A 458,682-nucleotide genomic window follows, 5' to 3' on the forward strand; every position below is an offset into this window, starting at 1 on the left:
ATCAATCCGGCGGGCTTCACGATCCACAGCGCCGTGCACGCGGCGCGCGAGGACGTCGCGTGCGTGATGCATACGCATTCGCTGAACGGCGTCGCGGTGTCGGCGCAGGCCGACGGACTCCTGCCGATCTCGCAGCAGGCGCTGCTCGTGATGCGCTCGCTCGCGTATCACGACTACGAAGGGATCGCCGTCGAGCCGGACGAGAAGCCGCGGCTCGTGCGCGATCTCGGCGAGCGCAACGTGATGCTGCTGCGCAACCACGGGCTGCTGACGGTCGGCGCGAGCGCGGCCGCCGCGTTCGTCGGCATGTATTTCGCGGAAGCCGCGTGTGCGATCCAGGTGCGCGCGCAGGCGGGCGGCGGCGCGCTGCGCACGATCCCGCAGCCGATCCTCGACGGGATCGCGCGACAGTCCCGCATCACCACGCGCGACATGGGCCCCGAGCAGCTCGTCTGGCCGGGCCTGCTGCGCCGGCTCGATCGGCGCAATCCCGGCTATGCGAGCTGAGCGGCTGCACCGCGAGCGCGCGATCCCCACATAACGACGAAGCTAAGGAGACACACATGCGGACAACCTCGCTGGCGCTCTGCGGCGCCACGCTCGCGCTCGCGTCGGGCGCCGCGTTGGCGGCCGACTCGTCGGTGACGCTGTACGGCATTGCCGATACGTTCATCCAGTATCTGGGCAACGGCGGCGCGCATTCGTTTTCGGAGCGCAGCGGCGGCTCGTCGACGTCGGTGTTCGGGCTGACCGGCACCGAGGATCTCGGCGGCGGGCTGCGCGTGCGCTTCGTGCTCGAGAACGGCTTCAACCTGAACAACGGCTCGCTGTACCTCGACAGCACCGCGATGTTCGTCCGTCAGTCGTGGGTCGGCCTGCAGCACGACCGCTACGGCACGCTGTCGTTCGGCCGCCAGTACGGGCCCGGCTTCTATCTCGTGTATCCGACCGACCCGTTCGGGCTGAACGATGCGACGTCGCTGTATTCGGGCAACATGGCGACGATCGACCGGCGCACGCTCGCGACGCAGTACGACACGGGCCGCGCGGACAACTCGATCCTGTATCAGTCGCCGGTGCTCGGCGGCTGGCGGCTGCGCGCGATGTACGCGTTCGCGTCGAGCGTCACGCAGCCGCTGCGTCGCACGAACGGCAACGAGTTCGGCGCGACGCTGAGCTATTCGGCACACGGACTGTACGCCGGCATCGGCTACGGCAACCAGCGCTCGGGCACGCTGTCGTTCCCCGGCTTGCCGGCCGCGCTCGACGTGCCGAGCGCGCAGTACTTCGGCGCGGCGCTCGGTTACCGGTGGGGCATCGTCAACTTCCAGTTTCATTACACCTACAGCCGGCCGGACGATCCCTCGCCGGGCTCGCTGACGGCCCGGCTCGACAGCGCCCACCCGTACAGCGTCGTGCAGCTCGGCGCCACCATCGCCGCGACGGTATCCGACACGATCGAAGTCGCGGTGGCGCACCGCAACGTGCGCGGCGCGCACGACAATGCGATCGGCGCGGAGCTCGGCATCGACCATTCGCTGTCGAAGCGCACCAGCGTGTATGCGCGTGCCGGCTGGATCCGCAACAACGGCAGCTCGACGGCGAGCTGGAGCGGCGTGTCGGTGTCCGCGCCGGGCGCGACGCAGGTGCTCGCCGGCGTCGGCATCACGCACCGGTTCTGAGCCTCGCCGCGTGCGACACCTGCCGGCGGCGGCCGGCGACGCCAAATGCACGGTTCGGTTAAAGTCTGCGTGCAGGTAAGCGTCCCCAACCAGGAGGTGAACAATGATCACGCTGACCCTCAACGGTAGCGAGCAGCACTTCGACGGCAATCCCGACATGCCGTTGCTCTGGTATCTGCGCGACGTGCTCGGTCACACGGGCACGAAGTTCGGCTGCGGCATGGCGCTCTGCGGCGCCTGTACGGTGCATCTCGACGGCGTCGCGATCCGCTCGTGCATCACGCCGGTCGCGGCGGCCGCCGGCAAGCACGTGACGACGATCGAAGGACTGTCGGCCGACGCGACGCATCCGCTGCAGCAGGCCTGGCAGGAACTGAACGTCGCGCAATGCGGCTACTGCCAGGCCGGGCAGATCATGCAGGCCGCGTCGCTGCTGAAGACGAACCCGCACCCGACCGATGCCGACATCGACGACGCGATGTCCGGCAACATCTGCCGCTGCGGCACCTACACGCGCATTCGCGCGGCGATCCGGCTCGCGGCGAGCCGCGGAGGTGCCGCATGAACGCGCAGCCACTCTCCGTCTGCAACGAAAGCCGCCGCGCGCTGCTGCTCGGTTTCGCATCGGGCGGGCTGCTGCTCGCGTTCGGCGTACCGTCGCTCGCGCAGGCGGCCGCCGGACAGCCGCCCGTCAGCGCGAATCCGCAATACGGCGGCGCCGGCATGCCGCACGGGCTGCGCGACGATCCCAATCTGTTCGTCGCGATCGCACCGGACGGCACCGTGACCGTCACCTGCATCCGCTCGGAGATGGGGCAGGGCGTGCGCACCAGCGTCGCGCTCGTCGTCGCCGACGAGCTCGGTGCCGACTGGGCGCGCGTCAAGGTCGCGCAGGCAGTCGGCGACGAAGCGCGCTACGGCAACCAGAACACCGACGGCTCGCGCAGCCTGCGCCAGAGTTTCGCCGCGCTGCGTCGCGCGGGCGCGGCCGCGCGCACGATGCTCGAGCAGGCGGCGGCCGCGACGTGGGGCATCGACGTACGGCAGGTGAAGGCGACCGTGCATCAGGTCGTCGACACGAAGAGCGGACGCCGGCTCGGCTACGGCGAGCTGGCCGCGAAGGCGGCGGCGCTGCCCGTGCCCGATTCGGCGGCGCTCGTGCTGAAGGCGCCGACCGAGTTCCGCTATATCGGCAAGGGCGAGACTGCGCTGATCGACGGTCGCGACATCGTCGCGGGCCGCGCGCAGTACGGGATCGACACGCGGCTCGACGGGATGCTGTACGCGGTCGTCGCGCGGCCGCCCGCTTACGGCGACACGGTCGCGTCGTTCGATGCGGCCGCCGCGGAGAGGCTGCCGGGCGTCGTGAAGATCGTGCCGCTCGCATCGACGCCGCTGCCCGCCGGCTTCCAGCCGCTCGGCGGCGTGGCCGTCGTCGCACGCGACACGTGGACGGCGATCCAGGCGCGCAAGCAGTTGAAGATCGACTGGAAGCGCGGGCCGAACGCCGGCTACGATTCGGCCGCGTACCGGAAGACGCTCGAAGCGGCCGCCGCGCAACCGGGCGACGTGATCCGCAACGACGGCGACACGGCCGCGGCGCTCGCGGGTGCCGCGAAGCGCGTGCGCGCGACCTACTACGTGCCGCATCTCGCGCACGCGACGATGGAGCCGCCGGCCGCGCTCGCGCGTGTGGCCGACGGCCGCTGCGAGGTGTGGACCTGCACGCAGGCGCCGCAGACCACGCGCGACGAAGTCGCGAAGGCGCTCGGGCTGCCGGCGGAGCGCGTGACGGTCAACGTGACGCTGCTCGGCGGCGGCTTCGGCCGCAAGTCGAAGCCCGACTACGTCGTCGAGGCCGCGCTGCTGTCGAAGGCGGTCGGCGCGCCCGTGAAGCTCACGTTCACGCGCGAGGACGACATCGCACACGACTATTTCCACGCGGTGTCGCTCGAAGCGTTCGACGGCGCGCTCGACGCGGCGGGCAAGGTCGTCGCGTGGCAGCACCGGACGGTCGCACCGTCGATCCAGTCGACGTTCAAGGCCGGCGTCGTGCACGAGCAGCCGAGCGAGCTTGCACAGGGCATCGCCGATCTGCCGTTCGCGATTCCGAACGTGCGCATCGAGAATCCGGCCGCGCCCGCGCATACGCGGATCGGCTGGTTCCGATCGGTCTACAACATTCCGCATGCGTTCGGGATCCAGAGCTTCGTCGCGGAACTCGCGCATGCCGCAGGCCGCGATCCGAAGGACTTTCTGCTCGACCTGATCGGCCCCGCGCGACGCTTCGAGCCGCATATCGCGGTGAAGAACGTCAACTACGGCGAAGATCCGGCGCTGTATCCGGTCGATACCGGGCGGCTGCGACGCGTCGTCGAGACCGTCGCGCGCGAGGCCCGCTGGGGGCGCACGCTGCCGAAAGGGCATGGCCTCGGCATCGCCGCGCATCGCAGCTTCGTGTCGTACACGGCAGTCGTGTGCGAAGTGCAGGTCGGCGACGACGGTGCGATCGCGGTGCCGCGCGTCGACATCGCGATCGACTGCGGTCCGCAGGTGAATCCGGAGCGCGTGCGCTCGCAGCTCGAAGGCGCGGTCGTGATGGGGCTCGGACTCGCGCTGCACGGCGAGATCACGTTCAAGGACGGTCAGCCGGAGCAGAGCAACTTCAACGGCTTCCAGGTGCTGCGGATGAACGAGGCGCCGCGCGAGATCCGCGTGCATCTCGTCGCGCCGGACGACTATGCGACCCCGCTCGGCGGCGTCGGCGAGCCCGGCCTGCCGCCCGTCGCGCCCGCACTGACCAACGCGATCTTTGCGGCGACCGGCAAGCGGATCCGCAGCTTGCCGATCGCGGATCAACTGCGCGACAGCAAGGTCGCGTGATGCGCTGTCGCGCGCCGGGCCGCCCGCGCGGTCCGGCGCGCGCCGTTCGATTCGATGCGCGATCTCGTCGCGCAAGGAGAAATCACACCATGAAAGCCGTGTTGTGTACCGCGTTCGGACCGATCGACACGTTGCGTATCGACGACGTCGCGATTCCGGAACCGGGCGCCGGGCAGGTGCGCGTGCGCGTGAAGGCCGCGTCGCTGAACTTTCCCGACGCATTGATCGTGCAGGGCTTGTATCAGGTGAAGCCGGCGCTGCCGTTCTCGCCCGGCGCGGAGTTTGCCGGCGTGATCGATGCTGTTGGCGACGGCGTGACCGACTGGCGACCCGGCGAGGCGGTCGTCGCGTTTACCGGCCACGGTGGTTTCGCCGAGCAGTGCCTCGCCGACGCGCGTCAGATCGCCGCGTTGCCGCCGGGGATGACGTTCGAACAGGGCGCGGCGCTCGTGCTCGCGTACGGCACGTCGCTGCACGCACTGCAGCAGCGTGCGCGGCTGCAAGCGGGCGAAACCCTGCTGGTGCTCGGGGCGGCCGGCGGCGTCGGGCTCGCGGCGATCGAGATCGCGAAGGCGCTCGGCGCGCGCGTGATCGCGGCCGCGTCGAGCGCCGACAAGCTCGCGCTGTGCCGCGCAGCGGGCGCCGACGATACGATCGACTATGCGACCGAAGATCTGCGCCGACGCGTCGACGAACTGACCGGCGGGCGCGGCGCGGACGTCGTCTACGATCCGGTGGGCGGCGCCTATACGGAAGCGGCGTTGCGTGCGACCGCGTGGCGCGGCCGCTTTCTCGTCGTCGGCTTCGCGGCCGGCGAGATCCCGAAGATCGCACTGAATCTCGCGCTGCTGAAGGAGCGCGACATCCTCGGCGTGTTCTGGGGCGACGCCGTGCGGCGCGATCCGGCGCAGCATGCGGCGAACATGCGTCAGCTCGCGCAGTGGTTCGCGACCGGCAAGATTCGGCCTGCGATTACCGAGCGCGTGCCGCTCGCGCACGCGATCGACGCGATCGCACGGATCGCAAACCGGCAGGTGAAGGGCAAGGTCGTGATTCTGCCCGAGGCGTGATCGAGGCGGGCGAGGCGAATGCCGTTGAGGGTCGGCGCGGCGTTCGCGTGAATCGCCCGTAGGCATGCATGTGGCAAATGGTTGCGTAAGCGACCATACAGCGAGTGTGCTTTCCATGCCGACGAATCCCCCCATCACGTGGATGCGTCGTTTCCCGATTTTGTCTCGATCGAAGTTGAATCGGGATGAACGGAGCGTTTCATCGTCCGTTCATGATCGTGGTGCCGGATCGTAAAGACTCGCGCAGGTCGTTTCGACATCGAGGGCGTAGCAGGGCGGCGCGCACGTAGCGTCCCCGGCTCTGAAACGCATGACAAATGCGCGTTATCCCACTCAACGCGCTTTCCTGCCCGACGCGAAACAGTCCCGCGGATCGCGTTCGATCATTTCCTCTCGTCACGGCATTGACCGCCGAATGTGACCCGTTGCGTGTGCAGCCGACCGCGTGACGCGAATTTCGAAACGGATAGGACGACGCTCGCCGGCGTGTCCGCGCGTTGCCCGACGAACAACTGTCAAATTACTTCAGGTGATGAAAGCGGGGCATTCCGGGCGTCGGACCCGCGTGATAACGTTTTGCAAACGTCGCGACAAAAAGCGGAAAGAACCGCAAGGCGATGAAAGAATCCATGCTCGGTGGCCGAGGGTAGCAACACATTCGTACGAGGTGCACCGTGACACATCAGACAAACAACGTCATCGAGCTGCCGTACGCGCTCGATGTTAACCACTTCTTGTCTGCGCTGGACGGGGCAAACCGTTCGGCATTGGTACCTCATTTGCAGCTCTGTCACGTCGACACGGGCGAGATTCTGTGCGACGCCGGTTCGACACTGCCAGCCGTCTATTTTCCGGTGACGACCGCCGTGTCGGTGCAATACACGATGGCCGGCAAACCGACGCTCGCCGTCGCGGAGATCGGTTGCGAGGGCGTGGTCTGTGACGATGTCGTGGGCGGTGACAGCGCGATGCCGCGCCGCGTGGTCGTGTACCGCGGCGGTTTCGCGTACCGGATCGACGCGCGGCGCTTCAACAACGCATGCGATGCATCGCCGCTGATTCGGCGGCAGATCTTCATGCGCGTGCAAGTCGTGCTCGCGCAGATCTCGCAGACGCTCTTCTGCAGCCGTCACCATCCGATGCAGCACCAGCTCGGTCGCTGGCTGCTGATCGCGCACGACCGCTCGCGCAGCGTCGAGATACCGATCACGCATGGGATGCTCGCGCAGATGCTCGGCGTACGACGCGAAACGATCACCGATATCGCGCAGACGTTGCAGAAGCTCGGGCTGATTCGGCAGCATCGCGGCTCGATCGTGCTGACCGATCCGGCGGCGCTCGCCAACGCGACATGCGGCTGCCATCGCGCGATCCGCGACGAGGCGCAGCGCATCCTCGCGTTCGGTCGCGAGACGCGCGCGCAGACGGAATGCCGCGTGCATACGCTGTAATGCAGGTAGCCGAATGCGGGCGGCGCAGCGGTGCTGTCGCGCGGCGAGATCCTCGCGCTGCTCGGTCCGCGCGCGGCGGCGAAGTCGGAGCGCGGGCTCGACGTGCTGGTGTTCCGGCTGCGCGGGCTGATCGAGAACGCGGTTGGCGGCTATCGCTATATCCGCACCGTGCGCGGCAAGGGCTACATGTTCGTGCCGCTCGGCACGCTGGCGGACGACGACGTGCGTTGACCGCATTGCCGGTGCGGTAACATGCGGACGGCTTGGCGTGCGGCAAGCGGCGCGCGGCAAGCAAGCCCAATCGGACCAGGAGAAATCGATGAAGCGAACGATGACGACGATCGCATTCTCCGTTGCGTGCGCAACGATCACGGGATGCGCAGCGAACGGAGCCGATACGATGCAGACGCAGACGCCGGCCGCACACGCCTGCAAGGCCGACGCGGCGCCCGACGATGCGCTGATCGGCAAGACCGAAGCCGACGCGGCCGCGCTGCTCGAGGGCTGCCTGTGGCGCGTGATCGAACGCGACGGCAAGTCCTTGCCGGGGACGATGGATTATCGGCCCGAGCGGCGCGACCTCGCGGTTCGCGGCGGGAAGGTCGTGGCGGTGCGGCGCGGCTGACGCGTGCCTCGCCGCGTCGCGATGCGGCCGGCGACGCGCATCATTGCGAGATGTACCAGAGCGCGTCGGCGCTCGCGCGCGAGCGCGGGCTCGGCGCAGCCGGCTGCTGCGGTGCCGCGGCCGCCGGCGTTGCGTTCGAGGTCACGGCGCTCGGCGTCGTCGCTGCCGCCGCCGTATTGGCGGCTGGCCCCGACGGGGAGCCGGTATTCAGATACCACAGCGCGTCGGTCGACGCGGCTCGCTTCGCGGGCGTCGCGTTGGCTGCCGGCTTCGAAGCCGGGGCAGGCGCCTGGCCGGCGGCGACCGTCGCGGCGGCCGGCCGCGGCGTGCCGCCGGTGCCCGCCTGCGCGGCGGCGGCAGTCGCGCCCGTCGCGCCGCGCTGCGCGCGCGCCTCGAACGGCCCCAGCTGAAAGATCAACGTTTGCGCGGGACGCGTGAGAACGGCATACGGAAACTGCAGCTCCCACGACATCAGCACGCGACCCGACGACGTTTCGGTGAAGATCGCGGGCACGTGCTTCATGTCGCTGAACTGCACGTAGATCCGCGCGCCGTCGTCGAACACCTGCGTCGGTTTCGCCTGGTCGGCGCCCGTGACGGTCCAGCCGAAGTTGTACGTGCCGGCCGGTCCGGCGGGGCCGCCCGCCGACGGCGGCGGCGCGGCGGGCGCGGCGGCGGCGGCGCGCGGCCGGGCGGCGGCCGGGGCGGTCAGGCTCGCGAACGGGTTGTACGGCTGTTGCGGCGGCGTGAACGAAGGCGGAAGGATGGGCATCGGAGTATCCGGAGAATCCGGCATCGTGCGGATCGCATCAAAGACCTTGCGCGCATACGCGAGGCGCTTGTCGGGCGACGCGGCGTTGTACGCGCCGATCGCGTTCCAGTTGGGGCCGAGCTGGCGGATGTTCTGCGACAGGATCCATGCGCCGACATAGGCGTTCGTGCACGGATCGAACAGGCTCTGCTGCGTGATGCCTTCGCGCGCGAGCGTCGGCAGCCACGAGCTGTTGATCTGCATCAGCCCGATGTCGATCGTGCCGTTCGCGTTGGTGTTGACCGCGTTCGGATTCATCCCCGATTCGACCTGCGCGATGCCGCGCAGCAGGCTGACGCTCACGTGCTGGAACGCGGCCGCGTCGTCGAGGCAGTCCGCATGCGCGAGCCCGTGCAGCGCGAGCGACATCGCGGCGGTCGCGGCGAATTTCAGCGTGGCGCGGCTGATCGAACGGACGGTCTGACACGGCATGGCAGGTTGGGGCGGCAAGCGACCGCCCGATGCAAGGAAATCACGCAGACGCGAAGTGTGCCATAGCGCACTCACCCATGGCTCGCGTCGAACCTTCCTTTGCATTTCGCGCGTGGTCGTTTCCGGCCGGCGCGCCGCGCCGTCCCGCGCCGGCCCCGCCCGCGGTTGGCGCGCCGCAAACGACGACGGCGGCCGAAGCCGCCGTGTCGATCGATCGCCGGACCGGTGCCGCGGCCCGCCGCGCAGACGCAGCGGGCGCGGCGCGGCGCCGCTCAGAAGCGGTGACGCAGACCGAGGTTGACGATCGTCTGCGAGCTGGTGCCCGCATAGCCGTACGAGCCGATCGAGGCCTGCGCCGCCATCGTGCCGCCGCTGCCGTCGCCGGTCCGGCCGCTCGCGTGCTGGTATGCGGCGGTCAGATACACGTCGGTGCGCTTCGACAGCGTGTAGTCGGCGCCGGCCGACACCTGGTGATAGGTCGCCGACGTGTCGCCGCCCGAGCGCGTGTAGCTGTAGCCGACGCCGACCAGCAGCGCGTTCGTCGCCTGGTAGTTCACGAAGCCCTGCCCGGTGTTGTAGTGCTCGTTCGAGCCGAACACCGAGCTGCCATCGCGGCGGTATTGCGCGTTGCTGTAGCCGAGGCCGAACGTGAACGGCCCCGCGACGTACTGACCGGCGACGCGCGCGATGCCGATCGAATGCGCGCTCGCGTAGCCGCTGTTGATCGGGCCGTCGAACGTGCCGTCCGACGAGCTCGTCCAGCCGTCGCGCAGCCCGTTCGACGCGGGGCTGTTGTTCGCGTGGAAGTAGCCGCCGGCGACGCTGAACGGCCCGTTGCTGTACGACACGGCCGCCGAGTACGACTGCGCGGAACCCGTGCTGCCGGCGATGCCGCCGAACGAGTACATCGCAGAGAACTGCAGGCCGCCGAGCACGGGCGACGTGTACTTGACCGCGTTGTCGACGCGGAAGCTGTTGTCGTAGTTGTCGACGTCGCCCGGCGTCGCGAAGACGCTGCCGAAATAGTTGTCGGCGGTGATGCCCTGGACGAGATCGATCAGCGGGTCGTACTGACGGCCGAGCGTGATCGTGCCGTAGCGATCGCTGGACAGCCCGACGAACGCCTGGCGGCCGAACATGCGGTTGCCCTGGCCGAGGCGGCCGCTGCTCGGATCGAAGCCGTTTTCCAACTGGAACAGCGCCTTCAGCCCGCCGCCGAGATCCTCGGCGCCCTTGATCCCCCAGCGGCTGCCCGCGAGGTTGCCGGCGCTGCTGTTGCCGAGCAGCCAGGCGCTGTCCTTGCCTTGCGCGTGGTTGACGTACGTAATCGACGTATCGATTACGCCGTACAGCGTGACGCTCGTCTGCGCGTGCGCAAGCGGCGCGGCCGCGAGCGACGCAAGCGAAATCAGCGAGAGGGCCGTGCGTTTCATTTCATCTCCTACAAGTGGATTGGTATGGGCGAATCGGAATGGCAGGAGACTACCGATGCATGCGTAAACGACAAAAATGAAATTCTCTTTTGTGGCCTGAAGCAGACAGATGCGTGCTGCGCAAGGGTCTATTGAGAGATCTGAATTATTGACGATCGCGTATCAATCGCCACTGAATCCGTTATATCAATATTCGAAATTTGCGCGCCGCGTGACAATTTTCGGCGATTTTCATTACGCGCCCAGCGTGTGGGCGATTGTCGTGGATTCGTCAATTGATTCTTTAATGAATCGAATGGTTTTAACGGGCGCGATTATGTTATTTGCGCGCGCAACCATTGTGGTGTGCGGTGGTGTGCGGCTGCCGCGACGATGCGATCGTGCATCGCGCGCGCGTCGATTGCAGATGCGTGTCGTCATCGCGCATGTCGCTCTCCGAAAGCGATGCGTAATCGAGGTTGCGGATCGTCACGTCGCACGTGCGACCACGATTCCGGTTGCTATCTCGATAAGCGTCTCCCCGTGCAGCACCGGCGGCGCACGCATGGCGCCGCCCGCGGCGGTCGGGTAGTCGGTTTTGTATATAATAATCATTCTCATTTACAGAAACGCTCCCGACCGCCTCCGGAATCCGGCCATGTCTGCTGACAAGCTGTCCCTCCATCGCGAAATCGACGCGCTGTATGCCGGCCATCATGCATGGCTGCGCGGCTGGCTGAGCCGCAAGCTCGGCTGCGCGCACCGCGCGGCCGATCTCGCGCACGACACGTTCATGCGTCTGCTCGCGCGCGACGAGCCGATCGGCGCCGAGGCGCCGCGCGCGTTCCTGACGACGGTCGCGCAGCGCGTGCTGTACAACCACTGGCGACGCGAGCAGCTCGAACGCGCGTATCTCGACGCGCTCGCGCAGCGCGCGGACGTGTATGCGCCGTCGCCGGAAGAGCGGGCGGTCGTGCTCGACACGCTGCTCGAGATCGATCGTCTCCTCGACGGTCTGCCGGCCGCCGCGAAGCGCGCGTTCCTGCTCGCCCAGCTCGACGGGCTCACGCAGGCGGAGATCGCGCGCGAACTCGGCGTGTCGCTCGCGACGGTGAAGCGCTATCTGGTCAAGGCCGGCGCGCAGTGCTTCTTCGCGATGGCGGCATGACGATGGCCGCGTCCGGCCGGCCGGCGATCGCGCCGGACGTCGCGCGTCGTGCCGTCGAGTGGTGGGTCGACCTGCATGCGGGCGGCGACACGCGTGCGAGCGCGGCCGCGCTCGCACGCTGGCGCGCCGAAGATCCGGCACACGACGCCGCGTGGCGTCATCTCGAAGCGATGCAGCAGCGTCTGGGCCGGCTCGCGGCCGGCGTCGACGCGCAGGCGGCGCGCGCCGCGCTGTCGCCGCCGCGGTCGCGTCGTCGCCGTGCGGCCGTCAAGGCGCTCGCAGCACTGCTGTTCGCGGGCGGACTCGCCGCGTTCGGCGATCCCGCGCGACGCTGGGCGATCGTCACCGCCGACCTGCGCACGGCGGTCGGCGAACGCCGCACGGTGACGCTCGCCGATCGCACGGTCGTCGTGCTCGACACCGACACCGCGCTCGACGTGCGCTTCGATGCGAGCGCGCGCCGGCTGCAGCTGCTGCGCGGCGCGATCATGGTGACGAGCGGCCACGACGATCGCGTGCCCGCGCGTGCGCTCGTCGTCGCGACGGCCGATGGCGATGTACGGCCGCTCGGCACACGCTTCTCGGTGCGCGCTCGCGACGGCGCGACGCGCGTCGACGTGTTCGCGGGCGCGGTGCGCGTGCAGCCGACGCACGCGGCGGCCGACGCGCGCACGATTGCGGCCGGCAGCGGCACGCGCTTCACGCGCGACGCGGTCGACGCGCCGGCGCCGCTCGCGCCGTATGCCGCCGCGTGGACCGACGGGATGCTGGTCGCCTCGCGGATGCGGCTCGCCGATCTCGTCGCGGAGCTCGACCGCTACCGGCGCGGCACGCTGCGCTGTGATGCGGCCGTCGCGGACCTGCGCGTGTCGGGCAGCTATCCGCTCGACGATCCGGCGCGCGTGCTCGACACGCTGAAGGCGACGCTGCCGATCGACGTCCGCTACGTGACGCGCTACTGGGCGACCGTCGTGCCGGCCCGTTCGTGACCGCGCGAAAAATTTCGGGCCGACGTGAGCCATTTCGCGGTCGTCGCGTGACATGGGAAATGAAAGCCGCACCGGCCCATCGTTTACCGACTTCTCGATCATGGTTTCCATCCGTCTCATGCCGCGGCGCCGTCCGGCGTCCGCCCGCCACACGCGGCGCACGATCGTGCCCGCCGTGCCTAACCGCGTCGCGCACCGGCTTGCCGGCGCCGTCCTGCTGTCCGCGCTGCTGCCGTTGCCCGCGCTCGCCGATGCCGACACCGACGCGGCCGCCGCCGCGCCGCGCACGTCGCGCCGTGCATTCGACGTGCCGGCCGGGCCGCTCGAAGCGACGCTGAACCGGTTCGGCCGCGACGCCGGCCTGCTGATCGCGTTCCCGCCCGAGCTGACCGCCGGCCTGACGAGCGGCGGCGTGCACGGCCGCTTCGACGTCGACGATGCGCTCGCGCGCGTCCTCGCGGGCACCGGCCTCGTCGCGCTGCGTCAGCCGGGCGGCGGCTATACGTTGATGCGCGCGAACGGCGCGAACGGCATGAGCGGTGCCGCCGTGCCGGCGCCGTCGGCCGATACGGCGGCCGAACTGCCGACGATCGCGGTGCGCAGCAGCGCGCTGCGCGCGCAAAGCTACCGGCCGCCGAAGGAGGCGGGCGTGCTGCGCTCCGACATCCCGGTGCTCGATACCGCGCAGGCCGTCAACGTCGTGCCTGCGCAGGTGCTGCGCGACCAGCGTCCGCGCAACCTCGACGACGCGCTCGGCAACGTCAGCGGCATCACGCAGGGCAACACGCTCGCGGGCACGCAGGACACGATCATGAAGCGCGGCTTCGGCGACAACCGCGACGGCTCGGTCATGCACAACGGCATGCCGATCGTGCAGGGGCGCTCGTTCAACGCCGCCGTCGACAGCGTCGAGGTGCTGAAAGGGCCGACCTCGCTGCTGTACGGGCTGATGGACCCGGGCGGCGTCGTCAACGTCGTCGGCAAGCAGCCGCAGCTCACGCGCTACAACGCGATTTCGCTGGGCGCGTCGACCTTCGGGCACGGCAAGAACGGCGGCAGCGCGACGTTCGATTCGACCGGGCCGATCGGCGATTCGCGGCTCGCGTACCGGTTGATCGTCGACCAGTCGAACGAGCAGTACTGGCGCAATTTCGGCGAATACCGGCAGACCTTCGTCGCGCCGTCGCTCGCGTGGTACGGCCGCGACACGCAGGTCGTGGTGTCGTACGAGTACCGCAAGTTCCACTCGCCGTTCGATCGCGGCACGGCGCTCGATCCGCGCACCAACGCGCCGCTCGACATTCCCGCGCGGCGGCGCATCGACGAACCGTTCAACAACATGGACGGCGAATCGCACCTCGCCCAGCTGAGCGTCGATCACCAGTTCAACGGGGACTGGAGCGCGCATCTCGGCTACAGCTACAACCGCGAGACCTATGACGCGAACCAGCTGCGCACGACTGGCGTCGATCCGGTGACAGGCACGCTGTCGCGCAGCAACGACGCGACGCACGGCTCGCTGAGCACCGACAGCTACGGGATCGGCTACGTGAACGGCAAGCTGACGCTCGCGGGGATGCGGCACGACGTGCAGGTCGGCTTCGACACCGAGTACCGCCGCATCTATCGCAAGGACATGCTGCGGCAGGCGGTGAAGACGCCGTTCAGCTACGTCGATCCCGTGTACGGGCTGTTGCCGCCGTCGAGCACGGTGTCCGCGAGCGACAGCGACCAGACCGACACGCTGCATGCCGCATCGGCGTTCATGCAGGACGCGATCCATCTGACCGACAAGTGGATCGTCTCGGGCGGCGTGCGCTATATCACGTACAACCAGATCGCCGGCCGCGGCCGGCCGTTTCATGCGAACACCGATCTGAGCGGGTCGCGCTGGTTGCCGCGCGCCGGCATCGTCTACAAGTGGACCGACACGTTCTCGCTCTATGCGAGCTATTCGCAGTCGCTGAAACCGTCGTCGTCGATCGCGCCGCTCGCGTCCGGCTACGTGATCGACGGCGCGACGCCGCCCGAGCGCGCGACCGCGTGGGAAGTCGGCGGCAAGCTCGATCTGCCGGGCGGGCTGAGCGGCACGCTCGCGCTGTTCGACATCGACAAGAAGAACGTGCTCGTCTCGCAGTTCAACGACGCGACGAAGCTGACGGACTGGCGCACGTCGGGCAAGGCGCGCTCGCGCGGCGTCGAGCTCGACGTGTCGGGCCGCATCGGCGAACGCGTGAACGTGATCGCGAGCTACGCGTACATCGACGCGAAGACGATCGAGGATCCGCTGTACGCGGGCAACCGGCTGTGGAACGTCGCCCGTCACACCGCGTCGCTCGCGGCCGTGTACGACGTGGGCACGCTCGCGGGCGGCGACGACCTGCGCATCGGCGCGGCCGCACGCTATGTCGGCGCACGGCCCGGCGATTCGGCGAACAGTTTCACGCTGCCGTCGTACGTGCTCGCCGACGCGTTCGCGACCTACGACACGCGGCTCGGCAAGCAGAAGCTGTCGTTCCAGCTGAACGTGAAGAACCTGTTCAACCGCACGTACTACCCGTCGAGCGCGAACCGCTACTTCGTCGCGATCGGCGACGCGCGGCAGGTGTCGCTGCTGACCACGCTGCAATTCTGATCATGCAACCGGCGCGCGCACCGTCGCGCGCCACGCCGGAGTCGATCCCGATGAAACCGAATACGAACCTGCGCGCACCGCGCCGTCTTGTCGAGCATGCGCGGCGTCGCGCGCTGCGCGTGCTCGCGGCCGCGCTGCTTGCGCTGCAGGCGGGCGCGATGAACGTCGCGCATGCGGCCGACGCGCCGCCGGCCGTCGCGCGCGTCGCGCTGCTCGTGCAGTTGCGCGGCCCGAACCTGAAGACCGACGAGCGCATCGCGCGTCATCTGGAAACGCGCGGCTACGCGGTACGCATGCTCGACGAGTCGGCCACGCCCGATGCCGCGCGCGATGCCGACCTCGTCGTGATCTCGTCGACCGTGTCGTCGAAGCACGTGCAGCCGGGCTGGCGCACGTTCGACAAGCCGCTCGTCACCTGGGAGAACGACGTGCTCGACGATCTCGCGATGACGGGCAAGCGGCACGATACGGACTTCGGCGAGACCGGCAACGAGCGCTATCTATGGATCGTCAACGCGCCGCATCCGATCGCGGCGGGGCTGCCGGCGGGCGTGACGGACGTCTACGGCCGGCAGGCGCCGATGAGCTGGGGCAAGCCGGGGCTCGGCGCGATCACGATCGCGACCGTCTACGGGCAGCCCGACAAGGCCGCGATTTTCGCGTACGAGAAGGGCGCGACGATGGACTACGAAGCGCTCGCGCCTGCGCGCCGCGTCATGCTGTTCCTCGACAACGACACGTTTGCGAACCTGTCGCCGGCCGGCGTCGCGCTGTTCGATGCCGCGCTCGACTGGGCGGCCGGGCGGCGCTGACGCGCGTGTACGGCGGCGGGCCGCCGCCGCTCGCGACGCGGGGCCGCGGTCGCGCCTGCCTCGCGCCGCCCGCATCCGGATGCGAGAATGCGCACCTTTGCCGCCTCGTTTTCGAAGGAACCCGTATGGACAGTCACATCGCCCCGGTTGCGCCGAATCACGCCTACCGGCTGCTCAACCACGGCCCGACCGTGCTCGTCTCCGCGCGGCACGACGGCGTCGACAACGTGATGGCCGCCGCATGGGCGTGCGCGCTCGATTTCCAGCCGCCGAAGCTGACGGTCGTGCTCGACAAGGCGACGAAGACGCGCGCGCTCGTCGAGGCGAGCGGACGCTTCGCGATCCAGATTCCGACCGCCGCGCAGTTGCAGCTCACGCACGCGGTCGGCAGCCGCAGTCTCGCCGAGCATCCCGACAAGCTGCGCGAGGCGGGCGTCACGCTGTTCGACGTCGACGGCCACGATCTGCCGTTCGTCGCCGGCTGCTCGGGCTGGCTCGCATGCCGGCTGATTCCGGAGCCGCACAACCAGCAGGCGTACGACCTGTTCGTCGGCGAGGTGGTCGGCGCATGGTCGGACACACGTGTGTTCCGCGACGGCCGCTGGTATTTCGAAATGGCCGACCCCGCGCTGCGCAGCCTGCACTACATCGCGGGCGGGAAGTTCTATGCGATCGGCGAAGCGCTGAACGCCGATACGGGCGAGGCCGACGCAGCGTAATCGCCCGCGGCACGCGCGAGGTCGGCTCGCACGCCGGCCGCGCGCATCGCCCGCCACGCGCGGCTCAGGTGCGCCGCCAGTGCGCGAGCATCGTGTCGACGAACGCCTGCGCGACGCGCGGTAGCGTGCGCCCGCGCTTGCACACGAGCGCGACGGGCCGCACGAACGCCGGATCGTCGATCGGCTTCGCGACGAGATCCGGCTCCGCGCGCACCTCGCGCGCGGTCGCGGGCAGGATCGTCACGCCGAGCCCGCCGCGCACCATCGCGACGGCCGTCATCATGTAGGTCGGCTCGCACGCGAGCTGGGGCATGCAGCCGGCCGCGTCGAGCGCCGCATCGACGACGCTGCGCACGCTCGTGCCGCGCGCGGTCAGCACGAGCGGCACGCGCGCGAGATCGGCGATCGTCACGCGCCGCTTGCGCGCGAGCGGATGATCGCGCGGACAGATCGCGACGAGGCGATCGGCACCCGTGTAGAGCACGTCGAGCGACGCATCGAACGCGTCGCCGCCGGTGAACCCGAGATCAGCTTCCTCGTTGCGCACGAGCGCGGTCACGAGGCTCGCGACGCCGTCGCGAATCTCGAACGCCGCGCGCGGCACGTCGCGCCGAAACGTCTGGATCAATTCGGGGAGCACGCTCGACGCGAACGTCGGCAGGCATGCGAGCCGCACCGTGCCGCTCGCGCCTTCGCCGAGCGCGCGCGCATCGCGCAGCACGCGCTCCATGTCGTCGAGCGAGCGCTGCAGCAGCGGCAGCAGCTCGCGGCCCGTCTGCGTCAGCGCCACGCTGCGGCTGTTGCGGTCGAACAGCCGCGCGCCGACGATTTCCTCGAGCCGCCGGATCTGCACGGTCAGCGCAGGCTGCGACAGATGCAGCCGCGCGGCCGCGCGCGTAAAGTTGCCGGCCTGCGCGACGGTGACGAACGCGCGAATGTCGCGAAGATTCAGATCCATAACGGGTCGTGATTGCTGCGATCAAATCATTTCAATTGTGCTATCGCTGCGCGGACCTTACGCTCGTCTCCAACAAAAGACAAGACAGGAGACAACCGATGCTGCCGTTACTCGGGCTCGGCACGATCGTCGTGCTGCTCGCCGCGATTCTGTCCCGCCGCATGTCGCCGCTCGTGGCGCTGATCGTCGTGCCGATCGTCGCGTCGCTGCTCGGCGGATTCGGGCTGCAGACCAGCAAGTTCGTACTCGACGGGCTGAAGGGCCTCGCGCCCGTGGTCGGCATGTTCGTGTTCGCGATCCTCTATTTCGGGACGATCACCGATGCGGGCACGCTCGATCCGATCATCGACCGCATCCTGCGGGCGGTCGGCACGCGGCCGACGCGGATCGTGACGGGCACGACGCTGCTCGCGCTGCTGATCCATCTCGACGGCTCGGGCGCCGTGTGCTTTCTCGTGACGATCCCGGCCGTGCTGCCGCTGTACGACCGGCTCGGCATCGACCGCCGCGTGCTGGCGGCGGCCGTGTCGATGGCGGCCGGCATCAATTTCCTGCCGTGGACGGGGCCGATGATCCGCGCATCGGCGTCGCTGCATCTGCCCGTGTCGACGCTGTTCAATCCGCTGATTCCGGTACAGGCGGTGGGCCTCGTGTTCGTGTTCGGCGTCGCCTACTGGCTCGGACGGCGCGAGGAGAAGCGGCTCGGCCTATCGCGGCACGATCCGGCGATCGCGCTGCCGACGCGCGAGCTGACGGCCGACGAACGTGCGCTGCGCCGGCCGCACCTGTTCTGGTTCAACATCGTGCTGACGCTCGTCGTGCTCGGCACGATGGTCGCGATGGGCGAGAAGGTGCCGCCCGCGATCGTGTTCATGGTCGGGCTCTGCATCGCGCTGACCGTCAACTATCCCGATGTCGCGATGCAGCGCAAGCGGATCGACGCGCATGCGCGCGCGGCGCTGATGATGGCCGCGATCCTGCTCGCGGCGGGCGTGTTCACCGGGATCATGCAGGGCAGCGGGATGCTGAAGGCGATGGCGCAGGCCGCGGTCGGCTTCGTGCCGGCCTCGATGGCCGCGCACATTCCGGTCGTGCTCGGCATCGTGTCGATGCCGCTCAGCATGCTGTTCGATCCCGACTCGTTCTATTTCGGCGTGCTGCCGGTGATCGCCGAGGTCGCCGGCCAGCTCGGCGTGCCGGCCGTGAAGGTCGGGCAGGCCGCGCTGCTCGGCCAGATGACGACCGGTTTTCCGGTCAGTCCGCTCACGCCCGCGACGTTTCTCGTCGTCGGCCTGTGCGGCATCGAACTGGCCGAGCATCAGAAGTTCACGTTTCCGCTGCTGTTCGGCGCATCGATCGTGATGACGATCGCATGCGTCGTGCTCGGCGTGTTTTGATTCGATCCTCCGGATCGCCAACCTGCCGCACGACGGTGCAGAGATGACAGCAATCCCACACGAACGGCGCGTGCGCATCGGCGCGGGCGCCGGCTATTCCGGCGATCGCATCGAGCCCGCGGTCGAACTGGCCGAGCACGGGCAGCTCGACTATCTCGTCTTCGAATGCCTGGCCGAGCGCACGATCGCAATCGCGCAGCAGGCGAAGCGCCGCGATCCGGCGCACGGCTACGACCCGCTGCTCGACGCGCGGATGCGCGCGGTGCTGCCGGCCGCCGTGCCGAGAGGCGTGCGGATCGTGTCGAACATGGGTGCCGCGAACCCGCACGCGGCCGCGCGCCGCACCGCGCAGATCGCACGCGCGCTCGGCTTCGCGCAGCTGAAGGTCGCGGCGGTCGAAGGCGACGACGTGCTCGACGTCGTGCTGCGCGGCGCGTTCCGCTTCGAGGAATCGGGCGACGAGGTCGCCGCGTATCGCGAGCGGATCGTCGCCGCCAACGCGTATCTCGGCGCGGCGCCGATCGTCGCGGCGCTCGACGCGGGTGCCGACGTCGTGCTGACCGGGCGCGTCGCCGATCCGTCGCTGTTCGCGGCGCCGCTGATCCATGCGTTCGGCTGGCGCATGGACGACTGGGACACGCTCGGCCAGGCCACGGTCGTCGGCCATCTGCTCGAATGCGCGGGGCAGATCACGGGCGGCTACTTCGCCGATCCCGGCTACAAGGACGTACCGAATCTCGCGCGGCTCGGGTTTCCGATCGGCGAGGTCGAGGCCGACGGCGCGGTCACGATCACGAAGGTCGCGCATGCGGGCGGTCGCGTGAGCGCGGCGACCTGCAAGGAGCAGCTGCTGTACGAGATCCACGATCCGGGGCGCTATCTGCAGCCGGACGTCGTCGCGGACTTCACGCAGGTGAGCGTCGTCGAGGCGGCGCGCGATCGTGTGCGCGTGACGGGCGGGCGCGGCGCCGCGCGGCCCGACACGCTGAAGGCGTCGGTCGCGTACGTCGACGGCTTCATCGGCGAAGGGCAGATCTCGTACGGCGGCCCGGGCGCGCTCGAGCGCGCGCGGCTGGCGCTCGAAATCGTCCGCGAACGGCTCGCGCTGACCGGCGTCGCGGCGAGCGAGCTGCGCTTCGATCTGATCGGCGTCGATTCGCTGTACGGCGACGTACGAACGGGTGCAAGCGGCGAGCCGGCCGAAGTGCGCGTGCGCGTCGCGGGCCGCGCCGACACGGCGGAAGAGGCGGCGCGGATCGGCAACGAGGTCGAAACGCTGTACACGAACGGGCCGGCCGGCGGCGGCGGCGCGTTCAAGTCGACGCGCGAGGTGGTCGCCGTGCAATCGGTGCTGTTGCCGCGCGACGCGGTGACGCCGTTGTTTTCGTTCGTGGAGGCATCATGAAACTGCGGGAACTCGCGCATGCGCGCACGGGCGACAAGGGCAATACGTTGAACGTGTCGGTGATCTGCCACGATCCGCGGCACTACGCCCATCTGCGCACGCATCTGAGCGCGGACGTCGTGAAGGCGTGGCTTGCCGGCATCGTGCGCGGCGACGTCGTGCGCTACGAGCTGCCGGCGCTCGCGGCGTTCAACTTCGTGCTGCGCGATGCGCTGGGCGGGGGCGTCACGCGCTCGCTCGCGCTCGATGCGCATGGCAAGTCGGTCAGCTCGGCGCTGCTCGCGCTCGAGGTGCCCGATCCGGTGTGAGGCGCTGATGCGCGGCGCGCGGCCCGCCGTCGACAAAGCCTTCGGCGCTCTCCGCCGGCGACACGATGAGGCCCCGAATTACGGCCACGCACCTTGCCCCGTGTCGCCGATTTGATCCAGATCAGTTTTTTCGCACTCAAACCGCGCGCAACGACGCGGGCTTGAGGTAGCATACGCGCCGCCCACGCGGCAGCGCGCACCGGACGACGGTCCGCAACGGACCGCAGCCGGCATGCCGACCCGGCGGGCATCGCCCGACCGCGCCGGCAGCATCATGTTCGTCCCGATCGGCAACCGCGGTGCAATCGTTGCCATTCTTTCTTCGCATACGGTATTTCTGACCGAATCGAGCGTTTTCTCGCTTCGTTGTCCGGAACCCGGCAGCGTTTTGTCCTACTTTTGAGATAACGTGACGAACAGGTGCGCGACGCCGCGACGCGCGCGCCGTACGACGAGCCGGCGGCTAAAGAATCGCCGCGCCGTTTCGATAAATGAATCAAGGCCATTGATGAGGGGAAGCAGACGGGATGTGCACGCACAGGCATAGCCGCTTTGCGCGCGCCGGATTCGGCGCGATCGAGGATTGGACGTCCCGGACCGAACGGAGCGGCGCATGACGCCGGCCGTGTCGCGGTTCGTCCTGCTGGCCGCGGCGGCCGGCGCATTCCATGCGGCTGCGCTGGCCGCCGCGACGGCGCCCGGCGGTCAGGCCGTTTCGTCGGCGGCGCCCGGCGCGGCGTCTTCGACCAGCACGGCAGCGCTGCCGTCATCGGTTGCCGGCGCGCCGGCCGGCGCGCCGTCGGCCGCGCTGCCCGCGACGACCGTGCGTTTGCCGTTCGCGTCGCTCGGCGCATTCGATCCGCTGCGGCTGCGCGGCGCCGACGACGTACGCACGATCAACGCCGGCGTGCGGCTCGACCGTGTCGTGACGGGCGCGCGGCTGCGCCTGACCTATGCGTATTCGCCGTCGCTCGTGTTCCCGATGTCGCACCTGAAGGTGTCGGTCAACGGCGAGGTGATCGCGACCGTCCCGTTCGATGCCGCGCAGGCCGGCCGCACGGTCACGCAGGACATTCCGATCGATCCGCGCTACTTCTCCGATTTCAACCAGATCGGCGTGCGGCTGATCGCGCATTACACGCTCGATCACTGCGAGGATCCGGCCAACTCCGCGCTGTGGGCCGACGTGAGTCCGACGAGCGAACTGATTCTCGACGAGGCGCCGGTGCGTCTGCCGAACGATCTCGCGCTGCTGCCCGCGCCGTTCTTCGACCGCCGCGACAACGCGCTCGTGCGGCTGCCGTTCGTGCTGCCCGCGTCGGCCGATTCGGCGACGCTGCGCAGCGCGGGCGTGCTCGCGTCGTGGTTCGGCGCGCTGGCCGACTATCGGCATGCGCGCTTTCCGGTGTCGGCGACGCTGCCTTCCGACGATCAGGCGGTCGTAATCGGCACGGCCGCGACGCTGCCGGCCAGCCTCGCGCTGCCGTCGGTGAACGGCCCGCTGCTCGCGGTCGCCGACAACCCGGCCGCGCCGGGCCGCAAGCTGCTCGTCGTCACGGGCCGCACGGCCGCCGAAGTCGACGACGCGGTCGCGACGCTCGTGCTCGGCCGCGCGGCGCTGTCGGGGCCGGCGGCGACGGTCGCGCACGTCGATCCGGGTGCGCCGCGCAAGCCGTACGATGCGCCGCGCTGGCTGCCGGTCAACCGGCCGATCGCGTTCCGCGAGCTCGTGTCGGATCCGCGCGCACTCGAGGTGCGCGGCACCGCGCCGGACGCGATCCGGCTGAACCTGCGCGTGCCCGCCGATCTGCATTCGTGGAACGGTAGCGGCGTACCGATCACGCTGCGCTATCGCTATACGGCGCCGACCGTGCAGGACAATTCGACGCTCGCGGTCGAGATCAACGACCAGCTCGTGAAGTCGTACCGGCTCGCGCCCGCGCGCGCCGAAGATGCGCGCGGCCGCCTGCAGCTGCCGCTGCTGTCGGTGCCGGACGGGCGCGTGACGAGCGACGTCGACATCCCGGCGTTCCGCGTCGGTAGCGGCAACCAGCTGCAGTTGCGCTTCACGCTCGATTCGCAGAAGACGGGCCTATGCTCGAGCACCGCCAGCGAGCCGCAGCGCGCGGCGATCGATCCCGATTCGACGATCGACTTCTCGCATTTCGTTCACTACGCGCAGTTGCCGAACCTCGCGTACTTCGCGAACAGCGGCTTTCCGTTCACGCGTTTCGCCGACCTGTCGCAGACGGCCGTCGTGCTGCCGGATCGCCCGACCGCGCAGGATCTCGAAGCGTATTTGACGATGCTCGGCCACATGGGCGAATGGACCGGCTTTCCGGCGCTGCGCGTGCAGGTGGCGCGCGCGGCCGACGTCGCCGCGCTCGGCGGCAGCAAGGATCTGCTCGTGATCGACGGCGCATCGTCGTCGCCGTTGCTCGCGCATTGGCGCGCCGCGTTGCCGGTCGCGATCGGCGGCCCGCGCGGCGCGGGCGCGACGCGCGTCGCGTTTTCCGTCGACGAGCGCTGGCGCAACGGCGTCGGCCGGCCGGACGGCGGCGCGCACATCGAGCAGAGCGGGCCGCTCGCGACGCTCGCCGGTTTCGAGCTGCCGGGCAGTCACGGCCGCAGCGTGGTTGCGCTGACCGCGACCGAGCCGGGCCGCCTCGGCGAGCTGCTCGACGTGTTCGAGAAGCCGGGCCTCGTCGCGCAGGTGCAGGGCGACGTCGCGCTGGTGCGGGCGGGCGCCGTCGACAGCCTGCGCGTCGGCGAGCCGTACGTCGTCGGCTTCGTGCCGTGGTACGCGCGTGTGTGGACGCATGCGGCGCGGCACCCGGTCGTGCTCGGCGCGGTCGGCGTGGTCGCCGGGCTGCTGCTCGCGCTCGGTGCGTTCAGCGTGCTGCAGCGGATCGCCGCGCGTCGACGGGGGATGTAACGGATGGTGCGGGCAATCGGAATGCGGCGCGCGGCATCGGCGCGCCGGCTCGGCGCGACGTTCGTGCTGGCCGTCGCGGCGGCGTGTGCGGCAGGCGGCACGGTCGCGCGCGCGGCGGCTGCGCCGCGTACGGCGAGCGGTGCGGCAGGCGGCGCAGGCGCGGCAAGCGCGACGGACGCCGCCGACGCGCGCTGCGGCGCGGACTGGCCGCGCTGGGACGCGTTCAAGCGCGGGTTCGTGTCGGCCGACGGGCGCGTGATCGACGTCGGTTCGGCCGATTCGCGCACGGTATCGGAGGGGCAGGCGTATGGACTGTTCTTCGCGCTCGTCGCGAACGACCGGCGCACGTTCGACACGATCCTCGCATGGACCGAGAACAACCTCGCGCAGGGCGACCTGAGCGCGCGGCTGCCGGCGTGGCTGTGGGGCCGCGCGCCGGACGGCACGTGGCGCGTGCTCGACGCGAACGCGGCCTCCGATGCCGATCTGTGGATCGCGTACGCGCTCGTCGAAGCGGGGCGGCTCTGGCACGAGCGCAGCTATACCGCGCGCGGCATGCTGCTCGCGAAACGCGTGCTCGACGACGAGACGGCGAACGTGCCGGGCCTCGGGCTCACGCTGCTGCCCGGGCCGACTGGCTTCGCGCTTGCGCGCGACCGATGGCGCGTGAATCCGAGCTATTCGCCGCCGCAGGTGATTCGCGCGCTCGCCGCACGGTTGCCCGACGATCGCCGCTGGGCTGCGCTTGCGGCCAGCACCGGCCGCGTGTTGCTCGATACCGCACCGAAGGGCTTTGCGCCGGACTGGGCGCTGTACCGCGCGGGCGCGGGCTTCGGTCCCGATCCGCAGACGCAGGCGGAAAGCGCGTACAACGCGATTCGCGTCTATCTGTGGGCCGGCATGCTCGATCGCGCCGATCCGCTCGCCGCGCCGCTGCTCGCGCGCTTCGCACCATTCGCCGACTACATCGCCGCGCATGGCGCGCCGCCCGAGAAAGTCGACACGACGACCGGCGTTGCCGGGCCGAACGACGGCAACGGCGGCTTCTCCGCGGCCGCGGTGCCGTTTCTCGACGCACGCGGCCAGCACGCGCTGGCCGATGCGCAGGCGGCGCGCGTCGATGCGCTCGCGCGCGAGTCGGCGCCCGGCTATTACACGAGCGTGCTGACGCTGTTCGGCCTCGGCTGGCGCGAGGGGCGCTACCGGTTCGGCGCGGACGGCTCACTCGACGTGCGCTGGGGAGAGCGTTCGTGCGTCGCCCGCTGATTCGCGTCGTCGCGGGCGTCACGGCGCTCGCGGCGTCGATCGGAGCATCGGCGCTTGCCCCGTCGGCGCCTGCCGCATCGGCGCCCGCTGCAACGCCACCCGCGGCCGCGGCGCGACCCGCGAGCCCGAAAGCCGCGCGCGCGGCGCCCGCATCGGCCGACGCGGTCGATGCGCGCCGGCTGCTCGCGACTGCGCGGATGTGGGGCGTCAAGCATCGCGACGATCTCGCGCGCGACGCGCTGAACAAGGGGCTGCTGATCGCGCCCGACGATCCCGAGTTGCTCGCCGAACAGATGCGCGTGCTGCTGCGGCTCGGCGACGCGCAACGCGCGCAGGCCGCGCTCGCCCGGCTGCAGGCGCGCGCACCCGATGCGCCCGATACGCGGCGCGCGGCCGACGAATTGCGCGTCGCGACGAGCGGCCGCGGCGAGATGGCGCAGATCCGGCTGCTCGCGCGTAGCGGCCGGACCGACGAAGCGGCCCGACGGATCGTCGCGCTGTTTCCGAACGGTGCACCGTCCGGTGCGCTCGGCGCGGAGTACTACCAGATCGTCGCGAACGCGCCGGGCGGCCGTGCGCCGGCGATCGCCGCGCTGCGCCGCGCGCTCGCGGCCGATCCGCATGACACCGATGCGGCGCTCGCGCTCGCGCGGCTGCTGAACCAGCGCGACGACACGCGCGCCGAAGCCAACCGCATCGCGTGGTCGCTCGCGACGCGCACCGACGCCGACCATACCGATGCGATGACGCTGTGGCGGCACGTGCTGCAATCGGCCGGCGCCGATCCCGCCTATCTCGACGCGCTGCATGCCTATCTCGCGCTCGTGCCGGACGATACCGAGTTCCGCGATCGCGCGGCCGCGCTCGACCGGCAACGCGACGCGCGGCGGCGGCTCGAACGCGATCCCGACTACATCGCGCAGCAGCGCGGCTTGCAGGCGCTCGCGCGCGGCGATCTCGCGGCGGCCGAGCCGCTGCTGACGCGCGCGGTGCGTGCGCGTGCCGACGATGCGGACGCGGTCGGCGGCCTCGGGCTGCTGCGGCTGCGCGAAGGGCGGCACGACGAAGCGCGCGCGCTGTTCACACGCGCCGCATCGCTCGCGACCGATCAGCGCGGCAAGTGGCAGAGCCTCGCGCGCACCGCGCAATTCTGGGGGCTGCTCGCGCAAGGCCGCGCGGCGGCGTCGGCCGGTCGCGCGGCGCAAGCCGAGCGTGCGGCGCGCGCCGCGCTCGCGATGCAGCCGGACAGCGCGGATGCGAAGCTGCAACTTGCCGATGCGCTGCTGGCCCAGCGCGACTGGGCGCGCGCGGAGCCGCTGCTGCGCGAACTGCTGGCCGCGCCTGCGCCGCGCATCGCGGCCGTGCGCGACACCGCGACGCTCTACGAAAACACCGGCCGCGCGGAGCGCGTCGGGCCGCTGCTCGATGCGCTGCAAGGCCGCGTGACGGGCGGCGACGATCGGCGCGCGCTCGACGGCCTGCGGGCGGACCTGCTGGCCAGCCAGGCGAGCGCGCTCGCGGCGCGCGGCGAACGCGGGCCGGCCGCGCAACGCTACGAAGCGGCCGTGCGCGCGGCGCCCGACGCGGCCTGGACGCGCTTCGCGCTCGCGCGCCTGTATCGCGACATGGGACTGCCGCAGCTTGGCCGCACGGTGATGGACGAAGGGCTCGCGTATCGCGATACGGCCGAGATGCGCTACGCGAGCGCGCTGTACCGCCATTCGCTCGACGATGTCGACGGCGCGCAGGCCGTGCTCGCCGGCATCGACGAGGCGCAGCGCTCGGACGGCATGCGCGCGCTCGCGCGCAAGCTCGACGCGGAACGCGCGCTGGCCGATGCACGCGACGCGCTCGCGCGCGGCGACCGCACGGCGTTCGCCGCGTCGCTCGAGCGTGCGCAACGGCAGGCACCGGACGATCCCGACCTGCTTGCCGCGATCGGCGCGCAGTGGATCGATGCGGGCGAGACCGAGCGCGGCCTCGCGCCGCTGCACGACTGGATCGCCGCGCATCCGGCCGACGCCGATGCCGACGTGCGGCTGCGCTACGGCGATCTGCTCGGCAGCGCGCGGCGCGACGATGCGCTCGTCGCGTGGCTCGATGCGCTGCGCCGCGACCCGGCGCTGACGCCCGCCCAGACCGCGCGGCTCGAGGATCAGGCGCTGCGCGTCGTGCTGCGGCAGACCGACGATGCGATCGCGCAGCACGACGATGCGCGCGCCCGCGCGCTGCTCGCGCGCGTGAGTGCGGCCGGCCGCGCCGACAAGCGCTACGCGCTCGAACTCGCCGACGTCGAACGCGCGCAGGGCCGCTACGATGCCGCGCGCGACGCGCTTGCGCCGCTCGTCGCGCGCCTGCCGGACGATCCCGACACGCAGCTCGCGCTCGCGCGGATCGACGAGGAGAGCGGCCGTCGCGCGGCCGCGCTGGCACGCGTCGAAGCGGTGCTCGCGCGCACGCCGGACGACGACGTCGACACGCGGCTCGCCGTCGTGCGGCGGCTGAACGCGCTCGGCCGCTCGGATGCCGCGGTGCAGGTGACCGACCGGCTGCAGGCCGCGTATCCGGCGCGCGCGGACGTGACGGTCGCGGCCGGCCGCGTCGCCGAGGGACAGCGCCGCTACGACGACGCGGCGTCGCTGTACCGGCTGTCGATGTCGCAGGAGCGCGCGAGCGGCGTACGCGCAGGCCGCGACGGGCTGACGCCCGCGCAGGCCGCGTTCGCCGATCTCGAGCAGCGGCGCGATCCGGAGATCGAGATCGGCTGGCTGCCGGCCTACAAATCCGGCGACGAAGGCATTTCCGCGTATCGCGCGCAGCAGGTGCCGATCTATATGCAGGTGCCCGTGCGCTACGACGGCCACGCGTTCCTGCAGCTCGACACCGTGCATCTCGATGCGGGCACGCTCGACACAAGCAACGCGGACGCCTACACGCTGAAAACGTTCGGCACGTATGCGGCGCTCAACGCGCTGAACGGCCTGCCGCCGCCGTTTGCGCCGGCGGCGTCGGCCGGCGCGCTGATCGCACATCCACCGGGCGCGCTGCACCAGTCGACGACGGGCGTCGCGCTCGGCGCGGGCTACCGGTCCGACGCGTGGCGCGTCGATCTCGGCACGTCGCCGCTCGGCTTTCCCGTGCACTACCTGGTCGGCGGCGTGCGCTACCGTTTCGACGCGGGGCCCGCGAGCGTCAGCGTGAACGCGTCGCGGCGGCCGGAAACGAGCAGCGTGCTGTCGTATGCCGGCATGCGCGACCCGTGGACGGGCGCGGTGTGGGGCGGCGTGCGCCGCGACGGCGTGAATCTGCGCGCGTCGGTCGACGTCGGCCGCGCGAACCTGTTCGCCGAACTCGGCGCCGGCGTGCTGTCGGGCCGCAACGTCGAGCGCAATGCTGAGGTCACGCTGCGCACGGGCTTCATGGCGCCCGTCTACGAACGCGCGACGATGAAGGTCGCCACCGGGCTCGTCGGCAACGCGTGGCACTACGCGCAGAACCTGCGGTACTACACGTACGGGCAGGGCGGCTACTACAGTCCGCAGCGCTATCTGTCGCTCGGCGTACCGATCGAATGGGCCGGGCGGCGCGATGCGCTGTCGTGGGATCTGACCGTCACGGCCGGGATGTCGAACAGCTACGAGAAGGATTCGCTGTTCTATCCGACCTTCGCGGACCGGCGCGCCGAGCAGCAGGCGGCCGGCCTTGTCTACACGGGCAGCTCGACGCGCGGCGTGTCGTTCTCGTACGGCGTGAACGGCATCGCGGAATACCGCGTGAACGCGCATCTGAGCGTGGGCGCGCAACTGCATGTCGACCGGTCGCACGACTACGCGCCGAGTTCGGCGCTTGTCTATCTGCGCTATGCGTTCGACGCGCGCGCCGAGCGCAGCTGGCTCGTCACGCCGACGCCCGTGCGGCTCTACTCGGACTATTAGGGGAACGCGTGAATACCGATTTCAACGCTACACGCCCCGCGCTCGGCACAGCGATCGTCGAGCGGCTGCGTACGCTCTGGCGCAGCGCAGCGGCCGGCGCTCGCGCCGGCGCGCCGGGCCGGCTCGCGATCGACGGCCTGCCCGATACGTGGACGCAGCTCGAAGCGGGCGGCCTCTATGCGCTCTACGCGGCCGCGCAGACGCCCGCCTGCGACGCGCTCGTATGGGAAAGCGCGCGCCATGCGCGCACGCGCGACGTGACCGTCGTGCTCGCGCGCGATCCGGCGCACGTCGCGGCGCAGATGGAGACGCGCGGCTTCGCGGGCGGCGCGCAGCCGGCCGGCTGGCCGCGCAATCTCAACGTGCTGGCGATGCCGCCGCAGGCGCGCGACGCCGTGCAGAACGCGCAGGCCCCAGACGCCGACGCCGACGCGCATCGCGACGCACCGCGCGCTGTCGCGCCGCGGCCGTTCGCGCGGCTCGCGGGCGCGCTGCGCGCGCTGAAGCGCTACGGCTTCCGCGCGCGGTCGCTGTATGTCGTCGAAGGCGCGCAGCGCTGGTTCAGCTGGGACGATCCGGCCGCGCTCGCGGACGAAGCGCGCGCACTCGCAGACTGGTGCCGCGCGCACCGGATCGCGCTCGTGCTGCTGCTCGATCCGGATGCCGCCGACGACGCGCGTACCGACGATCGCCCGTTCGTGCGCGACACCGATCGCACGTCGCGCAGCGGCTTGCACAGCGTATGCGCGGGCGTCGCGCAGTTGCAGCGCACGCACGGCGAACTGCTGTGGCTCGTCGAATTCTGGCGCGCGGGCGGCACGCTCGCGGCCGGCGAGGTGCGTCCGCTGCGCTTCGCGGCGAACGGCCGGCTGTCGGCGATCGTCGATGCGGGTGCGGCCGAACCGGCGCGCCGCACGCGGCTCGCGATCGACGAGGATCGCGTCGTCGTCAGCCGCGCGGTGATCGACGGCGTCGCGCACGTGCCGGCCGGCTGGGAGATCGTCGACGACAATGCGGCCGTCGTCGCCGCGTGCGCGCAGGCGCAGGCCGCGACGGCCGTGCTCGCGTTTCGCACCAACGCGCAGCTCGAGTCGCTGTGCGCTCAGGTGCATACGCTGCGCCGACGCAGCGGCGGCGCGCTGAAGATCGCGGTCGTCGAGCGCGGCGAGGTGCTGCGTCAGCAGTTCGAAACGCTCGTGCTGAGCGTCGGCGCTAACCGCGTGGTCGGCCGCGACGTGCCGCTCTCGCGCGTGCAGGCCGCCGTGCAGGCGCTGCGCGGGCAACTGTTCGCGCGTCCGGTGCCGGCCGACTATCGTGCGGCGCTCGCGGCCGCGCTCGGCGAGCCGGTGCTCGGCTATCTGCCGGTCGGCACGTTCTGCGCGCGGATTGCCGCCGTGCTCGAGCGCGGCGCGGTGCTCGCGCTGCCACATACGCTCGCGAAGCTGACGCTGCTGCCCGCGGTATCGCACGTCGACGCGCTGCGGCATTGTCGGCCGCGCCGCACCGGCGACGTCGTGACGGCCGACGCCGCGCACCTGTACGTGTTTCTGTTCGCGTGCGAACCGACCGATGCCGACGACGCGCTCGCGCGCATCTTCGACGTGCCCGTCGATACGCTGTCCGACCGCGTCCTCTGTCTCGGGCAAGGCAGCATCGAGACCGAACTGCATGCGCTGAAGGCCGAGCAGCGGCGCGCGCCGGTGGCCGACTACAGCGACCTGTTCGCGTCGCCGGAACCGAACGGCGGAGGGGAGGCGGCCCGTGCGATCGATGCGGTCGCTGCAGACTATGCAAACGATGCAGACGATGCCGGCGCCGCAGTCGAGGCGGCCGGCCCACGGCACGAGGACGCATCGCCCGCCCGCACGATGTCGCCCGCATCGTCCGCCGATGCGGCCGCCGCGCAGACCGTCGCCGCCGACACCGCACATCCCGTATTTCCCGCCGCGCACGCGCGCGGCGCTACGCGCAGCGCGATGCCGCTGCGCAAGCCGGAGGGCGCATGATCGCCGAACTCGTGATCGGATTTCTCGTCGGCATCGCGATCGCGGTGCCCGTCTGGATCGTCGCGCAGCATCTGGGCGTCGGCCGCGGTTTTCAGGCGCCGCGCGGGCTCGGCCGGCGCGATGCGGTGCCGTGCACGCTGGTGCCGGTCGCGCTGCGCGGGCGGCTGCTGCCCGAAGCGGCGCGCGCCGACGAGGGCACGCGATGAAGACGATCGCCATCACGTCGACGGCAGGCGGCGCCGGCCGCACGACACTCGCGGCCGCGCTCGCCGTGCTGCTCGCGCGTCGCAGGCGGCCCGTCGTCGCGGTCGAGTTCGATCCGCAGAACCTGATGGGCGCGCTGCTCGGCCTCGACACGCTCGCCGACGCGGGCCTCGCGCAAAGCCTGCTCGGCGGCGCCGAGCCCTGGCATGCGCACACCTGGCGCAATGCGGACGGCGTGCTGTTCGTGCCGTACGGGCCGGTCGACGCGGCGGGCGCCGCCGCCTGCGACGCGCGGCTCGCGGCCGATCGCGCCTGGCTTGCACGCGCACTCGACGAGATCGCGCTGCCGCCCGACGGCGTCGTGCTGATCGACACCGCGCGCCAGCCGTCGCAGCAGGCCGAGCAGGCGCTGCGCTGCGCGGACCTGACGCTCGTCGTCGTGCCGCCGGAGCCCGCCGCATGCGCGACGCTCGCCGCGCGGCTCGACGCGCTGCGCGCGGGCGGCCGCGCATGGCAGATCGTCGTGAACCGCCTGAACCCCGCGCGCGACATGCAGCGCGACGCGCTCGCGATGCTGCGCGCGGCGGCGGGCCCGACCGCGCTGATCGAACAGCGCATCCATGCGGATGCCGCGGTGCCCGAAGCGTTCGCGCGCGGCGGCTGGATCTTCGACGACGCGCCGTATTCGCAGGCGTCGCACGACCTGCACGGCGTCGCCAACTGGGTCGACGCGTGGCTGACGGCGGCCGTCGCCGGGCGTGCGGGAGCGCCGCAATGAAGGCCGCGCTGGTCGCACGACTGCGCGCCGCGCGCCGCGGCACGACGGCGTGGATCGCACGCGGCCTCGGGCTGCCCGCGCAACGCACGCTGCTCGACTGGCTCGTGCGGCTGTTCTTCCATGCGCCGCCGCCCGGCCGCCCGGACGTCGTGCGCCGCGGCGTGCGCGCCGTGTTCCTGCGGCTCGCGCGCGAGTGGGGCGTGCTGCAGCCGCTCAGTCCGCGCGAATGGCTGTGGCGTGCCTGCGTGCGCGCGCCGCGTGCCGTCGATGTCGAGCGCCCGGCGCGCGACCCGCTCGCGTGGTTCGACAGCTACGTGGTGCCCGTCTACGTCGCCGCGCGCGCGCTGATGCGGCGCATCGACGCGGCGCTCGCGCGGCTGCCGTGGACGCGCTGGGGCGGCTGGCTCGATGCGCGCGCGAACGGCGTCGGCCGGCGTCGCTGGCTTGCGCCGCTGCTGCTGCTCGCCGGCGCGCTGCTGTGGGCGGCCGCCGGGATGTCGCCGCTGATGCCGAGCGCGCAGTTCGCGTTCTTCGCGATCGTCGCGCTGCTCGCGCTTGCGCTGCGCCGCGTCCCGGGCCATCTGCCGACGCTCGCGCTCGCGTCGCTCGCGCTGCTCGCGGCGGTGCGCTACGTCTGGTGGCGCACGACGCAGACGCTCGATTTCCGCGGCCCTGCCGAGGCGATCGCCGGCTATCTGCTGTACGGCGCCGAAGCGTATACGTGGATGATCCTGTTGCTCGGCTTCGTGCAGACGGCCTGGCCGCTCGACCGGCCGATCGTGCCGCTGCCGGCCGATCCCGACACGTGGCCGAGCGTCGACATCTATATCCCGACCTACAACGAGCCGCTGTCGGTCGTGAAGCCGACCGTGTTCGCCGCGCAAAGCATCGACTGGCCGACGGACAAGCTGCGCGTCTATCTGCTCGACGACGGCCGCCGCCCCGAGTTCGCGGCGTTCGCGCGCGACGCCGGCATCGGCTATCTGACGCGCGACGACAATCGCCACGCGAAGGCCGGCAACATCAACCGCGCGCTGCCGAAGACGCACGGCGAGTACATCGCGATCTTCGACTGCGATCACGTGCCGACGCGCTCGTTCCTGCAGACGACGATGGGCGAGTTCCTGCGCGATCCGAAGTGCGCGCTCGTACAGACGCCGCATCATTTCTTCTCGCCCGATCCGTTCGAGCGCAACCTCGGCACGTTCCGCGAAGTACCCAACGAGGGCAACCTGTTCTACGGGCTCGTGCAGTCGGGCAACGATCTCTGGAACGCGGCGTTCTTCTGCGGCTCGTGCGCGGTGCTCAAGCGCAGCGCGCTCGAGGAAGTGGGCGGCGTCGCGGTCGAAACCGTGACCGAGGATGCGCATACCGCGCTGAAGCTGCATCGCCGCGGCTACACGTCCGCGTATCTGCCGACCGTGCAGGCGGCCGGCCTCGCGACCGAGAGCCTGGCCGGCCACGTGAAGCAGCGTACGCGCTGGGCGCGCGGGATGGCGCAGATCTTCCGGATCGACAATCCGTTCCTCGGGCGCGGGCTCGGTTTCGTGCAACGGATCTGCTACGGCAACGCGATGCTGCATTTCTTCTACGGCATTCCGCGGCTCGTGTTCCTGACGATTCCGTTCGCCTACCTGTTCTTTCATCTGTACTTCATCAACGCGTCCGCGCTCGCGCTCGCGAGCTACGTGATCCCGTATCTGGTGCTCGCGAACGTCGCGAACTCGCGGATGCAGGGACGCTTTCGCCATTCGTTCTGGGCGGAAGTCTACGAATCGGTGCTTGCGTGGTATATCGCGCTGCCGACGACCGTCGCGTTCCTGAGCCCCAAGCACGGCAAGTTCAACGTGACCGACAAGGGCGGGCGAATCGACGAAGGCTACGTCGACTGGTCGACGTCGAAGCCCTATCTCGTGCTGCTCGCGCTCAACGCGCTCGCGATCGTGGCCGGGCTGTGGCGGCTCGTCGCCGAGCAGGGCGACGAGGCGACGACGATCCTGATCACGCTCGGCTGGACCGTGTACAACCTCGCGATGCTCGGCGCCGCGCTCGCCGTCGCGCGCGAGACGAAGCAGGTGCGCGTCACGCATCGGATCGCGATGCGCGTGCCGGCCACGCTGCTGCTCGCGGACGGCACGACCGCCGCATGCTTCACGAGCGACTACTCGACGGGCGGCCTCGGGCTCGACGCGGTGCCTGGCCTGCCGCTCGCCGTCGGCGACCGGCTGCAGGTGTGCGTGTCGCGCGGCGACCGGTCGTTTCCGTTTCCGGTGCGCGTGAGCCGCGTGACGCCGACGCATGTCGGCGTCAGCTTCGATGCGCTGACGCTCGAGCAGGAGCGGCTGCTGATCCAGTGCACGTTCGGCCGCGCCGATGCGTGGCTCGACTGGCACGACGGCGCGCCGGCCGATACGCCGCTGCGCGGACTGAAGGAAGTGCTGCGCGTCGGCCTCGACGGCTACGTGCGGCTGTGGAAGGGGGCCGCGCAGCGGCTGCAGGCGCTGCTCGCGCCGAAGCTCGAGCGCGCGCGCGACTGATGCCGCGCATCACGGAGTGGTATCGATGACGTTCTGGAATCTGTATTTCATCCTGAAGTTCGCGCTGTTTGCGACCGGGCATCTGCAGCCGATGTGGGCCGCGAATCTCGTGTTCGCGCTGGCGCTCGCGGCGAGCGCGCCGCTGCGTTCACGCGTCGCGCGCATCGTGCGGCAGGTCGCGGCCGTCGCGATCGCCGTGCCGCTGCTCGCGCGCGAACTGCATGCGCCGCCGCTCGCACGGCTCGCGGAGGCCGCGCGCGAGGTCGCGACGTTCCGCGCCGACTACTGGCTCGAGATCCTGCCGCGATTGCTGCCGCCGATGCTGCTGCTGACGGTGGCCGGCGCGCTGATCGTCTATTTCGTCGTGAACCGCTGGCTGCGCGTCGCGACGTTCGTGATCGCGGCCCTGATCGCGATGCCGCTGTGGCAGGCGGGCAGCGGCTGGGCGACGCGCGTCGCGCAGGCGACGACGGCGCAGGGCGGCGGCGCGGCGGCGTCGCGCGCGGGCCAGCCCGAGGACTACAACGCGGCACTCGCGACGTTCCGCACGCAGGAGTCGCAGCGGCAGGTCGCGTTCGGCCATCTCGGCAGCGATCCGGCGGCGCAGTTCGACGTGATCGTCGTGCATGTCTGCTCGCTGTCGTGGGACGACCTCGATGCGGCCAAGCTGCGCAATCATCCGATGCTGAGCCGCTTCGACTACCTGTTCACGAATTTCAGCACGGCCGCGAGCTACAGCGGGCCGGCCGCGATCCGCGTGCTGCGCGCAAGCTGCGGACAGGAGGCGCATGCCGATCTGTACAAGCCCGCGCCGCAGCAATGCCATCTGTTCGCGCAGCTCGCGAGCGCCGGCTACACGGTGCAGTCGCTCCTGAACCACGACGGCCACTTCGACAACTTCCTGCAGGTGATTCGCGACAACATCGGCGTGCCGGGCGCGCCGCTCGTGTCGAACGACGCGGCGCCCGTCGCGATGCATGCGTTCGACGGCTCGGCGATCAAGGACGACTACGCGACGCTCGCGAACTGGTATGCGCAGCGCGGCGCGGTTGCGGGCCCCGTCGCGCTGTACTACAACACGATCAGCCTGCATGACGGCAACCGCGTGGTCGGCAGCGCGCTGACGAGCATCGACTCGTATCCGCAACGCGCGGCGAAGCTGATGAGCGACGTCGACCGGCTCGCCGATCTGATCGCGCAATCGGGCCGGCGCGCGGTGATCGTGTTCGTGCCCGAGCATGGCGCCGCGCTGCGCGGCGACCGGAACCAGGTGGCGGGCCTGCGCGAGATTCCGACGCCGCGCATCGTGCACGGGCCGGTCGGCGTGCGGCTCGTCGGCTTTGCCGGCGATCACGGCACGACGACCGTGATCGACCAGCCGACGAGTTTCCTCGCGCTCGCGCAGCTGCTGTCGAACCTGGTATCGAACAGCCCGTTCAAGCCCGGCGTGACGCTCGCGCAATACGCGGCGGATCTGCCGCGCACGCGGATGGTCGGCGAGAACGAGGGCACGGTGACGATGCAGACGGCCGCGGGCTACGCGGTCAAGACTCCGGACGGCGTATGGATCGACGAACAGTAAACCGCGGCGACATCGACGACGATCGCCTGTCGCAACCGAACGACGTGCTCGGCTTCGCGCGTCACGTGGCCGCCTTCGATCCCGAACGCTATGTAGACGAACAGGCGCGGCGCGCATACGTCGATGCGCTCGCGCGCTGGCCCGTGCTCGCGAAGTTGATGGGGCTCGCGCGCTGAGCGGCGCCATGCCGATCTTCTCGCGCGAACTCGACACGAAGTTCCATTCGGCGAAACGCTCGCCCGGCGGATGTGCGCCGCCGAGCAGCATGAGGCGCGCCGATCTCGCCGCGACGCCGGGCCGGCCGCGCGGCCGCCCGGTGCGCGACGATGCCGCGCTTACAGGTTCGGCGACAACTCGAGCGCGTTCGTCAGATCGCCCATCGCCGGCGCGCCGTTCGCCTTCAGCGCATCGTCGCGCTGCTGCAGGCCCGGCAGGCGCGGCAGCGAGAAGCGGCGCGTGATGAAGCGCAGGATCGACGCGGTGTCGTACTGCGTGTGATCGACGAAACCCTTCTTCGCGTACGGCGACACGATGATGGCCGGAATCCGGGTGCCGGGGCCCCAGCGGTCGCCCTTCGGCGGCGCGACGTGATCCCAGAAGCCGCCGTTCTCGTCGTAGGTGACGACGACGACCATGTTCTTCCACTGCGGGCTCGCCTGCAGATGCGCGATCACGTTCGCGATGTGCTGGTCGCCGCTCGCGACGTCGGTGTAGCCCGCGTGCTCGTTCAGGTTGCCCTGCGGCTTGTAGAACGCGACCTGCGGCAGCGTGCCGGCGTCGATGGCCTGGATGAACGCGCTGCCGTCGGTGCCGCCGTCGAGCAGGTGCTGCGCGCGATTCGCGGTGCCCGGCGCCTGGTTCGCGTAGTAGTTGAACGGCTGGTGGTGCGGCTGGAAGTTCGGCGCCGTCATGTTCGGGCCGTAGATCACGTTCGCGGTGCCGCTCTGCGCGGCCTGCAGCGCCTGCCCCCAGGCACCGCCGTACCAGGCCCACGACACGCCCGCGTTGGTCAGCAGATCGCCGATGTTCTGCTGCGTCTGCGGCGGCAGCGTCGTCGCGGCCGACGGATCGGCGAGGTTCGGATCGCCGCCTGCGGCCGCCTTGTTGCCGCTCGGCTGATACGGCGGCTGCATCGTGTTGACCGCGTAGAAGTCGGGCGTCAGGTTGCCCGAGTTCACGAACTTCGGTGCGCCGGCAAGCGCGGACGCCGGCGAGTTGCTCGCGAGCTGCAGCGACTTGCCGTCCGCGTTGACGGCGGAGATCGAGCCGGCTGCCGGGCTCTTGTCCGCGTTCGCGTAGTACGGCGCGCACGCGCAGATCAGATACTGGTGGTTCAGGAACGAGCCGCCGAATGCGCCCATGAAGAAGTTGTCCGCGAGCGTGTACTGCTGCGCGATCTTCCACAGCGGCAGCTTCGATGCGTCGGCCGTGTAGTGGCCCATCACGAGGCCGCCCGAATCGGCCCACGCGGCGAACATGTCGTTCTTGCCGCCGTTGATCTGCATCTGGTTCTCGTAGAAGCGGTGATACAGGTCACGCGTCGTCACGCTCATCGACGTGTTGAAGCCGTTCGGATCGTCGATCGCGAACGGCGCGTTCGGCAGATTCTCGGTCATCGCTTCGGTCACGGCCGGCGTGACGCCCTTGGCGGTCAGCCCGCCCCAGATCTTCGGCAGCGTCGCGAGCGGCTGGCCGTTGCGGTCCTTCTGCTGCGCGCTGGCGGCCGTCACGTTCTGCAGCCCGTTGGCGCCGGGGAAGTTGCCGTACAGGTTGTCGAAGCTGCGGTTCTCCGCGTAAATGACGACGACGTTCTTCACGGCCGACAGGCCCTGCTGCTGCACGTCGTCGCCGCCGCAGGCGGTGAGGGCGAGCGCCGCGGCAACGGCGATCGGCGTAAAGCGAATCCAGGCGTGGTGGTTCATCCGTTGTACTCTCATCTCTCTTGTCGCGTGGGGACCGGCGTCGATTGCCGGGCGACCCGGCAGGCGGGCGCGGCATGTCCGGCTGCCCGCATTCTGAGGGCGCGATTTGACAGGCTGGTGTAGGCGTCCTTTCGAATGGCTGTCGAAGCTTCGTCATGGAACGGTCATGCGGCTGACATAAACTCCGGCCGCTCCTGAACCGACATTGCGATCCATCGATGAAGCTTCGCCTACCGAGAACCGGCGCGCTCGTGCGCCCGTGGCGGCGCGCGGGCCGCGCGCTTGCGCTGGCCGCCGCGCTCGCCGCCGTTGCGGGCTGCGACGCGCAGCCCGGCGCGGGTGCCGCGCTTGCCCAGCCCGCCGGCGCATCGGGCGCCGCGCAGCGTGCGGCCGCACCGGCGTCGGCCGCCGCCGGCGACGGCGCGCCGCTCGTCGCGACGAACCGCCCGCAGACGCGCGCGCAAGTTTACGAAGGCGTGCGCCGGATGACCGCGCTCGGCAAGCAACTTTTCTTCGACCCTACGCTGTCAGGTTCCGGCAAGCTCGCGTGCGCGTCGTGCCACAGCCCCGAGCATGCGTTCGGGCCGCCGAACGCGCTGTCGGTGCAGCTCGGCGGCGACGACATGCGGCGTGCCGGGTTTCGCGCGGTGCCGTCGCTGAAGTATCTGCAGGGCGTGCCGCCGTTCGCCGAGCACTTCCACGATTCGGACGACGAAGGCGACGAGAGCGTCGATGCCGGCCCGACCGGCGGCCTCACGTGGGACGGCCGCGTCGACACGGGCGCCGCGCAGGCGCGCATTCCGCTCACGTCGCCGTTCGAGATGAACAGTTCGCCCGCGAAGGTCGCGCGCGCGGTGCGCGCGGCGCCATACGCGGACGCGTTTCGCGCCGTGTTCGGCGCGAACGTGCTCGACGACGATCGCGCGACGTTCGACGCCGTGCTGCGCGCACTCGGCACGTTCGAGCAGACGCCATCGCTGTTCGCGCCGTACACGAGCAAGTACGACGCGTACCTCGCGGGCCGCGCGCAGCTCACGCCCGCCGAACTGCACGGACTGCAGCTCTTCAACGACGAGAAGAAGGGCAACTGCGCGAGCTGCCACGTGAGTCAGCGCGCGCTGGACGGCACGCCGCCGCAGTTCAGCGATTTCGGCCTGATCGCGATCGCGGTGCCGCGCAATCGCGCGCTGCCGGTCAATCGCGATCCGCGCTTTTACGACCTCGGCGCATGCGGGCCCGAGCGGACCGACCTGAAGGGCCGCGACGAATTCTGCGGGCTGTTCCGCACGCCGTCGCTGCGCAACGTCGCGCTGCGCAAGACCTTCTTCCACAACGGCGTGTATCACTCGCTCGAGGACGTGATGCATTTCTACGCCGAGCGCGACATCCATCCGGAGAAGTTCTATCCGGTCGTGCACGGCCGCGTGCAGCGCTACGACGATCTGCCGACGCGCTACTGGACGAACATCAACCGCGAGCCGCCGTTCGACCGCAAGCCGGGCGACCGGCCCGCGCTCGACGAGGCCGAGATCAAGGACGTGATCGCGTTTCTGAACACGCTGACCGACGGATATCAACCTGCGGCGACTCAGGCCCGCCGCTAGACGGGCACGCACACGCACGCATGCTATCCTCGGTCGCTGACGCGCGCGGCGCATGCCGGGTCACCGGCCGCGCCGCGCGCGTCGCTCGAACATCCAAGGAGAACAATATGTCGATGCGTGCATCCCTTTTCATCGCGCGTGCGCTGGCCGGCGCAGCGTGTGCGACCGCCATGCTGTCCGCCCATGCGCAAAGCAACCTGGGCTTTCTGAACGACACGCCGATCACATATTTCAGCAAGGCCGACGCCGCCTCGCTGACGAAAGCCGTCGTGCACGCGCGCGACGCCGGCAAGGACGGCGAGACGACGACGTGGCAGAGCAGCGGCGGCCGCACGCAGATCGAAGCGAAGCTGACGCCGGCGACGCTCGACAAGGACGGCAAGCACTGCCGCGAAGTGACGACCGAGATCGCGGCGAAGGGACAGACGATGACGCTCAAGCCCGTCTACTGCCAGACGGCCGCGGGCAAGTGGCAGCTGCAGAAGCGCTGAGCACGCGGGCAATGAGGCGTAGCGGTGCGCCGCGCACGGTGTCGTGCGGCGTCGTGATCCTCGATGCGGCCGGCCGCGTGTTCCTCGCGCATGCGACGGACACGACGCACTGGGACATCCCGAAGGGGCAGGGCGAGCCGGGCGAGTCGCCGCGCGACGCGGCGCTGCGCGAGCTGCGCGAGGAAACCGGGATCGAGATCGCGCCTGAGCGGCTCGTCGATCTCGGCCGCTTCGCCTATCGGCACGACAAGGATCTGCACCTGTTCGCGGTGCGCGTCGCGCCCGACGAGATCGACCTCGCGCGCTGCACCTGCACGTCGCTGTTTCCGAGCCGCCGCGACGGCTCGCCGATTCCCGAGATGGACGCGTATCGGTGGACCGATCCCGCCGACGTCGACGCCTATGCGAGCCGCAGCCTCGCACGGCTGTTCCATACGACGCTGCCGCTCGCGGAACTCCATCGGCGGCTGTCGGACGCATGAGCGGACGCGCGGCCTCCCGTCGCAAAACCGAAGGGCAATAAAAAACCGGCGCGAGCCGGTTTTTTATGTGATGCGCGGGGAGCCCGTCAGGCCGGCTTGCCCCAGCTGTCGCGCAGCCCGACGATGCGGTTGAACACCGGCTTGCCCGGCTTCGAATCGACGCGATCGGCGACAAAGTAGCCGTGCCGTTCGAACTGCAGACGCGTTTCCGGCGCGACGTCGCCGGCGCCCGGCTCGACGAACGCATGCACGATCTTCTTCGAATCGGGATTCAGCGCATCGAGGAAGTTCGCGCCGCCGGCATCCGGATGCGGCTCCTTGAACAGGCGGTCGTAGATCCGCACTTCGGCCGGCTGCGCATGCTTGGCGCTGACCCAGTGGATGTTGCCCTTGACCTTGTAGTTGTTCGCGCCGTCGGTGCCCGACTTGCTGTCCGGGAAGTAGTTGCAGTGCACGGCCGTCACGTTGCCGTCGGCATCCTTGTCGAAGCCCGTGCACTCGACGACGTAGCCGTAGCGCAGCCGCACCTTGTTGCCGGGGAACAGGCGGAAATAGCCCTTCGGCGGCTGCTCGGCGAAGTCCTCGCGCTCGATCCACAGCTCGCGCGAGATCGGGAACGTGCGCACGCCGCGATCCGGATGATGCGGATGCACGGGCGCCGTGCAGGCTTCTTCCTGGCCTTCCGGATAGTTGTCGATGATCAGCTTCAGCGGGTCGAGCACCGCGACCGTGCGCGGCGCCTTGTCGTCGAGATCGTCGCGCAGCGCGCCCTCGAACACGCTCATGTCGATCCACGAGTCGACCTTCGTCACGCCGATCCGCTCGCAGAACAGGTGAATGCTCTCGGGCGTGAAGCCGCGGCGGCGGATGCCGACGATCGTCGGCATGCGCGGATCGTCCCAGCCGTCGACATGGCCTTCGGTGACGAGCTGCAGCAGCTTGCGCTTGCTCGTGATCGCATACGTGAGGTTCAGTCGCGAGAATTCGATCTGCTGCGGCAGCGGGCGCGTGAAGATGCCGGCATCCGCGAGCTCGTTCAGCACCCAGTCGTACAGCGGGCGGTGATCCTCGAACTCGAGCGTGCAGAGCGAATGCGTGATGCCTTCGAGCGCATCGGAGATGCAGTGCGTGTAGTCGTACATCGGATACACGCACCATGCGTCGCCGGTGCGGTAGTGGTGCGCGTAGCGGATCCGGTAGATCACCGGGTCGCGCATGTTCATGTTCGGCGACGCCATGTCGATCTTCGCGCGCAGCACGTGCTCGCCTTCCTTGAACTCGCCGGCCTTCATGCGGCGGAACAGGTCGAGGTTCTCGTCGGGCGTGCGGTCGCGGAACGGCGACGGCTTGCCGGGCTCGGTCAGCGAGCCGCGGTTCGCGCGCATCTCGTCGGCGCTCTGGCTGTCGACGTAGGCCTTGCCGCGCTTGATCAGCAGCTCGGCGAACTCGTACAGCTTGTCGTAGTAGTCGCTCGCGAAATACTGATGATCGACCGCGTCCTTGCGCCAGTCGAAGCCGAGCCAGCGCACCGCATCGACGATCGAGTCGACGTACTCGATGCTTTCCTTTTCCGGGTTCGTGTCGTCGAAACGCAGGTGGCAGACGCCGCCGTAGTCGCGCGCGATGCTGAAATTCAGGCAGATGCTCTTCGCATGACCGATATGGAGATAGCCGTTCGGCTCGGGCGGGAAGCGCGTCTCGACGCGGCCGCCCCATTTGCCGGTGCGGTTGTCGTCGTCGATGATGTTGCGAATGAAGTTGGAAGCCGCGGGGGCGTCGTTGCGTTCGGTGCTCATGCGGTTGGCGTCAGGTTGGGGCGGCGCGTCGCGCCGGTTTAATCCTGCAATTCTACCTGACCGGGGTCGGTCCCGCGCGGCCTGCGGCCCCGTCGCGCCGTGCCGATGTCGCGTGCAGGCAATGTCTCGACTTTGTGTCGGCTGTAACACGACGTAAATCGGATTGCCCGGCCCGTTCGGCTTTTCCTATGATGGCAGCACCGATTCAAATGCCGCCGTGCGCAGCGCGCGCGACGGGAGGACACCAAGAACCATGATGAAGAAGACCACTTTTGTCGTTCGTGCCGCGGTGATCGTCGCGGTCCTGTCGCAACTCGGCGCCTGCGCGATGACGCACACGCAGCGCAACGCCGGCATCGGCGCGGCCGCAGGCGGCGCGCTCGGCTACCTGATCACGGGCGGCCCGCTCGGCACGGTCGCGGGCGCGGCGGCCGGCGGCATCGTCGGCGCGAACGTCCGCTAAGCGGCGCGGCGTCCGCCCCGCGCGGGGCCGGGCGCCGTCCCGTCTCTTTTCGCACACATCGTTCCGGCATTCGCTCGACAGGCAGCATCAGGGAGGAACGGATGTGCGACACTTCGTCGGCTCCTATAACTCATTCATTTGCCGACGATCCTTCGATGAACGATCCCCTCGTTTTCGTCCTGCCGGGCTACGGCGACTCGGGCCCGCTCCATTGGCAAAGCCGTTGGGCGCGCGCGGATGCGCGCTACGTGCGCGTCGCGATGCCCGACTGGGAACGCGCCTTCCGCAACGGCTGGTGTCTCGCGCTCGATCGCGCGGTACGCACGGCGCCGGGCCCCGTGCTGCTCGCCGCGCACAGCCTCGGCACGCTGACCGCCGCCTGGTGGGCGACGCGCTATGCGCGGCCCGACACGCTCGCGAAGGTGCGCGGCGCGCTGCTGGTCGCGCTGCCCGATCCGTCCGGGCCGGCGTTTCCGGCCGACGCGCACGGCTTCGGGCCCGTGCCGCTCGAACGGCTGCCGTTCCCGACGCGCGTGGTCGCGAGCAGCGACGATCCGTACGGCTCGCTCGCGTTCGCGCGCAACTGCGCGCAGGCATGGGGCAGCGTATTCCACGAACTCGGCCCGCGCGGCCACATCAACGCGGACAGCGGGCTCGGCGACTGGCCCGACGCACGCGGCTGGCTCGACGCGCTCGCGCAGCGCGGCTGACGGGCGCCGGCGCGAGCGCCGGGCCCGATGCCGCTTCGGCGGCGCGCCGACGCAGTGGCCGCGCATGCGCTCGGCCCGCCCGAGTGCCGAGCGCCGCGCCGCTCAGATCGCCTGCTTCGCCTTCAGCGCCGCGATCCGCGCATCGTCGTAGCCGAGCATATCGCGCAGCACGTCGTCGGTGTGCGCGCCGAGCAGCGGCGGGGCGGTGCGCGCATCCGGCGGCGTCGCGCTCATCCGCACCGGATTGCGCACGAGCTTCACATCCGCGCCGCACGGATGGGGCAGCGCGACTTCCATGCCGCGCGCGACGACCTGCTCGTTCGCGAACACCTCGGCCAGATCGTTGATCGGCCCGCACGGCACGCCGGCCGCCTCGAGCGCGTCGATCCACGCCGTCTTGCTGCGCGTCTTCACCATCTCCGCGAGGATCGGCACCAGCGTGTCGCGATGGCGCACGCGCGCGGGATTGGTCGCGAAGCGTTCGTCGTCGGCGAGCTCCGGCCGCCCGCCGGCTTCGACGAACTTGCGGAACTGCCCGTCGTTGCCGACCGCGACGATGATCCAGCCGTCGCTCGTCTGGAACGTCTGGTACGGCACGATGTTCGGATGCGCGTTGCCCCAGCGCACGGGCGGCGTGCCGCTCGCGAGGAAGTTCGTGTTCATGTTCGCGAGCAGCGCGACCTGCACGTCGAGCAGCGCCATGTCGATGTACTGGCCAACGCCCGTGCGGTCGCGATGCGCGAGCGCGGCGAGCACCGCGATCGTCGAATAGAGGCCGGTCGCGAGATCGGCGATCGCGACGCCGGCCTTCTGCGGGCCGCCGCCCGGCACGCCGTCGCGCTCGCCCGTGATGCTCATGAAGCCGCCGATTCCCTGCACGATGAAGTCGTAGCCCGCGCGATGCGCGTACGGGCCGGTCTGGCCGAAGCCCGTCACCGAGCAGTAGACGAGATCGGGCTTCACGGCGCGCAGCGATGCATAGTCGAGCCCGTATTTCTTCAACTGGCCGACCTTGTAGTTCTCGAGCACGACGTCGCTCTGCGCCGCCAGCTCGCGCACGATCTGCTGGCCTTCGGGCGTCGCGATGTCGACCGTCACCGAGCGCTTGTTGCGGTTCGCCGCGAGATAGTAGGCGGCCTCGGCGGTGTCGGCGCCGTGCGCGTCCTTCAGGTAGGGCGGCCCCCAGTGGCGCGTGTCGTCGCCGGCGCCCGGGCGCTCGATCTTGATCACGTCGGCGCCGAAGTCGGCGAGCGTCTGCGCGCACCACGGGCCCGCGAGGACGCGGGTCAGGTCCAGCACGCGGATATGGCTCAGGGCACCCATCGTCGATTCGTCTCCTTTCATGGCGTGGCCTTGCGCGGCAAGGCGAATTGGCATGCCGAGCATCTTAAGGCGAATCGGCGCCGCCGGTGGCCCCGTGGGGCCGGCCGGAGCGCCGAGCCGCTTTGCCGGGAATCGCATTCAATCCCGTATAATCGATCGTTTCCGAACCATGCCGCCGCGCGTCCGCAACGGCCGCCGGCGTTTGAAGCCGTCTTAGCAGACTGTCCCCGCACGCCATGAAAGCTGCCGAAATCCGCGAGAAATTTCTCAAATTCTTCGAATCGAAGGGCCACACGATCGTCCGCTCGTCGAGCCTCGTGCCCGGTAACGATCCCACGCTGATGTTCACGAACTCGGGGATGGTCCAGTTCAAGGACGTCTTCCTCGGCACCGACCGGCGTCCGTACACGCGCGCGACGACGGCGCAGCGCAGCGTGCGCGCGGGCGGCAAGCACAACGACCTCGAGAACGTCGGCTACACCGCGCGGCACCATACGTTCTTCGAGATGCTCGGCAACTTCTCGTTCGGCGACTACTTCAAGCACGACGCGATCCGCTTCGCGTGGGAGCTGCTGACCACGGTCTACATGCTGCCGAAGGACAAGCTGTGGGTCACCGTGTACCAGGAAGACGACGAGGCGTACGACATCTGGGCGAAGGAAGTCGGCGTGCCGACCGAGCGCATCATCCGGATCGGCGACAACAAGGGCGCGCGCTACGCGTCCGACAATTTCTGGACGATGGGCGACACGGGCCCGTGCGGCCCGTGCACCGAGATCTTCTACGATCACGGCCCGGAGGTGTGGGGCGGGCCGCCGGGGTCGCCGGAAGAAGACGGCGATCGCTACATCGAAATCTGGAACCTCGTGTTCATGCAGTTCAACCGCGACGCGCAGGGCAACATGACGCGCCTGCCGAAGCCGTGCGTCGATACCGGCATGGGCCTCGAGCGTCTCGCCGCGGTGCTGCAGCACGTGCACAGCAACTATGAAATCGACCTGTTCCAGAACCTGATCAAGGCCGCCGCGCGCGTGACCGAAGTCGGCGATCTGAACAACAACTCGCTGAAGGTGATCGCCGATCACATCCGCGCCTGCGCGTTCCTGATCGTCGACGGCGTGATTCCCGGCAACGAAGGCCGCGGCTACGTGCTGCGCCGCATCGTGCGCCGCGCGATCCGCCACGGCTACAAGCTCGGGCGCAAGGGCGCGTTCTTCCACAAGCTGGTGGCCGATCTCGTCGCCGAAATGGGCGCCGCGTATCCGGAGCTGAAGGAAGCCGAGCAGCGCGTGACCGACGTGCTGCGCCAGGAAGAGGAGCGCTTCTTCGAAACGATCGAGCACGGCATGTCGATCCTCGAATCGGCGCTCGCCGATCTCGAGGCGAAGGGCGGCAAGGTGCTCGACGGCGAACTTGCGTTCAAGCTGCACGACACCTACGGCTTCCCGCTCGATCTGACGGCCGACGTCTGCCGCGAGCGCGGCGTGACGGTCGACGAGCCCGCGTTCGACGACGCGATGGCGCGCCAGCGCGAGCAGGCGCGCGCGGCCGGCAAGTTCAAGGCCGCGCAGGGCCTCGAATACACGGGCGCGAAGACGACGTTCCACGGCTACGAGGAGATTGCGTTCGACGACGCGAAGGTCGTCGCGCTGTACGTCGACGGCTCGGCCGTCACCGAAGTGAAGGCCGGTCAGGATGCGGTCGTCGTGCTCGATCACACGCCGTTCTACGCGGAATCGGGCGGCCAGGTCGGCGACCAGGGCGTGCTCGCGAACGCGTCGACGCGCTTTGCGGTCGCCGACACGCTGAAGGTGCAGGCCGACGTGATCGGCCACCACGGCACGCTCGAGCAGGGCACGCTGAAGGTCGGCGACGTGCTGCGCGCGGAGATCGACGCGCAGCGCCGCGCGCGCACGCAGCGCAACCACTCGGCGACGCACCTGATGCACAAGGCGCTGCGCGAAGTGCTCGGCTCGCACGTGCAGCAGAAGGGCTCGCTCGTCGACGCGGACAAAACGCGTTTCGACTTCGCGCATAACGCGCCGCTGACCGACGACGAAATCCGTCGCGTCGAGCAGATCGTCAACGACGAAATCCTGGCCAACGCGCCGGGCATCGTGCGCGTGATGCCGTACGACGAAGCGGTGAAGGGCGGCGCAATGGCGCTGTTCGGCGAGAAGTACGGCGACGAAGTGCGCGTGCTCGACCTCGGCTTCTCGCGCGAGCTCTGCGGCGGCACGCACGTGAGCCGCACCGGCGACATCGGCCTCTTCAAGATCGTGATGGAAGGCGGCGTCGCGGCCGGCATCCGCCGCGTCGAGGCGATCACCGGCGACAACGCCGTGCGCTACGTGCAGGAACTCGACGCGCGCGTGAACGAAGCGGCAGCCGCGCTGAAGGCGCAGCCCGCGGAGCTCACGCAGCGCATCGCGCAGGTGCAGGATCAGGTCAAGTCGCTGGAGAAGGAGCTCGCGGCGCTGAAGTCGAAGCTCGCGTCGAGCCAGGGCGACGAGCTCGCGCAGCAGGCGGTCGAAGTCGGCGGCGTGCACGTGCTGGCCGCGACGCTCGACGGCGCCGATGCGAAGACGCTGCGCGAGACGGTCGACAAGCTGAAGGACAAGCTGAAGAGCGCGGCGATCGTGCTCGCGGCGGTCGAGGGCGGCAAGGTCAGCCTGATCGCCGGCGTGACGGCCGAGGCGAGCAAGAAGGTCAAGGCCGGCGAGCTCGTGAACTTCGTCGCGCAGCAGGTCGGCGGCAAGGGCGGCGGCCGCCCCGACATGGCACAGGCCGGCGGCACCGAACCGGCGAACCTGCCGGCCGCGCTCGCCGGCGTGAAGGGCTGGGTCGAAGCACGGCTCTGATCGCCCGAGCGCGCGGCCGCGCGGCGCCCGCCGCGGGGCCGCGCTTCGCCGGCGTCACGCAAGCAAACGAAACGCCCCGATCGGCGCAGGCCGGTCGGGGCGTTCTGCATTCCGAGCCCGTCGAGCGGCCCGGCGAGCAGCGCGGCGCACCAACGGTGAACCGCCCGGCGAGTGTCGCTCGCGTTACGCCGCTATCGTGGCCGCACGTTTGTCGCCGTCGGCTGCGGTCGGCGCGGCATCGGTCAACGCGTCGCGCAACGCGGCGAGGGCAGCCGATTCATAGCCGTGCCGCCACGCGAGCAGCGTATCGATCGCGCCGAATCCGGCAATCGCGTGTTGCGCGACGTTGTCCGTCTCCGGCTGCAGGTCGAGCACCGAGCGCGGGGCGACCGCGATGCCGGCACCGGCCGCGACGCACGCGACGATCGCGTGATACGAGCCGAGCTCCAGCACGCGCGCGGGCTTCAGCCCGTATTCGGCATACCACTGCTCGACGTACTTCCGGTACGTACAGCCGCGTTCGAACGCGATCAGCGTCGGCAGGATCACGTCGCGCGGCGTGCGCACCGGCGGATGGCCGCGCGGCGTGAGCAGCACGAGTTCCTCGCGGAACACCGGCACGGTCTCGAACGTGTCGGGCAGCGTGTCGGGCGCGGGCGGCCGCGCGAACAGCGCGGCGTCGACGTCGAACTCGCGCACGCGGTCGATCAGCCAGCCCGTCGTGCCCGTGACGAGTTCGAGCGACACGTCCGGCCAGGCATGGTGATAGCGCGCGAGCACGGCCGGCAGCCGGCTCGCGGCCGTGCTTTCCATCGTGCCGAGCCGCAGCCGGCCGCGCGGCGTGTCCTCGCGCACCGCATCGCGCGCTTCGTCGGCCAGCGCGAGCAGCCGCTCCGCATACGGGAGCAACGTGCGGCCGGCCGGCGTCAGCACGAGCCGGCGGCCGTCGCGCACGAACAGCGCCGCGCCGAGTTCCTCCTCGAGCTGCTTGATGCGCGTGGTCACGTTCGACTGCACGCGATTGAGCTTGGCCGCCGCGCGCGTCACGCCGTTCTCGCGCACGACCGCGCGGAAAATCGCCAGCGCCGCCAGATCCATGATTCTCTCCCTGCGATGGGTGGATTCTGAATTATTCATTTTTCGAGAATGATCGGTCAAGCTACGATGGCGTCATCCGATTTCCGTGTCGGCCGGCGTGTCGCGCCGGTCCATTGCGCCATGTCCCGTTCCGATGCGTCGTCCGCCGCCGTCCACCCGCATGCGTCGCGTGACGCCGATCGCCGTGCGCGCGCGGCGGCGCTCGCCTGCATGGTCGGACTCGCGGTCGCGCTCGGCGTCGGCCGGTTCGCGTTCACGCCGCTGCTGCCGCTGATGCTCGCCGACGGCTCGCTCGGGCTCGAAGCCGGCAGCTGGCTCGCGTCGGCGAACTATGCGGGGTATTTCGTCGGCGCGGTCAGCTGCGCGGCGCTGCGCGTGCCGCCCGCGCGGATGGTGCGCGTCGGGCTCGCCGCCACGGTGCTGCTGACGGCCGCGATGGGCGTCGGTCATCTGCTGCCGGTCTGGCTCGCGGTGCGCTTCGTCGCCGGCGTCGTCAGCGCGTGGACGTTCGTGTTCGTGTCGCAGTGGGGGCTGCGGCGGCTCGCCGAGCTCCATGCGCCCGCGTGGAGCGGCGTCATCTATGCGGGGCCGGGCGCCGGCATCGTGCTGACCGGGCTGATCGGCAGCGCGCTCGCGGGCCATCGCGCGACGCTCGGCTGGCTCGGCTTCGCGGCGCTGTCGGCAGGGCTGTCCGCTGCGATCTGGCGCACTTTCGGCACCGCCTCGGCGGCCGCGCCGGCACCGGCCGCCGGCACGGCGGCGCACGCGGCGGCGGCGACGCCGGCCGCGGTCCACGACGCGCGCCGCGCGCGGGTCGACGCCGGCTGGCTGATCGTGCTGTACGGGATGCCGGGCTTCGGCTACATCATCACGGCGACGTTTCTGCCCGTGATCGCGCGCGCTGCGCTGCCGGCCGGCTCGCCGTGGCCCGACCTGTTCTGGCCGATGTTCGGCGCGGCGCTGATCGTCGGCGCAATTGCGGCCGCGCGGCTGCCCGCGCACTGGGACAACCGGCTGCTGCTGGCCGGCGGCTGTGCGATGCAGGCGCTCGGGATCGCGGCCGGCATCGTATGGCCGAACACGGCCGGCTTCGCGATCGGCAGCGCGCTGCTCGGGTTGCCGTTCACCGCGATCACGCTGTTCGCGATGCGCGAGGCGCGGCGTCTGCACGGCGAGCGCGCGGCGGGGCTGATGGGCTATGCGACCGCCTCGTACGGAATCGGGCAGATTCTCGGCCCGCTCGTCGCGGCGCCGCTGACCGCGCGCTTCGGATCGTTCTCGCCCGCGCTGTGGGTCGCGGCGGCCGCGCTGCTCGCCGGCGCGGCCGGTTTCGCCGCGACCGCCGCCGCCGCGCGCGTGCGCCGCTGACGACGATGGGGCCGGATCGGCAGCGCGGCCGGCAAACTCGCTAGAATGAGGCCTTTCCCGTGCCGAGCGGCGCCGTGCGGCGCCGTCATGTCCTGCCGATGACCACTGCCGACTACCGTTTCTGCCCGCGCTGCGCGAGCCCGCTGATCGAACGCGCCGATCCCGACCACGAGGGCGGCCGCCTGCGCCAGGCGTGTCCCGACGATGCATGCGGCTACGTGCACTGGAACAATCCGCTGCCGGTGGTTGCCGCGATCGTCGAGCTCGACGGCAAGATCCTGCTCGCGCGCAACGCGGCCTGGCCGGAAGGGATGTTCGCGCTGATCACCGGCTTCCTCGAGCACGGCGAAACGCCCGAGGACGGCATCGCGCGCGAAGTGCGCGAGGAAACCGGGCTGAACGCCGAGCAGATCGCGCTGGTCGGCGTCTACGAATTCATCCGCAAGAACGAGCTGATCATCGCGTATCACGTGCGCGCGTCGGGCACCGTCACGCTGTCGCCGGAGCTGCTCGAATACCGGCTCGTCGATCCGCCGCTGCTGCGCCCGTGGCGCGCGGGCACCGGCTACGCGCTCGCCGACTGGATGCGTGCGCGCGGCCTCGATTTCCAGTTCGTCGACCGTCCCGGTCAATGACCGCCGCGTACGCGGCCCCGTTCCCCGTCACCGTTCCGATCGCCATCGCCATGTCCGACAAGCCGCAGCCGCGTCCGCGCGACGCGTATCGCCATTTCCTGCCGATCACGACCCGCTGGATGGACAACGACGTCTACGGGCACGTGAACAACGTCGTCTACTACAGCTACTTCGACACGGTCGTCAACGCGTACCTGATCGGCGCGGGCGTGCTCGACGTCGAGCGCAGCCAGACGATCGGCCTCGTCGTCGAGACGCAGTGCAACTATTTCGCGCCGCTCGTGTTTCCGCAGGCCGTCGATGCGGGGCTGCGCGTCGCGAAGCTCGGCACGTCGAGCGTGCGCTACGAGATCGGGCTGTTCGCGGCCGGCGAGGCCGCGCCCGCCGCGCAGGGGCACTTCGTGCACGTCTACGTCGATCGCGGCACGCGCCGCCCGGTGCCGCTACCCGACGCGCTGCGCGCCGCGCTCGAGCCGCTCGCGGCCTGACGGGTCGCGCGGTGCACGCATTCGCGCTCCAGGCGTTCAACGGCCTCAGCTACGGCTTGCTGCTGTTCATGCTGTCGGCCGGCCTCACGCTGATCTTCAGCGTGCAGGGCGTGCTCAACTTCGCCCATGCGAGCTTCTACATGCTCGGCGCATACGTCGGCTACAGCATCGCGCTGCGTGCGGGCTTCTGGCCGGCGCTCGTGCTCGCGCCGCTCGCGGTCGGCGCGCTCGGCGCGGCATGCGAGCGCACGCTGCTGCGCCGCGTGCAGGCGCGCGGCCATACCGGCGAACTGCTGCTGACTTTCGGGCTGGCCTATCTGATCGGCGAGGTCGCCAAGCTCGCGTGGGGGCTCGCGCCGCTGCCCGCGCCGGTGCCCGCGTCGTTCGAGGGCGCACCCGTGACCGTGTTCGGGCTCGCGCTGCCGCGCTATCGGCTGTTCATGATGACGATGTCGGCGGCGATGCTGATCGCGCTCGGCGCGCTGCTGCGTACGTCGCGGCTCGGGCTCGTCGTGCGCGCGGCGCTCACGCATCGCGCGGCCGTCGAGGCGCTCGGCTACGACGTGCCGCGGCTGATGACGCTGCTGTTCGGCGCCGGCACCGCGCTTGCCGCGCTGGCCGGCGTGATCGGCGCGCCGCTTGCCGTGATCGAGCCCGCGCTCGCGGAGACGGTCGGCTCGGTCGTGTTCGCCGTCGTCGTGATCGGCGGGCTCGGCTCGCTCGGCGGCGCGTTCGTCGCGTCGCTCGCGGTCGGCTTCGCCCAGACGTTCGCCGCGTCGAGCGACGTCACGCTGCGCACGCTCGCGCAAGCGGCCGGCATTGCGCTGCCGGACGGCGTCGCGGCCGTATCGATCGCGCAGCTGGCGCCGCTGGTGCCGTACCTGCTGCTCGTCGCGGTGCTGGTCGCGCGGCCGCGCGGATTGTTCGGCGAGCGTGCCGATGCGTAGCGGCGGCACGTTCGCGGCGTTCGTGCGCTGGGTGCTGTTCGCAGGCTGCCTCGTGCTGCCCGCGTGGCTGTGGCCGCAGGGCGCCGTGCTCGGCTACCTCGCGCAGACGGCATCGCTCGTCGTGCTCGCACTGTCGTACAACCTGCAGCTCGGCACGACCGGGCTGCTGTCGTTCGGCCATGCCGCGTTTGCGGGGCTCGGCGCGTTCGCGGCCGCGCACTGGTTCAACCGCTTCGGCGGCCCGCTGCCGCTGCTGCCGCTCGTCGGCGGCGCGGCCGGCGCAGGCTTCGGCTTCGTCGCCGGGCTGCTCGCGACGCGTCGCGCGGGCACCGCGTTCGCGATGATCACGCTCGGCCTCGGCGAGTGCGTGGCAGCGGCCGCGTGGAGCGTGCCGGCATGGTTCGGCGGGATCGGCGGCGTGCCGATCGATCGCGCGAGCGGCACACCGTGGGGCGGCTGGCAATTCGGCGCACCGGCGCAGGCGTATGCGGTGATTGCCGCATGGTGCATCGCCTCCGCGCTTGCGATGCGCGCGCTGACACGCACGCCGCTTGCGCGGCTCGCGAACGCGGTGCGCGACAACCCGGCGCGCGTCGCGGCGCTCGGCACCGATCCGCGCCGCGTGCGGCTCGCGATGGTCACGTGCGCCTCGTTCTTCGCCGGCATTGCCGGCACGCTGACGCTGATCGACGTCGAGATCGCGACGCCCGACAGCGTATCGATGGCGCGTTCCGCCAGCGTGCTGATTGCTGCCGTGATCGGCGGCAGCGGCGCGTTCTTCGGGCCCGCGGCCGGCGCGGCGGTGCTGACCGCGCTGAGCGTCGTCGTTGCGGGCATGTCGCGCGCGTGGGCGCTCTACCTCGGCGTGCTGTTCGTCGCGGTCGTCGTTGCCGCGCCGCGCGGGCTCGCGGGGCTCGTCGACGCGCTCGCGCACGCGCTGCGTCGCGGCGCATCGGCGAGCGAGCGCTGGCGGCTGCTGTGCGCGTTCGGCGCGTGCGTGTTCTGGGGCATCGCGCTCGTCGCCGCGGCCGAACTCGGCTATGCGTGGCGCTTCGCGCAGGACGACGGCCCGGGCGCCGCGTTCGGCGCATGGCGGATCGACGCCGATACGCCGGTCGGCTGGGCCGTTGCCGCTTCGGCGGCCGCCATCGGCATGCTGCTGTGGGGCTGGCGCGCGCGCTTCGCGCGTGCCGACGCGGAGCGGCGGCGATGAGCGGCACCGCAGTCGCGCTGCGCGGGATCGTGCTGCGCTTCGGCGCGCGGACGGTGCTCGACGGCATCGACCTCGACGTCGCGGCCGGCGAGCGTCATGCATTGATCGGCCCGAACGGCGCCGGCAAGTCGACGCTGTTCAACGTCATCGGCGGCGCGCTGCGGCCGACGCGCGGGCGCGTGATGCTGCACGGCGTCGAGTTGCGCGGCCGCGGGCCCGTGATCGCGAGCCGGCTCGGCGTCGGCCGCAGTTTTCAGCAGACGAGCGCGTTCGCGCGCCTGAGCGTGTTCGACAATCTGCGCTGCGCGGCGCTGCATGCGCCCGCCGAGCGGCGGCGCTGGTGGAACCGGCTGCGCGAATCGGCGTCGGTCGATCGCGCGGCGGCGCGCGTGATGGAGGACGTCGGCCTCGAGGCACGGCGCGACACGCCGGCCGCCGACCTCGCCTACGCCGAGCAGCGCGCACTCGATCTCGGCATCGCGCTGGCGAGCGGCGCGCGCACGCTGCTGCTCGACGAGCCGACGGCCGGCATGAATCGCGACCAGGCCGCGCGCATGATCGCGCTGATCCGCGCGACCACGCTGGGGCGCACGGTGTTGATGATCGAGCACGACATGGACGCGGTGTTCGGCTTCGCGGAACGCGTCACGGTGCTCGTGCGCGGTGCGATCGTCGCGACCGGCGCACCGGATGCGATCCGCGCGGATGCGGCCGTGCGCGCCGCGTATCTCGGCGAGGGCACCCGATGAGCGCGCTGCTCGACGTTCGCGCGCTGCGCGCATGGTACGGACATCAGCCGGTGCTCGACGGCATCGACCTCGCGCTCGCGCCGGGCGAGACGCTTGCGCTGCTCGGACGCAACGGCGCCGGCCGCTCGACGCTCGCGAAGGCCGTGATGGGACTCGTGCGCACGAGCGGCTCGGTGCGCGTCGCGGGCGTCGAATGCGTGGGCGCGCGCACCTTCGACATCGCGCGTCGCGGCGTCGCCTATGTTGCCGAAAGCCGCGACGTATTTCCGCTGCTCAGCGTGCGCGACAACCTGCTGCTCGGGCTGCGCGGCGTTGGCCGGGCGGCCGCGCGCGCGGAACTCGACCGGCTGTTCGCGCGCTTTCCGCTGCTGGCTGCACGCGCCGACGTGAAGGCAGCGCGGTTGTCGGGCGGCGAACAACAGGTGCTCGCCCTCGTGCGTGCGCTCGCCGGCCGCCCGCGCGTGCTGATCGTCGACGAACCGGCCGAGGGGCTCGCGCCGCTTGCCGTCGACGAAGTGCGTGCGTGCCTCGCCGCGCTGCAGGCGGACGGCGTCGCGATCCTGCTGATCGAGCAGCGGCTGCAGCTTGCGCCGCGGCTTGCGCATCGCGTCGCGGTGATGGGGCGCGGCACGATCGTCTACGACGGCGCGCTCGACGGCCTCGGCGACGACACCGTGCGCGCCTGGCTCGGCACCGGCTGAGCGCCGGCCGATTGTTCGGCTGGCCGCGCCACACAATTCGCAGCGAGCCGCTTTATCGCCGCGGACCGAACCGCCAACATGCATGACAACGCCGGTTCGCCGCGCAGTCGGCAGCCGGTGCCCCTTCATCGTCAAATTTTCGAAAAGGTATCCGATCATGAGCAAGCTGGCAGACAAGGTCGCGATCGTCACGGGCGCTTCGAAAGGCATCGGCGCGGCGATTGCAAAGGCGCTGGCCGCCGAAGGCGCGGCGGTCGTCGTCAACTACGCGAGCAGCAAGGCGGGCGCGGATGCGGTCGTGAGCGCGATCGTCGAAGCGGGCGGGCGCGCGATCGCGGTGGGCGGCGACGTGTCGAAGGCGGCCGACGCGCAGCGCATCGTCGACACGGCGATCGAGACGTACGGCCGTCTCGACGTACTCGTGAACAATTCCGGCATCTACGAGTTCGCGCCGATCGAGGCGATTACCGAAGAGCACTACCGCAAGCAGTTCGATACGAACGTGTTCGGCCTGCTGCTGACGACGCAGGCGGCCGCCAGGCATCTCGGCGAAGGCGCGAGCATCATCAACATCAGCTCGGCGATCACGAGCATGGTGCCGCCGGCGAGCGCCGTCTACAGCGGCACGAAGGGCGCGGTCGACGCGATCACCGGTGTGCTCGCGAACGAACTCGCACCGCGCAAGATTCGCGTGAACGCGATCAACCCGGGATTGGTCGTGACCGAAGGCACGCATACGACGGGCATCATCGGTTCGGACCTCGAAAAGCAGGTGCTCGCCGAAACGCCGCTGGGCCGTCACGGCGCGCCGGACGACATCGCATCGGTCGCGGTGTTCCTTGCGTCGAACGACGCGCGCTGGCTGACTGGCGAGCATCTGGTCGCGAGCGGCGGGCTGCGCTGAGCGGCCGCGCGGCGCGCGCGCGAATGCAATCGTGCGCCGCTATGTGTCGCGACGCATCGTTACGCGCCGCTCGCGCGTGCGTGCGCACCGACGTGCCAGCGCAGGCTCTCGACGGCGAGCGCGTGATTGCGTTCGGCGTCGAGACCCGCGATCGCGAGCGCGCCGACGAGCCGCGCACCGGCGATCCGCAACGGCACGCCGCCGCCGTCGAGCGCATAGTCGTCGTCCGACAGCCCGAGCGACTGCAGCGACTGGCCGGTGCGCCGGAACGTCGCGCCGACGGCGCGCGAACTGAGCGCGAAGCGCAGCACCGTGTTTTGCCGGCGGCGGATCGCCTCGCAGTCCGCCGCGCCGCTGCCGTCGAGCGCGCAGTAGAACAGCGGCGCATGCGTGCCGACGATGCCGACCGCGATCGGCTGCCCGCGGCGCCGGGCGAGGTTGGTCGCGATTTCGCCGAGCCGGCGTGCGACGTCCGCGTTGAAGCACGGCAGCGTCACGTCGGCCGCGTCGTCGTCGAACGGCGCGGGTTCGCGGTGCGTAAACGGCATTCCCATCGCGGCCTCCGTAGCGGTGCGGTTGCGTGGCCGGCGCAGGCGCGGCGTCGCGCTCAGCGGGCCGGTGTCGCGTCGAGCATCCATTCGTGTGCGGGATCGTTCTTGAACGCCCACGCACGGCTCGGTCCGGCCATCACGTTCAGGTAGTACAGGTTGTAGCCGTGCGGCGCGACGACCGGGTGATAGCCGCGCGGCACCATCACGACGTCGTGGTTCTCGACCGCGCAGGCTTCGTCGAGGCTGCGGTCGTCCGTGTACACGCGCTGGAAAGCGAAGCCCTGCGGCGGATCGATGCGGTGGTAGTACGTTTCCTCGAGCGACGTCTCGTCCGGCGCCGCGTCGCGGTCGTGCTTGTGCGGCGGATAGCTGCTCGAATGGCTCGCTGGCGTGACGACCTCGACGACGAGCAGTCGATCCGCGGCCGGGTTGTCGCCCATCAGGATGTCGCAGACGTAGCGCGTATTGGTGCCCTGGCCGCGCACCGTGCGCCGCATCCGTTCGCCGTCGAGGCGCAGCACGCGCTTGTCGCCGCTCGCATACGGCGCCGTGCAGAGCGCGACTTCGGCATCGCGCGTCGCGACCAGCGTGACGGTCTTGCCGCCCGGCACGTAGAGCGCGTCGGGCGACACGGGTTCGAATACGCTGTCGCGCTTGCCGAGCGCGTCGTACGTGTCGTCGTCGACTTCGGCGCGCACGGTGCCGGTCAGCACGACGACGCAGAGTTCGCGCGTGCCGGTGTCGAGCGTTTCCGCGTCGCCGGCCTTCAGGCGTAGCGCGCGAAAGCCGACATGCTGCCAGCCCGCGGATTCGGGCGTGACGTTGCAGATTTCGCGGCCGGCGGCGGCCTTGATCAAGAGGGGTGAAATCGTCATCGGATCGGGCTCCGCAATGAGGTGGCGGGTTACGCGCTCAGCTTGTCGACGATCGCGCGCAGCGACTCGTAACCCTTCTTCGCATACTGATAGCTCGGCGCGACGGCCGGATCCTGCTCGGCCTCGACGACGAGCCAGCCTTCGTAGCCGGCGTCCTTCAGCGTGCGCAGCGTCGCGTCGTAGTCGAGCGCGCCGTCGCCCGGCACCGTGAAGGTGCCGTTGATCACGCCGTTCAGGAAGCTCCAGCCGGCGTTGCGCGCCTGCGTGACGACCTGCGGGCGCACGTCCTTGCAGTGCACGTGCACGACGCGCGAGACGTGCTTCCTCAGCAGCGCGACCGGATCGGCCGCGCCGCCGAAATACGCATGACCGGTGTCGAACAGCAGGAACACCTTCGCCGGATCGGTCAGCGCCATCAGGCGGTCGACGTCGTCCGGCGATTCGACGTACGCGCCCATGTGGTGGTGATACGCGAGCTTGATCCCGTACGTGTCGAGCAGATGCGCGCCGAACGCGTCGAGGCGCGCCGCATAGCGTCGCCATGCTGCGTCATCGACGAAGCGCGGGCGCTTCGCGACCGGCGTATCGATGCGGCCCTGGATCGTGCCTGCGCATTCGCCGTAGACGACGACCTTCACGTCGTTGTACTGCAGCTTCGTCATGTGCGCGCGGCAGCGCTCGATTTCGGCCGCGACGGCGTCGGCGTCGGTCATTCCGGGCGCGACTTCGGCGAGAAAGCCGGAATACCAGCCCGACACGCACACGAGCCCGAACTCGGCGAGCTTCGCCTTCAGCTCGGGGCCCGTCTTCGGAAACTTGTTGCCGAGCTCGAAGCCCGCGTAGCCGATTTCGGCGCCTTCCTTGAGCGCCGTCTCGAGCGGCGTTTCGCCGCCGAGCGACGGCAGGTCGTCGTTCATCCACGACAGGGGATTGATACCGATGCGAACGTTCCAGCTCATGACGGGCTTCCTTGGTTCCGTTGTTGTCGTCGTCGTCGTCGTGTGGGCAGGGCGCGTGCCTAGCGCCGCTGCCGCGTCTTGTCGTCGAGATAGCGGCGGTGCGCGCGTTCGACGTCGGGCCGCGCGGACACCTGCGGCACCGCGACTTCCCACCACGCGCCGCCGTCGTCGGTCGTGCGGCGGTGCGTCGTGTCGATCACGAGCACCTGGCTCTTCGCGGCCGCGCGCGCACGCGCCATCTCGCGGCGCAGCTCGCCGACGTCGCGCACGTGCACGGCCTCGGCGCCCATCGAACGCGCATGCATCGCGAAGTCGATCGTCGAGCGTTCGCCGCCTTCGGGCACGCAGTCGTCGAGCATGTTGTTGAAGCTCGCGCCGCCGCAGTTCAGCTGCAGCCGCTCGATGCAGCCGTAGCCGCGGTTGTCGAGGATCACGACGATGATCTTGCGGCCGAGCATCACCGAGGTCGCGAGCTCCGCGTTGAGCATCATGTACGACCCGTCGCCGACGATCACGATCACTTCGCGCTCGGGCCGCGCGAGCTTCGCGCCGAGGCCGCCGGCCACCTCGTAGCCCATGCACGAATACGCGTAGTCCATGTGATAGTTGCCGGGCAGGCCGCTGCGCCAGAGCTTGTGCAGTTCGGCCGGCAGCGTGCCGGCCGCGCACACGACCAGATCGTCGCGCGCGCTGTCGCGTCCGGCGTCCGCCGCGGAGTCGCGCACGGCGCCGATCACTTCCGCGTCGTACGGCAGCGTGTCGGTGGGCACGCGCGTGGTCAGCTCGGCGACGCGCGCGTTCCACGCGGCCGCCTGATCGCGGTTCGCCGCCGTCCATGCCGGATCGGCCTGCCATCCGGCAAGCGCGGCCGACAGCTGGCCGAGCCCCGTGCGCGCATCGGCGACGAGCTGCCGGCCGCGCTTCTTGCCCGCATCGAACGGCTGCACGTTCAGGCTCAGCAGCGTGGCCTGGCCGAACAGTGCATGCGAGCCGGTCGTGAAATCCTGCAGCCGCGTGCCGACCGCGAACACGACGTCGGCCTGCGCGGCCGCGCGGTTTGCAGCAGGCGAGCCCGTCACGCCGATCGACCCGAGATTCAGCGGATGATCCCACGCGAGACTGCCCTTGCCGGCCTGCGATTCGGCGACCGGCACGCCGTGCGTGTCGGCGAACGTGCGCAGCGCGTCCCACGCCTGGCTGTACAGCACGCCGCCGCCGGCGACGATCAGCGGCTTTTTCGCGGCCTTCAGCACGTCGAGCGCATCGGCGAGCTCGAGCGCGTCGGCCGGCGGCCGCCGCATGCGGATCAGCGGCGGGGCGAAGAAATCCTCGGGCCAGTCGTACGCGAAGGTCTGCACGTCCTGCGGCAGCGCGAGGCAGACGGGGCCGCATTGCGCGGGATCGGTCATCACCTGGATCGCGCGCGGCAGCGCGACGAGCAGCTGCTCGGGCGACGTGATGCGGTCGAAGTAGCGCGTGACGGGGCGGAAACAGTCGTTCGCGCTGACGTCGCCCTGTTCGAAATCCTCGATCTGCTGCAGCACGGGATCGGGCAGCCGCGACACGAACACGTCGCCGGGCAGCAGCAGCAGCGGCAGCCGGCCGACGTGCGCGAGCGCCGCCGACGTCAGCATGTTGGTCGCGCCGGGGCCGATGCTCGACGTCACGGCCATCATCCGCTGCCGGAAGTTCGCTTTCGCGAACGCGATGGCCGCATTGGCCATCCCTTGCTCGTTGTGCGCACGCAAGGTCGGCAGCCGGTCCTGTTCGGCATGCAGCGCTTCGCCGAGCCCGGCCACGTTGCCGTGCCCGAAGATCGCGAACACGCCGCCGCAGTACGGCAGGATGTCGGTACGGCCGTCCGGCTGGACGACTTCGGCGCGCAGCGCGGCCAGGTAGCGCACGAGCGCCTGGCTGACGGTCAGTCTCACGGTAGGGGTCATCGTCTGTCGGTCAAGGAGTGTCGGTTCGGACATCGCGGCGGCGGGCCTCATGCGGCCGCGGCGCGCGCGGCCGCGCGGCGGCCGAGCCAGGCGTCGACGAGCTGCGCGAAATTGCCGGCGACCTCGTCGATCAGCGCCTGATCGTCGATGCGGCCGGCGAGCCATTGCAGCGACGCGTCGGCCCACAGCGTGCGGCCGACCATGAAGCCCTTCACGATCGGGTTGGTCGCCGCGCGGAAACTGTCGACGAGGTACTGCAGCGGCTGGTTCAGCCCGAGGATCACGGCGCCGCGGCAATGGCGGTCGCGTTCGGCGACGAGCGCCTCGAGCCGCGCCCAGCCGTCGGCGCTCATCGGCGCGAGCTTCCACCATTCGGGCATCACGCCGAGGTTGTAGAAGCGCGCGACGGTGCGCAGCACCGCATCGTCCTCGGTGCCGGCCGGCGTCACCGCGCGCGGCGGAATGATCTCGAGCAGCAGTTCGTTGCCGGTCGCGCGCGTCGCTTCCCAGAGTTCGAGCACGCGCTGCTCCTGCGCGACGCGCAGCTCGGCGTCGTCGTCCGGGTGATAGTGGACGAGGCATTTGACGACCTGCTCGGTCGGCCAGTGCACGAGCGCGGTGCCGACCGAGCGCGTGTCGTCGAAGCAGAGCGGCCGCGAGCCGGGCAGCTCGACCGGCCGGCCGACCCACCAGCCGCGTCCGGTCGCCGACGCGAGCGCGTCGCGCCCGTACGCGCCGCCGTCGATCAGCACGCCGACGTGGCCTTCGATATGGCGCTCGCGCTCGACCTGCTCGGCGGCGCGCACGAGCAGCCGCTTCAGCGTCTTGATCCGCGCTTCGTCGGCGCCGGCCTGTACCGCGAGCTCGTAGAACTGGCTGCGATGGTCGAACGCCATCACGCAGAGATCGTCCCATTCGCGGCGCGGCACCGTCACGCGATGCAGATGCGCGAGCATACGGTCCGCATCGACCTGCGGATTGCGGCTGCCGCCGAACCAGTGCGCGAGTTCGGCCGGCGTCGGCATGGCCGCCGAACAGGCGTGGCGCGACACGACGATCGCGCCGCAGGCGTTCGCGATGCGCGTCGATTCGGCCCAGTCGCGGCCGCGCAGCAGGCCGGACAGCAGGCCTGACAGGAACGCGTCGCCGGCGCCGAGCACGTTCAGCACCTCGACGCGTTCGCCGGCGAAGGTCGGCGCATCATCGATGCGCGCCGGAATGTCGCGCTCGATCACGCAGCAGCCGAGCGCGCCGCGCTTGACGACGAGCACCGCATCGCTCACGCGGCGCACGGCTTCGAGCGACGCGATCAGGTCGTGCGGCACGCCGCCCGCGATCAGGAACTCCTCTTCGGTGCCGACCAGCAGGTCGAACTCGCCGAGCACCTGCTGCAGCTGCTGCGTGACCTGCGCATCGGGCACGTAGCGGTTCTCGCCCGCACCGCGCGGCGTGAGCCCCCAGAGCACGGGCCGATAGTCGATGTCGAGAATCCGCACGACGCCGTGGCGGCGCGCGTAGCCGAGCGCGGTCAGCGACGCTTCGCGCGTGCCGGGCGTCGACAGATGCGTGCCGGTGATCGCAAGCGCGCGGCAGCGCGCGATGAAGTCCTCGCGGATCTCGTCCGCGCGCACGGCCATGTCGGCGCAGTTCTCGCGCACGAACAGCAGCGGAAACGTGTCGCGATCCTTGAGCCCGAGCAGCACCAGCGCCGTCAGCCGTTCCGGGTCGGTCTGCAGCTGGCTCGTGTCGCACCCTTCGCGCTCGAGCGTTTCGCGTACGAAGCGGCCCATCTGCTCGTCGCCGACGCGCGAGATCATCGCGGTCTTGAGCCCGAGCCGCGCGACGCCGAACGCGACGTTGCCCGACGAGCCGCCGAGATACATCTGGAACGTGCGCGCGTCCTCGAGACGGCTGCCGTACTGCTGCGCGTAAAGATCCACGGCGACGCGGCCGAGGCAGGCGAGATCGATGGGGCGGTCACTCGGAAAGTTCAACGGGCTCATAGACGGTTCACGCTCGCGGCCGGCGTTCGGCGATGCCGGCGGTTAAGAGGGACCGAGGCTGCGACCGGCGCGCCGCGCGCGTACCGCACGACGCGACGCCGCCCGCCGCAAGCCATCGGGCTACGGACGCAGTCTAGGCTTTTTGGAAATCCAGTTCCCTAGGTGAAATCACGTAGAAATAAATTTCCAAAATTTCGACGAAGTGATCTACAGTTTCATCCGGATGCTTCAGTCCGTATCGGACTCGGCCCGGCGGCGCGCAACGCGCCGTTTTCCGCCCCCCGGAGATGAGGAGACAGAGTGATCATGAAGACCAAGCTGATGGCCGTCGCGGCCGCCGCGATGCTGGCGATGCCGCTCGCGCATGCCGAGAAGATCGGCGTCACGATGGCGTCGTTCGACGACACGTTTCTGACGATCCTGCGCAACAGCATCGCCGACGCGGCCAAGAAGGACGGCGCGACCGTGCAGATCGAGGATGCCGGCAACGACGTCGGCAAGCAGTTGAGCCAGGTCCAGAACATGATCGCGCAGAAGGTCGACGCGATCATCGTGAACGCGGTCGACACCGACGCGACGCCGAAGATCACGAAGATGGTGACGGCCGCGAAGATTCCGCTCGTCTACGTGAACCGCAAGCCGGTCGATTTCGACAAGCTGCCGGCCGGCGTCGCGGTCGTCGCGTCCGACGAGAAGCAGTCGGGCACGCTGCAGGCGCGCCAGGTCTGCAAGCTGCTGGGCGGCAAGGGCGATCTCCTGGTGCTGATGGGCGAGCTGTCGAACGAGTCGGCGCGCGCGCGCACCAAGGACATCGAGGACGTGATCGCGACGAAGGACTGCGCCGGGATGCGCATCGTCGACAAGCGCGAAGGCAAGTGGAGCCGCACGCAGGGCCAGGACATCACGATGAACTGGCTCAGCTCCGGGATGAAGTTCGACGCGATCGTGTCGAACAACGACGAAATGGCGATCGGCGCGATCAACGCCTTGAAGGCCGCGCGCAAGTGGACGCCGAAGACGATCGTCGCGGGCATCGACGCGACGCCGGACGGGCTCGCGTCGATGAAGAGCGGCGAGCTGAAGGTGTCGGTGTACCAGAACGCGTCCGGGCAGGGCACGCAAGCCGTCGCGGCCGCGCTGAAGCTCGCGAAGAAGCAGAACGTCGACCGCTACGTGAACGTGCCGTTCGAGCTCGTCACGCCCGACAACATGAACCAGTACGCGAAGCACTGACCGGGTTTTCCGCTGAATTGCGCGGGCCCGGCGCGTCCGGGACCGCGTGCGACTTTCGAGGAACGTCCATGTTTACAGCCAGGATGGCGCGCCCGATGGCCAGCGACGGCGCGCCGGCCGCTTCGTTCGCCGCACCCGGTTCGTCCGGCGCGCCGGCGTCCGATTGCCTGCTCGAGGTGCGCGGCGTCGGCAAGTCGTTTCCGGGCGTCGTCGCGCTCGACGGCGTGCAGTTTCGCGTGCGCCGCGGCACGGTCCACGCCCTGATGGGCGAGAACGGCGCCGGCAAGTCGACGCTGATGAAGATCATCGCCGGCGTCTATACGCCCGATTGCGGCGAGATCCTGCTCAAGGGCGAGCCCGTCGTACTGAACGGCCCGCTCGACGCGCTCGATCGCGGCATCGCGATGATCCATCAGGAACTGAACCTGATGCCGTACATGACGGTCGCGGAGAACATCTGGATTCGCCGCGAGCCGAAGAACCGCTTCGGGCTGATCGACCATGCGCAGTTGCGGCGGCGCACGGCCGCGCTGTTCGAGCGGCTGTCGATCGACATCGATCCGGACGCCGACGTGCGCACGCTGACCGTCGCGAGCCGGCAGATGGTCGAAATCGCGAAGGCCGTGTCGTTCGACTCCGACGTGCTGATCATGGACGAGCCGACGTCCGCACTCACCGACAAGGAAGTCACGCACCTGTTCCGGATCATCCGGCAGCTGCGCGAGCAGGGCAAGGGCATCGTCTACATCACGCACAAGATGAACGAGCTGTTCGAGATCGCCGACGAGTTCTCGGTGTTTCGCGACGGCAAGTACATCGGCACGCACGCGTCGTCGGACGTCACGCGCGACGACATCATCCGCATGATGGTCGGCCGCGAGATCACGCAGATGTTTCCGAAGGAGGACGTACCGATCGGCGACGTCGTGCTGTCGGTGCGCAATCTCGGCGTGGAGGGCGTGTTCCGCGACGTGAGCTTCGATCTGCGCGCGGGCGAGATTCTCGGCGTCGCGGGCCTCGTCGGCTCGGGCCGCTCGAACGTGGCCGAGGCGCTGTTCGGCGTCGTGCCCGCGACCTCGGGCGAGATCCTGATCGACGGCAAGCCGGTGCGGATCTCGACGCCCGCGCAGGCGATGAAGCACGGGATGGCATTCCTGACCGAGGACCGCAAGGACACCGGCTGCTTCCTGAATCTCGATCTGCTCGCGAACATGGAAGCGGCCGTGCTCAGCCGCCGCTACGTGAAGTTCAATTTCGTGCGGCATGCGCAGCTGAAGCGCGACTGCGAGGCAATGAGCCGGACGCTGCGCGTGAAGGCGCCCGGGCTGCACGAGGAAATCCAGAACCTGTCCGGCGGCAATCAGCAGAAGGTGCTGATCGGCCGCTGGCTGCTCACGCAGCCGCGCATCCTGATCCTCGACGAGCCGACGCGCGGCATCGACGTCGGCGCGAAGGCCGAGATCCACCGGCTCGTCAGCGCACTGGCGGGCAAGGGCGTCGCGGTGCTGATGATCTCGTCGGAGATGCCGGAAGTGCTCGGCATGAGCGATCGCGTGATGGTGATGCACGAAGGGCGCATGACCGGCATCGTCGATCGCAAGGACGCCGACCAGGTCCGCATCATGGATCTCGCGTCGCGCTGAGCCGCAACAAGCATGGAGACAACTGAAATGGGCAACCTCAATCCGGTCGCGGACGCGCAGTCCATGACGATCAAGACGCGGCACGCGAAGTGGCCGCCCGAGCTGAGCATCTTTCTCGTGCTGGTCGGCATCAGCCTGTTCTTCGAGGCGATCGGCTGGCTCGTCGTCGGCCAGAGCTTCCTGTTCAACGCCGAGCGGCTCGAGATCATCGTGCTGCAGATGGCCGTGATCGGCATCATCGCGGTCGGCGTGAACCTCGTGATCATCACGAGCGGGATCGACCTGTCGTCCGGATCGGTCGTCGCGGCGGCCGCGGTCGTCTCGGCGAGCCTCGCGCAGGTGTCCGACTTTCCGCGCGCGGTGTTTCCGCATCTGACCGACCTGCCCGTGATCTGGCCGGTGCTGGCGGGCGTCTGCGTCGGGCTGCTGGTCGGGCTGCTGAACGGCTCGCTGATCGCGCTCACCGGCATCCCGCCGTTCATCGCGACGCTCGGCACGATGGTCGCCGCGCGCGGCTTCGCGAAGTGGTTCACGAACGGCATGCCGGTGTCGATGCTGACCGACCAGTTCGCGGCGATCGGCGCGGGCGCGAACCCCGTGATCATCTTCCTCGTGATCGCGGCGATCTTCCACGTCGTGCTGCGCTACACGCGCTTCGGCAAGTACACGTATGCGATCGGCGCGAACCGCCATGCGGCGATCGTGTCGGGCATCAACGTGACGCGCCATCTCGTGCTCGTCTATGCAATTGCCGGGCTGCTGAGCGGGATCGCCGGCACCGTGACGGCCGCGCGCGCGATCTCGGGCCAGTCGGGGATGGGCGTGATGTACGAGCTCGACGCGATCGCGGCCGTCGTGATCGGCGGCACGTCGCTGTCGGGCGGCCTCGGCCGCGTGACGGGCACCGTGATCGGCGTGCTGATCCTCGGCGTGATGACGTCGGGCTTCACGTTCATCCGGATCGACGCGTACTACCAGGAGATGGTCAAGGGCGCGATCATCGTCGCGGCCGTGATCGCCGACCAGTACCGCAACAAGAAGAAGCGCCGCTGAGCGCGACGATTCCACTGCACATCGCACGAACATCGCCATGAAGATCGCACTCGACCCGTACATGATTCGCCACCTGCCGCTCGATCGGCTGCCGCACGCAGTCGCCGAGCTCGGTTACGACCAGATCGAGCTGTCGCCGCGCAGCGACTTCCTCGACTGGTGGGTGATGCCGCGCGCGACGCGCGAGCGGATGGCCGCGTTCCGCCGCGCGCTGCGCGCGAGCGGTGTCGGACTCGCGTCGCTGCAGCCGATGTACCGCTGGGCGAGCCCGTTCGAAGACGAGCGGCAGTGGGCCGTGCGCTGCTGGAAGAAGGCGATCGAGGTCGCGCTCGAAATGGAGTGCACGCTGATGGTGTCGGAGTTCGGGCGCGGCGCGTCGCCCGAACGCTCGGTCGGCGAGCGGCCGGGCGCGAACCCGAAGGAGCTCTGCGAAGCCGCGTGGTTCCGCTCGATGGACGCGCTGCTGCCCGTGCTCGAGCGCGAGCGCATCGTGCTGTCGGTCGAGCCGCATCCGGAGGACTGGATCGAGCAGCTGCAGCCGGCGATCGACATCGTCACGAACATCGGTTCGCCGTCGCTGAAGCTGTCGTACATCGCGCCGCATACGTTCTACTACGGCGACGACATGGCCGCGATGATCGCGCAGGCCGCGCCGATCCTCGCGCACGTGCGCGTGGCCGACACGTTCGACCACCGCAAGAGCAGCCAGCTGCGCTACATCGTGAACCCGCCGGGCTCGAACCAGATCCGCGTGCACCAGCATCTGGACATCGGGCAGGGCGAGATCGACTGGGACGTGTTCTTCCGCGCACTCGCCGATGCGGGCTTCGACGGCGTGATGTCGTCGTGCGTGTTCGCGTGGGAGGACCGTGCGGAAGCCTCCTCGCGCTACATGCGCGAGACGATCCAGCGCTACGTCGACCGCCATTTCGATCGCGCGGCGCGCTGAAACGATTCGATGGACCGACGGCGCGGCACGCGCCCGCCGATAACGAACGACTGGAGATACCCTGATGACCTTGCAAATCGGCGTGATCGGCTGCGGCGCGATCGGCCAGGACCATATTCGCAGGCTGATGCGCACGCTGTCCGGCGCGCGCGTCGTCGCCGTCAACGACATCGATCCGCAGCAGGCGCGCGATGCGGTGACGCACTACGCGCCCGACGCGGAGATCTACGCGGACGGCCGCGACCTGATCGCGGCCGCCGACGTGCAGGCCGTGCTCGTCACGTCGTGGGGGCCGACGCACGAGGCCTTCGTGCTCGACGCGATCGCGCACGGCAAGCCCGTGTTCTGCGAGAAGCCGCTCGCGGTGACGGCCGAGGGCTGCATGCGGATCGTCGAAGCGGAACTCGCGCATGGCTCGCGGCTCGTGCAGGTCGGCTTCATGCGGCCGTACGACGAAGGTTATCGCGCGCTCAAGCGCGTGATCGACAGCGGCCAGATCGGCGCACCGTTGATGCTGCATTGCGCGCACCGCAACCAGTCGGTCGGCGAGCGCTACACGACGGACATGGCGATCACCGACACGCTGATCCACGAACTCGACGTGCTGCGCTGGTTGCTCGGCGAGGACTACGTGAGCGCGCAGGTCGTCTATCCGAAGAAGACGCGCCACGCGAGCACGCATCTCGCCGATCCGCAGATCGTGCTGCTCGAAACGGTGAGCGGCGTGCGCATCGACGTCGAGATCTTCGTGAACTGCCAGTACGGGTACGACATCCAGTGCGAGGTGGTCGGCGAGAACGGGATCGCGAAGCTGCCCGATCCGCCGGCCGTCGGGCTCAAGCATCTGGCGCGGCAGTCGGTCGAGATCATGACCGACTGGAAGGAGCGCTTCATCGCATCGTACGACGTCGAGCTGCAGGCGTTCATCGACGGCGTGCGCCGGCAGGCACTCACGGGCCCGTCCGCATGGGACGGCTATGCGGCCGCGGTCGCGGCCGACGCCTGCGTGCGCGCGCAGAAGAGCGGGGCGGTCGAGCCGATCGCGATCGCCGAACGTCCCGCGTTCTATCGCGCTTGAGGCCAACCGCTTCCGGGAATCGACCGACATGACGATGAAGATCGGCTGCGCGCCGTGCTGCTGGGGCGTCGACGACGTGAGCAACCCGCACTTGCCGCCGTGGCGGCACGTGCTCGCCGAGGCGTCGGCGGCCGGGTATTCGGGCATCGAGCTTGGCCCGTACGGCTACATCCCGCTCGCGCTCGACGTCGTGCGCGCGGAGCTCGAACAGCAGCGGCTGAGCATCACGGCCGGCACGATCTTCGACGATCTCGTGTCGCCCGCGAATCTGCCGAACCTGCTGCGCCAGACGCGCGACATCTGCATGCTGATCACGCAGTTGCCGAAGCTGCCGACGCAGCGCGGGCAGCGTTATGCGGCGCCGTATCTCGTCGTGATGGATTGGGGTCACGACGAACGGGACTATGCGGCCGGTCACGGCGATCGCGCACCGCGGTTGCAGAAGGAGGACTGGGCCGCGATGGTCGACCACATCCGGCAGATCGCGACGCTCGCGCGCGACGGGTTCGGCGTGCGCGCGGTGATTCATCCGCACGCGGGCGGCTATATCGAATTCGCGGACGAGATCGACCGGATCGTCGCCGACATACCGGCCGACACGGCGGGCCTCTGCCTCGATACGGGCCACCTCTACTACTCGGGCATGGACCCGTGCGAATGGCTGCGCCGCCATGCGGCGCGGCTCGATTACGTGCATTTCAAGGATATCGACGCGGCCGTATACGACGCGGTGATGAGCGAGCGGATCCGCTTCTTCGATGCATGCGCGCGCGGCGTGATGTGTCCGATCGGCCGTGGCGTGCTCGATTACCGCGCGATCAAGGGCACGCTCGACGACATCGGCTACGCCGGCTACATCACGATCGAACAGGAGCGCGATCCACGCAATGCGGACACGAGCCTGCGCGACGTCGCGGCGAGCCGCGCGTTTCTCGCATCGGCCGGGTTCGCCTGAACGATGCATCCGCGCGACTGCGCGAAGAACGAAATCGAACCGCTGAATACGGAACACCCGGATACGCACTGAGGACCACGAACATCATGATCGACGGACAGATTCTGCTTGGACATTCGATTCCCTGGGCGATGGTCGGCGGCGGCCTGGGCAGCCAGATCGGCTACAGCCACCGCTCGGCCGCGCTGCGCGACGGCAGCTTCCGGCTCGTCGCCGGCGCGTTCGACCTCGATCCCGAGCGCGGGCGGCAGTTCGGCGTGAAGCTCGGCGTCGACGCCGAGCGCTGCTATCCGGACTATCAGACGATGTTCGACGCCGAAGCGAAGCGCGAGGACGGCATCCGCGCGGTCTCGATCGCGACGCCGAACAACACGCACTTCGAGATCTGCCGCGCGGCGCTGAACGCGGGGCTGCACGTGGTTTGCGAGAAGCCGCTCTGCTTCACGACGCAGGAGGCCGAGGCGCTGCAGCGGCTGGCCGTCGAGAAGAACCGGATCGTCGGCGTCGCGTACGGTTATTCGGGCCACCAGATGATCGAGCAGGCGCGCGAGATGATCGCGCGCGGCGATCTCGGCGAGATCCGCATCGTGCAGATGCAGTTCGCGCACGGCTTTCACAGCGACGGCGTCGAAGCCGAGAGCGCGGCCGCGCGCTGGCGCGTCGACCCGAAGTTCGCGGGGCCGAGCTACGTGCTCGGCGACATCGGCACGCATCCGCTCTACATCGCCGAAGTCATGGTGCCGTGGCTGAAGATCCGCCGGCTGATGTGCTCGCGGCAGAGCTTCGTGAAGAGCCGCGCGCCGCTGGAGGACAACGCGTTCACGATCATGGAATACGACACGGGCGCGATCGGCTACGTGTGGTCGAGTGCGGTGAACGCCGGCTCGATGCATGGGCAGAAGGTGCGCGTGATCGGCTCGAAGGCGAGCGTCGAATGGTGGGACGAGCATCCGAACCAGCTGCGCTACGAGGTGCAGGGGCAGCCTGCGCAGATGCTCGATCGCGGCATGCCGTACCTGCATCCGGACGCATTGCGCGAGGACCGGATCGGCGCCGGCCATCCGGAAGGGTTGTTCGACGCATGGTCGAATCTGTACGCGCGCTTCGCGCTCGCGATGGACGCGGCCGATCGCGGCGACGCCGACGCGCTCAAGGGCATCCGCTTTCCCGATGTCCACGCCGGCGTCGAGGGCGTGCGCTGGGTCGAGAACTGCGTGCGCTCGGCCGACGCGGGCGGCGTGTGGGTCGACTACCGCTGAGTTGCGCGCCGCGACGCACGGCGGCGCGCGTGGTGCGCGCGCCGCGGCGCCGGCCGCCGCCGTCGGTGCACGCCCTAAGCTTTACGCCGCCGCGACGCCGGTGGAGAATCGTTCCGGTATCGCCGCGGTGTGCTGGCCCGTGATGATCGAGCGCGTGGGAGCGAGCAGGCGGCGCGAGACGCGTCGCAAACGTGTTTAAATTCGCCCTTCATGCATGTGTTCATGCGGTGTCCCGAGCCGCGTTCGCGTATCGGGGCCGTCCATTTCGCGCCATTCGATGACTTCGTCCGAGAAACCTCCCGCCACCGTCGAGCAGTTCCTGCAGCGTCTGACGCAGGAGTACGACGGCCTCAGCAACCGCCTGAAGGTCATTGCGCGGCACGTCGAAACGCACCGGGACCAGCTCGGCCTCGAAGGGATCCAGTCGCTCGCCGAGGCGTGCGGCGTGCAGCCGTCGGCGGTCGTGCGCTTCGCGAAGCACTTCGGGTTCTCGGGCTTCTCCGAGATGCAGCGGCTGTTTCGCGAAGGGCTCGCGCAGCAGATCGCGCCGGGCCGTGCCTACAGCCTGCGGCTGCGCGACGTGATCGAATCGGGTTCGTCGAGCCTGCAGCCCGAGCAGATCGCCGACGAGTTCATCAAGGGCAGCATTGCGGGCATGCAGCAGCTGCGGCAGACGCTCGACCCGGCGGCGCTCGCGCAGGCGGTCGATCTGCTGGCCGACACGCAGGCGATCTGGATCGCCGGCTCGCGCCGCGCGTTTCCGATCGCCGTGTATCTCGACTATGCGCTGCAGCATACCGACAAGCGCATCGGGCTGTTCAGCGCGCTCGGCAGCATGCATCTCGGCCAGATCCGCTCGGTGCGCGACGGCGACGTGATGATCGTGATCTCGTTCATGCCGTATGCGGAAGAGACGGTTCAGGTCGCGCAGCAGGCCGTGCAGCGCGGCGCGCGGCTGATCGCGATCACCGACAGCCGGATGAGCCCGATCGCGCGGGAAGCCGAGGTGACGCTGATGGTGCAGGAAAGCGCGACGTTCGGATTCCGCGCGCTGACGGCGTCGATGGGTCTCGCACAGAGCCTGTTCGTCGCGCTCGCGTATCGGCTCGAGCTGTCGTACCTGCCGAGCGCCGACGGCGCGCACGGCTCGAAGGCCGGCTGACGCCGCGCCGGCCTCGGCGCACCGCCCGCCGAGGGGCGGCGCGCCGCCGTGGTCACTTCGCGGTCGGCATCGCGAACTCGGCACCCTTGCCGATGCTAGACGACCAGCGCTGCATCACCGACTTCTGCCGCGTATAGAAGCGCACGCCTTCCTCGCCGTACGCGTGCATGTCGCCGAACAGGCTCTTCTTCCAGCCGCCGAAGCCGTGCCACGCCATCGGCACCGGAATCGGCACGTTGATGCCGACCATCCCGACCTGGATGCGCCGCGCGAACTCGCGCGCGATGCCGCCGTCGCTCGTGAAGCACGACACGCCGTTGCCGAACTCGTGCCCGTTGATCAGGTCGACCGCTTCGCCGAAGTCCTTCACGCGCACGCAGCCTAGCACCGGCCCGAAGATCTCTTCCTTGTAGATTCGCATGTCGGGCGTCACGTGATCGAACAGCGTACCGCCGGTGAAGAAGCCTTGCTCGCGGCCCGGCACGCGCAGCCCGCGGCCGTCGACGACCAGTTGCGCGCCTTCCTGCACGCCGAGCTCGATATAGCTTTCGATGCGCTTGAGCGCCTCGCCCGTGACGATCGGGCCCATCTCGACTTCCGGCGACATCCCGTCGCCGATCACGAGCTTGCGCGCGCGCTCGGCGACGGCCGGCACGATCCGCTCGGCGACATCGCCGACCAGCACCGCGACGCTGATCGCCATGCAGCGCTCGCCGGCCGAGCCGTACGCGGCGCCGATCAGTGCGTCGACGGCCTGCTCGAGGTTCGCGTCCGGCATCACGACGAGGTGGTTCTTCGCACCGCCGAGCGCCTGCACGCGCTTGCCCGACTGCACCGCGCGCTGCTGCACGTACGCGGCGATCGGCGTCGAGCCGACGAAGCTGACGGCCTGCACGTCGGGATGATCGAGCAGCGCGTCGACGGCGCCCTTGTCGCCCTGCACGACGTTGAACACGCCGGGCGGCAGCCCGGCCTGCGTGAGCAGGTCGGCGATGTAGAGCGCAGCCGACGGGTCGCGCTCGCTCGGCTTCAGCACGAACGTGTTGCCCGTCGCGATCGCGACCGGGAACATCCAGCACGGCACCATGCACGGAAAGTTGAACGGCGTGATGCCGGCGACGACGCCGAGCGGCTGACGCATCGTCCAGTTGTCGATGCCGGTGCTGACCTGGTCGGTGTAGTCGCCCTTCAGCAGTTGCGGAATGCCGCACGCGAATTCGACGATGTCGATGCCGCGCGCGACTTCGCCCTGCGCGTCGGAGAACACCTTGCCGTGCTCGGCGGTGATGATCGCCGCGAGCGCGTCGCGATGCTCGTTCATCAACTGCAGGAAACGGTGCAGCACGCGCGCGCGGCGAATCGGCGGCGTCGCGGCCCAGTCCGGAAACGCCGCGGCGGCCGACGCGACGGCCCGCTGTACTTCGCCGTCGTCGGCCAGTGCGACGCGACGCACCGCGCGGCCGAGCGCAGGATTGAAGACGTCCTGGAAGCGGCCGCTGCGGCCGGCCACAGGCGCGCCGTCGAGGTAGTGGCCGACGTCGGCATCGGACGTATACGCGGGAACCGGGTTCATCGTGTCTCCTGAAGATTCGGGGGAAGGGAAGGCCTCAGTCTAGGGAAACGCGGCGGGCCGGAGAAGGCCGCGCAGCTTGATTCACTGTTCAGAATTCTGAATAATCGGCGGATGAATCAGCAAAATGTCCAGGCGCTCTGGCCGCACATCCATTCGCTGACGGTGCTGGCCGCCGCCGGCAGCTTCACGGCCGCCGCGCAGCGGCTCGGGATCAGCAAGGCCGCGATGAGTCAGCGCATCGCCGATCTCGAAAAGGCGGCCGGCGTGCCGCTCGTGCGCCGCACGACGCGCAGCGTGCGGCTCACCGACGCGGGCCGGACGCTCGTCGACAGCACGCGCGACGCGTTCGAGTCGATCGGCCAGCATTTCGCGCGCGTCAAGGAGCTCGCCGGCGAGCCGCGCGGGCTCGTGCGCGTGACGGCGCCGGTCGCGCTCGGCCGCCAGCAGATCGTCCCGCATCTGCCGGATTTCCTGCGCGCGCATCCGGGCGTGCATCTCGAACTCGACCTGTCGGACCGGCTGCATTCGCTGACGCAGGAAGGCTTCGATCTCGCGATCCGCCATACGACGACCGCGCCGCAAACACACGTCGCATGGAAGCTCTGCGATACGCGCTCGCTGCTCGTCGCCAGCCGCGACTATCTCGACGCACGAGGCGCGCCGCGCCATCCGCGCGAACTCGTCGACCACAGCTGCCTCTGCTATCTGCGCGACAACGAGCCGGCCGCGTGGAGCTTCGAGCTGCAGGGCAGGCGGCGCGAGCGCGTCAGCGTGCCGGTGCGCGGCAGCTTCGCGGCGAACAACAGCGAGGCGATGCGCGAGGCCGCGCTCGGCGGGCTCGGCATCGCGCTGCTGCCCGATTTCAGCGCGCGGCGCGATCTCGATGCGGGCCGGCTCGTATCGCTGCTCGACGGGTGGCGGCCGTCCGGCGCGTTCGGCGACCACATCTTCGCGATCCGGCCGTACAGCGCGGTCGTGCCGAGCGCCGTGCGCGCGCTCGTGCGCCATCTGCGCGAGCGGCTGGCGGGCGGCTTCTCGGGCGCATGACGGGCCCGCAACGGCCCCGTCACGGCCTCGCCACGGGCCTGCGACGGCCGCGTCGGGCCGTCCGGCGCGCGCGGCCGCGCTGCGGTAAAATCGCGGCTTCCTCCCGCGCCCCGTGCGGCGCGCCATTCGAAGGTCGACAGCCGATGCAGATTCACAAGGAAGTGGACGCGCGCGGGCTCAATTGCCCGTTGCCGATCCTGCGCGCGAAGAAAGCGCTCGCCGATATGGAAAGCGGGCAAATCCTGAAGGTGCTCGCGACCGATCCGGGCTCCCAGCGCGACTTTGCCGCGTTCGCGAAGCAGACCGGCAACGAAATCGTCGAATCGACGACGCAGGACAAGACCTTCGTGTTCCTGATGCGTCGCCGCTGACGCGACGCCACGCCACACCACACCGCTCGCCGTGCGCCGCCCACGGCGCAAACGCGTCGGCGCGCCGCGCCGCGCCGTGTTGCAGGGCCGCCCCGGCCCTGTCCGGCACGTTCCCGAGCCGCGCCAGTCTGACAATTCTTAAACCTCGGTTTGCCGGCGGCTGCGTATACTGGCCCGTCCGGTCGTCCGTGCTGTTCGGGCGCGCCGGCCACGGTACGTCGAAGAGGCAGGCACGGGGGCCACGCCCGACGCGACCGTCGTATAAGGGGGGAGAGGACATGTCCTTCAGACCAGGGACCCGACGAAGTCCGTCCACAAGGGATTGCATTGCATCCGCCTGCACGCCGGCATCGAGCCGCGTGGAGCTGGATCCGCAGCAGGACCGCCATGCGCGGGCCGCACTCGAGGCATACGCCGATTCGGCGGCGGCCGAGATGCCGTGGCTGGCCGAATGGCTCGGCGAGCGGCTGCGCGACGCCGCGCAGCACGACGCGCCGGCCGTCACGTATTGCAGCGCGACCGTCGAACGCGTGTTCGATCTCGCGCACGCCTGGGCGGCGAACCGGCCCGACTATGCGGCCGCCGCGTGGGAAGAGGTGCGCGGCCAACTGCAGCGGATGCTCGCGCAGCACGCGCCGGCCGACGACTGGCTGTAACGCGGAACCGGTGCGGTCGCGGCCGGGGCCAGGGCCAGGGCCGCGGCGATCGCGCGACAACGACGATTATTCGAAGAATGAGCCGTAGTCCACGCAATTCCCTGGCGAATTTCATACTACTATGCTGAAATCGCCGGTTCGTCCGTGCCCCGTTTTTGAGATATGTTGCCGGGGCAACCGTGTCGCATCCGTTGCGCGGCGGCGACCGGCGGCTCGAGGGCCGGTATCGGGGCCGCGCCGCAGTCGATGCGGCAGCGGCAGGAGCGGGGAGTTGAACTGGACGAATCGCTTTCGATTTGCGGGGTGCTATGAGAATTGCTGTACTGGATGACGATCCGGCCCAGACGGATTTCGTCAGTCAAACGCTGACGGCCGCCGGCCACACGTGCTACGCGTTCAAGGAAGGCAAGGCCCTGAAGAAGCGTCTGCAGCGCGAGACGTTCGATCTGCTGGTCCTCGACTGGAACGTGCCGGACATGTCGGGCGAGGAAGTGCTGAAGTGGGTGCGCGCGAATCAGACCGAGCACAGCCTGCCGATCATCTTCATGACCAGCCGCGACGACGAGGCCGGGATCACGCAAATCCTGAACGCCGGCGCCGACGACTACGTCGTCAAGCCCGTGTCCGGCCCGATCCTGCGCGCGCGCATCGGCTCGCTGCTGCGCCGCGCGTATCCGGTCAACGCGGAGGCGACCGTTCGCGAGTTCGACCAGTTCCGCTTCGACGTGAACCTGAAGCAGGCGTACGTCGGCGACAAGGCCGTGAGCCTCACGCAGAAGGAATTCGAGCTCGCGCTGCTGCTGTTCCAGCATCTCGACCGGCCGCTGTCGCGCGCGCACATCCTCGATCTCGTGTGGAAGCAGGCGACCGACATTCCGTCGCGCACGATGGACACGCACATCTCGATGCTGCGCACGAAGCTGGGCCTGCGGCCCGAAAACGGCTATCGGCTCGCGCCCATCTACGGCTACGGCTACCGGCTCGAGCGCGTCGGCCAGGGAGAACCGGAGTGACGACGGCCATCACGCAGCGCGCCGCCATGCTGCGTACCGCCGGCCTGCGCGCGGCCTGTGCGGTCGCGCTCGCGGTCGCGGCGCAGCATGCCGCGGCCCAGCCGCCCGCCACGGCGGGCAAGACGATCGCATACCGCACGCAGGCGGGCGATACGCTGTACGACATCGCCGCGCGCTATCTGCAAGGCGTCGACGACTGGCAGCTGCTGCAGCAGCTGAACCACGTGCCCGAGCCGAAGCATCTGCAGCCCGGCATCGCGCTGAAGCTGCCCGTCGCGCGGCTGCGCAAGGAGCGGCTCTCGGCGCGCGTCGTCGCGGTGCAGGGCACCGCCGAGCGCGCGACCGGCAATGCGCAATACGCGCCGCTTGCCGCCGACGCGACGGTCACCGAGGGCGACCGCGTGCGCACCGGCGCGAACGGTTTCCTGACGCTCGAGCTCGCCGACGGCACGCACATGAGCCTGCCTCCGGACAGCCAGCTCGACCTGAAGACGCTGCGCCGCACCGTGCTGACCGGCACGCTCGACCGTCAGTTCGAACTGACGCGCGGCTCGGTCGACAGCGACGTCACGCACCTGAAGAAGCGCGACGACCGTTTCCAGATCCGCTCGCCGTCGGTCGTCGCCGGCGTGCGCGGCACGCGCTTTCGCGTGAATTACGATGCCGCCGGCAGCGCGGCCACGCGCGTCGAGGTGCTGGACGGCACGGTCGGCGTCGCAGGCAGCCGGCGTCCGGCCGGCGCGACGCTCGTGCATGCCAACTTCGGCAGCGTCGCGAGCGCGTCCGGCGCGGTCGGTGCGCCGATTCAGCTGCTGCCGGCACCGGTGCTTGCGCATCCCGAGAAGGTGCAGGACGACGCGGACGTTGCGTTCGATCTCGCGCCGCTCGCGCAGGCACGCGCCTATCACGTACAGCTCGCGCGCGACGCGGGCATGCTCGAGCTGTTCCGCGAAACGCGCAGCGACGGGCCGCGTGCGGTATTTCACGACGTGCCGAACGGTACGTACTTCGTGCGGATCGCGGCGATCGACGACAACGGCCTCGAGGGCCTGCCGCGCATCTATGCGTTCGAGCGCCGGCTGATGGGCCTCGATGCGACCGCGACGCCCGGCGAGGGCGGCTACGTGTTCCGCTGGTCGGCCAACGGCGCGGGCGACGGCGCGCGCTACCGGTTCGTGCTGTCGCGCTCGAAGGACTTGAGCGCACCGGTCGTCGATCAAGTCGGGCTGCGGGCGCGTCAGATCAGCGTCGCGCATCTGCCGCCGGGCGAGTATTTCTGGGCCGTGACGGTCGAGGAGTTCTCGGGCGGCAAGTTCTACGAGAAGACGAGCCCGGTCGGTGCGTTTACGTTGTCGCGTTGATCCGCGGCAGATGAAAGCCGATTCCGTTTCTCCGCGGCGGCAGCTCGGGCGCCGTTTCCTGCTCGAATGGATCGCGATCGGGTGCCTCGGGATCGCGGTGATCTGCGCATGCGCGCTCGGCCGCGCGTCGTCGAGCGTCGACGGGCTGATCTACGATCGGCTGCTGATGCTGCGCAGCCTGCCGCTGTCGCCGGACGTCGTCGTCGTCGACATCGACAACCGGAGCGTGTCCGCGCTCGGCCGCTGGCCGTGGTCGCGCAACGTGCACGCGCGGCTGCTCGATACGCTCGCGCGTGCGCAGCCGGCGGCCGTGGTCTACGACGTGCTGTTTACCGAGCCGTCTCCCGACGATCGCGCGTTCGCCGACGCGATGGCGCGCGTGCCGACCTTCCTGCCGGTGCTGCTGAGCCCGGAGCAGGACGGCAAGCGCGTACTCGATCCGCCGGTCGCGGCGCTCGCCGCGCGCGCGATGGGGCTCGGGCATATCAATCTCGAAGTCGATCCGGACGGCATCGTGCGCAGCGTCGCGCTGTTCGAGGACGACGGCCGCACGCGCTGGCCGCAGCTGATGGTGCCTGTCTATCGCGCGATCGCGGCCGGCAAGCTGCATCCGGCCGGCGGCGCGCCGGGCCCGCGCGCGCACGACCTGTCGCGCGACGCGGCCGGCGAAGGCCGCTATCTGATTCCGTTCAGCCGCAATACGCCCGCGTATCCGACGCTGTCGTTCGACGATGTGCTCGAAGGGCGCGTGAAGCCCGATGCGCTGCGCGGCAAGATCGTCGTCGTCGGCGTGACCGCGTCGGGGCTCTACGATCGCTTCGCGACGCCCGTGTCCGGCGATTTCGGCCCGCTCGCCGGCGTCTACATCCACGCGAGCGTGCTCGACATGCTGACGACCGGCTCCGCGATTTCGCCGGTCTCGCGACCGGCGCTGTTCGCCGCGTCGCTCTTGCCGCTCGCGGCGCTGCTCGGCGGTTTCCTGATGCTGTCGCCGTGGCGCGCGCTGCTGCTGACGCTGAGCCTCGCGGCGCTCGCGGTGATCGCGAGCATCGCGCTGCTGTTCGAGGCGCGCGTCTGGCTGTCGCCGGCGCCGGCCGTGTTCGGGCTGATCGCCGTGTATCCGATCTGGAACTGGCGGCGCCTCGAAATGACGATGTCGTACCTGCGCCGCGAGCTGCAGCGGCTCGCCGACGAACCGCATCTGCTGCCGGAGGCGCCGCGCGCGCGCCGCGTCGGCGGCGACGTGCTCGAGCGCCAGATGGCGTTGATGGCGCAGGCCGCGCAGCGCCTGCAGGACATGAAGCGCTTCGTGTGGGACAGCCTCGACAGCATGCCGGAACCGATCTTCGTGACCGACCTGGCCGGCACCGTGCTGATCGCGAACCACGCCGCCAAGCGCTACGGCTCGCGGCTCGCGCTGCCACTGCCGGAAGGGCGGCCGCTGCGCGCGGCGCTCGGCGAGCTGACCTTCGTGAAGACCGTCGACGGCAACGCGGAGCACGACGTCGCGATCCGCGACAGCTGGCCGGCCGCGCTCGACCCGACGCTCGCGGCCGAGCACGACGTGATGGCGCGCGGCATCGAGGTGCGCGATCGCGACGGGCTCGACCATCTGCTACGCTACGCAGCGTGTACGAACGCACAGGGTCACGTGACCGGCTGGATCGCGGGCCTCGTCGACGTCACCGAACTGCACGCGGCCGAGCGGCAGCGCGAGGAAGCGCTGCATCTGCTGTCGCACGACATGCGCTCGCCGCAGTCGTCGATTCTCGCGCTCGTCGAGATCGAACGCGACCGCGTCGAGTCGGACACGATGCGCGCGCTGCTCGCGCGGATCGAACGCTATGCGCACCGCGCGCTGTCGCTTGCCGACGAGTTCGTGCAGCTCGCGCGCGCCGAGTCGCAGGCCTATCAGCTCGAGACGACGAGCCTCGTCGACGTGCTGATCGACGCGAGCGACGAAGTGTGGCCGCAGGCGCAGGCGAAGCGCATCCGCATCGATACCGACGTCGGCACGGAGATGTGCTGGGTGAGGGCGGACCGCTCGCTGATCACGCGCGCGTTCGTCAACGTGCTGAACAACGCGGTCAAATATAGTCCGTCCGACACGACGATCACGTGTACGCTGACGGTCGAACACGCGTCGAAACGGATGTTCTGTACGATTCGCGACCAGGGGTACGGCATTGCGCCGGAAGATCAGCGACATCTGTTCGAGCGTTTCAAACGATTCCATGCGGGCGAACGGCCCGAAATCTCGGGCTCCGGGCTCGGCATGGCATTCGTGAAGACGGTCGTCACGCGCCACGGCGGCAGCGTGTCGGTCGACAGCGAAGTGGGCGTCGGCACCGCGGTGACGGTGTCGCTGCCCGCGATCGACGAGCCGTCCGCCTGACAGGGCCGGGCACGACGGCAGGCATTGGGGGAAGTCATGAGAAAGCAATGGGCAGCGACCGCGCTGGCGGCGTCGCTGTTGACGGGTTGCGCCGGCGTCACGACCGGCGTCAGCGCGGTCGGGCAGCCGGACGGCTTTGCGTCGGGCGCGCACGGCTACGACATCGTCCGGACGGCCGCGCAGGCCGACGATGCCGACTATCGGCAAATCGAGACGCGCGTGCGCGAGGCGCTCGCGCGCCGCGGCTTCGACGTGCAGCCGGCGCAGGCCGCGCGCTACCGGCTGTCGATCGCCTATGCGACGCAGCCGGCCGCAGTGGCGGCGAGCGCGGAGCAGTGCGGCGGTGCGAGCAGCGCGTGCGTGACCGTCGACGGGCCGGCGCCGCTCGCGCTGCCGTTCGCGGGTCGCGTGTATCGCCACGTGCTGACGCTGCGTTTCGTCGACGCGAAGTCGGGCGCGGACGTCTATCGCGTGTCGGCCGCGCTGCGCGACCGCGAGCCCGGCGTGCAGCACGCGGTGCCTGCGCTCGTGACGAGCGCGCTCGCGAAGCTGCCGTTCGACGCGGGCGGCGGCTGGCTCGTCGAGACGAAAAAAGACGACGCGGGCGCGATGCCGGGCGTCGTCTCGGTGAAGCCGGCGCCCGCGCACTGAGGCGCGGGCCGCAACGGCCGGGCGAGGGCGCGCGGCGCGCGCCTTCGGGGCCGCGTCAGGCGGCCGGCTGCGCGCCGTCGCGCGTGCGCAGATACGTTTCGAAGTCGGCGCCGACTTCCGGATGGCGCAGCGCGAATTCGACCGTCGCCTTCAGATAGCCGAGCTTGCTGCCGCAGTCGTAGCGCGTGCCCTGATATTTGTACGCGAGCACCTGCTCGTCGGCGAGCAGCGCCTCGATCGCGTCGGTGAGCTGCAGCTCGCCGCCCGCGCCCGGCTTCAGCGCGCGCAGATGATCGAAGATCCGCGGCTTCAGCACGTAGCGGCCGACCACGCCGAGGTTCGACGGCGCGACGTCCGGCGCGGGCTTCTCGACGATCGCCGACATCTTGATGATCGAGTCTTCCCACTCCTTGCCGTCGACGATCCCGTACGACTTCGTCTCCGACGGCGGGATCTCTTCGACGCCGATCACCGAGCTGTGATAGTGATCGAACACGTCGACCATCTGCTTCATCACGGGCGGATTGCCGTCGAGCAGGTCGTCCGCGAGGATCACCGCGAACGGGTTGTCCGCGACCAGTTTTTCGGCGCACAGCACGGCGTGACCGAGGCCGAGCGCTTCCGGCTGGCGCACGTAGAAGCAGTCGACGTGGCTCGGCTTGATGCTGCGCACGAGCTCGAGCAGTTTTTCCTTGCCGCGGGCCTCGAGTTCGGCTTCGACCTCGTAGGACTTGTCGAAATGGTCCTCGATCGCGCGCTTGCTGCGCCCCGTCACGAAGATCATTTCGGTGATGCCGGCCGCGATCGCTTCTTCGACCGCGTACTGGATCAGCGGCTTGTCCACGACCGGCAGCATCTCCTTCGGGCTCGCCTTTGTTGCCGGGAGGAACCGCGTGCCGAGGCCGGCAACAGGGAATACCGCCTTGGTGACTTTCAACATGATCGAACCTTTATTGATGTAATCGACTTGTCAGACGTCTATGTTCACGTCCGAATTATAGTGAACGCAAACCGGCTTACCGTTTGTTACGTGGGCAACCGTTCGAGCTGCGCGCGCAGCTTTTCGAGCGTGCCCTGGAACTCGGCGAGCCGTTTTTGTTCCTGCTCGACCACCGCCGGCGGCGCCTTCGCGACGAACGCCTCGTTGCCGAGTTTCGCGTTGCATTTCGCGATTTCGCCCGTCAGACGCGCAATTTCCTTCGAGAGGCGCTCGCGCTCGGCCGCAACGTCGATTTCCACCTTCAGTACCAGCTTGTTCGGCCCGACGATCGCGATCGGCGCGCCGTGCGCTTCCTGGTCGAGCGCGGCTTCGTCCGCGAGGATCCGGACCTCGGACAGGCGCGCGAGCGCCTGCACGTACGGTGCGAACGTATGCAGACGCGCGGCGTCGCCGGCCGCGAGCAGCGGCACCTTCGTCGCCGGCGACAGGTTCATCTCGCCGCGCAGGTTGCGGCACGCGTCGACGATCGCCTTCAGATCGGCCGCCCATTGCTCGGACCCTTCGTCGATCTTCTTCGGCTCGGCGATCGGGTAGGCCTGCGTCATCAGCGACGCTTCGCCCTCGGGCTTGCCCTGCGGATAGCGGCCCGCGAGCGGCGCCACCTTCTGCCAGAGCGCTTCGGTGATGAACGGGATGATCGGGTGCGCGAGACGCAGCACCGTTTCGAGCACGCGCAGCAGCGTGCGGCGCGTCGCGCGCTGCTGCTCCGGCGTACCGTTCTGGATCTGCACCTTCGCGAGTTCCAGATACCAGTCGCAGTACTCGTCCCACACGAATTTGTAGATGCTGCTCGCGACGTTGTCGAAACGATAGTCGGCGAAGCCCTTCGCGATGTCGGCTTCGGTCCGCTGCAGCAGCGACACGATCCAGCGGTCGGCCGCCGAGAAGTCGAGGTAGCCGCCGGGGCCGCAGTCGCCCGCGCCGCAGACTTCCGGCTTGTCGAGCCCGCAGTCGTGGCCTTCGCAGTTCATCAGCACGAAGCGCGTCGCGTTCCAGAGCTTGTTGCAGAAGTTGCGATAGCCTTCGCAGCGCGCGAGGTCGAAGTTCACGTTGCGGCCGAGCGTCGCCATCGACGCCATCGTGAAGCGCAGCGCGTCGGTGCCGAACGCCGGAATGCCGTCCGGGAATTCCTTGCGCGTCTTCTTTTCGATCGTCGCGGCCTGCTTCGGATTCATCAGGCCCGTCGTGCGCTTCGCGACCAGCGTTTCGAGATCGATGCCGTCGACGATGTCGATCGGGTCGAGCGTGTTGCCCTTGCTCTTCGACATCTTCTGGCCTTCCGCGTCGCGCACGAGGCCGTGCACGTACACGGTGTGGAACGGCACCTTGCCGGTGAAGTGCGTGGTCATCATCACCATCCGGGCGACCCAGAAGAAGATGATGTCGAAGCCGGTGACGAGCACCGACGACGGCAGGAAGTGCTGCAGTTCCGGCGTCTCGTTCGGCCAGCCGAGCGACGAGAACGGCACGAGCGCGGACGAGAACCACGTGTCGAGCACGTCCTCGTCGCGCTTCAGTGCGCCCGTGTAGCCCTGCGCGGCGGCCTTCGCGCGCGCGTCTTCCTCGCTGCGCGCGACGAACACTTCGCCGTTCTCGCCGTACCACGCGGGAATCTGGTGGCCCCACCAGAGCTGGCGCGAAATGCACCAGTCCTGGATGTTCTCGAGCCACTGGTAATAGGTGGTCGTCCAGTTTTCCGGCACGAACTTGATCTGGCCGCTGCGCACGACGTCGAGCGACACTTCGGTGATCGACTTGCCCGGATGGAACGTACCTTCCGGTGCCGGCTTCGTCATCGCGACGAACCACTGGTCGGTCAGCATCGGCTCGATCACGACGCCCGTGCGGTCGCCACGCGGCACCATCAGCTTGTGCGGCTTCACCGATTCGAGAAAGCCCTGCGCGTCGAGATCGGCGACGATCGCCTTGCGCGCGTCGAAGCGGTCGAGCCCGCGATACTGCTCGGGCGCGTTGTCGTTGATCTTCGCGTCGAGCGTCAGGATCTCGATCGGTGCGAGCTGGTGGCGCAGGCCGACCTGGTAATCGTTGAAGTCGTGCGCCGGCGTGACCTTCACGACACCGGTGCCGAACTCGCGATCGACGTAGTCGTCGGCGATCACCGGGATCTCGCGGCCGGTCAGCGGCAGCGTGACGCGCTTGCCGATCAGGTGGCGGTAGCGCTCGTCTTCCGGGTGGACCATCACCGCGACGTCGCCGAGCATCGTCTCGGGGCGCGTGGTCGCGACCGTCAGCGAGCCCGAGCCGTCGACGAGCGGGTAGCGGATGTGCCACAGATGGCCGTTTTCCTCTTCGCTGACGACTTCGAGATCCGACACCGCGGTGAGCAGTACCGGATCCCAGTTCACGAGGCGCTTGCCGCGGTAGATCAGACCCTGTTCGTAGAGCGCCACGAACACGTCGCGCACGGCGGCCGACATCTTGTCGTCCATCGTGAAGTATTCGCGCGACCAGTCGGTCGACGCGCCGAGCCGGCGCACCTGGCCGGTGATCGTCGAACCCGATTTCTGCTTCCATTCCCACACGCGCTCGACGAATTTCTCGCGGCCGAGATCGTGGCGCGACACGCCCTGCGCGTCGAGCTGGCGCTCGACGACGATCTGCGTCGCGATCCCCGCGTGGTCGGTGCCCGGTACCCACAGCGTGTTCTCGCCGAGCATCCGGTGATAGCGCGCGAGGCCGTCCATGATCGTCTGGTTGAACGCGTGGCCCATGTGCAGCGTGCCCGTGACGTTCGGCGGCGGCAACTGGATCGCGAAATCCGGGCGCGCCGGATCGAATGCCGGGGCCGCATAGCCGCGTTTTTCCCACTCCGGCCCCCATTGGGCCTCGATGGTGTGGGGTTCGAAACTCTTCGCAAGCGTGCTGTCGCTCATGGTTGGAAATCTGCCGAAAAATGCGTGAATTGAATGCCGAATCCGACGATTATAAATGGATGCACATCGGCCAGCCATCGCACCGGCGCGCGCGCCGGCCGCGACGCGCGTCGCGCGCGAGTTGCGCCGGCCGAAAACGGCAGCGCGCGGCGGACTTATAATGGCGGGTCCGCATTTTTCCACGCCCGTTCGCTGCCGCTCCATGCCCGATCTGCTCGCCAATCTGAACCCCGAACAATACGCCGCCGTCACGCTGCCGAACGAACCGGCGCTGATCCTCGCGGGGGCGGGCAGCGGCAAGACCCGCGTGCTGATCACGCGCATCGCGTGGCTGATCCAGCAGGGCTACGCGTCGCCGGCCACCGTGCTCGCCGTCACGTTCACGAACAAGGCCGCGCGCGAGATGATGGCGCGGCTCTCCGCGATGATGCCGATCGACACGCGCGGCATGTGGATCGGCACGTTCCACGGCCTCTGCAACCGGATGCTGCGCGCGCATTACCGCGACGCCGGCCTGCCGCAGACGTTCCAGATCCTCGATACGGCCGATCAGCTGTCGGCGATCAAGCGGCTGATGAAGACGCTGAACGTCGACGACGAAAAATATCCGCCGAAGAACGTCCAGTACTTCATCAACAACGCGAAAGAGCAGGGGCTGCGCCCGGACAAGGTCGACGCGTCCGACAACTTCAACCGCAAGTTCGTCGAGCTCTATCAGGCCTACGACCAGCAGTGCCAGCGCGAGGGCGTCGTCGACTTTCCGGAACTGCTGCTGCGCTGCTACGAGCTGCTCGCGTACAACGCGCCGCTGCGCGCGCACTATCAGGCGCGCTTCCGGCACATCCTCGTCGACGAGTTCCAGGACACCAACAAGCTGCAGTACGCGTGGCTGAAGATGCTCGCGGGCGGACAGAACGCGATCTTCGCGGTCGGCGACGACGATCAGTCGATCTACGCGTTCCGCGGCGCGAACGTCGGCAACATGCGCGACTTCGAGGACGAATTCCGCGTACGCAACCTGATCAAGCTCGAGCAGAACTACCGGTCGCACGGCAACATCCTCGATGCGGCGAACCAGCTGATCTCGAACAACGCACACCGTCTCGGCAAGAACCTGCGCACCGACGCGGGCCACGGCGAACCGGTGCGCGTGTACGAGGCGAGCACCGATGCGCAGGAAGCCGGCTGGATCGTCGAGGAGATCCGTTCGTTGATCAACACGGGGCTGTCGCGCAGCGAGATCGCGGTGCTCTATCGCAGCAACGCGCAGTCGCGTGCGATCGAGCACACGCTGATGACGTCGGGCATCCCGTATCGCGTGTATGGCGGCCTGCGCTTTTTCGAGCGTCAGGAAGTCAAGCATGCGCTCGCGTATCTGCGCCTGATCGACAATCCGAACGACGACACCGCGTTTGCACGCGTCGTGAACTTCCCGACGCGCGGGATCGGCGCGCGCTCGATCGAGCAGCTGGCCGACGCCGCGCGTCTGTACGGCTGCTCGATGGCTGCCGCGATTCCCTACGTGACGGGCAAGGCCGGCACGAGCCTCGGCGCGTTCGCGAACCTGATCGCGAAGATGCGGGCGGAAACGCAGCAGATGAGCCTGCCCGAGACCGTCGAATACGTCGTGCGCGCGAGCGGCCTCTCCGATTTCTATCAGGGCGAGCGCGAAGGGCAGGACCGTCTCGAGAACTTGCAGGAACTCGTGAACGCGGCGACCGCGTTCGTCAGCGAGGAAGGCTACGGGCTCGACACGCCCGCGCGCTCGATTCCGCTGCGCGCCGGCGCGATCGCGGCGCCCGAGATCGGCGCGGCCCGCGACGATGCGTCGGTCGACGTGCTCGCGCCCGCCTCGCTCGACGATCCCGCGCAGAACCCCGACACGATGACGCCGCTCGCCGGCTTTCTGTCGCACGCGTCGCTCGAAGCCGGCGACAACCAGGCACAGGCTGGCCAGGACGCCGTGCAACTGATGACCGTGCACGCGGCGAAGGGGCTCGAATTCTCGGCGGTGTTCATCACCGGGCTCGAGGAAGGGCTGTTCCCGCACGAGAACAGCGTGCTCGAATCGGACGGTCTCGAGGAAGAGCGCCGGCTGATGTACGTCGCGATCACGCGCGCGAAGGAGCGGCTCTATCTGTCGTTCGCGCAGAGCCGGATGCTGCACGGCCAGACGCGCTATAACGTGCGCTCGCGCTTTTTCGACGAACTGCCGCAGCACGTGCTGAAGTGGCTGACGCCGAAGGTCGAGGCCGGTGCGCGCTGGGGCGGTCGCTCGGACAACGCGGGCTGGGGCCGAGACTGGTTCGCGCGGCCCGGCGCCGGGCGCGAGCAGTACGTCGACGCGGCGGTGTCCGCGCCGCTGCCCGCGTTCGCCGACCAGCAGCGGGCGGCCGACGTCGGCTTCCGCGTCGGCCAGCAGGTGTTCCATACGAAATTCGGCGAAGGGACGGTAACCGCGCTCGAAGGCAGCGGCGCCGACGCAAAGGCGCAGGTGAAGTTCAAGCGGCACGGCGAGAAATGGCTCGCGCTCGCGGTCGCGAAGCTGCAGGCGGTGGAATGACGAGCGTCGACATCGCAACCGGCGCCGCGACGCGCCCGCTCGGCATTCTCGCCGCACTGCCCGAGGAGCTCGGCGACCTGATCGCCGCGATGCGCGCGGAAGGCCCGATGAAGACCGTCACGCTCGGCCGCCGCGACTATCACGTCGGCACCGTGCACGGCGCGGCCTGCGTCGTCACGCTCGCGCGCGTCGGCAAGGTCGCGGCCGCCGCGACGGTCAGTGCGCTGATCCACGTGTTCGGCGTGTCGGGCGTCGTGTTCACCGGCGTGGCGGGCGGCGTGTCGCGCGCGGTGCGCGTCGGCGACGTCGTCGTCGCCGATACGCTGTTGCAGCACGATCTCGACGCGTCGCCGCTGTTCCCGCGCTACGAAGTGCCGCTGCTCGGCATCACGCGCTTCGCGACCGACGCGGAGCTGACCGCGCGCCTGAAAGTCGCATGCACGTTGTTCGTCGCCGAAGAGGGCGCGCAGTTCGCCGAGCGCTTCGGGCTCGCGGGCGCGACGCTGCACGGCGGCCTCATCATCAGCGGCGACCGCTTCGTGTCGAGCGAGCGCGAGGTTGCTGCGCTGCGCGACGCGCTGCCGGACGCGCTCGCGGTCGAGATGGAGGGCGCGGCGATCGCGCAGGTGTGCGCCGAGCACGACGTGCCGTTCGCGCTCGTGCGCGCGATCTCCGATACGGCCGACGATCATGCGACGCAGTCGTTCTCGCACTTCCTGTCCGCGATCGCGAGCAGCTATTCGTCGGGCATCCTCAAGCGTTTCCTGACGCTGCACGCGACGACGGCGGCCTGAAGCCGCCGTCGTTTCCGGTTTTTTTTCATCGGCCCGGCCGCCGCGTGCGGGCGGCGGCCGCATCGTCAGGCCTTCTTGCGGCGGCTGCCTTCCAGATTCGGCAGGAATACCGTCAGCACGCCGATCAGCGGCAGGAACGAGCACACCTTGTAGACGAACGGGATGCTGGTCGCATCGGCGAGCTGACCGAGCACGGCCGCGCCCACGCCGCCGAGACCGAACGCGAAGCCGAAAAACAGGCCCGCGACCATCCCCACCTTGCCCGGCATCAGCTCGGTCGCATAGACCAGAATCGCCGCGAACGCCGACGCGAGCACGACGCCGATGATCACGCTCAGCACGCCGGTCCAGAACAGGTTCGCGTACGGCAGCAGCAGCGTGAACGGCGCGACGCCGAGAATCGAGACCCAGATCACGTACTTGCGGCCGATCCGGTCGCCGACCGGCCCGCCGATCAGCGTGCCGGCCGCGACGGCCGCGAGGAACACGAACAGGTGGATCTGCGCGGCCTGCACCGACAGATGGAACTTGTCGATCAGATAGAACGTGAAGTAGCTGTTGATGCTCGCCAGATAGAAATACTTCGAGAACACGAGCAGCACGAGCACGCCGATCGCGCCGAGCACGCGGCCGCGCGACAGCGTCGGATGGCCGGCGGCGGCCGCCTTCTTCTTCATCGACGGATGCTTCTTGTACCAGTGGCCGATCTGCGTGAGCACGACCATCGCGACGAGCGCGGCGGCCGAGAACCACGCGATGCTGTGCTGGCCGTGCGGAATGATCACGAGCGCGGCGAGCAGCGGCCCGAGCGCCGAGCCCGCATTGCCGCCGACCTGGAACAGCGACTGCGCGAGGCCGTGCCGGCCGCCCGACGCCATGCGCGCGACCCGCGACGATTCCGGATGGAACACCGACGAGCCGCAGCCGACGAGCGCGGCCGCGACGAGCAGCATCGGGAAATTCGGCGCGACCGACATCAGCAGCAGGCCCGACAGCGTGAAGCCCATCCCGACCGGCAGCGAGTACGGCTTCGGGCGCTTGTCCGTGTAGAGGCCGACGAGCGGCTGCAGCAGCGACGCGGTGATCTGGTAGGTGAGCGTGATCAGCCCGATCTGCGCGAACGACAGCGCGAACTGGCTCTTGAGCATCGGATAGATCGCGAGGATCAACGACTGGATCATGTCGTTGAGCATGTGCGAGAAGCTGATCGCGCCGAGCACCGGATAGACGGTGCGCGGCGCAGGCGGAGCAGACGTCTGGGCCGCGGCGGCTGCGCCGGCCGTGCCCGTGTCGAGGCTGGTTTCCATGTGAGCTGAGCGAATTGAGGTAGCAGGGCGCGCTTGGATGGGGATCCGCGCGTTCGAATCGTTGTTGCGTCAAAGGAGTGTAATGTGGCGCATCGAGAATGTCAGGCCAACTTTTGTCGCAAATCGGACATTGGTATGACGATCGGCTGCTGCGCGGTTTTTTGACCGGGTATAACGCTCGCGACGCGGTGCCGCTTGGCGGCGACGCCGCGCGCGGGCCGGATGCGCGTTTGTCCGGACTCAAGGAACGGCGCTCGCGACCGTAGAACGACACAACGACGACAGAGGCGCGCCGCGCCGGCCTGGCCACGAGCCGGTCCGATGCGAGACGCGGCCCGGGGCCGACCGACCATCGCGGTAAAGCCGGAACCGACCTTTCCGGCAGCACGATCAATACGGGGATAGATCGATGAAAGCAGCATCATTGCATCCGCAGCCGGGCGCGGCGGCCGCCGCCGCATCCGGATCCGAGACCGCCGCCTCGCGCCGGCCCGCCCGTCGCGGCCGCGCCGCGCGCACCGAGCGGCGGCCGTGGACCGTGAAGGCGACGCTGCGCGCCGCGTTCGCGGTTCTGCTGATCGGCACGGTCGCGATCGGCGTGTTTTCGCTCTGGCAGATCAGCCGGCTGAATGCGTCGATCGCGTCGGTCTACGAGCAGGGGCACGTCGCGAGCCGCGCGGCCGAGGAGGTGCGCGCGGAGGTGCTGCGTGCGAGCCGCGCGCAGAAGATGCTGCTGACCGCGACCACCGCGAAGGAGCGCGACGAGCTCGGTGCCGAAGTCGATGCGGGGCTCGCGTCGATCGGCCGCGCGCTCGGTACGCTGCAGCGCGAGGCGGACCCGGCCGACGCCGACGACAGCGCACGGCTGCGCGCATTCTCGTCCGCCGTCGGCACCTGGAGCGGCCATCTGCGCGACTTCGTCGCGCTGGTGCGCGCGCAGCCGCTCGACCTGTCGCAGATGAACTGGCAGGTCGGCACGCAGGACGTGTCGCTGCTCGTCGAGACCGGCAAGCTCGAGAAACAGGCCGGCGATCTCGTGAAGACGCGCGGCGCGAAGTCGAAGGCGACGCTCGATGCGTCGGCGACGATCTTCTCGTCGTCGTTCGCGATGATCGCCGCGATGACGGCTGCGCTGTTCGTCCTCGCGATCGCGATCGCGGAGCGCGTCGTGCGCCGCCTCGCCGCGCAGCTCGGCGGCGAGCCCGCGTATGCGAAGGCAATCGCCGCCGACATCGCGCGCGGCGATCTCACGCGGCCGATCGCACTCGGCCGGCACGACCGCGACAGCATGCTGCGCGCGCTCGCCGACATGCAGCGGGGGCTGGCCGCGACCGTCGGCGAAATCGCGGTCAGTGCGGACGCGATCGCGTCGGCATCCGGCGAGATCTCGACCGGCAACCTCGATCTGTCGCAGCGCACCGCACAGCAGGCGGCCGCGCTCGAGCGCACCGCGGCGAGCATGGAGCAGCTGACCTCGACGGTGCGGCAGAACGCGGAGAACGCGCGGCAGGCAAGCATGCTGGCCGCGAATGCGTCGGCCGTCGCGGAAGCGGGCGGCGAGGTGGTCGGGCGCGTCGTCGCGACGATGAGCGACATCGACGACAGCGCGAAGAGCATCCGCGACATCATCGGCACGATCGAGGGCATCGCGTTCCAGACCAACATCCTCGCGCTGAACGCGGCCGTCGAGGCCGCACGCGCGGGCGAGCAGGGGCGCGGTTTCGCGGTGGTCGCCGGCGAGGTGCGTTCGCTCGCGCAGCGCGCGGCGACCGCGGCGAAGGAGATCCGCGCGCTGATCGGCGCGTCGGTCGAGCGCGTCGCGAACGGTGCGGCGCTCGCACACGACGCGGGCCGCACGATGGACGACGTCGTGCGCGCGGTCAAGCGCGTGACCGACATCATCGGCGAGATCGCGGCGGCATCGGACGAGCAGAGCGCGGGCATCGACGAGATCGGCCGCGCGGTCACGCAGATGGATGCCGGCACGCAGCAGAACGCGGCGCTCGTCGAGCAGGCGGCGGCCGCGGCGCGCGCGCTGGACGAGCAGGCGCAGTCGCTGAAGGCGCTCGTCGGACGTTTCCGGCTCGCGGCCGATTGAGCGCGCGCGGCGCGCGACGCGCGGGCCACACGCGCCGAGCCGGCATCGGCGGCCGGGCGGTCCGGCCGCCGGGCGTTACGACGACTGCTTCTTGCGATCGGGATCGATGATGACCGTGCAGGTCGTGCCGGCCGACAGCAGTACGCCGTCCGGCACCTCGTCGATCTTGATGCGCACCGGCACGCGCTGCGCGAGGCGCACCCAGTTGAAGGTCGGATTCACGTCGGCGACGAGGTCGCGGCTTTGCGGATTGTCGCGATCGTAGATGCCGCGCGAGATGCTCTCGACGTGGCCTTTCATCACGCCGCCGCTCATCAGCCGCATCTCGGCCGGCGCGCCGACCTTCACGCGCGGCAGCTTGGTTTCCTCGAAGTAGCCGTAGACCCAGAACGAATGGCTGTCGACGATCGCGAGCTTCGCCTGACCGGCGACCGCGTAGTTGCCCTTGAAGGTCTGCAGGTTCGTGATGTAGCCGTCGACCGGCGCGACGACGCGCGTGCGTTCGAGATTCAGCTTCGCGGCGTCGAGCGCGGCGAGTGCCTGCTGGTACTGCGCCTCGGCGCTCGACGCGCTGTGCGCGGCGTTCTCGCGGTTTTCCTTCGACACGACGAGCGCGTCGAGATCGGCGCGGCGGGCCGCGTCGTCGCGGCGCATCTGCAGTTCCGCCCGGCGGGCGGCGACGGCCGCCTGCGCCTGTTCGACCGCGATCTGATAGTGCGACGGGTCGATCTGCATGATCAGGTCGCCCTTCTTGACGAGCTGGTTGTCATGCACGGGCAGCTCGACGATCGCGCCCGACACGTCCGGCGCGACGTTGACGATTTCCGCGCGCACGCGCCCGTCGCGCGTCCATGGATCTTCCATGTAGTGCACCCACAGCGAGCGCCCGATCAGGATCGCGACGAGAAGGATGACGGCCGTCGCGACGAAGCCGAAGAGTTTTCTGAGCATCATGGTGGTGGTGGATCAACGGTAAACGGCGAGACTGAGTCCGCCGCATATGCAGACGAGCAGGCAGGCCCGGAACAGCGACGGGTGCCAGACGACACGGTAGAGGCCCGTATAGGCGAGCAGGCGGTCGACGGCCCAGGTCGCGAGCGCGCCGACGACGAACATCAGCACGACCGTGGGCATGTACGCATCGAGAATCGCGATTTCGCGCGGGATCATGACGAGGCTCCTGGTTGGGGGCGTGCGGGGCGGTTGCGGTTGAGCGGCGCAAGCGGCGACTCCGGATCGAGCAGCGCGCTGCGCACGAAATGTAGATGACTCAGGATGCGCTGCAGGCGGTGCCGTTCTTCGCGCGACGCATGCAGCGTGTCGAGCAGCGGGCGCGTCGCTTCGATCGCGTCGTTGGCTGCGCCGAGCGCCGCGTCGAAGCGCGCGGCATCCGGCTTCGCGAACAGCGCCGACAGCGCGTTGCGCATCGTCTCGATCGCACGTCGCCACGGCATCGTCGGCGCGTAGTGCGGATCGGCCGGCAGCGTCGCGAGTTCCGCACGCAGGTCGATCGCCGCGTTGCCCGTTTCGAGCACCGCGAACATCCAGCGCAGCGCGTCGCGCTGCACGGTCGGTTGGTCCGCCGACAGCGTGTGCGCCTGATACATCAGATCGCGCGCGCCGCTCTCGAAGCGCGTGCGCAGCCCGGCAAGCCGTGCGTGGCAGGCGGCGACGACCTGATGACGCAGATCGGCGAGCAGCCGCTTCTTGAGCCACGGCGCGGTCGGCGGGAACAGCACCGCGAACGCGATCGCCGACACGAGCATCGACAGCACGAGCGCGAGCGCGTCGTTCATGAAGCCGGTCGGATCGTAGTGCGTGATGTTGTCGGGGCCGGCGAGGAAACTGAAGAAGATCAGATAGCCCATCCCGTAGCCCGCGAGCTTCGGCTTCAGCGTCAGGAAGATGCCGATCGCGAGCATCGGCGCGAGCCCGACGCAGAGCAGCGCGAAGCCGTCGATGCGCGGATAGATGCCGAACATCGTGATCATGCCGGTGCATACCGCGAGTGCGGTGCCCATCCCCATCTGCGCGGCCATCGCGGTCGGGCGTGGCGTCGACGACGCGAGCGCACAGGTCGCGGCCGCCGTGAGCGTCAGCGTGACGCCGCTCGGCCATGCGGTTTCGATCCAGAACCAGCCGAGCACGAGGATCACGGCCGCCGTGCGGATGCCCGCGATGACGGCTGCGGTCAGGTTCGTGCGCGGCTCGTAGCGCTCGATCCAGCGCTCGCGCTCGTGCGTCGCGCTCGACAGCGACGCGTAGGTCGCCGCATATTCGCGCAGGTCGGTGATGAAGCGGTATAGCAGCTCGGCGGCCGTGTCGAAGTCGAGCAGCGGAAAGTCGGGCTGCGTTTCGAGTTCGGCACGCGTCGCGCGGATGCGGCGCGGCAGCGCGTCGCGCCACGCGAGCAGCTGCTCGGCCGCGTGGGCGGCGTCGGCCGACGTGCGCACCGGCTCGCCGTTGCGCGTGAGCAGCGGCGCGATCTCGCGGAAATACGGCTCGAGCGCGTCGATCGCGGCCTGCGCGCCGGCCGCGCGCAGCCGGTTCATCAGCTGATGCAGCGCATGGAAGCGGCTCGATGCGCTCATGAATTCGCTGTTGAGCCGCGCGAGACGGCCGCTGCGCATCCGCGTGTCCGGGTTCTCGAACACGGCCATGCTGCGCGCGGCCTCGAAGCCGACCACGTCGGCGACGAAGCGCGTGTGCACGCTTTCGATGTGCGCGCGTTCGAGCTGTCCGGACAGCGCGGCCGCGACGTAGTCGACGAAGCTGCCGAAGCGCTTGCGCACCGTCGTGCGCATCTGCTCGCCCGTGTACTGCGGGAACACGAGCGCGCTGACGACGCCGGCCGACACGATGCCGACGACGATTTCGGCTACGCGCGTCATCGCGCTCATGAACGCGCCGTCCGGGTGCTGCGACGCGGGCAGGCCGATCAGCGCGGCCGTGTAGCCGGCCAGCAGGAAGCCGTAGCTGCGGAAGTTGCGGTTGCGCGCGGCGCCAGCCGTGCAGAGCGCGACCCACAGCGCGACCGCGAGCAGGAACAGCTGCGGCTGCTGCGGAAACAGCCCGACGAAGGTGAGCGTCGCGATGAGCCCGAAGATCGTGCCCGCGACGCGATAGAAGCTTTTCGCGAGCACGGCGCCGCTTTGCGGCTGCATCACGATGAATACCGTCGTCATCGCGGTCTTCGGCGCCGGCAGGTCCAGCCGCATCGACACGGCGAGCGAGATGAAGGCCGCGAGCAGCGCCTTTGCGAGATAGAGCCACGCGACGCCGTCGGTGCGGGCCCAGTCGCCGAATGCGGCGAAGCGGGCCGACAGCGCGCTGCCGGCGTGCGGGGAGGCGGGGGAGGAGGCTGACATGGCGTGCGCTCCGCGTTACCGGGCGGCCGTTGCGGACGCGGCGCCCGCATTGGCGTTGGCGTTGGCGTTCGCCGCGAGCGCGCCTCGCGTGCCGGCGGCGGACGATGCCGCGGCCGGTGCCGGGACACCCGATGCCGGTACACCCGCCGCCGCGACCGGCGCATGCGGCGCGCTCGCCGGCACCGCGCCGGCCGCCGCCGCGCGCTCGTCGGGCACATCGGCGCCGGTCTCGACACCGCCGCCGAGCGCTGCCATCAGCGCCGCGTGCGCGGCGAGACGTTCCGCATCGATGCGCGCCGCCGTTTCCTGCGCACGCAGCAGCTGCTGCTGCGCGACCAGCACGTTCACGTAATCGGTCAGTCCGCGGCGGAAGCCTTCGCGCGACAGCCGGTAGCTGCGCTCGTTCGCGGCGACCGAGCGCGCGGCGTCCTTCTTCTGCGTATCGAGCGAGCGGATGCGCACGACCTGGTCGGCGATGTCCTTCAGCGCGCCGACGATCGTCTGGTTGTAATGCTCGACCGCGCGATCGTAGCCGGCATTCGCGGCGCCGAGTTGCGCACGCAGGCGGCCGCCTTCGAAGATCGGCAGCGACAGCGCGGGGCCGGCCGTCCAGCCGCCGTTCATCGCGCGCAGGAAGTCGGTAAACGGCGCCGTCACGCCGAACCCGCCGACGGTCGCGAGCAGATCGATGTTCGGATAGAACGCGGCCTTCGCGACGTCGATCCCGCGCGCCTGCGCGTCGACCATCCAGCGCGCCGCGACGACGTCGGGCCGGCGGCCGAGCAGGTCGGCCGGCAGCGCGGACGGCAGGCCGGCAGGCGCGTCGAGCGACAGCTTCGGCCGCCGGATCGCGTCGCCGGCGCCGGGCCCCTTGCCGGCGAGCGCGGCGAGCTGGTGGCGCGCGAGCTGGATCGCTTCTTCATAGGTGTCGATCTGGCGCTCGTAGTCGGGCAGCGTCGATTCCGCCTGGCTCACTTCGAGCTGCGTGCCGATGCCGGCCTGCAGCCGCTTGTGCGCGAGATCGGCGAGCGCGCGCTGGCGTTCGAAGGTTTCGCGCGCGAGATCGAGCAGCGCGTAGTTCATCGACATGCCGACGTACGCACGCACGACGTTCACTTCGAGCTCGAGCTTCGCGGCGCGCGCGTCGGCGGCCGTCGCATGCGCGGTGTCGAGCGCGCGCTCGGTCGCGTTCTTGTCCTTGCCCCACAGGTCGAGGTGATACGACAGCCCGAGCGTGCCGGTGTTGTTCCAGGTATCGGTGTCCGCGAGCGGGCCCGGGCCGTAGTACACATTGTCGGGCCAGTGCTGGCGCATCAGCGACAGGTTGCCGTTGATCTGCGGCAATTCGGCAGAGCGAGCGACGCGCGCCATCGCCTGCGCTTCGCGCACGCGGGCCTGCGCGGCCGCGAGCGTCGGGTTGCCGGCCTGCGCGGCGGCGATCCACGCGTCGAGCTGCGGGTCGCCGTACGCGCGCCACCAGTCCGACGCGGGCCAGCCCGCATCGCGGTCGGCTGCGCGGATTGCGGCGCCGGCGTCGAGCGCGCTCGCGTCGATCCGGGTCGACTGAGGCTTGTTGTCGCCCATGCTCGCGCAGCCGGCCATTATTAATGAGACTGCAAGAACCGCCAGTGCCAGCGTCCCTTTTGTTGCCGGAGACTGCACGATTTTCTCCCTTTTCGGATATAGATGAGTCGGAGGCGATTATATTTTTCAGTGATTCCTGAATAAATGGACAACGGTGCAAGGGATTTTTACGGATTTTGAGACAATATTGGTTGGTCTCTGTGCAACAATCCGTCCGGATTCAAACGGGAAACGGGATGGATACGTTACAAAACATGCGGGTATTCGTTCGCGTGGTCGACGCGGGTAGCTTCACCGCCGCCGCCCAGCAGATGAATTCGACGACCGCCTACGCGTCGCGCGCTGTGTCCGATCTGGAGGCGCATCTGCGCACGCGGCTGCTGAACCGCACGACGCGCCGGATCGCGCTGACCGAAGCCGGCGAGCGCTATCTGCAGCGCTGCGAGCAGATTCTTGCGTATGTCGACCAGGCCGAAGCGGAGGCGGGCGACGCGCATGCGCGCCCGTCCGGCAAGCTGAAGGTCCACTGCTTCACGAGCCTTGGCCAGCACTACCTGGTGCCGGCCGTCGCGCGCTACCGCGAGCGCTATCCCGACGTGCACGTCGAACTGACGCTCGCCCAGCGAATGCCCGATCTGCTCGACGAGGGATACGACGTCGCGATCGTCGTCGGCCGCGATCTACCCGATTCGGGGCTCGTGTCGCAGCGGCTCGGCGAGAGCTACAGCGTCGTGTGCGCGTCGACCGCCTACGTCGCCGCGCATGGCGCGCCGCAGCGTCCGGCCGATCTCGCGCAGCACGTGTGTCTCGGGATGGTCGCGCCCGGTTTCCACTACGACGAATGGACGCTGACCGGCCCCGACGGCGACGAGTCGGTGCCCGTCACCGCGCCGCCGTTTCGCGTGAACGTCGCCGAGGCGCTGGCCGTCGCCGTACGGGAAGGGATGGGGATCGGCGGGCTGCCGCTGTATTCGGCGATCGGCGGGCTGCGCAGCGGGCAGATCGTGCGCGTGATGCCCGAATACCGGTCGCACGTGATGAACATCTACGCGCTGTATGCGTCGCGCCAGTATCTCGACGCAAAAATCCGCACCTGGGTCGACTTCCTGCGCGACGAATTGCCGACGACGCTCGCGGCCGACGAGGCGGCCCTCGAACAGTGCATGCGCGCGACATGACGACGCAGTGGCGCGCGATCTGACCAGATTTGTCGTTCGCGCAACATTTTTTTACGATCGATCGCCGGACAGTTTGATACTGTTTCAGTCATCGAGGTCTGTTACCCGGAGCTGCAATGGATACGTCGCTGATGATCGGATTTGGGCTGCTGTTCGGTGCGCTCGCCGCAGTCGCTGCACGCGACGTGCTGCGTGCGATGGCGACGAACGCGCGGATGCAGCCGGTGCCGGTCCGCGCGCGTGCGCGCGACGACGCCGCGCGCCGCGCCGGCCGCTGAGCGCCCGCCGTCCGGCCCGGCAGCACCATCGCCGGCCGCCTGCGGCCGGCCTCTGCACGCTCAGTCGAGCGTGATCACCTTGTCCCACGCGAACGCAGCGTTTTCCCGTTCGCCGGTGCGTCGATGAATGTAGCCGCGCGGATTGCAGACGACGCGCGTGCCGCCCTCCACGACATAGTCGAATGACGTGTGCGTGTGGCCGTGCACCCACAGGGCGACGGGCGGCCGCACGAGTTCCGTCATCTGCGTGACGAATCCCGCCGAAGCCAGATCTTCCGCATAGCGTTGCGCCAGCGACAGCCGGTGCGGCGCATGGTGCGTGACGACGATCGTGCGACCCTCGAACGGCTGCGCGAGCTGCGCCGCGAGCCACGCGCGGCTGCGCCGATGCAGCGCGATCGCATCGGCCGGCGCGAAGTCGCGCTCGGGCGCAGGCGCGTGGCCGTGCAGCGCCGCATCGTGCGGCCAGGTCACCTGGATCAATCCCTTGAAGTCGAGCATCACGCGCTGCGCGGCGTCGATCGCGCGCGCGACGCTCTCGTCGTCCGCGCCGAACAGCGAGAAATCGGCCCACAGCGTCGTGCCGAGCACGCGAAAGCGCCGTTGCGGATCGACGTAGGCGTCGTTGTTCAGGTAATGCACGTTGTCGAGCGCGCGCGCGGCGTCGCGCATCGCCGTTTCGAGCGCGCCGAATTCCCCGTCGTAGTACTCGTGATTGCCCGGCACATAGACGACCGGCACGCGCGGGTCGAACGTTTCCGCGGCCCAGCGCAGGCCTTCCGCGTGATTGTGGATGTCGCCGGCCAGCACGACGAGATCGGCATCCGCATGCGCGATCGTATCGGGCTGGTGGCTTTCGAGGTGCAGGTCGGACAGCACACGGATTTTCACGAACGTCGCTCCCGAATGGACGGCTTCAGCGCAGGACCTTGCCGGGATTCATGAGCCCGCGCGGATCGAGCGCGGTCTTCAGCGTGCGCATCAGCGCCGTTTCGACCGGCGACTTGTAGCGCTGCGCGTCGTCGATCTTCAGTTGCCCGATGCCGTGCTCCGCGCTGATCGTGCCGTGATGGCGATGCACGTTGTCGTACACGATACGGTTGATCGGCGCCTGGAACTGAGCGAGGAACGCCTTCGGATCGCCGCCTTCGGGCGTCTGCACGTTGTAGTGCAGGTTGCCGTCGCCGAGATGGCCGAACGTGACCATCCGCGCGCCGGGCGCGGCCTGCTGGATCGCTGCGTCGGTTTCGTCGATGAAGCGCGCGATCGACGAGATCGGCACCGCGATGTCGTGCTTGATGTTGAGCCCTTCGTCGGCCTGCGCGAGCGGGATGTGCTCGCGCAAGTCCCAGAACGCGCGCGACTGCGCGAGGTTTTCCGCGACCACCGCATCGACCACGAGCCCCGCGTCGAATGCTTCTTCCATCAGCTTTTCGAACAGCGCGCGCGCATGCGTTTCGCTTTCGTTGTCGGACAGTTCGAGCAGCACCGTCTGCGCGTGCGTCTGTGCGAACGGATAGCGCAGTTGCGGATAGTGCTTGCCGACGAGCTGCATGCAGAAATCGGACATCAGCTCGAAGCCCGTCAGCAGCGGGCCGGCCGCGCGCTGCGCGAGCGACAGGAAGTCGAGTGCAGCGTGCGGCGATTCGAGCGCGGCCAGCGCCGTGACTTGCGCGGCCGGCAGCGGATGCAGCTTCATCACGGCGGCCGTGATGATGCCGAGCGTGCCTTCCGCGCCGATGAACAGATCGCGCAGGTCGTAACCGGTGTTGTCCTTGCGCAGTCCGCGCAGGCCGTCCCAGATCTCGCCCTGCGGCGTCACGACCTCGAGGCCGAGACAGAGCTCGCGCGCGTTGCCGTAGCGCAGCACCGCGGTGCCGCCCGCGTTCGTCGACAGGTTGCCGCCGATCGTGCAGCTGCCTTCCGCCGCGAGGCTGAGCGCGAACAGGCGGCCGCCTTCGCGTGCACGTGCCTGCACGTCGGCGAGGATCACGCCCGCTTCGACGGTGATCGTGTTGTTGTGCGGATCGAGCGCGCGCACGCGATTGAGCCGCGCCAGGCTCAGCACGGCCTGCGTGCCGGACGTGTCCGGCGTCGCGCCGCCGGCGAGGCCCGTGTTGCCGCCTTGCGGCACGAGCGCGACGCCGTGCCGGTTCGCGATGCGCACGAGCGCCGCGACTTCGGCCGTGCTGCCGGGCCGCAGCACGGCGCAGGCGGCACCCTTGTAGCGGCGGCGCCAGTCGGTCAGGAACGGTTCGGTATCGTGCGCGTCGGTCAGCACGTGCGCGGCGCCGATCGCGTCGCGGCACGCGGAAACGAAAGTGTCGATGGACATCATCATCTTGTCGCGTAAGGGTCAGGACGCGGCGCGCTGCTTTTTCGCCGCGCGTTTGAACGGCGCGACGTAGGCGAGTGCAGCCGCGAAGAAGCCGAGGGCGAGCGCGGTCTCGCACCAGCCGAGCGTCGCGGACAGCCCGCGATCGGACATGCCGCGCACGATGCCTTCGGCGAAATAGACGAGAACCAGCATGCTCGCCCACTGCATCGTATAGATGTTACGCCGCCAGACGCCCGGCAGCGCGAGCGCGAGCGGCACGGCCTTCAGCATCAGGGCGGAGCCGCCGGGGCGCAGCGGCGCGAGCCACACTTCCCAGGCGATGCACAGCGCGATCAGCGCGACGAGGCACGCGGCCGCGGCCAGCGCGTAACGCGGCCGCGCAGCCACGGCGGCGGGAGCGGGGCGCGTGCTCATGCGGCCTCGGCCGCGCACAGCGCGGCGGCGGCGCGCGCGAGCCGCACGCCGAGCGCGGCGGCCAGCGTCTTCTCGTCGGCCGAGAGGCCGGCCGGCGCCGCGCGATCGTGCTGCGCGACATGCGAGGCGCCGTACGGCGTGCCGCCGGTGCGCGTCGTGGTCAGCGCCGATTCGGTGTACGGAATGCCGACGATCATCATCCCGTGATGGAGCAGCGGCAGCATCATCGACAGCAGCGTCGACTCCTGGCCGCCATGCAGGCTGCCGGTCGACGTGAACACGCTCGCGGGCTTGCCGCTCAGCGCGCCGGACAGCCATTGCGGCGTCGTGCCGTCGAGGAAATACTTGAGCGGCGCGGCCATGTTGCCGAAGCGCGTCGGCGAGCCGAGCGCGAGACCCGCGCATTCCTCGAGGTCGCGCAGCTCGGCGTAGGGCGGGCCGTCGGCGGGAATGTCGGGGGCGGTGGCTTCGCAGACCGTCGAGACGGGCGGCACCGTGCGGATGCGCGCCTGCATGCCCGGCACGCTGTCGATGCCGTTGGCGATCGCGAGCGCGAGATCGCGCGTCGCGCCGTGGCGGCTGTAGTAGAGGACGAGAATGTCTTTCATGGACGACGGAGCCGCCCGCGGCCGCGCGCGTGCCCGGTGCAGTCGGCCCCTGCTGGATCGAGCGGCTATTATAGGGGCTGAAGCCGTCGCGCAGCGCGGCGGCGGCGCGCCGCCGGGCGCGCGGCATCGACAAGGAGAAGCCGTTTGCCGAAGTTGAGCGTCGATCTCGACACCATCAAGCGTCTCGCGCAGTTCGCCGCGCGGCGCAGCGCCGAAGACCGCATCCCGCAGGTGGCGGGCAGCCTCACGTTCACGACGATGCTGGCGCTCGTGCCGCTCGTGACGGTGGCGTTCGCGCTGTTCACCGCGTTTCCGATGTTCGCGTCGTTCCAGATCTCGCTGCAGGGCTTCCTCGCCGATCACCTGATGCCCGCGCAGTTCAACATCCAGATCTTCAAGTATCTGAACCAGTTCGCGGCGAAGGCGAAGGGACTGACGACGGCCGGCCTGATCGTGCTCGTCGTCACCTCGGTGATGACGATGATGACGATCGAGTCCGCCTTCAACCTGATCTGGCGCGTGCGCAAGCCGCGCCCGTTCGCGCAGCGCGTGCTCGCGTACTGGGCGCTGATCACGCTCGGGCCGCTGCTGTTCGGCGTGAGTCTGTCGCTGTCGTCGTACTTGTTTACGCAGTCGCTCGCGTTTACGGGTGCGGCGCCGTCGACGTCGATCGTCGAATGGCTGCTCACGCTTGCGTCGCTGCCGCTCACGGTGCTCGCGTTCACGCTGCTGTACGTCTATCTGCCGAACTGCACGGTCGCGTGGCGCGACGCGGTGATCGGCGGGTTGTTCGCGGCCGTCGCATTCGAGCTGGCAAAGCGCGGCTTCGGCTACTACGTGCGGCGCATTCCGACGTACACGGCCGTCTACGGCGCGTTCGCCGCGCTGCCCGTGTTCCTGCTTTGGATGTATCTGAGCTGGTTCATCGCGCTGCTTGGCGCGATGGTCACGTCCGCACTGCCGGCGATCCGGATCGGCCAGTTCCACCGCGTCGACTATCCGGGCAGCGACCTGCTCGACGCGCTCGAACTGCTCGCGCGGCTCGCCGAAGCACGAGCGGCCGGCAAGCCGGGCCGCAGCGCGATCCGGCTTGCGACGATGCTGCGCTGCGACATGCAGACGGCGCAGCGGCTTCTGACTTTGCTCGAAGAACGGGAATGGGTCGCGCGCCTCGAAGGCGGCGAGGACTCGCCGCGCTACATCCTGCTTGCGAATCCCGAGCGCCTGACGCTCGCGCAACTGTTCGACGTGCTCGTGATCGACTGCGCGGAACTCACGTATCAGCTACAGCGGCGGCGCAGCCATATCGACGGCGGGGCCTTGCTCGCGGTGCTGTCGAGCGAGCGCTTCGACGTGACGCTCGCGTCGCTGATCGCCCCGCACCGGCTGTCCGGCGCGCAGCCGGCCGCGGCGTCCGAGCCGGCGCCCGACGACGCGCCGGAGCCGCACGCGCATCCGCCGCGCACCGCGTGAGCGCGGTGCCGCTGGCGCTGCTCCCCGATCTGCCGCCGCTCGCGGTGACAGGTATCGGGGCTTTTTTCGGGATTCTCGGGCAGCAGCGCTCGAACTGTTCGAGATGCGGGCGGTGAACCGGCCGCGGTTGTCTGCTCGCACCGATGACGGTGCGTGACGGACGTTACGCCGTGCGTGCTCGCCGGTGCGTCGGTTCGATAATTTGCGCAACGAGTGGAGCGTCGGCGTTCATGTTGAGTAGGTCGATCTTGCGACCGAGCATCGCGAAGCACGAGGCATCGCACATGTTGTAGCCGGATTTGATCGCAGCATCGCGCACCGGATCGGCGCGGACGAGGCGCTCGTGTTCCACAGCGATCTCGTGCACGTGCCACGACAACCGCTGTACTTCGTCCCACGGGACGGCTTCATTAGAGCGCATCATTTCTACCGCAGTTAGTGCGCGACCGTGAAGCTCATGCGCAGGCCGAGCGACCGGATGATTTTCTGCACGGTTTCGTAGCGCGGGTGCGCGCCGGGCGTCAGTGCCTTGTGAAGCGCGACGCGTCCGACGCCGGCGGCTGCCGCAACTTTCGTCATACCGCGCGCCCGCGCGACCGCAGCGACGGCCGCGAGGAACACGTCAGGATTCGGGTCCTCTGCCGCGACGGCGAGGAATTCCGCGACCGCCTCATCGTTGTCGAGGTAATCGGCCGCATCGAACTCGGTGTAGTTGGTCATCGGTTACTCCTTCAGTTCGCGCGCCATCTGCACGGGCTTGATGTCCTTCCGTTGCGTTGACTTGTCGCCGCCGCACAGAAGGAGGTAGACCACTTCGCCGCGTCGAACGTAATACACGCGGTAGCCCGGACCGAAATCGATCTTCAGTTCGCAGACCCCTTCGTCGAGCACACGGTACTCGCCGAAGTTGCCGAGTTGCGCGCTGATCAGGCGGGCTGCGATTCGGGCCTTGCCGCGCTGATCGCGCAGGTTGGCAAGCCAATCGTTGAACTCCGTGGATCGCAGCAAAGTAACCATGCCAGAACTGTACCCAATTGGGTACATTTCAGCAAGGTGAAACATAAGGTCTTTTGACGGAGGCGCCGAGCACCGAAGATCAGGCCGAGTCACCGAAGGTCAGGCCGAGTGTTTCCTGGCTACTCAAAACCACGCCTGAGTCCTTGATTCTTCGTGTGTCCGAAGGTCGGTTTTCGCCCCTTTTTTTGCGGGGGCGAAGACCGCCGGAAACCTTTGTCAGACGGACTAGAGCGGGATCTTTCCGGTACAGATGTCCCTGAACATCACCCAGTCGCCCATCAGGCTGTAGACCGGGTGGCGGAACGTCGCGGGGCGGTTCTTTTCGAAGAAGAAATGGCCGACCCACGCGAATCCGTAGCCGCAGACGACGGCGGCCGGCAGCCACGCCCAGTCGCCGGTCGCGATCGCCATCGCGACGCAGCCGATCACGCCGAGCGAGCCGATGAAATGCAGCCGCCGCGACGTGCGGTTCTGGTGTTCGTTCAGATAGTACGGATAGAAATCAGCGAAGCTGGCGAATTGCTCCGTATGGGTATGCGCCATGGCCGTCTCCTCGGGCCGCCGTCCACCCGGACATTGTGCGGCGGCCGGCGAACCTCCGCAAGCGGGCGGCGGCGCGCCCGGCGGGGCCGCGCGCTTTCCTTTTGACAGGCTTTCCGATAGGATCGAAAACGGTTTTGCATTCAAGCATGAGGGGACTACGATGCGCGTCAGCGATATTCTGAAAGTGAAGGGCAACACGCTGTTTACGGTGACGCCCGATAAGCCGCTGCGCGAAGCGGTCGACACGATGGCCGAACACGATATCGGTTCGCTCGTCGTGATGGAGTACGGCGATCTCGTCGGGATTCTGACGTTCCGCGAAATCATTCTGCGGCTGCGCGAGAACGGCGGTGCGATCGGCGACGTGCAGGTCCGCAAGGTGATGGACGAGCCGCTCACGTGCACGCCGGAAACCGACGTCAACGAAGTGCGCCGGATGATGCTAGAGCGCCATGCGCGCTATATGCCGGTGCTCGACAAGAAGGTGCTGATGGGCGTGATTTCGTTCTACGACGTCGCGAAGACGGTCGTCGAGGCGCAGAGCTTCGAGAACCGCATGCTGAAGGCCTACATCCGCGACTGGCCGGAACCGGAAGCCGAAGCGCACAAGCCCTGAACCGAAGGCAGCCCGCCGTCGCGATGACGACGTGCGGGCGCAGCCGGCCCGCATGCGGCGGCACAGGCAGCGCCTGCGCCGCCGCTTTTTCGACAACCACACGACAAGGCCCGCGCAGCTTCGCCGAGACGACGCGCGCGTATTCCGAATGAGCGATCAATCGCATGTTTCGTCGGGGCGGCGCAGCGAGCGGCGCGCCCATGCGTCTCAGTTCGACCTGTTGCGCGAACGCCGTTTCGCGCCGTTCTTCACGACCCAATTCCTCGGCGCGCTGAACGACAACGTTTTCAAGATCGGTTTCACGTCGCTCGTCACCTATCACACCGCGCGGTTCTCCGGCGTCGACGCGAAAACCGCCGCATTCCTGATTTCCGCGATCTTCATCCTGCCGTTCGTGCTGTTCTCGGCCACGTCCGGCCAGATCGCCGACAAATACGACAAGGCGACGCTCACGCGCTTCGTGAAGACGTTCGAGATCGTGCTGATGCTGATCGGCGCGGCCGGCTTCGTCACGCACAGCGCGGCACTGCTGTATCTGTGCACGTTCATGATGGGGATGCACTCGACGCTGTTCGGCCCCGTCAAGTATTCGTACCTGCCGCAGCATCTCGGCGAGCACGAGCTCGTCGGCGGCAACGGGCTCGTCGAGATGGGCACCTTCATCGCGATCCTGATCGGGACGATCGTCGGCGGCGCCGCGGCCGGCATCGAAGGCAGCGGCGAGCGCGTGCTCGCAGTCAGCGTCGTCGCGATCGCGCTTGCCGGGCGGCTCGCGGCGCATCGCGTGCCGCCGACGCCCGCGCCGCAGCCCGATCTCGTGATCAACTGGAATCCGATCAGCGAAACGTGGCGCAATCTCGCGCTCGCGCGGCAAAACCGCACGGTGTTCCTGAGCCTGCTCGGCATCTCGTGGCTCTGGTTCGTCGGCGCGACCTTCCTCACGTCGTTCTTCAATTTCGCGAAGGACGTGCTGTCCGCGAGCCCTGACGTCGTCACGGTACTGCTCGCGACGTTCTCGGTCGGCATCGGGCTCGGCTCGCTGCTGTGCGAGCGGCTGTCGCAGCGGCGCGTCGAGATCGGCCTCGTGCCGCTCGGCTCGATCGGCATCAGCGTGTTCGCGATCGATCTGTATTTCGCGAGCCATGCGCTGCCGGCGCCCGCGCACCTGCTGTCGGTCGGCGAATTCCTGGCCGGCCTGCGCCACTGGCGCATTCTCGCCGACCTGTTCCTGCTCGCGATGTTCGGCGGCTTCTACAGCGTGCCGCTGTATGCGCTGATCCAGAGCCGCAGCGCGCCGACGCACCGCGCGCGCATCATCGCCGCGAACAACATCCTCAACGCGTTCTTCATGATCGTGTCGGCCGTGATGGCGATGGCGCTGACGAAGGCCGGCGTCGACATTCCGGGGCTGTTTCTCGTGACCGCGCTGCTGAACGTCGCGGTGGCCGCGTATATCTATCTGCTGGTGCCGGAGTTCCTGCTGCGCTTCGTCGCGTGGGTGCTCGTGCATACGTTCTACCGGATCCGGATCGTGCATGCGGAGCGGATTCCGGAAGACGGCGCGGCCGTGCTCGTCTGCAATCACGTGAGCTATGTGGACGCGCTGGTGCTGGCCGCCGCGAGCCCGCGGCCGATCCGCTTCGTGATGGATCACCGGATCTTCAAGACGCGTTTCGCGAGCTGGGTGTTCCGCCATGCGAAGGCGATCCCGATTGCGCCGCGCCACGAGGATCCCGGCATGCTCGCGCGCGCGTACGACGCATGCGAGGCCGCGCTGAAGGACGGCGAGATCGTCTGCATCTTCCCCGAAGGCAAGCTGACCAAGACGGGCGACATCAACACGTTCCACCACGGCATTACCGAGATTCTGACGCGCGTGCCGGTGCCGGTCGTGCCGATGGCGCTGCGCGGGCTGTGGGGCAGCGTGTTCTCGCGGCATACGGATGCACGGCTGCCGCGGCCCGTGAAGCGCGGCGTGATGAGCCGGCTGACCCTGGCGGTCGGCGAGCCGATGCCGGCGGCGCTCGCGACGCCGGCCGCGCTGCAGGCCGCCGTGGCCGAACTGCGCGGCGCGCGCAAATAACGGTGCGTCGGCGCTGCGCGCCGGCGCACGATCGCATCGCGCGGCCCGGACGGCCGGCACGGCTGGCATAATGTCGGTTTACCTATTTTTCGATCGGCGAACCGGCGGCGTGCCTGTTGGACGACAGGCCGCGTTCGGGTTTGCGCATTTTCTTTGGGCGGTTCCACCATGTCCGGCAATACCCTCGGCACGCTTTTCACTGTCACGACCTTCGGCGAGTCGCACGGCCCCGCGATCGGCTGCGTGATCGACGGCTGCCCGCCGGGCATGGCGCTCACCGAGGCGGACATCCAGGCCGAGCTCGACCGTCGCAAGCCGGGCACGTCGCGGCACGTCACGCAGCGGCAGGAGGCCGACGAGGTCGAGATCCTGTCCGGCGTGTTCGAAGGCGTGACGACCGGCACGCCGATCGCGCTGCTGATCCGCAACACCGACCAGCGCAGCAAGGACTACGGCAACATCGTCGAGACGTTCCGGCCCGGCCATGCGGACTACACGTACTGGCAGAAATACGGCGTGCGCGACTATCGCGGCGGCGGCCGCTCGTCCGCGCGCCTGACCGCGCCGATCGTCGGCGCGGGCGCGGTCGCGAAAAAGTGGCTGCGCGAGCGCTTCGGCGTCGAGGTGCGCGGCTACATGAGCGCGCTGGGCGAGATCGACGTGCCGTTCGTCGACTGGTCGCACGTGCGCGAGAATCCGTTCTTCGCGCCGAATGCGGCGATCGTCCCGGAACTCGAGGCGTACATGGATGCGCTGCGCAAGGACGGCGATTCGATCGGTGCGCGCATCGACGTCGTCGCGTCCGGCGTGCCGGTCGGGTGGGGCGAGCCGGTGTTCGACCGGCTCGACGCCGACATCGCGAAGGCGATGATGAGCATCAACGCGGTGAAGGGCGTCGAGATCGGCGCGGGCTTCGACAGCGTCGCGCAGCGCGGTTCGGTGCACGGCGACGAGCTGACGCCGGCCGGTTTCGTCGGCAATCACGCGGGCGGTGTGCTTGGCGGGATTTCGACGGGGCAGGACATCACGGTGTCGATCGCGATCAAGCCGACGTCGAGCATCCGTACGCCGCGCCGCTCGATCACGAAGGACGGACAGCCGGCGACGGTCGAAACGTTCGGCCGCCACGATCCGTGCGTCGGCATCCGTGCGACGCCGATCGCCGAATCGATGCTCGCGCTGGTGCTGATCGACCATGCGCTGCGCCACCGCGCGCAGTGCGGCGACGTCGAGACGCAGACGCCGAAGATCGCCGGCCGCGCGACGTGATGCGGCCCACGCGTCGTCGCTGAGCGCATCGACGCAAAACGGGGCACGGCGATGAGCCGCGCCCCGTTTCTTTTTGCACAAAAAAAAACGCCGCGTCGCGCGGCGTTGGTGATGCGTCACATGTTCGGATAATTCGGCCCGCCGCCGCCTTCGGGCGTGACCCACACGATGTTCTGCGTCGGGTCCTTGATGTCGCAGGTCTTGCAGTGCACGCAGTTCTGCGCGTTGATCACCAGACGATCGCTGCCGTCGTCGTTCTTCACGAACTCGTACACGGCCGCCGGGCAGAAGCGGCCCTCCGGGCCCGCATACGTGCGCAGGTTCACGTTCACCGGTACGCTCGGATCCTTCAGCGTCAGATGCGCCGGCTGGTTCTCTTCGTGGTTCGTGTTCGAGATGAACACCGACGAGAGGCGGTCGAACGTCAGCTTGCCGTCCGGCTTCGGATAGACGATCGACTCGCACTGCGACGCCGGCTTCAGCATCTCGTGATCCGCATGCTTGTGGTGCAGCGTCCACGGCACGTTGCCGCCCATCAGCTTCTGCTCGATGCCGACCATCAGCGTGCCGAGATACAACCCCTTGGCCATCCACTGCTTGAAGTTGCGCGCGCGGTACAGCTCCGTGTACAGCCACGACTGGCGGAACGCATCGGGATACGCATTGAGCTCGTCGCTCTGACGGCCCGCCTGCACGGCGTCGAACGCCGCATCGGCCGCGAGCATGCCGGTCTTGATCGCCGCATGGCTGCCCTTGATCCGCGACGCGTTGAGGAAGCCCGCATCGTCGCCGATCAGCGCTCCGCCCGGAAACACCGTCTTCGGCAGCGACATCAGCCCGCCGGCAGTAATCGCGCGCGCACCGTACGACACGCGCTTGCCGCCTTCAAGGAACGCGCGGATCGACGGATGCGTCTTGTAGCGCTGGAACTCCTCGAACGGCGACAGATACGGGTTCGTATAGCCGAGACCGACCACGAAGCCGACCACGACCTGGTTGTTGTCCATGTGATACAGGAACGAGCCGCCGTAGGTGTCCGGCTTCAGCGGCCAGCCGGCCGTGTGGATCACGAGGCCCGGCTTGTGTTTGGCCGGATCGATTTCCCACAGCTCCTTGATGCCGATGCCGTACGCCTGCGGATCGGCGTTCGCGTCGAGCTTGAACTTCGCGATCAGCTGGCGGCCGAGATGGCCGCGGCAGCCTTCGGCGAACAGCGTGTACTTCGCGTGCAGTTCCATGCCGAGCTGGAAGTTCTCGGTCGGCTCGCCGTCCTTGCCCACGCCCATGTTGCCGGTCGCGACGCCCTTCACCGAGCCGTCGTCGTTGTAGAGAATCTCCGCGGCCGGAAAGCCGGGAAAAATTTCGACGCCGAGCGCCTCGGCCTGCTGGCCGAGCCAGCGCGTGACGTTGCCGAGCGAAATCACGTAGTTGCCGTGATTCTTGAAGTTGTCGGGCAGCGCCCAGTTCGGCGTTTGCACCGCGCTCTTCTCGGACAGGAACAGGAAGCGGTCTTCCGTCACCTCGACGTTCAAGGGCGCGCCGCGTTCCTTCCAGTCCGGGAACAGCTCGGTGAGCGCGCGCGGGTCCATCACCGCGCCCGACAGGATGTGCGCGCCGATCTCGGAACCCTTCTCGAGCACGCACACGCCGATCTCGGTGCCTTTCTCGGCAGCCAGCTGCTTGAGCCGGATCGCGGCCGACAGCCCGGCCGGGCCGCCGCCGACGATCACGACGTCGTATTCCATCGATTCGCGCGGGCCGTATTGCTCGATGAGGCTTGCGGGGGTCATTGGCGTTCCTCTAACCGTTAGAATGCTTTTATTCGGGAGCGTATTGTCTGCGAAACAAAACGCTTGCCGCAACAGCATCCGGCTAGATTAGCACGACCGTTCTATTTATGTGCTAGCGTTATGCCGTCCGTGCCGCGCCGTTCGAGGCGGCGAAACGAGACATCGAAAGGGGTGGGCAATGGGTCGATCGATCAATCTGGAAGGCAAGGTTGCGCTGGTCACGGGCGCGTCGAGCGGCCTCGGGCAACGCTTCGCGCAAGTGCTGTCGCAGGCCGGCGCGAAGGTCGTCCTGGCGAGCCGGCGCGTCGAGCGCCTGAAGGAGCTGCGCGCGGAAATCGAAGCGGAGGGCGGCGCCGCGCACGTCGTGTCGCTCGACGTCACCGACGTGCAGAGCATCAAGGCGGCCGTCGCGCACGCGGAAACCGAAGCCGGTACGATCGACATCCTCGTGAACAACTCGGGCGTGTCGACGATGCAGAAGCTCGTCGACGTGACGCCCGCCGATTTCGAGTTCGTGTTCGACACGAACACGCGCGGCGCGTTTTTCGTCGCGCAGGAAGTCGCGAAGCGGATGATCATGCGCGCGAACGGCAACGGCAAGCCGCCGTACCGGATCATCAACATCGCGTCGGTGGCCGGGCTGCGCGCGTTTCCGCAGATCGGTCTGTATGCGATGAGCAAGGCCGCGGTCGTGCAGATGACGCGCGCGATGGCGCTCGAATGGGGCCGTCACGGGATCAACGTGAACGCGATCTGCCCGGGCTATATCGATACCGAAATCAACCATTACCTGTGGGAAACCGAGCAGGGCCAGAAGCTGCAGTCGATGCTGCCGCGCCGGCGCGTCGGCAAGCCTCAGGATCTCGACGGGCTGTTGTTGCTGCTCGCGGCCGACGAGTCGCAGTTCATCAACGGCTCGATCATCTCCGCGGACGACGGCTTCGGCGTCGCCTGAGCGGAGCCTCCGCAACGAAGAAGACTGCAATGAGCGATTACTTTCCCGTATTTGAAATGTCGATGCCGATCCGCTGGGGCGACATGGACGCATTCGGCCATGTGAACAACACGGTCTATTTCCGTTACATGGAGCAGGCGCGGATCTCGTGGTTCGAGCAGCTCGGCATCGCGGGTGGCAATGGCGAAGGGCACGGGCCCGTGATCGTCACCGCGTCGATGGAATTCCTGAAGCAGCTGCACTATCCGGGCGACGTGATTGCGAAGATGACGGCCGCGCGGCCGGGTCGCAGCAGCTTCGACACCGGCTTCGAACTGACGCGCGCCGACGATCCGCATCACGTCTATGCGCGCGGCAACGCGCGCTGCGTATGGGTCGATTATGCGCTCGGCAAATCGGTGCCGCTGCCGCAGGTGCTGCGCGACGCGATCGAATCCGCGCTCGGCGCGAAGGTCGACTGAGCGCCGGCACGCCGGCTGGCCGCCGCCGCTGCGCGCCGCCGGCGCCTTTGCTTTTCCGTTCCCGGTCTTGCGCGCATCGACGGCGTCGGGCGTGCCCGCCGCGATGCCGGCCCGTCACTGCCCGAGCAGGCGCTGCAGCAGCTCCGCCGTATTGCTCGTGCCGTATTTGCGCATCAGCCGCGCGCGATAGATGTCGACCGTGCGCGAGCTGATGTCGAGCACGCGTCCGATCTGCTTGCTGGTCTTGCCGGTCGCGAGCTGCGCGGCGATCTCGCGCTCGCGCGGCGTCAGTTCGACCGCGACGCGGCGCGTCGCACTCAAATCCTCGAACGTCCACACGCCGGCCGCGAGCGGCGCGGTGCGATCGAGCGCGCGGCCCGTGACGTGGCACCAGAACAGTTCACCGTCCGCCCGTTTCATGATCCGGTCGTCCGCGTAAATGCCGTTCGCGGCCATCACGCGCGAGATGCGCTCGCCGATCCGCTGGAATTCGTCCGGCGACGGGTACAGCACTTCGTACGATTGGCCGAGCAGGTCGGCGCGCGTGCAGCGGAAGATCGCGGCGACCGCATCGTTGCAGTCCTCGATCACGCGGTCGCGCGACATGACGAGGCCGAGCGGCGCGAGATGGAAGGCGGTCTGGTAATCGAGAGCGGGCATGGACGCGGGCAGCCGGTGGCAAACGCTTATGTATTTTTGCGTATTGTGCCGTATCCGCGGCGCATCGTACCCTTTCGGGCATCTCGCGGCGCATGCCGCGGTATAAAAACGGCGCGCTTCGACGCATACCGCGTCGAGCATGCATAGAATGATGCGGCGGGCTTGCGGGCCACGTCGGCGCGTAAACCGGTTTCGCTGGTTTCCATAGAGGAAGGGACATACAGATGAACAAAGTCTATCCAAGCGCGGCTGCGGCGCTGGAAGGGATCGTCCGCGACGGACAGACCTTCGCGGTCGGCGGCTTCGGCCTATGCGGGATTCCGGAAGCGCTGATCGCCGCGTTGCGCGATTCGGGCGTCAAGGGCATCACCTGCATCAGCAACAACGCGGGCGTCGACGGTTTCGGCCTCGGTCTGCTGCTGGAAACGCGCCAGATCAAGAAGATGATCTCGTCGTACGTCGGTGAGAACAAGGAGTTCGAGCGCCAGTACCTCGCCGGCGAACTCGAGCTCGAATTCACGCCGCAGGGCACGCTGGCCGAGAAGCTGCGCGCCGGCGGCGCGGGCATCCCCGCATTCTTCACGAACACCGGCTACGGCACCGTGATCGCCGAAGGCAAGGAAACGCGCCAGTTCGGCGATCGCCATTACGTGCTCGAACCGTCGCTGACGGCCGACGTCGCGCTCGTGAAGGCCTGGAAGGCCGACAAATCGGGCAACCTGATCTATCGCCGCACGGCGCGCAACTTCAACCCGATGTGCGCGATGGCCGGCAAGATCACGGTCGCCGAGGTCGAGGAGATCGTCGAGAACGGCGAACTGGATCCCGACCACATCCACACGCCGGGTATTTTCGTGCAGCGCCTCGTGCTGAACGCGACGCCGGAAAAACGTATCGAACAACGCGTCGTGCGCGCGAAAGGAGACTGACATGGCCTGGAATCGTGACCAGATGGCCGCGCGCGCGGCGAAGGAACTGCAGGACGGCTTCTACGTGAATCTCGGCATCGGCCTGCCGACGCTCGTCGCGAATCACGTGCCGGAAGGCGTCGAAGTGTGGCTGCAGTCGGAGAACGGGTTGCTCGGCATCGGCCCGTCGCCCACCGAAGAGGAAGTCGACGCGGACCTGATCAACGCCGGCAAGCAGACCGTCACGACGCTGCCGGGCTCGTCGATCTTCTCGTCGGCCGATTCGTTCGCGATGATCCGCGGCGGCCACATCAATCTCGCGATCCTCGGCGCGATGCAGGTCAGCAAGAACGGCGACCTCGCGAACTGGATGATCCCCGGCAAGATGATCAAGGGGATGGGCGGCGCGATGGATCTCGTCGCCGGCGTGAAGCGTGTCGTCGTGCTGATGGAGCATGTCGCGAAGGGCGACCAGCACAAGATTCTCGACGAATGCACGTTGCCGCTGACGGGCGTAGGCGTGGTCGATCTGATCATCACCGATCTCGGCGTGATCGAAGTCACGCCGAACGGCCTGAAGGTCCTCGAACTCGCGGACGGCGTGAGCGTCGACGAAATCCAGGCGAAGACGGGCGCACCGCTCGACGTGAGCGCGGTCGCCTGAGGCCGACGCGCGTCCGCTCGGCGCGCCGTGTTCCCGACGCCCCGCATGCCGTCGCCGGCATGCGGGGCGTTCGTCATGATGGGCCCGCGCGCCGCGCGAGCCGACCTGCGCAACGGAAGCGGTTTACAATCGATCGCATCGGACCCGGCGCCTGCGCGGCCCGCTGCGCCGCTCCCGTTCCACAGGATGCCCACGATGCCCACGACTTCAGCGAATCCTCCGGTTCCCCGCCAGCGACGCGTGCAGTGCGCGAGCGCCGCCGGCCTTCATCACGTCGCGTATACCGAGTGGGGCGATCCCGCGAACCCGCGCGTGCTCGTGTGCGTGCACGGGCTCACGCGATCGGGGCGCGATTTCGACCGGCTCGCGGCGGCGCTGTCCGACGTGTATCGCGTCGTCTGTCCCGACGTCGTCGGACGCGGGCGTTCCGACTGGCTCGCCGATCCGCGGCACTATGCGATTCCGCAATACGTGGCCGACATGGTGACGCTGATCGCGCGCGCCGACGTCGAAACGGTCGACTGGTTCGGCACGTCGATGGGCGGACTGATCGGCATTGCGCTGGCCGGGCTGCCCGGCTCGCCGATCCGCCGGATGATCGTCAACGACGTCGGTCCGCACATCGAGCCGGAATCGCTGACGCGCATCGGCGAATACCTCGGCGTGCAGCCGCGCTTTGCGACCGAGCAGGAAGGAATCGACTACCTGACGTCGCTGTCGCTGCCGTTCGGCGCGCTGAGCGACGACGAATGGCGCGCGCTGAACGCGCCGCTGCTGCGCGAGCTGCCCGAAGGCGGCTGGACGATCCGCTACGATCCGCGCATCGCCGAGCCGTTCAAGGCGACGACGCCCGAGCTGGCCGCGCTCGGCGAAGCCGCGTTGTGGCGTGCGATCGAGACGACCGACGCGACGCTGCTCGTCGTGCGCGGCGCCGAATCGGACCTGCTGTCGCGCGAGACCGTCGCCGACATGGTGCGGCGCGGCCGGCATGTGACGCACGCGGAAATCCCCGGCGTCGGGCATGCGCCCGCGTTCGTCGACGCCGAGCAGATCGCGCTTGCGCGGCGGTTTTTCGTCGAAACGGGCACATAAACGCGTCATAATATGCGGTTCGGCGGCACGCGCAGCGTGGCCGCGACAACCTTCACCCATCATTTACGACCGGAACATTTCATGGCAGTCATTCGTCACCACGTCGGGCCGCGCCTGTCCGAAACCGCGATCCACAACGGTACCGTGTACCTGTCCGGCCAGATCGCCGAAGACACCACGCAGGACATCCGCGGCCAGACGCGCGAAGTGCTCGGCCATATCGATCGCCTGCTCGCCGAAGCGAACAGCGACAAGGCTCATCTGCTGTCCGTGCAGATCTACCTGTCCGATCTCGCGAACTTCGAGGGCATGAACGCCGAGTGGGACGCATGGGTCGCGCCGGGCAACACGCCGCCGCGCGCAACGGTCGAGGCGAAGCTTGCCGATCCGGCGCTGCTCGTCGAGATCGTCGTCGTCGCCGCGCAGCGGAGCTGATCCGCGTCGAGATGACCGTATTCCGTCAGGCCGTGCGATGACCGAGTCCGTATCCGCTTCCTCCGTCGCGGCGCCGTCGTTCGACGACGTGCTCGCGTTCGTGCGCGAGCGGGCCGGCGACGCGTGTCTCGCGTCGGGCGAGCGGCTCGCCGATCACGCGGCCGGCACCGCGGCGATCATGCGCACGCTGAACGTGGACCCGCCTGCGATGCAGGCGGCCGCGCTGTTCGCGCTGACGCCGCATCTGAGCGACCCCGAACGCGAACTGACGGAGCGCTTCGGCGACGAAGTCGCGCGGCTCGTGGCCGACGTGCGCAAGCTGTTGCGGCTCGGCACGGTCAGCTTGCGCGCGGCGCAGCACGCCGCGCCCGAGGCGGGCCGCGATGCGGCCCAGCAGCGGCGCGCGCAGATCGAGGCGCTGCGCAAGATGCTGCTCGCGTTCGCGCAGGACATCCGCGTCGTGCTGATCCGGCTCGCGTCGCGGCTGCAGTCGCTGCGCTACTACGCGGCGGCGAAGCTCGAGCCGCCGCCGGAGGTCGCGCGCGAGACGCTCGAGATCTATGCGCCGCTCGCGAACCGCCTCGGCATCTGGCAACTGAAGTGGGAGCTCGAGGATCTCGCGTTCCGCTTCGAGGATCCGATCACCTACAAGCGCATCGCCAAGCTGCTCGACGAGAAGCGCGCGGAGCGCGAGGCCTATGTCGCGCAGGCGATCGAGCGGCTGCAGCAGGAGCTGGCCGCCGCGAACGTGCAGGCCGACGTCAGCGGCCGGCCGAAGCACATCTACAGCATCTGGCGCAAGATGCGCGGCAAGGAGCTCGATTTTTCCGAGCTGTACGACGTGCGCGCGTTCCGCGTGATCGTGCCGGACATCAAGGATTGCTACGCGGTGCTCGGCATCGTGCACCACCTGTGGCAGCCGGTGCCGAAGGAATTCGACGACTACATCTCGCGGCCCAAGCCGAACGGCTACAAGTCGCTGCATACGGTCGTGATCGGCGACGACGGCCGCGCCTTCGAGGTGCAGATCCGCACGCAGGAAATGCATCGCTTCGCCGAATACGGCGTGGCCGCGCACTGGCGCTACAAGGAGGCAGGCACGCGCGGCTACGGCGGCCAGTTCTCGGCGAGCGACAAGTACGACGAGAAGATCGCGTGGCTGCGTCAGCTGCTCGCGTGGAAGGACGACGTCGAGGACGGCGCCGAACAGTCGGGCGACAAGGCGTGGGCGCAACTGCGCGAGACCTCGCTCGACGACGACCACATCTACGTGCTGACGCCGCAGGCGCGCGTGATCGCGCTGCCGCAGGGCGCGACGCCGGTCGACTTCGCGTATCACCTGCACAGCGAACTCGGGCATCGCTGCCGCGGCGCGCGCGTCGACGGCGCGATGGTGCCGCTGAACACGCCGCTCGCGAACGGTCAGACGGTCGAGATCGTCGCGGTGAAGGAGGGCGGTCCGTCGCGCGACTGGCTGAACCTGCAGCTCGGCTATCTGAAGAGCCCGCGTGCACGCCAGAAGGTGCGCGCGTGGTTCAACGCGATCGAGCAGGAAGAGAACATCGCGCACGGCCGTGCGCTCGTCGAAAAGACGTTGCAGCGCGAAGGCAAGACGTCGGTGAGTCTCGACAGCCTCGCCGCGAAGCTCGGCTTCAAGTCGCCCGAAGAGCTGTTTTCGGTCGTCGGCAAGGAAGAGTTCAGCCTGCGCAACATCGAGCAGGCGCTGTCCGACGCGCCGCCCGCCGAGCCGGCGCCCGAGGCGCCCGCCGATTTCGAGAAGCGCAGCAGCGGCGCGAGCGTCGCGCACGGTGCCTCGACGGGCGTGCTGGTGGTCGGCGTCGACGCGCTGCTCACGCAGCTCGCGCGCTGTTGCCGGCCGGCGCCGCCGGATCCGATCAGCGGTTTCGTCACGCGCGGCAAGGGCATGTCGATTCACCGCAGCGACTGCGCGACGTTCCGCCGGATGGCCGAGCGCGCGCCGGAACGCGTGCTGCACACCACCTGGTCAGCCGACGTGCTGGGCGGCCGCGGCGCTTCCGTCTATCCGGTCGACCTGATGATCGAGGCGACCGATCGGCAGGGCTTGCTGCGCGACATTTCCGAAGTTTTCGCGCGCGAGAAGATGAACGTGGTCGGCGTGAAGACGCAGAGCCGCCGCAATACGGCCTTCATGCAGTTCACGGTCGAGGTGTCGAATTCGGCGCAGGTGCAGCGCGCCTGCACGCTGCTCGGCGAAGTGCAGGGCGTCGTGCGGGCGGGGCGCAAGGCGTAAGGCAGCGGTGTCGGGAAACGGGGCGCGATCGCTTGCTGTTTCGGTTTACCGCTATGGCTTGCCGCTACGGTTCGCCGCTGCGCTCTGCCGTTTCGGCTTGCCGCCGCGGTTTTCCTGCGGTTGCATAAAACGCTTGCCAAACCGATAGCGGCTCTCTATAATCTCAGCTTCTTTAGGCTCGTAGCTCAGCTGGTTAGAGCACCACCTTGACATGGTGGGGGTCGTTGGTTCGAGTCCAATCGAGCCTACCAACGAATTGAGAGCGCCCGGTTTCCGGGTGTTCGCTGCAGTAAATAACTCAACGCATACAAGGCGAATACGGTTATGACACCGCGAACGTTGACCGAAACCTTTTCGGAGCGACGCTAGTCGAGGAACGTTTTCGCCCTTGCGGTTTGAGTGAAGTATCGAATGCGGCCCCTCGAAAGCGGGGCCGCATTTTTTTTGTCGCGAAATTTTCGCGTGCGACGTGCGTCGTGCGCCTTTGGTCTGCCGCCCACGGTCGGCATCACGGAGAGTGCTATGGTTTCGATACGCTTGCCTGACGGGTCAGTTCGACAATACGAGCATCCGGTGACGGTCGCCGAAGTGGCGGCATCGATCGGTCCCGGCCTTGCGAAGGCTGCGCTCGGCGGCAAGCTGGACGGCGAACTCGTGGATACGTCCGCCGTCATCGATCACGACGCATCGCTCGCGATCGTCACCGACAAGGATCCGGACGGTCTCGACATCATCCGTCACTCGACCGCGCACTTGCTGGCCTATGCGGTGAAGGAGCTCTATCCGGACGCGCAGGTCACGATCGGCCCGGTCATCGACAACGGCTTCTACTACGATTTCGCGTACCACCGCCCGTTCACGCCGGAAGATCTGGAAAAGATCGAGAAGCGGATGCAGGAGCTCGCGAAGAAGGACGAGCCCGTCACGCGCCGTGTCGTGTCGCGCGACGAGGCGGCCGGCTACTTCCGCAGCATCGGCGAAAAGTACAAGGCCGAGATCATCGAGTCGATTCCGGAGAGCGATGAAATCAAGCTGTACTCGCACGGCGGCTTTACCGACCTGTGCCGCGGCCCGCACGTGCCGTCGACGGGCAAGCTGAAGGTCTTCAAGCTGATGAAGGTGGCCGGCGCGTACTGGCGCGGCGACTCGAAGAACGAGCAGCTGCAGCGCATTTACGGCACCGCCTGGACCAAGAAGGAAGATCAGGACCAGTACCTGCACATGCTCGAGGAAGCCGAGAAGCGCGATCACCGCAAGCTCGGCAAGCAGCTCGACCTGTTCCACATGCAGGAAGAGTCGCCGGGCATGGTGTTCTGGCACCCGAAGGGCTGGGCGCTGTGGCAGCAGGTCGAGCAGTACATGCGCCGCCGCGTGAACGAGGCCGGCTATCTCGAGATCAAGACGCCGATGATCATGGACCGCTCGCTGTGGGAAGCGTCCGGTCACTGGCAGAACTATCGCGAGAACATGTTCACGACCGAGTCGGAGAAGCGCGACTACGCGATCAAGCCGATGAACTGTCCCGGTCACGTGCAGGTCTTCAAGCACGGCCTGCGCTCGTATCGCGACCTGCCGCTGCGCTACGCGGAATTCGGCTCGTGCCACCGCAACGAGGCGTCGGGCGCGCTGCACGGCCTGATGCGCGTGCGCGGCTTCGTGCAGGACGATGCGCACATCTTCTGTACGGAAGAGCAGTTCATCGCCGAGTCGATCGCGTTCAACACGCTGGCGATGAGCGTGTACAAGGATTTCGGGTTCGAGCATATCGACATCAAGCTGTCGCTGCGCCCCGAACAGCGCGCCGGCACGGACGAGACCTGGGACCGCGCGGAGCAGGGCCTGCGCGACGCGCTGACGGCGTGCGGCCTGTCGTGGGAGGAACTGCCGGGCGAGGGCGCGTTCTACGGCCCGAAGATCGAGTACCACATCAAGGATGCGCTCGGCCGTTCGTGGCAGTGCGGCACGCTGCAGCTCGACATGGTGCTGCCGGAGCGCCTTGGCGCCGAGTACGTCGCGGAAGACAACAGCCGTCGCCGGCCCGTGATGCTGCACCGTGCGATCGTCGGCTCGATGGAGCGATTCCTCGGCATTCTGATCGAGCACCATGCGGGCGCGATGCCGGTCTGGCTCGCGCCGGTGCAGGCGGTTGTGCTCAATATCGCCGAAAGTCAGGTCGAATATGCGCAGTCTCTGGCCCAAACGTTGCAAAAACAAGGGGTTAGAGTGACGGCCGATTTGCGCAACGAGAAGATTAGCTATAAAATACGCGAGCACACGCTGGAAAAGGTGCCTTATCTGCTCGTCGTGGGCGACAAGGAGCGTGATGCACAAACGGTAGCCGTGCGTGCCCGTGGCGGCGTCGATCTTGGCGTTATGCCGATCGAAGCCTTCGTTGAGCGTCTGCAGGAAGACCTGCGTTCGTTCAAGTAACCACCCTGGCAGCGCGGCTCGTTTTTTTAATTTTTAGAGGAAACGTAACATCGCTACTGATAAGTCGTCGCATCGCATCAACGGTGAAATCACTGCGCCGGAAGTGCGTCTGGTCGGAATCGAGAACGAACCGCTCGGTATCGTAAAGCTCGCTGATGCTTTCCGTAAATCGGAAGAACTGGATGTTGACCTGGTGGAAATCGCGCCGCAGGCGTCGCCGCCGGTTTGCCGTCTGATGGATTACGGCAAGTTCAAGTACCAGGAAGCCAAGAAGCAGCATGAAGCGAAGCTGAAGCAGAAGGTCATCCAGGTCAAGGAAGTCAAGTTCCGGCCGGGTACCGATGACGGGGATTACAACGTCAAGCTTCGCAATCTCGTGCGCTTCCTTGAGGAAGGCGACAAGACGAAGATCACGTTGCGTTTCCGCGGCCGCGAAATGGCTCACCAGGAAATCGGCATGCGGATGCTCGAGCGTCTGCGCACCGATCTCGAGGAAGTCGGCCAGGTCGAGCAGATGCCGAAGATGGAAGGGCGCCAGATGATCATGGTGCTCTCGCCGAAAAAGAAGAAGTAACGGGCCGGCGCGCAGTGGCGCGCGGGTTTCGCAGTGGTTCGGCGCGTCGCCCTGTCGGGTGGCGCGCCAGAAACGACGGCGGCTGCATGCAGCGCGCCGTACACAAGTGGACTGGGTTTCGAAGGGCGGGTCAGGGGCGCAAGCCAACCGCACACCCATCGCCATCTAATAAACTGGAGTTGTTCGTCATGCCTAAGATGAAGACCAAGAAGAGCGCCGCAAAGCGCTTCGTGGTGCGTCCGGGCGGTACCGTCAAGCGCGGTCAAGCCTTCAAGCGCCACATCCTCACCAAGAAAACCACGAAGAACAAGCGTCACCTGCGCGGCGCCACGGCAGTTCATGATTCCGATCTGAACTCCGTCCGCGCGATGCTCCCGTTCGCGTAACCCCTCAACCGATACTCTAAGGAGAGAAACATGCCTCGAGTCAAACGTGGGGTAACCGCACGGGCCCGTCACAAGAAGATCATCAACCTGGCCAAGGGTTATCGCGGCCGCCGCAATAACGTCTACCGCATCGCCAAGCAGGCGGTGATGCGCGCTGGTCAGTACGCGTACCGCGATCGCCGCAACAAGAAGCGTGTGTTCCGCGCACTGTGGATCACGCGTATCAACGCGGCAGTTCGCCAGCACGACATGACCTACAGCGTGTTCATCAACGGCCTGAAGAAGGCGTCGATCGAACTCGACCGTAAGGTGCTGGCCGACATGGCGGTGTTCGACAAGGCTGCTTTTGCTGCGATCGTCAAGCAGGTGAAAGCCGCCGTTGCAGCCTAATTGCAAAATTAGCACTGCGTGGTGAGTTGCAGCGATGTTCCGGTAGTCTCGGCCGCTGCAGCGAAAACGGGGGCTCTTCCGAGCCCCTTTTTTTATCGGCCCTCGCTGGGCCGCCCGAAGCGGGCCGAGCGCCCGGCGGGCAGCGAACGAAGCGTGCGTGAGGGCCGTTTTCTGTTGGCCGGACGAATTCGCCGGTCAAGACCGAATGACGTTGGAAATGATGGGATCTATGGATCTGGACCAGATTGTCGCCGACGCGCAGCAGTCCTTCGAACGGGCTGCCGACATCACCACGCTCGAAAACGAGAAAGCACGATTTCTCGGCAAGTCGGGCGCGCTGACCGAGTTGCTGAAGGGCCTCGGCAAGCTCGATCCCGAAGCACGCAAGACCGAAGGCGCACGCATCAACGTCGCGAAGCAGCAGGTTGAAGCCGCGCTGACCGCGCGCCGTCAGGCGCTTGCCGACGCGCTGCTGAACCAGCGCCTCGCCGCCGAGGCGATCGACGTCACGCTGCCCGGCCGCGGCGCGGGCACCGGCACGCTGCACCCCGTGATGCGCACGTGGGAGCGCGTCGAACAGATTTTCCGCTCGATCGGTTTCGACGTGGCCGACGGCCCCGAGATCGAGACCGACTGGTACAACTTCACGTCGCTGAACAGCCCGGAAAACCATCCGGCGCGGTCGATGCAGGACACCTTCTACGTCGAAGGCAAGGACGCCGACGGCCGCCCGCTGCTGCTGCGCACGCACACGAGCCCGATGCAGGTCCGCTACGCGCGGATGAACCGTCCGCCGATCAAGGTGATCGCGCCGGGCCGCACGTATCGCGTCGACAGCGACGCGACGCATTCGCCGATGTTCAACCAGGTCGAAGGCCTGTGGATCGACGAGAACATCAGCTTTGCCGACCTCAAGGGCGTCTACACCGACTTCCTGAAAAAATTCTTCGAGCGCGACGACATCCTCGTGCGCTTCCGTCCGTCGTACTTCCCGTTCACGGAACCGTCGGCCGAGATCGACATGATGTTCGAGCACGGCAAGAACGCCGGCAAGTGGCTCGAGATCTCCGGCTCGGGGCAGGTGCATCCGACCGTGATCCGCAACATGGGCCTCGACCCCGAGCGCTACATCGGCTTCGCGTTCGGCAGCGGCCTCGAGCGTCTGACGATGCTGCGCTACGGCGTGCAGGATCTGCGCCTGTTCTTCGAGAACGATCTGCGCTTCCTGCGCCAGTTCGCGTAACGCGCGCCGCGCCGACATGTGCCCGCGCCGCTCCGACGACGGAGCGCCGGGCGTCGATCTAACCCGTTTCGAACGTAGACATCCATGCAATTCCCTGAATCCTGGTTGAGAACCTTCGTCGACCCGCAGATGACGACGGACGAGCTGTCGCACGCGCTGACGATGGCGGGGCTCGAAGTCGAGTCGCTGAGCAAGGCCGCGCCGCCGACGTCGAAAATCGTCGTCGGCCGCGTGCTCGAAGTCGTCAAGCATCCGGATGCCGACAAGCTCAATGTCTGCCAGGTCGACGCCGGCACGGGCGCGACGCTGAACATCGTCTGCGGCGCGCCGAACGTGGCGCCCGGCATCAAGGTGCCGGTCGCGCTGGTCGGCGCGGAACTGCCGCCGGCCGAAGAGGGCGGCAAGCCGTTCGCGATCAAGCTGTCGAAGCTGCGCGGCGTCGAAAGCCAGGGGATGCTCTGCTCGGCGCGCGAGCTCAAGCTGTCGGAAGACCACAGCGGCCTGCTGATCCTGCCGGAAGACACGCCCGTCGGTCAGGACATCCGCGATGCGCTGAACCTCGACGACACGATCTTCGAGATCAAGCTGACGCCGAACAAGGCCGACTGCCTGTCGGTGTTCGGCATCGCGCGCGAAACCGCCGCGATCACCGGCGCGCCGCTGACGCCCGTCGAGATTCGTCCGGCGCCCGTCGAACTCGACGAGACGCTGCCGGTGCGCATTTCGGCGCCCGATCTGTGCGGCCGCTTCTCGGGCCGCGTGATTCGCGGCGTGAACGCGCGTGCGAAGACGCCGCAGTGGATGGTCGAGCGCCTCGAGCGCGCGGGCCAGCGCAGCGTGTCGGCGCTCGTCGACATCTCGAACTACGTGATGTTCGAACTCGGCCGGCCGTCGCACGTGTTCGACCTCGACAAGATCCACGGCGGCATCGAGGTGCGCTGGGGCAAGCGCGGCGAGTCGCTGAAGCTGCTGAACGGCAACACGGTCGAGCTCGACGAGACGGTCGGCGTGATCGCCGACGATCGTCAGGTCGAAAGCCTCGCGGGCATCATGGGCGGCGACAGCACGGCCGTCACGCTCGACACGACGAACATTTATCTGGAAGCCGCGTTCTGGTGGCCGGACAGTATCCGCGGCCGCGCACGCAAGTACAACTTCTCGACCGATGCCGCGCATCGTTTCGAGCGCGGCGTCGACTATGCGACGACCGTCGAGCACGTCGAACGCATCACGCAGCTGATCCTGGAAATCTGCGGCGGCAAGGCGGGCCCGGTCGACGATCAGGCCGTGAATCTGCCGCAGCGCACGCCGGTGAAGATGCGCGTGTCGCGCGCGAACCGCATCATCGGCGTGCAGATCGACGCGGACGAAATCGCGAACATCTTCACGCGCCTCGGTCTGCCGTTCGAGCGCGACGGCGACGTGTTCTCCGTCACGCCGCCGTCGCACCGCTTCGACATCGAGATCGAGGAAGACCTGATCGAGGAAGTCGCGCGCATCTACGGTTTCGAGAAGATTCCCGCGCGTCCGCCGGTCGCGACGAGCGAGATGCGCGCGACGAACGAAACGCGCCGCTCGATCCACGACATTCGTCACGCGCTGGCCGCGCGCGACTACGCGGAAACGGTCAACTTCAGCTTCGTCGATGCGGAATGGGAACGGGATTTCGCCGGCAACGACAATCCGATTCGCCTGCTGAATCCGATCGCGAGCCAGCTGTCCGTCATGCGCACGACGCTGTTCGGCAGCCTGATCGCGGTGCTGCGCCATAACCTGAACCGCCGCGCGGATCGCGTGCGCGTGTTCGAGACCGGCCGCGTGTTCATCGCCGATCCTTCGGTGAAGGCGGGCGAGTTGACGGTCGAAGGCTATGCGCAGCCGAAGCGTGTCGGCGCGCTCGCGTACGGCCCGGCGTTCGACGAGCAATGGGGCATCGCGACGCGCGCGGTCGATTTCTTCGACGTGAAGGGCGATCTCGAGGCGCTGCTCGCGCCGGCAGCCGCACGGTTCGTCAAGGCCGAGCATCCGGCACTCCATCCGGGCCGCAGCGCGCGCATCGAGGTGGACGGCCGCGCGGTCGGCTGGATCGGCGAACTGCACCCGCGCCTGATGCAAAAGTACGAACTGCCGCACGCGCCGGTGATGTTCGAAATCGACGCGGACGCACTGATCGCACGCGCGTTGCCGGCGCCGACCGACGTGTCTAAGTTCCCGCCGGTGCGCCGCGACATCGCGGTCGTCGTCGATCAGGCGGTCGAAGTTCAGACGCTTTTCGACGAAATGAAGCAGGCGCTCGCGGACAACGCGTGCCGATTCGTTCAGAAGGTTGTACTCTTCGACGAATTTCGTGCAAAATCAAATACTTCCGGGGGTCTTGCCGCACACGAGAAGAGCCTTGCATTTCGCGTGACGCTGCAGGACCCGGCGGGCACGCTACAGGACGAGGTCGTCGATCAGGCGATCCAGACGCTGGTCGAGCGCATGGCTCGTGCCGGTGCGCGCCTGCGCGGCTAAGGAGAGGGGCCGCCCGTTCGCGGGCGGTTTTTCCCGATCGTGAGTTTGGGTTTAACGCGCTGTATGGCAGATATGAACGACATGACCTCGAGTGAATTCGAAGCCCTCCTGACGGCGCAACGCAGCGCCATGAACCGCGACGCGGCGGCGTCGGCGTCCGCCGAGACGCCTACGCTCACGAAAGCGGAGCTGGCGGAGTTGCTGTTCGACAGCGTCGGGCTGAACAAGCGTGAAGCGAAGGACATGGTCGAGGCGTTTTTCGAAGTGATCCGCGACGCGCTCGAAAACGGCGAAAGCGTCAAGCTGTCGGGGTTCGGCAACTTCCAGCTGCGCGACAAGCCGCAGCGCCCGGGTCGCAATCCGAAGACGGGCGAGGCGATTCCGATCGCGGCCCGCCGAGTGGTAACCTTCCACGCAAGCCAGAAGCTCAAGGCGCTGGTCGAAAACGGCGCGGAGCCGACCGCCGCGCGCTGACGTCCCGCGCGTCCGCCGCGCGTCCCTTTACCGACGGTTAACCGACGATGACCAACACGGTTGAGAAAGTCGTCTTGCCTCCGATTCCCGCGAAGCGCTACTTCACGATCGGCGAAGTCAGCGAACTATGCGGGGTCAAGCCGCACGTGCTGCGTTATTGGGAACAGGAATTCACGCAGCTGCGGCCGGTGAAGCGGCGCGGCAACCGCCGGTATTACCAGCATCACGAAGTGCTGCTGATTCGCCGGATCCGCGAGCTGCTGTACGAACAGGGCTTCACGATCAACGGCGCGCGCAACCGGCTCGACTCGCCGGGCAGCGAGCGCACCGCGGCCGGCACCGAGGAAATGGTCGCCGACGAAACGCACGCGGCCGGCAGCAAGCCCGGCGCGACGGTCGACGTGGCCGCGCTGCGGCAGGCGTTGCTCGACGTGATCGACGGCCTGAAGCACGACTGATCCGCTCGACGGACCGCATACGAAAGCCCGGTTGGCGCGCGACGCCACCGGGCTTTTTTGTCGGGCGCGCGTGTCAGTGCGACGCCAGTGGATTCGGCCGGCCCGTGTCGACGACGAGCGTGCCGTCCGGCAGCATGCGCACCGAACCCTGCGCGACCTGGCGACGATAATCGTACAGGTCGAAACGCATCGGGCCGGTTTCGGCCGAATTGCGGATCAATGCACGCACGTTCAGTTCGAGCACGTTGAACATCTTCATGTCGCCGCCTTCCATCCACATATAGCTCGGCGCATCGATCGACGGCCGTTTCGGCAGCGATGCGTCGGCGACGCGGCGGAAGGTCAGGCGTAGTCCGTCCGGCTCGACCGTCGCGTGCGCGAGCCTACCGTTCAGCATCGGCGGCGGAAACACCGTGTACTGGTCGAGCACGAGCGTGTCGCCGCGCAGCTCGGCCCCGCGCCGCTGCAGCGGCGTCAGCGACGACAGCTCGATGCCGAGCGAGCGCAGCAGTTTCGCCTGAGGAATGCCGAGCACCGAGACTTGCGACGGCTTGAATTCGAGGTGCCGGTCGTCGAGCACCGACAGCGAGCCCTTCATGTCGGTCGGCAGCCATACGCCGGGCACGTGGTTCCACAGCTTGATGCCGCCCGTCACGCGCAGGTCCTGACCGTCCGCCGCGAGCCGCAGATCGTTGAGCGAACGCGGCGAGTAATCGAGCAGATAGTCGTTGAACAGAGCCGACATCGCCTTCCACGATTCGACGACCGTGCCGCCCAGAATGCGGATGTCGTACTGGTTCGGATCGTCGAGGTCGATCGGTTCGCCGGGCCGCTTCGCGACGAGCTGCACGTCGAGATCCTCGACGTGAAAACCGATATCGCCGGACAGGTTGAAGTCGACATTGTGCAGATGGATCGTCGGATGGCGGTTCGAGACGTGGCGCTCGTCGAACGGCGCGTTCGGCGTGCGCCGGATCGCCACCTTCTGCATGCCGGGCTGCGCGGTGTCAGCGGCGAGCGCATAGGCTTCCCAATGCCGGCGCAGCTCGCGCAGTGCGCTCTGCTGTGCGGCGATAAAGCCGTCGTTCAGGCGCGCGGCCGCGTTGCCGAGCGGCACGCCGGTCGCGCCCGCATATGAGGGCATGCGGATCGTCATCGCGCCGCTTTCGTCGAAATTGAAATAGCCGGCCGATACCTGGTCGCGATAGTGATACAGGTCGAACACGAAGTTCTGCGGGCTCGTCGGCTCGACGGGGCCGATCAGGATGTCGGCGTTCATCGGCATCGAGCGCATGAACTTCACGTCGCCGCCGCGGATGAGCATTGCCTGCTGCGGCGCGTTCGCGGGCATGGCGAAGCCGGCCTGCGTGCCGTCGTCGAGCGTCAGGTCGAGGCCCGCGGGCGTGACGCGCAGCGCCGTAATCGAGATCTTGAGTCGCGGCGGCGGCATCAGCTTGTCGACCGACATCACGAGATCGTCGCCGGCGAGCCGCGCGATCGGCGTGTCGACCTTCAGCAGATCCGACATCCTGACGTTGGCGGCGCGCATCACCGGCTGCGCGTCGAGCCCGGACACGCGTACGGCCGTCGGATGGAACACGAGCTGACCGCCGTCGCGCAGCGCGAGCGTGCCTGTCAGCGAGAACGGGACCCAGCCGTTGCGCTGCATTTCGCCCTGCAGGTGGATCACGCCGTCGCCGGCCGAGACGGCAAGCTTGCGCAGCGGCGCGTTGCGGTACCCGAAGATGTAGGTGTTGAAGAGCGCGGTCAGCTTCGCGTCGTCGAGCGTGACGGTGCCGCGATGGACGTCGATCTCGAAGCTCGTCGGATCGTCGAACACGATCGGTGCGCCGGGCTGCGTCGGCACGAGCGTCGCCGAGAGCTGATGAATGAAGAAACCGAGGTTGCCGACGATCCGGAAATCGACATCGCGCAGGAACGTCATCGCGCCGTTTTGCCCCGAGTCGCGCAGCGTGAATGGCCGCGGCTGCGCGAGGCGGATCGAGCCGAGCGACGGGACCGTGCGCGCGATCTGCTGCTCGCGCGCGAGACGCTCGGCTTTCGCGCGCTCGAGCTTCGTCGACGCGGCCGCTGCACTGCCGTCGCGCTGTGCCGCCGATTCCGCGCAGCCGCTGCAGAGCAGCGCAACGGCGAGCGCGCCACAGCCGAGCATGGTCGCTCGGCGCGGCGCTCGCGGCGCATCTGCGCGTGGCGAGCGCGACATCCAGTCGAAAATTGCCAAAGGCGTGCGATGGCCGCGCCGGACCGCATTCCGCATCGTCTGTCTCCCTGTCTTGTCATGATCGACGGCGGCACGCGTCCATGCGCGGCGCGGGCGTCGATGCCGTGCAGTCTGACATAGCCGGCTAGAGCGGCGTCACCAAACAACGCGCGCGGGCACGGCTTTCGCCGACGGACGGCCGCACAACGGGTTCGCGGCCGCAGCGCGCGAAAGTCAAACTGGCGTTTGGATTTCGATGCGGTGCCGTTGCGCGAGGCACGGGATAGAGTGAGTGGAACGCGTCGGTGCAGGCGTCAGAGAAGGGCGCGGCGGTGTGACGCTGCCAAGCGTTGGGCGAAAGCCGCGTAACGCGACGCGAGCCGGCGCGGCTGCGCAACGCCGTCGACGCGCGTGTTTCGATTAACGGCGCCGACGCAGGAAACTTTGCGGGAACATTCACAAAATGCATGCGACCCGTTCTAATCGGCCAAACTGTCTGTTATACTTTTGTGCTTTCGGGGCGTAGCGCAGCCTGGTAGCGTACCTGCATGGGGTGCAGGTGGTCGGAGGTTCAAATCCTCTCGCCCCGACCAGACAAGAACCCGCGTCAGTTCAAGCTGACGCGGGTTTTTTCTTGCCGGTCGCTTTTTTGCACAGTGCCGCGCGGCCCCGGTAAAATGCACGGTTGATCCACGGAAAGCGCCGTGATTTAGCGGAAGAGGATTCCCCGAACATGACTGATCTTCGTCTTACCATGCGGTTCGCTGCAGTGCTCGCCACCGGCGCGCTCGTCGCCGGTTGCGGTACGTCGTCGCCCACGAAAGTGGACTACAAGAGCGACTCGAAATCGAAGGAAGCGTCGCTTGCAGTGCCGCCCAACATGCTCGACGAGACGGCCGATCAGCGTTCGCTGCCTCCGCAGGGCGGCGCGACTTCCCTGTCTGCGCTGCAGCAGGTCCAGCAGGCTGCACCGGCCACGGACACCGTCGCGCCGGCCGTCGCCGACATGCGCATCCAGCGCGACGGCACCGAGAGCTGGCTCGTGATCGACGGCAAGAAGCCGGCCGACGTGTGGCCGCAGGTGCGCCGCTTCTGGCAGGAGCAGGGTTTCCTGCTCGTCGTCGACCAGCGCGACAAGGGCGTGATGGAAACGGACTGGAACGAGACGCGCCCGCAAATCAACGACGGCCTGATCCGCAGCGTGATCTCGAAGGCGATGGGCAACTCGTACGTGACGGCCGAGCGCAACAAGTACCGCACGCGTCTCGACGCGGCGCCGAACGGCGGCACCTACGTGTTCATCAGCCAGAAGGGGATGCGCGAAGCGCTCACCGGCGCGAACAACGATTCGAGCAAGTGGGAGCCGAAGCCGAACGATCCGGGCCTCGAAACCGAATACCTGAAGCGCCTGATGGCCGTGCTCGCGCAAAACGAGCAGCGTGCGAAGAACGGCGAGCCGCCGATCGCCAACATCAAGGAAGAGGCAGCGCCGAAGGACAAGAAGGACGCCGATGCGTCGTCGAAGGCGGCCGCCGCCATCGCCGCGCAGAACGTGTCGCGCACGTCGTCGCAGGGCGGCGATGCGAGCGCCGCCACGGTGCCGTCCGAGGTGACGCTCGGCGAACCGTACGATCGCTCCTGGCTGCATGTCGGCTTGGCGCTCGATCGCGCGAACTTCACGGTCGACGATCGCGATCGCACGCAGGGGCTGTATTTCGTGCGCTACGTCGATCCGAAGGATCTCAGCGCGGCCCAGCAAGGCTTCTGGAGCCAGCTGTTCCACGGCAAGAAGGAGAAGCAGGCGAAGCAGTATCGCGTCAACGTGAAGGCGCTGACGCCGGACGAGACGCGCGTCGCGGTCGTCGACGAGTCGGGCGCAATCGACACCTCGTCGCCCGCGCGCCAGATCATGGCACTGCTCGTGAATCAGCTGCGCTGACCGCACCACGCCCCCATGCAAAACCCGCCATCCGGCGGGTTTTTTTATGCGCGCGCGGACGTGCGGGACAGCGCACGGACACCTCGCGTGACGTTACGTAACGTTCCGGGCGTTACGGTGGCAGAACGCGTGTTACATCGTCACGGCCTAAAAATTTCCGCTTATAAATCAACGCAATAGTGGCCAATCCTCATCTGGCACGGAAGCTGCTTTGTATGTAGGGATTGTCAGAAAGGGGAGGACGGCGTCAGATGCCGGGCGCGCGTCGCGAACGCCCGATCAACGGTATCGACGCTGCCGATGCCGGTGCAATGCGCCGGCGACAACGATGACGATCCGCGCCCGCGCGCGGATCCCGATGGCCCCGTCGCCTATCCTCGTAGGGCGACGGTTTTGCCCGCGCTTCTCTGAAGCGCGGGCTATTTTTTTGGTCCGTCGCGATGTACGGCGCCCATACGGTCACCGTGCGATTCGCGTATTCTCGTCGTTTTCGGATTCGACGGAGTCGGTATGGCTGAAATTGCAGTGGTCGCGTTGATTGTCGCGAAGCCCGGCGCGGAAGAGAAACTGCGCGCGGTGCTCGAGCGTATCGTCGAGCCGACGCGCAACGAAGTCGGCGCGTTGCAATACGATCTGCATCGGGACCTGAAGGAGCCGGCCCGATTCGTCTTCATCGAACGATGGGAGAGCGAGGAGGCGCTGGCCGCCCATGCGCGTTCCGCGCATATCCTCGCGTATCGCGAGGCGGCCGCGGACTGGATCGAGCGTTCGGAAGTCCGCGTATTGTCGAAGCTTGCGTGAGCGAGCGGGGCGGCCGGCTGGCGCGGCCGCCGCGATGCGTCAGTGCGACGCGTTCGGCACGTCGAGGATCAGGATGATCGTCCAGTCGGCGTCGCCGTCGTGATGGTACTGGCGTTCCGCGACGATGAACGGCTGCTGCTTGCCTTGCGGGCCGAGGAACAGCACGTCGCCTTCCATCGGCAGGCACTCGATCGGCGGCAGTGCGAGGAACGCGTCGTCCGAGCCGCGCGGCATCAGTTGCTTGATCTTGCGAGTGGCGGCTTCGGTCCACTCGATGTCGAGTTGAATGTTGCTCATGCTGTCCTCCGCACCGGGGTGCGCACGGTTGGAAAAATTCGGTGCGCGACTTTAGCACAGCGCGCGGGCGCCGCAAGTAAAAAAGCCGAACCCGGTTGCCCGGATTCGGCTTTTCGCTTGTGCGGAGCCGCCGAACTTACTGGCTCGCAGCGTCTGCCGGCGCGGCCTTCTTGCCGGCCTTCTTCGCTGCCTTGTGGTGAGCAGCCTTCTTGCCGTGGTGATGCTCTTCGTGCATCGCCGGCTGCGCCGCTTCGGACGCTTGCTGCTGTTGCAGCGCCTGTGCGCGCTGCTCGATCTCGGCGATCTTGGCCGGATCGGTGATGGTCTTGATTTCCGTGCTCTCTTGCGCATACGCTGCGCCAGTCAGCGCCGACATCGCAACCAGGATAGCCAGGGACGTCTTCTTCATTGCTTTACCTCCGCTAAGTGGTGATGAACCCGAGTGTTGCCGTTTTGTCTGGCGACTGCAATCGAGTGCGTGTCGAGTGTAACAAAAGTGACGGATCAATGTGCACCGGATCGCGCCGGCGCGCAAGCGTACGTTGAAGCCGCGCAACACTTCGCGAGGCCCGTCACGCGCATGCCATCGTCCGTTGCGATCGTTGCGGCGCGCTGCGCGATCAGAACCGGCCGATCAGCCGATAGACATGAAACTGCGCGATGCCGATCGACTCGTGCAGCGCGAGTTCGGCCGCGACGACATTCGACCAGCGCGGCAGCCACCCCGTATGCGCTTCGCGGCGATTCGCAAAGACGGGCTGCGGATCGATGCCGAAACGGCGGAAGTCGAGCAGTGCGCGGCGCATCTGATACGACGACGTGATGAGAATACGCGCGTCGTCACGCCGTGAGCGTAGTATAGACGTCGTGAATTGCGCGTTTTCATAGGTCGTGCGGCTCTTCGGTTCGAGCACGAGATCGCCGGGATCGATGCCGGCGGCGACGAGTCCGCGCCCGTACACGGCCGCTTCGGTGTCGCCGTGATGCTGCGGATCGCCGCCCGACATCACGACGGTGCACCGCTCGGCCTGCCGGCGGCAGGTTCGGTACAGTTCGGCGGCCTTGCGAATGCGAGCCGCGCCGTCCCGCGGCGGCCGAAGGCCGTCATCGGCGCGCTGCGTGCCGGCACCGAGGACGATGAGTACCGTCTGTCCATGCATGTCCGGATGCTCGACCGGTTCGACGCCGGCTTCGGCCCACGCGACGAATGGCGCCGCGAGCCAGCCGCTCGCGATGAGCCAGAACAGCGCGACCGCGGCGAGCGCGATACGCCGCCGTTGCTTGCGGCACAGCAGGAATCCGATGAAGAGAAGTACAAATGAATCGAACAGAATCAATTTGATTGGGGTATGGTGTCTTTTTATGGATGGCTGACAATTCGCCCCTGACGCGACGCCGAATGTCGGCCCCAAGAACCGGTGGCGGTATCGGCGGGCGGAGACCCCGTCCGGCGCGCCGCTTCGCATTGTCGCTGCACTTTAAGAAAGAATCGAGATGGCCACGTATTCCAATGAAGCGGTGCTCGACGCATTGAGACGAGTGCAGTACCGCCAGGTTCCGTGGGCGCGCCGCCCGGGCGTGTTCGAGTATCTGCGATCGCTCGGGCTGATGGACACGGTCAGGCAGAAGACCGTGGCGCCCGCACCCGGCTTTCACGCCCCGGTGGACATCGCGGTGCTCACCGACAGCGGTCGCGCCGAGTTCGCGCGCCTCGAGCGCGAAGAGAAAGCGGCGACCTGGCTCGATCGACGGATGGACGACTACGCGCTCAGCGAAGCGGGCGCCGTATCGGTTCTCGAAAGCCGCCTCTAGCGCAGGCGGCGTATCCGCCGCAAAGGGCATGCTCGAAAAAAAGCCCGTATCACGAGGATACGGGCGTACCGGATACTTTTGCTGCTGCCACGCTGTGCTCATGGCAACCGTGTGACCCGGTGCATGGCGGTCAGTTCCCTGGCGCCGGCATTTTCTTCGGTGAATCGGTGAAGTGCGACTACCTGCGACTACGGATGTCGCGGCAGGTCGTTCGGCTGCGAGCCGATGCGTGCGCGCGCGTTGCTTGCGATGTCGCCGCGCAGGTCGCCGCGCGGCACGGTCTGCCGGTCGGGCGGTGCGGAGGGCGGCGGCTGATGCGCCAGCGCATTTCGATGATCCTGGCGGCGTGGCGCCTTCGTGCGATCGTCGGCGTGGACGGGAGTCGCCAGCACCACGGAAACGACAATGCCGCATGCGACGAGCAGTGACATTGGTTTCATGGAGGGCTCCCTTCAAGCCGTCGGCGCGGCCCGTTGATATGTCGCTAAGGTAAGCGTGGGAGTGCAGGCTTGCTGTAAATAATAGTAAATAGATGTATCGCCGAGCGGCGTCCGTAACGGGGCGTCACGCGTGCGCCGCGCGCAAGGCGGCAAGCAGAATGAAAACGGGCGGCCGAAGCCGCCCGTATCGCTATCCGTTACGCCATTTTGACCGGCGCGCGCCACGATTCCGGATTGGTCCAGAACGCGCCGCGCAGTCGATCGCGGCTCGGCGGTGCAGGCGGCTTCGCCGCGCTTGCGCCGATCCGGCCGCGCAGCGAAATCTGACGGCCGCTCGTGCCGAGTCGCTTGACGATTTCGGCGAGTGTGCCGTCGGCCTGCCATTCATCGAAGCGACGACGGCAGGTCGGCGGAGACGGATAGCGGCCCGGCAGTTTGGACCAGCCTTCGCCCGTCGACAGAACCCAAAGCACGGCATTTACCACCGAACGGGCCTCCACGCGCGGGCGGCCGCGCCGCTCACTGCGTGCAGGCTCCGAGCAAAACAGTCCTTCGACCAGCGCCCATTCGTTATCTCTCAAATCGTCGAACAGCATCATGTCCTCACCTCAGCGAAGCTAACTCCGGTGCGCTGCCATGCGCCGCGCACTCTTCAGGCACTCGTCGTCGAGTGCCGGGTGGGGGCGTTCGGTTGGCCGGTAGCGGTGTTCCTGCCCGTTGTCCGACATCACCTGCGCCCTGTGCGCCATGCAATGCACGAAGCGTGCCATGTCGGAGGCGAATCCCTCGAGAGCCGCTTGGCAGCGAGCCGACGGCTAAGTCAGCTAGGGGCGTATAAGACGCCAAAATAACCCGCCAGCAAATCAGGACAATCACCAATCTTGTGCAATTCGCCCGTACGGCGTGCGTTTGCGCGCTTATTGCACCGCAGCGAAACACGCCGTGCCGAGATCGATTCACACGTCGCGGCATCCATCGCGCATTAAAATCGCGCATCGATATCGACGATTGATGAGGTCCGGGGATGAACGTCACGCTGCGCCAGCTTCGCGTATTCATCGAGGTCGCGCGGCTCAGGAGCTTCAGCCGCGCCGGCGACGAGATCGGGCTCACGCAGTCCGCGGTCAGCCGTTGCGTGCGCGAACTGGAGACCGAGCTCGGGCTGAAGCTGATCGATCGCACGACGCGCGACGTGCAGCTGACCGATGTCGGGGCGAACCTGATCGCGAGCGTGTCGCGGCAGCTCGACGATCTCGACGACACGCTGCGCGAAATTCGCGAGATCGGCGAGCAGCGCCGCGGGCGCGTGATCGTCGCGGCGAGCCCGACGATCGCGTGCCGGCTGATGCCGCGCGTCGTCGCGTCGTGCGAGCGGCAGTTTCCGTTCGTCACGCTCGGGCTGCGCGACGACGTGCAAAGCGACGTGCTGCGCAAGGTGAAGTCGAGCGAAGTCGACTTCGGCGTCGTGATCGGGCCGCTGGCCGTCGCGGATCTCGTCTGCGAGCCGCTGATGACCGATTCGTTCTGCCTCGTCGCGCGCGCCGATCATCCGCTGGCCGCACGCACCGAGGTGCCGTGGACCGCGCTGAACGGCGAACGCCTCGTCCTGCTCGATCACGCCTCGGGCAGCCGTCCGCTGATCGATGCGGCACTGGCCGCTCACCGCGTCAACGCGACGGTGATGCAGGAGCTCGGCCATTCCGCGACCGTGTTCGGGCTCGTCGAGGCCGGCATCGGCGTGAGCGTGCAGCCGTGGCTGTCGTTGCCGTTGCCGGCCGGCTCGACGCTCGTCGCGCGGCCGCTGACGCCGCGCACCGAACGGACGGTCGAGCTCGTGCGGCGCCGCGACCGGTCGCTGTCACCTGCCGCGCAGGCGATCTGGGAGCTCGTGCGCGAGATGCCGTCGCGTGCGGAGGACCTCGACTGACGCGCGTGCGGCCCTGCGTCGTGGGTACACTACGCGAATCGTGTTCTCCGGTGGCGATCGACGATGGTGCATTCCGCAGATTCCGCAGAGTTCGACCCGGCGCATGAGCCGGCGGCCCGCGAAGCAGTGCACGCGTTGCGCCCGTCGCTGATCCGCGAAGTCGCGAATGCAGGTTTCGGCGTGCGCGACGTCTTGCCGTTCTGGTTCGGCGAATCCGATCGCGTGACGCCGGACTTCATCCGCGATGCGGCGGCCGTCGCGTTGCGGGACGGCGCGACGTTCTACACGCCGAATCTCGGCACGGCGTCGCTGCGTCGTGCGATCGCCGGCTACGTGAGCGCGCGCCACGGTGCCACGGCGCTCGACTCGATCGCGGTCACGAGCTCGGGCGTCAGCGCGCTGATGCTCGCCGCGCAGCTGCTGGTCGGGCCCGGCGATCGAGTCGTCGCGCTCACGCCGCTGTGGCCGAATCTGGTCGAGATTCCGAAGATTCTCGGTGCGTGCGTCGAGTGCGTGCCGCTCGCGTATGGGCGCGCCGGCTGGCAGCTCGACGTCGACCGGCTGCTCGCGGCGCTGACGCCCGACACGCGGATGCTGATGATCAACTCACCGAACAATCCGACCGGCTGGACGATGTCGCGCGACGATCAGCTTGCCGTGCTCGCGCATTGCCGCCGACACGGGATCTGGATCGTGGCCGACGAGGTGTACGAGCGGCTCGCGTTCGATGCGGGCGGCGCGCCATCGTTGCTCGATATTGCGTCACGCGACGAACGCGTCGTCGTCGTCAATTCGTTTTCCAAAGCATGGGCGATGACGGGCTGGCGGCTCGGCTGGCTCGTCGCGCCCGTTGCCTTGGCCGGCGATCTGTCGAAGCTGGTCGAATACAACACCTCCTGCGCGCCGGCGTTCGTGCAGGCGGCCGGCGAAGTCGCGCTGCGCGACGGCGAGCCGTTTGTCCGCACGTTCGTGGCGGCGCTGCGCGACGCACGCGATCATCTGATCGGCGCGTTGCGCCCGCTGCCGGGCGTCGACGTGGCCGCGCCGCCGGGCGCGATGTACGTGTTCCTGAAGCTGCCGGGTGCCGACGACAGCCTCGCGTTCTGCAAGGCGCTGGTGCGCGAGGCGGCGCTCGGCCTTGCGCCCGGTCGCGCGTTCGGGCCGGAAGGCGAGGGCTTCGTGCGCTGGTGCTACGCCTGCGATACGGCTCGACTGGATGCCGGTGTCGAGCGACTACGGCGCTTTCTGGCGCGCGGCGCGCGTGCCGGCTGAAGCGGGGCCGGAGTGCCGGCCGCGCCGCGCGACTCATCTTTACGCACCGGGCAATTTTGCGTAATATGGCGCTCAGTCACGCGGCTCCGTCGTTGAGTCGTGCTGTTCCGTCCGGTTCGGGCCTGGCTTGAAGTCGATGCTGCCGCCCCCGGTTCGTGCTCCCATCAATATGACCGATCAGAATCGGGCGAGCGCGTCTTCCGTTCCTTTCGTCTGTTTTGTTGATCCGGTTCGTTTGACCACAGGGTCTGGCCTAGCTGCATGAATACCCAAGAGGCGAAGATCGTCCTCGAGACTGCTTTGATCTGTGCGCAGGAGCCGCTCAAGCTCGGCGATTTGCGCAAGCTCTTTGCCGACGGCGTGTCGGCTGACACGGTCCGCACGTTGCTCGAAGATCTGAAACAGGATTGGTCCGGCCGCGGTGTCGAATTGGTGGCGCTCGCGAGCGGATGGCGCTTTCAGAGCAAGCCGGCGATGCGTCATTTTCTCGATCGCCTGCATCCGGAAAAGCCGCCGAAATATTCGCGCGCGGTGCTCGAAACGCTGGCAATCATCGCGTACCGGCAGCCGGTCACGCGCGGCGACATCGAGGAAATCCGCGGTGTCACGGTCAACACGCAGGTGGTCAAGCAGCTCGAGGATCGCAACTGGATCGAAGTGATCGGGCATCGCGACGTGCCGGGGCGTCCTGCGCTGTATGCGACGACGAAGCAGTTTCTCGACGACCTCGGACTGAAGGCGCTCGACGATCTGCCCGCGCTCGAAGAGCCGGCCGCGAACATCGAGGCCGCGCTGCTCGCGCAGCAGGCAATGGATTTCGACGGCGACGCGCCGGAAGCCGCCGACGATGCGACCGCGGCCGATGCGTCGTCGGCCGAAGCGGCTGAAGCGGGCGAAGCAATCGAAGCAGCCGAAGCGCAGCCGGACGCCGTGCCGAACATGGCGACGACGGACGAACACGCGTCGACGCAGGAATTGCCAAACCGCGATACGCTCGGGGCTGATCGCGGGAAAACGGAACAGGCCGGTGCCGAAGCAGCGCCGGCCGGCGTGCAGCCGGTGCCGCTGCATGCGGAATCGAACGAGGAAGATCGCAAGCCGGCCGCCGAAGCGGCTGCCGGAGACGGTGTGGAAGCGACCGGCGACAGGCCGGACGGGGCCGAAGAGGCCGATGCGCACCGTACCCGTCCCGCGGACGGCGAGATGCCGGACGACACGTCCGACAGTCTTGCCGGCGCCGTGCGCAGCGCCAGCGCGTCGATCGACGCGGATGCGCTGCAGGACGACGAAGCAGAACCCGAACAGCGTCGCGCCTGATCGCGGCTGACTTCTTGCCGCGCCCGTTCCGGGCGCGAGACCTGACATTTTGAGGTTGTTTTGACAGATATCCACGATATTGAATCGTCCGCGCCCGCCGTGCAGGCTGCGCGCGCCGACGATGCGCCGGAGCAGGACGCTCCGGCCGCGGGTGGCGACGAACGTCCCCGCCGCGGCCTGCGGCGCGGTCCGCGCAGTCTGATCGCGCGCCGTCGCGCAGCGGCCAAGTCGAAGGGCGCCGACGCGGCGCCGCAAGACGGCGAAGCCGCCGATGCGCCGCCGGCCGATGCCGCGCAGGCGCAGCCGGCGCGTGCGCCGCGCAAGGAAGGCGCGGCCAAGGGCGGGCGCGGCAAGTCCGGCGGCAAGCGCGAAGGCGCGGGCGGCAAGGGCGCGCAGGGGCAGGCCCAAGGCCAGGCCAAGCGCGGCGGCGCGTCGAAGGGCGAAGGCGAAGCGGCGCAGGACGACCTGTTCGCCTACGTGACGTCGCCGGCGTTCGACGCGGACAACGCGGCACCGGGCAGCGGCGTGCGTGCGCCGATGCTGCGCCGCGGCCGCGGTCAGCCGGCGAACAAGCGCGTGCTGTCGCCGGACGACGACGCGCCGAAGCTGCACAAGGTGCTCGCGGAGGCGGGCATGGGCTCGCGCCGCGAAATGGAAGAGCTGATCATCGCCGGCCGCGTGTCGGTGAACGGCGAGCCCGCGCATATCGGCCAGCGCATCATGCCGACCGACCAGGTGCGGATCAACGGCAAGCCGGTCAAGCGCAAGCTGCCGAACAAGCCGCCGCGCGTGCTGCTCTACCACAAGCCGACCGGCGAGATCGTCAGTCACGCGGATCCGGAAGGCCGTCCGTCGGTGTTCGATCGCCTGCCGCCGATGAAGACGGCGAAATGGCTCGCGGTCGGCCGCCTCGACTTCAATACCGAAGGTCTGCTGATGCTGACGACCTCCGGCGATCTCGCGAACCGCTTCATGCATCCGCGCTACAGCGTCGAGCGCGAGTACGCGGTGCGCGTGGTCGGCGAACTGTCGGAAAGCGCGCGCCAGAAGCTGCTGCACGGCATCGAGCTCGACGACGGTCCCGCGAACTTCCTGCGCATCCGCGACGGCGGCGGCGAGGGCACGAATCACTGGTATCACGTCGCGCTGGCCGAAGGCCGTAACCGCGAAGTGCGCCGGATGTTCGAGGCAGTCGGCCTGATGGTGAGCCGCCTGATCCGCACGCGTCACGGCCCGATTCCGCTGCCGCGCGGCCTGAAGCGCGGCCGCTGGGAGGAGCTCGACGAGGCGCAGGTGCGCAAGCTGATGGCGACGGTCGGCCTGAAGGCGCCGTCGGAAGAGAAGGGCAAGCGCGGCGCCGGCCAGGCCGAGCGCCGGCAGCCCGATCCGATGCAGACCTCGATGGGCTTCATCAGCCGCGAGCCGGTGCTGACGACCCACGGCCAGCTCGACCAGCCGCGCCGCGGCGGTCGGCGCGGCGGCCCCGGCCTGCCGGGCCTGAGCGGCTACGGCAGCCTGCCGGTCGCGTCGGGGTACGGCAATCGCGCGGGCGGCCGTGACGTCGACGGCAATCGCGCGTCGCATGGCGGCGCCGGCGGCAAGCGCGGCGGCGGCAAGGGCGGCAATCGCAACCCGAACGGCAATCGCGCGGATGGCGGCGCCGGCAACGGCGGCCCGCGCGGCGGCCAGCGTCCGCAGCGCGGCGGGCGTTCGCGCGGCCGCTGAGGGGCGCGTTGCGCGAGGCGCGACAGCGCCGGCAAGACCGGGGCGATCCGGTTTTGTCGGCGCATTGCATTTTGCGTAATCGACGCTATATGAATAGTCGGCGGCGCGCAGACCGTTTCGCAGGAATTCGCGTTTAACGGTATATCGCGCGCCGTTCCGACGGCCGACGCTTGGCGTTTGCGCCAAAAATCGCTATAATCGCGGAGTCGCTGGGCGTACGGATTCGATGTGCGGCTCAGGTGCGACCACCGGTAAGAAGATGGGCGTTCCGCCCATTTTTTTTTGCTGAAACGGTTAGGCATCTCGGGTAGCGCTTCCTGCGCCGGCTAAGGCGCGCGCCCGCGGGTGAATCGCGAGCGGCGGGCGCGAACACCTGAGAGGACACTGTGCAACTGACGGAACTGATAGAAACCACGGTCACCGGGCTCGGCTACGAGCTGGTGGATCTCGAGCGCACCGGGCGCGGCATGCTTTGCGTCTATATCGATCAGCCTGCCGGCATCTCGCTCGAAGATTGCGAAAAGGTCACGCGTCAGCTCCAGCACGTCTTGACGGTCGAAAACATCGATTACGAACGGCTCGAAGTCTCGTCTCCGGGGCTCGACCGCCCGTTGAAGAAGCTGGCCGACTTCGAGCGCTTCGCCGGCAGTGAAGTCTCCGTGACCTTGAAAAAGCCGCTGGACGGGCGCAAGACGTACCGGGGCATTCTGCACGCGCCGAACGGCGAAACGATCGGTTTGGAATTTGAGAGGAAGAAGGGCGAGGCGGCCATGCTGGATTTCACGCTGGCCGACATCGACAAAGCCCGCCTGATTCCGCAAGTTGACTTTAGGAGCCGCAAATAATGAGTCGCGAAGTTTTGATGCTGGTGGATGCGCTGGCGCGCGAGAAAAACGTCGACAAGGATGTGGTGCTGGGCGCGCTCGAGGCTGCGCTCGCGTCCGCTTCCAAGAAGCTGTTCGACGAAGGCGCCGAAATCCGCGTCCATATCGATCGCGAAAGCGGCGAGCACGAAACCTTCCGTCGCTGGCTCGTCGTGCCCGACGAAGCGGGCCTGCAGGAGCCGGATCGCGAGATCCTGCTGTTCGAAGCGCGCGAGCAGAAGCCCGACGTCGAAGTCGGCGAATACATCGAGGAACCCGTTCCGTCGATCGAATTCGGCCGGATCGGCGCGCAGGCCGCGAAGCAGGTGATCCTGCAGAAGGTGCGCGATGCCGAACGCGAGCAGATCCTGAACGACTACCTCGAGCGCGGCGAAAAGATCATGACCGGCACGGTGAAGCGCCTCGACAAGGGCAACTTCATCGTCGAATCGGGTCGCGTCGAGGCGCTGCTGCGCCGCGATCAGCTGATCCCGAAGGAAAACCTGCGCGTGGGCGACCGCGTGCGCGCGTACATCGCGAAGGTCGACCGCACCGCGCGCGGCCCGCAGATCGAACTGTCGCGCACCGCGCCCGAGTTCCTGATGAAGCTGTTCGAGATGGAAGTGCCGGAGATCGAGCAGGGCCTGCTCGAGATCAAGGCTGCCGCTCGCGATCCGGGCGTGCGCGCAAAGATCGGCGTCGTCGCGTACGACAAGCGGATCGATCCGATCGGCACCTGCGTCGGCATTCGCGGCTCGCGCGTGCAGGCCGTGCGCAACGAGCTCGGTGGCGAAAACATCGACATCGTGCTATGGTCGGAGGATCCCGCCCAGTTCGTGATCGGCGCGCTCGCGCCGGCCGCTGTCCAGTCGATCGTCGTCGATGAAGAAAAGCATTCGATGGATGTCGTCGTCGACGAGAACGAGCTGGCCGTCGCGATCGGCCGTAGCGGTCAGAACGTTCGCCTTGCCAGCGAACTGACCGGCTGGCAGATCAACATCATGACCCCGGACGAGTCCGCCCAGAAGCAGGGCGAGGAGCGCGACCGGCTGCGTGCACTGTTCATGACGCGTCTCGACGTCGACGAAGAAGTCGCCGACATCCTGATCGACGAAGGCTTCACGAGCCTCGAAGAGATTGCTTACGTGCCGCTCAACGAAATGCTCGAGATCGAAGCGTTCGACGAGGACACCGTGCACGAACTGCGCAACCGCGCGCGCGATGCGCTGCTGACGATGGCGATCGCGAACGAGGAAAAGGTCGAAAACGCGGCGCTGGATCTGAAGAGCCTCGACGGCGTGACGCCGGAGCTGCTCGCGAAGCTGGCCGAACACGGCGTGGCGACGCGCGACGATCTCGCCGAGCTGGCGGTGGACGAACTGGTCGACATGACCGGAATGGAAGAGGATGCCGCTAAGGCGTTGATCATGAAAGCACGTGAACACTGGTTCCAGTGAGAAATGACCATGGCGCACTGATTTGATGGCGGCCGTATGGCCTGACCCGATGCTAACCGCAAGGAATCGGTCCTTGCACTAAGAGGAATGAATGGCGAGTAACAACGTAGCCCAATTTGCCGCGGAACTGAAAATGCCTGCTGGTGTGCTGCTCGAACAGCTGCAGGCAGCGGGCGTCCAGAAAGCGAGTGAAGACGATGCGCTGTCCGAGGCGGACAAGGCGCGTCTGCTCGATCATTTGCGCAAGTCGCACGGCGCAACCGATGGCGACAAGCGCAAGATCACGCTGACCCGCAAGCATACGTCGGAGATCAAGCAGTCTGACGCGACGGGCAAGGCTCGCACCATTCAGGTCGAGGTGCGCAAGAAGCGCACGTTCGTCAAGCGCGACGACGTGAGCGATGTCGCGGAACAGGGTCAGGCGCAGGTCGCCGAAGCGGACGACGATGCGGAACTGAAGCGTCGCGAGGAAGAGGCGCGCCGCGAGGCCGCGCTGCTCGAGAAGCAGGCGCAGGAACTGCGCGAGCGTCAGGAACGCCTCGAGCGCGAGGAAGCGGAACGCCGTGCCCGCGAGGAAGCGGCCGAAGCCGAACGCCGTCGCGCGGAGGAAGAAGCCGCAGCGAAGCGTGCGGCAGCCGAAGCGGCCGCCGCGCAACAGGCGGCGCAGCAGGCGGCTGCGGCCCAGCAGGCGGCGGCACCGGCCGATTCCGCGCAGGACGAAGCACGTGCGGCTGCCGAACGCGCAGCGCAGCGCGAAGCGGCGAAGAAGGCTGAGGACGCCGCGCGCGAGGCTGCCGAAAAGGCGCGCGCCGAGCAGGAAGAAATTCGCAAGCGCCGCGAGGCGGCGGAAGCCGAAGCGCGTGCGATCCGCGAGATGATGAACACGCCGCGCAAGGCCGTGGTCAAGGCGGTCGAACCGCCGAAGCCGGCCGAACCGGCGAAGCCCGCCGAGGCGAAGGGCACGCTGCACAAGCCGGCGAAGCCGGAAGGTGCGCAGGCGCGTCCGGCCGCGAAGAAGCCGGCCGCTGCGCCGGCTGCCACGCCGGCACCGGCAGGCGCGGGCGACCGCAACAAGAAGCCGGGCGGCGGCAAGGGCGGCTGGCAGGACGACGCGGCGAAGCGGCGCGGCATCAAGACGCGCGGCGATTCGAGCGGCGGCGTCGACCGCGGCTGGCGCGGCGGCCCGAAGGGGCGCGGCCGTCACCAGGACAACGCCTCGTCGTTCCAGGCGCCGACCGAGCCGATCGTGCGTGAAGTGCACGTGCCGGAAACCATCTCGGTGGCCGATCTCGCGCACAAGATGGCGATCAAGGCCTCCGAAGTCATCAAGGTGATGATGAAGATGGGCCAGATGGTCACGATCAACCAGGTGCTCGACCAGGAAACGGCGATGATCGTCGTCGAGGAACTGGGTCACCGTGCGCTCGCAGCGAAGCTGGACGATCCGGAAGCGCTGCTCGTCGAAGGCGAAACGGGCTCCGACGCAGAGCAACTGCCGCGTCCGCCGGTCGTCACGGTGATGGGTCACGTCGACCACGGCAAGACCTCGCTGCTCGACTACATCCGTCGCGCGAAGGTCGCGGCAGGCGAAGCGGGCGGCATTACGCAGCACATCGGCGCGTATCACGTCGAGACGCCGCGCGGCGTCGTCACGTTCCTCGATACGCCGGGTCACGAGGCGTTCACGGCGATGCGTGCACGCGGCGCGAAGGCGACCGACATCGTGATTCTGGTCGTCGCGGCCGACGACGGCGTGATGCCGCAGACGAAGGAAGCGATCTCGCACGCGAAGGCGGGCGGGGTGCCGATCGTCGTCGCGATCAACAAGATCGACAAGCCGGAAGCGAACCCGGACCGCGTGAAGCAGGAACTGGTCGCCGAAGGCGTCGTGCCGGAAGAATACGGTGGCGATTCGCCGTTCGTGCCGGTGTCGGCAAAGACGGGCGCGGGCATCGACGATCTGCTCGAGAACGTGCTGCTGCAGGCCGAAGTGCTGGAACTGAAGGCACCGGTCGAGGCGCCGGCGAAGGGCATCGTGATCGAGGCGAAGCTCGACAAGGGTAAGGGTCCGGTCGCGACGATGCTCGTGCAGTCCGGTACGCTGAGCCGCGGCGACATCGTGCTGGCCGGTAGCGCATACGGCCGCGTGCGTGCGATGCTCGACGAGAACGGCAAGCCGACGAAGGAAGCCGGCCCGTCGATCCCGGTCGAGATCCAGGGTCTGTCGGAAGTGCCGGCCGCCGGCGAGGAAGTCATCGTGCTGCCGGACGAGCGCAAGGCGCGCGAAATCGCGCTGTTCCGTCAGGGCAAGTTCCGCGACGTGAAGCTGGCGAAGCAGCAGGCGGCGAAGCTGGAAAGCATGCTCGAGCAGATGGGCGAAGGCGAAGTGCAGAACCTGCCGCTCATCATCAAGGCCGACGTGCAAGGCTCGCAGGAAGCGCTGGTGCAGTCGCTGCTCAAGCTGTCGACCGACGAAGTGCGCGTGCAGATCGTGCACAGCGCGGTGGGCGGCATCAGCGAAAGCGACGTCAACCTCGCGACCGCGTCGAAGGCCGTCATCATCGGCTTCAACACGCGTGCGGACGCACAGGCGCGCAAGCTGGCCGAAGCGAACGGCATCGACATCCGCTACTACAACATCATCTACGACGCAGTGGATGAGGTGAAGGCGGCGATGTCCGGCATGCTGGCGCCGGAGAAGCGCGAAGTCGTGACGGGCATGGTCGAGGTGCGCCAGGTGTTCAAGGTGCCGAAGGTCGGCACGGTCGCCGGCTGTATGGTCACCGACGGTATCGTCAAGCGTTCGTCGTCGGTGCGCGTGCTGCGCAACAACGTCGTGATCTTCACGGGCGAACTCGAATCGCTGAAGCGCTTCAAGGACGACGTGAAGGAAGTCAAGCAAGGCTTCGAATGCGGTATGTCGGTGAAGAACTTCAACGACATCCTCGAAGGCGACCAGTTCGAAGTCTTCGAAGTGACCGAAGTCGCGCGTACGCTGTAACGCAATCGCGCATCGGCTCATGGGCGGGGCAGGCTTGGGCCTGTCCCGCCCATTTTTTCATGGCCGCGCGCCGTTCGGCGCGCCGCCGTTTTATCCTGATAAACGGATCAGGGATTCGATCATGTCCAGGAAACGTACTTCTCCCAATCGCAACGTGCAGATCGCCGATCAGATTCAGCGCGACCTGTCCGAACTCATCATGCGCGAGGTCAAGGATCCGCGCATCGGCATCGTGACCATCCAGAGCGTCGAACTGACGCCGGACTACGCGCACGCGAAGATCTATTTCACGACGCTGACCGGCGATCCGGCCGCGACGCAGCAGGCGCTGAACCACGCGTCGGGCCATCTGCACAACCTGCTGTTCAAGCGGCTGCACATCCATACGGTGCCCACGCTGCACTTCCATTACGACCAGACGATCGAGAAGGCCGTCGCGATGTCGCGTCTGATCGACGAGGCGAACGCGACGCGCGCGAAGGACGACGACGAGGCCGACGCGCCGGCGAAGGACGACTGAGCGTATTCCGCCTATGACGACTGCAGCATCCCAACGTCCGCGCGTACCGCGCCGCGCGCTGGACGGCGTCCTGCTGCTCGACAAGCCGGTCGGCCTGTCGAGCAACGATGCGCTGATTCGCGCGAAGCGCCTGTACCTCGCGAAGAAGGCCGGGCATACCGGCACGCTCGATCCGCTTGCATCGGGCCTGCTGCCGCTGTGCTTCGGCGAAGCGACGAAGTTCTCGCAGGATCTGCTCGAGGCGGACAAGACCTATGAAGCGACGATGCGGCTCGGCGTGCGTACCGCGACCGGCGACGCCGAAGGCGAGGTGCTCGACACGCGGCCCGTCGCATGCGATCGCGCGGCCGTCGAAGCGGCGCTCGTGCGTTTCACGGGCGACATCGTGCAGGTGCCGCCGATGTATTCGGCGCTCAAGCGCGACGGCAAGCCGCTGTACGAATACGCGCGTGCCGGTCAGACGGTCGAGCGCGAAGGTCGCGGCGTGACGATCCACGCACTCGACCTGCTCGCATGCGAACTGCCCGACGTGACGTTTCGCGTCACGTGCAGCAAGGGCACGTATGTGCGCACGCTCGCGGAAGACATCGGCGAAGCGCTCGGCTGCGGCGCGCATCTGACGATGCTGCGCCGCACGGGCGTCGGCGCGCTGACGCTCGAACATGCGGTGACGCTCGATGCGTTGTCCGATGCCGACGAAGCGGCGCGCGACGCCTGGCTTCAGCCCGTCGATGCGCTGCTGTCGACGTTCCCGCTGGTGCGTCTCGACGACACCTGCGCGAAGCGCTTCCTGCACGGGCAGCGTCTGCCGCTGTCGGCGCTGGCGGCGATCGACGCCGCCGAAGGCGAACGCGTGCGCGTGTACGACGCGACGCGGCTGCTCGGCGTCGCGCGCAAGATGAACGGCGTGCTTGCGCCGGAACGGCTCGTCGTCACCGCGCAATGACGCGCGCGCGCACGTGCGCCGTCGGAACGAAAAAAAGCCCGGTCGAGACCGGGCTTTTCGTTTGCTGCGCGGATGCGCGCGACGTCTAGTGCGCGGCCGATGCCGCCGCGCCCGCATCGCCGCCGCCCGCGCGTTCGGGCTTCGTGATCCAGATCAGCGCAATCAGCAGCACGAAGATCGCCGCCGAGATGTAGAACAGATCGTTCACCCCGAGCTGCGCGGCCTGCTGCGTGGCCATGTTGTTGATGAGCCCGTGCGCCTGGTCGCGCGTCAGCCCGAGGTTGTTCATCTGCGTGACGGCCTGATTGAACGTCGGGTTGTACGGATTCGTCTGCTCGACCAGCTGCGCGTGGTGGAAGTTGTTGCGGTGATCCCACGCGGTCTGGAAGATCGACGTGCCGATGCCGCCGCACATGATCCGCACGAAGTTCGACAGGCCCGATGCCGCCGGAATGCGGTGGCCGGGCAGGCCGGACAGCGTGATCGACACGAGCGGGATGAAGAAGCCCGCCATCGCGATCCCCTGCACGAACGTCGGCAGCATCAGCGACCATTCGTCGACGCCCGTCGTGTAGCGCGAGCGCATCCAGAAACAGAGCGCGAAGATCAGGAACGCGGCCGTCGCGATGTAGCGCGGATCGGTGCGCGGCAGGAACTTGCCCGTCAGCGGCGACAGCAGGATCGCGAACAGGCCGACCGGCGCCATCACGAGGCCGGCGTCCGTCGCCGTATAGCCGATCTGCGTCTGCAGCCAGAGCGGCAACAGGACGAGGTTGCCGAAGTAGAGCCCATAGCCGACCGACAGCGCGATCGTGCCGCCCGTGAAGTTGCGCATGCGGAACAGCGACAGGTCGACGACCGGATGCTCGGCGGTCAGCTCCCAGATCACGAAGAACGCGAACGAGATGATCGCGATCAGCGCGAGCGCGATGATCGTCGTCGATGCGAACCAGTCGAGATCCTTGCCCTTGTCGAGCATGATCTGCAGCGAGCCGACCCAGAGGACGAGCAGGGCGAGACCGACGCCGTCGATCGGTGCGCGCCGCACGGTCGATTCGCGCGTGCGATAGATCGACCACGTCGCGATCGCGGCTGCGATGCCGACCGGAATGTTCACGTAGAAGATCCACGGCCACGAGTAGTTGTCCGAGATCCATCCGCCGAGAATCGGGCCCGCGACCGGCGCGATCAGGGTCGTCATCGACCATAGCGCGAGCGCCATCGGCGCCTTCGCGCGCGGGTAGCTCGCGAGCAGCAGCGACTGCGACAGCGGAATCATCGGGCCGGCCACCGCGCCCTGCAGCACGCGCGACGCGAGCAGGAACGGCAGCGTCGGCGACAGCCCGCACATCCACGACGAGATGACGAACAGGATGATCGACGCGAGGAACAGGCGTACCTGCCCGATGCGGTCGGTCAGCCAGCCGGTCAGCGGCACGGAGATCGCGTTGGCGACCGCGAACGAGGTGATGACCCACGTGCCCTGATCGGACGACACGCCGAGGTCGCCCGAGATCGTCGGGATCGCGACGTTCGCGATCGAGGTGTCGAGCACGTTCATGAAGACCGCGAGCGACACCGCGATCGTCCCGATCACGAGTTGCCCGCCCTGCAAGGGCGGGTGAGAGACAGGAGCCTGTGCCATGTCGTTTGTCTTTCCGGAGTCGGAACGGTTACATCAGCTTCGGCGCGGCGGTGCGCTTCGCCGCAGCGGCAGCGGGCGCCGGCGCGTTGCCGCCCGCGTTTTCCGCGATGATGCGTGCGATTTCCGCGTCGGCTTCGTCGCCGTACTTCGCGAACACGTCGGTCTGGTAGACGGTATTCGGCACGTTGACGAGCTGGTCGCCGCGTTCGTCCTTGATGTTGACGTCGACCTGCATCGACAGACCGATGCGCAGCGGATGCTTGTCGAGATCCTTCGGATCGAGCTCGATACGCACCGGCAGGCGCTGCACGACCTTGATCCAGTTGCCGGTCGCGTTCTGCGCCGGCAGCAGCGAGAACGCCGAGCCCGTGCCGGCCGAGAAGCCGACCACCTTGCCGTGATAGACGACCGACGAGCCGTAGATGTCGGCCGTCAGTTCGACCGGCTGGCCGATGCGCATGTGCTTGAGCTGTACTTCCTTGAAGTTCGCGTCGACCCACACCGCGTTCAGCGGCACGACCGACATCAGCGGCGTGCCGGGCGACACGCGCTGGCCGACCTGCACCGAGCGCTTCGCGACGTAGCCGGTCACCGGCGCGGGCAGCGTGTTGCGCGCGTTCGCGAGGTATGCGTCGCGAACCTTTGCGGCTGCGGCGAGCACGTTCGGGTGCGAAGCGATCGTCGTGTTCGCGGTCAGCGCGCGGTTCGACGCGAGCTGCTGCTGTGCGGCGTCGAGCGACGCCTGCGCGGCGCGCACGGCATCGCGCGCGTGCGAGATTTCTTCCTGCGACACCGCGCCCGTCTGCGCGACGGCGAGACGGCGGCGCAAGTCGTCCTCGGCCTTCGACAGGTCGGACTGACGCAGCGCGACCTGCGCGCGGTACTGATCGTCGTTGACGAACAGGCCGCGCACCTGGCGCACGGTCTGCGCGAGGTTCGCTTCCGCCTGCTGCAGTGCGACCTGCGAGTCGGCCGGATCGAGCACGACGAGCGGATCGCCGGCCTTCACCGTCTGCGTGTCGTCGGCCTTGACCGCGATCACGGTGCCCGTGACCTGAGGCGTGATCTGCACGACGTTGCCGTTCACGTATGCGTCGTCGGTTTCCTCATGGAAGCGCGCGACGAGGAAGTAGTAGAGGCCGTATGCGATGGCCGCGATCACGATGACCGCGACGAGCAGCGTCATCATCCGTTTGCGCTTGCCGTTGTTCTGCGGCTGGGCGCTGGCGGCGTTTTGTTGAGGGTCGCTCATGGCGATTTTCTCCGTCCGTTATTTCGAGTGTCTTGGTAGGGCGGCGCCGGATGAGTTGGCGGCCTGTCGGGTCTGTTTGGCGGTCTCGGGTGCCGCGAGCGCGGTGCCGGTCGCATCGAAGCCGCCGCCGAGCGCCTTGATCAGCGCGAGCTGCATGTCGCGACGGCGCATCTTCAGATTCGTCACGGTCTGCTCCGAGGCGAGCCGGTTGCTGTCCGCGGTCAGCACCTGCAGTTGCGGCGACAGCCCGGCCTTGTAGCGGATCACCGCGAGGTCGTACGCGCGCGTCGACGCGTCGAGCGCGCGCTGCGCGTCGCCCATCTGGCGATCGATCGCACGGATCGCGGCCACTTGCGTCGCCACGTCGTTCAGCGCGCTGATCAGCGTCTGGTTGTAGTTCGCGACCGACAGATCGAAGTCCGCGTAGCGGCCCTTGAGCTGCGCGCGCAGCGCGCCGGCGTCGAAGATCGGCAGGTGGATCGCCGGGCCGAACTGCGCCTGGCGGCTCGTGAAGTTCAGGAATTTGCCCCAGCCGAACGCATCGAAGCCGAAACCGGCCGCGAGGTTCACGTCCGGGAAGAACTCGGCCTTCGCTTCCTTCACGTCGTGCATTGCCGCTTCGACCTGCCAGCGCGCGGCGACGATGTCGGGGCGGCGCGACACGAGGTCGGCAGGCAGGTTGTCGGGCAGCGCGACGTCGCCGGCCGGGTTCAGCACCGGCGCGGCGATCTGCAGCCCGCGGTCCGGCCCTTTGCCGAGCAGTGCGGCGAGCTGATAGCGCACGGTCGTGATCTGACCGTCGAGATCGGACAGCGACGCCTGCGTCGTCGCGATGTTGCCGCGCGCGGTCTGGCGTTCGACGTTCGTGTCGAGGCCGGCTGACACGCGGCCGTCGGTGATCTTGCCGACCGACTCGCGGTTGGCGATCTCGCGCTGCGCGATGTCGCGCAGCGCGTACAGTTGCGCGAGCGAGTTGTAGGTGCGCGCGACCGACGAGGCGAGCGTGATGCGCGCCTGCTGCATGTCGGCTTCCGCGGCCTTTTCCTGCGACACGGCCGTGCGCAGACGCTCGCGGTTCTTGCCCCACAGGTCGAGCTCCCACGATGCGCTGGCGAGCACGTTGTTCTCGCTGTACCACTGGCCGCCGTACGGCGGCGGGAAGAGGCCGTTCGCCGAATAGAGCTCGCGCGTCCACGAGTAGCTCGCTTCGGCCTTCGGCAGCAGGTTGGAGCGCGACGATTCGATGTACGACGACGCCTTCGCGATGCGCGCCTGCGCCTGCGCGATCGACGGATTGCCGGCGAGCGCCTCGTCGATCAGCTTCGGCAGCTGCGGATCGCCGAACTGGCTTGCCCAGTCGAGCGACGGCCAGCGGCCGCCCTGGGCCGGAAGGCTCTGCGCCGTTTCGAATTGCGACGCGGGGGCGATCTGCTTGTCGCTCTTGATGCCGATGTAGTTCGCGCAGCCCGCCAGTGCCAGTGCGGCGACCGCGACGGCAACGGCGGTGCGGCGCGACCCGGCACGCACGGACAACGGGGAGGATTTCATCGCGCTGATCCCTGACTCGGAATGAATGATGGACACTGCAAGGATTTCCTTACATTAATCTGTCAAAAGTAATTGTTATGGCAACTATTGCGCGACGCTGCCGCCGGCGGTCTCGCAATAGTTGCTGAGAATCCGGCGCAGCATGCTCTTCAGGAACCCGACTTCTTCCGGCGTGAAGCCGCCCAGCAGCTGATCGAGCACGCTGCGGAAGATCGCCGGCAGCCGCTCGGCCAGCGCCCGGCCTTCGTCGGTCAGTTCGAGGCGCACGACGCGGCGATCTTCGACGGAGCGCACGCGGCACAGCAGCCCGCGTTTCTCGACGCGATCGAGCAGGCGCGTGACCGCGCTCGCATCGATCGCGTATTCGCGCGCGAGCTCCGCGGCCGTCGAGCACTTGCCGACCGCGATCATGAACAGCATGCTCGCCTGCGTGCCCGTGATGCCGAGCTCCTCCTGCGTACGCTGCGTGACGAGGTTCGTCATCAGCGACTTCACGCGCGACATCAGATAGCCGACGCTGTCGTTCATCTGATACGACGACAGCGCCGAAGCGGGCGAATGAGAAGAGGAATCCGACATAAAACCCTGAAGCTGCAATAGTTGACTAGGCAGCAGTATAGGCACAATTGCTTGCCGCGGCAAATGTTAATCGAACGGATGCGCGCGCGCTGAACGCCGCCGCATTTCCTTACGCGCATCGGGGTTTTTACGGTGCGCGGCACGCCGCTTGCGCGCATCGACGATCGGCGGAGCAGGTCGTTGCCGGCGGCCCGCATGCTGCGTTGCAACGCAACGGCCGGCTGACGACATTCGCGCGTGCTATAATTTGAGGCTTTCCAAGCTGCAACGCGCGCGCCCGTGTCGAACGAGCGTGCGCGTTTGCGCGTTCAATCGATTTCCAGGTTTCTATGACCCGCGCCCTTCGCAACATCGCCATCATCGCCCACGTCGACCACGGCAAGACTACGCTCGTCGACCAACTGCTTCGCCAGTCCGGCACCTTCCGCGAGAACCAGCAGGTTGCCGAACGGGTGATGGACTCGAACGACATCGAAAAGGAGCGCGGGATCACGATTCTCGCGAAGAACTGCGCGGTCGAATACGAAGGCACGCACATCAACATCGTCGACACGCCGGGGCACGCGGACTTCGGCGGCGAAGTCGAGCGCGTGCTGTCGATGGTCGACTCGGTGCTGCTGCTCGTCGACGCGGTCGAGGGCCCGATGCCGCAGACGCGCTTCGTCACGAAGAAGGCGCTCGCGCTCGGCCTGAAGCCGATCGTCGTCGTCAACAAGATCGACCGTCCGGGCGCGCGGATCGACTGGGTCATCAACCAGACGTTCGACCTGTTCGACAAGCTCGGCGCGACCGAAGAGCAGCTCGATTTCCCGATCGTCTATGCGTCGGGCCTGAACGGCTACGCGTCGCTCGATCCGGCGGCGCGCGAAGGCGACATGCGTCCGCTGTTCGAGGCGATCCTTGCGCACGTGCCGGTCCGCCCGGCCGATCCCGACGCGCCGCTGCAACTGCAGATCACGTCGCTCGACTATTCGACCTACGTGGGCCGGATCGGCGTCGGCCGCATCACGCGCGGCCGCATCAAGCCGGGCCAGCAGGTCGCGATGCGCTTCGGTCCGGAAGGCGAGGTGCTGAACCGCAAGATCAACCAGGTGCTGTCGTTCAAGGGCCTCGAGCGCGTCCAGGTCGAATCGGCCGAGGCCGGCGACATCGTGCTGATCAACGGCATTGAGGACGTCGGCATCGGCGCGACGATCTGCGCGGTCGACACGCCCGAAGCGCTGCCGATGATCACGGTCGACGAGCCGACGCTGACGATGAACTTCCTCGTGAACTCGTCGCCGCTCGCGGGCCGCGAAGGCAAGTTCGTGACGAGCCGCCAGATCCGCGATCGTCTGATGAAGGAGCTGAACCATAACGTCGCGCTGCGCGTGCGCGACACCGGCGACGAAACGGTGTTCGAAGTGTCGGGCCGCGGCGAACTGCATCTGACGATTCTCGTCGAGAACATGCGCCGTGAAGGCTACGAACTCGCCGTGTCGCGTCCGCGCGTCGTGATGCAGGAAATCGACGGCGTGAAGCACGAGCCGTACGAGCTGCTGACGGTGGACGTCGAGGACGAGCACCAGGGCGGCGTGATGGAAGAGCTCGGGCGCCGCAAGGGCGAAATGCTCGACATGGCGTCGGACGGCCGCGGCCGCACGCGTCTCGAATACCGGATTCCGGCGCGCGGGCTGATCGGCTTCCAGAGCGAATTCCTGACGCTCACGCGCGGCACGGGCCTGATGAGCCACATCTTCGACTCGTACGCGCCGGTCAAGGAAGGCTCGGTCGGCGAGCGCCGCAACGGCGTGCTGATCTCGCAGGACGACGGCGCCGCAGTCGCCTACGCACTGTGGAAGCTGCAGGATCGCGGCCGCATGTTCGTGAAGCCGGGCGACGCGCTCTACGAAGGGATGATCATCGGCATCCACAGCCGCGACAACGACCTCGTCGTGAACCCGATCAAGGGCAAGCAGCTGACCAACGTGCGGGCCTCGGGCACCGACGAAGCGGTGCGCCTCGTGCCGCCGATCCAGATGTCGCTCGAGTACGCGGTCGAATTCATCGACGACGACGAGCTCGTCGAAGTCACGCCGCAATCGATCCGTCTGCGCAAGCGCTTCCTGAAGGAGCACGAGCGTCGCCGCGCGAGCCGCGAAGCCGCAGTCGACTGAGTCCGCGGTGCTGATCGCCGGTCGCCAGAAAGCCGCCTTCGGGCGGCTTTTTGCATGGTCGCGCAGCGCGTGCGACGACGCGCTGCAAAACACTGTTTCAACCCTGCGCGGCAATGCGGCAAAACCCCGTCGCACGGCGCTTTCGTGCGTGTTCCGCCGTGAACTTCGGTATCGGTTCTGTGATATGCTGCGCGCACGCAAGTTTTAGGTCCTTCCCAGCAGACTTGATTCGCGCAATCCGCTAAACGGTCAGGCCGTGTCGCGGAAGGTTGAGTAACCCGCTATTTCTCGAGAAGCTCGAAGAAAGGTGAGCGTAAAATGTCAGATGTAATGAAGCAGTTCCAGCTGAACTCCTATTTGTTCGGCGGCAATGCTTCGTACGTAGAAGAACTGTACGAAGCATATCTCGATAATCCGGCGTCAGTGCCCGAGAACTGGCGAGAGTATTTCGACGCGTTGCAGAACGTTCCTGCGACGGACGGTTCGAACGCCAGCGACGTGGCGCATTACCCGATCGTCGAGTCGTTCGCCCAGCGCGCGAAGGCCAATGCCTTCATTCCGCGCGAAAGCGGTACCAATCTGGCAACGGCGCGCAAGCAAGTCCACGTCCAGTCCCTCATCAGCGCCTATCGCTTCCTCGGCTCGCAATGGGCCAATCTCGATCCCCTGAAGCGTCGCGAACGTCCCGCCATTCCCGAACTCGAACCCGCGTTCTACGACTTCTCCGAAGCCGACCTCGACCAGACGTACAGCGCAAGCAACCTGTACTTCGGTTTCGATCAGGCATCGCTGCGCGATATCGTGAAGGGCCTGCGCGACACGTACTGCGGCACGATCGGCGCCGAGTTCATGTACATCAGCGATCCGGAACAGAAGCGCTGGTGGCAGGAGCGTCTCGAATCGATCCGCGCGACGCCGAACTTCTCGGCCGATAAGAAGAAGCACATCCTGAACCGCCTGACGGCTGCGGAAGGCCTCGAGCGCTATCTGCACACGAAGTACGTCGGCCAGAAGCGCTTCTCGCTCGAAGGCGGCGAGAGCTTCATCGCGGCGATGGACGAAGTCGTCCAGCACGCGGGCAAGAAGGGCGTGCAGGAAATCGTGATCGGCATGGCCCACCGCGGCCGTCTGAACGTGCTCGTGAACACGCTCGGCAAGATGCCGGCGGACCTGTTCGCCGAATTCGAAGGCAAGCACGTCGACGACCTGCCGGCCGGTGACGTGAAGTACCACAAGGGCTTCTCGTCGGACGTGTCGACGGAAGGCGGCCCGGTTCACCTGTCGCTCGCGTTCAACCCGTCGCACCTCGAAATCGTGAACCCGGTGGTCGAAGGTTCCGCGAAGGCGCGGATGGACCGTCGCGGCGACGAAGACGGCGCGCAAGTGCTGCCGGTGCAGATCCACGGCGACGCGGCCTTCGCGGGCCAGGGCGTCGTGATGGAAACGCTGAACCTCGCGCAGACGCGCGGCTACGGCACGCACGGCACGCTGCACATCGTCATCAACAACCAGATCGGCTTCACGACGTCGGACCCGCGCGATGCACGCTCGACGCTGTACTGTACCGACGTCGTCAAGATGATCGAGGCGCCGGTGCTGCACGTGAACGGCGACGATCCGGAAGCCGTGGTCCTCGCGACGCAGATCGCGATCGACTACCGCATGCAGTTCCACAAGGATGTCGTGATCGACATCGTCTGCTTCCGCAAGCTGGGTCACAACGAGCAGGACACGCCGGCCGTCACGCAGCCGCTGATGTACAAGAAGATCGCGCAGCACCCGGGCACCCGCGCGCTGTACGCCGAGAAGCTCGTGCAGCAGGGCGTGATCACCGCCGAAGACGCCGAAGCTTACGTGAAGGCGTACCGCAAGGCGATGGACGACGGTCACCACACGGTCGATCCGGTCCTGTCGAACTACAAGAGCAAGTACGCGGTCGACTGGGTGCCGTTCCTGAACCGCAAGTGGACGGACGCTGCCGATACGGCCGTGCCGCTCGCCGAACTGAAGCGTCTCGGCGAACGCATCACGACGGTGCCGGAGAACTTCAAGGTTCACCCGCTCGTCGAGCGCGTGATCAACGATCGCCGCAACATGGCGCGCGGCGATCAGCCGCTCGACTGGGGCATGGCCGAGCACCTCGCGTTCGCGTCGCTCGTCGCATCGGGCTATGCAGTGCGCCTGACCGGCCAGGACTCGGGCCGCGGCACGTTCACGCACCGTCACGCGGTGCTGCACGACCAGAACCGCGAACGCTGGAACGACGGCACGTACGTGCCGCTGCAGAACATCGCGGAAGGCCAGGCGAAGTTCACGGTGATCGACTCGGTGCTGTCGGAAGAAGCGGTGCTGGGCTTCGAATACGGCTACTCGACCGCCGAGCCGAACACGCTCGTGCTGTGGGAAGCGCAGTTCGGCGACTTCGTCAACGGCGCGCAGGTCGTGATCGACCAGTTCATCTCGTCGGGCGAAGTGAAGTGGGGCCGCGTGTCGGGCCTCACGATGCTGCTGCCGCACGGCTACGAAGGCCAGGGTCCGGAGCACTCGTCGACCCGCATCGAGCGTTTCCTGCAGCTGTGCGCGGATCACAACATGCAAGTCGTCCAGCCGACGACGCCGGCGCAGATCTTCCACCTGCTGCGTCGCCAGATGATCCGTCTGTTCCGCAAGCCGCTGATCGTCGCGACGCCGAAGTCGCTGCTGCGTCACAAGGAAGCGGTGTCGGATCTGTCGGAACTCGCGAAGGGTTCGTTCCAGCCCGTGCTGGGCGAAATCGACGGCGGCATCGACGCGAAGAAGGTCAAGCGCGTACTGGTGTGCTCGGGCCGCGTGTACTACGACCTCGTCGCGCACCGCCGCGAAACGAAGGCGAACGACGTCGCGATCATCCGTATCGAACAGCTGTATCCGTTCGCGCACAAGCAGTTCGAAGCTGAAATGAAGAAGTACGAGAACGCGACGGAAGTGGTCTGGGTGCAGGACGAGCCGCAGAACCAGGGCCCCTGGTTCTACGTCGAGCACCACCTGAAGGAAGGCATGAAGGAAGGGCAGAAGCTCGCGTACAGCGGCCGCCCGGCTTCGGCCTCGCCGGCGGTCGGCTACTACGCGAAGCACTACGAGCAGCAGAAGGCCCTCGTCGAAGGTGCATTCGGCCGCCTGAAGAGCGCATCGATCGCGAAATAATCGACGGAAGCGATACGGGAAGGCGCGCTGCGCTTTCCCGTCTCTTTCGGCCTGCCGCGCGCGCCGCGCGCCGCACGGGCCGAAAGAGCCGCAGGAATCTCGTCATTACCCAGATTAAGCATCCAGGAAAATCACATGGCTATCGTAGAAGTCAAAGTCCCCCAGCTTTCGGAGTCGGTGTCGGAAGCCACCATGCTGCAGTGGAAGAAGAAGCCGGGCGAAGCAGTCGCGCAGGACGAAATCCTGATCGAACTCGAGACCGACAAGGTCGTGCTCGAAGTGCCGGCGCCGGCCGCGGGCGTGCTCGCGCAAGTGCTGCAGAACGACGGTGACACGGTGGTCGCCGATCAGGTGATCGCGACGATCGACACCGAAGCGAAGGCGGGCGCCGCCGAAGCCGCGGCAGGCGCAGCCGAAGTCAAGCCGGCCGCCGCACCCGCAGCGGCACCGGCCGCTCAGCCGGCTGCCGCGACGGCCGCAGCATCGACGACGGCCGCTTCGTCGGGCACGGCCTCGCCGGCCGCAGCGAAGCTGCTGGCCGAGAAGGGCCTGTCGGCAGGCGACGTCGCCGGCTCGGGCCGCGACGGCCGCGTCACGAAGGGCGACGCGCTCGCCGCCGGCAGCGCGCCGAAGGCGGCTGCTCCGGCCGCCGCACTGGCAAAGGCCGCGGCCAAGCCGGCGCTGCCGGAAGTGAAGGTGCCGGCGTCGGCAACGACCTGGCTGAACGACCGTCCGGAACAGCGCGTGCCGATGTCGCGCCTGCGTGCGCGTATCGCCGAGCGTCTGCTCGAGTCGCAGCAGACCAACGCGATCCTGACGACGTTCAACGAAGTCAACATGCAGCCGGTCATGGACCTGCGCGCGAAGTACAAGGACAAGTTCGAGAAGGAACACGGCGTGAAGCTCGGCTTCATGTCGTTCTTCGTGAAGGCGGCCGTCCACGCGCTGAAGAAGTTCCCGCTCGTGAACGCGTCGATCGACGGTAACGACATCGTCTACCACGGCTATTTCGACATCGGTATCGCGGTCGGTTCGCCGCGCGGCCTCGTCGTGCCGATCCTGCGCAACGCGGATCAGCTGAGCCTTGCCGAGATCGAGAAGAAGATCGCCGAATTCGGCCAGAAGGCGAAGGACGGCAAGCTGTCGATCGAGGAAATGACGGGCGGTACGTTCTCGATCTCGAACGGCGGCGTGTTCGGCTCGATGCTGTCGACCCCGATCATCAACCCGCCGCAGTCGGCAATCCTCGGCGTGCATGCGACGAAGGAGCGTCCGGTCGTCGAAAACGGCCAGATCGTGATCCGTCCGATCAACTACCTCGCGCTGTCGTACGACCACCGCATCATCGACGGCCGCGAAGCCGTGCTGTCGCTCGTCGCGATGAAGGATGCGCTGGAAGATCCGGCACGTCTGCTGCTCGACCTGTAAGCCGAGTCTCACCGCATTGACCCGCTCCGCACGGGCGCGCCACCGCGCGTCCGTGCGGATGCACAAGTAGAAAGGATTGCCATGTCCAAGGAATTTGACGTCGTCGTGATCGGCGCCGGCCCCGGCGGCTACATCGCCGCGATCCGTGCCGCGCAGCTCGGCAAGACCGTTGCCTGTATCGAGAAGTGGAAGAACCCGGCCGGCGCGCTGAAGCTCGGCGGCACGTGCCTGAACGTCGGCTGCATCCCGTCGAAGGCGCTGCTCGCCTCGTCGGAAGAGTTCGAAAACGCGCAGCATCATCTGGCCGATCACGGCATCAGCGTCGACGGCGTGAAGCTCGACATCGCGAAGATGCTCGGCCGCAAGGATGCGATCGTCGAGAAGATGACGAGCGGGATCGAGTTCCTGTTCAAGAAGAACAAGATCACCTGGCTGAAGGGCCACGGCAAGTTCACCGGCAAGACCGACGCCGGCGTGCAGATCGAAGTCAGCGGCGAGGGCGAAACCGAAGTCGTCACCGCGAAGAACGTGATCATCGCGACGGGCTCGAAGGCGCGTCATCTGCCGGGCATCCCGGTCGACAACAAGATCGTGTCGGACAACGAAGGCGCGCTGACGTTCGACTCGGTGCCGAAGAAGCTCGCCGTGATCGGCGCAGGCGTGATCGGCCTCGAGCTCGGCTCGGTGTGGCGTCGTCTCGGCGCCGAAGTGACGGTACTCGAAGCGCTGCCGGCGTTCCTCGGCGCAGCCGACGAAGCGCTCGCGAAGGAAGCCGCGAAGCTGTTCAAGAAGCAGGGCCTCGACATCCATCTCGGCGTGAAGATCGGCGAAGTGAAGACGACCGCGAACGGCGTGTCGATCGCCTACACCGACAAGGACGGCAACGCGCAGACGCTCGACGCCGACCGCCTGATCGTGTCGGTCGGCCGCGTGCCGAACACCGACAATCTCGGCCTCGAGGCGATCGGCCTGAAGACGAACGAGCGCGGCTTCATCGACGTGGACGACCACTGCCGCACGGCGGTGCCGAACGTCTACGCGATCGGCGACGTCGTGCGCGGCCCGATGCTCGCGCACAAGGCGGAAGACGAAGGCGTGCTGGTCGCGGAAGTGATCGACGGCCAGAAGCCGCACATCGACTACAACTGCATTCCGTGGGTGATCTACACGTACCCGGAAATCGCGTGGGTCGGCAAGACCGAGCAGCAGCTGAAGGCGGAAGGCCGCGAGATCAAGACGGGCAAGTTCCCGTTCTCGATCAACGGCCGCGCGCTCGGCATGAACGCGCCGGACGGTTTCGTGAAGATGATCGCGGACGCGAAGACCGACGAACTGCTCGGCGTGCACGTGATCGCGGCGAACGCGTCGGATCTGATCGCGGAAGCCGTGGTGGCGATGGAGTTCAAGGCGGCGTCGGAAGACATCGCCCGCATCTGCCATCCGCACCCGTCGATGTCGGAAGTGATGCGCGAAGCGGCGCTCGCCGTCGACAAACGCTCGCTGAACAGCTGAGCGTGGTCCGGCGCCGGCCGCACGTCGGCCGGCGCAGCCGTCTCATGACGAAGGCGGGCGGGGTTTCCCGCTCGCCTTCGTTTTTTTGGTTTGCCCGATGAACGTCACCGAATACTACACACGCGAGCTGACCACGCGCGGCTATCAGTCGGACGCCGCGCAGCGGGCGGCCGTCGATCGCCTGCAGCGCTGCTACGACGAGTGGGTCGCGTACAAGGCGCGCCGCTCGAACGCGTTCAAGAAGCTGATCAATCACCCCGATCTGCCGCGCGGCGTCTACATGTGGGGCGGCGTCGGCCGCGGCAAGAGCTTCCTGATGGACAGCTTCTACGCGGTCGTGCCCGTCCAGCGCAAGACGCGCCTGCATTTCCACGAGTTCATGCGCGAAGTGCATCGCGAGCTCGAGGAACTGAAGGGGCAGGCCGATCCGCTCGACGAGCTCGCCCGCCGCATCGCGAAGCGCTACCGGCTGATCTGCTTCGACGAATTCCACGTGTCGGACATCGCCGACGCGATGATCCTGTACCGGCTGCTCGATCGGCTGTTCACGAACGGCGTGCAGTTCGTGATGACGTCCAACTACGATCCGGACGACCTCTATCCGGACGGCCTGCATCGCGACCGCATGCTGCCGGCGATCGCGCTGATCAAGGAGAAGCTCGACGTGATCAACGTCGATGCGGGCATCGACTATCGGCAGCGCACGCTCGCGCAGGTGCAGATGTATCACACGCCGCTCGGCGCGCAGGCCGATCGCGAACTGCGTCATGCGTTCGCGAAGCTCGCGGCGGTGCCCGACGAAAGTCCGATTCTGCATATCGAGAAGCGCGAACTGAAGGCCTTGCGCAAGGCCGACGGCGTCGTCTGGTTCGATTTCGCGACGCTGTGCGGCGGGCCGCGCTCGCAGAACGACTACCTCGAACTGGCGAGCCGCTTTCATGCAATCGTGCTGTCCGAGGTGCCGCAGATGTCGCCGCGCATGGCGTCCGAAGCGCGGCGCTTTACCTGGCTGATCGACGTGCTGTACGACCACAAGGTGAAACTGCTGATGTCGGCGGCGGTGCCGGCCGAGCAGTTGTACGTCGAAGGCCCGATGGCCAACGAGTTCGCGCGTACGGTGTCGCGCATCGTCGAGATGCAGTCGAAGGAATATCTCGAGACGCCGCGGCGCATCGTCGATACTTCGCTCACCTGAGCGCGGCTGTGTGCGCGTTGCGATCCAATCGTTAAATCCCGTCAAATGCATCGAATCGACGCGCAATTTCAGATTCGTCTTATATTCAGCGTCGAGGTCAGCCGATATCGTTGCGTCATGGTTCCTAAGGCTGGAGATCTCCATGACGCCGTATCGCGAATTGACCGACTACGAATGGCGCAGCATCGCGCCGCTTCTGCCGGAGATGCAGCCGCGCGCCGAATTGCGCGGCCGTCCGCTCGCCAACACGCGCGCCGTGCTGAACGGCGTGCTATGGGTGATCTACAGCGGCGCGACGTGGTCGTCGATGCCGCGCCGCTACCCGTCCTATCAAACCTGCCATCGCCGGTTCAAGGTCTGGCACGAGTCGGGCACGCTGATGCGCGTCATGCAGGCGCTGTACGGCGATGCCGGCGTGAATCTGTGCAACGAGCTGTCTGCGCGGATGCGCAAGCATGCGCAGTCGAAGGCGGCCGAGGCGCGCAGCGGCAGCGCATCGGCCTTTCGTGCAGCGAACGGCTGTCGGCCCAATGCGATGAAGCAGGCGGCGTGAGCCGCGGTTCCGTTCACCGTCGCGCCAAATGAAAATCGGCCTGTCGACTTCCGTCGCAGGCCGATTGCTTTATCGCGTTGCGCGCGCGAACGCGCAGTGCGTTACTGCTGGCGCACCCAGGTCTGCGACCGGCCGAGCAGCGACACGCCGATATAGCCGCGTACGACGAGCTTCTGGCCGCCGTCTTCGAGCGTCATCTTGCACTTGTAGACCTTGCCGTTCTCCGGATCCAGGATGTTGCCGCCGTCCCAGTGATCGCCGTCCTTCTTCATCGCCTTGATGATCGTCATGCCCTTGATCAGCTGATCCTTGCGTTCGTCCGTGCACGCCGTGCAGCGGCGATCGGGCGTATCGTTCGCGCCGAGCCCCTTGATCACCTTGCCCGACAACGTGCCGTCGCCGTCGTCGGCAATCTGCACGAGCGCCTTCGGCTGATGGGTGTTGTCGTCGATCGTCTGCCAGACGCCGACGGGGCTGTCCGCTTGCGCGAACGACGGGGCGGCACAGGCGAGCAGGGCGCCGGCGAGTGCAATGATGCGCAACGGGCGGGTCAGTTGAATCATTGTCGTCCTCCTTGTTTCTCGTGTCGTGTTCGATTGCCCGCGCGAGCCGCCTGCATCGGACGGCCACTTGTTGCGAGCTCAGCCAGAATACGTGAAACCGTGCGCCGCGTTTGATAGAGGGCACTCTAATCGAAACGGCCCGCGCGAGGCGGGCCGTTCGGACGATCAGTTCAACTGATACGAAAATGCGGCGTTCACGCGCGGGCTTCTCGATGCACTTTCGACCGGCGCGTCGCCGACCGGCTTCGCGACGGACAGATCGAGGCTGTAGTAGCGGCTGTCGGTCAGCCGCACGCCGACGCCGACCGACGAGAGCCGGTTCGGCAACGGCGTGCCTGCGTGCAGATACACGCGCGCCATGTCGTACGCGACGTACGGCGTGATCGACTTCAGATAGGTCCAGCCCGGCGAGAACGCGCGGTTCACTTCGAGCGACATGCCCCAGCCCGAATCGCCCGACGTCTCGCCCGGTTGATAGCCGAGCGCGTAACGCGTCGCGCCGAACGAGATCTGCTCGGACGTCGGCAGCGAGTCGGGGCTGTACTGGCCCGTCAGCGAGATCGACGTGCCGATCTGGAACGGCCATTCGTTGGTTTGCGTAAAGGTCGCACCGGTGCGGACGAACGTCAGCGAGATCGGATCGGCATACGTCGTCGTGACGCCCGAGGCCGTGCCGACCTGCGACTTCGATGCGCCGAGAATGTCGAACGCCTTCGCGACGTTGAAGCTCAGCTTGCGAACCTGCTTGGGCTGCACGCTCGTGTAGTCGAACTGCAGTTGCAGCACGCGCACCTGCGAGCGGTTGTCGAGTGTCGCACCGGTGATCCGATTCTGATAGTTGTCTTCGTTGTGCGATGCATAGGCCGACACGGTGCCGAGCAGGCTGCGCTGATTGTTCAGCAGCAGCGGATACGATGCCGACAGGCCGAGCTTCTCGTTCTTCACCGTGCGCTCGATGTACGACGGCAGGCCCGGATTGTCGGTCGGCTTGCCGCGGTACGTACTCGCGTCGAGCCGTGTGATCAGGCCGCTGCTGCCGACGGGTACCGCGCCGCTGAATGCGAAGTACGTCTGCTTGTCGCGCCCCGGCGGTGCGAGGGCGGAGATGCTCAGCTGTTCGCCGAACGACGTGAGGCCGTTCTCGGTCGCGGTGATGAGCCCCTGCACGCCCGGATGGTTGAAGTCGATGCCGGTGCTGATGTTGAACGGCTTGCGATCGACGGCGAGCTCGAGCGTGGTCGCGCCGTCCGTCGTTTGCGGCGGCGGCACGTTCGCTTTCACGCTTACGCCCGGCAGCAGGCCGAACGTGTTCACGTAGCGTTCGAACGTTGCGCGACGCAGCGGACGATCGGCCGTGATGTGCGCGGCGATCGCGCGAATCTTCGATTCCATCGCGCCCGGCTTGCCGGTGACCTTCACGTCCGCGACGTAGCCTTCGACGACCGTCACGCGCACGACGCCGTTCTCGAACGTCTGCGCGGGAATGAATGCGAACGACAGCGCGTAGCCGCGGTCCTGGTACAGCTTCGTCACGCCGTTCGCGGTCTCGATCAGTTCGCCGATCGTGATGTCCTTGCCGACGAGCGGCGTGAAGCGACGCGAGATCTCTTCGAACGGAACGGACTTCACGCCTTCGACCTGGAACGTCGTCGGCGTCAGGTGACGCGACAGCAGTTCCTGCAGCTGCGGCGCCTGCGGCGCGACCTGCACCGTCACGTTGGGGCCTTGTTTCGGTGCGTTGATCTGCGGGAGGGAGTCGAGCGGATTGCCCGCGACGCGTGTTTGCGCCTGTGCCGTGCCTGCTGCCGCGATCGCGAGCAGCATCATCCATGTATCGAGTCTGGATTTCATTTCTTTTCCTCGTAGGCCTTGCTTCTCGTCTTCTAATGCCGGCGCGCGATACCGTCGGTACCGCGCGCCGTGTGCCGCCTTGCCGGATGTGTTGGTACGGCCGCGTCGCGCGCTCCGGCTGCGACGACGCGACCGTCCTCCTTACTTGCCGACGCTGCCCAGCGTACCCAGCAACCCCGTGACCGGCGCGAGCAGGCCCGTCGAACTGCCCGTCGAGGCCGAACCCGTGACGCCGCCGACCAGCGACGTGACCGGTGCGAGCGGGCTCGACGTGCCGCCGGCGGACCCTGCCGCGCCGCCAACTGCGCCGGTGACAGTATTCAGCAAACCGGTGACGGGCGCGAGCGGATTCGCGCCGCCTGCGCCGCCCGTTGCGCCGCCGAGCGTGCCGGTGACGGTCGACACGAGACCGGTCACCGGTGCAAGCGGGCCGCTGCTCGTGCCGCCGGTCGCGCCGCCGAGCGCGCCCGTCAGCGAGCCGAGCGGCGTCGAACCGAGTCCGGACAGCAGGCCGCCCAGCGGATTGGTCGCACCGGAAGCCGATCCGGTGCCGCTCTGGACCGTCGCGGTCGAGCCGCCGACGAGGCTCGTCAGCAGTCCGGGGATCGGTGCTGCGCCGTTCGGGCCATTCGGATTCACGAGGCCGCCGGCGTTCGTCACCGTGTTGCCGACTGCGGTGACGAGCTGACCGACGTCGCCGACCAGCGGCTGGCTCGACGTGCCGGCGACCTGCTTGCCGGCCGAGCTGATCGCGCCGCCGACCTGGCCGAGCAGGCCCGACACGGGCTGGCCGAGGCCGGTCGTCGTGCCGACCTGCTGCGTAATCTGGCCGGCCGTGATCACGAGCGGCGTGACCGCGGAGCTGATCGGCTGCGTGACCTGCTGCACGGCCCCCGACGACAGCGTCGAGCCGACCGTCGTGCCGGCCGCCGCGAGGCCGTTCGCGACCGTGTCGAGCACCGTGCCGACCGGCGTCGTGACCGGTGCGAGCGGCGACAGCGGGCCCGTGCCGAGCGCCTTCACCGTCGAGCTCACACCCGACACCGTGTTGCTCGTCGCGCCGACGACGTTGCCGAGGCCCGCGACCGTCGTGCCGACCGGATCCTTCGTCGAGCCGATCTGGCCGAGGCCGTTGCTGACTGCATCGGCAGCCGCGTCGATGATCGTGCCGGTGCTCGCGATCGTGGCGCCGACACCCTTCGTCACGCCGTCGCCGAGACCGGGCACGCTCACGTTGCCGACCGTGTTGCCGAGGTCGGTCGCCGTCTGGCCGACCGTCGTGACGACGCCCTTGGTGCCGCTCGACGTGCCGCTGGTGCCGCTCGTACTCGGCGTGCCGCTCGTGCTCGGGTTGTTGCCGCCGGTGCTGCTGGTCGGCGGGTTGCTCACGCTGTTGCCGCCGCATGCGGCGAGCAGGCACGCGGCCGCGAAAGCGGTGAGGGGGACGCGCCACTGTTGCAGGGCGGCCGACGTCACGGAACGTTGTTGGGACATGGTGGACTCCTCGCTGTCTTGTCGATGAATGGATGTCGGATTACTTCCCGCGCGTGCCGCCGAGCAGGCCGCCGATCAGCGAGGTCACCGGCGACAGCAGGTTCGACGACGAGCCCGAGTTCGTGACGGCGCCCGTGCTGCCGCTCAGCGCCGGCGTGCTGGCCGTTGCGCTGCCAACCGTGCTGGTGACCGTCGAGACCGCGCCCGTCACGGGTGCAAGCGGGCTGCTGCCGCCTGCGGCACCGCCGAGCGCGCCGGTGACGGTCGAGACGAGGCCGGTGACCGGGGCGAGCGGGCTGCTGCCGCCTGCGGCACCGCCGAGTGCGCCGGTGACGGTCGAGACGAGGCCGGTCACAGGGGCGAGCGGGCCGCTGCTGCCGCCTGCGGCACCGCCGAGCGCGCCGGTGACGGTCGAGACCAGGCCGGTGACGGGCGCGAGCGGACCGCTGCCGCCGCCTGCGGCACCGCCGAGCGTGCCCGTGACGGTCGAGACGAGGCCGGTGACGGGCGCGAGCGGGCCGCCGCTCGTACCGCCTGCGGCACCGCCGAGCGTGCCAGTGACGGTCGAGACGAGGCCGGTGATGGGTGCGAGCGGACCGCTGCCGCCGCCTGTGGCACCGCCGAGCGTGCCCGTGACCGTCGAGACGAGACCCGTGAGCGGCGCGAGCGGGTTCGTCACGCCGCCGGTGCCGCCGGTAAGCAGGCCGCCGACGGCCTTCACGGTGTTGCCGGTCGACGAAACGGTATTGCCGAGGCCGGTCGTGACGGGGTTGCCGCCCGTCGACGCGAGCAGCGCACCGGCCTGGTTCAGGCCGTTCCCGACGGTGCCGAGCAGCGTGTTGACCGGTGCGCCGAGACCGGTGGTCGTGCCGATCGTCTGCGTCGTCTGACCGACCATCGTCGTGATCGGCGTGATGGCCGAGCTGACCGTCTGCGTCACTTGCTGGATCGGGCCCGTCGACAGCACATTGCCGAGCGTCGTGCCGCCGTTCGATACCGCGTTGCCGACCGTCGACACGAGACCGCCGACCGCGCCCGTGACCGGTGCGAGCGGCGACAGCGGACCGCTGCCGAGGCTCGTGACGAGATTGCCGGTCTGCGTGACTGCGCCCCCGAGCTGATTGACGACGCCGCCGGTGCTGGCGACCGTAGTGCCGACCGGATTGGCGGTCGCACCGAGCTGGCCGAGACCGTTGCCGAGGCCGGTGCCGAGCGCGCTGACTGCGCCGCCGACGTTCTGCACGATGCCACCCGCTGCCTGCGTGGTGGCCGGATTGACGCCGGGCAGCGATTGCCCTGCGAGCATCGAGCCGGCGCCGGACAAGGTATCGCCCAGGTTCGTGACGATGTTGCTGCCTTGTGCGAGGACCTGTCCCACCGGGTTCGCGGACACGCCGGACGTTCCACTCGTTCCGCTGGACGTTCCACTCGTCGTGCCGCTCGTCGAGCCGCTGGTGCTGCCGCTCGTCGAGCCGCTCGTGCTACCGCTGCTCGAGCCGCTGGTGCCGCTCGTGCCCGAGGTGCCGGACGAACCCGACGAACCGGACGAGCCCGACGTGCCGCCGGACGTCACGATATCGCCGCCGCCGGAACTCGAGCCGCCGCCGAGTCCCTTGCTGATGGAACCGGAACCGCCGCATGCGGAGAGGGAGAGCATGGCTGCTACGGTGGCCGCGATCAGAGTCGCCCGGAACGTGCCATGAGGGATAACCTGAATGTCCATTTCGTCCTCGCATTAAAAGCTGTGTTGTGTTGAGTGATGCGGGGACTACTCTGCAACTGTCGTGCCAATTTGGCGGCCGAACGCGCCGAAATCGTTTTAAACCACGCAATTCCTTGTGGGAAAAGGAATTTAGGGGAGTAGAAAGATTGTTAAATCTTTTTAAGGGCACCCCGAACCCCGTGATTTCTGCCGCCGCGTAACGTAACGTCACAGCATTGGCGTTACGCGTGCGGCGTAACGCGGAACAGGAAGCGGCACGGGGTGGAGCGGGGGCCGGCAGGCCGGTCGGACTGTTTTACTGATGGATTAGGTGTGCACATCTAACCTATCGTAAGTACTATGTGTGGGACGCGCGGAAACGCCGTACAAATACACGTGCGCCCACTGGCAATTTCCGGTCCCGATGGCCAAAAAGGGGTTGGAAATTAAAGAGAATCAGAGATAAGATTCTGGGCAGGTGTAAGGAAATGTACAGATCAGTACACGACGTTCGAGGAGGGGCTCTATCGCGAATGTTAACTTGCATCAAATGTTGAGCTATGCCCTTCGGGGCGACCTATAAAGAGAAAGCACCCGGTCATCGTCGCGGCAAGCGCGGCGGGCGACGTGGGGCAAACGGGCCAGATATGCGAGGCAGTAGAACGTATAAAAGGCCACAGTACATAGATAAAGGCACGAGGAAAGAAAATGAAAGCAATCATCAAGCGCTTCCTTAAGGAAGAAACCGGGGTGACCGCGATCGAATATGGGCTGATCGCGGGGTTGATCGCCGTGGCAATCGTCGCGGGCGTTTCGTCGATTGGCGGGAGCCTGGGGAACATGTTCAACAATCTCGGCAAGTGCATCACCGACCCGTCGAATAGTGCGGCGTGCACGTCTCCCTGGACTAAGGGCACGAGCGAGTAAGCCAATTTCATCACCGCTATAAGATCGCCCTGATGTGCTGACAGACGGATTGCCCTTGGGCAATTCGTCTGTCGCGTTGCGCCCGGCGATCGTGATGCGATGGCACAGTTAATCTTCATCGGTGCATTTCTGGCTTGGGCGGCGTTTGTCGCTGCAAGCGATGTTCGCGTTCGGCGCGTTCCGAATTCGCTCGTTCTGGGCGGACTGGCTTTGGCGTTTCTCAGTGCATTTCTGAACGCGAATCCCTTCGGCATTTCCCCGCTTTCGGCAACGATCGGCATGCTGATCGGCCTGATTGCTTTCGTCCCGTTTTTTCTGCTTCGCGTGATGGGCGCAGCAGACCTCAAGGTCTTCGCGGTACTCGGTGCCTGGTGCGGCGCGCATGCGCTGCTCTGGCTGTGGATCGTCGCGAGTCTCGCCGCCGGTATCCATGCGCTGGTGCTGATGCTGGTGTCGCGCACGCCGATTCGCGCCTTGTGGCCGCAGGGCCAGCCGGTGCTCATGCTCGGCGGCCATCGCGCCACACCGTACGCGGCCTGTCTCGTGGCGCCGGCGGCCGTGTGGCTCGTCTACCTTGCCGTGGCGGGAGGCGGTCGATGAAGCGGCCAGGAACGCTTTGCGGGCGGCGGCATCAGCGCGGTGCGACGGCCGTCGAGTTCGCGATCGTGTTCCCGCTGTTTTTCGTGATCTTCTATGCGATCGTCACCTTCGGGATGGTCTTCGTCATTCAGCAGAGCCTCACTTTCGCGGTCAGCGAGGGCGCCCGGGCCGGCTTGAACTACGCGCCCGGCCTCGGTGGCGACGTCACTTCATGTGCGACCGCATCGAATTCCGTGACGCGTACGCAGAACGCGTGCAATACGACACTGGGCGCGTTGGGTTGGCTGGGCAGCGACGCGCAGCACCTGTCGGTTGCCGTCAAGACGGCCGCGTGCAGCAACGGCTCGTCGGGTTCGACGAACTGCCTGACGGTCACCGCGAGCTATTCGCCGCTTGCCTGGCTCGCGACGATGCCGTTTGTCGGGAAAGTGCTGAACGGGCCGCTGACGAGTTCCGCGGTCGTACAGATTCCGCAGTCGATGCTGTAACGGGCGCATATGAGCCGCGCGACGCAAGAACATTCGAGCATTCATTCCGGCATTCCTAGATCAACATGACGAACAACTTGACGAAGATCATCGCGGGGCTCCTCATCGCGATCGCGGTTCTGCTCGGCATCTATGCCTGGATGCTCGGGCGCAGCACGCCGCGTCCCGCGCCGGTACAGCAAACGATTGCTGCGAGCCCGGTGCCGATCGTCATCGCGACGCGCACGCTGCCGGCCGGGCAGCCGATCGCCGCCGACGCATTGAAAATCCAGCCGACGTCGCCCGTGCCCGCCGGCGCATTTGCCGACGCCTCCACACTCGTCGGCCGCGTGCCGGCGCGCGACATCCCGGCGTCGTCGCCGGTCGTCTCCGACGCGCTCGTATCGGGGCTCGCCGAGGACGTGCAGCCCGGCGAGCGCGCGGTGGCAGTGCGCGTCGACGAAACGAACGCGGTCGGCAACCGGCTGCGTCCCGGCAATTTCGTCGACGTGTTCCTGAACCTGAAGCGCGAAGGCAACGCGATGCTCGACGGCGAGGTGTCGCAGACGCAGGCGCGACTGTTGATGTCGAAAGTCCGTGTGCTCGCATTCGGCGACGCCACGCCCGAGCGCGACAGCGGCAGCAACACGAACGGCAGCAACGCACAGCCGAGCAACGTGCGGATTGCCGTGCTCGCCGTGCCGACCGCGCAGGTCGACGCGCTGACGCTCGGCGAGGCGAGCGGCCGGCTGACGCTCGCGCTGCGCAATCCGCGCGACGACGAAATGGCGATGCAGACGGTCGCGGTGCGCACGGACAACAAGCTGTCGCCGTCGGCGCTCGCCGCGGCGGGCGTATCGCTGCAGCAACTGTCCGGCACCACGAGAACCGCCGTCGCGAACGTGAACGTTCCGCCGCTGCCGACGCGGCTGCCGCCGGCGGTCCGCGCGAGCGCGGCCGGCGGCAGCAGCATTGAAGTGATTCGAGGCGGCCGGTCGGAAACGGTTGCGTATTGAACGGTATCGATGGCCATCGATGTCAGCGACGACAAGTAAGCATGGCCGCACGGCGGCCTACCACACAATGAAAAACACCCTGATTGCTTTCGCGATTGCCGTCTGGACCCTGACCTTCGCGTCGCTCGCGAGTGCGGGCGGCACGATCGAACTCGCGGTCGGCGCGCAGCGCCAGATCTCGGCGGGCCGTGCGCTGCAACGCGTGGCGGTCGGCGATCCGGCGATCGCCGACGTGCTGATCATGAAAGGCAGCCGTTCCGGGGCCGTGCTCGTGATCGCGAAAGCGCCGGGCGCGACGAACGTGATGCTCTGGGAGCGCGGCCGCGACGAGCCGACGGTCTGGAACGTGGAAGTCGTCGACGCGGCCGCGCACGCGGTGCTCGACGATTCGACGCCGCGCGTGAACACGTACGGCGGCACGTCGGTGCTGCGCGGCACGGCGGCGTCGCTCGATGCGCACGAACGGGCGGTCGCGGTGGGCAAGAACGTGAGCGGAAAGGGGACGGTGATCGATCGCTCGACGCTGGCCGGCAAGAACGTCGTGCAGGTCGACGTGCGCGTAGTCGAATTCAGCCGCTCGGTGCTCAAGCAGGTCGGCTTCAATTTCTTCAAGCAGAGCAACGGCTTTTCGTTCGGCTCGTTCTCGCCGGGCGGCGTTCAGTCGTACAACGGCGGCGCGGGGCCCGGCTCGGCCGGCTACCTCCCGACGCTGGGCGCGCCGGTGGCGTCCGCGTTCAACCTCGTCGTCAATGCGGCGGGCCGCGGCATCTTCGCGGATCTGTCGCTGCTCGAGGCGAACAACCTCGCGCGCGTGCTCGCCGAGCCGACGCTCGTCGCGCTGTCGGGACAAAGCGCGAGCTTCCTCGCCGGCGGCGAAATTCCGGTGCCGTCGCCGCAAGGGCTCGGCTCGACGGCGATCCAGTGGAAGCAATACGGTGTCGGTCTGTCGCTGACGCCGACCGTGCTGAGCCCGCAGCGCATCGCGCTGAAGGTGGCGCCCGAATCGAGCCAGCTCGACTTCGTGAACAGCGTGACGATCAGCGGCGTCGCCGTGCCGGGCATCACGACGCGCCGCGCCGATACGACGGTCGAGCTCGGCGACGGCGAAAGCTTCGTGATCGGCGGCCTGATCGATCGCCAGACGATGTCGAACGTCAGCAAGGTGCCGCTGCTCGGCGACCTGCCGATCATCGGAACGTTCTTCAAGAATTTGAACTACCAGCAGAACGACAAGGAACTGCTGATCATCGTCACGCCGCATCTCGTTGCACCGATCGCGAAGGGCGCGGCGCTGCCCGCGACGCCGGGCCAGTTGTCGGAGCAGCGCGACGGCCCGGTGTGGCGCTCGTATCTGGGCGGCGCCGCCTCGCCGGATGCCGCACCGGGATTTTCGAAATGAACGCGAAACATTGCAGGTTGCGGCGCGTCGCGACGATCTGCGTATTCGGGGCTGTTCGAGATGAATGCACGAACCCAATCATTGTCTGAACCCGCCGTGACCGACTATTTCGTCTGCGCCTCGTCGAAAGAATCGCACGTCCGCTGGCTCGCCGATACGCTCGTGTCGGCCGGCGCGGTCGAAGGCGCATCGCTCGAGCCGGGCGTCCTCGCGCAGCGCATCACGGGACTCAATCCGGCGCTCGTCTTCATCGATTTCTCCGACGGCAGCGCGGCCGCGAGCGTCGCGGCGGCCGCCGTGCGCGCGGCGCATCCGGGGTTGCCGATCGTCGCGCTCGGCTCGCTGGCTCAGCCGGAAAGCACGCTCGCCGCGCTGCGCGCCGGCGTGCGCGATTTCATCGACGTGTCGGCGTCGGCCGAGGACGCGCTGCGCACGACGCGCGGGCTGCTCGCGAACGTCGGCGAGCCGGCGAGCCGCCACGGCAAGGTCGTCGCGCTGCTCGGCGCGCGCGCCGGCATGGGCGTCAGCACGCTCGCGGCGAATCTCGCGGTGTGGCTGCAGAAGCACGCGCTGGGGCCCGGCGCGGTCGCCAAGCCCGACGCCGGCGTGCCGGCCGGCCGTCAAACCGCGCTGCTCGATCTCGGCCTGCCGGCCGGCGACGGCGCGCTGTTCCTGAACACGCGCTGCGAGTTCCATTTCGTCGATGCCGTGCAGAACCTGCGCCGCATCGACCGCACCTTTGTCAACACCGCGCTCACGCGCCATCGCAGCGGCGTCGCGCTGACCACGCTGCCGCCCGACCTCGGCGGCTTGCGCGACGTGTCGTATGCGTCGTGCATCGGCCTGCTGAACCGTTTTCGCGCGTTCTTCGACCAGCAGGTCGTCGATCTCGGCGGATTCTCGAACCGCGAGTTCGTGACGCAAATTGCATCGTCCGCCGACGAGGCGTGGCTCGTCTGCGACCAGGGCGTCGCATCGATCGTGTCCGCGGCCGATCTGCTGACCGGGCTGCGCGATGCGGGCGTCGACACCGACCGCCTGCGGCTCGTCGTCAATCAGTACGATCCGGCGCTCGACCTGCTGCCCGGCCAGATCGCCGACCGGCTCGGCATTGCGCTCGTCGGGACGCTGCCGTCGCGCCGCGTCGCGCTCGGGCGTGCCGCGAACCAGGGGCGGCTGATCGTCGACGAAGCCGAGCGCGATCCGTACGTGCGCGCGCTCGAACAGCTCGCCGCGCGGCTGCCCGGCGTGTCCGGCAGCGCGAGTCCGTCGCGCGCGGCGCCGCGGCTGTCCGCGCTCAAACGTCTCATTCAACCTTCGTCCAAGCGGTCGTAAGCGATGGCACACGACATTCAATTCGCCGACGGCGCAGCGCCGTTCTCCCAGACGCAGCAATTTCACGACATCAAGAATGCCGCGCACGAGCATCTGCTGACGCGTATCGAGGAACTGGGCGCCGAGTTCGGCCGTTGGTCGCGACAGGCGATCAACCAGTTCGTCGACCTCGAGATCGACAGCTTCGTGCGCCTGCGCCGCATCCCGCTCAACGAGAACGAGGTGCGCACGATCGCCGAGGCGCTGACGAAGGAGCTCGCCGGCTTCGGCCCGATCGAGGATCTGCTCGCCGACCCGGCCGTCGAGGACATCCTGATCAACGGCTACAAGGACGTGTATGTCTCGCGTCACGGGATCCTGACGAAGCTGCCGGTCCGCTTCACCGACAACGCGCATCTGCTGCGGATCGTGCGCCGCATCCTCGCGCCGATCGGCCGCCGTCTCGACGAATCGAATCCGATGGTCGACGCGCGCCTGCCGGACGGCGGCCGCGTCAACGTCGTGATCGAGCCGCTGTCGATCGACGGGCCGATCGTCTCGATCCGGAAATTCCGCAAGGATCCGCTGAAGCCTGCGGACCTGCTCGGCAACGGCACCTACAACGAGGAAATCGGTGCGCTGCTCGAAGCCGCGGTGGAGGCGCGCTGCAACGTGCTGGTGTCGGGCGGTACGAGTTCGGGCAAGACGTCGCTGCTCAATGCGCTCGCGTTCCACATTCCCGAAATCGAGCGCGTCGTGACGATCGAGGACACGGCCGAGCTGTCGCTGAACCATCCGCACGTCGTGCGGCTCGAGAGCCGGCCCGGCGGTTTCGACGGCACGGGCGTCGTGACGATCCGCGACCTGCTGCGCAATACGCTGCGGATGCGTCCGGACCGGATCATCGTCGGCGAAGTGCGCGGCGGCGAAGTGCTCGAAATGCTGCAGGCGATGAACACCGGCCACGACGGCTCGATGGACACCGTGCACGCGAGTTCGCCGCGCGAGTGCCTGTACCGCCTCGAGATGCTCGCGGGCTTCGCCGGCTTCCAGGGCACCGAGTCGAGCCTGCGCAGGCAGATCGCGAACGCGATCGATTTCATCGTGCAGATCGGGCGCCTCTCGAACGGGCGACGCCGGATTCTTTCGATTACCGAAGTGACCGGGCTGTCCGACAACATCATCTCGACGCAGGAGCTCTATCGCTATGAGGCGCGCGTGACGCCGGAAGGCGAGGAGATCGATCACTGGGAATCGCTCGGCATTCATCCGCACTCGCCGAAGCTTGCGCGCTTCCGCCAGACGCTCGCGAACAGCGGCTTCGGCGACACCGGCGGGTTCGGCGGCGGCTTTGGAGGCGGCGGCTTCGGTCGCGGCGGGGGCTTCAATGTATAGCGCGATGCTCTGGGTGCTCGCGTTCGCGATGCTGTGCGTCGCGTCCGGGCTGATGCTGTGGCGATATGCGGAAACGCATCGCGTGCGCACCGACGCGAAGCGCTTCATGGACAGCCGGCTCGAGCCGGGCGCACGCGCGGCGGCGCCGGCCGCGAGGCCTGCAGCGTCCGGCCCGGCAGGAGCATCCGGCGCGCCGCGCGGCACGCCGCAACCGGCCGGCGCACGCGGCGGTCCGGCGCCGGGCACGTTCTGGTCGCATGGATACGCGGTCGCGGTCGATTATCTGACCCATCTCGCGAGCCGCGCCGGCATCGCCGATGCGCGCGGCAAGGCGCTCGTCGCGCTGGCGGCGCTCGGCGCGCTGGCCGCCATCGCCGCCAGCCGTGGCGGTCCGCTCGCGTGTCTCGCCGCGCTCGCCTGCGGCATCTCGGTGTTCGGCGTGTGGCTCGCGTCGCGAATTCAGCGGCGCCGGCTGAAGATCGTCCGGCAGATTCCGTCGTTTCTCGACGGGATCGTGCGGCTCGTGACGCTCGGCAACAGCGTGCCGGCCGCATTCCAGGCCGCGTTGCTGACGACCGAGGAGCCGCTGCGCGGATGCCTCGACCACGTGTCGCGGATGTTGCGCGGCGGTGTCGAAATCGATCGCGCGATGCTGCATATCGCGAAGATCTACCGGACCGAGGAGTTCGAGCTCGTCGGTTCGGTGCTGCGGTTGTCCGTCAAATACGGCGGCCGCGCGGACGTGATGCTCGAACGCATGGCCGTGTTCATGCGCGATCTCGAACAGGCCGAGCGCGAACTGACCGCGATGTCGGCCGAGACACGGCTGTCGGCATTCGTGCTCGTGATGCTGCCGATCGCGATCGCGAGCTTCGTGATCATGACGAACCCGCAGTATCTGCACGGGATGTGGAACGACCCGAGCGGGCAAATGCTGCTCGTGATCGCGTTCCTGCTTCAATTGTTCGGCAGTATCTGGCTGTATCGAATGGCTCGACTGAGGTGATGCAATGACGGCTACCCAGATCGGCGCGTTGGCGCTCGCACTCGGCGCATTCGGCCTATTGCTGCTCGGGATCGCTGCGTTGCGGCGCGCGAGCGCGACCTCGCGTGCGGAGCGCGCGCTGAACGATGCGCTCGACCGGCGGATGGCTGCGCTCGAAGCGGCGCGCACACGCCCCGCAGGCGAAGAGGATGCCGCTGCGAAACCCGATGCGCGTCGCAGTCAGCGTGTCGAACGCTTGCTCGAGCGGCTGTCGGCGGCCGGCATGCGCTGGCTCGACACAGGGCTCGGCAAGCACGTCGTCGCCGAAGAGGACCGCCGGCTCCTCGAGCAGTGCGGCTACGTCGATGCGCGCACGCGCGGCTTGTTTCTGAGCGCGCGGCTCGCGATGGGCGTCGGGCTGCCGCTGCTGTTCGCGATCGTGGCGAGCGGCCGTGTGAGCGGCGGCTACTGGATGATCGGCATGTGCGCGGCGTTCGGGGTCGGCTTCATGCTGCCGAAGCTTTACATCCGGCGTCGCGCGGCGGCGCGGCGACAAAGCGTCGGCAACGAATTGCCGTTGCTCGTCGACATGCTGCGTCTGCTGCAGGGCGTCGGGCTGTCGCTCGATCAAAGCCTGCAGGTCGTGACGAACGATTTTCGCGGAATGCTGCCCGTGCTGTCGTCGGAAGTCGGCATCGCGCAGCGGCAGTTCGCGGCGGGACGCACGCGCGAGCAGTCGTTGCAGCGGCTGTCGAGCGGCTTCGACAACGAGGATTTGCGTGCCGTCGTGCGCTTGATGATTCAGGTCGACAAGCATGGCGGCGCGGTGCAGGAGCCGCTGAAGCAATTCGGCGACCGGCTGCGCGAGACGCGCCGCGCGCTGCTGCGCGAGCGGATCGGTCGATTGACGGTGAAGATGACCGGCGTGATGGTGCTGACGCTGTTGCCCGCGCTGCTGATCGTGACGGCCGGGCCCAGGATGCTCGCGGTGATGCGCGCGCTGTCGCCGCACCATTGATGGACGGAAGGAAAGAACGATGAAGCGGATCAGCCAGACGATGCGATGCGCGGGCGCGGCGGCGGCAGCGCTGCTGCTCGGCGCGTGCGCGACGAAGGACAGCGGCTACGGCGTCAACGCACAGACCGAGCGCGCGGCGCTGCTGCAGGCGGCCGACCAGAAGCAGGCGGTGCCCGATACGCCGGCGATGTATGTGGGATTGATTCAACGGATGCAGGCGCAGGGACTGTACTACGCATCGCTTGCGCATATCGATGCGTACGAGAAGGCGTACGGCGGCTCGCCGGACACGATCCTGCTGCGTGCGGATGCGCTTCGAATGACCGATCAGCCGGCCGCGAGCGCGGCCGCGTATACGCAGCTGCTGCAGACGCCGCTCGCCGCGCGCGGCTATCGCGGGCTCGGGCTGCTCGCCGGCGCGGCAGGCGATTTCGAGCGCGCGGTGCAGGCGCTGACGCGCGCGTCCGATCTTGCGCCGACCGATGCGTCGCTGCTGTCGGATCTCGCGTACGCGAAGCTGCGCAACGGCGATGTGGTCGGCGCGCGCGTGCCGCTGATGAAGGCGGTCGAACTGGATCAGCGCAATCCGAAGATCGTCAGCAACCTCGCGCTTTATCTCCTCGCGGCCGGGCGCTCGCAGGATGCGCAGCGGCTGATGAATCAACAGCGCTTGCCGGCCGACATCCGCAAGGACATCGCGAACGACGCCGCGAAGATAGCGGCGGCCGTGCGCGCGCAGCAGCGGGCGGTCGCGACGCCGCCGGTCGTGTCGCGTCGCGGTGCAACCGAGCCGATCACGCCGATGGCGAGCAATCTCGGTTACGACCAGACCGTGCCGCTGCTGCAACGGTTTGCACAATGAATGGACAGGCGGGGAACGACATGAACGGCAACAAGCGGCAGCGGAACGGGTGGGCGGCGCGGATCGCGCTGGCGGGCGCGATCGCGTGGACGGCAGCGGGCGCGGGCGTCGCGCGTGCGCAGGCGACCGCTTCGGACGTCGGGCGCTCGACGACGGAATGGCTGTCGATGCAGCGCGACAACCGCGCGGCGGCGCCGACGCAGCCGTTGCTCGGCGACGTCGCGTCGCTGGTTTATCAGCGGTATCTGGAATCGTTCAAGCACAAGATTCCGGAGTCGATGGGTTCGACGTTGAGTTCAAGCGGCATGTCGTCGTCACTCGGCGCGGGCGCAGCTCAATAGCGAGGTGAAGATGCGCTCGGATCCGCGGCGGCAAGACGGTTTTGCCCGGTCGCAACGCGCCGGCTCGAGAGCTCAGCGCGGCTCGGTGGCGGTCGTCGCGGCGATCTGGATTGCGGTCGCCCTCATCGTGCTGGGCTCGATCGATGTCGGAAATCTCTATTTTCAGCGGCGCGATTTGCAGCGCGTGGCGGACATGACCGCGCTCGCGGCCGTACAGAGCGTGAACGATTTGTGCCCGCAAACGGATACGACCGTGACCGCGTCGGGATCGAATGCCGTCGTGACGGCTGCATATCGGGGCGCCGCATTGAACGGATTCGATGCGCAGGCATCGGGCAATTCGATGAGCATTGCATGCGGCCGCTGGGACGTGAGCGACTACGGTGCGGCCGCCGGTTATTTCGGAACGGCGACGAACCAGTTGAATGCGGTCCGGGTAGTGGCCACGAAGACCGTGCCGCTTTTTTTCATCGGCCCGCCCCGCACGATCAGCGCCGCGTCGACGGCGAAGGCGAGCAATATCGACACGTTTTCGATCGGCACGACGCTTGCGATGTTCGGCAGCAATCAGGATTGCGCCGGCAATAGCGTTTCAGCCGATCAGCGCAACACAGGGCTCGTCAATGCATTGCTCGGTGCGCTGCTCAATACGTCGCTGTCGCTCAATATCGGTTCGTATCAGGCGCTCGCGTGCACACGGGTGAAAGTCGGCGATCTGGTGAAGGCGCAAGTCGGCGCAGGTACCGTCGATCAGTTGCTGGCGACGAAGCTCACGCTGAACCAACTGGTATCGGTGATGGCGACGGCGTTGAAGAACACGTCGGTGGCAAACCTCGGCATCTATTCGTCGGCGAGTTCTGCCGCGCTCGATACGCTGGCGCATCTGACGCTTCCCGGCGGCCAGATTCCGATCGGCGACGCGAGCAATGCGCCGGGGCTGTTGTCGCTCGGCATCGCGAATACGCAGGCGGCGGCCGACGCATCGGTCAGCTTGCTCGATCTGCTGTTCACAGCTGCGGAGATCGCCAACGCGAATGCGAAAAGCCCGGCCGTCAACGTCAATACGGGACTCAATTTGCTCGGCCTCGCCCAGGCGACGCTGCAAGTGCAGGTCATTCGTCCGCCGACGATCGCGATCGGCGAGGGCGGCACGGATCCGTCGAAACCGGCCGGCACCTGGCGTACATCCGCTCACACGGCCGACGTCGCGGTCTACCTGAATATCGGCGTCGGGACATGGGATCTACTGAGCCTCCTCGGTATTTCGGCGCAGGTCCAGTTGCCGGTCTACCTCGAGGTCGCGCCCGGGACCGCGGTGCTAACGTCCACGAGTTGCGCCGCGACCGCCGCGGACAGCCGCGCGTATATCACTGCCACCCCCGGACTGCTGAACGCTTGCGTCGGCGACGCGCCGCTCAACAAGTACGGCATGATGGACGTATCGGGCGGCTACTCGTGCAGCAAGACGGCGACGCTGGTGAACGTCGACGTGCTCGGCAAGCTCGGCATCGCGACGCTCGACGCGACCGTTCCGGCGATCTCGGTTCCCGGCGTGGCGTCCACGGGCGGATCGTTGGTTTTCGACGGGATCAGCGGTAATTCCGATGACTATCAGAGCACGAGCTCCGGAGTGGGCCACGTATTGGCGAACGCGTTGAGTGGCCCCGTCGCAGCACTTTCAAGTTCGGCGGGGCTCGTCGTCAACGCGACGCTGCTCGGGATCCCGATCCGTGTGAGCACCGGGTTGATCGGGAATCTGCTCGCACTGCTGACTCAATCGACGCTGAATCCGATACTTGGAGCACTGGATCAGCTGCTCGTACCGTTGCTTCAGCTCCTTGGTGTTCAGGTCGGCGTAGCCACGGTGCACAATATGTCGCTGGCTTGCGGTGTCGCACAAACGGTAGGTAATTAAAGAAGCAGTTGAAACCGATGAGAACCCCCCCCGCAATCGAAGAACTCGACCTCTACGTCTGGGAAGGCAAGGCGGACATCGTCGACCGCGTCGCCCGATGCATGGCGAGCTTCGACGTCGAAGTGATCCGCGCCGACAACGCGGAGATCTCGCCCGAACGCGCCGCGTTGCGGCCGTCGCTCGCGATCATCAGCGTGACGATGATCGAAAGCGGCGCGGCGTTCCTGCGCGACTGGCAAGCCAACATCGGCATGCCGGTCGTCTGGGTCGGCGCCGCGCGCGATCACGACGCGTCGCAGTATCCGCCCGAGTACTCGCATATCCTCCCGCTCGACTTCACGTGCGCGGAACTGCGCGGCATGGTCGGCAAGCTCGTCACGCAATTACGCGCGCACGCCGCCGAAACGCTGCAGCCCTCGGTGCTCGTCGCGCACTCGGAATCGATGCAGGCGCTGCTGCGCGAAGTCGATACCTTTGCCGATTGCGATACGAACGTGCTGCTGCACGGCGAGACCGGCGTCGGCAAGGAGCGCATCGCGCAGTTGCTGCACGAAAAGCATTCGCGCTATCGGCACGGCGAATTCGTGCCGGTCAACTGCGGCGCGATTCCGGACGGCCTGTTCGAATCGCTGTTCTTCGGGCACGCGAAAGGCTCGTTCACCGGCGCGGTGGTCGCGCATAAAGGCTATTTCGAGCAGGCCGCCGGCGGCACGCTGTTTCTCGACGAAGTCGGCGATCTGCCGCTCTATCAGCAGGTGAAGCTGCTGCGCGTGCTCGAAGACGGTGCGGTGCTGCGTGTCGGCGCGACGTCGCCCGTCAAGGTCGATTTCCGTCTCGTCGCGGCGAGCAACAAGAAGCTGCCGCAGCTCGTGAAGGAAGGGCTGTTCCGCGCGGATCTGTATTACCGGCTCGCGGTGATCGAGCTGAACATTCCGTCGCTCGAGGAACGTGGCGCGGTCGACAAGATCGCGCTGTTCAAGTCGTTCGTCGCGGAGGTGGTCGGCGAGGAGCGGCTCGCGGAATTGCCGGATCTGCCGTACTGGCTTGCCGACGCGGTCGCGGACAGCTATTTCCCCGGCAACGTCCGCGAACTGCGCAATCTGGCCGAGCGCGTCGGCGTGACGGTGCGGCAGACGGGCGGTTGGGACGCCGCGCGGCTGCAGCGCTTGATCGCGCACGCACGCAGCGCCGCGCAGCCGGTGCCGGCGGAAAGCGCGGCGGAGGTGTTCGTCGACCGCAGCAAGTGGGACATGAACGAGCGCAACCGCGTGATTGCCGCGCTCGACGCGAACGGCTGGCGGCGCCAGGATACCGCGCAGCAACTGGGGATCAGCCGCAAGGTGCTGTGGGAAAAAATGCGGAAGTACCAGATATTCGACGAAGAGCCCGAGACCCGCGAAAGCGAGTAATTAATGAGATAAAATCGCGCTGAATTACAACAACTCGCGCGAGGAATAACACTTGAAGAGCCATGTTACGGGGTTGGGGCGGGCGTTCGTATTGCTCGCCGCGGTAGGAGGCATGCAGGGCGCGTACGCGCAAGGGCTCGCCGGCAATACGGCCTCGCCGGTGCAGCAGGCGTCGGCGCCGGTGGCTGCGATTCCTTCGGTCGATGCGCAGGGGCAGACGGCGGTGCAGGCCCAGGCCGGCGAGACGACCGGGCAAAGCACCGTCGACGAACTGCAGCGTCAGATTCAGGCGCATGCGCTGACAGAGATGCGCACGAGCTACAACGGCAGCTACGGTTCGAGCCTGCTGTTCAACGTGAAAGACGGCGCATATTTCGTCGCGCTGTTCCAGCAGAAGGCGTTCTGGCGCGTGATCAAGACCTACGACGAAGCGCGTGCGGAAATGATCTATCGCGACTTCTCGCGCCAGGCCGAGCGGCTGGCCGTCAACGAGCTGCGTGCGGCCAAGCTCGAATCGCAGAAAGTGCAGATGGATCGGCAGATCGAAGTCGCGCAGGAACGTGCGCGGCGACTGCAGGCCGATATTTCCATCGCACGCGAGCAGCAGGCCGCGGTGGCCGATCGCCAGAAGAGCGTACGCGACGAAACGGCGGCGTTGCAGGCGCAGCAGGCGGAGCTTCAGGCGCAACTGCGCGCGTTGCAGCAGCAGGTGCGTTCGCTGCAGCGCGAGGCCAACGCCGGTTTGCCGAGCGCGGCACACTGACCGACCCAGCGGCGGCGCGTGGCGCCGCAGCGTCCTGAAGAGAGAAGGGCAAGCCGACCGGCTTGCCCTTTTTGTTTTTACTGGCCGTCCGGCACGATCCGGCGGCGGCGCGTCACGATGACGGGCCCGTTGCTGCCGCGCGTATCGGAAGGCGATCCGCCGCCCGACGCGTCGCCGGCGTCGCGCGGCGCACCGTAGTTTTCACGCGGCGTACCGTAACCTTCGCGCGGCTCACGGGAACCGTAACCTTCGCGCGGTTCGCGCGACCCGTAGCCTTCACGCGGTTCACGCGACCCGTACCCTTCGCGCGGTTCGCGCGAGCCGTAGCCCTCGCGCGGCTCACGGGAGCCGCCGTGCGAGCCGTACGGGCTGTGACCGCCGCCTTCGCGGCCGCCCGGCCGCCCGCCGGTGCGCGGACCGCGCGGACCGCCGCCGGGGCGCGATCCGCCCGTGTCGAGCTGGATCGTCGAAATCGCACGCTTGTAGATGCCTTGCAGACCCACGGGGGTGCGCAGCATCACCAGATACTGGTCGAACGACTCGATACACCCGGTCAGACGAATGCCGTTGACGAGGTAGATTTCGACGCGCTTACGTTCCTTTCGCGCGGAATTGATGAAGTCGTTTTGCGGATGGGATTCTGCGGGATTGGCCATTGAGGTGCGGCAGGAGCCTGCGTCAGAGAATATGTTGTGCGTGTGTGGCGTGGTCGTCACAAATCTGTTTGGCGGGATTCTACCCTGTTCGATCGGGAAGCGCCCAGTCGCGATTGTGTCGAACCGTAACCCACTATAGACGCTAACGCGCATTTGCGCGATGCGGCCAAATGGCCAACGTCAGCTGCCGCGCATATCCGCGGACGAATATGCGCGTCCGCGTGCGTTTCGGCAGAATTTTCCGGTCTTTCCCGCGCAAAACGGACGATTCCCGCCGTCTCGTTACGTCGCGTTACGTCTCTCGCAATGCCGTAGCACCCGGCGGCGCGCGCTTCGCCTACATTCGGGGCGCGTGCCGGGCGGGCCGGCAAAATGGGGATTCGACACATGAATGGCAGGCAAATGGCAGCGTGGATCGGCACGGCGACACTGCTGGCTTCGGGCAGCGCAATGGCGGGGCACGTCGATCTGTCGGTCGGCATCGGCGTACCGGTTGCGCCGGTCTATGCCGAGCCGGCTCCGGTCTATGTGGCACCGCAGCCGGCGGTCGTCGCGTATCCGGGCTACGGATACGGCTACTACGGCGATGACGACGACGACCGTTACCGCAAGTGGCGCAAGCACTATTACAAGCACTGGCGCAAGCATCACGACGACGATGACGATTGACCGCCGAGCCCGCCGCAGCGCGCGGCGGGCACGCGCACCGCATCAGCGCGGCTTGCCGGCGGCGGCGCCGATTTTCGCGAGTTCCTCGTCGCGCAGCGCGCGGCGCAGGATCTTGCCGACGTTCGTCTGCGGCAGCGCGTCGCGAAACTCGACGAACTTCGGCATCTTGTAGCCGGTGAGGTTCTTGCGGCAGTGCGCGAGCACGTCGTCGACCGTGAGCGTCGGATCGCGACGCACGACGAACACCTTGATGCGTTCTCCCTGCACCTCGTCCGGGACGCCGATCGCCGCGGCCTCGCTGATCCCCGGATGCATCACCAACACTTCCTCGATCTCGTTCGGATAGACGTTGAAGCCCGACACGAGGATCATGTCCTTCTTGCGGTCGATCAGCCGCACGAATCCGCGTTCGTCCATCACGCCGATGTCGCCGGTGGCGAGCCAGCCGTCCGCGTCGATCACTTTTGCGGTTTCGTCGGGGCGCTGCCAGTAGCCGCGCATCACCTGCGGCCCGCGCACGCAGAGTTCGCCGGGCTCGCCGATGCCGGCCCACGTGCCGTCCTCGCGGCGAAAGCGCACGATCGTCGACGGCGCGGGCAGCCCGATCGACCCGCTGAACGCGCTCATGTCGTTCAGGTCGACCGGATTCATCGTGACGATCGGCGAACACTCGGTCAGCCCGTAGCCTTCGACGATCGGCCGCCCGGTCACCTGCTGGAAGCGCTCGGCGACCGCGCGCTGCATCGCCATGCCACCCGCCATCGCGAGCTTCAGTTTCGAGAAGTCGCGCCGACGGAATTCGTCGTTGTCGAGAAACGCGTTGTACAACGTGTTGATTCCCGTGATGCCCGTGAACGTCTCGTGACGAAGAATCTTCATCATCATCTTCGTGTCGCGCGGATTCGCGATCAGGATGTTGCGGCCGCCGAGCCCCATGAAAATGAACGCGTTCACCGTCAGCGAATAGATGTGATAGAGCGGCAGCGGCGTGAGCACCGTTTCGATCTCGCCGGTCAGCTGATCGGCGATCCACGCCTTCGCCTGCAGCAGATTCGCGATCAGGTTGCCGTGCGTGAGCATCGCGCCTTTCGCGACGCCGGTCGTGCCGCCCGTGTACTGCAGGAACGCGAGATCGTCGCGCGTGATCGCCGCGGGCTTCGCGCGTTCGCGCGCACCGAGCGCGAGCGCCGCGCGCAGCCGGATCGCCTGCGGCAGGTCGTAGGCCGGCACGAGCTTCTTCACGTGCTTCAGCACGAAATTGATCAGGCGTCCCTTCGCGTTGAAGCCGTCGGCGAGCAGATCGCCGAGCGCGGTGACGACGATGTTCTTGACGCGCGTGTCGGGCAGTGCGTCCTGCAGCGTGCGCGCGAAGTTCTCGAACACGACGATCGTCTCGGCGCCGCTGTCCTTCAACTGATGCGCGAGTTCGCGCGCGGTGTAGAGCGGATTGACGTTGACGACGATCGCGCCCGTCTTCAGCGTGCCGAACAGCGCGACCGGATACTGGAACGTATTCGGCAGCATGATCGCGACGCGGTCGCCGGGCTTGACGCCGATCGCTTGCAGGTACGACGCGAACGCATCCACTTTCTGGGCGAGCGCGCGGTAGGTCATCGATGCGCCGGCGCTCACGTAGGCGACGCGATCGGCGAAGCGCGTCGTGCATTCGTCGAAGAACTGCACGAGCGACGTATATTGCGAGATGTCGATCTCGTGCGGTACGCCGCGCGGGTACGACGCGTACCAGATGCCGTCGGTGTTCGGCGGGACCTGTGCGGTGGCGGTTGCTGCGGGGTCGGGCATGGTCGTCTCCAGGGTCTTCTCGGTCGGCGCGAGGCGCGCGTCGGCGCACGCTCGGGCCCGCTGTTTCGCGACCGACGGACCCCACGCGTCGCGCCGGCCCGAGCCCGCACACTGCGAGGCCCGGCCGACGCGAGAGGTCGCGTTGCGGCCGCTTGTCGATCCGGCGATACGGTCAGCTCAATTCGTGGAATGCAGCGTGGCGGCATCGGGCGTCGTCGCAGGCGGCGGCAGCCCGAACGCCTCGCTCGCGCCTGCGTCGTCGAGCACGGCCGCGAAGATCTCGAGCTGCGCGCTGTCCGGCATCGGCGCCTTCAGCGCGGCGACGATCAGCGACGACAGCCGCGCGATCATCTGCACGTCGTTCATCGTGCGCCCTTGCGAAAATTCGTCGATGAGGCTTTCGGTTTCCGCGCCGGCGAGCGCACCCGACAGCGCGCCGATCGCGAAATGCAGCCGCCAGCCGAGCTCGGTGCGCGGCAGATGCGGCAGCGCGCGCTGGAAGGCATCGAAGAAGCGTCCCGCGACGCTCGCATAGTGTGCGGTCAGGAAGTTGCGCACGAACGGCGACGGATCGGTATATGCGCGGCCGATCAGGCGCAGAAACGCAGGGCCGCCGCGCTCCGGATCGCGCGACGCCTTCAGGGCCGGAATGAACATCGCGCCGAGCACGTGCTCGCAGGTGATGTGCGCGCCGAGTTGCGCATCGAAGCGGTCGAGGATCGCGAGCCGCTCCTGATTCAGCTGATCGAGACGGCGCGACAGCATCGCGTGGATCAGCGCTTCCTTGCTGCCGAAGTGATAGTTGACCGCGGCGAGATTGACCGCCGCGCGCGACGTGATCTGCCGCATCGACATTGCTTCGAAGCCGTGTTCGATGAAGAGGTCCTCCGCTGCATCGAGGATGCGCGCCTTGGTCCCGCCGGTCTGCCGGTTGCCCGACGATCGCCCCGTGGACGACCGCGCCGCAGACGGTCGTCCCTCCTGACTCACTGCCATGTTCCGCCTCCCATGCCGGTCGCCCGGCCGCGAACAGGTGATTGGTTTATCCGATTCAAACAAGCGTTTTTATTAAGATAAAAAAACGCGGGCGGGGCGGGCAAGCGGCGATTCTGGTCGGATTCCTCTAGTTCGATGTGCGAGTGCGGAAAGCGCGGCGCGCGGCCCAGGCGCTGCGGGCCGCGCGCGGTGATGCAACGCGCAAAACCGTCGGCTCAGGTCGCGGCGGTACGCGTATTGACGGATTGCGTCATGTCGATGCCGCGCCGTTCGCGGCTGAACAGGATCAGCACCGCGATCACGACCGCGACGGTGCCGGCCACGAGTGCGAGCGCGAACGCATAGTTGTTGTCGTGCGAGACGGCGAGCGAGGCCTGCATCGTCGCGTTGCCGGACGCCAGCAGGTTGCCGAGCTGATAAACGACGCCCGGGAACGTCGCGCGAATCTCGTCCGGCGAAATCTCGTTGAGGTGGACCGGAATCACACCCCACGCCCCTTGCACCGAAATCTGCATCAGGAAGGCGCCGGCCGCGAGCGCGAGCGGGCCGCTCGAGAACGCCCAAAGGGGCAGCACCGGCAGCGCGATCAGCGCGGCGATGAAGATCGCGCGGCGTCGGCCGATCCGCTCGGAGATCGCGCCGAACGCGAGGCCGCCGACGATCGCGCCGATGTTCAGCACGATCGTGATCCACGACACCGTATGCGGATCGAAGTGGTGCTGCTCGCGCAGGAAGGTCGGATACAGATCCTGCGTGCCGTGCGAGAAGAAGTTGAACGCGGTCATCAGCACGATCGCATAGATCGTCAGCTTCCAGTTTCGCTGCAGCGTGGTCGCGAGGCTCGGACGCTCGCGCTTTTCCATCTGCTTCCACGCGGGCGACTCCGGCACGTGCGCGCGCACGTACAGCACGAGCAGCGCGGGCAGCACGCCGATCATGAACATGCCGCGCCAGCCGATGTACTGATAGAGGAGGCCGAACACGATCGACGCGAGCAGATAGCCGCTCGGATAGCCGGCCTGCAGCAGGCCGGACACGATGCCGCGCGCGTGCGTGGGCACGGTCTCCATCGTCAGCGCGGAGCCCACGCCCCATTCGCCGCCCATCGCGATGCCGAACAGCGCACGCAGCACGAGCAGCGCGGTGAGGCTCGGCGCGAAGCCCGATGCGAGCTCGAGCACCGAATAGCAGGCGATGTTGACCATCAGTGTCGGACGGCGGCCGAAGCGATCGGCGAGGCGGCCGAAGATCAGTGCGCCGAGCGGGCGCATCGCGAGCGTCAGCGTCAGCGCGAACGCGACCGCCGGGATCGTCGACGCGAATTCCGCCGCGATGTCCTTCAGCACGAAAACCATCAGGAAAAAATCGAACGCATCGAGCGTCCAGCCGAGATAGGCGGCAATCGTCACGTTGCGTTGTTCGCGGGTCCAGCTCATGTGCGAGGTCTCCTCGTTGGCGTGCGCGCGCGGGACGCAAGGACGTGCGGCCCGATTCGCGCGCGGTTCGGGGCACTGATCGAGTGTAGGCCGACGTGCGCCGCAATGTAGGGCGCGATAGCCGCGAATCGGGAATAATCCCTACGAAATGACATGTTTCGGAAAACGACGTGCGCCGTTGAAGCCGCTGCGACAGCTATCTGTATGATTCGAGTCGGCTCGCTGTATCACGTTTGTAATTCTGACCTGCGCGTTCGCCGAATCAGGAGACCCGATGACCGATTCGCCTTCACCTACGTTGCCGACCTTCGAAACGGCGCGGCTCTGGCTGCGTCCGCGCGTGCTGGCCGATCTCGATGCGTGCATCGAGATGGATCGCGATCCCGAGGTCACACGGCACATCGCGGGGCCGTGGCACGATCCCGCGGAGCATCGCCGCTTCGTCACACACCGCATCACGCGCGACTATCCGCCGGGCCTCGGCTACTGGTCGATCTTCGAGAAGCGCGCGCCCGATACGTTCGTCGGCTGGGTGCTGCTGATTCCCGACTATGCGGACGGTGGACAGGACGTCGAGATCGGCTGGCGCCTCGTGCGTCGCGCGTGGGGGCGCGGGATCGCCAGCGAAGCGGCTGCCGCAGTCGTGCGCCATGCATTCGAATGCGTGCGCTTGCCGCGCGTGATCGCCGACATCGCGCAAGCGAACACGGGCTCGCTGAACGTCGCGCGCAAGCTCGGCATGCGCCGCGTCGGCGTCGTTCAGGACGGCATTCCGTATGTGCGTCATCGGCTCGAGCGCGACGATCTGCGTGCGTAGCGCGATGACGGCGGGGCGCCGGTTGTCAGAGATGGTCAGACGCACGCGAACGATCGGCGCGACGTATTAACGGCACGCGCGATCCGGCGTATCGTTGCGAAAAAATCCGACGAGGGGGGGGGGCATGGCACTGGGCAACGACGTGCATCTGATTCCGGTGAGGCTCGACGCGCTGCGGCCGACGCAGATGACGGTCGGCTATCGCGAAGTGAAAGCGAAGCGCAAGCACTGGAAGACGCTCGGCAAACGCGAGCGCAAAGCCGCGATCGATTCGCACTGGTTTCCGGCGGTGCTCGGCCCGGGCGGCGCGCACTACATCACCGACCATCATCATCTCGGTCTCGCGCTGATCGAGGAGGGCGAGATGCGCGTGAACGCGATGCTGCTGAAGGATCTGTCGTGGCTCGACGAGACGATCTTCTGGCGCATGATGGAGCACAACCAGTGGGTGCATCCGTTCGGTGCGGATGGCGCGCGCCGCGACTATTCGAAGCTGCCGAACGCCCTCACGGGCCTCGAGGACGATCCGTATCGCAGTCTCGCGGGCGAGCTGAGGACGGCCGGCGGCTATGCGAAGGACGCGACGCCGTTCAGCGAATTCCTGTGGGCCGACTATCTGCGTCAGCACGTGTCGCTCGACCAGATCCGCAAGAATTTTTCGAAGGCGCTCGAGATCGCGCTGCGGCATGCGCACGATCAGGACGCGCGCTATCTGCCCGGCTGGTCGGGCGTGATCGCCATCAAACCCTGAGCGGCGCACGCGCCGACCGACCATGACCACTGCGCCGATTCGTCCCGACGCCGGCCCGCAGCGCGCCGAGCATTTCGCCACGGCGCAGGCATCGCCGTCGCGCGCGCGCCGCATCGCGCTCGATGCGCTGGCCGGCATATCGATCGCCGGCCTGCTGATTCCGGAGGCCGTCGCATACGCGGGACTCGCGAATCTGCCGCCGCAGGCGGGCCTGATCGCGCTGCTGTCGGGGCTCGTCGTCTATGCGCTCACGGGCAGCAGCCGCTTCGCGATCGTCTCGTCGACATCGTCGTCGGCCGCGGTGCTCGCGGCCACCGTCTTCGCCGAATCGGGCGTCGCGCCGGCCGCGCAAATCGCGCTGGCCGCCGCACTCGTCGCGATGACGGGCGTGCTATTCATACTCGCCGGCGCCGCGCGGCTCGGCGGTATGTCGGACTTCGTCGCGCGGCCCGTGCTGCGCGGCTTCACGTTCGGGCTCGCGCTGACGATCGTGCTCAAGCAGTTGCCGAAAATGCTCGCGATTCCGGTGTCGCACAGCGATGCGCCGCGCGTCGCGCTCGATCTCGTCGCCGGCGTGCCGCACGCGAACGTTGCAAGCGCCGCGCTCGGCGCGGCCGCGCTTGCGCTGCTGTTCGTGCTGGGTCGCCGCTCGCGCGTGCCCGCGACGCTCGTCGTGATCGTGTTGTCGATCGTGGCGGGCTATGCAGTCGACTGGCACCGCTACGGGATCGCGGTCGTCGGCCATATCGATCTGAGCCGCGTGGCATTCGGATTGCCGCATCTCGACCGCAACGCATGGACGCAGACGATCGAACTCGGGTTCGCGCTGATGCTGATCCTGTATGCGGAATCGTACGGCTCGATCCGTGCCTTCGCGCTGAAGCACGGCGACAGCATTGCGCCGAACCGCGACCTCGTCGCGCTCGGCTGCGCGAATCTGGTGTCGGGCCTGCTGCACGGCATGCCGGTCGGCGCCGGTTATTCCGCGAGCTCGGCCAACGAGGCGGCCGGCGCGCAGACGCGCTTCGCCGGCCTGTGGGCGGCCGCCGTCGTCGCGCTGATCGTATGGCTACTGCTGCCGCAGCTCGCGCGCACGCCGGAGCCGGTGCTCGCGGCGATCGTGATCTTCGCGGTCAGCCATTCGCTGCATCCGTCCGTGTTTCGGCCGTATTGGGCCTGGCATCGCGACCGGCTCGTCGTGATCGCCGCGCTGCTCGCGGTGCTCGTGCTCGGCGTGCTGCAGGGGCTGCTCGCCGCGATCGGCGTGAGCCTGCTGCTGACGCTGCGCAAGCTGTCGGAGCCGAACGTCAGCGTGCTGGGCCGGCTGCGCGACAGCCACGATTTCGTCGACATCGCGAGTCATGCGGATGCGCGGCCCGTGCCGGGCGTGCTGATCGTGCGGCCGGAAGCGCAGCTGTTCTTCGCGAACGCAGACCGGATGCTCAATCGCGTGCGGGCGCTGCTGAAAACGGCGCCGGATGTGCAAACGGTGATGCTGAGCCTCGAGGAAACACCCGACGTCGACGGGACGACGATCGAGTCGCTGCGCACGTTCGCGGCCGAGTGCGCGGCGCACGGGCTGCGGTTCGTGATCGTGCGGCTGAAGCTGCACGCACTGCACGCGTTGCGCCGCGCGGCCGACGATACGCTGCGCGACGATGCGTTGTCCGAGTTGAGCGTCGACGAGAGCCTGCAGCTCTGGCAGACGCACGGTACGGACGGTAGGGAGCGCACGGACCCACGATGACGCGCGGCGACGCGGCCGCCGCGCTCAACCGGACAGCGCTGCGTCGGCTGCCGCGGTCGTATCCGTGTGGGCCGCCGTGCCTACGAGTGCGTCGACCTCGGCCGCCGTCGGTGCATACGCGCCCGCGTGCGCGCAGACGACCGCCGCGCATGCCGCGGCGTAGCGCAGATGCTCGGCCGCGGTCGCCTCGGGGCGCGTGAGCTGGCTCGCGAGCCAGCCGCCGATGCTCGCGTCGCCGCAGCCCACCGTATCGGCCACCTGCGTCGCGAACGCCGGCTGGAACAGCACCGTCTCGCGATGAAAGAGCTGCATGCCCGACGCGCCGCGTGTCACGAGCACCGCGGCATCGGGCGCCCATGCGCGCAGCTGTGCGAGCGCGGCCGTTTCGTCGAGTTCGGGGAAGAGGCCGTGCAGATCTTCGTCGGACACCTTGATCCAGTCCGCGAGCGCGGCCAGCCGGCGCAGCGTGTCGCGATACGCGGGCGCGGCCATCGGCGCGCGATAGTTCGGGTCGAACGAGATGCGCTTGCCGGCCGCGCGAGCGGCCTGCACGACCTCGAGCAGACGCGACGCGAGCGGTTCGCGCACGACGCCGAGCGAGCCGACGTGCACGATCTGAGCGGCATCGAGCGCGCCGGCCGGCAGGTCGGCCGGATCGAACGCGAGATCGGCGCTGTTCTCGCCGATGAAGAAATAGTCCGGCGGCTGCTTGGATACGACCATCGCGAGCAGCGGCGCGCGATCGACCTGCCTGATGAAGCGCAGATCGAGGCCCGCTTCGGCGCTCTTGCGCATCAGCTCGTCGCCGAACAGGTCGCGGCTGACCGTGCCGGCAAAGGCGGTCGGCACGCCGAGCCGCGCGCCCACGCGCGCGACGTTCCAGCACGAACCGCCGGCCACGCTGTGCCAGCGGTGCGCATCGTCGCGGATGAAATCGGTCAGCGCTTCGCCGAATACGATCAGGCGGGGAAACGTCGTCGTCATGTCGGAACCTTGTGTGCTGCGGCACCGGGCCGTGCGGTGCCGCGGAGAAAACGAACGGGTGGCGCGCACCGACGATGCAAGGCGGCGTCGCGCGTGCATCGTCGGCGCGGCGCGCGGAGCAGGGCGCTCAGCGCGGCGTGCTCCAGCCCTTGTAGCTCTTCACGTTGTCGCGCGTGACGAGCGTCGGCTCGATCAGGATCATCGGATTCGCCGGCTTCTGGCCGTTCATGATCCCGTAGCCGACGTTGACGGCCTGCTGCGCCATTGCCCACGGATCCTGGCTCGCGGACGCCTGCACGAGCGTGTTCGACTTCAGCGCGACCTCGATGTCGGGCGCGCCGTCGACCGACGTGATCACGATCCCCGAACGATTCAGCTGCTTCGCGGCGAGATCGCTGCCGATCGCCTGCGGATCGTTGATCGTGAACACCGCGTCGAGTTTGGGAAAGCGCGTCAAGTAACCTTGCATCGCGTTCATTCCGCCCTCGCGCGAGCCTTTGCCGTCCTGGTCGCTCGACAGCAGCTTGATACCGGGGCTCTTCGCGAGCACGGTCTTGCAGCCGTTCACGCGATCGATCACGGCCGACACCTGCGGGCCGTTCTCGATGATCACGTTGCCCTTGCCGTTGAGCTTCTTCGCGATGTAGTCGCACGCGAGTTCGCCTGCCTTCACGTTGTTCGTCTGCACGGTCGCGTTCGCGCCGGCCGCGGCGACGTCGACCGCGACGACCGTGATGCCGGCCGCCTGCGCCTTCTTGACCGCCGGCTCGATCGCCTTCGGATCGGTCGCGTTCAGCAGGATCATGTCGACGTGCGCGGAGATGAAGTTGTCGATCTGCGTGAACTGCTTGTTCAGGTCGTAGTCCGCCGAAACAGCGGTGACCTTCGCGTTCGGATTGATCTGTTTCGCGCGCGCTTCGGCGCTCTTCACGATCGTGACGAAATACGGGTTGCCGAGCGAGCCGACCGTGACGCCGATCAGCTTCAGCGGCTTGTCGGCCGCATGCGCGGCCGATGCGCCGAAGGCGAACGCGCACGCGAGGGCGGTCAGGGCGGCTTTGTGCTTGAACATGTCGTTGTGTCTCCGTGAGGTCTGTTGGCGAATGCGCGCAGGTTGACCTGCCTGCGGGCGCAGAGGAAAGCGGCGAGCCGCGCGTCAGGTGCGCGCCGAGTCGCGCTGGCGATAGCGATCGAGTGCGACCGCACCGATGATCACGAGGCCCTTGATGATGTACTGCCAGATGTCGGACACGCCGAGCAGCACGAGCCCGTTGGTCAGCACCGCGATGATCAGCGCGCCGATCAGCGTGCCGACGATCGAGCCGACGCCGCCGACGAAGCTCGTGCCGCCGAGGATCACCGCGGCGATGGCGTCGAGTTCGTACGACTGGCCGAGCTGCAGCCCGTTGGCCGCATAGAGCCGCGCCGCGGACATCACCGCACCGAGCCCGGCGAGCAGGCCGGAGGCCGCATAGACGAACAGCTGGATCGCGCGCACGTTGATGCCCGACAGCCGAGCGGCTTCCGGATTGCCGCCGACCGAATAGATGCGCATGCCGAGCACCGTGCGGCGCAGGATGAACCACGAGATTGCGATCACCGCGCAAGCGATCACGACGAGCCACGGCACGCCGAAGATCGTGCCGTTGCCGATGAACGCGAACGGCAGCTGCGGATTGAATACCGTCGTGTCGTTGCCGAGCAGTCGCGCGACGCCGCGCACGGCCGTCATCGCTCCGAGCGTCACGATGAACGGCGGCAGGCGCAGCAGCGAGATCAGGCCGCCGTTGATCGCGCCGAACACGAGGCCGACCACGAGCGCGGCGGGAACGCCGAGCCAGCCCCAGCCCGGAATCGTCGACGCGAGCAGCGACGCGACGGCCGCCGCGGCGAGCACGGAGCCCACCGACAGGTCGATGCCGCCCGTCAGGATCACGAACGTCATCCCGGCCGCGAGCACGATGTTGATCGAGGCCTGCTGCGTGACGATCGACAGGTTCTGCAGCGTGAAGAAGCCGTCGGTCAGAAAACCGAAGCCGATGCAGAGGACCAGAAGGACCGGCAGCATGCCGGCGGTGCGCATCAGCGACTGCATGCGCGCGCGATGATCGGCGACGCGCGCCTGCGGCGCACGATCGGCCGCCGGATGGGCGGTGGCGGAAGCGAGGTTCCGCTGCTTGGTCGGATTGATCATTTCGGTAACCTGAATGTAAGAATGAAATGAAGTGGCCGGGGTCAGTGCGCGTCCGCGAGTTCGGCCTGCGAGCCGGTCGCGAGCGCGATGATCGCTTCCTGCGTGATCGGCGTGCCCGTATAGCCGCCGAGCTCGCCCGCGATTTCGCCTTCGCGCATCACGAGCACGCGATCGGCGACGCCGATGATTTCGGGCAGCTCGCTCGAGATCACGATCACGCCGACGCCGGCACGCGCCAGCTCGTTGATGATCCGGTAGATCTCCGACTTGGCGCCGATGTCGACGCCGCGCGTCGGCTCGTCGAGGATCAGCACGCGCGGCTTCGTTTCGAGCAGGCGCGACAGCAGCACCTTCTGCTGGTTGCCGCCCGACAGCGCGCCGACGTTCACGTTCGCGTGCGGCACGCGGATCGACAGCGACGCGATCGCGTCGCGCGCACGTTCGGCGCCGCGTGCGAGGTCGAGTGCGCCGAGCCGTGCATCGCGGCTGCACACCGAGATGTTGATGTTGTCGCGCACGCTCATGTCGAGAAAGAGGCCCTGGCGCTTGCGATCCTCGGTCAGGTAGACGAGGCCCGCGTCGATCGCATCGCGCGGCGAGTGCGCGCCGAACGTGCGGTCGCCGAGCTTCACGTCGCCGCGCGTGCGCGGCTCCGCGCCGAAGATCAGGCGCGCGAGTTCGGTACGGCCCGCGCCGACGAGGCCCGCGATGCCGAGCACCTCGCCCGCATGCAGATCGAAGCTGCAGCCGCGCACGCGACCGCCGTCCGACACGTCGCGGACCGACAGCAGCAGATGGCCGGGATCGTACGGCGCGTGCTCCTTCTTGTAGAAGCCCGAGATGTCGCGGCCGACCATCATCGCGACGAGGCGCTCGGCCGACAACTCATCGCGTTCGAGCGTGCCGACGTACGTGCCGTCGCGCAGCACCGACACGCGGTCGGACAGTTCGTAGATTTCCGCCATCCGATGGCTGATGTAGATGATCGCGAGGCCTTCTTCGCGCAGCTGCCGGATCAGGCGGAACAGATGCTCGGTTTCGCGCGACGACAGCGGCGTGGTCGGCTCGTCCATCACGAGAATGCGTGCGCGCGTGTGCACGGCGCGTGCGATCTCGACGAGCTGCTGCTCGGCGATCGACAGCGTGCCGACGAGCGTGTCCGGGCCGAACGATGCGCCGAGACGCAACAGCACGTCGCGACAGCCGCGCGCCATCGCCGCGCGGTCGATCGTGCCCCAGCGCCGGTTGCCGTGCCGCAGTTCGCGGCCGACGTAGATGTTTTCGGCGACCGTCAGGTTCGGCGCGAGGCACAGCTCCTGGTAGATCACCGCGACGCCCGCATCGCGCGCGGCGAGCGGCCCGTCGATCTCGATGCGCCGACCGTCGATGAGGATTTCGCCGCCGGCGTCGGCGCGGTATGCGCCGGACAGGATTTTCATCAGCGTCGACTTGCCCGCACCGTTCTCGCCCATCAGCGAATGGATTTCGCCCGGATAGACGGTGAGGCTGACGTTGTCGAGCGCGCGCACGGCCGGGAACGTCTTGCTGATCCGGCGCATTTCGAGCAGCGGCCGGGGCGACTCAGATCGCGACATGGTTGACCTCCTGCGATTCCGTGCGGGCGCCTTTCAGGATGCCGGCCCGCGGGGAGAAGTTGAAGTACATCGGCAGCGTCGCGGCGCCGATCGCGCCGGCGTCCGCGCCGAACGTGCCGCGCACGAGCGTCGGCGTGCCGCGCGCTTCGGGCGCGGTCGCGACGAGCGCCGCGCGCAGCCGCGTCGTCAGCGCATCGAGCAGGCCGGCGTCGGTATCGGCGTCGAGCACGACGACCGGCGCATCGACAACGCAGAGCACCGCGCGCAACGCCGGTGCGAGCGCATCGACGCAGTCGTCGATCCATTCGGCGACGGCGGGCAGCCCGCGCGCGATGCACGCTTCGAGATCGGCGCGGTTGTCGACGCGTTCGCCGTGATGGCGCAGGTGACGCACGAGTGCATGCAGCGACGCACGCGCGAGCAGGATGTCCCACGGGCCGCGCGGCGGCGGCGCGGACGCGAGCCGGCTCGGCGGCACCGGGATGACCGCGATGTCGCCCGCATTGCCCGTCACGCCGCGCAGACAGTCGCCGTCGATCGCGATGCCGCCGCCGATCGCGGGGCCGATGAACAGATAGACGAAATCGTCGCACTGGCGGCCGTAGCCGTAGAACAGCTCGGCGATTGCGGCCGCGTTGCCGTCGTTTTCGCCGAACACGGGCAGCGACGACATGCGCCCGAGGTCGCTCGCGAAATCGACGTCTTCCCAGGCGCGGAACGTATCGGGCGCGAGGCCGAGTTCGCGCATCCAGGCGCCGAGGTTGTACGGCTGCGCGACGCCGATGCCGGCGAGCCGCGTACGTTCGTGATCGGGGAGCAGCGCCTGCATCGCCGCGATGTCGTGACGGACGATCTCGAGCACGTCGGCGGGCGGCGGCAGCAGCATGTCGTGCGAGCGGCGGCCGAGCACGTCGCCGGTGAAATTGACGAGCGCGGTTTCGATCCGCATGCGGTCGAGATGGACGCCGATGCCGAACGCGCCGCGCGGATCGAGACGGATCAGCGACGCCGGCTGCCCGCGTTGACCTTCGGTGCGGCGGCCCGCGAACTCGATCAGCTTGGCGTCCGCGAGCGACGCGATGATGCTGCCGACCGCCGTGCCCGTCATGTTTGCGAGGCGGGCGAGGTCGGCCTTCGACGCGCTGCCGGCGCGGCGCAGCGTTTTCAGCAGCAGGCGCTCGTTGTAACGGCGCACGTTGGCCGAATTGCTGCCTTGGCCGATGTGCGGACTTCTCATGGCGTCTCCTTCCATGTTTCGCCGCTGCGGGGCGAATTAAATAAATCACGTTGATTTATTTAAGCGCGAGCGAGCGCGTGTGTCAGCCTAGGGAAATCCCGGTTGCTGGGAGGGAGGCGGGAGGTCGGGCAGTGTTTTGGGCGTTTAAGGCCGTTGTCCGGAAGAGGGGACGCATCGCATCTCTTGTCGCTTTCTGCGCCGCAAATGAAAAAAGGCCGGCATAAAGCCGACCTTTTCGAAAACAGATGGTGCCCAGGAGAGAGCTCGGTCACACGAGCGCGACCCCGGCTGCGCTTGCGAGCCGCAGCCTTTCGAGTCCTCGCGCAAAGCGCGCAGGCACTTTGCTTCCTTGGCTCAAAATGAAAAAGGCCGGCATGAAGCCGACCTTTTTAATACAGATGGTGCCCAGGAGAGGACTCGGTCACGCAAGCGCGACCCCGGCTGCGCTTGCAAGCGCAGCCTTTCGAGTCCTCACGCAAAGCGCGCAGGCGCTTTGCTTCCTGGGCTGAAAATGAAAAAGGCCGGCATGAAGCCGACCTTTTTAAAACAGTGGTGCCCAGGAGAGGACTCGGTCACGCAAGCGCGACCCCGGCTGCGCTTGCAAGCGCAGCCTTTCGAGTCCTCACGCAAAGCGCGCAGGCGCTTTGCTTCCTGGGCTGAAAATGAAAAAGGCCGGCATGAAGCCGACCTTTTTAAAACAGTGGTGCCCAGGAGAGGACTCGAACCTCCACGGTGTTGCCACCGCTAGGACCTGAACCTAGTGCGTCTACCAATTCCGCCACCTGGGCACGTTTCGCTTGCTGCGATGCGAAAGACCGCTATTGTAGCGTGTCCTTGAGGGCTGTCAACAGCTTTTTACTGGATCGATCTAAAAAGACGCGCCGCCAGCAGGTCTCGTTGCGGCGCTCGCGCGGCGTGCAGCGATTGCCGCACACCGCGAACGGGTGAATTTTCCCGATGCGTATTTATGCGCGTTTGCCCGCGCACTATCGTTTCGACACGGCACACGTCATTGCGGACACGTGCCGAGCTCCGCCGATACGGCGAACACGGTGCACGCGTTTCATCATCGACGCGACGACGTGCGACGCGGGCCCGGTTCGGCGACTCGATTCGTTTGCGAGCGAATGTGTTACTTAATTGGTAACATTTCGTCGCTCGTTCCCTTTGAACTTGAACAAGGAGTCATTCATGTCGGAAATTGCTGTGGTTTTTCATAGTGGCTACGGTCATGCGGCCGTCATTGCGGAAGCCGTCGCGCGCGGTGTCGAGAAGGTCGACGGCGCGTCGGTGAAGCTGATCCCTGTCGAGGCGATCGACGATCACTGGGCGTATCTGGAGCACGACGCGAACGCGATCATCTTCGGTTCGCCGACCTACATGGGCAGCGCGTCCGCGCAGTTCAAGGGATTCATGGACGCGTCGTCGAAGTACTGGGGCAAGTGGCGCGACAAGCTCGCGGCCGGCTTCACGGTCTCCGCTTCGCAAAGCGGCGACAAGCTGGCGACGCTGCAGCAGCTCGCCGTCTTCGCGGCGCAGCATCAGATGCTGTGGGTGAGTCTCGGCCTGATGCCCGGCAACAACAACAGCCAGGGATCGGTCAACGATCTGAATCGGCTGGGTTCGTTCCTTGGCGCGATGGCGCAGGCGAATGCCGATCAGGGCGGCGACGCGATCATCGAGAGCGACCGGAAAACGGCTGAAGTGCTCGGCGAGCGCGTCGCGATTGCGGCGAAGCGCTGGAACGGGCAGGGCGCGTGATTTTTTCGTGCCGGAAATGAAGAAAGGTCGGCTGAAAGCCGACCTTTTCGAAAACAGATGGTGCCCGGGAGAGGACTCGGTCACGCGAGCGCGACCCCGGCTGCGCTTGCAAGCGCAGCCTTTCGAGTCCTCACGCAAAGCGCGCAGGCGCTTTGCTTCCTGGGCTCAAAATGAAAAAGGCCGGCATGAAGCCGACCTTTTTTAAAACAGTGGTGCCCAGGAGAGGACTCGAACCTCCACGGTGTTGCCACCGCTAGGACCTGAACCTAGTGCGTCTACCAATTCCGCCACCTGGGCACGTTTCGCTTGGTGCTGCATCGCGAAAGACCGCTATTCTAGCGTGTCTGAAACGTCTGTCAACATAATTTCATCAAAGCGCACGAAATTGTCGCGCCCCTCCGCGCCCGCGCTCACGCACCGATCGGCTCCGCCCGTTTCGCGGCGAAATTCCAGCGCAGTGCCTGCCCGGTATCGACGCGCGCCGGTAGCAGTCCGGCAGCGAGAAAGGTGTCGGCGATCTTCTGCTGCTCGCCGAAGTTCGGCCGCAGCACTTCGCGCACGAGGTAGCTGCGTCGTGCGTTGGCGCGCTCGATCGTCGCGGCGTCGAGCCCCCAGATCGGCGCCAGCGTATTCGCGGCTTCCGGCTGATGCGCACGCAACCATGTGCCGGCCTGCGACAGCCGGTCGAACAGGATCTGCACGACGTCGGGGCGGGCCGCGGCGAAACTGCTCGACGCGAGGTAGTAGCGCTGATAAGACGCGAGCCCGTCGCCGTCGGCGAGAATCCGCACGTCGGGATTCCGGTCCACCGACGCGACATAGGGATCCCACGTGATCCACGCATCGACGCTGCCGCGCTCGAATGCGGCCCGGCCGTCCGCAGGCGTGAGGTAGTGGATCGCAGCATCGGCGGGCGCGAGCTTCGCGCGCGCGAGCGCGGCGAGCAGCAGATAGTGGCTGCCGGCCGCCTTCGTCACGGCGATGCGCTGGCCCTTGAGGTCGGCGAGCGTGCGCAGCGCGCCGTCCCGCTTGACGACGATCGCCTGTGCCTTCGGCGACGGCGCTTCCTGCGCGACATACACGAAGCGCGCGTGCGCGGCCTGTGCGAAGACCGGCACCGTGTCGGCCACGTCCGCGCTGAAATCGACGGCGCCGACGTTGAGCGCCTCGGTCAGCGGCAGCCCGCTCGCGAATTCATGCCACGACACGCGCATGCCGAGCGGCGCGAGCGCCTGTTCGAGCGTGCCGCGCGTCTTGAGCAGCGTGATCAGCGTCGACGATTTCTGGTATCCGATGCGCAGCGCGGTGGGCGCATCGTCGGCGCGGGCGCGGACACCCGCGGCAGTCAGGCCGGCGGCCAGCATCGCGCGCGCGAATGCGCGGCGGTTCATCGACGTCATGAAGCGTGCTCCTTGTCGGGTTCGTTGCATTGAAGCGAGCCGGCTAACGTACCAACGCCGAGCACGGACGAGAACCGATAAATTCTGCTATCGATTCGACCGATGGGCATAAGCGGCGGGCACGTCGGTTGCTCGCAGGAACGGCCACACCTTTGTCAAGGAGAGTGACCATGCCCGAACAGAGAGCGATCCAGCGAGCACGCGCCGACAAACGCGCCGGCAAGTCGCCGAGCACGCAAGCCGGCGAGTTCGTCAAGGAGGAGATCGACCGCGTACGCAGCGGCAAGCACGGGGTGCGTTCGGCGAAGCAGGCCGTGGCCATCGGCTTGTCGGAAGCACGGCGCGCGGGCGTCGATCTGAAGCCGCCCGCGAAGGGCAAGACGAGTGAAGCGACGCGCAAGAAGGCGGCACGGGACACCGCCGCCGGTCACGGCAAGAAAAAAACCGGCGCCAGCACCGAATCGAAAGCGAAACGCTCGCGCACGACGACCGCCGTGTTGAAGCGCGAGAGCAAGGAGGGCGCGTCGTCAGCCGCAATGTCGAAGCAGGCGAAGAGTGCTGCCGCGCGTCGTCCGGCCGCGAGCCGTTCCGCCGCCGCGAAGAAGGCCGCGCAGACCAAAGGGGCGGCAGGCCGCTCGGCAGCCGCAAAGAAGGCAGCCCAGACACGCGCGGCACGTGCGCATCACCGTTAAAGCACGGGCAGGCGCGGCGGTGGTCCGTCGAATTCAACGTCGACGGACCGCCGACCGTCCACGCTGCGCATAGCCCTGTGTGTTCGCGCGGCATGGCATGTCGCGCGAGCCCCCGTCGTCGCAGCGGCTCGGCGCCTACGACACGGCCGCCGCTTGCGCGCTATTGAGGCGGAGACAGGCGTCTGAAGCGTTTCCACAATTTTTTCATCTGGACGTAATCGGCGGCCGCGCGCGAAGCCCAGAACCCGCGCACGAAAGCGGCCCCGGCGACGGTATCGGCGGCGTCATGCGGCAGCGAATCGAGCAGACGAGGGGCGACCACGGCATCGTTGCGCCAGCCCAGATCGTCCTGGAGCTCGCTCAACGTCGCCACATAGTGCTTCACCGCCGACTTCGGAAACAGCGACGCAAAGAACTCGGTCGCATACCGAAGTTGTTTCGCCGCGATGCGTGCGCGATGGCGGCGACGATCGTCGAGATCGGCCAGCCCTCGGCCGCGCTTCAGCAATTTTTTGTGCCGGCGGCGCAGGATGTCGGATGCCAGCCGCTTCACGGGTTTCTGCACGGCCTCGGACGCCTGCCTCGACATGCCGTCATGCCAGCGTGCGCCGTCGAGCCACAAAGTCAGTTCCAGGATCAGTCGCGTGTAGCGGACGGACTGCACGGCCGCGGCTGCACGGGCGCGCTTTTCCGTCGCCACGCGCTTGCACGCGCGCTCCACCGCCCGGCGTTCCTGCTCTTTCTCGGTCTGCGCGAGTGCCTGGCCGAGCGTCGAGCGGGAAAGGACCTCCCAGTCGCGCGCCTCGCCGAGCTCCGACGCGATCCAGCGCAGTTCGTCCTGAAGCCCCGGATAAGCGGGGATCATCTTGTCGAACAGATCGAGCGCCGAGCGCAGGCGCCGCAGGCCGACGCGCATCTGGTGCACGCTCGACGGGTCGTGACCGGACACGACACCGCGCTCGTTCGCGTGAACCTGCTCGAGGCAGTTGTGCGCGATCGTGCGGAAGGCGTCTTCGATGCTGTTCCGCTTGTGAAGCGTCACGGGCTTCGCCTTCACCGGCGGCTGATGGTGTTGCAGCAGCATTTCATAGCCGCGATCGGCCTTGCTCATCGGGTCGAAGCGCAGCGGCACCGTTGCGAGCAGTTCGAGCGCAATGTGATAAAGACGCTCGGGGCGGCCTTGCTTCAGTTCCATTTCGACTGCGACGACGGACGCCGAATCCGTCTCGGTTTCGATCGTGCCTTCGTCGATCGCAAACTCGATTTCCTCGCCCGGTTGCGCGCGCAACGGCAGCAGCGTGCGGCGAATCTTCGTGACGAAGCGCGGTCCGAGGTCCGTCGCGGTGCGTTCGTCGCGAATCAGCTTGCCGAGGTCGCTGTCGGCGGGGATCGAGTCGTTGAACAAGCTCAGATCGGGCGCAGTGCCTTCCACCGGCATTTCGAATTCGTCTCGCTGGTATAGGCCTGCCGATGTCGCGCCGTCGATCTTGATGGTCTGGACGGTCTTGTCGCCTTGCGTTCGCACGCGCAGCGATGCATTGCAGCGACGAAACGCAAATTCCGATGTGTCGTAGTAGGTGCTGGTCAGCAGTGTGGCCGGCAAGTCGGCGTGCTTCCCGTCCGCGAACAGCGGCGATTCGCGGATGCGGTCGACGTGCTCGCGGTCGACCAGCAGCTTCAGTTCCCTTTCCATTACGCTCCCTCGCGCGTCGTCGTTCCGACGCATTCGCTTCATGGATGGCGGCCACGCGATAGCAGGCCGTCCGATCGACACACGCGAGCATTTTTCGCACCTTCCGGCGGCCGCGCGCGGCTTCGACCATGACGATACGCGCGCCCAACGCGCTCGTGTCCGGTTGGGTCGCGTCGCAGCGCGCCCGGAGCGGACGGATACATTTGCGCCCGGGCGAGAAAAACGTACAAATCGACGCTGTCGTAGTCGCTCGGCACGCGTACGCAATAGGCGCGACGTCAGCCGGCCTCGCGGCCGCCGGGTATGGGACTTGCTGCGCACGGGCGTCCGCAACGACCCGTAGTCGCCATGGAACCACGAGATCCGAAAACTCACGGCCGTGCCGCATTTCGCGGGAGCGAGACGGGTGGCTAAGGTCGGCGTCGTACGGCTCGGCAGGGAAGTCGCGCGCTACGTGCCCGGTATCGCGTGGATCCGCACGTACCGGATCGCATGGCTGCCGGGCGACGCAATCGCGGGCGCGACCCTCAGCGCCGTGCTGGTGCCGGCCGGCATGGCCTACGCGATCGCGTCCGGCCTTTCCGCCGCGTCGGGGCTCTATGCGTCGATTGCCGCGCTGGTCGCCTACGCGGTGTTCGGGCCGAGCCGCGTCCTCGTGCTCGGGCCCGATTCCGCGCTGATTGCGTTGATCGCGGCGAGCGTCGTGCCGCTCGCGCACGGCAATGCCGCGCATGCGGCCGCGCTCGCAGGTGCGCTCGCGTTGCTCTCCGGCACGCTCTGTCTGGCCGTCGGTCTATTCCGGCTCGGCTTCGTCACGGATCTGCTCTCCATGCCGATCCGCTATGGCTATCTCAACGGCATCGTCGTCACGATCATCGTCAGCCAGCTGCCGAAGCTGCTCGGTCTGACGGTGCACGAAGCGGCGATTCCGCAGCAACTGCGCGAGCTGGCAACGGCCGTTGCTGCCGGCAAAACGAACCTCGCGGCCTTGTCGATCGGTGTGCTTTCGCTTGCCGTGATCCTCGCGTTCAAACGCTGGATGCCGAGAATGCCGGGCGTGCTGGTCGCCGTGGTTGTCGCGACCGTCGCGGCCGCCTATTTCGATCTGGCGGCGCGCGCCGGTATCGGCGTGGTAGGCAACTTGCCGCGCGGGCTGCCGATACCCGAATTTCCGGCGCTTGCGTGGAGCGAATGGCTTGCACTACCGGCGAGTGCCGCCGCCATCGCGCTGGTGTCGTTGACGGACCTCAGCATGCTGTCGCAGATATACGGGTTGCGCAGCGGGGAACGCGTCGACCGCAATCGCGAATTCGTGGCGCTCGGCATCGCCAATATTGCAGCCGGTCTGTTCCAGGGCTTCGCAGTTGCGGCCAGCGGATCGCGCACGCCGGTCGCCGAGGGCGCAGGCGCGAAGAGTCAGGCGTGCGGCGTGATTGCCGCGCTCATCGTGGCAGCGTTGCTGCTTTTCGTCCCGCAGGCATTGCGCGATACGCCGCAAGCGACCCTTGGCGCCGTAGTCGTTGCCGCGTCGCTGTCGTTGATCGAGATCACCGGCCTGCGGCGGCTCTACCGGCTGCGTCGTCCGGAATTCGCGCAGTCGCTCGCCTGCTTTGTCGGCGTCGTGGTGTGGGGTGTCGTCGTCGGCGTGGGCATCGCACTCGGGCTCGCCGTGCTCGCCTTCCTGTGGCGCGCGTGGCGCCCTTATTCAGCGGTGCTCGGCCGGCGCGACGGCGTGAAGGGCTATCACGACACCGCGCGCCATCCGGACGCACGACGCATCCCGGGACTGGTTCTGCTGCGCTGGGATGCGCCGTTGTTCTTCGCGAATGCGGAAATCTTTCACGAACGCGTGTTGACGGCGGCGCGCGAGGCGCCCACGCACACGCGGTGGGTTGCGATCGCGGCCGAGCCGGTGACGGATATCGATCTCACCGCAGCCGACATGCTGGCAAGGCTCGACGGCGAACTCCACGACGCGGACGTGCAACTCTGCTTCGCCGAGCTCAAGGGGCCCGTCAAGGACAGCCTGAAACGGTATGGGTTGTACGAGCGAATCGGCGAGGACCACTTCATGCCGACGCTCGGTGAAACCGTGTCGGCGTATCTGAAATCGCATTCGGTCGACTGGCACGACTGGGAAGGTGAACGGTGAGGTATCGCACCGGACGACGGCGACGCGTTGCGCGCAGCATCATGCGTCGCGTCGATAGTGAACGACTGCGCCGGTGTTCGGTGCGACGGGGTTGCTGCGCGCGGGCTCGCCGCCGTCCGCGTGTCGCTGCGCGAGCAGCACGCAGCGATCGACGAGTTCGCTGAACGACAGCGTCGCCGATACGCCCATCTTCCGCCAAAGCGCCGGGCACTCGGTGTCGCGTCCACACAAGCCGACGACGATGCTGGCCGTCGTCGCGCGCTGGCTCAGCCGGCGTATCAGATCGCGCAGGTAGGGCGGCGCATCGACGGCGTCGAGCGAGATCACGGCGATCACGGCCGCGCCGGACAGACGCGGGTCGCGAAAGCCGCTCCTCGGAAAGCGCTCGTAGCCGGCGCTTTCGGCATGCAGCCCGCGCTGGCGCAGCAGACGCACGGCGATGATCGCGACGACATCGTCCAGCTTGCCGCTGCCCGAGATGCAAAGCACCGACGGCACGCGGTCGGGCGTGCCTTCGTCGGCCGACAACGGCGATGCGGACGGCGGCGTCGGCGCGGCATCGCTGTCGGGCTCCAGGCTATGTACGAGGTCCAGCACCGTTTCGCGGATGCGCCGCAATTGCTTCGGCGAGACGACGCCACGCAGCAGGTCGATTCGTGCCTGACGAAGACCCTCGAGCGCAACGGCGTCGTAGTACGCGCAAAGCGAGCGTTTCTTCAGCAGCGTGTCGGCCTGCGCCAATGCCCGTTCGCGATCGCCGGTCAGCAGGCGTTGATAGAAGCGCTCGCCCGGCGTCAGCGCCGGTCTGTCGCCGAACAGCACGTCGAGGAATTCGAGTCCGCTGACATAGCGCCCCAGAATCACGAGGCAGAGCGTAAGCGGTGTGGAGAGCACAAGACCTACCGGGCCCCACAGCCAGCTCCAGAAAATCGCCGCGACGATCACCGCGATCGGCGAAAGGCCGGTGCTGTGACCGTAGACGAGCGGCTCGAGAAATTGGCCGGCGGCCACTTCGGTCACGGAGAAGAGCACCAGTATCGCGACGATCATCGACCAGCCGGGACTCATGGCGGCGGCGAGAATCGTCGCCGGCAGCGCGGCGATCCACACGCCGACGTACGGCACGAAGCGCATCAACCCCGCAATCACGCCGAACAGCAGCGCGCCCGGCAGGCCGATCACGGCGAGCCCGAGGCTCAACACCGCGCCGACACACACGTTGACGCACAGCTGCGCGAGAAAGTAGCGGCTCAGGCGACGCGCGGCATCGCTCATTGCCGTCGTGGTGCGGTGCATGTCGTGCGAGCCGGCAAGTCGAATCAGGCGTTCGCGCAGGTCGGCGCGCTGCAGCAGGATGAAGATCGCGGTCACGATCACGATGCCGATCGTCGCGAGCGGGCTGACGACCGGCGAAAGAAATCCTTGTGCGAGCTGCAGCGGCGAAGGCGACGGCTCGTGGACCTCGACGGGCAACGGCGCTTTGTCCGCCGGGCCGGCAGGCCTGGTGTCGGACGTGTGCTCCTCGCGCACGGGCGCCACGCGCTTGAGCGCGTCGATGGTCCGTGTGAGGACCGCATCCGCGTGGACCACGACCGTTTGCTGGATATTGTCGACTCGGCGTTCGATCGCGACTTGATAGCGCGGCAAGTCGGACGCCAGTTCCGCCAATTGCGCGCCGATCAGAAAACCGAATGCCGTCAGCACCGACAAGGCCAGCCAGACCGCGACCAGCACCGAGACGAGCTCGCCGAGACGCAGCCGCCGCAACAGGTCCACGAGCGGTGCCAGCAGGAGGCTCAGCAGCACGGCGAGCGTGATCGGGATCAGCACCGTCCGCCCGAAATACATCGCGCAGACCATGACGACGCCCGTCGCCAGCGAGGTCAACGTCTTCAAACCCGGCACGGCGGCCGGCGCTATCTTGTGGCCGCGGGGGCCGGCGTCGCTGCGCGCCGGCCTGAAGGGGGCCCTTCGGCCGTTCCTGCGTTGCTGTTCCAGTTTCCTCATGACACGGTGGCCGGCAACGATCCGGCGATGTCGCGCAGGCAGTCCGACTCGATCGACGACGATTGGGGGCCGGTGCTCGCGGCGACGCGTAATGCGAGGATGACGGGCGGCACGGTCCGGCCGCCGAGCGATCGCCACGCCGGCTACTGCCACGGATCGGCAGCCGGCAGCGAGCGCATCGTCATCCCGACGATGCAACGATCGTGCCTGGCGACGAACTTATGTCGTTCCGGATTCCATCCGCGCGACGGCGCGACGCGCATCGCGGTCCGCGGAATCAATGCGTCGCCTTGGGTAACGGCAGCGTCGGGCCGGACGGGTGGGCTGCGTCCGACACCGGCGTGCCGGGCGGCAGGCGCAGGCCCTTCGATTTCTTGCGCTGACCGGGCGGCGGCGCACTCGGCTGCTGCGACTGCATTGCCGCGATCAGCTGCTGGCATGGCAGCGGTTTGTGGTTGCTCGGCGCGATCAGCGGAATCAGCGCGGCGAACGGATTGATCAGACCGAGGCCGACCATCGCGCCGCCGCGCACGGCGAGGGCCGTCGCGTTCACGCCGACGTGCGGATTCTTGAAGGTGCCTTTGACATAGAGCGGCGAGCGCAGCGAAAAAATGCGGAAGCCTTTCGTGTGCGGATGGATGCCGAGATTCATCGTCTCGTTCTTCATGTCGACCTTGCCGTCGACGTTGATGACGGCGTCGTCGGTATCGAGCGCGAACGCATGCGAATCGAGCACGCCGTCCGTGACGACGAAATCGGCGGCCGCGCAGTTGATATGCACATTGCGATTTCCATACATCTTTTCGTAGACGACGTTCGCGACGTTGAGCCCTGCGGCTTCCATCAGCAGACGGCTGAGCGTGCCGTCGGTGACGAGCAGCTTCACCTCGCCGTTGGAGCTTGCGGCGAGCGCGGCCGGCGTGTTGCCGGTCGCCGACAACTGCGCGTCGCCATTGACTTCACCGAGTGCGCTCTGCATCGTCTTCACGGTCGGCAGCAACTGCTTCAGCTTGAGACCGCGCACGCGCGTCGAGGCGCGCGCCTTGAGCGGCCGTTCGCGGCCGTCGAGATGGAGGTCCGAGGCGATCGAGCCGCCCGCGACGCCGAACTTCAGCGGCTGCAACGACAGCACGCCGTCGGTCATCACGATGTGCGTGTACAGATCGGTGATGGGCAGCGCGGGGTCCTTGACGATGCGCCGGCCCGTGAATTTCACGTCGGCATCGATCGCGCTCCAGCGCTCCGTCCGGAAGCCTTCGACCGGCAGCGCCTTGTTCGCCGGCTGGCGCGCCGTGTCGCCGCGCTTTGCCTTGCTCGCGTTGCTGTCGGCGCCCACCACCGGCGCCAGATCCTTGAACTGCAGCAGGTTCGAGACTACGTCACCCTTGAGCAGCGGCCGCGGCTTACGCTGCGTATAGACGAGCGTGCCGCTCAGATCGCTGCCGCCCACGCGGCTTGAAAATTTTTCATAACGGAACACGCTGTTGCCCGGTTGGATGTTGCCGATCAGGTGGCCCTCGGTGGCATAGGGAGGGGTCGTGGGAAGCGTGATGCCCGTCAATTGATAGAGGCGATCGAGACTCGAGCCTTGCAGCCACAGGCGCAAATCGACGGCAGCGAGGTGCGCGGGGTCGGTGACGGTGCCGACCAATGCGACATGCAAGTCGCCCGCCTTGACATCGGCTTGTACCGGCACCGGCCGCGACGCGTCCTGCAGCGCGAGCACGCCGCCGAGCTTGCCGCTGCCCGACAGCGGCGAATGGTGGTAGCTGCCGGTCGCCGTCCAGCCGATGCCGTATTGCGGTTCGTTCGTTTGCGGCGAGGCGGGGGCCGCTCCGCTTGCCGCCGGCTTGCCGCCCGAAGCCACGCTTGCAGGTGCGGCGGGCGCTGCCGATGCGCCCGATGTAGCGGATGTGGCCGAAGCCGCCGTCCGCGCCTGCTTGCTCAGCTGTTGCGCGCCGCGCTTGCCGACTGTCTCGGCCGACGCGCTGCGCGATTTGTTTTCCTGCTGCTTGAGGACTTCGCCGATCGGAATCGCCTGCCCGAGCGTGTTGACCGTCACTTGCATCACCAGTCCTTGTTGCTGGTCGGACAGTGCGATGTTGCCCTTGTCGAGCCGGATGTCGTGCAGGTCGAGCTTCCACGCCAGCGGATGCGCGGACGACTTGAACTTGAAGGTCCAGTTGTTTCGACCGTCGGCAAGCCGCTCGAGATCGACCGAGGGGCCGACGAGATTGATGATAGGAATCACGATGTCATGCGTGAGCAGCGGCAGCATCTTCACCTGGAAGTCGATTTGCTCGAGGGTGGCGAAGTACCGCTGCTTTGCCCAGTCCGGGTTCGCGATCGTGATGTTGCGTGCGGCGAAAGTCGGCCACAGCACCCACGCGCGCCAGCCGGTTTCGCCGGCGGCGCGATGCCAGCGTACGGTCAGGTCGCCGTTGATCGTGAACGGGCGCCCGATCGCGGCGCTGACCTTGTCGTCGATCAGCGGCCGCGCGCGATTCCAGTCGAACGTGAAAATGAACAGCGCGATCGCCGCGAGCAGAATGATCAGCACCGCGACGAGCCACGCAACGACTTTGCCGATCACGCTGGCGATCGTCCTGCCGGACGCATTCGATAGGGCCATGGCGGAAGTCTTCGGAGTTCACGGTCCGGCCCCGCGCGGGCCGGGTCGGCAGCAAGGCAGCAATCGCCGTACCGCGAACCGGCCGCTCCGTCTCGACGGGCAGGCTCGGAACTTGCTCGCCCGACGCTTGCTTTACCGCCGACGGCGAGCGGAATGGCGCGCTGCCTGGAGGCAGGGGCCGCACTCGGGCCGCGACATCCCGTGGACGGTCGTGTCCGCGGCGCCATCCAGCTCAGTCGCTGGGCGAAGCGAGTGACAGATTTCCCTACCGAATAGAGGAGCAGATCGATGACGAAGTCAGCTGCAACCCACGAGGCCGCACCCGAATCGGGCGGTTCGTTCGTGCTGGATCTGAAAAAAATTCGCGAAGATGCGCGCAAGCACATGGCGGACGGCCCGGTCACGCAAACGTACGGCGCGGATCGCACCACGGTGCTGAAGCTGCTCAATGACGCGCTCGCGACCGAGATCGTCTGCACCCTGCGCTACAAGCGGCATTACTTCATGGCGAGAGGCATCAATTCGGAGGCCGTCGCGCAGGAATTCGCGCAGCACGCGACCGAAGAGCAGGAGCATGCCGACCGCATCGCGGAGCGCATCGTGCAGCTCGGCGGCGAGCCCGACTTTGCGCCGGACGGCCTGAAAACGCGCGCGCATTCGGAGTACAAGGAGGGCACCGACCTGACCAGCATGATTGCCGAGAACCTGGTGGCCGAGCGGATCGCGATCGATACGTATCGGGAGATCATCCGATACCTCGGCGAGAAGGATGTGACCACGCGCCGGCTGTTCGAGGAAATTCTCGCGGTCGAGGAGGAGCATGCCGACGATATGGCCGATCTGCTCCAGGGACGCGGGCAGTCTGCGGGAGGTGCTTGAGGCCCGGTGCGGGCGCAGCGTGAAATGAAAAAAGGTCGGCGCGAAGCCGGCCTGTTTCATCAAGCCGACGGTGCCGGTGGAAGGACGCCGCGGCTTCCCATGGTACGTTGCCGCCGTCTGAGCCGGCTCGGCTCGGCAGGCGGCAGATTGCACATGCCTACGACTCGTGCCGAATGCGCTCGAGACCTTGCCGGTACGTGGTCACCTCGAAGCGCGGGAATCGGCGCTTGAACTTCGTGGAGTCAAAGAGGTTGTCCTGCTCGTAGCGCGGCAGCAGCTCCTCGATTTCACGTACTTGCGGCGAGAAGAGCCCCGCGGTCCGGAAGGCCCATTTCCCGACGATCGCATAAGCGGCCTTTTGTCCGAATGCGCGGCTTGCCATCTCGACGAACTCCCGATATGTCGGGCGATCGTCGCAGCACGGCAGATGCCAGGTCTGTCCGAACGCGTCCGGCGTGTTGCCGAGCGTCGCGAGCGCGCGACTCGCGTCGGGCGTCCAGATCAGCGTGCGGCGCGTGTCGTCGCGCAACGGCACTTTCGGTTTCTTGCCGGCTTTCAGCTTGTCGATGATCAGTGCATTCGTGAAGCTCTGGGTCTTGCCGGGACCGTAGAACTCGGGTGCACGGCCGATCAGGACGGGAATGTCGCCGCGCGCCATCTCATCGAGGACCATCGACGCCATCGCCGCGCGCACTTTGCCCTTGCGGCCGACCGGCGCGAACTGTGTCGATTCCGTTTGCGGCCGGTCGTCCTGCGGGTACATGTAGGTGTTGTCGAAGTAGGCGAACTTGGCGCCTTCCGCCCGGCACGCATCGAGTGCGTTCTTCAACATGACCGGAAACTGCGTTTCCCACAGCACGGTGTCGGGCGGCAGGCCTGCCGTGAAGTAGACGATGTCGCTGCCTTTCACCGCCTGCGCGGTCTGGCGCGCATCGAGCAGATTGGCCGACACCAGCGTATCGGTGTCATTGACCTTGCGCGGATTGCGGCTGACGAGACGTATATCCGCCGTGTCGATACGCCGCAGTTCCCGGGCCAGTTCCGTGGCGATCTGACCGTTGGCCCCTAATATCGTTTGCATACCCTTTGCCTTTGCGACTTTGCGCCAAATGACGACAGGCGAGAGGCTAACCTTGAAGGCAACTTCAAGGTCAAGCAGTTAGCCGTTGTCGCGTGTCAGGTCCGCAGCGTTTGAGGAAGAGGCCGACGCGACGCAGGCCGCGGCCACTACGCTTAGCAAGGAGCGATGCGCGTTGTTTGACATGTTTCGGGACACGGATACTCCGTCGGCGTAGAGCCGGGGCAGTACACGGACGAACCGGATCGGCAACGCCGATCCTCGAAAACGATGCAACCGAGCGGCATGGCGCCCGGACGCGTCAAGCGCCACGATAGACGAGAACCGACTCGCGGCTTGTAGCGCATGCCCTTCAAGGGAACGGGCGCCGTGGGCCGAGCCCTCGGCACCCGTGGCGGTTATCCGCGGAGGAACGCGAGCAGATCGGCGTTGATAGTCTCCGCGTTGGACGTCGGCATGCCGTGCGGGAAGCCCTTGTAGATCTTCAACGTGCTGTTTCTGGCGAGCTTCGCCGACAGCACGCCGGAATCGGCATAGGGGACGATCTGATCGTCATCGCCATGCATCACGAGCACGGGAATCGTGGTGCTCTTCAGGTCCTCGGTAAAGTCGGTCTGGGAGAAGGCGACGATGCCGTCGTAATGCGCCTTGGCACTGCCCATCATGCCCTGGCGCCACCAGTTCCAGATCACACCCTGCGAGGGTTGCGCGCCGGCACGGTTGTAGCCGTAGAACGGGCCCGCCGGAACGTCGTAGTAAAACTGGGCGCGGTTCGCGGCCAGTTGCGCCTGCAGGTTGTCGAACACGTCCTTCGGCAGGCCGCCGGGGTTTTGGTCGGTCTTGACCATCAGCGGCGGCACGGCACTGATCAGTACGGCCTTCGACACGCGATCTTCGCCATGTCGGGCGACGTAGTGGATGACTTCACCGCCGCCGGTGGAGTGGCCGACGTGAACGGCGCCTTGCACGCCGAGATGGTCGACTACTGCCGCCACGTCGTCGGCGTAGTGATCCATGTCGTGGCCGTCCCAGACCTGGCTGGAGCGTCCGTGACCGCGACGGTCGTGCGCGATGACGCGATAGCCCTGCGACAGGAAAAAGAGCATCTGGGCGTCCCAGTCATCCGCACTGAGCGGCCAACCGTGATGGAAGAAGATGACCGGTGCGTCGCGCGGCCCCCAGTCCTTGTAGAAGATCTGAACGCCATCCTTCGTTGTGACATATCCCATGTCAGCACTCCTTTTCGATATTCAGATTGACAACCCGTGACGTATACGGCGATCGTTGCTGCTCCGTAATGGGCGGCTCCTTGGGTGAGGGTGATGGACGAGACGGCAACGCAACGATCGAGCAGGCATCCAGACACGTTGCCGGCGATGCGCAGGTCCGCGTCACCATTCGCTTGGACCTGGATGAGACATTGCGCTCCCTTTGTTGAGACAATTTGAAACGGGCGGTCGGCCGCGTACGACTGCTTACCTCCAGTCGGTCGCGCTTCGCCATGTCCTCACCGGGCAACTTTAGGATTAAAGTCAACGTTAATGTCAACAGTTTTTTGGCGTGTCGCGTGAGAATTGGCGAGCGTCTCGACCAGAGCCGTGCGCAGCTCGTGATCGCGATCGAGAGCATCGAGGACAAGCCGCACGGCATCGCTCGCGCAAACAATAGAAGCGCGTGGCCGACCGCCTGTGCGCAGCGGGAATTGCGCCCGATGCGGGCCCACTTCACGGCGGCACTGTCGGCTGATCTGCGTCGACGGCAAAAGCATGCCGTCCGAGCAGTGTGCTCGCTTTCACAGCGTGGACGAGGACGTCGGCTCAAATCCGTCAGGGAGTGGACCCAACGCAGCATGCCCGACGCCTCGTCGCACGGTTCCGTTCGGGATTCGCATGAATCAGGCGGCGCGACATCGGCGAATCGCGTCGATACATTCCCCGTCGTTGCGAAGTGCTTGACCTTAAAGTCATATTCAATCTTAGAGTGACCATTGCCGGCTGTTGATCGGTATGCCGCTCGAGGCCCACCTGCCGGTTCAATCACGGAGAAGGGTCAATGAATATGGACAAGCGGTTCACGCAGGTCGAGTTTGGCGCGCACAAGGTCGAGGTGCCTGCCGGAGGCTACTACGACCGTTACCGGATGAACCCGGACCTCGACGAAGTGGCGCGCGATCCTGCTGCAGGGAATATCGACTTTTTTCGCAGGATCCCGAAGCGGCTCGTCGCGTCCACGGTCGGGCCGACCTGGGCGCCGAACTTCTACTACCGCTCCAGTCACGTGCAGTTGCTGTTCCTGGCGCCTGCCGATCGATTGCGGGCAATGTTGCCGATGCCGCTCGAGCCGCTGCGCGCCTATCCCGGCCGCGGACTGGTGGCGTTGACCTTCTTCTCGTATGCCGTTTGCGATAACGACCCCTACGACGAAGTCTCGGTCGCGGTGGTCGTCCGCCGGCCGGGCGCGCGCGGCCCGCATGCACTGGAGCTGCTCGATTCCATGCGGCGCCGCAGCTTCCACGCGCATGTTCTCGCGCTGCCGGTGACGACGGAAATCGCGCGGGTGCGCGGTCTCTATGGGTATCAATTGCCGAAATGGCGCACGGAGATCGGCGTGAGCATCGGCGCCGACGTCAGGGCCAGCATCGCCGGCCCCGGCGGCAAAGCGGATCTGACGCTGCGTGCGCCGCTTCCGGTGTTGCGCGATGTTCCATCGCAGTCCCATATGGCGACGGCGACCATGGTCAACGAGATTGACGGCGAGTGGCACCAGACGCGCGTGCAAACCAACATGCTCTCGTTCGCGCAGCGCCTCTTGCCGCGCGACGTCCGGCTGGCGCGGCACGATGGGCCGCTGAGCCAGCTGCTCGACGGACTCGGGGCGTCCACGGTGCTTCGCATGGACGTCGTCAAGGAGGCGCAGGTGGTCTTGAACATGCCCACCCGGCTAGACACTGTCACATTCACGACATGAAGATAGGCGATCTGGCCGAGCGCACCGGCCTGACGCCGTCGCGCATCCGCTTCTACGAACGCATCGGCCTGTTGACGGCGGTCCGGCGGCAACCAAACGGCTATCGCGTCTATTCGCCGGACGCCGTGGTAGTGCTCGGCCTCGTCGCGACCGCGCAGAAGGCCGGTTTCAGCCTGGACGAGATTCGCATGTTGCTGCCACCCGATCTTGGGCAGTGGCAGCGCGGTGCGCTGCTCGAAGCTCTCCGTCACAAGGTGCGGGACATCGACGCCATGCAGATCAAGCTGGCGCGGAACAAGGCTCATCTCGTGTCCTTGATGGCCGAGATCGAGGGCAAGCCCGACGAAATCGATTGCAGCGCCAACGCGGCGCGTCTGTTGTCGCAAATGCAGTCGAGGGAACCCGACGGCGCGGCGCGAACGCACGGGGCAGTCAAGGCCGGACGACGCCGACCGACCGGCAAGGGGTAGGCAATGTGCACGTGAGGGCGTTCGGGAACCGTCAACGTCAGCGCTCGAGCGCCGCCGCGCGGCACGCGCGTCTCTCAGCGTTTGCGGACGATCAACCCGGGATGCAGCTCCCGGCACGTACGCGCTCCGAGCATCGCCATGTCGCGATCGACTTCTTCTTGCAACAGCCGGATCGCATGCGCGACGCCCGCTTCGCCGGCAACGGCCATCGCATAGTTGAAAGGTCGGCCGACGAACACCATCCGCGCCCCCAGCGCAATGGCTTTTAGAACGTCCGCACCGCGTCGGAAGCCGCCGTCGAGCATTACCGGAAACGCAGGCTCGAGAGCGGTCACGACGTCGCGCAGAATACGCATCGGCGACACCGCACCGTCGAGTTGGCGGCCGCCATGATTGGACAGGATGATGCCGTCCGCGCCGACGTCGCGTGCGGCCAGCGCATCCTCCACGCTGAGGATGCCCTTGACGACCAGACTGCCTTTCCATTGCGCACGAATCTGCGCGAGATGCGTCCAGTCGAGGTGATCGCGCGCGGAGAAGTCGCGCAACACGTGCGCGGACAGGATGGGCGCGCCGCGCGTGGCGAACGAATTTTCGAAGTGCGGCATCCCGTGCCGGAGCAGTGTCCGGGCGAACGTGCCGATCAGCCAGCGCGGCCGCGTCAGTCCGTCCCACGCGAGACGCATGCTCGGACGCAGCGGCGTGGAAAAACCGGTACGGACGTTGTTCTCGCGATTCGCCGCAACGGGAATGTCGACGGTCACGACGAGCGTCCGGTATCCCGCGCGCGCGACGCGCTCGAGCAGCGCGGCGATGCGTTCGGGGTCGCCCGGAAGATAAGCCTGAAACCAGGTTGACGGCGCTGCCGCCGCGACCGCTTCGAGCGGGATCAGCGACGAGCCGCTCATGATCGACGCGATGCCTGCCGCCTGCGCCGCGCGGGCGAGCACGATGTCGCCGCGATAGGCCGACAACGCGTTGATGCCCATCGGCGCGATACCGAAAGGCGCGGCGAACCGCTGCCCGAACAGGTCGACCGCCTGCGTGCGGGCCGACACGTTGCGCAGCACGCGCGTCGTGAAGCCGAACTCGTCGAACACGCTGCGGTTGTCGTCGCGCGTGCGATTGTCTTCGGCGGCGCCGCTCACGTAGCCGAAGATCGGACGCGGTAACACGCGGCGCGCGCGTGCTTCGAAGTCGTGCAGGCTCAGCATGTTGCGCAGCACGCGCGGCGGCTTGTCGGTGGGCGCTGCAGCGTCGCGACGAAGTGTGGCGCGATCGGCGACACTCATCCGGATTCTCCTTTTCATTCAAGACGAGGGCTCATGCTAGGTTGACCGGGGATTGAATAAAAGCGATATTCCTTCGAAATTCATGTTCGCTAAAAGAGAACGATGTCGACGCCGACGCTCAAGCAGCTCGATGCCTTTTATTGGGCCGCGACCTGCGCCAATTTCGCCACGGCCGCGCAGCGGCTTCATTTGTCCGTGTCGTCGTTGTCGAAGCGGATCAACGAACTCGAACAGGTACTCGGGCGGACGCTGTTCGACCGAAGCGGCTATCGCGCCACGCTGACTCAGGACGGCGAAAGTCTGTTGCCGACGGCGCTGCGCGTGCTCGAATCGGTCGCGACGATCCAGGACACCTTCGGTCAGCACAACGGACTGTCGGGGCGACTACGCTTCGGCGTCGGCGAGTTGTCGGCGATGACCTGGCTGCCGCGTTTCGTCGCCGCCGTTCAAAAGCTGCACGGCCAGCTGCAGCTCGAGCCGCATGTCGACGTCGGCGAGGCGCTCGAGGAGAAGGTCGACGCAGGCGAGCTGGACTTCGCGGTGGTCGCGGGTCGCTCGTCGCGCAGTAGCATCGTGTCCCAGCCGGTGGCGGAAGCGCGATTCGCCTGGATGGCCGCCGAGCGGCTCGTCGGCCGTCAGCGCACACTGACACCGGCCCTGCTCGCGCGGCATGCGCTCGTGACGCTGCCCGCCGGGTCGGGCGTCACGCGCATTCTGGACGAGTGGCTGCTGGCGCGCGGTATCGACAGTCCGCGCCACATTACGTGCAACAACTGGTTCGCCGTGGCCGGCATGTTGCGCGAAGGCGTCGGCATCGGCTTTCTGCCGACGGCATGGGAGGCGTCGCGCGCGGGCGGCACGCTGGTCCGTCTGACGAGTCAGCCGGCGTTGTCGCCGCTGCATTACGCATTTCAGTGGCGGCGCGGCGACCTGCGCGCGACGATTCCGGCCATGCTGGCGCTCGTGCGGCTGCACGTGGCGTTCGACGTTCCGCTTGCATGAGCGGTCGCCGCACCGGCCCGTTGCGGGGCGGCGCTCAGCTGATTTCGCGTCCCTTCGTTTCCGGCAGGAGCAACGCAGTGATCAGCACGACGAGATAGGCGCCGCCCGCGAACATGCCGATCGCCATGCCGAGCCCGTAACCGTGGGCGAGATACCCGACGAGGCTCGGAAACAGCGCGCCGAGGCCGCGCCCGAAGTTGTACGCAAAGCCTTGTCCGTTGGCGCGCACGGCAGACGGAAACAGTTCGGTCAGGTAAGCGCCCATGCCGCTGAAGATGCCCGAGGCCGCGAAGCCGAGCGGGAATCCGAGGATCAGCATCTGGTCGTTGGTGAGTCGAAGCTGCGTATAGGCGTAGATACTGATGCCGGACAGCATCGCGAAGATCAGCAGGTTCGCGCGGCGGCCGGCGCGGTCGGTCAGCCATGCGCCGGTGAGATAGCCGACGAACGATCCTAGAATGACGACCAGCAGATAGCCGCCCGTGCCGACCACCGACAGGTGACGCTCGGTTTTCAGGAACGTGGGCAGCCACGTGGTCACCGCGTAGTAGCCGCCCTGAACGCCGGTACACAGCAACGAGGTCAGCGCCGTCGTCTTGATCAGCGACGGCGAGAAGATCGTCCAGATGGACGTGCGCTTGTTGCTGGCTTGCTCCTGCTTGCGGGTACGCTGGAATACTTCAGGTTCCGGCACGCCCTTGCGGATGTACAGCACCAGCAGCGCCGGCAGCGCGCCGACCCAGAACAGCGCACGCCATGCATAGTCTTCGGGCAGCCAGGAAAACAGAACGGTGTAGACGATGGCCGCGATCCCCCAGCCGATCGACCAGGCGCTCTGCACGGTGCCGACGGCTCGCCCGCGGAATTCGGTCCGAACGATCTCGCCCATCAGCACCGAGCCGACCGCCCATTCGCCGCCGAAGCCCAGCCCTTGCAGAGCCCGCAGGACGAAGATCTGTTCGAAATTCTGCGCGAAGCCGATCGCCACCGTGCAGCCGGAAAACCAGAGGATCGTCGCCTGCAGGATGCGTACACGCCCGTAGCGGTCGGCGAGGATGCCGGCGATCCAGCCGCCGATGGCCGAGAACAGCAACGTGACGGTGGCCAGCAGGCCGGCCTGCGTGCTGTCGATCTTGAAAATCGAGATCAGCGTCGTGATCACGAACGTGAACACCATGAAGTCGAGCGCGTCCATCGCCCAGCCGCCCGCCGCGGAAATGAAGGTCCGCCTTTCGGTGACGGACATGTTGCTGTACCAGCTCATCGTGTCTCCTTGTCATATGGCCGCTGAGCGGCGCGTGCTTGCGTCGTTTATGGATTGCCGCGCGGGAAACCGTACAGGCGGGCCGGGTTGTCGACGAGAATCCGGCGCCGCATTGCTGCGTCGGGCGCCCACTGCGCGAGCAGGTTGCGCAGGTGGCCGGTGTTGGGCATCCTGGCCGCTTCCAGCGACACATGCGGCCAGTCGCTGCCCCAGACGATCCGGTCGGGCGCGTCGTCGATCAGTGCCTGCGCGAACGGCGTCACGTCGTCGAAAGTCGGGAAGCGATCGCTGATCCGGTAAGCGCCGGACAGCTTGACCCAGAAGCCATGCCCGACCACCAGTTCGCGAAGGGCGGCGAATCCCGGTGAAGCCAGCCCCGCGGCGACGGGCGTATGGCCCATGTGATCGACGATGCCGGTGATCGGCAGCCTCGCCATGCGCGGCATCAGTTCAGGCAGCGTCTTCACGTCCATCAGGAACTGCATGTGCCAGCCCAGATCCTTGATGCGGTGCGCCAGCGTCTCCATCGCGGCGAAGCCGATGCCGCCGCCGAACAGCACGTTGATGCGCAGCCCGCGCACGCCAGCCTCGTGCATGGCCTCGAGTTCCCGGTCGCTGATTTCGGGCGGCACGACGGCGATGCCGCGCAGCCGCTGCGGATGACGGCGCAGCGCCTGCAGCATGTAGCGATTGTCGGTGCCGTGCACGCTGACCTGAACCAGCACGCCATAGGTGCAGCCGACCGCGTCGAGCATCGCGAGGTATTGCTGTTCCGACGCCTCCGGCGGTGTGTAACTGCGTTGTGCGACCATCGGATAGTCGGGGCTGGTCGAAATCACGTGCGCATGCGTATCGACGGCGCCCCGAGGCATCTCGAACGCGGGCGGATCGACATCGGGTAAAGGGGCGGCGCATCGAAACTCGGCGCCGGAACGAGCCGGTTCAGTCATCGTGGTCTCCTCGAATGATCGGAAGCGAGCCATGCGGATGATACGTGCGCCCGGTGTCGGATCGGCGCTTGCCGAGCGATCGCTTTACGTGCGCACGCGGCGCCCTGGAGCGCCATGCGAGCAAGGGCGCGCATCGGGGCCGGCGAGCACGGATTCCATGGCTTGAGAAGCGTAGCCGGAACTGCACGCCCAATACAGCGAATTAATCAATAGCCGAACGTTCGCTTTTTCGAAACATTGCAATCCTGCTCAGGGGGATACCGATGCGCGCGATCTCGTGTCGTTGATGGCAGCGGTCGGCGGCAAGCCGGGCGACACCGGATTGCACCGCGAACGCGACGCACCGCACCGATTGTGCGAGCCGCAATCTGCTCGGCCGTTTGCTCGTGACCGCCGACATGGTCGGCATCCCGGACATCCAAGACTATTCGCATCCGGGCGCTTGACATTCAACTTTGGTTCAACCTTAAGGTGCCGGTAGTCGGCTGAGCCATTGCGATATGAGGCAAGGAAGCAATACATGAATCTTGACGTCAACCGCCAAGCGATGAACATCGATTGCGACCCGTCCACGCCGTTGCTGTGGGTGCTACGCGACCACTTGAACCTGACGGGGACGAAGTTCGGCTGCGGCGTTGCAGCGTGCGGCGCGTGTACCGTGCATCTGGACGGTGCGGCGGTGCGATCTTGCGTCCTCCCGGTGGCAGCGGTTGCCGGCAAGCGCATCACCACGATCGAAGGGCTGGCCGAATCGCCGGGCAAGCGCCATGCGTTGCAGCAGGCCTGGATCGACGAACAGGTACCGCAATGCGGCTATTGCCAGTCGGGCATGCTGATGGCGGCGGCAGACCTGTTGGCAAGGCAACCGGACCCGACCGACGCCGATATCGACGCGGCCATCACCAACCTGTGTCGCTGCGGGACGTACCCGCGCGTGCGCATGGCCATCAAGCGTGCGGCGAAGGCGCTGCGGGAGGGCCGCGCGTGAGTGTCGACGCGACCAATGTGCGGCGCGGGCGGCGCCGGTTTCTGCTAGGCGCGCTTGGCGTCGGCGGTGCGCTTGTGGTCGGCTGGGGCGTGATGCCGCCGCGCAGCCGGCTGGGCGGTCCTGACGCGTTTCCCGCAGTGTCAGGTCAGATCGCGCTGAATGGCTGGATCAAGATCACGCCGGAAGGCAATGTGATCCTTGCCATGCCGCGTGTCGAGATGGGGCAGGGCATCCACACGGCGCTGTCGATGTTGGCCGCCGAGGAGCTCGATATTCCGCTTGAGCGCGTGAGTATCGAGTCGTCGCCGATCGAGCGTCTCTACGGTAACGTCGTCGCCATGGGCGATAGCGCGCTGCCGTTGCATCCGGACGACGCAGCCAGGGTCTGGGCGCGCGCACTGCACTGGATCATGGCCAAGGGCGCACGCGAGATCGGCCTGATCGTCACCGGCGGCAGCAGCAGCATGGCCGACGGCTGGCAGCCCGTGCGCGAGGCCGCCGCGACGGCGCGCGCTGCGCTGGTGGAAGCGGCCGCGCGCGAATGGGGCGTGCAGCCGACGCAGATCACGGTGCGCGAAGGCCAACTGATTGGCCCCGACGGTAAGCAGATGCCGTTCAGCGCCGTTGCGCGAAAGGCGCGCGAGATTGCGCCGCCATCCAATGTCACGCTCAAGCCGGCTGCGCAATACCGGTTGGTCGGCAAGCCTGCGCCACGCAACGACATCGCCGGCAAGACGGACGGCAGCGCCCGTTTTGCGATCGACGCGAGGCCGCCCGGCATGGTGTACGCGGCCGTGGTCATGTGTCCTGTATTCGGCGGCAAGCTCAAGACGTTCCAGTCGAAAGCGGCGCTTGCCATGCCCGGCGTGCGGCATGTCGTGCCGTTCGATGGCTCGACGGGCGGCGCGCCGGGCGTCGCCGTGGTGGCCGATCATTACTGGCAGGCACGACAAGCACTCGCGGCGCTCGAGCCCGTATGGGACAACGGACCGAATGCCACGCTCGATTCGGCTGGCATCCGTGAGCAACTCGTCGCTGCGCTGAACAGCGACAAGGACGGCTTTACCTATCGCTCCACGGGCCATGGTCTGAAGGCCTTCGAGAAGGCGCAGGGTGCGACCATCGTGGAGGCCGAATACAGCGCGCCGTATCTTGCGCATGCCGCCATGGAGCCAATCAACTGCACGGCGCAGGTGACCAAGGATCGCGTGCAGCTTTGGGCGCCGACGCAGGTGGCCACGCTGGCCCAACTGGTCGCGGCTCGTGCGGCAGGCGTGAGCCGCGATCAGGTACATATCAATATTCCGCTGATCGGCGGCGGCTTCGGGCGGCGGCTCGAATCGGACTTTGTGGCTCAGGCCGTGACGATCGCTGTCCACACCGAGGGGCGCCCTGTGCAGGTGATCTGGTCGCGCGAAGGCGACATCCGACACGACTTCTATCGCCCGCAAGCCATCGCGCGGCTGAAGGCGCGTGTCGAGAACGGCAGGGTGACGGCCATCGCGTCGCGCAGTGTCGGCCAGTCGATCCTGGCCGGCGAACTGGAGCGCCTGTTCGGCATGCCGTCGCCCGGTATTGATCGCTACACGGCGGAAGGTTTGTTCGACCTGCCATACGAGATCGAGCACGAACACATTGCGCATCGGGTGGTCGACTTGCCGGTGCCGATCGGCTTCTGGCGCAGCGTCGGCCACTCCTATACGGCATTCTTCCTCGAAGGCTTTCTGAACGACGTGGCAGCTGCGGCGAGGATCGATCCGCTGGCGATGCGGCGCGATCTGCTCAAGGCGCATCCACGCGAGCTGAAGGTGCTCGACATCGTGGCGCAAGCGGCCGACTGGGGCCGGCCGCTTGCGCCGGCAGCCGACGGTGCGCCGCGTGCGCGCGGATTGGCGCTGCACAATTCGTTCGGATCGGTGGTGGCACAGGTCGCGGAAGTGTCGCTCGAGGCGGGCAGGCCGCGCGTGCATCGCGTCGTTTGCGCGGTGGACTGCGGAATGGTCGTCAATCCGGGCATCGTCACGCAGCAAATCGAAAGCGCGATCATCTTCGGCTTGAGCGCGGCGCTGTACAACCAGATTCAGATCAAGGACGGACGGGTCGTGCAGGCCAACTTCCCCGATTACCCGGTGCTGAAAATGGCCGAGACGCCGGTGATCGAAACGCACCTCGTGCCGAGCGTGGCAGAACCGACCGGAGTCGGTGAAATTGCCGTGCCTCCGATCGCGCCGGCTGTCGCACATGCCGTTGCGCAACTCACCGGCAAGCCGGTGCGGCAGTTGCCGATGGTGTAGCAAACGAGTTCGGAACGCGCGGTATCGGTTGCTTGCGTCGCGGCAGACCGACAGCGCGAAGAGCGAATCCTTCGACGGACCCTTTCGCGAGGCACGCCTTAACGCGCATGGGTTCTGGTCGCTCGAGAACCCGCACACAAATTCGAAGTCCGCTTTCGCGCGCCGGACGGCAGCGTCGAACCTCACGACTCCACCGCATCGCTGCAAGCCGTCATCGGCGCAGGTCATTCACGGTTTTGCCGGTCCATCGTTTCAGCGCGCGGCGGAAATTTGCGCCGTCGCTGAAGCCGAGGAGCATCGCAATATCGCTCGTGTTCATGCGCGTGTCCTTCAGATACTCGCGTGCCAGCGAACACCGCACGTCGTCGACGATTGCCTGGAACGACGTGCCTTCGTCCTGCAGCCGCCGCCGCAACGTTCGGCCCGTCATGTTCAGCATGCGTGCAACCTCATCCGCGCTCGGGAACTCGCCGGGCTTGCTCATCAGGACCCGGTAGACGTTCCGCGAAAGTCCGTTGCCCTCCATGGCCTGCCCGAGCAACTTATCGCACATCTCCTGTACCAGGACGGACGTGAGCGTATGGGCCATTTGAGGGGTCCGGTCGAGCATGGTGTTGTCGTAGACGAGCTCGCATTCCGGCTGGTCGAAGTAGCAGGGGCAACCGAGATAGGTCGGATAGATGTCGGCGTGGGCAGGCGCCGAATAGGAGAAGCGCGCTTCCAGCGGCGGACAACGACCGCCGGCAGCCTCTTGTACGTGCGTGACGGTCACGCTTGCCTGTTGCTCGATCAGGAACTGCCGCAAGCGGGGCGGCGGGTTCGCGACGAAGATATCGGGAAACCTGCAGGACACGGCGTCAGGTTTTTCCACGAACTCGATTGCGACGGACGGTGTGGTCAGGCGCCGGTATTTGACCGCGAGGCGAAAGTACTCGCGTAGCGAGGTGCATGACATCAGCGCATATCCGTAGATCCCGTACGCCGAGAGGTGCAGGCGCGCCCCGACCTCGAAGGCGATCGAAGGCGTGCGCGACAGCGCCATCGCGTTTTCGCAGACGATCAGATACTGGCTTACCGATGTCCGCGCAAAGGCATTGCCGAGATCGTCGATCGTCACCCCGCTGCCTTTCAGGGACGCCTCCGGCGCAATGCCTTGTTCTTCGAGCACACGAACGATCGCACCGATCTTGTAGGGCGCGTAGAGGCGCTCGTTGGGTAGCGGAAGCATGGTGTCCATGTTGTCCTCAAGTCGTCCGCAAATGACTCCGCAATGACCGGAATGGACGTTTCTCAACCGAGAATATCTGACTACCATTTTCGGCACAAGCACGTCGCCCGAGAGGCGGGCGATGCGTCAAAAAGGAATGGAAGGAGACACATGGCTCAGTTCGGAAATGAGGAGATCGGCCGTGCGCCGCACGGCCCCAGGGACGCGTCCGGCAAGCGAAGCCTGTCCGAGCGGTTCACGGAATGGAGCCTGAACTGGGTTCCCGATTCGATGGTGTTCGTCGTCGCGTTGACGGTCGTCGTATTCCTGCTCGCGCTCGGATTGACGCTGCACGGGCCGATGGAACTGCTCGACGACTATGCGAAGGGCTTCTGGGTCTTGCTGACGTTCGCGATGCAGCTGACCGTGATGATGATCACGGGCTTTGTCGTGGCCGACTCGAAGCCGGTGAAATCGACGCTGATCCGCATCGTCGGCATCCCGCGGACCGCACGGTCGACGTTGATCATGTTCTGCCTGATCGTCGGCATCGTCGCGTGGCTGCACTGGGCCGCCGGCCTCATGGTCGCGATCATCATGGGCAAGGAGATTGCGGTCCGCAAACGCGGTATCGGCCTCCATTATCCGGTCCTGGTCGCGTCGGCCTACGCAATGATGATGCTCATGGCGAACGGTCCGTCGCAGTCGGCGCCGTTGCTGGCTGCCACGGCGGGCAATTTTCTCGAGAAGTCCATAGGCGGCCTGATCCCGCTGACACAGACGGCCTTGTCGCCTTTTCTTCTCGTGTTCGTGCTGTTCGAACTGCTGACAATCCCGTTCATCTTCGTGTGGCTGACGCCCAGGAAGGAAAGCGCCGTCGACATCACCGACGAAATTTACCAAGAGTTTGCGCAGGCGCCACCGGCCGACAACACGAGACGGAGCGATCTGCGTCCGGCCGAGAGGTGGGAGCGTTCGCGGCTTCCGCTCTCGATCGTCGGCGTCGGCATTTTGTTCTGGATTGCGAATTTCGTGGCCACGCACGGCGTCGGCAAGATCGATCTGAACGTGATCAATTTTGCGCTGTTCGGGATCGGCATGGTGCTGCATGGGTCGGCACGCAGCTTCGTCGCGTCGGTGAAGCAGGGTGTCGGCACGACCTCCGGCGTGATTATTCAGTTTCCGCTGTATGCCGGCATTTTCGGGCTGATCGTCCATTCCGGACTGTCTGAAGTCATCACGCACTGGTTCCTGTCGATTTCGACGCCGCGCACCTACGCGTGGATCGTCGTGATCTACACGACCATCATGGACTTTTTCGTGCCCTCGGGCGGCTCCAAGTTTGCGATCGAGGCGCCGTACATCATTGCGGCCGGCCAGAAGCTCGGTATTCCCGTTGCCCACGTCATCAACGCGTACAGCACGGGCGGTCAGCTTGCGAACCTGATCCAGCCATTCTGGGCGCTGCCGTTCATTACGGCTTTTAGAGTCCGCTTCCAGGACATCCTTCCTTACACCTTCGTGATTTTCATCTATGCCATCGTGCTCGCGAGCATTGCGTTTCTCGTGTTGCCGGCCGGGCTGTGAAGGTCACGTCGCTTGAACACAGTCATTGCGGAGATACAGGTATGCGGGCAGCCATGGTAGGTGCGGGTTCACTCGGGACGATTATCGGGGCGCTGATGACGCGGGCCGGCAAACAGATCGATCTGGTCGACAGTTACCAGGAACACGTCGACGCGCTCAACGCGTGCGGCGCGACGATCACCGGCGCCTTGGAGCTGAATGTTCCGGTTCGCGCCTTGACGCCCGATCAACTGACAGGGCGCTACGACCTCGTGTTCCTGTTGACGAAGCAGACGGTCAATCAGGCGATTCTGACGACGTTACTACCGCACCTGCATGCCGACAGCATCGTCTGCACCTTGCAGAACGGCATACCGGAGCATGCGGTGGCGGCGCTCGTCGGCGCGGAAAGGACGGTGGGCGGTGCCGTGGGCTTCGGCGCGACGTGGCTGAAACCCGGTGTGTCGTCGCTCACCTCGAGCTATGAGGCAGTGCAGAAGTTTGCGTTCGAGATCGGCGAGATCGACGGCGTGATCCGTCCGCGCCTGAAAGTCGTTCAGGCGTATCTCGAGTGCGTCGGCACGACCGAGATCCGCGCCGACCTGATGAGCATCCGGTTTTCGAAACTCCTGATGAACGCGACGTTCAGCGGCATGTCGGCGGCGCTCGGCTGTACGTTCGGCGACGTGCTCGACGATTCCCGTGCGATGGCGTGTCTCGCCTTCGTCGCCGACGAGTGCATCAAGGTCGCGCATGCGCACGGCGTACGCCTCGCCGAGATGCAGGGCAAGAATTTCGAATGTTTCGAACTGGCGAGCGCCGCCGACATTCCTTCGAAGATGCCGCTCTATCGCGAGATCTGGGGGGCGCACGCGAAGCTGAAAGCCAGCATGTTGCAGGACCTCGAAAAACGGCGCGATACCGAAATCGGCTACATCAACGGGCTGATCTGCGAGAAGGGCCGTGAGCGAGGTGTGCCGACGCCGTTCAACGACAGGATCGTCGCGCTCGTTGCCGAGGCGCAAGCGCGGCGCGGCGTCAACGACTTCAGTCATCTGGCGCGCTTCGACGACCTGCTCGCCGCGCACGTGCGCGATCTTCCCGCTCTCGCGTGTTTAGACATGTGATCGACACGCAGGCCCATCGATCCAGTTTTCCGTCCACTGCCCCACGAGGCATTTCATGAGCAAGAAGACCATCATCAGCTGCGCCATCACGGGCGCCGTCCACACGCCGTCGATGTCACCGTATCTTCCGTGCACGCCCGACGAAATCGCCGAACAGAGCATCGCGGCTGCCGAGGCGGGGGCCGCCATCATTCATCTGCATGCGCGCAATCCGGCGGATGGCAGCCCGTCGCCGTCTGCCGACGTCTATATGCGATTCCTGCCGCGCATCGCGGAACGGACCGATGCCGTGATCAACATCACCACGGGCGGCAGCGTCACGATGACGCTCGAGGATCGGCTGCAAGGCGCGCTGCGCGCGTCGCCCGAAATGGCGTCGCTGAATACCGGCTCGTTGAACTTCGCGATGTTCAGAATGGCGGAAAAACCGCGCGAGTGGAAACACGAATGGGAAGTGCCCTACCTGAAAGCCACTGAGGACGGCATTTTCCGCAACACCTTCCGCGACATCAAATACATCCTGGAAACGCTGGGAAAAACGCACGGTACGAAGTTCGAGTTCGAGTGCTACGACATCGGCCACCTGTACAACCTGGCTTACTTCGTCGACATCGGCATGGTGAAGCCGCCGTTCCTCGTTCAGTCGGTGTTCGGCGTCATGGGCGGTATCGGCGCCGATCCGGAGAACATCTTCCTGATGAAGCAAACGGCCGACCGGCTGTTTGGCCAAGACTACGTCTGGTCGCTATTCGCGGCGGGCAAGCAGCAGATGCCGTTTACGACGATGGGCGCGTTGATGGGCGCGAACGTCCGTGTCGGCCTGGAAGACAGCCTGTTCCTCGAGCGCGGTAGGCTCGCGACGTCGAATGCGGAACAGGTCGCGAAGATTCGCCGAATTCTCACCGAGCTGGGCGTGGAGATCGCGACGCCGGATGAGGCTCGCCAGATGCTTCAGCTGAAGGGGCGCAATAACGTAGCGTTCTAGCGGGTGTTCGGCTAGAGCCCGATTTGTATCCGACCGCATCGTCCGCCGGGACGAGGGGGCAGTGTGGCGAACGACGCCGACAACGACGTCAAGCGCCACCACGTGCGGGCGGCTGCTCGTCTTACTGCCGGGCGGGGAGTAGGGGCCAGCCGGGATTCGATTGAACCTCACGGTCGCGGGCTTCGGCCCATGTCCGAAAGTCACAGATGCTGTCGGCAGCTCTCCGCGCCAACGAAAAAACCAATAATGTATTGATCTTACGGGGTTTTCCGAGCTTCGCCGGGTTGCGCAGGAACAGCTGACGGTGCCCAGGAGAGGACTCGGTCACACGAGCGCGCCCCCCGGCTGCGCTTGCAAGCGCAGCCCTTCGAGTCCCCACGCAAAGCGCGCAGGCGCTTTGCTTCCTGGGCCGAAAATGAAAAAAGGCCGGCATGAAGCCGACCTTTTTAAAACAGATGGTGCCCAGGAGAGGACTCGAACCTCCACGGTGTTGCCACCGCTAGGACCTGAACCTAGTGCGTCTACCAATTCCGCCACCTGGGCACGTTTGCAGTAGCTGCTTGCTGCAAAGAAGCGAAATTATAGCGCCCCAATTATTCGTGTCAACATTTTTTTGCGATGCGCCGCAGGGCGGCCGCCGCCGCGTGCGGCGGCGCGACTCGGCGTCATTTTGCGACACGGCCGGGTGATAGAATGAGCCGCCGCCGTCACTATAGAACTGTCTGACGGACACTTCTATGTTGATGCCGTGCACCATCTGTCAACGCAACGAGAACAATCATCGACAAACCCTTGAGCAAATATCCGTACCCCATTCCGAGCCGTGAAGAGATTCTCGGCGTGCTGCGTACGAGCGACGCGCCGCTGGCCGCCAACGACATCGCGGAAGCGCTGTCGATCAAGCGCCAGGAGCGTGAAGGGTTCTTCCGGCGTGTCGCCGCAATGGAGCGCGACGGCCAGATCCGGCTCGACAAGCGTGGCCATTACCAGCTGACCCATCCGTCCAATTTCGTGGCCGGCCGCGTGCAGGGCCATCGCGACGGCTACGGCTTCGTCATTCGCGACGACGGCCAGGACGACCTGTTCCTGCCGAACGGCGAAATGCAGAAGGTGATGCACAACGATCGCGTGCTCGCGCGGATCGTCGGCTACGACCGCCGCGGCCGGCCCGAAGGGCATGTGGTCGAGGTCACCGAGCGCGCGAACAAGCGCGTGATCGGCCGTCTGCTCAACGAGAACGGCGCGCTGATCGTCGCGCCCGAAGACAAGCGCATCGGCCACGACATCCTGATCACGCAGAACGTGAAGAAGGCGAAGGTCGGGCAGGTGGTCGTCGTCGAGCTGACCGATTTCCCGAGCCGTCATTCGCAGCCGCTCGGCCGCGTCGTCGAGGTGCTCGGCGACATCGACGATCCGGGCATGGAAATCGAAATCGCGGTGCGCAAGTACGGCGTGCCGCACGAGTTCAGCCCGGCGGCGCTCGACGAGGCCGCCGCGCTGCCCGACAAGGTGCGCCCGGCCGATCTGCGGTTCCGCGTCGACCTGCGCGACGTGCCGCTCGTGACGATCGACGGCGAAGACGCGCGCGACTTCGACGATGCCGTCTACTGCGAGCCGACGAAGGTCGGCCGCGGCGACGGCTTCCGGCTGATCGTCGCGATCGCCGACGTGTCGCACTACGTCCAGCCGGGCAGCGGGCTCGACGCCGACGCACTGGAGCGCAGCACGTCGGTCTACTTCCCGCGCCGCGTGATTCCGATGCTGCCGGAGAAATTGTCGAACGGTCTCTGCTCGCTGAACCCGCAGGTCGACCGCTGCGTGCTCGCGTGCGACATCGTGATCACGGCGCGCGGCGAGATCAAGGCGTATCAGTTCTATCCGGCCGTGATCCACTCGGCCGCGCGTCTCACGTATACGGAAGTCGCGGCGGTGCTCGCCAACACGAAGGGGCCGGAAGCCGCGCGTCGCGCGGAGCTGCTGCCGCACCTGCAGAACCTGTACGGCGTGTACAAGGCGCTGTTCGCGGCGCGCCAGAAGCGCGGCGCGATCGACTTCGACACGACGGAGACGTACATCGTCTGCAACGCGCAGGGCAAGATCGAGCAGATCGTCCCGCGCCAGCGCAACGACGCGCACAAGCTGATCGAGGAATGCATGCTGGCCGCGAACGTCTGCGCGGCTGACTTCCTGAAGCGCAACAAGCATCCGGGCCTGTACCGCGTGCATGCAGGGCCGACGCCGGAGAAGCTCGAGAACCTGCGTGCGTTCCTGCGCGGGATGGGCCTGACGCTCGGCGGCGGCGAGACGCCGCACGCGAGCGACTACGCGGCGCTGATGGCGCAGATCCGCGACCGGCCCGACGCGCAGATGCTGCAGCCGATGCTCCTGCGCTCGATGCAGCAGGCCGTCTACAGCCCCGACAACATCGGTCACTTCGGCCTCGCGTACGACGCCTACGCGCACTTCACGAGCCCGATTCGCCGCTATCCGGACCTGCTCACGCACCGCGCGATCTACGCGATCCTGTCGGGCAAGAAGTACGTGCCGAAGGCACCGGAAGGGTTCGAGCTGAACACCGCGCTGTCGCCGCGCGCCCGCGCGATGCAGCAGGCGGACGACGAAGCGCGCAACCGCTCGCGCAGCAACACCGCGATCTGGGAAGAGCTCGGCCTGCACTGCTCGGCGAACGAGCGCCGCGCGGACGAGGCGTCGCGCGACGTCGAAGCCTGGCTGAAGTGCTATTTCATGCGCGACAAGCTCGGCGAGGAGTACGGCGGCATGGTGAACGGCGTCACGTCGTTCGGCATCTTCGTGCAGCTCGACACGCTGTTCATCGAAGGGCTCGTGCACGTGACGGAACTCGGTTCCGACTACTTCCAGTACGACGAGATCAAGAACGAGCTGCGCGGCGAACGCACGGGCATCCGCTATCGGCTGTCGGACCGCGTGCGCGTGCAGGTGAGCCGCGTCGATCTCGACGCGCGCAAGATCGACTTCCGGCTCGTGCGCGACACGCCGGTGAAGGCGCCGCGTCCGGTCGTTGCGCCGACACCGGGCGCCGAGCGCGGCGGCCCGCGCGTGCGCGCGCTGCCGTCCGCGGAAGAATCGGCGCCGCATCACAAGAAGGCCGCGAGTGCGCCGAGCGCCGCGGTGAAGGAAGCGCGCGCGGCGCGCGCAGCCGCTAAGAAGAAGGGCGGCACGGCGGCGAAGGCCCCCGCGAAGAAGGTGCGCGCCCGCAAGAAACACTGAGCGTGCGGGGCGCAATGCGCTCCGCCGTATCGAAAGACGCCGCGTCGCCGGTCACGTGCCGGCCACGCGGCGCTTTCCTTTTCCATGGATCGCGGCTGCGCGCGTCGTGCGGCCGCACGTTTGATCGAAGGTTGTTCCAGTCATGTCACGTCTGAAGGTTCTTTACGGTTTTCATGCGGTGACCGCACGCTTGCGGCACGATGCAGCGACGGTGGTGGAGGTGCTGTACGACCAGACGCGTCGCGATCGCCGCATGCAGGACTTCCTGCACGCCGCGAAGGAAGCGGGCGTGCGGCTGATCGCAGCCGACGAGACGCGTCTGTGGGGGCTCGCGCATACCGAGCGTCACCAGGGCGTCGTCGCGCGCGTCGAAGACCTCCCGCTCGCGCAAAACCTGTCCGAGCTGCTCGACGGCATTCAAGGGCCGGCGCTGTTGCTGGTGCTCGACGGCGTCACCGATCCGCACAACCTCGGCGCGTGCCTGCGCGTCGCCGATGCGGCCGGCGCGCACGCTGTGATCGCGCCGCGCGACCGTGCGGTCGGCCTGAACGCAACGGCTGCGAAGGTCGCGAGCGGCGCCGCCGACACCGTGCCGTACATCACGGTCACGAACCTGGCGCGTGCGTTGCGCGAGCTGAAGGAAGCCGGCGTGTGGATCATCGGCACGTCGGACGAAGCGTCGGCGACGCTGTACGACACGAAGCTCGACGGCCCGGTCGCGATCGTGATGGGCGCCGAAGGCGAGGGCATGCGCCGGCTCACGCGCGACACGTGCGACGAAGTGATGAGCATTCCGATGGCGGGCAGCGTCGAAAGTCTGAACGTGTCGGTGGCGAGCGGCGTATGCCTGTACGAAGCGGTTCGGCAGCGGCGGGCGAAAGGCTGACGCGTCTGCCGCGCCGCACGAGGCATCGCCCGCGTCTGCCGCGCCGCGAGCGCGCAGCACGATGCGCATCGCGCGCCCGCAAGCGCAGCGGCGCGCGTTTTCTTCCGGTTCTCACTCGATGACATCGTTTCGCGTCGGCGCGTCGTGCGCCGCCTTGTGCCTGCTTGCCGCGTGTGCGTCGCCGTCGCTGGTCGAACGCGGCAGCTACTATGCCGATACGAGCCTGCACGCGCGCGGCGCCGATTCGCGGATCCGCTTTCTCGTGATGCACTACACCGAAAGCGACGAGGCGAAATCGCTGCGCACGTTGACGGGCGATACGGTCAGCGTGCACTACGTGGTGCCGGCTCATCCGCGCAGCGAGCGCGGGCAGCCGGTCGTCTATCAGCTCGTGCCCGAAGCCCAGCGCGCGTGGCATGCGGGCGTCAGCGCATGGCAGCAGACGACCGAACTGAACGCGGCATCGATCGGCATCGAGAACGTGAATCGCGGCCCGCTCGATCCGCAGCAGCGCACGTGGCAGCCGTATCCGCCGGAACAGGTCGATGCGCTGATCCGGCTGTCGAAGGACATCGTCGCGCGTTACGGCATCGCACCGACTCGCGTGGTCGGGCACAGCGACATCGCACCGCAACGCAAGATCGATCCGGGCCCGCTGTTTCCGTGGCGCGCGCTCGCACAAGCCGGCGTCGGCGCGTGGCCCGACGACGCGACGGTCGCCGCGCGGCTCGCGGGCCGCGACCCGCATGCGCCCGTCGACGTGCGCGAGCTGCAGGCGAAGCTCGCGCGCTACGGCTACGACGTGCCGATCGACGGCGTGCTCGACACGCGCACGCGCCGCGTGTTTTCGGCGTTCCAGATGCACTTTCGGCCGTCCGACTATGCGGGCGATGCAGATGCCGAGACGGACGCGATCGCGCAGGCGCTGCTCGACAAGTATTTCCCGGGCCAGCCGCCGATGGATGGCGCGCGGTCCGACGTCGATCCGCAGTGAGCGACCGGCGCGCCGAAAACGGGCGGCCGCTTGCGCGAGTCCGGTAAACTGGCGGTTTTTCCGCAATCCTGCAGCATCATCCATCCCATGACTCAAGACGAACTCAAACGCCTGGTCGGCCAGGCCGCCGCCGATTACGTGATCCACAACGTGCCGGAGGGCGCGGTGATCGGCGTCGGCACCGGCTCGACGGCGAACTGCTTCATCGACGCGCTCGCGGCCGTCAAATCGCGCTATCGCGGCGCCGTATCGAGCTCCGTCGCGACGACCGAGCGCCTGAAGTCGCACGGCATCGCGGTGTTCGACCTGAACGAAGTGGAGTCGCTGCAGGTGTACGTCGACGGCGCCGACGAGATCGACGCGAGCGGCGCGATGATCAAGGGCGGCGGCGGTGCGCTGACGCGCGAGAAGATCGTCGCGTCGGTCGCCGACACCTTCGTCTGCATCGCCGACGCGAGCAAGCGTGTGCCGGTACTCGGCGCGTTCCCGCTGCCGATCGAAGTCGTGCCGATGGCGCGCACCGCGATCGGCCGGCGCGTGACGGCGCTCGGCGGCGTGCCGGTGCTGCGCGTGACGAAGGACGGCGCGCCGTACATCACCGATAACGGCAACGAGATCCTCGACGTGAAGGGGCTGCAGATCGCCGATCCGCGCGGTTTCGAGGCGCAGGTCAATGCGTGGCCGGGCGTCGTGACGGTCGGGCTGTTCGCCGCGCGCGGCGCGAATCTGTGCCTGCTCGGCACCGAACACGGCGTCGAGACGATCGTTTATCCGGCGCATTGAAAAACGTCGGCGTGCAATCGGTCAGAACGCGCACATAGCCGTAATGGATTGCATGTTTAAATCTTGAAAAAATCATGGCCCGGCAGGCGCAGCGCGCTTCCCGGGCTTTTTTTGAGGCCGTATAAATCTCCGCGTCAAAAAGAGGGATAACCCTGTCAGGTGTTTACCAGATAGCGGAATGGCGTCGAACTCATCAACTTATAGATCATAAGAACAGTCGTAACCAGGGCCGGCGGAACTGCGGAGCAGGTTTTCGCAAATCGACGCACGGGGAGGTGTCATGGAGCAGGGCAAAGACCGGTCACTGGTCGCCAAAGTGATGGATGGACTTGTCACGGGTATCGTCGAGGACAAGTATGGCGGCATCCTGCCGCCGCAGGACGTGCTATCGAAAGAGTTCGACGTGAGCCGCACGGTGATGCGTGAAGCATTGTCGATGTTGCTGGCGCGCGACATGCTCGACGTGCGTCCGAAAGTCGGCACGCGCGTGCGTCCGATGCGCGACTGGCGCATGATCGACGAAGACGTCGTCAGCTGGCGGTTCCGGGCGAAACCCGATCCGCAGTTCATGCGCGACGTCATCGAGTTCCGCATGCTGATCGAGCCGCGCGCCACCGCGCAGGCGGCCGTGCGTGCGACCGCGACCGACATCGCCGGCATCCGTGAGGCGTTCGAAGCGTTCAAGGTGCTGGAGCCCGGCGATCCCGGCTACGACACGGCGGACGAACTGCTGCATACGCGGATCGTGCAGGCGAGCGGCAACCAGTTCTTCCAGCAGATGGCGGCGATCGTGCGCGGCGCGGTGCGGCTCGTCAATCCGCGCGTCGTGCAGAAGGAAGGCGCGCATGAGGTCGCGGTGCAGGCGCATGCGCGCGTCGTCGACGCGATCGAGCGGCGCGATCCGCGCGAGGCGGAAGCCGCCGCGCTCGCGCTCATCGATTTCAGCGCGGACGAGATCTCGCGCGACTTCTCGGTCGAAGTGCCCGTGCGCGCGTGAGCGCGTTGCCGATCCGGATGCCGGCCCGCCGTTTATCATGACGGCCTGCCGGCGTCGTGCCGGCCGTTGCTCCACGACCGACACGGAAAATCCGGATGAACGACCTCGACCAGCGCCCGGTGCGCTTCGGCATCATCGGCGCGGGCGGCATCGCGCGCCGCTTCGCCCAAAGCCTCGCGCACGTACCGGGCGCCGCGCTTGCCGGCGTATGGGCACGCCGCGCGGACGCGGCCGCCGCGTTCTGCGCGGCCTGCGGCGGTACGCCCGCGGCCAGCGTCGACGCGCTGCTCGCGTCCGACATCGATGCCGTCTACATCGCGACGCTACATGACAGCCACGCGCAGTACGCGCTCGCCGCGCTCGCGGCCGGCAAGGCCGTGCTCTGCGAAAAGCCCGCGACGCTGAACGCGGTGCAGCTCGATGCCGTGCTGCGCGCCGCACACGCCGCCGGGCGGCTGTTCATGGAAGCGATGAAGCCGCCGTTCTTTCCGCTCTACCGCCGGTTGCGCGCACATCTGAACGCCGATCCGATCGGCGAGATCCGGCTCGTGCGGGCAGGGTGCGCATCGTCGACGGTGCCGGCCGAGCATTCGGTGTACCGGCTCGATCGTGCGGGCGGCGCGCTGCTCGATATCGGGATCTACGAAGCCTTTCTGGCCGTCGACTGGCTCGGGGCACCCGTCGACGTGCAGACGCTCGGCCGTCTCGGCCCGACCGGCGTCGACGTGTTCGCAAGCCTGAACAGCCGCCACGCGAACGGCGGCATCGCGCAGCTGTTCTGCGGGCTCGACGTGATGGGGCGCGGCGATGCGCTGATCGCGGCGGCCGGCGGCCACGTGACGATCCACGAGAAATGGTGGAATCCGGCGCGCGCGACGATTCGCTATGCAGACGGCCGCACGGTCGAACTCGATGCGCCGTTCGAAGGCGGCGGGCTCAACTATGAAACCGGGCACTTCTGCGAATTGCTGCGTGCCGGCGAGATCGAAAGCCCGATCGTCACGCATGCGCATTCGCGGCAGATGATCGCGATGACCGACGCGGCACGCGCCGCGCTCGGTGTCCGTTATCCGGACGAGTGACGGTGCGGCGCGCGGCGCAGCGCGTGCCGCGCGGCCGCGGTCAGTGCCGTGCCGGCAGCGACAGGCGCTTCTCGTACCAGCGCTGCACCCACTCGAGGATCTGGCATAGCACCCAGTAGATGGCCGCGGCCGCGAGATAGAGCGGCAGCGGCTGATAGGTCGCGGCGATCATTTCCTGCGCGCTGCGCAGCAGCTCGGTCACGGTGATGACGGACACGAGCGAGGTGTCCTTGATCAGGCTGATCAGGCTGTTCGACAGGCTCGGCACCGCGATGCGCAGGGCCTGCGGTCCGATCACGTAGCGCAGCGTCTGCCCCCACGACAGCCCGAGACTGTACGCGGCGAGCCACTGGCCGCGCGCAATCCCGTTGATTGCGCCGCGCATGCTTTCGGACATGTACGCGGCGACGTTCGCGGACAGCGCGATCACGCCGGCCGGCGTCGGATCGAGCGAGATGCCGAGGCTCGGCAGGCCGTAGTAGATCACGAAGATTTGCACGAGCAGCGGCGTGCCGCGCATCAGGCTGACGTAGGCGCGCGCGAGCCACGCCAGCGCATTGACCCAGATGCGCTCGAAGCCTTCCAGCGGTTCGCCTTGCCGGATGCCCATCATCGCCAGGACGACGGCGCCGAGCAGGCCGAACACCATCGACAGCACGGCGACTTGACGGTCAGAACGGCGCCCTGGGCGAGCACCGGCAGCGATTGGACGAGCAGGGACGTGGTCGACATGGAGTACGGAACGGATGCGTGCGCGAAAGCGCAATCATAAACCGGACGAATAAAACAAAGGGCGGCATCGTTGCAGATGCCGCCCTTGTCGGTCCGCCGTCAGGCGGCGCGTGGAGGCCGGAGGGCGCTTACTTCAGCGGCTTCGTCACGTCGATGCCGAACCACTTGTCCGAGATCTTCGTGAACGTGCCGTCGGCTTCGAGCTGCGTCATCGCGTCGTCGATCGCCTTCTGGAACTTCGGGTTGCCCTTCTTGAACGGAATGCCCGACGGATTCGCCGAGCCGACGTTCGCGCCCGGGCGCAGCGGCAGCTGCGAATTCTTCGTCAGGTACGCGAGCATCAGGCGGTCGTTGAGTGCCGCGTCGAGACGGCCGGCCGCGAGGTCGCGCAGATACTCGGGCGCGCCCGGATACGTCTTCACGTCGATGCCCGGCACCGACTTCGCCATGTCCATGTAGTTCGTGCCGAGCGCGACGCCGAGCTTCTTGCCCTTCAGGTCTTCGAGCGACTTGAACTGGCGCGTGTCGTCCTTGCGCTGGATCAGCTGCGCGGACGAATACGTATAAGCCGGCGAGAAGTCGAGCGTTTCCTTGCGCTTGTCGGTGATGCCGACCTGGTTGACGATCACGTCGAACTTGCCGGCCTGCAGGCCGGCGATGATGCCGCTCCATTCGGTCGTCACGAATTCCGGCTTCACGCCGAGCTTCGCGGCGACGGCCTTCGCGATGTCGACGTCGAAGCCGACGAGCTCGCCTTGCGGATTCTTGGAGTTGAACGGCGGGAACGTGCCCTCGAGGCCGATCCGCAGCGTGCCGCGTTGTTTGACCTGGTCGAGGAGGTCGGCCGCATGCGCGGTCGCGGCGGCGAACGACGTGCCGATCAGACCGGCAACCAGCAGCTTCTTCAGCAGCGCAAATTTCATCGTGTGAGCTTCCTTGCCCCGGCGGGGCTCATGATCTGACAATGGCGTCGATCATAGCAAAAATACAATCGACGTCAAAATATCGTTTGTTTATGCCTATATTACGCGGCACGCTCGCGCGCGATCGCCTTCACGCATTCGGCCACGAGCGCAGGGCCGCGATAGATGAAGCCGGTATAGAGCTGGACGAGCGATGCGCCGGCCGCGAGCTTCGCGCGCGCGTCATCGCCCGAGAAAATGCCGCCGACGCCGATGATCGGCACCGCGCTGCCGACTTCCGCGTGCAGTTTGCGGATCACCTCGTTCGACGCATCGAACACCGGGCGGCCCGACAGCCCGCCCGCTTCGTCCGCGTGCGGCAGGCCTTGCACGGCGGCGCGCGACAACGTCGTGTTGGTCGCGATCACCGCTTCGATCTTGTGGCGCAGCAGCGTATCGGCGATCGCCTTGACCTGTTCGTCGTCGAGATCGGGCGCGATCTTCAGCGCGAGCGGCACGAGCTTGCCGTGCAGGTCGGCCAGACGCTGCTGCTTGTCCTTCAGTGCAGCGAGCAGCGCGTCGAGTTCGCCCGCGCCCTGCAGCTGGCGCAGGTTCTTCGTGTTCGGCGACGAAATGTTGATCGTCACGTAGCTCGCGAACGGGTAGACGCGCTCGAGGCAGTACAGATAGTCGTCGGCGGCGCGCTCGATCGGCGTGTCGGCATTCTTGCCGATGTTCAGGCCGAGGATGCCGCGATAGCGCGCGGCCTGCACGTTCTTCACGAACTGGTCGACGCCGTGGTTGTTGAAGCCCATCCGGTTGATCAGCGCCTCGGCCTGCGGCAGGCGGAACATCCGCGGGCGCGGATTGCCGGGCTGCGCGCGCGGCGTGACCGTGCCGACCTCGATGAAGCCGAAACCGAGTGCCGCGAGGCCGTCGATGGCCGCGCCGTCCTTGTCGAGACCGGCCGCCAGGCCGACCGGGTTGCGGAACGTGAGGCCCATCACCGTACGCGGCGCGTCGGGCACGCGCGCCGACAGCGCGCAGGCGAGGCCCGTGCGGCCGGCGGCGCCGAGCGCGCGCAGCGTGAGGTGGTGAGCGTCTTCCGCATCCATCTTGAACAGGGATGCGCGGGCCAGCGGATAGAGGGAACTGAACACGGGAATTGGGCGGACAGCCGGAATGAATGACAACCCGCTATTTTACCGGGAGTTGTGCGGCAGAGGCGGGCTTTGGTCCGGCGTGCTCGCGCGCCGCGATCTTTGCGCGCTGTCCCGTGCGCAAGCGGCGGCGCCGCGTACCGCTCACACCGAGCCGGTGTGACCGCCGGGCAGCGGCGCGCGCGCGAGTGCGGCGTCGACGGGCGGCAGATCGACGCGCGCCGGGTCGAGCACCTTCCAGCGGCCGTCGATGAGTCCTTCGAGCGGATGGAAGTTGGCCTTGTACGCCATCTTCGGGCTTTCGCGGATCCAGTAGCCGAGATAGACGTACGGCAGGCCGAGGCTCTTGGCCTGTTCGATCTGCCAGAGGATGTTGTACGTGCCGTAGCTCGTGTGCGGATCGTCGGGCTCGAAGAACGTGTAGACCGACGAGAGCCCGTCGCCGAGGATGTCGATCATGCTCACCATCCGCAGCTTGCCGGGCTCGCCGTCCGGCGCATCGGGATCGCGGAATTCGACGAGGCGCGAATTGATCCGGCTTTGCAGCAGGAACTGCTCGTACTGGTCGCGGCTGTCGCGGTCCATGCCGCCGCCCGCGTGGCGCGCCGACTGATAGCGCATGTAGAGCGCGTAGTGATCTTCGTCGTAGTGCAGCGGCGATACGGTCGCGACGAGCGCGCGATGCCGCTTCCACATCCGGCGCTGCGTGCGCGACGGCGCGAACGCGGCGACCGGCACGCGAACCGGCACGCAGGCGCGGCAGCCGTCGCAGTACGGCCGATAGGTGAACACGCCCGAGCGGCGAAAGCCGGCCTTCACGAGCTCGGTGTAGATGTCGGAGTTGATCAGATGGCTCGGCGTCGCGACTTGCGAGCGCGCGATACGGCCGTCCAGATAGCTGCACGGATAGGGCGCCGTTGCATAGAATTGCAGCGCCGAAAGCGGTGAAAGCGGCAGCTCAGTCGGGTGAGTCATGGGCAGCTCTCGATGCAGGGATGGAGTGCCGCGCTAGCGCTCGATCCCGGAAGGGGCCGCCGGCTCGGTGCGGCCCGTCAGCGCGGCGAGCACGCGCTTGTCGAACTGCCACGGAATCGGCGGTTCGGCCACCGCGCGGCGCACGTGAGCGACAAAGGCCTTGCGTGCGATCTCGCGGCCGCCGAGCGACGCTAGATGCGACGTATTCTGCTGGCAGTCTATCATCTCCAGCCCGTGCTCGCGAAGGTGGGCGACGAGCGCGGCCAGCGCGATCTTCGAGGCGTCGGTGACGTCCGCATACATCGACTCGCCGAAGAACATCTGCCCGAACGCGACGCCGTACAGCCCGCCGACGCGCCGTCCGTCGTGCCAGGTCTCGATGCTGTGCGCATTGCCGGAGCGATAAAGCGACGTGTACGCGTCGATGATCTCGGCCGTGATCCACGTGCCGCGCTGCCCGCGGCGCGGCGCCTGCGCGCACGCACGCATCACGCCGCGGAAGTCGTGATCGACGCGCACTTCCCATGCGGGATCGCGCAGCACGCGCTTGAGCGTCTTCTTCAGCGACGGCGATACCTTGAACTCGTCCGGCACGAGGATCATCCGCGGGTCGGGGCTCCACCACAGCACGGGCTGGCCGTCCGAATACCACGGGAAAATGCCGCGCAGATACGCGTCGATGAGCCGCGACGGCAGCAGATCGGCGCTCGCGGCAAGCAGGCCCGGCGCGCCGGTCGCAGGTCCGAGCGCGCGTTCGACGGGCGGAAACGGATCGTCCGGGCCGAGCCAGGGAACCATGGGCCGATTCAGCCGTTGCGCAGCGAGCGGAAGATGTCGCCGGTGTGTACGCCGTAGTCGCCGGTCGCGCGATCGGCGAAGAAGAAGCGCAGCGTCTGGCTGACCGTCGGGAACGCGATCTCGTCCCACGGGATGTCGGCTTCGTCGAACAGCTTGACCTCGAGGCTTTCCTCGCCGGCCTCGAATTCCGGATCGACGAGCCGCGCCAGATAGAACAGATGCACCTGGTGCACGTGCGGCACGTTCAGCAGCGTGAACAGGTTCTGCACCTCGACGCGCGCGCCGGCTTCCTCGAGCGTTTCGCGCGCGGCCGCCTCGGCGGTCGTTTCGCCCATCTCCATGAAGCCCGCGGGCAGCGTCCAGAATCCGTAGCGCGGTTCGATCGCACGGCGGCACAGCAGCACCTGTTCGCCCCATACCGGCACCGTGCCGACGACGTTGCGCGGATTCTGATAATGGATCGTGCCGCAGTGATCGCAGACGAAGCGCTCGCGGTTGTCGCCCTGAGGGATGCGCGCGATGACTTCGTGGCCGCAGACGGAGCAGAATTTCATGTCGAATGGAAGGGACGAGGTGATTGCGAGTGTATCACCGGGGCGGCGCATTCTCGAACGCGCGCATCGGGCGCGCGGCGGTGCGCGCGCGACGGACCGAAACCGCACGGAAAACAAAAAGCCCGGCGCTGGGCCGGGCTTTCTGCGGAAATCGGGACGCTTGGTTGCGGGGGTAGGATTTGAACCTACGACCTTCGGGTTATGAGCCCGACGAGCTGCCAGACTGCTCCACCCCGCGTCCGTCGAAAGATTGAATTATAAGGAGTAACCCGAGCGCGCGCAAGCACTTTGTGAGAATCGCGTTCGAAAGGCGGCCGGGGTCGGGACGCGCGACGCGTGCGCTAGAATCGAGCGGTTTGTGTCGTCACTCCGGCAGCGGAGCCCGCGATCGCCGCGGCGCCGTTGCGATTCTCATTACAGCATCGACGGATTCATGGACATCGCTCACGATCTGCAATCGATCGGCGCGCAGGAACAGGCGCTCGTGTTTCCCCACTTCGATCCGGCGCGCGCGTGGGCGCTCGGCAACCGCATGCATGCGCTCGCCGCGTCGCGCGGGCACGCGGTCGCGATCGACATCGTCACGTTCGGGCACCCGCTGTTCTTCTCGGCGCTGCCCGGCGCCACGCCGGACAACGCCGACTGGGTGCGCCGCAAGCGCAACGTCGTCGCGCATTTCCGCCGCAGTTCTTATGCGATCGGGCTGCGCATGCAGCAGGCCGGCACGACGCTCGCCGACAAGCACGGCCTGCCGCTCGCCGAATACGCGCCGCACGGGGGCGCGTTTCCGCTGACCGTCGCGGGTGCCGGCGTGATTGGCTCGGTCACGGTGTCGGGACTGCCGCAACGGCTCGATCATGAATTCGTCGTCGAAACGCTGTGCGCGGAGCTCGGTCAGGACTACGGCGTGCTGGCGCTCGCGAGGAGCTGAACGATGCAGCTGCCCGGATACGCCTGGCTCGCGATCGCGATCGTCGCGGAAGTGATCGGCACGTCGGCGCTGCGCGCGGCGGACGGCTTCACGCGCTTCTGGCCGTCTGCGCTCGTCGTCGCCGGTTACGGCGTCGCGTTCTACTGCCTGTCGCTGACATTGCGCACGATGCCGGTCGGCATCATCTATGCGGTGTGGTCGGGCGCGGGCATCGTGCTGATCACGCTCGTCGCGATGCTGCTGTACCGTCAGGTGCCCGACCTGCCGGCGGTGATCGGCCTCGGCCTGATCATCTCGGGCGTCGTGGTGCTGAACCTGTTCTCGAAGATGCAGGCGCACTGAACGTGCGCACGATTGCCCGATAGATAGACGCTCATGACCGACACCGCTTCCGTTTCTCCCGAATCCGCCCAGCCCGACGTGCGTGCGTATGTTGCGAACCGCATCGGCTTTCTCGAACTGAACCGGCCGAAGGCGCTGAACGCGCTGTCCGTCGCGATGATCCGCACGATGCAGCAGGCGCTCGATGCGTGGCGCGACGATCCGGACGTCGTCGCGGTCGTCGTGCACAGCCCGCATCCGCGCGCGTTCTGCGCGGGCGGCGACGTACGGTTCTTCCATGAAGCATGGCAGCGCGGCGACCGCGACGCGGTCGACACGTTCTTCATCGAGGAATACACGCTCAACCACGCGATCTTCACCTATCCGAAGCCGTACATCGCGCTGATGCACGGCGTCGTGATGGGCGGCGGGATGGGGATCTCGCAGGCCGCGCGGCATACGGGCGGCCTGCGCGTCGTCACCGATTCGACGAAGATGGCGATGCCCGAAACCCGCATCGGACTGTTCCCGGACGTCGGGATGAGCTGGTTCCTGGCCCGTACGCCGGGCATGATCGGCCGCTACCTCGCGGTGACGGGCGCGACGCTCGACGCGGCCGGCGCGTTGGCCGCGCAGCTTGCCGACGTCTACGTGCCCGACGCCGCGTTGCCGGCGCTGATCGACGCGCTGAAGGGCACGCGCTTCGACGACGGGGCGCAGGCGGTCGCGTGCGTCGCCGATGCGGCGGCCGCGCACAAGGTCGTACCGACGCCGGATACCTCGGCGCTCGCCGATGCGCGCGCCGGCATCGATCGGCATTTCGCGCAGCCCGACATCGGCGCGATCGTCGCGTCGCTCGAGGCGGAGCAGGACTGCGCGGCCGTCGACGGCTGGGTCGAGAAGGCGACGCATGCGATGCGCAGCGAGCTGTCGCCGCTGTCGATGGCCGTGTCGCTCGAAGTCGTCGACCGCGCGCGCGGCGCGACGATGGCCGAATGCCTGCGACGCGATCTCGATCTCACGCGCTCGACGTTCGCGCGCGGCGACGTGATCGAGGGCGTGCGTGCACTGATCGTCGACAAGGATCACCAGCCGGCATGGCGGTTCAAGTCGATCGCCGACGTCGATCGCGCGGACGTGCTCGCGATGTTCGACAGCCCGTGGACGCCCGACACGCATCCGCTGCGTCATCTGAAGGACTGAATGCGCGGTGCCGCGCGAAGCGGCGTATCGAAATGAAAAGGCCGCCTGTCGATGCAGGCGGCCTTTTCGTTGGCGGGCGCTCGAACGCGCGGTATGTCGTTTGGCGACTGGCGGCCGACGGGCGCTCGAACGCGCGCGGCCGTGCTTGGCCGATCAGTCTTCGCCGGCGTCGTCCGACATGAACGCGCGCATGAACACGAGCGCGCCGAAGCCCCAGATCGCATTGGCCGCGAAGCCGGCCGCGAGCACCGGCATCATGTTGCCGGACGGCCAGAGGCCGCGCAGCGGATCGATCGCGAACACGCGCGCGGCGGTCAGCACGATTCCGCCGAACAGCAGCGCGCCGATCCACGGCGCCTCGCGCTCCGGCGACACGCGCAGCAGCCACGCCATCGGGATCGCGATGCACGCGCTGATCAGCGCGTTGGCGACAAATTCAGGAATACCGAGCGGCGCGAACGGCTGCGTCGAGAAGCCGGCCGCGGCGATCAGATCGGCCGTATGCAGCAGCGCCAGCGTCGCTTCGCGGAAGAACAGGGCGGCCAGGAAGCCGGAGAGGAAGGGCAGGATGACTTTCTGCATCGGTCGGTAGTGTGTGCTGCATGCGCGTGCGGCGAAGCCGGATGCGCGCGGTTGTTCGGACAGGGCGTCATTATAGGGCCGGGCCGGCGCATATTCGCTGCAGCGTCGCGCTAATCACGAAAGCGGAAAACCTAAGCTCAAAAAAATCGTTCCAAAGCCGCGCCTCGGTCCCTAGACTGATTTCCCAGAAGCCGCCGTGCATCCGCGCATTCGCCCGCCGCACGGCCCGACCGGCGAACCATCCCGATTCGAACGCACACCATGCATGCGGCGCCGACGCGCGCCGCGAGCAGGGCGACGTTTTATCTCAATTCTGGCAAGGACAGTCACGCAGGAGCAGCAGATGAATGTGTTCTGGTTTATTCCCACGCACGGCGACAGCCGCTACCTCGGCACGGCCGAAGGCGCACGCGCCGCGGACTACGACTACTTCCGGCAGGTTGCCGTCGCGGCCGACACGCTTGGCTACGAAGGCGTGCTGCTGCCGACCGGTCGCTCGTGCGAGGACGCGTGGGTCGTCGCGTCGAGCCTGATTCCGGCAACGCGGCGGCTGAAGTTCCTGGTCGCCGTGCGGCCCGGCATTGCGTCGCCGGGGCTGTCCGCGCGGATGGCCGCGACGTTCGACCGGCTGTCCGGCGGCCGTCTGCTGATCAACGTCGTGACGGGCGGCGATGCGGCCGAGCTCGAAGGCGACGGGCTGTTCGCCGATCACGATACGCGCTACGAGATCACCGACGACTTCCTGCACATCTGGCGCGGGCTGCTCGCCGCATCGCACGACAACGACGGCTTCGACTATATCGGCAAGCATCTGCGCTCGAAGGGCGGCAAGGCGCTGTATCCGCCGGTGCAGCGTCCGCATCCGCCGCTGTGGTTCGGCGGTTCGTCGCCGGCCGCGCATGCGATCGCGGCCGACCACATCGACACCTATCTGACCTGGGGCGAACCGCCCGAGGCCGTCGCGAAGAAGATCGCCGATATCCGCGCGCGAGCGCAGGCGCGCGGGCGCGAGATCAAGTTCGGCATTCGTCTGCACGTGATCGTGCGCGAAACCGAGGACGAAGCGTGGCGCGACGCCGACCGGCTGATCAGCCGTCTCGACGACGACACGATCGCCCGCGCGCAGCAGGCCTTCGCGAACATGGACTCCGAAGGGCAGCGCCGGATGGCCGCGCTGCACGGCGGCAAGCGCGGCGGGCGCGAGACGCTCGAGGTGTATCCGAACCTGTGGGCCGGTGTCGGCCTCGTGCGCGGCGGGGCGGGCACGGCGCTCGTCGGCAATCCGGAGCAGGTCGCGGAGCGCATGCGCGAATACGCGGCGCTCGGGATCGATACGTTCATCCTGTCCGGCTATCCGCATCTCGAAGAGTCGTACCGTTTCGCGGAACTCGTGTTCCCGCTGATCAAGGGCAAGCAGGCGCAGCGTCCGACCGGACCGCTGTCGGGGCCGTTCGGCGAGATCGTCGGCAACAGCTATCTGCCGAAGACGAGCCAGAGCTGAGCGAAGGGAGGCTGCAATGACGACGACAACGTCGACGACCGGCGGCGCCGCCGCCCGTGCGTGGCGCGGTATCGCGCCGTGGCTCGTGCCGCTCGCGCTGCTGGTCGCGTGGGAGATCGGTACGCGCACGGGCTGGCTGTCCACGCGCGTGCTGCCGGAGCCCGTCGCGGTCGTGCGGGCCGCGTGGTCGCTCGTGACATCGGGCGAGATGTGGGCGAACGTCAAGGTCAGCACATGGCGTGCGCTGCTCGGCTTTGCGGTCGGCGGCGGCGTCGGCCTTGCGCTCGGGCTGGCGACCGGACTGTCGAAGGCCGCGGAGGTCGCGCTCGACTCGACGATCCAGATGATCCGCAATATTCCGGCGCTCGCGATGATTCCGCTCGTGATCCTGTGGTTCGGGATCGACGAGAAGGCGAAGCTGTTCCTCGTCGCGCTGGGCGTGTTCTTTCCCGTCTACATCAATACGTATCACGGCATCCGCTCGGTCGACGCAAGCCTGATCGAGATGGCGAAGAGCTACGGCGTGCGCGGCTTCGCGCTCTACCGGCACGTGATTTTGCCGGGCGCGCTGCCGTCGATCCTCGTCGGCGTGCGTTTTGCGCTCGGGCTGATGTGGGTGATGCTGATCGTCGCGGAAACGATCTCCGCGCAGTCGGGCATCGGCTACATGACGATGAACGCACGCGAATTCCTGCAAACCGACGTCGTGGTGGTGGGCATCCTGCTGTACGCGGTGCTCGGCAAGCTGGCCGACGTGCTGGCGAAATGGCTCGAGCGCGTGACGCTGCGCTGGCACCCCGCCTATCAATCAGGAGCGAAGGCATGAATGCGACCACTTCGGCGGCCGTCTACGGGCCGCTGGCCGGCGCCGATCTCGAAGCCGAACTCGCGCAGACGCGCGTGGCGGACGACGCAGCGCGCGACGCGGCGATCGTGGAGCGCGACGGCGGTGCAGCCGTTGTGCCGCTTGCGCGGCGCCGCGCGGGCGATGCGGCGTCCGACGATGCCGTGACGCTGAGCGGCGTCAGCAAGCGTTTCGGCACGCGCACGGTGCTCGACGACGTCGATCTGCGGATCGCGCGCGGCAGCTTCGTCGCGATCGTCGGGCGCAGCGGCTGCGGGAAATCGACGCTGCTGCGGCTCGTCGCCGGCCTCGAGCAGCCGAGCGACGGCACGCTCGCGACGCGCGGTGCCGCCGGCGGCGCGCTCGATACGCGAATCATGTATCAGGACGCGCGGCTGCTGCCGTGGAAGACCGTGCTGCAGAACGTGATGCTCGGCCTCGGCCGCCGCGCGCGCGACGACGCGCGTGCGGTGCTCGCCGAAGTCGGCCTGCTCGAGCGCGCGGACGACTGGCCCGCGCAGCTGTCGGGTGGCCAGCGTCAGCGCGTCGCGCTTGCGCGTGCGCTCGTGCATCGTCCGGAGTTGCTGCTGCTGGACGAGCCGCTCGGCGCGCTCGACGCGCTGACGCGCATCGAGATGCATGCCCTGATCGAGCGGCTGTGGCGCGAGCATCGGTTCACCGCGCTGCTCGTCACGCACGACGTGCAGGAAGCCGTCGCCCTCGGCGACCGCATCCTGCTGATCGAGCAGGGGCGTGTCGCGCTCGACCAGCCCGTGCCGCTCGAGCGGCCGCGCGCGCGGGCGTCGGCGGCGTTCGCCGCGCTCGAGGACCGCGTGCTGCAGCGCGTGCTCGGCGGGCGCACGGAGGAGGTGCGCGACGGCGACGCGAACGTCCACGCGAGCGGCGGGCGATCCGTCGCACGGATCCGCTGGGCCGTTTAATCCGCGGGCGGCACCGGCGCCCGTTTCCCGACTTTTTTTCGGAGCGATCAACCCGATGAGCATTACTGCAATCAACGTGCGCAACCAGTTCAAAGGCAAGGTGAAGGAGATCATTCGCGGCCCCGTCGTGTCCGAGGTCGACGTGGAGACGCCGTTCGGCATCGTCACGTCCGTCATCACGACGCGTTCGGTCGACGAACTCGAACTGAAGGTGGGCGCCGAAGTCGTCGCGCTCGTGAAATCGACCGAGGTATCGATCGCGCGGCTGTGAGCGGCGGCACGCGTCGGGCGGCGATGCCGCCTGGCGCCGTGCGGTGCACTCGAGGCGTGCGTTTCGTCGGCCGATCGGCCGGTGTTCGACGTCCGGGCGAAGTGCTAGGATGGAGCGACATCGATGCCGGAGGCCGCGCATGACGCCCATTCTTTCTCCCGAAGCCATCGAGGCGCTGAAGTGGATCGACCGGTTCGGCGAAAGCCGGCCGGTGCCCGCTGCGTTCGACGACGTCGTCTACGCGTTGCTGAACGAGGGGCTGATCTATCAGGCCGCGGCGGGCCGCGTCGACCTGACCGCCGACGGCAAATCCGTTTTGTCCGACAAATACGACTGACCTGACGGCGCGGGCCGCGCCGGCGGCGTCGCGCCGTGCACGACGGAGCGTGCGATGGAACCGACAGGCAGCGATCTCGGCGACTACAGCGAGCCTTATCGCGGCTTCGAGATCGAGGTGAAGACCGAGCAGGTGTGGGACGGCGAGCATGTCCACTATCGCGTGCTGGAGCGCGGCGAGGTGCGCATCGACTGGCGGCTCGTCAAGGTCGACGGGATTCTGCTGACCGAGCGGCGCGTGATCGAACGCGTGCTCGACGAAGCGCGGCGCGCGGTCGACGCGGAACTCGGCGACGCGAGCGCGCGTTAGCGGCGCCGGCAAGGCGTGCGCCGGTTGCGGTAAAATGCCCGGTTGTTCCCGCGCCGCCTGTTGCCCCGATTCCATGTCCGCTTCGTCTTCGCTTCCTCCCCGCCGCGTTTCCGTCGCGCCCATGCTCGACTGGACCGATCGTCATTGCCGCTCGTTCCATCGCACGCTGACGCGCAACACGTGGCTGTATACGGAGATGATCACGACGGGCGCGCTGCTGTTCGGCGACGTCGCGCGGCATCTCGCGTTCACGCCGAACGAGTCGCCGGTTGCGCTGCAGCTCGGCGGCAGCGAGCCCGACGATCTTGCGCGTGCGGCCAAGCTCGGCGAGCAGTGGGGCTACGACGAAATCAACCTGAACTGCGGCTGCCCGTCCGAACGCGTGCAGCGCGGCGCATTCGGCGCGTGCCTGATGAATGAGCCGCAGCTCGTCGCCGACTGTGTGAAGGCGATGCGCGATGCGGTGGCGGTGCCCGTGACGGTCAAGCACCGGATCGGCGTCGATGCGGTCGAGGATTACGCGTTCGTGCGCGACTTCGTCGGCACGGTGGCGGAAGCAGGGTGCTCGACGTTCATCGTGCATGCGCGCAATGCGATCCTGAAGGGCTTGTCGCCGAAGGAGAATCGCGAGATTCCGCCGCTCAAGTACGACTATGCGTATCGGTTGAAGCACGATTTCCCGTCGCTCGAGATCGTGATCAACGGCGGGATCAAGACGCTCGACGAGGTGGCGCAGCATCTCGAGCACGTCGACGGCGTGATGCTGGGCCGCGAGGCGTATCACAACCCGTACGTGCTCGCCGACGTGGATGCACGCTTCTACGGATCGACCGACGCCGCGCCGACGCGCGAAGAGGCCGAGGCGCGGCTGATCGAATACTGCGCGGCGGAACTGAAGCGCGGCACGTACCTCGGCGCGATCGTACGGCATGCGCTCGGCCTGTATCGCGGCGTGCCGGGTGCGCGCGGCTGGCGTCGCGTGCTATCGGACAACAAGAAGCTCGGGCGCGGCGATCTGGCCGTGTTCGACGAGGCACGCGCGCATCTGAACGACGTCGAAGAAATTTTTGAAAAAAAGGCTTTGCAAGATTCAAAAGAGTTCGTATAATCTTGCTTCTTCGCTGCTGAACAGCAAACGACGCAGCGGAGAACAAAGCAGTATCAGTGGTGGCTGTAGCTCAGTTGGTAGAGTCCAGGATTGTGATTCCTGTTGTCGTGGGTTCGAGTCCCATCAGCCACCCCAAAGAATTCCGAGCAGTATCAAGTTGTTGGAAACGGCACTGAGATTTCTCAGTGCCGTTTTTGTTTTTGGCGTTCCCAAATTGGGAATCTCGCCCAAGTCGGTTTTGCGCCGACCGAATGATCCGAACGCCGACACACCGTCACCGCCAAGAATCTGAACTGCCGCTGCGACTTTGATCGAAACGGCCCACGCTCGCTCCGCGGGCTGTGATTCGTCTTATGCGGCTCTCAAAAATCGCTCCCATCATTACGCACCGAGCGCATGGTATGCAGACCGGTACATTCAGGCGCCGCGATCCCACTACCCAACGTCGGCTGCTACGCATACCGCCACCACCCCATATCGGCCTTCGCCAAATCCCACCCGCCGTCTCCCCGATCCTTTGACATCAATCAACATTGGCGGAATCGAACAGCGATTAGGCGAATTTCACGGCTGACTCACATGCTTTCATCCATGTAAGATGACCGCACTTTCCTCGCGCCTGTTTTTTTCAAGGGCCGTTCGATCCCGACGATATCCCGGATGTCGTCGGGATTTTTTTTCGCGTTTTCGAATGCCGCTCGAACTCGAATCGCGCGAGCCTTTCCCGACGTCACTGCACGCCGCAATAACGCATCAGCAAATCGGCCTCCGTCTCGTGCACTTCGACGGGCAGGGCCGTCGCGCCTGCATGTGCGAGATAACGCGCGCGATGCTGCCCATTGCGGAACGACACGACACCGACTTTCGCCAGACCGGGAAGACCGAACAGCGTCCGCGTTCTCGTCTCGCGAAACGTGACGAACGGCATATCGGGAATGCGCGGACTGACCGGATCGAGGAACGCGCGAATACCGGCCGCTTTGCCGGGCGGCCAATACGCGACCGCGGGCAGCACGTAATCCGTGGTGTCGCGGTCGGCGCACGCAAGCAGCCTGGCCGGATCGACGATCACGACGCGATGCCGCGAATCGTCGGACGCGAACACGCGCTTCAGGTGCGTGGACGCATAGGGCGCGTGTCCGGGGAGCGGAACGATCCAGACCTCTTCGCCGCGATAGGTGGTACGAGTCAGTGGCATCGTTTTGGTGAATAGTGCGGGCGGTCTCGATCGGTCTGATGGCGAGTGTAGCAGTGCCGCACGATCGCAAAGCGATCGGGATAACGCAGCAACAAAAAAATGACGACGTCCAAACGGCGAATCGATCGGCGCAATGCAATGACGCGCACTCGTACCGAGACGAATGCCCGCGCCGATGCGGGAGGTATCCGGAATTCCGTGTGTGAGGCGGGTTGAGATTCAGATTCCAATGTTGAATCGTTCCGGGTAAAGCAGCGCGAACTGGGTCATCGCGCTCTTCCAATCGTGCCGAGAGCCGGTCCACTTGGCCACGACGTTGCGCAGCGCCAGCCAGATCAGTTTGAGCGCGGCCTCGTCCGACGGGAAGTGGCCGCGCGCCTTGATGATCTTTCGAAGCTGCATATGCAGCGACTCGATCGCGTTGGTCGTATATACAATTTTCCGGATGTCAGGCGCGAAGGCGTAGAACGGAATCACCTGATCCCAGGCCCGGCGCCAGAGCGCGGCAATCGGAGGGTATTTCGTACCCCACGGGCTCGTATCGAACGCGTCCAGCGCCACGGCGGCCGCTTCGGCCGACGGTGCCCGATAGACCTCCTTGAGCGCCGCTGCGACCGATTTCCTGTCTTTCCAGCTGGCAAAGTCCAGCGAGTTCCGGATCAGATGCACGATGCAGGTCTGGACCGTCGTTTCCGGGAACACCGTGTTGATCGCTTCAGGGAAGCCCTTCAGGCCGTCGACCACGGCGATCAGAATGTCCTGCACGCCGCGCAGCTTCAGGTCGTTCACCACCCGCAGCCAGAACTTGGCGCCCTCGGTCTGCTCGATCCAAAGGCCGAGCACGTCACGCGTGCCGTCGCGGCGCACGCCCAGCGCCAGGTAGATCGCCTTGTTGCGCACCACGCCTTCGTCGCGGATCTTGACTCGCAAGGCATCGAAGAACACGACCGGGTACATCGGCTCGAGCGGTCGCTGCTGCCATTCGCGCACTTCGTCGATCACGGCATCAGTCACCGTGCTGATGAAGTCCGGCGACACCTCGATGCCATACATCTCCAGCAGGAAGCCCTGAATCTCCCGCACGCTCATGCCGCGGGCATACATCGCGATGATCTTGTCGTCGAAGCCTGTGAAGCGTCGCTCGCCCTTGGCGATCAGCACCGGATCGAACGTGCCTTCGCGGTCGCGCGGAATCTCGACGTCGAGCAGGTCATTGTCGGTTGCGATGCGCTTGCGGCTGGTGCCGTTGCGATGGTTCGTGCGGCCTACCGGCTTGGCTTCGCCCTTCTCGTAGCCCAGGTGGTGGGTCAGTTCGCCGCCCAGCGCGCGCTCGAATATCGCCTTCTTCAGGGCCGCGAATTGCTCGTTGATCGAAGCCCGATCCAGCGTTCCGGGCACCAGTTGCTTGATGAGTTCCGGGTCCAGGTTCAAGCCCTTGCCCGGTTCTACCGGCACTTCTTCCTTGCGTTTGCGTGGCATAACGTGGCTCCTTGGCCATCAGTTTATGCCTCACACACAAAAGTTCGGATAGGCTCCCGATGCGCAATTTCCGGCATTCAAACAAGCAGTCGATTTAAAGACGCCCGCGAATATCGATTTTCGAATAAGCCGCCGCACGCAACCGGCATGCGCGACGCCGCGAGATCATGCGACACCTCATCGCGCGAACATATGGGCGTCGCCCGCGACTGCACAACCTGCACACAGTTCGCCCGATTGCTGCATTGGCATCAGCAATGCGTCATTTGCCGCACAGACCGCCTGGCGCCCGCGCCCGACAATCCGCGTGGTTGACCGTTCTACCCCGGCCCGGTCAACCTTTTCCCCGCTCGCTCGCGTAGGAGCGGGGCTTTTTACCCATCCGGCGCCCGAAGCTCGCGCCGGCAAACCGGACTGCGTCAGCCCGGCTGCTGCGTCGTCGCGCGGTCTCGCGTCGCGCCGTCCGCATGAATTGCTTTCCTCGTGCCTGAGCCTCGCTCAGGCCCATCGCCGGTTGCGGCCGGCGATGTCTTGGTCCCGGCAGCGTACGATTGCGCTGCCGGGATACTTTTTGCGCCGCCACCGCGGCGCGGCCCGCGCGGCACTCGCGTCAGCGCGCGTCCTCGACATTCGTCTCCCAGCCGCCGTACCGGCCGCCCAGCGAACGCACCTCGCGATCGATCGCAACCGTATGTCCCGTGATGTCGGCGAGCGCCATCGTGCCGTCGTGCATGAATCGCACGACGCTGTTGCCGTCTTCGTCGGGCGCGACCGAGTCGATCTCGTAGCCTTTCGCTTCGGCCCAGTCGGCGAAGTGGTGCGCATCGTCCGGTTCGCGGAAGTTCGCCCAATGCAGCACGCGCCGGCGCACGTCGCTCGCGTCGCCGTTGCGCCGCAGCGCATCGAGCACCTGCATGTCGAGCATGATCCGGCGATCGTCGTCGGTCGGGTAGAGCGTTCGCCAGTACGTTTCCTTGTCCGGATCGTCCTGATACGCGTACTGAAGCTCGTACGTCGTGCGCTCGGCCGCATCGTCGACGACGGCTGCCGCCGCCTCCTCGTCGAACGGCACGTAGAACAGCAGGTCGCGATGGCCGTCGACGGTGATGTGGCCGATCATCACGCCGCCTTTCGCAAGCACGGCCGCGTCGAGCAGGTCGTCGACCTTCGCGAGCTCGGCAAGCTCGTCGGCGGCCGGCAGCCCGTCAGGCGTCGGCCGCGCGATGTCGACGCGCACGCTGAGCAGCGCCGTGCGCGGATCGTCTTCCGCAATCTCGGCAAAACTCTCGTTGAAGCCGATGAACGCTTGGTGATCGCCCATCCGGGCAGGGAAGGTTCCCCAGGTGTCGGTCATGGATCTCTCCGGTCAGGGGTCGTGTTGACGGTTGCAAAGCGTTCGAATGTATCATCGAAAGCCGCGTCGGCCGGGCAGGTCGGTGCGAACCCGGGCGGCGCCTGCCGCGACGGCGGCCGCCGCGCGTGTCGCCACCACCAGCGAAGGAGATTCCGATGTCGATGTTCGCGGTCAATGGTGTTCGAATCGATCCGCTCAGTGCGCGCGTCACGCACGTGCGCTGGGCGGCCGTGAATGCAGCCGACCGCTCGTGGGCGGCTGCACCGGCCGAGGCGCCGGTCGCCGACGTCGCACGGGCGATCGCCGCCGGCGACGACGTTCATGCGATCTTCGCCGATGCAGGCGACGCCGTGATCGGGCCGCGGCTGAAGCGCGTGCGCTATCGCGACGCGTCGGAAGGCATCGAGCTCGACGTCGACGCGACGAGCGAAGCGCGTACGCTGCGCGATCTGCCACAAATCTGAGCGGCGCGCACCGCGCGCACTTGCGCATCGCCGCCGGTGCGCGCAGTATCGGCTGAGGGCCGGCCCGTACCGGGCCGTCGCACGCGCGACCGACGTTCTGCCGGTCGACGCCAACCGGATCCGGCAAACCTCAGGAAATCATGTCCCGACACTTCATTGCCTCGCTCGTCGCCGCGTCGTGTGCGCTGCTCGCAGCGTGCCAAAGCGCGTCCGAGCCGCCTGCCATGACGCCGTCGCCGGAAACCGCGTCGACCGCGGTGCCGGCTTCGGCGCCCGCAGCCCGGATCCGCGGCATCGGCTCGGCACCGCGCCTCGCCGCACAGAGCCACTGGTCCATCAGCCAGTGCACGTCGAACGGTACGGTCAAGGTCTGTCAGTAGCGTGGGGCGGCGCAACGCGCGTCCGCTTCCGCGGGGTTTTCACGCGATAACGATCGATCGCACGCGGCCGTTCGATCGTCGCGATGCCGTCACACGTCGGCCGCCTGCCGCGGCCGCAGAAACAGTGAGCCGGCCATCCGCAAAGAAATTTCTGACGACATGTCGATCCGCGGATCGCTCGTTCGTCGTGGCATCGGAGGCATGCGCATCGCGCGCCCCGTTATCCGATACGACAACCGATTGAAGGAGCGACACCCATGTCCACATCCGTCAAACCGATCCCCGAAGGGATGCGCACGCTGACGCCGCATCTGATCTGCGCGAACGCCGCCGATGCGATCGAGTTCTACAAGCGTGCATTCAACGCGACCGAAGTGACTCGTCTGGCCGCGCCGGACGGCAGGCTCGCGCACGCGTGTCTGGCGATCGGCGATTCGAAGCTGATGCTGATGGATGAAATGCCCGAGCATCAAGCGCTCGGGCCGAAGGCGCTGAAGGGAACGGCGGTCTGCCTGCATCTCTACGTGCCGGACGTCGATGCGGCAATCGCGCAGGCCGTTGCCGCCGGCGCGACGCTGACGATGCCGGCCACCGACATGTTCTGGGGCGACCGCTACGGCCAGGTCGAGGATCCGTGCGGGCATCGCTGGTCGATCGCGACGCATCAGCGCGATCTGACGCCGGAGCAGATCGAGGAAGCGATGAAGAACGCGCCGCCGTGCGGTAGTTAAGGCATCGCGCGGCGAGCGTCGCGGCACGGCGGACGATGCAGGGTCGCCGTGCGGCACGCGTGCGACTCGCCGAACCGGCGTCGTGCGCGTGCCCGCCACAAGTCGATACGATCGCGCCGCCTCAAGCCGCGCGATGCCGTGCCGTAAACAGGACGAGACCATTCGTTCAATTGCCACCCTTATGATCCGTTTCGTTTACGCCGGTTATCTCGCGTTTGCGCTGTTCCTTCTCTATCCCATGGTGCAGGGCGCCGTGACGACCAGCACCGCATGCCTGCGAAGCGCGCTGCCGGGCAACGGCGCGGTCGCCGCGGCGCGGCCGGCCAGCGATGCGCACGCGCACGATTGCGTGCTCGGCAGCCGCGGCGACGCACCGACCGCGCGGCTGGCCGCGCGCTGAGCGCCGGCACGCACGCGCACGAACTGCATCGGCCGTTCGGCCGAATTGTCGGTGGTCGCGCATTCGCCGATCATCGACGACATGGCCGTTTCCATGACGCGAGAGCCGGATCGCCGAGCGACGAACAGGCCGTGCGTGAGGTTCAGTAGGTGGAGCGGTACGGCGTGCCCTGATCGAAGCGGCTTTGCCAGTGCGTGAGATAGCGCGACGCAAGCTGCGGGTTGTTCCACACCACGACGACGTTCTCCGAATTGCGGCTCGCTGCCGACGCGCTGTAATTGAACGAGCCCGTCTCGACGTGTTCGGCGTCGATCACGAGGTACTTGTCGTGGTGAATCGCATACGTGTCGATCGTGCGCGTCGGGATGCCCGCATTGACGAGCAGGTTCAGCGCCTGCTTGCTGTTCTTCGCGCGATTGCCCTTGTCGTCGACGACGACCGCGACATTCACGCCGCGCCGTTTCGCGTCGAGCAGTGCGCGCGTCACCGCAGGCGAGGTGAACGAATACGCGGCGACGCGGATCGAGCTGCGCGCTGCGCCGATCGCCTTCAGCACGAGCGCTTCGGCGCCGCCGTCCGGCGAGAACGCCGATTCGACGACCTGCGTGGCGGGTGCTTCGTGCGTCGGCGTCGGCAGCAGTCGCGACACGAAGTCGATCGCCTGCTGCAGCAGCGATTCGTTGTGCGTCTTGCCGAAGGCGGCGTAAGGCGTGACGAGCAGGGAGGCAGCGAGACAGGTAGCGGCGAGGCGATTGCGCGACAACATCGGCGACAGCGGACAATTTCGAGACAGCGGGCCGTGAGTGTAACGCAGACGCGTCGCGACGGCCACGTTTGAAATTGCCCGACGGGCATTGCGCGCGGGCGCGATGGCACGCATACGCGCTCACGGGCGCGATACGGTGACCACGGAGGCACGCGGCTGTCAGCGCGGCGCCGTATGCCGGCAGCATCGGCGCGCGCCGACGTTGCACGCCGATGTTTCGACGCGGCGGTCGGCATTGCGATGTACGTCGCGTTACGTCACGCGGCGAGCAAATGACGGACGAACCACGAACGAACCACGAATCACGACACGAATCGCGTGCGTCCCAGCGAACGTGCGATGTGATGATGGAGCGCGCCGCGCGATGCTTCGTCAACGAATCGCGAGCGTCCCGACGAGCGCGCGCTCTGACGACGCGACGCGCCGCATGCAATGCTTCGTCAACGAAACGCACAACGTCACGCGTCGCGCATCTCGACCGACTCGGGCGCGCCCCATCCCGGCCCGGGCTCCGGCGTGACGTCGCGCGGATCGAGCGGCTCGCCGCATGCCGAACAGACGGCAACCGCATGCATCAGCTGCCCACACCGACGATGGCGCAACTGCAATGGCGGCCCGTGGCCGTCGTCCTTCCAGCGGTCGCCCCAGGCGAGCAGTGCGAGCAGCGCCGGGTAGAGGTCGCGGCCTTTTTCGGTCAGCCGATATTCGAAGCGCGGCGGCCGCTCCTGATACGCGCGTTTGGCGAGCACGCCTTCGTCGACGAGCCGTGTCAGCCGATCGGCAAGCACGTGTCGCGTGAGGCCGAGCTGCGCCTGGAATGCATCGAAGCGACGACAGCCGAGAAACGCGTTGCGCAGGATCAGCATCGTCCAGCGATCGCCGAGCACGGCGAGCGTGCGCGCGACGGAACAGTTCAGCGTGCCGATGTCTTCCCATTTCATCGTCGTATCTCCTGCGCAGTTCAGCGAAACAGCGGGCGATTATAGAGTGCGCGTTCGAGCGCACTGCACACCGCACCGATTGACATCGCCGATGTGCGTGTGAATAATCAGTTCCAATTTGGAACTTACACGCGCGACGACGCGCGCTCAATCAGGAGACGCCCGATGAATCCGCTTTCCCTGTCCGGAATCGAACTGTTGCGCGCCGCGGCGGCGGGCGACGCGCCGCTCGCGTCGATTTCCGAAACGATGCCGATGCGGCCGCTCGAGGTGGAACTGGGCTACATCCGGATGTCGGCGCGTGCGGACGATCGGCATCTGAACCCGCTCGGCGGCGTGCATGGCGGCTTTGCCGCGACGGTGCTCGATTCGGTCACCGGTTGCGCGGTGCATTCGATGCTCGAGGCGGGCGTCGGTTACGGGACGATCGATCTCCACGTGAAGATGCTGCGGCCGGTGCCGCGCAACGTCGATCTGATCGCGGAAGGGCGCGTGATTCATCTGTCGCGCTCGCTCGGCGTCGCCGAAGGCACGCTGAAGACGCCCGACGACAAGATCGTCGCGCATGCGTCCGCGACGTGTTTCATCCAGCGGCCGCAGTAAGCGTCGCGTGGCCATCGAAGGCGCAATGTAAGCTGCCGCGGCGCGCGTCTGAAGCGTTCGTTTCAATGTGATAGCGTTCCTGCTTTCCACCGACGCGACAGGAACAGCATGGAATACCGCACACTCGGCGATTCGGGCATCGAGGTGAGCCTGATCGGTCTCGGCACGATGACGTGGGGCGAGCAGAATTCGGAGCGCGATGCGCACGAGCAGATCGATTACGCGCTCGACCATGGCGTCACGCTGATCGACGCCGCGGAGATGTATCCGGTGCCGCCGAAGCCCGATACGCAGGGGCGCACCGAACAGTACATCGGCACGTGGCTCGCGCAGCATCGCGCGCAGCGCGACCGGATCGTGCTCGCGACGAAGATCGCAGGGCCGGCACGGCAACCGCACAACCCGCGGCATATTCGCGGCGAGGGCAACCAGTTCGACCGCAAGAACCTGACCGAGGCGCTCGACGGCAGCCTGAAGCGGCTGCAAACCGACTACGTCGACCTCTATCAGCTGCATTGGCCCGATCGCAGCACGACGACGTTCGGCCGCTCCGCATATCCGTGGATCGACGACGCGTATACGGTGCCGATCGAAGAAACGCTCGCGGTACTCGCCGAATTCGTGAAGGCCGGCAAGGTGCGCGCGATCGGCGTGTCGAACGAAACGCCGTGGGGCGTCGCGCAGTTCCTGCGCGCGGCCGAGAAGCTCGGGCTGCCGCGCATCGCGAGCATCCAGAATCCGTATAGCCTGCTGAACCGCACGTTCGAGAACGGCTTGTCGGAATTCACGCACCGCGAGGGCGTCGGCTTGCTCGCGTATTCGCCGCTCGCGTTCGGCTGGCTGTCCGGCAAGTACGAGAACGGCGCGCGTCCGGCCGGCGCACGCATCACGCTGTTCGAACGCTTCCAGCGCTACAGCAAGCCGCAGGCCGTCGCGGCGACGTCGCGCTACGTGGCGCTCGCGAAGCGGCACGGCCTGTCGCCCGCGCAGCTCGCGCTCGCGTTCGTGAACAGCCGTCCGTTCGTGCGCAGCAACCTGATCGGCGCGACGTCGCTCGACCAGCTGAAGGAGAACATCGGCAGCATCGACGTGAAGCTGTCCGACGAGATTCTCGCGGAGATCGACGCGCTGCACGAGCAGCAGCCGAACCCGGCGCCGTAAACGACGTGCGGCCCGCGCGGCGCGATGCCGGCGCGGGCCGCCGCTCGATCGGCAGCGCATCGCGCTGCCGTTTCCACTATTGCATCCGCAGCCGCGTGCGTGCGACGAACAGCGCGACGAGACTGAGGATCGCGCATCCGATCAGATACAGCGCAGGCGACAGCCGGTTGCCGGTCGCGCTGATCAGCCAGGTGATGACGAACGGCGCGAAGCCGCCGAACAGCGTGACGCCCGTGTTGTAGCTGACGGCCAGGCCCGTCGCGCGCGTCTGCGCGGGAAACAGTTCCGCCATCAGCGCGGGCAGCGCACCGCAATACATGGCCTTCAGCGCGCCGATCCAGATCAGCGCCGCCAGCATCGTCGCGAACGACGCGTGCCGCGTGAGCCATGCGAACGTCGGCCAGACGGTCACCAGCATCAGCAGCGCCGCGGTCGTCATCACGCGGATCCGTCCGGTGCGATCGGACAGGTGCCCGACGAGCGGCGTGACGAGCGTCAGCACGAAGCCGGTCGCGAGCGTCGCCGCGAATCCGGTCGACGCCGGCAGTCCGAGCTGCTTGATTGCGTACGTCGGCATGTACAGCACCATGTAATTGATCGCGGTCGAGATCACGAGTGCGCCGATCGCGAGCAGCAATCGCATCTTGTAGTGCGTGAACAGTTCGCGCACCGGCGCTTCGGCGCGCGCCTGCGTGCGGAACTCGACGCCCTCGTCGACGTAGCGGCGGATGTAGAGTCCGACCGGGCCGATGGCAAGGCCGAACAGGAACGGCACGCGCCAGCCCCAGCTTTCGAGCTGCGCGGGCGTCAGCGTAGACGTCAGCAGGGCGCCGAACCCCGACGCGAGCAGCGTGGCGAGACCCTGGCTCGCGAATTGCCAGCTCGACATGAAGCCGCGCCGCTGCGGCGCATGCTCGACGAGAAACGCGGTCGAGCTAGCGAACTCGCCGCCGGCGGAAAAGCCCTGCATCAGCCGCGACAGCATGATTCCGAGCGGCGCGAGAATGCCGATCGACGCGTAGGTCGGCATCGCGGCGATCAGCAGCGTGCCGCCCATCATCATCGCGATCGACAGCAGCAGCGACGCCTTGCGGCCCGCGCGATCCGCATACGCGCCGAGCACGAAGCCGCCGATCGGGCGGATCAGATAGGACAGCCCGAACGTGCCGAGCGTGAGCAGCAGCGACGTCGCTTCGCTCGTCGCGGGGAAGAACAGCTTCGCGATCGTCACCGCGAAAAAGCCGTAGACGATCAGGTCGAACCATTCGAGCGCGTTGCCGATCGACGCCGCGAAAATGATGCGCCGGATCTGCGCCGCGTTGGGGCGTGCGGCGTCCTGCGTGGTCAGCGTGGTCGTATTCATCGTGGATGGGGCTCCGTGGAAGGATGCAGCACGCGTTACGCAGCGATGCCGGCCGCGGCCGACGCCGACGCCGACGCCGTGCGGCGCGGATGCGGCGCGTCGTCGCCGAGATCCCAGAAGAGGCCGGCCATCATCTGCAGCCCCTCGCGCGCGACGCTCGCGAGCAGATGCTCGTCGGGCGCATGCTGCGAGCACGCGGGATACGAGTGCGGCACCCAGAGCGTCGGCAAGCCGAGCGTGTCGGCGAACACCTCGTTCGGCAGCGTGCCGCCGAGATTCGGCAGGATCGCCGGCTTCTTGCCGGTCGTGCGCGCGAGCGACGCGACGGCCCACTGCACCCACGGATCGTCGGGCGACAGGCGCGTGGCGGGCGCACCGCGCTCGACCTCGATGTCGACGTCCGCAAAGCCATGCGCATCGAGATGTGCGCGCAGATGCGCATGCAGCGCCTGCCAGTCGGTACCGACCACGAAGCGCAGCTGGCAGTGCGCATACGCGGCCGGCGGAATCGCGTTGACCGGATGCTCGGGGTTGCCGGCCTTGAACGCGAGGATCTCGAGCGTGTTCCAGCCGAATACGCGTTCGGGCGCCGACAGCCCCGGCTCGCCCCAGCCGGCGTCGAGCGCCGGGTCGCCGGGGCCGCCGCCCACCGACAGATCGGCGAGCGCGTCGCGCACGGCGGCTGGAATCGGCGGCGGGCGCAGCCCCGCGACGCGGATCGCCCCGCGTGCATCGACGAGACTGGCGAGCGCATGCGCGAGCACGATCGCGGGATTGCGCAGCAGCCCGCCCCAGTTGCCGGAGTGATGGGCGCCGTCGCGCGCCCGCAGGCCGAGCCGGAAGTTCACCGCGCCGCGCGAGCCGAGGAACACCGTCGGACGTTCGGCGGTAACGCGCGGGCCGTCCGATGCGATCAGCACGTCGGCCGCCAGTGCGTCGCGCTCGCGGCGGCACAGCGCGTCGAGGCCCGGCGAGCCGGTTTCCTCGCCCATCTCGATCAGCAGTTTCGCGTTGAAGCCGAGACGGCCGCCGCGCGCGTGCAGCACGCTCGCGAGCGCCGCGAGGTTGATCGTGTGCTGCCCCTTGTTGTCGGCAGTGCCGCGTCCGTACCAGCGGTCGCCGTCGGCGTGCAGCCTCCACGGCGACAGCGGCGCGCGCCATTGCGCGTCGTAGCCGCGCACGACGTCGCCGTGGCCGTAGATCAGCACGGTCGGCAACGCGTCGTCCTCGTGGCGCGACGCCAGCAGAAACGGGCCGCCGCCGTCGACCGGGTTGTCGACGATGCGTGTCGAAAAGCCGAGGCGCGCGGCTTCGGGCGCGATCTCGTCGGTCAGATACGCGCGCAGCGCGGCATCGGCGCCGCGTTCCTGGCTTTCGGTGCGCAGGCCGACGCGGCGGCTCAGCGTCGCGAACAGCGCGCCGGATTCGAACTGGTTCAGCGCATGCTGAACGGCAGCGGTACGGGTCAAGACGTGTCTCCTCGGCAAGGTGCCGAACGGTGCGCGGGCCGCGCCGTCGGCATGAAGTGCGATCGATTCTAGAAAGCCGTTTTTTTTGTCACAATGATCGAATTTCGAAGCTTTCTTTGCCGAAAAGGCAAAGCAGGACAGCCGCTCGCGGCACGGAGACAGAACGATGGCGGCTTTTCTGCATGGCCTGGCACTGCGGTATTTCGTCGAAGTCGCGCGTACGGGCTCGCTCAGCGACGCGTCGGCGCGGCTGCATGTCGCCGTGTCGGCGATCAGCCGGCAGATCGCAAAGCTCGAAAGCGAGCTCGGCGCGCCGCTGTTCGAGCGGCGGCCGCGCGGCATGGCACTGTCGGAGGCGGGCGAGCGGCTGCTCGGTTTCGCGCAGCGCAGCCTGCTCGAAGCCGAACACGTGATGAAGGAGATCGGCGGGCTCGACGCGCTGCACGGCAGCCTGTTGAAGATCGCCTGCTCGGAAGGGTTCGCGATCGATTTCCTGCCCGGCGCGCTGGCAGCGTTCAAGGCGCGCCATCCGGGCGTCGATTTTTCGGTGTGGGTCGTATCGCCGGCCGATGCGACGCGGCGCGTGCGCGACGGCGACGCCGACATCGCGCTGACCTTCAGCCTCGCGCCGGAAAAGGGCGTGCGCGTCGAGCATACGGAGCGCGCGCCGATCTTCGCGCTGCTGCGCCGCGATCATCCGCTCGCGGCGCGCGAGGCCGTATCGCTCGCCGACGTCGCGCGTCATCCGCACGTGCTGCCCGAAGCCGGCACGACCGTGCGCCAGCTGATCGATATCGCATGCGCGCTCGACGGCCTGATGCTCGAGCCGGAGCTCACGAGCAACAACACGGCCGCGATGTACCGCTACGCGCAGCGTACGGGCGCGGTGATGTTCTCCGGTCTGCTGTCGGTGCGCGACCGCTGCGACGCCGACGGTTTCGTCGTCGTGCCGGTCACGAACCCGCAGTTGCGTGAACGCAGCATCCAGGTACAGACGATGGCGGGGCGCGATCTGCCGGCGTCGGTGCGCGCGTTTCGCGATCATCTGATCGACGCGATGAAGGCCGCGTCGGTGCCGCCGAACGCGGCGCGCGGCTCGCGGCGCCCGCGCGTGAGATAATTGCAGGTCCGCCTTCCTGCGCCCGTGCGGCTCGCCGAGCCGCACCGACCCGTTTCGACGCCAAATTGAAGAACCTGATTGTCACCCTCGATCGCGCCGCCGAGTTCGACGAGATCATCGACGTGCGCACGCCGCTCGAATTCGCCGAGGACCATATCCCCGGCGCGCTGAACGCGCCCGTGCTCAGCAACGAGGAGCGCGTGCTCGTCGGCACGATGTATCGGCAGGTGTCGCCGTACGAGGCGACGCGCGTGGGCGCGGCGATCGTCGCGCGCAACATCGCGCGCCATCTGGACACGACGTTCGCCGATCGTCCGCGCAACTGGCGCCCGCTGATCTACTGCTGGCGCGGCGGCAAGCGCTCGGGCTCGATGACGACCTGGTTCAACCTGATCGGCTGGCAGGCGCGTCAGCTCGACGGCGGCTACAAGGCGTACCGCCGTTCGGTCTGCGCGACGCTCGACACGCTGCCGACGCGCTTTCGCTACATCGCGCTCGTCGGCCACACCGGCTGCGGAAAAACGCGGCTGCTGAACGCGCTGCGCGGCGCGGGCGCGCAGACGCTCGATCTCGAAGCGCTCGCGTGCCACCGCGGCTCGCTGCTCGGTGCGCTGCCGGGCGTGCCGCAGCCGTCGCAGAAGGCGTTCGATTCGGGGCTTGTCGAAACGCTGCGACGCTACGATCCGGCATGGCCGGTGTTCGTCGAATCGGAAAGCCGCAAGATCGGGCTCGTGCAGCTGCCGGTCGCGCTGCTCGACGCGTTTCACGCGGGGCCGTGGGTGCAGGTCGAAGCCGCGCGCGACGAGCGCATCGCGTTCCTGCTCGACGATTACGGCCACCTCTTCGACGATCGCGCCGCGTTCGGCGCGCAGCTCGACCGGCTGATCGGGCTGCACAGCCGCGAAGAGGTGGCGCGCTGGCACGCGCTGCTCGACGCCGACCGGCGCGCGGAACTGTTCGGCACGCTGATCGACCGGCATTACGATCCCGCGTACGCGCGCACGTATCGCGCGTCGTACGGCAAGCCGAACCGCGCGCTGACGTTCGCGTTCCGCCCGAACGCGGCCGACGTGCCGGACCAGGCGCGCACGCTGCTCGAGCAGCTCGCGCAGGCGGGCTTGCCCGCGTCGCCGGCCTACGTGTCGGCCGCCGCCGCGGCGCCGATTACTGCTCATGACCATCCGACCACCTCACGATGACGACCACACGCACGCAACCCGTTCCGGCGCTCGGCTGGATGACCTTCCTGCTGATCGCGGTCGCAGGGCTGTTCTACGTCAAATGGTTTCCGTACTACAACAAGGCGTTCGTCGCCGCCGAACATCATTCGATCGGCCAGTCGATCCTGATGGGCACGGCCGCGTCGGCGCCCGAGCCGTCGCTGAAGGCTGCGCTCGACTACGCGTGGGCGTACGGCAAGGCGATCTGGCAGGCGATGGTGCTCGGCCTGCTGCTCGGCTCGGCCGTGCAGGCGCTGCTGCCCGCGCACTGGGTCGCGCGCGTGCTCGGCCGCACGGGCTTCGGCAGCGTCGCAGCCGGCGGCTTGCTGTCGCTGCCGGGCATGATGTGCACGTGCTGCGCGGCGCCGGTCGTCGCGGGCTTGCGCGCGCGCCACGCGTCGCCGGGCGGCGCCGTCGCGTTCTGGCTCGGCAATACCGTGCTGAACCCGGCCGCGCTGGTGTTCATGGGCTTCGTGCTCGGCTGGCACTGGAGCGCGCTGCGGCTCGTGCTGGGCATCGCGATGGTGTTCGGCATCGGCTATCTGCTGAACCGCATCGCGCGGCCGGAGGATCGCAGCATCGACGACGCGCAGCTCGCGGCGCTGGCGGCCGAGCAGGCCGCGGCCGGCAACGCGTTCGTGCGCTGGATCAAGCTGCTCGTGCGGATGGCGGTGCGGCTCGTGCCCGAGTACGTCGTGCTCGTGCTGCTGCTCGGCGCCGCACGCGCGTGGCTGTTTCCGCACATCGGGCCGGACATCGGCAATCATCTCGGCTGGATCGTCGCGTTCGCGGTGGCCGGTGCGCTGTTCGTGATTCCGACGGCCGGCGAAGTGCCGATCATTCAGGCGATGCTGTCGCTCGGCATGGGCGTCGGGCCCGCCGCGGCGCTGCTGATGACGCTGCCGCCGATCAGCGTGCCGTCGCTCGCGATGCTCGCACGGTCGTTCAAGCCATACATGCTGGCGATCGTCGCGAGCCTCGTCGTCGTGTTCGGGATCGCGAGCGGGCTGCTCGCGGTCGCGTTCGGATTCTGAGGCTGACGCACATCGGCCGCGCGCGTGGCCCGTGTGCGCGCCGTATTCATCCGGCACCGCCGCCGATCCGCGCGGTGCCCTTTACAAGAAGCAAACAGGAAAACGCATGACCCAACCGAAGATTCATCCTCGACTCGAAAAGGCGCTGACGCGCGGCGATCTCGCGATCCGCCAGGCCAATTCCGCGCGTGCGACGGCCGTGCTGAACGCGCTCGGCACGATGATCGTCGAGGCGTCCGCGACGATCGGCGTCGAGGCGAGCATCGACATTCCGCAGGGCGATCGCATCTACGATCCGGTCAACGGCGTATGGCCGCAGAAGATGCTCGTGTCGTTCGACGGGCCGGTCGCCGATGCCGATCCGGAAGAGCTGCGCACGGTCTATCTGATCGCCGACGATCCGGGCACGCAGTTCCGCGTCGAATGGCATCGCGCGGACGGCAAGCTCGGCCGCCACGAAGGCGGCCCGCTCGCGACCGTCGCATTCCTGACCGACGTCGAGATTCCGTGGAGCGACGACGACGAGTGACGTCGTCGGGCGCAGGGGCGGCGCTGCGCGCGCCGTGCGTCAGCGCATCAGCCGGCGCCGGAACAGCCACGCGCACAGCAGGAAGCCGCCCACCGCGTAGGCGGCGAGGATCGCGACGTGCAGGCCGATGTCCGTCGCGGGCCGGCCGAGCATCGCCGGCCGGATCAGCTCGACGGCATTGGCGAGCGGCAGCGCCTGCGCCGCATGCTGCGCGAACTGCGGCAGCTGCGTGATCGGGAAGAAAACGCCCGAGAGCAGCAGCATCGGCGTCAGCACGAGCGTCTGATAGAACATGAAGAAGTCGTACGACGGCGCGAGCGCCGTGACGACCATCGCGACGCTCGCGAACGCGAGCCCCGCGAGCGCGATCACCGGCAGTGCGGCGAGCATCGACGGAAACCGCGCATAACCGAGCAGGCCCGCGACGAGCATGATCGCGGCGCCCGACAGCATCGCCTTGCTGGCACCCCAGACGATTTCGCCCAGTACGACGTCGCCGAGCGCGAGCGGCGTGTGCATGATCGCTTCCCAGGTGCGCTGCACGTGCATCCGCGAAAAACCCGAATACATCGATTCGAAGCTCGCGGACATCATCACGCTCGAGCCGACCGTGCCGGCTGCGAGAAACGCGATGTACGACACGCCGTCGACGTGGCCCAGCATCAGGCCGAGCCCGAACCCGAGCCCGAACAGATAGATCATCGGGTCGGCCAGATTGCCGAACATCGACGCGAGCGCAAGCTTGCGCCAGACCAGATAGTTACGGCGCCAGACCGCGATCCAGTTGGTCGCGTTCGCCGGCATCGCGAGCGCGAAGCGCGATTCGCGCGCAGGCGTCGCGTGCGGCGCAGCGGAATCCGAATAGTTGCGTACGTCCATGTCGGTCAGTCCTGCATGTCGCGGCCGGTCAGCCGCAGGAACACGTCCTCCAGATTGGCCGGACGATGCAGATAGCGCAACCCGGCGCGGCCCTTGATCCGCGCGCACAGCGGTTCCGGATCGCTGACGTAGCAGAACAGCGTCTCGCCGCTGATTTCGGTGCGCTGCGCGAGCGGCGCGACTTCGTCGCGCAGCGCGATCGGGTCCGGTCCGTAGATCTCGATCACGTCGCAGCCGATCTCGGACGCGATCAGCGCATGCGGCGCGCCCTCGGCAATCTTGCGGCCTTCCTCGATCACGCACAGCCGGTCGCACAGACGTTCGGCTTCTTCCATGAAGTGCGTCGTGATCAGGATCGTCTTGCCGCGCGCGAGCAGCGAGCGCAGCCGTTCCCACATCAGATGCCGCGCCTGCGGGTCGAGGCCCGTCGTCGGTTCGTCGAGCACCAGTACGTCGGGATCGTTGACGAGTGCGCGTGCGAGCGTGAGCCGCCGCTTCATGCCGCCGGACAGCTCGCCGACCTTCGCATCGGCCTTGTTCTCCAGTTTGGCGAATTCGAGCAGCGGCTGCACGAGTGCGCGTGCCGCGTGCGCCGACATGCCGAAATAGCGGCTGAACACGAGCAGGTTCTCGCGAACCGTGAAATCGGGATCGAGATTGTCGAACTGGGGCACGACACCGACGCGCCGCCGTGCATGCCGCGCGCGCGATGGCACCGGTTCGCCGCACAGCGAGATTGCGCCGGCGTCGGGATACGCGAGACCGAGCAGCATCTTCAGCGTCGTGGTCTTGCCTGCGCCGTTCGGGCCGAGCAGCCCGTAGCACTCGCCGGCATGCACGTGGAAGGACAGATCGTTGACGACGAGCTTGTCGCCATAGCGCTTTTCGACGTTCCGGAAATCGATGGGTGCGACGGACATGGCAGCGTTATGGTTGTGACGGCGAGCAGCGGTGCGCGCGGATGCCGCGAACGGAGCGGGACAACGCCGGTCAGATCGGGCATGATCGAAGCAGGCGTGGCGATGCGCGTTCGCGTGCAGCGAAACGGCGGCACGACGGGCCATTCTAGTGCATCGCTTGCGTTCGCTCAGCGCGTATGCGCCGGCATCGTGCAGGGCCGTGATCATCGTGCACCGCATCATTGCGCACGCGCCGCATGCGGCGTGTCAGCGTTTTCCATCCCTTGCGCGCCGGATTGCGACGCACCATGATGAATGGGTAGGGCTCGTTGTCGCGATAGGGAGGTCTCATGGCTAGCTACAACAAGATTCTGCTGTGCTACGACGGAACGCTCGAGGGGCGCAAGGCGCTGCGATGCGGTGCCAATCTCGCGTTGGACCTCAAGGCCGAAACGCATCTGCTGTCGGTCGTCGACATGCGCTCGAGTATCGCGCAAAGTGCCGGCTTGCTGACCGACGTCGCATGCGGCCGCTTCGAGGAAACCGCACGTGAAATCCTGCAGGAAGGGGTGAACTGGCTGCGCGAGCGCGGCGTGCAGGCCGAGGGCCATTTCGCGTTCGGTTATCCGATCGACGAAATCGCGAACCTCGCCGGCGAGCTGAAAGTCGATCTCGTCGTCGTCGGACACCGGTGCCGCAGCGGACTATCGAGATGGTGGATGGGATCGGGCAACACGCAACTGCTCGATCGCGTGAACTGCAGCATTCTGGTTGCATGCTCGTCGGCCGAAGAGCAGAAGGCCGAAATCGCACGCGAGCGCGAAGCCGCGACGGCGAGCGGCCAGTGATGTGATGATCGCGATCGGCGCTTGAGGCGCCGATCGCGGCGACGTCGCCAACGCCGCCGCGCCGACGCGCCGCCGCGCGCTACGCGTGCAGATCGATCGCCGACAGCTTCCACGAGAACAGTCCGAAGCGGTGGAAGATCGCCGCATAACGCGTGCCGTCGGCCGTGCGCTGATAGGTGACGACGAATTCGTCGATGTTGCGGTAGCCGGCGTGCGTTTGCTGCTGCGCCGGCGGCGCCGCTGGAGCGGATGCTGCTGGCGGCGGCGCCGATGCGACCGCGCTGCCCGGAGCCGGTGCGCTGGCCGGCGGCACGGCCGCGCCGGGTGCGGACGGCGCGGCGCCGCTGGCCGGTGCGCCGCCGGCCTGCTGCGCCTGCCAGTCGGGCGGACGCTCGCCGGGATTACCTTTCGGCGGGAAACCGCTCATCAGGGCGGCCACGCCTTCCGGCGTCGCATACGCATCGACGAGCGGCCCGATCAACGCGGAACCGATTAGCGCGCCGAGCACCGCGAACGGGTTGTCCTTCTTCACCGCGTCGATCCGGCGCATCAATTCCTCGGTAACCTGCTGCTTCAGGCTGATCCGCAGCGACGGAAAGTCGACGTATTCGCTGACGGCCTGTGCATCGCGCGCATCGATCGCCGACTTCAGGCGGCCGAGCGCGATGTACGGCGACGCGTAGGCATAGCCGATCGCCGCGATGACGGCGATCGCCAGCACGACGATCAGCAAGGGTTTGAGCCGCCATCCGCGGCTCGACGAGCGCGTCACGATACCTCCGGAGCGAAACCGTGTCGCAATCAGAGACCGCCTTGCGCGGCCGAACGTTCCTCCGCGATGCAGCGATCGATCATGCGGCAAACGGCATCGATCGTGCCGACCATGATCAGCCGCGAACGACCGTGATAGACGCGCACCGGTGCGCGCCGCGCGGGCTCCGCGTGATAGAGCCCGGCATTGAGCGACACGCGCGCGAATGCGGGGAGCGCCGACGGCAGCAGCGACGCCTGCCGTTCGACTGCGACTTCATGGCCGGCGGGCGCCGCAGCGGACAGCGGCGCGCAGGGCGTGCGGCCGCGCAGATGACGCAGGCGACCGAATTGACGGAAAGGCAGCAGGCGGGCAAGGCGTTCCATGGTGTTCTCCTGAGCGAGACGGAATGTCAGAGTTCGCCCGAGCGGATCAGCCCGACGGCGATGCCTTCCAGCGCGAAATCCGCGCTGCCGGCCTTGACGAAGATGTTTTCGTAATCCGGGTTCTCGGCGATCAGCTCGATGCCGCCCGGCCGGCGCATCAGACGCTTGACCGTGACGTCGTCGCCGAGCCGCGCGACGATGATCTGGCCGTCCTTCGCCTCAGTGCGCTTCTGCACGGCGAGCAGATCGCCGTCGAGAATGCCGGCGTCGCGCATCGACAGCCCGCGCACCTTCAGCAGATAGTCGGGCTTGCTCGAGAACAGCGCGGGATCGCACGCGAAGTGCTGCGAGATGTGCTCCTGCGCGAGGATCGGGCTGCCGGCCGCGACACGGCCGACGAGCGGCAGCGACAGCTGCATCAGCCCCGCATGCGGCAGCGTGAACTGGTGCGGCGCGTCGTCGCCGCCGAGCAGCCGGATGCCGCGCGACGCGCCCGCCGCCAGCTCGATCACGCCCTTGCGCGCCAGCGCACGCAGGTGCTCCTCGGCCGCGTTCGGCGAACTGAAACCCAGCTCGGCCGCAATCTCGGCGCGAGTGGGCGGAAAACCGGAGCGCTCGATCGCGCGGCGGATCAAGTCGAACACTTGCTGCTGGCGTGCGGTGAGTTTGGTCATGGTTCAACTGTATGGATAGACAGTGAGCTGTATTTTTATACAGTACTTTGAGAATTTCAAGTGTTACGTGAAGTTCGACGCGATCGCGCCGGTTCCGACGCCCGATTGCGACGTCCATGCGCCGGTTCGTCTGCCGCAACCGTCCGTCTGTATTGCGTTAGCACTTTTCAGTATTAAAAAATGAAGAAGGATTATTTTTAATCATGTAGCCCGTTCGATAGACTGGCCCGACATCGCAATACCGACAACACTGGAGAACCAAGGATGGTGAAGCGCACGACGGGGCTGATGAGCGGGGCGGGCCGCTTGATTGCAACACTCGCGCTGGGCGCGGCGGCGGCGCTGGGCGTCGCGACGCACGCGCAGGCCGATACGACATTCCTGAACGTGTCGTACGACCCGACGCGCGAGCTGTACCAGGACTTCAACCAGGCATTCGGCAAAGAGTGGAAGGCGAAGACGGGCGAGACGGTCAACTTCAAGCAGTCGCACGGCGGCTCGGGCGCGCAGGCGCGCTCGGTGCTCGACGGCCTGCAGGCCGACGTCGTGACGCTCGCGCTCGCCTATGACATCGACGCGCTCGCCAACAAGGGGCTCGTGAACAAGGACTGGCAGAAACGCCTGCCCGACAACGCGTCGCCATACACGTCGACGATCGTGTTCCTCGTGCGCAAGGGCAACCCGAAGGGCATCAAGGACTGGGACGACCTGACCAAGCCGGGCGTGTCGATCGTCACGCCGAACCCGAAGACCTCGGGCGGCGCGCGCTGGAACTACCTGGCCGCGTGGGCGTATGCGCTGCACAAGCCGGGCGGCAGCGAGCAGTCGGCGAAGGAATTCGTCACGAAGCTGTACAAGAACGCGGGCGTGCTCGACTCGGGCGCGCGCGGCGCGACGACGAGCTTCGTGCAGCGCGGGATCGGCGACGTGCTGATCGCGTGGGAGAACGAGGCGTTCCTGTCGATCAAGGAGTTCGGGCCCGACAAGTTCGAGATCGTCGTACCGTCGGCGAGCATTCTGGCGGAACCGCCGGTCGCGGTCGTCGACAAGGTCGTCGACAAGAAGGGCACGCGCAAGCTCGCCGAAGCGTACCTGAACTTCCTGTACAGCCCGCAGGGCCAGGAAATCGCGGCGCGCAACTACTATCGGCCGCGCTCGAAGAGCGTGCCGGCGGAGCTGACCAAGCAGTTCCCGAAGCTGAAGCTGTACACGGTCGACGACACGTTCGGCGGCTGGACGAATGCGCAAAAGACGCATTTCGCGGACGGCGGTGTGTTCGACTCGATCTACAAGCCGCAGTAACACGACAACGACAGCGGCGCGCCACGTAGTGCGCCGCGTCCCGGACGCCGCCGGCGCGACCTGTCGCGCCGGCGTTCGCGTCGGGCCCATGAGCATCGACCCAGCAAGAGCATCCGATGACCACGTACACCTTTCGCAAGCCGAGCGCGCTGCCCGGTTTCGGCGTGACGCTCGGCATCACGGTGGCCTATTTGAGCCTCGTGGTTCTGATTCCGCTCGCCGCCACGTTCCTGAAGACCGCGACGCTGTCGTGGGACCAGTTCGTCGCCGCCGTCACGTCGCCGCGTGTGCTCGCGTCGTACCGGCTGACGTTCTCGGCCGCATTCGGCGGCGCGCTGATCAACGCCGTGTTCGGCTTTCTCGTCGCGTGGGTGCTCGTGCGCTACACGTTTCCGCTGAAGCGGCTCGTCGACGCGATCGTCGATCTGCCGTTCGCGCTGCCGACCTCGGTGGCCGGCATTTCGCTCGCGGCCGTCTACGCGGCGAACGGCTGGGTCGGCCAGTATCTCGCGCCGTTCGGCATCAAGGTCGCGTTCACGCCGCTCGGCGTGCTGGTCGCGCTGACCTTCATCGGCCTGCCGTTCGTCGTGCGCACCGTGCAGCCGGTGCTCGAGGATTTCGAGCGCGAGCAGGAGGAGGCGGCCGCGTGCCTCGGCGCGTCGCGCTGGCTCACGTTCCGGCGCGTCGTGCTGCCGGCCGTGCTGCCCGCGCTGCTCACCGGTTTCGCGCTCGCGTTCGCGCGTGCGCTCGGCGAATACGGGTCGGTGATCTTCATCGCCGGCAACGTGCCGATGAAGTCGGAGATCACGTCGCTGCTGATCATCACGAAGCTCGAACAGTACGACTACGCGGGCGCGACCGCGCTCGCGGTCGTCATGCTCGTCGTGTCGTTCCTGATGCTGCTGCTGATCAATACGCTGCAGTGGTATCTGCAGCGCCGTACGAGCCGCGGCGCGAGTGCGCCCGCGTCCGCGTCCGGTGATACCGCCGCGGTCGCGGCAGGAGGCCGGCCATGACGCAGGAGGTGACCGCCGTGCTCAAGAACCCGTCGTCCGCCGAGCGTGCGCGCGCGGCGAAGCGGCTCGATCCCGTCAGCGAGCCGCGCGCCGTGCGCTGGCTGCTCACCGGCATCGCGCTCGCGTTTCTCGCCTTCTTTCTCGTCGTGCCGCTCGCGGCCGTGTTCGTCGAGGCGCTGCGCAAGGGCGTCGGCTTCTACCTCGAGTCGCTCGCGGATCCGGACGCGTGGGCCGCGATCAAGCTGACGCTGACCGTCGCGGCGATCGCCGTGCCGCTGAACCTCGTGTTCGGCGTGTGCGCGTCGTGGGCGATCGCGAAATTCGAGTTTCGCGGCAAGGCGTTGCTGACGACGCTGATCGATCTGCCGTTCTCGGTGTCGCCGGTGATCTCGGGCCTCGTCTACGTGCTGCTGTTCGGCGCGCAGGGCTGGCTCGGCCCATGGCTGCGGGATCACGACGTGCAGATCATCTTCGCGGTGCCGGGCATCGTGCTCGCGACGATCTTCGTCACGTTCCCGTTCGTCGCGCGCGAGCTGATTCCATTGATGCAGGCACAGGGCAGCGACGAGGAAGAGGCCGCGCGCGTGCTCGGCGCGTCGGGCTGGCAGATCTTCCGCCGTGTGACGCTGCCGAACGTGAAGTGGGGGCTGCTGTACGGCGTGATCCTCTGCAATGCGCGCGCGATGGGCGAATTCGGCGCGGTGTCGGTCGTGTCCGGCCATATCCGCGGCCAGACCGACACGATGCCGCTGCACGTCGAGATTCTCTACAACGAGTACAACTTCGCCGCGGCGTTCGCGGTGGCATCGGTGCTCGCGCTGCTCGCGCTCGTGACGCTCGCGCTGAAGCTGCTCGCCGAACGCCATCTCGCCGCCGAGCTGTCCGGCGCGCGCGACGCCGTTCCCGCACATGCCGGCCCTGCCGCCATTTCGTCGAAATCGTAAAGAGGCAACCAGAATGGGTATCACCGTCCGTCATCTCCAGAAGCGCTTCGGCGATTTCACCGCGCTCGACAACGTGTCGCTCGATTTCCCGCCCGGCGAACTCGTCGCGCTGCTCGGGCCGTCCGGCTGCGGCAAGACCACGCTGCTGCGCGTGATCGCGGGCCTCGAGCACGCGGACGCGGGGCAGGTCGTGCTGCAGGGGCTCGACGTCGCATCGGTCGGCGCGCGCGACCGGCAGGTCGGCTTTGTGTTCCAGCACTACGCGCTGTTCCGCCACATGACCGTGTTCGAGAACGTCGCGTTCGGGCTGCGCGTGAAGCCGCGCCGCGAGCGGCCGTCCGAAGCCGCGATTCGCGACAAGGTGCACGAGCTGTTGAAGCTCGTGCAGCTCGACTGGCTCGCGCAGCGCTATCCGTCCGAGCTGTCGGGCGGCCAGCGCCAGCGGATCGCGCTCGCGCGCGCCCTCGCGGTGGAGCCGAAGGTGCTGCTGCTCGACGAGCCGTTCGGCGCGCTCGACGCGAAGGTGCGCAAGGAGCTGCGCGGCTGGCTGCGGCGCCTGCACGACGATCTGCACATCTCGACGATCTTCGTCACGCACGATCAGGAGGAGGCGCTCGAAGTCGCGGATCGCATCGTCGTGCTGAACCGCGGCCGCGTCGAGCAGGTCGGCAGCCCGCAGGAGGTCTACGATCATCCGCAGAGCGCGTTCGTCTACGAATTCCTCGGCGCCGCGAACCGGCTGCCCGGCACGGTGGCCGAGCGCGGCTTCGTCGCCGAGGGCGCGGCCGCGCCGATCGCGGTCGACGCGGATTTCGCGGGACCCGCGCATGCGTACGTGCGGCCGCACGATCTGCAGCTGTGGCCGGCCGCCGAAGCGGGCCATCGCGACGGCATCGCGGTCGACGTGCGCCGCGTGATTCCGCTGGGCGGCTCGGTGCGCGTCGAGCTGGAATCGCGCGCGGGCGGGGCGCTCGAGGCGGAACTCGACCGCGACGCATGGCGCGCTCTGTCGCTGCAGGTCGGCGACGGCGCGACGGCCGTGCCGCGTGCGGTACGCGTATTTCCGGCGCGCTGACGCCGGCCAGGCAGGAAGGAGCGCACGGCGCTCCATATCGACCATCGAACAACGACAGCCCAAGAGGCATACCCATGAACTTCCAGCAACTGCGCTTCGTGCGCGAGGCGGTGCGCCAGAACATGAACCTGACCGAGGTCGCGAACGTGCTCTACACGTCGCAGTCGGGCGTGTCGAAGCAGATCAAGGACCTCGAGGACGAACTCGGCGTCGACATCTTCATTCGCCGCGGCAAGCGGCTGACGGGCCTGACCGAGCCGGGCAAGGCCGTGCATCAGCTGATCGAGCGGATGCTGCTCGACGCGGAGAACCTGAGGCGCGTCGCACGGCAGTTCGCCGATCAGGACAGCGGCCACCTCGTCGTTGCGACGACGCACACGCAGGCGCGCTACGCGCTGCCGAAGGTGATCCGGCAGTTCACCGACGTGTTCCCGAAGGTCCATCTCGCGCTGCGGCAGGGCAGCCCGCAGCAGATCGCGCAGATGATCCTGAACGGCGAGGCCGATCTCGGCATCTCGACCGAGGCGCTCGACCGCTATCCGGACATCGTGACGTTCCCGTGCTATTCGTGGCATCACACGGTCGTCGTGCCGAAGGGGCATCCGCTCGTGGGCCGCGAAAACCTGACGCTCGACGAAATCGCCGAGTATCCGATCATCACGTACGACCAGGACTTCACCGGCCGCTCGCACATCGACCAGGCGTTCGCGCAGGCCGGCGCCGTGCCCGACGTCGTGCTGACCGCGATCGACGCGGACGTGATCAAGACCTACGTCGAACTCGGCATGGGTATCGGCGTCGTCGCGGCGATGGCCTACGATCCGCAGCGCGACACGGGGCTCGTCGCACTCGACACGCAGCATCTGTTCGAGGCGAGCACGACGCGCGTCGGGCTGCGCAAGGGCGCGTTCCTGCGCGCGTATGCGTATCGGCTGATCGAGATGTTCGCGCCGCACCTGAGCGAGGCCGAAATCGCCGGCCAGTTGCGCGAAGCGGTGTGATTGGCGCGGGCGGGCGTGCGCATGCTTCGCGCGCGTCCCGTCTGCCGTCGGCGCGCTCCGAATAAACCCTTAAATATTGATTAGACGGGTTGCGCGCCGGCGCGAAACGGTCCAGCATACCTTCACTCCGCCGGCGTCCGCCGGCGGCGGCGTGTAAACGACGACACGCGTCAGGCAGTCGGCCGTCTGCCTTGTTTTCTTCCTTGGTACCGACAAGCAGCATCGATGGCCAATCGCCGGGTAGTGTGGCGCAAACGTTTGCTCGCAATAAAACAACAGTCGGCCCCGACGGGCCAGTCGCCAGGAGATGTGTATGAATGTCCGCTTTCGCCGTCGCTTTCTGACCGCCGCGCTTGCTGCCGTCGCGGTTGCCGCCGCTCCCGCCGTCCACGCTCAAGCGGCCGGCAAGCCGAAGGTCGCGCTCGTGATGAAGTCGCTCGCCAACGAGTTCTTCTTGACGATGGAAAACGGCGCGAAGGAATACCAGAAACACAACGCGAGCCAGTTCGACCTGATCACGAACGGGATCAAGGACGAGACCGATACCGCGAACCAGATCCGCATCGTCGAGCAGATGATCGTGTCGAAGGTCGACGCGATCGTGCTCGCGCCGGCCGACTCGAAGGCGCTCGTGCCGGTCGTGAAGAAGGCCGTCGACGCGGGCATCATCGTCGTCAACATCGACAACCGGCTCGACCCCGACGTGCTGAAGTCGAAGAACCTCAACGTGCCGTTCGTCGGGCCCGACAACCGCAAGGGTGCGCGCAAGGTCGGCGACTACCTCGCGAAGAAGCTGAAGGCGGGCGACCAGGTCGGCATCGTCGAAGGCGTGTCGACGACGACCAACGCGCAGCAGCGCACGGCCGGCTTCCAGGATGCGATGAAGGCGGGCGGCATGAAGGTCGTGTCGGTGCAATCGGGCGAATGGGAAATCGACAAGGGCAACGCGGTCGCGTCCGCGATGCTGAACGAATACCCGAACCTGAAGGCGCTGCTGTGCGGCAACGACAACATGGCGATCGGCGCCGTGTCGGCCGTGCGCGCGGCCGGCAAGCAGGGCAAGGTGTACGTGGTCGGCTACGACAACATCAACGCGATCAAGCCGATGCTGAAGGACGGCCGCGTGCTCGCGACGGCCGATCAGTACGCCGCGAAGCAGGCCGTGTTCGGCATCGACACGGCGCTGAAGGCGATCGCCGAGCACCGCAAGCAGGCGGAGCTGTCGGGCGTGGTCGAGACGCCGGTCGATCTCGTGACGAAGTGACGCCGCGCGGCGCGTGCCGCCGCCCTCAAGAATCCGGCGCGGCGGCCGTTATCCGGTGTGAGCGCGATCACGGCCGCTGCATGCCGATGCAGTTGTGAGCGTCACACCCGCGCGCCGCATGCGCGCGGCCGCAACCAGGATCGCGATGGAACCGACCTTCCAATCTTCTTCCCGTCCCACCGCACCGGTGCTGTCCGTTTCCGGCGTCGGCAAGACGTACGCGGAGCCGGTGCTCGCGGACGTCACGCTCGCGCTCGTGCCGGGCGAGGCGCTGGCGCTGACCGGCGAGAACGGCGCGGGCAAGAGCACGCTGTCGAAGATCATCGGCGGGCTCGTCGAGCCGAGCGCCGGCACCATGCAGCTCGCGGGCGAGCCGTACGCACCGGCGAGCCGCACGCACGCCGAGGCGCTCGGCGTGCGGATGGTGATGCAGGAGCTGAACCTGCTGCCGACGCTGAGCGTCGCCGAAAACCTGTTCCTGAACCGTCTGCCGCGCCGCTTCGGCGTGATCGATCGCGCGCGGCTGCGCGACGACGCGCGCCTCGCGATGGCGCAGGTCGGGCTCGATGCGATCGATCCCGACACGCCGGTCGGCGCGCTCGGCATCGGCCATCAGCAGATGGTCGAGATCGCGCGCAACCTGATCGGCGACTGCCGCGTGCTGATCCTCGACGAACCGACCGCGATGCTGACCGCACGCGAGGTCGAACTACTGTTCGAGCAGATCGACCGGCTGAAGGCGCGCGGCGTCGCGATCGTCTACATCTCGCATCGGCTCGAGGAACTCGCGCGCGTGGCCGAGCGCGTCGCGGTGCTGCGCGACGGGCGGCTCGTGCACGTCGGCGAGATGGCCGCGACGACGTCCGACGCGCTCGTCACGCTGATGGTCGGCCGCGAGATCGGCGAACACATCGATCTCGGCGAGCGCCATATCGGTGCGCCGCGGCTCGTCGTCTCGGGGCTCACGCGTGCGCCGGCCGTGCGCGACGTGTCGCTCGAGGTACGGGCGGGCGAGATTTTCGGCATTTCCGGACTGATCGGCGCAGGGCGCACCGAACTGCTGCGGCTGATCTACGGCGCCGATACGCCCGACGCCGGCACGATCGCGGTCGGCCAGCCGCCGCGGCCGGTCGCGATCCGCTCGCCGGTCGATGCGGTGCAGCTCGGCATCGCGCTGATCACCGAGGATCGCAAGGGCGAGGGATTGCTGCTGTCGCAGTCGGTCACGGCCAACGTGTCGCTCGGCCAGCTCGACCGGCTCGCGCGTGCGGGCGTGGTCGACACGGCGCGCGAGACGGCGCTCGCCGAACGGCAGATCGACGCGCTGCGCATCCGCGCGCACGGCGCCGCGCAGCCGGTCGGCGAACTGTCGGGCGGCAACCAGCAGAAGGTCGTGATCGGCCGCTGGCTCGCGCGCGACATGGGCGTGCTGCTGTTCGACGAGCCGACGCGCGGCATCGACGTCGGCGCCAAATTCGAAATCTACACTTTGATGGGCGCGCTTGCGCGCGAAGGCCGCGCGCTCGTGGTCGTATCGAGCGACCTGCGCGAACTGATGCTGATTTGCGACCGGATCGGCGTAATGTCGGCCGGCCGCATGACGGCCGTGTTCGAGCGCGGCCACTGGACCCAGGATGCGCTGCTGGCCGCGGCGTTCGCGGGCTTCGGCCGCGACGCGGCGCCGCACGGTGCACCGCCGCCTGACGCGCACGCCGCGAACGGAACTTCGACGACAGGACGACCGCAATGACCCAGCCCCCCGTCACCCCGACCGATGCCGGCGCCGCGCAGGACGCGACCGGCCGCCGCGCGCGCACGCTGTCCGGCACGCGGCTCGGCGTGTCGAACTATCTCGGCCTCGCCGGCGCGCTGATCGCGATGATCGCGCTGTTTTCGGCGCTGAGCTCGCATTTCCTGACCTACGATACGTTCAGCACGATCGCGAACCAGATTCCCGACCTCGTCGTGATGTCGGTCGGGATGACGTTCGTGCTGATCATCGCGGGGATCGATCTGTCGGTCGGCTCGGTGCTCGCGCTCGCCGCGTCGATGGTCAGCGTCGCCGCGCTGAAGTGGCAGTGGGGGCCGCTGCCGGCCGCGCTGATCGGCATCGCGGTCGCGACCGCGACGGGCTCGCTGACGGGCGCCGTCACGGTCGGGTGGCGGATTCCGTCGTTCATCGTGTCGCTCGGCGTGCTCGAGGCCGCGCGCGGCCTCGCCTACCAGCTGACGAATTCGCGCACCGCGTATATCGGCGACGCGTTCGATTTCCTGTCGAATCCGATCGCGCTGGGCATCTCGCCGGCGTTTCTGATCGCCGTCGCGGTGATGATTGCCGCGCAGTTCGTGCTGACGCGCACCGTGTTCGGCCGCTATCTGGTAGGGATCGGCACGAACGAGGAGGCCGTGCGGCTTGCGGGGGTTAACCCGCGGCCGTATAAAATCCTTGTCTTCGCGCTGATGGGCGCGCTCGCCGGGCTCGCGTCGCTGTTCCAGATTTCGCGCCTCGAGGCCGCCGATCCCAACGCGGGCGCCGGGCTCGAGCTGCAGGTGATCGCGGCCGTCGTGATCGGCGGCACGAGCCTGATGGGCGGCCGCGGCTCGGTGATCAGCACGTTTTTCGGCGTATTGATCATCTCGGTGCTCGCCGCGGGCCTCGCGCAGATCGGCGCGAACGAGCCGACGAAACGGATCATCACCGGGGCGGTGATCGTGGTCGCGGTCGTGCTCGACACGTATCGCAGCCGGCGCACGCGCACGCGGTAAGACCAACAACAGAAAGAGCAGAGAGAAACGGGAAATGGCGACGATCAAGGATGTGGCGGCCATGGCGGGCGTGTCGTTTACGACGGTATCGCACGTGGTAAACAACTCGCGGCCGGTGTCCGCGGACGTACGGGCGAAGGTCGAGGGCGCGATCCGCGAGCTGAACTACGTGCCGTCGGCGGTCGCGCGCTCGCTCAAGGCCCGCGCGACGGCGACCATCGGCCTCGTCGTGCCGAACAGCACGAATCCGTACTTCGCGGAGCTCGCGCGCGGCATCGAGGATCAGTGCGCGGCCAACGGCTACTGCGTGTTTTTCTGCAACTCGGACGACGATCCGGTCAAGCAGCGCAACTACCTGCGCGTGCTGCAGGAAAAGCGCATCGACGGGCTGATCGTCGCGTCGGCCGGCGAAGACGCCGTGCTCGCGCAGACGCTCGCCGACGCGCATGCGCCGCTCGTCGTCGTCGACCGCAACATCGAAGGGCTCGCGGCCGATCTCGTGCAGATCGACCACGAGCGCGGCGCCTATCTCGCGACGCGCCATCTGCTCGAACTCGGCCACGCGAAGATCGGCTGCATCACCGGGCCGACCGACACGGCCGTCAGCGCGATGCGCGTGCACGGCTTCATCCGCGCGATGGCCGAGCGCGGCATCGACATCGTGCCGGGCGCGATCGCGGAAAGCGATTTTTCCTGCCTCGGCGGCTATCACGCGGCGGCGCGGCTGTTCGAATCGGTGCGGCCGAGCGCGATCTTCGCGGGCAACGACCTGATGGGCGTCGGCGCGCTGCGCGCGGCCGCCGAGCGCGGGATGCGCGTGCCCGACGACTGTTCGATCATCGGTTTCGACGACATCGAGTTCTCGCGTTACACGTATCCGGCGCTGTCGACCGTCGGCCAGTCGGTGCGCGCGCTCGGCGAAATGGCCGCGCAGACGCTGATCGAGCGGATCGGCGGCGGTTCGTCGGCGGCGCCGAGCCGGCGGCGCGTCGTGTCGCCGCGGCTCGTGCTGCGCGAATCGACGGCGGTCTATCGCGAACCGGCCGCGTCCGGCTCTCGCGCATGACGGCCGGCGCGGCAGCGCGGGCCGGCCGCGTCGCGGTGGTCGGCAGCCTCAACATGGATCTCGTCGTGCGCGCGCCGCGGCTGCCGCTGCCGGGCGAGACGCTCGCGGGCCACGCGTTCGCGCAGGCGGCGGGCGGCAAGGGCGGCAACCAGGCCGTCGCGGCGGCACGGCTCGGCGCGCAGGTCGCGATGATCGGCTGCGTCGGCGCGGATGCGCACGGTGACGCGCTGCGCGCGGGGCTCGAAGCCGAAGGGATCGACTGCACGGGGCTCGCGACGAGCGCGTCGGCGCCGACCGGCGTCGCGCTGATCGTCGTCGACGACGGAAGCCAGAACGCGATCGTCATCGTCGCGGGCGGCAACGGCGAAGTGACACCGGAGACGGTCGCGCGGCACGAAGCGACGCTCGCGTCCGCCGACGTGCTGATCTGCCAGCTCGAGACGCCGCCCGACACGGTGCGTGCGGCGCTTGCCGCCGGACGCCGGCTCGGCCGCACGGTCGTGCTCAATCCGGCACCGGCTGTCGCGCCGCTGCCGGCCGACTGGCTCGCGTTGGTCGACTATCTGATTCCGAACGAACTGGAAGCCGCTGCGCTGACCGGCCGCCCGGTGCGCGATGCGACCGACGCGGAGGTCGCGGCGCGGGCGCTGCAGGCGCGCGGCGCGCGCAACGTGCTGATCACGCTCGGCGAACGCGGCGTGCTCGCGCTGACGGCCGACGGCATCGCGCGACACTATCCGGCGCCGGTCGTGCGCGCGGTCGACACGACGGCCGCCGGCGACACGTTCATCGGCGGCTTCGCCGCACGGCTCGCGGCCGGTGCGAACGTCGACGACGCGATCCGCTTCGCACAGCGCGCGGCCGCGGTATCGGTCACGCGTGCCGGCGCCCAGCCGTCGATCCCGACGCTCGCCGAACTCGGCGACTGACGCATTTCCGTCCCTTCGCGGCCGCTCCGTCACGTCCGACGGCGGCCGCAGTCCACTTCCCGCATCGTCGTCCTCTTGCATCCGCTTTCGCGGCTCGACTGCGAAGGCAGGCGTCGCCTTTCATGCGATTATTCAGCAATCTGTAATAAACAGACGTATTAAACGAAAAGTAAGCTCGAATGCCATCAAGTTGTTTAGCGCGCCGTCGTAAATACGGGAACCGAAACAATGTTCGGCGTAACGGGCCACGGCCCGCCTCGGCGACGCAACACAGGAACGACGATGGTCTTCAGGAACCTGACGATACGTGCGCGTATCGGTTTGACAATGGCTTTTCTCGCCGCGCTGCTGGGCGTAATCGGCGTGCTCGGTCTGTACGGGATGACGAGCGCGAACGAGTCGACGCGCGAGATCTTCACGAACCAGATGCCGAGCGCGGTCAACGTGTCGGTGGCCGAAATGTTCGCGGCCCGCGAGCGGCTCGCGCTCGATCGCGCGGCACTGCTGGCCGGCACGCCCGACTCGGCTGCCGCCATCGAGCGCAGCCGCGCCATGCGCGCACAGTCCGACGCGCGGTGGCAGAAGTATCTTGCGCTGCCGCGCGGGCCGGAAGAGGACCGGCTCGCGCAGGACGTCGCAGCGAAGCGGCAGGCGCTGCAAGCCAGTTGCGACGCGTTCGCGAGCGCCATCGCGTCGGGCGACCACGACCGGATCGGCGACGGCGCGAAGCAGCTGCAGGTGCGCTTCAACGAACTCGCCGGCGCGAACGAAGCGCTGCGCAACTTCCAGTTCAGCGACGGGCAAGCGCGGTTCGATCATGCGGAATCGGTGTATGACGCGCTGCGTGTCGTGTCGATCGTCGTGCTCGCGCTCGGCCTCGTCGCCGCGCTGCTGTCGTGGGTCACGCTGAGCCGCGCGATCGGCCGGCCGCTCGCGGACGCGCTCGCGCATTTCGACGCGATTGCCGCGGGCGATCTGCGCCGCACGATCGTCGTGAGCCGACGCGACGAAATGGGTCAGCTGCTCGACGGCCTCGCGAAGATGCAGCGCGGGCTTGTCGACACGGTGCGCACGGTGCGCGGCGGCAGCGAGTCGATCGCGACGGCAGCCCGGCAGATCGCGGCCGGCAACATCGACCTGTCGTCGCGGACGGAAGAACAGGCGGCGGCGCTGCAGGAAACGGCGTCGAGCATGGAGCAACTGACCGGCACCGTGAAACAGAACGCGGACAATGCGCGCCAGGCAAGCTCGCTGGCCGCGAATGCGTCGGAAATTGCAAACAAGGGTAATACGGTGGTGGGGCAGGTCGTCGACACGATGGGCGAGATCAATGCGAGCTCGGCGAAGATCGCGGACATCATCGCGATCATCGAGGGCATTGCATTCCAGACCAACATCCTCGCGTTGAACGCGGCGGTCGAAGCCGCGCGCGCGGGCGAGGAAGGGCGCGGGTTCGCGGTCGTCGCGGGCGAGGTGCGCAGTCTCGCGCAGCGTTCGTCGAGCGCGGCCAAGGAAATCAAGGCGCTGATCGACGCGTCGGTCGAGCGGATCCGCTCGGGCTCGACGCTCGTCGACGAAGCGGGGCGCACGATGAACGACGTGATCGGTGCGGTGCAGCGCGTGACCGACATCATGGGCGAGATCGCGGCGGCGTCCGAGGAGCAAAGCGGCGGCATCGACCAGGTCGCGCGCGCCGTCGCGCAGATGGACGAGGTCACGCAGCAGAACGCGGCGCTCGTCGAAGAGGCCGCGGCTGCCGCGCAGTCGCTCGACGAGCAAGCGGCGCGCCTGCGCGACGCGACGTCGGTGTTCCGGCTCGACGACGCGGCGCGGCCGGCGGCAGGCGCAGCCGATGCCGCGCGCCGCGCGCCGCGTGCGACTACCGCGTCGAGCACGTCGAGCACGTCGCCCGCACAGGCCGCGTCGGCCGTCGTGCGCGCGGCGTCTTCCGCACCGGCTGCCGCTCGCGACGAGCGCGATGCACCGTCGCAGCGCGCGGCTGCGCCGGCGCCCGCACGCAAGGCGGCTGCCGCGCCTGCCGCGGCGCCGCAGCTCGCGACGGCCGGCGCCGACGATTGGGAGACGTTCTGAGTCGAACGCGCGCATCATCTATCCCCATTTGCTCACGCCCGACGCCCGCAGCCTGCGGGCGTCGTCGTTTCCGCGCTGGACACGATGCGTAACGGCCTGCGTGCCGATCCGCCGCGCATCTCGACGTGCAGCGCATCGTCACGCGCGCGATGCGCAGGCCGCGCCGCGGCCGGGCGCGCATCGTGCTCCTCGATGACGCACCGGTCGTACGGGTATCTCCGTAAGGGCTGTTCGAAGAAAATTTGTAACGGCGTGGCAAACGTGTCGTCGCAAACGGCTGCTCGAACGTCTAGGGATGAAGGGGGGAAGCGGCGACGACGGAAGCGTCCGATGGACGAGATGTTTCGTTGCTCGACGAGACGCTGCGGATGCAGTTTCTGCGGCTCGGAACATCGATTGTAAAGCGTCGAAATGCGCTGTGCGGACGGTGTTGTGGAGAATGTCGAACTTCATACAACGAGTTCGTGAAAAAAAATAAGAAAGGGTTTAGGATGAATTCGAACGCGCTTGCTTCTGCGCAGTCATAGAAGGCAGGCACGTCTTCAGACATAGGCGAGGGAGGTAGCATGGATATTTACAGCAGCTTCGCGAACCGCTTCGAAAAAACGCGAGAAGAAGAGTTCTCGCTTGAGGAGTACCTCGCGCTCTGCAAGAACGATCCATCGGCGTACGCTACGGCCGGCGAACGCATGCTGGCTGCAATCGGGGAACCAGAACACATCGATACCCGCAACGACCCGCGCCTGTCGCGGATCTTTGCGAACAAGGTCATCAAGGTCTATCCTGCGTTCCGCGAGTTCTACGGGATGGAGGAAGTGATCGAGCAGGTGGTGGCGTACTTCCGTCACGCTGCGCAAGGGCTCGAAGAGAAGAAGCAGATCCTCTACCTCCTCGGCCCGGTCGGCGGCGGCAAGTCGTCGATCGCCGAGCGTCTGAAGCAACTGATGGAGCGCGTGCCGTTCTATGCGCTGAAGGGGTCGCCCGTCAACGAATCGCCGCTCGGGCTGTTCGACTACGACGAAGACGGCCCGATCCTCGAGGAGCAGTACGGCATTCCGCGCCGCTATCTGAAGAGCATCCTGAGCCCGTGGGCCGTCAAGCGGCTGCACGAGTACAACGGCGACATCCGCCAGTTCCGCGTCGTGCGCCGCTATCCGTCGATCCTTCGGCAGATCGGCATCGCGAAGACGGAGCCGGGCGACGAGAACAATCAGGACATCTCCTCGCTCGTCGGCAAGGTCGACATCCGCAAGCTCGAGCAGTACGCGCAGGACGATGCCGACGCCTACAGCTATTCGGGCGGGCTGTGCCTCGCGAACCAGGGGCTGCTCGAATTCGTCGAAATGTTCAAGGCGCCGATCAAGGTGCTGCACCCGCTGCTGACTGCCACGCAGGAAGGCAACTTCAAGGGCACCGAGGGCTTCGGCGCGATTCCGTTCGACGGCATCATCCTTGCGCACTCGAACGAGTCGGAGTGGAAGGCGTTCCGCAACAACCGCAACAACGAGGCGCTGCTCGACCGGATCTTCGTCGTGAAGGTGCCGTACTGCCTGCGCGTGTCCGAGGAAGTGAAGATCTACGAGAAGCTGATCCGCAACTCGTCGCTTGCCGAGGCCGTGTGCGCACCGGGCACGCTGAAGATGATGTCGCAGTTCTCGGTGCTGTCGCGGCTGCACGAGCCGGAGAACTCGAGCCTGTTCTCGAAGATGCAGGTGTACGACGGCGAGAACCTGAAGGACACCGATCCGAAGGCGAAGTCGTATCAGGAGTATCGCGACTATGCGGGCGTCGACGAAGGGATGACGGGCGTATCGACGCGCTTCGCGTTCAAGATCCTGTCGCGCGTGTTCAACTTCGATTCGAGCGAGGTCGCGGCGAACCCCGTGCACCTGATGTATGTGCTCGAACAGCAGATCGAGCGCGAGCAGTTCCCGCCGGAAACCGAGCAGAAGTATCTGTCGTTCGTGAAGGACGTGCTCGCGTCGCGCTATGCGGAGTTCATCGGCAAGGAGATCCAGACGGCGTATCTCGAATCGTATTCGGAGTACGGGCAAAACATCTTCGATCGCTACGTCACGTACGCCGACTTCTGGATCCAGGATCAGGAATTCCGCGATCACGACACGGGCGAGAGCTTCGACCGCGCCGCCTTGAACGCGGAGCTCGAGAAGATCGAGAAGCCGGCCGGCATCAGCAATCCGAAGGATTTCCGCAACGAAATCGTGAACTTCGTGCTGCGTGCGCGTGCCGCGAACGGCGGCAAGAATCCGGTGTGGACGAGCTACGAGAAGCTACGCGTCGTGATCGAGAAGAAGATGTTCTCGAATACCGAGGAACTGTTGCCGGTCATTTCGTTCAATGCGAAGGGCTCGGCCGAGGAGCAACGCAAGCATGAAGACTTTGTGAACCGGATGGTCGCGAAGGGCTATACGCCGAAGCAGGTGAGGCTGCTTTGCGACTGGTACCTGCGCGTGCGCAAGTCGTCATGACGCGCGCGGTACGGCGCCCGTGCGGACGGTCCGCACGGGCAACCTCAGAGACGCCGCCCGCATGACGGCAGACGGCATGTGCGGCGAGCGTCCCGGCATATCGACATTCGAGCGGGAGACCGGGAGTGCTTCATCAAATCATCGACCGCAGGCTGGCCGGCAAGAACAAGAGCATTGCCAATCGCGAACGCTTTCTGCGTCGCGTCAAGAACTACATTCGTCGCGCCGTTTCCGACGCGGTGCGCGATCGTAGCATCAAGGACATCCAGAGCACGCAAAGCATCACGATTCCGCGCAAGGACATCGCGGAACCGACGTTTCGCCACGGGCCGGGCGGGCGTCGCGAGTACGTGCATCCCGGCAACGAAGACTACGTACGCGGCGACAAGATCCCGCGTCCGCAGGGCGGCGCGGGCGGCGGCGGCAGCCAGGCGAGCAACGAGGGCGAAGGGCAGGACGACTTCGTGTTCGAGCTGTCGCGCGACGAATTCATGCAGTATTTCTTCGACGATCTCGAACTGCCGCGGCTCGTGAAGACGCATCTGCTGACGGTGCCGAGCTGGAAGAACGTGCGCGCGGGCTGGTCGGCGGAAGGCACGCCGAACAACATCGACGTCGTGCGCTCGCTGCGCAGCGCGCTCGGCCGGCGCATCGCGCTCGGCTCGCCGCTCGTCAACGAGCTGCGCGAACTCGAAGCGCAGCTCGAAGCGCTGAAGAGCGACCCCGAGGATCGCCGCGCGGAAATCGCGACGCTCGAAGCAGAGATTCATCATCTGAAAGGGCGCATCTGGCGGATTCCGTTCATCGATCCGTTCGACCTGCGCTACATCAATCGCGTGAAGCAGCCGCAGCCGTCGAGCCAGGCCGTGATGTTCTGCCTGATGGACGTGTCGGGTTCGATGGACGAGCAGCGCAAGGATCTCGCGAAGCGCTTCTTCATCCTGTTGTACCTGTTCCTGAAGCGCAATTACGAGCGCATCGAAGTCGTCTTCATCCGTCACCATACGCGCGCGGAGGAAGTCGACGAGGATACGTTCTTCCATTCGACCGAAAGCGGCGGCACGGTCGTGTCGAGCGCGCTCGAGCTGATGCGCAAGGTGATGAACGAGCGCTACTCGCCCACGGAGTGGAACATCTACGGCGCGCAGGCGTCCGACGGCGACAACTGGACTGACGATTCGCCGAAGTGTCGCAAAATCCTGGAAGAGGATATTCTCACGAAGACGCGTTACTTCGCGTACATCCAGGTCGCGCCGGAGGAGCAGAATCTGTGGCTCGAGTACGCGCAGCTGGCGCTGTCGCAGCCGCATCTGGCGATGAAGAAAGTCGAATCGGCTGCCGACATCTACCCGGTCTTTCGCGAATTGTTCGAAAAGCAGGTGGAAATGTCATGACGACCCGCCACCTGCACAACGAGTCGCGCGGCTACGAGCCGCGTCCTGCCGGCGACGACACCGGCCGTGCCGCATCGCAGCAACGCGGCGCTGCCGGCGCCACGCCGGCCGCCGACTTGCCCGGTGCCGGGCAAAAGGAAGCGCGTATGAACGTGGCCGAACGCAAGCCGCTGCCGTGCCCGTCCGACTGGACGTTCGAACTGCTCGAGGAATATGACACGCACATCGCGCAAGTCGCCGAGCAGTACGAACTCGATATCTACCCGATCCAGCTCGAGCTGATCAGCGCCGAGCAGATGATGGACGCGTACGCGTCGGTCGGGATGCCCGTCAACTATCGCCACTGGTCGTTCGGCAAGCACTTCCTCGCGACCGAGAAGAGCTACCGTCGCGGCCAGATGGGGCTCGCGTACGAAATCGTCATCAATTCGAATCCGTGCATCGCGTATCTGATGGAAGAGAACACGATGACGATGCAGGCGCTCGTGATCGCGCACGCGGCGTACGGCCACAACTCGTTCTTCAAGGGCAATTACCTGTTCCGGCTGTGGACCGACGCGCACGCGATCATCGACTATCTCGTCTATGCGAAGAACTACGTCGCCGAATGCGAGGAGCGCTACGGGCTCGATCGCGTCGAGGAACTGCTCGACTCGTGCCATGCGCTGATGAATTACGGCGTCGATCGCTACAAGCGTCCGCAGAAACCGTCGCTCGCGAAGGAAGCCGCGCTGCGGCGCGAACGCGAGGCGTATCTGCAGTCGCAGGTCAACGAGCTCTGGCGCACACTGCCGGGCAAGAAGCCCGAGCTGGCCGAAGAGCAGGAGGAGCGCTATCCGCCCGAGCCGCAGGAAAACCTGCTGTACTTCGCGGAAAAGAACGCGCCGCTGCTCGAGCCGTGGGAGCGCGAGGTGATCCGCATCGTGCGCAAGATCGGCCAGTATTTCTATCCGCAGCGGCAGACGCAGGTCATGAACGAAGGCTGGGCGACGTTCTGGCATTACACGCTGCTCAATACGCTCTACAACCAGGGCAAGCTCGAAGACGGCTTCATGATGGAGTTCCTGCATTCGCATAGCAACGTCGTCTATCAGCCGCCCGTCACGAAGCCTTACTACAGCGGGATCAACCCGTACGCGCTCGGCTTCTCGATGATGAGCGACATCCGGCGCATCTGCGAATCGCCGACGGAAGAGGACTACAAGTGGTTCCCGGAAATCGCCGGCACGCCGTGGCTGCCCGCGATGCACTACGCGATGCGCAACTTCAAGGACGAGAGCTTCATCGCGCAGTACCTGTCGCCGCATCTGATCCGCGAGATGCGGCTGTTCTCGGTGCTCGACGACGACATGCGCGACGCGCTCGAGGTGTCCGCGATCCACGACGATTCCGGCTACCAGTACGTGCGGCAGGCGCTGTCGCGCCAGTACGACATTCACCATCGCGAGCCGAACATCCAGGTCTGGGCCGTGAACACGCGCGGCGACCGCAGCCTGACGCTGCGCCACTTCATGACCGACAACCGCCACCTGTCGAACGACAGCGACGAGGTGCTCAAGCACATGGCGCGGCTGTGGCAGTTCGACGTGTACCTGGAGAGCGTCGACGAGGCCGGCACCGTGCGCAAGCGCTACGAGTGCCGCTATACGCCGCCGGAGGTGCGGCTCTGATCGGCTGCCAGCCTTGTTTGCATCGGACGCCAGCCTTCGGGCTGGCGTTTTCATATGACGCGCGCATGATGCGAGAAAAATTTTCTACATCGGGACGAACCCGGAAAGCCTGTTACTTTACATTTCGCTAAAATCGCGTAGCCCGTGCACCCGGAACCGGTGCCACGGCGACCGCACGCGGCGGCACCCCGGCCGCCCCTCTCTGCAAGCACTATAAGGAACAGACCAACCCATGGACGTCCAGACCGACCAAGCCGCGCTGTCCGCGCACGATACCCGGCGGCGCGTGTTCGCGATCGTCGGCGCCTCGTCGGGCAACCTCGTCGAGTGGTTCGACTTCTACATCTATTCGTTCTGCGCGCTGTACTTTGCGCCCGCGTTCTTCCCGAGCGGCAACACGACGACGCAGCTGCTCAACACGGCCGGCGTGTTCGCGGCCGGCTTCCTGATGCGTCCGATCGGCGGCTGGCTGTTCGGCCGCATCGCCGACCGCCACGGCCGCCGCACCGCGATGATGATCTCCGTGCTGATGATGTGCGGCGGCTCGCTTGTGATCGCCGTGCTGCCGACCTACGCGCAGATCGGCGCGCTCGCGCCGGCGCTGCTGCTCGTCGCGCGCCTGTTCCAGGGGCTGTCGGTCGGCGGCGAATACGGGACGAGCGCGACGTACATGAGCGAGGTCGCGCTGAAGGGGCGGCGCGGTTTCTTCGCGTCGTTCCAGTACGTGACGCTGATCGGCGGCCAGCTGTGCGCGCTGCTCGTGCTCGTGATCCTGCAGCAGACGCTGTCGCACGACGAACTGAAGGCCTGGGGCTGGCGCATTCCGTTCGTCGTCGGTGCGGCGGCCGCGCTGATCTCGCTCTATCTGCGCAAGTCGCTCGACGAAACGTCGACGAGCGAGTCGCGCGACAAGAAGGACGCGGGCACGATCCGCGGCGTCTGGGAGCACAAGGGCGCGTTCTTCACGGTGGTCGGCTTCACGGCCGGCGGCTCGCTGATCTTCTACACGTTCACGACCTACATGCAGAAGTACCTCGTGAACACGGCCGGCATGCATGCGAAGACGGCCAGCAACGTGATGACCGTCGCGCTGCTCGTCTACATGCTGATGCAGCCGCTGTTCGGCGCCCTGTCGGACAAGATCGGCCGACGCATGTCGATGATCCTGTTCGGCTCGCTCGCCGTGATCGGTACCGTGCCGTTGATGCATGCGCTCAAGGGCGTGACGAGCCCGGTCGCCGCGTTCGTGCTGATCACGGTCGCGCTCGCGATCGTCAGCTTCTACACGTCGATCAGCGGCCTGATCAAGGCCGAGATGTTTCCGCCCGAAGTGCGCGCGATGGGCGTCGGCCTGTCGTATGCGGTCGCGAACGCGATCTTCGGCGGCTCGGCGGAATACGTCGCGCTGTGGTTCAAGTCGATCGGCAGCGAGGAGACGTTCTACTGGTACGTGACCGCGCTGTGCGCGATCTCGCTGATCGTGTCGTGGCGGATGCGCGATCCGAGCAAGGAAGGGTATCTGCGTCACGAGCCGTGATCGGCACAGCGCGGCGGGCCTGCGCGCCCGTCGCGACCGGCCGCGATACCGGCAGCGCCCCGCCATTGCGGCGGGGCGTTTTTTTGCGCGCTCGCCGCGTTCGCATGCGCGTACGCAAGCGCTTCGCGGCGCGCGCGATAACGATATCCGAATCGATTCGTTGCCGCCGTCGCGCGATTTCCTTACCCTGATTCCGTAGTTCGTGTGACACCTCCTTGACTGGGATTCACGCCCGCTGCATGCAGCGGGCGTTTTTTTGTCCGCGGCGCGACGTGCGCCGCACTCATCACGAAACCCGAAGAGCAAAGCACCATTTGTTGGTTCGAATTCGCCGCACGCGCTGCTACGTTAGCGGCTTCGCGGCACGACAAGGCCGTGAAATCCGTCGAACCGGCCGCCGCGCAATCCGCGGCGGCCTCACAACAACACAGGTCGTGCTCATGAAAATCCACACGCTCGCCAAGGCGCTCGTCGCGGTCGCACTCATCGCCGCAGGAACCGCCGCGCAGGCCGATCGCCTCGACGACATCAAAAAGGCCGGTGTGCTGCGCGTCGCGACGTTCGACAGCAACCCGCCGTTCGGCTATGTCGACGCGAAGACGAACCGCATCGTCGGCCTCGACGTCGACTACGCGAAGGCGCTCGCCGACAAGCTCGGCGTCAAGCTGCAGCTTCAGCCGACGAACCCCGCGAACCGCATTCCGTTCCTGACCTCCGGCAAGGTCGACCTCGTGCTGGCGAACTTCACGATCACCGAAGAGCGCGCGAAGCAGGTCGATTTCAGCATCCCGTACTTCTCGTCGGGACAGCAGTTTCTCGCGAAGAAGGGCGTGCTGAAGTCGGCGGACCAGCTGAACGGACTGCGCATCGGCGCCGACAAGGGCACGACGAACGAAATCACGCTGCGCGAGAAATTCCCGAAGGCGACGATCGTCGCGTACGACGACACGCCGTTCGCGTTCGCCGCGCTGCGCGCCGGCAACGTGCAGGCGATCACGCAGGACGGCCCGAAGCTGATCGGGCTGCTCGCGAACGTGCCGGACAAGCAGAACTACGAGATCCCGCCGTTTACGATCTCGAACGACTACATGGGCGTTGGCGTGCCGAAGGGCGAAACGCGGCTGCTCGGCTTCGTAAACGACACGCTGAAGGGGCTCGAGGCGAACGGCCGCGCGGCGCAGATTTACGACGCGTGGTTCGGGCCGACGACGAAAACGCCGCTCGCGCGCATCTTCCGCATCGGCGACAAGACCTGAGCCGCACACCCCGCGCACCGCGATCGGCCGCCGGCTGGGCCGGCGCGCACGGATCGCGGCGTTTTCTGCTTCTTTCTTCGTGGCGCGCGCTGCGCGCCCGCACCGTCGCATCATGCTCGGCTTGGCGCCCAAATATCTGTTCTGGCTCTGGCACGGCTTCCTGCTGACGCTCGGTCTCGCGGCCGCGTCGGCGCTCGCTGCAACCGTCGGCGGGCTGCTGCTCGCCGTCGCGCGGCATGCTCGCGCGAGCGGGCTCCGCGCGCTGGCCGCCGGTTATGTCGTCGCGTTTCGCAACACGCCGCTGCTCGTGCAGTTGCTGTTCTGGTATTTCGGCGTCGCGTCGCTGCTGCCCGACACCTGGACGGCGTGGCTGAACGCACGCCACGAACTCGGCATGGGGCCGCTCACGCTCGCATGGCCGTCATTCGAATTCGTCGCGGGCTGGGTCGGGCTGAGCGCCTATACGGCCGCGTTCGTCGCCGAGGAATGCGAAGCCGGGCTGCGCGGCGTGCGCCGCGCACAGCACGACGCGGCCGCGGCGCTCGGGCTTACGCCGCTGCAGTCGCTGCGCTACGTGGTGCTGCCGCAGGCCGTGCGTATCGCGCTGCCGCCGCTGTTCGGCCAATACATGAATCTCGTGAAGAACTCGTCGCTCGCGATGGCGATCGGCGTCGCCGAGCTGTCGTATGCGTCGCGGCAGGTCGAGACGGAGACGTTCAAGACCTTCGCCGCGTTCGGCGTGGCGACCGTGCTGTATGTCGCGGCGGTGGCCGCGATCGAGGCCGGCGCGTACGCGGCTACGCAATGGCGCGACCGGCTCGGGGCAGGGCGTTGACGATGGATTTCTCGCTGCTGTTCTCCAATCTCCCGTACCTGCTGGTCGGCGCGTTCCCGGACGGCCCGCTCGGCGGGGCCGCGTTGTCGCTGGTGCTCGCGATCGCGTCGGCCGTCGCGTCGGCGGCGCTAGGCGTGGGGCTCGGCGTCGCGATGGCGCTCGCGCGCGGGCCGGCACGCGCACTACTGCTCGCGTTCATCGGCTTCTTCCGCGCGATTCCCGTGCTGATGCTGATCTTCTGGACGTATTTCCTGATGCCGATCCTGCTGCATACCGACGTGCCGGGGCTCGCGAGCGTCGTGTGTGCACTCGCGCTCGTCGGCGGCGCGTATCTCGCGCACGCCGTGCATGCGGGGATCGTCGCGGCGGGCGCCGGCCAGTGGCAAGCGGGGCTGTCGCTCGGGCTCACGCGCTGGCAGACCGTGCGCCACGTGCTGTTGCCGCAGGCCGTGCGCATCATGACGCCGTCGTTCGTGAACCAGTGGGTCGCGCTCGTGAAGGACACGTCGCTCGCGTATATCGTCGGCGTGCCGGAGCTGTCGTTCGTCGCGACGCAGGTGAACAACCGGCTGATGGTGTATCCGGCGCCGATCTTCCTGTTCGTCGCCGCGATCTACCTCATCATCTGCACGTCGCTCGACGGCGCCGCGCGCTGGTTGCTGTCGCGCGGCCCGCGCGAACGGGGCCGCGCATGCGACGCCGCGGCGTGCACGCCGCGCGCGCCGCGTATCGCCGCCGATCAGGACGCCGCGTAGTGCGTGTCGAACACGGCGCGCAGCGTCGATTTGTCGATCGCGAAGTCGCCCCACAGCGGGCCGTCGTTCTGCACGAACGCGAACGGCGCGGTGCTGATCGACGCGAGACGGAAACGCCATTCGGCGGCTTCCTGCCGGAACGCGGTCAGTTGCATGTCGGATAGCGCCGTCTGCGCGCTCGCGAGCGTGACGAGCGGATCGACCGGCTCGTTCGCGACGCGCACCTCGAAATGCAGGTGCGGACCCGTCGCCGCGCCGGTCATGCCGACCGAGCCGATGCGCTGACCCTGCTTGACGACTTCGCCGACCTTGAGCCCGCGCGCGAACGCGGACAGGTGCGCGTAGTACGTCGAATAGCCGTCGGCATGATCGACGATCACGTAATGACCGTAGCCGCCCGGATCGGTGCCGACGAACGACACGACGCCGGCGGCAGCGGCCGCGACCGGCGTGCCGGACGGCGCGGCGAGGTCGACGCCCGTATGGAACGCCATCGCCTGCGATAGCGGATGAATGCGCTCGCCGAAGAACGAGCTGATGCGCGTCCACTTCACCGGCATCGTGAACGCGGCCGCTTCGAGCGGCGCGCCGTCGAGCGTGTAGTACGCGCCGTGCTCGGCGCCCGGCGCGCGGAACCAGATCGCGCCGAACGTGCGGCCCGCGACGCGCAGCTCGAGCGCGGTGAGCCGCGGTGCTTCGCCGCGCGTATCGAACGCGACGCGGTAATAGTCGCCGCGCTTCGCGCTCGCGTGCATCGCGACCTTGCCGCTGACGAGATCGCCGAGCTGGATCCGGACTTCGGGCGGTACGTCGATGCGGTTCAGCGTATCGGCGAGCGACAGCTCGATCGTGCCCGCGCGCATGCCGTGCAGCGGCTCGGGCGGCGCGAGCGTAAACAGGTTCGCGTAGCCCAGCATGTCGTTGCGGTGCGCGCTGAGCGGCGCGAACAGGCCGGGCTGCGCGCTGCGCTCGCCGATCGTGCGGGCGAGTTCGCTCGTCACGAAATGTTGTGCGGTGGGGAACGGCGTGTCGGACAGCACGCGCTGCGGCAGCACGACCGTGTCGGCGTCGACGGGGCCGGGCCGTTGCGAGACGGCCGGCAGGGCGGCGGCCAGCCCGAGCGCGGCGAGCGCGCCGAGCACCGCGGCGGGCACCAGCGCGCGCACGAAGCGCTGCGCGCGGCCGGGCGCGGAAGCATCACGAGTTGCGGCAAACTTGAGCAAGGGTCCACATCCAGAAAAGCGGTTCACGGGGGTGTGGGCGGGACCGCCGGCGGCTCATCCGTCGAACGGCGACGGGGCGGGCGGCGGGCGTGCAACAAAACAGGCCCCGCCAGGGGCCTGTGTCGTTTCCGTTCGACCCAACGCGCGGGCAAACCCGCTTCGAACGGCGGCGTGCATGCCGGGTCGAACCCGGTTATCACGAAGACGCTAAAGAAAGCTGACAGTGCGAGTCTACCGATGTTCCGGAAGATGTTAAAAATTTTAAAGAGGGTCGACTCACTCGTTTCGCACTGCGGTAAATCGGGTTAAATCGGCATTTATTGCGATCGTTTCGCTGGCTTCGGCAATTTGTGTGCGGGACGGCGCAGCGCGGCCGATGTCCGCACCGCGTCGAAACCCGCATCGAGCATCGCCTCCGCGTCGTTCCACAAGCTACCGCGCAGCCGGTTCGTCCAGATCATCGACGCGAACACGCCTTCCAGCAGCGAGACGAGATAGACGGCCGCCAGATGCACATCGAGGTCGGCCGCCAGTTCGCCCGCCTCGATCGCGCGGCGCAGCAGCGCCTTCGTGATCCGCAGCGTCTGCAGTTCGAGCAGCATCCGGCGGCGCAGCAGCGCCGCGTTCTCGTCGCTCTGCTCGCACTTCGTGTAGAGGATCACGAGGACGCGCTGCATCGAACCGGGCTCGCCGCACTGGCGCAGATAGTGCGACGCGGCGTGCCGCAGCGTCGCGAACGCCGGCAGCCCGTCGCCGGCCTCGAAGCCCTCGGACGTGCGCGCGAACGCGCGGTCGCACATCGCGAGGCACACCTCCATCTTGTTGCGGTAGTGGCCGTACACGGCGCCGCGCGACATGCCGGCGGCCTCGGCAAGGTCCGCCATCGCGGTTTGCGCGACGCCCTTGTCGAGCAGCACGAGCTCGGCGGCGTCGAGGATCCGGTGCTTGATGGCGAGCGATTCTTCCCGGGTCTTGCGAGCCATGTATCGAGTTTCCTTACATTACGCTGTCGCTTTATTGAGACAGTCTGACGATTGGATGGAGGATCGCTGTATTTAATCAGTCGTGACTGATTATAATCGGCGACCCTGAGCCGCCGCATTGTATCGGCGGCGCACGATCCGAGGTCCCAGATGAATGACAAACGCTCGCTGTCGCGCCGGCTGACGCCGCTCGCGCTGGCCGTCGCCGTGGCCGCGGCCGGCTGCGGAAAGGGCAAACCGGATGCCGAGCCGGCGGCCGTGCAGAAGGCGACCGTCGTGACGGTGCGTCCGGTCGCGGTGCCGATGACCGTCGAGCTGCCGGGCCGGCTCGATGCGTATCGACGCGCGGAAGTGCGCGCGCGCGTCGCCGGCATCGTCACGGCACGCACGTACGACGAAGGCCAGGAAGTGAAGCAGGGCGCCGTGCTGTTTCGCATCGATCCCGCGCCGTTGAAGGCGGCACGCGATGCGGCGCAGGGCGCGCTTGCCAAGGCACAGGCCGCGGCGGCCGCGGCCGCCGACAAGCGGCGGCGCTATGCCGATCTCGTGCGCGATCACGCCGTCAGCGAGCGCGACTACACGGAGGCCGTCGCGGCGGACACGCAAGCCAAGGCGGAAGTCGCGTCGGCGAAGGCCGAACTCGCGCGTGCGCAGCTGCAGCTCGACTACGCGAACGTGACCGCGCCGATTTCCGGCCGGGCGCGGCGCGCGCTCGTGACCGAAGGCGCGCTCGTCGGGCAGGGCGAAGCGACGCCGCTCACCACCGTCGAGCAGCTCGATCCGATCTACGTGAATTTCTCGCAGCCGGCCGCCGACGTCGAGGCGCTGCGGCGCGCCGTGAAAAGCGGGCGCGCGACCGGCATTGCGCAGCAGGACGTCGCGGTGACGCTGCTGCGCGCCGACGGCACGCCGTATCCGCTGAAGGGCAAGCTGCTGTTCAGCGATCTCGCGGTCGATCCGACCACCGATACCGTCGCGATGCGCGCGCTGTTCCCGAATCCCGAGCGCGAACTGTTGCCGGGCGCGTACGTGCGGATCGCGCTCGATGCGGCGGTCGACCACCGCGCGCTGCTCGTGCCGCGCGACGCGCTGCTGCGTACGGCCGAACGCACGTCGGTGCGCGTCGTCGATGCGGCGGGCAGCGTGAAGGACGTCGAAGTCGTCGCGGACCGGATGAGCGGCCGCGACTGGCGCATCACGCGCGGACTGAACGGCGGCGAGCGCGTGATCGTCGACAACGCCGCGCAGTTCGCCCCCGGCACTGTCGTGAAGCCCGTCGACGCACGGCCCGCGCATGCGGCGCCGGGTGCGGCGGCCTCCGGCACGCTCGGCCGTCAAACCTGACCGGTAGCGCTGACCATGGCACGTTTCTTCATCGATCGCCCCGTATTCGCGTGGGTGATCGCACTTTTCATCATGCTGGGCGGCGCCTTCGCGATTCGCGCGCTGCCCGTCGCGCAATATCCGGACATCGCGCCGCCCGTCGTCAGCATCTATGCGACGTATCCGGGTGCGTCCGCGCAGGTCGTCGAGGAATCGGTGACCGCGCTGATCGAGCGCGAGATGAACGGCGCGCCGGGCCTGCTGTATACGTCGGCGACGAGCAGCGCGGGCATGGCGTCGCTGTATCTGACGTTCCGGCAGGGCGTCAACGCCGATCTCGCAGCCGTCGAGGTGCAGAACCGGCTGAAGACCGTCGAGGCGCGGCTGCCGGAGCCCGTGCGGCGCGACGGCATCCAGGTCGAGAAGGCGGCCGACAACATCCAGCTCGTCGTGTCGCTGACCTCGGACGACGGCCGCATGACCGGTGTGCAGCTCGGCGAATACGCGTCGGCGAACGTCGTGCAGGCGCTGCGCCGCGTCGACGGCGTCGGCCGCGTGCAGTTCTGGGGCGCGGAGTACGCGATGCGGATCTGGCCGGACCCGGTGAAGCTCGCCGGTCACGGGCTGACCGCGTCCGACATCGCGGCGGCGGTGCGCGCGCACAACGCGCGCGTGACGGTCGGCGACATCGGCCGCAGCGCCGTGCCCGACAGCGCGCCGATCGCGGCGACCGTGTTCGCCGACGCGCCGCTGAAAACGCCGGCCGATTTCGGCGCGATCGCACTGCGCTCGCAGGCCGACGGCGCCGCGCTGTATTTGCGCGACGTCGCGCGCATCGAGTTCGGCGGCAGCGACTACAACTATCCGTCGTACGTGAACGGCAAGGTCGCGGTCGGCATGGGTATCAAGCTCGCGCCGGGCTCGAATGCGGTCGCCACCGAGAACCGGATCCGCGCGGCGATGGACGAGCTGTCCGCCTATTTCCCGCCGGGCGTGAAGTATCAGATTCCGTACGAGACCTCGTCGTTCGTGCGCGTGTCGATGAACAAGGTCGTCACGACGCTGATCGAGGCGGGCGTGCTGGTGTTCCTCGTGATGTTCCTGTTCATGCAGAACCTGCGCGCGACGCTGATACCGACGCTCGTCGTGCCGGTCGCGCTCGCGGGCACGTTCGGCGCGATGTATGCGGCCGGGTTCTCGATCAACGTGCTGACGATGTTCGGGATGGTGCTCGCGATCGGCATCCTCGTCGACGATGCGATCGTCGTCGTCGAGAACGTCGAGCGCCTGATGGTCGAGGAGCGGCTTGCGCCGTACGACGCGACGGTCAAGGCGATGAAGCAGATCAGCGGCGCGATCGTCGGGATCACGGTCGTCTTGACGTCGGTGTTCGTGCCGATGGCGTTCTTCGGCGGCGCGGTCGGCAACATCTATCGGCAGTTCGCGCTGTCGCTCGCGGTGTCGATCGCGTTTTCCGCGTTCCTCGCGCTGTCGCTGACGCCCGCACTCTGCGCGACGCTGCTCAAGCCCGTCGACGACGGCCATCACGACAAGCGCGGCTTCTTCGGCTGGTTCAACCGCTTCGTCGCGCGCTCGACGCAGCGCTACGCGACGCGCGTCGGCGCGATGCTGAACAAGCCGCTGCGCTGGCTCGTCGTGTACGGCGTGCTGACGGCCGTGGCCGCGCTGATGCTCACGCGTCTGCCGAGTGCGTTCTTGCCCGACGAGGATCAGGGCAACTTCATGGTGATGGTGATCCGTCCGCAGGGCACGCCGCTGGCGGAGACGATGCAGAGCGTGCGCGAAGTCGAATCGTATCTCCGCCGCGAGGAGCCGGCCGCGTATACGTTCGCGCTCGGCGGCTTCAACCTGTACGGCGAAGGGCCGAACGGCGGGATGATCTTCGTCACGCTGAAGAACTGGAACGCGCGCCAGGCCGCGCGCGATCAGGTGCAGGCGATCGTCGCGCGCGTCAACGAGCGTTTCGCAGGCACGCCGAACACGACCGTGTTCGCGATGAATTCGCCGGCGCTGCCCGATCTCGGTTCGACGGGCGGCTTCGACTTCCGGATGCAGAACCGCGGCGGGCTCGACTACGCCGCGTTCAGCGCCGCGCGCGAGCAGCTGCTCGCGGCCGGCGCCAAGGACGCGGCGCTGACCGATCTGATGTTCGCGGGCACGCAGGACGCGCCGCAGCTGAAGCTCGACATCGATCGCGCGAAGGCGTCGGCGCTCGGCGTGTCGATGGACGAGATCAACACGACGCTCGCGGTGATGTTCGGCTCCGACTATATCGGCGACTTCATGCACGGCACGCAGGTGCGCCGCGTGATCGTGCAGGCCGACGGGCAGCACCGGCTCGATCCGGACGACGTGAAGAAGCTGCGCGTGCGCAACGCGCGCGGCGAGATGGTGCCGCTCGCCGCGTTCGCGACGCTGCACTGGACGCTCGGGCCGCCGCAGCTCACGCGCTACAACGGCTATCCGTCGTTTACGATCAACGGCTCGGCCGCGCTCGGCCACAGCAGCGGCGAAGCGATGGCCGCGATCGAGCGGATCGCCGCGACGCTGCCCGCCGGCATCGGCCATGCGTGGTCTGGGCAATCGTTCGAGGAGCGGCTGTCGGGCGCACAGGCGCCGCTGCTGTTCGCGTTGTCGGTGCTCGTCGTGTTCCTCGCGCTCGCCGCGCTCTACGAGAGCTGGTCGATCCCGCTCGCGGTGATGCTCGTCGTGCCGCTCGGCGTGATCGGTGCGGTGCTCGGCGTCACGCTGCGCGCGATGCCGAACGACATCTATTTCAAGGTCGGGCTGATCGCGACGATCGGGCTGTCCGCGAAGAACGCGATCCTGATCGTCGAAGTCGCGAAGGATCTGCTCGCGCAGCGTATGTCGCTCGCGGAGGCGGCGCTCGAGGCCGCACGGCTGCGGCTGCGGCCGATCGTGATGACGTCGCTTGCATTCGGCGTCGGCGTGCTGCCGCTCGCGTTCGCGTCGGGCGCCGCATCGGGCGCGCAGACGGCGATCGGCACCGGCGTGCTCGGCGGCGTGATCGCCGCAACCGTGCTCGCGGTGTTTCTCGTGCCGCTGTTCTTCGTGGTCGTCGGCCGGCTGTTCGGCTTCGGCACGCGCCGACGCGGCAGCGCGCCGGCGGTCAACGTGGAGGGTTCGCGATGAGGCATCGCTCCGATTGGCGCCGCACCGCGCGGCGCGCGCCGTTCGCGCTGGCTGCCGCGCTCGTGCTGGCCGGCTGTTCGCTCGCGCCGCGCTACGAGCGTCCGGCTGCGCCGGTGCCATCCGCGTATACGAACGGCGCCGACGCTACGCACGACGCGCCGTCGGCTTCCGTGCCGGGCGCCGATGCGGCGCTGCTCGACGACTGGCGCAGCTATTTCACCGCGCCGGCGCTGCACGCGTGGATTGACGCGGCGCTCGCGAACAATCGCGATCTGCGGATCGCGGCCGGCCGGCTCGACGAGGCGCGCGCGATGTATGGCGTGCAGCGTGCGGAACGGATGCCGTCGATCGACGCGAGCACCGGTTACGAACGCACGCGGCAATACGATCCGGTCCTGCGCGAGAGCGCGGTGAGCGGGCTGTATCGCGCGGGTGTCGGCATCAGCGCATACGAACTCGATCTGTTCGGGCGCGTGCGCAATCTGTCGGATGCGGCGCTGGCCGAGTACTTCGCGACGGCCGACGCGCAGCGCACGGTCCGCATCGGCGTGATCGCCGAAGTCGCGAATGCCTACGTCGCGGAACGCGCGCTGAACGAACAGCGCGCGCTCGCCGAGCGCACGCTCGACGCGCGCGAACGGATCGCCGCGCTCACGCAACGCCGCTATGCGGCCGGCACGAGCGATGCGATCGAACTGCGTTCGGCCGAGATGCTGGTCGCGGCCGCGCGCGCATCGCACGCGGCGCTGCAGCGCGAGCACGCGCAGGCCGTGCGCGCGCTGCAACTGCTTGCCGGCGATTTCGCGCGCGAGGTGCGCGATGACGATACGGCGCTCGACGCGCTGACGATCGCGCCGGTCGCACCCGGTGCGCCGAGCGATCTGCTCGAGCGGCGTCCCGACATCCGGCAGGCCGAGTCGCGGCTCAAGGCCGCGCACGCGCAGATCGGCGCCGCGCGCGCCGCGTTTTTCCCGCGCATCGCGCTGACGACCGATTACGGCTCGGTCAGCGACGCGTTTTCGAGCCTGTTCGCAGCCGGCACGAGCGTCTGGACCTTCGCGCCGCGCATCACGCTGCCGATTTTTGCCGGCGGCCGCAATCGCGCGAATCTCGACGTCGCGAACGCGCGGCGGCACGTTGCGGTCGCCGAGTACGAAAAGACCGTGCAGGTCGCGTTCCGCGAGGTCGCGGACGCCTTCACGGCACGCGACTGGATCGAGCGCCAGCTGGCCGCGCAGCGCGATGTGCACGCGGCCGACGACGCGCGACTGAAGCTCGCGGAACGTCGTTACGCGGGCGGCGTCGCGACCTATCTCGAACTGCTCGACGCGCAGCGCAGCACCTACGAATCCGGACAGGAGCTGATCCGGCTCAGGCAGCTGCGGCTCGCGAACGCGATCGCGCTGTATCGCGCGCTCGGCGGCGGCTGGACGCCCGGCGCGGCCGCCGACGACGCGTGACGCGCTGACGCGTCGTCGCGTCGACAATCGCGCGCCGTTGCCGCTTCGTGCGACAGCGGCGTTTTTTTCGTCCGCCGGCCGCTCGGCAGGCGAGCGTCCGATTGCATGCTGCAACCGGCGCCGCGTGCGAGCGGCCATCTGCGTCGCTTTTTTCTTCCATTTGATCCGCCATTCGAATCTTATTTCGACGAGACGGATATGGCGGAAATCGCCAATATTCACGAAGAATTGACGTGTCGATTAATTCCGGCATGCGCTGAATAATAAGGTCGACATGCTGTCGTAAAACGTTAAATCGAATCGCGCAATCGTTTGCGTGATTAATTCGCCTTCGAGCCAATATGGCGTTATTTCCTCTCAGTTGAAAATCCGGATCGCGTTTCGTTGCGGTCGGACAACGATGGCGGCGCGTGACAGGATCTTGTCCTTTCGCGGCAGGGCCGCGAGAAACCCAATGCAGACAAGTCGGAGCGGGGCGGCGCCGCTTCGTGTCGCGAATTGTCTTTAATCATCAAACGCTTTCGCTCGCTTTGCGTGTCCGGAATATCGATTCTGGAAAACGGAGAATTGCGACGAAATGACGCAATTCGCATTCGTTGAATCGAACATTGTCAGGTTTGATTTAACAATGCTTTACAGAGTTCTTTCAGACTTATCTCGATAATGCCGCCTCGTGACGGACGGGAGCCGACCATACGCTACCGAATGCGTCCGCCACGTCGTTATTTCCATTTGCAATTCATACGGAAACGCCATGAAAAAAACCCTCCTGACCGCCGCCGCACTCGCCGTTCTGTCCACGTCCGCTTTCGCTGCGGGCGCAAACAGCGGCACCGGCACGATCAACTTCACCGGCGAGATCGTCGCCGGTGCATGCGGCATCGATTCGGGTTCGGACAACCAGACCGTGAACCTCGGCAAGGTGCCGACCAACGTGTTCAAGCAGGCCGGCGACAAGTCGACCGCGACCAACTTCGACATCAAGCTGACCGACTGCGACACGAGCGTCGCGCAGAACGCGTTCTTCACGTTCACGGGCACGTCGAGCGCCGGCCAGCCGAAGCTGTTCGCGACGATCGGCTCCGCGCAGAACGTCGGCATCCGCCTGCAGAGCGCGTCGGGCGAATACCTCGACAACGGCGTCGAGCAGAAGGCGCCGACCGTGCTGCAGAACGGCACCAACATCGCTCGCTTCGCGGCGATGTACGAAGCGGTCGCGGCCGACGTGAAGCCCGGCACGGCCGACGGCGTCGCGAACTTCACGGTCCGCTACCAGTAAGCGCCGGTTCGGGAGGACGCGATGTGCGCATCGCTCCTCCCGCATTGCGCCATTTCCCTTCGTCCCACGACTTTCCCGTAGCGCCGCGTGCGAATCAGACATTCCCTCCTTTGCGTCTCCGTGCTGGTCGTCGGCAGCCAGAGCCATGCGACGGAATTCAATTCGTCGTTTCTCAGCATCGACGGGGCGACCGACGTCGACCTGTCGCAGTTCTCGCAGGCCGACTTCACGCTGCCCGGCGAGTACATGCTCGAGGTGCAGGTCAACGACCTGTTCTACGGGCTGCAGCCGATCGAGTTCGTCGCGCTCGACGCGTCGGGCGCGGGCAAGCCCTGCCTGCGCGCGGAGCTGGTCGCGCAGTTCGGCCTGAAGCCGTCGCTCGCGAAAGAGCTGCCGCGTTTCCACGGCGGGCGCTGCGTCGATCTCGCGGCGATCGAGGGCGTGACCGTGCGCTACCTGAAGGGCGACGGCCGGCTCAGGATCACGATTCCGCAGGCTGCGCTCGAGTTCACCGACGGCACGTATCTGCCGCCGGAACGCTGGTCGGACGGGATCGCGGGCGCGATGCTCGACTATCGCGTGATCGTGAACACGAATCGCAGCTTCGGTTCGGGCGGCCGGCAGACGAATGCGGTCCAGGCGTACGGGACGATCGGCGCGAACTGGGGCGCGTGGCGCGTGCGCGGCGACTACCAGGCGCAGTCGAACGTCGGCAATACCGTCTACGCGGACCGCACGTTCCGTTTCAGCCGCCTTTATGCGTTCCGCGCGCTGCCGTCGATCCAGTCGACCGTCACGTTCGGCGACGACTATCTGAGCTCCGACATCTTCGACACGTTCGCGCTGACCGGTGCGTCGATCCGCAGCGACGACCGGATGCTGCCGCCGTCGCTGCGCGGCTATGCGCCGCTGATTTCCGGCGTTGCGCGCACCAACGCGACCGTGACCGTGTCGCAGCAGGGGCGTGTGCTGTACGTGACGCGCGTGTCGCCCGGTGCGTTCGCGCTGCAGAACATCGACACGAGCGTGCAGGGCACGCTCGACGTGGCGGTCGAGGAAGAGGACGGCAGCGTGCAGCGCTTCCAGGTGACGACCGCGGCCGTGCCGTTCCTCGCGCGCACGGGGCAGTTCCGCTATAAGGCCGCGGTCGGCAAGCCGCGGCGCTTCGGCGGCGCGGGCATCACGCCGTTCTTCGGCTTCGGCGAGGCGGCGTACGGGCTGCCGTTCGACGTCACCGTGTACGGCGGCTTCATCGCCGCGTCCGGCTATACGTCGATCGCGCTCGGCGTCGGCCGCGACTTCGGCACGTTCGGTGCGGTGTCGGCCGACGTCACGCATGCACGCGCCCGGCTCTGGTGGAACGGCGCGACGCGTCACGGCAACGCGTACCGCATCAACTATTCGAAGCATTTCGACGGGCTCGACGCGGACGTGCGCTTCTTCGGCTATCGCTTTTCCGAACGCGACTACACGAACTTCGCGCAGTTCTCGGGCGACCCGACCGCATACGGTCTCGCGAACAGCAAGCAACGCTACTCGGCGACGATGTCGAAGCGCTTCGGCGATACGTCGGCCTATTTCTCGTACGACCAGACGACGTACTGGGAACGCGCGTCCGAGCAGCGCGTCGGTGTGACGCTGACGCGCGCCTTCTCGGTCGGCGCGCTGCGCAACCTGAACGTCAGCGTGTCGGCGTTTCGCACGCAGAGCGCGGGCGCGAGCGGCAACCAGGTTTCGGTGACCGCGACGCTGCCGATCGGCGGCCGCCATACCGTCACGTCGAACCTGACGACCGGCAACGGCAGCACGAGCATCAACGCCGGCTACCTGTACGACGATCCGGCCGGCCGCACGTACCAGATCAGCGCCGGCACGACCGACGGCCGCGCGTCGGCGAACGCGAGCTTCCGCCAGCGCACGTCCGCGTATCAGCTGACCGCGCAGGCGTCGACGGTCGCGAACGGTTATGCGGCCGCATCGCTCGAGGTCGACGGCTCGCTCGTCGCGACGCAGTACGGCATCGCCGCGCATGCGAACGGCAATGCGGGCGACACGCGGCTTCTGGTGTCGACCGACGGCGTGCGCGACGTGCCGCTGTCCGGCACGCTGACGCACACCGATTCGCGCGGCTACGCGGTGCTCGACGGCATCTCGCCGTACAACGTGTACGACGCGGCGGTCAACGTCGAGAAGCTGCCGCTCGAAGTGCAGGTGTCGAATCCGATCCAGCGCATGGTGCTGACCGACGGCGCGATCGGCTTCGTGCAGTTTTCGGCCGCGCGCGGCAGCAACCTCTATCTGACGCTGACCGATGCGGCCGGCAAGCCGCTGCCGTTCGGCGCGTCGGTGCAGGATGCGGCGAACGGCAAGGAGCTCGGCATCGTCGGCGAGGGTGGCGCCGCGTATCTGACGCAGGTGCAGCCGAAGTCGTCGCTGGTCGTGCGCGCAGGCGAACGCACGGTCTGCACGGTCGACACGCTGCCGAACTGCCTGCAACTCGAAGGCACGCCGATTCCGGTCGCGTGCGACACGACGGTCGCGCCGCACGCCGCGGCCGCCCAACCTGAAACGATTCACTGACGGATGTTGCGATGAAGCACTTTCATTCCCTTCCCGGCGTGCGCCGCACGTCGTCGCTGCTCGTTGCGGCCGGCGCGCTCGTCGCCTGCGCCGCGCACGCGTCGATCGTGCCCGACCGCACGCGCGTGATCTTCAACGAAGGCGAGCAGGCCGCGGTCGTCACGGTGACGAACAAGAGCGCGACCTATCCGTATCTCGTCCAGTCGTGGCTCGAGGACGCGAACGGCAAGCGCATCACGTCGCCGCTGATGGTCGTGCCGCCGCTGCAGCGCGTCGAAGCGAACGAGCGCAACGTGCTGCGCATCGCGAAGCTGCCCGGTGCCGAATTGCCGGCCGATCGCGAATCGGTGTTCTATCTGAACATCCGCGAAGTGCCGCCGAAGACCGACACGCCGAACACGCTGCAGATCGCGCTGCATACGCAGATGAAGCTGTTCTACCGGCCGAAGGGCGTGCAGCCCGCGCGCGACGAGGACTGGACGCTGCCGATGACGCTGCGCGTCGACACCGCCGCGCATCGGCTCGTGTTCGACAACCCGACGCCGTACCACGTGACGATCGTCGCGCTCGCCGCGGGCGCGCAGAAGACGCCGGTGCCGATGGATCCGCTGATGGTGAACCCGATGAGCACGGCCGAGCTGCGGTTCGACGGCGCGGCGCCGTCGACGCTGTTCGTCACGCACGTCGACGACTACGGCGGCCAGGTCGCGGTCGAGTATGCGTGCGACGCGGGCGCCTGCAAGAGCGTGAAGCGATGAGCGGCGCACGACGACCGCGTGCTGCCGGCCGGCTGCGCGCGTGGTTCGGCTGGAGCGTCTGCGTGCTGCTGTTCGCGCTCGCGCAACCCGCGTGGGCCGTACGCTGCGTCGCGAACGGCGGCGGCACGGTGCTGACCGAATCGATCGGCAACGTCGCGTCGTATCCGACCGATGCGCCGGACGGCTACGTGATTTGGGTGTCGCCGCCGCGCACGACGACCGGCTACTGCTACAAGGATCTCGGCGGCAGCATGAAGACGTTCGGCGAATGGATCTACTTCTACGCGAATCCGGAGCAGCAGAATCCGGCCGCGTGGGGGCTCGAGATCGGCATCCGCTATCTCGGCCAGGACTATTTCGGCCGCAGCAGCCAGCCGGGCGACGGCGTGCAGACGAGCACCTACGTGCAGCCGTGCCGGCTCAGCGACGCCGACGTGCGCGCCGGACGATGCGAAAAGTTTCCGCTGAGCATTACGTACCAGGTCGTCGTGCGCAAGCGCGGCAGCTGGATGCAACCGCCGTCGGACGTCTACGCGGTCTTCCAGTTCGACGGGAAGGGCGGGCTGAACTACATCAATCCGAGTTTCCGCTACAAGCTGAGCGGGCTGCAGAAGTTGAAGCCGACGCCGTGCATGGTGGACGTCAAGGTCACGCCCGAGCCGGGCGTCGTGAAGTTCGGGCAGATCCAGGCGACGGCCACCGGCTTTTCGCCTGCCGTGCCGCGCAAGACGTTCAGCGTCGCGCTGACCAAGCAGTGCAGCGTGCCGGTGCGCGTGGACGGCTACTTCGAGACGGCGCAGACGGTGCGCAACGGCTTGCTCGTGCCGGCCGCCGACAGCAATTTCGGGATCGGCATCGAGGATCGCAACGGCACCGCGATTCCGTTCAACCAGCAGTTCGTGCTCGCGCAGATGCCGGGCAGCGTCAACTATCAGAGCGTGACGCTCGATGCGGCGCTGAAGTCGTTCGGGGCGCCGAAGATCGGGCCGTTTACCGGCACCGCGACGATCCGGCTGTTCATCTACTGAGGAGCGTCGCGCGCGAGCACGCGACGCGATGCGACGACGCGCCGCTCGCGCGTCGCGTCGCGGTGTTTAGCGCACCCAGCGGCACACCTTGTGATGGTGATGCTCGAAATGGCAGACGCGGTGCGGATGCGCTTGCGCGAGCGTCGGCGCGAGCACGGCGGCAGCGACGGCGGCGGCGGTGAGGGTCTTCAGTAGCGTTTTCATGTTGATGTCCTGTCGTTGAAGTTGGCGATTGCGGAAAGCGGCGCGGCGTTACCACTGCGGGCGCGGTTCGTCGCGACGGTCATCGCGGCGGTCGTCGCGGCGTTCGTCGTGCCAGCCCGGATGCTGCGCCTCCCAGTCACGGCGTTCCCAGTAACGATGTCCGTCCCAGTAACGATCGCCGTGCCAGCCGATCGTGACCTGCGCCGGTGCGGGGTAGGCCACGCAGCCGGTCAGCATCACGCTCGATAACGCGCCGATCATCACGGCGGATAACACGATGGTTTTCATGTCGTTCTCCCTTGGAAACCGCAGCCCGATCGTACGAGCCCCGAAAATTTCACGTGGTAATAAGTTGCTACCGCAAATAACGGTCGAAGGCATTTCGTCAGATGGCAGAAAGGCGTCGTCCGCACGTGGTCCGCGACGCGATGCACGCCGAAGCCGCGCGCGCAGGACGCGGCACGCGCGAAGGCCCGTCGCCTTGTCGGGCGGCGCGCCGTAAGCTTCGCCGCGCGCGTCGGCGGCACGCGCAGGCGGGAGCGCCGTTTGATCAGACTATTCCCCACATCCGGCAGGGGTGTTGGTAATCGGATTGAGAATGATTTGCGTTTACGTTACATTCCGCTATCTCGGAATACGACGGAGCAGATCGATGGCAATGGCGGACGTGCTCGAACGACCGGTCGCGAGACCGGCGAATCGGTTTCCCGGAAGCGGCACCGTGCGCGCGCGACGCGGCGCCGAACCGCGTGCGCAGGGCGCGCTGCTCGACGTGCTGATCGCGCATCGCGCCATGCTGGTCAACGTCGCGCGCGGCTTTCTCGGCTGCGCGAGCCGCGCGGAGGACGTCGTGCACGACGTGTTCGTGAAGCTCGTCGACTTTCCGAACCAGGATGCCGTGCGCCAGCCGGTCGCGTACGTGACGCGGATGGTGCGCAATGCATCGATCGACGCGTGCCGTCGCCAGAATCTCGAAAACATCCATCACGCGGACGAAGACGACGGCTTCGACGTGCCGTCGCCGGAGCCGACGCCCGAGGCCGCGCTGATCACGCGCGACACGCTGCGCCGCGTATCGGCCGCGCTCGACGATCTGCCCGCGCGCAGCCGCGCGGCATTCGAAATGGTGCGGCTGCGCGAGGAAACCTTGCAGACCGCGGCGCGCGCGCTGAACGTGTCGCAGACGCTCGTGCACTTTATGGTGCGCGACGCCGAGCGCCACTGTGCGGCCTGCCTCGACGCCTGCCAGCGCGGCGTCGCGTGCCCGGTATTTCTCGGCGGCCGCACGCGGCGCCGGTAAAAAATTGCGCGGCCCGTTCGTCTTCGATACAGAAGCGGCCGCATCGCCGCTTCGCACCTTCAACCGTCTCAAGCGATTTCCGATCATGACGCAAGCCACGACGCCTTCCGCCGACTCCGACGATCTCGTCTACACGGTCGTCATCAACGACGAAGAACAGTATTCGATCTGGCCGACGTTCCGGCCCGTGCCGGCCGGCTGGCGCGAGGTGGGCGTGCGCGGCGCGAAGGCCGACTGTCTCGCGCACATCGAAACCGTCTGGACCGACATGCGCCCCGCGAGCCTGCGCCGCGCGATGGACGGCGAGCGCGCGCCGAACGCATCGTGATCCGCGGCGCCGCGACGCGGCGCGCCATCTGAAGAGGACGTTTGCATGACCTTGCTTTCGTTGCCGACGCTCGACGATCTGCGTATCGAGCCGGGGCTGCCCACCGTCGTGTCGCCGCGCGGCGACGACGGCATGTCGATCGACGACGTCGCGCCGCTCGCGCGCGCCATCGCGGCCGACACGCTCGAACGCGCGGGCGGCGTGCTGTTCACGGGGTTTCGCGTACCGTCGATCGACGCGTTCCAGCGGTTTGCGGCGTCGTTCGGCGATCCGCTGATCGGCTATGAATATGCGTCGACGCCGCGCAGCCAGGTCGAGGGCGCCGTCTATACGTCGACCGAGTATCCGCCGCATCGCGCGATTCCGCTGCACAACGAGCAGTCGTATACGCGCGAATGGCCGATGCGGATCTGGTTTCATTGCGCGCTCGCCGCGCCGAAGGGCGGGGCTACGCCGATCGCGGACAGCCGCGCGGTCTACCGCGCGCTCGATCCGGCGCTCGTCGCGCGCTTCGAGCGGCGCGAGCTGTTGTACGTGCGCAATTTCGGGCAGGGCCTCGATCTGCCCTGGCAGCAGGCGTTCGGCACCGACGATCGCGCGGCGGTCGAGCGGATGTGTGCGGCGCGCGGGATCGAATGCGCATGGCGCACCGACGACGACGGCGAATGGCTGCTGCGCACGCGCGAGCGCTGTCAGGCCGTCGCGCAGCATCCGCGCACCGGCGATCGCGTGTGGTTCAACCAGGCGAACCTGTTTCATCTGTCCGCGCTCGACGACGACATGCAGGAAGCGCTCGTCGACGCGGTCGGCCTCGAGAACGTGCCGCGCAACGTGTACTACGGCGACGGTGCGCCGCTCGAAGCCGATGCGCTCGCCGAGATCCGCGGCGTGCTCGATCGACAGCGCATCGTGTTCCCGTGGCAGACGGGCGACGTGCTGATGCTCGACAACATGCTGACGGCGCATGCGCGCGATCCGTTCGAAGGGCCGCGCAAGGTCGTCGTCGCGATGGCGCAAAGCCATACGGTCCCGCGCGACCGAACGGAGGCTCGATGACGGGGCGTCCTGCCGCGCTTGCCGCGCGCGGCCTGACGGTCGGCTATCGCCACCATGTCGTGATCGACGGGCTCGACCTGTCGATCGCGGCCGGTCGCGTGACCGCGCTGTGCGGCCCGAACGGCTGCGGCAAGAGCACGCTGCTGCGCACGCTTGCCGGCCTGCAGCCGGCGCGCACGGGCCACGTCGAAGTCAACGGGCGGCCGCTCGCATCGTTTCGTCGCCGCGCGCTCGCGCGCGAGCTGACGATGCTCGCGCAGTTCAACCAGATTCCGTCGGGGCTCACGGTGCGCGAACTCGTCGCGTACGGACGCTATGCGTACGGCGGCTTCCTGCGCGGGCTCACGCGCGCGGACCACGCGGCGATCGACGAGGCGCTCGACACGAGCGGCCTCGCCGCCGACGCCGAGCGCGACGTCGGCGCACTGTCCGGCGGCGAGCGGCAGCGCGCGTGGATCGCGATGGCGCTCGCGCAGCAGGCGTCGATCGTGCTGCTCGACGAGCCGACGACCTATCTCGACATCCATCATCAGCTCGACATCCTCGACGCATTGCGCACGCTGAACCGCACGCGCGGCCTGACGATCGTCTGGGTGCTGCACGACCTGAACCAGGCGGCCGCGTACAGCGACGAGATCGTGCTGATGCGCGCAGGCCGCGTCGTCGCGCACGGCGCACCCGACGCGATGCTCGAGCCCGCACGGCTGCGCGCCGCGTTCGGCGTCGACATGCTGAAGCTCGCGCATCCGCAGACGGGCGCGCCGATGTGCGTGCCGGCGTACGGGCCGGCGACCGCCGCGCCCGAGGCCGCGCACGCGTCGGACCGGAATCTCGCATGACGACGACGGTCGCGATACGCAAGCGCACGCAGGCCGCGCACGCCGCAGCCGGTCGCCGAGCCGGCCGGATCGCGATCGGCGCGATCGTGCTGATCGCGCTCGTCGCGGCGATGCGCGTCGCGCCCGATCTGCTTGCCTGGTGGCGCGCCGCGCCCGGCAGCGACGCGGCCGCGCTCGCGCACGTGTTCCTGTTCGATCTCGGTTTGCCGCGTATCGCGGCTGCGCTCGTCGCCGGCGGCTGCCTCGGCATCGCGGGCGCGCTGTTCCAGTCGCTGACGCGCAATCCGCTCGCGTCGCCGGACCTGCTCGGCGTGACGGGCGGCGCCCAGCTCGGGCTGCTCGCGTCGATGCTCGTGCCCGCGCTCGCGGGCGTCGCGTCGGTGCCACTGCTGTTCGTCTGCGGACTCGCGGCGGCGGCCTGCGCGATCGCGGCGGCCGGCGGCTGGCGCGCGACGCCGCTGCGGCTCGTGCTCGCGGGCAGCGTCTGCATGCTGCTGTTCGCCGCGTTGTCGACGCTCGTGCTCGCGTTTTTCGAGCAGAACATCGCGGGCGCCGCGCTGTGGGCGAACGGCAGCCTGTATCAGCCCGGTGCGGCCGGGCTCGCGCTCGCCGCGCGCTGGCTCGTCGCACCGCTCGTCGCCTTGCCGTTCGTGATGCGGCCGCTCGATCCGCTCGCGCTCGGCGACGACGCGGCGGCCGCGGCCGGCGTGCGCGTCGATGCGACGCGGCTCGCCGCGACGGTCGTCGCAGTCGCGTTCACGAGCGTCGCGGTCAGCATCGCGGGACCGCTGTCGTATGTCGGCCTCGTCGCGCCGAACCTGATTCGCCAGATCCGCGGTGCGCGCGCGGCGCGGCTCGGTGCGCTCGTCCCGCTGTCCGCACTCGCCGGCGCAGCGCTCGTGCTCGTCACCGACAGCGCGGTGCTCGCGTCGGGACTCGATGCGACGCTGTCGACCGGCGTCGCGATCGCGCTGGTCGGCACGCCGCTGATGCTGACGATGATCCGGCGCGGTGCGGCGTGGTCGGGCGTGCTGCACGGGCAGCCCGAGCGCGCGGCCGGCGGCCGGTCGACGCGCATCGTCGGCTGGCTCGAACGGCTCGGCTGGCCGCTGCGCTCCGCGCTGTTCGCCGCGGTCGCGCTCGTCGTCGTATACGTCGGCGTGTCGTCCGGGCCGGAATGGCTCGCGCCGGCGCGCTGGTTCGCCGCGTCGACCGGGCACGATCCGCTCGCGCGCATGCTGCTCGATCTGCGCATGCCGCGGCTGCTGTGCGCGCTGCTCGCCGGCGCGCTGCTTGCGGTGAGCGGCGTCGCGATGCAGAGCGTCGTGCGCAATCCGCTCGCGGGGCCGGAAGTGCTCGGCGTTACCCAGGGCGCGGGGCTCGTCACGCTGTTCGCGCTGTCCGCGTGGCCGTTGATCGGCCACGTCGGGCTCGCGGCCGCCGCGCTGAGCGGCGGCGGACTGTCGCTCGCGATCACGCTCGCGCTCAATCATCGCCATCGCTATGCGCCGCTCGCGGTCGCGCTGACCGGCATCGTGACGGGCGCGCTATGGACCACGCTCGCGCAATGGCTGATCACGCAGGAAAGCGTGCAGCCCGCGCGCTTCGTCGTCTGGCTCGTGGGCGGCACGTACGGCCGCAGCTGGGGCGAGGTGTCGATGCTCGTGCCGTGGTGCGTGCTCGCGGTGCCTGTCTTCGCGTGGCTCGCGAAGCCGCTCGACATGCTTGCGCTCGGCGACGACCAAGCCGCCGCGCTCGGCCTGCCGGTCGCGATGCTGCGGCCGCTCGCGCTGACGATCGCGACGCTCGCCGCGTGCGCGGCCGTCGCGGCGGTCGGGCCGATCGGCTTCATCGGACTGATGGCGCCGCACGTCGCGACGATGCTCGGCGCGCGCCGTCATCGCACGCGGCTGTGGCTCGCGGCCGCCTGCGGTGCGCTGATTCTCGCCGCCGCCGATCTCGCGGCGCGCACGCTGGTCGCGCCGCGCGAAGTGCCGGCCGGCGTGCTGACCGCGCTGATCGGCGCGCCGTACCTGCTCGGGCTGCTGATTCTCGAGGCGCGCCGCACGCGGCGCGCGGCGCGATGACCGGGCTGCGCGACGGTGCACGCGCGACGCGTTTCTCGACCTTCGCGCCCGAGCCGTTCGCGGCGCATCTCGACGTCGTGTGGCTCGGCATGCCGGACGACGCGCAGCGCGGCGGCCGCCGGATCGTACCGGTCACCGCGCTGGCCGAACACCGCGACGCGATCGTCGATGCGATGGTCCGTCATTACGGCGGCGATCCGGCACGCCATACGCGTGCGCTCGTGTCGCAGTGGAGCAAATACTATTTCGGCCGCGCGGTGCCGGCCGGCGTCGTTGCCGCGCTGACGCTCGGCCGGCCGCTCGACATGACGCCCGAGCGCACGTTCGTCGCGCTCGACGACGGGATGCCCGGCGCGCTGTATTTCGCCGCGGACGCGCTCGGCGCGCCGTGCGACGAGCCGGCGCGCCGCCATGCGGGGCTCGTCGCGCATCTGCGTGCCACGATCGCGCTGCTCGCCGGCATCGGCGGCGTCACGCAGCGCGTGCTCTGGAGCAACGCGGGCAATCTGCTCGACTTCCTGTTCGATCGTTACCGGACGCTGCCGTGCGCGATCGACCGTGCACGCGATGCCGAGTGGCTGTTCGGTGCGACGTGCGTCGACGGCGAACCGAATCCGCTGCGGCTGCCAGTGCGCGACGTGGTGCCGCGCTCGCCGTTGCTGCCGACGCCGTTTCGCGCGCGCCGCGTGTGCTGCCTGCGCTATGAAATTCCTGGAGAAACGCAACTGTGTGGAAGCTGTCCTCTGCTGCTGACGATGGACGACGCGGCGCTGGCCGAGCAGGACGCGATCCGATGACGGATGCGGGACGCCGACGTGCGCTCGCGCAACTCGCCGCCAGCGCGTGCTGCGGCGCGTTCGCTGCGTTCGGTGGATTCGGCGTATTCGGTGCGCCTGCGAGGGCGGCCGATGCGCCGCCCGCATCGCGCCGCGCGCTGTCGCTCGCCGGCAATCCGGTCGTGTCGCAGGCGAGCGCGACGATGCCCGTACGGCCGCAGCGCGTGGTCGCGCTCGACTTCATGTTCGCGGAAAGCGTCGTCGCGCTCGATCTGATCCCGGTCGGGATGGCCGACACGGCGTTCTATCCGGGCTGGCTCGGCTACGAGAGCGCGCGTATCGCGCACGTGACCGACATCGGGTCGCGGCAGGAGCCCGGCCTCGAGGCGATCGCGGCCGTCAGGCCCGACCTGATCATCGGCGTCGGCTTCCGGCATGCACCGATCTTCGACGCGCTCGACCGCATCGCGCCGACGATCCTGTTCCAGTTCAGCCCGAACGTGTCGGAAGGCGGCGTGCCGGTCACGCAGCTCGACTGGATGCGGCAGATCTTCAGGACGATCGGCACGGTGACCGGTCGCGACGCGCGTGCGCGCGCGGTCGAAGCGCAACTCGACGCGGGGCTCGCGCGCAATGCGGCGCGTCTGTCGGCGGCCGGCCGCGCGGGCGAGCGCATCGCGCTGCTGCAGGAGCTCGGACTGCCGGACCGTTACTGGGCGTACACCGGCAACAGCACCGCGGCCGGGCTCGCGCGTGCGCTCGGTCTCGTCCCGTGGCCGAAAAAGCCGACACGCGAAGGGACGATCTACGTGACCTCGGCCGATCTGCTCACGCAGCGCGATCTGGCGATCTTGTTCGTGACCGCGACGGCGCTCGACGTGCCGCTGTCCGCGAAGCTCGACTCGCCGGTGTGGCGTTTCGTGCCGGCATGGCGCGAGCATCGGATCGCGATGATCGAGCGCAATATCTGGGGCTTCGGCGGGCCGATGTCGGCGCTGAAACTCGCCGACGTGATGACCGATACGATGCTGGCGCTGCCGGCCGTGCGCTGAGCGCATTTCGCCGCGCCGTTCTTTTTCATCGGTCGTTCGCAGAGGCGCCGGCCGTCGCGATCGCGATGGGCCGGCGCTTTGCGTTTACGTGCTCAGCGCATCGACGCCGTCGTGCGCGCGCGTGCGCACCGGCGACGTATCGCTGACGATCCGTCCGTTCTCGAGCTTCAGCAGGCGGTCGGCGAGCCCGAAATAGCGATCGTCGTGCGTGATGACGATTACGGCCTTGCCGCGCGCACGCAGCTCGGGCAGCAGCTGCTCGTAGAACACGGCCTTGAAGGTCGGATCCTGATCGGCCGCCCATTCGTCGAACAGATAGAACGGCCGATCCTCCAGATAGGCGACGACGAGCGCGAGCCGCTTGCGCTGGCCGGTCGACAGCGCGCGCGTCGAAAACGCGCCGTCGACGACCTTCACCTTGTGGTCGAGCGCGAGCTTCGCGATCAGCGCGTTCGCGCGCGCATCGGCCTGTGCGCGGTCGGGATCGTCCGGATCGACGATGCCGATCAGCGCATCGAACAGATGGAAATCGTTGAACACCGCGCTGAAGCGCTGCCGGTACGCCGCGCGCTCGCGCCAGCCGATCGCGCGGCCGTCGACTTCGATCGTGCCTTCTTCGGGTTCGTACAGGCCCGTCAGCACTTTCGCGAGCGTCGTCTTGCCGCTGCCGTTGCCGCCGACGATGAACACGAGCTCGCCGGGGCGGATCGTCAGGTCGACCGGTCCGATCCGGAACATCCGCTCGTCGCGTTCGTGGAAGTAAGCATGCGTGACGCCGCGCAGCGCGATGGCGCCGGCCGGCGGCACGTCGGGCGCCTCGCTCGCCGGCGGCACCGTGCGCAGTGCGCCGAATTCCGCCATGACGCCTTCGATGCGTGCGAGCGACACGCGCGCGGCATTGACGGTCGGCAGATTGTTCAGCAGCCCGTCGAGCGGCACGAGCATGAACAGGAACACGACGACGTAGCCGGCCGCGGCAGCCGGGTCGGCGTGCACGCCGAGCGCCGGCCAGAACGACGCGACGCCGAGAAACGCATAGAACAGGAAGATGATCCAGCCGACGCCGACCGCATACGCGCTGAACGCGCGGCGCCGATGATCGCGCACTTCGCCGATCGCGGCGCCGAGCTGGCCGTCGACGAACTGGCGCGCGCGCGCGTCGTGCAGCTTAAGTTCCTTCGCGCCGGAGAACAGCGCGCCGAGATAGCCGAACAGACGGTCCTGCGCACGACCGGCCGCTTCGAGCGACGCGATCGCGCGGCGGTCGCCGGTGTGATAGCCGAGCGAGCCGGCGACGATGGCCGCGAGCGCGAGCAGACAGACGGGCCACGACAGCCACGCGAGATAGCCGAGGCAGCCGAACACGATCGAGCCGTGCATCACGAGGTTCGGCAGCGCGAAAAACAGCATCGATACGTTCGTCGCGTCGTCGGTCAGCACCGACTGCACGGGCGCCGCGCCGATCCGTTCGATGTCGCGCAGCTCGGCCGCGCCGACGCGGCGCGCGAGATGCACGCGCAGCCGCGCCATCGTGTCCTGCGACAGCCGCGCGAACAGCGTGCCCGACACGATCCGCGTGACGAGCGCGATCACCGCGCACAGCGCGAAACGCCACGCGAGCGCGGCGTCGGCCGCGTCGGGCTGCGCGAGCGCACGGTTCAGTGTCGCGACGAGCAGCACGCTCGCGATGCCGTTCAGCACGCAGGCGACGAGCGCGAGCGCGAACGACGCGCGGCTTTCGCGCAGCAGCGCGAGGATCAGGCGCGTCGCGGGGCGGGCGGGCGCGGCATCGGGAGACGGCGGGGAAGTGGGCTCGTGGGCGGCGGTCATCGGCAACGTCGGTCAAGGGAAACAGGGGAAACGGATAGCGGACAGCGGACGCAATCGCGTCGAAACGGGCGTAATCGCATCGGCCGCGCCGGGCGGGGTCCGCGCTGTCCTTCCTGATAGACGAACGAGCGCGGCAAATCTTTAGCAATGCTGCGGCCCTGGCGTGTGCGAAACGGGTGTCGATACGAAAAGGTAAAAAATCGCGCGCGTCGTTCGTCACACCAGTGAAGCCGCCCGAAGCGGCCCCGAGACTTGGCCGAAGCGGCCGGACCGAAGGACTTCACGCCATGACGAGTTTCCCGACTGCGTTGCACCACCGAATCCGCGAACTGGCGCAGCACGCGCCCGATGCGCCCGCGCTCGCGGCGCCTTTCCAGAACGATCTGCGCCTGTCGCGCGGCGCGCTCGATGCGTGCGCATCGCGGCTCGCGCAGCAGCTGCGTGCAGCCGGCGTCGGCGCGGAAGTGCGCGTCGGCGTCTGCGTCGAGCGCTCGTGCGCGCTGTTCGTCGCGCTGCTCGCGGTGCTGAAGGCGGGCGGCGTATTCGTGCCGCTCGATCCGCGCCATCCGGCCGCCCGGCTCGACTGGATCGTCGGCGACGCGCAGCTGCGCTACGGGATCGTCGATGCGGCCGGGCGCGCGGCGCTGCGCACGCCGTTCGAGCACGCGTTCGACGTCGCCGACGCGATGGCCGCCGCCGCACATGCCGGCGCGGCCGGCGTATCGGACGGCCCGTGCGTGGCCGTGCATGCGCGCTCGGCCGCATACATGATCTATACGTCCGGTTCGACCGGCACGCCGAAGGCGGTCGTCGTCGAACACGGGCCGCTCGCCGCGCACTGCGACGCGCTCGCGGCCGCGCTGCCGATCCGCGCGGACGATCGGCTGCTGCATTTCGCGTCGGTCAATTTCGACGCCGCGCACGAATGCTGGCTCGCGCCGCTCGCGCTCGGCGCCAGCGTGACGATCGCGCCGCCGCAGCCGTTCGCGCCGGACGCCGCGCATGCGCTGATGGTGCGCGACGCGATCAGCGTAGCCGCGTTTCCGCCCGCCTATCTGCGCGAATTCGCGAACGTCGCCGCGCGCGACGGCGTGCCGCCCGCGCTGCGCGTGCTCGCGTTCGGCGGCGAAGCGCTGCCGCAGCAGGCATTCGAATTCGTGCGCCGCACGTTTCCTGCGGTGCGGCTCGTGAACGGCTACGGGCCGACCGAGGCCGTGATTTCGCCGATGCTGTGGCCGGTCGAGCCGGGCGAGACGCCGGTGCTGAATGCGGACGATGCGTATGCGGCGCTGCCGATCGGGCGCCCGATCGGCCCGCGCGTCGCGCGCATCGACCGCAGCGACGCCGCGGCTGACGCCGGCGAGTTGCTGCTCGGCGGCCTGTGCGTCGCGCGCGGCTACCACGGGCGGCCTGCGCTGACCGCCGAGCGCTTCGTGCCGGACGCGGACGGCGCGCCCGGCGCGCGTGTATATCGCACCGGCGATCTCGTGCGTTTTCGCGACGACGGCGCATTCGACTACATCGGCCGCGTCGACGATCAGGTCCAGGTGCGTGGCGTACGCGTCGAACCGGCGGAAATCGCCGCCTGCCTGCGCGCGCATCCGGCGGTGGCCGATGCCGCGGTCATCGCCGAAACCGGCGCGGGCCCGACGCGGCTGATCGCATGCATCGCGCTGCGCGCGGCAATCGACGATGCGGCGCTCGGCGCGCACGTCGCCGCGCAGCTGCCGGCCGCGTGGCAGCCGCACCGTTTCGTGCGCTGCGACGCACTGCCGTACACGCTCAACGGCAAACTCGACCGTGCGGCGCTGCGCGAGCGCATCGCCGCTGCGCGTACCGCGCAGCAGGGCGGCGACGCGCCGCGCACGCCGACCGAGCAGCAGCTCGCGGCGCTGTGGCAAACGCTGCTCGCGCTCGATGCCGCGCCGTCGCGCGACGATTGTTTCGTGTCGCTCGGCGCCGATTCGCTTGGCGTGATGCAGTTGCAGGCCGCGATTCGCGCGTCGATGCGCGTGAATCTGCGGCTCGATACGCTGTTTGCCGATCCGTCGCTCGCGGAGCTCGCCGCCACGATCGACGGTGCGGAGCGCGAGACGGGCGCGCCGCTCGCCGCGATTGCCGCGCGCCGCACGACGCCGAGTGCCGGTGCGGCGCACGTCGACCGCGCGGCGTCGCTCGCGCAGCAACGCTTCTGGGTGCTCGCGCAGACGCGCGACGCAAGCGCCGCGTACCACATCGCCGCGCACTGGACGATCGACGGCGCGCTCGACCGTGCCGCGCTGCAGCGCGCGCTCGACCATCTGATCGAGCGGCACGAGGCGTGGCGCACGACGCTCGTTGACAACGACGACGGCATCGTGATGCAGCGCATTCATGCGCGACTGCCGGTAACGATCGTCGACGTCGATCTGCGCGGCTTGCCGCCGGCGGCGCGCGACGCGGAGGCCGCGCGGCTCGCGGAGCGCGACGCCGGCACGCCGTTCGATCTCGCGCGCGGGCCGCTCGTGCGCGCGACGCTCGTCGCGCTCGCCGACGATCGCCATCGGCTGCTGCTGACCGCGCATCACGCGGTCAGCGACGGCTGGAGTTCGCGCTGCGCGTTCGACGAGCTGTCGGCCGCCTATCGCGCGTATGCAGCAGGCCGGGCGCCGTCGCTGCCCGCGCTGCCGATCCAGTACGCCGACTACGCGGAGTGGCAGCGCGAGATGCTCGCGAACGGCGAGGCCGAGCGCCAGCTCGACTACTGGCGCGGCGCATTGCGCGACGCGCCGGGCCCGATCGCGCTGCCGCTCGACCGTCAGCCGCCGGCCACGCGCACGCTGCGCGGCGCGCGCGTCAGCGTGCGCGTGCCCGATGCGGTCGCGGCCGACGTGCGCCAACTCGCGCGCGACGCGCACGCGAGCGTGTTCGTCGTGCTGGTCGCGGCGTTCGACGCATGGCTCGCGCGGCTCACCGGCGAAACCGACGTCGTCGTCGCGGTGCCGGTCGCGCATCGGCAGCGTGAGGAAACGCGCGCGCTGCTCGGGCTGTTCCTGAACACCGTCGCCCTGCGTGTACGCGTCGCGCCGGCCCAGCCGTTCCGCGCGCTCGTCGATGCCGCGCGCAGCGCCGCGCTCGAAGCGGTCGCGCATCAGGACGTGCCGTTCGAGCGTGTCGTCGATGCGGTGAAGCCGCCGGTCAGGCGCGGCGACGAATGGCTGCGCGTGAAGTTCGCCCAGCAGTTCGACGCGCGGCACGACAGCGTGCTGCCGGGCGCAACGGCGGTCGCGACGCCGGGGCCGGACCTCGCGGCGCGCTTCGATTTCGCGGTCGACTTCACCGACGACGCGAGCGGCATCGAACTCGTCGCCGCCTATGCGACCGACTGCATCGATGCGGATACCGCGCGCGCGTGGCTCGACAGCTATGCGGCGCTGCTCGCGTCGGCCGTGCGCGATCCGCAATGCGCGACGGCCGCGCTGCCGTGCGACGGTGCGCCCGCGTCGCGGCAGCCGCGCGACGGCCGTGCGTTGCGTGTCGAGCATGCGGACGTCGTGGCCGCGTTCGCGCGCCAGGCGGCCGCGTATCCGCATCGGATCGCCGTGGCGGACGCCGCGTCGTCGCTGAGCTTTGCCGAACTCGACGATACGTCGAACCGCGTCGCCCGCGCGCTGCAGCAGCGCGGCGTGTCCGCCGAAGCGCCCGTCATCGTCTGTATCGAGCGCTCGGTGCGCTTCGTCGTCGGGCTGCTTGGTGCGCTGAAGGCCGGCGCACTCGCCGTGCTGCTCGATCCGGCCCAACCGGCCGCGCGCCTCGCCGCGGCGGCGGCGGACTGCGGTGCGCGCTGCGCGCTCGTCGCAAACACATCTGCATGGCCGCTCGACACGTGCGCACAGCCGCTCGACGTCGACGCGCTCGCGCACGACGCGACGCTCGCGACGGCAGCCGGTGTGCGCGTCGCGCCGCATCCGGAGCAGGGCGCGTATCTGATCTACACGTCGGGGTCGACCGGTACGCCGAAGGGCGTCGTCGTATCGCATCGCGCACTTGCCGACTACGTGCAGGGGCTGCTCGACGAGCTCGCGTTCGCGCCCGAGGCGTCGTTCGCGATGGTCTCGACGGTCGCGGCCGATCTCGGTCATACGACGCTGTTCGGCGCGCTCTGCAGCGGCCGGACGCTGCATCTGCTGCCCGCATCGTGCGCGTTCGATCCCGACGCGTTCGCGGACGAAATGCGCCACCGCGAGGTCGGCGTGCTGAAGATCGTGCCGAGCCATCTGCAGGCGCTGCTCGACGCACGCGTACCGGCCGACGTGCTGCCGCGCCATGCGCTCGTCACGGGCGGCGAGACGCTTACGTGGGCGCTGGTCGCGCGCGTCGCGGCGCTCGCGCCGGCATGCCGCGTGATCAACCATTACGGACCGACCGAAGCGACGGTCGGCGCGCTCGCGTGCGACGCCGCGTCGATCGCCGCCGACGCGCGCGATCCGGCGGCCGGCGTACCGCTCGGCGTGCCGCTGCCGAACGCACGCGCGCTCGTGCTCGACGCGTTCGGCGCCTGCGTGCCGCCCGGTGCGACGGGCGAACTCCATCTCGGCGGCCCGGGCGTCGCGCGCGGCTATCTGAACCGGCCCGCGCAGACGGCCGAGCGCTTCGTGCCCGATCCGTTCACGCCCGGTGCGCGGCTCTACCGCACCGGCGATCGCGTGCGGCTCGGCACCGACGGCCGCATCGCGTTTCTCGGCCGGATCGACGACCAGGTGAAGATTCGCGGCTACCGCGTCGAGCCCGGCGAAGTCAGCGCGGCCGTGCGCGCGGCCGGCCCGATCGCGCAGGCCGAAACGCTCGCGATCGAACACGACGGCCGGCTGCGCCTCGCGACCTTCGTCGTCACGCGCGACGGTGCCGCATTCGACGAAGCGGCGCTGCGCACGGCGCTCGCCGCGATGCTTCCCGACTACATGGTGCCTGCGCAGTGCGTCGCGCTTGCGCGTCTGCCGGTCACCGCGAACGGCAAGATCGACCGCGCGGCGCTGCGCGAGCTGGCGGCGCGACCGGTCGAGCATGCATCGGGCGATGCGCCGCAAGGGCTCGCCGAAACGGTGCTCGCCGAGGTGTGGCAGGCCGTGCTGAAAGCGCCGCGCGTCGGCCGCCACGACAACTTCTTCGAGCTCGGCGGCGATTCGATCCTCGTGCTGCAGGTGATTGCGCGCGCGCGCAAGCGCGGCGTGCGCTTCACGCCGAAACAGCTGTTCGACGGCCCGACGCTCGCCGAGCTCGCGCGCGTTGCGAAGGTCGACGCCGCCGCGACGCCGCAGCCGGCCGCCGAGCCTGCGTCGTCCGCCGGCGCCGATATCCAGACGCTCACGCCCGCGCAGCAGCGCTTTTTCGCGCTCGACCTGCCGAATCGCGGCCACTGGAACCAGTCGGTCGCGTTCGACGTACGCGGGCCGTTCGATGCCGACGCATTCGCGCGCGCGTTCGATGCGGTGCTCACGCATCACGCGGCGTTTCGCCAGCGTTTCGCGCGCGGCACGGACGGCACGTGGCATGCGACCGACGCGGCGAAGCCGTACGATGCGCTGCCGTTCGTCGAGGTCGTCGCGCACGACGAAGCCGACGCGCTCGCGCGCTTCGATGCGCTGCAGCGCCGCCTCGATCTCGCGCGCGGCCCGCTCGCCTGCGCCTGTGCGGCGCGGTTGCCGGACGGGTCGACGCGGTTGTATCTGGCGATTCATCATCTGATCGTCGACGGCGTGTCGTGGCGCATCGTGTTCGACGATCTCGATGCCGCCTACCGTGCCGCCTGCGAGCGTATGCCGCCGCGGCTGTCGGCGCCCGGCCTGCGCGCCGGTGCCTGGGCCGCGCGCCTCGCGCGTGCCGCGACCGGTCCGGCGTCGCCGTTCGCGGCTGAAACCGCTTACTGGGCCGCCGCCGCAGAAGGCGACGAACTCGAGCCCGACCGGCCCGACGCGCGTGCGACGAATGCCGACGCGGCCGTCGTCGTACAGACGATCGACGCGACGCTGACGCGCGCCGCACTCACCGACGCGCACGCGGCTTACCGCACGCAGACGATCGAGCTGCTGTGCGCGGCGCTTGCGATCGCGCTGGCCGGCTCGCGCGGCGCATCGTCGTGTCGCGTCGAACTCGAAGGACACGGGCGCGAGGCGCTGTTCGACGATGCGGACGCGAGCCGCACGGTCGGCTGGCTGACGAGCCACTATCCGGTCGCGCTTCCTGTCGCGGCGAGCGCGCGCGACACGCTCTGCGCGGTGAAGGACACGCTGCGCGCGGTGCCGCACAAGGGGCTCGGCTTCGGCGTGCTCGCGCACTACGGCGATCCGCGCACGCGCGAGGCGTTGGCGGCCGTGCCGCGGCCGCGCGTCACGTTCAACTATCTCGGCCAGTTCGACGCAGCGCGCGATGCGACGCTGGTGCCGCGCGTCGGCGGCGCCGGCATCGAGCGCGATCCGCAGGGCCCGCTCGGCAATCTGCTCGCGATCCACGCGTACCTCGACGCGCAGCCGGACGGTGCGCGCACGCTGAAGCTGCATTGGGTCTATGGCGCACCGCAGTTCGAGCGCGCGACGATCGACGCGCTGGCCGAGCGCTTTGCGGCCGCGCTGCGCGAGCTCGTCGACGCATGCGCAGCACGCCTCGCGCGGCGCGGCGGCGGTGCGACGCCGGGCGATTTTCCGCTTGCGCGCGCAGCCGGCCTCACGCAGGCCGCGATCGAGCGCACGCCGCTCGACTGGCGCACGATCGACGACGTCTATCCGCTTTCGCCGATGCAGCAGGGCATCCTGTTTCATGCGCTGTTCGCGCCCGGCCACGCGAGCTACGTGAACCAGCTCGTCGCGACGGCGACCGCGCTCGAGCCGGCGCGCCTCGTGCGCGCGTTCGCGGCGTCGATCGCGCGGCACGACATCCTGCGCACGAGCGTGATGCCGGACGAAGCGGCGCCGCTGCAATGCGTCCATCGTCATGCGCAGATGCCGGTCGAACAGCTCGACTGGCGCGCGCGTGGCGCGACGCTCGACGAGGATTTCGAAGCGTGGCTCGCGGCCGATCGCGCACGCGGCTTCGACTGGCGCGAGCCGCCGCTGATGCGCCTCACGCTGATTCGCGTGACGGACGACGCGTGGCGCATCGTATGGACGCGCCATCACGTGCTGCTCGACGGCTGGAGCACGGCGCGTCTGCTGGCGGACGTGCTGCGCGACTATCGCGATCCCGATGCGGTGTCGCCGTTCGCGCCGCGTCCGGCGCTGCGCTATCGCGACTTCATCGCATGGCTTGGCACGCGCGATCGCGACGCCGACGAACGCTTCTGGACCGAACGGCTCGCGCGGCTCGATGCGCCGACGCTGATCGCCGAACGCACGGCCGACCGTGCGGACGGGCACGTCGTCACGTGGCGCGCGACGATCGACGCGCCGGCATTCGCGCGCGTCGCGCAGACGGCACGTGCACTGAAGCTGACGGTCAACACGCTGGTGCAGGGCGCATGGGCACTCGCGCTGCAGCGCATGACGCATCAGCCGGCCGTCGCGTTCGGCGCGACGGTGGCCGGACGTCCGGACGCATTGCCGGACGTCGACGCCGTACTCGGTCTCTTCATCAACACGGTGCCCGTCATCACGACGCCGGCGCCGCAGCGGCGCGCGTCGGACTGGCTGCAGGCGCTGCAACGCGACAACGCGGCGGCCGCCGAGCATGCGCACACGCCGCTCGCCGACATTCAGCGCTGGGCGCGCGGCGCGGGCGGTGCATTGTTCGACACGCTCGTCGTCTTCGAAAACTACCCGGTCGACGAGCGCGCCGGCGATGCCGATCCGCGTGCGCTTGCGCTTGCGCTGACCGACGTGCGCAGCATCGAGGCGACCGATTTCGCGCTGACGCTCGTGATCGAAACCGGTAGTGCGCTGACGATCGACTACGGCTACGACACCGCGCGTCTCGACGCATCGCAGGTCGAGACCTGGCATCGCGCCTTCGCGTGCGCGCTCGACGCGCTCGCACGCATGCCGGACGCGCCGCTCGGCATGCTGTCGATTGCGGACGAGGCCGTGCGCGACGCGCTGACGCGCATGCACGACACCGCGCGCATCTGGCCCGACGCGCAACGACAGCCGCTGCACCGGCAGTTCGCCGACGCCGCGCGCGCGATGCCCGATGCGGTCGCGCTCGAACTGGCGGACGCGCATGGCACGATCCGGCAGATCGGCTATCGCGAACTCGATCGCCGCACGTCGCGCGTCGCGGCCGCGCTGCGCCGGCGCGGCGTGCGGCCCGATACGCCGGTCGCGCTGTGCCTCGAGCGTTCGTTCGACATGGTAATCGCGCTCGTCGGCGTGCTGAAGGCGGGCGCCGCCTATCTGCCGATCGACCCCGACTATCCGGCCGAGCGCATCGCGTATCTGCTGCACGATGCGCGGCCGGCCGTCGCGATCACGCAGCCGCATCTGCGCGCGCAGGTCGATGCCGCGCTCGGCGAGCGCGCCTCGACGCAGTGGCTGACGCTCGCCGATCTGCTGGACGACGACGTGGCCGCCGACGAACGGCCGGCCGACGTCGACGATGCGCAGCTCGCGTATCTGATCTATACGTCGGGCTCGACCGGCCGGCCGAAAGGCGCGGGCAACACGCATGGCGCGCTCGCGAACCGGATCGCGTGGATGCAGCACGCCTATGGGCTCACGCGCGACGACGTCGTGCTGCACAAGACGCCGTTCGGCTTCGACGTGTCGGTATGGGAGTTCGTGTGGCCGCTCGCGGCGGGCGCGAAGCTCGCGATCGCGGCGCCCGGCGAGCATCGCGATCCGGCGCGGCTCTGTGCCGCGATCGCGGCGCATCGCGTGACGGTGCTGCATTTCGTGCCGTCGATGCTCGCCGCGTTCGCCGCGTATCTCGACGATTTTTCGGCTGCCGCGCAGTGCGCGAGCGTGCGGCTGATCGTGGCGAGCGGCGAGGCACTCGCACCGGAGCTCGTCGCGCGCATGGCGCGGCTGCTGCCGAACGCGACGCTCGTGAACCTGTACGGGCCGACCGAAGCCGCGATCGACGTCTCGCATTGGACCTGCGGCGCGCACGACGCGCGCGCGGCCGCCGTCCCGATCGGGCATCCGATTGCGAACCTGCGGCTGCACGTGCTCGACGCCGCATGGCAGCCGGTGCCGCCCGGCGCGACCGGCGAGCTGTATCTGTCCGGCGCGGGGCTCGCGCGCGGCTATCTCGGCCGGCCGGCGCTGACCGCCGAGCGTTTCGTGCCCGATCCGTTCGCGCCGGGCGAGCGCATGTACCGCACCGGCGACCTCGCACGGCGCCGCGCGGACGGCGCGCTCGACTACCTGGGCCGGGTCGACACGCAGGTGAAGCTGCGCGGCCAGCGGATCGAGCCGGGCGAGATCGAGGCGCTGCTGCGCGCGGCGCCCGGCGTGCACGACGCGGTCGTGATCGTGCGCGACGAGCAGCTGATCGGCTACGTCGCACGCGGCGATGGTGCCGCGCTCGATCGCGCGGCGCTGCTCGACACGCTGCGCGCGCAGTTGCCCGCCTACATGGTGCCCGCACAGCTGATCGAACTCGACGCGCTGCCGGTCACGCCGAACGGCAAGTGCGACCGCCACGCGTTGCCGGCGCCCGTGCGTGCGCCGGCCGTCGCGGCCGCGCTCGCGACCGATACCGAGCGCGCGCTCGCCGAGATCTGGCAGCGCGTGCTGCACGTGGACGCGATCGGTCGCGACGACGACTTCTTCCTGCTCGGCGGCCACTCGCTGCTCGCGACGCACGCGCATGCGCAGGCCAATCTGCACTGGGGCATCGCGCTGCCGCTGCGCACGCTGTTCGACGCGCGCACGCTCGCGCGCTGCGCCGCGGCGATCGACGACGCCTGCGCAGCGCGCGGCGCGACCGACGCGGCGAGCACGATCGACGCGCTGCTCGGCGAACTCGAAACCCAATAAGGACGACGGATGACGAAGGTTCAACCCGACTGGCTCGCGCTCGCGACGCGGTTCGCGCAATTGCCCGACGCGCAGCGCGCGGTGTTCATCGACAAGCTCGGCGCGGCCGGCATCGACTTTCGCGTGCTGCCGATTCCGCCGCGCACGCCGCGCAGCGACCGCGTGCCGGCGTCGTTCGCGCAGACGCGGTTGTGGCTGCACGCACGGCTGATCGATGCGCCGCAGGCGTATCACATCACCGAACGGCTCGCACTCACAGGGCCGCTCGATCGGCACGCGCTGCGTGCGGCATGCGATGCGCTGATCGCACGTCACGAGGCGCTGCGCACGACCTTCGACGAAACGGCGGACGGCGTCGCGCAGACGATCCATCCGCCATTGCGCTGCCCGTGGCGCGAAACCGATCTCGAGGCGCTGCCGCCCGCGCAGCGCGACGCCCGTGCGCACGACGTCGCGGCGGCCGACGAAGCCGAACCGTTCGATCTCGGCGCGGCACCGCTCGTACGCGCGCATCTGCTGCGGTTCGACGCGACGCGGCACTGGCTCGCGCTGACCGTGCATCACATCGTGTCCGACGGCTGGTCCTCGAGCGTGATGCTCGACGAACTCGCGGCGTTCTATCGCGCCTATGCGGACGACCGGCCGGTGTCGCTCGCGCCGCTGCCGATCCAGTATGCCGACTACGCGCTGTGGCAGCGCCGCTGGCTCGATGCCGGCGAGCGCGATCGTCAGCTCGCGTTCTGGCGCGAACGGCTCGACGCGCAGCGCGGCGTGCTGGCGCTGCCCGGCGCGCGCGCGCGGCCGGCGCGGCGCAGCGCGCTCGGCGCGCGGCATGCGTTCTCGCTCGACGCGCAGATCGGCGCGCAGCTGCGTGCGTTCGCGGCCGCGTCGGGGGCGACGCCGTTCGCGGTGCTGCTCGCCGCACTCGACACGCTGCTCGCGCGCGCGACCGGCGATGCGCGGATTTGCGTCGGCGTGCCGGCCGCGAATCGCGAACGGGCGGAGACGGCGGGGCTGATCGGCTTCTTCGTCAACACGCTGGCGATCGACGTCGACGTGCCGGCCCATCGCGATTTCGCGTCGCTGGTCGCGCGCACGCAACGCGCGCTCGTCGACGCGCAAATGCATCAGGACGTCCCGTTCGAGCAGGTCGTCGACGCGCTCGGCGTGCCGCGCAGCGCGAGCCATCATCCGCTGTTCCAAGTGATGGCCGCGTACGGCGAGCGCCGCGCGCTGCCGGCCTTCGGCGCCGCGTCGGCCGCGCTGCTGCCGTCCGGCACGCCGTCGGCGAAATTCGACCTGACGCTCGCGATCGAAGCGACGCCCGACGGCTCGTTCGACGCGGCATTCGTCTATGCGCTCGACCTGTTCGAGGCCGATGCGATCGCGCGGCTCGCCGCCCGTTTCGTCACGCTGCTGCGCGATGCGCTCGCGCGACCCGACACGCCGGTCGGCGATCTGGACTGGCTGCCGGCCGACGAGCGCGCGCAGCTTGCCGCGTGGAATGCGCCGGCCGGTGCGGCCGAGGCCGAACCGTTCGTGCCCGTGCACGCGCGCATCGCCGCCCATGCACGGGCGCGGCCGCACGCGCGCGGCGTCGCCGACATCGAGCGCGCGCTGACGCGCGGCGAAGTCGACGCACGCGCCGCACGGCTCGCGCGCCACCTCGTCGCGGCCGGCGTGCGGCCTGAAATGCGTGTCGGCGTCGCGCTGCAGCGCTCGGTCGATCTGCTCGTCGCGCTGATCGCGGTGCTGAAGTCGGGCGCCGCGTTCGTGCCGCTCGATCCGGCGCATCCGCGCGAACGGCTGGCGCAGATCGTCGACGATGCACGCATCGCGCACGTGCTGACCGACGCCGCGAGCGTCGCGTCGCTGCCCGAGGCGCCTGCGTTGCGCGTGTGGCGCGCGGATCGCATCGACGCGCTCGACGAAGCGGCCGACGTCGCGCTGCCCGACGTGCTGCCCGGCCACGCGGCGTACGCAATCTACACGTCGGGGTCGACCGGCAAGCCGAAGGGCGTGATCGTCGATCACGCGTCGTTCGCGCGCCATTGCGCGGCGATCGCCGAGCGCTACGGCGCCGGCGAGGACGACGTGTTCCTGCTGTTCCAGTCGGTCAACTTCGACGGCGCGCATGAAGGCTGGTTTTCGCAGTACATGTCGGGCGCGGCGGTGTCGGTGACGGCCGACGTGCTGTGGCCGCCCGCGCAGACCTGCGCGATGATGAACCGCGACGGCGTGACGATGACCTACGTGCCGCCCGGCTGCGCGGCGCAGCTCGCCGAATGGGCGCTCGCACACGGCGCGCCGCCGACACTGCGTTCGCTGACGGTGGGCGGCGAGGCGACCTCGCGCGAAGCATTCGCGATGCTGCGCCGCGCGCTGCCGAACGTGCGCGTCGTGAACGGCTACGGGCCGACCGAGACGGTGATCACGCCGACGCTCTGGATGTTCCGTCCCGGCGACGATCTCGCGAAGCTCGGCGACGCCGCCTATCTGCCGATCGGCACGCTGGTCGGCGCGCGCACCGCGCACGTGCTCGACGCGCGGTTGCATCCGCTGCCGGTCGGCGTGATCGGCGAGCTGTATCTCGGCGGCGAGGGAATCGGCGTCGCGCGCGGGTATCTCGACCGGCCCGCGCTGACCGCCGAACGCTTCGTGCCCGATCCGTACGGCGCGCCGGGCGCGCGGCTGTATCGCACGGGGGACCTCGTGCGGCGCCGTGCGGACGGCGTGTTCGACTTCATCGGCCGCGTCGACCATCAGGTGAAGCTGCGCGGGCTGCGGATCGAACTCGGCGAGATCGAAGCGCAGCTGGCCGCACACGACGCGGTCCGCGAAGCGTGCGCGGTCGTGCATGGGCAGGGCGCGCAGGCGCAGCTCGTCGCTTACGTCGAACTGACGGCCGAGGCGCGCGCGGGCGCGCAACCGGTCGACGCGGCGACGCTCGACGCGCATCTGCGCCGCACGCTGCCCGACTACATGGTGCCCGCGCAGCTGATCGTGCTCGACGCACTGCCGCGTAACGCGAACAGCAAGGTCGACCGCGCGCGGCTGCCGGCGCCGGTGCGCATCGAGCGCGCGTACGAAGCGCCGCACGACGGCGACGAAGCCGCGCTTGCGGCGATCTGGCGCGACGTGTTGAACGTCGAACGCGTCGGTCGCGGCGATCACTTCTTCGAACTCGGCGGGCATTCGCTCGCGGCCGTGCGCGTTGCCACGCGCGTGGCCGAACGGCTCGGCCGCGACGTGCCGGTGCGCGCGCTGTTCGAGGCGCCGCTGCTCGCGCAATACGCACGGCAGGTCGCCGCCGCGCCGCGCGCCGCACACGCGGCTGCCGCGGCCCCGCGCGTCGCGGTGGCGCAAGCCGATGCGCACGGCGTATGGCCGCTGTCGCCCGCCCAGCTCGCGCTGTGGTTCCTCTGGCGCGCGCAGCCGGATAGCGCCGCGTACAACATTCCGGTCGCGCTGCGCGTGCGCGGCCCGCTCGACGTCGACGCGCTGCGCGCGGCGTTGTCCGACGCGGCAGCCGTTCATCCGGCGCTGCGTGTGCGCATCGTGCCGCGCGCGCACGGGCTGCCGGGGCAGCGGATCGTCGACGCGGCGCCGCTCGCGCTGCCGGTCGTCGATCTGTCCGGGCACGACGACGCACGCGCACGCGCGGCCGCGCTGACCGACGACGATGCGCTCGCGCCGTTCGATCTCGCGGCCGATGCGCCGCTCTGGCGCGTGCGCCTGTTGCGGCTCGGTGCCGACGATCACGTGTTGTCGATCGCGATTCATCACATCGTGTCCGACGGCGAATCGATCGAGCTGTGGCTCGACGCGGTGCGCACGCGCTACGTCGCGCACGTGCGCGGCAACGCTGTGCCGACCGGCAGGGCGGCGCCGTTCGTGTTGCCGGCCCCGGCTGCAGCGGGGCGCGTCGACGAGTGGCGCAGCGCGCTCGCCGGCCTGCCGGTGCGCATCCTGCCGCAGCGTGCGGACGCGCCGGCGGTCCCGCAATGGCGCGCCGCGCGCCTCGCATTCGAATTCGATGGCGCGCTGATCCGCGCGGCGCGCGAGGCGGCATCGGCCGCGCACGCGACGCTGCCGATGCTGCTGCACGCGGCGCTGAACGCCGCGCTGTTCCGCGTGACGGGCGCGGGCGACCAGCCGGTGGGCGTGCTCGCGTCGACGCGCGAGCTGACCGGCGACGCGGCACGCGACGCGCTCGGCCTGTTCATCAATGCGGTGGTCGTGCGGACGCGGCTCGACGCGACCGCGCGTCGCGCGGACGTGCTCGCGCAGGTGCGCGACACGGCGCTGGCCGCCTATGCGCGTGCGGACGTGCCGTTTGCCGACGTGGTCGCCGCGCTGCGCGCACCGCGCGCGGCCGATGCGAATCCGCTGTTCCAGGTGATGTTCAACTATCTGCGCCCGACCGGTGCGGTCGCACGCGACTGGGCCGGGTTATCGGTCGCCGGGTTCGACGACGTGCGGCATCGCGTCGTGTTCACGCTCGAACTGGACGTCGTCGAGCATCCGGACGGGCGCGTCGGCGCGGCGTTCTCGTATGCGGACGAACTGCTCGACGGCCGCTTCGTCGAGGCGCTCGTCGCGCGCTATCACGACGAAGTCGCGCGCTTCGCGCATGCGGCCGACACGGTACTCGGCGCGCCGGACGCGCACGTCGCTGCGGCACCCGCGCGCGGCGCGACCGACGACGAAGCCGATGCACCGGCGCGCGCGTCGCGCACGGCCGCCGCGCTCGCCGCGCTGTGGTCCGACACGTTCGCAACCGCCGCGCCTGCGCCCGACGCGGACCTGTTCGAGGCGGGCGCGACGTCGTTCGACGTCGTGCGCTTCGTCGACGCCGCGTGCCGCGCGGGCCACGCGCTGACGATCGACGACGTATTCGCCGTGCCGACGCTCGCGGCGCTCGCCGCGCGGCTCGACGCACGCGCGCACACCGACGCATATCGGGAGGCTCGCCATGCTGGCTGAAGTGCGCCCGGACGGATACACGGTGCCCGATAACTGCCGGCTGACGTTCGCGAACGAACTCTGCGCGGCACGCGACGGTGCCGAGATTCGCGTCTCGCACGGCGACGGCATCGGCGCGCAGCTGCTGCGCGCCCAGTTGACGGACGACGGCGCGCTGCGCCTCGTCGCATACAACCATCGCGCGGCGCCGGCCGAGCAGCGGCGGGCGGTGCTCGCCGCGCTCGCGGCGGCGTTCGCGGTCGACGTCGCGCGCACGTCGGTCCGTCTCGACGCGGCCGCATGGCCCGCGGTCGCGCTCGATGCGCTGCGCGCGAGCGGCGTGCTCGGCGACGGCGGCCAATGCATGCGCGAAGGGTGGGCGCAGCAGGCCGATCTCTGGCTCGTCGAGGCACGGCCGCCGTGCGCGACGCTGCCGACGCTGACCGACGGGCGGCGCCATCCGCGCCGTCCGCCCGCGCCGCGCAGCGAGGTCTATGCGCGCGACATGCCGGCGCTCGGCGTCCGTTTCACGCTGCGCGGTTGGCAGCCGGCCGACGATCCCGCGCGCATCGCGCGCTGGTTCGACACGCCGCGCGTGCGCGACGGCTGGCCCGGCGCGCAGCCCGGCACGGCGGCCGACTTCGAGCCGCACGTGACGCCGCTCGTCGGCTGCTTCGACGGCGAGCCGTTCGCGTATTTCGAAGCGGTATGGCTGAAGGAGGATGCGCTCGCGCCGCACGTTGCCGCGCGCGACTACGACCGCGCGCTGCGGATGCTGGTCGGCGAGTCGCGCTGGCGCGGCGCGCCTTGCATCGCCGCGTGGCTGCCGAGCGTCGTCCATTACCTGTTTCTCGACGATCCGCGTACCGAAGCGATCGGCTGCGCCGTACCGGCCGGCCACGCGCGGATCGCCGACCTGCTCGCGCGGCACGGCTTCGCGCGGCGGCGCCGTCTCGCGCTCGCCGACGGACAGCCGCTGTGGATGTGCACGCGGCGCGACACGTTCTTCTCCGGCCGTCACGTCTGACGGGCCGGTTCATCGACAAGGGAGCTGAGACATGCAGAGAGAAACCGTATTCGACCTGATCGGCGTCGGCTTCGGGCCGTCGAATCTGGCGCTGGCCGTGCGCCTCGCCGAGCGCGGCGGCCCGCGCGCGCTTGCGCATTGCTTCGTCGAGCGGCAGCCCGCGTTCGGCTGGCATCGCGGGATGCTGCTCGACGACTGCCGGATGCAGATCTCGTTTCTGAAGGATCTCGTCACGATGCGCGATCCGAAGAGCCGCTACACGTTCATCAACTATCTGTTCGAACGCGGCCGGCTGAACGAATTCATCAACCTGAAGAACTTTTATCCGACGCGTGTCGAATTCCACGACTACCTGAGCTGGGTCGCCGACGCCTTCGACGATCGCGTGCACTACGGCGAAACGGTCACCTCGATCGAGCCCGTGCACGGCAGCGGTGCGCGCGTCGATGCGCTGCGCATCGTGTCGCGCGACGCAGACGGACAGACGCATCGGCGCGTGACGCGCGCGCTGTCGGTCGGCATCGGCGGCGCGCCGGCGATTCCCGACGCGTTCGCGGCACTCGGCAACGAGCGCGTGATCCATTCGTCGTCGTATCTGGCCGACATCGCGCGGCTCGTCGCCGCACCGGACGGCGAACGTCGCCGCGTCGCGGTGATCGGCGCCGGGCAGAGCGCGGCCGAAGTGTTCGTCGATCTCGCGCGGCGCTTCCCGCACGTCGACGCGAGCCTCGTGATGCGCGCCGGCGCGCTGAAGCCGGCCGACGACAGTCCGTTCGTCAACGAGATCTTCAGCCCGGCATTCACCGACGTCGTCTACGCGCAGCCGCACGACGCGCGACGCGCGCTGCTCGAGCGCTATCGCGACACGAACTACGCGGTCGTCGATCGGCCGCTGATCGAACAGATCTACGAAATGCTGTACCTGCAGCGCATCGACGGCACGCCGCGCCACGCGCTCCTCGCGAACCGCGCGATCGAAGCCGCGTCGCGCACGGCGGACGGCCGCATCGAGCTCGCGACGCGCGACCGGATGAGCGGCGCGACGCAGGTCGAACGTTTCGATGCGCTCGTGCTCGCGACCGGCTACCGCCGCGACACGCATGCCGCGCTGCTCGCGGGCCTGGCGCCGGAGCTCGGCGACGCGCTGGCGCGCGGCGACGTCGGGCGCGATTACCGGCTCGCGACGCCCGCGCACTTCGCACCGCGCATCTATCTGCAAGGCTGCTGCGAAGACAGCCACGGGCTGTCCGACACGCTGCTGTCGGTGCTGGCACGACGCGCGGACGAAATCTGCGCGTCGCTCGAAAGCGGCATGCCGGGCGCGCACGACGATGCCGCGGCCCGCGCACGACAAGAAAACGGGGTGAGCGCGGGCCGCATGGCTTTCGCTCTTTGAGAGGCGCGGTCGGGAGACCGCATGACAAGTGGAGTAAAAGAAGATGGATTGGGCAACAGGCACGCGGTTGCGTGCGATCGCGGCCGCGGCGAGCGTGGCATTCGGTGCGGCGGCCGGGCAGGCGTTCGCGCAGACCGCGCCGACGGCGAATGCGCAGGCCGCTGCACCGAACGCTGCGGCAGCCGGCACGCTGCCGGCGATCACCGTGAACGCGGCGTCGGAAGGCGACGGCACGGTGGGGCTCGTCGCGAAGCGCAGCCGGACCGGCACGAAGACCGACACGCCGATCGAGGAGATCCCGCAGACGATCAACGTCGTGACCGCGCAGCAGATCGAGATGACGGGCGCGACCGACGTGAACACCGCGCTGCGCTACGTGCCGGGCTTTTCGTCGTACGGCTCGGACAACCGCTCCGACTGGTACGCGGCGCTGCGCGGCTTCACGCCGACCGCGTACGTGAACGGCCTGCAGGTGCCCAACACGTTGAACCTCGCGAGCTGGCGCGTCGATCCGTACATGATCGACAGCATCACCGTGCTGCGCGGCCCGACGTCGGTGCTGTACGGCGCGGGCGATCCGGGTGCGATCGTCGACGTGAAGACGAAGCTCGCCGACGGCGAGCGCGTGCGCGAAGCGGGCGTCGAGATCGGCAACTACGCACGCAAGCAGTTCATGATCGACGTCGGCGACAAGCTCGATCCGGACGGCAAGTACGCGTACCGGTTCGTCGGCGTCGCGCGCGACGGCAACGCGGTGACCGGGCCGAACAACGATCAGCGCGTCGCGCTCGCACCGTCGTTCCGCTGGCGCCCGAACGCGGACACGTCGCTGACGCTGTCGGCCACGTATCTGCAGGACTGGGGCGACATCTCGTCGAACTTCCTGCCCGCGGCCGGCACGGTGCTGCCGAATCCGAACGGGCAGATCACGAAGGACATCTACGAAGGCGACGGCAACTTCAACTACTACCGCAAGAAGCAGTGGTCGCTCGGCTATCAGTTCGAGCACAATCTGAACTCGATGTGGACGTTCCGGCAGAACACGCGGTGGATGCATCTGTCGCTCGACAACGGCTCGGTGTGGGGAGCGGGCTTCGCCGACGAAACGCTGACCGAAGTCAACCGCTGGGCCGGCGTGTTCCAGATGAACTACAGCCGCTTCGACATCGACAACAATCTCGAGGGCCGTTTTGCGACGGGTCCGCTCCAGCACACGCTGCTGCTCGGCTTCCAGTACAACCGCCAGACGGCGACCGATAGCGAATGGCTCGCCGCCGCGCCGACGCTGAACCTCTACAACCCGGTGTACACGCCGGTCACGACGGCCGTGTTTTCCAATCCGGACACCACGTACCGCACCAACACGTACACGACGATGAACACGTTCGGCCTGTACGCGCAGGACCAGATCAAGTGGAACCGCTGGACGCTGACGCTCGGCGGCCGCGAGGACTGGGTCAACATGCGGATGGACGATCGCGCGGCCGGCACGCAGTCGAAGGCCGACGTGTCGGCGTTTACGGGCCGCGTCGGCCTCACGTATCAGGCCGGCTACGGGCTGTCGCCGTATATCAGCTATTCGACGTCGTTCAATCCGATCATCGGCGTGAGCCTGCTCGACGGCGGGGTGCCGAAACCGACGCGCGGCAGGCAGATCGAAGCGGGCCTGCGCTGGCAGCCGCCCGGCAAGAACCTGATGCTGAATGCCGCGATCTATCAGATCAACCAGACCAACGGCGTTACGCCGGCGCTGCCGACGCAGGATCCGAGCGGCACGAAATCCGTGCAGACCGGTGAAGTGCGCGCGCGCGGGATCGAGCTGAGCGCAACCGGCAAGGTCACGCCGAACCTGTCGCTGATCGCGTCGTACGCGTATCAGGACGTGAAGGTCGTGCAGGCCAACGACGCGACGCTGAACAACTGGCCGGTCGACATTCCGCGGCCGCGCCAGATGGCGTCGCTGTGGGCCGACTGGACGTGGCACACGGGGCCGCTCGCGGGCTTCGGGCTCGGCGGCGGCGTGCGCTACCAGAGCGCGTCCGCCGGCGCGGCCGACAACTCGCTGACGGTATCGAGCTACACGCTGATCGACGCGGCCGTGCATTACGACGTGCGCAACTGGCGCTTCGCGGTGAACGCGACGAACCTGTTCAACCGTCATTACATCAGCGGTTGCCAGTCGACCTCGGTCTGCATGTTCGGCAACGACCGCACGGTGATCGCCACCGCGAAATACAACTGGTGACGCCGCGCGCCGCGGGCCGCCGTCCGCGGCGCGGGCGTCCGTTCAACACGACGCATTCATGCCGAAGAAAAATCTCGTCTATATCCAGTCGCTGCGCAACGGCGCGGCCGATCGCGCCGGTCAGCCGGTCGCCTACAAGGGCGGCACGCGCTACATGAAGGCGCCGCTCGAATTTCTCGTCGAGCGGCTGAACGACTCGCCGCTCGGCGAGCGCTACACGCTCGCGGGCGTGATCGTCGACGACGACGAAGACTCGGCCGCCGATCGCGCGAAGCTCGCCGACTACGGCTTCGCACGCACGCCGGGCCGTCCGTGGATTCTGCCGGACGGGCTGACGGTGCAGGGCACGCCGGTCGACGCACTGTTCTGCTCGATTCCGTCGACGTACCGGCGGCTGCCGCGCGAGGCGCGCGAGCGCGTGGCGGGCAAGCAGGCGTTCGAGCGGCGGCTGCTCGAACGCCTGCTCGAGCTGAACGCCGACGTCGTCGTGCTCGACGGGCTGCTCGTCATCCTCGACGAGCTGGTGCGGCCCGGCGCGCGCTTTCACCGGCGCATCGCGAATATCCATCCGGGCATCACGGCCGACGGTTCGCCGTACCAGCGGCGCGGCGCATGGGCGACGCTCGATGCGCTGCACGGCGCGCGCGGCGAGCGCGTCGATTGGGCGACCGGCACGACGACGCCCGTCGCGCCGGTAACGATGACGGGCGCCTCGTTCCACTACGTCGACAACGGCATCGATTCCGGCGAGGTGATCTGCGACGTGCTCGACACGCCGATCGCGCCGGACGACACGATCCTCGAACTGCGCTGGAACAATTTCCAGCGCAGCCTGTTTCCGGCGCTCGAGCGCGGGCTGCATCTCCTCGCCGATCGCCACGACGCGGGAGCACTGTGATGGCACCGACGCTGACGCAACCCGAAGAAGCGGTGCTCAAGACGGCCGCCGGCGACGTCGCCGCCGTGCGCGATCACGGCGCCGATACGGCGCCCGCCGCCGATCGCGTGCTCGACGCATGGCGGCCCGACGATCCGCCGGGCGCGCTGCTCGCCGAGCTCGTCGCGCTGTTCAATACCGACGCACGGCGCGATGCGGCGACGATCGCGCTGCCGATCGCAGGCACCGACCCGGACGCCATCGCGGCCTACATCACACGCGCGGTGCGCGAAGGCGTGATCGACGCGGCGCAACGCGCGGGCGACCGCCTTAACGTGACCACGTCGCGCGCGACGTTCTGGCAGCATCCGCAGCCCTGGCTGAAGGCGCCCGCGTCGGGCGGGATGCCGCTGCGCTACACGATCACGAACGGCCACCGTCATCCGGTGCGGCCGCCGACGCCGGCCGGCGAGATCTATGCGCGCTATATGCCGCAGGTCGGGATGACGTTCAGCCTGCGCACCGTCGACGTCGACGCGCATGCGGACCTGTTCAGCGGCTGGATGAATCTCGATCGCGTCGCGCATTTCTGGGATCAGCGCGGCACGCGCGACGAGCATGCGGCGTATCTCGCGGAGCGGCTCGCCGATCCGCACATGCATCCGATGATCGGCTATTTCGACGACACGCCGTTCGGCTATTTCGAGTTCTACTGGGCGAAGGAGGATCGGCTCGCGCCGTTCTACGACGCGCACGACTACGACCGCGGGCTGCATCTGCTGATCGGCGATTCGCGGTTCCAGAGCGCGGGCAAGCTGCATGCGTGGTGGAGCGGCGTGCTGCACTACATGTTCGTCGACGAACCGCGCACGCAGCGGCTCGTCGGCGAGCCGCGCGTCGATCACGTGCGGCACATCGCGTATATGCACCGGCTCGGTTTCTATACGCTCAAGGAGTTCGATTTCCCGCACAAGCGCGCGGCGCTGACCGTGATCGAACGCGATACGTTCTTCGATACGTTCCGGCTGCCGTGATGCACGTGGGGCGCACGGCGGACATGCATGGACGCGGCGGCAGCCGCGGGCACTACGTGCGCCGTGCGTGCGCGTCGGCGCTAGCGTCGGGCTCGTCCGCGAGAAATGCGTCGCGGAATGCGTGCAGATAGCGTTCGGCGTCGTCGGTGAAGTCGCCGGGCTGCCAGGCGAAGGCGCGCGCGAGCAGATCCTGGCCGAGCGTCGCGTAGGTCGCGCGGTCGGACAGCAGTGCGCGCACCGCATCGCGCGTCGCCGGCGACGCGATCCGTTTCGCGTCGCGCGCGAGCAGCGCGGCGGCCGCTCGCGTCGGATCGAAGTCGTGCGCGGCGAGCAGGTCGGGCGCGACGTCCCAGAGGCGCGTGCGATCGCCTGCGTCGTGTGCATGCGTGAGCAGGAACAGCAGGTCGTACGCGTCGTTGTTCTGACGCGCGCGGCGATCCTTCCACGCGAGCAGCTTCAGCAGCGACAGCGCCGGCAAGCTCGCGACCGGCACGACCGTATACGCGTCGATGGCGACGGGCAGCGCATGGTCGACCGCTTCCTGAAAACCGAGCACGTTGAGCACGAACTCGCCGCCGGGCGGCCAGGCGATTTCACCGGGCGGCGCCTCGAGCTGACCGAACGGCACGAGATCGAGTTCGGTGCGCCAGCCGCCCGTGTCGGCGGCAAACAGCAGCTTCTGCTGATGCTTCGGCGCGCGCGCGAATTGCCCGGTCGCGACGAGCGTGTCGACGAGCCGGTCGTGGAACGGCCAGCTGACCGCGCAGACGGCCACGTCGACGTCGCGCGTGGCGCGGATCGGCCGGATCCCGTATACGTGCCACATCAGGATGTCGCGCGCGGTCGCGCCGGCGACGACGAACGCCGCGTCGACATGTGCGCACGCGTCGCGCACGGCGCGCAGCAGTGCGACGGTCGCAGGCTCGAGCGGACGCTCTGCGTCGACCTCAAGCGGGCGGATGGGCGAGGTATCGGTCATGGATCTGTTCGGCGGCGGCAAGATTGCGGCTGTCTCCGGTCGAGACGAGATCCGCGTAGATCAGCAGCGGCGGCACGAGCGGCAGCGGCGGATCGCGCCAGTCGAGCGCCGCGGACGGCGGCCAGAATGCGTCGAGTATTTCGACGTCGCCGCGTTCGTCCGCGCGCAGCCGCGCGTCGAGCAGCAGGCGGTTCGACACGGGCCCGTGCGTGTAGACGGTGATCGCGGCCGGCTTCAGGTCGTGCGTCAGCAGATCGGCGGCCGGCTCGCCGCCGAGCCGCGCGTCGGCGGCCGCGAAATCGACCGCGCGCCACCAGTCGGGCGCAAGACCGGAAAACCGCCGCGCCGGCAGCTTCGCGCGCAGGCGGCTCGGGTAGAGCGCGACCCATTCCTGCACGAAGCGCGGCCAGTCGGGAAACACGCGCGTGCCGTCGCGGCGGCGGCCGAGCAGGCCGCGCGCGAGCAGATCGTCCATCACGAGGTTCACGGTGCCGAGCGCGACGCCCGAGGCGGCCGCGATCGCGCGATACGGCGCCTGCACGAGGCCCGGCGTGGCCGCGAGCGCGAACATCACGGTCATGCCTTTCAGCGTGGTCGCGCGCGAGGTCGGCGCCTGCCGCGTGCGCGCGGGCTTCGGGCGCCCTGCGATCATCACGGTCGCTTCCGGTTCGGCCAGGAACGTATTGCCGGCCGTGTCGAGAAACGGGATGCCTGCGTCGACCAGCTGTGCCGCGAGTTCGTCCGGCACATGCGGTGCGACGAGCAGCAGCGGGCGCTCGCCGCGCGCGCGCGGCGCGCTGCGGCCGTGCAGCGCCGCATGCGCGGCCTGCAGCGAATCGGCGCGCACGCACACGGCAGTCGGCATCTCGAACGGCTGCGCGCCGACGTCGAAGCGGATCATCGCATCCGCGTGCGCGCGGTACGCGGCCGGCACGCGCACCGGCGTCGCGCGAAAGCGCCGCGTCGCGCGTGCGAACGCGGCGCAGGCGTCGGCCAGCAGTTGCTGCGCGGGGGCGGAAAGAGGCGCGGGGGTCGGCATGTCGGCACGCGGATGTTCACTTTTCGAAGAGCGTACACAAAAAATGTACATTCGTCAAAAAATGAACGTGCGAACGCTATATCGTTGACACGAAAGCGCTTTGTTCGGTCATGCCTTCGTCCTGACGGGCGCTCGCGCGCGCCCCTTGAGCCGGCAACCGATGGTTGCCGCCACGACGACTTTCCGGCTGCCGGGTTGCCGCCGAACGGACTATCCTTGCGTGCATCTTTCCCCGCCTACAAGGAGACGACACCGTGACGCACAGCGTGATTCCCGCCGGCCTTGCCGACGAAATGATCGAGATTCGGCATCGCATCCACGCGCACCCCGAGCTGGGCTTCGAGGAATTCGCGACGAGCGATCTCGTCGCCGAGCAACTGCGCGCATGGGGCTACACCGTGCATCGCGGGCTCGGCGGCACGGGCGTCGTCGCGCAGCTGACGGTCGGCCAGGGCACGCGGCGTCTCGGGCTGCGCGCCGACATGGACGCGCTGCCGATCCTCGAGGCGACGGGGCTGCCGTACCAGAGCACGATCGCGGGCAAGATGCACGCATGCGGGCACGACGGCCACACCGCGATGCTGCTCGCGGCCGCGAAGCATCTCGCGCGCGAGCGCTGCTTCTCCGGCACGCTGAACCTGATCTTCCAGCCGGCCGAGGAAGGGCTCGGCGGCGCGAAGAAAATGCTCGACGACGGGTTGTTCGAACTGTTCCCGTGCGATGCGATCTTCGCGATGCACAACATGCCGGGCTTTCCGACCGGACACTTCGGCTTCCTGCCGGGGCCGTTCATGGCGTCGTCGGACACGGTGATCGTCGACGTGCAGGGGCGCGGCGGCCACGGCGCGGTGCCGCATCGCGCGATCGATCCGGTCGTCGTGTGCGCGCAGATCGTGATCGCGCTGCAGACGATCGTGTCGCGCAACGTGCCGCCGCTCGACATGGCGATCGTCACGGTCGGCGCGATCCATGCGGGCGAAGCGCCGAACGTCATTCCCGATCGCGCGCAGATGCGGCTGTCGGTGCGCGCGCTGAAGCCGGAGGTGCGCGATCTGCTCGAGACGCGGATCAAGGAAGTCGTGCACGCGCAGGCGGCGGTGTTCGGCGCAACCGCGACGATCGACTATCAGCGCCGCTATCCGGTGCTCGTCAACGATGCGGAGATGACCGCGTTCGCGCAAGACGTCGCGCGCGAGTGGGTCGGCGAAGCGAACCTGATCGACGCGATGGTGCCGCTCACCGGCAGCGAGGATTTCGCGTTCCTGCTCGAACGGCGTCCGGGCTGCTATCTGATCATCGGCAACGGAGACGGCGAGGGCGGCTGCATGGTGCACAACCCGGGCTACGACTTCAACGACGCGGCGCTGCCGACCGGCGCGTCGTACTGGGTCAAGCTGACCGAGGCGTTTCTCGTCTGACGCGCCGGCGGGACCGCGCACCGGCGTCGCCACGCCGGCTCGCGCATCGTCAGAATGCGTCGCCGGTCAACAGCGCGGCCGTCGCGTGCGGATTCGACGGCCAGTACAGGTGCATGTAGGTCGCGACGATCGCGCCGACGCGATAGACAGCTTCGCCGCTGCGCGCGTCGTCGTCCGGGCGCTGCGCGATCGCGGCCGGTGCCAGCGGCGTTGCGAGCCGCGAATAGTGGAACGTGTGGCCGCGCAGCGTGCCGGCCCGCGTGTCGAGCTGCTGCATGCCGAGCGCCGCGAAGCGGCGCTGCATCGTCGCATGGCCGGGCAGCAGCCCGAGCATCGGCGTCGTCGTGCCGTCGACGTCGGTCAGCGATTCGCATAGATAGAGCATTCCGCCGCATTCGGCGACGATCGGCCGCCCGGCCGCCGCATGGGCGCGGATCGTCGCCGCGCTCGTCCGATTCGCGGCGAGCGTACGCGCATGCAATTCCGGATAGCCGCCCGGCAGGAACAGCGCGTCGCATCCATCGGGCACCGGCTCGTCGGCGAGCGGCGAAAAGTACCGCACGTGCGCCCCGAGCGCGTCGAGCAGCGCGAGATTGGCCGGGTAGATGAACGAGAACGCGGCATCGCGTGCGACCGCGACGCGCTTGCCGGCGAGCGTGCGCGGCAGCGGCGCCGCCACGGCGGGCGTCGCGAAGGCGATCGCGGGCGGCAGCGCGGCGAGCGCCGTGTGCGCGAGCGCATCGGCCGCGCGATCGAGCCGCGCATCGAGATCGGCGATGTCGTCCGGCTGGTGCAGCCCGAGATGCCGTTCCGGCAAGGCCAGCGCCGCATCGGCCGGCAGATGCCCGAGCCAGCGCAGATCGTCGGGCAGCGCCTGCCTCAGCAGCGCCGCATGCCGGTCCGAGCCGACGCGGTTCGCGAACACGCCGTGAAACGGCAGGCCGGGGCGGAAGCGGGCGAGTCCGAACGCGATGGCCGCGAACGTCTGCGCGACCGATTTCGCGGAGATCACCGCGACGATCGGCACGCCGAACGCGGCCGCGAGATCGGCACTGCTCGGCGTGCCGTCGAACAGGCCCATCACGCCTTCGATCAGGATCAGGTCCGCGTCGCGCGCGGCGTCGGCGAGCAGCGCGCGACAGCCGGCCTCGCCGACCATGCCGAGATCGAGCGCATGCACGGGCGCGCCGCTCGCTCGCTCGAGCAGCATCGGATCGAGAAAATCCGGCCCCGTCTTGAACACGCGCACGCGGCGGCCGAGCCGCCGATGCAGCCGCGCGAGACCGGCCGTCACCGACGTCTTGCCCTGGCCGGACGCAGGTGCGCTGACGAACAGTGCGGGACAGGCCGGCATCGCTCAGAACTCCACGCCGCGCTGCGCCTTCACGCCTTGCTCCTTGTACGGATGCTTGACGAGCCGCATTTCGGTGACGAGGTCGGCCGCGTCGATCAGCGCGTCGGGCGCATGCCGGCCGGTCACGACGACGTGCAGGTCGGCGGGCCGCGCGGCCAGCGTCGCGAGCACTTCGTCGAGCGGCAGGTAGTCGTACTTCAGCACCGTGTTCAGCTCGTCGAGAATCACCATCCGGTACTCGCCGCTTTCGATCATCCGGCGCGCCTCGTTCCAGCCTTTGCGCGCGGTCGCGATGTCCGCGTCGCGGTTCTGCGTGTTCCAGGTATAGCCGTCGCCCATCGTCACGAAATCGCACTCGGCGACCGCGCCGAGGAAATCGCGCTCCGACGTATGCAGCGCGCCCTTGATGAACTGCACGACACCGAGCCGCATGCCGTGGCCGAGCACGCGCACGGCCATGCCGAATGCGGCGGTGCTCTTGCCCTTGCCGTTGCCCGTATGGACGATCAGCAGGCCCTTTTCGTTGACGGCGGCGGCCTGCTTCTTCTCGTGGCCGGCGCGGCGGCGCTCGGCCATCCGCTGATGGGATTCGGGATCGGTCTTCATCGGAATCGTCCTGTCGATAGCAAAGGTTCAGAGCGGGCCGGCGAGCGCGACCGTCACGCCGTCCCGGATGGTTTTCGGTGCAAGCAGCCGGCCGTGCGGCGCGGCCAGTTGCGCGCACGGCTCGGCGACGCCCGCGACGCCGAAGCGCGCGAACGCGGCGGCCGACGGCGCGCTCGCCGCCCGCTGCGCACACGCGGCCAGTTGCGCGGGCTCGAACGCGACGAGCGGCCAGCCGCGTCGCGCGCAGAGCGTGCGCAGCGCGCGGGCGCGCGACTTCGCGGCGAGCGTCGCGACGACCGCCGGCTGCGCGCCGGGATGCGCCGCGAGCGCCACGCGCACGGCCGCGTCGAGCTGCGCGGCGCGCACGCCCGCACGAAAGCCGATGCCGAGCGCGACGCGCATCACGCGCGCTCCGGGCGGCGGCCGCCGGCCAGTGCGGCCTGCACGGCCGGATCGGCGGCCAGCGCGGCGACGCGGCCGATCACGACGATCGCCGGCGAGCCGATGCCGGCCGCGCCCGTACGTTCGACGATCTGGTCGAGCGTCGCGAGCACGTGCCGTTGCGTGTCGCGCGTCGCGTTCGCGATCGCCGCGCACGGCGTGTCGCCGGGCAGGCCGCCGTCGCGCAGCGCCGCGGCGATCGCATCGAGCCGGCGCATCCCCATGTAGACGACGATCGTCATGCGCGTCGCGGCGAGCGCGCGCCAGTCCGGCTCTTCGGCACCCGCGCCGTGACCGGTGACGAAGATCACGCCCTGCGCGTCGCCGCGATGCGTGACCGGAATGCCGAGCGCGGCCGGTGCCGCGATGCCGGCCGTGATCCCGCTCACGACCTCGACCGCGAAGCCTGCCGCACCGAGCGCGATCAGCTCCTCGCCGCCGCGGCCGAACACGAACGGATCGCCGCCTTTCAGCCGCGCGACGCTGCGGCCCGCGCGCAGATGCGCGAGCATCGTCGCGACGATCTCGGCCTGCGGCGTCGACGCATGGCCGCCGCGCTTGCCGACGTGCTCGATCTGGGCGTCCGCGCGCGCATGGCGCAGCACGTCGGGGTTGACGAGATCGTCGACGAGCAGCACGTCGGCGGCCGCGATCGCGCGAACGGCCTTCAGCGTCAGCAGGTCGGCATCGCCGGGCCCGGCGCCGACGAGCCATGCGCGGCTCATCGCGCGCAGCACGGCGCGCGCCGTGACGAGACGGGACAGGGCGACGAAACGGCCGCGCGCGGACGGCCTGCGAAATGGCGTGACATGACGGAGCGAAACGAAGCGCCCGTAGCGGGCGGATGACAACGCGCACACTCTCCGTCCCCCGCGGATCGGGCGTTCGGCGAGCGTGGCGCTCGCCCCTTGCGTCGGCCGGTATCCGGGCTGGCCGCTTGCCAGGCCGCAGCCTTCCCGCCCGCTGAGGGGCAGTGGCATCGTGGGCGGCATGGGCGCGTGCGCAAGGCGCGTCGCGCGGGCGGCGTACCGTTGCGGGGACAGCACAGGCCGGGCGATGCTCCGCCTCCTGTTTCCCGTTTAACTGCATGCGCGGATTGCGCATGCGAGCACCGAACGCGGCGCATACGATAGCACAGGCCTCGCGCGCGATCGCGGCCGCCGTTCGCCTTGACGCGGCCGGGCGCCGGAGCCTACACTCGCACGCGTTTCGGTGCTCGCGCGTGCGTTCCTGCACGCGCAGTTAAACGGGAAACAGGGAGTGCGGCTGCCCCGCAGTCGAGCCAACCTGTGCTGCCCCCGCAACGGTAAGCGAACGCATCGCTCCGCGATGCAGCGCCGCTTCGCCGCATGCCACGCGCGTGCGGACGACGCCACTGGATGCCTCGCGCTTCCGGGAAGGCGAAGCGGCGTGTTCGTCAGCCCGGATACCGGCCGAGACGAGGGGTACAGCGCCGCGGGGAGGCGGCGCATCGTCCACGGCCGCAGCGCGCCCGACGCCCGAGCGTTTCCGATTTCCCGTCGTCAGGCCGCACGCGCGGTGCGAACCGGCAGGCAAGCGGCGCCGGCAGGCACGGTGCGGACCGTGTTGGCATTCACATGTCGACCGTTCATCGCGGAGCACCATGCTCGATTCTTTCTTACGTCTGTTCAACGACAGCCCGTCGGGGCTGCGCGGCAAGATTGTCGCCATCTATTCGCTGCTCGTCGCGTTCAACGTCGGCGCGTGGATCTGGGCGTTCATCGCGTTTCGCGGGCAGCCGGTGCTGCTCGGCACCGCGCTGCTCGCGTATGTCTTCGGGCTGCGTCACGCCGTCGACGCGGACCATATCGCCGCCATCGACAACGTCACGCGCAAGCTCATGCAGGAAGGGCGCAGCCCGCTCGGCGCGGGGCTGTTCTTCTCGCTCGGGCACTCGACGGTCGTGATCGTGATGTCGGTCGCGGTTGCGCTGACCGCCGCGTCGCTCGCGCGCTTCGAGAGCATGAAGACGTGGGGCGGCGTGATCAGCACGAGCGTGTCCGCGTTCTTCCTGCTCGTGCTCGCGGCCGCGAACCTGCTGATCCTGATCTCCGTGTACCGGACGTTTCGCGCGGCACGGCGCGGCGACGCGATCGTCGACGCCGATCTCGACATGCTGCTGAACCAGCGCGGCGTGCTCGCGCGCCTGTTCCGGCCGCTGTTCCGGCTCGTATCGCGCAGCTGGCACCTGTACCCGGTCGGCTTCCTGTTCGGCTTCGGCTTCGATACCGCGACCGAGATCGCGCTGTTCGGCATCTCCGCGACGCAGGTGCAGGGCGGGCTGTCGTTCTGGTCGGTGATGGCGCTGCCGGTGTTGTTCACCGCCGGCATGACGCTCGTCGACACGACCGACGGCATCCTCATGATGGGCGCGTATCGCTGGGCGTACGTGCGGCCGATCCGCAAGATCTACTACAACATGACGATCACGCTCGTGTCGGTGCTGGTCGCCGCGCTGATCGGCGGCATCGAGGTGCTCGCGCTGCTCGCGGACAAGCTGTCGCTGCAGGGGCCGGTCTGGGATTTCGCGACGATGGTCGCGTCGCATTTCGGCATGCTCGGCTACGTCGTGATCGGCCTGTTCGTCGCGTGCTGGGCCGTGTCGGCCGCGATCTACCGCTTCAAACGCTACGACGAGATCGACGTGACGATCTCCGCGTGATGCCTTTTTCGACCGAGGACCTACCATGACCCTACGCAAGCTGCCCGTCACGATCGTCACGGGCTTTCTCGGCAGCGGCAAGACCACGCTGATGCGCCACATCCTGCAGCAGGCGAACGGCCGCCGCATCGCGGTCATCGTCAACGAGTTCGGCGAACTCGGCATCGACGGCGAAATCCTGAAGGGCTGCGGCATCGGTTGCGACGACGCGGCCGGCGAGACGTCCGGGCAGCTCTACGAGCTCGCGAACGGCTGCCTCTGCTGCACCGTGCAGGAGGAGTTCTATCCGGTGATGGAAGCGCTCCTCGAACGGCGCGCGGACATCGATCACGTGCTGATCGAAACCTCGGGCCTCGCGCTGCCGAAACCGCTCGTGCAGGCGTTCAACTGGCCGACGATTCGCCATGCGTTTACGGTCGATGCGGTCGTGACCGTCGTCGACGGGCCCGCGGCCGCGAGCGGCCAGTTCGCGGAAAACCCGCAGGCCGTCGACGCGCAGCGGCGCGCGGATCCGAACCTCGATCACGAATCGCCGTTGCACGAGCTGTTCGCCGATCAGCTGTCGGCGGCCGATCTCGTGATCGTGAACAAGGCCGAGCTCGTCGACGACGCGCAGTTCGCGCAAATCGAAGCCGCGATCCGCGACGAGATCCCGCCGCAGGTGAAGATCGTGCGCGCGACGCGCGGCGAGCTCGATCTCGCGATGCTGATCGGGCTCGAATCGGCGTCCGAAGACACGATCCATTTGCGTCACGACCATCACGGTGCGACCGGCGTAGGTGCGACCGGCGTAGGCTCGGCCGACGACGAAGAGCACGACCATCATCACGACGATTTCGATTCGGTCGTCGTGAGCGGCGACGCGGGCACGCGCGAGGCGACGATCGCCGCGCTGCAGCGGCTCGTCGAAACGCACACGATCTATCGCGCAAAGGGATTCGCGGCGTTGCCCGACGCGCCGATGCGGCTCGTGATCCAGGGCGTCGGCCGCCGCTTCGACAGCTATTTCGACCGCCGCTGGCAGGCCGGCGAAGCGCGCGCGAGCCGCTTCGTGCTGATCGGCGAACGGCTCGACGCGGCCGCGCTGCAACGCGCGTTCGACGCCGCGTGCGCGGTCGAGCCGCAGCAGGCGTAACGCGCGATGCATCTGCTGCGCACCACGCCGGGCGGCTTCGTCGACGACACACAGGGTGTCGTGCGCATCGACCAGCGCCCGGCCGACATCGTGATCCTGAGCTCGGCCGACACGACGCTGTCGCTGCTCGCGAGCGTCGTACCGCGGCTGCCGGCCGGCTTTCCGAGCGTGCGGCTCGCGAACGTCACGTTCCTGCGACAGCCGGCCTCGGTCGACTTCTACGTCGACGACGTGCTGCGCCATGCGAAGACGGTCGTGATCGACCATCTCGGCGGCGAGGCGTACTGGCCGTACGGCATCGAGCAGGCCGTTTCGGTCGCGTCGAAGCACGGGCAGCAGCTCGCGATGTTCTCCGGCGATTTGCAGGAAGATCCGAACCTCGTCGCGAAGAGCACGGTCGCGCCCGCGCTGTGCCGGCTGTGGTGGCGCTATCTGCGCGAGGGCGGCGTGCACAACGCCGAAGCGCTGCTGCGCAGCATCGCGTTTCACACGCTCGGCTTCGGCGACGAGCCGGCGCCGCCGCGTCCGCTGCCGGCCGCCGCGCTGTATCACCCGGCGCGCGATCCGGCGAGCGTCGACGATTGGCGGCCGCGCTGGACGCCGGGCGCGCCGGTCGTCGCGATCGTGTTCTATCGCGCGCACTGGCAGGCCGCGAATACGGCCGTGTTCGACGCGCTCGCCGACGCGCTCGTCGACGAAGGACTGAACCCGCTGCCGATCGCCGTGACGTCGCTGAAGGATGCGGTGAGCCGCGAGGTGATCGCGCAGCTCTGCGAGACGCACGACGTCGCGCTCGTGCTGAACACGACCGCGTTCGCGGCCGGTGCGATCGACGCGCACGCGCCCGACGTGCTTGCCGGCGACGCGCCGGTGCTGCAGGTGATCTTGTCGGGCGGCAACCGCGATGCGTGGGTCGCGGACAACCAGGGGCTCCACGCGCGCGACATCGCGATGCACGTCGCATTGCCCGAGGTCGACGGGCGCATCGTCACGCGTGCGGTCAGCTTCAAGGGACTCGCGTATCGCTGCCCGCACACCGAGGTCGACGTCGTTCGCTACCAGCCCGATGCGGAGCGGATCGCGTTCGTCGCGGCGCTCGCGCGCGGCTGGTGCCGGCTGCGCACGCTCGACAACGCGGACAAGCGCATCGCACTGATCCTCGCGAACTACCCGCAAAGCGACGGGCGCATCGGCAACGGCGTCGGGCTCGATACGCCGGCGTCCGCGCTGCATGTGCTCGCCGCGCTGCGCGGCGCCGGCTACACGCTCGCCGAGCTGCCGGCCGACGGCGACGCGCTGATCGCGCGCCTGACCGAAGGCGTGACCAACGATGCGGCCATGCATGCGCTGCGGCCGGCGTTCCAGAGCTATGCGCTCGACGATTACCGCGCACGCTCCGCGCGGCTGCCCGCCGCGGTGCGCGACGCGCTGAACGCGCGCTGGGGGCCGCCCGAAGCCGATCCGACGCTGCGCTGCGGACGCTTCACGATCGCGGGCTGGCGCGCGGGGCACGTGTTCGTCGGCATCCAGCCGTCGCGCTCGCGCGACGACAACGATTACGCGAGCTATCACGACGCGGAGCTCGTGCCGCCGCACGCGTATCTCGCCTTCTATTTCTGGCTGCGCGACGTGTTCCGCATCGACGCGGTGATCCATCTCGGCAAGCACGGCAACCTCGAATGGCTGCCGGGCAAGAGCGTCGCGCTGTCCGACGCGTGCTGGCCCGATCTGACGCTCGGCCCGCTGCCGCATCTGTATCCGTTCATCGTCAACGATCCCGGCGAAGGCAGTCAGGCGAAGCGGCGTGCGCAGGCCGTGATCGTCGATCATCTGATGCCGCCGCTCACGCGCGCCGAAAACTACGGCCCGATGCAGGACCTCGAGCGGCTGGTCGACGAATACTACGACGCACTGATGGTCGACGCGCGACGCGCGAAGCTGCTGCGCAAGACGATCCTCGCGACGATTGCCGAGCACCGGCTGCACGACGAGCTGAGCGTATCGCCGCCGCGCGACGCGAACGACGAGGACGCGCTGCTCACGCGTGTCGACGCATGGCTCTGCGAGCTGAAGGAAGCGCAGATCCGCGACGGGCTGCACGTGTTCGGCGTGTCGCCGGCCGAGCGGCAGCGGCGCGATACGCTGCTCGCGCTCGCGCGCTTTCCGGTCGGGGACGGCAAAGGCGCGAACGCCGGACTGATCGCGGCACTCGCACGCGATCTCGCGCTCGGCGACGATTTCGATCCACTCGCGGCCGACTGGGCCGCGCCGTGGACGGGCCCGCGGCCGGCCGTGCTGCAGGCGCTCGACGCGTCGCCGTGGCGGCATGCGGGCGACACGCGCGAGCGGCTCGAACGGCTCGCGCAGCACTGGCTGGACCGCATCTGCGACGTCGCGCCGGACGAGGGCGGCATCGCCATCCCGCCGCCCGGCGAATGGCCGCATACGCTCGCGGTGATCGGGCGTGTGCAAACGACGCTGCTGCCCGCACTCGACGCGTGCGGCCGCGACGAAATGCGTCAGCTGCTGCGCGGGCTCGACGGCCGCTTCGTGCCGCCGGGGCCGAGCGGCTCGCCGTCGCGCGGCCGGCCGGACGTGCTGCCGACCGGCCGCAACTTTTACTCGGTCGACACGCGCTCGGTGCCGACGCAGGCCGCGTGGTCGCTCGGGCTCAAATCGGCGCAGCAGCTGATCGAGCGCCATCTGCAGGAGCACGGCGACTATCCGCGCGCGATCGGCCTGTCGGTGTGGGGCACCGCGACGATGCGCACCGGCGGCGACGATATCGCGCAGGCGTTCGCGCTGCTCGGCGTGCGGCCGAAATGGGCGCACGGCAGCCATCGCGTGACCGACTTCGAGATCCTGCCGATCGAGATCTTCGATCGCCCGCGCATCGACGTGACGCTGCGCGTGTCGGGCTTTTTCCGCGACGCGTTCCCGAACCTCATGCATCTGTTCGACGCGGCCGTGCAGGCCGTCGCCGCGCTCGACGAACCGGAGGCGCTGAACCCGATCCGCGCGCGCATCGAGCGCGAACGCGCGCAGTGGATCGCGCAAGGCGTCGCGCCCGACGAAGCGCGGCGCCGGGCCGGCTGGCGCGTATTCGGCGCGCGGCCCGGCAGCTACGGCGCGGGGCTGCAGGATCTGATCGACCGGCGCGGCTGGCAGACCGACGCCGATCTCGCCGACGCATACCGCCGGTGGGGCGGCTACGCGTACGCGCAGAACAGTGCGGGCGATGCCGCGCCCGACGTGTTCGGCGAACGGCTCGCCGCGATCGACGTCGTCGTGCAGAACCAGGACAGCCGCGAACACGACATCCTCGATTCGAACGACTACTACCAGTTCCAGGGCGGGATGACGGCGGCCGTGCGCCATTTGTCGGGGCAGCAGCCGAGCGTCTATCACGGCGACCACGCGAACCCCGCCGCGCCGAAGATGCGCACGCTGCGCGAGGAGATCGCGCGCGTGATCCGCTCGCGCGTCGTGAATCCGAAATGGCTCGACGGCGTGAAGCGGCACGGCTACAAGGGCGCGGCCGAAATGGCGGCGACCGTCGACTATCTGTACGGATACGACGCGACCGCGCGCGTGCTGTCCGATCACCAGTACGCGCTCGTCGCCGACACGTACCTGTTCGACGACGCGACGCGCGCGTTCCTCGAACGTCACAATCCGCACGCGCTGCACGCGATCTGCGAGCGCTTCGTCGAGGCGATGCAGCGCGGGCTGTGGCAGCAGCCGGGCGACTATCGCGAGCGCATCGAAGCGGTCTGGCTCGCGACCGAACAACTTCAGGAAGGAGCACGGCGATGAGCGATCCGACCACGCCGCGCGCACGCGCGGTTTTTCCGTTTACGGCGCTGGTCGCGCAGGACGCGCTGCAGCAGGCGCTGCTGCTCGCCGCGATCGATCCGTCGATCGGCGGCGTGCTCGTCAGCGGGCCGCGCGGCACTGCGAAATCCACCGCCGCGCGGGCGCTCGCCGAGCTGCTGCCGGAAGGCGCGTTCGTCACGTTGCCGCTGTCGGCCACCGACGAGCAGGTCACCGGCACGCTCGATCTCGCGCATGCGCTCGCGGAGAACGGCGTGCGCTTTCGCGGCGGTCTGCTTGCGCGCGCGCATCGCGGCGTGCTCTACGTCGACGAGGTGAACCTGCTCGCCGACGGCCTCGTCGATACGCTGCTCGACGTCGCGGCGAGCGGCGTCAACGTCGTCGAGCGCGATGGCGTGTCGCACGCGCATGATGCGCGCTTCGTGCTGGTCGGCACGATGAATCCGGAAGAGGGCGAGCTGCGTCCGCAGCTGCTCGACCGCTTCGGGCTGATGGTCGAGCTCGAGAACTGCTTCGATGCCGCGCAGCGCGAACGGATCGTGAAGGCGCGCCTCGCGTTCGACCTCGATCCCGACGCGTTTCGCGCCCGGCACGCGGATGCGCAGCAAACGCTCGCCGAGCGGATCCGCGCGGCGCGTGCACGGCTACCGGCACTGCAATTCGACGACGCGGTGCATGCGCGCGTGAGCGCGCTCTGCATCGAGGCGGCCGTCGACGGATTGCGCGCCGATCTCGTGATGTTGCGCGCGGCGCGTGCGCTTGCCGCGCTGGAAGCGGCCGACGCTGTGACGGTCGCGCATGTGGACCGCGTCGCGGAAGCGGTGCTGCGGCATCGGCGCCGCGCGGATGCATCGCCGCCGCCGGCTGCGCGCGCGCCCGATTCGCGCACGGGGCACGACGATGCGACGCATCGCGACACGCGCGAGCGCCTGCCGCTCGACACGGCGCCGTCGCCCGACGACGCGCCCGCATCGCACGGCGACTGGGGCTACCTGCCGCCGGAGTCCGCGGGGCTGCGCGACGTGAAGGCCGTCGTGCCGCTGCCGCTAAAAAAACGCTGAGCCATCGAGACGGCGCCGCCGCGAACGCCGTTCGCGGTCCTCGATGGCAGCAGGGTGCCGCCCGGCGCGTGCCGGGCCTCGCGCGCGCGGGCACGGCCGTCGCGTGGGCGGCCACGCTCGCCGCCAAGCGCGGGCAGCCGCTGCACGCCGCGCATCTGCGCTTTCGCCAACGCGCGGATGCGCCGCGCGCACTCCATTGCTTCGTGCTCGACTGCTCGGCGTCGATGCTGTCGCACGATCGGCTCGCGCTCGCGAAGGGGCTGATCGTCGCGTTTTTCGATCGCGCCGCGCGCGACCGGATGGAGACCGCGCTGATCTGTTTCGGCGGCAGCGGCGCCGCGCGGCGCTTCGGACCGGCCGTGCCGCGCTGGTGGAATGCGCGCTGGGTCGAGCCGGTCGATGGCGGCGGCGGAACGCCGCTCGCGGACGGCATCGCCGCCGCGGCGCAGCTGCTCGCGCGCGACGCGCGACGTCACGCGGACAAGCAGCGCTGGCTGTGGGTGCTGTCCGACGGACGCACGCGGGAGACACCGGCGAAGCCCGCCGCGGCCGATCACGTCGTGTTCGTCGACTTCGACGATGCGCCGGTGCGGCTCGGACAGGGCGCACGGCTCGCGCGCGCGTGGGGCGCGCAGTGGGTGACGGCCGATGCGCTTTGCGCGGACGTGCGCGGCTGAGCGCGGGCGAACGCGGTGGCGAACGGATCGGTTCGTGCGCGCGAGGCCGACGCACGGCGTGCGCTATGATCGTCACTCGTCTCCAATGGAAATTCCGCCATGCAAGTGCTCGTCGATGCCGACGCGTGTCCCGCCGTCATCAAGGAGATGCTGTTTCGCGCCGCGCGGCGCACCGAGATCTGCGTGACGCTGGTCGCGAACCAGTTTCTGCGTACGCCGCCGTCGCCGTTCATTCGCGCGCTGCAGGTGCCGGCCGGCTTCGACGCGGCGGACGCGCGGATCGTCGAGCTGGCCGCGGCGGGCGACCTCGTGATCACGGCCGACATTCCGCTCGCGGCAGCCGTGCTCGACAAGGGCGCATTTGCGCTCGATCCGCGCGGAAACTGGTTCAGCCGCGACAACATCGAAGAACGTCTGTCGACGCGCGCGATGATGGATCAGCTGCGCAGCGCGGGCATCGATACCGGTGGCCCGGCGCCGTTCAGCGCACGCGACGGCAACGCGTTCGCGGCCCAGCTCGACCGGTTTCTCGCACGGCGCCGCGGGCCGTAACGCGGCGGTGCCGGGCGCGCGCCGAGCGCCGTCGGCGTCGCTGTCGCCGTTGTGGCGCGATATTTTCTCGGGCTGCTGCCGGCACCGCGACGATGCGCCATCGCGTCGACGCTGCTATCGTGATGCGATCGATCATCCATTGGAGGGCGCGCGTGTCACCGACTCAACTTCTCGTTCCGACCTTCAGCCAGCTGCTGCGCGCGCAATCCGCGTGGCTCGACAAGGCGGCCGGGCACTGGCGCGCCGCCGGCGACGATCCCGATGCGCTGATGACGCTGAAGCTCGCACCGGACATGTATCCGCTTGCCGCGCAGGTTCGGTTCTCGTGTTTTCAGGCGATGGAACCCGTGCACCGGCTGCGCGGCGAGCCGCTTCCGGAACCGCTGCTCGCATTGCGGCAGGCCGGCTGGCATGCCGATGCGCAGCCGGGCTCGCTCGGCGATGCGCAGGGGATCCTCGCGGGCACGCTCGCGTTTTTCGGCGAACTCGCGCCCGATGCGCTCGACGGCGGCGCCGCGTTGCCCATCGCGCTCGAACTGCCGAACGGCACTGCGTTCGACATGACGGGCGAGCAATACGCGCGCGACTGGGCGCTACCGCAGTTCTACTTCCACGCGATCACGGCTTACGCGATCCTGCGCCATCATGGCGTCGATCTCGGCAAGGCCGATTACGTGCCGCACATGCTCGCCTATGTGCGGCCGGGCACGATTCCGCAGGGTTGAGGTGGGGCGGCGGGCGATGCAGCGGCGCTGACGCGGGGCGATGTGGCCGGGCGATACGCTGCATGCGCTCACCGCGTGAGCTTCGCTTGCCGCATGAGAACTCGATCGACAAGGGGATGTTCGCCGCGCTCAATCGCGAACGGCGGGCAGGAATCATTCGCCGTTTCGACTCATTGCCGACATTGGAGACGCGATGTCGAAAGTGCAATTCTCCGGTTTCATTAAATTCACGCTTGCAGCCATCCTTTTAATTGTGCTGCTGGCTGCATTGCTGATAGGTGTAATGGCGTACATCCGAGACGATGGGGGTGACGCAGCCTGCCCGAATCTCTCCACGTCGCAGATGCGTGGCTATCTGGAAAAATATGCCCGGCACAACAATTTTTCGAGTTTGACGTTCGACGAGGCTGCCGAGTATCTGGCGGACCTTCAGCAATGGAAAATTCCTTACCGTGTCGACAATCATCGCTATATAGCAAAAATGACATGCAAAGGCTTCGTCGTCGACAACGTCGGTCCTTTCGATTGACCGCGCACGGCCCGTCGCGCCGCTGCGCCTACACGCTCCACCCGTCTAATCCTCCGGTAACCCGCTGAGCAGGTCGAGCCGCAGCAGCTCGACGATCTTGCGCGTCGGCACGCTCGTATGCAGCGTCTCGAGCCGCTCGATCGCAAACCACTTGCAGCGCACGATCTCGTTGCTCGCGCGCGGGACCAACCGCTTCGGCACGTCGGTGACGAACACGTGGTGCACTTTCCTCAGCCCGCCGAACTGCACCGCATAGTTCAGCGCGAGTCCTTCGAGCCGCGTTTCCTCCGCCAGTTCGCGCTGCGCGGCCTGCAGCGGCGTCTCGCCGCGGCGGATCGTGCCGCCCGGCAACGCCCACCGCGAGGCGGTGCGGGCGACCAGCAGCACGCTGCCGCGCTGGCGACAAACGATCGTGGCTCTTTCCTTGAAGGTGCCCGGCGCGGTGCTCATGTTCGGCAAGACAGGTGCTCAAGCGTGAAAAAAATGCGCATCGGCCGGACGTCGCCGAGCCGATGACCGACAGCCGATCGGCATAAGCGCCGACACTGCATGCAGGCCGCCGCGCCGATCTCATCCCTCGTTTCATCGCGGTTCCGTGCGCGTGGCGAACCGCCGCGCGTCGTCACGATCGCGTGTACAGCCCGCCGCGCGTCGATTTCGCGTGCCGCGCATGGCGACGTTTGTGAACCGCATGCCTGCGATGTGGCGCAGGCGGCACCACATGGCGACGTGCAGGCGCGCGGCGAGCCGTCGTCGCGCCGGCCGGCGTGGCCTGTCCTTCGCCGAAGTGGAAAGTCCGGGTCTGTGCCTGTGCGACGCCCAGCGTCGAAGCCAGCATGACGGCGGCCAGCAGCATGCGTTTCATGAAATCTCCGCTTGTCTCGAGGGGAATGTTTGTTCGCCAGCTTAACGAACGGCGGGACGTCGCGGCAACCGGCACGTCACGGATGCGGGACGGTCGGCACCCGGCGCGACGCGCGGTAGCGGGGCGGGCACCTCCGGGCTTGACAATAAAATTCTCGTGCATGAATATAAATTCACATACACGAATTATTCGTCGAGACCGGAACGGCATCCCGCAGCGCCGCCGCCCGGCATCACCGGCGATCCGATCCACCGGAAGCAGGAGCGAGACGCATGACGGAACACGAACGGCCGGGCGCGCTGGCGGGATTGCGCATCATCGATCTGTCGCGGGTGCTGGGCGGCCCGTACGCGACGCAGGTCCTTGCCGATCACGGCGCGGAGGTCATCAAGATCGAACCGCCGTCGGGCGACGAGACGCGCACCTGGGGGCCGCCGTTCGACGGCGACACCGCGTCGTACTTCCTCGGCGTGAACCGCAACAAGCTCGGCATCGTGCTCGACCTGACGCAGCCCGGCGACCGCGAACGGCTGCTCGGGCTGCTCGACGAGGCGGACGCGCTCGTCGAGAACTTCCGGATCGGCACGATGGAACGCTGGGGGCTCGGCTTCGACGCGCTGCATGCGCGGTTCCCGCGGCTCGTCTATTGCCGCGTGTCGGGTTTCGGCGCGGACGGCCCGCTCGGCGGGCTGCCCGGCTACGACGCGGCCGTGCAGGCGATGACGGGGCTGATGAGCGTAAACGGCGAAGCGGGCGGTGCGCCGCTGCGCGTCGGCGTGCCGATCGTCGATCTCGTCACGGGGCTGAACGCGGCGCTCGGCGTGCTGATGGCGCTGCGCGAACGCGACGCGAGCGGCCGCGGGCAGTTCGTCGAGACGACGCTGTTCGACTGCGCACTGTCGATCCTGCATCCGCACACGCCGAATTTCTTCCATTCGGGCCGCGCGCCGGTGCGCACCGGCAACGCGCATCCAAACATCACGCCGTACGACAGCTTTCCGACGGCGACCGTCGATATCTTTCTGGCCGTCGGCAACAACGGCCAGTTCGCGGCGCTCTGCGACGTGCTGGGTACGCGCGACTGGCTCGACGATCCGCGTTTCGCGGACAACCGCGCGCGCAGCGCGAACCGCACGGCGCTGCGCGCGCTGCTCGAAACGGCGCTCGCGGCCCACGACGGCGCGGCGCTCGCCGAGCGGCTGATGCGCAGCGGCGTGCCGTGCGCGCCGGTGCTCGCGCTCGATGCGGCGCTGGCGCATCCGCACGTCGCGCATCGCGCGATGAAAGTGGAGCTCGGCGCGCATCGCGGCATCGCATCGCCGATCAAGCTCGGCCGCACACCGGCCACCTATCGGCGCGCGCCGCCCGCGCTGAACGAGCATGCGGCACAGCTGTTCGGCGCCGCCGACGACCGCACCGACTGACGCGCGCATCCCGCACGCGGCGCGGCCGCACACCGCATTCGACCAGAACGGCGCACCCGCGATGCGCCGCATCGACAGGAGACACATCATGCTCGCATGGATCGGCGCGATCGCCATCGTCGCGCTGTTCGGCCTGATCATCACGAAGCGGCTGTCGCCGCTCGTCGCGCTGATCGTCGTGCCGGTCGCCGCATCGCTTGCTGCCGGGTTCGGCTTGACGACCGGCAAGTTCATCGTGCACGGCGTGCAGAACATCGGGCCGATCGCCGGCATGTTCGTGTTCGCGATCCTCTTCTTCGGCGTGTTGACCGACGCCGGCATGCTCGATCCGATCATCGCCGGCGTGCTGCGCGTGATCGGCTGTCATCCGCCGCGCATCGTCGTCGGCTCCGCGCTGCTGGCGCTGCTGATTCATCTCGACGGATCGGGCGCGGTGACGTTTCTCGTCACGCTGCCCGCGATGATGCCGCTCTATACGCGGCTCGGCATGGATCGCCGGATTCTCGCGTGCGTCGCGTCGATGGCGGCCGGCGTGAACTTCCTGCCGTGGGTCGGCCCGATGTTGCGCGCTTCCGCCGCGCTGCACATCCCCGGCACCGCGATCTTCATGCCGATGATTCCGGTACAGCTCGTCGGGCTCGCGTTCGTGTTCGGCACTGCCTGGGTGCTCGGCGTGCGCGAGGCGAAGCGGCTCGGGCTCGACCGCGCCGGCGCAGCGGCGATCGCCGTCGCGCCGCGCGAGCTGACCGACGCGGAGCGTGCGCTGCGCCGGCCCGACCGGTTCGCCGTCAATCTCGTGCTGACGCTCGTCGTGCTCGGCACGCTCGTGTCGGGTATCGTCGATCCGATGGTGATGTTCATGCTCGGCACCGTCGCGGCGCTCGTGATCAACTATCCGGACGTCCGCGCGCAGCGCGAGCGCATCGACGCGCATGCGAAGGCCGCGTTGATGATGGCCAGCGTGCTGCTCGCGGCGGGCGCGTTCACGGGGATCATGACCGGCACCGGAATGCTGAAGGCGATGGCGGAGGTGGTCGTCGCGCACGTGCCGGTCGAGCATGCGCGGCACATGCCGTTCGTGCTCGGACTGCTGTCGATGCCGCTCAGCCTGCTGTTCGATCCTGATTCGTTCTATTTCGGCGTGCTGCCCGTGCTCGCCGAAAGCGGCAAGCTGCTCGGCGTGCCGCCGATCCAGATGGCGCAGGCCGCGCTGCTCGGCCAGATGACGACCGGTTTCCCGGTCAGTCCGCTCACGCCCGCGACGTTCCTGATCGTCGGCCTGACCGGCGTCGAGCTTGCCGAGCATCAGAAATTCACGATTCCGTTCCTGTTCGCCGCCACCGTGCTGATGGTGTTCGCCGCGGTCGCGACGGGCGTGTTTCCGTTATGAGCGGCGCGGCCGTTCACGTTTTCCGGGAGAGCAGTCCATGCAGTTCGACCTGACCGACGACCAGCGCGCGATCGAGAGCGCGATCGACAAAATCTGCGCGCGCTTCGGCGACGACTACTGGCTCGAACGCGATCGCGCCGGCGGCTTCCCGCACGATTTTCATGCGGCGCTCGCGGAGGCCGGCTGGCTCGGCATCGCGATGGATCCGGCCTACGGCGGCGCCGGCCTCGGGATGACGGAAGCAGCGCTGATGATGCGCGCGATCAGCGCGTCGGGCGCGGGATTGTCGGGCGCGTCGGCCGTGCACATGAACATCTTCGGGCTCAATCCCGTGCAGGTGTTCGGCAGTGACGCGCAGAAGGCGCGCTTCCTGCCGCCGCTGATCGCGGGCCGCGACAAGGCCTGCTTCGCGGTGACCGAGCCCGACGCCGGGCTCGACACCACGCATCTGACCACGCACGCGCGTCGCGACGGCGATCATTACGTGCTGAGCGGCCGCAAGATCTGGATCTCGACCGCGCAAGTCGCGAACAAGATGCTGATCATCGCGCGCACGACGCCGCTCGAGCAGGTCGCGAAGCCGACCGACGGGCTCAGCCTGTTCTATACCGATCTCGACCGTTCGCGCGTCGAAGTGCGCGAGATCGACAAGATGGGCCGCAAGGCGGTCGACTCGAACATGCTGTTCATCGACAACCTGCGCGTGCCGCACGACGACCTGATCGGCACCGAAGGCGAAGGCTTCCGCTATCTGCTGCACGGGCTCAATCCCGAGCGCATCCTGATCGCGGCGGAAGCGATCGGCCTCGGACAGGCGGCGCTGCGCCGCGCGACGCAGTATGCGAACGAACGCGTCGTGTTCGGCCGGCCGATCGGGCAGAACCAGGCGATCCAGCATCCGCTCGCGCTCGCGTGGATGCAGCTCGAGGCCGCGTGGCTGATGGTGATGAAGGCCGCGACGCGCTACGACGCGGGGCAGCCGTGCGGCGCGGAGGCCAACGCCGCGAAATATCTCGGCGCGGAAGCCGCGTTCCACGCATGCCAGACGGCGGTCGCGACGCATGGCGGGATGGGTTACGCGAAGGAGTACCACGTCGAGCGCTACCTGCGCGAGTGTATGATTCCGAGGCTCGCGCCCGTGAGTCCGCAACTGATCCTGTGCTACATCGCGGAGAAGGTGCTCGGGCTGCCGAAATCGTACTGATGCGCGGCGGCCGTCCGGCGCGCGTTTTCCCGTTCCGTTTCAAGCGCTCGTCATGGACGTCAAACTCGTTGCCCGCACGCTCGACCTGTTCGAACTGTTCGCCGCCGAACGGCGGCCGCTGCCGCTCACCGAACTCGCGCGCCTGCTGAACGTGCCGGCGTCGAGCTGTCTCGCGATGGCGCGCACGCTCGTGAGCCGCGGCTATCTGTACGAAGTGCGCAAGCGCGGCGGCTACTATCCGACGCGGCGTCTGCAGACGATCGCGGCCGCGATCGACGCGACCGATCCCGTCGTCGACATCGTCCATCCGTATCTCGTCGCACTGCGCGACGCGAGCCGCGAAACGGCCGTGCTCGGCAAGATCCAGCGCGCATCGATCGCCTATCTCGACGTCGTCGAATCGGAGCAGGCGATCCGCTATACGAGCCAGCCCGGCGAGTTGCGTCCGCTGCATGCGAACTCGATCGGCAAGGCGATCTTCGCGGAACTTGCCGGCGATGCGCAGCAGGCGCTCGGCGAAGAGCTGACGTTCGAGCGCTTCACCGCGGCGACCGTCGCCGATCTGCCGGCGCTCGTCGCGCAGACGGCGCGCTTTCGCAAGCGCGGCTGGGCCGAAAACTTCGGCGAGAGCGCGCCGGAGCTGTCGGCGATCGCGGTCGCGCTACCGCTCGACGGCGACTGGTACGGGCTGTCGATCGTCGGGCCGACGGAACGGATTCGCCAGCATCGCGACGCGCACGCGGCGCTGCTCGTCGACGCGAAGGCGCGGCTGCTCGCCGATTACGCGCGCGCGTAACGCCCGAGCATGCCGCCGCCGCGCACGTCCAGGTGCGCGGCGCTTCGCTCATCGATACCAGCGCGGCGTATAGACCCACTCGCGTCCGGCGCCGATCGTAAAGCGCCGCGTCGTCGACGAGCCGACGATGACCATCGTGCGCATGTCGACCTGATCGCTACGCAGCGCGCCGAGCGTCGTCGTCGCGAGCGTGGCGCCGGGACGGCCGATGTCGCGGCCGAGCACGACGACCGTATCGGCCGCGCGGTGCGCGCGCACGACGTCGAGCGCACGATCGAGCTGCCAAGGTCGCGCGCGCGAGATCGGGTTGTAGAACGCCATCACGAGATCGGCTTCGGCCGCATGCCGCAGACGCGTTTCGATCACATCCCACGGCTTCAGGTTGTCCGACAGCGAAATCGCGCAGAAGTCGTGGCCGAGCGGTGCGCCGGCCTGCGCGGCGGTCGCGAGCGACGCCGATACGCCGGGCTCGATCCGCAGGTCGACGGCCGCCCACTGCGGATCGCGTGCGTCGTCGAGCGCTTCGAGCACGGCGGCGGCCATCGCGAACACGCCCGGATCGCCGGACGACACGACCGCCACACGCCGGCCGGCGGCCGCCAGCTCGAACGCATGGCGCGCGCGCTGCATTTCCTCGCGATTGTCGCTGCCGTGCACGCGCTGATCGGCGCGGAACGGGCCGGCCATGTTCACGTACGTCGTGTAGCCGAGAATGTCGGTCGCGTCGGCGAGCGCCGCGCGCGCCGCGGGCGTCAGCCACGCGGCACCGCCGGGCCCGAGCCCGAGCACGGTCAGGCGGCCGCGTGCGCGGCCGAGCGTCGCCGCATCGACAGGCTGCGTCGCGACCGTGCACGCGAGGCCGTCCGCGTTGCCGCACAAGGCGTGCGGCACGCGAAGTGCGCGCGCGAGCAGGGCCGCGGCGTCGATGCCGGCGTCGACACCGTCGTCCGCATCGACGAAACGCAGTGGTACGTCGAGCGCTTCGGCGGCGGCATCGAGCGCCGGATCGCCGATGACCGACGCAGGCGCGACGATCGCCGCGAGCGCACGCCGCGCGAGCCCGCATGCGTCGAGCAGCGCGTCGATCCGCACCGCGAGCGGTTCGGCCGCGCGGCTCGCGTGCACGCCGTGCCCTGCGTGCGCGCCGATGCCGACCACGACGCTGCGCGGATGAATCACCAGCTCGTCGCGCGCGGCGCGCACCGCGTCGGGCGTCACGCGGATCGCATGGGCGGCCGCCGCGTCGCGCGGCAGCGCGACGTCGTCGAGCCACGGTGCCGTGCCCTCGATGCGCGTCGACGCACCGGCGAGCAAATCCGACACGAAGCGCTTGCCCTGCGCGAGATCGGCGAGCACATAGCCGTCGGGCGGATTCAGCACGCACGCGCCGAAGCGCAGTTCACCGCTCGTCGTGATCGCCGGCGCGATCCCGAGTTGCGCGGCGATCTCGCGCGCGATCGCGTTGACGCCCGTCAGCCCGCCGAGCAGCGGCACGACCGCCGAGCCATCCTCGGCCACCGCGAGCACGGGCGGCTCGACGCCTTTGTCCGCGAGCGCGGGCGCGATGCAGCGGATCACGATGCCGGCCGCGCACAGCGCGACGATCGGCAGCCCGCGTGCATACAGTTCGCGCAGATGCGCGCCGAGTTCGTCGAAGCGCACGTCCGCGTCGACGCGTGACGCGAGCCCGTGCACCTGCGCGCCCGGATAGCGCGCCTGGATGCGTCGTGCGGTGTCGAGCGCACCGGCGCCGAGCACCACGATCGCCGGCGGCGTGGTTATCCTTGCCATTTTTCCCCCGGCACGACGAGCAGCGAGAAATACGGCGACGCCATCGGATCGACTTCGTCGAGCGGCACGATGCGCTGGCTCGCCATCGTCGCGCGCTCCACATAGCGCGCGCGCTGCGCGAGCCCGAGCTCGTCGAGCACGCGGCGCACCTTGGCGAAATTGCGGCCGAGCTTCATTACGACGGCCGCGTCAGCCTGCGCGAGACGCGTGCGCAGCTCGTGCTCGGGCAGCACGCCGGATAGCACCGACAGGCTCTGGTTGCGATACACGAGCGGCTGACCGAGCACGGCCGTGCCGCCGAGCATCGCGCACACGCCCGGCACGACCTCGGTGTCGTAGCGCGGCGCGAGGCGATCGTGCAGATACATGTACGACCCGTAGAAGAACGGATCGCCCTCGCAGATCACCGCGACGTCGCGGCCCGCGTCGAGATGCGATGCGACGATGTGGGCAGCGGTGTCGTAGAAGTCGGCGATCACGGTTTCGTAGCAGAGCGGCGGCGGCAGCACCTCCGTCGTCACGGGATAGACGAGCGGCAGCTGCAGCTGCGTGTCGCGCAGGTGCGCTTCGACGATGCCGTACGCGTTGCCCTTCTTGCCTTTCGCGACGAAATACGCGACCACCGGCGCGGCCTGCAGCAGACGCAGCGCCTTCAGCGTCATCAGCTCGGGGTCGCCGGGGCCGACGCCGATCCCGAACAGGCGTCCGCGCGCGGCCGTCATTCGGCCTCCGACGCGAGTGCGTTCACTGCGGCGGCCGCCATCGCGCTGCCGCCGCGCCGGCCGAGCAGTGCGACGTACGGCACGCCGCGACTATCGTCGGCGAGCAGCGCCTTCGACTCGGCCGCGCCGATGAAACCGACCGGAAAGCCGAGAATCAGCGCGGGGCGCGGCGCGCCGGCGTCGATCATGTCGAGCAGATGAAACAGTGCGGTCGGCGCGTTGCCGATCGCGACGATGCTGCCGGCCAGGTGCGGGCGCCACAGTTCGAGCGCGGCCGCCGAGCGCGTGTTGCCGAGCTGGCGCGCGAGGTCGGGCACCTCCGGCGCGTTCAGCGTGCAGAGCACGCGATTGCCGGCGGGCAGCCGCGCGCGCGTGATCCCTTCGGCGACCATCCGCGCATCGCAGAGGATCGGCGCGCCGGCCGCGAGCGCCGCACGGCCGGCTGCGCCGGCGCCCTCGGAAAACCGCAGATCGTAGACGACGTCGACCATCCCGCACGCGTGGATCACGCGTACCGCGAGCTTCTCGAGGTCGGGCGGAATCCGTGACAAGTCGGCTTCGGCGCGAATCGTCGCGAACGACTGGCGGTAGATCTCTTGCCCGTCGCGTAGATAGTCAATCATCGGTGGTGTCCTGGCTGGAGTCGTGGCCGTGCCGCGTGCGCGCAATCAGCGCCGCGGCGCGGTCGATCGTCAGATGGTGGGCGAGCGCGATGCCCGGCGAGGCCGCCGCGACATCGCGCCGATACAGGTCGTAGCGCGCCGGCGCGACCGCGACGAGCGTATGCGCAGCCGTGCGCGGCAGTGCGCAATGCCGCTCGCAGCCGCTCAGATGCACGTCGACCGGCCGGCCGACATGCGCGGCGAGTGCGAGCGCGTCGCGTTTCGTGTCGGCGCGCGCTTTCGCGCAGCCCGTGCTGCCCGCGCACGCGACGAGCATCGCGCGCGGATCGGACGGCGCGCAGACGAGACCGAGCGCCGCCAGCGCCTCGAGCACGGCCGGCGCCTGCGCGTGCGCGACGCCGTGCACGAACACGCCTTGCCACGGCGTCATCGTCAGCGTGCCGTCGCCGTATGCATCGGCCAGTGCCGCGAGCCGGTCCAGTTGCGCGGCATCGAGCCGTCCGAGCGCGAACTGCGCGCCGACGCTGCAGCGCGACGCGTCGACCGACGCGCGCGCACCGAAGCGCCACGCGGGATCGGACGGCGCACGCCGCCAGCGGGCCAGCGCGGGATCGGCAGTCAGCGCGAAGGGCAGGTCGTGCTGCGCGCGCGTCAGCAGCGCAGGTTCGCCGCGCGCGGCGAGCAGCGTACGCATCCGCGTGACGTCGGCCGGTGCAAGATCGAGAAACGCATGCAGCAGCGCGCGAACGAATGCGACCGTATGCTCGGGCGCCACGTCGACTGCCGCGGGGGCGTCGTCGCGCGAAGTCGGCGGACAGCCGGCGAGGCCGGCCGCGATGCGCGTCGCGCCGTCGTCGCGGCGCCACGCGGCGAGCCAGATGTCGTGCGGATGATCGAGCGCGGCGACCGATTCGCCGCCATCGAACTGGATCGAGAATTTCGGCGACAGCTCGCCGCGGCGCGGGTCCGTCGCGAGCAGATCGAGCAGCGGCGCGGCGAACGCGCGGCTGTCGACGAGCGCCGCGCGATCGTGACCGGCGAGCGGGCTCAGCATCAGGTTGCGTGCATCGTCGCTCGCGGCCAGCGCGGCTGCCTCGTCGAGCCCGCGCGGCTCGGCCGCGTGCGGGCCGAGCCGCGCATCGAGCAAGGCGCGCACGAGCGCGTCGGCCGCGCCGTCGCGGATCCCGCGTAACTGAAGGTTCGCGCGATTGGTCGCGTCGATCGCGCCGGAACCGTACCTGCGCGCGGCGGCGGCGATCGCGCGTGCCTGGCTCGCGTCGAGCCGGCCGCCCGGCAGCTTGATCCGGCACAGTCCGCCGTCGGCGGCCGCCACGATGCGCACGAGCCCCGGACACGCCGACGGGCGCGCGACAGGCGACGCGGTAAACGGAACGGAGAAGGCGGGACTCAACGGGGCACCGGGACAGTGTCGCGCCGCGGCCAACGCATCGGTACACCCCGCCCGACGCCGGCTGGCACGCACGCACTTTCAGGCCGGCAGGTCTCCTGGCTGACAGGTCGGCGCCTGCTCCCGGCCTTCCCGGTGAAACCAGTGGCATGAGGGGGAGATCGGCTCGCTGTCTACAGTTGCGGGGGCAGCCACAGCGGCGCGATGCGCCCTGTGTTCCCTCTTCGGCCCCGAAGGGCACCGGCGAACGAACGCGCGTAGGATACCCGATTTCGCGGGCGGGCCACGACCCGAAAACCGTGCGGCGGCACGTGGACGGCAGCGCCGCCGTGCCGAAGCCGTTCTTCCGTCGCCGGACGGCGAACGCCGTGCGCTCGTCGCGGATATTTCATCGGCTCAATCTTCATCGGCCGAATCGGCCGCGCGCCGAATCGCCGGCATGCGCGAAGCGCCGTCCGGGCTGCCGATGAAACGCGGAGTCGAACACGGTACTATCCCGTCTTTGGCGATGCAGACCGGTACGCGGCGGCAACAGGACGAACGATGGGGAAGGGTGCATGACGGCATGGCTGACGGTGGTGGGCATCGGCGACGACGGCTTCGCGGGGCTCGGCCGCGCCGCACGCCGCGCGCTGCTCGATGCGACGCTCGTCGTCGGCGCGAAGCGGCATCTCGACATGCTGCCCTCGCGACTGCCGGCCGCACGCGAAGCGTGGCCGTCGCCGTTCGACCTGTCTGGCGTGCTCGCGCGGCGCGGCTCGCCGGTCTGCGTGCTCGCGAGCGGCGACCCGATGCTGTTCGGCGTCGGGGCGACGCTGGCGCGCCGGCTCAGCGCCGACGAATGGCGCGTGCTGCCGGCGCCGTCGTCGCTGTCGCTCGCGGCCGCGCGACTCGGCTGGCCGCTGCAGGACGTCGGCGCCGTGTCGCTGGTCGGCCGTCCGCTCGCGACGCTCGCGCGCCATCTGCTGCCGGGTCGACGCCTGTTCGTGCTGAGCGCGGACGGCCGCACACCGGCCGCCGTCGCGGCCGAGCTCGTCGCGCGCGGCTTCGGCCCGACGCGCATCAGCGTGTTCGAACACCTCGGCGGGCCGCTCGAGCGGCGCATCGACGGTCTCGCGCAAGACTGGAACGTCGAAGAGACGGCCGCACTCAATCTCGTCGCGCTCGAGTGCGAAGCCGGCCCCGACGCACCGCGCCGCGCACTGACGCCCGGGCTGCCCGACGACGCGTATCGCCACGACGGCCAGCTGACGAAGCGCGACATGCGCGCGCTGACGCTCGCGCGCCTCGCGCCGGCGCCCGGCGAACTGCTGTGGGACGTCGGTGCGGGCAGCGGCTCGATCGGCATCGAATGGATGCGCGCGCATCCGTCGTGTCAGGCGATCGCGATCGAGTCGCATGCGGAGCGGCAGCGCTTCATCGAACACAACCGGGACGCGCTCGGCGTGCCGGGCCTGCAGCTCGTCGCCGGCCGCGCGCCCGACGCGCTGGCCGGACTGGCCGCGCCCGACGCGATCTTCATCGGCGGCGGCGCGACGACGCCCGGCGTGCTGAACGCATGCTGGGCCGCGCTGAAGCCGGGCGGCCGGCTCGTCGCGAACGCGGTCACGCTGCAGGGCGACGTCGCGCTCGCCGGATGGCGCGACGCGCACGGCGGCACGCTCACGCGCGTGTCGATCGCGCATGCGGAACCGCTCGGCCGCTTCGACACCTGGCGACAGGCGCTGCCCGTCACGCTGTACGACGTGCGCAAGCCCGACACGGCCGCCGCGCCGTGCGCCGCGGAGTGCCGCTGATGCGCGACGAGACGCCCGAACGGTCCGCGCCGCTGCGCTTCGGCTATACGACCGGCAGTTGCGCGACCGCGACGTCGCTCGCGGCGGCGCGCCTGCTGCTTGCGGGCCGCGCGGACGACGCGGTCGAAATCGTCTTGCCGAAAGGGCAGCGCGTGGTGATGCGCCTCGAATTCTGCCGCGCGACGGCCGACGGCGCGGAAGCCGGCACGATCAAGGACGCCGGCGACGATCCCGACGTCACGCACGGCGCGCTGATCTTCGCGCGCGTCGCGCTCGGCGGCGCACGCGGCGTGCGTTTTCATGCGGGGCCGGGCGTCGGCACGGTCACGCGCGCGGGCCTCGCGCTGCCGATCGGCGAACCGGCGATCAATCCGGTGCCGCGCCGGATGATGACGACGCATCTCGACGCGCTCGCGGCCGAACAGGGCTACACGGGCGGCTTCGACGTGACGATCGGCGTCGAAGGCGGCGAGGCGCTCGCGCTGAAGACGATGAATCCGCGTCTCGGAATCGTCGGCGGGTTGTCGATTCTCGGTACGACCGGCATCGTGCGGCCGTTCTCGTGTTCCGCGTACATCGCGTCGATCCATCAGGGTATCGACGTCGCGCGCGCCAACGGCGTCGCGCATATCGCCGCGTGCACCGGCAACGCGAGCGAGGACGCCATGCGCGCGCACTACGGGCTGCCCGACATCGCGCTGATCGAGATGGGCGATTTCGCCGGAGCGGTGCTCAAGCATCTGCGGCGCGCGCCCGTCGCGCGGCTCTCGATGTGCGGGGGCTTCGGCAAGCTGAGCAAGCTCGCGGCCGGCCATCTCGATCTGCATAGCCGCCATTCGAGCATCGACTTGCCGCTGCTCGCGCAGTGGGCGCGCGATGCAGGCGCGAGCGACGCGCTGCAGGCCGCGATCCGCGCGGCCAATACGAGCGTCGAAGCGCTGGCGCTCGCGGGCGCGGACGGCGTGCCGCTCGGCGATATCGTCTGTACGCATGCGCTGCGCGTCGCGCGCGACATCGTGCCCGCGTCGGTCGCCGTCGAAATGTTCGCGATCGACCGGCAGGGCCGTTTCGTCGGGAGCGCACGATGAGCGCGCGCATCCTGCTGCTCGGCGGCACCGGCGACGCACTGACGATCGCGCGCGCGCTCGGCCCGCAGCACGTGTACAGCCTCGCGGGGCTCGGCAAGGTGCCGGACGATCTGCGCTGTGCCGTACGCGTCGGCGGCTTCGGCGGTGCGGCGGCGCTCGCCGCCTATCTGCGCGCCGAGCGGATCGGTCTCGTGATCGATGCGACGCATCCGTATGCCGCGCGGATCAGCGCGAACGCGGCCGCCGCCGCGCGCGACGCCGGCGTGCCGCTGTGGGCACTGCGCCGCGCACCGTGGACGCCGCAACCCGGCGACGACTGGCGCATGGTCGACGACTGGGCCGGCATCGAGGCCGCGATCGCGCCGTTCCGCCGGCCGCTGTTCACGCTCGGTCGCGAACCGCTCGCGCATCTCGACGCGATCCCGCCGCACCAGTTCTGGCTCGTGCGCTGCCTCGATCCGCATCCGGGCAACGCGCGCGCACAGGTCGTCGCCGCGCGCGGGCCGTTCACGCTCGACGGCGAACGCGCGCTGTTCGCGCTCGCGGGGATCGATGTCGTCGTCAGCAAGAACAGCGGCGGCAGCGCGACCGAAGCGAAGCTCGAGGTCGCGCGCGAGCGCAGGCTGCCGGTCGTGATGCTGCGCCGACCGACACTGCCCGATGCCGATCGCACGTTCGAGTCGGCCGCCGCGCTGCTCGCTGCACTCGATCCCGCCGCGCGCGCGTGAGACGCGGCGCATCGCCCCATCCACTGACGGAGTTTTTTCGATGACGGTGTATTTCATCGGCGCGGGTCCCGGCGACCCGGAGCTGATCACGGTGAAGGGCCAGCGCCTCGTACGCACGTGCCCGGTGATTCTGTATGCGGGCTCGCTCGTGCCGGCGGCCGTGCTCGACGGCCATCGCGCGGAGCAGGTCGTCAATACCGCCGAGCTCGATCTCGACGCGATCGTCGCGCTGCTCGCCGACGCACATGCGAAAGGGCAGGACGTCGCGCGCGTGCATTCCGGCGATCCGTCGCTCTACGGCGCGATCGGCGAGCAGATCCGTCGGCTGAAGGCGCTCGGGATTCCGTACGAGATCGTGCCGGGCGTGACGGCCACGGCCGCATGCGCCGCGACGCTCGGCGTCGAGCTGACGCTGCCGGGCGTCGCGCAGACGGTGATCCTCACGCGCTTCGCCGGCAAGACGACGATGCCCGAAGGCGAGACGCTCGGTTCGCTCGCCGCGCATCGCGCGACGCTCGCGATCCATCTCGGCGTGCGTCATCTCGCAAAAATCGTCGACGAAGTGCTGCCGCATTACGGGCCCGACTGCCCGGTCGCGGTCGTGTATCGCGCGAGCTGGCCCGATGAGGAACGCGTCGTCGGCACGCTGGCCGATATCGTCGCCAAGGTGCGGCACACGTCGATCGAACGCACCGCGCTGATCCTGGTCGGACGCGTGCTCGACGCGCAGGGGTTTGCGGATTCGACGTTGTATGCCAGTGCGGGGTAATCAGGCGCGGGCCGGCGCCTGATCGCAGCGCTTACGCCCGCACGACGCGCCGCGTCATGCCCGGCGCGAAGCCGGCCGCGAGCACGAACAGCACGACGCACAGACAAGCCGTCGCGACCCACGCAGGCGTCAAATCCGCGAGATGCTCGCGCACGATGCCCGCCGCGAACGGAAACAGTCCCGCGATTAGATAGCCGACGCCCTGCACGAAGCCCGTCAGCGATGCCGCATCGGCCGGCGTCGCCGCATGGTCGACCGTGACGATGGCCGACGGGCGTGGCACGCTGGTCGCGCGCTCGTGCGCTGATCGACGAAGCGGTGGTCGCGCACGTCGACGACCAGCGCGCGATGCTGGCCGCGTTGTCGGCCGCAGAGCAGGCGCAGCTCGCGCGGCTGCTCGACCAGCTGCTGGCCGGGCTGGAGCGCACGGTCGACGGCAACGATGGCAACGATGGCGACTAGCGACGCGCGCGTCGCGCAAGCGTCGACACAAAAAGAGACGCCCGCTGCGCGATGCAGCGGGCGTCGATCGAAGCAGGCGGCCCGCACCGGGTGCGGGCGCGACTCAGTCGCGCGCCGGGATGTTCAGCCCGCGCACGACGGCCGGCCGCGCGACGAACGCCTCGAGCGCGCGCGCGACGTGGCGGAACTCGCCGAAGCCGACCAGATCGCCCGCTTCGTAGAAGCCGACGAGGTTGCGCACCCACGGGAAGATCGCGATGTCGGCGATCGTATAGGTATCGCCCATCATCCACTGCCGGTTCGACAGATGCGCATCGAGCACGCCGAGCAGGCGCTTCGACTCGGCGACGTAGCGGTCGCGCGGACGCTTGTCCTCGTACTCGCGGCCTGCGAACTTGTGGAAGAAGCCGAGCTGGCCGAACATCGGCCCGATCCCGCCCATCTGGAACATCACCCACTGGATCGTCTCGTAGCGGCCGGCCGGATCCTTCGGAATCAGCTGGCCGGTCTTGTCGGCGAGATAGATCAGGATCGCGCCCGATTCGAACAGCGGCAGCGGCTTGCCCTCCGGACCGTTCGGGTCGAGGATCGCGGGAATCTTGTTGTTCGGGTTCAGCGACAGGAACGCCGGCGAGAACTGGTCGTTGGTGTCGAAGCGCACGAGATGCGGCTCGTACGGCAGTCCCGTTTCCTCGAGCATGATCGACACCTTGACGCCGTTCGGCGTCGGCAGCGAGTAGAGCTGGAGACGGTCGGGATGCTGGGCCGGCCACTTCTGCGTGATCGGAAAGGCGGACAGATCGGACATGGGGATACGTTCGTCGAGTTGAAGGATCCGCGCCCGGGCGCCGCCGCAGCGTGCGCCGCGAGGGCGGTGCGATCGTGGCGGCGGCGCGAGCGGGCGCGCCGAAAACGCCCACTGTAGCCGATTCGGGAAACGGGTGCAGGACACCGCGCGGCGCATGCGCGGTCCGGCGCGGCACCGCGAACCGTCAGACGAACGCGGCGCGACGTTATATGACGTCTTAACACGCGGGACGCACCGAGCCGATTCCTCGGCCGGACGCCGTTTCATTAAAGCTTTTTGTTAGGGAAATTCCCGTCCCCGTTGTCACGGTTTTTTGTTGACCGACATCGTATAACGCCGTCATGATTTCGCGAAAGAAAGGTCCCATCCACTGACCGCAGAGAGGAGACATGAACACAACCAGGATCGTTCGCCGGATCGCCGTCGCGCTGGGTTTCACGTTGTCGGCTGCGGCGGCCGTCGCCGCGCCCGTGTCGCTGAATGTCGTCGACGTCGCGGGCAACCTGCAGCTCACGCAGAAGGCCATCGAGGCGTTCAGGGAAAAGAATCCGAATCTCGTCTCGAACGTCACGTTCACGAACGCGCCGGCGCCGCAGCTGCCGGGCAAGATCAAGGCGATGCAGGCGGCCGGGCGGGCGGACATCGACCTCGTGCTGACCGGCACCGACGCGCTCGCGGCCGGCATCGAGCAGAACCTCTGGCTCAAGCTGCTGCCCGACCATGCGGCCGCGCTTCCCGGCGTGCTCGACAAATACGCGCCGGGCCCGCGCAAGATGCAGGATCTCGCGCAGGGTTTCGGGCTCGAGGTCACCTACATGCCGGCCGGCCCGCTGCTCGAATACAACCCGGCGAAGGTCGGCGAGCCGCCGAAGACGCCCGAGCAGCTGCTCGCCTGGTGCAAGGCGCATCCGAACAAGCTGATCTACGCGCGGCCCGCGAACTCGGGGCCGGGCCGCACGTTCCTGATGGGGCTGCCGTACGTGCTCGGCGACAAGAATCCGCAGGACCCGATCAACGGCTGGGACAAGACCTGGGCCTTCCTCAAGCAGCTCAACGACTGCATTCCGTACTACCCGGGCGGTACGTCGGCCGTGATGAAGGAGCTCGGCGAAGGTACGCGCGACATGACGGTGACCGTCACCGGCTGGGACATCAACCCGCGCGCGCTCGGCATCGTGCCGGCCGACTTCCGGATCCAGGCGTTCGACAACATGACGTGGGTGAACGACGCGCACTACATGGTGATTCCGAAGGGCGTGCCGAAGGACAAGCTCGACGTGCTGTTCAAGCTGATGACCTTCCTGCTCGAACCGGCTCAGCAGGCGATGACCTACGACGACGGCTACTTCTATCCGGGCCCGGCCGTGAAGGGCGTGACGCTCGAGATGGCGCCCGCGCACAGCCAGGACGTGATCCGCAAGTTCGGCCGCCCCGAATACGCGAAGCTGCTGGCCGAGCGTCCGCACGTGCAGCCGCTCAGTGCGCAGGCGATGGTCGCCGCGTTCCAGAAGTGGGACCGCGAGATCGGCTCGCAGAAGTCGAAGTGACGGTCGAACCCGCGGGCGCCGGTGCGCCCGCGTCATCGGAGTGTGGGGCATGAAGCACAGTTTCGAACGGTTGCGGCTCGATGGCGTCTGTCGCAGCTTCACCAACGCGGAAGGCGCGCAGGTGGCCGCGCTGAACGGGCTCGACCTCGACATCCGGCGCGGCGAGTTCATTGCGCTGCTCGGCCCGTCGGGCTGCGGCAAGTCGACCGCGCTGAACTGCATTGCCGGGCTGCAGCCGCTCACGCGCGGCGGCATCTGGCTCGACGACACGCGCATCGACGTGCTGCCGCCCGAGCGTCGCGGGTTCGGGATGGTGTTCCAGAACTACGCGCTGTTTCCGCACATGACCGTGCTCGACAATGTCGGCTTCGGGCTGAAGATGCGCGGCGTGCCGAAGCACGAAGCGCGCAGTCGCGCGCAGCAGGCGCTCGAACTCGTGCAGCTCGTCGGCCACGAAGGCAAGCTGCCGGGCCAGCTGTCGGGCGGCCAGCAGCAGCGCGTCGCGATCGCGCGCGCGATCGTCATCGAGCCGCCGCTCGTGCTGATGGACGAGCCGCTGTCGAACCTCGATACGAAGCTGCGCATCGAGATGCGCGCGGAGATCCGCCGCATCCACACGCAGCTCGAGCGCGCGACGATCTACGTGACGCACGACCAGGACGAGGCGCTGTCGATGGCAGACCGGATCGTCGTGATGAAGGAGGGCGTCGTGCAGCAGGTCGCGTCGCCGAAGGAGGTCTATACGCGCCCGCACAACCTGCACGTCGCGCGCTTCATGGGCTATCGCAACGTGCTGCCGTTCACGCTCGAAGGGATGGCCGGCGACTACGTGACGGTCGCGGCCGCCGGCGTGCGTCTCGCGGGCGTGCCGATGGCGGGCTTCGACGGCAAGGCGGTCGCGGTCGCGCTGCGGCCCGACGATATCGAGCGCGCGGATGCCGCCGCCGACAACACGTTCGAGGCGACGGTCGAGACGGTCGAATACGGCGGCCGCGATTCGCTGATTCGCGCGCTCGCGCCGTTCGGCGCGATCTGGGCGCGCGTGGCGGGCGAGTTCGCGCCCGGCGAACGGCTGACGCTGCGCGTCGCGCCGTCGCGCACGCTCGTCTATCCGGGAGACGCGCCATGACCGCGTGCCGCCCGCTCGTCCGCATGCCGCGCACGGCACGGGCCGCCGGCCGGGAGGCCGCATGAGCACGCTCCTGTCCGGCAGCGCGCCTCGCGACGCGAAGGCGTGGCTCGTCACGCCCGCGCTCGCGTTCATCGCCGCGCTGTTCATCTACCCGTTCGCCTACGGCCTCGTGCTGTCGTTCGAGCCGATGAACGGCGGCGGAATGCTCGCGAACTACGTGCAGTTCTTCACCGATACCGCGCTGTGGCCGACCGTGCTCGTCACGCTGAAGCTCGCGGTGCCGGCGACGCTGATCAACGTCGGCGTGTCGGTGCCCGTCGCGTTCGCGCTGCGCCGCAATTCGCCGTACCAGAAGTTCGTGACGACGCTGCTCGTGATCCCGGTCACGCTCGGCACCGTGCTCGTCGCGGACGGGATGCTCACGTACTTCGGGCCGAACGGCTGGTTTCCGCAGGCGCTGCACGGGCTGCATCTGTACGCGGACGAAGTGCGCCTCACGCACAACTACTGGGGCGTGCTGCTGTCGCTGATCGTGTCGGGCTTTCCGTTCGCGTTCCTGCTGATGCTCTCGTATATCAGCGGCATCGACCCGACGCTCGCGCGCGCGGCCGCGACGCTCGGCGCGAATCCGTGGCAGCAGTTCCGCCAGATCTATCTGCCGCTGCTCGTGCCGGGGCTCACGATGGCCGCGTGCCTGTCGTTCGTGCAGGCGTTCTCGGTGTTTCCGTCGGCCGTGCTGCTCGGTGCGCCGGCCGGCCCGACGCGCGTGATCTCGATCGCGGCGGCCGAAGCCGCGTTCGAAAACTACGACTACTCGCTCGCGTCGGCGATCGCGATCGTGATGGGCTTCGTGCAGCTGCTGGTGGTCGCGTCGATGCTCGGCGCGCGCCGTTTCTTCTACTCGGGTCCGGTGACGGGAGGCAAGGGCTGATGGCGACCGACAATCATGCGGCACCGGCCTGGCCGCCGAAGCAGGAGCCGCAGGACGCGCGACCGGCCGATACGCCGAAGCCGCGTGCGTTGCGCGGCGGCCTGACGGGCCGCGCATGGCATGCGCTCGTCTGGGCCGTGATGGCGTTCTTTCTGCTGAACGTGCTGCTGCTGATCGCGACCGTCGCCGTGAATTCGGTCGCGACGCGCTGGTTCGGCACGCCGCTGCCGCAGGGCTTCACGCTGCACTGGTACGCGAAGGCGTGGGAGGACTTCCAGCTCGCGAGCGTGTTGTGGGTGACGGTCGAGGTCGTCGGCGCGGTCGTGCTGCTGTCGATCGCGCTCGGCGTGCCGGCCGCCTATGCGCTCGCGCGCGTGCAGTTCCGCGGCAAGCGTTTCGCGCTGCTCGTGTTCCTGCTGCCGCTGATGGTGCCGCCCGTCACGTACGGGATTCCGATGGCGACCGCGATGTACAAGATCGGGCTCGCCGGCACGCTATCCGGCGTGATTCTCGCGAACCTCGTGCCGGCGCTGCCGTTCGTGATTCTCGTGATGACGCCGTTCATCGAGCAGATCGACCCGAACCTCGAAGCCGCCGCGCGGATCTTCGGCGCGAATACGTGGCGCTATTTCCGCTACGTGCTGCTGCCGCTGCTCGTGCCGGGCATGCTCGCGGCCGGGCTGCTCGTGCTCGTGCGCACGATCGGGATGTTCGAACTGACCTTCTTCACCGCCGGGCCGAGCACGCAGACGCTCGTCGTCGCGCTGTACTACGCGGTGTTTTCGACGGGCGTGCGCGCGCCGCAGTCGATCGACGCGATGGCGATGATTTACATGGCGATCACGCTCGTGTGGGTCGTGATCGCGCTGCAGTTCGTGAGCCCGACGCAGCTCGTGAGCCGCGTGAAGCAGGAGCGTCAGTAGCGTCGCGGGCGCGTGCCGCCCGCACGATCGGTTACAAATGGATACCGCGCGCGTCGCGCGGACGTTGCAGACTACGCGGCGTACCGGCCCCGCGGCGCGCGCATGCGCGGCGTCGCAGGCCGCCCGCTATCGACCGATCGACGAATACTCCATGAAGTTTCACTCGCTGCTGATCCTCGGCTGCGCCTCGACGCTGCTGGCCGCCTGCAACCTGATCCACGACGGCCCCGGATCGTCGGACGTCGATGCCGCGGTGCGCCGCGCGCTCGAAGCCGAGAACCACGGCGGCCTGAACGCGCTATTCGGCCAGCCGCTGCCGGTGTCGGCCGACGTCGTGTCGGCGCGGCCCGACGGCGACTGCAGGAAGGCCGGCGAACGGACCTATACGTGCGACGTCGTCGTCACGTGGCGCAATGCCGATTACGCGCCGTCGCGCGCGAACCTGACGTTTGTGCAGGCCGCCGACGGCACGTGGCAGACCTCGGGCGTCGACGCCGCGATCGCGACCGGCGCCGCCAAATCGCTGATCGACAAGATCGGCCGCGCGTGGCCCGGCAACGGGGCGAGCGGCACGTCGGCCGCCGCGCGGTGATAGAGCGTTCGGCGTATCACGCTGGCGGCGACAGCGGGAGCGGCAGCGACAGCGGCATGGCGCGGCGTGCGCCAATGCGAATCCGCTGGACATGATTCGACGCGATTCGCCCGGCGGCATCGACGTGCAGACGCAGGCTGCGACGGCGCGATAGCGCTCGACACGTCTGGCTCCCGCGCCAACGGCCGTGGCCTCAGCGACGCGCACCTCGCCGGCCTGAATGTCGTCCGGACACGCGCTCTTGAACGGCTTGTAGCCGGCGAGTTCGAGTCGACTCAGCTGCGCAACCACTTCGGCACGCGTCACGGGCCCGTTGGCCGGCTGCGCGAACGACCCGAACGAACGCGAGCGGTGCCGCGATCGCAGCGGCAGCGACGAGCAGGGAAAGGGCGGCTTTCCTCATCTTCCGGCTTTGCGTCAAGACGCGAGGCCGACGCAGCCCGATTGCCGCACTGGTCCCATCATCGCTTTCGACAGGCGCTTGACGGCGGCTTAACGGCGAAAAAGGGCGCGAACATCGCGCCCGGCCGCCTCCCGCGCATCTTCGGTATGACGAATTCGATATAGGGAAAACCCTTATCTTGCGTTACAATGTCGGCCTTGCTGAAAGGTCGAACCATGCCTGAACGTTTCCAAACCCTCGAAAAATTCATGTTCTCGCTCGTCGTGATGTCCGCGGTCGTGTGCTCGGCATTTCTCGCGTACGAACGCCATCCGGAAATCAAGATCGCGCTGCAGCAAGGCGAAGCGCTGATGCGCGAAAGCGCGAAGTACTCGACGATCTGCTCGCCGTCGAAGGTCGATCCTTGCGTCGAGATGTCCGCTTACTGAGCGGCGTCGCAACTGAACCCGCGTTTTGCCGACTTCCGCCGTCGCGTGACGATGCTCGCGCGACCGGCGGCGCTGCTGTAAACCGACTCGCCAACAGGCCGTCGATAGGCTCGCCGACCGGCTTGCCATCCGACTCGCCAACCGCTCCCCGGCGGGCCTGACCGCGGCTGCCTGAGCCGCCGTCCCCTCGTCGTACATCACCGCCCCGCATCCACGCGGCGCCGGTCCATTCCCACGTCATCGTCGCTTCTGCGCTTTCCGCCCCGGAAAGTACGCGCCTCTCCGCTGCCAATGCACCGTCGATCGCCCGCCGACGCCTTTCCGAAACGGAAAGGGCGCTTGAGCATCGATCGATTTTCGCGCCGCGCAAACGCGGTCATGATCGCCGCCATGGACCTCATCATCTGATCGGAGACAGTCATGACAACACCGCTCGACGGCATTCGCGTCCTCGAACTCGGGCAACTGATCGCCGGGCCGTTTGCCGGCCGGATGCTCGCCGAATTCGGCGCGGACGTGATCAAGATCGAGCCGCCCGGCGTCGGCGACCCGCTGCGCAAATGGCGGCTGCTGCACGACGGCACGTCGGTATGGTGGGCCGTGCAGTCGCGCAACAAGTCGTCGGTGACGCTCGATCTGCGCACACCCGAAGGACAGGACGTCGTGCGCCGCCTCGTCGCCGAAGCCGACGTGCTGATCGAGAATTTCCGCCCCGGCACGCTTGAAGGGTGGGGGCTCGGCTGGGACACGCTGTCGGCGATCAACCCGCGGCTCGTAATGCTGCGCGTGTCGGGCTACGGCCAGAGCGGCCCATACCGCGACCGGCCGGGCTTCGGTGCGATCGCCGAAGCGATGGGCGGGCTGCGGCATCTGACCGGCGAGCCGGGCCGGACGCCGGTGCGCGTCGGCATCTCGCTCGGCGATTCGCTGTCCGCGCTGCACGGCGTGATCGGCGTGCTGCTCGCGCTGAGGCATCGCGATCGTCCGGGCGGCACCGGGCAGGTCGTCGACGTCGCGCTGTACGAGTCGGTCTTCAACATGATGGAAAGCCTGCTGCCCGAATACGCTGTGTTCGGCACGGTACGTCAGCCGTCCGGCAGCAGCCTGCCCGGCATCGCGCCGACCAACGCGTATCGCTGCCGCGACGGCAAGTACGCATTGATCGCCGGCAACGGCGACAGCATTTTCCGGCGGCTGATGGACCTGATCGGCCGGGCCGACCTCGGCCAGGATCCGGCGCTCGCGCACAACGACGGCCGCGTCGCGCAGGTCGAGCGCCTCGATGCGGCGATCGGCGCCTGGACCGCGCAGCACGATCTCGACGACGTGCTCGCCGCGCTCCATGAAGCGCGCATTCCGTCGGGCCGCATCTACGACGTCGCGGACATCGCGTCCGATCCGCACTACCGTGCGCGCGACATGATCGTCGAAGATGCGCTGCCGGACGGCACGCCGGTGCTCGTGCCGGGCATCGTGCCGAAGCTCGCCGCGACGCCGGGACGCATCGCACGGCCCGCGCCCGCGCTCGGCGCGGATACCGACACGGTGCTCGAATCGCTCGGCGTCGATGCGGCGACGCGCGACGACTGGCGCGCTCGCGGCGTGATCTGACGGAGGCTCGACATGAACGCTCGACACAAACGGGACAAACGGCTCCATCTGCACGAAGTCGCGCCGCGCGACGGTCTCCAGAACGAAGCGGCATTCGTCGACACCGACGCCAAGATCGCGCTGATCGACGCGCTGAGCGCGTGCGGCTACGCGAAGATCGAAGTCACGTCGTTCACGTCGCCGAAGGCGATCCCCGCGCTGCGCGACGCGGAGGCCGTGATGCACGGCATCGCGCGTGCGCCGGGCGTCGTCTACACCGCGCTCGTGCCGAACGTGCGCGGCGCGGAGCGCGCGCTGTCGTGCGGCGTCGACGAGGTGAACCTCGTGATGTCGGCGAGCGACAGCCACAACCGCGCGAACCTGCGGATGACGCGCGAGCAGTCGTTCGCGCAGCTGCGCGAGGTGATCGACGCGGTGCGCGGCACGGGCATCGCGATCAACGTGTCGCTGTCCACCGCGATGGGATGCCCGATGGAAGGCGACGTACCCGCCGAAACGGTGCTCGCATGGATGCAGCGGTTCGCCGATCTCGGCGTGCACGGCTTCACGCTCTGCGACACGACCGGCATGGCGTTTCCGTCGCAGGTGCGCGACCTCTGCGAACGCGCACGCGCGCGCTTCGGTGCGCTGCCGCTGACGCTGCACTTTCACAATACGCGCGGAATGGCGCTCGCGAACACGCTCGCGGCGCTCGACGCCGGCATCGACCGCTTCGACGCGTCGCTCGGCGGCCTCGGCGGCTGCCCGTACGCACCGGGTGCGACCGGCAACGCGTGCACCGAGGAGCTCGTGCACATGCTCGAGCTCGACGGCTACGACACCGGCGTCGATCTCGCGGCCGTGCTCGCCGCGGCCGCACGATTGCCCGCGCTGATCGGTCACGACGTGCCGAGCCAGTTGCTGAAAGCCGGGCGCCGCTCGGACCTGCATCGTCCGTCGGCCGAAGCGATCGCAGCGCCGCGCGTTGTCCTCGATGGAGCACGCACATGACACTGATCGATCGCATCGACCATCTCGTGCTGACCTGCGTCGATCCCGAGCGCACGCGGCAGTTCTATGTCGACGTGCTGCAGATGCGGCTCGAAACGTTCGGCGCGGGCCGCATCGCGTTCCGCTTCGGCAACCAGAAGATCAACCTCCACGTGCGTGGCGCGGAGTTCGAGCCGAAGGCGCACCTGCCGGTGCCGGGCGCGCTCGATCTGTGTCTGATCGCAGCCGTGCCGCTCGACGACGTGATCGCGCACCTCGCACGCGTCGGCTGGCCCATCGTCGAAGGGCCCGTCGAGCGCACGGGCGCGACGCAGCGGATCCGTTCCGTCTACGTGCGCGATCCCGATCTGAACCTGATCGAGATCGCCGAGCCGATCTGAACGAACCGATCTTGCCGAGCCAACCGGCGCGGCAGCGCCGTCTCGCACGTGCGGCGCGCCGGCTCGCGCACGGCCGCGCCGACTGTCAGCCTGCCGATCCCGCCCGCCGCGCGCGGCCCGCCGACGCATGCGTGCGCGTATGATCGGCGTCAGGCCGATGCGTGCCCGCGCATACCGTAGCGGCACGGTCGCGGCTTTCTCCTCAGGCTTTCCAGGACCTGCCCATGGTGAACCCGCTTCATTTCGATCTGCAGTCGTTGCGCGTATTCGCGCTCGTCGCCGAGCACGGCAGTCTCACCAAGGCTGCCGAGCACGGGCAGCTCACGCTGTCGGCCGTCAGCAAACGCATCGCGGAACTCGAGAGCGTGACGGGCAGCGCGCTGTTCGTCCGGCATGCGCGCGGCGTCGAGCTGACGCCCGCGGGCCGTGCGCTGCTCGATCATGCGGCGAAGATTCTCGAACAGGTGAACCGGATGGCGCACGAGATGAGCGACTACGCCGCCGGCGTGCGCGGACACATCCATGTGTGGACGAACACGTCGGCGATCGTCCAGTTCCTGCCCGCCGATCTCGCCGCGTTTCTGACCGACAACCCCGGCATCCGGATCAGCCTCGCGGAGCGGCTCAGCCACGAAATCGTCGATGCGCTCGCGGCCGGGCAGGCCGACCTCGGCGTGTTCGCGGACAACGTGCCGGCGCCCGGCATCGAGCGCCGCGTGTATCGGCGCGACGAACTCGTGCTGCTGGTGCCGCGCGGCCATCGCTTCGCGACGCGCGAGCGGATCCGCTTCGCCGAGACGCTCGACGAGGATTACGTCGGGCTCAGCGACGGCAGCTCGCTGCTCGCGCGAATGACCGATGCGGCGTTCGCGGCCGAGCGGTCGCTGAAGCTGCGGATCCAGGTATCGAATTTCGACGGTGTGAGCCGGATGATCGAGGCCGGGCTCGGGATCGGCGTGCTGCCGCGCGACGCCGTGACGGGCGAGCGCGCGGCGCGGCTCGGCGTCGTGACGCTCGAGGATGCGTGGGCCACGCGCACGCTGTGGGTCGGCGTGAAGGCCGGTGCGGCGCTGACCTCGGACATCGCGAAGCTGTTCGACTTCATGTCGGCACGCTGAGGCGCCGACACGCAAACGGCCGGGCGGCGCGCGACGCGCGACGCGTCCGATTCGTCACACCGGATTGATCTCGTCCTGGCTGCGCCGCGTGGTCAGCGGCCCGAGCAGGCGCAGCGTGATCGCAACGATCGCGAGCGCCACCGAGATCGTGCCGAACATCGCGCCTGCGCCGCCGCGCACGAGCACCGGCAGCAGCACGAACGGCAGCGCGCCGCTGACGATGCGCGACAGCGCGTACGTGCTGCCGATCGCGGTCGAACGCACGCGCGCCGGAAAGATCTCGGCCTGATAGACGTGATACGCGTTGCTGAACACGTTCGACGCGCAGGTCGTCAACACGCCGAAACAGACGATCAGCACCGTATGGTTCGAATACGCGAAACAGAGCCCGAACGCGGCGATCGACAGGATCGACGCGATCACGAGCGTGCGGCGCTCGATGCGATGGAGCAACGGAATCGACAGCAGCGAGCCGAGCGGATAGCCGAGAAACGACAGCGCAAGGAACAGCGTGCTGTCCGTCACGTCGAAGCCGCGGCTTTTGACGACGACGCCCGCAAGCGTGCCGAAACCGTAGTAGCCGAAGCCCTGGAATAGATGAAAGATCACGAGCATCGCGTAGCGCGCGCCGTACGGCCGGCGGCGCAGCAACGCGAGGCGCTCGCCGAGCGCGAGCGGGCGCTGCGGTTCGACGGGTGGCGCGAAACGTTCGGGCATCCGTACGCCGGCGCTGTCCGCGAAGCGCCGTAGCGTCGCATATGCTTCGTCGTCGCGCCCCTGCGCGAGCAGCCAGCGCGGGCTTTCCGGCAACCGGTGCCGCACGAACAGCACGTACACCGCACCGAGGCTGCCGATCGCCAGAATGATTCGCCAGCCGGCCACGCTGCCGACATGCAACGGGTTGAGCCACAGCGCGAGAAAGCCGACGAGCGGCACTGCAACGTACGACGTCGTGTACGCCCACGCCGCGAGCCGTCCGCGCTTGTCCTTCGGCAGGATCTCGGACAGGTAGCTGTCCGCGACCGGATAGATCGCGCCGACGCCGATGCCGGTCAGGAACCGGCACGCGACGAGCATGTCGGCGTTCACGGAGAACGCCCCGATCAGCGAGAACGCGCTGTACCAGACGAGCGTCAGCAGGAACGCGCGACGACGCCCGATGCGGTCCGCGACACTGCCGAGACATAGCGCGCCGACGAACATCCCGATGAACGCGGACGCGAGCAGAAGCTTGAAGTCGGCGCTCTCGCGGTTCAGCCCGAATTCGCTTTGCAGCGCGGAGCCGATCGTGCTGACGAGAAAGATCTCGTACATGTCGAAGAACAGGCCGATTCCGATCACCCAGACGACGAACCGGTGCAGCGCGCCGACCGGCAGGTCGTCCATGAAAGCGCCGAGCGTGACGTCGCGTGCGGAAACGGGCGCCGGCTCGGCGGCGGAGCGGGCGGCAGGCGGCGAGGCAGGTGCGGGCGGCGCCGCGCGGCCGCCGAGATCGAGGGAAGGGATGGTCATCGTGTCTCCGATTGTTGAAACCGCCGGGCATCGCGCCCGGGCGGCGACGGCGCGGCACAACGGCGCGCCGGCCATGCGAATCGCGTCAGTCCCGCGTGGCGCCGCGAGGGCCGGATGCGCGGGCTGCGCCGATCGTCCGACACATGCTCCGCGAATTTGCGGCTGCCGATAATTGAGGATGTCTCAAGCGTCCTTTCCCGTGCAGAAAGGGTGCGCTGCGCGGGCGCGCACGGGGCTACGGTATAGACAGCCTGCATGCCCGTTTCTCGCCGCGCGCGATCTTCCGAGTGCCATAAACCGGATCGATGCGATGGAGGTGTTCGTCGTCACGCTCGCCGAGCGCAGCCTCGCGGGCGCCGGACGGCGGCTCGGCCGTTCGCCGGCCGCGTGCCGCCGCGCGATCGCGTTTCTCGGGGCCCACACCGGCACCGCGCGGCTCTACCGGACGACGTGCACCATCCCGCTCGATGAAGCTGGCGAGCGCCACGCGGCCGCGTGCCGTCGCTTCCTTGCGGATTTCGAGGAAGCCGACATGCCGGTGGCCGGCGAACGCGCTGCGCCGCGCGGGATGCTGACGGTCACCGCGCCGGTCGCCGCCGATAGCGCGCTCGCCTGCCCGTGACGTAGGATGGCGCAGCGACGCGGCGCGCGTGCCCGCACCGGCGCCCGATTCGACCGACCTTTCGATCGCGATACAGGAGGCAACGACATGAACGCATCGACCGATAACCGCGCGCTGCTGCGCCAGCTCGGCATCCGCGTGCCGATCATCCAGGCGCCGATGGCCGGCGTCAGCACGTCGGCGCTCGCAGCCGCGGTGTCGAACGCGGGCGGGCTCGGCTCGCTCGGCGTCGGCGCGACGAATGCGGACGGCGCGCGCAAGATGATCCGCGACACGCGCGCGCTCACCGACCGGCCGTTCAATATCAACGTGTTCTGTCACCAGCCCGCGCGCGCCGATGCGGCGATCGAACGCGCGTGGCTCGACTGGCTCGCGCCAACGTTTCGCCAATACGGCGCGACGCCGCCGGCGTCGCTGTCGGAGATCTATACGAGCTTCATCGCCGATCCCGCGATGCAGGCGATGCTCCTCGAAGAAAAGCCGGCCGTCGTCAGCTTCCATTTCGGGCTGCCGTCCGCCGACGTGATCGCGGCGCTCAAGCGCGCCGGCGTCACGCTGTTCGCGTCCGCGACGAATCTCGACGAAGCGCGGCAGATCGCCGACGGCGGCATCGACGCGATCGTCGCGCAGGGCGTCGAGGCCGGCGGCCATCGCGGCGTGTTCGATCCAGCTGCGCGCGACGACCGGCTCGGCACGTTCGCGCTCACGCGACTGCTCGTGCGCGAATGCGCGCTGCCCGTGATCGCGGCGGGCGGCATCATGGACGGCGAGGGGATCGCCGCGGCGCTCGCGCTCGGCGCACAGGCCGCACAGCTCGGCACCGCGTTCGTCGCGTGCCCCGAAACCTCGATCGACGACGGCTATCGCCGCGCGATCCTCAGCGACGCGACGCGGCACACGACGTTCACCGCGGCCATTTCGGGTCGCGTCGCGCGCGGCATTGCGAACCGGTTCACCGCGCTCGGCGACGATCCGCGCGCGCCGGTCACGCCCGCCTATCCGATTGCCTACGACGCCGGTAAAGCGCTGCACGCGGCAGCGAAGGCGAAGGGCGAATTCGGCTACGGCGCGCAGTGGGCCGGGCAGGCCGCACCGCTCGTCCGCTCGCTGCCCGCCGCCGAGCTGTTCGCGACGCTCGAGCGCGAGACGCGCGCCGCGATCGCGCGACTGCAGCACGCGCTGGACTGAGCGCATCTACGCGGCGGCGGCCGCGGGATTGCAACGTCATGTATCCGCGCGCAACGCGGATACAGTGCGATACGCAGCCGTTGCGCGCGTTCGCTATAACGCAGATATCGCCTTTTCCGGAGCACGCGATGTCTGCCACCTGGTTCAGCGGATCCTGCCATTGCGGGGCCGTTCGCTTCGAAGTGAAAGCTGCCCTCACACCGGCGGTGCGCTGCAATTGCAGCCTGTGCCGCCGGCGCGGCGCGCTGATGAGCCCGATGTTCGACGGGCGCGACCTGAAGATCGTCGAGGGCGAGCGCATGCTGAGCACGTATCGCTTCAACACCGGCACGGCGCGTCACTATTTCTGCAGCCGCTGCGGCGTCTATCCATTCCACCAGACGCGCATGGATCCCGCGTGCTGGCGCGTCAATCTCGGCTGCATCGACGGCATCGATCCGTATGCGCTCGACGCCACGATCGCCAACGGTGCGAGCCTGTCCGTCGTGGAGGACGCATGAAACGCTGGCTGACGATCCTGCTGTTCGCCGCGGGCGGGCTCGCGACCGAAATCGCGCATCCGGTGCAATGCTCGCTGCTGTCCGTCGGGCGACTGTCGTCGGTCGGCGACCGCCGGCGCCGGGACGACGCAACGCGCATCTGAGCTCGCGCGCCGCTTCGCCGCGCGGGCCGCGCGCCGCTTCGCCGCGCGGGCCGCGCGCCATCGTCGATCGCGAACGATTCTCCTGCTTCCGATTCGATCGCATGCGATATATAATGCGCGTATCTGCGACCGTTTCCGCGTCGAAGGAGAACGCCGATGAAACCGAACGATGCACAAGCGCCGGCCACGCCGAAGCTGTCCGAATTCCTCTGTTTTGCGATCTATTCGACGAACCTCGCGTTCGGCAAGGCGTACAAGCCGATCCTCGAGGAGCTCGGTCTCACTTATACGCAATACATCACGATCATCGCGTTGTGGGAGGAGGGCAGCCTGACGGTCGGCCAGCTCGGCGAGAAGCTGTTCCTCGAATCGAACACGCTGACGCCGATCCTGAAGAAGCTCGAGGCGATGGGTTATCTGGAACGCCACCGCGATCCGTCGGACGAGCGCCAGGTGCGCGTGAGCCTCACCAAGAGCGGCCGCCGCGTGCGCGAAAAGGGGCTCGGCATGAACCTCGTCGAGGCAACCGGCTTGAAGCCCGATGAATTCGCGAAAATGCAAAAGGCAATCGTCACGTTGCGCGGCAATCTGATCGATTCGATCGAAGACTAGCCGACGTCGGGCCGGCGAAGCGAATGCGAGCCGGCCCGTTTCTTACTTCCCCCGCGTTTCTTGCTTTACCCGTTCATGCGCGCTTAGCCGACGCGTCGCGGCGCGCCATTCCGTCGAGTGCGCGAAGCATTCGCAGGCTTATCCGTCTTGAATCTCGGCGATGTGCATCGCCTGCAAACGCCGACAACGCCGTCGGCACAGTCACGTTCGCACTCGCTTGCCGTCATGTGTCGCCTCCAAAGAAAAAGCGCACGCGATTACATCGCATGCGCTTTATATGTCGGCGGACGGCGGCGGTTTTGCCCCGCCGCTCAATGCCCGAAGTAGATCGAGCGCTCGACCGTACGAACGGCGCGGCGGCTGCCGGACTGCGTCGCGGCGTCGGCCTCGCGGCCGTAGCCGGACGTCTGCGTGTCCGCGACGGCGATGCCGCTGTCGTGAACGCGCTTCAGCGCGGCCTGCAGATTGTCCGGATAGTTCGGATCGTTCGGCCGGTTCGGCTGGTAGCCGGCTTGCTGGAGCGCGGCCAGTTCGGCACGCAGTTGTGCGCGCGTGACGGCAGCGCCATCGGAGGCAAACGCCGGTGCGGCGAGCGCGGCGGACACGGCAGCGAGAAGAGCGGCAAGCAGTGGGGTTTTCATCATCGACCTCGACAAAAAAGGATGGGTAAGGTGTGCGTCGTGCGCCGATCGTCGGCGCCCGCGCGCGGGTTCGTTCAATGTCCGAAGTAGATCGAGCGGTCGGCGACGCGCGTTGCGAGCCGGCTGCCCGATTGCGCGACCGGTGCCGCATCGCTGCCGTATGCGGACGCCGACGCAGACACCGACGCCGGAGCATTCGTGTGAATCCGCGACAGCGCGGCTTCCAGGTCGGCCGGATAGTGCGGATCGTTCGCACGGCCTGGCGCGTAGCCGGCCGCTTCGAGCTGGACGAGCTCCGTGCGCACTTGCGCACGCGTCAGCGCGGATTCATTGGCGAATGCCGGCGCCGCAACGGCGGCGGACACGGCAACGAGAAGAGCGGCGATCAACTGTGTTTTCATCATCGACCTCGATAGAAAGAGAAAGGATTCAAGACTTCTTCAGGTATGGCGGCGAAGCGGCGCTCAATGACCGAAATAGACGGAGCGCTCGGCGACACGGACCGCCGCACGGCGGCCGGACTGCGTCGCGGCGTTGCCGTCGCTGCCGTACGCGGTGCGCGACGCGGCGCCGGCGATCGCATCGTCCGCATGAAGCTGCGAAAGTGCCGCCTGGACCGTGCCCGGATAAGTCGCGTCGCTGGCACGGTTGACCGCGTAGCCGGTCTTTTCGAGTTGTGCGAGTTCGGCACGTACCTGCGCACGCGTGACGGTGGAGGGATTCGCAAAGGCCGGCGCGGCAACGGCAGCGGACGCGACGACGAGCAGGGTGGCAATCAGTCGGGTTTTCATCATTCACCTCGGTAGAAGATCGGGAATTCGGCGGAGCGGCGTGCTGCCGCCCGATGCATGAGTCAGACGATGCGGATTTCGACGTCGATGTTGCCGCGCGTCGCCTTCGAATACGGGCAGGTCTGGTGCGCGGTATCGACGATCTGCTGTACGACGTCGCGATCGAGGCCCGGCGCGCTGACGTTCAGCCGCGCCTGCAGAAAGTACGCGTTGCCGCCCATCCCGAGATCGACTTCCGCGTCGACCGACAGATCGGCGGGCAGCGTCACCTTCGCGGCACGCGCGGCGAGCTGCATCGCGCCGATGAAGCATGCGGACCAGCCGGCCGCGAACAACTGCTCGGGATTCGTGCCGTCGCCCGCGCTGCCCGGCGACGACAGGCGGATGTCCAGCCGGCCGTCGGAACTCCGCGCGCTACCGTCGCGGCCGCCGGAAGTCGTGTGCGTCTTGCCCGTGTACAGCACGTTGTCGATCTTGCTCATGGTTTGCTCCGTCAGTGGAAGGTTTTGTTCATATGCGATTCGATCGCATGCGATGGAGTTTCGTCGACGGATCGCGCAATGTCAAGCGTGTTCGATTAAATCGCATGCGATATTTGGTATTTCAATGTATCGAAAACCGGTTGCGCCTTGTGTAGCAACGGTCTCGGGCGATCGGACGGTGCCGCGATCCGCCGCGGCCGGACAGGTTCGATATGGAAAAGCGGGGGCGGCGCAGGGGCATCGGCGCCAAGCGGGCCGGGCGAGCCCATGTATGACGAATGTCGGCGATCACGATGAGAATCACGGCCGTATCGGCCGGCAACTGGCGTTGCGAAAACGCCGAGCTCGCGTGGCCGGCCTTGTCGGGAAGCACCGTCGCGAACAGGTGGGACGCGCCGTCGACGACGGCCGGCTGCCCGAGGAAGCCGTCGGCCGATGCGACGTGCCCGTCGACGCGAACGATGTGGCGCAGCCGGTCGAAGCCGCTGAAGTGTCGGCGAATTTGCGCGAGCACGTTCAGCGCATCGCATCGCCGGCGCCACCCGTAAAGGTCAGAGGCTTCGAGGCCGACCGGATCGAACGCCGATGGGCGAACCTGTAGGCGCGGCCGAGGCGAGTTCGAACACCCACGGTGGCGCGACAGTCTTGCGTCGCATCAGCAAAGGGCGATGCGCACGGTGCGGGCGTATGGCGGCACAAACGACGGGACGGCGAGGGCGGAAGTGCCGTATTCAGGCATGGCGGCTTGCCGCCGGCGAAACGGTCGGGTTGATAAAAACTTGGCGCTCGTCGGGATAACTTTTCTTATCACAATAGCCATATTGAAATTCCAAACTGGCGATTTCAAAAACGCGTCTCACGTCATCCGGCATGCTGTTTCGATGCTGAGCAGGAACGAAACCGGAACAGGGAAGGGCGACAACATCGTCGATAGCGCTCGCCTGCGCGTCGCGCATCACGCCGGCTCGTTCGCCTTCCCGGCGTCGTAGAACATCGCGAACAGTTCGGACTGGGAGCTGATGCCGAGCTTCGCGTAGATGTGCTTCTTGTGCGCGCGCACGGTTTCGAACGAGATCGACAATTTTTCGCCGATCGCGCGCGACGAAAACCCGCTCAACGACAGCATCGCGACTTCGATCTCGCGTGTCGTCAGCGCGCCGCGTCCGCTCTTGCCGGTCAGCATCCCGAAGCGCGCATGCGGATCGGGCGCGTCGCCGTCGGCAGGGCGGGGCGCCGCTTTCGTCGCGAATTTCTCGAAATGCAGCCGCTGCTGCATCAGCGACAGCACCCACGGCGAGTACAGCGTCAGCAGCGCAATTTCGCGTTCGTCGTATTTGCTGGTCTTGCCGAGAGAAAAACCGAGCGTGTGGTCGCGATCGATCACGACGTTGAAATGCACTTCGTCGCCGACGATATTTTTCTTGAAATAGCGCTGGTAGTACTCGGTCATCCGGAAGTTGTCCGGCGCGACGTCGGCCAGCGTGTAGAAACCCGATGCCTGCATTTCGAATGCCGCGAGGTAGAACGGATCGAGCTGATAGAGCGCGGCCAGATAGTCCTGGAACATCACGTCGATCTTGCCGTCCGGCATGGCCTGCTCGGCGAGCACGAGCGGCGCGGCATCGCGCGCGAAACACAGCGCGACCCAGTTGTCGAAACCGACGTGACGCTCGAGCACGCGCGTAAGCCGTGCCCAGAAGTGCGGGCCATCGAGCGCATCGATGGCCGAGCCGATCTCCCGATGAAAGGCGAGATCTCGCCATTCGAAGTCCATCGTGTGCTCCGGTGAGGGTAACCCTGGCGGGGAATTTCGAGCCAAAAATAATACCCCGATAATCGATACCGGTTCGAACGGCCGCCGCACGGGCGCCGTTCCGGTTCGCGAAGTGCCGCGCGGCGCGCAATGCGTGCGGCACAGATGAAAGGCAATTGGAAGGAGACGGCTTCATGCAGGTGGAACTCGCGCAACTATCGCTGATCGACGGCGACGTCGCGCACAACACGCACAAGGTCATCGACGCGATCGCACGCGTCGACGTGGCAGGCGGCACGAAGCTGATCGTGTTTCCGGAAACGACGCTGTCGGGTTTTCCGACGCGCGAGAACGTCGCCGACGTCGCGCAGCCGCTCGAGGGCCGCGCATTGTCCGCGGTGCGCGACGCGGCGCGGCAAAAGGGCGTCGCCGTCGCGGTCGGCCTGGCGGAGCGCGACGGCGACCGGTTCTACAACACGACGGTGCTCGTCGACGAGCAGGGCGACATCGCGCTGCGCTACCGCAAGACGCATCTGTGGGCGTCCGACGTCGGCGTGTTCGCGCCGGGCGACCGCTTCGCGACCTGCCGCTGGAACGGCCTGACGGTCGGCGTGCTGATCTGCTACGACATCGAATTCCCTGAAACCGCGCGCGCGATCGGCTCGCTCGATGCCGATCTGCTCATCGTCACGAACGGCAACATGGACCCGTTCGGTCCCGTGCATCGTCGTGCGATCGCGGCGCGCGCGATGGAGAACCAGATGTTCGCGTTGATGGTGAACCGTTGCGGCACCGGCGACGACGATCTGACGTTCGCCGGCCTGTCCGCGCTCGTCGATCCGTTCGGCGACACGGTGCTCGAACTGGGTCGCGACGAGGCGATCGCGCGCACGCGCATCGATCCGACGCGTCTCGAAGCAAGCCGCGAGCACTACAACTATCTGCACGACGCACGCGTGCCGCTCGGCCTCGTACCGATCGAACAGCCGGACGGCCGGCGCGCGCTCGCAATCGAAACGCCTCGACAGCGCGTCGGCTGACGCGGTCCCGATCTCGGTCCATTCACGGCATCGCGCGCCCCTGCGTGCGTGCGGTACCGGCTCATCCAATCGAAATGCCGGCCGCAAACGGCCCGAAGGCATTCGCATCGGCCCCCGCGGGGCCCAGGAGATAACATGCAAGCGTCGTCGTCCCAAGAATCGCCGCGCCTGAAGCGCACGCTCGGCCTGCCGTCCGTGCTGCTGTTCGGTCTCGCCTATATGGCTCCGCTGATCGTCTACGGCACGTACGGCGTGCTCGCGAAGGCGAGCGACGACACGGCCGCGCTCGCCTATCTGCTCGCGCTAATCGCGATCGCGTTCACGGCGCTCAGCTACGGCAAGCTCGCGCGTCTCTATCCGGCCGCGGGCTCCGCGTACACGTACACGCGCAAGACGTTCAGTCCGCATGTCGGCTTCATGATCGGGTGGGCGACGCTGCTCGACTACTTCTTCCTGCCGATGGTGATCTGGCTGATCGGCGCGGCATATCTGAACGCCGCATTTCCTCATGTGCCGACGTGGATCTGGATCGTCGCGTTCATCGTGCTGACGAGCGGCCTGAACATCGTCGGCATCGAGCTGGCCGCGCGTTTCAATATCGTGCTGATGATCGTGCAGCTGGCGATCGTCGCGATGTTCGTCGTGCTGTGCTGGCACTACGCATCGGCGGCAGCGGGCGCGGGCGGGATCGCGATGGCCGAACCGTTCTTCAAGCCGCACGTGCCGTTCGGCGCGACGATGGCGGGCGCCGCGATCGCCGCGTATTCCTACCTTGGCTTCGACGCCGTATCGACGCTGACCGAGGAAACGATCGATCCGAAGAAGAACATGCCGCGCGCGATCCTGCTGATCGCGCTGATCGGGGGCGCGATTTTCGTGATCGCCGCCTACACGATGCAGCTCGCGCATCCGGGCGTCGCCTTCAAGGACACGGATTCGGCCGCGTTCGAAGTCGCGAAGATGATCGGCGGCGATCTGTTCGTGACCGTGTTTCTTGCCGGCTTGATCCTCGCGCAATTCGCGTCGGGCATCTCCGCGCAGGCGAGCGTGGGGCGGCTGCTCTATGCGATGGGCCGCGACGAAATCCTGCCGAAGCGCGTGTTCGGGTTCATCCATCCGCGCTTCAAGACGCCGGCGATCAACATCGCGCTGGCCGGCATCGTCGGGCTCGTCGCACTGAGGCTGGACGTCGCGACGTCGACGTCGTTCATCAACTTCGGCGCGTTCCTGGCATTCACGGCCGTCAATCTGTGCGTGATTCGGCTCTACCTTTCCGGCAATCATGGCGAGCGCCGGATCGGCGTGGTCGGCGGACTCGTTTTTCCGGCGATCGGTGCGGTGTCGGATATCTGGCTGCTTGTCAGCCTCGAGAAAACGGCGATCGTGCTGGGTGTCGTGTGGTTCGTGCTCGGGCTCGTGTATTTGTGCTGGATAACGCGGCTGTTTCGTCAGGCACCGCCGGAAGTCGCGATCTGAGCGGAACGAGGAGGGTGCGGGTGGCGGTGTGTTCGGCGCGCCTGCTTCCTTCGCCTGTTGACGCGTTTGCGGGGCGGGCCGATGACATGGCGTTCCTCGGGACGCTCGTTGATGGGTTCCGGTTCGCCGGCGCGCCGGAGACGGCGATTGATAGAGCTGCCGTCGATCTAGATCAGTCACCCGGACAAGTCCGGCGCACTCGCGGCTGGTAGACCTTCGGCGAACACTGCCGGCGCGGAATCCACAAACCTGCGTCTGTCATCAGCCGCCGTACCCGACCAGCCGTCATGCCATCCGTTCTGTCGCAGCCATCGAAGCTCCCGGCGCCGGACAACCGGCGGCCGGATAGCTTACGCGGCACGAAAGCGGACATTACAACTTAGCCGCTACATCGTTTTGATGTGATAATTATGATTATGTCAAATAACGAATTTCCACAAAGCAACGTCTAAAACCCGCCCACACTAAGCGTGCCGAACGGCCACACCCGCTTCCAGCGGCCACCATCCGGCAAACCGCAAACTCATCCGCTCGACCACCGACGCACGCACCGGCCGCGGCGAGCGTCACCGGCCGCCGCACCATCCAACCGACGCATCGTCTGCCTCAGGACAACATCATTCCTTGCATCCGATGTGAAAAATGCGCGCGCTCGGCCGTCTCCATCAGCGACAGAAATTCGTCCTGCGTCATATGGATCAGCGCTTCGTGGTCACCGGCCTCGAAATAGACTTCCGGCTGCTGCGCGAGCCGTTCCTCGAGGAACGTTTTCATCCCGTACGCCATGCAGACCGGCGGCAGCGCGCCCATGTCGCAATCCTTGAACAGTTCGCGCAGTTCGACCTCCTTGGCGAGCACGAGATGGCGCCCCGTCTTGACCCATAGATCGGACAGACGCACGGCATGCGTCGTCGGCAGCACGGCGGCGACGTAGCCCTCTTCGTCCTCGAGCAACACGGTCTTCGCGAGCCGATCGCCGGGAATATGCGCGGCGGCGGCCGTCTCCATGCTCGTATGGCTGTACGGGTGATACACGACTTCGTATCGGGATGATTTCTGGCGCAGGCAATCCTGCAGGGTGGCTGACACTGGCATGGCACACCTCGTCTGGACTGGACAAGTGGGCAACGCGGGCGAACGAAGCTCGCTCCGGATTCGTTCAGCATAGGTCGCATTCGCGCCGATGGAAATCGGATCTGTCGGCGTGTCGGCCGGCGCACTTTTCCGATCGGCACCGATTTTTGCCGTGCCGTCGCGCGCCCTCGCCGCGCGTAAAAATTGCGTTGAACCTATGCCGGATAACCGCAATACAGGCCCGCTTTCTGCAGACTGAAGCGGCAATGCGCTGAAGGTGCGGAAACGCGGACCGAAGTGGCCGGCGGCGAACGGGCGGACCGTTAGTTGCAAAGGACGGAGCAGCGATACGAGCCGCAGCGACGACTTCGCGACGCGCGGCGCGAAGCACGACGCACCGTCATCGAGGGCCGCCAAACGCCGCCCGCTGTCCTATACTGACCGCGCCGCGCGCGATCCCGCGCGCCGACCGATCCCGGAGCCATCATGCATTTCCAGCTGATCTACGATCTCGTCGACGACTATCTGGCCCGCCGCGAAGCATTTCGCGCCGAGCATCTGGCGCTCGCGCGGGCCGCCACCGAACGCGGCGAACTCGTGCTCGCCGGCGCGCTCGCCGATCCGGCCGACCAGGCCGTGCTCGTGTTCGAAGGCGATTCGCCGGCCATCGCCGAGTCGTTCGCGCGTGCGGATCCGTATGTGCAGAACGGACTCGTCAAATCGTGGCGCGTGCGGCCGTGGCGCGTCGTCGTCGGCAAGCACGCGCCGCGCTGATCGCGGCTACAGCCACCCTGCGCGTTTGAAGCGCCACCACAGCGCGAGATCCGCGGCGACCATCACCGCGATGCAGCCGTAGAACCCGTATTTCAGGTGCAGCTCGGGCATGTTCGCGAAGTTCATCCCGTAAATGCCGGCGATCATCGTCGGGATCGCGAACAGCGCGGCGAACGAACCGAGCCGCTTGGTCACCTCGTTTTCGGCGAGCGAGATCATCCCGAGATTCACCTGGATCGCCGTCACGACCATCTCGCGCCGCCCTTCGATCGTCTTCACGATCCGCTGCAGATGGTCGTACACGTCGCGGAAATAGTTGACCATCCCGCTGCAGACGTTCGGAATGCGGCCGCCCGTCAGCTTCGCGAGCGGCTCGATCAGCGGCGCGGTGTGCTGATACAGCAGCACGAGCCGGCGCTTCAGCGAATAGAGATCCTCGATGATCGCGCGCGACGACGCCGTCGTCGCCTTCGCGAAGATGCGGTCCTCGAGCTCGTCGAGCTCGTTGCCGAGTGTCTCGAGAATCGGAAAGTAGCGATCGACGACCTGATCCATCAGCGCATAGAACACGAACGCCGACCCCTCGCGCAGCAGCTCGGGCTCGCGCTCGCAACGCTTGCGCACTTCGCGGAAATCCTGCTCGGTATGGTTGCGGATCGACAGCACATAGTTCGGGCCGACGAACAGGTTCAGTTCGCCGACCTTGAATTCGCCGTCGTCGTCGAGCTCGACCGTATGCAGCACCGCGAACAGCGAATCGCCGTACTCCTCGATCTTCGGCCGCTGATGCCCTTTGCGTGCATCCTCGAGCGCAAGCTCGTGCAGCCCGAACTCCTCGCCCATCAGCTCGAGCTCCTCGGGCGTCGGGTCCTTCAGCGCGACCCACACGAAGCATTCGGGCTTCGATACGTAGTCGCTGATGGCCTCGATCTCGATGTCGGCGAGCTTGCGGCCGTCCTGATATGCAGCGCAGTTGATCAGCATGTTGTCGGATGATGTTGCCGTTTTCCCGTCAGTTTACCGGTTTGCCGCGCGCGCGGCCGGCTTGCACCGTGCGCCGATATTGGTCATGATCGGACTCTCGCGCGTCGCCGCCCGCGCACCGGTACGCACGGCCGGGCGAACGCGACCATGCAGCGCAACCGTCAAGGAGGCAGACCTATGTGGTATTTCGCGTGGATACTCGGGATCGGCGTCGCGCTCGGCTTCGGCATCGTCAACGCAATGTGGCTCGAAGCCGAAGTATTCTCGCGCGACGGCCGCCGCGCCGCGCCCGCTTCGCATGCCGGGAGCCGCCGCTCGTGACGCATCTGGTGTTCTTCTGCGGCCACGCCGGCACCGGCAAGACCACGCTCGCGAAACGGCTGATCCGGCCGCTGATGCGCGCGACCGGCGAGGCCTTCTGCCTGCTCGACAAGGATACGCTGTACGGCCGCTACAGCGCCGCCGCGATGGGCGCGCTCACCGCCGATCCGAACGATCGCGACAGCCCGCTCTTTCTGCAGCATCTGCGCGATCCCGAGTACCAGGGCCTGCTCGATACCGCACGTGAAAACCTCGCACTCGGCATCAGCGCGATCGTCGTCGGCCCGCTGTCGCGCGAGGTGCGCAACCGGCGCATTCTCGATCGCGCCTGGCTCGGCATCGCGCCCGACGTCGCGCTGACGGTCGTCTGGGTGCATACCGCCGAAGAAGTCGCACGCGAGCGGATCGTCGCGCGCGGCAACCCGAACGACGCATACAAGCTCGCGCACTGGGACGAATACCGCCAGCGCCGCTTCGTGCCGACCGGCTCCGAATGCGACGGCATCGTGATGTTCGACAACACCGCGCCGTCCGACGCGGACATCGACGCACTGCTGGTTCGCATCGTACCGCCCGCTCCGGCCGCGACGATCGTCCCGCCGCTGCCGGCCTGAAGCGCGCACGCGCCCTTCCCTGCGCCGAAACGACGACGCCGGACGTGCAGCTGCACGCCCGGCGTCGTCCGGCCCTCTCGGTCTGGTCTTGTCGTTATCAGGCAACCGCGTGCACGCGCTCCATCGTGCCGCCGTCGTACAGCTTGCCGAAGCGGTTCGCGAGGAACGCCTTCAGCGACACCTTCTCTTGCGGGATGAAACCGCTCTGCGGCAGCTTCTTCTCGCGGAACAGGTCCAGCACCGCGCACATCGCGCCGGCGGTCGTGATCTGGATCGCGCTCATGTGCATGCCGCACACTTCCTTCGCGAAGATCTTGCGCGTGAACACGTCCTGCACGAGTTGGCCGTCCTTCACGCCCGTCACCGTGATGAATACCAGCACGACGTCCTGCTTCGTCGACGGCACCGCGCGGCGCATGATCGACTTCAGCGTGTCGCGATCGCTCGACAGGCGCAGGTCCTCGAGCAGGAACTGCACGAGATCGCGGTGCCCCGGATAGCGGACCGACTTGTAGTCGAGCGACTCGACCTTGCCCGACAGCGTCTCGCACAGCGTGCCGAGGCCGCCGGACGTATTGAACGCTTCGTATTCGGTGCCGTCGAGCGAGAAATGCTCGAGGCCTTCGAGCGGCTGCACCCACTGCTTGCGACCGTCGCGGATCGCTTCGCACGGCTGGCAGTATTCGTTGATCAGCCCGTCGACGCTCCACGTCAGGTTGTACTTCAGCGCGTTGGTCGGATACTCGGGCAGCGCGCCGACGCGCATCTTCACGTCGCGCACCTCGGTGAAGCCGTTCACGAGCTCGTGCGCGGCCAGGCCGATGAAGCCCGGCGCGAGGCCGCACTGCGGCATGAACGCGCGATCCGAGCCTTCGGCGAGTTCGCGGATCGCGTGCGTCGCGCGCACGTCTTCGGTCAGGTCGAAATAGTGGACGCCTGCGGCCTTCGCGGCGGCCGCCACGTTCACGGCCAGGTAGTACGGCAGCGCGTTGATCAGCGCATCGAAGCCCTTCACGGCTTCGCGGATCGCAGCGGCGTCGGCCGAGTCGACCCGCTGCGTCGCGATGCCTTCGCGCGACAGCTTCGCGAGCGCGTCTGCGTCGCGGTCGAACGCGACGACTTCGTAGTCGCCCGTTTCGCGCAGCATGTGAGCAATGGTGTGGCCGATCAAACCGGCGCCGACGATGGCGATTTTCATGCGCTTATCTCCTGATGATGGGTTGGTGTTGTGGACGGCGTCGAGCCATGACCCGCAGTGTAGAGATGCGCAAAATCAGTTCCAAGACGAAGAATGATGCGAAACGACCGATAATTTCGACGCAATGACGACACGTTTCGCCGAAACGACGAAACGCTGTCGAAACGGCCGTGTCGCGCGGCGCGGCGCGCGCGCGCGACGTGCCGATTCGCCGCACGCGCAGGCGCCGGCCGGCAAGGGAAATCACGAAGGAAAAGCGGCAGTTGATGGCGATCGAAACGCCGATCGCTGCACATCGCACACCGTGGTAACGACAATCGCGAGCGCATCCGGCGAGCGCCGATCGAACTGCCTCACGAAGGGCAAATGACGTTCGCCGATCGCTCGATCGGCATCGTCATGAAGGACAGAGACGCTTATCCCGAAGGGGAAATGGCGGACGCGTATTCGCGTCGCGCGACGCGACGAACCGCACGACGACTCGCCCGATACGCGCGGCTTGCGGCGCACCGCGCACTCAGCCGCCGATGGTCCCGCGATCGATCTTGCGCGACAGGATGATCGACGTCGTCGTGCGTTCGACGCCTTCGAGCGTGCCGATCTGGTCGAGCAGATCGTTGAGCCGTTCCGGCGAATCGGCGCGCAGCCACGCGACGTAGTCGTATTCGCCGCTCACCGCGCATAGCAGCTGCACCTCAGGCATGCGGTCGAGCTTGCGCAGCACGTCCTTGCCGAACTTCGGCGTGAGGATGATGCCGACGTACGCGTAGATGCTCGCGTCGAGCACGTCCTGGCCGAGCCGCACGCTGTAGCCCGCGATCACGTTCGTGCGTTCGAGCCGCGCAATGCGCGCGACGACGGTCGTGCGCGCGACGTCGAGCTGCCGCGCGAGATCGGCAACGCTCGCACGCGCATTTGCTTGCAGCAACGCGACGAGTTGCCGATCGAGATCGTCGAGCTGGTCGAGACGGGGTGGGCGCATGAGGCTGTGCGCGGCGCCGTGCGCCGGCGAAGTGGACGTGCCGCGATGATAGCGCGAACGCCGCTGCGCCCGAACGCCTGCACGCACCGACCTTTCAATTTCGATTCGTATCGGATGTAAGCAAGTGTCGCATTCGCTGCCGCGACGCGGGCAACGTGCTACTAATAGCGGCGACGCGAGAGGCGCGCGCGGCAACGGCCGCCACGCCCGCTCGCAAGACACCACCCGGAGAGCCAACCATGAAGAAAATCTCGCTCACCCTCGCTACGCTCCTCGTTGCCGCCGGCGCCTTCGCGCAGACGCCGCAGCCGCAAACGTCCGCTTCGGCCGCGACGACGTCGGCCGCGTCCGCGCCGAGCGCGGAGCAGCGCGCCGCACGTCGCGAAGCGCGCATCGAGCAGCGCATCAAGTATCTGCACGATCAGCTGAAGATCACGCCGGCACAGGAATCGCAATGGAAGACGTTCGCCGACACGATGCGCGACAACGGGGACACGATGGGCCGTCTCTACCGCGCGCGGATGGAAAGCCGCAACGTGTCCGCCGTGGACGACATGAAGCAGTACGCGGAACTCGCACAGGCAAACGCGGACGGCGCGAAGAAGCTCGCTGACGCGTTCGCGCCGCTCTACGACAGCTTCCCGGCCGAGCAGAAGGCGCTCGCCGACACGACGTTCCGCAGCTGGCTGCACCACGGCGGCGAGCACCGCCGCAAGGGCAACGCGAAGGAAGGCAAGGCCGCGGCCGCCCCGGCCGCGAGCGCGCCGGCGCAGCCCTGATACTGAGGCCGTACGGCGGCCGCCCGCCCTGCCCGCTGCGGCCGGGCGGCGCCGCGCACCGGGCCTGCAGTCGACGCGCCTCACACGGCGCGTCAATTTCGGGATAAGCTCCCGGCTTTTCCCGCCCTTCCGCCATGCTCGAACTCAAGCACCTCGACCTGCGCACCGATCCGCAGGCCCGCCGCGTCGTCAAGGATGAAACCGTCACCGTCGCGTTCGCGGACGCCGCCGGCGAACTGATGAGCCTCGAAGGTCCGAACCGCTACGTCGCCGGCGACGCGCTGATCACGGGCTCGACCGGCGACCGCTGGGTCGTGTCGCGCGCGCGCTTCGACGCGAAGTACGTGCCGGCCGATCCGGCGCTCGCGCACGGCGCACCGGGCGCATACCGGAACCGGCCGACGGTCGTGCTCGCACGCCGGATGGACGAACCGTTCGCCATCGCGCGCTCGGAAAACGGCGATACGCTGCGCGGCGCGGCCGGCGACTGGGTCATGCAATACGCGCCCGGCGACTACGGCGTCGTACAGGCGCAGCGCTTCGCGCAGGTCTACCGCGACGCGTGAGCGCGCGACGCGCGGGCCACACGTCATCGCGCAGTCACGTAATCGCGCTCACGCCGTCACGCAAAATCTTCGTCGAGCGCGAGTTCCGCTTCGCGCTCGATCGTCTCGCCCGCCGCATGCCGCTCTTCGAGCGACCCGAGCATCGCTTCCGTATAGGCATGCAGCACCGCGTGGCTGCGCGCGCGCTGCATCGGCTTCAGCGCCAGATAGCGGGCCAGCGCGGCCGGTGCGATCCGTACGTCGAGCGTCATCCGCTTCGGCGTCGCGCCGAAACGCATCGCGAGCCAGTGCACGGACAGAAAGCGTCCACGCGCATCGCTGCTTTCGACGAAACGCGTCTGTTCCGGAAAGAGATCGCAAATGACGCGCGCGAGCGCATCGAATTCCGCGCTTGCGCAGTCAATCTGATAGTCGTCCATGTCATCCTCTGTCGCCGCGCGTCGGCGCGGGCGTGGCGCAACCGTTCGTCCGCACGGGTCAGTTCGCCGCGCGCGGCGCGCGGCACGTCTTCACGAGCACGGCTGTCAGGAGCGCCGCGATCACGAAGTACGCGGCCTCGGCCCACGCGGCCGGCAGCATCCTGACCTGATACAGCAGCGCGGGCGCGGCCGCGAGCGCGTGCAGCACGATCGCCGCGGGCAGCACGCCGGCGCGGCCGGCCCGCACGCCGCGCCACACGAACACCGACAGCGCGACCTGCACCGCAAAGGCGGCAACGCGTTCGAGCAGCAGCAGCACGACGTTCGGTACCGACAGCGTCGCGAGCATCATCTGCAGCCGCACCACGGTGTCGGGCGGCAGATCCGAAAGCTGTGCGTCGAGCTGGCCGCGGCTCGCGAGCCAGCCGAGATACGCCCACTGCCCCCATACCAGCACGCCGACGAACCACGCCTGCGCGCCGCCGTGCCCGATCCCGTAGCCGATCCCGCGCCCGTCGCCGGCCGACGCGCCGTAGCGGCGGCTCAGCCAGCGCATCCCGAGATAGCGGCCGAACTCCTCGAACACGGCGGTCGCGAGCGCACTGTATGCGACGAACGCGAGCGGATGCGTGAGCCAGCCGCCGGCCGGCGTGCTGCTCAGCACGAAAGCGTGGAACGCGCGTTCCACGATCATCGCGGACAGCGCGAACATCGCGACGCCGACGATCGTGTCGCGGCGGTCGAGCGCAAGCGGCTTGCGCAGATAACGGAAGAGGACGAGCGGCAGCAGCGCGATGATCAGCGTGGCCGCAATCAGCACGGCCAGCGTGACGGGAGCAACGGTCATGGAGTTCCTTGTTGGGCGCGGCGCACCGAACGCGCCGCGTGCCCCGAATGATACTCAGCTTGCGGTCGACGCGCGCGCGATCAGCTCGCCGGGCAGCATCGCGACGCGCACGTCGCCGCCCGCGCCGTCGATCCGCTCGTGCACGAACTCGACCGCCTTGTAGCCGATCTCGTAGGTCGGCTGACGGATCGTCGTGATGCCGATCAGCTCGGCCCATTCCGGATCGTCGATCGACAGCAGCGCGGCGTTCGACTGCCACGCGGCGCCGAATCGGGCGCGCAGATGACGCGCGATCGCGAGCGCGACCGGCGCGTTTGCCGCGAACAGCGCGGCGCGCACGCCGCGCCGCGCGGCATCGTCGATTCGCGCATCGAGGTCGGCCAGCGCGACAGCAGCCGCCTGCGGCACGTTGAGATCGAGCACGACCGTCGGCGACACCGGCATGCCGCGCGCGGCGAGCGCCGCACGGAACGCGGCTTCGCGCAGCCGCCGCGAGCTGACGTGCTCGAACGGCTGCACGACGAAATGGATCGCGTCGAAGCCGCGCTCGATCAGATGCGCGAGCGCCGTCTCGATCGCGTCTGCATTGTCGAGGCCGATCAGGTCGGCCTCGAAGCCCTCGACCGTCCGGTCGACGAGCACGGCCGGAATGCCGCCGCCGCGCAGCGGCCGCAGCACCTCCTCTTCGGCGCCGAGCGCGTTCACGATCAGCCCTTCGACGCGATACGTGGTCAGCAGCTGCAGAAAACGGCGCTCCATCTCGACTTCGTTCGCGGCGTGGCAGATCAGCGGCATGTAGCCGAGCGCGTGGCACGCGGCTTCGACGCCTTGCAGCACTTCGACGGTATACGGATTGGTCAGGTCGGCCGCGAGCATGCCCAGCAGCCGGTTGCGGCCGCGCTTGAGCCCGCGCGCCATCTGGTTCGGCCGGTAGTTGAGCCGCGCGATCGCGGCTTCGATCCGCTGGCGCAGATCGGCCGACAGCACGTGCGTCTCGCCGTTCAGATAGCGCGAAACGCTGGTCTTGCCCGTGCCGGCCTCGCGCGCGACGTCGCTGATCGTCGCCGGACGGGACGTGGAAAGTTGCGATTCGGTCACTGTGATGCCTCGCGACGGGCGATCCGCGCCGCTGCGTCGGCGGACGGACCATTGTTGTTGGATACGAAAGCCACCTGGCGGACTCCTCTGTCGATCGGACGCCGACCGGAACCGGCGCGCCGCGCGGCGTCGCACGGACCGTCGTCGCGGGCGCGGCCGCGCGCATGCGCGACGAGCGGGCGATCATAACGCACGCCGCCCGCCGGCACCAAGACCGTCGATTCTAACGGCAGGCGCGCGGCCGGCCAGCCGCCCCGGCGCGGCCCTGCCTCAGCGCCTTGGCGCCTTAGCGCGGCGCGAGCGCGTCCGGATTGACGAGGTTCGAGCGCAGCGTGCCGGCCAGCGCGCCGACCAGGTTTTCCGCCGCGCAACGCGCCATCGCATGACGCGTCTCGTGCGTCGCCGAACCGATGTGCGGCAGCGCGACGACGTTGCTCATCTGCAGCAGCGGCGAATCGGCCGACAGCGGTTCCTTCTCGAACACGTCGAGCCCCGCGCCGCGGATCGTGCCGGCGCGCAGCGCGTCGATCAGCGCGGCCTCGTCGACCACCGGCCCGCGCGACGCGTTGATCAGGATCGCGCTGCGCTTCATCTTCGCGAATTCGGCGGCGCCGATCAGGTGGCGCGTCTCCGGCGACAGCGGCACCTGCAGACAGACGAAATCCGACTCCGCGAGCAGCGTGTCGAGCGTCACGCGCCGCGCGCCGTATTGCGTTTCCGCTTCCGGATGCACGGTGCGGTTCGTGTACAGCACTTGCATCCGGAAGCCGAGCGCCGCACGCCGCGCGACAGCGCCGCCGATGCGCCCCAGCCCGACGATGCCGAGCGTCTTGCCCTGCACGTCGGTGCCGTACAGCTCGGGGCCGATGCTGCGATGCCAGTGGCCGGCCTTCACCCACTCGGCGAGTTCGACGACGCGCCGCGCGGAGGCCAGGATCAGCGAGAACACGGTATCGGCGGTCGACTCGGTCAGCACGTCGGGCGTGTGCGCGAGCACGATGCCGCGCCGCGTCAGATCGGCGACGTCGAAGTTGTCGTAGCCGACCGAAATCGTCGACCACGCCTTGAGCCGCGGCGCGCGATCGAGCATCTGCGGCGTGATCTTCAGGCTCGCGCCGATTGCGCCGTCGGCATCGCCGAGCGCATCGGCCAGCGCGTCGGCGCCGTCGGCCTGCACGACGTCCGCATGCTCGCGCAGATACGCGAGGACGTCATCGGGCAGCGGCTTGTACGCGACGATACGAGGCTTCATCGTTTCATTTTCCTTGCAGCGGGGCCGCGAGCGAATGGGCATCGCGCGGCTGGGGTTTGACGGACAGCGTCAGGATCACGGCGGCGACGAGCGCGGCGCTCATGAACGCATACGACGCAAGCGGCGAGCCGGTCGCGCCGTTCAGATAGCCGACGAAATACGAGCCGACGAACGAGCCGAGCGCGCCCATGCTGTTGATCAGCGCCATCGCGCCGCCGGCGACGTTCTTCGGCAGCAGTTCCGGCACGATCGCGAAGAACGGGCCGTACGGCGCATACATCGCGGCGCCCGCCACGACGAGCAGCGCGTACGAGATCCAGAAGTGCGTCGAACCGAGCGCGAACGACGCGGCGAACGCGGCCGCGCCGACCAGCAGGAACGGCCACACGAACCCGCGCCGCGAGCCGACCTTGTCCGACGCCCACGATGCGGCGAGCATCGCGATCGTCGCCGCGAGATACGGCAGCGCGGACAGCCAGCCGGTCGCGACCATCCCGAGCGCCGAGCCGTTCTTCACGATCGACGGCAGCCACAGCACGAAGCCGTACACGCCGATGCTCCAGCAGAAATACTGCGCGCAGAGCTTGATCACGGCCGGCGAACGGAACGCTTCGCCGTAGTTGCGCACCGGCTTGATCGCGGCCTGCTCGGCCGCGAGCGTCGTCTCGAGATCGCGCTTTTCCTGCGCGGACAGCCACGGCGACTGCGCGGGCTTGTCCTGCACGAGGAACCACCAGCACACGGCCCAGAGGATCGCCGGCACGCCTTCCGCGATGAACATGTGGCGCCAGCCGAATTCGTGCACCAGATAGCCCGACACGACCGACATCCAGAGCACGGTCACCGGGTTGCCGAGGATCAGGAACGTGTTCGCGCGCGAGCGCTCGCTCTTCGTGAACCAGTTGCTGATGTAGATCAGCATCGCCGGCATCACGGCCGCCTCGACCACGCCGAGCACGAAGCGGATCACCATCAGCGACGGAATGTTGCTGACCACGCCGGTCAGCGCCGCGCACGCGCCCCACAGCACGAGGCTCACGAACACGAGCTTCTTCACGCTGCGACGCTCCGCATAGATCGCGCCGGGAATCTGGAAGAAGAAGTAGCCGAGGAAGAACAGTGCGCCGATCAGCGACGACAGGCCCTTGCCGATCCCGAGATCCTGGTTGATGCCCGCCGCCGCCGCGAACCCGTAGTTCGCGCGGTCGAGGTAGGCGAGGCTGTAGGTGATGAAGACGATCGGCATGATCGTCCACCAGCGGCGGGGTGCGAGATTGGTTGCCATCAGAGTGTCTCCTGTGTCGACCGGAGCGCTTGCGTCGGCGTCGTCGATCGGGGTGATTGCTGCATGCGTTGCTGCGGCTCCGCGCATCGCGATGCGCGCGCGAAACCGGTTCGCGGATTGTGCCGTGTCCGGCCTCTCATTGCGCGACGAAGCTTTCCTCTACTCGCTCGGCCCGTTCGCGCTCGAGCCGGTCGAGCGCCGCGCGCGTCGGCAGCCCTTCCGAATCGCCGATCACCTGGATCGCGAGTGCGCCGATCAGGTTGCCGCGCGCGACCGCCTGCGCGACCGGCTTGCGCTCCAGCAGCGCGCTGACGACGCCGACCGCGAAGCCGTCGCCGGCGCCGACCGTGTCGACGACATTGTCGACGCGCTCGCCCGCAACCGTGCCCTCGTCGCCGTCGGCGGTGCGATAGTACGCGCCCTGCGGGCCGAGCTTGATGACGACGCCGCGCGCGCCCTGGTCGAGATAGAAGCGCGCGATGTCGGCCGGTGTGTCGCGGCCGGTCAGCTGCCGCCCTTCGGCGAGGCCCGGCAGCACCCAGTCGGCGAGCGCCGCGAGCGCGTTCAGCGTCGTCGCCATCGCCTCGGCCGACGGCCACAGCGTCGGGCGCAGGTTCGGGTCGAACGAAATCGACTTGCCGGCTGCGCGCATTTCGCGCGCGAGGTGAAACGCCAGTTCGCACGAGCTCGCCGAGATCGCCGGCGCGACGCCGGTCAGATGCAGATGGCGCGCGCCGAGCACGTAGTCGGCCACGTAGTCGTCGCACGACAGGTGGCTCGCCGCCGAGCCCTTGCGGAAATATTCGACCGTCGGATCGCTGCCGTCGTCATTGCGCGACTTCAGCTGGAAACCGGTCGGGTAGCGCGTATCGACGGTCACGCACGACGCGTCGATCCCTTCGCGCGCGAGCGTGTCGAGCACGTAGCGGCCGAACGAATCGTTGCCGACGCGGCTCATCCAGCCCACCCGGAAACCGAGCCGCGCGAGCCCGATCGCGACGTTGAGATCGGCGCCCGCGATGCGCTTCGTGAACTGCGCCGCGTGCGCGAGATGGCCCGGCTGCGCGGCGACGAACATCGCCATCGCTTCGCCGTAGGTGACGATATCGAGTGCTGTCTGCATCAGTGAATCCTCCGTGTCCTGGGTGCGTCACGCGGCCGCGAGCCACGCGACGCGGCGGCGTGCGTCGCCCGCCGGATCGTGTGCGTCGAACGAAAACTCGATCCCGCGCGGCGCCTGCGGCGGCAGCGCCGCCAGCACGTCGGTCACGAGCGGATCGTCGGGCGCCGGCGCGACGGCGAAGCGGCGCGCGCCCTCGCCTTCGACGGCCTTGCAGTGGATGTATTCGACGTGCGGCGCGAGCGCGCGCGCGCACGCGAGCGGCGCTTCGCCCGGCCACTGCCAGTTGCCGATGTCGAACGTCATGCCGAGCGCATCGGGCAGGCCGCACGCCGCGAGCGCGTCGAACAGCCCGCGAAATTGCGCGAACGCGCCGCCGACCGCCAATTGCCCGTTCTCGACGACGACACGCGCCCGCGCACCGCGCGACAGCGCAACGATGTCGGCCGCGTGCGCGTCGCCGGCGAAGCCGCCCAGCTGGAATTTCACGAAGCGCGCGCCGAGCGCGTCGGCTTCGGCGAGCGTGTCGCGCAGCGCTGCCGCGTCGAGCGCGCCGTCGTCGGTGTACAGCGTGGCCGGCGTCGAATAGACCGACCACAACCGGTGTGCGGCGATCCGTTCGCCGAGCGCGGCCAGCGCGCCGGGCGCCGCGTCGTCGTCCGACGCGAACAGCTCGCGCCGCACCTCGAATCCGGCCGCGCCGGCTTCTGCCGCCGCCGCGACGAATGCACTGTGGCCCGCCTGGCGCACACGGTCCATTCCGAATGCGCTCGCCACGATCACGATGTCTGCCATGATGCCCTTTTTCCCCGGCGCTGGAACCGGTTCCATTTGCTTGAGACGGATGGTGCGCTTCGCTTCGGGCATGCACCATAGTGGAAATCCCTAGGGTCGGCGGCCGGCCCGCACGCCGCCCCGCGGGCCCGCCCCGCCCCGCGCGACGCGCGCGTCTCGGCGCGCATCGTCCGTGCCTGCCGCCGCACCGACGTGGTGCACGGCGCGTGGAGCCGTGGCCGTTATCCGATCGGATGCGCGACGCTCATCTCGAGGAACTGCGCGGCGGCCCGCGACGGCGCACTGCCATGCGGCACCAGAATCGAGAAATGCCGCGTGAGCGGCGTCGGCGCGAAAGAACGCATGACGAGCGCCGCATCGCGATGACGCAGCGACATCGCCGACACGAAGCCGACGCCCATGCCCGCGCGCACGGCCTCCTTCACCGCTTCGACGCCGGCGATCTCGAACGCGACGCGCATCGGCGCCGCGCACTGTGCGAACGCGCGCTCGACGAGCTGCCGCACGCCCGAGCCCTCCTCGCGCAGCACGAGCGGATGCGGCGCCAGCGCATCGAGCGTCACGCCGGCGTCGTACTCGGGCGCCGCGAGCGGATGGCCGGCCGGCACGATCGCGACGATTTCGTCCTCGTGCCAGACGTGCATCGCGGTCCCCGGCGGCAACGCGTCGCCGGGCGGCCCTTCGATCATCGCGATATCGAGCGACGGCAACGCGGCGACGACGTCGGCCGTGTTGCCGCTCATGGTCTGGATCGCGATGCGCGGCGCCCGCGGCTGAAACGCGGCAATCAGGTACGGCAGCAGATAGCTCGCCGGCGTCGTGCTCGCGCCGATCCGCAGCGTGCCGGCATCGAGGCCGCGCACCGCGTCGCGGAACGCGCGTGCCTGCGCGAACGTGTCGCGCTGCGCCTTCGCGTACTGCGCGAGCTGCTCGCCGACCGGCGTGAGCCGGATGCCGCGCCCGTCGCGCTGGTACAGCGGCTCGCCGAATTCCTCCTGCAGCAGCCGCAACTGGCCGGACACGGCCGGCTGCGACAGATGGAGCGCGACGGCCGCATGGCTGATGTTCAGATGCTCGGCGACGGCGGCGAACGTTATCAGTTGATCCGGGGTCATGGCGTCGAATTATCGGTTTGGCGGATAGTTTATGTCACAAATCACAATTTTTCATATCGATATAACGAATTTAGGATTAGACCATCGCAACGACGCTGTCACGGTGCCTCCCATGTCCACTGCCCCGACTCCCTCTCTCGGCCACGCCGCGCCGTCGATGCGCGGCCAGTTGAACGGCGTGCTGTTCGTCGCACTGTTTGCGGCCGCCGTCACGAGCCTGTCGCAACTGCCCGCGATCGCCGCGCTCGGCCTGTCGCCGCTGATCGTCGGGATCGTCGCCGGCGCGCTGTACGGCAATGCGCTGCGCGACGGCATGCCGGCGAGCTGGGCGGCCGGCGTGAACTTCTCCGCGCGCAAGCTGCTGCGCATCGCGGTCGCGTTCTTCGGGCTGCGCGTCAGCCTGCAGGAAATCGCGCAGGTCGGCCTGCCGGGTCTGACGGTATCGGTGCTGGTCGTCGTCAGCACGCTCGCGATCGGCACCTGGGCCGGCATGAAGCTGATGAAGCTCGACCGCGACGCGGCGCTGCTGACCGCCGCCGGCAGCGCGATCTGCGGCGCGGCCGCGGTGCTCGCGTTCGAATCGACGCTGCAGTCGAAGCCCCATCAAAGCGCGATGGCGGTCGGCAGCGTCGTGCTGTTCGGCACGCTGTCGATGTTCCTGTATCCAATCGCCTATCACGCCGGGCTGCTGAATCTCGATCCGGCCGGGCTCGGGCTGTTCTTCGGCGGCACGATCCACGAGGTCGCGCAGGTGGTCGGCGCCGCGAGCGACATCAGCCCGCAGGTCGCGCACGTCGCGACGATCGTCAAGATGACGCGCGTGATGCTGCTCGTGCCCGTGCTGCTTATGCTCGGCTGGTGGCTCGCGCGCTCGGCGCAAACGGCAGCCGGCGGCGCGCAAGGCAAGCGCAAGGTCGCGGTGCCCTGGTTCGCGCTCGGCTTCCTCGCCTTCGTGATCGTCAACTCGCTGAACGTGCTGCCGGCGGACGTCACGCATACGCTGAACGTGCTCGATACGTTCGCGCTGACGATGGCGATGACGGCGCTCGGGATCGAGACGCGCGTCGCGCAGATCCGCCAGGCCGGCCCGCGCGCGCTGACCACCGGGCTGATCCTGTACGTCTGGTTGATCGTCGGCGGCTACGGCATCACGTGGGCCGTGCAGCACTGGCTTGGCTGAGCCGCACGTCCGCACCGCTTCGCGCGCCGCGCCCGACGGGGATCTCCCGCGCGCGCGGCGCAGTGCTATGCTTCGCGTCGTTTTCCATCGCCCCCTGTCAGCCGTGCTCTCGTTCCTGCTGAAGCTGCGCACCCGCGCACAGACGCTGTTCCGCCTGTCGGATGCCCACACGATGCTGATCTGGTCGGCGATCGTCGGCGTCGGCGGCGCGTTCGCGACCATCGCGTTTCGCGAAGGGATCGACCTGATGCAGCATCTGATCGCCGGGCGCAGCGGCAGCTTCGTGCAGATGGCGCGCAGCCTGCCGTGGTACGTGCGCTTCTGGCTGCCGGCCGCCGGCGGCCTGCTCGCGGGCGGCGTGCTGCTGCTCGCGACGCGCGGCGAACGCAAGTCCGGCAAGACCGACTATATGGAAGCCGTCGCGCTCGGCAACGGCATCGTGCCCGTGCGGCAGAGCCTGTGGCGCAGCCTGTCGTCGCTGCTGACGATCGGCAGCGGCGGCTCGATCGGCCGCGAAGGCCCGATGGTGCAGCTCGCGGCGCTCGCCGCGTCGCTCGTCGGCCGCTTCGCGCATTTCGATCCGCCGCGCCTGCGGCTGCTCGTCGCGTGCGGCGCGGCCGCCGGCATCACGTCCGCGTACAACGCGCCGATCGCCGGCGCGTTCTTCGTCTCCGAAATCGTGCTCGGCACGATCGCGATGGAAAGCTTCGGGCCGATGGTCGTCGCATCGGTCGTCGCGAACATCGTGATGCGCGAGTTCGCCGGCTATCGGCCGCCGTACGAGATGCCGGTGTTTCCGGCCGTCACGGGCCCCGAGGTGCTGCTGTTCGTCGTGCTCGGCGCGCTGTGCGGCGTGCTCGCGCCGCAGTTCCTGCATCTGCTCGACGCGTCGAAGAACCAGTTCAAGCGGCTGCCCGTGCCGCTGCCGGTGCGGCTCGCGCTCGGCGGGCTCGTGGTCGGCGTGATCTCGGTGTGGATTCCGGATGTATGGGGCAACGGCTACAGCGTCGTGAACAACATCCTGCATTCGCCGTGGACCTGGCAGGCGCTCGTCGCGGTGCTCGTATTCAAGGTGCTCGCGACCGCCGCGACGACGGGCTCGGGCGCGATCGGCGGCGTGTTTACGCCGACGCTGTTCGTCGGCGCGGTATTCGGCTCGCTGTTCGGGCTCGCGATGAACGCGCTGTGGCCGGGGCATACGTCCGCGTACTTCGCCTATGCGATCGTCGGGATGGGCGCGTTCATGGCGGGCGCGACACAGGCGCCGCTGATGGCGATCCTGATGATCTTCGAGATGACGCTCAGCTATCAGGTCGTGCTGCCGCTGATGGTGTCGTGCGTGTTCGCGTACTTCGTCGCGCGCGCGACCGGCACGACGTCGATGTACGAGATCACGCTGCGCCATCATCAGGACGCGGCCGAGCGGATGCGGCTGCGCACCACGCAGATGCGCGAGCTGATCCAACCCGCGCAGACGGTCGTGCCGCTCACGGCGAGCGTCGCCGACATGACGCGCGTGTTTCTCGAATATCCGGTGAAGTATCTGTACGTGACCGACGATGCCGGGCGCTTTCGCGGCGCGGTCGCGCTGAAGGACATTACGTCCGACCTGCTCGACAAGCGCGACACGACCGACAAGACGGCCGCGCACTATGTGCACACGCCGTTTCCGCTGCTCACGCCCGACATGCCGCTCGCGACCGCGCTCGAACGCTTCATGGCGTTCAAGGGCGAACGTCTGCCGGTGATCGAGAGCGAAGCCGAGCCGACGCTCGCGGGCGTCGTGTACAAGACCTCGCTGCTCGACGCGTATCGGCGCATGACGGGCGAGCGCTGAGCCGCCGCGCCGCCGTCAGTCGGGCGCGCGCCCCAGCACGACGCGCGCGAAGAAGCCGGCCAGCACCGATTCGGCGGCCTCGGCCGACACGTGCTGCGGATCGGCCGTGTAATACGACTGCACGCCGTCGCACAGAGACATCAGCCCGAACGCGAGCGTTTCGGCCGGCAGCAGCAGCGGCGTGCCCGCGCGATCCGCGAAGCGGCGGATGAATTCGGCCATCTGCACGCGCTTGCCGTGCAGAAACTGGTTGAAGCGCACGCGGAATTTCGCGTCGCGCGCCGCCTGCAGCTTCGCCTCGACCCATAGCAGCGAATACTCGTCGTCGCGAAACAGCTTCCGGTAATAGGCGAGCGCCATCGACTCCATCTGCTCGCGCGGCCCGCCCTCCTCGAAGATCGCCTCGAAATCGGCCTGCACCGACGCGTGATCGCGCTCCAGCAGCTCGAGCAGCAATTCCGACTTGCTGCGGAAGTTCGAATAGAACGCGCCGCGCGTATAGCCCGCAGCTGCCGCGATGTCCTCGACGCTCGCGGCGACGTAGCCTTTCTTCAGAAAAATCCGATGTGCGGCATTCAGCAGACGTTCGCGCGTCTGATCCCTGCTCTGCTCGCGAGTTAAGCGCTGTGGTTTCATGGCGCGCAGTCTAGCACCATTCCCCTTTCAGATTCATCTTTGCATTCGGATACAGAGGTGTATTAGAATCCGCCGCAGTATCCGATCGTGCTGTCCGGGCGTCGCGCTCGCGCGGCCCCTTCGGGGCAGGCGCCGCCGCGCTTGCCGACCTCTTTCGCTCTCGTCCCTTGGGGGTTTCGTGAATCGCTCCGGTTCCCGTGCCGCGCTGCTGATCGGCGCCGCACTCGTTCTCGCCGCCTGTCATCCGAAGGAATCCGCGCCGCCGGCGCCGCGCCCGGTCGTTGCGCTGCCCGCGCGCGCGGATGCCGCCGCGTCCGCCTTCACGCTGCCCGGCGAAATCCAGCCGCGTTACGCGACGCCGCTGTCGTTCCGCATCGCGGGCAAGATCGTCGAGCGCAAGGTGCGGCTCGGCGATACCGTGAAGGCCGGCCAGGTCGTCGCGCTGCTCGATCCGTCCGACGTCGAGAAAAACGCGGCGAGCGCGCAGGCGCAGCTCGACGCCGCCTCGCATCGGCTCGCGTTCGCCAAACAGCAGCTCGACCGCGACCGCGCGCAGGCGCGCGAGAACCTGATCGCGACCGCGCAGCTCGAGCAGACCGAGGACAGCTACACGGCCGCGCTCGCGCAGCGCGATCAGGCGCAGCAGCAGCTCGCGCTCGCGAAGAATCAGCTGCGCTACGCGACGCTCGTCGCCGATCATGCGGGCTACATCACCGCCGAGCAGGCCGACACCGGGCAGAACGTGTCGGCCGGCCAGCCCGTCTATCAGCTCGCATGGGCCGGCGACGTCGACGTGGTCGTCGACGTACCGGAAACGGCGCTCGCGGCGCTGTCGCCCGGCCATCCGGCGACCGTCACGCTGCCGTCGCTGCCCGGCCGCACGTTCGCGGCGAAGGTGCGCGAGATCGCGCCGGCCGCCGATCCGCAAAGCCGGACGTATCGGATGCGGCTCACGCTCGCCGTGCCGGACGCGGCTGCGGTCCGTCTCGGGATGACCGCGAACGTCGCGTTCGACGGCGCGCCGCGCGCCGCCGACGCGCAACCGGTCACGCTGCCGGCGACCGCGCTGTTCCACGACGGTCCGCATCCGGCCGTCTGGATCGTGCGCGCGAAGGACGACACGCTCGAGCTGCGCCGCGTCGAGGTCGCGCGCTTCAACGAGCGCACGGTCACCGTGTCGCACGGCGTGCAGCCGGGCGAGCGCGTCGTGCTGCAGGGCGTGCATACGGTCAGCGCGGGCGAGAAGGTCCGTGCGATCGCGCCGCTCCATCCCGAGGATTTCGCGTCATGAGCGCGGCCCGCGAAGAAGGACGCTTCAACCTGTCCGCGTGGGCGCTGCGCCACCAGGCGCTCGTCGTCTATCTGATCGTGCTCGCGACGGTCGCGGGCATCCTCGCGTACACGCGGCTCGCGCAATCCGAAGATCCGCCGTTCACGTTCCGCGTGATGGTGATCCGCACGTTCTGGCCGGGCGCGACCGCGCGCCAGGTGCAGGAACAGGTAACCGACCGGATCGGCCGCAAGCTGCAGGAAACGCCGGCGATCGACTTCCTGCGCAGCTATTCGCGACCCGGCGAATCGCTGATCTTCTTCACGATGAAGGATTCCGCGCCGGTCAAGGACGTGCCCGAAACCTGGTACCAGATCCGCAAGAAGGTCGGCGACATCGGCTATACGCTGCCGCCCGGCGTGCAGGGGCCGTTCTTCAACGACGAGTTCGGCGACGTCTACACGAATATCTGGACGCTCGAAGGCGACGGCTTCTCGCCCGCGCAGCTGCACGACTATGCGGACCAGCTGCGCACCGTGCTGCTGCGCGTGCCGGGCGTCGCGAAGGTCGACTACTTCGGCGATCCGGCCCAGCGCATCTTCATCGAGGTCGACAACGCGAAGCTCACGCGGCTCGGCATCTCGCCGCAGCAGCTCGGGCAGGCGATCAATGCGCAGAACGACGTGTCGTCCGCCGGCGTGCTGACGACGACCGACGATCGCGTGTTCGTGCGGCCGAGCGGCCAGTTCGACAACGTCGCCGCGATCGCCGACACGCCGATCAGGATCAACGGCCGCACCTTCCGGCTCGGCGATCTCGCGACGGTGCGGCGCGGCTACGACGACCCGGCCGTCACGCAGATGCGCACCGCCGCGTCCGGCACGGGCGCCGGCAAGCCGGTGCTCGGCATCGGCGTGACGATGCAGCCCGGCGGCGACGTGATCCGGCTCGGCAAGGCGCTCGACGCGCAGTCGAAAGCGCTGCAGGCGCAGCTGCCGGCCGGGCTCAAGCTCACCGAGGTGTCGAGCATGCCGCACGCGGTATCGCATTCGGTCGACGACTTCCTCGAAGCCGTCGCCGAAGCCGTCGCGATCGTGCTGATCGTGAGCCTCGTGTCGCTCGGGCTGCGCACCGGGATGGTCGTCGTGATCTCGATTCCGGTCGTGCTCGCGGTCACCGCGCTCTTCATGTACCTGTTCGACATCGGGCTGCACAAGGTGTCGCTCGGCACACTCGTGCTCGCGCTCGGGCTGCTGGTCGACGACGCGATCATCGCGGTCGAGATGATGGCCGTGAAGCTCGAACAGGGCTACAACCGCGCACGCGCCGCCGCGTTCGCGTACACGAGCACCGCATTCCCGATGCTGACCGGCACGCTCGTCACGGTGTCGGGCTTCCTGCCGATCGCGCTCGCGAAGTCGAGCACCGGCGAATACACGCGCTCGATCTTCGAGGTCTCCGCGATCGCGCTGATCGCGTCGTGGTTCGCGGCCGTCGTGCTGATTCCGCTGCTCGGCTATCACCTGCTGCCCGAACGCAAGAAGCACGCGCACGACGCGCATCTGCCGGACGATCACGAGCACGAGATCTACGACACGCGGTTCTACCGGCGGCTGCGCGGCTGGATCGACTGGTGCATCGAGCGGCGCTTCGTCGTGCTCGCGATCACGGTCGCGCTGTTCGTCGTGTCGCTGCTCGGTTTCTCGCTCGTGCCGCAGCAGTTCTTCCCGAGCTCGGATCGCCCGGAGCTGCTCGTCGATCTGCGGCTGCCCGAAGGCGCGTCGTTCGCGGCGACGCTGCGCGAGACCGAGCGCGTCGAGCAGGCGATCGCGAAGCGGCCGGAGATCGACCACTGGGTCAACTTCGTCGGCAGCGGCGCGCCGCGTTTCTATCTGCCGCTCGATCAGCAGTTGCAACTGCCGAACTTCGCGCAGTTCGTGATCACCGCGAAATCGGTCGAGGATCGCGAAAAACTCGCGAGCTGGCTCGAAACGACGCTACGCGACCGTTTCCCGGCCGTGCGCTGGCGGCTGTCGCGGCTCGAGAACGGGCCGCCCGTCGGCTACCCCGTGCAGTTCCGCGTAAGCGGCGACGACATCGCGACGGTCCGCTCGATCGCCGACAAGGTCGCAGCGACGATGCGCGGCGATGCGCGCACGGTCAACGTGCAGTTCGACTGGGACGAGCCGGCCGAGCGCTCGGTGCGCTTCGAGCTCGACCAGAAGAAGGCGCGCGAGCTGAACGTCACGTCGCAGGACGTGTCGAGCTTCCTCGCGATGACGCTGTCCGGCACGACCGTCACGCAGTATCGCGAACGCGACAAGCTGATCGCCGTCGACCTGCGCGCGGCGCAGCCCGATCGCGTCGATCCGGCCCGGCTCGCCGGCCTCGCGATGCCGACGCCGAACGGCGCGGTGCCGCTCGGCTCGCTCGGCCGCTTCACGCCGACGCTCGAATACGGCGTGATCTGGGAGCGCGACCGCCAGCCGACGATCACCGTGCAGTCGGACGTGCGCGCGGGCGCGCAAGGCATCGACGTCACGCACGCGATCGACGGCAAGCTGAATGCGCTGCGCGCGCAGCTGCCGGTCGGCTACCGCGTCGAGATCGGCGGCTCGGTCGAGGAAAGCGCGAAGGCGCAGGCCTCAATCAATGCGCAGATGCCGCTGATGGCGATCGCCGTGTTCACGCTGCTGATGATCCAGCTGCAAAGCTTCTCGCGCGTGCTGATGGTCGTGCTGACCGCGCCGCTCGGGCTGATCGGCGTGGTGGGCACGCTGCTGCTGTTCGGCCAGCCGTTCGGCTTCGTCGCGATGCTCGGCGTGATCGCGATGTTCGGGATCATCATGCGCAACTCGGTGATTCTCGTCGACCAGATCGAGCAGGACATCGCGGCCGGTCACGGCCGCTTCGATGCGATCGTCGGCGCGACCGTGCGGCGCTTCCGGCCGATCACGCTGACCGCCGCCGCGGCCGTGCTCGCGCTGATTCCGCTGCTGCGCTCGAACTTCTTCGGGCCGATGGCCACCGCGCTGATGGGCGGCATCACGAGCGCAACCGTGCTGACGCTGTTCTACCTGCCCGCGCTGTACGCGACCTGGTTCCGCGTGAAGCGCGACGAGCGCGACCCGCAGGACGGGCCGTCGCATGGCGCGTCGTCGGGAGCCTGACCATGGAATCGTCGATGAACCTGAAAACGAAAGTCGTGCGCGCGCTCGCCGTCGCGAGCGTCGCCGGCCCGCTCGCCGGCTGCAGCGCGTTCGCGCCGAGCGGCGCGCCGCCCGCGATGCCGTCGCCCGCGCATTACGGCGCGGCGCCGCAGCCGCAGCAGACCGTTGCCGCACAAGGCGTCGCGCAGCAGTTCGAAGTCGGCGCGCAGCCGGTGTCCGACTGGTGGACGCAATACCGTTCCGACGCGCTGAACGCGCTCGTCGACGAAGGGCTGCGCAACAGCCCGACGCTCGCGGCCGCGTCGCACTCGCTCGATGCCGCGCGCGAGCAGCTGCGCGCGCAGATCGGCAGTTCGCTGCTGCCGTCGATCGATGCGGGCGGCCAGGCGGCGCGTCAGCGCGCGCTCGGCGTGCCGATTCGCGCGCTCGGCGCGCCGACGCTGCTGTACGACACGTTCGTCGGACAACTGCAGGCGAGCTACACGATCGACCTGTTCGGCGCCGCGCGCTTTGCGAACCGGTCGCTCGCGAATCGCGTCGACGTCAGCGCGTTCCAGCTCGAGTCCGCGCGGCGTGCGCTTGCCGCGAACATCGTGACGGCTGCGATCACCGTGTCGGTGCTCGACGCGCAGATCGACACGACCGAACGGCTCGTCGCGCTCGCGAACGATCAGGCGCGCGACGCCGAGCGCCGCCATGCGCTCGGCGCAGCGGCGCGCAGCGATGCGCTGAGCGCGCGGCAAAACGCGGACACGTTCGCCGCGAGCCTGCCTGCGCTGCGCCAGCAGCGCGATAGCGCGCGCCATGCGCTCGCGGTGCTGGTCGGCCGTACGCCGGACCGGCCGCCGGCCGGCATCGCGCTCGCCGATCTGCATCTGCCCGAACAGGTGCCCGTCGTCGTGCCGTCCGACCTGCTGCAAAGCCGCCCCGACATCCGCGCCGCCGACGCGGCGCTGAAGGCCGCCGCGGCCGAAGTCGGCGTCGCGACCGCGCAGCTGTTCCCGCAGCTATCGCTGTCGGCCTCGATGGGCAAAGGCGGCTTCGACTGGCCGACGATGCTGTCGGGCGCCGGCGCGATCTGGAGCGTCGGCGCGTCGCTGACGCAGCCGCTGTTCCACGGCGGCGCGCTGCTCGCGCAACGCCGCGCCGCAAAGGCGACGTATGAAGCCGCCGTCGACCAGTACCGGCAGACCGTGCTCGCCGCCTTCCAGAACGTCGCCGATTCGCTCGCGGCGCTCGAACACGATGCGCAAGCGCTCGACGCGTCGTCGCAGGCGGCGCTCGCCGCGCGCGGCGCATCGGACGACGCCGCCGCGCGCGTGCGGCTCGGCGCGCTGCCGCCGTCGGCGGCGCGCGCGAGCGAACTGCAATACCGCAACGCGCAGCTCGACGCGATTCGCGCGACCGGGGCGCGCCTCGCGGATACCGCGCGCCTCTACCAGGCGATGGGCACGCCGCCGACCGAGCGCGTCGACACGGTCGCGACCGATCGGCCTGCGCGCGATGCGGCGGCGGCGTCACGGCCACCGTCGTCGCCGGTGTCGCCGTAGCCGCGCCGCGTGCGCTCGCGCGATGCGCGAGCGCTTTGCAACTTCCGCTTGACCCTCACGTAGCGTAACGTTCGAGACTCCAGTGTGCGCACCGAACGGAGGACATCATGCGGCTGAAAGTGGGAGAACTGGCGAAACGCAGCGGACTGACCGTCCGCACGCTTCATCACTATCACGCGATCGGCCTGCTGACCCCTTCGGCGCGTGCCGACAACGGCTATCGGCTGTACGACCGCCGCGACATCGCCCGGCTGCATCAGATCCAGGCGCTGCGTCGGTTCGGACTGTCGCTCGCCGAAATCGGCGACTACCTGAACCAGCCCGACACGCCGCTCGTCGAGCTCGTCGCGAAGCAGATCGCGTCGCTCGACCGGCAACTCGCGCAAGCCGCGCAGCTGCGCGAGCGGCTCGTGCAACTGCACGCGCAGCTCGCGGCGGGTACCGAGCCGGAGCTGGCCGATTGGCTCACCACACTGGAGTTGATGACCGTGTACGACAAATATTTTTCCGAGGAAGAACTCGCGCGCCTGCCGATGTATCGCAAGAGCCAGACCGGCGATGCCGAATGGATCGCGCTCGTCGCCGACGTGCGTGCGCTCCACGACGCCGGCGTGCCGCCCGAGGACGAGCGCGTACGTGCGCTCGCCGATCGCTGGATGGCGCTGCTCGTGCGCGACACGAACAACGATCCGCGGCTGCTCGCGAAGCTGAACCTGATGCACGAGCGCGAGCCGTCGATGCAGGCGCAGATCGGCATTACCACGGCGCTGCGCGACTACGTGCTGCGCGCGAACGCCGAAACGAAGATGCGGATCTTCGAGAAGTATCTCGATCCGGACGAGATTCGTTTCATGCGTGCGCACTACGGCGAACGCGCGATGGAGTGGCCGCAGCTGATGGCCGACGTGCGCGATGCGCTCGAAGCCGGCAAGCGGCCCGATTCGCCGGAAGGCCGTGCGCTCGCGCAGCGCTGGATGGCGCTGTTCCGCGGCTATGCGGGCGACGATCCGGCCACGCACGCGAAATTCCGTCAGGCGATGGCGAACGAGCCGGCGCTGAAGAAGGACGCGTGGGTCGACGATGCGCTGCTCGGCTTCATGCGCGAAGCGATGGCGCAGCTCGCGCCGGCGCGCTGAGCGCCGAATGCGGTGTGCGGTGCGTGTTACGCGTGGTGCGTCGTCTGCTGTGTGCCGCGTGTCGCGCGCTGTGCAGCGTGTGCCGCGCGGTGTCGCGCGATGCAACGCACGCGCGATTCAGCGCGTGCGCACGCGTAACCCGAGCGCCTTCATCCGCCGGTACAGCGTGCGCTCGCTGAGGCCGACCTGCGCGGCCAGCGCCTTGCGCGTGCCGTCGAACGACGCGGCGAGCCGCACGAGTTCCGCGTCGGATACGCCGCGCGCGGCCGCCGCCACAGGTGGCGCCGCCGCGGTGGCCGACACGAGTTCGGCCGGCAAATGCTCGACGCGGATCGTGCCGTCGTCCGCGAACAGGCACGCGCGTTCGAGCACGTTGCGCAGCTCGCGGATGTTGCCGGGCCACGCATACGCATCGAGACACGCGAGCGCCGGTTCGGTCAGCACGTACGGGCGCGCGAGCGCGTCGCCGGCGGCCGCGCGCGCGTTCGCGATCCGTCGCAGGATCGACTCGGCAAGCAGCGCGACGTCGCCGCGCCGCTCGCGCAGCGGCGGCAGCGCGATCGGAAACGCATTGATCCGGTAGTACAGATCCTGCCGAAAGCGGCCGTCGACGATCATGTCACGCAGCGGCTTGTGCGTCGCCGCGACGAGCCGGAAATCGGCGCGCAGCGCCTCGACACCGCCGACGCGCCGGAACGTGCCCGACTCGATCAGCCGCAGCAGCTTCACCTGCATCGGCAGCGGCACGTCGCCGATCTCGTCGAGAAACAGCGTGCCGCCCTGCGCCGTCTCGACGAGGCCCGGCTTGCGCTGGTTCGCGCCCGTAAATGCACCCTTCTCGTAGCCGAACAGTTCGCTCTCGAACAGCGTTTCGGCAATCCCCGAACAATCGACGACGACGAACGGCCCCATCGCGCGATCGCTCGCCTCGTGCAGCGCACGCGCGAACAATTCCTTGCCGGTGCCCGATTCGCCGAGCAGCAGCACCGGCAGCGTCGACGGGGCGACGCGCTGCAGCGCGCCCAGCGCCGCATTGAACGACTCCGCGCTGCCGACGAGCCCTTCCGCGCTCGGCTGCGCCGACGCGCTGCGCACGGTCGTCAGCCGCTCGACGTACGCGATCACGTCGCCGCCCGCGTCGAAGATCGGCCGCAGCTCGACGTCGACGTGCTCAGGCCCGCGCGGCGTGTAATGAATATGCAGCACGCGATCGAGGCCGCGCAGCGCCTTCGCGCGCTTCATCGGGCAGTGCTCGCCGGCTTGGTCGCACGGCACGTCGTAGTGGTGCGATACCTGAAAACAGTGCCGGCCGACGTGCTCGACGCCCGCGACGCCGAACTGCCGCCGGTACGCGCCGTTCGCCGCGAGGATCCGGTAGTCGGGATCGACGACGATCGTCGGCTGCGGATCCTGTTCGAGATAGGCGACGAGCGCACGCACGTCGGGCGCGAGCGCCGGCGCGTGCGGCGGCACGGGAACGATCGGAATGGTGTCGTGCGGATTCATCGGGATTCCGGGGGATCGATCGGAGCATGCGGCGGCCGCGACGAGCCAGCGCGCTCGGCCGGAACTGCCACAAAGACTGCCAATTCTGCCACACGACTGCCAAGCATGGCAGCAAGCCGCGCGGACCGTGACGTGGCGACGTCCGCGCGCCGCCTCGCGCGCGCCGAAAACCTGTGCGCAATCAACGACCTGCCTGGACAGCGAGCGTCGCCCTGCCCGCTGGCACGGTTCTTGAGCCATGGATCGCCGTTGTTCCATCCACCGTTCGAGGACATTCCCGTGACGCACTCTGCCGGCCTGGCGGTCGAAGGTTTTTTCGACCCGGCGACCCACACCGTCAGCTATCTGCTGCTCGACACCGCGACGCGCGCCTGCGCGCTGATCGACAGCGTGCTCGATTACGACCCGAAGTCCGGCCGCACGCGCACGGACAGCGCCGATCGGCTGATCGCGCGCGTCGCCGAACTCGGCGCGACCGTCCATTGGCTGCTGGAGACACACGTGCATGCCGATCACCTGTCGGCCGCGCCGTACCTGAAGGCGCGCGTCGGCGGGCAAATCGCGATCGGCGCACACGTTCGGCGCGTGCAGCACGTGTTCGGCGACCTCTTCAATGCGGGCCCCGACTTCGCGCGCGACGGCAGCCAGTTCGACGCGCTGCTCGACGACGGCGACACGCTCGTGCTCGGCACGCTGACGATCCGTGCACTGCACACACCCGGCCATACGCCCGCATGCATGACCTACTGCGTCGACGACGCGACGCAGCGCGCGGCATTCGTCGGCGATACGCTCTTCATGCCCGACTACGGCACGGCCCGCTGCGATTTTCCGGGCGGCGACGCGCGCACGCTGTACCGCTCGATCGCGCGCGTACTCGCGCTGCCGCCCGACACGCGGCTCTATCTGTGCCACGACTACCAGCCGGGCGGGCGCGATGTGCAGTTCGTGACGACCGTCGCCGAGCAGCGCCGCGCGAACGTGCACGTCAAGGACGGCGTGACCGAGGACGACTTCGTCGCGATGCGCACCGCGCGCGACGCAACGCTCGAGATGCCGGTGCTGATGCTGCCGTCCGTGCAGGTCAACATGCGCGCCGGCCATCTGCCCGAACCCGAAAACAACGGCGTGCGCTATCTGAAGATCCCGCTCGACGCGATCTGAGAGCCGGCCCGCCCTGCACACGAGAACCCCGACATGACTCTTCGCACGCTGACCGACACGCTCGCCGTGTCGCCGCAGATTGCCGTTGCCGACCTGCCCGCGCTGCACGCCGCCGGCATCCGCACGATCGTCTGCAACCGTCCGGACCGCGAAAGCGCCGACCAGCCCGACCTCGCCGAGATCCGCGCGGCCGCCGCGCCGCTCGGCATCGCGGTCCACCATCTGCCGGTCGAACCGGGCAGGATCACCGACGACCACGTCGCGCAGTTCCGCACGCTGCTCGCGTCGGCCGCCGGCCCGACGCTCGCCTACTGCCGCACCGGCACGCGCTCGGCGACGCTATGGGCGCTGTCGCAGGCGGGCCGCATGCGCGCCGACGACATCGTCGCGACGGCCGCCGCGGCCGGCTACGACCTTGCGGGGCTCGCGCCGCGGCTTGCAGGCGGGACCGCAGACGCGACGCACGAGCCCGACGCACGCCACGAGATCGTGATCGTCGGCGCCGGTGCGGCGGGCATCGCGGTCGCATCGAGCTTGCTTGCGCGCGAGCGCGCGCTCGACATCGCGATCGTCGATCCGGCCGACGTCCACTACTACCAGCCGGGCTGGACGATGGTCGGCGCGGGCGTTTTCGAGGCCGGCACGACTGCGCGCGCGATCGCCGACGTGCTGCCGCGCGGCGTGCAGCGCATCCGTGCGGCGGTCGCCGCGTTCGAACCCGACGCGCATGCGGTCGTGCTCGACGACGGCCGGCGCATCGGCTACGGCAAGCTCATCGTGTGTGCGGGGCTCAAGCTCGACTGGCAGGCGATCGACGGTCTCGCCGACACGCTCGGCCGCAACGGCGTCACGTCGAACTACCGCTACGATCTCGCGCCGTACACGTGGCAGCTCGTGCAGGCATTTCGCGGCGGCAACGCGCTGTTCACGCAGCCGCCGATGCCGATCAAGTGCGCGGGCGCGCCGCAGAAGGCCATGTATTTGTCCTGCGATCACTGGCAGCGCACGGGACGACTGGGCGCCGCCCACGTCGAGTTCCTCAATGCCGGCAACGCGCTGTTCGGCGTCGCCGACTACGTGCCCGCGCTGATGGCATATGTGGAGCGCTACGGGATCGCGCTGTCGTTCGGCCACAACCTCGTCGCGATCGACGGCCCCGCGCGCCGCGCGACATTCGTGCGCACACTGCCCGACGGCAGCACCGAAACGTTCGTCCGCGCGTTCGACATGATTCACGTCGTGCCGCCGCAGAAGGCACCCGATTTCGTGCGCGCGAGCGCGCTCGCGGACGCCGCCGGCTGGGTCGACGTCGATCCGGCGACGCTGCGCCACCGCCGCTACGCGGACATCTTCGCGCTCGGCGACGTGACCAACACGACGAACGCGAAGACCGCGGCGGCCGCGCGCAAGCAGGCGCCCGTCGTCGCGCACAACGTGCTCGCATCGCTCGGCCGCGCGGCGGGCGAAGCAGCCTACGACGGCTACGGCTCCTGCCCGCTGACGGTCGAACGCGGCAAGATCGTGCTCGCCGAATTCCTGTACGGCGGCAAGGTCGCGCCGACCTTCCCCGCCTGGCTGCTCGACGGCCGGCGCCCGTCGCGGCTCGCCTGGCTGCTGAAGGCGCGCGTGCTGCCGCCGCTGTACTGGGACGCGATGCTGAAAGGCCGCGAGTGGCTCGCGCAGCCCGCGATCGTCCGATAAGCGCCGCCCGTTCGACGGAATCCAATCATGCTGGTTTCTCTCCTACTCGGCGGCTGCGTCGGCGCGGTGCTCGGTCTGACCGGCGCCGGCGGCGGCATCCTCGCAGTGCCGGCACTCGTCGTCGGCATGGGCTGGCCGATGCAGCAGGCGACGCCCGTCGCGCTCGTCGCGGTGGCCGGCAGCGCCGCGCTCGGCGCGCTCGAAGGCTTTCGCCGCGGGCTCGTCCGCTATCGGGCGGCGCTCCTGATGGCCGTGGCCGGCGTGCCGCTGACGACACTCGGCGCCCGCCTCGCGCACGTGCTGCCGCAGCGCGTGCTGCTCGCGCTGTTCGCGCTGACGATGCTGATCGTCGCCACGCGCCTGCTGCGCCAGGCGCTGCGGCAGCCGACGGCCGATGCGCAGGTTTCGCCGCTCTGCGTCGGTCGCGTGAATCCCGACACGGGCCGTCTCGTGTGGTCCTGGCCCGTCGGCCTCGCGCTCGCATCGACGGGCGCGGTCACCGGGCTGATGACGGGCCTGCTCGGCGTCGGCGGCGGCTTCGTCATCGTGCCGATGCTGCGCAAGTTCACCAACGTGTCGATGCATGGCATCGTCGCGACGTCGCTGATGGTGATCGCGCTCGTCGGCACGGGCGGCGTGTTCGCGACGCTCGCGGCCGGCACGCACGCAGCGATCGACGTGATGCTGTGGTTTACGGTCGCGACCGCGCTCGGCATGGCGGCCGGCCGCGGCGCGTCGCGGCACTTGTCCGCGCGGCATGTGCAGGCGGGCTTCGCGACGGTGCTCGTCTGCGTCGCGCTCGGGCTGCTCGCCAAAGCCGCGTTCGGCGCGTGAGCGGCCGCCGCACGCCATAAAAGACAACGCCCGGGCCGACCGACATCGGCACCGGGCGTTGCTGGTTGCGATCGCAACGTTCGGGTCAGGCCGTCGCGAACGCCGCCATCCGCTTGCGCTCCTGCCGCAGCATCACGAAGTTCGCAACGACGACGCCGATCGTCACCGCGACGATGAACAGCGTCGCGAGCGCGTTCATCTCCGGGTTCAGGCCGAGGCGCACGCGCGAGAACACGACGAGCGGCAGCGTCGTCGAGCCGGGGCCCGACAGGAACGCCGACAGCACCAGATCGTCGATCGATAGCGTGAACGACAACAGCCAGCCCGCGATCAGCGCCTGCGAGATCAGCGGCAGCGTGATCGTGAAGAACACCTTCAGCGGCGTCGCGCCGAGATCGAGCGCGGCCTCTTCCAGCGACGGATTCAGCTCGCGCACGCGCGACTGCACGATGATGGCGACGTACGAGATGCACAGCATCACGTGGCCGAGCCAGATCGTGAAGATGCCGCGCTCGGCCGGCCAGCCGATCCACTTCGCGAGTTCGATGAACAGCAGCAGCAGCGAGATCCCCTGAATCACTTCGGGAATCACGAGCGGCGCGTTGATCATCCCGCTGAACAGCGCGAAGCCGCGAAAGCGCCCCATCCGCGCGAGCACGAAGCCGGCCCACGTGCCGATGATCACCGATGCGAACGCGGTCAGCACGCCGATCTTCAGCGACAGCCACGCGGCCGTCAGCAGCTCGTCGTCGTCGACGAGCGCCGCATACCAGCGGAACGAGAAGCCCGACCACACGGTGACGAGCTTCGACTCGTTGAACGAGTAGACGATCAGGCTGATGATCGGGATGTACAGGAACGCGAACCCGGCAAACAGCGCGGCGAACTGCAGATAACGATTCGGTTTCATCGACGACGGCCCTCCTGCTCCTTCGCCTGGAAGTGCTGGAACATCGCCATCGGCACGAGCAGCAGCAGCACCATCGCGCAGGTCACGGCCGACGCCATCGGCCAGTCTGCGTTGTTGAAGAACTCGTTCCACATGACGCGGCCGATCATCAGCGTGTTCGCGCCGCCGAGCAGTTCGGGGATCACGTACTCGCCGACTGCCGGAATGAACACGAGCAGGCAGCCCGCGATGATCCCGTTCTTCGACAGCGGCAGCGTGATCTGCACGAACGCCTTCCACGGCTTCGCGCCAAGGTCGTACGCGGCTTCGAGCAGACGCAGATCCATCTTCACGAGATGCGCATAGAGCGGCATGACGAGGAACGGCAGATACGAATAGACCATGCCGATATAGACCGCGTAGTTGGTCCGGTACAGCTCGATCGGCGTGTGGATCAGCCCGATCCACATCAGGAAGTTGTTCAGCAGGCCGTTGTTCTTCAGGATCCCGATCCACGCATACACGCGGATCAGGAACGACGTCCAGAACGGCAGCATCACGCCCATCATCAGCAGATTGCGCGTGGCCGGATTCGAGCGCGCGATGTAGTACGCCATCGGATAGCCGATCAGCAGACAGAGCAGCGTCGTGATCGCGGCAACGACCACCGAGTTCACGTACGTCGCGAAGTACAGGCTGTCCGACAACAGGAACGCGTAGTGCGACAGGTTCAGCGCGATGTGCACGGCGCCGTCCGCGTACGACGCGAGCTCCGAATACGGCGGAATGCCGAGCTGCAGCTCCGCGAAGCTGATCTTCACGACCAGCACGAACGGCACGAGGAAGAACAGCACGAGCCACGTGAACGGTCCGGCCACTACCGCGGTGCCGCCCGTCAGGTTGAAGCGCCGCACCGGCCACGCGAGCAGGGACTTGAGCGCGTTCATGACGTCAGCACCACCCCTGCCGTCGCGCTCCAGCGCACGTAGATCTCGTCGCCGAGCGCCGGCGTGTCGAGTTCCGAAATCGCGAGGCTCGACACGTTGGCGATGACCGTCTTGCCGCCATCGAGCTTCACGTGATACAGCGAGTAGCCGCCCATGTACGCGACGTTCGTGATCGCGCCGCGCGCCCAGTTGAACGCGCCTTCGGGCGGCTTGCGCGTGAGCGCGATCCGCTCGGGGCGCACCGATACCGTCACCGGCATCCCGAGCGGGCCGGTGATCCCGTGGCTCACGTACAGCCGGCTCGGCAGCGCCGGCGATTCGATATACACGTGGTCGGGCTCGTCCTCGACCGTCACGCCGTCGAACAGGTTCGTCGACCCGATGAATTCGGCCGAGAAGCGGCTGTTCGGATATTCGTAGACTTCGTTCGGCGAGCCGATCTGCACGATCTGGCCTTCGCTCATCACGGCGAGGCGGTTGGCCATCGTCATCGCCTCTTCCTGGTCGTGCGTGACCATGATGCAGGTCACGCCGACCTTGTGCAGGATGTTGACGAGCTCGATCTGCGTGCGCTGGCGGATCTGCTTGTCGAGCGCCGACATCGGCTCGTCGAGCAGCAGCAGCTTCGGGCGCTTCACGAGCGAGCGCGCGAGCGCGACGCGCTGCTGCTGGCCGCCCGACAGCTGGTGCGGCTTGCGCTTCGCGTACTTGCCCATCTGCACGAGATCGAGCGCCGCGGCGACGCGCTCCTTCAGCTCGGCCTTCGGCGTGCCTTCCTGCTTCAGCCCGAATGCGACGTTCGACTCGACCGACATGTGCGGAAACAGCGCATACGACTGGAACATCATGTTCACGGGCCGCCGGTACGGCGGCATCTGCGCGAGGTCCTCGCCGTCGATCAGGATCTTGCCGGACGTGACCGTCTCGAGGCCGGCAAGCATGCGCAGCAGCGTCGACTTGCCGCAGCCCGAGCTGCCGAGCAGCGCGAACAGTTCGCCCTGGCGCACGTTCAGGTTGACGCTGCGCACCGCTTCGGTGTCGCCGAACTTCTTCACGACGTCGATGATCTGGACAAAGTTCTCCGCGCGTGCGTCCGCGCCCGACGGGGAGCCCGGCGGGGAAACGAAAGACGGCGCGCCCGTGGCCGGCGGACTCGACTGGCTCTTCATGATGTGCTGCTTCTCTCCTGCGTTTGAACGAACAAAGCCCCCGGGGACACCAGGGGCTTGATGACTGCTGGCTTCACTGCGACGCGTATCAGCGTCCCGACTTCAGCTCGGTCCACAGACGCGTCTGCAGACGCTGAATCTCGGGCGGCAGCGGCTTGAGCAGGAACAGCGTCTTCACGACGTCGGCCGGCGGGTACACGGCCGGGTCGTTCGCGACGTCGGGCCGCACGTACTTGCGGGCTTCGGCGTTCGCGCTCGGGTAGTACACGGCGTTGGTGATCGCCGCATGCACCTTCGGATCCTCGATGTAGTTGATCCACTGCAGCGCGGCTTCCTTGTTCTTCGCGTCCTTCGGAATCGCCATCACGTCGAACCAGACCGGCGCGCCGCCCTTCGGAATGTAGTACTCGATCTTGTACGGCTTCTTTGCCTCGAGCGCGCGGTGCTTCGCGATCACGACGTCGCCCGACCAGCCGAACGCGAAGCAGATGTCGCCGCCGACCATGTCGTTGATGTAGCCCGACGAGTTGAATTGCGTGATGTACGGACGGATCTTCTTCAGCACTTCCATCGCGGCCTTGTAGTCGGCCGGGTTCGTGCTCATCGGATCCTTGCCGATGTAGTGCAGCGTCGCCGCGAACATCTGGTCGGGTGCGTCGAGCACCGACACGCCGCAGGTCTTCAGCTTCGAGATGTTCTCGGGCTTGAACAGGATGTCCCAGTTGTCGAGCGCGACCTTGCCGAGCACCTGCTGCGCCTTGTTGACGTTGTACGCGAGGCCCGTCGTGCCGTAGGCCCAGGGCACCACGTACTTGTTGCCCGGATCCGCGCCGGCGACGAGCGACATCAGCTGCGGATCGAGATACTTGAGGTTCGGCAGCTTCGACTTGTCGAGCGGCGTGAAGATGCCGGCCGCGATCTGCTTGCCCGCGTAGTTGCTGGTCGGCACGACGATGTCGTAGCCCGAGCTGCCGGTCAGCAGTTTCGCCTGCAGCGTGTCGTCGCTGTCGTAGTTGTCGTAGCGGACCTTGACGCCGGTCTGCTTCTCGAAGTTCGGGATCGTGTCCTTCGCAATGTAGTCCGACCAGTTATAGACATTGAGCTGCGTATCCTTCGCTGCTGCCGCCGATGCGCCCACACAGAGCGCGAGCGCCGCGAACCGGCCCGCCACCTTTGCTTTCATCCCGTTCTCCCTTCGGCCGGACCGCTTGCCCGGCTGCCGTCTGCCTCGTGATGGCGCCGCATTCCGTCGCGCCGCCCCTAGAAAACCCCGAACGCTACCATCATTCGCGCCCCGTCACAAAAAAATCATGCCGGTGTCGCGCAAACGGAACAGATTCCCGCCGCCGGCCGCCTCGGCCGCCCGTGCGGCGGGGCATTCCGGGGGAAATTCTATCGGGTAATCCGCGGCTGTCCATCGGAAAAAGGACGCCGGGCGTGGTGTCGTGCGACCGCGTCGCGGCAGCCGTCCGGCGCGATGCTTTAAAATGGCGCGCTCACGATTTCCTCCGCGCGAACCGTCCCGATGGCCTCCAATCTCCACGACCTGCCCGACAGCCCCTGCATCGGCGTCTGCTCGACCCTCTTCGACGAAGTCTGCAAGGGCTGCGGCCGCACGGCCGCCGAGGTCTCCAACTGGGTGTTCATGAGCGACGACGAAAAGCGCGCCGTGTGGGCGCGCATCGCGCGCGAAGGCACCGCGATGCGGTTCCGCAACGACAAGCTGTGAGCGCGCGCCGCACGAATAAAAAACGCGGCATGCCGACTGCCATGCCGCGAACCCCAACTCCGTTCGTTTCGTGCCGCGTGCGGCGCTAGAACTTCATCCCGACACCCACGCCGACGATCAGCGGATCGATATGCAGCGTGCCGATGCCGCGGTCGCCGAGCGTCGCGTCCGTGCTCATCCAGATCTTCTTCACGTCGACGTTCAGGAACACGCGCTTCGTCATCTGCACGTCCACGCCGAACTGCAGCGCCGGCCCGAAGCTGCTCTTGCCGATCGACACGCCCTCGCCGCCGACGTTGAGCCCGTTGTTGTAGAAGTACGTGTAGTTCAGCCCCGCGCCCACGTACGGCCGCACCTTGCCCGCATGGTTGAAGTGGTACTGCAGCAGCAGCGTCGGCGGCAGCACGTTCACGCCGCCGAGATGGCCGGCGCTCGACGTCACCTGATGCCGCGACGTGCCGAGGATCAGCTCGACGCCCAGGTAGTCGCGGATCATGTACGTGAAATCGAGCTCCGGCACGATCGCGTTGTTCACGCCGACGTTCAGCGCGCCGAGCGTATCGCTGCCGCGCTCGTTCGGCTGGATGCTGATCGCGCGCAGCCGCGCGAGGACGTCGCCCTGATGAATGCCGTCGCCGGGCGACGCCGCCTGCGCGAGCGACGGCAGCGCGACGCTCGCGGCCACCACGGCCGCGGCGATGAGGCGTGTTCGAATCGTGTCAATGGTTTGGTGCATGGTACGGACCCCCGAATAATGATCTCCATTTTCCGTGTAGGGTCTTTCGCGCATCTTGATGTCCGTCAAGCCAGCGTAAACGCGGGACGGTTTGTCGCAGGCTCTGCCGCGCGGCCGGTCAGCAGCAGGTCGAGCAGATCGCGCACGCTGCGGATCGCACGGCCGAACGGCAGCGCTTCGCGGCCGCGGAAGAACAGGCCGTTGGCGACGTCGCCGCGCAGTGCGGCGGCGAGCCGCGTATCGATGCAGAAATGCCCGAACCGTTCGATGCCGTCGCGCAGCCCGCATACGCTCAGGCATTCGAGCGCGGTCGGGCAGCGCTGCTTCAGCGCGCCGAGTTTCGCGCGGATGCGCGCCTCGTTGCGCAGATAGCGGTCGAGCCACGGCGTTCTGACCGCGCGCGCGGGCAGGCCCGTCACGCTGACGAATTCGACGATGTCGTCCGGCGTCGCATCGGCCAGCACGCGCTTGAAGTTCGGATGCGCGTCGCCCTCCTCGGTCACCGCGAACGGCGTGCCGATCTGGACGCCGTCCGCACCGGCGTCGAGCGCCGCGCGCACCGCGTCGTGGCTGTTGATGCCGCCCGCGACGATCAGCGGAATCGCGTCGCGGGCGATGCCCAGCGACGCGATCGCCTGCGCGGCGGCGTCGAGCACGCGTGCGAAGTCGAAGCGCGGATCGTGCATGTCGGCGAGCTGCGTGACGCCGAGGTGGCCGCCCGCATGCGCGGGATGCTCGATCACGATCGCGTCGGGCAGCCGGCCCTTCTTCGTCCACTTCTTGAGGACCAGCGCGATCCCGCGGCCGTCCGACAGGATCGGAATCAGCGCAATGTCGCGGCCCTGCACGAGATCGGGCAACTCGAGCGGCAGACCGGCGCCCATCACGATCGCGTCGGCGCCCTCGTCGCAGGCCACGCGGACGTAGTCCGCATGCGCGCTCACCGCCTTCATCACGTTGACTGCGACCATCCCGCGCCCTTGCGCGTACGTCTTCGCGAGCCGGATCTCGCGCGCGAGCGCTTCGAGGTTCGCCGCTTCGAGCGTCGCACGGTCGGGCTGCGCGCGACAGCGTGCGAGCAGATCCGCATGATGGTGCCGCAGGTCGATGCTCGCGATCGTGCCGAGCGCGCCCTCGTGCGCGACGCTGCCGGCCAGCCGGTGCGCGGAGATGCCGACGCCCATGCCGCCCTGCACGATCGGCAACAAGGGACGGCCGCGGATCGTGAGCGGCGGGAAAGAACTGCGGACGGTCATCTGAAGCCTCGTCGAAACATCGTCGGAAACGCGATGATCGACGATCGGCCGCCGCGCACGTTGACGGCCGTCAACGAACGACGACGGCACGCGTGCGCGCCGTCGTCGCGCCGCTCAGGTGGGCTTGCGCGCGGGCAGCGGCAGCGACTTGTACTCGAGATATTCGTCGAGACCGTACACGCCGTTCTCGCGGCCGCACCCCGACTGCTTGAAGCCGCCGAACGGCGCGGCCGGATTCCACGCGCCGCCGTTGATGTCGACCTGGCCCGTGCGGAGCCGGCGTGCGACGCGCAGCGCGCGCTCGTCGCTGCCGGCCCGCCTCGGGAAAGCGGTCATTCCAGCGACCGCCGCACGCGCCGACGACGCCCGCCACGCGCGCGTGCACGCCGTTCCGGCGATGCAACACCGGCGCAACACCGGCACGACGACGGATGCGCGGCGTGGCCTGCATCGTGCTATGTTTTTAATATCGGCGCCGGCCCGCGCGGCCGCGCCACCCGGAACCGATGCCTTTCGTGAGCGCTGCCATGACCGACGCATCCCACACCCTCGGCTCGCACGACCGCCTCGAGCTGCTTTGCTGGCTCACCTGCGGCAATCTTGGCGCGTTTTACCTGAACGAATCCTGGCCCGACGCCGCCTTTCAAGTGAAGGCCGCGCACCGCTGGCTCGATCGTCATCAGCGGCAAGCCGACTGGCTCGCGATCGCGAAGCTCGCGGCGCTCGCGCAGGACATCGCGAAGCGCCATGCGAGTTTCGTCGACGCCACGTGGGCACGCGACGCCGTCGAGGAAATCGTCGACACCGACGATCTCGACTATCGCGCGAAGCTCGTGCAGTGGGTGTACGACGACTGCTGCAAGGCGCTCGCCGACAAACGGCTGGCGGACTAATCGCCGCCCGCCTCAGACGATCGGCAGCCGGTGCGTCGACTTCAGCTGGCGCAGCGACAGATTGGAGCGGATGCTCAGCACGCCCGGCAGCTTGCGCAGCACCTTCTCGACGAAATGGCTGTAGTCGTCGAGATCGGCCGCGACCACCTGCAACAGGAAATCCGCTTCGCCGGTCGTGTTGTCGCACGCGAGCACGTTCGGGCTCGCGGCGATCAGCCGTTCGAATTCGGCGGTCACTTCCTCGCTGTGCTGCGTGCAGACGATCCGCACGAACGCCATCACGCCGAGTCCGAGCTTGCGGCGGTCGAGCCGCGCGTGATAGCCCTCGATCAGCCCCGCTTCCTCGAGGCGCCTGAGCCGGCGCCAGCACGACGTCTCGCTCAGCGAGAACGCTTCCGCGAGCCGCGCATTCGACACGCGCCCGTCCCGCTGCAGCATGTCGAGCATCCCGCGATCGATCTTGTCCAGTTGTTCCATGAAAGCTCCTTGCAGCGATGGCGCATCGGTCGCAAGGCTAGCCCAAAAGAGCCTGCGCCTCAATCGAAAAACGAAAGATAAATCCGATATTGCGCGGTTATATTGAAAGACTCATTCGCAATTGGAGGAAATCGTGAAAGCAGTCGTTTACGAAGCATTCGGCGCCGCGCCGCGCGTGATGCAGGTCGCGGACCCGACGCCCGCGCCGGACGGCGTCGTGATCGAGGTGAAGGCGACCGGCGTCTGCCGCAGCGACTGGCACGGCTGGATGGGGCACGATCCGGACATCGTGCTGCCGCACGTGCCGGGACACGAACTGGCAGGCGTGGTCGTCGCGACCGGTGCGGACGTCACGCGCTGGAAGGCCGGCGACCGCGTGACCGTGCCGTTCGTCGCTGGCTGCGGCCGCTGCCCGGAGTGCCACTCCGGCAACCAGCAAGTGTGCGAGCGGCAGTTTCAGCCGGGCTTCACGCACTGGGGTTCGTTCGCCGAATTCGTCGGCATCCATCATGCGGACCTGAACCTCGTGCGGCTGCCCGACTCGCTCGATTTTCCGACCGCGGCGAGCCTCGGCTGCCGGTTCGTCACGTCGTTTCGCGCGGTCGTCGATCAGGGGCGCACGTCGGCAGGCGAATGGGTCGCGGTGCACGGCTGCGGCGGCGTCGGGTTGTCGGCGATCATGATCGCGAACGCGATCGGTGCGAATGTCGTCGCGGTCGACATTTCGGCGGCCGCGCTTGCGCTCGCGCGCGCGGTAGGCGCCGCGGCGACCGTCGATGCATCGCAGGTCGCCGATGTCGTCGATGCGGTGAAGGACATCACCGGCGGCGGCGCGCACGTGTCGCTCGACGCGTTGGGTCACCCGAGCACCTGCTTCAACTCGATTGCGAACCTGCGTCGCCGCGGCCGGCACGTGCAGGTCGGGCTGATGCTCGGCGAGCATGCGACGCCGGCGGTGCCGATGAGCAAGGTGATCGCCCACGAGCTCGAAATTCTCGGCAGCCACGGAATGCAGGCGCATCGCTACGATGCCATGCTCGAAATGGTGCGCGCCGGCAAGCTGGCGCCGAGCCGGTTGATCGGCAAGGAAATCAGCCTCGGCGAATCGGTCGACGCGCTGATGAACATGAGCCGGTTCGAAGGCGCCGGTGTGACGGTCGTGACGGATTTTTCGCGCTGAAAGCGGATGCCGGGCGCGCCATCGCGTCGTCCGGCATCGCGTTGCGCGCACCGTTCGCGCGCGACGGCCCGACGCACGCGAACGGTGCGCGCTGCGGCTTACAGCAGCGATTTCGCCTGCGACAACACCTTGTCGCAGATCTGCTTCGTGACCTGCTGCTTCAGGCCGCCGCCGCTCAGATCGAGCTTGTTGCCGTTGCCGGCGTCCAGAATTCCGCTGGCGCCGCTCGTGTAGCCGCTGTCGGACGATGCATTGCCGCCAAGCTTGCCGAGCAGCGCGTCCTTCACCGACGACGCGCTGCCGGCCGCGCCGCCGAGATAATTGTTCTGGATGCAGAACTGCAGCACGCCCGCGACATTGCCGGTGCTGCCCGGCATGAGCGACGAGCCGCCACCGCCCAGTGCACCGCCGAGGCCGCCGAGATTGCCCAGCGCGCCGCCGGCGCTGCCGCCCGAATCGCCACCGCCGCCGACCTGTTTCAGTACGTCGCCGAGCTGCGCGTGGGCCACGGAAAACGGTGCGAGCAATCCGATCAGCGCGCCGGCGACGGTCGCGCGGTATAGACGTGCATTCATGTAAAACCTCCCGGGTTCTGACTGCGTGAGTGCGGTAAAGCGCATTCAAGGATAGGCAATCGATCCGGGCATGACAGCCCCTGTACGCGATTTGAAATGTCAGACATCGTGATTCCGCGGGGATTTGACAATGCTTGACGTGAGAGAGGCGCGGCGGCGATCGCGAGCGCCGCGCCGATCGAGGCGAACGACACGGCCGGACGGCAATTCGCAGAGCAGCATGCCGGCCAACGGCGATCGGGAGGTGAAGAGTGAATGGCGACGTCTGACCGGGTACTTGCGATCATCCGCGCCGTCTTATCGTGGGTACAACAAAAAAGCCCGCCGAGTACAACTTGGCGGGCTTCCTGAGCGCAATTGCGTAAATCAGATTCGGCACAAATCAGCGAATCAATCCTGCCCCTGGCTCGCGAGGAAATCCTCGTAATTCCCACCGAAGTCGACGAGCGTACCGTCCGTCTTCACTTCGATGATCCGGTTCGCCAGCCCGCTCACGAACTCGCGGTCGTGCGACACGAAAATCAGCGTCCCTTCGAACTTCTCGAGCGCGATCTGCAGCGACTCGATCGATTCCATGTCCATGTGGTTCGTCGGCTCGTCCATCAGCAGCACGTTGTGGCGGCCGAGCATCAGCTTGCCCCAGATCATGCGGCCCTTCTCGCCGCCCGACAGCACCTTCACCGACTTCTTGATGTCGTCGGCCGAGAACAGCAGGCGGCCGAGCGTGCCGCGCACCATCGTCTCGTCGTCGCCGTCCTTGCGGTACTGGTCGATCCAGTCCATCAGCGTGATGTCGTCCGGGAACTCCTCGTACGTGTCCTGCGGCATGTAGCCGACGTTCGCGTTCTCGGCCCACTTCACCGAGCCGTGATCGAGCGTCAGGTTGCCGTACAGCGCGCGCAGCAGCGTCGTCTTGCCCGCGCCGTTCTCGCCGATGATCGCGATCCGCTCGCCCGGCTGCACCGACAGGTTGAAGTTCTCGAAGATCGTGCGGTCGTACTTCTTCGTGATGCCTTCGGCGACCACCGCGATGTTGTGCAGCTTCTTCTCGAACTCGAAACGGATGAACGGGTTCTGTCGCGAGGACGGCTTGAATTCCTCGATCTTGATCTTGTCGATCTGCTTCGCACGGCTCGTCGCCTGACGCGCCTTCGACTTGTTCGCCGAGAAGCGGCGCACGAAGTCCTGCAGTTCGGCCACGCGCTCCTTCGCACGCGCGTTCGCCGCCGCCTGGCGCTCGCGCGCCTGCGCGGACGCGAGCATGTAGTCGTCGTAGTTGCCCGGCCAGACCTTCAGCGTGCCGTAGTCCATGTCGGCCATGTGCGTGCACACCGAGTTCAGGAAGTGACGATCGTGCGAAATGATGATCATCGTCGAGTTGTACTCGTTCAGCGTGTGCTCGAGCCAACGGATCGAGTTGATGTCGAGGTTGTTGGTCGGTTCGTCGAGCAGCAGCACGTCCGGCTTCGAGAACAGCGCCTGCGCGAGCAGCACGCGCAGCTTCCAGCCCGGCGCGACGTCGCGCATCGGACCGTTGTGGAACTTCTCCTCGATGCCGATGCCGAGCAGCAGCGCGCCCGCGCGCGCCTCGGCGTCGTAGCCGCCATATTCGGCGAACTTGCCTTCGAGTTCGGCCGCGTGCATGTAGTCGTCGTCGGTCGCGTCCGGGTTCGCGTAGATCGCATCGCGCTCGGTCATCGCGGCCCACATCTCGGTGTGGCCCATCATCACGACGTCGAGCACGCGCACGTCTTCGTACGCGAACTGATCCTGGCGCAGCTTGCCGAGACGCACGTTCGGCTCGAGCGCGACGTTGCCGCCGCTCGGCTCGAGATCGCCGCCCAGAATCTTCATGAACGTCGACTTGCCGCAGCCGTTCGCGCCGATCAGACCATAGCGGTTGCCCTCGCCGAATTTGACCGAGATATTCTCGAACAAGGGCTTCGGCCCGAATTGCATCGTGATGTTGGCAGTAGAAAGCACGGCAGGTCCCGTTAAGAGAGAAATCGACGGAAAACCGTGTATTTTAGCAGGTGTCGAAGAAACTGCAGACGGCACCGTTCCGTCCCCGCCAAGAGCACCGCGCGCGGCGGGCGATGCCGCCCGCCGGCCGCCTCATTTGGACGCCTTCGCTGCCCCCTTCACCGGCGCCTTCATCTGCGCGAACAATTGCGAGCACGGCACGTCCTTGTTGTTGCTCGGCGCGATCAGCGGAATCAGCGCCGCGAACGGATTGAGGAGCCCGAGGCCGACCATTGCGCCCGCGCGCAGCGCGAGCGCGCCCGCGTCGACGCCGACGTTCGGATTCTTGAACGTCCCCTTCGCATACAGCGGCGAGCGCAGCGAGAAGATCCGGAAGCCCTTCGTGTGCGGATGGATCTTCAGGTCGAGCGATTCGTCGCGCAGGTTGATCCTGCCGTCGACGTTGATCAGCGCGTCGTCGGTATCGAGCGCGAACACCTTCGGATCGAGCATCCCGTCGGTCGCGACGAAATCGATCGCCGCGCAGTTGATCTTCACGTCGCGATTGCCGAACAGCTTTTCGTAGACGACGTTCGCGACGTTCAGCCCGGCCGCCTCCATCAGCAGCCGGCTGATGCGGCCGTCCGTCACGAGCGCCTTCACCTCGCCGGTCGAGGTGGCCGCGAGCGCGGCCGGCGAATTGCCGCGCGCCGACAGCGACGCGTCGCCGTTGATTTCGCCGAGCGCCGACTGCATCACCTGCTGCGTCGGAAACAGCTGCCTGAGCTTCAGATGCCGTGCCGCGACCGTGAAGCGCCCCTTCAGCGGCGTACTGCTGCCGTCGAGGTGCGCGGTGGTCGCCAGCGTGCCGCCCGCGACGCCGAACTGCAGCGGCTGCAGCGACAGCACGCCGTCGGTCAGCACGATATGCGTATAGAGATTCGTGATCGGCAGCTTCGCGCTCTTGATCAGCTTGCGGCCGGTGAACTTCACGTCGGCGTCGAGCGCGCGCCAGCGATCGGTGCGGAACGTCTCGACCGGCAGCACGCGTCCCGGCGGCTGGCGCGTCGTATCGCCGCGCTGCGCCTTGCTCGCGGCCGTATCGGCGCCGATCACCGGCGCGAGATCGGAGAACTGCAGCAGGTTCGACACGAGCTCGCCGGACAGCTTCGGACGCGGGTCGCGCTGCGCGTACGTGAGCGTCCCGCCGAGATCGCTGCCGCCGACGCGGCCGTTGAAGTGTTCGTAGCGGAACGTGCTCGCGTTGCGCTTGAAGTTGCCGATCAGCCGCCCTTCGGTCGCATACGGCGGCGTGTCGGGCAGCGTGATGCCGGTGAGCGGATACAGATGCGACATCGACGTGCCCTGCAGCCACAGCCGCAGGTCGAGCGCCGCGAGATGCATCGGATCGGTCAGCGTGCCGACGATCGCGAGCCGCGTGTCGCCGGCCTTCACGTCGGCCTGCAGCGGAAACGGCCGCGTCGCGTCCTGTACCGCGAGCACGCCGCCGATCTTGCCGGTGCCGCTGATCGGCACGTTCCTGTAGCGGCCGTCGACCTTCAGCCCGAACGCGTAAGTCGGGCCGGTCGGTCGCGCAGGCGCGGCCGCACCGCTTGCGCCGGACGCGGGCGCCGTGGCGGACGTACCCGATGCCGAAGCCGCCGAGGCCGCCGACGTTGAAGACGCAACCGTCGCCGACGCACCGCTCGCGGCTTCCGGCGCGGACGCCGCAGACGCCTCGGACGCGACCTGCGCATCGGCTCGTGCGCCGAGCTGCGCGGCGCCGCGCTTGCCGACGCGCTGCGCGGACGCCGCGCGCGACGTGCGCTCCTGCTCCTTGAGCACGTCGCCGAGCGGAATCGGCTGGCCGAGCGTATCGATCGCGATCGTCAGATCGGCCTTCGTGATCGCGTCGCGATACGTGACGGTGCCCTTCGCGAATCCGAAGTTGTCGAGCCGCACGTCCCAGCGCGACGGCTGCGACGATTGCTTGAACTGAAAAGTCCAGGTGTTGCGGCCATCCGCGAGCCGTTCGAGATCGATCGCGGGATTGACGACGTCGATCGACGGAATGACGATCCGGTGGGCGAGCAGCGGCAGGAGCGCAAGATCGAAATGCGCGGCGTCGAGCGTCGCGAATCGCGGCGACTTGGCCCAGTCCGGGTTGCCGATTTCGATCTGCGTCGCAGAGAAGCTCGGCCACGGCACCCACGCGCGCCAGCCGGTTTCGCCGTCGGGCCGACGCCAGTCGACCTTGATGTCGCCGTTGATCGCGAACGGGCGGCCGAGCGCGTCGCTGACGTGCTCGTTGATCCACGGCTTCGCGCGGTTCCAGTCGAAGGTGACGATGAAGACGACGGTGGCCGCGATCGAGATCGCGACGATGCCGACGATCCATGCAGCCGTCTTTCCGATGACTCGGGTAAGCGTCATGGCTGTTCCGTTGTTGTTCTGCGCAGGCGTCGCGCCGTGCCGCACCGCGAACGGCGCGCGCACCCGCGCGGAATTTGCAATAGGTATTATGGCGCACGCCGTCGCACGACCTCGGCGCCATTAACGCTTTTTTTCATTTACGACATGACCGCCCCCACCTGCCTCATCGACGCGCACCAGATCACACGTCGCGACGCAGCCTCCGGCAAGACGCTGCTCGAGCCGACCGACTTCAGTCTCGCCGCCGGCGCCAGAATGGCCCTCACCGGCCCGTCGGGCTCGGGCAAGAGCGTGCTGCTGCGCGCGCTCGCGCTGCTCGACCCGCTCGATGGCGGCCAGATCCTGTGGCGCGGCGCGCGCATCCGGCGCAGCGCGATTCCGCGCTATCGGCGCAGCGTCGCGTACGTGCGCCAGCGGCCCGCGCCGATGGACGGCACCGTCGAATCGCAACTGCGCTATCCGTATTCGCTCGCGATCTACCACGACGTCGCGTTCGATCGCGCACGCGTGCAAGCGCTGGCCGCGCGTGCCGGCCGCGGCGCCGACTTCCTCGCGAAGCGCGCGAGCGAGCTGTCGGGCGGCGAAGCGCAGATCGCGGCATTGCTGCGCGTGCTGCAGCTCGACCCCGACGTGCTGCTGCTCGACGAACCGACCTCCGCGCTCGACCCGGACTCGACGCGCGCGATCGAGGCGCTGGTCGGCGCATGGTTCGACGCCGCGCCCGATGCGCGCGCCTACATGTGGATTTCGCACGATCCGGCGCAGGCAGCGCGGATCGCGACCGCGCAACTGCGCATGCAGGCCGGCGTGCTGCGCGCCGCCGACGCACCGGAGGCCGCGCAATGAGCCCCGCCCTGCAGGATCTGAGCCTCGTCGACGTCGGCATCTCGGCGGCGCTCGTCGCCGTGAACGGCGCGATTTCGGCGGCGCTGTCGCTCGGCCTCGGCCGCAAGCTGGCGCTCGCCGCCGTGCGCACCGTCGTGCAACTGCTCGCGATCGGCTACGTGCTCGGCTGGGTATTCGGCCATCCGCACTGGTACGTCGTGCTGCCGCTCACCGCGCTGATGACCGCCGTGGCCGGATTCGCAGGCGCCGGGCGCAGCAAGCGCACGTACCGCGGGCAGCGCATCGACAGCATCGCGTCGATCTGGTTCAGCAGCTGGCTCGTCGCGGCGATCGGGCTGTTCGTCGTGATTCGCGTGCATCCGTGGTACGCGCCGCAATATACGGTCCCGATACTCGGGATGATCCTCGGCAACACGCTGACGGGCGTCGCACTCGGCGTCGAGCGGATGATGGAGGAGCTGACGGCGCGCCGCGATCGCGTCGAAACGGCGCTCGCGCTCGGCGCGACGCGCTGGGAAGCCGCGCAGGACGCCGCGCGTCAGGCCGTGCGCGCGGGGATGCTGCCGACGCTGAACCAGATGGCCGTGGTCGGCGTCGTGAGCCTGCCGGGCATGATGACGGGCCAGGTGCTCGCCGGCCAGTCGCCGCTGCAGGCGGTGCGCTATCAGATCGTGATCATGTTCCTGATCGCGGCGGCGTCCGCGCTCGGTACCGTCGGCGCCGTGCTGCTCACGTATCGCCGGCTGTTCTCGGCCGATCACCGCTTTCTCGCGTCGCGGCTCGAAGAGCGCACGTCGTAAGCACGTCGGCTGCGCTCAGTGCGTGCCGCGACGTGCGCCGAGCGCGCGACGCAGCGCCGCCGCGACATCGGCATCGGGCGCGAGCCCGTCGACCGACGCGACGAGCGTCACGGCGCGCGACGTCGTCAGATAGGCCTGGGCGCCGACGTAGCCGCCGCTGCCGGCCGAACGCGTCGTCACGATCAGCGCATGCGGCGCACGCGCGCCGAGATCGGCGACGAACGCATCGCTGACGGTGCCGTCGCGCGCATGCAGCGCGCCGGTCACGTAGTCGTCGGTATCAAAGCCGGGCGCCGTGTTCGCGGTCGAATAGACGCGCACCGCATAGCTGCCGGTCGAGCACGGCTCGAGCGCGCCGCTCGACACGACGATCGTCTGCTGCCGCGCCGGCAGCGCGACTTTCTTCACGAAGCTGCAGTCGTCGGCGGCCTGCGCATGATGGGCCGCGAAGAACGCTACGGCCGACAGCAGCACGCGCATTCGATGTTTCATCGGAGGGTCGTTGGCAGAGAGGGACGATGCCGGCGAGCATAGCGCGACATCGGCATCGCGTCACGCGGCGCGCGAACCATGGAGCGCCGCAGCGGATCGATGCAGCGCGAAACGGCGTGAAGCGAAGCCGCAGCGAGCGGGCGTGGCGCTCATATCGATGGCCTTCGGCTGCGGATACGGCCTGGCGCCACGCGTACTCAGGCACGCCGCCCACTCGTTGCTCGCGCACCGGATGCCGGCCGCGCGCCGGCTCAGCGCTTGATCGACACGGTCACTTTCGTGCCGTCGTTCATCGTGATGGATTTCGAGCCGCCGTTCGTCGAAAGCGACACCCACTTCACCTGGCTCACCGCGACGACGTCCGGGCATTGCAGCGACTTGCCGCCGGCCGTCACGCTGCGCGTGCCCTTCGGCGCGGCCGCCTGAAAGCTCATCTGTACGTTGGCGATGCCCTTCGCGTCGACCGACGGCGCGAGCCGCACCTGCGTCTGCCGCACCATCGCGCCGTTCGCGTCGCGCGGCAGGTTCTGCGCGTTCGGACAGCCGTCCGGCATCGCGACCGCGCCGCTCGGCGGCACCGACTTCCAGTTGAAGTCGTCGGTCTCGCCCGAGCGGATCTTGCGCGTCTCCTGCATGCTGCCGAAGGTCTTCGAGTCGACCTTCACCGTGTATTCGAGCTGCCCCGTGCCGCCGCCCTTCAGGCTGCCCTTGACGGGCGGGGCCGCGACTGCGTTCGCGCTCACGCACACCGCCGCGATGGCGACAGACCACGCTGCGGCGACCGACAAGCTGCGTTGGCTCATGCTGACCTCCTTGTCTTGCGACGGCACGCGCGTGCCGTGCGGTTTTCGATGCATGCATGATGCGCTGCCAGTCTACCGCCAAGCGCGGCGCGATGCGTTGCGAACGCATCGGGTGTTACCCCGCTTGCGCTCGCGGCATCGCGCCGCTTAGGGACGCTGTGTACTCAGAAGCCGCTCAGCACGAGCTTGCCGATCGCGCGGCCGCCTTCGAGCAGTTGATGCGCGCGCCGCACGTTGGCCGCATTGATCGTGCCGAGATGCTCGCCGACCGTCGTGCGCAGCGTGCCGTCGTCGATGAGCCGTGCGACTTCGCTGAGAATGCGGTGCTGCTCGATCATGTCGGGCGTCTCGAACATCGCGCGCGTGAACATGAATTCCCAGTGAAACGCCGCGCTCTTCGCCTTGAGCAGCTCGACCGGCACCGGCTTCGCGTTCTCGACGATCGTGCAGATGCCGCCTTGCGGCCGAATGACTTCGGCAGCCGCGGGGAAATGGTGGTCCGTGTCGTTGAAGATCAACACGTAGTCGACGTTCGCGTGCCCCGCGTCGCGCAGCTGTGCCGGCAGATCGCCGAAATGATCGACGACTTCGTCGGCGCCGAGCGAGCGCACCCATTCGGACGACGCAGGCCGCGACGCGGTCGCGATCACGTGCAGCTTGCCGAGCGTCTTCGCGAGCTGGATCGCGATCGAACCGACACCGCCCGCGCCGCCGATGATCAGCACCGTCTTGCCGGCGTCCGCGCCCTGCGGCGACACGTTGAGTCGGTCGAACAGCGCTTCCCAGGCGGTCAGCGCCGTCAGCGGCAGCGCGGCCGACGCCGCGAAGTCGAGCGTGCGCGGCTTCAGTGCGACGATTCGCTCGTCGACTGCGTGGAACTCGCTGTTCGCGCCGGGCCGCGTGATGCTGCCTGCATAGAACACCTCGTCGCCCGGCTTGAACAGCGTCACGTCGGCGCCGACCGCGACGACCGTCCCGGCCGCGTCCCAGCCGAGCACGCGCGGCGTGTCCTCGACCTGCGGCTTCGGTGCACGCACCTTCGTATCGACCGGGTTCACGGAAATCGCTTCGACCTTCACGAGTACGTCGCGCGCACCGGGCACGGGCTGCGGCAGTTCCACGTCGAGCAACGCCTGCGGGTCGTCGATCGGCAAATAACGGGTCAGTCCAACGGCTTTCATGTCGACACTCCTTGTCAGCAGCGGGCCGCGACGCGGCCCCATGAACGTCATCGTAGGCCGCGCGATCCTTAGAAAAAACCGCTATATTTCCTGAAACATTTTCAGGAATTTCCGAACAATGAAGGCCGACCCGATTCCGGCGCCCGACAAGCCGCTCGATCTGCTCGACGTCGGGCTGTTCGTGCGCGCCGCGCTGCTCGCAAACGTGACGGCCGCCGGGCGCGAATTCGGCGTGTCGGCCGCGGTCGCGAGCGCGCGCATCGCGCAGCTCGAACGCCAGCTCGGCGCGCGGCTGCTGCACCGCACCACGCGCCGGATCAGCCTGACGCAGGACGGCGAAATCTTCATGGCGCGCGCCGAAGCGCTGCTCTCGGCTGCCGACGCCGCGCGCGCATCGGTCGGCCGCGGCCGCACCGAGCCTTACGGGCGGCTGAAGGTGTCGATGTCGTCGTCGTTCGGCCGCCAGCATGTGGCGCCGGTGATTCCGGCGTTCCTGCGCCGCTATCCGTCGGTATCGCTCGACCTGCGGCTGTCCGACGAAATCGTCGATCTGGTCGACGAAGGCTACGACGTCGCGATCCGTCTCGGCGCACTGAAGGATTCGACGCTCGTCGCGCGCAAGCTCGCGACCAACCGCCGCGTGCTGTGCTGCTCGCCCGCCTATCTCGCCGAGCGCGGCACGCCGCGCCATCCGGCCGATCTCGCGCAGCACGAGTGCGTGATCCTCGGCGACCAGCGCGACTGGTCGTTCGCGACGCCGCAGGGGCCGTTCACGGTGCGCGTCGGCGGCCGGCTCGTCGCGAGCAACGGCGAGGCGATCCGCGAAGCGCTGGTCGACGGCTTCGGGATCGCGATCAAGTCGACCTGGGACGTCGGCCCGCTGCTCGCGAGCGGCGCGCTCGTCACCGTGCTCGACGACTATCCGTTCGCCGAGGACATCGCCGTCTGGGCCGTCTATCCGAGCCGTGCGCACGTGCCGCTGAAGACGCTCGCGTTCATCGCGTTCCTCGCCGAGCATTTCGGCGATCCGCCGTACTGGGACCGCATCGACGCCCGCTAGCCGCCGCGTGCGGCCGACCGGCTACAATGTCGCGTTCGCGACGCGCCGGCCCGGCAGCCGACCGGAGCGCGCGTCCGCAGGCGGCCGCATGCCGGCCGCGCACGCGTTTCATTCGCTTCCCAACCATCCCGTCATGAGCCAGAACCTCGTCATCCAGAGCGTCGCGCCACTGTCGAACGCGCACCACAAACCGCTGCTCGCGCTGTCGCGCGGCACCCGCATCGTGCAGACCGACGATTGCGCGCTGCGCGTCGAAGGCGCCGATCCCGCGCAGCGCGGCGACCTTGCCGTGTACTGCGGCACGCACGCGCTCGACTTCACGTTCGTCGACGCAGGCCGCACGCTGCGCGATTTCGGCCTCGTCGTGATGGACATGGATTCGACGCTGATCACGATCGAATGCATCGACGAGATCGCCGATTTCTGCGGGCTGAAGGAGCAGGTCGCGGCAATCACGGAAGCGTCGATGCGCGGCGAGATCCGCGACTTCAACGAAAGCCTCACGCGGCGCGTCGCGCTGCTCGCGGGCCTCGACGCGCACGCGCTGGAACGCGTCTATGAAGAACGGCTGCAGCTGTCGCCGGGCGCCGAGACGATGCTCGCCGGCGTGAAGGCAGCCGGCCTGAAGACGCTGCTCGTATCGGGCGGCTTCACGTTCTTCACCGAACGGCTGAAGGCGCAGCTCGGTCTCGACTACGCGCATGCGAACACGCTCGAGATCGTCGACGGCAAGCTGACCGGCAAGGTACTCGGCGAAATCGTCAACGCCGACGTCAAGGCGCGCCTGCTGCGCGACACGTGTGCGTCGCTCGGCATCGCGCCGAGCCGCGCGATCGCGATGGGCGACGGCTCGAACGACCTGAAGATGATGGCGGAGGCCGGGCTGTCGGTCGCGTTCCACGCGAAGCCGGTCGTGCGCGACGCGGCGACGGTCGCGTTCGATCACGTCGGCCTCGACGGGCTGCTGCGGCTGTTCTGACGCGCAACGCCGCGCACCGTAGAGACGACAACGCCGGCGCGAATCGCTTCGCGCCGGCGTTTCTTTTTGCCGCAGCGTGCTACGCGTACGCGGGACTCAGCCGAGCGCCGCGTGCAGCGCGCGTTCGATGTCCGCGCGCAGGTCGGCTTCATCTTCGAGACCGATGTAGAAGCGCACCAGCGTGCCGCGATGCGGCCACTCGGGCCGCATCGACGCGACGTCGTACGGCACCGCGAGGCTGCATGCGCCGCCCCAGCTCCAGCCGATCGCGAACAACGCGAGCGACTCGACGAAACGATCGACCTGTGCGGCGCTGTACCGTTCGTCGAACACCACCGAGAACAGCCCGCCCGCGCCCGTGAAGTCGCGAACGAACGACTCGTGGCCCGGACAGTCGGGCAGTTGCGGATGCAGCACGGTAGCGATCTCGGGCCGCGTCTTCAGCCACTTCGCGAGCGACAGCGCGCTCTTGCTGTGCGCGTCGAAGCGCAGCTGCATGCTCGGCAAGCTGCGCAGCACGAGCGAGCAGTCGTCGACCGACACGCCGACGCCGCAGCGCATGCGTGCGAGCTTCAGCTGCGCATGCAGTTCGGCGTTCGCGGTGATCGTCGCGCCCATCAGCAGATCGCTGCCGCCGGACTGATACTTGGTCAGCGCCTGCACCGAGATGTCGACGCCGTGCTCGAACGGCTTGAACGCGAGGCCCGCCGAATACGTGTTGTCGATCGCGGTGACGACGCCGCGCGCACGGGCGGCCGCCGTGATCGCGCCCACATCGGGCACTTCCATCGTCACCGAGCCGGGCGCCTCGAGCCAGATCAGCCGCGTGTTGGGCTGGATCAGCTCGGCGATGCCGGCACCGATCAGCGGGTCGTAGAAGCGCGCGGAAATGCCGAAGTCCTTCGCGAGCCAGTTTCCGAAATCGGCGTTCGGGCCGTACACGTTGTGCGGAATCAGCACGTCGTCGCCCGCTTTCACGACGGCGAAATACACGTTCATGATCGCCGCGAGCCCCGACGGCTGCAGCAGCGCGTGCGTGCCGCCCTCGATCTCGGCGAGCCGCTGCGCGAGCGCGAGCGACGTCGGCGTCGCATGCAGCCCGTAGCGCCACTGGCCGTCCTTGCGCCAGTCGAGCTGGCGCATCGTCGCGAGATCGGGAAACACGACCGTCGACGCGCGCGCGACCGGCGGCACGAACGAGCGGAAGCCTTCCGGAATGACGTCGTCGGGTTGAACGATACGGGTCTGCAGTGCGCGCTTCGAGGTGGATTCAGTCATGACAAGGAAGCCGGACAGGCGGCCTACGGTTGCGGATATGTCGCTAGGTTAGTCAAAACCGCCGCGTTTGGCCCGGTACAATGCGCGGCGCGCCAACCGAGCCAGCGCGCGTCAGTCGTCGCTGCGCAGCATGACGACGTTGCCGACCGTTTCGATCTCCTGCACGCGGCCGTCGCGCACCTGCAATGCCGCGCGCTTGCCGGGCGCCGCGCGCAGCACGACCGGCTGCGGATCCGATTCGTCCGCGTTCATCCGGTCGGCCTTCAGGCCGCCCGCCGCGTCGAACCGACCGATCCAGACGCCGGTGATGTTCGTGCCGTCGTTCGATTCCTCGACTTCGAGCGTGTCGCCGTCGCGGTCGCCGGCCAGCAGAATGACTTCGCCGGTGTCCGCGAACTGGTATTCGCCGTGCACGCCCTCCTCGTCCGTCTTCGGCCCCAGATGCACGACGATCGGCCGTCCGCCGAGCGTCCCTTCGTAGCGCGGCAGCCGCGCGAACTCGGGATTCGGCCGCAGCGGCCGCGCGGGTGCCGTGTCGTCCTGCTGCCGGGCGTCCGGCGTCAGCGGCTGCGCGATCGACGCGCCCGGCATCGCGAAACAGGCCGCCAGCGCCCCCGCGACGACGAGCGCCCGGTGCGATTTCGAATGTCGACCCACGTTGTGTTGCTCCTTGCTCCAGTCCTTGCTTCCCATGCGCGCGAACGCCGCGGCGGCACGCGGCATCGCGCGTCAGCCCTGCATCAGCCGTTCGACCGCGTCGCGGTGCGGAATCGGCGCGACCGCGCCGTAGCCCGTCGTCGACAGCGCGGCGGCCGCGTTCGCATAGCGTGCGGCGGCAAACGGATCGTCGCCGGCGACGATCCGCGCGACGAATGCGCCGCCGAAGCAGTCGCCCGCACCGGTCGCATCGACGGCCTCGACCGCGAAACCCGGCACCACGCGCCGCTCGTGCGGCGTCGCAACGTAGGCGCCTTCCTTGCCGAGCTTCAGCGCGACGATCTGCGGCCCGTGTTCGAGCATCGCGTCGACGATCGCGTCGCGATCGTTCGCGCCGGTCAGCGCCGTCACGTCGTCCCAGCTCGGCAGACAGATATCGGTGTGGCGCAACGCCTCGCGCATCACCGCACGCGCGCGCGGCAGCGGCCACAGCTTCAGACGCAGATTCGTGTCGAAGCTGATCTTCGCGCGATGCGCGCGCGCATGATCGATCGCCGCGAACGCGGCATCGCACGCGCTCGTGCTGATGGCAAGACTAATGCCCGACAGATGCACGGCCTTCGCGGCCGCCAGCGCATCGAGCGGCAGGTCGGCCGGCGCGTAGCGGCTCGCGGCCGAACCGGCGCGCAGATAATCGAACCGATGGCCGTCCGCACCGTGCGTGACGAAATACACGCCCGTCGGTGCGCCAGGGTCGATGCGCACGAAGCGCGTGTCGACGCCTTCGGTGCGCCATAGTTCGCCGAGCAGCCGGCCGAACGGATCGTCGCCGACGGCCGACACGAAGCCCGCCGATGCGCCCTGGCGCGCGGCCGCGACGCAGAAATTCGACGTGTCGCCGCCGAAGCCCTGCAGGAACTCGGCACGGCCGGGCTGCGCCTGGTTGAACTCGATCATCGCCTCGCCGAGCGCGAGGATCTCCGGAAACGCGGCGCTCATCGCTTACACCTCGCCCCACAGGTCGTGGCCGTCCGCACCGGTGATCTTCACCGACACGAAATCGCCGACCTTGTAGCGCTTCGATGCCTTGGTCGCCGGCTCGACATAGACGACGCCGTCGATCTCCGGCGCATCGGCCGCCGTGCGTCCGATACCGCCTTCGTCGCTGACTTCGTCGATCAGCACCTTGAGCGTCTTGCCGACCTTGCGCGCGATGCGCTGGGCCGACACTTCCTCGGCGACTTCCATGAAGCGCGCGCGACGTTCCTCGCGGACGTCGTCCGGCAGCGCGCCGTCGAGTTCGTTCGCGCTCGCGCCTTCGACCGGCGAATACGCAAAGCAGCCGACGCGATCGAGTTCCGCCTCGCGGATGAAGTCGAGCAGCGTTTCGAACTGTGCTTCCGTCTCGCCCGGAAAGCCCGCGATGAACGTGCTGCGGATCGTCAGATCGGGGCAGATCTCGCGCCACTTCTGCACGCGCTCGAGCACCTTCTCGGCGTTCGCCGGACGCTTCATCCGCTTCAGCACTTCCGGATGCGCGTGCTGGAACGGCACGTCGAGATACGGCAGCACGTGGCCCTTGAACGGACCCTCGGCCATCAACGGAATCACTTCGTCGACGCTCGGATACGGATACACGTAATGCAGACGCACCCACGCGCCGTACTGCGCGGCGAGTTCGCCGAGCGCGGCGACGAGATCGGTCATGCGCGTCTTGATCGGCTTGCCGTTCCAGAAGCCCGTCCGGTATTTGACGTCGACGCCGTACGCGCTCGTGTCCTGCGAGATCACGAGCAGTTCCTTCACGCCCGACTTGAACAGGTTTTCCGCCTCGAGCATCACTTCGGCGACGGGACGCGACACCAGATCGCCGCGCATCGACGGGATGATGCAGAACGTGCAGCGGTGGTTGCAGCCTTCGGAAATCTTCAGGTACGCATAGTGACGCGGCGTGAGCTTGATGCCGGCCGGCGGCACGAGATCGACGAACGGATCGTGCGGCTTCGGCAGGTGCGAGTGCACGGCCTGCATCACTTCGCCGACCGCATGCGGGCCCGTGACGGCGAGCACCTTCGGGTGCACTTCCTCGATCAGGCCCGAGCCGCTCGCGCTCTTCTTCGCGCCGAGACAGCCGGTGACGATCACCTTGCCGTTCTCGGTCAGCGCTTCGCCGATCGCGTCGAGGCTTTCCTGCACGGCTTCGTCGATGAAGCCGCACGTGTTGACGACGACGAGGTCGGCGCCGTCGTAGGTGCCGGAGATTTCATAGCCTTCGGCGCGCAGCTGGGTGATGATCTGTTCGGAGTCGACGAGCGCTTTCGGGCAGCCGAGGGAAACGAAGCCGACTTTGGGGGATTGAGACATCTGGAGTGTGGGGGCGTGGCAGCAAAACCGTGAGTTTACAGCCATTTAGGTTCGCCGAGCCAAAACCGGCCGCGAATGCGTGCAGCGATGCGGCCCTTTCGGCGACGGACGCTGCCGCGCCGGAGCGGCCCGGCGCCGGGCCCTGCCCGTGCACCGCGCGAATTGGCGAACCGAACGGCCCGACCGCACTGCGCCGCTATGCGAAAATCGAGGCCTTCATCCCTACAACGCAACAGCGACGGAATCCCGCATGACGACCCACATCACGATCGAGTTCACCGACCAGGCCGCGGAAGCCATCGGCGAGCAAACCAGCACGAGCTTTTCGTACGATCAGAGCGCGCACCTGCCGCAGCCGGGCGATTTCGTCGAGCTCGAGCATGCGCCGCAGACGTTTCTCGTGATCGGCCGCGTGTTCTCGCTGAAGGCGAACTTCAGCGCGGTCAAGCTGGTGCTCGACCTGCCGCCGGGCGACGATCAGGGCCTCGATCCGGCGTACTGAAAACGCGGCCGCCAACAACGGCATGCCGCGGCGCCGACGCTGCACACGTGCCGCACGTCGCGGCGCCGGCCGTTCGGCGGCGCTCGCCGCCGCGGCTAGCCGGCCAGCCTCGAACGCGCGTTACTTCTTCTCGGGCTCCGATGCGCCCGGCTGCTTGAACGGGAACGTCGCGAACATCGACTTCGCCTGGTTCTGCATCTGCTCCTGCATCTGCACGAACATGTTCTTCGACTGCTCGATGTAGCTGGTCATCATCCCCTGCATCATCGGCGCCTGCATGTTCATGAACTGCGACCAGATCTCGGGATTCATCGCGTTGTTTTCGTACAGGTTCTTCGACTGATCCGCGAGCTTGTGCTGGATGTCGATGAACGCCTGGATGTTCTTTTCCAGGTACGTGCCCATCATGCCCTGCATCGCGTGTCCGTAGAAACGGATGATCTGCGACAGCATCGACGACGAGAACATCGGTACGCCGCCGCTTTCCTCCTCGAGGATGATCTGCAGCAGGATGCTGCGCGTCAGGTCTTCGTTCGACTTCGCATCGACGACCTTGAAATCCTCCTGGTCCAGCACGAGTTGCTTCACGTCGGTAAGCGTGATGTACGTGCTCGTCTCGGTATCGTAAAGCCGGCGGTTCGGATATTTCTTGATGAGCCGCTCGGCCGTCTTCTTTGTAGTAGTCATGTAACGCCTTTGAGTGCAGCGTAGCGCAAGTGACGAATCCCCGCCGCCCGGAACCGGGTGGCGGGGCGCTTCGGAAAGCCCGAGCCGCGCGCTGTTCGATCCGCGCGGCCCGCGGGTTCAGCCCATGTGCAGGCCGCCGTTCAGCGAGAAGTCGGCGCCCGTCGCGAAGCCGGAATCGTTCGACGCGAGCCACGCGACGATCGAGCCGATTTCCTCCGGCGTGCCGAGACGGCGCACCGGAATCGTCGCAACGATCTTCTCGAGCACGTCGGGACGGATCGCCTTCACCATGTCGGTGCCGATATAACCGGGCGACACGGTGTTGACGGTCACGCCCTTCGTCGCGACTTCCTGCGCGAGCGCCATCGTGAAGCCGTGAATGCCGGCCTTTGCGGTCGAGTAGTTGGTCTGGCCGAATTGCCCCTTCTGGCCGTTCACCGACGAAATGTTGATGATGCGGCCCCAGCCACGCTCGACCATCCCGTCGATCACCTGTTTCGTCACGTTGAACAGGCTCGTCAGGTTGGTATCGATGACGGCAGTCCAGTCTTCGTGCGTCATCTTGCGGAACACGACGTCGCGCGTAATGCCCGCATTGTTCACCAGCACGTCGATTTCGCCGACTTCGGCCTTGACCTTGTCGAATGCCGCCTTCGTGGAGTCCCAGTCGCCGACGTTGCCTTCCGACGCGATGAAGTCGAACCCGAGCGCCTTCTGCTCCTCGAGCCACTTCACGCGGCGCGGCGAGTTCGGGCCGCAGCCTGCGACCACCTTGAAGCCGTCTTTCGACAGACGCTGGCAGATGCTGGTGCCGATGCCGCCCATCCCGCCCGTTACGTACGCAATTCGCTGAGACATAAATCTCACTCCATTTTTGGGTTTCGAGAGCCGCCGAAGCGCCCTCCGACTTCACACGGCGCCGCCCGCTGCTGGGCCGGCCGGCGCCGGGATACGGTTCGCCCGTTACGGACGTTCGACCGCCAGCGCGACGCCCATCCCGCCGCCGATGCACAGCGACGCGAGCCCGCGCTTCGCATCGCGCTTGACCATCTCGTGCAGCAGCGTCACCAGGATCCGGCAGCCCGACGCGCCGATCGGGTGACCGATCGCGATCGCCCCGCCGTTCACGTTCACCTTCGACGTGTCCCAGCCCATCTGCTTGTGCACGGCCAGCGCCTGCGCCGCAAACGCCTCGTTGATCTCCATCAGATCCAGATCGCCCGGCGTCCAGCCCGCGCGCTCCAGGCATCGGCGCGATGCCGGCACCGGGCCCATCCCCATCACGCTCGGATCCACACCGGCGTTCGCATACGCCTTGATCCGCGCGAGCGGCGTCAGGCCCAGCGCCTGGGCCTTCTGCGCCGACATCACGAGCACCGCCGCCGCGCCGTCGTTGATGCCCGACGCGTTGGCCGCCGTCACCGTGCCGTCCTTCGCGAACGCCGGCTTCAGCCCCGCGAGCGACTCCGCCGTCACGCCGTGACGCACGAACTCGTCGGTCGCGAACTGCAGCGGCTCGCCCTTGCGCTGCGGAATCGACACCGGCACGATCTCGTCATTGAAGCGCCCCGCCTTCTGCGCCGCTTCGGCCTTGTTCTGCGACAGCGCCGCGAACGCATCCTGCTCTTCGCGCGTAATGCCGTATTCCTTCGCGACGTTCTCCGCCGTGATGCCCATGTGGTACTGGTTGTACACGTCCCACAGGCCGTCGACGATCATCGTGTCGACCAGCTTCGCGTCGCCCATCCGGAACCCGTCGCGCGAGCCCGGCAGCACGTGCGGCGCCGCGCTCATGTTCTCCTGCCCGCCCGCCACGACGATCTCCGCGTCGCCCGCGACGATCGCGTTCGCGGCCAGCATCACGGCCTTCAGCCCCGAGCCGCACACCTTGTTGATCGTCATCCCCGGCACCGCGCTCGGCAGTCCGGCCTTGATCAGCGACTGGCGCGCCGGGTTCTGGCCCGAACCCGCCGTCAGCACCTGTCCCATGATCACTTCGCTGACCTGCTCCGGCTTCACGCCCGCGCGCTCCAGCACCGCGCGGATCACCGTCGCGCCCAGTTCGGGCGCCGCCACCTTCGCCAGCGAGCCGCCGAATTTGCCGACCGCGGTCCGCGCGGCCGATACGATCACTACGTCCGTCATTTTCCATTCCTCCGAGCCCGCGCGACACGGCGCGTCGCTGCCGACCCTGTTAAAAAAACTGCGGTGCGTCGGACAGCGTGCGCCGCTGTCCGGCTTTCGTCAATCGCGCTGCAATACGTAACGGCCGGGCGCCGGTTCGATCACCGGGAACTGCGCGGAGCCGAGCTCGGCCGGCGCCGCCACCTTGCGGCCGCCGTACTGGTCGAGCCATTCGATCCAGGTCGGCCACCAGCTGCCCGGATGCTCGATCGCGCCGGCGAACCAGTCGTCGGCGGCGCTCGGCAGGTCGTCGTCGTTCACCCAGTAGCTGCGCTTTTTCTTCGCGGGCGGATTGATCACGCCGGCGATGTGGCCCGAGGCGCCGAGCACGAACTTCAGCGGGCCCGTCAGGATCGACGTCGACGCATAGGCCGTCTGCCACGGCACGATGTGATCCTCGCGCGACCCGTAGATGAAGGTCGGCACGTCGATGCGCGACAGATCGACCGGCTCGCCGCAGACGGTCAGCGCGCCCGGCTCACGCAGCTTGTTCTCGAGATACGTATTGCGCAGGTACCACGCGTACATCGGCCCCGGCAGGCTCGTCGAATCGCTGTTCCAGTACAGCAGGTCGAACGGCGCCGGCGTGCGGCCCTTCAGGTAGTTGTCGACGACGTAGTTCCAGACGAGATCGTTCGGGCGCAGGAACGAGAACGTGTTCGCGAATTCGACGCCGCGCATCAACCCGGGCGGCGTCCCGTTCTTGCCGCCGATCGTCTGCTCGCGCATCTGCACGTGCGCCTCGTCGACGAACACGTCGAGCACGCCCGTATCGGAGAAATCGAGCATCGCGGTGAGCAGCGTCATCGACGCGGCCGGATGTTCGCCGCGCGCAGCGAGCACCGCGAGCGCGGTCGCGAGCATCGTGCCGCCGACGCAGAAGCCGAGCGTATTGATCTGTTCGCGTCCGCTCACCTGCTGCACCGCGTCGATCGCGGCGAGCAGCCCTTCGTTCATGTAGTCGTCCCACGTCTTGTGCGCGACCGACGCATCGGCATTGCGCCACGACACGAGAAACACCTGATGGCCGCTCGACACCGCGTGCGCGACGAGCGAGTTCTCGGGCTGCAGATCGAGGATGTAGAACTTGTTGATGCACGGCGGCACGATCAGCAGCGGCCGCTCGAACACCTTCGCCGTCTTCGGCGTGTACTGGATCAGCTGGATCAAGTCGTTCTCGTAGACGACCGCGCCTTCCGCGCACCCGAGATTCTTGCCGACGACGAATTGCGATTCGTCGGTCTGCGAAATCTTGCCGCGCTGCAGATCGCCCAGCAAGTTCATCATCCCCTGCCGCAGGCTTTCGCCCTGCGTTTCGAGAATCGACTTCTGCGCATCGGGATTCAGCGCGAGGAAGTTGCTCGGCGCGGCGGCGGCCGTCCACTGCTGCACGGCGAAACGGATGCGCTCGCGCGTTTTCGGATCGGTCTCGAGCGCGTCGGCGAGTTCCTGCAGATAGCGTGCATTGAGCAGATACCACGCGGCCGCGAATGCATGGGCCGGCGATGCCTTCCATGCGTCGCCGCTGAAGCGCCGATCCTTCAGTTCGGGAGCCTCGAGCTTCGCTGCGGCCGCCTGCTGCATCAGCGCGACGCAGTCGCGCGCATAGTCGGCCTGCAGCTTCTGCAGCCGCTCGGGCGGAATCGCCGCGACCGGCAGCGTGAGCCCCGCGAACGGCGACGCCATCGCGCCGAAATCGGGCATCGACGGCATCTGGAACGGGAACGACTTCGGAAACTGGAACGTAGCGAACGGATTGACGGCAGCCGACGCAGTCGCGGCACGCGCCGGATCGGCAAAATCGCGCCATGCGTTCAGCCAAGCTTCGAACATCTGCTGCATCGGCTGCGCCGCGGAACCGAATCCCGTATTGCCCGCGGAAGTGCCCGCCGCAGCGGACGTCGACGAATTTTTCGATGCTGTCATTACCTGCCTTACCGGTGATTCGTGAGCGTCAATCGCGAAATCCTGCTCGCGCGCGGCATGCCGGCTGCGAGCCGGGCCGTCATGCCCTGGAGAGGCGTCTCCAGATTCTGCCGCAGTGCGGTATTTTTATCATTATCGTTTTCCCCATGTGAAGCCGTGCGTCAAACCACCGAACATTCGAACACCGCAATAATCGGCGGAAAACAGGCGGGACAAGGGTTTCGGGGAAACATAAAACATTTTGTCCAACGCGACTCCCGGATTTTTCAATCGGTCAAGCATACTGCCCACCATTGCCGCATCAATATCGAGATAAATCGATTGCGCGGCGCAGCAGACACGCTGTGCACGCATCGGTCAATCGGCCAGCCAGATCGCCGCGGCCATCCTGCCCGTCACGCGGTCGCGGCGATACGAATAGAAACGCGCGCGCTCGGTGAGCGTGCATGCGTCGCCGCCGCTCACGTGCACGACGCCGGCCCGCGCGACACGCACGCGCGCAAGCGCGTACAGATCGGCCAGATACTTGCCCGGCGCGCCGTCGATCGCGACGAACGCACGACCGGTTTCATCATGCTCCGACTGCGTGGCCGTGTCGAGAAACGCGTCGCGCACGTCCGCACCGACTTCGAACGCGCGCGGCCCGATCGCCGGGCCGAGAAACGCATGGACGTCGGCCGCGGCGCCGCCGGCCAGCGCCGCGACACGCGCGGCCGTCTGCTCGACGATGCCGGCCGCGAGCCCGCGCCAGCCCGCATGGGCGGCGCCCACCGCGCGGCCGTGCGCATCGCACAGCAACACGGGCAGGCAGTCGGCCACCATCACGACGCACACGGCGCCCGCGCGATCGGTGACGCTCGCGTCGGCCTGCACCGGCGTCGCGCAGTCGCCGGCCGACGCGATCACTTCGTCCGCGCGCACGATCTGCGCGCCGTGCACCTGCTCGAGCCACGCGGCGCGCGGACGCCCGGTCAGCGCGAGCAGTCGCGCGCGGTTCTGCGCGACATGCGCGGGATCGTCGCCGGTATGCAAGCCGAGATTCATGCCGCCCGGCAGCGCGGCACCGTCCTGCCAGCGGCCGTACGGCCCTTCGCTGACGCCGCCGTCGCGCGTCGTGATCAACGCGCGCACGCGCGGCGACACCTGCCAGTCCGGCAGCACGCAGTCCCGCCAGCTCAGCGGCGTGGGGTTCGTCATCGGCTTTACTCCCTCTCGTCGTCCGGATACGACGCTTCGTCGTGGTAATCGCCGCCGAAATCGTCGTCGATGCCGTCGTCGTCGAATTCCTCGTCGTTCTGCCCGAAACCGAGCGCCTCGACGAGCGCGGTCATGTCGTCGGGCAGCGTACAGCGCCACTGCATCGCACTGCCCGTGACCGGATGCACGAGCCCGAGCCGCCACGCGTGCAGCGCCTGCCGCGCGAAGCCGCCCGGCAGCGGCGCGACCGAGCGCTTGCCGCGCGCACGTCCGTACACCGGATCGCCGAGCAGCGGATGCCCGACATGCGAACAATGCACGCGGATCTGGTGCGTGCGGCCCGTTTCGAGATCGCACTGGATCGCCGACACCGGCTGACGGTGCCACAGGCATGTGTCAACCGTGCGGAAATGCGTGCGCGCCGGCTTGCCCGACGCGCCGGTGACGACGGCCATGCGCGTGCGTTCGCGCGGATCGCGCCCGATCGGCGCGTCGATCGTCCCTTCGTCGGGCATCGCGCCCCACACGAGCGCGAAATAGCGGCGCTTGACCGTGCGCGCCTGCAGCTGGCGCACGAGATCGGTCTGCGCGGCCAGTGTGCGCGCGATCACCATCAGGCCGGACGTCTCCTTGTCGAGCCGATGCACGATGCCCGCGCGCGGCAGGCCGGCCGCGGCGTCGCCGTAGCGATGCAGCAGCCCGTTCAGGATCGTGCCGCTCCAGTTGCCGGCCGCGGGATGCACCACGAGCCCGGCCGGCTTGTTGATGACGACGAGCGCGTCGTCTTCGTAGACGATGTCGAGCGGCACCGGCTCGGGTGTGAACGCAAGCTGTTCGGGCAGCAGATCGGGCACGAGCTCGATCGTCGCGCCGAGCGGCACCGGCTGGCGGATCTTCGCCGGCGCGCCGTCGACGCGCACACGCTGCGCATCGATCCAGCTCTGCAGCCGGCTGCGCGAGAATTCGGGAAACAACTGGGCAAGCGCCTTGTCGAGACGCTCGCCCGCGAGCGACGCGGGCACTTCGACAACGCGCGGCGCATCGTCGCCGCCGCCGGACGGCGCAACAGGCGGCTGCAACGCGTCGCCGATCAGATCGTCGTCGAGGGAATCCCCGAGGGCAGCGTCGGCGGGCCGATCGCTTGGGCTATAATCTTCGCGATTTGACGTGCCCGAGCGGGCATTCTGCGAACTTGAACGGGTCATTTAGACTGGGTCACCGAGACTTGAAGCTAGGACATGCGAGCATGACGAATTCGACCAAACGCACGGCTAAAACCGTCGCCGCCCGGGCTGCGGCGGTAGCGGCCGCGGCCCTCATCGCCGGCTGCCACGGCTTGCCGCAGAAGCAGGACGAGACGGCTACCTGGTCGAACAACAAATTATACTCAGAGGCCCAGGACGCCCTGTCCGGCGGCGACTGGGGCAAGTGCGCGAAATATTTCGAGGCGCTGCAAGGTCGCGATCCGTTCGGCCATTTCGCGCAGCAGGCGCAGATCAACGTCGCGTACTGCAACTGGAAGGACAACGAACCGGCCGCCGCCGATCAGGCCGTCGACCGCTTCATCCAGCTCCACCCCGATCATCCCGACATCGCATACGCGTACTACCTGAAAGGGATGATCCACTTCAACGACGATCTCGGGCTGTTCGGCCGCTTCTCCGGGCAGGACATGAGCGAGCGCGACCCGCAGGCGCTGCGCGAGTCCTACGACGCGTTCAAGGTCGTCGTCGATCGCTATCCGAAGAGCAAATACGCGCCCGACGCAGCGGCACGGATGCGCTACATCGTGAACGCGCTCGCGTCGCACGAAGTGCATGCGGCCGACTACTACTACCGGCGCGGCGCGTATGTCGCGGCCATCAACCGCGCACAGCTCGCGATCAAGGACTACAAGGGCGCGCCGGCCATCGAGGACGCGCTGCACATCATGGTCCTGTCGTACCAAAAGCTGAATCAGCCGCAGCTCGCCGAAGACACGAAGCGCGTGCTCGCGGGCACGTTCCCGGACAGCCCCTACATCACGGGCCGCGCGCGTCCCGGCACGAAGAAGTCGTGGTGGCAGTTCTGAGCGATGCCGCATGCCGCGCGAACGCGGCAGCCATAGAAAAACCCGGCCTGCGAGCCGGGTTTTTCATTGGTGCGAGACGCCGGCCGACGGCGATGCGACCGGCGGCGGCCGCACGGGCCGCCCTTGCCGTCAGGCGCGACGCGCGGCGCGCTGCTCGTCGAAGAAGTCCTGCACGACCGCGATTTCGCGCGTGCGCTTGAACGGCGGCAGGCTCTGCCAGATCCGGCGGCCGTACGGCTTGTCGACGAGCCGCGTGTCGCAGATCATCAGCACGCCGCGATCGGTCTCCGCACGGATCAGCCGCCCGGCGCCCTGCTTCAGCGTGATGACGGCCTGCGGCAGCTGATGCACGGCGAACGGGCTCAAGCCCTTCTTCGCGAGCGCGTCGAGCCGCGCGGCCAGCACCGGATCGTCGGGCGGCGCGAACGGCAGCTTGTCGATCACGACGAGCGACAGCGCATCGCCGCGCACGTCGACGCCTTCCCAGAAGCTCTGGCTGCCGACGAGGATCGCGTTGCCGTACGCACGGAAGCGATCGAGCAGTTCGGTCCGGCTCGCATCGCCCTGCACGAGCAGCGGCGTGTTCCAGCCGCGCGATTCGATCACGTCGCGCAGTTTCGAGGCGATCCGGTCGACCGCACGCAATGTCGTGCACAGCATGAACACGCCGCCACCCGAGGCCTCGATCGCCGGCAGCGCCGCATCGAACACGGCATCGGTAAACGCGGGCGACGACGGCTGCGGCAGATTGCGCGGCACGTACAGCAGCCCCTGCGTCTGGTAGTCGAACGGGCTCGCGAGCGTCATCGAACGGCGCGAGCTCAGGCCCATCTGCGCCGCGTAGTGCGTGAAGTCGCCGCGCACCGACAGCGTCGCCGACGTGAAGATCCACGCGCGCGGCACGCCCGCGCGCTGCTTCGCGAAGATCGGCGCCACCGACAGCGGCGTTTCGTGCAGCTGCACCGTATGCGCGAACACCTCGACCCAGCGCACCTTCTCGTTCGGATCGCCGGCCGCGGCTGCCGCCTCGCCGGCGGCCGCCGCATCGGCCTGCGCAGCGGCCTCGGCCGCGCCGGGCGCGACCCAGCCCGCGAGCAGATCCTGCAGCTCGCGCGCGCGACGCAGGCACGCGCCGAGCGATTCCGCGCGCTCGGCCTGACTCGCGAGCGCAGAAGCCAGCGCGTCGAGCGCCGCTTCGAGCGCATCGAGCGCGGCGAACAGCGGATGATCGTCGCCGAGTTGCGCGAGCGACATCCGCACGATCTGATCGTCGGCGAACGCGAGCCGCACGTCGCGCGCCGCGCGTTCGAGCGCGCCGCCGAGCTTTACCCATTCGACGGCGTCGCGCGCGTGACTGAGGCCCTCGGCGACCGTATCGCGCGCAAGTTCGAGAATCTGCGTCGTCGATAGCGTCTCGCCGAAAAACAGCGTCGCCGTCTCCGGCAGCTGATGCGCTTCGTCGAAAATCACCGTGTTCGCATTCGGCAGCAGCTCGGCCATGCCGGTGTCGCGCAGCATGATGTCCGCGAAGAACAGATGATGGTTGACGACGACGATGTCGGCCTGTTGCGCTTCGCGCCGCGCCTGCATCACGAAGCATTCCTTGTAGTGCGGACACTCCTGGCCGAGGCAGTTGTCGCGCGTCGACGTGACCATCGACCATACGGGCGCCGTCTCCGGCACGCTCGCGAGCTCGGCCTTGTCGCCGCTTTTCGTGATCTTCGCGAAACGGACGATCTCCTGCAGATACGCGGTGTCCTGCCGCGACGGCAGGCGGCCGTTGTCCGCGGTGCGCTGCAGATAGTAGTGGCACAGATAGTTCGCGCGGCCCTTCAGCATCGCGACCGTCACCGGCACCGCGAGCGCGTTGCGCACGGTCGGAATGTCGCGCAGGAACAGCTGGTCCTGCAGATGCTTGGTGCCGGTCGACACGATCACCTTGCCGCCCCACAGCATCGCGGGGACGAGATACGCATAGGTCTTGCCCGTGCCGGTGCCGGCCTCGACGATCAGCGTGTTGTCGCCGGCATCGGCGTCCGCTTCGTTCGCGGCGTCGCTCACGCCGGCGTCGGCCGCACCGCCCCCGCCGCGCCCGCCGCCCGTTTCGCCGAGCCGGCGCGCCGGCCGCTTGCGCGCTTCGAAGATTTCCGGCTCCGGCATCCGGCGCGCGGACGCCTCCATCGCGGACGCGACCGCACGCGCCATCTCGATCTGCGATGCGCGCGGACGATAGCCGTCGAGCGCGCGCGCCAGCAACCCGCCGTCGCCGAAAATCGCGTCGAGTTCGTCGACGCGCTTGCGGCTCAGTTCGAAGGTGCCTTCGGACGCACGAACGCGCCCGGGCGACGCGTCGCGCCGGGCATCGGGGGTGGCTTCAAGCGGTGAATTCAAGGCAAGCGTTCCTGTATCCAGCGCCCGGGCGGCGCCGGCGCTTGCCAGGCCGCGCTCAGGCGCGCTTATCCGGTTCGAGCTGCGATTGCAGCATGATGATCTTGTCTTTGGCCAGCAGCTTTTCCTTCTTCAGCCTGTGCAACGTGAGGTCGTCGATATCGGAGCGGCCTTCCTTCAGTTCGATCTCGCGAGCGAGCTGCTGGTGCTGTTCCTGCAATGCAGCCAAACGGTTGTGCAATTCCTGCTGCTGTTCCGCGTGACGATTTTGCATATACGCCTCCTCATCGAAGCAGCGCGCCGACCGGCGTGCCGACGCGCACGAGCTGTTTCCGGATCAACTCAACACGTTACTGCCCCTGCTGTTGCTGCTGCTTGGCCTTCTCGGCCGCTTCCCGCTGACGCTGCTCGACCTCGGCCTTGTGCTGCGCGGCCTCCTTCTGCTTCTGCTCGTAGCGCGCCGCGTTCTCCGCACGCGCCTGCGCCTTCTGCGCGGCCTGGGCGTGCGCCTCGTCGAGCTTGCGCTGGAAATCGGCCTGCTTCTGGTCGTACGCCTGCTTGTTCGCCGCGCGCTGCGGCGCCTCCGCGCCGCGCTGCGCCTGCTTCAACGCATTCTGCTCCTGCTTGTCGCGGAACGCGGCCGCGTTCGCCGCCTCGTTCGCGGCGCGCTGCGGCGCCTCCGCCGCGTTCTGCGCCTGCTTCAGCGCGATCTGCTCGTCGCGCTGCTTCGCACGCACCGCACGCTGCTCGTCGTCGAGCGCGAGCTGCGCCTGCCGGATGCTCGCGCGCTCCTCGCGCATCTTGTCGCGCGCGACGCCCAGGCAGTGATTGACGAAGAACCGGCTGTAGCAATCGTGCTCGGCCACCGCATAACGATAATCGTTTTCCGCGGAACGTTGATCGAGCACTTTTTGACGGGCGGCGAAATCGTCCGCGAGACCGGGCGCGGCAGGCGCCGACGCGGCGCTATCGGCCGTGACGGTCGAGGCCTGCGCGTACACGCCGGACGTGCCGACGGACAAAGCGGCGGCAAGCGCTGCGCCGAGCGCGACGAGAGAAAAACGGGAAGTTGGCAACGTCGTAGGAAAGCTGCGGGACATGTGTCAAATTCTATCACCGCCGGCTGGACGCTCTGCCATTTATGGCAAAATGCCCCGCTTCACTCACCCGCGGCATCTGGTCCGGCGGGCCCGCCATGCAGCCCGCCGCGCCGGGCATGCCGGCCCGCGCCGCGATTTCAGCAGGCAGAAGCTCATCAACGACATGACGGAAACCGTAGCACTCAAGATCGTACAGCGCATCGCC

At 67.9% G+C, this 458,682-nt stretch carries 399 protein-coding genes, 7 tRNA genes, 7 pseudogenes and 3 riboswitches (2 of these 416 cut by a window edge); of the genes and pseudogenes, 255 read left to right on the forward strand and 158 right to left on the reverse strand.

The genetic code is table 11. The features are described from left to right. The 8 genes from NP80_RS19620 to NP80_RS19655 form a co-directional block, all read left to right on the forward strand. Positions 1-507 carry the 3' portion of a class II aldolase/adducin family protein gene (locus NP80_RS19620; protein ID WP_006409796.1) on the forward strand. 252 nt of this gene lie to the left of the window's left edge, so only the last 507 of its 759 coding nucleotides appear in the window; the start codon falls outside the window, past its left edge; its stop codon occupies positions 505-507. 56 nt (positions 508-563) lie between these two features. Then, positions 564-1,682, forward strand: a complete 1,119-nt coding sequence (locus tag NP80_RS19625) for a porin (protein WP_006409792.1) — start codon at positions 564-566, stop codon at positions 1,680-1,682. Positions 1,683-1,785: 103 nt separating this feature from the next. After that, a complete protein-coding gene (locus NP80_RS19630; protein ID WP_006405039.1) occupies positions 1,786-2,247 on the forward strand; it encodes a (2Fe-2S)-binding protein in 462 nt (153 codons plus the stop codon). Beyond that, positions 2,244-4,565 (forward strand): xanthine dehydrogenase family protein molybdopterin-binding subunit, encoded by a 2,322-nt coding sequence (locus NP80_RS19635; protein ID WP_006409797.1) that lies wholly within the window; start codon positions 2,244-2,246, stop codon positions 4,563-4,565. Before NP80_RS19630 ends, NP80_RS19635 begins: the two co-directional genes overlap by 4 nt. A gap of 89 nt (positions 4,566-4,654) precedes the next feature. Next, positions 4,655-5,635, forward strand: coding sequence for an NADPH:quinone oxidoreductase family protein (locus NP80_RS19640; RefSeq protein WP_006409793.1), 981 nt, complete (start codon positions 4,655-4,657; stop codon positions 5,633-5,635). Positions 5,636-6,309: 674 nt separating this feature from the next. Next, positions 6,310-7,086, forward strand: coding sequence for a Crp/Fnr family transcriptional regulator (locus tag NP80_RS19645; RefSeq protein ID WP_035946525.1), 777 nt, complete (start codon positions 6,310-6,312; stop codon positions 7,084-7,086). A 30-nt stretch (positions 7,087-7,116) separates the two neighbouring features. After that, complete coding sequence (locus NP80_RS19650) at positions 7,117-7,317, forward strand: winged helix-turn-helix domain-containing protein (RefSeq protein WP_006405033.1); 201 nt, start codon at positions 7,117-7,119, stop codon at positions 7,315-7,317. Positions 7,318-7,405: 88 nt separating this feature from the next. Then, complete coding sequence (locus NP80_RS19655) at positions 7,406-7,711, forward strand: hypothetical protein (protein WP_006405032.1); 306 nt, start codon at positions 7,406-7,408, stop codon at positions 7,709-7,711. A gap of 40 nt (positions 7,712-7,751) precedes the next feature. Here NP80_RS19655 and NP80_RS19660 read toward each other — a convergent pair whose 3' ends face one another. Together NP80_RS19660 and NP80_RS19665 are read right to left on the reverse strand one after the other, a co-directional pair. Further along, the gene (locus NP80_RS19660; protein WP_045594072.1) at positions 7,752-8,954 is read right to left on the reverse strand and encodes a lytic transglycosylase domain-containing protein; all 1,203 of its coding nucleotides are present in this window, start codon (positions 8,952-8,954) and stop codon (positions 7,752-7,754) included. A 272-nt stretch (positions 8,955-9,226) separates the two neighbouring features. Continuing rightward, positions 9,227-10,387: a porin gene (locus tag NP80_RS19665; RefSeq protein ID WP_006405030.1), complete on the reverse strand. Its 1,161-nt coding sequence runs from the start codon at positions 10,385-10,387 to the stop codon at positions 9,227-9,229. A 109-nt stretch (positions 10,388-10,496) separates the two neighbouring features. Here NP80_RS19665 and NP80_RS31280 point away from each other — a divergent pair, with 109 nt between their 5' ends. The 6 genes from NP80_RS31280 (at position 10,497) to NP80_RS19690 (ending at position 16,689) form a co-directional block, all read left to right on the forward strand. Continuing rightward, positions 10,497-10,958 carry a hypothetical protein gene (locus NP80_RS31280; protein WP_157160122.1) on the forward strand — a complete coding sequence of 154 codons (462 nt, stop codon included), beginning with the start codon at positions 10,497-10,499 and terminating at the stop codon, positions 10,956-10,958. A 66-nt stretch (positions 10,959-11,024) separates the two neighbouring features. Continuing rightward, on the forward strand, positions 11,025-11,534 hold the full coding sequence (locus tag NP80_RS19670) for a sigma-70 family RNA polymerase sigma factor (RefSeq protein WP_006410524.1): 510 nt from the start codon (positions 11,025-11,027) through the stop codon (positions 11,532-11,534). Positions 11,535-11,536: 2 nt separating this feature from the next. Then, a complete protein-coding gene (locus NP80_RS19675; RefSeq protein ID WP_006405028.1) occupies positions 11,537-12,523 on the forward strand; it encodes a FecR domain-containing protein in 987 nt (328 codons plus the stop codon). Between the two features lie 52 nt (positions 12,524-12,575). After that, the gene (locus NP80_RS19680; RefSeq protein ID WP_006410525.1) at positions 12,576-15,158 is read left to right on the forward strand and encodes a TonB-dependent siderophore receptor; all 2,583 of its coding nucleotides are present in this window, start codon (positions 12,576-12,578) and stop codon (positions 15,156-15,158) included. A gap of 50 nt (positions 15,159-15,208) precedes the next feature. Next, complete coding sequence (locus NP80_RS19685; RefSeq protein ID WP_045594344.1) at positions 15,209-15,970, forward strand: hypothetical protein; 762 nt, start codon at positions 15,209-15,211, stop codon at positions 15,968-15,970. Positions 15,971-16,095: 125 nt separating this feature from the next. Beyond that, on the forward strand, positions 16,096-16,689 hold the full coding sequence (locus tag NP80_RS19690; RefSeq protein ID WP_006412028.1) for a flavin reductase family protein: 594 nt from the start codon (positions 16,096-16,098) through the stop codon (positions 16,687-16,689). Between the two features lie 64 nt (positions 16,690-16,753). Here the strand turns inward: NP80_RS19690 and NP80_RS19695 are convergent, their stop codons facing one another. Further along, positions 16,754-17,647 carry a LysR family transcriptional regulator gene (locus NP80_RS19695; RefSeq protein ID WP_006412029.1) on the reverse strand — a complete coding sequence of 298 codons (894 nt, stop codon included), beginning with the start codon at positions 17,645-17,647 and terminating at the stop codon, positions 16,754-16,756. A 98-nt stretch (positions 17,648-17,745) separates the two neighbouring features. Here NP80_RS19695 and NP80_RS19700 point away from each other — a divergent pair, with 98 nt between their 5' ends. The 12 genes from NP80_RS19700 (at position 17,746) to NP80_RS19755 (ending at position 36,176) form a co-directional block, all read left to right on the forward strand. Beyond that, positions 17,746-19,044 (forward strand): CitMHS family transporter, encoded by a 1,299-nt coding sequence (locus NP80_RS19700; RefSeq protein ID WP_006402179.1) that lies wholly within the window; start codon positions 17,746-17,748, stop codon positions 19,042-19,044. Positions 19,045-19,087: 43 nt separating this feature from the next. Then, positions 19,088-20,449, forward strand: a complete 1,362-nt coding sequence (locus NP80_RS19705; protein ID WP_035948409.1) for an acyclic terpene utilization AtuA family protein — start codon at positions 19,088-19,090, stop codon at positions 20,447-20,449. After that, entirely contained in the window at positions 20,446-20,757 is a 312-nt protein-coding gene (locus NP80_RS19710) for an AtuA-related protein (RefSeq protein ID WP_006405020.1), read from the forward strand. Before NP80_RS19705 ends, NP80_RS19710 begins: the two co-directional genes overlap by 4 nt. A 613-nt stretch (positions 20,758-21,370) precedes the next feature. Continuing rightward, the gene (gene bcsB, locus NP80_RS19715) at positions 21,371-23,692 is read left to right on the forward strand and encodes a cellulose biosynthesis cyclic di-GMP-binding regulatory protein BcsB (protein WP_045594076.1); all 2,322 of its coding nucleotides are present in this window, start codon (positions 21,371-21,373) and stop codon (positions 23,690-23,692) included. Positions 23,693-23,695: 3 nt separating this feature from the next. Continuing rightward, on the forward strand, positions 23,696-24,958 hold the full coding sequence (gene bcsZ / locus NP80_RS19720; protein WP_045594079.1) for a cellulose synthase complex periplasmic endoglucanase BcsZ: 1,263 nt from the start codon (positions 23,696-23,698) through the stop codon (positions 24,956-24,958). After that, positions 24,943-28,893 (forward strand): cellulose synthase subunit BcsC-related outer membrane protein, encoded by a 3,951-nt coding sequence (locus NP80_RS19725; RefSeq protein WP_045594082.1) that lies wholly within the window; start codon positions 24,943-24,945, stop codon positions 28,891-28,893. The genes bcsZ and NP80_RS19725 overlap by 16 nt, the downstream gene beginning before the upstream one ends. An 8-nt stretch (positions 28,894-28,901) precedes the next feature. Next, positions 28,902-30,899 (forward strand): cellulose biosynthesis protein BcsE, encoded by a 1,998-nt coding sequence (bcsE, locus tag NP80_RS19730; RefSeq protein ID WP_045594085.1) that lies wholly within the window; start codon positions 28,902-28,904, stop codon positions 30,897-30,899. Next, positions 30,896-31,105 (forward strand): hypothetical protein, encoded by a 210-nt coding sequence (locus tag NP80_RS19735; RefSeq protein WP_006402171.1) that lies wholly within the window; start codon positions 30,896-30,898, stop codon positions 31,103-31,105. Before bcsE ends, NP80_RS19735 begins: the two co-directional genes overlap by 4 nt. Next, complete coding sequence (gene bcsQ, locus NP80_RS19740; RefSeq protein WP_045594088.1) at positions 31,102-31,881, forward strand: cellulose biosynthesis protein BcsQ; 780 nt, start codon at positions 31,102-31,104, stop codon at positions 31,879-31,881. The genes NP80_RS19735 and bcsQ overlap by 4 nt, the downstream gene beginning before the upstream one ends. Beyond that, positions 31,878-34,418: a UDP-forming cellulose synthase catalytic subunit gene (gene bcsA / locus NP80_RS19745; protein WP_045594091.1), complete on the forward strand. Its 2,541-nt coding sequence runs from the start codon at positions 31,878-31,880 to the stop codon at positions 34,416-34,418. Before bcsQ ends, bcsA begins: the two co-directional genes overlap by 4 nt. Positions 34,419-34,443: 25 nt before the next feature. After that, on the forward strand, positions 34,444-36,000 hold the full coding sequence (gene bcsG, locus NP80_RS19750) for a cellulose biosynthesis protein BcsG (protein WP_045594093.1): 1,557 nt from the start codon (positions 34,444-34,446) through the stop codon (positions 35,998-36,000). Beyond that, positions 35,982-36,176 (forward strand): hypothetical protein, encoded by a 195-nt coding sequence (locus NP80_RS19755; protein ID WP_006409100.1) that lies wholly within the window; start codon positions 35,982-35,984, stop codon positions 36,174-36,176. Before bcsG ends, NP80_RS19755 begins: the two co-directional genes overlap by 19 nt. A gap of 159 nt (positions 36,177-36,335) precedes the next feature. Here the strand turns inward: NP80_RS19755 and NP80_RS19760 are convergent, their stop codons facing one another. Beyond that, on the reverse strand, positions 36,336-37,922 hold the full coding sequence (locus tag NP80_RS19760) for an acid phosphatase (protein WP_006409099.1): 1,587 nt from the start codon (positions 37,920-37,922) through the stop codon (positions 36,336-36,338). 218 nt (positions 37,923-38,140) lie between these two features. On the opposite strand from NP80_RS19760, the gene NP80_RS19765 reads away from it, so the two are divergent. From NP80_RS19765 to NP80_RS19775, 3 genes are all read left to right on the forward strand, one after another. Continuing rightward, positions 38,141-39,526, forward strand: a complete 1,386-nt coding sequence (locus NP80_RS19765) for a cytochrome-c peroxidase (protein ID WP_045594096.1) — start codon at positions 38,141-38,143, stop codon at positions 39,524-39,526. Positions 39,527-39,633: 107 nt separating this feature from the next. Then, entirely contained in the window at positions 39,634-40,017 is a 384-nt protein-coding gene (locus tag NP80_RS19770; protein ID WP_006402156.1) for a hypothetical protein, read from the forward strand. Positions 40,018-40,028: 11 nt separating this feature from the next. Then, positions 40,029-40,499: an NUDIX hydrolase gene (locus NP80_RS19775; RefSeq protein WP_006402155.1), complete on the forward strand. Its 471-nt coding sequence runs from the start codon at positions 40,029-40,031 to the stop codon at positions 40,497-40,499. A gap of 86 nt (positions 40,500-40,585) precedes the next feature. Here the strand turns inward: NP80_RS19775 and NP80_RS19780 are convergent, their stop codons facing one another. Further along, on the reverse strand, positions 40,586-42,295 hold the full coding sequence (locus tag NP80_RS19780; RefSeq protein WP_006402154.1) for a glutamine--tRNA ligase/YqeY domain fusion protein: 1,710 nt from the start codon (positions 42,293-42,295) through the stop codon (positions 40,586-40,588). 253 nt (positions 42,296-42,548) lie between these two features. Between NP80_RS19780 and NP80_RS19785 the strand changes: the two genes are divergently transcribed. Further along, complete coding sequence (locus tag NP80_RS19785) at positions 42,549-42,758, forward strand: glycine zipper 2TM domain-containing protein (protein WP_006402153.1); 210 nt, start codon at positions 42,549-42,551, stop codon at positions 42,756-42,758. A gap of 155 nt (positions 42,759-42,913) precedes the next feature. Beyond that, entirely contained in the window at positions 42,914-43,468 is a 555-nt protein-coding gene (locus NP80_RS19790; RefSeq protein ID WP_006405004.1) for an RBBP9/YdeN family alpha/beta hydrolase, read from the forward strand. Between the two features lie 102 nt (positions 43,469-43,570). Here the strand turns inward: NP80_RS19790 and NP80_RS19795 are convergent, their stop codons facing one another. Further along, a complete protein-coding gene (locus NP80_RS19795; RefSeq protein ID WP_006402150.1) occupies positions 43,571-44,791 on the reverse strand; it encodes a CaiB/BaiF CoA transferase family protein in 1,221 nt (406 codons plus the stop codon). 236 nt (positions 44,792-45,027) lie between these two features. Here NP80_RS19795 and alaS point away from each other — a divergent pair, with 236 nt between their 5' ends. Then, complete coding sequence (gene alaS, locus NP80_RS19800) at positions 45,028-47,652, forward strand: alanine--tRNA ligase (RefSeq protein WP_006402148.1); 2,625 nt, start codon at positions 45,028-45,030, stop codon at positions 47,650-47,652. Positions 47,653-47,835: 183 nt separating this feature from the next. Here alaS and NP80_RS19805 read toward each other — a convergent pair whose 3' ends face one another. Beyond that, positions 47,836-48,750, reverse strand: a complete 915-nt coding sequence (locus tag NP80_RS19805; RefSeq protein ID WP_006405002.1) for a LysR family transcriptional regulator — start codon at positions 48,748-48,750, stop codon at positions 47,836-47,838. 120 nt (positions 48,751-48,870) lie between these two features. Here NP80_RS19805 and NP80_RS19810 point away from each other — a divergent pair, with 120 nt between their 5' ends. The 8 genes from NP80_RS19810 (at position 48,871) to NP80_RS19845 (ending at position 55,755) form a co-directional block, all read left to right on the forward strand. Beyond that, on the forward strand, positions 48,871-50,118 hold the full coding sequence (locus NP80_RS19810) for a YbfB/YjiJ family MFS transporter (protein WP_172488735.1): 1,248 nt from the start codon (positions 48,871-48,873) through the stop codon (positions 50,116-50,118). A 98-nt stretch (positions 50,119-50,216) separates the two neighbouring features. Continuing rightward, on the forward strand, positions 50,217-50,753 hold the full coding sequence (locus NP80_RS19815; RefSeq protein ID WP_035488324.1) for an NUDIX domain-containing protein: 537 nt from the start codon (positions 50,217-50,219) through the stop codon (positions 50,751-50,753). Positions 50,754-50,803: 50 nt separating this feature from the next. Beyond that, positions 50,804-51,241 carry an acyl-CoA thioesterase gene (locus NP80_RS19820; protein WP_006405000.1) on the forward strand — a complete coding sequence of 146 codons (438 nt, stop codon included), beginning with the start codon at positions 50,804-50,806 and terminating at the stop codon, positions 51,239-51,241. A gap of 11 nt (positions 51,242-51,252) precedes the next feature. Then, positions 51,253-52,188: a branched-chain amino acid ABC transporter permease gene (locus NP80_RS19825; RefSeq protein WP_006411431.1), complete on the forward strand. Its 936-nt coding sequence runs from the start codon at positions 51,253-51,255 to the stop codon at positions 52,186-52,188. Next, a complete protein-coding gene (locus NP80_RS19830; protein ID WP_045594101.1) occupies positions 52,181-53,401 on the forward strand; it encodes a branched-chain amino acid ABC transporter permease in 1,221 nt (406 codons plus the stop codon). The genes NP80_RS19825 and NP80_RS19830 overlap by 8 nt, the downstream gene beginning before the upstream one ends. After that, positions 53,398-54,150 carry an ABC transporter ATP-binding protein gene (locus NP80_RS19835; protein WP_006404997.1) on the forward strand — a complete coding sequence of 251 codons (753 nt, stop codon included), beginning with the start codon at positions 53,398-53,400 and terminating at the stop codon, positions 54,148-54,150. Before NP80_RS19830 ends, NP80_RS19835 begins: the two co-directional genes overlap by 4 nt. After that, complete coding sequence (locus NP80_RS19840; protein ID WP_006402140.1) at positions 54,147-54,851, forward strand: ABC transporter ATP-binding protein; 705 nt, start codon at positions 54,147-54,149, stop codon at positions 54,849-54,851. The genes NP80_RS19835 and NP80_RS19840 overlap by 4 nt, the downstream gene beginning before the upstream one ends. 157 nt (positions 54,852-55,008) lie before the next feature. Beyond that, positions 55,009-55,755: a glucose 1-dehydrogenase gene (locus tag NP80_RS19845; RefSeq protein ID WP_035947886.1), complete on the forward strand. Its 747-nt coding sequence runs from the start codon at positions 55,009-55,011 to the stop codon at positions 55,753-55,755. Between the two features lie 59 nt (positions 55,756-55,814). On the opposite strand, the gene NP80_RS19850 is transcribed toward NP80_RS19845, so the two are convergent. From NP80_RS19850 to NP80_RS19870, 5 genes are read right to left on the reverse strand one after another with little or no spacing between them, the layout of a single operon-like run. Beyond that, positions 55,815-56,309: a heme-degrading domain-containing protein gene (locus tag NP80_RS19850; RefSeq protein WP_035947896.1), complete on the reverse strand. Its 495-nt coding sequence runs from the start codon at positions 56,307-56,309 to the stop codon at positions 55,815-55,817. A 53-nt stretch (positions 56,310-56,362) separates the two neighbouring features. Next, positions 56,363-57,181 carry a 5-deoxy-glucuronate isomerase gene (iolB, locus tag NP80_RS19855; protein WP_006411428.1) on the reverse strand — a complete coding sequence of 273 codons (819 nt, stop codon included), beginning with the start codon at positions 57,179-57,181 and terminating at the stop codon, positions 56,363-56,365. A gap of 29 nt (positions 57,182-57,210) precedes the next feature. Continuing rightward, the gene (iolE, locus tag NP80_RS19860; protein WP_006411424.1) at positions 57,211-58,140 is read right to left on the reverse strand and encodes a myo-inosose-2 dehydratase; all 930 of its coding nucleotides are present in this window, start codon (positions 58,138-58,140) and stop codon (positions 57,211-57,213) included. Between the two features lie 59 nt (positions 58,141-58,199). Further along, complete coding sequence (gene iolD, locus NP80_RS19865; protein WP_035947888.1) at positions 58,200-60,083, reverse strand: 3D-(3,5/4)-trihydroxycyclohexane-1,2-dione acylhydrolase (decyclizing); 1,884 nt, start codon at positions 60,081-60,083, stop codon at positions 58,200-58,202. Between the two features lie 47 nt (positions 60,084-60,130). Beyond that, positions 60,131-62,086: a bifunctional 5-dehydro-2-deoxygluconokinase/5-dehydro-2-deoxyphosphogluconate aldolase gene (locus NP80_RS19870; RefSeq protein ID WP_035947891.1), complete on the reverse strand. Its 1,956-nt coding sequence runs from the start codon at positions 62,084-62,086 to the stop codon at positions 60,131-60,133. A 306-nt stretch (positions 62,087-62,392) separates the two neighbouring features. Here NP80_RS19870 and NP80_RS19875 point away from each other — a divergent pair, with 306 nt between their 5' ends. The 8 genes from NP80_RS19875 (at position 62,393) to NP80_RS19915 (ending at position 71,418) form a co-directional block, all read left to right on the forward strand. Further along, positions 62,393-63,319 carry a sugar ABC transporter substrate-binding protein gene (locus tag NP80_RS19875; protein ID WP_035947894.1) on the forward strand — a complete coding sequence of 309 codons (927 nt, stop codon included), beginning with the start codon at positions 62,393-62,395 and terminating at the stop codon, positions 63,317-63,319. 68 nt (positions 63,320-63,387) lie between these two features. Beyond that, the gene (locus tag NP80_RS19880; RefSeq protein ID WP_006402132.1) at positions 63,388-64,962 is read left to right on the forward strand and encodes a sugar ABC transporter ATP-binding protein; all 1,575 of its coding nucleotides are present in this window, start codon (positions 63,388-63,390) and stop codon (positions 64,960-64,962) included. A 27-nt stretch (positions 64,963-64,989) separates the two neighbouring features. Further along, the gene (locus NP80_RS19885) at positions 64,990-66,015 is read left to right on the forward strand and encodes an ABC transporter permease (protein WP_006402131.1); all 1,026 of its coding nucleotides are present in this window, start codon (positions 64,990-64,992) and stop codon (positions 66,013-66,015) included. A 37-nt stretch (positions 66,016-66,052) separates the two neighbouring features. Then, positions 66,053-66,964 (forward strand): sugar phosphate isomerase/epimerase family protein, encoded by a 912-nt coding sequence (locus NP80_RS19890; RefSeq protein WP_006411435.1) that lies wholly within the window; start codon positions 66,053-66,055, stop codon positions 66,962-66,964. A 64-nt stretch (positions 66,965-67,028) separates the two neighbouring features. Further along, on the forward strand, positions 67,029-68,042 hold the full coding sequence (gene iolG, locus NP80_RS19895) for a bifunctional inositol 2-dehydrogenase/D-chiro-inositol 1-dehydrogenase (RefSeq protein ID WP_006411432.1): 1,014 nt from the start codon (positions 67,029-67,031) through the stop codon (positions 68,040-68,042). A 28-nt stretch (positions 68,043-68,070) separates the two neighbouring features. Continuing rightward, positions 68,071-68,997 carry a TIM barrel protein gene (locus NP80_RS19900; RefSeq protein WP_006411426.1) on the forward strand — a complete coding sequence of 309 codons (927 nt, stop codon included), beginning with the start codon at positions 68,071-68,073 and terminating at the stop codon, positions 68,995-68,997. 86 nt (positions 68,998-69,083) lie between these two features. After that, positions 69,084-70,256: a Gfo/Idh/MocA family protein gene (locus NP80_RS19905; protein ID WP_006411429.1), complete on the forward strand. Its 1,173-nt coding sequence runs from the start codon at positions 69,084-69,086 to the stop codon at positions 70,254-70,256. A 277-nt stretch (positions 70,257-70,533) separates the two neighbouring features. Continuing rightward, the gene (locus NP80_RS19915) at positions 70,534-71,418 is read left to right on the forward strand and encodes a MurR/RpiR family transcriptional regulator (RefSeq protein WP_006402125.1); all 885 of its coding nucleotides are present in this window, start codon (positions 70,534-70,536) and stop codon (positions 71,416-71,418) included. Positions 71,419-71,470: 52 nt separating this feature from the next. Here NP80_RS19915 and NP80_RS19920 read toward each other — a convergent pair whose 3' ends face one another. Next, a complete protein-coding gene (locus tag NP80_RS19920) occupies positions 71,471-72,991 on the reverse strand; it encodes a CoA-acylating methylmalonate-semialdehyde dehydrogenase (protein ID WP_006409754.1) in 1,521 nt (506 codons plus the stop codon). A gap of 111 nt (positions 72,992-73,102) precedes the next feature. Between NP80_RS19920 and NP80_RS19925 the strand changes: the two genes are divergently transcribed. From NP80_RS19925 to NP80_RS19955, 7 genes are all read left to right on the forward strand, one after another. Then, positions 73,103-74,038 carry a LysR family transcriptional regulator gene (locus NP80_RS19925; RefSeq protein ID WP_006409757.1) on the forward strand — a complete coding sequence of 312 codons (936 nt, stop codon included), beginning with the start codon at positions 73,103-73,105 and terminating at the stop codon, positions 74,036-74,038. Positions 74,039-74,181: 143 nt separating this feature from the next. Then, positions 74,182-74,409 carry a sulfurtransferase TusA family protein gene (locus tag NP80_RS19930; protein WP_006402122.1) on the forward strand — a complete coding sequence of 76 codons (228 nt, stop codon included), beginning with the start codon at positions 74,182-74,184 and terminating at the stop codon, positions 74,407-74,409. Between the two features lie 278 nt (positions 74,410-74,687). Next, positions 74,688-75,065 carry a hypothetical protein gene (locus NP80_RS19935; RefSeq protein WP_035488218.1) on the forward strand — a complete coding sequence of 126 codons (378 nt, stop codon included), beginning with the start codon at positions 74,688-74,690 and terminating at the stop codon, positions 75,063-75,065. Between the two features lie 308 nt (positions 75,066-75,373). After that, entirely contained in the window at positions 75,374-76,078 is a 705-nt protein-coding gene (locus NP80_RS19940) for a response regulator transcription factor (RefSeq protein ID WP_006402120.1), read from the forward strand. Then, complete coding sequence (locus tag NP80_RS19945) at positions 76,075-77,439, forward strand: FecR family protein (RefSeq protein ID WP_006409753.1); 1,365 nt, start codon at positions 76,075-76,077, stop codon at positions 77,437-77,439. Before NP80_RS19940 ends, NP80_RS19945 begins: the two co-directional genes overlap by 4 nt. Before the next feature lie 10 nt (positions 77,440-77,449). Then, positions 77,450-79,834, forward strand: coding sequence for a CHASE2 domain-containing protein (locus NP80_RS19950; RefSeq protein ID WP_006409756.1), 2,385 nt, complete (start codon positions 77,450-77,452; stop codon positions 79,832-79,834). Positions 79,835-79,870: 36 nt separating this feature from the next. After that, a complete protein-coding gene (locus tag NP80_RS19955; protein WP_006402117.1) occupies positions 79,871-80,485 on the forward strand; it encodes a DUF4136 domain-containing protein in 615 nt (204 codons plus the stop codon). Positions 80,486-80,540: 55 nt separating this feature from the next. On the opposite strand, the gene galU is transcribed toward NP80_RS19955, so the two are convergent. Together galU and NP80_RS19965 are read right to left on the reverse strand one after the other, a co-directional pair. Continuing rightward, positions 80,541-81,425, reverse strand: coding sequence for a UTP--glucose-1-phosphate uridylyltransferase GalU (gene galU, locus NP80_RS19960; RefSeq protein ID WP_006402116.1), 885 nt, complete (start codon positions 81,423-81,425; stop codon positions 80,541-80,543). Between the two features lie 86 nt (positions 81,426-81,511). Continuing rightward, positions 81,512-84,379 (reverse strand): valine--tRNA ligase, encoded by a 2,868-nt coding sequence (locus NP80_RS19965; protein ID WP_035947595.1) that lies wholly within the window; start codon positions 84,377-84,379, stop codon positions 81,512-81,514. 202 nt (positions 84,380-84,581) lie between these two features. On the opposite strand from NP80_RS19965, the gene NP80_RS19970 reads away from it, so the two are divergent. Further along, entirely contained in the window at positions 84,582-86,942 is a 2,361-nt protein-coding gene (locus NP80_RS19970) for a UvrD-helicase domain-containing protein (RefSeq protein ID WP_006404978.1), read from the forward strand. Continuing rightward, positions 86,939-87,736, forward strand: a complete 798-nt coding sequence (locus NP80_RS19975; RefSeq protein ID WP_006404977.1) for a 5'-methylthioadenosine/adenosylhomocysteine nucleosidase — start codon at positions 86,939-86,941, stop codon at positions 87,734-87,736. Before NP80_RS19970 ends, NP80_RS19975 begins: the two co-directional genes overlap by 4 nt. Before the next feature lie 65 nt (positions 87,737-87,801). Here the strand turns inward: NP80_RS19975 and NP80_RS19980 are convergent, their stop codons facing one another. Next, positions 87,802-89,043, reverse strand: a complete 1,242-nt coding sequence (locus NP80_RS19980; RefSeq protein ID WP_006402111.1) for an MFS transporter — start codon at positions 89,041-89,043, stop codon at positions 87,802-87,804. Positions 89,044-89,452: 409 nt separating this feature from the next. Between NP80_RS19980 and NP80_RS19985 the strand changes: the two genes are divergently transcribed. Continuing rightward, on the forward strand, positions 89,453-91,141 hold the full coding sequence (locus NP80_RS19985; RefSeq protein ID WP_045594107.1) for a methyl-accepting chemotaxis protein: 1,689 nt from the start codon (positions 89,453-89,455) through the stop codon (positions 91,139-91,141). Between the two features lie 75 nt (positions 91,142-91,216). Here NP80_RS19985 and NP80_RS19990 read toward each other — a convergent pair whose 3' ends face one another. From NP80_RS19990 to NP80_RS20005, 4 genes are read right to left on the reverse strand one after another with little or no spacing between them, the layout of a single operon-like run. Next, a complete protein-coding gene (locus NP80_RS19990; RefSeq protein ID WP_006402108.1) occupies positions 91,217-92,095 on the reverse strand; it encodes an efflux RND transporter periplasmic adaptor subunit in 879 nt (292 codons plus the stop codon). A gap of 12 nt (positions 92,096-92,107) precedes the next feature. Beyond that, the gene (locus NP80_RS19995) at positions 92,108-92,311 is read right to left on the reverse strand and encodes a DUF1656 domain-containing protein (protein ID WP_006402107.1); all 204 of its coding nucleotides are present in this window, start codon (positions 92,309-92,311) and stop codon (positions 92,108-92,110) included. Then, entirely contained in the window at positions 92,308-94,509 is a 2,202-nt protein-coding gene (locus tag NP80_RS20000; RefSeq protein ID WP_006411598.1) for an FUSC family protein, read from the reverse strand. Before NP80_RS20000 ends, NP80_RS19995 begins: the two co-directional genes overlap by 4 nt. Before the next feature lie 15 nt (positions 94,510-94,524). Then, complete coding sequence (locus tag NP80_RS20005) at positions 94,525-96,171, reverse strand: efflux transporter outer membrane subunit (RefSeq protein WP_045594109.1); 1,647 nt, start codon at positions 96,169-96,171, stop codon at positions 94,525-94,527. A gap of 158 nt (positions 96,172-96,329) precedes the next feature. Between NP80_RS20005 and NP80_RS20010 the strand changes: the two genes are divergently transcribed. After that, entirely contained in the window at positions 96,330-97,271 is a 942-nt protein-coding gene (locus NP80_RS20010) for a LysR family transcriptional regulator (protein ID WP_006402104.1), read from the forward strand. A gap of 116 nt (positions 97,272-97,387) precedes the next feature. Continuing rightward, on the forward strand, positions 97,388-97,549 hold the full coding sequence (locus NP80_RS31470) for a hypothetical protein (RefSeq protein ID WP_167338153.1): 162 nt from the start codon (positions 97,388-97,390) through the stop codon (positions 97,547-97,549). A gap of 60 nt (positions 97,550-97,609) precedes the next feature. Here the strand turns inward: NP80_RS31470 and NP80_RS20015 are convergent, their stop codons facing one another. Genes NP80_RS20015 through wrbA form a run of 4 tightly spaced genes read right to left on the reverse strand, consistent with a single transcriptional unit; the run spans position 97,610 to position 100,909 of the window. Beyond that, positions 97,610-98,440: a metallophosphoesterase gene (locus NP80_RS20015; protein ID WP_006412099.1), complete on the reverse strand. Its 831-nt coding sequence runs from the start codon at positions 98,438-98,440 to the stop codon at positions 97,610-97,612. 25 nt (positions 98,441-98,465) lie between these two features. Then, entirely contained in the window at positions 98,466-99,887 is a 1,422-nt protein-coding gene (locus tag NP80_RS20020) for an FAD-binding oxidoreductase (protein ID WP_043279886.1), read from the reverse strand. An 18-nt stretch (positions 99,888-99,905) separates the two neighbouring features. Beyond that, positions 99,906-100,301: a DUF2069 domain-containing protein gene (locus NP80_RS20025; RefSeq protein WP_006404970.1), complete on the reverse strand. Its 396-nt coding sequence runs from the start codon at positions 100,299-100,301 to the stop codon at positions 99,906-99,908. Then, a complete protein-coding gene (wrbA, locus tag NP80_RS20030; protein ID WP_006402099.1) occupies positions 100,298-100,909 on the reverse strand; it encodes an NAD(P)H:quinone oxidoreductase in 612 nt (203 codons plus the stop codon). Before wrbA ends, NP80_RS20025 begins: the two co-directional genes overlap by 4 nt. A gap of 144 nt (positions 100,910-101,053) precedes the next feature. On the opposite strand from wrbA, the gene NP80_RS20035 reads away from it, so the two are divergent. Next, the gene (locus tag NP80_RS20035; protein WP_045594112.1) at positions 101,054-102,382 is read left to right on the forward strand and encodes a YihY family inner membrane protein; all 1,329 of its coding nucleotides are present in this window, start codon (positions 101,054-101,056) and stop codon (positions 102,380-102,382) included. Between the two features lie 163 nt (positions 102,383-102,545). On the opposite strand, the gene NP80_RS20040 is transcribed toward NP80_RS20035, so the two are convergent. From NP80_RS20040 to NP80_RS20055, 4 genes are all read right to left on the reverse strand, one after another. Then, positions 102,546-102,806 (reverse strand): hypothetical protein, encoded by a 261-nt coding sequence (locus tag NP80_RS20040; RefSeq protein ID WP_226823124.1) that lies wholly within the window; start codon positions 102,804-102,806, stop codon positions 102,546-102,548. A gap of 11 nt (positions 102,807-102,817) precedes the next feature. Beyond that, positions 102,818-103,102 (reverse strand): addiction module antidote protein, encoded by a 285-nt coding sequence (locus NP80_RS20045; RefSeq protein ID WP_006409266.1) that lies wholly within the window; start codon positions 103,100-103,102, stop codon positions 102,818-102,820. Between the two features lie 3 nt (positions 103,103-103,105). Further along, entirely contained in the window at positions 103,106-103,399 is a 294-nt protein-coding gene (locus NP80_RS20050; RefSeq protein WP_035946056.1) for a type II toxin-antitoxin system RelE/ParE family toxin, read from the reverse strand. A 225-nt stretch (positions 103,400-103,624) separates the two neighbouring features. Then, positions 103,625-103,942 (reverse strand): Mpo1-like protein, encoded by a 318-nt coding sequence (locus tag NP80_RS20055; protein WP_006402097.1) that lies wholly within the window; start codon positions 103,940-103,942, stop codon positions 103,625-103,627. A 160-nt stretch (positions 103,943-104,102) separates the two neighbouring features. Here NP80_RS20055 and NP80_RS20060 point away from each other — a divergent pair, with 160 nt between their 5' ends. The 3 genes from NP80_RS20060 (at position 104,103) to aroC (ending at position 107,910) form a co-directional block, all read left to right on the forward strand. Further along, on the forward strand, positions 104,103-104,558 hold the full coding sequence (locus NP80_RS20060) for a CBS domain-containing protein (RefSeq protein ID WP_006402096.1): 456 nt from the start codon (positions 104,103-104,105) through the stop codon (positions 104,556-104,558). A gap of 148 nt (positions 104,559-104,706) precedes the next feature. Beyond that, positions 104,707-106,641 carry an MFS transporter gene (locus NP80_RS20065; protein ID WP_006404968.1) on the forward strand — a complete coding sequence of 645 codons (1,935 nt, stop codon included), beginning with the start codon at positions 104,707-104,709 and terminating at the stop codon, positions 106,639-106,641. Positions 106,642-106,809: 168 nt separating this feature from the next. Further along, positions 106,810-107,910, forward strand: a complete 1,101-nt coding sequence (gene aroC / locus NP80_RS20070; protein WP_006404967.1) for a chorismate synthase — start codon at positions 106,810-106,812, stop codon at positions 107,908-107,910. A 116-nt stretch (positions 107,911-108,026) separates the two neighbouring features. On the opposite strand, the gene NP80_RS20075 is transcribed toward aroC, so the two are convergent. Beyond that, complete coding sequence (locus NP80_RS20075; RefSeq protein ID WP_006409262.1) at positions 108,027-109,700, reverse strand: electron transfer flavoprotein-ubiquinone oxidoreductase; 1,674 nt, start codon at positions 109,698-109,700, stop codon at positions 108,027-108,029. A 178-nt stretch (positions 109,701-109,878) separates the two neighbouring features. Here NP80_RS20075 and NP80_RS20080 point away from each other — a divergent pair, with 178 nt between their 5' ends. Next, entirely contained in the window at positions 109,879-110,655 is a 777-nt protein-coding gene (locus NP80_RS20080) for an SDR family oxidoreductase (protein WP_006404965.1), read from the forward strand. A 29-nt stretch (positions 110,656-110,684) separates the two neighbouring features. Further along, positions 110,685-111,116, forward strand: coding sequence for an acyl-CoA thioesterase (locus NP80_RS20085; protein ID WP_006402091.1), 432 nt, complete (start codon positions 110,685-110,687; stop codon positions 111,114-111,116). A gap of 114 nt (positions 111,117-111,230) precedes the next feature. Here the strand turns inward: NP80_RS20085 and NP80_RS20090 are convergent, their stop codons facing one another. Next, positions 111,231-111,776: a PAS and helix-turn-helix domain-containing protein gene (locus tag NP80_RS20090; protein ID WP_006413753.1), complete on the reverse strand. Its 546-nt coding sequence runs from the start codon at positions 111,774-111,776 to the stop codon at positions 111,231-111,233. A gap of 224 nt (positions 111,777-112,000) precedes the next feature. Between NP80_RS20090 and NP80_RS20095 the strand changes: the two genes are divergently transcribed. From NP80_RS20095 to NP80_RS20160, 14 genes are all read left to right on the forward strand, one after another. Continuing rightward, positions 112,001-112,705: a CoA transferase subunit A gene (locus tag NP80_RS20095; protein WP_006402089.1), complete on the forward strand. Its 705-nt coding sequence runs from the start codon at positions 112,001-112,003 to the stop codon at positions 112,703-112,705. A gap of 1 nt (position 112,706) precedes the next feature. Further along, positions 112,707-113,348 carry a CoA transferase subunit B gene (locus NP80_RS20100; protein WP_006402088.1) on the forward strand — a complete coding sequence of 214 codons (642 nt, stop codon included), beginning with the start codon at positions 112,707-112,709 and terminating at the stop codon, positions 113,346-113,348. A 195-nt stretch (positions 113,349-113,543) separates the two neighbouring features. Beyond that, positions 113,544-114,440: an alpha/beta fold hydrolase gene (locus NP80_RS20105; protein ID WP_045594116.1), complete on the forward strand. Its 897-nt coding sequence runs from the start codon at positions 113,544-113,546 to the stop codon at positions 114,438-114,440. 81 nt (positions 114,441-114,521) lie between these two features. After that, on the forward strand, positions 114,522-114,875 hold the full coding sequence (locus tag NP80_RS20110) for a RidA family protein (protein ID WP_012467599.1): 354 nt from the start codon (positions 114,522-114,524) through the stop codon (positions 114,873-114,875). A gap of 37 nt (positions 114,876-114,912) precedes the next feature. Further along, complete coding sequence (locus NP80_RS20115) at positions 114,913-117,147, forward strand: RelA/SpoT family protein (protein WP_006402085.1); 2,235 nt, start codon at positions 114,913-114,915, stop codon at positions 117,145-117,147. A 174-nt stretch (positions 117,148-117,321) separates the two neighbouring features. After that, a tRNA-Val gene (locus tag NP80_RS20120) sits at positions 117,322-117,398 on the forward strand. Between the two features lie 271 nt (positions 117,399-117,669). Next, on the forward strand, positions 117,670-119,577 hold the full coding sequence (gene thrS / locus NP80_RS20125) for a threonine--tRNA ligase (RefSeq protein ID WP_006404963.1): 1,908 nt from the start codon (positions 117,670-117,672) through the stop codon (positions 119,575-119,577). 49 nt (positions 119,578-119,626) lie between these two features. Continuing rightward, on the forward strand, positions 119,627-120,151 hold the full coding sequence (gene infC, locus NP80_RS20130) for a translation initiation factor IF-3 (RefSeq protein ID WP_080512257.1): 525 nt from the start codon (positions 119,627-119,629) through the stop codon (positions 120,149-120,151). A 188-nt stretch (positions 120,152-120,339) separates the two neighbouring features. Next, positions 120,340-120,537, forward strand: a complete 198-nt coding sequence (rpmI, locus tag NP80_RS20135; protein ID WP_004191477.1) for a 50S ribosomal protein L35 — start codon at positions 120,340-120,342, stop codon at positions 120,535-120,537. 30 nt (positions 120,538-120,567) lie between these two features. Further along, positions 120,568-120,927 carry a 50S ribosomal protein L20 gene (gene rplT / locus NP80_RS20140; protein WP_004192938.1) on the forward strand — a complete coding sequence of 120 codons (360 nt, stop codon included), beginning with the start codon at positions 120,568-120,570 and terminating at the stop codon, positions 120,925-120,927. Positions 120,928-121,156: 229 nt separating this feature from the next. Beyond that, on the forward strand, positions 121,157-122,170 hold the full coding sequence (gene pheS, locus NP80_RS20145) for a phenylalanine--tRNA ligase subunit alpha (RefSeq protein ID WP_006408513.1): 1,014 nt from the start codon (positions 121,157-121,159) through the stop codon (positions 122,168-122,170). Positions 122,171-122,254: 84 nt separating this feature from the next. Continuing rightward, positions 122,255-124,684, forward strand: coding sequence for a phenylalanine--tRNA ligase subunit beta (gene pheT, locus NP80_RS20150; RefSeq protein ID WP_035946053.1), 2,430 nt, complete (start codon positions 122,255-122,257; stop codon positions 124,682-124,684). Between the two features lie 72 nt (positions 124,685-124,756). Continuing rightward, positions 124,757-125,158: an integration host factor subunit alpha gene (locus tag NP80_RS20155; protein ID WP_035488220.1), complete on the forward strand. Its 402-nt coding sequence runs from the start codon at positions 124,757-124,759 to the stop codon at positions 125,156-125,158. A gap of 47 nt (positions 125,159-125,205) precedes the next feature. Then, a complete protein-coding gene (locus NP80_RS20160) occupies positions 125,206-125,616 on the forward strand; it encodes a MerR family transcriptional regulator (RefSeq protein WP_006404960.1) in 411 nt (136 codons plus the stop codon). 73 nt (positions 125,617-125,689) lie between these two features. Here the strand turns inward: NP80_RS20160 and NP80_RS20165 are convergent, their stop codons facing one another. Further along, on the reverse strand, positions 125,690-127,894 hold the full coding sequence (locus NP80_RS20165; RefSeq protein WP_035488221.1) for a hypothetical protein: 2,205 nt from the start codon (positions 127,892-127,894) through the stop codon (positions 125,690-125,692). A 459-nt stretch (positions 127,895-128,353) separates the two neighbouring features. On the opposite strand from NP80_RS20165, the gene NP80_RS20170 reads away from it, so the two are divergent. The 3 genes from NP80_RS20170 to NP80_RS20180 all read left to right on the forward strand — a co-directional run bounded on the left by NP80_RS20170 (position 128,354) and on the right by NP80_RS20180 (position 130,577). Beyond that, positions 128,354-128,430: transfer RNA gene (locus NP80_RS20170), tRNA-Pro, on the forward strand. A gap of 140 nt (positions 128,431-128,570) precedes the next feature. Then, on the forward strand, positions 128,571-129,776 hold the full coding sequence (gene bamC / locus NP80_RS20175) for an outer membrane protein assembly factor BamC (protein ID WP_035946051.1): 1,206 nt from the start codon (positions 128,571-128,573) through the stop codon (positions 129,774-129,776). Positions 129,777-130,286: 510 nt separating this feature from the next. Then, positions 130,287-130,577 (forward strand): putative quinol monooxygenase, encoded by a 291-nt coding sequence (locus NP80_RS20180; protein ID WP_006402075.1) that lies wholly within the window; start codon positions 130,287-130,289, stop codon positions 130,575-130,577. Between the two features lie 39 nt (positions 130,578-130,616). On the opposite strand, the gene NP80_RS20185 is transcribed toward NP80_RS20180, so the two are convergent. From NP80_RS20185 to NP80_RS20195, 3 genes are all read right to left on the reverse strand, one after another. Further along, a complete protein-coding gene (locus NP80_RS20185; RefSeq protein ID WP_004191628.1) occupies positions 130,617-130,874 on the reverse strand; it encodes a hypothetical protein in 258 nt (85 codons plus the stop codon). Positions 130,875-131,010: 136 nt separating this feature from the next. Continuing rightward, positions 131,011-131,283: a hypothetical protein gene (locus tag NP80_RS20190; protein ID WP_006402074.1), complete on the reverse strand. Its 273-nt coding sequence runs from the start codon at positions 131,281-131,283 to the stop codon at positions 131,011-131,013. Between the two features lie 211 nt (positions 131,284-131,494). Next, positions 131,495-132,211, reverse strand: coding sequence for a YdcF family protein (locus tag NP80_RS20195; protein ID WP_006409258.1), 717 nt, complete (start codon positions 132,209-132,211; stop codon positions 131,495-131,497). A 157-nt stretch (positions 132,212-132,368) separates the two neighbouring features. Here NP80_RS20195 and NP80_RS20200 point away from each other — a divergent pair, with 157 nt between their 5' ends. After that, on the forward strand, positions 132,369-132,686 hold the full coding sequence (locus tag NP80_RS20200; RefSeq protein WP_006404957.1) for a hypothetical protein: 318 nt from the start codon (positions 132,369-132,371) through the stop codon (positions 132,684-132,686). A gap of 188 nt (positions 132,687-132,874) precedes the next feature. Here NP80_RS20200 and NP80_RS20205 read toward each other — a convergent pair whose 3' ends face one another. Next, positions 132,875-133,126, reverse strand: a complete 252-nt coding sequence (locus NP80_RS20205; RefSeq protein ID WP_006404956.1) for a hypothetical protein — start codon at positions 133,124-133,126, stop codon at positions 132,875-132,877. A gap of 200 nt (positions 133,127-133,326) precedes the next feature. Next, positions 133,327-133,722 (reverse strand): annotated as a pseudogene (locus NP80_RS20210) (transposase); the annotation flags it as partial. Between the two features lie 428 nt (positions 133,723-134,150). Between NP80_RS20210 and NP80_RS20215 the strand changes: the two are divergent. The 9 genes from NP80_RS20215 (at position 134,151) to truB (ending at position 146,154) form a co-directional block, all read left to right on the forward strand. Continuing rightward, a complete protein-coding gene (locus NP80_RS20215; RefSeq protein WP_006404955.1) occupies positions 134,151-135,053 on the forward strand; it encodes a LysR family transcriptional regulator in 903 nt (300 codons plus the stop codon). 63 nt (positions 135,054-135,116) lie between these two features. Further along, entirely contained in the window at positions 135,117-136,325 is a 1,209-nt protein-coding gene (locus NP80_RS20220; protein WP_006409267.1) for a pyridoxal phosphate-dependent aminotransferase, read from the forward strand. A 261-nt stretch (positions 136,326-136,586) separates the two neighbouring features. Next, on the forward strand, positions 136,587-137,642 hold the full coding sequence (scpB, locus tag NP80_RS20225) for an SMC-Scp complex subunit ScpB (RefSeq protein WP_006404953.1): 1,056 nt from the start codon (positions 136,587-136,589) through the stop codon (positions 137,640-137,642). A 60-nt stretch (positions 137,643-137,702) separates the two neighbouring features. Then, positions 137,703-139,367 (forward strand): 23S rRNA pseudouridine(2605) synthase RluB, encoded by a 1,665-nt coding sequence (gene rluB / locus NP80_RS20230; RefSeq protein ID WP_035488223.1) that lies wholly within the window; start codon positions 137,703-137,705, stop codon positions 139,365-139,367. Positions 139,368-139,753: 386 nt separating this feature from the next. Beyond that, entirely contained in the window at positions 139,754-140,212 is a 459-nt protein-coding gene (rimP, locus tag NP80_RS20235) for a ribosome maturation factor RimP (RefSeq protein WP_006402064.1), read from the forward strand. Then, positions 140,212-141,687: a transcription termination factor NusA gene (gene nusA / locus NP80_RS20240; RefSeq protein ID WP_006404951.1), complete on the forward strand. Its 1,476-nt coding sequence runs from the start codon at positions 140,212-140,214 to the stop codon at positions 141,685-141,687. Before rimP ends, nusA begins: the two co-directional genes overlap by 1 nt. A 91-nt stretch (positions 141,688-141,778) precedes the next feature. Beyond that, positions 141,779-144,688 carry a translation initiation factor IF-2 gene (infB, locus tag NP80_RS20245; protein ID WP_006404950.1) on the forward strand — a complete coding sequence of 970 codons (2,910 nt, stop codon included), beginning with the start codon at positions 141,779-141,781 and terminating at the stop codon, positions 144,686-144,688. A 121-nt stretch (positions 144,689-144,809) separates the two neighbouring features. Further along, positions 144,810-145,208: a 30S ribosome-binding factor RbfA gene (gene rbfA, locus NP80_RS20250; protein WP_035488224.1), complete on the forward strand. Its 399-nt coding sequence runs from the start codon at positions 144,810-144,812 to the stop codon at positions 145,206-145,208. Between the two features lie 13 nt (positions 145,209-145,221). Beyond that, positions 145,222-146,154: a tRNA pseudouridine(55) synthase TruB gene (truB, locus tag NP80_RS20255; RefSeq protein ID WP_006404947.1), complete on the forward strand. Its 933-nt coding sequence runs from the start codon at positions 145,222-145,224 to the stop codon at positions 146,152-146,154. A gap of 85 nt (positions 146,155-146,239) precedes the next feature. Here truB and NP80_RS20260 read toward each other — a convergent pair whose 3' ends face one another. The 4 genes from NP80_RS20260 to NP80_RS20275 form a co-directional block, all read right to left on the reverse strand. Beyond that, positions 146,240-147,799 (reverse strand): DHA2 family efflux MFS transporter permease subunit, encoded by a 1,560-nt coding sequence (locus NP80_RS20260; protein WP_006400324.1) that lies wholly within the window; start codon positions 147,797-147,799, stop codon positions 146,240-146,242. 28 nt (positions 147,800-147,827) lie between these two features. After that, the gene (locus NP80_RS20265) at positions 147,828-149,051 is read right to left on the reverse strand and encodes an EmrA/EmrK family multidrug efflux transporter periplasmic adaptor subunit (RefSeq protein ID WP_006400323.1); all 1,224 of its coding nucleotides are present in this window, start codon (positions 149,049-149,051) and stop codon (positions 147,828-147,830) included. A gap of 18 nt (positions 149,052-149,069) precedes the next feature. Then, on the reverse strand, positions 149,070-150,599 hold the full coding sequence (locus tag NP80_RS20270) for an efflux transporter outer membrane subunit (protein ID WP_035488225.1): 1,530 nt from the start codon (positions 150,597-150,599) through the stop codon (positions 149,070-149,072). Positions 150,600-150,683: 84 nt separating this feature from the next. Beyond that, entirely contained in the window at positions 150,684-151,178 is a 495-nt protein-coding gene (locus NP80_RS20275; protein WP_006400321.1) for a MarR family winged helix-turn-helix transcriptional regulator, read from the reverse strand. 329 nt (positions 151,179-151,507) lie between these two features. On the opposite strand from NP80_RS20275, the gene typA reads away from it, so the two are divergent. The 7 genes from typA (at position 151,508) to NP80_RS20305 (ending at position 161,205) form a co-directional block, all read left to right on the forward strand. Next, complete coding sequence (gene typA, locus NP80_RS20280; RefSeq protein WP_006400319.1) at positions 151,508-153,334, forward strand: translational GTPase TypA; 1,827 nt, start codon at positions 151,508-151,510, stop codon at positions 153,332-153,334. 7 nt (positions 153,335-153,341) lie between these two features. Continuing rightward, positions 153,342-153,542 carry a hypothetical protein gene (locus tag NP80_RS30070; RefSeq protein WP_006404944.1) on the forward strand — a complete coding sequence of 67 codons (201 nt, stop codon included), beginning with the start codon at positions 153,342-153,344 and terminating at the stop codon, positions 153,540-153,542. 110 nt (positions 153,543-153,652) lie between these two features. Then, the gene (locus NP80_RS20285; RefSeq protein WP_006400317.1) at positions 153,653-156,517 is read left to right on the forward strand and encodes a 2-oxoglutarate dehydrogenase E1 component; all 2,865 of its coding nucleotides are present in this window, start codon (positions 153,653-153,655) and stop codon (positions 156,515-156,517) included. A gap of 135 nt (positions 156,518-156,652) precedes the next feature. Next, on the forward strand, positions 156,653-157,945 hold the full coding sequence (odhB, locus tag NP80_RS20290; RefSeq protein WP_006404943.1) for a 2-oxoglutarate dehydrogenase complex dihydrolipoyllysine-residue succinyltransferase: 1,293 nt from the start codon (positions 156,653-156,655) through the stop codon (positions 157,943-157,945). An 81-nt stretch (positions 157,946-158,026) separates the two neighbouring features. Next, the gene (lpdA, locus tag NP80_RS20295; RefSeq protein ID WP_006404942.1) at positions 158,027-159,457 is read left to right on the forward strand and encodes a dihydrolipoyl dehydrogenase; all 1,431 of its coding nucleotides are present in this window, start codon (positions 158,027-158,029) and stop codon (positions 159,455-159,457) included. 97 nt (positions 159,458-159,554) lie between these two features. Further along, positions 159,555-160,652: a cell division protein ZapE gene (zapE, locus tag NP80_RS20300; RefSeq protein ID WP_006400314.1), complete on the forward strand. Its 1,098-nt coding sequence runs from the start codon at positions 159,555-159,557 to the stop codon at positions 160,650-160,652. A gap of 10 nt (positions 160,653-160,662) precedes the next feature. Then, a complete protein-coding gene (locus NP80_RS20305; protein ID WP_139094007.1) occupies positions 160,663-161,205 on the forward strand; it encodes a transposase in 543 nt (180 codons plus the stop codon). A 101-nt stretch (positions 161,206-161,306) separates the two neighbouring features. Here the strand turns inward: NP80_RS20305 and NP80_RS20310 are convergent, their stop codons facing one another. The 4 genes from NP80_RS20310 to NP80_RS20325 all read right to left on the reverse strand — a co-directional run bounded on the left by NP80_RS20310 (position 161,307) and on the right by NP80_RS20325 (position 166,836). Beyond that, on the reverse strand, positions 161,307-161,768 hold the full coding sequence (locus tag NP80_RS20310; RefSeq protein WP_006404940.1) for a DUF2147 domain-containing protein: 462 nt from the start codon (positions 161,766-161,768) through the stop codon (positions 161,307-161,309). A 165-nt stretch (positions 161,769-161,933) separates the two neighbouring features. Further along, positions 161,934-163,619 (reverse strand): ShlB/FhaC/HecB family hemolysin secretion/activation protein, encoded by a 1,686-nt coding sequence (locus NP80_RS20315; RefSeq protein ID WP_006409610.1) that lies wholly within the window; start codon positions 163,617-163,619, stop codon positions 161,934-161,936. A gap of 141 nt (positions 163,620-163,760) precedes the next feature. Beyond that, complete coding sequence (locus NP80_RS20320) at positions 163,761-165,113, reverse strand: collagen-like triple helix repeat-containing protein (RefSeq protein WP_006400310.1); 1,353 nt, start codon at positions 165,111-165,113, stop codon at positions 163,761-163,763. 40 nt (positions 165,114-165,153) lie between these two features. Continuing rightward, positions 165,154-166,836, reverse strand: a complete 1,683-nt coding sequence (locus NP80_RS20325) for a collagen-like triple helix repeat-containing protein (protein WP_035488226.1) — start codon at positions 166,834-166,836, stop codon at positions 165,154-165,156. 687 nt (positions 166,837-167,523) lie between these two features. Here NP80_RS20325 and NP80_RS20330 point away from each other — a divergent pair. From NP80_RS20330 to NP80_RS20395, 14 genes are all read left to right on the forward strand, one after another. After that, positions 167,524-167,742 (forward strand): Flp family type IVb pilin, encoded by a 219-nt coding sequence (locus tag NP80_RS20330; protein WP_006404936.1) that lies wholly within the window; start codon positions 167,524-167,526, stop codon positions 167,740-167,742. Between the two features lie 99 nt (positions 167,743-167,841). Continuing rightward, positions 167,842-168,342: an A24 family peptidase gene (locus tag NP80_RS20335; RefSeq protein ID WP_006404935.1), complete on the forward strand. Its 501-nt coding sequence runs from the start codon at positions 167,842-167,844 to the stop codon at positions 168,340-168,342. After that, a complete protein-coding gene (locus NP80_RS20340; RefSeq protein WP_006404934.1) occupies positions 168,339-168,830 on the forward strand; it encodes a TadE/TadG family type IV pilus assembly protein in 492 nt (163 codons plus the stop codon). The genes NP80_RS20335 and NP80_RS20340 overlap by 4 nt, the downstream gene beginning before the upstream one ends. 65 nt (positions 168,831-168,895) lie before the next feature. Then, positions 168,896-169,825 (forward strand): Flp pilus assembly protein CpaB, encoded by a 930-nt coding sequence (cpaB, locus tag NP80_RS20345; protein WP_006404933.1) that lies wholly within the window; start codon positions 168,896-168,898, stop codon positions 169,823-169,825. A gap of 67 nt (positions 169,826-169,892) precedes the next feature. Further along, positions 169,893-171,224, forward strand: coding sequence for a type II and III secretion system protein family protein (locus NP80_RS20350; protein WP_006404932.1), 1,332 nt, complete (start codon positions 169,893-169,895; stop codon positions 171,222-171,224). A gap of 60 nt (positions 171,225-171,284) precedes the next feature. Next, a complete protein-coding gene (locus NP80_RS20355) occupies positions 171,285-172,559 on the forward strand; it encodes a fimbrial protein (RefSeq protein WP_035488227.1) in 1,275 nt (424 codons plus the stop codon). Positions 172,560-172,562: 3 nt separating this feature from the next. Then, on the forward strand, positions 172,563-173,933 hold the full coding sequence (locus tag NP80_RS20360; protein ID WP_006409611.1) for a TadA family conjugal transfer-associated ATPase: 1,371 nt from the start codon (positions 172,563-172,565) through the stop codon (positions 173,931-173,933). Next, the gene (locus tag NP80_RS20365; protein ID WP_006404930.1) at positions 173,926-174,939 is read left to right on the forward strand and encodes a type II secretion system F family protein; all 1,014 of its coding nucleotides are present in this window, start codon (positions 173,926-173,928) and stop codon (positions 174,937-174,939) included. Before NP80_RS20360 ends, NP80_RS20365 begins: the two co-directional genes overlap by 8 nt. Before the next feature lie 4 nt (positions 174,940-174,943). Next, on the forward strand, positions 174,944-175,936 hold the full coding sequence (locus NP80_RS20370) for a type II secretion system F family protein (RefSeq protein WP_006410963.1): 993 nt from the start codon (positions 174,944-174,946) through the stop codon (positions 175,934-175,936). A gap of 19 nt (positions 175,937-175,955) precedes the next feature. Continuing rightward, the gene (locus NP80_RS20375) at positions 175,956-176,798 is read left to right on the forward strand and encodes a tetratricopeptide repeat protein (protein WP_006404929.1); all 843 of its coding nucleotides are present in this window, start codon (positions 175,956-175,958) and stop codon (positions 176,796-176,798) included. 20 nt (positions 176,799-176,818) lie between these two features. Further along, positions 176,819-177,139, forward strand: coding sequence for a DUF3613 domain-containing protein (locus NP80_RS20380; RefSeq protein ID WP_006404928.1), 321 nt, complete (start codon positions 176,819-176,821; stop codon positions 177,137-177,139). Between the two features lie 10 nt (positions 177,140-177,149). After that, a complete protein-coding gene (locus NP80_RS20385) occupies positions 177,150-179,054 on the forward strand; it encodes a TadG family pilus assembly protein (RefSeq protein ID WP_006408516.1) in 1,905 nt (634 codons plus the stop codon). A 17-nt stretch (positions 179,055-179,071) separates the two neighbouring features. Next, positions 179,072-180,463: a sigma 54-interacting transcriptional regulator gene (locus NP80_RS20390; protein ID WP_006400291.1), complete on the forward strand. Its 1,392-nt coding sequence runs from the start codon at positions 179,072-179,074 to the stop codon at positions 180,461-180,463. A gap of 112 nt (positions 180,464-180,575) precedes the next feature. Continuing rightward, positions 180,576-181,226, forward strand: coding sequence for a DUF2968 domain-containing protein (locus NP80_RS20395; protein WP_006404926.1), 651 nt, complete (start codon positions 180,576-180,578; stop codon positions 181,224-181,226). A 77-nt stretch (positions 181,227-181,303) separates the two neighbouring features. Here the strand turns inward: NP80_RS20395 and hfq are convergent, their stop codons facing one another. Next, positions 181,304-181,882 (reverse strand): RNA chaperone Hfq, encoded by a 579-nt coding sequence (gene hfq, locus NP80_RS20400; RefSeq protein WP_006400289.1) that lies wholly within the window; start codon positions 181,880-181,882, stop codon positions 181,304-181,306. Between the two features lie 387 nt (positions 181,883-182,269). Here hfq and NP80_RS20405 point away from each other — a divergent pair, with 387 nt between their 5' ends. Next, on the forward strand, positions 182,270-182,551 hold the full coding sequence (locus NP80_RS20405) for a PXPV repeat protein (protein ID WP_170933522.1): 282 nt from the start codon (positions 182,270-182,272) through the stop codon (positions 182,549-182,551). A gap of 42 nt (positions 182,552-182,593) precedes the next feature. Here the strand turns inward: NP80_RS20405 and NP80_RS20410 are convergent, their stop codons facing one another. The 3 genes from NP80_RS20410 to NP80_RS20420 form a co-directional block, all read right to left on the reverse strand. Continuing rightward, positions 182,594-184,354: an AMP-binding protein gene (locus NP80_RS20410; protein WP_006404924.1), complete on the reverse strand. Its 1,761-nt coding sequence runs from the start codon at positions 184,352-184,354 to the stop codon at positions 182,594-182,596. Between the two features lie 177 nt (positions 184,355-184,531). Continuing rightward, entirely contained in the window at positions 184,532-185,350 is an 819-nt protein-coding gene (locus NP80_RS20415) for a TetR/AcrR family transcriptional regulator (RefSeq protein ID WP_035946820.1), read from the reverse strand. Positions 185,351-185,565: 215 nt separating this feature from the next. Then, entirely contained in the window at positions 185,566-186,786 is a 1,221-nt protein-coding gene (locus NP80_RS20420) for an MFS transporter (protein WP_006400284.1), read from the reverse strand. Positions 186,787-187,060: 274 nt separating this feature from the next. Between NP80_RS20420 and NP80_RS20425 the strand changes: the two genes are divergently transcribed. The 3 genes from NP80_RS20425 to NP80_RS20435 all read left to right on the forward strand — a co-directional run bounded on the left by NP80_RS20425 (position 187,061) and on the right by NP80_RS20435 (position 190,101). Beyond that, complete coding sequence (locus NP80_RS20425) at positions 187,061-187,603, forward strand: GNAT family N-acetyltransferase (protein WP_006410138.1); 543 nt, start codon at positions 187,061-187,063, stop codon at positions 187,601-187,603. 124 nt (positions 187,604-187,727) lie between these two features. Further along, positions 187,728-188,354, forward strand: coding sequence for a ParB-like protein (locus tag NP80_RS20430; RefSeq protein ID WP_006400281.1), 627 nt, complete (start codon positions 187,728-187,730; stop codon positions 188,352-188,354). Positions 188,355-188,376: 22 nt separating this feature from the next. Next, positions 188,377-190,101: a SulP family inorganic anion transporter gene (locus NP80_RS20435; protein WP_006410135.1), complete on the forward strand. Its 1,725-nt coding sequence runs from the start codon at positions 188,377-188,379 to the stop codon at positions 190,099-190,101. Between the two features lie 24 nt (positions 190,102-190,125). Here NP80_RS20435 and NP80_RS20440 read toward each other — a convergent pair whose 3' ends face one another. From NP80_RS20440 to NP80_RS20465, 6 genes are all read right to left on the reverse strand, one after another. Next, complete coding sequence (locus NP80_RS20440) at positions 190,126-191,085, reverse strand: carbohydrate kinase family protein (protein WP_006410130.1); 960 nt, start codon at positions 191,083-191,085, stop codon at positions 190,126-190,128. A gap of 127 nt (positions 191,086-191,212) precedes the next feature. Further along, entirely contained in the window at positions 191,213-192,157 is a 945-nt protein-coding gene (locus NP80_RS20445; RefSeq protein WP_006400278.1) for an ABC transporter substrate-binding protein, read from the reverse strand. 84 nt (positions 192,158-192,241) lie between these two features. Then, positions 192,242-193,279, reverse strand: coding sequence for an ABC transporter permease subunit (locus NP80_RS20450; RefSeq protein WP_006410134.1), 1,038 nt, complete (start codon positions 193,277-193,279; stop codon positions 192,242-192,244). A 41-nt stretch (positions 193,280-193,320) separates the two neighbouring features. After that, on the reverse strand, positions 193,321-194,874 hold the full coding sequence (locus tag NP80_RS20455) for a sugar ABC transporter ATP-binding protein (RefSeq protein ID WP_006400275.1): 1,554 nt from the start codon (positions 194,872-194,874) through the stop codon (positions 193,321-193,323). Beyond that, positions 194,861-196,111 (reverse strand): ROK family protein, encoded by a 1,251-nt coding sequence (locus tag NP80_RS20460; protein ID WP_006400274.1) that lies wholly within the window; start codon positions 196,109-196,111, stop codon positions 194,861-194,863. The genes NP80_RS20455 and NP80_RS20460 overlap by 14 nt, the downstream gene beginning before the upstream one ends. A 701-nt stretch (positions 196,112-196,812) precedes the next feature. Then, positions 196,813-196,899: transfer RNA gene (locus NP80_RS20465), tRNA-Leu, on the reverse strand. Positions 196,900-197,302: 403 nt separating this feature from the next. On the opposite strand from NP80_RS20465, the gene NP80_RS20470 reads away from it, so the two are divergent. Next, a complete protein-coding gene (locus NP80_RS20470) occupies positions 197,303-197,872 on the forward strand; it encodes a flavodoxin family protein (RefSeq protein WP_006404915.1) in 570 nt (189 codons plus the stop codon). Between the two features lie 210 nt (positions 197,873-198,082). Here the strand turns inward: NP80_RS20470 and NP80_RS20475 are convergent. Then, positions 198,083-198,169 (reverse strand) — tRNA-Leu (locus NP80_RS20475). Positions 198,170-198,282: 113 nt separating this feature from the next. Continuing rightward, positions 198,283-199,272 carry an aliphatic sulfonate ABC transporter substrate-binding protein gene (locus NP80_RS20480; protein WP_006404914.1) on the reverse strand — a complete coding sequence of 330 codons (990 nt, stop codon included), beginning with the start codon at positions 199,270-199,272 and terminating at the stop codon, positions 198,283-198,285. Positions 199,273-199,442: 170 nt separating this feature from the next. Here NP80_RS20480 and NP80_RS20485 point away from each other — a divergent pair, with 170 nt between their 5' ends. Next, entirely contained in the window at positions 199,443-199,964 is a 522-nt protein-coding gene (locus tag NP80_RS20485; RefSeq protein ID WP_006400270.1) for a DUF6496 domain-containing protein, read from the forward strand. 160 nt (positions 199,965-200,124) lie between these two features. Here the strand turns inward: NP80_RS20485 and NP80_RS20490 are convergent, their stop codons facing one another. Beyond that, positions 200,125-201,657 carry a CYTH and CHAD domain-containing protein gene (locus NP80_RS20490; RefSeq protein WP_006404913.1) on the reverse strand — a complete coding sequence of 511 codons (1,533 nt, stop codon included), beginning with the start codon at positions 201,655-201,657 and terminating at the stop codon, positions 200,125-200,127. A gap of 406 nt (positions 201,658-202,063) precedes the next feature. Between NP80_RS20490 and NP80_RS20495 the strand changes: the two genes are divergently transcribed. Beyond that, positions 202,064-203,809 carry a SulP family inorganic anion transporter gene (locus NP80_RS20495; RefSeq protein ID WP_006404912.1) on the forward strand — a complete coding sequence of 582 codons (1,746 nt, stop codon included), beginning with the start codon at positions 202,064-202,066 and terminating at the stop codon, positions 203,807-203,809. A 39-nt stretch (positions 203,810-203,848) separates the two neighbouring features. Here NP80_RS20495 and NP80_RS20500 read toward each other — a convergent pair whose 3' ends face one another. Both NP80_RS20500 and NP80_RS20505 read right to left on the reverse strand, forming a co-directional pair. Next, entirely contained in the window at positions 203,849-205,816 is a 1,968-nt protein-coding gene (locus NP80_RS20500) for an AI-2E family transporter (RefSeq protein ID WP_045594119.1), read from the reverse strand. 277 nt (positions 205,817-206,093) lie between these two features. Next, a complete protein-coding gene (locus tag NP80_RS20505) occupies positions 206,094-208,448 on the reverse strand; it encodes an AsmA family protein (RefSeq protein WP_006404909.1) in 2,355 nt (784 codons plus the stop codon). 288 nt (positions 208,449-208,736) lie between these two features. Here NP80_RS20505 and NP80_RS20510 point away from each other — a divergent pair, with 288 nt between their 5' ends. Next, positions 208,737-209,327, forward strand: a complete 591-nt coding sequence (locus NP80_RS20510) for a ferritin-like domain-containing protein (protein ID WP_006400263.1) — start codon at positions 208,737-208,739, stop codon at positions 209,325-209,327. Between the two features lie 157 nt (positions 209,328-209,484). On the opposite strand, the gene NP80_RS20515 is transcribed toward NP80_RS20510, so the two are convergent. After that, the gene (locus tag NP80_RS20515; RefSeq protein WP_006404908.1) at positions 209,485-210,408 is read right to left on the reverse strand and encodes an SDR family oxidoreductase; all 924 of its coding nucleotides are present in this window, start codon (positions 210,406-210,408) and stop codon (positions 209,485-209,487) included. Between the two features lie 395 nt (positions 210,409-210,803). Next, the gene (locus tag NP80_RS20520) at positions 210,804-211,634 is read right to left on the reverse strand and encodes an alpha/beta fold hydrolase (protein ID WP_006404907.1); all 831 of its coding nucleotides are present in this window, start codon (positions 211,632-211,634) and stop codon (positions 210,804-210,806) included. Between the two features lie 829 nt (positions 211,635-212,463). Here NP80_RS20520 and NP80_RS20525 point away from each other — a divergent pair. Both NP80_RS20525 and NP80_RS20530 read left to right on the forward strand, forming a co-directional pair. Next, positions 212,464-213,372 (forward strand): acetoacetate decarboxylase family protein, encoded by a 909-nt coding sequence (locus tag NP80_RS20525; RefSeq protein WP_172488737.1) that lies wholly within the window; start codon positions 212,464-212,466, stop codon positions 213,370-213,372. Beyond that, positions 213,369-213,842: a MerR family transcriptional regulator gene (locus NP80_RS20530; protein WP_006404905.1), complete on the forward strand. Its 474-nt coding sequence runs from the start codon at positions 213,369-213,371 to the stop codon at positions 213,840-213,842. Before NP80_RS20525 ends, NP80_RS20530 begins: the two co-directional genes overlap by 4 nt. A gap of 74 nt (positions 213,843-213,916) precedes the next feature. Here NP80_RS20530 and NP80_RS20535 read toward each other — a convergent pair whose 3' ends face one another. Then, positions 213,917-215,134 (reverse strand): alpha-hydroxy acid oxidase, encoded by a 1,218-nt coding sequence (locus NP80_RS20535; protein WP_006400258.1) that lies wholly within the window; start codon positions 215,132-215,134, stop codon positions 213,917-213,919. Positions 215,135-215,236: 102 nt separating this feature from the next. Between NP80_RS20535 and NP80_RS20540 the strand changes: the two genes are divergently transcribed. Next, complete coding sequence (locus NP80_RS20540; RefSeq protein WP_006404904.1) at positions 215,237-216,136, forward strand: LysR family transcriptional regulator; 900 nt, start codon at positions 215,237-215,239, stop codon at positions 216,134-216,136. 34 nt (positions 216,137-216,170) lie between these two features. Here NP80_RS20540 and NP80_RS20545 read toward each other — a convergent pair whose 3' ends face one another. The 3 genes from NP80_RS20545 to NP80_RS31035 form a co-directional block, all read right to left on the reverse strand. Continuing rightward, positions 216,171-217,400, reverse strand: a complete 1,230-nt coding sequence (locus NP80_RS20545; RefSeq protein WP_006400256.1) for an MFS transporter — start codon at positions 217,398-217,400, stop codon at positions 216,171-216,173. A 47-nt stretch (positions 217,401-217,447) separates the two neighbouring features. After that, positions 217,448-218,350: an amidohydrolase family protein gene (locus tag NP80_RS20550; protein WP_006404903.1), complete on the reverse strand. Its 903-nt coding sequence runs from the start codon at positions 218,348-218,350 to the stop codon at positions 217,448-217,450. Between the two features lie 202 nt (positions 218,351-218,552). Continuing rightward, positions 218,553-218,759, reverse strand: a complete 207-nt coding sequence (locus NP80_RS31035; protein WP_139094006.1) for a hypothetical protein — start codon at positions 218,757-218,759, stop codon at positions 218,553-218,555. Positions 218,760-218,870: 111 nt separating this feature from the next. Between NP80_RS31035 and NP80_RS20555 the strand changes: the two genes are divergently transcribed. Next, positions 218,871-219,338 (forward strand): (2Fe-2S)-binding protein, encoded by a 468-nt coding sequence (locus NP80_RS20555; protein ID WP_006400254.1) that lies wholly within the window; start codon positions 218,871-218,873, stop codon positions 219,336-219,338. Next, positions 219,335-221,632, forward strand: a complete 2,298-nt coding sequence (locus NP80_RS20560; protein WP_006404902.1) for a xanthine dehydrogenase family protein molybdopterin-binding subunit — start codon at positions 219,335-219,337, stop codon at positions 221,630-221,632. The genes NP80_RS20555 and NP80_RS20560 overlap by 4 nt, the downstream gene beginning before the upstream one ends. 211 nt (positions 221,633-221,843) lie before the next feature. Here NP80_RS20560 and NP80_RS20565 read toward each other — a convergent pair whose 3' ends face one another. Continuing rightward, a complete protein-coding gene (locus tag NP80_RS20565; RefSeq protein WP_006404901.1) occupies positions 221,844-222,869 on the reverse strand; it encodes an AraC family transcriptional regulator in 1,026 nt (341 codons plus the stop codon). Positions 222,870-222,902: 33 nt separating this feature from the next. On the opposite strand from NP80_RS20565, the gene NP80_RS20570 reads away from it, so the two are divergent. Genes NP80_RS20570 through kce form a run of 3 tightly spaced genes read left to right on the forward strand, consistent with a single transcriptional unit; the run spans position 222,903 to position 226,517 of the window. Next, positions 222,903-224,426, forward strand: a complete 1,524-nt coding sequence (locus NP80_RS20570; protein WP_226823080.1) for a TIGR00366 family protein — start codon at positions 222,903-222,905, stop codon at positions 224,424-224,426. Next, on the forward strand, positions 224,423-225,532 hold the full coding sequence (locus NP80_RS20575) for a ketopantoate reductase family protein (protein ID WP_006404899.1): 1,110 nt from the start codon (positions 224,423-224,425) through the stop codon (positions 225,530-225,532). The genes NP80_RS20570 and NP80_RS20575 overlap by 4 nt, the downstream gene beginning before the upstream one ends. Before the next feature lie 55 nt (positions 225,533-225,587). Next, positions 225,588-226,517 (forward strand): 3,5-dioxohexanoate:acetyl-CoA acetone transferase, encoded by a 930-nt coding sequence (kce, locus tag NP80_RS20580; RefSeq protein WP_006400249.1) that lies wholly within the window; start codon positions 225,588-225,590, stop codon positions 226,515-226,517. 456 nt (positions 226,518-226,973) lie between these two features. On the opposite strand, the gene NP80_RS20585 is transcribed toward kce, so the two are convergent. After that, positions 226,974-227,060 (reverse strand) — tRNA-Leu (locus NP80_RS20585). A gap of 249 nt (positions 227,061-227,309) precedes the next feature. On the opposite strand from NP80_RS20585, the gene rnr reads away from it, so the two are divergent. The 6 genes from rnr to NP80_RS20615 all read left to right on the forward strand — a co-directional run bounded on the left by rnr (position 227,310) and on the right by NP80_RS20615 (position 234,508). Continuing rightward, on the forward strand, positions 227,310-229,766 hold the full coding sequence (gene rnr, locus NP80_RS20590) for a ribonuclease R (RefSeq protein ID WP_006400209.1): 2,457 nt from the start codon (positions 227,310-227,312) through the stop codon (positions 229,764-229,766). A gap of 142 nt (positions 229,767-229,908) precedes the next feature. Further along, complete coding sequence (rlmB, locus tag NP80_RS20595) at positions 229,909-230,652, forward strand: 23S rRNA (guanosine(2251)-2'-O)-methyltransferase RlmB (protein ID WP_006400207.1); 744 nt, start codon at positions 229,909-229,911, stop codon at positions 230,650-230,652. Between the two features lie 118 nt (positions 230,653-230,770). Continuing rightward, the gene (locus NP80_RS20600) at positions 230,771-231,646 is read left to right on the forward strand and encodes an N-acetylmuramoyl-L-alanine amidase (protein WP_045594347.1); all 876 of its coding nucleotides are present in this window, start codon (positions 230,771-230,773) and stop codon (positions 231,644-231,646) included. A gap of 87 nt (positions 231,647-231,733) precedes the next feature. Further along, complete coding sequence (gene rpiA / locus NP80_RS20605) at positions 231,734-232,429, forward strand: ribose-5-phosphate isomerase RpiA (protein ID WP_006411731.1); 696 nt, start codon at positions 231,734-231,736, stop codon at positions 232,427-232,429. A gap of 280 nt (positions 232,430-232,709) precedes the next feature. Beyond that, on the forward strand, positions 232,710-233,426 hold the full coding sequence (locus NP80_RS20610) for a FadR/GntR family transcriptional regulator (RefSeq protein ID WP_006400204.1): 717 nt from the start codon (positions 232,710-232,712) through the stop codon (positions 233,424-233,426). 95 nt (positions 233,427-233,521) lie between these two features. Then, positions 233,522-234,508, forward strand: coding sequence for a Gfo/Idh/MocA family protein (locus NP80_RS20615; RefSeq protein WP_006404895.1), 987 nt, complete (start codon positions 233,522-233,524; stop codon positions 234,506-234,508). Between the two features lie 40 nt (positions 234,509-234,548). Here the strand turns inward: NP80_RS20615 and NP80_RS20620 are convergent. From NP80_RS20620 to NP80_RS20650, 7 genes and pseudogenes are all read right to left on the reverse strand, one after another. Beyond that, positions 234,549-235,240 (reverse strand): annotated as a pseudogene (locus tag NP80_RS20620) (amino acid ABC transporter permease). Positions 235,241-235,368: 128 nt separating this feature from the next. Beyond that, positions 235,369-236,163, reverse strand: coding sequence for a cystine ABC transporter substrate-binding protein (locus NP80_RS20625; RefSeq protein ID WP_006400201.1), 795 nt, complete (start codon positions 236,161-236,163; stop codon positions 235,369-235,371). A 101-nt stretch (positions 236,164-236,264) separates the two neighbouring features. Next, a complete protein-coding gene (locus NP80_RS20630) occupies positions 236,265-237,302 on the reverse strand; it encodes a quinone-dependent dihydroorotate dehydrogenase (RefSeq protein WP_006400200.1) in 1,038 nt (345 codons plus the stop codon). Between the two features lie 144 nt (positions 237,303-237,446). After that, positions 237,447-238,277 (reverse strand): arginyltransferase, encoded by an 831-nt coding sequence (locus NP80_RS20635; RefSeq protein WP_006400199.1) that lies wholly within the window; start codon positions 238,275-238,277, stop codon positions 237,447-237,449. A gap of 33 nt (positions 238,278-238,310) precedes the next feature. Further along, positions 238,311-239,075 carry a leucyl/phenylalanyl-tRNA--protein transferase gene (gene aat, locus NP80_RS20640; RefSeq protein ID WP_006400198.1) on the reverse strand — a complete coding sequence of 255 codons (765 nt, stop codon included), beginning with the start codon at positions 239,073-239,075 and terminating at the stop codon, positions 238,311-238,313. An 8-nt stretch (positions 239,076-239,083) separates the two neighbouring features. After that, the gene (locus tag NP80_RS20645) at positions 239,084-239,629 is read right to left on the reverse strand and encodes an NUDIX hydrolase (RefSeq protein ID WP_006400197.1); all 546 of its coding nucleotides are present in this window, start codon (positions 239,627-239,629) and stop codon (positions 239,084-239,086) included. A 161-nt stretch (positions 239,630-239,790) separates the two neighbouring features. After that, positions 239,791-239,867, reverse strand: a tRNA-Met gene (locus NP80_RS20650). Positions 239,868-240,062: 195 nt separating this feature from the next. On the opposite strand from NP80_RS20650, the gene NP80_RS20655 reads away from it, so the two are divergent. Genes NP80_RS20655 through NP80_RS20665 form a run of 3 tightly spaced genes read left to right on the forward strand, consistent with a single transcriptional unit; the run spans position 240,063 to position 242,084 of the window. Further along, positions 240,063-240,560, forward strand: a complete 498-nt coding sequence (locus NP80_RS20655) for a heme-degrading domain-containing protein (protein WP_006400196.1) — start codon at positions 240,063-240,065, stop codon at positions 240,558-240,560. A 9-nt stretch (positions 240,561-240,569) separates the two neighbouring features. After that, a complete protein-coding gene (locus NP80_RS20660) occupies positions 240,570-240,902 on the forward strand; it encodes a DMT family transporter (RefSeq protein ID WP_370445547.1) in 333 nt (110 codons plus the stop codon). A 33-nt stretch (positions 240,903-240,935) separates the two neighbouring features. Further along, positions 240,936-242,084 (forward strand): enoyl-CoA hydratase/isomerase family protein, encoded by a 1,149-nt coding sequence (locus tag NP80_RS20665; protein WP_006411727.1) that lies wholly within the window; start codon positions 240,936-240,938, stop codon positions 242,082-242,084. A 153-nt stretch (positions 242,085-242,237) separates the two neighbouring features. Here the strand turns inward: NP80_RS20665 and NP80_RS20670 are convergent, their stop codons facing one another. Then, on the reverse strand, positions 242,238-242,666 hold the full coding sequence (locus NP80_RS20670; protein ID WP_006400193.1) for a hypothetical protein: 429 nt from the start codon (positions 242,664-242,666) through the stop codon (positions 242,238-242,240). A gap of 343 nt (positions 242,667-243,009) precedes the next feature. Between NP80_RS20670 and ssuD the strand changes: the two genes are divergently transcribed. The 8 genes from ssuD to NP80_RS20710 all read left to right on the forward strand — a co-directional run bounded on the left by ssuD (position 243,010) and on the right by NP80_RS20710 (position 248,112). After that, on the forward strand, positions 243,010-244,167 hold the full coding sequence (ssuD, locus tag NP80_RS20675) for an FMNH2-dependent alkanesulfonate monooxygenase (RefSeq protein ID WP_006411728.1): 1,158 nt from the start codon (positions 243,010-243,012) through the stop codon (positions 244,165-244,167). Positions 244,168-244,183: 16 nt separating this feature from the next. Beyond that, on the forward strand, positions 244,184-244,993 hold the full coding sequence (gene ssuC, locus NP80_RS20680) for an aliphatic sulfonate ABC transporter permease SsuC (protein WP_006400191.1): 810 nt from the start codon (positions 244,184-244,186) through the stop codon (positions 244,991-244,993). Next, entirely contained in the window at positions 244,990-245,952 is a 963-nt protein-coding gene (locus NP80_RS20685; protein WP_006404889.1) for an ATP-binding cassette domain-containing protein, read from the forward strand. Before ssuC ends, NP80_RS20685 begins: the two co-directional genes overlap by 4 nt. A 55-nt stretch (positions 245,953-246,007) precedes the next feature. Next, positions 246,008-246,223, forward strand: a complete 216-nt coding sequence (locus tag NP80_RS20690) for a TOBE domain-containing protein (protein WP_006400187.1) — start codon at positions 246,008-246,010, stop codon at positions 246,221-246,223. 139 nt (positions 246,224-246,362) lie between these two features. Then, the gene (locus NP80_RS20695; RefSeq protein ID WP_006400183.1) at positions 246,363-246,560 is read left to right on the forward strand and encodes a hypothetical protein; all 198 of its coding nucleotides are present in this window, start codon (positions 246,363-246,365) and stop codon (positions 246,558-246,560) included. Between the two features lie 54 nt (positions 246,561-246,614). Beyond that, entirely contained in the window at positions 246,615-246,869 is a 255-nt protein-coding gene (locus NP80_RS20700; RefSeq protein ID WP_006400182.1) for a hypothetical protein, read from the forward strand. A 121-nt stretch (positions 246,870-246,990) separates the two neighbouring features. Then, positions 246,991-247,977, forward strand: a complete 987-nt coding sequence (dusA, locus tag NP80_RS20705; RefSeq protein ID WP_006411734.1) for a tRNA dihydrouridine(20/20a) synthase DusA — start codon at positions 246,991-246,993, stop codon at positions 247,975-247,977. Between the two features lie 59 nt (positions 247,978-248,036). Further along, positions 248,037-248,112: transfer RNA gene (locus NP80_RS20710), tRNA-His, on the forward strand. A 595-nt stretch (positions 248,113-248,707) separates the two neighbouring features. Here NP80_RS20710 and NP80_RS20715 read toward each other — a convergent pair. The 3 genes from NP80_RS20715 to NP80_RS20725 form a co-directional block, all read right to left on the reverse strand. Beyond that, positions 248,708-249,175, reverse strand: coding sequence for a plasmid fertility inhibition factor family protein (locus NP80_RS20715; RefSeq protein WP_035488230.1), 468 nt, complete (start codon positions 249,173-249,175; stop codon positions 248,708-248,710). Between the two features lie 219 nt (positions 249,176-249,394). Then, the gene (locus NP80_RS20720) at positions 249,395-250,654 is read right to left on the reverse strand and encodes an IS256-like element IS1356 family transposase (protein ID WP_006401211.1); all 1,260 of its coding nucleotides are present in this window, start codon (positions 250,652-250,654) and stop codon (positions 249,395-249,397) included. A gap of 610 nt (positions 250,655-251,264) precedes the next feature. Further along, positions 251,265-252,008, reverse strand: a complete 744-nt coding sequence (locus NP80_RS20725) for a DUF695 domain-containing protein (RefSeq protein ID WP_006400172.1) — start codon at positions 252,006-252,008, stop codon at positions 251,265-251,267. A gap of 155 nt (positions 252,009-252,163) precedes the next feature. Between NP80_RS20725 and NP80_RS20730 the strand changes: the two genes are divergently transcribed. Then, positions 252,164-252,472, forward strand: a complete 309-nt coding sequence (locus NP80_RS20730) for a hypothetical protein (RefSeq protein WP_006400171.1) — start codon at positions 252,164-252,166, stop codon at positions 252,470-252,472. 130 nt (positions 252,473-252,602) lie between these two features. On the opposite strand, the gene NP80_RS31945 is transcribed toward NP80_RS20730, so the two are convergent. Next, on the reverse strand, positions 252,603-252,839 hold the full coding sequence (locus NP80_RS31945; RefSeq protein ID WP_006411990.1) for a hypothetical protein: 237 nt from the start codon (positions 252,837-252,839) through the stop codon (positions 252,603-252,605). 270 nt (positions 252,840-253,109) lie between these two features. On the opposite strand from NP80_RS31945, the gene NP80_RS20740 reads away from it, so the two are divergent. Both NP80_RS20740 and NP80_RS31550 read left to right on the forward strand, forming a co-directional pair. Further along, on the forward strand, positions 253,110-253,583 hold the full coding sequence (locus tag NP80_RS20740) for a VOC family protein (RefSeq protein WP_006400168.1): 474 nt from the start codon (positions 253,110-253,112) through the stop codon (positions 253,581-253,583). A gap of 82 nt (positions 253,584-253,665) precedes the next feature. Beyond that, the gene (locus NP80_RS31550) at positions 253,666-253,983 is read left to right on the forward strand and encodes a hypothetical protein (protein ID WP_172488734.1); all 318 of its coding nucleotides are present in this window, start codon (positions 253,666-253,668) and stop codon (positions 253,981-253,983) included. A 142-nt stretch (positions 253,984-254,125) separates the two neighbouring features. Here NP80_RS31550 and NP80_RS20750 read toward each other — a convergent pair whose 3' ends face one another. Both NP80_RS20750 and NP80_RS20755 read right to left on the reverse strand, forming a co-directional pair. Continuing rightward, entirely contained in the window at positions 254,126-254,749 is a 624-nt protein-coding gene (locus NP80_RS20750) for a phospholipase D family nuclease (RefSeq protein WP_012467610.1), read from the reverse strand. A 458-nt stretch (positions 254,750-255,207) separates the two neighbouring features. After that, positions 255,208-255,690: a winged helix-turn-helix transcriptional regulator gene (locus tag NP80_RS20755; RefSeq protein ID WP_006411988.1), complete on the reverse strand. Its 483-nt coding sequence runs from the start codon at positions 255,688-255,690 to the stop codon at positions 255,208-255,210. A 165-nt stretch (positions 255,691-255,855) separates the two neighbouring features. Between NP80_RS20755 and NP80_RS20760 the strand changes: the two genes are divergently transcribed. Both NP80_RS20760 and NP80_RS20765 read left to right on the forward strand, forming a co-directional pair. Beyond that, entirely contained in the window at positions 255,856-256,293 is a 438-nt protein-coding gene (locus tag NP80_RS20760) for a PaaI family thioesterase (protein WP_006400164.1), read from the forward strand. A gap of 108 nt (positions 256,294-256,401) precedes the next feature. After that, entirely contained in the window at positions 256,402-257,454 is a 1,053-nt protein-coding gene (locus tag NP80_RS20765) for an NADP(H)-dependent aldo-keto reductase (RefSeq protein WP_006404877.1), read from the forward strand. 76 nt (positions 257,455-257,530) lie between these two features. Here the strand turns inward: NP80_RS20765 and NP80_RS20770 are convergent, their stop codons facing one another. Beyond that, positions 257,531-258,817: an MFS transporter gene (locus NP80_RS20770; RefSeq protein WP_006404876.1), complete on the reverse strand. Its 1,287-nt coding sequence runs from the start codon at positions 258,815-258,817 to the stop codon at positions 257,531-257,533. 35 nt (positions 258,818-258,852) lie between these two features. Continuing rightward, complete coding sequence (locus tag NP80_RS20775; protein WP_006411986.1) at positions 258,853-260,286, reverse strand: M20 family metallopeptidase; 1,434 nt, start codon at positions 260,284-260,286, stop codon at positions 258,853-258,855. A gap of 166 nt (positions 260,287-260,452) precedes the next feature. Between NP80_RS20775 and NP80_RS20780 the strand changes: the two genes are divergently transcribed. The 4 genes from NP80_RS20780 (at position 260,453) to NP80_RS20795 (ending at position 264,189) form a co-directional block, all read left to right on the forward strand. Then, positions 260,453-261,406 (forward strand): LysR family transcriptional regulator, encoded by a 954-nt coding sequence (locus NP80_RS20780; RefSeq protein WP_006400160.1) that lies wholly within the window; start codon positions 260,453-260,455, stop codon positions 261,404-261,406. Positions 261,407-261,471: 65 nt separating this feature from the next. Then, a complete protein-coding gene (mnmH, locus tag NP80_RS20785; RefSeq protein WP_006411991.1) occupies positions 261,472-262,605 on the forward strand; it encodes a tRNA 2-selenouridine(34) synthase MnmH in 1,134 nt (377 codons plus the stop codon). Then, entirely contained in the window at positions 262,602-263,660 is a 1,059-nt protein-coding gene (locus NP80_RS20790) for a permease (protein WP_006400158.1), read from the forward strand. The genes mnmH and NP80_RS20790 overlap by 4 nt, the downstream gene beginning before the upstream one ends. A gap of 106 nt (positions 263,661-263,766) precedes the next feature. Then, positions 263,767-264,189 carry a hypothetical protein gene (locus NP80_RS20795; protein WP_006400157.1) on the forward strand — a complete coding sequence of 141 codons (423 nt, stop codon included), beginning with the start codon at positions 263,767-263,769 and terminating at the stop codon, positions 264,187-264,189. Positions 264,190-264,228: 39 nt separating this feature from the next. On the opposite strand, the gene NP80_RS20800 is transcribed toward NP80_RS20795, so the two are convergent. After that, positions 264,229-265,068, reverse strand: a complete 840-nt coding sequence (locus NP80_RS20800; RefSeq protein ID WP_006411980.1) for an ABC transporter permease — start codon at positions 265,066-265,068, stop codon at positions 264,229-264,231. A gap of 5 nt (positions 265,069-265,073) precedes the next feature. Beyond that, positions 265,074-265,988 (reverse strand): nodulation factor ABC transporter ATP-binding protein NodI, encoded by a 915-nt coding sequence (gene nodI, locus NP80_RS20805; protein ID WP_006411987.1) that lies wholly within the window; start codon positions 265,986-265,988, stop codon positions 265,074-265,076. A 329-nt stretch (positions 265,989-266,317) separates the two neighbouring features. Here nodI and NP80_RS20810 point away from each other — a divergent pair, with 329 nt between their 5' ends. Further along, positions 266,318-266,815 (forward strand): universal stress protein, encoded by a 498-nt coding sequence (locus NP80_RS20810; RefSeq protein WP_006400153.1) that lies wholly within the window; start codon positions 266,318-266,320, stop codon positions 266,813-266,815. 79 nt (positions 266,816-266,894) lie between these two features. Here NP80_RS20810 and NP80_RS20815 read toward each other — a convergent pair whose 3' ends face one another. From NP80_RS20815 to lexA, 3 genes are read right to left on the reverse strand one after another with little or no spacing between them, the layout of a single operon-like run. Beyond that, positions 266,895-267,587, reverse strand: coding sequence for a DUF2939 domain-containing protein (locus NP80_RS20815; protein WP_043279494.1), 693 nt, complete (start codon positions 267,585-267,587; stop codon positions 266,895-266,897). Between the two features lie 29 nt (positions 267,588-267,616). After that, complete coding sequence (locus tag NP80_RS20820; protein ID WP_006410944.1) at positions 267,617-267,952, reverse strand: hypothetical protein; 336 nt, start codon at positions 267,950-267,952, stop codon at positions 267,617-267,619. A 26-nt stretch (positions 267,953-267,978) separates the two neighbouring features. Further along, the gene (gene lexA / locus NP80_RS20825; protein ID WP_006400150.1) at positions 267,979-268,626 is read right to left on the reverse strand and encodes a transcriptional repressor LexA; all 648 of its coding nucleotides are present in this window, start codon (positions 268,624-268,626) and stop codon (positions 267,979-267,981) included. 264 nt (positions 268,627-268,890) lie between these two features. Here lexA and NP80_RS20830 point away from each other — a divergent pair, with 264 nt between their 5' ends. The 18 genes from NP80_RS20830 (at position 268,891) to NP80_RS20915 (ending at position 292,016) form a co-directional block, all read left to right on the forward strand. After that, the gene (locus NP80_RS20830) at positions 268,891-269,928 is read left to right on the forward strand and encodes a sulfate ABC transporter substrate-binding protein (protein WP_006400148.1); all 1,038 of its coding nucleotides are present in this window, start codon (positions 268,891-268,893) and stop codon (positions 269,926-269,928) included. Between the two features lie 116 nt (positions 269,929-270,044). Beyond that, on the forward strand, positions 270,045-270,944 hold the full coding sequence (gene cysT, locus NP80_RS20835; protein WP_006400147.1) for a sulfate ABC transporter permease subunit CysT: 900 nt from the start codon (positions 270,045-270,047) through the stop codon (positions 270,942-270,944). Then, positions 270,941-271,888 carry a sulfate ABC transporter permease subunit CysW gene (gene cysW, locus NP80_RS20840; protein ID WP_006410942.1) on the forward strand — a complete coding sequence of 316 codons (948 nt, stop codon included), beginning with the start codon at positions 270,941-270,943 and terminating at the stop codon, positions 271,886-271,888. Before cysT ends, cysW begins: the two co-directional genes overlap by 4 nt. Before the next feature lie 13 nt (positions 271,889-271,901). Further along, complete coding sequence (locus NP80_RS20845; RefSeq protein ID WP_006404868.1) at positions 271,902-272,963, forward strand: sulfate/molybdate ABC transporter ATP-binding protein; 1,062 nt, start codon at positions 271,902-271,904, stop codon at positions 272,961-272,963. Positions 272,964-273,037: 74 nt separating this feature from the next. Next, complete coding sequence (locus NP80_RS20850; protein WP_006400144.1) at positions 273,038-273,964, forward strand: CysB family HTH-type transcriptional regulator; 927 nt, start codon at positions 273,038-273,040, stop codon at positions 273,962-273,964. A gap of 313 nt (positions 273,965-274,277) precedes the next feature. Further along, a complete protein-coding gene (locus NP80_RS20855) occupies positions 274,278-275,228 on the forward strand; it encodes a sugar ABC transporter substrate-binding protein (protein WP_006400143.1) in 951 nt (316 codons plus the stop codon). Positions 275,229-275,373: 145 nt separating this feature from the next. Further along, the gene (locus NP80_RS20860) at positions 275,374-276,978 is read left to right on the forward strand and encodes a sugar ABC transporter ATP-binding protein (protein ID WP_006410947.1); all 1,605 of its coding nucleotides are present in this window, start codon (positions 275,374-275,376) and stop codon (positions 276,976-276,978) included. Continuing rightward, positions 276,975-277,994, forward strand: a complete 1,020-nt coding sequence (locus tag NP80_RS20865) for an ABC transporter permease (RefSeq protein ID WP_006400141.1) — start codon at positions 276,975-276,977, stop codon at positions 277,992-277,994. The genes NP80_RS20860 and NP80_RS20865 overlap by 4 nt, the downstream gene beginning before the upstream one ends. A gap of 34 nt (positions 277,995-278,028) precedes the next feature. Next, positions 278,029-279,060, forward strand: a complete 1,032-nt coding sequence (locus tag NP80_RS20870) for a LacI family DNA-binding transcriptional regulator (RefSeq protein WP_006400140.1) — start codon at positions 278,029-278,031, stop codon at positions 279,058-279,060. Further along, positions 279,057-279,989, forward strand: a complete 933-nt coding sequence (rbsK, locus tag NP80_RS20875; RefSeq protein ID WP_045594122.1) for a ribokinase — start codon at positions 279,057-279,059, stop codon at positions 279,987-279,989. The genes NP80_RS20870 and rbsK overlap by 4 nt, the downstream gene beginning before the upstream one ends. 282 nt (positions 279,990-280,271) lie before the next feature. Continuing rightward, positions 280,272-282,080, forward strand: coding sequence for a methyl-accepting chemotaxis protein (locus NP80_RS20880; protein WP_045594123.1), 1,809 nt, complete (start codon positions 280,272-280,274; stop codon positions 282,078-282,080). A 566-nt stretch (positions 282,081-282,646) separates the two neighbouring features. Continuing rightward, entirely contained in the window at positions 282,647-284,569 is a 1,923-nt protein-coding gene (locus NP80_RS20885; RefSeq protein WP_006400134.1) for a PrkA family serine protein kinase, read from the forward strand. Positions 284,570-284,694: 125 nt separating this feature from the next. Next, complete coding sequence (locus NP80_RS20890; protein ID WP_006400132.1) at positions 284,695-285,963, forward strand: YeaH/YhbH family protein; 1,269 nt, start codon at positions 284,695-284,697, stop codon at positions 285,961-285,963. Beyond that, the gene (locus tag NP80_RS20895) at positions 285,960-287,633 is read left to right on the forward strand and encodes a SpoVR family protein (RefSeq protein WP_006400130.1); all 1,674 of its coding nucleotides are present in this window, start codon (positions 285,960-285,962) and stop codon (positions 287,631-287,633) included. The genes NP80_RS20890 and NP80_RS20895 overlap by 4 nt, the downstream gene beginning before the upstream one ends. A 232-nt stretch (positions 287,634-287,865) precedes the next feature. Then, positions 287,866-289,170, forward strand: a complete 1,305-nt coding sequence (locus tag NP80_RS20900) for an MFS family transporter (RefSeq protein WP_006400128.1) — start codon at positions 287,866-287,868, stop codon at positions 289,168-289,170. 440 nt (positions 289,171-289,610) lie between these two features. Continuing rightward, the gene (locus NP80_RS20905; RefSeq protein WP_035488234.1) at positions 289,611-290,426 is read left to right on the forward strand and encodes an ABC transporter substrate-binding protein; all 816 of its coding nucleotides are present in this window, start codon (positions 289,611-289,613) and stop codon (positions 290,424-290,426) included. Positions 290,427-290,538: 112 nt separating this feature from the next. After that, positions 290,539-291,261 carry an amino acid ABC transporter permease gene (locus NP80_RS20910; RefSeq protein ID WP_006400124.1) on the forward strand — a complete coding sequence of 241 codons (723 nt, stop codon included), beginning with the start codon at positions 290,539-290,541 and terminating at the stop codon, positions 291,259-291,261. Between the two features lie 2 nt (positions 291,262-291,263). After that, positions 291,264-292,016, forward strand: a complete 753-nt coding sequence (locus NP80_RS20915) for an amino acid ABC transporter permease (RefSeq protein ID WP_006404857.1) — start codon at positions 291,264-291,266, stop codon at positions 292,014-292,016. Here the strand turns inward: NP80_RS20915 and NP80_RS20920 are convergent. Together NP80_RS20920 and NP80_RS20925 are read right to left on the reverse strand one after the other, a co-directional pair. Continuing rightward, positions 292,001-293,239 (reverse strand): M23 family metallopeptidase, encoded by a 1,239-nt coding sequence (locus NP80_RS20920; RefSeq protein ID WP_006404856.1) that lies wholly within the window; start codon positions 293,237-293,239, stop codon positions 292,001-292,003. The two genes, NP80_RS20915 and NP80_RS20920, sit on opposite strands and share 16 nt — an antisense overlap. Positions 293,240-293,556: 317 nt before the next feature. Then, positions 293,557-294,222, reverse strand: a complete 666-nt coding sequence (locus tag NP80_RS20925; protein WP_006400121.1) for a TetR family transcriptional regulator — start codon at positions 294,220-294,222, stop codon at positions 293,557-293,559. A 150-nt stretch (positions 294,223-294,372) separates the two neighbouring features. Here NP80_RS20925 and NP80_RS20930 point away from each other — a divergent pair, with 150 nt between their 5' ends. The 7 genes from NP80_RS20930 (at position 294,373) to NP80_RS20960 (ending at position 305,824) form a co-directional block, all read left to right on the forward strand. After that, complete coding sequence (locus tag NP80_RS20930; RefSeq protein WP_006410709.1) at positions 294,373-295,566, forward strand: MexX/AxyX family multidrug efflux RND transporter periplasmic adaptor subunit; 1,194 nt, start codon at positions 294,373-294,375, stop codon at positions 295,564-295,566. Between the two features lie 15 nt (positions 295,567-295,581). Beyond that, positions 295,582-298,719, forward strand: a complete 3,138-nt coding sequence (locus NP80_RS20935) for a multidrug efflux RND transporter permease subunit (RefSeq protein WP_006410704.1) — start codon at positions 295,582-295,584, stop codon at positions 298,717-298,719. Further along, the gene (locus tag NP80_RS20940) at positions 298,716-300,179 is read left to right on the forward strand and encodes an efflux transporter outer membrane subunit (protein ID WP_006410698.1); all 1,464 of its coding nucleotides are present in this window, start codon (positions 298,716-298,718) and stop codon (positions 300,177-300,179) included. The genes NP80_RS20935 and NP80_RS20940 overlap by 4 nt, the downstream gene beginning before the upstream one ends. Before the next feature lie 754 nt (positions 300,180-300,933). Beyond that, positions 300,934-301,458, forward strand: a complete 525-nt coding sequence (locus tag NP80_RS20945) for a fimbrial protein (RefSeq protein ID WP_006400116.1) — start codon at positions 300,934-300,936, stop codon at positions 301,456-301,458. Between the two features lie 87 nt (positions 301,459-301,545). Continuing rightward, positions 301,546-304,038 (forward strand): fimbria/pilus outer membrane usher protein, encoded by a 2,493-nt coding sequence (locus NP80_RS20950; protein ID WP_458294375.1) that lies wholly within the window; start codon positions 301,546-301,548, stop codon positions 304,036-304,038. An 11-nt stretch (positions 304,039-304,049) separates the two neighbouring features. After that, positions 304,050-304,796: a fimbrial biogenesis chaperone gene (locus tag NP80_RS20955; RefSeq protein ID WP_006410708.1), complete on the forward strand. Its 747-nt coding sequence runs from the start codon at positions 304,050-304,052 to the stop codon at positions 304,794-304,796. Then, entirely contained in the window at positions 304,793-305,824 is a 1,032-nt protein-coding gene (locus tag NP80_RS20960; protein ID WP_006410700.1) for a fimbrial protein, read from the forward strand. Before NP80_RS20955 ends, NP80_RS20960 begins: the two co-directional genes overlap by 4 nt. A 66-nt stretch (positions 305,825-305,890) precedes the next feature. On the opposite strand, the gene NP80_RS31475 is transcribed toward NP80_RS20960, so the two are convergent. After that, the gene (locus NP80_RS31475) at positions 305,891-306,028 is read right to left on the reverse strand and encodes an HHHH-motif protein (protein ID WP_006404847.1); all 138 of its coding nucleotides are present in this window, start codon (positions 306,026-306,028) and stop codon (positions 305,891-305,893) included. A 48-nt stretch (positions 306,029-306,076) separates the two neighbouring features. Next, entirely contained in the window at positions 306,077-306,316 is a 240-nt protein-coding gene (locus NP80_RS20965) for a hypothetical protein (protein ID WP_006404846.1), read from the reverse strand. 364 nt (positions 306,317-306,680) lie between these two features. Between NP80_RS20965 and NP80_RS20970 the strand changes: the two genes are divergently transcribed. The 7 genes from NP80_RS20970 (at position 306,681) to NP80_RS21000 (ending at position 313,466) form a co-directional block, all read left to right on the forward strand. Then, positions 306,681-307,328, forward strand: coding sequence for an RNA polymerase factor sigma-70 (locus tag NP80_RS20970; protein ID WP_006410703.1), 648 nt, complete (start codon positions 306,681-306,683; stop codon positions 307,326-307,328). 85 nt (positions 307,329-307,413) lie between these two features. Continuing rightward, positions 307,414-307,656: an MbtH family protein gene (locus NP80_RS20975; RefSeq protein ID WP_006404845.1), complete on the forward strand. Its 243-nt coding sequence runs from the start codon at positions 307,414-307,416 to the stop codon at positions 307,654-307,656. Between the two features lie 45 nt (positions 307,657-307,701). Continuing rightward, positions 307,702-308,712: a TauD/TfdA family dioxygenase gene (locus NP80_RS20980; protein WP_006400108.1), complete on the forward strand. Its 1,011-nt coding sequence runs from the start codon at positions 307,702-307,704 to the stop codon at positions 308,710-308,712. After that, positions 308,709-309,551: an ABC transporter ATP-binding protein gene (locus tag NP80_RS20985; protein ID WP_006410697.1), complete on the forward strand. Its 843-nt coding sequence runs from the start codon at positions 308,709-308,711 to the stop codon at positions 309,549-309,551. The genes NP80_RS20980 and NP80_RS20985 overlap by 4 nt, the downstream gene beginning before the upstream one ends. Then, entirely contained in the window at positions 309,548-311,638 is a 2,091-nt protein-coding gene (gene fhuB / locus NP80_RS20990; RefSeq protein ID WP_006410706.1) for a Fe(3+)-hydroxamate ABC transporter permease FhuB, read from the forward strand. Before NP80_RS20985 ends, fhuB begins: the two co-directional genes overlap by 4 nt. Further along, a complete protein-coding gene (fhuF, locus tag NP80_RS20995) occupies positions 311,635-312,435 on the forward strand; it encodes a siderophore-iron reductase FhuF (RefSeq protein WP_006410699.1) in 801 nt (266 codons plus the stop codon). The genes fhuB and fhuF overlap by 4 nt, the downstream gene beginning before the upstream one ends. After that, positions 312,432-313,466 carry an ABC transporter substrate-binding protein gene (locus NP80_RS21000; RefSeq protein WP_006410707.1) on the forward strand — a complete coding sequence of 345 codons (1,035 nt, stop codon included), beginning with the start codon at positions 312,432-312,434 and terminating at the stop codon, positions 313,464-313,466. The genes fhuF and NP80_RS21000 overlap by 4 nt, the downstream gene beginning before the upstream one ends. An 84-nt stretch (positions 313,467-313,550) precedes the next feature. On the opposite strand, the gene NP80_RS21005 is transcribed toward NP80_RS21000, so the two are convergent. Beyond that, positions 313,551-315,296, reverse strand: a complete 1,746-nt coding sequence (locus tag NP80_RS21005; protein WP_006404839.1) for a cyclic peptide export ABC transporter — start codon at positions 315,294-315,296, stop codon at positions 313,551-313,553. A 287-nt stretch (positions 315,297-315,583) separates the two neighbouring features. On the opposite strand from NP80_RS21005, the gene NP80_RS21010 reads away from it, so the two are divergent. The 7 genes from NP80_RS21010 to NP80_RS21040 are packed head-to-tail and all read left to right on the forward strand — an operon-like array spanning position 315,584 to position 336,787. Continuing rightward, positions 315,584-325,243 carry a non-ribosomal peptide synthetase gene (locus NP80_RS21010; protein WP_045594125.1) on the forward strand — a complete coding sequence of 3,220 codons (9,660 nt, stop codon included), beginning with the start codon at positions 315,584-315,586 and terminating at the stop codon, positions 325,241-325,243. Between the two features lie 9 nt (positions 325,244-325,252). Continuing rightward, positions 325,253-330,229 carry a non-ribosomal peptide synthetase gene (locus tag NP80_RS21015; RefSeq protein WP_006404837.1) on the forward strand — a complete coding sequence of 1,659 codons (4,977 nt, stop codon included), beginning with the start codon at positions 325,253-325,255 and terminating at the stop codon, positions 330,227-330,229. After that, entirely contained in the window at positions 330,219-331,235 is a 1,017-nt protein-coding gene (locus NP80_RS21020) for a GNAT family N-acetyltransferase (RefSeq protein WP_006404836.1), read from the forward strand. The genes NP80_RS21015 and NP80_RS21020 overlap by 11 nt, the downstream gene beginning before the upstream one ends. Before the next feature lie 31 nt (positions 331,236-331,266). Continuing rightward, entirely contained in the window at positions 331,267-332,631 is a 1,365-nt protein-coding gene (locus tag NP80_RS21025) for a lysine N(6)-hydroxylase/L-ornithine N(5)-oxygenase family protein (protein WP_006409335.1), read from the forward strand. 43 nt (positions 332,632-332,674) lie between these two features. Next, positions 332,675-334,876 carry a TonB-dependent siderophore receptor gene (locus NP80_RS21030; protein ID WP_006409330.1) on the forward strand — a complete coding sequence of 734 codons (2,202 nt, stop codon included), beginning with the start codon at positions 332,675-332,677 and terminating at the stop codon, positions 334,874-334,876. Positions 334,877-334,934: 58 nt separating this feature from the next. Further along, the gene (locus tag NP80_RS21035) at positions 334,935-335,774 is read left to right on the forward strand and encodes a formyltransferase family protein (RefSeq protein ID WP_006400096.1); all 840 of its coding nucleotides are present in this window, start codon (positions 334,935-334,937) and stop codon (positions 335,772-335,774) included. Then, positions 335,774-336,787 carry a GNAT family N-acetyltransferase gene (locus NP80_RS21040; protein ID WP_006409333.1) on the forward strand — a complete coding sequence of 338 codons (1,014 nt, stop codon included), beginning with the start codon at positions 335,774-335,776 and terminating at the stop codon, positions 336,785-336,787. The genes NP80_RS21035 and NP80_RS21040 overlap by 1 nt, the downstream gene beginning before the upstream one ends. Positions 336,788-336,839: 52 nt before the next feature. Here the strand turns inward: NP80_RS21040 and NP80_RS21045 are convergent, their stop codons facing one another. Both NP80_RS21045 and NP80_RS21050 read right to left on the reverse strand, forming a co-directional pair. Then, a complete protein-coding gene (locus tag NP80_RS21045) occupies positions 336,840-337,766 on the reverse strand; it encodes a nucleotidyl transferase AbiEii/AbiGii toxin family protein (RefSeq protein ID WP_006409332.1) in 927 nt (308 codons plus the stop codon). Further along, positions 337,735-338,805 carry a type IV toxin-antitoxin system AbiEi family antitoxin gene (locus NP80_RS21050; RefSeq protein ID WP_006409329.1) on the reverse strand — a complete coding sequence of 357 codons (1,071 nt, stop codon included), beginning with the start codon at positions 338,803-338,805 and terminating at the stop codon, positions 337,735-337,737. Before NP80_RS21050 ends, NP80_RS21045 begins: the two co-directional genes overlap by 32 nt. 254 nt (positions 338,806-339,059) lie before the next feature. Here NP80_RS21050 and NP80_RS21055 point away from each other — a divergent pair, with 254 nt between their 5' ends. Beyond that, positions 339,060-340,223, forward strand: a complete 1,164-nt coding sequence (locus NP80_RS21055; protein WP_006400091.1) for a M20 aminoacylase family protein — start codon at positions 339,060-339,062, stop codon at positions 340,221-340,223. A gap of 49 nt (positions 340,224-340,272) precedes the next feature. On the opposite strand, the gene NP80_RS21060 is transcribed toward NP80_RS21055, so the two are convergent. From NP80_RS21060 to cobA, 4 genes are read right to left on the reverse strand one after another with little or no spacing between them, the layout of a single operon-like run. Then, a complete protein-coding gene (locus NP80_RS21060; protein WP_006400090.1) occupies positions 340,273-341,577 on the reverse strand; it encodes a cobyrinic acid a,c-diamide synthase CobB in 1,305 nt (434 codons plus the stop codon). A 3-nt stretch (positions 341,578-341,580) separates the two neighbouring features. Beyond that, entirely contained in the window at positions 341,581-342,183 is a 603-nt protein-coding gene (gene cobO, locus NP80_RS21065) for a cob(I)yrinic acid a,c-diamide adenosyltransferase (protein ID WP_006410755.1), read from the reverse strand. Positions 342,184-342,210: 27 nt separating this feature from the next. Next, positions 342,211-342,585 carry a cobalamin biosynthesis protein gene (locus NP80_RS21070; protein ID WP_045594126.1) on the reverse strand — a complete coding sequence of 125 codons (375 nt, stop codon included), beginning with the start codon at positions 342,583-342,585 and terminating at the stop codon, positions 342,211-342,213. Beyond that, the gene (gene cobA, locus NP80_RS21075; protein ID WP_045594349.1) at positions 342,585-343,349 is read right to left on the reverse strand and encodes a uroporphyrinogen-III C-methyltransferase; all 765 of its coding nucleotides are present in this window, start codon (positions 343,347-343,349) and stop codon (positions 342,585-342,587) included. The genes NP80_RS21070 and cobA overlap by 1 nt, the downstream gene beginning before the upstream one ends. A gap of 173 nt (positions 343,350-343,522) precedes the next feature. Continuing rightward, a riboswitch (cobalamin riboswitch) is annotated at positions 343,523-343,756 on the reverse strand. A gap of 61 nt (positions 343,757-343,817) precedes the next feature. After that, positions 343,818-344,076, forward strand: a riboswitch (cobalamin riboswitch). Between the two features lie 172 nt (positions 344,077-344,248). On the opposite strand from cobA, the gene NP80_RS21080 reads away from it, so the two are divergent. From NP80_RS21080 to NP80_RS31800, 8 genes are all read left to right on the forward strand, one after another. Further along, complete coding sequence (locus tag NP80_RS21080) at positions 344,249-345,307, forward strand: HoxN/HupN/NixA family nickel/cobalt transporter (protein WP_006409169.1); 1,059 nt, start codon at positions 344,249-344,251, stop codon at positions 345,305-345,307. Between the two features lie 25 nt (positions 345,308-345,332). Then, on the forward strand, positions 345,333-346,442 hold the full coding sequence (gene cobW, locus NP80_RS21085; RefSeq protein ID WP_006409172.1) for a cobalamin biosynthesis protein CobW: 1,110 nt from the start codon (positions 345,333-345,335) through the stop codon (positions 346,440-346,442). A 6-nt stretch (positions 346,443-346,448) separates the two neighbouring features. Next, on the forward strand, positions 346,449-350,258 hold the full coding sequence (gene cobN, locus NP80_RS21090) for a cobaltochelatase subunit CobN (protein WP_006409171.1): 3,810 nt from the start codon (positions 346,449-346,451) through the stop codon (positions 350,256-350,258). After that, positions 350,255-351,337 carry a magnesium chelatase ATPase subunit I gene (locus NP80_RS21095; RefSeq protein ID WP_006409170.1) on the forward strand — a complete coding sequence of 361 codons (1,083 nt, stop codon included), beginning with the start codon at positions 350,255-350,257 and terminating at the stop codon, positions 351,335-351,337. Before cobN ends, NP80_RS21095 begins: the two co-directional genes overlap by 4 nt. Positions 351,338-351,405: 68 nt before the next feature. Then, positions 351,406-352,014, forward strand: coding sequence for a vWA domain-containing protein (locus tag NP80_RS21100; RefSeq protein WP_045594128.1), 609 nt, complete (start codon positions 351,406-351,408; stop codon positions 352,012-352,014). A 99-nt stretch (positions 352,015-352,113) separates the two neighbouring features. Continuing rightward, positions 352,114-352,566 (forward strand): YaiI/YqxD family protein, encoded by a 453-nt coding sequence (locus NP80_RS21105; RefSeq protein ID WP_006400081.1) that lies wholly within the window; start codon positions 352,114-352,116, stop codon positions 352,564-352,566. Positions 352,567-352,658: 92 nt separating this feature from the next. Further along, positions 352,659-353,291 (forward strand): DUF1993 domain-containing protein, encoded by a 633-nt coding sequence (locus NP80_RS21110; protein WP_006400080.1) that lies wholly within the window; start codon positions 352,659-352,661, stop codon positions 353,289-353,291. A 193-nt stretch (positions 353,292-353,484) separates the two neighbouring features. Next, positions 353,485-353,820 carry a hypothetical protein gene (locus tag NP80_RS31800; protein WP_223852597.1) on the forward strand — a complete coding sequence of 112 codons (336 nt, stop codon included), beginning with the start codon at positions 353,485-353,487 and terminating at the stop codon, positions 353,818-353,820. A gap of 45 nt (positions 353,821-353,865) precedes the next feature. Here the strand turns inward: NP80_RS31800 and NP80_RS21120 are convergent, their stop codons facing one another. Both NP80_RS21120 and NP80_RS21125 read right to left on the reverse strand, forming a co-directional pair. After that, a complete protein-coding gene (locus NP80_RS21120; protein ID WP_035488236.1) occupies positions 353,866-354,270 on the reverse strand; it encodes an NUDIX hydrolase in 405 nt (134 codons plus the stop codon). 172 nt (positions 354,271-354,442) lie between these two features. Next, positions 354,443-354,685, reverse strand: coding sequence for a hypothetical protein (locus NP80_RS21125; protein ID WP_006404816.1), 243 nt, complete (start codon positions 354,683-354,685; stop codon positions 354,443-354,445). Positions 354,686-354,957: 272 nt separating this feature from the next. On the opposite strand from NP80_RS21125, the gene NP80_RS21130 reads away from it, so the two are divergent. The 4 genes from NP80_RS21130 to NP80_RS21145 all read left to right on the forward strand — a co-directional run bounded on the left by NP80_RS21130 (position 354,958) and on the right by NP80_RS21145 (position 359,499). Then, positions 354,958-356,109, forward strand: coding sequence for a CaiB/BaiF CoA transferase family protein (locus NP80_RS21130; RefSeq protein ID WP_006408864.1), 1,152 nt, complete (start codon positions 354,958-354,960; stop codon positions 356,107-356,109). An 88-nt stretch (positions 356,110-356,197) separates the two neighbouring features. Further along, a complete protein-coding gene (locus tag NP80_RS21135; protein WP_012213342.1) occupies positions 356,198-357,499 on the forward strand; it encodes a CitMHS family transporter in 1,302 nt (433 codons plus the stop codon). A gap of 37 nt (positions 357,500-357,536) precedes the next feature. Then, on the forward strand, positions 357,537-358,703 hold the full coding sequence (locus NP80_RS21140) for an acyl-CoA dehydrogenase family protein (RefSeq protein WP_006408861.1): 1,167 nt from the start codon (positions 357,537-357,539) through the stop codon (positions 358,701-358,703). Positions 358,704-358,755: 52 nt separating this feature from the next. Then, positions 358,756-359,499 (forward strand): IclR family transcriptional regulator, encoded by a 744-nt coding sequence (locus NP80_RS21145; protein ID WP_006400070.1) that lies wholly within the window; start codon positions 358,756-358,758, stop codon positions 359,497-359,499. Between the two features lie 48 nt (positions 359,500-359,547). On the opposite strand, the gene cobJ is transcribed toward NP80_RS21145, so the two are convergent. The 4 genes from cobJ to cobG are packed head-to-tail and all read right to left on the reverse strand — an operon-like array spanning position 359,548 to position 364,046. Beyond that, complete coding sequence (gene cobJ, locus NP80_RS21150) at positions 359,548-361,281, reverse strand: precorrin-3B C(17)-methyltransferase (RefSeq protein WP_045594350.1); 1,734 nt, start codon at positions 361,279-361,281, stop codon at positions 359,548-359,550. Continuing rightward, complete coding sequence (locus NP80_RS21155) at positions 361,278-362,012, reverse strand: precorrin-2 C(20)-methyltransferase (protein WP_006404813.1); 735 nt, start codon at positions 362,010-362,012, stop codon at positions 361,278-361,280. The genes cobJ and NP80_RS21155 overlap by 4 nt, the downstream gene beginning before the upstream one ends. Further along, complete coding sequence (locus NP80_RS21160) at positions 362,009-362,635, reverse strand: precorrin-8X methylmutase (RefSeq protein ID WP_006400067.1); 627 nt, start codon at positions 362,633-362,635, stop codon at positions 362,009-362,011. Before NP80_RS21160 ends, NP80_RS21155 begins: the two co-directional genes overlap by 4 nt. Beyond that, positions 362,628-364,046, reverse strand: a complete 1,419-nt coding sequence (gene cobG, locus NP80_RS21165) for a precorrin-3B synthase (protein WP_276520292.1) — start codon at positions 364,044-364,046, stop codon at positions 362,628-362,630. Before cobG ends, NP80_RS21160 begins: the two co-directional genes overlap by 8 nt. 68 nt (positions 364,047-364,114) lie before the next feature. Then, positions 364,115-364,303: riboswitch (cobalamin riboswitch) on the reverse strand. A gap of 297 nt (positions 364,304-364,600) precedes the next feature. Between cobG and NP80_RS21170 the strand changes: the two genes are divergently transcribed. The 4 genes from NP80_RS21170 to cobM are packed head-to-tail and all read left to right on the forward strand — an operon-like array spanning position 364,601 to position 368,424. Beyond that, positions 364,601-365,839 carry a bifunctional cobalt-precorrin-7 (C(5))-methyltransferase/cobalt-precorrin-6B (C(15))-methyltransferase gene (locus tag NP80_RS21170; RefSeq protein ID WP_006404810.1) on the forward strand — a complete coding sequence of 413 codons (1,239 nt, stop codon included), beginning with the start codon at positions 364,601-364,603 and terminating at the stop codon, positions 365,837-365,839. Beyond that, the gene (locus tag NP80_RS21175) at positions 365,839-366,927 is read left to right on the forward strand and encodes a cobalt-precorrin-5B (C(1))-methyltransferase (protein WP_006410374.1); all 1,089 of its coding nucleotides are present in this window, start codon (positions 365,839-365,841) and stop codon (positions 366,925-366,927) included. The genes NP80_RS21170 and NP80_RS21175 overlap by 1 nt, the downstream gene beginning before the upstream one ends. Next, positions 366,924-367,655 carry a cobalt-precorrin-6A reductase gene (locus NP80_RS21180; RefSeq protein WP_006404808.1) on the forward strand — a complete coding sequence of 244 codons (732 nt, stop codon included), beginning with the start codon at positions 366,924-366,926 and terminating at the stop codon, positions 367,653-367,655. Before NP80_RS21175 ends, NP80_RS21180 begins: the two co-directional genes overlap by 4 nt. A gap of 40 nt (positions 367,656-367,695) precedes the next feature. Continuing rightward, positions 367,696-368,424, forward strand: coding sequence for a precorrin-4 C(11)-methyltransferase (gene cobM / locus NP80_RS21185; protein ID WP_006404807.1), 729 nt, complete (start codon positions 367,696-367,698; stop codon positions 368,422-368,424). Between the two features lie 31 nt (positions 368,425-368,455). Here cobM and NP80_RS21190 read toward each other — a convergent pair. Beyond that, positions 368,456-368,695 (reverse strand): annotated as a pseudogene (locus NP80_RS21190) (MFS transporter); the annotation flags it as partial. On the opposite strand from NP80_RS21190, the pseudogene NP80_RS21195 reads away from it, so the two are divergent. After that, positions 368,691-368,886: pseudogene (locus tag NP80_RS21195) on the forward strand (MarR family transcriptional regulator); the annotation flags it as partial. The pseudogenes NP80_RS21190 and NP80_RS21195 overlap by 5 nt on opposite strands. Positions 368,887-368,989: 103 nt before the next feature. Here NP80_RS21195 and NP80_RS21200 read toward each other — a convergent pair. Then, on the reverse strand, positions 368,990-369,694 hold the full coding sequence (locus NP80_RS21200; RefSeq protein ID WP_006404804.1) for a glutathione S-transferase N-terminal domain-containing protein: 705 nt from the start codon (positions 369,692-369,694) through the stop codon (positions 368,990-368,992). Between the two features lie 389 nt (positions 369,695-370,083). Here NP80_RS21200 and NP80_RS21205 point away from each other — a divergent pair, with 389 nt between their 5' ends. The 6 genes from NP80_RS21205 (at position 370,084) to NP80_RS21230 (ending at position 375,650) form a co-directional block, all read left to right on the forward strand. Next, a complete protein-coding gene (locus NP80_RS21205) occupies positions 370,084-371,241 on the forward strand; it encodes an ABC transporter substrate-binding protein (protein WP_006404803.1) in 1,158 nt (385 codons plus the stop codon). 49 nt (positions 371,242-371,290) lie between these two features. Continuing rightward, the gene (locus tag NP80_RS21210) at positions 371,291-372,370 is read left to right on the forward strand and encodes an ABC transporter ATP-binding protein (protein WP_006404802.1); all 1,080 of its coding nucleotides are present in this window, start codon (positions 371,291-371,293) and stop codon (positions 372,368-372,370) included. Positions 372,371-372,431: 61 nt separating this feature from the next. Then, positions 372,432-373,304, forward strand: a complete 873-nt coding sequence (locus NP80_RS21215; protein ID WP_006404801.1) for an ABC transporter permease — start codon at positions 372,432-372,434, stop codon at positions 373,302-373,304. After that, on the forward strand, positions 373,304-374,227 hold the full coding sequence (locus tag NP80_RS21220; protein WP_006400052.1) for an ABC transporter permease: 924 nt from the start codon (positions 373,304-373,306) through the stop codon (positions 374,225-374,227). The genes NP80_RS21215 and NP80_RS21220 overlap by 1 nt, the downstream gene beginning before the upstream one ends. A gap of 151 nt (positions 374,228-374,378) precedes the next feature. Beyond that, a complete protein-coding gene (locus NP80_RS21225; RefSeq protein WP_006414202.1) occupies positions 374,379-374,819 on the forward strand; it encodes a hypothetical protein in 441 nt (146 codons plus the stop codon). Positions 374,820-375,437: 618 nt separating this feature from the next. Further along, positions 375,438-375,650, forward strand: a complete 213-nt coding sequence (locus tag NP80_RS21230) for a hypothetical protein (RefSeq protein WP_006404798.1) — start codon at positions 375,438-375,440, stop codon at positions 375,648-375,650. Positions 375,651-375,847: 197 nt separating this feature from the next. Here the strand turns inward: NP80_RS21230 and NP80_RS31285 are convergent, their stop codons facing one another. After that, entirely contained in the window at positions 375,848-376,072 is a 225-nt protein-coding gene (locus NP80_RS31285; RefSeq protein WP_035488237.1) for a hypothetical protein, read from the reverse strand. Between NP80_RS31285 and NP80_RS21240 the strand changes: the two genes are divergently transcribed. From NP80_RS21240 to NP80_RS21255, 4 genes are all read left to right on the forward strand, one after another. Then, on the forward strand, positions 376,071-377,261 hold the full coding sequence (locus tag NP80_RS21240) for a CaiB/BaiF CoA transferase family protein (protein ID WP_006404796.1): 1,191 nt from the start codon (positions 376,071-376,073) through the stop codon (positions 377,259-377,261). The two genes, NP80_RS31285 and NP80_RS21240, sit on opposite strands and share 2 nt — an antisense overlap. Positions 377,262-377,273: 12 nt before the next feature. Next, positions 377,274-378,251 (forward strand): hydroxymethylglutaryl-CoA lyase, encoded by a 978-nt coding sequence (locus NP80_RS21245; RefSeq protein WP_006404795.1) that lies wholly within the window; start codon positions 377,274-377,276, stop codon positions 378,249-378,251. Further along, positions 378,248-378,631 carry a VOC family protein gene (locus NP80_RS21250; RefSeq protein ID WP_006404794.1) on the forward strand — a complete coding sequence of 128 codons (384 nt, stop codon included), beginning with the start codon at positions 378,248-378,250 and terminating at the stop codon, positions 378,629-378,631. Before NP80_RS21245 ends, NP80_RS21250 begins: the two co-directional genes overlap by 4 nt. Before the next feature lie 224 nt (positions 378,632-378,855). Continuing rightward, positions 378,856-379,749, forward strand: coding sequence for a LysR family transcriptional regulator (locus tag NP80_RS21255; RefSeq protein WP_006400046.1), 894 nt, complete (start codon positions 378,856-378,858; stop codon positions 379,747-379,749). Between the two features lie 54 nt (positions 379,750-379,803). Here NP80_RS21255 and NP80_RS21260 read toward each other — a convergent pair whose 3' ends face one another. Further along, complete coding sequence (locus tag NP80_RS21260) at positions 379,804-381,261, reverse strand: MFS transporter (protein ID WP_006404792.1); 1,458 nt, start codon at positions 381,259-381,261, stop codon at positions 379,804-379,806. Positions 381,262-381,553: 292 nt separating this feature from the next. Between NP80_RS21260 and NP80_RS21265 the strand changes: the two are divergent. From NP80_RS21265 to NP80_RS21280, 5 genes and pseudogenes are all read left to right on the forward strand, one after another. Beyond that, positions 381,554-381,859, forward strand: a pseudogene (locus tag NP80_RS21265) (LysR family transcriptional regulator); the annotation flags it as partial. Between the two features lie 111 nt (positions 381,860-381,970). After that, positions 381,971-383,071, forward strand: coding sequence for an NAD(P)H-dependent flavin oxidoreductase (locus NP80_RS21270; RefSeq protein ID WP_006404790.1), 1,101 nt, complete (start codon positions 381,971-381,973; stop codon positions 383,069-383,071). Between the two features lie 128 nt (positions 383,072-383,199). Next, on the forward strand, positions 383,200-383,571 hold the full coding sequence (locus tag NP80_RS21275) for a GFA family protein (RefSeq protein ID WP_012213319.1): 372 nt from the start codon (positions 383,200-383,202) through the stop codon (positions 383,569-383,571). After that, positions 383,568-383,714, forward strand: a complete 147-nt coding sequence (locus tag NP80_RS31480; protein WP_006404788.1) for a hypothetical protein — start codon at positions 383,568-383,570, stop codon at positions 383,712-383,714. The genes NP80_RS21275 and NP80_RS31480 overlap by 4 nt, the downstream gene beginning before the upstream one ends. A gap of 156 nt (positions 383,715-383,870) precedes the next feature. After that, positions 383,871-384,326, forward strand: a complete 456-nt coding sequence (locus tag NP80_RS21280) for a MarR family winged helix-turn-helix transcriptional regulator (protein WP_006404787.1) — start codon at positions 383,871-383,873, stop codon at positions 384,324-384,326. A gap of 311 nt (positions 384,327-384,637) precedes the next feature. On the opposite strand, the gene NP80_RS21285 is transcribed toward NP80_RS21280, so the two are convergent. The 7 genes and pseudogenes from NP80_RS21285 to NP80_RS21310 form a co-directional block, all read right to left on the reverse strand. Next, positions 384,638-384,970, reverse strand: coding sequence for a DUF4148 domain-containing protein (locus tag NP80_RS21285; protein ID WP_006404785.1), 333 nt, complete (start codon positions 384,968-384,970; stop codon positions 384,638-384,640). A gap of 71 nt (positions 384,971-385,041) precedes the next feature. Next, positions 385,042-385,371 (reverse strand): DUF4148 domain-containing protein, encoded by a 330-nt coding sequence (locus tag NP80_RS21290; RefSeq protein ID WP_006404784.1) that lies wholly within the window; start codon positions 385,369-385,371, stop codon positions 385,042-385,044. Between the two features lie 60 nt (positions 385,372-385,431). Continuing rightward, positions 385,432-385,761, reverse strand: coding sequence for a DUF4148 domain-containing protein (locus tag NP80_RS21295; RefSeq protein WP_006404783.1), 330 nt, complete (start codon positions 385,759-385,761; stop codon positions 385,432-385,434). A 59-nt stretch (positions 385,762-385,820) separates the two neighbouring features. Further along, positions 385,821-386,240, reverse strand: a complete 420-nt coding sequence (locus NP80_RS21300; protein WP_006404782.1) for an organic hydroperoxide resistance protein — start codon at positions 386,238-386,240, stop codon at positions 385,821-385,823. 274 nt (positions 386,241-386,514) lie between these two features. Beyond that, positions 386,515-386,763 (reverse strand): annotated as a pseudogene (locus NP80_RS31805) (RidA family protein); the annotation flags it as partial. Between the two features lie 208 nt (positions 386,764-386,971). After that, positions 386,972-387,196, reverse strand: coding sequence for a hypothetical protein (locus tag NP80_RS30120; protein ID WP_006404780.1), 225 nt, complete (start codon positions 387,194-387,196; stop codon positions 386,972-386,974). Next, complete coding sequence (locus tag NP80_RS21310) at positions 387,196-388,014, reverse strand: response regulator transcription factor (RefSeq protein ID WP_006400032.1); 819 nt, start codon at positions 388,012-388,014, stop codon at positions 387,196-387,198. Before NP80_RS21310 ends, NP80_RS30120 begins: the two co-directional genes overlap by 1 nt. Before the next feature lie 173 nt (positions 388,015-388,187). On the opposite strand from NP80_RS21310, the gene NP80_RS21315 reads away from it, so the two are divergent. Both NP80_RS21315 and NP80_RS21320 read left to right on the forward strand, forming a co-directional pair. Next, positions 388,188-389,033 carry a carbon-nitrogen hydrolase family protein gene (locus tag NP80_RS21315; protein ID WP_006410725.1) on the forward strand — a complete coding sequence of 282 codons (846 nt, stop codon included), beginning with the start codon at positions 388,188-388,190 and terminating at the stop codon, positions 389,031-389,033. A gap of 135 nt (positions 389,034-389,168) precedes the next feature. Next, positions 389,169-390,509 carry an APC family permease gene (locus NP80_RS21320; RefSeq protein WP_006410724.1) on the forward strand — a complete coding sequence of 447 codons (1,341 nt, stop codon included), beginning with the start codon at positions 389,169-389,171 and terminating at the stop codon, positions 390,507-390,509. A gap of 606 nt (positions 390,510-391,115) precedes the next feature. Here NP80_RS21320 and NP80_RS21325 read toward each other — a convergent pair. Then, a complete protein-coding gene (locus NP80_RS21325; protein ID WP_006404776.1) occupies positions 391,116-391,604 on the reverse strand; it encodes an aminoacyl-tRNA deacylase in 489 nt (162 codons plus the stop codon). A 465-nt stretch (positions 391,605-392,069) separates the two neighbouring features. Between NP80_RS21325 and NP80_RS21330 the strand changes: the two genes are divergently transcribed. Continuing rightward, positions 392,070-392,357 (forward strand): YciI-like protein, encoded by a 288-nt coding sequence (locus NP80_RS21330; RefSeq protein WP_006400027.1) that lies wholly within the window; start codon positions 392,070-392,072, stop codon positions 392,355-392,357. A gap of 6 nt (positions 392,358-392,363) precedes the next feature. Here the strand turns inward: NP80_RS21330 and corA are convergent, their stop codons facing one another. Beyond that, positions 392,364-393,341 carry a magnesium/cobalt transporter CorA gene (gene corA, locus NP80_RS21335; protein ID WP_006404775.1) on the reverse strand — a complete coding sequence of 326 codons (978 nt, stop codon included), beginning with the start codon at positions 393,339-393,341 and terminating at the stop codon, positions 392,364-392,366. Positions 393,342-393,518: 177 nt separating this feature from the next. On the opposite strand from corA, the gene cydX reads away from it, so the two are divergent. Then, complete coding sequence (cydX, locus tag NP80_RS30135; protein ID WP_006404773.1) at positions 393,519-393,662, forward strand: cytochrome bd-I oxidase subunit CydX; 144 nt, start codon at positions 393,519-393,521, stop codon at positions 393,660-393,662. Continuing rightward, positions 393,659-394,276, forward strand: coding sequence for a P-loop nucleotide/nucleoside kinase family protein (locus NP80_RS21345; RefSeq protein WP_006410728.1), 618 nt, complete (start codon positions 393,659-393,661; stop codon positions 394,274-394,276). The genes cydX and NP80_RS21345 overlap by 4 nt, the downstream gene beginning before the upstream one ends. Positions 394,277-394,373: 97 nt before the next feature. Here the strand turns inward: NP80_RS21345 and NP80_RS21350 are convergent, their stop codons facing one another. Together NP80_RS21350 and NP80_RS21355 are read right to left on the reverse strand one after the other, a co-directional pair. Then, a complete protein-coding gene (locus NP80_RS21350; RefSeq protein ID WP_006404771.1) occupies positions 394,374-395,474 on the reverse strand; it encodes a saccharopine dehydrogenase family protein in 1,101 nt (366 codons plus the stop codon). Positions 395,475-395,991: 517 nt separating this feature from the next. After that, entirely contained in the window at positions 395,992-396,456 is a 465-nt protein-coding gene (locus tag NP80_RS21355) for an Lrp/AsnC family transcriptional regulator (protein ID WP_006400020.1), read from the reverse strand. A gap of 239 nt (positions 396,457-396,695) precedes the next feature. Between NP80_RS21355 and NP80_RS21360 the strand changes: the two genes are divergently transcribed. Together NP80_RS21360 and NP80_RS21365 are read left to right on the forward strand one after the other, a co-directional pair. After that, positions 396,696-397,235, forward strand: coding sequence for a Spy/CpxP family protein refolding chaperone (locus tag NP80_RS21360; protein ID WP_006404766.1), 540 nt, complete (start codon positions 396,696-396,698; stop codon positions 397,233-397,235). Between the two features lie 134 nt (positions 397,236-397,369). After that, on the forward strand, positions 397,370-397,801 hold the full coding sequence (locus tag NP80_RS21365) for a PGDYG domain-containing protein (protein ID WP_006400018.1): 432 nt from the start codon (positions 397,370-397,372) through the stop codon (positions 397,799-397,801). A 56-nt stretch (positions 397,802-397,857) separates the two neighbouring features. Here NP80_RS21365 and NP80_RS21370 read toward each other — a convergent pair whose 3' ends face one another. The 8 genes from NP80_RS21370 to NP80_RS21410 form a co-directional block, all read right to left on the reverse strand. After that, positions 397,858-398,220 carry a DUF3022 domain-containing protein gene (locus NP80_RS21370; RefSeq protein ID WP_006404765.1) on the reverse strand — a complete coding sequence of 121 codons (363 nt, stop codon included), beginning with the start codon at positions 398,218-398,220 and terminating at the stop codon, positions 397,858-397,860. A 58-nt stretch (positions 398,221-398,278) separates the two neighbouring features. Next, complete coding sequence (locus NP80_RS21375; protein ID WP_006412036.1) at positions 398,279-399,067, reverse strand: YhfC family glutamic-type intramembrane protease; 789 nt, start codon at positions 399,065-399,067, stop codon at positions 398,279-398,281. A 54-nt stretch (positions 399,068-399,121) separates the two neighbouring features. After that, positions 399,122-400,165, reverse strand: a complete 1,044-nt coding sequence (locus NP80_RS21380; protein ID WP_006412037.1) for a LacI family DNA-binding transcriptional regulator — start codon at positions 400,163-400,165, stop codon at positions 399,122-399,124. Positions 400,166-400,451: 286 nt separating this feature from the next. Then, the gene (locus NP80_RS21390) at positions 400,452-401,417 is read right to left on the reverse strand and encodes a bifunctional glyoxylate/hydroxypyruvate reductase B (RefSeq protein ID WP_006412035.1); all 966 of its coding nucleotides are present in this window, start codon (positions 401,415-401,417) and stop codon (positions 400,452-400,454) included. A 4-nt stretch (positions 401,418-401,421) separates the two neighbouring features. Beyond that, positions 401,422-402,702 (reverse strand): MFS transporter, encoded by a 1,281-nt coding sequence (locus tag NP80_RS21395; RefSeq protein ID WP_006400012.1) that lies wholly within the window; start codon positions 402,700-402,702, stop codon positions 401,422-401,424. A 136-nt stretch (positions 402,703-402,838) separates the two neighbouring features. Continuing rightward, a complete protein-coding gene (locus NP80_RS21400; protein WP_006404761.1) occupies positions 402,839-403,825 on the reverse strand; it encodes a sugar kinase in 987 nt (328 codons plus the stop codon). A gap of 27 nt (positions 403,826-403,852) precedes the next feature. Then, positions 403,853-404,617, reverse strand: a complete 765-nt coding sequence (locus tag NP80_RS21405) for a TIM barrel protein (RefSeq protein WP_035948423.1) — start codon at positions 404,615-404,617, stop codon at positions 403,853-403,855. 221 nt (positions 404,618-404,838) lie between these two features. Continuing rightward, positions 404,839-405,732, reverse strand: a complete 894-nt coding sequence (locus tag NP80_RS21410) for a LysR family transcriptional regulator (RefSeq protein ID WP_006408841.1) — start codon at positions 405,730-405,732, stop codon at positions 404,839-404,841. A 112-nt stretch (positions 405,733-405,844) separates the two neighbouring features. Between NP80_RS21410 and NP80_RS21415 the strand changes: the two genes are divergently transcribed. After that, entirely contained in the window at positions 405,845-406,912 is a 1,068-nt protein-coding gene (locus NP80_RS21415) for a YeiH family protein (RefSeq protein ID WP_080559059.1), read from the forward strand. 103 nt (positions 406,913-407,015) lie between these two features. Beyond that, positions 407,016-408,749, forward strand: a complete 1,734-nt coding sequence (locus NP80_RS21420) for a ClcB-like voltage-gated chloride channel protein (RefSeq protein WP_006404756.1) — start codon at positions 407,016-407,018, stop codon at positions 408,747-408,749. A gap of 15 nt (positions 408,750-408,764) precedes the next feature. On the opposite strand, the gene NP80_RS21425 is transcribed toward NP80_RS21420, so the two are convergent. Further along, positions 408,765-409,385, reverse strand: a complete 621-nt coding sequence (locus NP80_RS21425) for a TetR/AcrR family transcriptional regulator (RefSeq protein ID WP_006400005.1) — start codon at positions 409,383-409,385, stop codon at positions 408,765-408,767. Between the two features lie 178 nt (positions 409,386-409,563). Here NP80_RS21425 and NP80_RS21430 point away from each other — a divergent pair, with 178 nt between their 5' ends. The 4 genes from NP80_RS21430 to NP80_RS21445 all read left to right on the forward strand — a co-directional run bounded on the left by NP80_RS21430 (position 409,564) and on the right by NP80_RS21445 (position 416,511). Further along, the gene (locus NP80_RS21430) at positions 409,564-410,676 is read left to right on the forward strand and encodes an efflux RND transporter periplasmic adaptor subunit (RefSeq protein WP_006404755.1); all 1,113 of its coding nucleotides are present in this window, start codon (positions 409,564-409,566) and stop codon (positions 410,674-410,676) included. Next, on the forward strand, positions 410,673-413,825 hold the full coding sequence (locus tag NP80_RS21435; RefSeq protein ID WP_006408839.1) for an efflux RND transporter permease subunit: 3,153 nt from the start codon (positions 410,673-410,675) through the stop codon (positions 413,823-413,825). The genes NP80_RS21430 and NP80_RS21435 overlap by 4 nt, the downstream gene beginning before the upstream one ends. A gap of 2 nt (positions 413,826-413,827) precedes the next feature. After that, positions 413,828-415,375: an efflux transporter outer membrane subunit gene (locus NP80_RS21440; protein ID WP_045594132.1), complete on the forward strand. Its 1,548-nt coding sequence runs from the start codon at positions 413,828-413,830 to the stop codon at positions 415,373-415,375. Between the two features lie 107 nt (positions 415,376-415,482). After that, positions 415,483-416,511 carry a MerR family transcriptional regulator gene (locus tag NP80_RS21445; RefSeq protein WP_006409518.1) on the forward strand — a complete coding sequence of 343 codons (1,029 nt, stop codon included), beginning with the start codon at positions 415,483-415,485 and terminating at the stop codon, positions 416,509-416,511. Between the two features lie 117 nt (positions 416,512-416,628). Here NP80_RS21445 and NP80_RS21450 read toward each other — a convergent pair whose 3' ends face one another. After that, complete coding sequence (locus NP80_RS21450; protein ID WP_006409523.1) at positions 416,629-418,017, reverse strand: sigma-54 interaction domain-containing protein; 1,389 nt, start codon at positions 418,015-418,017, stop codon at positions 416,629-416,631. 279 nt (positions 418,018-418,296) lie between these two features. Here NP80_RS21450 and NP80_RS21455 point away from each other — a divergent pair, with 279 nt between their 5' ends. From NP80_RS21455 to NP80_RS21465, 3 genes are read left to right on the forward strand one after another with little or no spacing between them, the layout of a single operon-like run. Beyond that, a complete protein-coding gene (locus NP80_RS21455) occupies positions 418,297-419,181 on the forward strand; it encodes an MBL fold metallo-hydrolase (protein ID WP_035488335.1) in 885 nt (294 codons plus the stop codon). 33 nt (positions 419,182-419,214) lie between these two features. Beyond that, complete coding sequence (locus NP80_RS21460) at positions 419,215-420,882, forward strand: bifunctional protein tyrosine phosphatase family protein/NAD(P)/FAD-dependent oxidoreductase (RefSeq protein WP_006409519.1); 1,668 nt, start codon at positions 419,215-419,217, stop codon at positions 420,880-420,882. A 27-nt stretch (positions 420,883-420,909) separates the two neighbouring features. Continuing rightward, a complete protein-coding gene (locus NP80_RS21465; RefSeq protein WP_006404748.1) occupies positions 420,910-421,716 on the forward strand; it encodes a sulfite exporter TauE/SafE family protein in 807 nt (268 codons plus the stop codon). Positions 421,717-421,801: 85 nt separating this feature from the next. On the opposite strand, the gene NP80_RS21470 is transcribed toward NP80_RS21465, so the two are convergent. The 4 genes from NP80_RS21470 to NP80_RS21485 form a co-directional block, all read right to left on the reverse strand. Beyond that, complete coding sequence (locus NP80_RS21470) at positions 421,802-422,626, reverse strand: ABC transporter permease subunit (protein ID WP_006404747.1); 825 nt, start codon at positions 422,624-422,626, stop codon at positions 421,802-421,804. After that, the gene (locus tag NP80_RS21475; RefSeq protein WP_006409515.1) at positions 422,623-423,552 is read right to left on the reverse strand and encodes an ABC transporter permease subunit; all 930 of its coding nucleotides are present in this window, start codon (positions 423,550-423,552) and stop codon (positions 422,623-422,625) included. The genes NP80_RS21470 and NP80_RS21475 overlap by 4 nt, the downstream gene beginning before the upstream one ends. Then, a complete protein-coding gene (locus tag NP80_RS21480) occupies positions 423,549-424,721 on the reverse strand; it encodes an ABC transporter ATP-binding protein (protein ID WP_006409517.1) in 1,173 nt (390 codons plus the stop codon). The genes NP80_RS21475 and NP80_RS21480 overlap by 4 nt, the downstream gene beginning before the upstream one ends. 88 nt (positions 424,722-424,809) lie before the next feature. After that, entirely contained in the window at positions 424,810-425,904 is a 1,095-nt protein-coding gene (locus tag NP80_RS21485) for a polyamine ABC transporter substrate-binding protein (protein ID WP_006399990.1), read from the reverse strand. A 342-nt stretch (positions 425,905-426,246) separates the two neighbouring features. Here NP80_RS21485 and NP80_RS21490 point away from each other — a divergent pair, with 342 nt between their 5' ends. Then, positions 426,247-426,450, forward strand: coding sequence for a DUF1289 domain-containing protein (locus NP80_RS21490; RefSeq protein WP_006409516.1), 204 nt, complete (start codon positions 426,247-426,249; stop codon positions 426,448-426,450). Between the two features lie 85 nt (positions 426,451-426,535). On the opposite strand, the gene NP80_RS21495 is transcribed toward NP80_RS21490, so the two are convergent. From NP80_RS21495 to NP80_RS21505, 3 genes and pseudogenes are all read right to left on the reverse strand, one after another. Beyond that, complete coding sequence (locus NP80_RS21495; protein WP_006404744.1) at positions 426,536-427,186, reverse strand: OmpW/AlkL family protein; 651 nt, start codon at positions 427,184-427,186, stop codon at positions 426,536-426,538. Between the two features lie 65 nt (positions 427,187-427,251). Next, the gene (locus tag NP80_RS21500) at positions 427,252-428,442 is read right to left on the reverse strand and encodes an NAD(P)H-dependent flavin oxidoreductase (protein ID WP_035946285.1); all 1,191 of its coding nucleotides are present in this window, start codon (positions 428,440-428,442) and stop codon (positions 427,252-427,254) included. 114 nt (positions 428,443-428,556) lie between these two features. Beyond that, a pseudogene (locus tag NP80_RS21505) lies at positions 428,557-428,757 on the reverse strand (aldehyde dehydrogenase family protein); the annotation flags it as partial. Between the two features lie 212 nt (positions 428,758-428,969). Between NP80_RS21505 and NP80_RS21510 the strand changes: the two are divergent. After that, positions 428,970-429,335 (forward strand): hypothetical protein, encoded by a 366-nt coding sequence (locus tag NP80_RS21510; protein WP_006399981.1) that lies wholly within the window; start codon positions 428,970-428,972, stop codon positions 429,333-429,335. 12 nt (positions 429,336-429,347) lie between these two features. Here the strand turns inward: NP80_RS21510 and NP80_RS21515 are convergent, their stop codons facing one another. Continuing rightward, on the reverse strand, positions 429,348-429,812 hold the full coding sequence (locus NP80_RS21515) for an Lrp/AsnC family transcriptional regulator (protein ID WP_006409520.1): 465 nt from the start codon (positions 429,810-429,812) through the stop codon (positions 429,348-429,350). 133 nt (positions 429,813-429,945) lie between these two features. Between NP80_RS21515 and NP80_RS21520 the strand changes: the two genes are divergently transcribed. Next, entirely contained in the window at positions 429,946-430,992 is a 1,047-nt protein-coding gene (locus tag NP80_RS21520) for a zinc-dependent alcohol dehydrogenase family protein (protein WP_035946287.1), read from the forward strand. Positions 430,993-431,090: 98 nt separating this feature from the next. On the opposite strand, the gene NP80_RS21525 is transcribed toward NP80_RS21520, so the two are convergent. The 3 genes from NP80_RS21525 to NP80_RS21535 form a co-directional block, all read right to left on the reverse strand. Beyond that, positions 431,091-431,567: a YjjA family protein gene (locus NP80_RS21525; RefSeq protein WP_006409510.1), complete on the reverse strand. Its 477-nt coding sequence runs from the start codon at positions 431,565-431,567 to the stop codon at positions 431,091-431,093. A 390-nt stretch (positions 431,568-431,957) separates the two neighbouring features. Next, positions 431,958-433,550 carry an ABC-F family ATPase gene (locus tag NP80_RS21530; protein WP_006404738.1) on the reverse strand — a complete coding sequence of 531 codons (1,593 nt, stop codon included), beginning with the start codon at positions 433,548-433,550 and terminating at the stop codon, positions 431,958-431,960. A 132-nt stretch (positions 433,551-433,682) separates the two neighbouring features. Then, the gene (locus tag NP80_RS21535) at positions 433,683-435,962 is read right to left on the reverse strand and encodes an AsmA family protein (RefSeq protein WP_035945782.1); all 2,280 of its coding nucleotides are present in this window, start codon (positions 435,960-435,962) and stop codon (positions 433,683-433,685) included. Between the two features lie 144 nt (positions 435,963-436,106). Between NP80_RS21535 and NP80_RS21540 the strand changes: the two genes are divergently transcribed. Both NP80_RS21540 and NP80_RS21545 read left to right on the forward strand, forming a co-directional pair. Further along, entirely contained in the window at positions 436,107-436,808 is a 702-nt protein-coding gene (locus NP80_RS21540) for an ABC transporter ATP-binding protein (RefSeq protein ID WP_006408856.1), read from the forward strand. Continuing rightward, positions 436,805-437,608, forward strand: a complete 804-nt coding sequence (locus NP80_RS21545) for an ABC transporter permease (protein WP_006408849.1) — start codon at positions 436,805-436,807, stop codon at positions 437,606-437,608. Before NP80_RS21540 ends, NP80_RS21545 begins: the two co-directional genes overlap by 4 nt. Positions 437,609-437,623: 15 nt before the next feature. Here NP80_RS21545 and NP80_RS21550 read toward each other — a convergent pair whose 3' ends face one another. The 3 genes from NP80_RS21550 to NP80_RS21560 form a co-directional block, all read right to left on the reverse strand. After that, complete coding sequence (locus NP80_RS21550) at positions 437,624-438,100, reverse strand: PliI family lysozyme inhibitor of I-type lysozyme (protein WP_035945775.1); 477 nt, start codon at positions 438,098-438,100, stop codon at positions 437,624-437,626. 251 nt (positions 438,101-438,351) lie between these two features. Next, positions 438,352-438,903 carry a DUF6013 family protein gene (locus tag NP80_RS21555; protein WP_035488340.1) on the reverse strand — a complete coding sequence of 184 codons (552 nt, stop codon included), beginning with the start codon at positions 438,901-438,903 and terminating at the stop codon, positions 438,352-438,354. 164 nt (positions 438,904-439,067) lie between these two features. Next, entirely contained in the window at positions 439,068-440,084 is a 1,017-nt protein-coding gene (locus tag NP80_RS21560) for a zinc-binding alcohol dehydrogenase family protein (protein WP_012213275.1), read from the reverse strand. Positions 440,085-440,202: 118 nt separating this feature from the next. Here NP80_RS21560 and NP80_RS21565 point away from each other — a divergent pair, with 118 nt between their 5' ends. Both NP80_RS21565 and serB read left to right on the forward strand, forming a co-directional pair. Further along, entirely contained in the window at positions 440,203-441,144 is a 942-nt protein-coding gene (locus NP80_RS21565) for a LysR family transcriptional regulator (RefSeq protein WP_006408858.1), read from the forward strand. 133 nt (positions 441,145-441,277) lie between these two features. Further along, positions 441,278-442,123, forward strand: a complete 846-nt coding sequence (gene serB / locus NP80_RS21570; RefSeq protein WP_035945780.1) for a phosphoserine phosphatase SerB — start codon at positions 441,278-441,280, stop codon at positions 442,121-442,123. A gap of 96 nt (positions 442,124-442,219) precedes the next feature. Here the strand turns inward: serB and NP80_RS21575 are convergent, their stop codons facing one another. From NP80_RS21575 to rimO, 4 genes are all read right to left on the reverse strand, one after another. Further along, positions 442,220-443,401, reverse strand: a complete 1,182-nt coding sequence (locus NP80_RS21575; protein WP_006404729.1) for a cystathionine beta-lyase — start codon at positions 443,399-443,401, stop codon at positions 442,220-442,222. Positions 443,402-443,512: 111 nt separating this feature from the next. Next, the gene (locus NP80_RS21580) at positions 443,513-444,058 is read right to left on the reverse strand and encodes a hypothetical protein (protein WP_006399952.1); all 546 of its coding nucleotides are present in this window, start codon (positions 444,056-444,058) and stop codon (positions 443,513-443,515) included. 72 nt (positions 444,059-444,130) lie between these two features. Beyond that, the gene (locus tag NP80_RS21585; protein ID WP_006404727.1) at positions 444,131-445,057 is read right to left on the reverse strand and encodes a sugar kinase; all 927 of its coding nucleotides are present in this window, start codon (positions 445,055-445,057) and stop codon (positions 444,131-444,133) included. A 3-nt stretch (positions 445,058-445,060) separates the two neighbouring features. Beyond that, complete coding sequence (gene rimO / locus NP80_RS21590) at positions 445,061-446,422, reverse strand: 30S ribosomal protein S12 methylthiotransferase RimO (RefSeq protein ID WP_006408851.1); 1,362 nt, start codon at positions 446,420-446,422, stop codon at positions 445,061-445,063. Positions 446,423-446,672: 250 nt separating this feature from the next. On the opposite strand from rimO, the gene NP80_RS21595 reads away from it, so the two are divergent. Continuing rightward, entirely contained in the window at positions 446,673-446,924 is a 252-nt protein-coding gene (locus NP80_RS21595; RefSeq protein ID WP_006404725.1) for a hypothetical protein, read from the forward strand. A 120-nt stretch (positions 446,925-447,044) separates the two neighbouring features. Here NP80_RS21595 and phaR read toward each other — a convergent pair whose 3' ends face one another. The 7 genes from phaR to NP80_RS21625 all read right to left on the reverse strand — a co-directional run bounded on the left by phaR (position 447,045) and on the right by NP80_RS21625 (position 454,123). Further along, complete coding sequence (gene phaR / locus NP80_RS21600) at positions 447,045-447,611, reverse strand: polyhydroxyalkanoate synthesis repressor PhaR (protein ID WP_006399948.1); 567 nt, start codon at positions 447,609-447,611, stop codon at positions 447,045-447,047. 117 nt (positions 447,612-447,728) lie between these two features. Continuing rightward, positions 447,729-448,469 (reverse strand): 3-ketoacyl-ACP reductase, encoded by a 741-nt coding sequence (locus NP80_RS21605; RefSeq protein WP_006399947.1) that lies wholly within the window; start codon positions 448,467-448,469, stop codon positions 447,729-447,731. A gap of 105 nt (positions 448,470-448,574) precedes the next feature. Further along, the gene (locus tag NP80_RS21610) at positions 448,575-449,756 is read right to left on the reverse strand and encodes an acetyl-CoA C-acetyltransferase (protein WP_006404724.1); all 1,182 of its coding nucleotides are present in this window, start codon (positions 449,754-449,756) and stop codon (positions 448,575-448,577) included. A gap of 99 nt (positions 449,757-449,855) precedes the next feature. Beyond that, a complete protein-coding gene (gene phaC / locus NP80_RS21615; RefSeq protein WP_006408857.1) occupies positions 449,856-451,721 on the reverse strand; it encodes a class I poly(R)-hydroxyalkanoic acid synthase in 1,866 nt (621 codons plus the stop codon). 132 nt (positions 451,722-451,853) lie between these two features. Then, on the reverse strand, positions 451,854-452,075 hold the full coding sequence (locus NP80_RS31055; RefSeq protein WP_140401755.1) for a hypothetical protein: 222 nt from the start codon (positions 452,073-452,075) through the stop codon (positions 451,854-451,856). Between the two features lie 3 nt (positions 452,076-452,078). Then, on the reverse strand, positions 452,079-452,918 hold the full coding sequence (gene pgeF, locus NP80_RS21620; RefSeq protein ID WP_045594134.1) for a peptidoglycan editing factor PgeF: 840 nt from the start codon (positions 452,916-452,918) through the stop codon (positions 452,079-452,081). Positions 452,919-452,923: 5 nt separating this feature from the next. Then, positions 452,924-454,123, reverse strand: coding sequence for an RluA family pseudouridine synthase (locus NP80_RS21625; RefSeq protein WP_006409199.1), 1,200 nt, complete (start codon positions 454,121-454,123; stop codon positions 452,924-452,926). A gap of 41 nt (positions 454,124-454,164) precedes the next feature. On the opposite strand from NP80_RS21625, the gene NP80_RS21630 reads away from it, so the two are divergent. Then, positions 454,165-454,989 carry an outer membrane protein assembly factor BamD gene (locus NP80_RS21630; protein ID WP_006399942.1) on the forward strand — a complete coding sequence of 275 codons (825 nt, stop codon included), beginning with the start codon at positions 454,165-454,167 and terminating at the stop codon, positions 454,987-454,989. Between the two features lie 129 nt (positions 454,990-455,118). On the opposite strand, the gene yoaA is transcribed toward NP80_RS21630, so the two are convergent. From yoaA to NP80_RS21645, 3 genes are all read right to left on the reverse strand, one after another. Continuing rightward, positions 455,119-457,380: a DNA repair helicase YoaA gene (gene yoaA, locus NP80_RS21635; protein WP_045594136.1), complete on the reverse strand. Its 2,262-nt coding sequence runs from the start codon at positions 457,378-457,380 to the stop codon at positions 455,119-455,121. Between the two features lie 55 nt (positions 457,381-457,435). Next, a complete protein-coding gene (locus NP80_RS21640) occupies positions 457,436-457,651 on the reverse strand; it encodes an HP1242/YdcH family protein (protein WP_006399940.1) in 216 nt (71 codons plus the stop codon). Between the two features lie 76 nt (positions 457,652-457,727). Next, on the reverse strand, positions 457,728-458,477 hold the full coding sequence (locus NP80_RS21645) for a hypothetical protein (RefSeq protein WP_006410750.1): 750 nt from the start codon (positions 458,475-458,477) through the stop codon (positions 457,728-457,730). A 163-nt stretch (positions 458,478-458,640) separates the two neighbouring features. Between NP80_RS21645 and NP80_RS21650 the strand changes: the two genes are divergently transcribed. Beyond that, positions 458,641-458,682: the beginning of a Tex family protein gene (locus NP80_RS21650; RefSeq protein ID WP_035488244.1), read on the forward strand. It continues 2,283 nt past the right edge of the window; only the first 42 of its 2,325 coding nucleotides appear in the window; it begins with the start codon at positions 458,641-458,643; its stop codon lies beyond the right edge, outside the window.

The sequence above is a fragment of the Burkholderia multivorans ATCC BAA-247 genome, from assembly GCF_000959525.1.
Classification (GTDB): Bacteria; Pseudomonadota; Gammaproteobacteria; order Burkholderiales; family Burkholderiaceae; genus Burkholderia; species Burkholderia multivorans.

What these genes read in the sequence shown, in the direction of transcription:
- NP80_RS19625 (WP_006409792.1), top strand. Translation starts at nt 564, where the DNA reads ATGCGGACAACCTCGCTGGCGCTCTGCGGCGCCACGCTCGCGCTCGCG.
- NP80_RS19630 (WP_006405039.1), top strand. Translation starts at nt 1,786, where the DNA reads ATGATCACGCTGACCCTCAACGGTAGCGAGCAGCACTTCGACGGCAAT.
- NP80_RS19635 (WP_006409797.1), top strand. Translation starts at nt 2,244, where the DNA reads ATGAACGCGCAGCCACTCTCCGTCTGCAACGAAAGCCGCCGCGCGCTG.
- NP80_RS19640 (WP_006409793.1), top strand. Translation starts at nt 4,655, where the DNA reads ATGAAAGCCGTGTTGTGTACCGCGTTCGGACCGATCGACACGTTGCGT.
- NP80_RS19655 (WP_006405032.1), top strand. Translation starts at nt 7,406, where the DNA reads ATGAAGCGAACGATGACGACGATCGCATTCTCCGTTGCGTGCGCAACG.
- NP80_RS19660 (WP_045594072.1), bottom strand. Translation starts at nt 8,954, where the DNA reads ATGCCGTGTCAGACCGTCCGTTCGATCAGCCGCGCCACGCTGAAATTC.
- NP80_RS19665 (WP_006405030.1), bottom strand. Translation starts at nt 10,387, where the DNA reads ATGAAACGCACGGCCCTCTCGCTGATTTCGCTTGCGTCGCTCGCGGCC.
- NP80_RS31280 (WP_157160122.1), top strand. Translation starts at nt 10,497, where the DNA reads ATGCGTGCTGCGCAAGGGTCTATTGAGAGATCTGAATTATTGACGATC.
- NP80_RS19670 (WP_006410524.1), top strand. Translation starts at nt 11,025, where the DNA reads ATGTCTGCTGACAAGCTGTCCCTCCATCGCGAAATCGACGCGCTGTAT.
- NP80_RS19675 (WP_006405028.1), top strand. Translation starts at nt 11,537, where the DNA reads ATGGCCGCGTCCGGCCGGCCGGCGATCGCGCCGGACGTCGCGCGTCGT.
- NP80_RS19680 (WP_006410525.1), top strand. Translation starts at nt 12,576, where the DNA reads ATGGGAAATGAAAGCCGCACCGGCCCATCGTTTACCGACTTCTCGATC.
- NP80_RS19685 (WP_045594344.1), top strand. Translation starts at nt 15,209, where the DNA reads ATGAAACCGAATACGAACCTGCGCGCACCGCGCCGTCTTGTCGAGCAT.
- NP80_RS19690 (WP_006412028.1), top strand. Translation starts at nt 16,096, where the DNA reads ATGGACAGTCACATCGCCCCGGTTGCGCCGAATCACGCCTACCGGCTG.
- NP80_RS19695 (WP_006412029.1), bottom strand. Translation starts at nt 17,647, where the DNA reads ATGGATCTGAATCTTCGCGACATTCGCGCGTTCGTCACCGTCGCGCAG.
- NP80_RS19700 (WP_006402179.1), top strand. Translation starts at nt 17,746, where the DNA reads ATGCTGCCGTTACTCGGGCTCGGCACGATCGTCGTGCTGCTCGCCGCG.
- NP80_RS19705 (WP_035948409.1), top strand. Translation starts at nt 19,088, where the DNA reads ATGACAGCAATCCCACACGAACGGCGCGTGCGCATCGGCGCGGGCGCC.
- NP80_RS19710 (WP_006405020.1), top strand. Translation starts at nt 20,446, where the DNA reads ATGAAACTGCGGGAACTCGCGCATGCGCGCACGGGCGACAAGGGCAAT.
- bcsB (WP_045594076.1), top strand. Translation starts at nt 21,371, where the DNA reads ATGACGCCGGCCGTGTCGCGGTTCGTCCTGCTGGCCGCGGCGGCCGGC.
- bcsZ (WP_045594079.1), top strand. Translation starts at nt 23,696, where the DNA reads ATGGTGCGGGCAATCGGAATGCGGCGCGCGGCATCGGCGCGCCGGCTC.
- NP80_RS19735 (WP_006402171.1), top strand. Translation starts at nt 30,896, where the DNA reads ATGATCGCCGAACTCGTGATCGGATTTCTCGTCGGCATCGCGATCGCG.
- bcsQ (WP_045594088.1), top strand. Translation starts at nt 31,102, where the DNA reads ATGAAGACGATCGCCATCACGTCGACGGCAGGCGGCGCCGGCCGCACG.
- bcsA (WP_045594091.1), top strand. Translation starts at nt 31,878, where the DNA reads ATGAAGGCCGCGCTGGTCGCACGACTGCGCGCCGCGCGCCGCGGCACG.
- bcsG (WP_045594093.1), top strand. Translation starts at nt 34,444, where the DNA reads ATGACGTTCTGGAATCTGTATTTCATCCTGAAGTTCGCGCTGTTTGCG.
- NP80_RS19755 (WP_006409100.1), top strand. Translation starts at nt 35,982, where the DNA reads ATGGATCGACGAACAGTAAACCGCGGCGACATCGACGACGATCGCCTG.
- NP80_RS19760 (WP_006409099.1), bottom strand. Translation starts at nt 37,922, where the DNA reads ATGAACCACCACGCCTGGATTCGCTTTACGCCGATCGCCGTTGCCGCG.
- NP80_RS19765 (WP_045594096.1), top strand. Translation starts at nt 38,141, where the DNA reads ATGAAGCTTCGCCTACCGAGAACCGGCGCGCTCGTGCGCCCGTGGCGG.
- NP80_RS19770 (WP_006402156.1), top strand. Translation starts at nt 39,634, where the DNA reads ATGTCGATGCGTGCATCCCTTTTCATCGCGCGTGCGCTGGCCGGCGCA.
- NP80_RS19775 (WP_006402155.1), top strand. Translation starts at nt 40,029, where the DNA reads ATGAGGCGTAGCGGTGCGCCGCGCACGGTGTCGTGCGGCGTCGTGATC.
- NP80_RS19780 (WP_006402154.1), bottom strand. Translation starts at nt 42,295, where the DNA reads ATGAGCACCGAACGCAACGACGCCCCCGCGGCTTCCAACTTCATTCGC.
- NP80_RS19785 (WP_006402153.1), top strand. Translation starts at nt 42,549, where the DNA reads ATGATGAAGAAGACCACTTTTGTCGTTCGTGCCGCGGTGATCGTCGCG.
- NP80_RS19790 (WP_006405004.1), top strand. Translation starts at nt 42,914, where the DNA reads ATGAACGATCCCCTCGTTTTCGTCCTGCCGGGCTACGGCGACTCGGGC.
- NP80_RS19795 (WP_006402150.1), bottom strand. Translation starts at nt 44,791, where the DNA reads ATGGGTGCCCTGAGCCATATCCGCGTGCTGGACCTGACCCGCGTCCTC.
- alaS (WP_006402148.1), top strand. Translation starts at nt 45,028, where the DNA reads ATGAAAGCTGCCGAAATCCGCGAGAAATTTCTCAAATTCTTCGAATCG.
- NP80_RS19805 (WP_006405002.1), bottom strand. Translation starts at nt 48,750, where the DNA reads ATGGATCTGGCGGCGCTGGCGATTTTCCGCGCGGTCGTGCGCGAGAAC.
- NP80_RS19810 (WP_172488735.1), top strand. Translation starts at nt 48,871, where the DNA reads ATGTCCCGTTCCGATGCGTCGTCCGCCGCCGTCCACCCGCATGCGTCG.
- NP80_RS19815 (WP_035488324.1), top strand. Translation starts at nt 50,217, where the DNA reads ATGACCACTGCCGACTACCGTTTCTGCCCGCGCTGCGCGAGCCCGCTG.
- NP80_RS19820 (WP_006405000.1), top strand. Translation starts at nt 50,804, where the DNA reads ATGTCCGACAAGCCGCAGCCGCGTCCGCGCGACGCGTATCGCCATTTC.
- NP80_RS19830 (WP_045594101.1), top strand. Translation starts at nt 52,181, where the DNA reads ATGCGTAGCGGCGGCACGTTCGCGGCGTTCGTGCGCTGGGTGCTGTTC.
- NP80_RS19835 (WP_006404997.1), top strand. Translation starts at nt 53,398, where the DNA reads ATGAGCGGCACCGCAGTCGCGCTGCGCGGGATCGTGCTGCGCTTCGGC.
- NP80_RS19840 (WP_006402140.1), top strand. Translation starts at nt 54,147, where the DNA reads ATGAGCGCGCTGCTCGACGTTCGCGCGCTGCGCGCATGGTACGGACAT.
- NP80_RS19845 (WP_035947886.1), top strand. Translation starts at nt 55,009, where the DNA reads ATGAGCAAGCTGGCAGACAAGGTCGCGATCGTCACGGGCGCTTCGAAA.
- NP80_RS19850 (WP_035947896.1), bottom strand. Translation starts at nt 56,309, where the DNA reads ATGGGAATGCCGTTTACGCACCGCGAACCCGCGCCGTTCGACGACGAC.
- iolB (WP_006411428.1), bottom strand. Translation starts at nt 57,181, where the DNA reads ATGACGATTTCACCCCTCTTGATCAAGGCCGCCGCCGGCCGCGAAATC.
- iolE (WP_006411424.1), bottom strand. Translation starts at nt 58,140, where the DNA reads ATGAGCTGGAACGTTCGCATCGGTATCAATCCCCTGTCGTGGATGAAC.
- iolD (WP_035947888.1), bottom strand. Translation starts at nt 60,083, where the DNA reads ATGACCCCTACCGTGAGACTGACCGTCAGCCAGGCGCTCGTGCGCTAC.
- NP80_RS19870 (WP_035947891.1), bottom strand. Translation starts at nt 62,086, where the DNA reads ATGAGCCCGTTGAACTTTCCGAGTGACCGCCCCATCGATCTCGCCTGC.
- NP80_RS19875 (WP_035947894.1), top strand. Translation starts at nt 62,393, where the DNA reads ATGAAGACCAAGCTGATGGCCGTCGCGGCCGCCGCGATGCTGGCGATG.
- NP80_RS19880 (WP_006402132.1), top strand. Translation starts at nt 63,388, where the DNA reads ATGTTTACAGCCAGGATGGCGCGCCCGATGGCCAGCGACGGCGCGCCG.
- NP80_RS19885 (WP_006402131.1), top strand. Translation starts at nt 64,990, where the DNA reads ATGGGCAACCTCAATCCGGTCGCGGACGCGCAGTCCATGACGATCAAG.
- NP80_RS19890 (WP_006411435.1), top strand. Translation starts at nt 66,053, where the DNA reads ATGAAGATCGCACTCGACCCGTACATGATTCGCCACCTGCCGCTCGAT.
- iolG (WP_006411432.1), top strand. Translation starts at nt 67,029, where the DNA reads ATGACCTTGCAAATCGGCGTGATCGGCTGCGGCGCGATCGGCCAGGAC.
- NP80_RS19900 (WP_006411426.1), top strand. Translation starts at nt 68,071, where the DNA reads ATGACGATGAAGATCGGCTGCGCGCCGTGCTGCTGGGGCGTCGACGAC.
- NP80_RS19905 (WP_006411429.1), top strand. Translation starts at nt 69,084, where the DNA reads ATGATCGACGGACAGATTCTGCTTGGACATTCGATTCCCTGGGCGATG.
- NP80_RS19915 (WP_006402125.1), top strand. Translation starts at nt 70,534, where the DNA reads ATGACTTCGTCCGAGAAACCTCCCGCCACCGTCGAGCAGTTCCTGCAG.
- NP80_RS19920 (WP_006409754.1), bottom strand. Translation starts at nt 72,991, where the DNA reads ATGAACCCGGTTCCCGCGTATACGTCCGATGCCGACGTCGGCCACTAC.
- NP80_RS19925 (WP_006409757.1), top strand. Translation starts at nt 73,103, where the DNA reads ATGAATCAGCAAAATGTCCAGGCGCTCTGGCCGCACATCCATTCGCTG.
- NP80_RS19930 (WP_006402122.1), top strand. Translation starts at nt 74,182, where the DNA reads ATGCAGATTCACAAGGAAGTGGACGCGCGCGGGCTCAATTGCCCGTTG.
- NP80_RS19935 (WP_035488218.1), top strand. Translation starts at nt 74,688, where the DNA reads ATGTCCTTCAGACCAGGGACCCGACGAAGTCCGTCCACAAGGGATTGC.
- NP80_RS19940 (WP_006402120.1), top strand. Translation starts at nt 75,374, where the DNA reads ATGAGAATTGCTGTACTGGATGACGATCCGGCCCAGACGGATTTCGTC.
- NP80_RS19950 (WP_006409756.1), top strand. Translation starts at nt 77,450, where the DNA reads ATGAAAGCCGATTCCGTTTCTCCGCGGCGGCAGCTCGGGCGCCGTTTC.
- NP80_RS19955 (WP_006402117.1), top strand. Translation starts at nt 79,871, where the DNA reads ATGAGAAAGCAATGGGCAGCGACCGCGCTGGCGGCGTCGCTGTTGACG.
- galU (WP_006402116.1), bottom strand. Translation starts at nt 81,425, where the DNA reads ATGTTGAAAGTCACCAAGGCGGTATTCCCTGTTGCCGGCCTCGGCACG.
- NP80_RS19965 (WP_035947595.1), bottom strand. Translation starts at nt 84,379, where the DNA reads ATGAGCGACAGCACGCTTGCGAAGAGTTTCGAACCCCACACCATCGAG.
- NP80_RS19970 (WP_006404978.1), top strand. Translation starts at nt 84,582, where the DNA reads ATGCCCGATCTGCTCGCCAATCTGAACCCCGAACAATACGCCGCCGTC.
- NP80_RS19975 (WP_006404977.1), top strand. Translation starts at nt 86,939, where the DNA reads ATGACGAGCGTCGACATCGCAACCGGCGCCGCGACGCGCCCGCTCGGC.
- NP80_RS19980 (WP_006402111.1), bottom strand. Translation starts at nt 89,043, where the DNA reads ATGGAAACCAGCCTCGACACGGGCACGGCCGGCGCAGCCGCCGCGGCC.
- NP80_RS19985 (WP_045594107.1), top strand. Translation starts at nt 89,453, where the DNA reads ATGAAAGCAGCATCATTGCATCCGCAGCCGGGCGCGGCGGCCGCCGCC.
- NP80_RS19990 (WP_006402108.1), bottom strand. Translation starts at nt 92,095, where the DNA reads ATGATGCTCAGAAAACTCTTCGGCTTCGTCGCGACGGCCGTCATCCTT.
- NP80_RS19995 (WP_006402107.1), bottom strand. Translation starts at nt 92,311, where the DNA reads ATGATCCCGCGCGAAATCGCGATTCTCGATGCGTACATGCCCACGGTC.
- NP80_RS20000 (WP_006411598.1), bottom strand. Translation starts at nt 94,509, where the DNA reads ATGTCAGCCTCCTCCCCCGCCTCCCCGCACGCCGGCAGCGCGCTGTCG.
- NP80_RS20010 (WP_006402104.1), top strand. Translation starts at nt 96,330, where the DNA reads ATGGATACGTTACAAAACATGCGGGTATTCGTTCGCGTGGTCGACGCG.
- NP80_RS31470 (WP_167338153.1), top strand. Translation starts at nt 97,388, where the DNA reads ATGGATACGTCGCTGATGATCGGATTTGGGCTGCTGTTCGGTGCGCTC.
- NP80_RS20020 (WP_043279886.1), bottom strand. Translation starts at nt 99,887, where the DNA reads ATGATGTCCATCGACACTTTCGTTTCCGCGTGCCGCGACGCGATCGGC.
- NP80_RS20025 (WP_006404970.1), bottom strand. Translation starts at nt 100,301, where the DNA reads ATGAGCACGCGCCCCGCTCCCGCCGCCGTGGCTGCGCGGCCGCGTTAC.
- wrbA (WP_006402099.1), bottom strand. Translation starts at nt 100,909, where the DNA reads ATGAAAGACATTCTCGTCCTCTACTACAGCCGCCACGGCGCGACGCGC.
- NP80_RS20040 (WP_226823124.1), bottom strand. Translation starts at nt 102,806, where the DNA reads ATGATGCGCTCTAATGAAGCCGTCCCGTGGGACGAAGTACAGCGGTTG.
- NP80_RS20045 (WP_006409266.1), bottom strand. Translation starts at nt 103,102, where the DNA reads ATGACCAACTACACCGAGTTCGATGCGGCCGATTACCTCGACAACGAT.
- NP80_RS20050 (WP_035946056.1), bottom strand. Translation starts at nt 103,399, where the DNA reads ATGGTTACTTTGCTGCGATCCACGGAGTTCAACGATTGGCTTGCCAAC.
- NP80_RS20055 (WP_006402097.1), bottom strand. Translation starts at nt 103,942, where the DNA reads ATGGCGCATACCCATACGGAGCAATTCGCCAGCTTCGCTGATTTCTAT.
- NP80_RS20060 (WP_006402096.1), top strand. Translation starts at nt 104,103, where the DNA reads ATGCGCGTCAGCGATATTCTGAAAGTGAAGGGCAACACGCTGTTTACG.
- NP80_RS20065 (WP_006404968.1), top strand. Translation starts at nt 104,707, where the DNA reads ATGAGCGATCAATCGCATGTTTCGTCGGGGCGGCGCAGCGAGCGGCGC.
- aroC (WP_006404967.1), top strand. Translation starts at nt 106,810, where the DNA reads ATGTCCGGCAATACCCTCGGCACGCTTTTCACTGTCACGACCTTCGGC.
- NP80_RS20075 (WP_006409262.1), bottom strand. Translation starts at nt 109,700, where the DNA reads ATGACCCCCGCAAGCCTCATCGAGCAATACGGCCCGCGCGAATCGATG.
- NP80_RS20080 (WP_006404965.1), top strand. Translation starts at nt 109,879, where the DNA reads ATGGGTCGATCGATCAATCTGGAAGGCAAGGTTGCGCTGGTCACGGGC.
- NP80_RS20085 (WP_006402091.1), top strand. Translation starts at nt 110,685, where the DNA reads ATGAGCGATTACTTTCCCGTATTTGAAATGTCGATGCCGATCCGCTGG.
- NP80_RS20090 (WP_006413753.1), bottom strand. Translation starts at nt 111,776, where the DNA reads ATGCCCGCTCTCGATTACCAGACCGCCTTCCATCTCGCGCCGCTCGGC.
- NP80_RS20095 (WP_006402089.1), top strand. Translation starts at nt 112,001, where the DNA reads ATGAACAAAGTCTATCCAAGCGCGGCTGCGGCGCTGGAAGGGATCGTC.
- NP80_RS20100 (WP_006402088.1), top strand. Translation starts at nt 112,707, where the DNA reads ATGGCCTGGAATCGTGACCAGATGGCCGCGCGCGCGGCGAAGGAACTG.
- NP80_RS20105 (WP_045594116.1), top strand. Translation starts at nt 113,544, where the DNA reads ATGCCCACGACTTCAGCGAATCCTCCGGTTCCCCGCCAGCGACGCGTG.
- NP80_RS20110 (WP_012467599.1), top strand. Translation starts at nt 114,522, where the DNA reads ATGGCAGTCATTCGTCACCACGTCGGGCCGCGCCTGTCCGAAACCGCG.
- NP80_RS20115 (WP_006402085.1), top strand. Translation starts at nt 114,913, where the DNA reads ATGACCGAGTCCGTATCCGCTTCCTCCGTCGCGGCGCCGTCGTTCGAC.
- thrS (WP_006404963.1), top strand. Translation starts at nt 117,670, where the DNA reads ATGGTTTCGATACGCTTGCCTGACGGGTCAGTTCGACAATACGAGCAT.
- rpmI (WP_004191477.1), top strand. Translation starts at nt 120,340, where the DNA reads ATGCCTAAGATGAAGACCAAGAAGAGCGCCGCAAAGCGCTTCGTGGTG.
- rplT (WP_004192938.1), top strand. Translation starts at nt 120,568, where the DNA reads ATGCCTCGAGTCAAACGTGGGGTAACCGCACGGGCCCGTCACAAGAAG.
- pheS (WP_006408513.1), top strand. Translation starts at nt 121,157, where the DNA reads ATGGATCTGGACCAGATTGTCGCCGACGCGCAGCAGTCCTTCGAACGG.
- pheT (WP_035946053.1), top strand. Translation starts at nt 122,255, where the DNA reads ATGCAATTCCCTGAATCCTGGTTGAGAACCTTCGTCGACCCGCAGATG.
- NP80_RS20155 (WP_035488220.1), top strand. Translation starts at nt 124,757, where the DNA reads ATGAACGACATGACCTCGAGTGAATTCGAAGCCCTCCTGACGGCGCAA.
- NP80_RS20160 (WP_006404960.1), top strand. Translation starts at nt 125,206, where the DNA reads ATGACCAACACGGTTGAGAAAGTCGTCTTGCCTCCGATTCCCGCGAAG.
- NP80_RS20165 (WP_035488221.1), bottom strand. Translation starts at nt 127,894, where the DNA reads ATGCGGAATGCGGTCCGGCGCGGCCATCGCACGCCTTTGGCAATTTTC.
- bamC (WP_035946051.1), top strand. Translation starts at nt 128,571, where the DNA reads ATGACTGATCTTCGTCTTACCATGCGGTTCGCTGCAGTGCTCGCCACC.
- NP80_RS20180 (WP_006402075.1), top strand. Translation starts at nt 130,287, where the DNA reads ATGGCTGAAATTGCAGTGGTCGCGTTGATTGTCGCGAAGCCCGGCGCG.
- NP80_RS20185 (WP_004191628.1), bottom strand. Translation starts at nt 130,874, where the DNA reads ATGAGCAACATTCAACTCGACATCGAGTGGACCGAAGCCGCCACTCGC.
- NP80_RS20190 (WP_006402074.1), bottom strand. Translation starts at nt 131,283, where the DNA reads ATGAAGAAGACGTCCCTGGCTATCCTGGTTGCGATGTCGGCGCTGACT.
- NP80_RS20200 (WP_006404957.1), top strand. Translation starts at nt 132,369, where the DNA reads ATGGCCACGTATTCCAATGAAGCGGTGCTCGACGCATTGAGACGAGTG.
- NP80_RS20205 (WP_006404956.1), bottom strand. Translation starts at nt 133,126, where the DNA reads ATGAAACCAATGTCACTGCTCGTCGCATGCGGCATTGTCGTTTCCGTG.
- NP80_RS20215 (WP_006404955.1), top strand. Translation starts at nt 134,151, where the DNA reads ATGAACGTCACGCTGCGCCAGCTTCGCGTATTCATCGAGGTCGCGCGG.
- NP80_RS20220 (WP_006409267.1), top strand. Translation starts at nt 135,117, where the DNA reads ATGGTGCATTCCGCAGATTCCGCAGAGTTCGACCCGGCGCATGAGCCG.
- scpB (WP_006404953.1), top strand. Translation starts at nt 136,587, where the DNA reads ATGAATACCCAAGAGGCGAAGATCGTCCTCGAGACTGCTTTGATCTGT.
- nusA (WP_006404951.1), top strand. Translation starts at nt 140,212, where the DNA reads ATGAGTCGCGAAGTTTTGATGCTGGTGGATGCGCTGGCGCGCGAGAAA.
- infB (WP_006404950.1), top strand. Translation starts at nt 141,779, where the DNA reads ATGGCGAGTAACAACGTAGCCCAATTTGCCGCGGAACTGAAAATGCCT.
- rbfA (WP_035488224.1), top strand. Translation starts at nt 144,810, where the DNA reads ATGTCCAGGAAACGTACTTCTCCCAATCGCAACGTGCAGATCGCCGAT.
- truB (WP_006404947.1), top strand. Translation starts at nt 145,222, where the DNA reads ATGACGACTGCAGCATCCCAACGTCCGCGCGTACCGCGCCGCGCGCTG.
- NP80_RS20260 (WP_006400324.1), bottom strand. Translation starts at nt 147,799, where the DNA reads ATGGCACAGGCTCCTGTCTCTCACCCGCCCTTGCAGGGCGGGCAACTC.
- NP80_RS20265 (WP_006400323.1), bottom strand. Translation starts at nt 149,051, where the DNA reads ATGAGCGACCCTCAACAAAACGCCGCCAGCGCCCAGCCGCAGAACAAC.
- NP80_RS20270 (WP_035488225.1), bottom strand. Translation starts at nt 150,599, where the DNA reads ATGAAATCCTCCCCGTTGTCCGTGCGTGCCGGGTCGCGCCGCACCGCC.
- NP80_RS20275 (WP_006400321.1), bottom strand. Translation starts at nt 151,178, where the DNA reads ATGTCGGATTCCTCTTCTCATTCGCCCGCTTCGGCGCTGTCGTCGTAT.
- typA (WP_006400319.1), top strand. Translation starts at nt 151,508, where the DNA reads ATGACCCGCGCCCTTCGCAACATCGCCATCATCGCCCACGTCGACCAC.
- NP80_RS20285 (WP_006400317.1), top strand. Translation starts at nt 153,653, where the DNA reads ATGTCAGATGTAATGAAGCAGTTCCAGCTGAACTCCTATTTGTTCGGC.
- odhB (WP_006404943.1), top strand. Translation starts at nt 156,653, where the DNA reads ATGGCTATCGTAGAAGTCAAAGTCCCCCAGCTTTCGGAGTCGGTGTCG.
- lpdA (WP_006404942.1), top strand. Translation starts at nt 158,027, where the DNA reads ATGTCCAAGGAATTTGACGTCGTCGTGATCGGCGCCGGCCCCGGCGGC.
- zapE (WP_006400314.1), top strand. Translation starts at nt 159,555, where the DNA reads ATGAACGTCACCGAATACTACACACGCGAGCTGACCACGCGCGGCTAT.
- NP80_RS20310 (WP_006404940.1), bottom strand. Translation starts at nt 161,768, where the DNA reads ATGATTCAACTGACCCGCCCGTTGCGCATCATTGCACTCGCCGGCGCC.
- NP80_RS20315 (WP_006409610.1), bottom strand. Translation starts at nt 163,619, where the DNA reads ATGAAATCCAGACTCGATACATGGATGATGCTGCTCGCGATCGCGGCA.
- NP80_RS20320 (WP_006400310.1), bottom strand. Translation starts at nt 165,113, where the DNA reads ATGTCCCAACAACGTTCCGTGACGTCGGCCGCCCTGCAACAGTGGCGC.
- NP80_RS20325 (WP_035488226.1), bottom strand. Translation starts at nt 166,836, where the DNA reads ATGGACATTCAGGTTATCCCTCATGGCACGTTCCGGGCGACTCTGATC.
- NP80_RS20330 (WP_006404936.1), top strand. Translation starts at nt 167,524, where the DNA reads ATGAAAGCAATCATCAAGCGCTTCCTTAAGGAAGAAACCGGGGTGACC.
- NP80_RS20335 (WP_006404935.1), top strand. Translation starts at nt 167,842, where the DNA reads ATGGCACAGTTAATCTTCATCGGTGCATTTCTGGCTTGGGCGGCGTTT.
- NP80_RS20340 (WP_006404934.1), top strand. Translation starts at nt 168,339, where the DNA reads ATGAAGCGGCCAGGAACGCTTTGCGGGCGGCGGCATCAGCGCGGTGCG.
- cpaB (WP_006404933.1), top strand. Translation starts at nt 168,896, where the DNA reads ATGACGAACAACTTGACGAAGATCATCGCGGGGCTCCTCATCGCGATC.
- NP80_RS20350 (WP_006404932.1), top strand. Translation starts at nt 169,893, where the DNA reads ATGAAAAACACCCTGATTGCTTTCGCGATTGCCGTCTGGACCCTGACC.
- NP80_RS20355 (WP_035488227.1), top strand. Translation starts at nt 171,285, where the DNA reads ATGAATGCACGAACCCAATCATTGTCTGAACCCGCCGTGACCGACTAT.
- NP80_RS20360 (WP_006409611.1), top strand. Translation starts at nt 172,563, where the DNA reads ATGGCACACGACATTCAATTCGCCGACGGCGCAGCGCCGTTCTCCCAG.
- NP80_RS20365 (WP_006404930.1), top strand. Translation starts at nt 173,926, where the DNA reads ATGTATAGCGCGATGCTCTGGGTGCTCGCGTTCGCGATGCTGTGCGTC.
- NP80_RS20370 (WP_006410963.1), top strand. Translation starts at nt 174,944, where the DNA reads ATGACGGCTACCCAGATCGGCGCGTTGGCGCTCGCACTCGGCGCATTC.
- NP80_RS20375 (WP_006404929.1), top strand. Translation starts at nt 175,956, where the DNA reads ATGAAGCGGATCAGCCAGACGATGCGATGCGCGGGCGCGGCGGCGGCA.
- NP80_RS20380 (WP_006404928.1), top strand. Translation starts at nt 176,819, where the DNA reads ATGAACGGCAACAAGCGGCAGCGGAACGGGTGGGCGGCGCGGATCGCG.
- NP80_RS20385 (WP_006408516.1), top strand. Translation starts at nt 177,150, where the DNA reads ATGCGCTCGGATCCGCGGCGGCAAGACGGTTTTGCCCGGTCGCAACGC.
- NP80_RS20390 (WP_006400291.1), top strand. Translation starts at nt 179,072, where the DNA reads ATGAGAACCCCCCCCGCAATCGAAGAACTCGACCTCTACGTCTGGGAA.
- NP80_RS20395 (WP_006404926.1), top strand. Translation starts at nt 180,576, where the DNA reads ATGCAGGGCGCGTACGCGCAAGGGCTCGCCGGCAATACGGCCTCGCCG.
- hfq (WP_006400289.1), bottom strand. Translation starts at nt 181,882, where the DNA reads ATGGCCAATCCCGCAGAATCCCATCCGCAAAACGACTTCATCAATTCC.
- NP80_RS20405 (WP_170933522.1), top strand. Translation starts at nt 182,270, where the DNA reads ATGAATGGCAGGCAAATGGCAGCGTGGATCGGCACGGCGACACTGCTG.
- NP80_RS20410 (WP_006404924.1), bottom strand. Translation starts at nt 184,354, where the DNA reads ATGCCCGACCCCGCAGCAACCGCCACCGCACAGGTCCCGCCGAACACC.
- NP80_RS20415 (WP_035946820.1), bottom strand. Translation starts at nt 185,350, where the DNA reads ATGGCAGTGAGTCAGGAGGGACGACCGTCTGCGGCGCGGTCGTCCACG.
- NP80_RS20420 (WP_006400284.1), bottom strand. Translation starts at nt 186,786, where the DNA reads ATGAGCTGGACCCGCGAACAACGCAACGTGACGATTGCCGCCTATCTC.
- NP80_RS20425 (WP_006410138.1), top strand. Translation starts at nt 187,061, where the DNA reads ATGACCGATTCGCCTTCACCTACGTTGCCGACCTTCGAAACGGCGCGG.
- NP80_RS20430 (WP_006400281.1), top strand. Translation starts at nt 187,728, where the DNA reads ATGGCACTGGGCAACGACGTGCATCTGATTCCGGTGAGGCTCGACGCG.
- NP80_RS20435 (WP_006410135.1), top strand. Translation starts at nt 188,377, where the DNA reads ATGACCACTGCGCCGATTCGTCCCGACGCCGGCCCGCAGCGCGCCGAG.
- NP80_RS20440 (WP_006410130.1), bottom strand. Translation starts at nt 191,085, where the DNA reads ATGACGACGACGTTTCCCCGCCTGATCGTATTCGGCGAAGCGCTGACC.
- NP80_RS20445 (WP_006400278.1), bottom strand. Translation starts at nt 192,157, where the DNA reads ATGTTCAAGCACAAAGCCGCCCTGACCGCCCTCGCGTGCGCGTTCGCC.
- NP80_RS20450 (WP_006410134.1), bottom strand. Translation starts at nt 193,279, where the DNA reads ATGATCAATCCGACCAAGCAGCGGAACCTCGCTTCCGCCACCGCCCAT.
- NP80_RS20455 (WP_006400275.1), bottom strand. Translation starts at nt 194,874, where the DNA reads ATGTCGCGATCTGAGTCGCCCCGGCCGCTGCTCGAAATGCGCCGGATC.
- NP80_RS20460 (WP_006400274.1), bottom strand. Translation starts at nt 196,111, where the DNA reads ATGAGAAGTCCGCACATCGGCCAAGGCAGCAATTCGGCCAACGTGCGC.
- NP80_RS20470 (WP_006404915.1), top strand. Translation starts at nt 197,303, where the DNA reads ATGTCGGAAATTGCTGTGGTTTTTCATAGTGGCTACGGTCATGCGGCC.
- NP80_RS20480 (WP_006404914.1), bottom strand. Translation starts at nt 199,272, where the DNA reads ATGACGTCGATGAACCGCCGCGCATTCGCGCGCGCGATGCTGGCCGCC.
- NP80_RS20485 (WP_006400270.1), top strand. Translation starts at nt 199,443, where the DNA reads ATGCCCGAACAGAGAGCGATCCAGCGAGCACGCGCCGACAAACGCGCC.
- NP80_RS20490 (WP_006404913.1), bottom strand. Translation starts at nt 201,657, where the DNA reads ATGGAAAGGGAACTGAAGCTGCTGGTCGACCGCGAGCACGTCGACCGC.
- NP80_RS20500 (WP_045594119.1), bottom strand. Translation starts at nt 205,816, where the DNA reads ATGAGGAAACTGGAACAGCAACGCAGGAACGGCCGAAGGGCCCCCTTC.
- NP80_RS20505 (WP_006404909.1), bottom strand. Translation starts at nt 208,448, where the DNA reads ATGGCCCTATCGAATGCGTCCGGCAGGACGATCGCCAGCGTGATCGGC.
- NP80_RS20510 (WP_006400263.1), top strand. Translation starts at nt 208,737, where the DNA reads ATGACGAAGTCAGCTGCAACCCACGAGGCCGCACCCGAATCGGGCGGT.
- NP80_RS20515 (WP_006404908.1), bottom strand. Translation starts at nt 210,408, where the DNA reads ATGCAAACGATATTAGGGGCCAACGGTCAGATCGCCACGGAACTGGCC.
- NP80_RS20520 (WP_006404907.1), bottom strand. Translation starts at nt 211,634, where the DNA reads ATGGGATATGTCACAACGAAGGATGGCGTTCAGATCTTCTACAAGGAC.
- NP80_RS20525 (WP_172488737.1), top strand. Translation starts at nt 212,464, where the DNA reads ATGGACAAGCGGTTCACGCAGGTCGAGTTTGGCGCGCACAAGGTCGAG.
- NP80_RS20530 (WP_006404905.1), top strand. Translation starts at nt 213,369, where the DNA reads ATGAAGATAGGCGATCTGGCCGAGCGCACCGGCCTGACGCCGTCGCGC.
- NP80_RS20535 (WP_006400258.1), bottom strand. Translation starts at nt 215,134, where the DNA reads ATGAGTGTCGCCGATCGCGCCACACTTCGTCGCGACGCTGCAGCGCCC.
- NP80_RS20540 (WP_006404904.1), top strand. Translation starts at nt 215,237, where the DNA reads ATGTCGACGCCGACGCTCAAGCAGCTCGATGCCTTTTATTGGGCCGCG.
- NP80_RS20545 (WP_006400256.1), bottom strand. Translation starts at nt 217,400, where the DNA reads ATGAGCTGGTACAGCAACATGTCCGTCACCGAAAGGCGGACCTTCATT.
- NP80_RS20550 (WP_006404903.1), bottom strand. Translation starts at nt 218,350, where the DNA reads ATGACTGAACCGGCTCGTTCCGGCGCCGAGTTTCGATGCGCCGCCCCT.
- NP80_RS31035 (WP_139094006.1), bottom strand. Translation starts at nt 218,759, where the DNA reads ATGCCGACCATGTCGGCGGTCACGAGCAAACGGCCGAGCAGATTGCGG.
- NP80_RS20555 (WP_006400254.1), top strand. Translation starts at nt 218,871, where the DNA reads ATGAATCTTGACGTCAACCGCCAAGCGATGAACATCGATTGCGACCCG.
- NP80_RS20565 (WP_006404901.1), bottom strand. Translation starts at nt 222,869, where the DNA reads ATGGACACCATGCTTCCGCTACCCAACGAGCGCCTCTACGCGCCCTAC.
- NP80_RS20570 (WP_226823080.1), top strand. Translation starts at nt 222,903, where the DNA reads ATGACCGGAATGGACGTTTCTCAACCGAGAATATCTGACTACCATTTT.
- kce (WP_006400249.1), top strand. Translation starts at nt 225,588, where the DNA reads ATGAGCAAGAAGACCATCATCAGCTGCGCCATCACGGGCGCCGTCCAC.
- rlmB (WP_006400207.1), top strand. Translation starts at nt 229,909, where the DNA reads ATGTCACGTCTGAAGGTTCTTTACGGTTTTCATGCGGTGACCGCACGC.
- NP80_RS20600 (WP_045594347.1), top strand. Translation starts at nt 230,771, where the DNA reads ATGACATCGTTTCGCGTCGGCGCGTCGTGCGCCGCCTTGTGCCTGCTT.
- rpiA (WP_006411731.1), top strand. Translation starts at nt 231,734, where the DNA reads ATGACTCAAGACGAACTCAAACGCCTGGTCGGCCAGGCCGCCGCCGAT.
- NP80_RS20610 (WP_006400204.1), top strand. Translation starts at nt 232,710, where the DNA reads ATGGAGCAGGGCAAAGACCGGTCACTGGTCGCCAAAGTGATGGATGGA.
- NP80_RS20615 (WP_006404895.1), top strand. Translation starts at nt 233,522, where the DNA reads ATGAACGACCTCGACCAGCGCCCGGTGCGCTTCGGCATCATCGGCGCG.
- NP80_RS20625 (WP_006400201.1), bottom strand. Translation starts at nt 236,163, where the DNA reads ATGAAATTTGCGCTGCTGAAGAAGCTGCTGGTTGCCGGTCTGATCGGC.
- NP80_RS20635 (WP_006400199.1), bottom strand. Translation starts at nt 238,277, where the DNA reads ATGACTCACCCGACTGAGCTGCCGCTTTCACCGCTTTCGGCGCTGCAA.
- aat (WP_006400198.1), bottom strand. Translation starts at nt 239,075, where the DNA reads ATGGTTCCCTGGCTCGGCCCGGACGATCCGTTTCCGCCCGTCGAACGC.
- NP80_RS20645 (WP_006400197.1), bottom strand. Translation starts at nt 239,629, where the DNA reads ATGAAATTCTGCTCCGTCTGCGGCCACGAAGTCATCGCGCGCATCCCT.
- NP80_RS20655 (WP_006400196.1), top strand. Translation starts at nt 240,063, where the DNA reads ATGGACATCGCTCACGATCTGCAATCGATCGGCGCGCAGGAACAGGCG.
- NP80_RS20665 (WP_006411727.1), top strand. Translation starts at nt 240,936, where the DNA reads ATGACCGACACCGCTTCCGTTTCTCCCGAATCCGCCCAGCCCGACGTG.
- NP80_RS20670 (WP_006400193.1), bottom strand. Translation starts at nt 242,666, where the DNA reads ATGCAGAAAGTCATCCTGCCCTTCCTCTCCGGCTTCCTGGCCGCCCTG.
- ssuD (WP_006411728.1), top strand. Translation starts at nt 243,010, where the DNA reads ATGAATGTGTTCTGGTTTATTCCCACGCACGGCGACAGCCGCTACCTC.
- ssuC (WP_006400191.1), top strand. Translation starts at nt 244,184, where the DNA reads ATGACGACGACAACGTCGACGACCGGCGGCGCCGCCGCCCGTGCGTGG.
- NP80_RS20685 (WP_006404889.1), top strand. Translation starts at nt 244,990, where the DNA reads ATGAATGCGACCACTTCGGCGGCCGTCTACGGGCCGCTGGCCGGCGCC.
- NP80_RS20690 (WP_006400187.1), top strand. Translation starts at nt 246,008, where the DNA reads ATGAGCATTACTGCAATCAACGTGCGCAACCAGTTCAAAGGCAAGGTG.
- NP80_RS20695 (WP_006400183.1), top strand. Translation starts at nt 246,363, where the DNA reads ATGACGCCCATTCTTTCTCCCGAAGCCATCGAGGCGCTGAAGTGGATC.
- NP80_RS20700 (WP_006400182.1), top strand. Translation starts at nt 246,615, where the DNA reads ATGGAACCGACAGGCAGCGATCTCGGCGACTACAGCGAGCCTTATCGC.
- dusA (WP_006411734.1), top strand. Translation starts at nt 246,991, where the DNA reads ATGCTCGACTGGACCGATCGTCATTGCCGCTCGTTCCATCGCACGCTG.
- NP80_RS20715 (WP_035488230.1), bottom strand. Translation starts at nt 249,175, where the DNA reads ATGCCACTGACTCGTACCACCTATCGCGGCGAAGAGGTCTGGATCGTT.
- NP80_RS20720 (WP_006401211.1), bottom strand. Translation starts at nt 250,654, where the DNA reads ATGCCACGCAAACGCAAGGAAGAAGTGCCGGTAGAACCGGGCAAGGGC.
- NP80_RS20725 (WP_006400172.1), bottom strand. Translation starts at nt 252,008, where the DNA reads ATGACCGACACCTGGGGAACCTTCCCTGCCCGGATGGGCGATCACCAA.
- NP80_RS20730 (WP_006400171.1), top strand. Translation starts at nt 252,164, where the DNA reads ATGTCGATGTTCGCGGTCAATGGTGTTCGAATCGATCCGCTCAGTGCG.
- NP80_RS20740 (WP_006400168.1), top strand. Translation starts at nt 253,110, where the DNA reads ATGTCCACATCCGTCAAACCGATCCCCGAAGGGATGCGCACGCTGACG.
- NP80_RS20750 (WP_012467610.1), bottom strand. Translation starts at nt 254,749, where the DNA reads ATGTTGTCGCGCAATCGCCTCGCCGCTACCTGTCTCGCTGCCTCCCTG.
- NP80_RS20755 (WP_006411988.1), bottom strand. Translation starts at nt 255,690, where the DNA reads ATGAAATGGGAAGACATCGGCACGCTGAACTGTTCCGTCGCGCGCACG.
- NP80_RS20760 (WP_006400164.1), top strand. Translation starts at nt 255,856, where the DNA reads ATGAATCCGCTTTCCCTGTCCGGAATCGAACTGTTGCGCGCCGCGGCG.
- NP80_RS20765 (WP_006404877.1), top strand. Translation starts at nt 256,402, where the DNA reads ATGGAATACCGCACACTCGGCGATTCGGGCATCGAGGTGAGCCTGATC.
- NP80_RS20770 (WP_006404876.1), bottom strand. Translation starts at nt 258,817, where the DNA reads ATGAATACGACCACGCTGACCACGCAGGACGCCGCACGCCCCAACGCG.
- NP80_RS20780 (WP_006400160.1), top strand. Translation starts at nt 260,453, where the DNA reads ATGGCGGCTTTTCTGCATGGCCTGGCACTGCGGTATTTCGTCGAAGTC.
- NP80_RS20790 (WP_006400158.1), top strand. Translation starts at nt 262,602, where the DNA reads ATGACGACCACACGCACGCAACCCGTTCCGGCGCTCGGCTGGATGACC.
- NP80_RS20795 (WP_006400157.1), top strand. Translation starts at nt 263,767, where the DNA reads ATGACCCAACCGAAGATTCATCCTCGACTCGAAAAGGCGCTGACGCGC.
- NP80_RS20800 (WP_006411980.1), bottom strand. Translation starts at nt 265,068, where the DNA reads ATGGACGTACGCAACTATTCGGATTCCGCTGCGCCGCACGCGACGCCT.
- nodI (WP_006411987.1), bottom strand. Translation starts at nt 265,988, where the DNA reads ATGTCCGTCGCACCCATCGATTTCCGGAACGTCGAAAAGCGCTATGGC.
- NP80_RS20810 (WP_006400153.1), top strand. Translation starts at nt 266,318, where the DNA reads ATGGCTAGCTACAACAAGATTCTGCTGTGCTACGACGGAACGCTCGAG.
- NP80_RS20820 (WP_006410944.1), bottom strand. Translation starts at nt 267,952, where the DNA reads ATGGAACGCCTTGCCCGCCTGCTGCCTTTCCGTCAATTCGGTCGCCTG.
- lexA (WP_006400150.1), bottom strand. Translation starts at nt 268,626, where the DNA reads ATGACCAAACTCACCGCACGCCAGCAGCAAGTGTTCGACTTGATCCGC.
- NP80_RS20830 (WP_006400148.1), top strand. Translation starts at nt 268,891, where the DNA reads ATGGTGAAGCGCACGACGGGGCTGATGAGCGGGGCGGGCCGCTTGATT.
- cysT (WP_006400147.1), top strand. Translation starts at nt 270,045, where the DNA reads ATGACCACGTACACCTTTCGCAAGCCGAGCGCGCTGCCCGGTTTCGGC.
- cysW (WP_006410942.1), top strand. Translation starts at nt 270,941, where the DNA reads ATGACGCAGGAGGTGACCGCCGTGCTCAAGAACCCGTCGTCCGCCGAG.
- NP80_RS20845 (WP_006404868.1), top strand. Translation starts at nt 271,902, where the DNA reads ATGGGTATCACCGTCCGTCATCTCCAGAAGCGCTTCGGCGATTTCACC.
- NP80_RS20850 (WP_006400144.1), top strand. Translation starts at nt 273,038, where the DNA reads ATGAACTTCCAGCAACTGCGCTTCGTGCGCGAGGCGGTGCGCCAGAAC.
- NP80_RS20855 (WP_006400143.1), top strand. Translation starts at nt 274,278, where the DNA reads ATGAATGTCCGCTTTCGCCGTCGCTTTCTGACCGCCGCGCTTGCTGCC.
- NP80_RS20860 (WP_006410947.1), top strand. Translation starts at nt 275,374, where the DNA reads ATGGAACCGACCTTCCAATCTTCTTCCCGTCCCACCGCACCGGTGCTG.
- NP80_RS20865 (WP_006400141.1), top strand. Translation starts at nt 276,975, where the DNA reads ATGACCCAGCCCCCCGTCACCCCGACCGATGCCGGCGCCGCGCAGGAC.
- NP80_RS20870 (WP_006400140.1), top strand. Translation starts at nt 278,029, where the DNA reads ATGGCGACGATCAAGGATGTGGCGGCCATGGCGGGCGTGTCGTTTACG.
- rbsK (WP_045594122.1), top strand. Translation starts at nt 279,057, where the DNA reads ATGACGGCCGGCGCGGCAGCGCGGGCCGGCCGCGTCGCGGTGGTCGGC.
- NP80_RS20880 (WP_045594123.1), top strand. Translation starts at nt 280,272, where the DNA reads ATGGTCTTCAGGAACCTGACGATACGTGCGCGTATCGGTTTGACAATG.
- NP80_RS20885 (WP_006400134.1), top strand. Translation starts at nt 282,647, where the DNA reads ATGGATATTTACAGCAGCTTCGCGAACCGCTTCGAAAAAACGCGAGAA.
- NP80_RS20895 (WP_006400130.1), top strand. Translation starts at nt 285,960, where the DNA reads ATGACGACCCGCCACCTGCACAACGAGTCGCGCGGCTACGAGCCGCGT.
- NP80_RS20900 (WP_006400128.1), top strand. Translation starts at nt 287,866, where the DNA reads ATGGACGTCCAGACCGACCAAGCCGCGCTGTCCGCGCACGATACCCGG.
- NP80_RS20905 (WP_035488234.1), top strand. Translation starts at nt 289,611, where the DNA reads ATGAAAATCCACACGCTCGCCAAGGCGCTCGTCGCGGTCGCACTCATC.
- NP80_RS20910 (WP_006400124.1), top strand. Translation starts at nt 290,539, where the DNA reads ATGCTCGGCTTGGCGCCCAAATATCTGTTCTGGCTCTGGCACGGCTTC.
- NP80_RS20915 (WP_006404857.1), top strand. Translation starts at nt 291,264, where the DNA reads ATGGATTTCTCGCTGCTGTTCTCCAATCTCCCGTACCTGCTGGTCGGC.
- NP80_RS20925 (WP_006400121.1), bottom strand. Translation starts at nt 294,222, where the DNA reads ATGGCTCGCAAGACCCGGGAAGAATCGCTCGCCATCAAGCACCGGATC.
- NP80_RS20930 (WP_006410709.1), top strand. Translation starts at nt 294,373, where the DNA reads ATGAATGACAAACGCTCGCTGTCGCGCCGGCTGACGCCGCTCGCGCTG.
- NP80_RS20935 (WP_006410704.1), top strand. Translation starts at nt 295,582, where the DNA reads ATGGCACGTTTCTTCATCGATCGCCCCGTATTCGCGTGGGTGATCGCA.
- NP80_RS20940 (WP_006410698.1), top strand. Translation starts at nt 298,716, where the DNA reads ATGAGGCATCGCTCCGATTGGCGCCGCACCGCGCGGCGCGCGCCGTTC.
- NP80_RS20945 (WP_006400116.1), top strand. Translation starts at nt 300,934, where the DNA reads ATGAAAAAAACCCTCCTGACCGCCGCCGCACTCGCCGTTCTGTCCACG.
- NP80_RS20955 (WP_006410708.1), top strand. Translation starts at nt 304,050, where the DNA reads ATGAAGCACTTTCATTCCCTTCCCGGCGTGCGCCGCACGTCGTCGCTG.
- NP80_RS20960 (WP_006410700.1), top strand. Translation starts at nt 304,793, where the DNA reads ATGAGCGGCGCACGACGACCGCGTGCTGCCGGCCGGCTGCGCGCGTGG.
- NP80_RS31475 (WP_006404847.1), bottom strand. Translation starts at nt 306,028, where the DNA reads ATGAAAACGCTACTGAAGACCCTCACCGCCGCCGCCGTCGCTGCCGCC.
- NP80_RS20965 (WP_006404846.1), bottom strand. Translation starts at nt 306,316, where the DNA reads ATGAAAACCATCGTGTTATCCGCCGTGATGATCGGCGCGTTATCGAGC.
- NP80_RS20970 (WP_006410703.1), top strand. Translation starts at nt 306,681, where the DNA reads ATGGCAATGGCGGACGTGCTCGAACGACCGGTCGCGAGACCGGCGAAT.
- NP80_RS20975 (WP_006404845.1), top strand. Translation starts at nt 307,414, where the DNA reads ATGACGCAAGCCACGACGCCTTCCGCCGACTCCGACGATCTCGTCTAC.
- NP80_RS20980 (WP_006400108.1), top strand. Translation starts at nt 307,702, where the DNA reads ATGACCTTGCTTTCGTTGCCGACGCTCGACGATCTGCGTATCGAGCCG.
- NP80_RS20985 (WP_006410697.1), top strand. Translation starts at nt 308,709, where the DNA reads ATGACGGGGCGTCCTGCCGCGCTTGCCGCGCGCGGCCTGACGGTCGGC.
- fhuB (WP_006410706.1), top strand. Translation starts at nt 309,548, where the DNA reads ATGACGACGACGGTCGCGATACGCAAGCGCACGCAGGCCGCGCACGCC.
- fhuF (WP_006410699.1), top strand. Translation starts at nt 311,635, where the DNA reads ATGACCGGGCTGCGCGACGGTGCACGCGCGACGCGTTTCTCGACCTTC.
- NP80_RS21000 (WP_006410707.1), top strand. Translation starts at nt 312,432, where the DNA reads ATGACGGATGCGGGACGCCGACGTGCGCTCGCGCAACTCGCCGCCAGC.
- NP80_RS21005 (WP_006404839.1), bottom strand. Translation starts at nt 315,296, where the DNA reads ATGACCGCCGCCCACGAGCCCACTTCCCCGCCGTCTCCCGATGCCGCG.
- NP80_RS21010 (WP_045594125.1), top strand. Translation starts at nt 315,584, where the DNA reads ATGACGAGTTTCCCGACTGCGTTGCACCACCGAATCCGCGAACTGGCG.
- NP80_RS21015 (WP_006404837.1), top strand. Translation starts at nt 325,253, where the DNA reads ATGACGAAGGTTCAACCCGACTGGCTCGCGCTCGCGACGCGGTTCGCG.
- NP80_RS21020 (WP_006404836.1), top strand. Translation starts at nt 330,219, where the DNA reads ATGCTGGCTGAAGTGCGCCCGGACGGATACACGGTGCCCGATAACTGC.
- NP80_RS21025 (WP_006409335.1), top strand. Translation starts at nt 331,267, where the DNA reads ATGCAGAGAGAAACCGTATTCGACCTGATCGGCGTCGGCTTCGGGCCG.
- NP80_RS21030 (WP_006409330.1), top strand. Translation starts at nt 332,675, where the DNA reads ATGGATTGGGCAACAGGCACGCGGTTGCGTGCGATCGCGGCCGCGGCG.
- NP80_RS21035 (WP_006400096.1), top strand. Translation starts at nt 334,935, where the DNA reads ATGCCGAAGAAAAATCTCGTCTATATCCAGTCGCTGCGCAACGGCGCG.
- NP80_RS21040 (WP_006409333.1), top strand. Translation starts at nt 335,774, where the DNA reads ATGGCACCGACGCTGACGCAACCCGAAGAAGCGGTGCTCAAGACGGCC.
- NP80_RS21045 (WP_006409332.1), bottom strand. Translation starts at nt 337,766, where the DNA reads ATGACCGATACCTCGCCCATCCGCCCGCTTGAGGTCGACGCAGAGCGT.
- NP80_RS21050 (WP_006409329.1), bottom strand. Translation starts at nt 338,805, where the DNA reads ATGCCGACCCCCGCGCCTCTTTCCGCCCCCGCGCAGCAACTGCTGGCC.
- NP80_RS21060 (WP_006400090.1), bottom strand. Translation starts at nt 341,577, where the DNA reads ATGCCGGCCTGTCCCGCACTGTTCGTCAGCGCACCTGCGTCCGGCCAG.
- cobO (WP_006410755.1), bottom strand. Translation starts at nt 342,183, where the DNA reads ATGAAGACCGATCCCGAATCCCATCAGCGGATGGCCGAGCGCCGCCGC.
- NP80_RS21070 (WP_045594126.1), bottom strand. Translation starts at nt 342,585, where the DNA reads ATGCGCGTCGCGCTCGGCATCGGCTTTCGTGCGGGCGTGCGCGCCGCG.
- cobA (WP_045594349.1), bottom strand. Translation starts at nt 343,349, where the DNA reads ATGAGCCGCGCATGGCTCGTCGGCGCCGGGCCCGGCGATGCCGACCTG.
- NP80_RS21080 (WP_006409169.1), top strand. Translation starts at nt 344,249, where the DNA reads ATGCTCGATTCTTTCTTACGTCTGTTCAACGACAGCCCGTCGGGGCTG.
- cobW (WP_006409172.1), top strand. Translation starts at nt 345,333, where the DNA reads ATGACCCTACGCAAGCTGCCCGTCACGATCGTCACGGGCTTTCTCGGC.
- cobN (WP_006409171.1), top strand. Translation starts at nt 346,449, where the DNA reads ATGCATCTGCTGCGCACCACGCCGGGCGGCTTCGTCGACGACACACAG.
- NP80_RS21095 (WP_006409170.1), top strand. Translation starts at nt 350,255, where the DNA reads ATGAGCGATCCGACCACGCCGCGCGCACGCGCGGTTTTTCCGTTTACG.
- NP80_RS21105 (WP_006400081.1), top strand. Translation starts at nt 352,114, where the DNA reads ATGCAAGTGCTCGTCGATGCCGACGCGTGTCCCGCCGTCATCAAGGAG.
- NP80_RS21110 (WP_006400080.1), top strand. Translation starts at nt 352,659, where the DNA reads ATGCGCCATCGCGTCGACGCTGCTATCGTGATGCGATCGATCATCCAT.
- NP80_RS31800 (WP_223852597.1), top strand. Translation starts at nt 353,485, where the DNA reads ATGTCGAAAGTGCAATTCTCCGGTTTCATTAAATTCACGCTTGCAGCC.
- NP80_RS21120 (WP_035488236.1), bottom strand. Translation starts at nt 354,270, where the DNA reads ATGAGCACCGCGCCGGGCACCTTCAAGGAAAGAGCCACGATCGTTTGT.
- NP80_RS21125 (WP_006404816.1), bottom strand. Translation starts at nt 354,685, where the DNA reads ATGAAACGCATGCTGCTGGCCGCCGTCATGCTGGCTTCGACGCTGGGC.
- NP80_RS21130 (WP_006408864.1), top strand. Translation starts at nt 354,958, where the DNA reads ATGACGGAACACGAACGGCCGGGCGCGCTGGCGGGATTGCGCATCATC.
- NP80_RS21135 (WP_012213342.1), top strand. Translation starts at nt 356,198, where the DNA reads ATGCTCGCATGGATCGGCGCGATCGCCATCGTCGCGCTGTTCGGCCTG.
- NP80_RS21140 (WP_006408861.1), top strand. Translation starts at nt 357,537, where the DNA reads ATGCAGTTCGACCTGACCGACGACCAGCGCGCGATCGAGAGCGCGATC.
- NP80_RS21145 (WP_006400070.1), top strand. Translation starts at nt 358,756, where the DNA reads ATGGACGTCAAACTCGTTGCCCGCACGCTCGACCTGTTCGAACTGTTC.
- NP80_RS21155 (WP_006404813.1), bottom strand. Translation starts at nt 362,012, where the DNA reads ATGACGGCCGCGCGCGGACGCCTGTTCGGGATCGGCGTCGGCCCCGGC.
- NP80_RS21160 (WP_006400067.1), bottom strand. Translation starts at nt 362,635, where the DNA reads ATGATTGACTATCTACGCGACGGGCAAGAGATCTACCGCCAGTCGTTC.
- NP80_RS21170 (WP_006404810.1), top strand. Translation starts at nt 364,601, where the DNA reads ATGACGGCATGGCTGACGGTGGTGGGCATCGGCGACGACGGCTTCGCG.
- NP80_RS21175 (WP_006410374.1), top strand. Translation starts at nt 365,839, where the DNA reads ATGCGCGACGAGACGCCCGAACGGTCCGCGCCGCTGCGCTTCGGCTAT.
- NP80_RS21180 (WP_006404808.1), top strand. Translation starts at nt 366,924, where the DNA reads ATGAGCGCGCGCATCCTGCTGCTCGGCGGCACCGGCGACGCACTGACG.
- cobM (WP_006404807.1), top strand. Translation starts at nt 367,696, where the DNA reads ATGACGGTGTATTTCATCGGCGCGGGTCCCGGCGACCCGGAGCTGATC.
- NP80_RS21200 (WP_006404804.1), bottom strand. Translation starts at nt 369,694, where the DNA reads ATGTCCGATCTGTCCGCCTTTCCGATCACGCAGAAGTGGCCGGCCCAG.
- NP80_RS21205 (WP_006404803.1), top strand. Translation starts at nt 370,084, where the DNA reads ATGAACACAACCAGGATCGTTCGCCGGATCGCCGTCGCGCTGGGTTTC.
- NP80_RS21210 (WP_006404802.1), top strand. Translation starts at nt 371,291, where the DNA reads ATGAAGCACAGTTTCGAACGGTTGCGGCTCGATGGCGTCTGTCGCAGC.
- NP80_RS21215 (WP_006404801.1), top strand. Translation starts at nt 372,432, where the DNA reads ATGAGCACGCTCCTGTCCGGCAGCGCGCCTCGCGACGCGAAGGCGTGG.
- NP80_RS21220 (WP_006400052.1), top strand. Translation starts at nt 373,304, where the DNA reads ATGGCGACCGACAATCATGCGGCACCGGCCTGGCCGCCGAAGCAGGAG.
- NP80_RS21225 (WP_006414202.1), top strand. Translation starts at nt 374,379, where the DNA reads ATGAAGTTTCACTCGCTGCTGATCCTCGGCTGCGCCTCGACGCTGCTG.
- NP80_RS21230 (WP_006404798.1), top strand. Translation starts at nt 375,438, where the DNA reads ATGCCTGAACGTTTCCAAACCCTCGAAAAATTCATGTTCTCGCTCGTC.
- NP80_RS21240 (WP_006404796.1), top strand. Translation starts at nt 376,071, where the DNA reads ATGACAACACCGCTCGACGGCATTCGCGTCCTCGAACTCGGGCAACTG.
- NP80_RS31285 (WP_035488237.1), bottom strand. Translation starts at nt 376,072, where the DNA reads ATGACTGTCTCCGATCAGATGATGAGGTCCATGGCGGCGATCATGACC.
- NP80_RS21245 (WP_006404795.1), top strand. Translation starts at nt 377,274, where the DNA reads ATGAACGCTCGACACAAACGGGACAAACGGCTCCATCTGCACGAAGTC.
- NP80_RS21250 (WP_006404794.1), top strand. Translation starts at nt 378,248, where the DNA reads ATGACACTGATCGATCGCATCGACCATCTCGTGCTGACCTGCGTCGAT.
- NP80_RS21255 (WP_006400046.1), top strand. Translation starts at nt 378,856, where the DNA reads ATGGTGAACCCGCTTCATTTCGATCTGCAGTCGTTGCGCGTATTCGCG.
- NP80_RS21260 (WP_006404792.1), bottom strand. Translation starts at nt 381,261, where the DNA reads ATGACCATCCCTTCCCTCGATCTCGGCGGCCGCGCGGCGCCGCCCGCA.
- NP80_RS21270 (WP_006404790.1), top strand. Translation starts at nt 381,971, where the DNA reads ATGAACGCATCGACCGATAACCGCGCGCTGCTGCGCCAGCTCGGCATC.
- NP80_RS21275 (WP_012213319.1), top strand. Translation starts at nt 383,200, where the DNA reads ATGTCTGCCACCTGGTTCAGCGGATCCTGCCATTGCGGGGCCGTTCGC.
- NP80_RS31480 (WP_006404788.1), top strand. Translation starts at nt 383,568, where the DNA reads ATGAAACGCTGGCTGACGATCCTGCTGTTCGCCGCGGGCGGGCTCGCG.
- NP80_RS21280 (WP_006404787.1), top strand. Translation starts at nt 383,871, where the DNA reads ATGAAACCGAACGATGCACAAGCGCCGGCCACGCCGAAGCTGTCCGAA.
- NP80_RS21285 (WP_006404785.1), bottom strand. Translation starts at nt 384,970, where the DNA reads ATGATGAAAACCCCACTGCTTGCCGCTCTTCTCGCTGCCGTGTCCGCC.
- NP80_RS21290 (WP_006404784.1), bottom strand. Translation starts at nt 385,371, where the DNA reads ATGATGAAAACACAGTTGATCGCCGCTCTTCTCGTTGCCGTGTCCGCC.
- NP80_RS21295 (WP_006404783.1), bottom strand. Translation starts at nt 385,761, where the DNA reads ATGATGAAAACCCGACTGATTGCCACCCTGCTCGTCGTCGCGTCCGCT.
- NP80_RS21300 (WP_006404782.1), bottom strand. Translation starts at nt 386,240, where the DNA reads ATGAGCAAGATCGACAACGTGCTGTACACGGGCAAGACGCACACGACT.
- NP80_RS30120 (WP_006404780.1), bottom strand. Translation starts at nt 387,196, where the DNA reads ATGCGCGACGCGCAGGCGAGCGCTATCGACGATGTTGTCGCCCTTCCC.
- NP80_RS21310 (WP_006400032.1), bottom strand. Translation starts at nt 388,014, where the DNA reads ATGGACTTCGAATGGCGAGATCTCGCCTTTCATCGGGAGATCGGCTCG.
- NP80_RS21315 (WP_006410725.1), top strand. Translation starts at nt 388,188, where the DNA reads ATGCAGGTGGAACTCGCGCAACTATCGCTGATCGACGGCGACGTCGCG.
- NP80_RS21320 (WP_006410724.1), top strand. Translation starts at nt 389,169, where the DNA reads ATGCAAGCGTCGTCGTCCCAAGAATCGCCGCGCCTGAAGCGCACGCTC.
- NP80_RS21325 (WP_006404776.1), bottom strand. Translation starts at nt 391,604, where the DNA reads ATGCCAGTGTCAGCCACCCTGCAGGATTGCCTGCGCCAGAAATCATCC.
- NP80_RS21330 (WP_006400027.1), top strand. Translation starts at nt 392,070, where the DNA reads ATGCATTTCCAGCTGATCTACGATCTCGTCGACGACTATCTGGCCCGC.
- corA (WP_006404775.1), bottom strand. Translation starts at nt 393,341, where the DNA reads ATGCTGATCAACTGCGCTGCATATCAGGACGGCCGCAAGCTCGCCGAC.
- cydX (WP_006404773.1), top strand. Translation starts at nt 393,519, where the DNA reads ATGTGGTATTTCGCGTGGATACTCGGGATCGGCGTCGCGCTCGGCTTC.
- NP80_RS21350 (WP_006404771.1), bottom strand. Translation starts at nt 395,474, where the DNA reads ATGAAAATCGCCATCGTCGGCGCCGGTTTGATCGGCCACACCATTGCT.
- NP80_RS21355 (WP_006400020.1), bottom strand. Translation starts at nt 396,456, where the DNA reads ATGCGCCCACCCCGTCTCGACCAGCTCGACGATCTCGATCGGCAACTC.
- NP80_RS21360 (WP_006404766.1), top strand. Translation starts at nt 396,696, where the DNA reads ATGAAGAAAATCTCGCTCACCCTCGCTACGCTCCTCGTTGCCGCCGGC.
- NP80_RS21365 (WP_006400018.1), top strand. Translation starts at nt 397,370, where the DNA reads ATGCTCGAACTCAAGCACCTCGACCTGCGCACCGATCCGCAGGCCCGC.
- NP80_RS21370 (WP_006404765.1), bottom strand. Translation starts at nt 398,220, where the DNA reads ATGGACGACTATCAGATTGACTGCGCAAGCGCGGAATTCGATGCGCTC.
- NP80_RS21375 (WP_006412036.1), bottom strand. Translation starts at nt 399,067, where the DNA reads ATGACCGTTGCTCCCGTCACGCTGGCCGTGCTGATTGCGGCCACGCTG.
- NP80_RS21390 (WP_006412035.1), bottom strand. Translation starts at nt 401,417, where the DNA reads ATGAAGCCTCGTATCGTCGCGTACAAGCCGCTGCCCGATGACGTCCTC.
- NP80_RS21395 (WP_006400012.1), bottom strand. Translation starts at nt 402,702, where the DNA reads ATGGCAACCAATCTCGCACCCCGCCGCTGGTGGACGATCATGCCGATC.
- NP80_RS21400 (WP_006404761.1), bottom strand. Translation starts at nt 403,825, where the DNA reads ATGCAGACAGCACTCGATATCGTCACCTACGGCGAAGCGATGGCGATG.
- NP80_RS21405 (WP_035948423.1), bottom strand. Translation starts at nt 404,617, where the DNA reads ATGGCAGACATCGTGATCGTGGCGAGCGCATTCGGAATGGACCGTGTG.
- NP80_RS21410 (WP_006408841.1), bottom strand. Translation starts at nt 405,732, where the DNA reads ATGACCCCGGATCAACTGATAACGTTCGCCGCCGTCGCCGAGCATCTG.
- NP80_RS21415 (WP_080559059.1), top strand. Translation starts at nt 405,845, where the DNA reads ATGTCCACTGCCCCGACTCCCTCTCTCGGCCACGCCGCGCCGTCGATG.
- NP80_RS21425 (WP_006400005.1), bottom strand. Translation starts at nt 409,385, where the DNA reads ATGAAACCACAGCGCTTAACTCGCGAGCAGAGCAGGGATCAGACGCGC.
- NP80_RS21435 (WP_006408839.1), top strand. Translation starts at nt 410,673, where the DNA reads ATGAGCGCGGCCCGCGAAGAAGGACGCTTCAACCTGTCCGCGTGGGCG.
- NP80_RS21440 (WP_045594132.1), top strand. Translation starts at nt 413,828, where the DNA reads ATGGAATCGTCGATGAACCTGAAAACGAAAGTCGTGCGCGCGCTCGCC.
- NP80_RS21445 (WP_006409518.1), top strand. Translation starts at nt 415,483, where the DNA reads ATGCGGCTGAAAGTGGGAGAACTGGCGAAACGCAGCGGACTGACCGTC.
- NP80_RS21450 (WP_006409523.1), bottom strand. Translation starts at nt 418,017, where the DNA reads ATGAATCCGCACGACACCATTCCGATCGTTCCCGTGCCGCCGCACGCG.
- NP80_RS21460 (WP_006409519.1), top strand. Translation starts at nt 419,215, where the DNA reads ATGACTCTTCGCACGCTGACCGACACGCTCGCCGTGTCGCCGCAGATT.
- NP80_RS21465 (WP_006404748.1), top strand. Translation starts at nt 420,910, where the DNA reads ATGCTGGTTTCTCTCCTACTCGGCGGCTGCGTCGGCGCGGTGCTCGGT.
- NP80_RS21470 (WP_006404747.1), bottom strand. Translation starts at nt 422,626, where the DNA reads ATGAAACCGAATCGTTATCTGCAGTTCGCCGCGCTGTTTGCCGGGTTC.
- NP80_RS21475 (WP_006409515.1), bottom strand. Translation starts at nt 423,552, where the DNA reads ATGAACGCGCTCAAGTCCCTGCTCGCGTGGCCGGTGCGGCGCTTCAAC.
- NP80_RS21480 (WP_006409517.1), bottom strand. Translation starts at nt 424,721, where the DNA reads ATGAAGAGCCAGTCGAGTCCGCCGGCCACGGGCGCGCCGTCTTTCGTT.
- NP80_RS21485 (WP_006399990.1), bottom strand. Translation starts at nt 425,904, where the DNA reads ATGAAAGCAAAGGTGGCGGGCCGGTTCGCGGCGCTCGCGCTCTGTGTG.
- NP80_RS21490 (WP_006409516.1), top strand. Translation starts at nt 426,247, where the DNA reads ATGGCCTCCAATCTCCACGACCTGCCCGACAGCCCCTGCATCGGCGTC.
- NP80_RS21495 (WP_006404744.1), bottom strand. Translation starts at nt 427,186, where the DNA reads ATGCACCAAACCATTGACACGATTCGAACACGCCTCATCGCCGCGGCC.
- NP80_RS21500 (WP_035946285.1), bottom strand. Translation starts at nt 428,442, where the DNA reads ATGACCGTCCGCAGTTCTTTCCCGCCGCTCACGATCCGCGGCCGTCCC.
- NP80_RS21510 (WP_006399981.1), top strand. Translation starts at nt 428,970, where the DNA reads ATGACCGACGCATCCCACACCCTCGGCTCGCACGACCGCCTCGAGCTG.
- NP80_RS21515 (WP_006409520.1), bottom strand. Translation starts at nt 429,812, where the DNA reads ATGGAACAACTGGACAAGATCGATCGCGGGATGCTCGACATGCTGCAG.
- NP80_RS21525 (WP_006409510.1), bottom strand. Translation starts at nt 431,567, where the DNA reads ATGAATGCACGTCTATACCGCGCGACCGTCGCCGGCGCGCTGATCGGA.
- NP80_RS21535 (WP_035945782.1), bottom strand. Translation starts at nt 435,962, where the DNA reads ATGACGCTTACCCGAGTCATCGGAAAGACGGCTGCATGGATCGTCGGC.
- NP80_RS21540 (WP_006408856.1), top strand. Translation starts at nt 436,107, where the DNA reads ATGACCGCCCCCACCTGCCTCATCGACGCGCACCAGATCACACGTCGC.
- NP80_RS21545 (WP_006408849.1), top strand. Translation starts at nt 436,805, where the DNA reads ATGAGCCCCGCCCTGCAGGATCTGAGCCTCGTCGACGTCGGCATCTCG.
- NP80_RS21550 (WP_035945775.1), bottom strand. Translation starts at nt 438,100, where the DNA reads ATGAAACATCGAATGCGCGTGCTGCTGTCGGCCGTAGCGTTCTTCGCG.
- NP80_RS21555 (WP_035488340.1), bottom strand. Translation starts at nt 438,903, where the DNA reads ATGAGCCAACGCAGCTTGTCGGTCGCCGCAGCGTGGTCTGTCGCCATC.
- NP80_RS21560 (WP_012213275.1), bottom strand. Translation starts at nt 440,084, where the DNA reads ATGAAAGCCGTTGGACTGACCCGTTATTTGCCGATCGACGACCCGCAG.
- NP80_RS21565 (WP_006408858.1), top strand. Translation starts at nt 440,203, where the DNA reads ATGAAGGCCGACCCGATTCCGGCGCCCGACAAGCCGCTCGATCTGCTC.
- serB (WP_035945780.1), top strand. Translation starts at nt 441,278, where the DNA reads ATGAGCCAGAACCTCGTCATCCAGAGCGTCGCGCCACTGTCGAACGCG.
- NP80_RS21575 (WP_006404729.1), bottom strand. Translation starts at nt 443,401, where the DNA reads ATGACTGAATCCACCTCGAAGCGCGCACTGCAGACCCGTATCGTTCAA.
- NP80_RS21585 (WP_006404727.1), bottom strand. Translation starts at nt 445,057, where the DNA reads ATGAGCGCCGCGTTTCCGGAGATCCTCGCGCTCGGCGAGGCGATGATC.
- rimO (WP_006408851.1), bottom strand. Translation starts at nt 446,422, where the DNA reads ATGTCTCAATCCCCCAAAGTCGGCTTCGTTTCCCTCGGCTGCCCGAAA.
- NP80_RS21595 (WP_006404725.1), top strand. Translation starts at nt 446,673, where the DNA reads ATGACGACCCACATCACGATCGAGTTCACCGACCAGGCCGCGGAAGCC.
- phaR (WP_006399948.1), bottom strand. Translation starts at nt 447,611, where the DNA reads ATGACTACTACAAAGAAGACGGCCGAGCGGCTCATCAAGAAATATCCG.
- NP80_RS21605 (WP_006399947.1), bottom strand. Translation starts at nt 448,469, where the DNA reads ATGTCTCAGCGAATTGCGTACGTAACGGGCGGGATGGGCGGCATCGGC.
- NP80_RS21610 (WP_006404724.1), bottom strand. Translation starts at nt 449,756, where the DNA reads ATGACGGACGTAGTGATCGTATCGGCCGCGCGGACCGCGGTCGGCAAA.
- phaC (WP_006408857.1), bottom strand. Translation starts at nt 451,721, where the DNA reads ATGACAGCATCGAAAAATTCGTCGACGTCCGCTGCGGCGGGCACTTCC.
- NP80_RS31055 (WP_140401755.1), bottom strand. Translation starts at nt 452,075, where the DNA reads ATGCGTGCACAGCGTGTCTGCTGCGCCGCGCAATCGATTTATCTCGAT.
- pgeF (WP_045594134.1), bottom strand. Translation starts at nt 452,918, where the DNA reads ATGACGAACCCCACGCCGCTGAGCTGGCGGGACTGCGTGCTGCCGGAC.
- NP80_RS21625 (WP_006409199.1), bottom strand. Translation starts at nt 454,123, where the DNA reads ATGACCCGTTCAAGTTCGCAGAATGCCCGCTCGGGCACGTCAAATCGC.
- NP80_RS21630 (WP_006399942.1), top strand. Translation starts at nt 454,165, where the DNA reads ATGACGAATTCGACCAAACGCACGGCTAAAACCGTCGCCGCCCGGGCT.
- NP80_RS21640 (WP_006399940.1), bottom strand. Translation starts at nt 457,651, where the DNA reads ATGCAAAATCGTCACGCGGAACAGCAGCAGGAATTGCACAACCGTTTG.
- NP80_RS21645 (WP_006410750.1), bottom strand. Translation starts at nt 458,477, where the DNA reads ATGTCCCGCAGCTTTCCTACGACGTTGCCAACTTCCCGTTTTTCTCTC.